At 68.4% G+C, this 446,713-nt stretch carries 437 protein-coding genes, 6 tRNA genes, 1 other RNA gene and 5 pseudogenes (2 of these 449 cut by a window edge); 225 read left to right on the top strand and 224 right to left on the bottom strand.

Going from position 1 to position 446,713, the window contains the following annotated elements:
* From AC1RRW_RS00305 to AC1RRW_RS00325, 5 genes and pseudogenes are all read right to left on the bottom strand, one after another.
* Positions 1-416: the 5' portion of an SMP-30/gluconolactonase/LRE family protein gene (locus AC1RRW_RS00305; RefSeq protein ID WP_492899014.1), read on the bottom strand. It extends 511 nt beyond the left edge of the window; only the first 416 of its 927 coding nucleotides appear in the window; the start codon lies at positions 414-416; the stop codon falls past the left edge of the window.
* The gene (locus AC1RRW_RS00310; RefSeq protein WP_492899016.1) at positions 410-820 is read right to left on the bottom strand and encodes a FadR/GntR family transcriptional regulator; all 411 of its coding nucleotides are present in this window, start codon (positions 818-820) and stop codon (positions 410-412) included. Before AC1RRW_RS00310 ends, AC1RRW_RS00305 begins: the two co-directional genes overlap by 7 nt.
* A 142-nt stretch (positions 821-962) precedes the next feature.
* A pseudogene (locus AC1RRW_RS00315) lies at positions 963-1,184 on the bottom strand (winged helix-turn-helix domain-containing protein); the annotation flags it as partial.
* 18 nt (positions 1,185-1,202) lie between these two features.
* The gene (locus AC1RRW_RS00320; protein ID WP_492898049.1) at positions 1,203-1,361 is read right to left on the bottom strand and encodes a hypothetical protein; all 159 of its coding nucleotides are present in this window, start codon (positions 1,359-1,361) and stop codon (positions 1,203-1,205) included.
* Positions 1,358-1,480 (bottom strand): hypothetical protein, encoded by a 123-nt coding sequence (locus AC1RRW_RS00325; RefSeq protein ID WP_492898051.1) that lies wholly within the window; start codon positions 1,478-1,480, stop codon positions 1,358-1,360. Before AC1RRW_RS00325 ends, AC1RRW_RS00320 begins: the two co-directional genes overlap by 4 nt.
* Positions 1,481-1,816: 336 nt before the next feature.
* On the opposite strand from AC1RRW_RS00325, the gene uvrC reads away from it, so the two are divergent.
* The 4 genes from uvrC to AC1RRW_RS00345 all read left to right on the top strand — a co-directional run bounded on the left by uvrC (position 1,817) and on the right by AC1RRW_RS00345 (position 5,513).
* Positions 1,817-3,931, top strand: coding sequence for an excinuclease ABC subunit UvrC (gene uvrC, locus AC1RRW_RS00330; RefSeq protein ID WP_492898053.1), 2,115 nt, complete (start codon positions 1,817-1,819; stop codon positions 3,929-3,931).
* A gap of 66 nt (positions 3,932-3,997) precedes the next feature.
* Positions 3,998-4,609: a CDP-diacylglycerol--glycerol-3-phosphate 3-phosphatidyltransferase gene (gene pgsA, locus AC1RRW_RS00335; protein ID WP_492898055.1), complete on the top strand. Its 612-nt coding sequence runs from the start codon at positions 3,998-4,000 to the stop codon at positions 4,607-4,609.
* A gap of 29 nt (positions 4,610-4,638) precedes the next feature.
* Positions 4,639-4,890 (top strand): molybdopterin converting factor subunit 1, encoded by a 252-nt coding sequence (gene moaD / locus AC1RRW_RS00340; RefSeq protein ID WP_492899018.1) that lies wholly within the window; start codon positions 4,639-4,641, stop codon positions 4,888-4,890.
* Between the two features lie 158 nt (positions 4,891-5,048).
* Positions 5,049-5,513, top strand: a complete 465-nt coding sequence (locus tag AC1RRW_RS00345; RefSeq protein ID WP_492898057.1) for a molybdenum cofactor biosynthesis protein MoaE — start codon at positions 5,049-5,051, stop codon at positions 5,511-5,513.
* Between the two features lie 61 nt (positions 5,514-5,574).
* Here the strand turns inward: AC1RRW_RS00345 and AC1RRW_RS00350 are convergent, their stop codons facing one another.
* Positions 5,575-5,823, bottom strand: a complete 249-nt coding sequence (locus tag AC1RRW_RS00350) for an Ig-like domain-containing protein (protein WP_492898059.1) — start codon at positions 5,821-5,823, stop codon at positions 5,575-5,577.
* A 626-nt stretch (positions 5,824-6,449) separates the two neighbouring features.
* Positions 6,450-7,337: a branched-chain amino acid aminotransferase gene (locus AC1RRW_RS00355; RefSeq protein ID WP_492898061.1), complete on the bottom strand. Its 888-nt coding sequence runs from the start codon at positions 7,335-7,337 to the stop codon at positions 6,450-6,452.
* A gap of 185 nt (positions 7,338-7,522) precedes the next feature.
* Here AC1RRW_RS00355 and AC1RRW_RS00360 point away from each other — a divergent pair, with 185 nt between their 5' ends.
* From AC1RRW_RS00360 to AC1RRW_RS00370, 3 genes are all read left to right on the top strand, one after another.
* On the top strand, positions 7,523-8,032 hold the full coding sequence (locus AC1RRW_RS00360) for a MarR family winged helix-turn-helix transcriptional regulator (RefSeq protein WP_492898063.1): 510 nt from the start codon (positions 7,523-7,525) through the stop codon (positions 8,030-8,032).
* A 104-nt stretch (positions 8,033-8,136) separates the two neighbouring features.
* The gene (locus tag AC1RRW_RS00365) at positions 8,137-8,865 is read left to right on the top strand and encodes a response regulator (RefSeq protein ID WP_492898065.1); all 729 of its coding nucleotides are present in this window, start codon (positions 8,137-8,139) and stop codon (positions 8,863-8,865) included.
* A gap of 5 nt (positions 8,866-8,870) precedes the next feature.
* A complete protein-coding gene (locus AC1RRW_RS00370; protein ID WP_492898067.1) occupies positions 8,871-10,307 on the top strand; it encodes an ATP-binding protein in 1,437 nt (478 codons plus the stop codon).
* On the opposite strand, the gene AC1RRW_RS00375 is transcribed toward AC1RRW_RS00370, so the two are convergent.
* Positions 10,291-10,533 carry a DUF1127 domain-containing protein gene (locus AC1RRW_RS00375; protein WP_492898069.1) on the bottom strand — a complete coding sequence of 81 codons (243 nt, stop codon included), beginning with the start codon at positions 10,531-10,533 and terminating at the stop codon, positions 10,291-10,293. The genes AC1RRW_RS00370 and AC1RRW_RS00375 overlap by 17 nt on opposite strands.
* Positions 10,534-10,638: 105 nt before the next feature.
* Between AC1RRW_RS00375 and gcvA the strand changes: the two genes are divergently transcribed.
* Together gcvA and AC1RRW_RS00385 are read left to right on the top strand one after the other, a co-directional pair.
* Positions 10,639-11,562, top strand: coding sequence for a transcriptional regulator GcvA (gene gcvA, locus AC1RRW_RS00380; protein ID WP_492898071.1), 924 nt, complete (start codon positions 10,639-10,641; stop codon positions 11,560-11,562).
* 206 nt (positions 11,563-11,768) lie between these two features.
* Positions 11,769-12,464, top strand: coding sequence for an alpha/beta fold hydrolase (locus AC1RRW_RS00385; RefSeq protein WP_492898073.1), 696 nt, complete (start codon positions 11,769-11,771; stop codon positions 12,462-12,464).
* Positions 12,465-12,623: 159 nt separating this feature from the next.
* On the opposite strand, the gene AC1RRW_RS00390 is transcribed toward AC1RRW_RS00385, so the two are convergent.
* The 6 genes from AC1RRW_RS00390 to AC1RRW_RS00415 form a co-directional block, all read right to left on the bottom strand.
* Positions 12,624-12,983 (bottom strand): tRNA-binding protein, encoded by a 360-nt coding sequence (locus AC1RRW_RS00390; protein WP_492898075.1) that lies wholly within the window; start codon positions 12,981-12,983, stop codon positions 12,624-12,626.
* A gap of 10 nt (positions 12,984-12,993) precedes the next feature.
* A complete protein-coding gene (locus AC1RRW_RS00395; protein WP_492898077.1) occupies positions 12,994-14,964 on the bottom strand; it encodes a methyl-accepting chemotaxis protein in 1,971 nt (656 codons plus the stop codon).
* A gap of 114 nt (positions 14,965-15,078) precedes the next feature.
* On the bottom strand, positions 15,079-15,831 hold the full coding sequence (locus AC1RRW_RS00400; protein WP_492898079.1) for a TetR/AcrR family transcriptional regulator: 753 nt from the start codon (positions 15,829-15,831) through the stop codon (positions 15,079-15,081).
* Between the two features lie 66 nt (positions 15,832-15,897).
* On the bottom strand, positions 15,898-16,719 hold the full coding sequence (proC, locus tag AC1RRW_RS00405) for a pyrroline-5-carboxylate reductase (protein WP_492898081.1): 822 nt from the start codon (positions 16,717-16,719) through the stop codon (positions 15,898-15,900).
* A gap of 179 nt (positions 16,720-16,898) precedes the next feature.
* On the bottom strand, positions 16,899-17,405 hold the full coding sequence (locus AC1RRW_RS00410; protein WP_492898083.1) for a type III secretion system chaperone family protein: 507 nt from the start codon (positions 17,403-17,405) through the stop codon (positions 16,899-16,901).
* Positions 17,406-17,707: 302 nt separating this feature from the next.
* The gene (locus AC1RRW_RS00415; protein ID WP_492898085.1) at positions 17,708-18,007 is read right to left on the bottom strand and encodes an accessory factor UbiK family protein; all 300 of its coding nucleotides are present in this window, start codon (positions 18,005-18,007) and stop codon (positions 17,708-17,710) included.
* A 188-nt stretch (positions 18,008-18,195) separates the two neighbouring features.
* On the opposite strand from AC1RRW_RS00415, the gene AC1RRW_RS00420 reads away from it, so the two are divergent.
* The 11 genes from AC1RRW_RS00420 to AC1RRW_RS00470 all read left to right on the top strand — a co-directional run bounded on the left by AC1RRW_RS00420 (position 18,196) and on the right by AC1RRW_RS00470 (position 26,199).
* Entirely contained in the window at positions 18,196-18,732 is a 537-nt protein-coding gene (locus AC1RRW_RS00420) for a hypothetical protein (protein WP_492898087.1), read from the top strand.
* Positions 18,733-18,906: 174 nt separating this feature from the next.
* Entirely contained in the window at positions 18,907-19,851 is a 945-nt protein-coding gene (locus tag AC1RRW_RS00425) for a ribose-phosphate pyrophosphokinase (RefSeq protein ID WP_492898089.1), read from the top strand.
* An 8-nt stretch (positions 19,852-19,859) separates the two neighbouring features.
* On the top strand, positions 19,860-20,582 hold the full coding sequence (queC, locus tag AC1RRW_RS00430) for a 7-cyano-7-deazaguanine synthase QueC (RefSeq protein WP_492898091.1): 723 nt from the start codon (positions 19,860-19,862) through the stop codon (positions 20,580-20,582).
* Positions 20,579-21,142 carry a VUT family protein gene (locus AC1RRW_RS00435; protein WP_492898093.1) on the top strand — a complete coding sequence of 188 codons (564 nt, stop codon included), beginning with the start codon at positions 20,579-20,581 and terminating at the stop codon, positions 21,140-21,142. Before queC ends, AC1RRW_RS00435 begins: the two co-directional genes overlap by 4 nt.
* Positions 21,143-21,188: 46 nt before the next feature.
* On the top strand, positions 21,189-21,440 hold the full coding sequence (locus tag AC1RRW_RS00440) for an AbrB/MazE/SpoVT family DNA-binding domain-containing protein (protein WP_492898095.1): 252 nt from the start codon (positions 21,189-21,191) through the stop codon (positions 21,438-21,440).
* Positions 21,437-21,841, top strand: coding sequence for a type II toxin-antitoxin system VapC family toxin (locus AC1RRW_RS00445; protein ID WP_492898097.1), 405 nt, complete (start codon positions 21,437-21,439; stop codon positions 21,839-21,841). Before AC1RRW_RS00440 ends, AC1RRW_RS00445 begins: the two co-directional genes overlap by 4 nt.
* 126 nt (positions 21,842-21,967) lie before the next feature.
* Complete coding sequence (locus tag AC1RRW_RS00450; protein ID WP_492898099.1) at positions 21,968-22,600, top strand: 50S ribosomal protein L25/general stress protein Ctc; 633 nt, start codon at positions 21,968-21,970, stop codon at positions 22,598-22,600.
* Positions 22,601-22,699: 99 nt separating this feature from the next.
* Positions 22,700-23,314, top strand: a complete 615-nt coding sequence (gene pth, locus AC1RRW_RS00455; RefSeq protein ID WP_492898101.1) for an aminoacyl-tRNA hydrolase — start codon at positions 22,700-22,702, stop codon at positions 23,312-23,314.
* Between the two features lie 301 nt (positions 23,315-23,615).
* Positions 23,616-24,059 carry a PIN domain-containing protein gene (locus tag AC1RRW_RS00460; protein ID WP_492898103.1) on the top strand — a complete coding sequence of 148 codons (444 nt, stop codon included), beginning with the start codon at positions 23,616-23,618 and terminating at the stop codon, positions 24,057-24,059.
* 7 nt (positions 24,060-24,066) lie between these two features.
* Positions 24,067-25,164, top strand: coding sequence for a redox-regulated ATPase YchF (ychF, locus tag AC1RRW_RS00465; protein ID WP_492898105.1), 1,098 nt, complete (start codon positions 24,067-24,069; stop codon positions 25,162-25,164).
* A gap of 12 nt (positions 25,165-25,176) precedes the next feature.
* Positions 25,177-26,199, top strand: a complete 1,023-nt coding sequence (locus AC1RRW_RS00470; RefSeq protein ID WP_492898107.1) for a MaoC family dehydratase — start codon at positions 25,177-25,179, stop codon at positions 26,197-26,199.
* Here AC1RRW_RS00470 and AC1RRW_RS00475 read toward each other — a convergent pair whose 3' ends face one another.
* From AC1RRW_RS00475 to AC1RRW_RS00515, 9 genes are all read right to left on the bottom strand, one after another.
* Positions 26,200-27,510 (bottom strand): sensor domain-containing diguanylate cyclase, encoded by a 1,311-nt coding sequence (locus AC1RRW_RS00475; protein WP_492898109.1) that lies wholly within the window; start codon positions 27,508-27,510, stop codon positions 26,200-26,202.
* A gap of 52 nt (positions 27,511-27,562) precedes the next feature.
* Positions 27,563-28,207 (bottom strand): class II aldolase/adducin family protein, encoded by a 645-nt coding sequence (locus AC1RRW_RS00480; RefSeq protein ID WP_492898111.1) that lies wholly within the window; start codon positions 28,205-28,207, stop codon positions 27,563-27,565.
* Positions 28,204-29,313 (bottom strand): S-methyl-5-thioribose-1-phosphate isomerase, encoded by a 1,110-nt coding sequence (gene mtnA / locus AC1RRW_RS00485; RefSeq protein WP_492898113.1) that lies wholly within the window; start codon positions 29,311-29,313, stop codon positions 28,204-28,206. The genes AC1RRW_RS00480 and mtnA overlap by 4 nt, the downstream gene beginning before the upstream one ends.
* A gap of 5 nt (positions 29,314-29,318) precedes the next feature.
* Entirely contained in the window at positions 29,319-29,846 is a 528-nt protein-coding gene (locus AC1RRW_RS00490) for an adenine phosphoribosyltransferase (protein ID WP_492898115.1), read from the bottom strand.
* Positions 29,847-29,919: 73 nt separating this feature from the next.
* Entirely contained in the window at positions 29,920-30,798 is an 879-nt protein-coding gene (locus tag AC1RRW_RS00495) for an S-methyl-5'-thioadenosine phosphorylase (RefSeq protein WP_492898117.1), read from the bottom strand.
* Between the two features lie 138 nt (positions 30,799-30,936).
* Complete coding sequence (locus tag AC1RRW_RS00500) at positions 30,937-31,818, bottom strand: cytochrome c1 (RefSeq protein ID WP_492898119.1); 882 nt, start codon at positions 31,816-31,818, stop codon at positions 30,937-30,939.
* 7 nt (positions 31,819-31,825) lie between these two features.
* A complete protein-coding gene (locus tag AC1RRW_RS00505; RefSeq protein WP_492898121.1) occupies positions 31,826-33,109 on the bottom strand; it encodes a cytochrome b in 1,284 nt (427 codons plus the stop codon).
* Between the two features lie 56 nt (positions 33,110-33,165).
* Positions 33,166-33,714, bottom strand: coding sequence for a ubiquinol-cytochrome c reductase iron-sulfur subunit (petA, locus tag AC1RRW_RS00510; protein WP_492899019.1), 549 nt, complete (start codon positions 33,712-33,714; stop codon positions 33,166-33,168).
* Positions 33,715-33,942: 228 nt separating this feature from the next.
* Positions 33,943-35,808: an ABC transporter ATP-binding protein gene (locus AC1RRW_RS00515; protein ID WP_492898123.1), complete on the bottom strand. Its 1,866-nt coding sequence runs from the start codon at positions 35,806-35,808 to the stop codon at positions 33,943-33,945.
* A gap of 149 nt (positions 35,809-35,957) precedes the next feature.
* Between AC1RRW_RS00515 and AC1RRW_RS00520 the strand changes: the two genes are divergently transcribed.
* Both AC1RRW_RS00520 and hemF read left to right on the top strand, forming a co-directional pair.
* The gene (locus tag AC1RRW_RS00520) at positions 35,958-36,443 is read left to right on the top strand and encodes a tRNA (cytidine(34)-2'-O)-methyltransferase (protein WP_492898125.1); all 486 of its coding nucleotides are present in this window, start codon (positions 35,958-35,960) and stop codon (positions 36,441-36,443) included.
* 18 nt (positions 36,444-36,461) lie between these two features.
* Entirely contained in the window at positions 36,462-37,394 is a 933-nt protein-coding gene (gene hemF, locus AC1RRW_RS00525; protein ID WP_492898127.1) for an oxygen-dependent coproporphyrinogen oxidase, read from the top strand.
* A gap of 5 nt (positions 37,395-37,399) precedes the next feature.
* On the opposite strand, the gene AC1RRW_RS00530 is transcribed toward hemF, so the two are convergent.
* Genes AC1RRW_RS00530 through AC1RRW_RS00545 form a run of 4 tightly spaced genes read right to left on the bottom strand, consistent with a single transcriptional unit; the run spans position 37,400 to position 40,156 of the window.
* Positions 37,400-38,638: a CCA tRNA nucleotidyltransferase gene (locus tag AC1RRW_RS00530; RefSeq protein ID WP_492898129.1), complete on the bottom strand. Its 1,239-nt coding sequence runs from the start codon at positions 38,636-38,638 to the stop codon at positions 37,400-37,402.
* Positions 38,639-38,651: 13 nt separating this feature from the next.
* A complete protein-coding gene (locus AC1RRW_RS00535; protein WP_492898131.1) occupies positions 38,652-38,909 on the bottom strand; it encodes a DUF6111 family protein in 258 nt (85 codons plus the stop codon).
* 21 nt (positions 38,910-38,930) lie between these two features.
* Positions 38,931-39,575, bottom strand: a complete 645-nt coding sequence (locus tag AC1RRW_RS00540) for a CoA pyrophosphatase (protein WP_492898133.1) — start codon at positions 39,573-39,575, stop codon at positions 38,931-38,933.
* Positions 39,575-40,156, bottom strand: coding sequence for a DUF1285 domain-containing protein (locus AC1RRW_RS00545; protein WP_492898135.1), 582 nt, complete (start codon positions 40,154-40,156; stop codon positions 39,575-39,577). Before AC1RRW_RS00545 ends, AC1RRW_RS00540 begins: the two co-directional genes overlap by 1 nt.
* A gap of 241 nt (positions 40,157-40,397) precedes the next feature.
* Here AC1RRW_RS00545 and AC1RRW_RS00550 point away from each other — a divergent pair, with 241 nt between their 5' ends.
* Genes AC1RRW_RS00550 through AC1RRW_RS00570 form a run of 5 tightly spaced genes read left to right on the top strand, consistent with a single transcriptional unit; the run spans position 40,398 to position 47,462 of the window.
* A complete protein-coding gene (locus tag AC1RRW_RS00550; protein WP_492899020.1) occupies positions 40,398-41,414 on the top strand; it encodes an AAA family ATPase in 1,017 nt (338 codons plus the stop codon).
* 13 nt (positions 41,415-41,427) lie between these two features.
* The gene (locus AC1RRW_RS00555; protein ID WP_492898137.1) at positions 41,428-42,348 is read left to right on the top strand and encodes a DUF58 domain-containing protein; all 921 of its coding nucleotides are present in this window, start codon (positions 41,428-41,430) and stop codon (positions 42,346-42,348) included.
* A gap of 7 nt (positions 42,349-42,355) precedes the next feature.
* Positions 42,356-45,178: a DUF4159 domain-containing protein gene (locus AC1RRW_RS00560; protein WP_492899021.1), complete on the top strand. Its 2,823-nt coding sequence runs from the start codon at positions 42,356-42,358 to the stop codon at positions 45,176-45,178.
* The gene (locus AC1RRW_RS00565) at positions 45,178-45,366 is read left to right on the top strand and encodes a hypothetical protein (protein WP_492898139.1); all 189 of its coding nucleotides are present in this window, start codon (positions 45,178-45,180) and stop codon (positions 45,364-45,366) included. Before AC1RRW_RS00560 ends, AC1RRW_RS00565 begins: the two co-directional genes overlap by 1 nt.
* A complete protein-coding gene (locus tag AC1RRW_RS00570) occupies positions 45,366-47,462 on the top strand; it encodes a hypothetical protein (protein WP_492898141.1) in 2,097 nt (698 codons plus the stop codon). Before AC1RRW_RS00565 ends, AC1RRW_RS00570 begins: the two co-directional genes overlap by 1 nt.
* Before the next feature lie 70 nt (positions 47,463-47,532).
* Here AC1RRW_RS00570 and AC1RRW_RS00575 read toward each other — a convergent pair whose 3' ends face one another.
* Positions 47,533-48,033: a GNAT family N-acetyltransferase gene (locus AC1RRW_RS00575; protein WP_492898143.1), complete on the bottom strand. Its 501-nt coding sequence runs from the start codon at positions 48,031-48,033 to the stop codon at positions 47,533-47,535.
* 301 nt (positions 48,034-48,334) lie between these two features.
* Here AC1RRW_RS00575 and AC1RRW_RS00580 point away from each other — a divergent pair, with 301 nt between their 5' ends.
* Complete coding sequence (locus AC1RRW_RS00580; RefSeq protein WP_492898145.1) at positions 48,335-49,837, top strand: argininosuccinate lyase; 1,503 nt, start codon at positions 48,335-48,337, stop codon at positions 49,835-49,837.
* 11 nt (positions 49,838-49,848) lie between these two features.
* Here AC1RRW_RS00580 and AC1RRW_RS00585 read toward each other — a convergent pair whose 3' ends face one another.
* Positions 49,849-50,361 (bottom strand): NUDIX domain-containing protein, encoded by a 513-nt coding sequence (locus AC1RRW_RS00585; protein WP_492898147.1) that lies wholly within the window; start codon positions 50,359-50,361, stop codon positions 49,849-49,851.
* A gap of 336 nt (positions 50,362-50,697) precedes the next feature.
* Here AC1RRW_RS00585 and AC1RRW_RS00590 point away from each other — a divergent pair, with 336 nt between their 5' ends.
* The gene (locus AC1RRW_RS00590; protein WP_492898149.1) at positions 50,698-51,591 is read left to right on the top strand and encodes a metallophosphoesterase family protein; all 894 of its coding nucleotides are present in this window, start codon (positions 50,698-50,700) and stop codon (positions 51,589-51,591) included.
* Between the two features lie 113 nt (positions 51,592-51,704).
* Here the strand turns inward: AC1RRW_RS00590 and AC1RRW_RS00595 are convergent, their stop codons facing one another.
* Both AC1RRW_RS00595 and AC1RRW_RS00600 read right to left on the bottom strand, forming a co-directional pair.
* The gene (locus AC1RRW_RS00595) at positions 51,705-52,451 is read right to left on the bottom strand and encodes an SDR family oxidoreductase (RefSeq protein WP_492898151.1); all 747 of its coding nucleotides are present in this window, start codon (positions 52,449-52,451) and stop codon (positions 51,705-51,707) included.
* A 177-nt stretch (positions 52,452-52,628) separates the two neighbouring features.
* Positions 52,629-54,431 (bottom strand): ABC-F family ATP-binding cassette domain-containing protein, encoded by a 1,803-nt coding sequence (locus AC1RRW_RS00600; protein ID WP_492898153.1) that lies wholly within the window; start codon positions 54,429-54,431, stop codon positions 52,629-52,631.
* Between the two features lie 136 nt (positions 54,432-54,567).
* Here AC1RRW_RS00600 and AC1RRW_RS00605 point away from each other — a divergent pair, with 136 nt between their 5' ends.
* The gene (locus tag AC1RRW_RS00605) at positions 54,568-54,921 is read left to right on the top strand and encodes a hypothetical protein (protein WP_492898155.1); all 354 of its coding nucleotides are present in this window, start codon (positions 54,568-54,570) and stop codon (positions 54,919-54,921) included.
* On the opposite strand, the gene AC1RRW_RS00610 is transcribed toward AC1RRW_RS00605, so the two are convergent.
* The 3 genes from AC1RRW_RS00610 to AC1RRW_RS00620 all read right to left on the bottom strand — a co-directional run bounded on the left by AC1RRW_RS00610 (position 54,922) and on the right by AC1RRW_RS00620 (position 57,812).
* Complete coding sequence (locus tag AC1RRW_RS00610; RefSeq protein WP_492898157.1) at positions 54,922-55,920, bottom strand: glucokinase; 999 nt, start codon at positions 55,918-55,920, stop codon at positions 54,922-54,924. It lies immediately after the preceding gene.
* A complete protein-coding gene (gene otnI / locus AC1RRW_RS00615) occupies positions 55,920-56,729 on the bottom strand; it encodes a 2-oxo-tetronate isomerase (protein WP_492898159.1) in 810 nt (269 codons plus the stop codon). Before otnI ends, AC1RRW_RS00610 begins: the two co-directional genes overlap by 1 nt.
* A gap of 108 nt (positions 56,730-56,837) precedes the next feature.
* Positions 56,838-57,812: a hypothetical protein gene (locus AC1RRW_RS00620; protein ID WP_492898161.1), complete on the bottom strand. Its 975-nt coding sequence runs from the start codon at positions 57,810-57,812 to the stop codon at positions 56,838-56,840.
* A gap of 92 nt (positions 57,813-57,904) precedes the next feature.
* Here AC1RRW_RS00620 and AC1RRW_RS00625 point away from each other — a divergent pair, with 92 nt between their 5' ends.
* On the top strand, positions 57,905-58,120 hold the full coding sequence (locus AC1RRW_RS00625) for a hypothetical protein (RefSeq protein WP_492898163.1): 216 nt from the start codon (positions 57,905-57,907) through the stop codon (positions 58,118-58,120).
* On the top strand, positions 58,117-58,398 hold the full coding sequence (locus tag AC1RRW_RS00630) for a type II toxin-antitoxin system RelE/ParE family toxin (protein WP_492898165.1): 282 nt from the start codon (positions 58,117-58,119) through the stop codon (positions 58,396-58,398). Before AC1RRW_RS00625 ends, AC1RRW_RS00630 begins: the two co-directional genes overlap by 4 nt.
* Positions 58,399-58,409: 11 nt before the next feature.
* On the opposite strand, the gene AC1RRW_RS00635 is transcribed toward AC1RRW_RS00630, so the two are convergent.
* Both AC1RRW_RS00635 and mdoH read right to left on the bottom strand, forming a co-directional pair.
* Positions 58,410-59,171 (bottom strand): FkbM family methyltransferase, encoded by a 762-nt coding sequence (locus AC1RRW_RS00635; protein WP_492898167.1) that lies wholly within the window; start codon positions 59,169-59,171, stop codon positions 58,410-58,412.
* Positions 59,168-60,982: a glucans biosynthesis glucosyltransferase MdoH gene (gene mdoH, locus AC1RRW_RS00640; protein WP_492898169.1), complete on the bottom strand. Its 1,815-nt coding sequence runs from the start codon at positions 60,980-60,982 to the stop codon at positions 59,168-59,170. Before mdoH ends, AC1RRW_RS00635 begins: the two co-directional genes overlap by 4 nt.
* Positions 60,983-61,044: 62 nt before the next feature.
* Here mdoH and AC1RRW_RS00645 point away from each other — a divergent pair, with 62 nt between their 5' ends.
* The 4 genes from AC1RRW_RS00645 to AC1RRW_RS00660 all read left to right on the top strand — a co-directional run bounded on the left by AC1RRW_RS00645 (position 61,045) and on the right by AC1RRW_RS00660 (position 64,409).
* Positions 61,045-62,055, top strand: a complete 1,011-nt coding sequence (locus AC1RRW_RS00645) for a zinc-dependent alcohol dehydrogenase (RefSeq protein WP_492898171.1) — start codon at positions 61,045-61,047, stop codon at positions 62,053-62,055.
* 70 nt (positions 62,056-62,125) lie between these two features.
* Positions 62,126-62,527 (top strand): 6-pyruvoyl trahydropterin synthase family protein, encoded by a 402-nt coding sequence (locus AC1RRW_RS00650; RefSeq protein ID WP_492898173.1) that lies wholly within the window; start codon positions 62,126-62,128, stop codon positions 62,525-62,527.
* Positions 62,524-63,570 carry a glycosyltransferase family 4 protein gene (locus tag AC1RRW_RS00655; RefSeq protein ID WP_492898175.1) on the top strand — a complete coding sequence of 349 codons (1,047 nt, stop codon included), beginning with the start codon at positions 62,524-62,526 and terminating at the stop codon, positions 63,568-63,570. The genes AC1RRW_RS00650 and AC1RRW_RS00655 overlap by 4 nt, the downstream gene beginning before the upstream one ends.
* Positions 63,570-64,409 carry a class I SAM-dependent methyltransferase gene (locus AC1RRW_RS00660; protein WP_492898177.1) on the top strand — a complete coding sequence of 280 codons (840 nt, stop codon included), beginning with the start codon at positions 63,570-63,572 and terminating at the stop codon, positions 64,407-64,409. The genes AC1RRW_RS00655 and AC1RRW_RS00660 overlap by 1 nt, the downstream gene beginning before the upstream one ends.
* Before the next feature lie 82 nt (positions 64,410-64,491).
* Here AC1RRW_RS00660 and AC1RRW_RS00665 read toward each other — a convergent pair whose 3' ends face one another.
* Positions 64,492-65,055 carry a cytochrome b gene (locus AC1RRW_RS00665; RefSeq protein ID WP_492898179.1) on the bottom strand — a complete coding sequence of 188 codons (564 nt, stop codon included), beginning with the start codon at positions 65,053-65,055 and terminating at the stop codon, positions 64,492-64,494.
* Positions 65,056-65,367: 312 nt separating this feature from the next.
* Here AC1RRW_RS00665 and ribA point away from each other — a divergent pair, with 312 nt between their 5' ends.
* The 3 genes from ribA (at position 65,368) to AC1RRW_RS00680 (ending at position 69,401) form a co-directional block, all read left to right on the top strand.
* On the top strand, positions 65,368-66,495 hold the full coding sequence (gene ribA / locus AC1RRW_RS00670; protein ID WP_492898181.1) for a GTP cyclohydrolase II RibA: 1,128 nt from the start codon (positions 65,368-65,370) through the stop codon (positions 66,493-66,495).
* A 71-nt stretch (positions 66,496-66,566) separates the two neighbouring features.
* Positions 66,567-68,921 (top strand): glycosyltransferase family protein, encoded by a 2,355-nt coding sequence (locus AC1RRW_RS00675; protein ID WP_492898183.1) that lies wholly within the window; start codon positions 66,567-66,569, stop codon positions 68,919-68,921.
* A gap of 159 nt (positions 68,922-69,080) precedes the next feature.
* Complete coding sequence (locus AC1RRW_RS00680) at positions 69,081-69,401, top strand: hypothetical protein (protein WP_492898185.1); 321 nt, start codon at positions 69,081-69,083, stop codon at positions 69,399-69,401.
* Between the two features lie 10 nt (positions 69,402-69,411).
* Here the strand turns inward: AC1RRW_RS00680 and AC1RRW_RS00685 are convergent, their stop codons facing one another.
* The 5 genes from AC1RRW_RS00685 to AC1RRW_RS00705 form a co-directional block, all read right to left on the bottom strand.
* Positions 69,412-69,690: a hypothetical protein gene (locus AC1RRW_RS00685; RefSeq protein ID WP_492898187.1), complete on the bottom strand. Its 279-nt coding sequence runs from the start codon at positions 69,688-69,690 to the stop codon at positions 69,412-69,414.
* Between the two features lie 103 nt (positions 69,691-69,793).
* The gene (locus AC1RRW_RS00690) at positions 69,794-70,654 is read right to left on the bottom strand and encodes a TIGR01459 family HAD-type hydrolase (RefSeq protein ID WP_492898189.1); all 861 of its coding nucleotides are present in this window, start codon (positions 70,652-70,654) and stop codon (positions 69,794-69,796) included.
* Complete coding sequence (locus AC1RRW_RS00695) at positions 70,654-71,598, bottom strand: sugar kinase (RefSeq protein WP_492898191.1); 945 nt, start codon at positions 71,596-71,598, stop codon at positions 70,654-70,656. Before AC1RRW_RS00695 ends, AC1RRW_RS00690 begins: the two co-directional genes overlap by 1 nt.
* A 102-nt stretch (positions 71,599-71,700) precedes the next feature.
* Complete coding sequence (locus AC1RRW_RS00700; RefSeq protein ID WP_492898193.1) at positions 71,701-72,741, bottom strand: hypothetical protein; 1,041 nt, start codon at positions 72,739-72,741, stop codon at positions 71,701-71,703.
* Between the two features lie 88 nt (positions 72,742-72,829).
* Positions 72,830-73,426, bottom strand: a complete 597-nt coding sequence (locus AC1RRW_RS00705) for a DUF1134 domain-containing protein (protein ID WP_492898195.1) — start codon at positions 73,424-73,426, stop codon at positions 72,830-72,832.
* 258 nt (positions 73,427-73,684) lie between these two features.
* Between AC1RRW_RS00705 and AC1RRW_RS00710 the strand changes: the two genes are divergently transcribed.
* A complete protein-coding gene (locus AC1RRW_RS00710; protein ID WP_492898197.1) occupies positions 73,685-74,230 on the top strand; it encodes a YHS domain-containing (seleno)protein in 546 nt (181 codons plus the stop codon).
* On the opposite strand, the gene AC1RRW_RS00715 is transcribed toward AC1RRW_RS00710, so the two are convergent.
* Positions 74,209-75,060: a 3'(2'),5'-bisphosphate nucleotidase CysQ family protein gene (locus AC1RRW_RS00715; protein WP_492898199.1), complete on the bottom strand. Its 852-nt coding sequence runs from the start codon at positions 75,058-75,060 to the stop codon at positions 74,209-74,211. The two genes, AC1RRW_RS00710 and AC1RRW_RS00715, sit on opposite strands and share 22 nt — an antisense overlap.
* 137 nt (positions 75,061-75,197) lie before the next feature.
* Between AC1RRW_RS00715 and chpT the strand changes: the two genes are divergently transcribed.
* The 6 genes from chpT to AC1RRW_RS00745 all read left to right on the top strand — a co-directional run bounded on the left by chpT (position 75,198) and on the right by AC1RRW_RS00745 (position 81,564).
* Positions 75,198-75,836 carry a histidine phosphotransferase ChpT gene (gene chpT, locus AC1RRW_RS00720; RefSeq protein WP_492898201.1) on the top strand — a complete coding sequence of 213 codons (639 nt, stop codon included), beginning with the start codon at positions 75,198-75,200 and terminating at the stop codon, positions 75,834-75,836.
* A 114-nt stretch (positions 75,837-75,950) separates the two neighbouring features.
* Complete coding sequence (locus AC1RRW_RS00725; RefSeq protein ID WP_492898203.1) at positions 75,951-78,599, top strand: hybrid sensor histidine kinase/response regulator; 2,649 nt, start codon at positions 75,951-75,953, stop codon at positions 78,597-78,599.
* Positions 78,596-79,105, top strand: coding sequence for a chemotaxis protein CheW (locus AC1RRW_RS00730; RefSeq protein WP_492898205.1), 510 nt, complete (start codon positions 78,596-78,598; stop codon positions 79,103-79,105). The genes AC1RRW_RS00725 and AC1RRW_RS00730 overlap by 4 nt, the downstream gene beginning before the upstream one ends.
* 30 nt (positions 79,106-79,135) lie before the next feature.
* Positions 79,136-79,501, top strand: coding sequence for a response regulator (locus tag AC1RRW_RS00735; protein WP_066613758.1), 366 nt, complete (start codon positions 79,136-79,138; stop codon positions 79,499-79,501).
* 57 nt (positions 79,502-79,558) lie between these two features.
* Positions 79,559-80,671, top strand: coding sequence for a chemotaxis-specific protein-glutamate methyltransferase CheB (gene cheB / locus AC1RRW_RS00740; protein ID WP_492898207.1), 1,113 nt, complete (start codon positions 79,559-79,561; stop codon positions 80,669-80,671).
* The gene (locus AC1RRW_RS00745) at positions 80,671-81,564 is read left to right on the top strand and encodes a CheR family methyltransferase (RefSeq protein WP_492898209.1); all 894 of its coding nucleotides are present in this window, start codon (positions 80,671-80,673) and stop codon (positions 81,562-81,564) included. The genes cheB and AC1RRW_RS00745 overlap by 1 nt, the downstream gene beginning before the upstream one ends.
* Before the next feature lie 200 nt (positions 81,565-81,764).
* Here the strand turns inward: AC1RRW_RS00745 and ctrA are convergent, their stop codons facing one another.
* On the bottom strand, positions 81,765-82,466 hold the full coding sequence (gene ctrA / locus AC1RRW_RS00750) for a response regulator transcription factor CtrA (RefSeq protein ID WP_068181379.1): 702 nt from the start codon (positions 82,464-82,466) through the stop codon (positions 81,765-81,767).
* A gap of 342 nt (positions 82,467-82,808) precedes the next feature.
* Here ctrA and fliI point away from each other — a divergent pair, with 342 nt between their 5' ends.
* Positions 82,809-84,149: a flagellar protein export ATPase FliI gene (gene fliI / locus AC1RRW_RS00755; protein ID WP_492898211.1), complete on the top strand. Its 1,341-nt coding sequence runs from the start codon at positions 82,809-82,811 to the stop codon at positions 84,147-84,149.
* A 48-nt stretch (positions 84,150-84,197) separates the two neighbouring features.
* The gene (locus tag AC1RRW_RS00760; RefSeq protein ID WP_492898213.1) at positions 84,198-85,094 is read left to right on the top strand and encodes an FkbM family methyltransferase; all 897 of its coding nucleotides are present in this window, start codon (positions 84,198-84,200) and stop codon (positions 85,092-85,094) included.
* A gap of 23 nt (positions 85,095-85,117) precedes the next feature.
* Here the strand turns inward: AC1RRW_RS00760 and AC1RRW_RS00765 are convergent, their stop codons facing one another.
* The gene (locus AC1RRW_RS00765; protein ID WP_492898215.1) at positions 85,118-86,311 is read right to left on the bottom strand and encodes an MFS transporter; all 1,194 of its coding nucleotides are present in this window, start codon (positions 86,309-86,311) and stop codon (positions 85,118-85,120) included.
* Positions 86,312-86,565: 254 nt separating this feature from the next.
* On the opposite strand from AC1RRW_RS00765, the gene fliJ reads away from it, so the two are divergent.
* Positions 86,566-86,976 carry a flagellar export protein FliJ gene (gene fliJ, locus AC1RRW_RS00770; RefSeq protein ID WP_492898217.1) on the top strand — a complete coding sequence of 137 codons (411 nt, stop codon included), beginning with the start codon at positions 86,566-86,568 and terminating at the stop codon, positions 86,974-86,976.
* A gap of 2 nt (positions 86,977-86,978) precedes the next feature.
* On the opposite strand, the gene AC1RRW_RS00775 is transcribed toward fliJ, so the two are convergent.
* Complete coding sequence (locus AC1RRW_RS00775; RefSeq protein WP_492898219.1) at positions 86,979-87,593, bottom strand: GNAT family N-acetyltransferase; 615 nt, start codon at positions 87,591-87,593, stop codon at positions 86,979-86,981.
* A 120-nt stretch (positions 87,594-87,713) separates the two neighbouring features.
* On the opposite strand from AC1RRW_RS00775, the gene AC1RRW_RS00780 reads away from it, so the two are divergent.
* From AC1RRW_RS00780 to AC1RRW_RS00790, 3 genes are all read left to right on the top strand, one after another.
* A complete protein-coding gene (locus tag AC1RRW_RS00780) occupies positions 87,714-88,085 on the top strand; it encodes a hypothetical protein (protein ID WP_492898221.1) in 372 nt (123 codons plus the stop codon).
* Positions 88,086-88,167: 82 nt separating this feature from the next.
* A complete protein-coding gene (copM, locus tag AC1RRW_RS00785) occupies positions 88,168-88,545 on the top strand; it encodes a CopM family metallochaperone (protein ID WP_492898223.1) in 378 nt (125 codons plus the stop codon).
* A gap of 156 nt (positions 88,546-88,701) precedes the next feature.
* A complete protein-coding gene (locus tag AC1RRW_RS00790; RefSeq protein WP_492898225.1) occupies positions 88,702-89,781 on the top strand; it encodes a lysylphosphatidylglycerol synthase transmembrane domain-containing protein in 1,080 nt (359 codons plus the stop codon).
* On the opposite strand, the gene AC1RRW_RS00795 is transcribed toward AC1RRW_RS00790, so the two are convergent.
* Complete coding sequence (locus tag AC1RRW_RS00795; protein ID WP_492898227.1) at positions 89,771-90,658, bottom strand: DMT family transporter; 888 nt, start codon at positions 90,656-90,658, stop codon at positions 89,771-89,773. The genes AC1RRW_RS00790 and AC1RRW_RS00795 overlap by 11 nt on opposite strands.
* Positions 90,659-91,080: 422 nt before the next feature.
* Entirely contained in the window at positions 91,081-93,201 is a 2,121-nt protein-coding gene (gene flhA / locus AC1RRW_RS00800; protein WP_492898229.1) for a flagellar biosynthesis protein FlhA, read from the bottom strand.
* A 170-nt stretch (positions 93,202-93,371) separates the two neighbouring features.
* On the opposite strand from flhA, the gene AC1RRW_RS00805 reads away from it, so the two are divergent.
* From AC1RRW_RS00805 to AC1RRW_RS00815, 3 genes are all read left to right on the top strand, one after another.
* Complete coding sequence (locus AC1RRW_RS00805) at positions 93,372-93,752, top strand: hypothetical protein (RefSeq protein ID WP_492898231.1); 381 nt, start codon at positions 93,372-93,374, stop codon at positions 93,750-93,752.
* Between the two features lie 97 nt (positions 93,753-93,849).
* Entirely contained in the window at positions 93,850-95,310 is a 1,461-nt protein-coding gene (locus AC1RRW_RS00810) for an MFS transporter (RefSeq protein ID WP_492898233.1), read from the top strand.
* Between the two features lie 122 nt (positions 95,311-95,432).
* Positions 95,433-95,762: a hypothetical protein gene (locus tag AC1RRW_RS00815; protein WP_492898235.1), complete on the top strand. Its 330-nt coding sequence runs from the start codon at positions 95,433-95,435 to the stop codon at positions 95,760-95,762.
* 484 nt (positions 95,763-96,246) lie between these two features.
* On the opposite strand, the gene flbD is transcribed toward AC1RRW_RS00815, so the two are convergent.
* The 8 genes from flbD to AC1RRW_RS00855 form a co-directional block, all read right to left on the bottom strand.
* Positions 96,247-97,611 (bottom strand): sigma-54-dependent transcriptional regulator FlbD, encoded by a 1,365-nt coding sequence (flbD, locus tag AC1RRW_RS00820; RefSeq protein WP_492898237.1) that lies wholly within the window; start codon positions 97,609-97,611, stop codon positions 96,247-96,249.
* A gap of 41 nt (positions 97,612-97,652) precedes the next feature.
* Complete coding sequence (fliN, locus tag AC1RRW_RS00825; RefSeq protein ID WP_492898239.1) at positions 97,653-98,006, bottom strand: flagellar motor switch protein FliN; 354 nt, start codon at positions 98,004-98,006, stop codon at positions 97,653-97,655.
* Between the two features lie 9 nt (positions 98,007-98,015).
* Positions 98,016-98,615: a FliH/SctL family protein gene (locus AC1RRW_RS00830; RefSeq protein ID WP_492898241.1), complete on the bottom strand. Its 600-nt coding sequence runs from the start codon at positions 98,613-98,615 to the stop codon at positions 98,016-98,018.
* A gap of 1 nt (position 98,616) precedes the next feature.
* A complete protein-coding gene (gene fliG, locus AC1RRW_RS00835) occupies positions 98,617-99,690 on the bottom strand; it encodes a flagellar motor switch protein FliG (protein WP_492898243.1) in 1,074 nt (357 codons plus the stop codon).
* Positions 99,691-99,704: 14 nt separating this feature from the next.
* Positions 99,705-101,393, bottom strand: a complete 1,689-nt coding sequence (gene fliF, locus AC1RRW_RS00840) for a flagellar basal-body MS-ring/collar protein FliF (RefSeq protein WP_492898245.1) — start codon at positions 101,391-101,393, stop codon at positions 99,705-99,707.
* Positions 101,394-101,579: 186 nt separating this feature from the next.
* Positions 101,580-101,855, bottom strand: a complete 276-nt coding sequence (sciP, locus tag AC1RRW_RS00845; protein WP_038359348.1) for a CtrA inhibitor SciP — start codon at positions 101,853-101,855, stop codon at positions 101,580-101,582.
* Positions 101,856-101,953: 98 nt separating this feature from the next.
* Positions 101,954-102,670, bottom strand: a complete 717-nt coding sequence (locus AC1RRW_RS00850) for a flagellar hook assembly protein FlgD (protein ID WP_492898247.1) — start codon at positions 102,668-102,670, stop codon at positions 101,954-101,956.
* 17 nt (positions 102,671-102,687) lie between these two features.
* Positions 102,688-104,205 (bottom strand): flagellar hook-length control protein FliK, encoded by a 1,518-nt coding sequence (locus tag AC1RRW_RS00855; RefSeq protein WP_492898249.1) that lies wholly within the window; start codon positions 104,203-104,205, stop codon positions 102,688-102,690.
* A 233-nt stretch (positions 104,206-104,438) separates the two neighbouring features.
* Between AC1RRW_RS00855 and mnmA the strand changes: the two genes are divergently transcribed.
* The 4 genes from mnmA (at position 104,439) to AC1RRW_RS00875 (ending at position 107,557) form a co-directional block, all read left to right on the top strand.
* A complete protein-coding gene (gene mnmA, locus AC1RRW_RS00860; RefSeq protein ID WP_492898251.1) occupies positions 104,439-105,623 on the top strand; it encodes a tRNA 2-thiouridine(34) synthase MnmA in 1,185 nt (394 codons plus the stop codon).
* Between the two features lie 28 nt (positions 105,624-105,651).
* A complete protein-coding gene (locus tag AC1RRW_RS00865; protein ID WP_492898253.1) occupies positions 105,652-106,287 on the top strand; it encodes a class I SAM-dependent methyltransferase in 636 nt (211 codons plus the stop codon).
* A 101-nt stretch (positions 106,288-106,388) separates the two neighbouring features.
* Positions 106,389-106,465, top strand: a tRNA-Met gene (locus AC1RRW_RS00870).
* A 54-nt stretch (positions 106,466-106,519) separates the two neighbouring features.
* Positions 106,520-107,557 (top strand): NAD-dependent epimerase, encoded by a 1,038-nt coding sequence (locus tag AC1RRW_RS00875; protein WP_492898255.1) that lies wholly within the window; start codon positions 106,520-106,522, stop codon positions 107,555-107,557.
* 10 nt (positions 107,558-107,567) lie between these two features.
* Here the strand turns inward: AC1RRW_RS00875 and AC1RRW_RS00880 are convergent, their stop codons facing one another.
* The 3 genes from AC1RRW_RS00880 to AC1RRW_RS00890 all read right to left on the bottom strand — a co-directional run bounded on the left by AC1RRW_RS00880 (position 107,568) and on the right by AC1RRW_RS00890 (position 111,091).
* Positions 107,568-109,142: a methyl-accepting chemotaxis protein gene (locus AC1RRW_RS00880; protein ID WP_492898257.1), complete on the bottom strand. Its 1,575-nt coding sequence runs from the start codon at positions 109,140-109,142 to the stop codon at positions 107,568-107,570.
* A 92-nt stretch (positions 109,143-109,234) separates the two neighbouring features.
* The gene (locus tag AC1RRW_RS00885; RefSeq protein ID WP_492898259.1) at positions 109,235-109,951 is read right to left on the bottom strand and encodes a ribonuclease activity regulator RraA; all 717 of its coding nucleotides are present in this window, start codon (positions 109,949-109,951) and stop codon (positions 109,235-109,237) included.
* Positions 109,952-110,122: 171 nt separating this feature from the next.
* Positions 110,123-111,091, bottom strand: a complete 969-nt coding sequence (locus tag AC1RRW_RS00890) for a Bug family tripartite tricarboxylate transporter substrate binding protein (RefSeq protein ID WP_492898261.1) — start codon at positions 111,089-111,091, stop codon at positions 110,123-110,125.
* 211 nt (positions 111,092-111,302) lie between these two features.
* On the opposite strand from AC1RRW_RS00890, the gene AC1RRW_RS00895 reads away from it, so the two are divergent.
* The 4 genes from AC1RRW_RS00895 to AC1RRW_RS00910 all read left to right on the top strand — a co-directional run bounded on the left by AC1RRW_RS00895 (position 111,303) and on the right by AC1RRW_RS00910 (position 116,319).
* Positions 111,303-112,007 carry a GntR family transcriptional regulator gene (locus tag AC1RRW_RS00895; protein WP_492898262.1) on the top strand — a complete coding sequence of 235 codons (705 nt, stop codon included), beginning with the start codon at positions 111,303-111,305 and terminating at the stop codon, positions 112,005-112,007.
* Positions 111,997-112,914, top strand: coding sequence for a dihydrodipicolinate synthase family protein (locus tag AC1RRW_RS00900; protein ID WP_492898264.1), 918 nt, complete (start codon positions 111,997-111,999; stop codon positions 112,912-112,914). The genes AC1RRW_RS00895 and AC1RRW_RS00900 overlap by 11 nt, the downstream gene beginning before the upstream one ends.
* A gap of 157 nt (positions 112,915-113,071) precedes the next feature.
* Positions 113,072-114,802: an L-arabinonate dehydratase gene (araD, locus tag AC1RRW_RS00905; RefSeq protein ID WP_492898266.1), complete on the top strand. Its 1,731-nt coding sequence runs from the start codon at positions 113,072-113,074 to the stop codon at positions 114,800-114,802.
* Positions 114,803-114,912: 110 nt separating this feature from the next.
* Entirely contained in the window at positions 114,913-116,319 is a 1,407-nt protein-coding gene (locus tag AC1RRW_RS00910; protein WP_492898268.1) for a DUF2793 domain-containing protein, read from the top strand.
* Between the two features lie 9 nt (positions 116,320-116,328).
* Here the strand turns inward: AC1RRW_RS00910 and AC1RRW_RS00915 are convergent, their stop codons facing one another.
* The 7 genes from AC1RRW_RS00915 to AC1RRW_RS00945 all read right to left on the bottom strand — a co-directional run bounded on the left by AC1RRW_RS00915 (position 116,329) and on the right by AC1RRW_RS00945 (position 122,411).
* Positions 116,329-117,246 carry a 3-hydroxyacyl-CoA dehydrogenase NAD-binding domain-containing protein gene (locus AC1RRW_RS00915; protein WP_492898270.1) on the bottom strand — a complete coding sequence of 306 codons (918 nt, stop codon included), beginning with the start codon at positions 117,244-117,246 and terminating at the stop codon, positions 116,329-116,331.
* 7 nt (positions 117,247-117,253) lie between these two features.
* Positions 117,254-117,448 carry a hypothetical protein gene (locus tag AC1RRW_RS00920; protein ID WP_492898272.1) on the bottom strand — a complete coding sequence of 65 codons (195 nt, stop codon included), beginning with the start codon at positions 117,446-117,448 and terminating at the stop codon, positions 117,254-117,256.
* A gap of 40 nt (positions 117,449-117,488) precedes the next feature.
* The gene (locus tag AC1RRW_RS00925; protein ID WP_492898274.1) at positions 117,489-119,201 is read right to left on the bottom strand and encodes an IlvD/Edd family dehydratase; all 1,713 of its coding nucleotides are present in this window, start codon (positions 119,199-119,201) and stop codon (positions 117,489-117,491) included.
* Positions 119,202-119,247: 46 nt separating this feature from the next.
* Positions 119,248-119,994 (bottom strand): FkbM family methyltransferase, encoded by a 747-nt coding sequence (locus AC1RRW_RS00930; RefSeq protein ID WP_492898276.1) that lies wholly within the window; start codon positions 119,992-119,994, stop codon positions 119,248-119,250.
* Positions 119,995-120,083: 89 nt separating this feature from the next.
* Positions 120,084-121,502, bottom strand: coding sequence for a dihydropyrimidinase (hydA, locus tag AC1RRW_RS00935; RefSeq protein WP_492898278.1), 1,419 nt, complete (start codon positions 121,500-121,502; stop codon positions 120,084-120,086).
* Between the two features lie 81 nt (positions 121,503-121,583).
* Positions 121,584-122,315 (bottom strand): aspartate/glutamate racemase family protein, encoded by a 732-nt coding sequence (locus tag AC1RRW_RS00940; protein ID WP_492898280.1) that lies wholly within the window; start codon positions 122,313-122,315, stop codon positions 121,584-121,586.
* Positions 122,316-122,336: 21 nt separating this feature from the next.
* Positions 122,337-122,411: transfer RNA gene (locus tag AC1RRW_RS00945), tRNA-Gln, on the bottom strand.
* A 136-nt stretch (positions 122,412-122,547) separates the two neighbouring features.
* Here AC1RRW_RS00945 and AC1RRW_RS00950 point away from each other — a divergent pair.
* Together AC1RRW_RS00950 and AC1RRW_RS00955 are read left to right on the top strand one after the other, a co-directional pair.
* Positions 122,548-122,624, top strand: a tRNA-Pro gene (locus tag AC1RRW_RS00950).
* A gap of 132 nt (positions 122,625-122,756) precedes the next feature.
* The gene (locus AC1RRW_RS00955; protein WP_492898282.1) at positions 122,757-122,894 is read left to right on the top strand and encodes a hypothetical protein; all 138 of its coding nucleotides are present in this window, start codon (positions 122,757-122,759) and stop codon (positions 122,892-122,894) included.
* A 77-nt stretch (positions 122,895-122,971) separates the two neighbouring features.
* Here AC1RRW_RS00955 and AC1RRW_RS00960 read toward each other — a convergent pair whose 3' ends face one another.
* Positions 122,972-123,598, bottom strand: coding sequence for a biotin transporter BioY (locus AC1RRW_RS00960; protein ID WP_492898284.1), 627 nt, complete (start codon positions 123,596-123,598; stop codon positions 122,972-122,974).
* Between the two features lie 146 nt (positions 123,599-123,744).
* Here AC1RRW_RS00960 and AC1RRW_RS00965 point away from each other — a divergent pair, with 146 nt between their 5' ends.
* Positions 123,745-124,656: an MBL fold metallo-hydrolase gene (locus AC1RRW_RS00965; protein ID WP_492898286.1), complete on the top strand. Its 912-nt coding sequence runs from the start codon at positions 123,745-123,747 to the stop codon at positions 124,654-124,656.
* A 2-nt stretch (positions 124,657-124,658) separates the two neighbouring features.
* Here AC1RRW_RS00965 and AC1RRW_RS00970 read toward each other — a convergent pair whose 3' ends face one another.
* Both AC1RRW_RS00970 and AC1RRW_RS00975 read right to left on the bottom strand, forming a co-directional pair.
* Positions 124,659-125,435, bottom strand: a complete 777-nt coding sequence (locus tag AC1RRW_RS00970; protein WP_492898288.1) for a DUF1499 domain-containing protein — start codon at positions 125,433-125,435, stop codon at positions 124,659-124,661.
* Between the two features lie 64 nt (positions 125,436-125,499).
* Complete coding sequence (locus AC1RRW_RS00975; protein WP_492898290.1) at positions 125,500-127,131, bottom strand: long-chain-fatty-acid--CoA ligase; 1,632 nt, start codon at positions 127,129-127,131, stop codon at positions 125,500-125,502.
* 185 nt (positions 127,132-127,316) lie between these two features.
* Between AC1RRW_RS00975 and AC1RRW_RS00980 the strand changes: the two genes are divergently transcribed.
* From AC1RRW_RS00980 to AC1RRW_RS00995, 4 genes are read left to right on the top strand one after another with little or no spacing between them, the layout of a single operon-like run.
* Positions 127,317-128,552 carry an nSTAND1 domain-containing NTPase gene (locus AC1RRW_RS00980; RefSeq protein ID WP_492898292.1) on the top strand — a complete coding sequence of 412 codons (1,236 nt, stop codon included), beginning with the start codon at positions 127,317-127,319 and terminating at the stop codon, positions 128,550-128,552.
* Between the two features lie 40 nt (positions 128,553-128,592).
* Positions 128,593-129,054, top strand: coding sequence for a MarR family winged helix-turn-helix transcriptional regulator (locus tag AC1RRW_RS00985; RefSeq protein WP_492899022.1), 462 nt, complete (start codon positions 128,593-128,595; stop codon positions 129,052-129,054).
* 7 nt (positions 129,055-129,061) lie between these two features.
* On the top strand, positions 129,062-129,940 hold the full coding sequence (locus tag AC1RRW_RS00990) for a patatin-like phospholipase family protein (RefSeq protein ID WP_492898294.1): 879 nt from the start codon (positions 129,062-129,064) through the stop codon (positions 129,938-129,940).
* On the top strand, positions 129,940-131,406 hold the full coding sequence (locus tag AC1RRW_RS00995; RefSeq protein ID WP_492898296.1) for an amidase family protein: 1,467 nt from the start codon (positions 129,940-129,942) through the stop codon (positions 131,404-131,406). The genes AC1RRW_RS00990 and AC1RRW_RS00995 overlap by 1 nt, the downstream gene beginning before the upstream one ends.
* On the opposite strand, the gene AC1RRW_RS01000 is transcribed toward AC1RRW_RS00995, so the two are convergent.
* A complete protein-coding gene (locus AC1RRW_RS01000; RefSeq protein ID WP_492898298.1) occupies positions 131,403-131,924 on the bottom strand; it encodes a hypothetical protein in 522 nt (173 codons plus the stop codon). The two genes, AC1RRW_RS00995 and AC1RRW_RS01000, sit on opposite strands and share 4 nt — an antisense overlap.
* Before the next feature lie 265 nt (positions 131,925-132,189).
* Between AC1RRW_RS01000 and AC1RRW_RS01005 the strand changes: the two genes are divergently transcribed.
* Both AC1RRW_RS01005 and AC1RRW_RS01010 read left to right on the top strand, forming a co-directional pair.
* The gene (locus AC1RRW_RS01005; RefSeq protein ID WP_492898300.1) at positions 132,190-133,569 is read left to right on the top strand and encodes an aspartate aminotransferase family protein; all 1,380 of its coding nucleotides are present in this window, start codon (positions 132,190-132,192) and stop codon (positions 133,567-133,569) included.
* A 484-nt stretch (positions 133,570-134,053) separates the two neighbouring features.
* Entirely contained in the window at positions 134,054-134,950 is an 897-nt protein-coding gene (locus tag AC1RRW_RS01010; protein WP_492898302.1) for a metallophosphoesterase, read from the top strand.
* Between the two features lie 30 nt (positions 134,951-134,980).
* Here AC1RRW_RS01010 and AC1RRW_RS01015 read toward each other — a convergent pair whose 3' ends face one another.
* Complete coding sequence (locus AC1RRW_RS01015; protein WP_492898304.1) at positions 134,981-135,577, bottom strand: L,D-transpeptidase; 597 nt, start codon at positions 135,575-135,577, stop codon at positions 134,981-134,983.
* A 251-nt stretch (positions 135,578-135,828) separates the two neighbouring features.
* On the opposite strand from AC1RRW_RS01015, the gene AC1RRW_RS01020 reads away from it, so the two are divergent.
* Entirely contained in the window at positions 135,829-136,758 is a 930-nt protein-coding gene (locus tag AC1RRW_RS01020) for a histone deacetylase family protein (protein ID WP_492898306.1), read from the top strand.
* Positions 136,759-136,764: 6 nt separating this feature from the next.
* Here AC1RRW_RS01020 and ribB read toward each other — a convergent pair whose 3' ends face one another.
* The 4 genes from ribB to aroC all read right to left on the bottom strand — a co-directional run bounded on the left by ribB (position 136,765) and on the right by aroC (position 139,910).
* Positions 136,765-138,057 (bottom strand): 3,4-dihydroxy-2-butanone-4-phosphate synthase, encoded by a 1,293-nt coding sequence (gene ribB, locus AC1RRW_RS01025; protein ID WP_492898308.1) that lies wholly within the window; start codon positions 138,055-138,057, stop codon positions 136,765-136,767.
* A 110-nt stretch (positions 138,058-138,167) separates the two neighbouring features.
* Positions 138,168-138,533 carry a type II toxin-antitoxin system VapC family toxin gene (locus AC1RRW_RS01030; RefSeq protein WP_492898310.1) on the bottom strand — a complete coding sequence of 122 codons (366 nt, stop codon included), beginning with the start codon at positions 138,531-138,533 and terminating at the stop codon, positions 138,168-138,170.
* Positions 138,527-138,742, bottom strand: a complete 216-nt coding sequence (locus AC1RRW_RS01035; protein WP_492898312.1) for a ribbon-helix-helix domain-containing protein — start codon at positions 138,740-138,742, stop codon at positions 138,527-138,529. The genes AC1RRW_RS01030 and AC1RRW_RS01035 overlap by 7 nt, the downstream gene beginning before the upstream one ends.
* Positions 138,743-138,791: 49 nt before the next feature.
* Complete coding sequence (gene aroC / locus AC1RRW_RS01040; protein WP_492898314.1) at positions 138,792-139,910, bottom strand: chorismate synthase; 1,119 nt, start codon at positions 139,908-139,910, stop codon at positions 138,792-138,794.
* 184 nt (positions 139,911-140,094) lie between these two features.
* On the opposite strand from aroC, the gene AC1RRW_RS01045 reads away from it, so the two are divergent.
* The 3 genes from AC1RRW_RS01045 to AC1RRW_RS01055 all read left to right on the top strand — a co-directional run bounded on the left by AC1RRW_RS01045 (position 140,095) and on the right by AC1RRW_RS01055 (position 141,421).
* On the top strand, positions 140,095-140,604 hold the full coding sequence (locus AC1RRW_RS01045; protein WP_492898316.1) for a hypothetical protein: 510 nt from the start codon (positions 140,095-140,097) through the stop codon (positions 140,602-140,604).
* 155 nt (positions 140,605-140,759) lie between these two features.
* On the top strand, positions 140,760-140,999 hold the full coding sequence (locus AC1RRW_RS01050; RefSeq protein WP_492898318.1) for a type II toxin-antitoxin system Phd/YefM family antitoxin: 240 nt from the start codon (positions 140,760-140,762) through the stop codon (positions 140,997-140,999).
* The gene (locus AC1RRW_RS01055) at positions 140,996-141,421 is read left to right on the top strand and encodes a type II toxin-antitoxin system VapC family toxin (protein WP_492898320.1); all 426 of its coding nucleotides are present in this window, start codon (positions 140,996-140,998) and stop codon (positions 141,419-141,421) included. The genes AC1RRW_RS01050 and AC1RRW_RS01055 overlap by 4 nt, the downstream gene beginning before the upstream one ends.
* A gap of 8 nt (positions 141,422-141,429) precedes the next feature.
* Here the strand turns inward: AC1RRW_RS01055 and AC1RRW_RS01060 are convergent, their stop codons facing one another.
* Together AC1RRW_RS01060 and AC1RRW_RS01065 are read right to left on the bottom strand one after the other, a co-directional pair.
* Complete coding sequence (locus tag AC1RRW_RS01060) at positions 141,430-145,434, bottom strand: Pls/PosA family non-ribosomal peptide synthetase (protein ID WP_492898322.1); 4,005 nt, start codon at positions 145,432-145,434, stop codon at positions 141,430-141,432.
* A 256-nt stretch (positions 145,435-145,690) separates the two neighbouring features.
* On the bottom strand, positions 145,691-146,287 hold the full coding sequence (locus AC1RRW_RS01065) for a histidine phosphatase family protein (RefSeq protein WP_492898324.1): 597 nt from the start codon (positions 146,285-146,287) through the stop codon (positions 145,691-145,693).
* Positions 146,288-146,436: 149 nt separating this feature from the next.
* Between AC1RRW_RS01065 and folP the strand changes: the two genes are divergently transcribed.
* Genes folP through folK form a run of 3 tightly spaced genes read left to right on the top strand, consistent with a single transcriptional unit; the run spans position 146,437 to position 148,215 of the window.
* Positions 146,437-147,282: a dihydropteroate synthase gene (gene folP, locus AC1RRW_RS01070; RefSeq protein WP_492898326.1), complete on the top strand. Its 846-nt coding sequence runs from the start codon at positions 146,437-146,439 to the stop codon at positions 147,280-147,282.
* On the top strand, positions 147,279-147,653 hold the full coding sequence (gene folB / locus AC1RRW_RS01075; RefSeq protein WP_492898328.1) for a dihydroneopterin aldolase: 375 nt from the start codon (positions 147,279-147,281) through the stop codon (positions 147,651-147,653). The genes folP and folB overlap by 4 nt, the downstream gene beginning before the upstream one ends.
* On the top strand, positions 147,643-148,215 hold the full coding sequence (gene folK, locus AC1RRW_RS01080) for a 2-amino-4-hydroxy-6-hydroxymethyldihydropteridine diphosphokinase (protein WP_492898330.1): 573 nt from the start codon (positions 147,643-147,645) through the stop codon (positions 148,213-148,215). The genes folB and folK overlap by 11 nt, the downstream gene beginning before the upstream one ends.
* 106 nt (positions 148,216-148,321) lie before the next feature.
* On the opposite strand, the gene fabI is transcribed toward folK, so the two are convergent.
* The 3 genes from fabI to AC1RRW_RS01095 form a co-directional block, all read right to left on the bottom strand.
* The gene (gene fabI, locus AC1RRW_RS01085) at positions 148,322-149,161 is read right to left on the bottom strand and encodes an enoyl-ACP reductase FabI (protein WP_492898332.1); all 840 of its coding nucleotides are present in this window, start codon (positions 149,159-149,161) and stop codon (positions 148,322-148,324) included.
* A gap of 82 nt (positions 149,162-149,243) precedes the next feature.
* Positions 149,244-150,155, bottom strand: a complete 912-nt coding sequence (locus AC1RRW_RS01090; protein ID WP_492898334.1) for a DnaJ C-terminal domain-containing protein — start codon at positions 150,153-150,155, stop codon at positions 149,244-149,246.
* Positions 150,156-150,466: 311 nt separating this feature from the next.
* The gene (locus AC1RRW_RS01095; RefSeq protein ID WP_492898336.1) at positions 150,467-150,901 is read right to left on the bottom strand and encodes an RT0821/Lpp0805 family surface protein; all 435 of its coding nucleotides are present in this window, start codon (positions 150,899-150,901) and stop codon (positions 150,467-150,469) included.
* Positions 150,902-151,052: 151 nt separating this feature from the next.
* Here AC1RRW_RS01095 and pdxH point away from each other — a divergent pair, with 151 nt between their 5' ends.
* The 5 genes from pdxH to AC1RRW_RS01120 all read left to right on the top strand — a co-directional run bounded on the left by pdxH (position 151,053) and on the right by AC1RRW_RS01120 (position 153,831).
* On the top strand, positions 151,053-151,667 hold the full coding sequence (pdxH, locus tag AC1RRW_RS01100) for a pyridoxamine 5'-phosphate oxidase (protein WP_492898338.1): 615 nt from the start codon (positions 151,053-151,055) through the stop codon (positions 151,665-151,667).
* A gap of 67 nt (positions 151,668-151,734) precedes the next feature.
* Entirely contained in the window at positions 151,735-152,457 is a 723-nt protein-coding gene (locus AC1RRW_RS01105; RefSeq protein ID WP_492899023.1) for an SDR family NAD(P)-dependent oxidoreductase, read from the top strand.
* Positions 152,454-152,933, top strand: coding sequence for an NUDIX hydrolase (locus AC1RRW_RS01110; RefSeq protein WP_492898340.1), 480 nt, complete (start codon positions 152,454-152,456; stop codon positions 152,931-152,933). Before AC1RRW_RS01105 ends, AC1RRW_RS01110 begins: the two co-directional genes overlap by 4 nt.
* Entirely contained in the window at positions 152,930-153,373 is a 444-nt protein-coding gene (locus AC1RRW_RS01115) for a TIGR02301 family protein (RefSeq protein ID WP_492898342.1), read from the top strand. Before AC1RRW_RS01110 ends, AC1RRW_RS01115 begins: the two co-directional genes overlap by 4 nt.
* 188 nt (positions 153,374-153,561) lie before the next feature.
* A complete protein-coding gene (locus AC1RRW_RS01120; protein ID WP_492898344.1) occupies positions 153,562-153,831 on the top strand; it encodes a hypothetical protein in 270 nt (89 codons plus the stop codon).
* Here AC1RRW_RS01120 and AC1RRW_RS01125 read toward each other — a convergent pair.
* From AC1RRW_RS01125 to AC1RRW_RS01145, 5 genes are all read right to left on the bottom strand, one after another.
* Complete coding sequence (locus tag AC1RRW_RS01125; RefSeq protein ID WP_492898346.1) at positions 153,825-155,099, bottom strand: RNA polymerase sigma factor; 1,275 nt, start codon at positions 155,097-155,099, stop codon at positions 153,825-153,827. The genes AC1RRW_RS01120 and AC1RRW_RS01125 overlap by 7 nt on opposite strands.
* Before the next feature lie 47 nt (positions 155,100-155,146).
* A complete protein-coding gene (locus AC1RRW_RS01130; RefSeq protein ID WP_492898348.1) occupies positions 155,147-155,572 on the bottom strand; it encodes a YciI family protein in 426 nt (141 codons plus the stop codon).
* Positions 155,573-155,617: 45 nt separating this feature from the next.
* Positions 155,618-156,043 carry a YciI family protein gene (locus AC1RRW_RS01135; protein WP_492898350.1) on the bottom strand — a complete coding sequence of 142 codons (426 nt, stop codon included), beginning with the start codon at positions 156,041-156,043 and terminating at the stop codon, positions 155,618-155,620.
* A 163-nt stretch (positions 156,044-156,206) separates the two neighbouring features.
* On the bottom strand, positions 156,207-157,025 hold the full coding sequence (locus AC1RRW_RS01140; RefSeq protein WP_492898352.1) for a glycosyltransferase family 25 protein: 819 nt from the start codon (positions 157,023-157,025) through the stop codon (positions 156,207-156,209).
* Between the two features lie 89 nt (positions 157,026-157,114).
* Positions 157,115-157,828 (bottom strand): FkbM family methyltransferase, encoded by a 714-nt coding sequence (locus AC1RRW_RS01145; RefSeq protein ID WP_492898354.1) that lies wholly within the window; start codon positions 157,826-157,828, stop codon positions 157,115-157,117.
* A 61-nt stretch (positions 157,829-157,889) separates the two neighbouring features.
* On the opposite strand from AC1RRW_RS01145, the gene AC1RRW_RS01150 reads away from it, so the two are divergent.
* The 3 genes from AC1RRW_RS01150 (at position 157,890) to AC1RRW_RS01160 (ending at position 159,973) form a co-directional block, all read left to right on the top strand.
* Positions 157,890-158,087 (top strand): hypothetical protein, encoded by a 198-nt coding sequence (locus AC1RRW_RS01150; RefSeq protein WP_492898356.1) that lies wholly within the window; start codon positions 157,890-157,892, stop codon positions 158,085-158,087.
* A 75-nt stretch (positions 158,088-158,162) separates the two neighbouring features.
* Positions 158,163-159,095, top strand: a complete 933-nt coding sequence (locus tag AC1RRW_RS01155) for a LysR substrate-binding domain-containing protein (protein WP_492898358.1) — start codon at positions 158,163-158,165, stop codon at positions 159,093-159,095.
* Between the two features lie 125 nt (positions 159,096-159,220).
* Positions 159,221-159,973, top strand: a complete 753-nt coding sequence (locus AC1RRW_RS01160) for a DUF5131 family protein (RefSeq protein WP_492898360.1) — start codon at positions 159,221-159,223, stop codon at positions 159,971-159,973.
* Here AC1RRW_RS01160 and tcmP read toward each other — a convergent pair.
* Together tcmP and AC1RRW_RS01170 are read right to left on the bottom strand one after the other, a co-directional pair.
* Positions 159,928-160,863: a three-Cys-motif partner protein TcmP gene (gene tcmP / locus AC1RRW_RS01165; RefSeq protein ID WP_492898362.1), complete on the bottom strand. Its 936-nt coding sequence runs from the start codon at positions 160,861-160,863 to the stop codon at positions 159,928-159,930. The genes AC1RRW_RS01160 and tcmP overlap by 46 nt on opposite strands.
* Positions 160,864-160,954: 91 nt before the next feature.
* Positions 160,955-162,292, bottom strand: a complete 1,338-nt coding sequence (locus tag AC1RRW_RS01170) for a dihydroorotase (RefSeq protein WP_492898364.1) — start codon at positions 162,290-162,292, stop codon at positions 160,955-160,957.
* Between the two features lie 122 nt (positions 162,293-162,414).
* On the opposite strand from AC1RRW_RS01170, the gene ygfZ reads away from it, so the two are divergent.
* From ygfZ to fghA, 8 genes are all read left to right on the top strand, one after another.
* Positions 162,415-163,299 (top strand): CAF17-like 4Fe-4S cluster assembly/insertion protein YgfZ, encoded by an 885-nt coding sequence (ygfZ, locus tag AC1RRW_RS01175; RefSeq protein WP_492898366.1) that lies wholly within the window; start codon positions 162,415-162,417, stop codon positions 163,297-163,299.
* Positions 163,296-163,925 (top strand): DNA-3-methyladenine glycosylase I, encoded by a 630-nt coding sequence (locus AC1RRW_RS01180; RefSeq protein ID WP_492898368.1) that lies wholly within the window; start codon positions 163,296-163,298, stop codon positions 163,923-163,925. The genes ygfZ and AC1RRW_RS01180 overlap by 4 nt, the downstream gene beginning before the upstream one ends.
* Positions 163,922-164,524 (top strand): YfbR-like 5'-deoxynucleotidase, encoded by a 603-nt coding sequence (locus AC1RRW_RS01185; protein WP_492898370.1) that lies wholly within the window; start codon positions 163,922-163,924, stop codon positions 164,522-164,524. The genes AC1RRW_RS01180 and AC1RRW_RS01185 overlap by 4 nt, the downstream gene beginning before the upstream one ends.
* Before the next feature lie 123 nt (positions 164,525-164,647).
* Positions 164,648-166,258, top strand: coding sequence for a malate synthase A (aceB, locus tag AC1RRW_RS01190; RefSeq protein ID WP_492898372.1), 1,611 nt, complete (start codon positions 164,648-164,650; stop codon positions 166,256-166,258).
* Entirely contained in the window at positions 166,255-166,545 is a 291-nt protein-coding gene (locus AC1RRW_RS01195) for an NUDIX hydrolase (protein WP_492898374.1), read from the top strand. Before aceB ends, AC1RRW_RS01195 begins: the two co-directional genes overlap by 4 nt.
* A gap of 196 nt (positions 166,546-166,741) precedes the next feature.
* Positions 166,742-167,656, top strand: coding sequence for a DUF6662 family protein (locus tag AC1RRW_RS01200; RefSeq protein WP_492898376.1), 915 nt, complete (start codon positions 166,742-166,744; stop codon positions 167,654-167,656).
* 242 nt (positions 167,657-167,898) lie between these two features.
* Entirely contained in the window at positions 167,899-169,011 is a 1,113-nt protein-coding gene (locus AC1RRW_RS01205) for an S-(hydroxymethyl)glutathione dehydrogenase/class III alcohol dehydrogenase (RefSeq protein ID WP_492898378.1), read from the top strand.
* A 198-nt stretch (positions 169,012-169,209) separates the two neighbouring features.
* Entirely contained in the window at positions 169,210-170,049 is an 840-nt protein-coding gene (gene fghA / locus AC1RRW_RS01210) for an S-formylglutathione hydrolase (protein ID WP_492898380.1), read from the top strand.
* A 120-nt stretch (positions 170,050-170,169) separates the two neighbouring features.
* Here the strand turns inward: fghA and AC1RRW_RS01215 are convergent, their stop codons facing one another.
* On the bottom strand, positions 170,170-170,937 hold the full coding sequence (locus tag AC1RRW_RS01215) for an SDR family oxidoreductase (RefSeq protein ID WP_492898382.1): 768 nt from the start codon (positions 170,935-170,937) through the stop codon (positions 170,170-170,172).
* Between the two features lie 135 nt (positions 170,938-171,072).
* Between AC1RRW_RS01215 and AC1RRW_RS01220 the strand changes: the two genes are divergently transcribed.
* Positions 171,073-172,110 (top strand): L-idonate 5-dehydrogenase, encoded by a 1,038-nt coding sequence (locus tag AC1RRW_RS01220; RefSeq protein WP_492898385.1) that lies wholly within the window; start codon positions 171,073-171,075, stop codon positions 172,108-172,110.
* 9 nt (positions 172,111-172,119) lie between these two features.
* Here the strand turns inward: AC1RRW_RS01220 and AC1RRW_RS01225 are convergent, their stop codons facing one another.
* Both AC1RRW_RS01225 and AC1RRW_RS01230 read right to left on the bottom strand, forming a co-directional pair.
* Positions 172,120-173,793, bottom strand: coding sequence for a formate--tetrahydrofolate ligase (locus AC1RRW_RS01225; RefSeq protein ID WP_492898387.1), 1,674 nt, complete (start codon positions 173,791-173,793; stop codon positions 172,120-172,122).
* A gap of 253 nt (positions 173,794-174,046) precedes the next feature.
* Positions 174,047-174,826 (bottom strand): outer membrane protein, encoded by a 780-nt coding sequence (locus AC1RRW_RS01230; protein ID WP_492898389.1) that lies wholly within the window; start codon positions 174,824-174,826, stop codon positions 174,047-174,049.
* Positions 174,827-175,160: 334 nt separating this feature from the next.
* On the opposite strand from AC1RRW_RS01230, the gene AC1RRW_RS01235 reads away from it, so the two are divergent.
* Both AC1RRW_RS01235 and gpmI read left to right on the top strand, forming a co-directional pair.
* A complete protein-coding gene (locus AC1RRW_RS01235; RefSeq protein WP_492898391.1) occupies positions 175,161-175,763 on the top strand; it encodes a dioxygenase family protein in 603 nt (200 codons plus the stop codon).
* 257 nt (positions 175,764-176,020) lie between these two features.
* Positions 176,021-177,535, top strand: coding sequence for a 2,3-bisphosphoglycerate-independent phosphoglycerate mutase (gpmI, locus tag AC1RRW_RS01240; protein ID WP_492898393.1), 1,515 nt, complete (start codon positions 176,021-176,023; stop codon positions 177,533-177,535).
* A 63-nt stretch (positions 177,536-177,598) separates the two neighbouring features.
* On the opposite strand, the gene AC1RRW_RS01245 is transcribed toward gpmI, so the two are convergent.
* The 20 genes from AC1RRW_RS01245 to ruvC all read right to left on the bottom strand — a co-directional run bounded on the left by AC1RRW_RS01245 (position 177,599) and on the right by ruvC (position 195,477).
* The gene (locus AC1RRW_RS01245; RefSeq protein WP_492898395.1) at positions 177,599-178,504 is read right to left on the bottom strand and encodes an outer membrane protein; all 906 of its coding nucleotides are present in this window, start codon (positions 178,502-178,504) and stop codon (positions 177,599-177,601) included.
* A 279-nt stretch (positions 178,505-178,783) separates the two neighbouring features.
* Positions 178,784-180,127, bottom strand: a complete 1,344-nt coding sequence (gene glmM / locus AC1RRW_RS01250; protein WP_492899024.1) for a phosphoglucosamine mutase — start codon at positions 180,125-180,127, stop codon at positions 178,784-178,786.
* A 203-nt stretch (positions 180,128-180,330) separates the two neighbouring features.
* On the bottom strand, positions 180,331-182,256 hold the full coding sequence (gene ftsH, locus AC1RRW_RS01255) for an ATP-dependent zinc metalloprotease FtsH (RefSeq protein ID WP_492898397.1): 1,926 nt from the start codon (positions 182,254-182,256) through the stop codon (positions 180,331-180,333).
* A 111-nt stretch (positions 182,257-182,367) separates the two neighbouring features.
* Positions 182,368-183,417 (bottom strand): tRNA lysidine(34) synthetase TilS, encoded by a 1,050-nt coding sequence (tilS, locus tag AC1RRW_RS01260; RefSeq protein ID WP_492898399.1) that lies wholly within the window; start codon positions 183,415-183,417, stop codon positions 182,368-182,370.
* The gene (gene ybgF, locus AC1RRW_RS01265) at positions 183,414-184,364 is read right to left on the bottom strand and encodes a tol-pal system protein YbgF (RefSeq protein WP_492898401.1); all 951 of its coding nucleotides are present in this window, start codon (positions 184,362-184,364) and stop codon (positions 183,414-183,416) included. Before ybgF ends, tilS begins: the two co-directional genes overlap by 4 nt.
* Positions 184,365-184,455: 91 nt before the next feature.
* Entirely contained in the window at positions 184,456-184,959 is a 504-nt protein-coding gene (pal, locus tag AC1RRW_RS01270; protein WP_492898403.1) for a peptidoglycan-associated lipoprotein Pal, read from the bottom strand.
* Positions 184,960-185,180: 221 nt separating this feature from the next.
* Entirely contained in the window at positions 185,181-185,819 is a 639-nt protein-coding gene (locus AC1RRW_RS01275) for a DUF2939 domain-containing protein (protein WP_492898405.1), read from the bottom strand.
* A 119-nt stretch (positions 185,820-185,938) separates the two neighbouring features.
* On the bottom strand, positions 185,939-187,288 hold the full coding sequence (gene tolB / locus AC1RRW_RS01280; protein WP_492899025.1) for a Tol-Pal system beta propeller repeat protein TolB: 1,350 nt from the start codon (positions 187,286-187,288) through the stop codon (positions 185,939-185,941).
* Positions 187,289-187,293: 5 nt separating this feature from the next.
* Positions 187,294-188,499 (bottom strand): cell envelope integrity protein TolA, encoded by a 1,206-nt coding sequence (gene tolA, locus AC1RRW_RS01285; RefSeq protein ID WP_492898407.1) that lies wholly within the window; start codon positions 188,497-188,499, stop codon positions 187,294-187,296.
* A gap of 28 nt (positions 188,500-188,527) precedes the next feature.
* Positions 188,528-188,968, bottom strand: coding sequence for a protein TolR (gene tolR, locus AC1RRW_RS01290; RefSeq protein ID WP_492898409.1), 441 nt, complete (start codon positions 188,966-188,968; stop codon positions 188,528-188,530).
* 12 nt (positions 188,969-188,980) lie between these two features.
* Positions 188,981-189,691: a protein TolQ gene (gene tolQ, locus AC1RRW_RS01295; RefSeq protein ID WP_492898411.1), complete on the bottom strand. Its 711-nt coding sequence runs from the start codon at positions 189,689-189,691 to the stop codon at positions 188,981-188,983.
* Between the two features lie 342 nt (positions 189,692-190,033).
* A complete protein-coding gene (locus tag AC1RRW_RS01300; RefSeq protein ID WP_492899026.1) occupies positions 190,034-190,480 on the bottom strand; it encodes a DUF2852 domain-containing protein in 447 nt (148 codons plus the stop codon).
* 275 nt (positions 190,481-190,755) lie between these two features.
* The gene (locus tag AC1RRW_RS01305; protein ID WP_492898413.1) at positions 190,756-191,403 is read right to left on the bottom strand and encodes a TetR/AcrR family transcriptional regulator; all 648 of its coding nucleotides are present in this window, start codon (positions 191,401-191,403) and stop codon (positions 190,756-190,758) included.
* Between the two features lie 54 nt (positions 191,404-191,457).
* Entirely contained in the window at positions 191,458-191,874 is a 417-nt protein-coding gene (ybgC, locus tag AC1RRW_RS01310) for a tol-pal system-associated acyl-CoA thioesterase (RefSeq protein WP_492898415.1), read from the bottom strand.
* Between the two features lie 5 nt (positions 191,875-191,879).
* A complete protein-coding gene (locus tag AC1RRW_RS01315; RefSeq protein WP_492898417.1) occupies positions 191,880-192,467 on the bottom strand; it encodes a hypothetical protein in 588 nt (195 codons plus the stop codon).
* Positions 192,468-192,539: 72 nt separating this feature from the next.
* Complete coding sequence (locus AC1RRW_RS01320; protein WP_492898419.1) at positions 192,540-192,722, bottom strand: ribbon-helix-helix domain-containing protein; 183 nt, start codon at positions 192,720-192,722, stop codon at positions 192,540-192,542.
* Between the two features lie 54 nt (positions 192,723-192,776).
* Entirely contained in the window at positions 192,777-193,826 is a 1,050-nt protein-coding gene (gene ruvB / locus AC1RRW_RS01325) for a Holliday junction branch migration DNA helicase RuvB (protein WP_492898421.1), read from the bottom strand.
* Positions 193,823-194,311 carry a GNAT family N-acetyltransferase gene (locus AC1RRW_RS01330; RefSeq protein WP_492898423.1) on the bottom strand — a complete coding sequence of 163 codons (489 nt, stop codon included), beginning with the start codon at positions 194,309-194,311 and terminating at the stop codon, positions 193,823-193,825. The genes ruvB and AC1RRW_RS01330 overlap by 4 nt, the downstream gene beginning before the upstream one ends.
* Complete coding sequence (ruvA, locus tag AC1RRW_RS01335; protein WP_492898425.1) at positions 194,308-194,925, bottom strand: Holliday junction branch migration protein RuvA; 618 nt, start codon at positions 194,923-194,925, stop codon at positions 194,308-194,310. Before ruvA ends, AC1RRW_RS01330 begins: the two co-directional genes overlap by 4 nt.
* Positions 194,926-194,961: 36 nt before the next feature.
* Positions 194,962-195,477 carry a crossover junction endodeoxyribonuclease RuvC gene (gene ruvC, locus AC1RRW_RS01340; RefSeq protein ID WP_492898427.1) on the bottom strand — a complete coding sequence of 172 codons (516 nt, stop codon included), beginning with the start codon at positions 195,475-195,477 and terminating at the stop codon, positions 194,962-194,964.
* A 150-nt stretch (positions 195,478-195,627) separates the two neighbouring features.
* Here ruvC and AC1RRW_RS01345 point away from each other — a divergent pair, with 150 nt between their 5' ends.
* Positions 195,628-196,407, top strand: coding sequence for a sulfite exporter TauE/SafE family protein (locus AC1RRW_RS01345; RefSeq protein ID WP_492898429.1), 780 nt, complete (start codon positions 195,628-195,630; stop codon positions 196,405-196,407).
* Positions 196,408-196,461: 54 nt separating this feature from the next.
* On the opposite strand, the gene fba is transcribed toward AC1RRW_RS01345, so the two are convergent.
* From fba to tkt, 7 genes are all read right to left on the bottom strand, one after another.
* On the bottom strand, positions 196,462-197,544 hold the full coding sequence (gene fba, locus AC1RRW_RS01350) for a class II fructose-bisphosphate aldolase (protein ID WP_492898431.1): 1,083 nt from the start codon (positions 197,542-197,544) through the stop codon (positions 196,462-196,464).
* 91 nt (positions 197,545-197,635) lie between these two features.
* Complete coding sequence (locus tag AC1RRW_RS01355; protein ID WP_492898433.1) at positions 197,636-197,860, bottom strand: hypothetical protein; 225 nt, start codon at positions 197,858-197,860, stop codon at positions 197,636-197,638.
* Between the two features lie 82 nt (positions 197,861-197,942).
* Positions 197,943-199,133 carry a phosphoglycerate kinase gene (locus tag AC1RRW_RS01360; protein ID WP_492898435.1) on the bottom strand — a complete coding sequence of 397 codons (1,191 nt, stop codon included), beginning with the start codon at positions 199,131-199,133 and terminating at the stop codon, positions 197,943-197,945.
* Positions 199,130-199,597, bottom strand: coding sequence for a hypothetical protein (locus AC1RRW_RS01365; protein ID WP_492898437.1), 468 nt, complete (start codon positions 199,595-199,597; stop codon positions 199,130-199,132). The genes AC1RRW_RS01360 and AC1RRW_RS01365 overlap by 4 nt, the downstream gene beginning before the upstream one ends.
* Positions 199,598-199,599: 2 nt before the next feature.
* The gene (locus AC1RRW_RS01370; RefSeq protein ID WP_492898439.1) at positions 199,600-199,929 is read right to left on the bottom strand and encodes a hypothetical protein; all 330 of its coding nucleotides are present in this window, start codon (positions 199,927-199,929) and stop codon (positions 199,600-199,602) included.
* Between the two features lie 289 nt (positions 199,930-200,218).
* The gene (gene gap / locus AC1RRW_RS01375; RefSeq protein WP_492898441.1) at positions 200,219-201,229 is read right to left on the bottom strand and encodes a type I glyceraldehyde-3-phosphate dehydrogenase; all 1,011 of its coding nucleotides are present in this window, start codon (positions 201,227-201,229) and stop codon (positions 200,219-200,221) included.
* 116 nt (positions 201,230-201,345) lie between these two features.
* Positions 201,346-203,343: a transketolase gene (gene tkt, locus AC1RRW_RS01380; RefSeq protein ID WP_492898443.1), complete on the bottom strand. Its 1,998-nt coding sequence runs from the start codon at positions 203,341-203,343 to the stop codon at positions 201,346-201,348.
* 306 nt (positions 203,344-203,649) lie between these two features.
* Here tkt and AC1RRW_RS01385 point away from each other — a divergent pair, with 306 nt between their 5' ends.
* The 5 genes from AC1RRW_RS01385 to AC1RRW_RS01405 all read left to right on the top strand — a co-directional run bounded on the left by AC1RRW_RS01385 (position 203,650) and on the right by AC1RRW_RS01405 (position 206,011).
* On the top strand, positions 203,650-203,961 hold the full coding sequence (locus tag AC1RRW_RS01385) for a DUF4164 domain-containing protein (RefSeq protein ID WP_492898445.1): 312 nt from the start codon (positions 203,650-203,652) through the stop codon (positions 203,959-203,961).
* A gap of 12 nt (positions 203,962-203,973) precedes the next feature.
* Entirely contained in the window at positions 203,974-204,342 is a 369-nt protein-coding gene (locus AC1RRW_RS01390; protein ID WP_492898446.1) for a cell division protein ZapA, read from the top strand.
* Positions 204,343-204,393: 51 nt separating this feature from the next.
* Positions 204,394-204,551: non-coding RNA, 6S RNA (gene ssrS / locus AC1RRW_RS01395), on the top strand.
* Positions 204,552-204,559: 8 nt separating this feature from the next.
* Entirely contained in the window at positions 204,560-205,135 is a 576-nt protein-coding gene (locus AC1RRW_RS01400; protein WP_492898448.1) for a 5-formyltetrahydrofolate cyclo-ligase, read from the top strand.
* Positions 205,136-205,192: 57 nt separating this feature from the next.
* Positions 205,193-206,011 (top strand): TIGR00282 family metallophosphoesterase, encoded by an 819-nt coding sequence (locus AC1RRW_RS01405; protein WP_492898450.1) that lies wholly within the window; start codon positions 205,193-205,195, stop codon positions 206,009-206,011.
* Positions 206,012-206,017: 6 nt separating this feature from the next.
* On the opposite strand, the gene AC1RRW_RS01410 is transcribed toward AC1RRW_RS01405, so the two are convergent.
* A complete protein-coding gene (locus AC1RRW_RS01410; RefSeq protein ID WP_492898452.1) occupies positions 206,018-207,373 on the bottom strand; it encodes a methyl-accepting chemotaxis protein in 1,356 nt (451 codons plus the stop codon).
* Positions 207,374-207,642: 269 nt separating this feature from the next.
* On the opposite strand from AC1RRW_RS01410, the gene AC1RRW_RS01415 reads away from it, so the two are divergent.
* The 8 genes from AC1RRW_RS01415 to AC1RRW_RS01450 all read left to right on the top strand — a co-directional run bounded on the left by AC1RRW_RS01415 (position 207,643) and on the right by AC1RRW_RS01450 (position 215,408).
* The gene (locus AC1RRW_RS01415; protein WP_492898454.1) at positions 207,643-208,392 is read left to right on the top strand and encodes a YebC/PmpR family DNA-binding transcriptional regulator; all 750 of its coding nucleotides are present in this window, start codon (positions 207,643-207,645) and stop codon (positions 208,390-208,392) included.
* Between the two features lie 160 nt (positions 208,393-208,552).
* Complete coding sequence (locus AC1RRW_RS01420) at positions 208,553-209,707, top strand: benzoate/H(+) symporter BenE family transporter (protein ID WP_492898456.1); 1,155 nt, start codon at positions 208,553-208,555, stop codon at positions 209,705-209,707.
* Positions 209,704-210,375 carry a thiamine phosphate synthase gene (locus AC1RRW_RS01425; RefSeq protein WP_492898458.1) on the top strand — a complete coding sequence of 224 codons (672 nt, stop codon included), beginning with the start codon at positions 209,704-209,706 and terminating at the stop codon, positions 210,373-210,375. Before AC1RRW_RS01420 ends, AC1RRW_RS01425 begins: the two co-directional genes overlap by 4 nt.
* Complete coding sequence (locus tag AC1RRW_RS01430) at positions 210,372-211,319, top strand: tetratricopeptide repeat protein (RefSeq protein WP_492898460.1); 948 nt, start codon at positions 210,372-210,374, stop codon at positions 211,317-211,319. Before AC1RRW_RS01425 ends, AC1RRW_RS01430 begins: the two co-directional genes overlap by 4 nt.
* Before the next feature lie 192 nt (positions 211,320-211,511).
* Complete coding sequence (locus AC1RRW_RS01435; RefSeq protein ID WP_492898462.1) at positions 211,512-212,300, top strand: inositol monophosphatase family protein; 789 nt, start codon at positions 211,512-211,514, stop codon at positions 212,298-212,300.
* Between the two features lie 90 nt (positions 212,301-212,390).
* Entirely contained in the window at positions 212,391-213,428 is a 1,038-nt protein-coding gene (locus AC1RRW_RS01440; protein WP_492898464.1) for a flagellar motor protein MotA, read from the top strand.
* Positions 213,429-213,475: 47 nt separating this feature from the next.
* Entirely contained in the window at positions 213,476-214,492 is a 1,017-nt protein-coding gene (locus tag AC1RRW_RS01445; RefSeq protein ID WP_492898466.1) for a peptidoglycan -binding protein, read from the top strand.
* 10 nt (positions 214,493-214,502) lie between these two features.
* The gene (locus AC1RRW_RS01450; RefSeq protein WP_492898468.1) at positions 214,503-215,408 is read left to right on the top strand and encodes an urea carboxylase-associated family protein; all 906 of its coding nucleotides are present in this window, start codon (positions 214,503-214,505) and stop codon (positions 215,406-215,408) included.
* Here AC1RRW_RS01450 and AC1RRW_RS01455 read toward each other — a convergent pair.
* Positions 215,405-217,198 carry an ABC transporter transmembrane domain-containing protein gene (locus AC1RRW_RS01455; protein ID WP_492898470.1) on the bottom strand — a complete coding sequence of 598 codons (1,794 nt, stop codon included), beginning with the start codon at positions 217,196-217,198 and terminating at the stop codon, positions 215,405-215,407. The genes AC1RRW_RS01450 and AC1RRW_RS01455 overlap by 4 nt on opposite strands.
* Positions 217,199-217,327: 129 nt before the next feature.
* Between AC1RRW_RS01455 and rpmE the strand changes: the two genes are divergently transcribed.
* On the top strand, positions 217,328-217,561 hold the full coding sequence (gene rpmE / locus AC1RRW_RS01460; protein WP_068175055.1) for a 50S ribosomal protein L31: 234 nt from the start codon (positions 217,328-217,330) through the stop codon (positions 217,559-217,561).
* A 110-nt stretch (positions 217,562-217,671) separates the two neighbouring features.
* On the opposite strand, the gene rcdA is transcribed toward rpmE, so the two are convergent.
* Together rcdA and AC1RRW_RS01470 are read right to left on the bottom strand one after the other, a co-directional pair.
* Entirely contained in the window at positions 217,672-218,202 is a 531-nt protein-coding gene (gene rcdA / locus AC1RRW_RS01465; RefSeq protein ID WP_492898472.1) for a protease adaptor protein RcdA, read from the bottom strand.
* Between the two features lie 293 nt (positions 218,203-218,495).
* Positions 218,496-218,696 carry a DUF1192 domain-containing protein gene (locus tag AC1RRW_RS01470; protein WP_492898474.1) on the bottom strand — a complete coding sequence of 67 codons (201 nt, stop codon included), beginning with the start codon at positions 218,694-218,696 and terminating at the stop codon, positions 218,496-218,498.
* 93 nt (positions 218,697-218,789) lie between these two features.
* Here AC1RRW_RS01470 and AC1RRW_RS01475 point away from each other — a divergent pair, with 93 nt between their 5' ends.
* The 3 genes from AC1RRW_RS01475 to AC1RRW_RS01485 all read left to right on the top strand — a co-directional run bounded on the left by AC1RRW_RS01475 (position 218,790) and on the right by AC1RRW_RS01485 (position 221,721).
* A complete protein-coding gene (locus AC1RRW_RS01475) occupies positions 218,790-219,788 on the top strand; it encodes an NAD(P)H-quinone oxidoreductase (RefSeq protein ID WP_492898476.1) in 999 nt (332 codons plus the stop codon).
* Positions 219,789-220,054: 266 nt separating this feature from the next.
* The gene (locus AC1RRW_RS01480; RefSeq protein WP_492898478.1) at positions 220,055-220,780 is read left to right on the top strand and encodes a DUF1013 domain-containing protein; all 726 of its coding nucleotides are present in this window, start codon (positions 220,055-220,057) and stop codon (positions 220,778-220,780) included.
* Between the two features lie 50 nt (positions 220,781-220,830).
* Positions 220,831-221,721, top strand: coding sequence for an MBL fold metallo-hydrolase (locus AC1RRW_RS01485; protein ID WP_492898480.1), 891 nt, complete (start codon positions 220,831-220,833; stop codon positions 221,719-221,721).
* Between the two features lie 138 nt (positions 221,722-221,859).
* Here the strand turns inward: AC1RRW_RS01485 and AC1RRW_RS01490 are convergent, their stop codons facing one another.
* Positions 221,860-223,776, bottom strand: coding sequence for a propionyl-CoA synthetase (locus tag AC1RRW_RS01490; protein ID WP_492898482.1), 1,917 nt, complete (start codon positions 223,774-223,776; stop codon positions 221,860-221,862).
* 180 nt (positions 223,777-223,956) lie between these two features.
* Here AC1RRW_RS01490 and AC1RRW_RS01495 point away from each other — a divergent pair, with 180 nt between their 5' ends.
* Together AC1RRW_RS01495 and AC1RRW_RS01500 are read left to right on the top strand one after the other, a co-directional pair.
* Positions 223,957-224,796, top strand: coding sequence for a sulfite exporter TauE/SafE family protein (locus tag AC1RRW_RS01495; RefSeq protein WP_492898484.1), 840 nt, complete (start codon positions 223,957-223,959; stop codon positions 224,794-224,796).
* Complete coding sequence (locus tag AC1RRW_RS01500; RefSeq protein WP_492898486.1) at positions 224,793-226,439, top strand: acyl-CoA synthetase; 1,647 nt, start codon at positions 224,793-224,795, stop codon at positions 226,437-226,439. The genes AC1RRW_RS01495 and AC1RRW_RS01500 overlap by 4 nt, the downstream gene beginning before the upstream one ends.
* Before the next feature lie 11 nt (positions 226,440-226,450).
* On the opposite strand, the gene AC1RRW_RS01505 is transcribed toward AC1RRW_RS01500, so the two are convergent.
* Both AC1RRW_RS01505 and AC1RRW_RS01510 read right to left on the bottom strand, forming a co-directional pair.
* Positions 226,451-227,437: a L,D-transpeptidase family protein gene (locus tag AC1RRW_RS01505; RefSeq protein ID WP_492898488.1), complete on the bottom strand. Its 987-nt coding sequence runs from the start codon at positions 227,435-227,437 to the stop codon at positions 226,451-226,453.
* A 205-nt stretch (positions 227,438-227,642) separates the two neighbouring features.
* Positions 227,643-227,831, bottom strand: a complete 189-nt coding sequence (locus tag AC1RRW_RS01510) for a YdcH family protein (RefSeq protein ID WP_492898490.1) — start codon at positions 227,829-227,831, stop codon at positions 227,643-227,645.
* 228 nt (positions 227,832-228,059) lie between these two features.
* Here AC1RRW_RS01510 and AC1RRW_RS01515 point away from each other — a divergent pair, with 228 nt between their 5' ends.
* From AC1RRW_RS01515 to AC1RRW_RS01535, 5 genes are all read left to right on the top strand, one after another.
* Positions 228,060-228,278 (top strand): YdcH family protein, encoded by a 219-nt coding sequence (locus AC1RRW_RS01515; protein WP_492898492.1) that lies wholly within the window; start codon positions 228,060-228,062, stop codon positions 228,276-228,278.
* A 92-nt stretch (positions 228,279-228,370) separates the two neighbouring features.
* Positions 228,371-228,898, top strand: coding sequence for a 5-(carboxyamino)imidazole ribonucleotide mutase (purE, locus tag AC1RRW_RS01520; protein WP_492898494.1), 528 nt, complete (start codon positions 228,371-228,373; stop codon positions 228,896-228,898).
* Positions 228,895-229,992 (top strand): 5-(carboxyamino)imidazole ribonucleotide synthase, encoded by a 1,098-nt coding sequence (locus AC1RRW_RS01525; protein WP_492898496.1) that lies wholly within the window; start codon positions 228,895-228,897, stop codon positions 229,990-229,992. The genes purE and AC1RRW_RS01525 overlap by 4 nt, the downstream gene beginning before the upstream one ends.
* Before the next feature lie 156 nt (positions 229,993-230,148).
* Positions 230,149-230,382: a 30S ribosomal protein S21 gene (rpsU, locus tag AC1RRW_RS01530; protein ID WP_068175090.1), complete on the top strand. Its 234-nt coding sequence runs from the start codon at positions 230,149-230,151 to the stop codon at positions 230,380-230,382.
* A gap of 288 nt (positions 230,383-230,670) precedes the next feature.
* On the top strand, positions 230,671-231,534 hold the full coding sequence (locus tag AC1RRW_RS01535) for a tetratricopeptide repeat protein (RefSeq protein WP_492898498.1): 864 nt from the start codon (positions 230,671-230,673) through the stop codon (positions 231,532-231,534).
* On the opposite strand, the gene AC1RRW_RS01540 is transcribed toward AC1RRW_RS01535, so the two are convergent.
* The 9 genes and pseudogenes from AC1RRW_RS01540 to AC1RRW_RS01580 form a co-directional block, all read right to left on the bottom strand.
* Entirely contained in the window at positions 231,535-232,401 is an 867-nt protein-coding gene (locus AC1RRW_RS01540) for an alpha/beta hydrolase (RefSeq protein ID WP_492898500.1), read from the bottom strand.
* A 76-nt stretch (positions 232,402-232,477) separates the two neighbouring features.
* Complete coding sequence (locus tag AC1RRW_RS01545) at positions 232,478-233,884, bottom strand: NAD(P)(+) transhydrogenase (Re/Si-specific) subunit beta (RefSeq protein ID WP_492898502.1); 1,407 nt, start codon at positions 233,882-233,884, stop codon at positions 232,478-232,480.
* Between the two features lie 7 nt (positions 233,885-233,891).
* A complete protein-coding gene (locus AC1RRW_RS01550) occupies positions 233,892-234,326 on the bottom strand; it encodes an NAD(P) transhydrogenase subunit alpha part 2 (RefSeq protein ID WP_492898504.1) in 435 nt (144 codons plus the stop codon).
* Entirely contained in the window at positions 234,319-235,638 is a 1,320-nt protein-coding gene (locus AC1RRW_RS01555; protein ID WP_492898506.1) for a Re/Si-specific NAD(P)(+) transhydrogenase subunit alpha, read from the bottom strand. Before AC1RRW_RS01555 ends, AC1RRW_RS01550 begins: the two co-directional genes overlap by 8 nt.
* A 36-nt stretch (positions 235,639-235,674) precedes the next feature.
* Positions 235,675-235,974 carry an aa3-type cytochrome c oxidase subunit IV gene (locus AC1RRW_RS01560; protein WP_492898508.1) on the bottom strand — a complete coding sequence of 100 codons (300 nt, stop codon included), beginning with the start codon at positions 235,972-235,974 and terminating at the stop codon, positions 235,675-235,677.
* A gap of 168 nt (positions 235,975-236,142) precedes the next feature.
* Positions 236,143-236,526: a hypothetical protein gene (locus AC1RRW_RS01565; protein ID WP_492898510.1), complete on the bottom strand. Its 384-nt coding sequence runs from the start codon at positions 236,524-236,526 to the stop codon at positions 236,143-236,145.
* Positions 236,527-236,804: 278 nt separating this feature from the next.
* Complete coding sequence (locus AC1RRW_RS01570; RefSeq protein ID WP_492898512.1) at positions 236,805-238,169, bottom strand: ABC1 kinase family protein; 1,365 nt, start codon at positions 238,167-238,169, stop codon at positions 236,805-236,807.
* Positions 238,170-238,351: 182 nt separating this feature from the next.
* A pseudogene (locus AC1RRW_RS01575) lies at positions 238,352-238,747 on the bottom strand (type II toxin-antitoxin system death-on-curing family toxin).
* A 123-nt stretch (positions 238,748-238,870) separates the two neighbouring features.
* On the bottom strand, positions 238,871-239,575 hold the full coding sequence (locus AC1RRW_RS01580) for an MFS transporter (RefSeq protein WP_492898514.1): 705 nt from the start codon (positions 239,573-239,575) through the stop codon (positions 238,871-238,873).
* A 92-nt stretch (positions 239,576-239,667) separates the two neighbouring features.
* Between AC1RRW_RS01580 and AC1RRW_RS01585 the strand changes: the two genes are divergently transcribed.
* A complete protein-coding gene (locus tag AC1RRW_RS01585; RefSeq protein WP_492898516.1) occupies positions 239,668-240,120 on the top strand; it encodes a MaoC/PaaZ C-terminal domain-containing protein in 453 nt (150 codons plus the stop codon).
* Positions 240,120-241,742, top strand: coding sequence for an acyl-CoA synthetase (locus tag AC1RRW_RS01590; RefSeq protein ID WP_492898518.1), 1,623 nt, complete (start codon positions 240,120-240,122; stop codon positions 241,740-241,742). Before AC1RRW_RS01585 ends, AC1RRW_RS01590 begins: the two co-directional genes overlap by 1 nt.
* Positions 241,743-241,744: 2 nt before the next feature.
* Here the strand turns inward: AC1RRW_RS01590 and AC1RRW_RS01595 are convergent, their stop codons facing one another.
* Genes AC1RRW_RS01595 through AC1RRW_RS01605 form a run of 3 tightly spaced genes read right to left on the bottom strand, consistent with a single transcriptional unit; the run spans position 241,745 to position 245,089 of the window.
* Positions 241,745-242,593 (bottom strand): PCC domain-containing protein, encoded by an 849-nt coding sequence (locus AC1RRW_RS01595; RefSeq protein ID WP_492898520.1) that lies wholly within the window; start codon positions 242,591-242,593, stop codon positions 241,745-241,747.
* On the bottom strand, positions 242,590-244,239 hold the full coding sequence (locus AC1RRW_RS01600) for an acyl-CoA synthetase (RefSeq protein ID WP_492898521.1): 1,650 nt from the start codon (positions 244,237-244,239) through the stop codon (positions 242,590-242,592). The genes AC1RRW_RS01595 and AC1RRW_RS01600 overlap by 4 nt, the downstream gene beginning before the upstream one ends.
* 1 nt (position 244,240) lies before the next feature.
* Positions 244,241-245,089 carry an IclR family transcriptional regulator gene (locus AC1RRW_RS01605; protein ID WP_492899027.1) on the bottom strand — a complete coding sequence of 283 codons (849 nt, stop codon included), beginning with the start codon at positions 245,087-245,089 and terminating at the stop codon, positions 244,241-244,243.
* Between the two features lie 303 nt (positions 245,090-245,392).
* On the opposite strand from AC1RRW_RS01605, the gene AC1RRW_RS01610 reads away from it, so the two are divergent.
* From AC1RRW_RS01610 to AC1RRW_RS01625, 4 genes are all read left to right on the top strand, one after another.
* Complete coding sequence (locus AC1RRW_RS01610) at positions 245,393-247,261, top strand: TRAP transporter large permease (protein ID WP_492898523.1); 1,869 nt, start codon at positions 245,393-245,395, stop codon at positions 247,259-247,261.
* Positions 247,262-247,375: 114 nt separating this feature from the next.
* Positions 247,376-248,395, top strand: coding sequence for a TRAP transporter substrate-binding protein (locus AC1RRW_RS01615; protein WP_492898525.1), 1,020 nt, complete (start codon positions 247,376-247,378; stop codon positions 248,393-248,395).
* 133 nt (positions 248,396-248,528) lie between these two features.
* A complete protein-coding gene (locus AC1RRW_RS01620; RefSeq protein WP_492898527.1) occupies positions 248,529-249,323 on the top strand; it encodes an SDR family NAD(P)-dependent oxidoreductase in 795 nt (264 codons plus the stop codon).
* Between the two features lie 266 nt (positions 249,324-249,589).
* Positions 249,590-250,003 (top strand): hypothetical protein, encoded by a 414-nt coding sequence (locus tag AC1RRW_RS01625; protein ID WP_492898529.1) that lies wholly within the window; start codon positions 249,590-249,592, stop codon positions 250,001-250,003.
* 7 nt (positions 250,004-250,010) lie between these two features.
* Here the strand turns inward: AC1RRW_RS01625 and AC1RRW_RS01630 are convergent, their stop codons facing one another.
* Genes AC1RRW_RS01630 through AC1RRW_RS01640 form a run of 3 tightly spaced genes read right to left on the bottom strand, consistent with a single transcriptional unit; the run spans position 250,011 to position 253,903 of the window.
* Entirely contained in the window at positions 250,011-251,270 is a 1,260-nt protein-coding gene (locus tag AC1RRW_RS01630; protein ID WP_492898531.1) for an MFS transporter, read from the bottom strand.
* Between the two features lie 13 nt (positions 251,271-251,283).
* Complete coding sequence (locus AC1RRW_RS01635) at positions 251,284-251,658, bottom strand: hypothetical protein (RefSeq protein WP_492898533.1); 375 nt, start codon at positions 251,656-251,658, stop codon at positions 251,284-251,286.
* A 4-nt stretch (positions 251,659-251,662) separates the two neighbouring features.
* Entirely contained in the window at positions 251,663-253,903 is a 2,241-nt protein-coding gene (locus AC1RRW_RS01640) for a TonB-dependent receptor (protein WP_492898535.1), read from the bottom strand.
* A gap of 248 nt (positions 253,904-254,151) precedes the next feature.
* On the opposite strand from AC1RRW_RS01640, the gene AC1RRW_RS01645 reads away from it, so the two are divergent.
* Positions 254,152-255,165, top strand: a complete 1,014-nt coding sequence (locus tag AC1RRW_RS01645) for a helix-turn-helix transcriptional regulator (protein WP_492898537.1) — start codon at positions 254,152-254,154, stop codon at positions 255,163-255,165.
* A gap of 34 nt (positions 255,166-255,199) precedes the next feature.
* Here the strand turns inward: AC1RRW_RS01645 and AC1RRW_RS01650 are convergent.
* Positions 255,200-255,274, bottom strand: a tRNA-Glu gene (locus tag AC1RRW_RS01650).
* Between the two features lie 240 nt (positions 255,275-255,514).
* Positions 255,515-256,624, bottom strand: a complete 1,110-nt coding sequence (locus AC1RRW_RS01655; RefSeq protein WP_492898539.1) for an alkene reductase — start codon at positions 256,622-256,624, stop codon at positions 255,515-255,517.
* Positions 256,625-256,788: 164 nt separating this feature from the next.
* Here AC1RRW_RS01655 and AC1RRW_RS01660 point away from each other — a divergent pair, with 164 nt between their 5' ends.
* Genes AC1RRW_RS01660 through AC1RRW_RS01670 form a run of 3 tightly spaced genes read left to right on the top strand, consistent with a single transcriptional unit; the run spans position 256,789 to position 258,432 of the window.
* Positions 256,789-257,589, top strand: a complete 801-nt coding sequence (locus tag AC1RRW_RS01660) for a ComF family protein (protein ID WP_492898541.1) — start codon at positions 256,789-256,791, stop codon at positions 257,587-257,589.
* 59 nt (positions 257,590-257,648) lie between these two features.
* Positions 257,649-257,906 (top strand): glutaredoxin 3, encoded by a 258-nt coding sequence (gene grxC, locus AC1RRW_RS01665; protein WP_492898543.1) that lies wholly within the window; start codon positions 257,649-257,651, stop codon positions 257,904-257,906.
* Complete coding sequence (locus AC1RRW_RS01670) at positions 257,860-258,432, top strand: DUF1178 family protein (RefSeq protein ID WP_492898545.1); 573 nt, start codon at positions 257,860-257,862, stop codon at positions 258,430-258,432. Before grxC ends, AC1RRW_RS01670 begins: the two co-directional genes overlap by 47 nt.
* Before the next feature lie 160 nt (positions 258,433-258,592).
* On the opposite strand, the gene AC1RRW_RS01675 is transcribed toward AC1RRW_RS01670, so the two are convergent.
* On the bottom strand, positions 258,593-259,264 hold the full coding sequence (locus tag AC1RRW_RS01675; RefSeq protein WP_492898547.1) for an RraA family protein: 672 nt from the start codon (positions 259,262-259,264) through the stop codon (positions 258,593-258,595).
* A gap of 167 nt (positions 259,265-259,431) precedes the next feature.
* Here AC1RRW_RS01675 and AC1RRW_RS01680 point away from each other — a divergent pair, with 167 nt between their 5' ends.
* Positions 259,432-261,420 carry a protein meaA gene (locus tag AC1RRW_RS01680; protein ID WP_492898550.1) on the top strand — a complete coding sequence of 663 codons (1,989 nt, stop codon included), beginning with the start codon at positions 259,432-259,434 and terminating at the stop codon, positions 261,418-261,420.
* Between the two features lie 53 nt (positions 261,421-261,473).
* Here the strand turns inward: AC1RRW_RS01680 and AC1RRW_RS01685 are convergent, their stop codons facing one another.
* The gene (locus AC1RRW_RS01685) at positions 261,474-262,091 is read right to left on the bottom strand and encodes a J domain-containing protein (protein WP_492898552.1); all 618 of its coding nucleotides are present in this window, start codon (positions 262,089-262,091) and stop codon (positions 261,474-261,476) included.
* A 98-nt stretch (positions 262,092-262,189) separates the two neighbouring features.
* On the opposite strand from AC1RRW_RS01685, the gene AC1RRW_RS01690 reads away from it, so the two are divergent.
* Positions 262,190-262,462, top strand: coding sequence for a BolA family protein (locus AC1RRW_RS01690; RefSeq protein ID WP_492898554.1), 273 nt, complete (start codon positions 262,190-262,192; stop codon positions 262,460-262,462).
* A gap of 6 nt (positions 262,463-262,468) precedes the next feature.
* Here AC1RRW_RS01690 and AC1RRW_RS01695 read toward each other — a convergent pair whose 3' ends face one another.
* Complete coding sequence (locus AC1RRW_RS01695) at positions 262,469-262,681, bottom strand: type II toxin-antitoxin system VapC family toxin (protein ID WP_492898556.1); 213 nt, start codon at positions 262,679-262,681, stop codon at positions 262,469-262,471.
* 160 nt (positions 262,682-262,841) lie between these two features.
* Here AC1RRW_RS01695 and AC1RRW_RS01700 point away from each other — a divergent pair, with 160 nt between their 5' ends.
* Complete coding sequence (locus tag AC1RRW_RS01700) at positions 262,842-263,018, top strand: hypothetical protein (protein ID WP_492898558.1); 177 nt, start codon at positions 262,842-262,844, stop codon at positions 263,016-263,018.
* Between the two features lie 2 nt (positions 263,019-263,020).
* Here AC1RRW_RS01700 and AC1RRW_RS01705 read toward each other — a convergent pair whose 3' ends face one another.
* The 4 genes from AC1RRW_RS01705 to modA all read right to left on the bottom strand — a co-directional run bounded on the left by AC1RRW_RS01705 (position 263,021) and on the right by modA (position 266,164).
* Positions 263,021-263,401, bottom strand: coding sequence for a winged helix-turn-helix domain-containing protein (locus tag AC1RRW_RS01705; RefSeq protein WP_492898560.1), 381 nt, complete (start codon positions 263,399-263,401; stop codon positions 263,021-263,023).
* Positions 263,402-263,465: 64 nt separating this feature from the next.
* On the bottom strand, positions 263,466-264,554 hold the full coding sequence (gene modC, locus AC1RRW_RS01710; RefSeq protein ID WP_492898562.1) for a molybdenum ABC transporter ATP-binding protein: 1,089 nt from the start codon (positions 264,552-264,554) through the stop codon (positions 263,466-263,468).
* The gene (gene modB, locus AC1RRW_RS01715) at positions 264,551-265,249 is read right to left on the bottom strand and encodes a molybdate ABC transporter permease subunit (RefSeq protein WP_492898564.1); all 699 of its coding nucleotides are present in this window, start codon (positions 265,247-265,249) and stop codon (positions 264,551-264,553) included. Before modB ends, modC begins: the two co-directional genes overlap by 4 nt.
* Before the next feature lie 114 nt (positions 265,250-265,363).
* Positions 265,364-266,164, bottom strand: a complete 801-nt coding sequence (gene modA / locus AC1RRW_RS01720; protein ID WP_492899028.1) for a molybdate ABC transporter substrate-binding protein — start codon at positions 266,162-266,164, stop codon at positions 265,364-265,366.
* Positions 266,165-266,305: 141 nt separating this feature from the next.
* Between modA and AC1RRW_RS01725 the strand changes: the two genes are divergently transcribed.
* Positions 266,306-266,512 carry a TOBE domain-containing protein gene (locus AC1RRW_RS01725; protein WP_492898566.1) on the top strand — a complete coding sequence of 69 codons (207 nt, stop codon included), beginning with the start codon at positions 266,306-266,308 and terminating at the stop codon, positions 266,510-266,512.
* A 101-nt stretch (positions 266,513-266,613) separates the two neighbouring features.
* On the opposite strand, the gene leuD is transcribed toward AC1RRW_RS01725, so the two are convergent.
* Together leuD and leuC are read right to left on the bottom strand one after the other, a co-directional pair.
* Positions 266,614-267,261 (bottom strand): 3-isopropylmalate dehydratase small subunit, encoded by a 648-nt coding sequence (gene leuD / locus AC1RRW_RS01730; protein ID WP_492898568.1) that lies wholly within the window; start codon positions 267,259-267,261, stop codon positions 266,614-266,616.
* A gap of 226 nt (positions 267,262-267,487) precedes the next feature.
* A complete protein-coding gene (leuC, locus tag AC1RRW_RS01735; protein ID WP_492898570.1) occupies positions 267,488-268,894 on the bottom strand; it encodes a 3-isopropylmalate dehydratase large subunit in 1,407 nt (468 codons plus the stop codon).
* 121 nt (positions 268,895-269,015) lie between these two features.
* Here leuC and AC1RRW_RS01740 point away from each other — a divergent pair, with 121 nt between their 5' ends.
* The 18 genes from AC1RRW_RS01740 to AC1RRW_RS01825 all read left to right on the top strand — a co-directional run bounded on the left by AC1RRW_RS01740 (position 269,016) and on the right by AC1RRW_RS01825 (position 291,574).
* Positions 269,016-269,792 (top strand): GntR family transcriptional regulator, encoded by a 777-nt coding sequence (locus AC1RRW_RS01740; protein WP_492898572.1) that lies wholly within the window; start codon positions 269,016-269,018, stop codon positions 269,790-269,792.
* Between the two features lie 21 nt (positions 269,793-269,813).
* A complete protein-coding gene (locus tag AC1RRW_RS01745; RefSeq protein WP_492898574.1) occupies positions 269,814-270,785 on the top strand; it encodes a Bug family tripartite tricarboxylate transporter substrate binding protein in 972 nt (323 codons plus the stop codon).
* 54 nt (positions 270,786-270,839) lie between these two features.
* Positions 270,840-272,048 carry an ABC transporter substrate-binding protein gene (locus AC1RRW_RS01750; protein WP_492898576.1) on the top strand — a complete coding sequence of 403 codons (1,209 nt, stop codon included), beginning with the start codon at positions 270,840-270,842 and terminating at the stop codon, positions 272,046-272,048.
* Between the two features lie 169 nt (positions 272,049-272,217).
* Positions 272,218-273,090 (top strand): branched-chain amino acid ABC transporter permease, encoded by an 873-nt coding sequence (locus AC1RRW_RS01755; protein WP_492898578.1) that lies wholly within the window; start codon positions 272,218-272,220, stop codon positions 273,088-273,090.
* Positions 273,087-274,064: a branched-chain amino acid ABC transporter permease gene (locus AC1RRW_RS01760; protein ID WP_492898580.1), complete on the top strand. Its 978-nt coding sequence runs from the start codon at positions 273,087-273,089 to the stop codon at positions 274,062-274,064. The genes AC1RRW_RS01755 and AC1RRW_RS01760 overlap by 4 nt, the downstream gene beginning before the upstream one ends.
* Entirely contained in the window at positions 274,064-274,798 is a 735-nt protein-coding gene (locus AC1RRW_RS01765) for an ABC transporter ATP-binding protein (protein WP_492898582.1), read from the top strand. Before AC1RRW_RS01760 ends, AC1RRW_RS01765 begins: the two co-directional genes overlap by 1 nt.
* 59 nt (positions 274,799-274,857) lie before the next feature.
* The gene (locus tag AC1RRW_RS01770; RefSeq protein ID WP_492898584.1) at positions 274,858-275,559 is read left to right on the top strand and encodes an ABC transporter ATP-binding protein; all 702 of its coding nucleotides are present in this window, start codon (positions 274,858-274,860) and stop codon (positions 275,557-275,559) included.
* A gap of 7 nt (positions 275,560-275,566) precedes the next feature.
* A complete protein-coding gene (locus tag AC1RRW_RS01775) occupies positions 275,567-277,015 on the top strand; it encodes an MmgE/PrpD family protein (protein WP_492898586.1) in 1,449 nt (482 codons plus the stop codon).
* Positions 277,012-277,914 (top strand): isocitrate lyase/PEP mutase family protein, encoded by a 903-nt coding sequence (locus AC1RRW_RS01780; RefSeq protein WP_492898588.1) that lies wholly within the window; start codon positions 277,012-277,014, stop codon positions 277,912-277,914. Before AC1RRW_RS01775 ends, AC1RRW_RS01780 begins: the two co-directional genes overlap by 4 nt.
* Positions 277,911-279,602, top strand: a complete 1,692-nt coding sequence (locus AC1RRW_RS01785) for a hydantoinase B/oxoprolinase family protein (protein WP_492898590.1) — start codon at positions 277,911-277,913, stop codon at positions 279,600-279,602. Before AC1RRW_RS01780 ends, AC1RRW_RS01785 begins: the two co-directional genes overlap by 4 nt.
* Positions 279,599-281,656: a hydantoinase/oxoprolinase family protein gene (locus AC1RRW_RS01790; RefSeq protein ID WP_492898592.1), complete on the top strand. Its 2,058-nt coding sequence runs from the start codon at positions 279,599-279,601 to the stop codon at positions 281,654-281,656. The genes AC1RRW_RS01785 and AC1RRW_RS01790 overlap by 4 nt, the downstream gene beginning before the upstream one ends.
* Positions 281,657-281,809: 153 nt before the next feature.
* Entirely contained in the window at positions 281,810-282,424 is a 615-nt protein-coding gene (locus AC1RRW_RS01795) for a cysteine hydrolase family protein (protein ID WP_492898594.1), read from the top strand.
* Complete coding sequence (locus AC1RRW_RS01800) at positions 282,421-283,815, top strand: FAD-dependent oxidoreductase (protein WP_492898596.1); 1,395 nt, start codon at positions 282,421-282,423, stop codon at positions 283,813-283,815. The genes AC1RRW_RS01795 and AC1RRW_RS01800 overlap by 4 nt, the downstream gene beginning before the upstream one ends.
* 116 nt (positions 283,816-283,931) lie before the next feature.
* Positions 283,932-284,708: a DeoR/GlpR family DNA-binding transcription regulator gene (locus AC1RRW_RS01805; protein ID WP_492898598.1), complete on the top strand. Its 777-nt coding sequence runs from the start codon at positions 283,932-283,934 to the stop codon at positions 284,706-284,708.
* A 143-nt stretch (positions 284,709-284,851) separates the two neighbouring features.
* On the top strand, positions 284,852-286,390 hold the full coding sequence (gene glpD, locus AC1RRW_RS01810) for a glycerol-3-phosphate dehydrogenase (RefSeq protein WP_492898600.1): 1,539 nt from the start codon (positions 284,852-284,854) through the stop codon (positions 286,388-286,390).
* Between the two features lie 11 nt (positions 286,391-286,401).
* A complete protein-coding gene (locus tag AC1RRW_RS01815) occupies positions 286,402-286,530 on the top strand; it encodes a hypothetical protein (RefSeq protein ID WP_492898602.1) in 129 nt (42 codons plus the stop codon).
* Between the two features lie 481 nt (positions 286,531-287,011).
* Entirely contained in the window at positions 287,012-290,587 is a 3,576-nt protein-coding gene (locus AC1RRW_RS01820; protein WP_492898604.1) for an indolepyruvate ferredoxin oxidoreductase family protein, read from the top strand.
* A gap of 312 nt (positions 290,588-290,899) precedes the next feature.
* Positions 290,900-291,574: a Crp/Fnr family transcriptional regulator gene (locus tag AC1RRW_RS01825; protein WP_492898606.1), complete on the top strand. Its 675-nt coding sequence runs from the start codon at positions 290,900-290,902 to the stop codon at positions 291,572-291,574.
* A 31-nt stretch (positions 291,575-291,605) separates the two neighbouring features.
* On the opposite strand, the gene AC1RRW_RS01830 is transcribed toward AC1RRW_RS01825, so the two are convergent.
* A complete protein-coding gene (locus AC1RRW_RS01830) occupies positions 291,606-291,947 on the bottom strand; it encodes a hypothetical protein (protein ID WP_492898608.1) in 342 nt (113 codons plus the stop codon).
* A gap of 278 nt (positions 291,948-292,225) precedes the next feature.
* Here AC1RRW_RS01830 and AC1RRW_RS01835 point away from each other — a divergent pair, with 278 nt between their 5' ends.
* The 7 genes from AC1RRW_RS01835 (at position 292,226) to AC1RRW_RS01865 (ending at position 301,422) form a co-directional block, all read left to right on the top strand.
* Positions 292,226-294,238 (top strand): AMP-dependent synthetase/ligase, encoded by a 2,013-nt coding sequence (locus tag AC1RRW_RS01835; RefSeq protein WP_492898610.1) that lies wholly within the window; start codon positions 292,226-292,228, stop codon positions 294,236-294,238.
* Positions 294,235-295,065, top strand: coding sequence for an ABC transporter ATP-binding protein (locus AC1RRW_RS01840; protein ID WP_492898612.1), 831 nt, complete (start codon positions 294,235-294,237; stop codon positions 295,063-295,065). Before AC1RRW_RS01835 ends, AC1RRW_RS01840 begins: the two co-directional genes overlap by 4 nt.
* Positions 295,066-295,441: 376 nt before the next feature.
* Positions 295,442-296,356, top strand: coding sequence for a branched-chain amino acid ABC transporter permease (locus tag AC1RRW_RS01845; RefSeq protein WP_492899029.1), 915 nt, complete (start codon positions 295,442-295,444; stop codon positions 296,354-296,356).
* Positions 296,357-296,450: 94 nt separating this feature from the next.
* Positions 296,451-297,530, top strand: coding sequence for a branched-chain amino acid ABC transporter permease (locus tag AC1RRW_RS01850; protein ID WP_492898614.1), 1,080 nt, complete (start codon positions 296,451-296,453; stop codon positions 297,528-297,530).
* Between the two features lie 132 nt (positions 297,531-297,662).
* Positions 297,663-298,991 (top strand): ABC transporter substrate-binding protein, encoded by a 1,329-nt coding sequence (locus AC1RRW_RS01855; RefSeq protein WP_492898616.1) that lies wholly within the window; start codon positions 297,663-297,665, stop codon positions 298,989-298,991.
* A 95-nt stretch (positions 298,992-299,086) separates the two neighbouring features.
* Positions 299,087-299,935: an ABC transporter ATP-binding protein gene (locus AC1RRW_RS01860; protein ID WP_492898618.1), complete on the top strand. Its 849-nt coding sequence runs from the start codon at positions 299,087-299,089 to the stop codon at positions 299,933-299,935.
* A gap of 254 nt (positions 299,936-300,189) precedes the next feature.
* A complete protein-coding gene (locus tag AC1RRW_RS01865; protein WP_492898620.1) occupies positions 300,190-301,422 on the top strand; it encodes a phenylacetate--CoA ligase family protein in 1,233 nt (410 codons plus the stop codon).
* A 209-nt stretch (positions 301,423-301,631) separates the two neighbouring features.
* Here the strand turns inward: AC1RRW_RS01865 and ung are convergent, their stop codons facing one another.
* Complete coding sequence (gene ung, locus AC1RRW_RS01870; protein WP_492898622.1) at positions 301,632-302,333, bottom strand: uracil-DNA glycosylase; 702 nt, start codon at positions 302,331-302,333, stop codon at positions 301,632-301,634.
* A complete protein-coding gene (locus tag AC1RRW_RS01875; protein ID WP_492898624.1) occupies positions 302,330-303,850 on the bottom strand; it encodes a bifunctional metallophosphatase/5'-nucleotidase in 1,521 nt (506 codons plus the stop codon). Before AC1RRW_RS01875 ends, ung begins: the two co-directional genes overlap by 4 nt.
* Positions 303,851-304,029: 179 nt before the next feature.
* On the opposite strand from AC1RRW_RS01875, the gene hemH reads away from it, so the two are divergent.
* Complete coding sequence (hemH, locus tag AC1RRW_RS01880; RefSeq protein WP_492898626.1) at positions 304,030-305,094, top strand: ferrochelatase; 1,065 nt, start codon at positions 304,030-304,032, stop codon at positions 305,092-305,094.
* Positions 305,095-305,243: 149 nt separating this feature from the next.
* Here hemH and AC1RRW_RS01885 read toward each other — a convergent pair whose 3' ends face one another.
* The 4 genes from AC1RRW_RS01885 to AC1RRW_RS01900 all read right to left on the bottom strand — a co-directional run bounded on the left by AC1RRW_RS01885 (position 305,244) and on the right by AC1RRW_RS01900 (position 308,593).
* Positions 305,244-306,167 (bottom strand): TorF family putative porin, encoded by a 924-nt coding sequence (locus AC1RRW_RS01885; protein WP_492898628.1) that lies wholly within the window; start codon positions 306,165-306,167, stop codon positions 305,244-305,246.
* Positions 306,168-306,401: 234 nt separating this feature from the next.
* Positions 306,402-306,584: a hypothetical protein gene (locus AC1RRW_RS01890; RefSeq protein ID WP_492898629.1), complete on the bottom strand. Its 183-nt coding sequence runs from the start codon at positions 306,582-306,584 to the stop codon at positions 306,402-306,404.
* Positions 306,585-306,772: 188 nt separating this feature from the next.
* Positions 306,773-307,726, bottom strand: coding sequence for an acetyl-CoA carboxylase carboxyltransferase subunit alpha (locus AC1RRW_RS01895; RefSeq protein ID WP_492898631.1), 954 nt, complete (start codon positions 307,724-307,726; stop codon positions 306,773-306,775).
* Positions 307,727-307,831: 105 nt separating this feature from the next.
* Positions 307,832-308,593 carry a class I SAM-dependent methyltransferase gene (locus AC1RRW_RS01900; protein WP_492898633.1) on the bottom strand — a complete coding sequence of 254 codons (762 nt, stop codon included), beginning with the start codon at positions 308,591-308,593 and terminating at the stop codon, positions 307,832-307,834.
* Between the two features lie 176 nt (positions 308,594-308,769).
* On the opposite strand from AC1RRW_RS01900, the gene gloB reads away from it, so the two are divergent.
* The 3 genes from gloB to AC1RRW_RS01915 are packed head-to-tail and all read left to right on the top strand — an operon-like array spanning position 308,770 to position 310,769.
* A complete protein-coding gene (gloB, locus tag AC1RRW_RS01905; protein WP_492898635.1) occupies positions 308,770-309,531 on the top strand; it encodes a hydroxyacylglutathione hydrolase in 762 nt (253 codons plus the stop codon).
* Between the two features lie 6 nt (positions 309,532-309,537).
* Positions 309,538-309,996 carry a cupin domain-containing protein gene (locus AC1RRW_RS01910; protein WP_492898637.1) on the top strand — a complete coding sequence of 153 codons (459 nt, stop codon included), beginning with the start codon at positions 309,538-309,540 and terminating at the stop codon, positions 309,994-309,996.
* Positions 309,996-310,769: a GNAT family N-acetyltransferase gene (locus AC1RRW_RS01915; RefSeq protein WP_492898639.1), complete on the top strand. Its 774-nt coding sequence runs from the start codon at positions 309,996-309,998 to the stop codon at positions 310,767-310,769. The genes AC1RRW_RS01910 and AC1RRW_RS01915 overlap by 1 nt, the downstream gene beginning before the upstream one ends.
* A gap of 10 nt (positions 310,770-310,779) precedes the next feature.
* On the opposite strand, the gene AC1RRW_RS01920 is transcribed toward AC1RRW_RS01915, so the two are convergent.
* Positions 310,780-311,259 (bottom strand): DUF2938 domain-containing protein, encoded by a 480-nt coding sequence (locus AC1RRW_RS01920; protein WP_492898642.1) that lies wholly within the window; start codon positions 311,257-311,259, stop codon positions 310,780-310,782.
* Positions 311,260-311,443: 184 nt separating this feature from the next.
* Here AC1RRW_RS01920 and AC1RRW_RS01925 point away from each other — a divergent pair, with 184 nt between their 5' ends.
* A complete protein-coding gene (locus AC1RRW_RS01925; protein WP_492898644.1) occupies positions 311,444-312,523 on the top strand; it encodes an ROK family protein in 1,080 nt (359 codons plus the stop codon).
* Positions 312,524-312,588: 65 nt separating this feature from the next.
* Here the strand turns inward: AC1RRW_RS01925 and AC1RRW_RS01930 are convergent, their stop codons facing one another.
* The 7 genes from AC1RRW_RS01930 to AC1RRW_RS01960 form a co-directional block, all read right to left on the bottom strand.
* Complete coding sequence (locus tag AC1RRW_RS01930; protein ID WP_492898646.1) at positions 312,589-313,518, bottom strand: alpha/beta hydrolase; 930 nt, start codon at positions 313,516-313,518, stop codon at positions 312,589-312,591.
* Between the two features lie 33 nt (positions 313,519-313,551).
* Positions 313,552-314,301: a sulfur oxidation c-type cytochrome SoxA gene (soxA, locus tag AC1RRW_RS01935; RefSeq protein WP_492898648.1), complete on the bottom strand. Its 750-nt coding sequence runs from the start codon at positions 314,299-314,301 to the stop codon at positions 313,552-313,554.
* Positions 314,298-314,618 (bottom strand): thiosulfate oxidation carrier complex protein SoxZ, encoded by a 321-nt coding sequence (locus AC1RRW_RS01940; RefSeq protein ID WP_492898650.1) that lies wholly within the window; start codon positions 314,616-314,618, stop codon positions 314,298-314,300. The genes soxA and AC1RRW_RS01940 overlap by 4 nt, the downstream gene beginning before the upstream one ends.
* An 11-nt stretch (positions 314,619-314,629) precedes the next feature.
* Positions 314,630-315,088, bottom strand: coding sequence for a thiosulfate oxidation carrier protein SoxY (locus AC1RRW_RS01945; protein ID WP_492898652.1), 459 nt, complete (start codon positions 315,086-315,088; stop codon positions 314,630-314,632).
* The gene (gene soxX, locus AC1RRW_RS01950; protein ID WP_492899030.1) at positions 315,081-315,512 is read right to left on the bottom strand and encodes a sulfur oxidation c-type cytochrome SoxX; all 432 of its coding nucleotides are present in this window, start codon (positions 315,510-315,512) and stop codon (positions 315,081-315,083) included. The genes AC1RRW_RS01945 and soxX overlap by 8 nt, the downstream gene beginning before the upstream one ends.
* A gap of 79 nt (positions 315,513-315,591) precedes the next feature.
* On the bottom strand, positions 315,592-317,784 hold the full coding sequence (locus AC1RRW_RS01955) for a xanthine dehydrogenase family protein molybdopterin-binding subunit (RefSeq protein WP_492898654.1): 2,193 nt from the start codon (positions 317,782-317,784) through the stop codon (positions 315,592-315,594).
* 13 nt (positions 317,785-317,797) lie between these two features.
* Positions 317,798-318,265 carry a (2Fe-2S)-binding protein gene (locus AC1RRW_RS01960; protein WP_492898656.1) on the bottom strand — a complete coding sequence of 156 codons (468 nt, stop codon included), beginning with the start codon at positions 318,263-318,265 and terminating at the stop codon, positions 317,798-317,800.
* A gap of 510 nt (positions 318,266-318,775) precedes the next feature.
* On the opposite strand from AC1RRW_RS01960, the gene AC1RRW_RS01965 reads away from it, so the two are divergent.
* The 7 genes from AC1RRW_RS01965 (at position 318,776) to AC1RRW_RS01995 (ending at position 326,255) form a co-directional block, all read left to right on the top strand.
* Complete coding sequence (locus AC1RRW_RS01965; RefSeq protein WP_492898658.1) at positions 318,776-321,346, top strand: DUF3772 domain-containing protein; 2,571 nt, start codon at positions 318,776-318,778, stop codon at positions 321,344-321,346.
* Positions 321,347-321,401: 55 nt separating this feature from the next.
* Positions 321,402-321,887 (top strand): CAP domain-containing protein, encoded by a 486-nt coding sequence (locus AC1RRW_RS01970; RefSeq protein WP_492898660.1) that lies wholly within the window; start codon positions 321,402-321,404, stop codon positions 321,885-321,887.
* A gap of 35 nt (positions 321,888-321,922) precedes the next feature.
* Positions 321,923-322,099 carry a type II toxin-antitoxin system RelE/ParE family toxin gene (locus AC1RRW_RS01975; protein ID WP_492898662.1) on the top strand — a complete coding sequence of 59 codons (177 nt, stop codon included), beginning with the start codon at positions 321,923-321,925 and terminating at the stop codon, positions 322,097-322,099.
* Positions 322,100-322,225: 126 nt separating this feature from the next.
* Complete coding sequence (locus AC1RRW_RS01980) at positions 322,226-322,516, top strand: addiction module antidote protein (protein WP_492898664.1); 291 nt, start codon at positions 322,226-322,228, stop codon at positions 322,514-322,516.
* A 278-nt stretch (positions 322,517-322,794) separates the two neighbouring features.
* The gene (locus AC1RRW_RS01985; RefSeq protein WP_492898666.1) at positions 322,795-324,612 is read left to right on the top strand and encodes a glucan ABC transporter ATP-binding protein/ permease; all 1,818 of its coding nucleotides are present in this window, start codon (positions 322,795-322,797) and stop codon (positions 324,610-324,612) included.
* 122 nt (positions 324,613-324,734) lie between these two features.
* Positions 324,735-325,070, top strand: a complete 336-nt coding sequence (locus AC1RRW_RS01990) for a DUF1330 domain-containing protein (RefSeq protein WP_492898668.1) — start codon at positions 324,735-324,737, stop codon at positions 325,068-325,070.
* A gap of 87 nt (positions 325,071-325,157) precedes the next feature.
* Positions 325,158-326,255, top strand: a complete 1,098-nt coding sequence (locus AC1RRW_RS01995; RefSeq protein ID WP_492899031.1) for a calcium:cation antiporter — start codon at positions 325,158-325,160, stop codon at positions 326,253-326,255.
* Between the two features lie 20 nt (positions 326,256-326,275).
* Here AC1RRW_RS01995 and AC1RRW_RS02000 read toward each other — a convergent pair whose 3' ends face one another.
* From AC1RRW_RS02000 to rfbG, 11 genes are all read right to left on the bottom strand, one after another.
* On the bottom strand, positions 326,276-327,691 hold the full coding sequence (locus AC1RRW_RS02000) for a mannose-1-phosphate guanylyltransferase/mannose-6-phosphate isomerase (protein ID WP_492898670.1): 1,416 nt from the start codon (positions 327,689-327,691) through the stop codon (positions 326,276-326,278).
* 206 nt (positions 327,692-327,897) lie between these two features.
* Entirely contained in the window at positions 327,898-329,949 is a 2,052-nt protein-coding gene (locus tag AC1RRW_RS02005; RefSeq protein WP_492898672.1) for an NAD(+) synthase, read from the bottom strand.
* A 45-nt stretch (positions 329,950-329,994) separates the two neighbouring features.
* Positions 329,995-330,531, bottom strand: coding sequence for an NUDIX hydrolase (locus tag AC1RRW_RS02010; protein ID WP_492898674.1), 537 nt, complete (start codon positions 330,529-330,531; stop codon positions 329,995-329,997).
* A 70-nt stretch (positions 330,532-330,601) separates the two neighbouring features.
* Entirely contained in the window at positions 330,602-332,476 is a 1,875-nt protein-coding gene (locus tag AC1RRW_RS02015; RefSeq protein WP_492898676.1) for a hypothetical protein, read from the bottom strand.
* Positions 332,477-332,549: 73 nt separating this feature from the next.
* Positions 332,550-333,158 (bottom strand): class I SAM-dependent methyltransferase, encoded by a 609-nt coding sequence (locus tag AC1RRW_RS02020; RefSeq protein ID WP_492898678.1) that lies wholly within the window; start codon positions 333,156-333,158, stop codon positions 332,550-332,552.
* On the bottom strand, positions 333,155-333,619 hold the full coding sequence (locus tag AC1RRW_RS02025; protein ID WP_492898680.1) for a GtrA family protein: 465 nt from the start codon (positions 333,617-333,619) through the stop codon (positions 333,155-333,157). The genes AC1RRW_RS02020 and AC1RRW_RS02025 overlap by 4 nt, the downstream gene beginning before the upstream one ends.
* The gene (locus AC1RRW_RS02030; RefSeq protein ID WP_492898682.1) at positions 333,616-334,329 is read right to left on the bottom strand and encodes a class I SAM-dependent methyltransferase; all 714 of its coding nucleotides are present in this window, start codon (positions 334,327-334,329) and stop codon (positions 333,616-333,618) included. The genes AC1RRW_RS02025 and AC1RRW_RS02030 overlap by 4 nt, the downstream gene beginning before the upstream one ends.
* Positions 334,326-335,108: a glucose-1-phosphate cytidylyltransferase gene (gene rfbF, locus AC1RRW_RS02035; protein WP_492898684.1), complete on the bottom strand. Its 783-nt coding sequence runs from the start codon at positions 335,106-335,108 to the stop codon at positions 334,326-334,328. Before rfbF ends, AC1RRW_RS02030 begins: the two co-directional genes overlap by 4 nt.
* Entirely contained in the window at positions 335,105-336,145 is a 1,041-nt protein-coding gene (locus AC1RRW_RS02040) for a glycosyltransferase family 2 protein (RefSeq protein ID WP_492898686.1), read from the bottom strand. The genes rfbF and AC1RRW_RS02040 overlap by 4 nt, the downstream gene beginning before the upstream one ends.
* Positions 336,142-337,080, bottom strand: coding sequence for an NAD-dependent epimerase/dehydratase family protein (locus AC1RRW_RS02045; RefSeq protein WP_492898688.1), 939 nt, complete (start codon positions 337,078-337,080; stop codon positions 336,142-336,144). Before AC1RRW_RS02045 ends, AC1RRW_RS02040 begins: the two co-directional genes overlap by 4 nt.
* A gap of 19 nt (positions 337,081-337,099) precedes the next feature.
* Positions 337,100-338,170, bottom strand: a complete 1,071-nt coding sequence (gene rfbG, locus AC1RRW_RS02050; RefSeq protein ID WP_492898690.1) for a CDP-glucose 4,6-dehydratase — start codon at positions 338,168-338,170, stop codon at positions 337,100-337,102.
* Positions 338,171-338,466: 296 nt separating this feature from the next.
* On the opposite strand from rfbG, the gene AC1RRW_RS02055 reads away from it, so the two are divergent.
* Positions 338,467-339,762, top strand: a complete 1,296-nt coding sequence (locus AC1RRW_RS02055; protein ID WP_492898692.1) for an FkbM family methyltransferase — start codon at positions 338,467-338,469, stop codon at positions 339,760-339,762.
* A gap of 80 nt (positions 339,763-339,842) precedes the next feature.
* The gene (locus AC1RRW_RS02060) at positions 339,843-340,691 is read left to right on the top strand and encodes a rhamnan synthesis F family protein (protein ID WP_492898694.1); all 849 of its coding nucleotides are present in this window, start codon (positions 339,843-339,845) and stop codon (positions 340,689-340,691) included.
* Here AC1RRW_RS02060 and AC1RRW_RS02065 read toward each other — a convergent pair.
* The 6 genes from AC1RRW_RS02065 to AC1RRW_RS02090 form a co-directional block, all read right to left on the bottom strand.
* Entirely contained in the window at positions 340,680-341,573 is an 894-nt protein-coding gene (locus AC1RRW_RS02065) for a glycosyltransferase family protein (RefSeq protein ID WP_492898696.1), read from the bottom strand. The genes AC1RRW_RS02060 and AC1RRW_RS02065 overlap by 12 nt on opposite strands.
* 4 nt (positions 341,574-341,577) lie before the next feature.
* Positions 341,578-342,789 (bottom strand): glycosyltransferase, encoded by a 1,212-nt coding sequence (locus tag AC1RRW_RS02070; protein ID WP_492898698.1) that lies wholly within the window; start codon positions 342,787-342,789, stop codon positions 341,578-341,580.
* A 162-nt stretch (positions 342,790-342,951) separates the two neighbouring features.
* On the bottom strand, positions 342,952-346,488 hold the full coding sequence (locus AC1RRW_RS02075) for a hypothetical protein (protein WP_492898700.1): 3,537 nt from the start codon (positions 346,486-346,488) through the stop codon (positions 342,952-342,954).
* 15 nt (positions 346,489-346,503) lie between these two features.
* A complete protein-coding gene (locus tag AC1RRW_RS02080; protein WP_492898702.1) occupies positions 346,504-349,281 on the bottom strand; it encodes a hypothetical protein in 2,778 nt (925 codons plus the stop codon).
* A 401-nt stretch (positions 349,282-349,682) separates the two neighbouring features.
* On the bottom strand, positions 349,683-350,480 hold the full coding sequence (locus AC1RRW_RS02085; RefSeq protein WP_492898704.1) for a class I SAM-dependent methyltransferase: 798 nt from the start codon (positions 350,478-350,480) through the stop codon (positions 349,683-349,685).
* Positions 350,481-350,656: 176 nt separating this feature from the next.
* Entirely contained in the window at positions 350,657-351,700 is a 1,044-nt protein-coding gene (locus tag AC1RRW_RS02090) for a hypothetical protein (RefSeq protein WP_492898706.1), read from the bottom strand.
* 522 nt (positions 351,701-352,222) lie between these two features.
* Between AC1RRW_RS02090 and AC1RRW_RS02095 the strand changes: the two genes are divergently transcribed.
* From AC1RRW_RS02095 to AC1RRW_RS02140, 10 genes are all read left to right on the top strand, one after another.
* Entirely contained in the window at positions 352,223-353,200 is a 978-nt protein-coding gene (locus tag AC1RRW_RS02095) for an NAD-dependent epimerase/dehydratase family protein (protein WP_492898708.1), read from the top strand.
* Positions 353,201-353,293: 93 nt separating this feature from the next.
* The gene (locus AC1RRW_RS02100; RefSeq protein WP_492898710.1) at positions 353,294-354,637 is read left to right on the top strand and encodes a UDP-glucose dehydrogenase family protein; all 1,344 of its coding nucleotides are present in this window, start codon (positions 353,294-353,296) and stop codon (positions 354,635-354,637) included.
* 49 nt (positions 354,638-354,686) lie between these two features.
* Complete coding sequence (locus AC1RRW_RS02105; RefSeq protein WP_492898712.1) at positions 354,687-356,657, top strand: hypothetical protein; 1,971 nt, start codon at positions 354,687-354,689, stop codon at positions 356,655-356,657.
* A 46-nt stretch (positions 356,658-356,703) separates the two neighbouring features.
* Complete coding sequence (rfbC, locus tag AC1RRW_RS02110; RefSeq protein WP_492898714.1) at positions 356,704-357,282, top strand: dTDP-4-dehydrorhamnose 3,5-epimerase; 579 nt, start codon at positions 356,704-356,706, stop codon at positions 357,280-357,282.
* Positions 357,279-358,334 carry a dTDP-glucose 4,6-dehydratase gene (gene rfbB, locus AC1RRW_RS02115; RefSeq protein ID WP_492898716.1) on the top strand — a complete coding sequence of 352 codons (1,056 nt, stop codon included), beginning with the start codon at positions 357,279-357,281 and terminating at the stop codon, positions 358,332-358,334. The genes rfbC and rfbB overlap by 4 nt, the downstream gene beginning before the upstream one ends.
* Positions 358,331-359,215, top strand: coding sequence for a dTDP-4-dehydrorhamnose reductase (rfbD, locus tag AC1RRW_RS02120; RefSeq protein ID WP_492898718.1), 885 nt, complete (start codon positions 358,331-358,333; stop codon positions 359,213-359,215). The genes rfbB and rfbD overlap by 4 nt, the downstream gene beginning before the upstream one ends.
* 7 nt (positions 359,216-359,222) lie before the next feature.
* Complete coding sequence (gene rfbA / locus AC1RRW_RS02125) at positions 359,223-360,101, top strand: glucose-1-phosphate thymidylyltransferase RfbA (RefSeq protein WP_492898720.1); 879 nt, start codon at positions 359,223-359,225, stop codon at positions 360,099-360,101.
* A 252-nt stretch (positions 360,102-360,353) separates the two neighbouring features.
* Positions 360,354-361,139 (top strand): ABC transporter permease, encoded by a 786-nt coding sequence (locus AC1RRW_RS02130; protein WP_492898722.1) that lies wholly within the window; start codon positions 360,354-360,356, stop codon positions 361,137-361,139.
* Positions 361,140-361,149: 10 nt separating this feature from the next.
* Positions 361,150-361,923, top strand: coding sequence for an ABC transporter ATP-binding protein (locus tag AC1RRW_RS02135; protein WP_492898724.1), 774 nt, complete (start codon positions 361,150-361,152; stop codon positions 361,921-361,923).
* A 61-nt stretch (positions 361,924-361,984) separates the two neighbouring features.
* Positions 361,985-363,196, top strand: a complete 1,212-nt coding sequence (locus AC1RRW_RS02140) for a glycosyltransferase (protein ID WP_492898726.1) — start codon at positions 361,985-361,987, stop codon at positions 363,194-363,196.
* 39 nt (positions 363,197-363,235) lie between these two features.
* Here the strand turns inward: AC1RRW_RS02140 and AC1RRW_RS02145 are convergent, their stop codons facing one another.
* From AC1RRW_RS02145 to AC1RRW_RS02155, 3 genes are all read right to left on the bottom strand, one after another.
* Positions 363,236-364,354, bottom strand: a complete 1,119-nt coding sequence (locus AC1RRW_RS02145) for an FkbM family methyltransferase (RefSeq protein ID WP_492898728.1) — start codon at positions 364,352-364,354, stop codon at positions 363,236-363,238.
* Between the two features lie 33 nt (positions 364,355-364,387).
* Positions 364,388-365,602: a hypothetical protein gene (locus AC1RRW_RS02150; RefSeq protein WP_492898730.1), complete on the bottom strand. Its 1,215-nt coding sequence runs from the start codon at positions 365,600-365,602 to the stop codon at positions 364,388-364,390.
* A gap of 171 nt (positions 365,603-365,773) precedes the next feature.
* Positions 365,774-366,748, bottom strand: coding sequence for an FkbM family methyltransferase (locus tag AC1RRW_RS02155; protein WP_492898732.1), 975 nt, complete (start codon positions 366,746-366,748; stop codon positions 365,774-365,776).
* On the opposite strand from AC1RRW_RS02155, the gene AC1RRW_RS02160 reads away from it, so the two are divergent.
* Positions 366,735-367,469 (top strand): hypothetical protein, encoded by a 735-nt coding sequence (locus tag AC1RRW_RS02160; RefSeq protein ID WP_492898734.1) that lies wholly within the window; start codon positions 366,735-366,737, stop codon positions 367,467-367,469. The genes AC1RRW_RS02155 and AC1RRW_RS02160 overlap by 14 nt on opposite strands.
* Before the next feature lie 4 nt (positions 367,470-367,473).
* Here AC1RRW_RS02160 and AC1RRW_RS02165 read toward each other — a convergent pair whose 3' ends face one another.
* From AC1RRW_RS02165 to AC1RRW_RS02190, 6 genes are all read right to left on the bottom strand, one after another.
* Positions 367,474-368,946, bottom strand: coding sequence for an NAD(P)/FAD-dependent oxidoreductase (locus AC1RRW_RS02165; protein WP_492898736.1), 1,473 nt, complete (start codon positions 368,944-368,946; stop codon positions 367,474-367,476).
* Between the two features lie 172 nt (positions 368,947-369,118).
* Entirely contained in the window at positions 369,119-369,988 is an 870-nt protein-coding gene (locus tag AC1RRW_RS02170; RefSeq protein WP_492898739.1) for a hypothetical protein, read from the bottom strand.
* Positions 369,989-370,236: 248 nt separating this feature from the next.
* On the bottom strand, positions 370,237-370,782 hold the full coding sequence (locus AC1RRW_RS02175; RefSeq protein WP_492898741.1) for a methyltransferase domain-containing protein: 546 nt from the start codon (positions 370,780-370,782) through the stop codon (positions 370,237-370,239).
* Positions 370,779-371,858: a GDP-mannose 4,6-dehydratase gene (gene gmd / locus AC1RRW_RS02180; RefSeq protein WP_492898743.1), complete on the bottom strand. Its 1,080-nt coding sequence runs from the start codon at positions 371,856-371,858 to the stop codon at positions 370,779-370,781. The genes AC1RRW_RS02175 and gmd overlap by 4 nt, the downstream gene beginning before the upstream one ends.
* Complete coding sequence (locus AC1RRW_RS02185; protein ID WP_492898745.1) at positions 371,855-372,622, bottom strand: methyltransferase domain-containing protein; 768 nt, start codon at positions 372,620-372,622, stop codon at positions 371,855-371,857. The genes gmd and AC1RRW_RS02185 overlap by 4 nt, the downstream gene beginning before the upstream one ends.
* Positions 372,623-372,626: 4 nt before the next feature.
* Positions 372,627-373,727, bottom strand: a complete 1,101-nt coding sequence (locus tag AC1RRW_RS02190; protein ID WP_492898747.1) for a DegT/DnrJ/EryC1/StrS family aminotransferase — start codon at positions 373,725-373,727, stop codon at positions 372,627-372,629.
* 318 nt (positions 373,728-374,045) lie between these two features.
* Here AC1RRW_RS02190 and AC1RRW_RS02195 point away from each other — a divergent pair, with 318 nt between their 5' ends.
* Entirely contained in the window at positions 374,046-374,558 is a 513-nt protein-coding gene (locus AC1RRW_RS02195) for a dTDP-4-dehydrorhamnose 3,5-epimerase family protein (protein ID WP_492898749.1), read from the top strand.
* Positions 374,559-374,676: 118 nt separating this feature from the next.
* Here AC1RRW_RS02195 and AC1RRW_RS02200 read toward each other — a convergent pair.
* Positions 374,677-374,754, bottom strand: a pseudogene (locus tag AC1RRW_RS02200) (ethanolamine ammonia-lyase subunit EutC); the annotation flags it as partial.
* Between the two features lie 273 nt (positions 374,755-375,027).
* Here AC1RRW_RS02200 and AC1RRW_RS02205 point away from each other — a divergent pair.
* Entirely contained in the window at positions 375,028-376,671 is a 1,644-nt protein-coding gene (locus AC1RRW_RS02205) for a GMC family oxidoreductase (protein ID WP_492898751.1), read from the top strand.
* A 50-nt stretch (positions 376,672-376,721) separates the two neighbouring features.
* Positions 376,722-377,213 (top strand): hypothetical protein, encoded by a 492-nt coding sequence (locus AC1RRW_RS02210; RefSeq protein ID WP_492898753.1) that lies wholly within the window; start codon positions 376,722-376,724, stop codon positions 377,211-377,213.
* A gap of 151 nt (positions 377,214-377,364) precedes the next feature.
* Here AC1RRW_RS02210 and AC1RRW_RS02215 read toward each other — a convergent pair whose 3' ends face one another.
* Complete coding sequence (locus AC1RRW_RS02215) at positions 377,365-381,114, bottom strand: autotransporter domain-containing protein (protein ID WP_492898755.1); 3,750 nt, start codon at positions 381,112-381,114, stop codon at positions 377,365-377,367.
* A gap of 247 nt (positions 381,115-381,361) precedes the next feature.
* On the opposite strand from AC1RRW_RS02215, the gene AC1RRW_RS02220 reads away from it, so the two are divergent.
* The gene (locus AC1RRW_RS02220) at positions 381,362-382,222 is read left to right on the top strand and encodes a methyl-accepting chemotaxis protein (protein WP_492898757.1); all 861 of its coding nucleotides are present in this window, start codon (positions 381,362-381,364) and stop codon (positions 382,220-382,222) included.
* Here the strand turns inward: AC1RRW_RS02220 and AC1RRW_RS02225 are convergent, their stop codons facing one another.
* Both AC1RRW_RS02225 and AC1RRW_RS02230 read right to left on the bottom strand, forming a co-directional pair.
* The gene (locus tag AC1RRW_RS02225) at positions 382,223-383,194 is read right to left on the bottom strand and encodes a D-2-hydroxyacid dehydrogenase (RefSeq protein ID WP_492898759.1); all 972 of its coding nucleotides are present in this window, start codon (positions 383,192-383,194) and stop codon (positions 382,223-382,225) included.
* 192 nt (positions 383,195-383,386) lie between these two features.
* Positions 383,387-384,067: a TetR/AcrR family transcriptional regulator gene (locus tag AC1RRW_RS02230; RefSeq protein ID WP_492898761.1), complete on the bottom strand. Its 681-nt coding sequence runs from the start codon at positions 384,065-384,067 to the stop codon at positions 383,387-383,389.
* Positions 384,068-384,207: 140 nt separating this feature from the next.
* On the opposite strand from AC1RRW_RS02230, the gene AC1RRW_RS02235 reads away from it, so the two are divergent.
* The 7 genes from AC1RRW_RS02235 to AC1RRW_RS02265 all read left to right on the top strand — a co-directional run bounded on the left by AC1RRW_RS02235 (position 384,208) and on the right by AC1RRW_RS02265 (position 389,691).
* Positions 384,208-385,392 (top strand): HlyD family secretion protein, encoded by a 1,185-nt coding sequence (locus AC1RRW_RS02235; RefSeq protein WP_492898763.1) that lies wholly within the window; start codon positions 384,208-384,210, stop codon positions 385,390-385,392.
* 24 nt (positions 385,393-385,416) lie between these two features.
* Entirely contained in the window at positions 385,417-387,000 is a 1,584-nt protein-coding gene (locus tag AC1RRW_RS02240; protein WP_492898765.1) for a DHA2 family efflux MFS transporter permease subunit, read from the top strand.
* A gap of 151 nt (positions 387,001-387,151) precedes the next feature.
* Complete coding sequence (gene irrA, locus AC1RRW_RS02245) at positions 387,152-387,700, top strand: iron response transcriptional regulator IrrA (protein ID WP_492898767.1); 549 nt, start codon at positions 387,152-387,154, stop codon at positions 387,698-387,700.
* Positions 387,697-387,984, top strand: a complete 288-nt coding sequence (locus tag AC1RRW_RS02250) for a (2Fe-2S)-binding protein (protein ID WP_492898769.1) — start codon at positions 387,697-387,699, stop codon at positions 387,982-387,984. The genes irrA and AC1RRW_RS02250 overlap by 4 nt, the downstream gene beginning before the upstream one ends.
* A 114-nt stretch (positions 387,985-388,098) precedes the next feature.
* A complete protein-coding gene (gene bfr, locus AC1RRW_RS02255) occupies positions 388,099-388,584 on the top strand; it encodes a bacterioferritin (RefSeq protein WP_492898771.1) in 486 nt (161 codons plus the stop codon).
* Between the two features lie 314 nt (positions 388,585-388,898).
* On the top strand, positions 388,899-389,081 hold the full coding sequence (hemP, locus tag AC1RRW_RS02260) for a hemin uptake protein HemP (RefSeq protein ID WP_492898773.1): 183 nt from the start codon (positions 388,899-388,901) through the stop codon (positions 389,079-389,081).
* A gap of 67 nt (positions 389,082-389,148) precedes the next feature.
* On the top strand, positions 389,149-389,691 hold the full coding sequence (locus tag AC1RRW_RS02265) for an MOSC domain-containing protein (RefSeq protein WP_492898775.1): 543 nt from the start codon (positions 389,149-389,151) through the stop codon (positions 389,689-389,691).
* A gap of 69 nt (positions 389,692-389,760) precedes the next feature.
* Here the strand turns inward: AC1RRW_RS02265 and AC1RRW_RS02270 are convergent, their stop codons facing one another.
* The 3 genes from AC1RRW_RS02270 to AC1RRW_RS02280 form a co-directional block, all read right to left on the bottom strand.
* Entirely contained in the window at positions 389,761-390,420 is a 660-nt protein-coding gene (locus tag AC1RRW_RS02270; protein WP_492898777.1) for a cold-shock protein, read from the bottom strand.
* A 122-nt stretch (positions 390,421-390,542) separates the two neighbouring features.
* A complete protein-coding gene (locus tag AC1RRW_RS02275; RefSeq protein ID WP_492898779.1) occupies positions 390,543-391,256 on the bottom strand; it encodes a carbonic anhydrase in 714 nt (237 codons plus the stop codon).
* Between the two features lie 79 nt (positions 391,257-391,335).
* On the bottom strand, positions 391,336-391,626 hold the full coding sequence (locus tag AC1RRW_RS02280) for a YggT family protein (RefSeq protein WP_492898781.1): 291 nt from the start codon (positions 391,624-391,626) through the stop codon (positions 391,336-391,338).
* Positions 391,627-391,739: 113 nt separating this feature from the next.
* On the opposite strand from AC1RRW_RS02280, the gene AC1RRW_RS02285 reads away from it, so the two are divergent.
* The 4 genes from AC1RRW_RS02285 to AC1RRW_RS02300 all read left to right on the top strand — a co-directional run bounded on the left by AC1RRW_RS02285 (position 391,740) and on the right by AC1RRW_RS02300 (position 394,085).
* A tRNA-Ala gene (locus tag AC1RRW_RS02285) sits at positions 391,740-391,815 on the top strand.
* Between the two features lie 264 nt (positions 391,816-392,079).
* Complete coding sequence (locus AC1RRW_RS02290) at positions 392,080-392,865, top strand: SDR family oxidoreductase (RefSeq protein ID WP_492898783.1); 786 nt, start codon at positions 392,080-392,082, stop codon at positions 392,863-392,865.
* 18 nt (positions 392,866-392,883) lie between these two features.
* Positions 392,884-393,651, top strand: a complete 768-nt coding sequence (locus AC1RRW_RS02295; protein ID WP_492898785.1) for an SDR family NAD(P)-dependent oxidoreductase — start codon at positions 392,884-392,886, stop codon at positions 393,649-393,651.
* A gap of 44 nt (positions 393,652-393,695) precedes the next feature.
* Complete coding sequence (locus AC1RRW_RS02300) at positions 393,696-394,085, top strand: cupin domain-containing protein (RefSeq protein WP_492898787.1); 390 nt, start codon at positions 393,696-393,698, stop codon at positions 394,083-394,085.
* An 8-nt stretch (positions 394,086-394,093) separates the two neighbouring features.
* On the opposite strand, the gene AC1RRW_RS02305 is transcribed toward AC1RRW_RS02300, so the two are convergent.
* The gene (locus AC1RRW_RS02305) at positions 394,094-394,363 is read right to left on the bottom strand and encodes a hypothetical protein (protein WP_492898789.1); all 270 of its coding nucleotides are present in this window, start codon (positions 394,361-394,363) and stop codon (positions 394,094-394,096) included.
* A gap of 277 nt (positions 394,364-394,640) precedes the next feature.
* A tRNA-Gly gene (locus AC1RRW_RS02310) sits at positions 394,641-394,715 on the bottom strand.
* Positions 394,716-394,872: 157 nt separating this feature from the next.
* On the opposite strand from AC1RRW_RS02310, the gene AC1RRW_RS02315 reads away from it, so the two are divergent.
* The 4 genes from AC1RRW_RS02315 to AC1RRW_RS02330 all read left to right on the top strand — a co-directional run bounded on the left by AC1RRW_RS02315 (position 394,873) and on the right by AC1RRW_RS02330 (position 398,617).
* Positions 394,873-395,430 (top strand): prolyl-tRNA synthetase associated domain-containing protein, encoded by a 558-nt coding sequence (locus AC1RRW_RS02315; RefSeq protein WP_492898791.1) that lies wholly within the window; start codon positions 394,873-394,875, stop codon positions 395,428-395,430.
* Positions 395,431-395,511: 81 nt separating this feature from the next.
* Positions 395,512-396,411: a thioredoxin gene (trxA, locus tag AC1RRW_RS02320; RefSeq protein ID WP_492898793.1), complete on the top strand. Its 900-nt coding sequence runs from the start codon at positions 395,512-395,514 to the stop codon at positions 396,409-396,411.
* A gap of 19 nt (positions 396,412-396,430) precedes the next feature.
* Positions 396,431-397,102, top strand: coding sequence for an LON peptidase substrate-binding domain-containing protein (locus tag AC1RRW_RS02325; RefSeq protein ID WP_492898795.1), 672 nt, complete (start codon positions 396,431-396,433; stop codon positions 397,100-397,102).
* Between the two features lie 120 nt (positions 397,103-397,222).
* Positions 397,223-398,617, top strand: coding sequence for an MFS transporter (locus tag AC1RRW_RS02330; RefSeq protein ID WP_492898797.1), 1,395 nt, complete (start codon positions 397,223-397,225; stop codon positions 398,615-398,617).
* 141 nt (positions 398,618-398,758) lie between these two features.
* Here AC1RRW_RS02330 and AC1RRW_RS02335 read toward each other — a convergent pair whose 3' ends face one another.
* The 7 genes from AC1RRW_RS02335 to AC1RRW_RS02365 form a co-directional block, all read right to left on the bottom strand.
* On the bottom strand, positions 398,759-400,195 hold the full coding sequence (locus AC1RRW_RS02335; protein ID WP_492898799.1) for a homospermidine synthase: 1,437 nt from the start codon (positions 400,193-400,195) through the stop codon (positions 398,759-398,761).
* Positions 400,196-400,585: 390 nt separating this feature from the next.
* A complete protein-coding gene (locus AC1RRW_RS02340; RefSeq protein ID WP_492898801.1) occupies positions 400,586-400,873 on the bottom strand; it encodes a hypothetical protein in 288 nt (95 codons plus the stop codon).
* A gap of 112 nt (positions 400,874-400,985) precedes the next feature.
* Positions 400,986-401,408 (bottom strand): translation initiation factor 2, encoded by a 423-nt coding sequence (locus AC1RRW_RS02345; RefSeq protein WP_492898803.1) that lies wholly within the window; start codon positions 401,406-401,408, stop codon positions 400,986-400,988.
* 712 nt (positions 401,409-402,120) lie between these two features.
* Entirely contained in the window at positions 402,121-402,285 is a 165-nt protein-coding gene (locus tag AC1RRW_RS02350) for an AbrB/MazE/SpoVT family DNA-binding domain-containing protein (RefSeq protein ID WP_492898805.1), read from the bottom strand.
* A 65-nt stretch (positions 402,286-402,350) separates the two neighbouring features.
* The gene (locus AC1RRW_RS02355) at positions 402,351-403,544 is read right to left on the bottom strand and encodes an MFS transporter (RefSeq protein WP_492898807.1); all 1,194 of its coding nucleotides are present in this window, start codon (positions 403,542-403,544) and stop codon (positions 402,351-402,353) included.
* Positions 403,545-403,571: 27 nt separating this feature from the next.
* Positions 403,572-404,741 (bottom strand): acetyl-CoA acetyltransferase, encoded by a 1,170-nt coding sequence (locus AC1RRW_RS02360; protein WP_492898809.1) that lies wholly within the window; start codon positions 404,739-404,741, stop codon positions 403,572-403,574.
* A gap of 125 nt (positions 404,742-404,866) precedes the next feature.
* A complete protein-coding gene (locus AC1RRW_RS02365; protein WP_492898811.1) occupies positions 404,867-405,769 on the bottom strand; it encodes a DMT family transporter in 903 nt (300 codons plus the stop codon).
* A gap of 211 nt (positions 405,770-405,980) precedes the next feature.
* On the opposite strand from AC1RRW_RS02365, the gene AC1RRW_RS02370 reads away from it, so the two are divergent.
* The 4 genes from AC1RRW_RS02370 (at position 405,981) to AC1RRW_RS02385 (ending at position 410,825) form a co-directional block, all read left to right on the top strand.
* The gene (locus AC1RRW_RS02370; RefSeq protein ID WP_492898813.1) at positions 405,981-407,510 is read left to right on the top strand and encodes a D-alanyl-D-alanine carboxypeptidase family protein; all 1,530 of its coding nucleotides are present in this window, start codon (positions 405,981-405,983) and stop codon (positions 407,508-407,510) included.
* A 10-nt stretch (positions 407,511-407,520) separates the two neighbouring features.
* On the top strand, positions 407,521-408,423 hold the full coding sequence (locus AC1RRW_RS02375) for an EamA family transporter (RefSeq protein WP_492898815.1): 903 nt from the start codon (positions 407,521-407,523) through the stop codon (positions 408,421-408,423).
* 20 nt (positions 408,424-408,443) lie between these two features.
* Positions 408,444-409,553 (top strand): CobW family GTP-binding protein, encoded by a 1,110-nt coding sequence (locus AC1RRW_RS02380; protein WP_492898817.1) that lies wholly within the window; start codon positions 408,444-408,446, stop codon positions 409,551-409,553.
* 120 nt (positions 409,554-409,673) lie between these two features.
* A complete protein-coding gene (locus tag AC1RRW_RS02385; protein ID WP_492898819.1) occupies positions 409,674-410,825 on the top strand; it encodes a GNAT family N-acetyltransferase in 1,152 nt (383 codons plus the stop codon).
* On the opposite strand, the gene AC1RRW_RS02390 is transcribed toward AC1RRW_RS02385, so the two are convergent.
* The 5 genes from AC1RRW_RS02390 to AC1RRW_RS02410 form a co-directional block, all read right to left on the bottom strand.
* Complete coding sequence (locus tag AC1RRW_RS02390; RefSeq protein WP_492898821.1) at positions 410,797-412,416, bottom strand: AMP-binding protein; 1,620 nt, start codon at positions 412,414-412,416, stop codon at positions 410,797-410,799. The genes AC1RRW_RS02385 and AC1RRW_RS02390 overlap by 29 nt on opposite strands.
* Positions 412,417-412,498: 82 nt before the next feature.
* The gene (locus AC1RRW_RS02395; RefSeq protein ID WP_492898823.1) at positions 412,499-413,269 is read right to left on the bottom strand and encodes an ABC transporter permease; all 771 of its coding nucleotides are present in this window, start codon (positions 413,267-413,269) and stop codon (positions 412,499-412,501) included.
* A complete protein-coding gene (locus AC1RRW_RS02400; protein ID WP_492898825.1) occupies positions 413,266-414,054 on the bottom strand; it encodes an ABC transporter ATP-binding protein in 789 nt (262 codons plus the stop codon). Before AC1RRW_RS02400 ends, AC1RRW_RS02395 begins: the two co-directional genes overlap by 4 nt.
* An 86-nt stretch (positions 414,055-414,140) precedes the next feature.
* Positions 414,141-415,205 carry an ABC transporter substrate-binding protein gene (locus AC1RRW_RS02405; protein WP_492898827.1) on the bottom strand — a complete coding sequence of 355 codons (1,065 nt, stop codon included), beginning with the start codon at positions 415,203-415,205 and terminating at the stop codon, positions 414,141-414,143.
* Between the two features lie 177 nt (positions 415,206-415,382).
* Positions 415,383-415,838, bottom strand: a complete 456-nt coding sequence (locus tag AC1RRW_RS02410) for an Lrp/AsnC ligand binding domain-containing protein (RefSeq protein ID WP_492898829.1) — start codon at positions 415,836-415,838, stop codon at positions 415,383-415,385.
* Positions 415,839-415,969: 131 nt separating this feature from the next.
* Here AC1RRW_RS02410 and putA point away from each other — a divergent pair, with 131 nt between their 5' ends.
* Positions 415,970-419,125, top strand: coding sequence for a bifunctional proline dehydrogenase/L-glutamate gamma-semialdehyde dehydrogenase PutA (gene putA / locus AC1RRW_RS02415; protein ID WP_492898831.1), 3,156 nt, complete (start codon positions 415,970-415,972; stop codon positions 419,123-419,125).
* Between the two features lie 6 nt (positions 419,126-419,131).
* A pseudogene (locus AC1RRW_RS02420) lies at positions 419,132-419,543 on the top strand (VOC family protein).
* Between the two features lie 48 nt (positions 419,544-419,591).
* Here AC1RRW_RS02420 and AC1RRW_RS02425 read toward each other — a convergent pair.
* The 6 genes from AC1RRW_RS02425 to AC1RRW_RS02450 all read right to left on the bottom strand — a co-directional run bounded on the left by AC1RRW_RS02425 (position 419,592) and on the right by AC1RRW_RS02450 (position 427,061).
* Entirely contained in the window at positions 419,592-420,005 is a 414-nt protein-coding gene (locus tag AC1RRW_RS02425; protein ID WP_492898833.1) for a F0F1 ATP synthase subunit epsilon, read from the bottom strand.
* A gap of 29 nt (positions 420,006-420,034) precedes the next feature.
* Positions 420,035-421,498: a F0F1 ATP synthase subunit beta gene (atpD, locus tag AC1RRW_RS02430; RefSeq protein ID WP_492898835.1), complete on the bottom strand. Its 1,464-nt coding sequence runs from the start codon at positions 421,496-421,498 to the stop codon at positions 420,035-420,037.
* A gap of 61 nt (positions 421,499-421,559) precedes the next feature.
* On the bottom strand, positions 421,560-422,429 hold the full coding sequence (locus tag AC1RRW_RS02435; protein ID WP_492898837.1) for a F0F1 ATP synthase subunit gamma: 870 nt from the start codon (positions 422,427-422,429) through the stop codon (positions 421,560-421,562).
* A 134-nt stretch (positions 422,430-422,563) separates the two neighbouring features.
* Complete coding sequence (gene atpA / locus AC1RRW_RS02440) at positions 422,564-424,093, bottom strand: F0F1 ATP synthase subunit alpha (RefSeq protein ID WP_492898839.1); 1,530 nt, start codon at positions 424,091-424,093, stop codon at positions 422,564-422,566.
* Positions 424,093-424,662, bottom strand: coding sequence for a F0F1 ATP synthase subunit delta (locus AC1RRW_RS02445; protein ID WP_492898841.1), 570 nt, complete (start codon positions 424,660-424,662; stop codon positions 424,093-424,095). Before AC1RRW_RS02445 ends, atpA begins: the two co-directional genes overlap by 1 nt.
* 209 nt (positions 424,663-424,871) lie before the next feature.
* Entirely contained in the window at positions 424,872-427,061 is a 2,190-nt protein-coding gene (locus AC1RRW_RS02450; RefSeq protein ID WP_492898843.1) for a primosomal protein N', read from the bottom strand.
* Between the two features lie 57 nt (positions 427,062-427,118).
* On the opposite strand from AC1RRW_RS02450, the gene AC1RRW_RS02455 reads away from it, so the two are divergent.
* Entirely contained in the window at positions 427,119-428,045 is a 927-nt protein-coding gene (locus tag AC1RRW_RS02455; RefSeq protein ID WP_492898845.1) for a tyrosine recombinase XerC, read from the top strand.
* Positions 428,046-428,127: 82 nt separating this feature from the next.
* Positions 428,128-428,691 carry a DUF4337 domain-containing protein gene (locus tag AC1RRW_RS02460; RefSeq protein ID WP_492898847.1) on the top strand — a complete coding sequence of 188 codons (564 nt, stop codon included), beginning with the start codon at positions 428,128-428,130 and terminating at the stop codon, positions 428,689-428,691.
* Positions 428,692-428,701: 10 nt separating this feature from the next.
* Here the strand turns inward: AC1RRW_RS02460 and AC1RRW_RS02465 are convergent, their stop codons facing one another.
* The 5 genes and pseudogenes from AC1RRW_RS02465 to AC1RRW_RS02485 all read right to left on the bottom strand — a co-directional run bounded on the left by AC1RRW_RS02465 (position 428,702) and on the right by AC1RRW_RS02485 (position 434,264).
* Positions 428,702-430,090 carry an amidase gene (locus AC1RRW_RS02465; RefSeq protein WP_492898849.1) on the bottom strand — a complete coding sequence of 463 codons (1,389 nt, stop codon included), beginning with the start codon at positions 430,088-430,090 and terminating at the stop codon, positions 428,702-428,704.
* A 19-nt stretch (positions 430,091-430,109) separates the two neighbouring features.
* The gene (locus AC1RRW_RS02470; protein WP_492898851.1) at positions 430,110-430,967 is read right to left on the bottom strand and encodes an ABC transporter permease; all 858 of its coding nucleotides are present in this window, start codon (positions 430,965-430,967) and stop codon (positions 430,110-430,112) included.
* Entirely contained in the window at positions 430,967-431,911 is a 945-nt protein-coding gene (locus AC1RRW_RS02475; RefSeq protein ID WP_492898853.1) for an ABC transporter permease, read from the bottom strand. Before AC1RRW_RS02475 ends, AC1RRW_RS02470 begins: the two co-directional genes overlap by 1 nt.
* Before the next feature lie 4 nt (positions 431,912-431,915).
* Entirely contained in the window at positions 431,916-433,406 is a 1,491-nt protein-coding gene (locus tag AC1RRW_RS02480) for an ABC transporter substrate-binding protein (protein ID WP_492898855.1), read from the bottom strand.
* Between the two features lie 68 nt (positions 433,407-433,474).
* Positions 433,475-434,264 (bottom strand): annotated as a pseudogene (locus tag AC1RRW_RS02485) (GntR family transcriptional regulator).
* Between the two features lie 124 nt (positions 434,265-434,388).
* Between AC1RRW_RS02485 and uxaC the strand changes: the two are divergent.
* The 9 genes from uxaC (at position 434,389) to AC1RRW_RS02530 (ending at position 443,213) form a co-directional block, all read left to right on the top strand.
* Positions 434,389-435,792, top strand: a complete 1,404-nt coding sequence (gene uxaC, locus AC1RRW_RS02490; protein ID WP_492898857.1) for a glucuronate isomerase — start codon at positions 434,389-434,391, stop codon at positions 435,790-435,792.
* Positions 435,789-436,640, top strand: coding sequence for a 5-dehydro-4-deoxy-D-glucuronate isomerase (gene kduI / locus AC1RRW_RS02495; protein WP_492898859.1), 852 nt, complete (start codon positions 435,789-435,791; stop codon positions 436,638-436,640). The genes uxaC and kduI overlap by 4 nt, the downstream gene beginning before the upstream one ends.
* Complete coding sequence (kduD, locus tag AC1RRW_RS02500; protein ID WP_492898861.1) at positions 436,640-437,404, top strand: 2-dehydro-3-deoxy-D-gluconate 5-dehydrogenase KduD; 765 nt, start codon at positions 436,640-436,642, stop codon at positions 437,402-437,404. Before kduI ends, kduD begins: the two co-directional genes overlap by 1 nt.
* On the top strand, positions 437,401-437,742 hold the full coding sequence (locus AC1RRW_RS02505) for a cupin domain-containing protein (protein ID WP_492898863.1): 342 nt from the start codon (positions 437,401-437,403) through the stop codon (positions 437,740-437,742). The genes kduD and AC1RRW_RS02505 overlap by 4 nt, the downstream gene beginning before the upstream one ends.
* Before the next feature lie 94 nt (positions 437,743-437,836).
* Complete coding sequence (locus AC1RRW_RS02510) at positions 437,837-438,823, top strand: TRAP transporter substrate-binding protein (protein WP_492898865.1); 987 nt, start codon at positions 437,837-437,839, stop codon at positions 438,821-438,823.
* 139 nt (positions 438,824-438,962) lie between these two features.
* Positions 438,963-439,499 (top strand): TRAP transporter small permease, encoded by a 537-nt coding sequence (locus AC1RRW_RS02515; RefSeq protein ID WP_492898867.1) that lies wholly within the window; start codon positions 438,963-438,965, stop codon positions 439,497-439,499.
* 3 nt (positions 439,500-439,502) lie between these two features.
* Complete coding sequence (locus AC1RRW_RS02520; protein WP_492898869.1) at positions 439,503-440,783, top strand: TRAP transporter large permease; 1,281 nt, start codon at positions 439,503-439,505, stop codon at positions 440,781-440,783.
* A 32-nt stretch (positions 440,784-440,815) separates the two neighbouring features.
* Entirely contained in the window at positions 440,816-442,288 is a 1,473-nt protein-coding gene (locus AC1RRW_RS02525) for a mannitol dehydrogenase family protein (protein ID WP_492898871.1), read from the top strand.
* Positions 442,289-442,382: 94 nt separating this feature from the next.
* Positions 442,383-443,213 (top strand): transporter substrate-binding domain-containing protein, encoded by an 831-nt coding sequence (locus AC1RRW_RS02530; RefSeq protein ID WP_492898873.1) that lies wholly within the window; start codon positions 442,383-442,385, stop codon positions 443,211-443,213.
* Between the two features lie 7 nt (positions 443,214-443,220).
* On the opposite strand, the gene AC1RRW_RS02535 is transcribed toward AC1RRW_RS02530, so the two are convergent.
* Positions 443,221-444,369, bottom strand: coding sequence for an amidohydrolase (locus AC1RRW_RS02535; protein WP_492898875.1), 1,149 nt, complete (start codon positions 444,367-444,369; stop codon positions 443,221-443,223).
* A 183-nt stretch (positions 444,370-444,552) separates the two neighbouring features.
* Here AC1RRW_RS02535 and AC1RRW_RS02540 point away from each other — a divergent pair, with 183 nt between their 5' ends.
* Positions 444,553-446,268, top strand: a complete 1,716-nt coding sequence (locus tag AC1RRW_RS02540; RefSeq protein ID WP_492898877.1) for a lysine--tRNA ligase — start codon at positions 444,553-444,555, stop codon at positions 446,266-446,268.
* Positions 446,265-446,713: the 5' portion of a nitroreductase gene (locus tag AC1RRW_RS02545; protein ID WP_492898879.1), read on the top strand. It continues 238 nt past the right edge of the window; only the first 449 of its 687 coding nucleotides appear in the window; the start codon lies at positions 446,265-446,267; the stop codon falls past the right edge of the window. Before AC1RRW_RS02540 ends, AC1RRW_RS02545 begins: the two co-directional genes overlap by 4 nt.

The following is a 446,713-nucleotide window of genomic DNA, read 5'->3' on the forward strand; positions in this document are numbered from 1 at the left end:
CCGTAGCTCGGGTCGGTGAACCAGATCGAGCCGTCCGACTTGACCACGGCGTCGTTGGGCGAGTTCAGCCGTCTGCCCTCGACATGCGAAACCAGGACCGTGCGCGAGCCGTCCGGCTCGGTACGCGAGACGCAGCGCCCGCGATGCTCGCAGGAGATCAGCCGGCCCTCGCGGTCCATGGTGTGGCCGTTTGTGTTGAAGGCGGGGGCGCGGAAGACCGAGACCGAGCCGTCGGTTTCGTCCCAGCGCATCATCCGGTCGTTGGGGATGTCGGACCAGACGAGATAGCGCCCGGCCGGAAAATAGGCCGGGCCTTCGGCCCAGCGGCATCCGGTGAACAGCTTTTCGAGATGGACGTTTCCCGGAGCATAGGCGCGGAAGCGGTCGTCGAGGACTTCGAAACTGTCGGTCAGCATGGGTTCGTCCCTGTCGGCGTGGGTCTCTTTGGGCCGTCGTCGGCCGAGGCCGCTTTCCTTGCGGGCCTGGCGGTCGGCGAGCTGGGTCGTGCGGTGGACGCGGGCGAGAGACGCTCCATTGCGGCGGCGGCCGCATCGGCGTCGCGCCGCTCCAGCGCCTCGACGATACGGCGGTGGTCGAGCCAGCTGCGCCGGACCGCGCCCGGCATCAGCAAGGCGCGGCGGCGCAGATCGAGCGCATAGCCGTAGACCTCGGTCAGGAAGTCGCAGAGCAGGCGGTTGCCGCCCGCCTCGTAGAGCGTTGCGTGGAATTCCCGGTCGGAGATCTGAAAGGCGACGGGATCGAGGTGCATCGCCGCCTGCGCGTCGACGAGCTGGCGCAGGCGGGCGAGGTCTGCCGGCAAGCTGCGAGGCGGCCATGCGCGTCACCGCGATCTCGACGACGATGCGCCCGCCATGGATCCCGTCGGCCCGATAGGCATTGACGGCGTTCGAGGCCGGCTCGACCAGCCAGGCGCCACGCGGCGCGATGCGGCTGCGTGCGCCCTGCGCGATCTCGATCATGTTGAGAGCGGCCAATCCCTGCAGCGCGCTGCGCAAGGTCTCGCGGCTGACGCCGAGCGTGGCGGCGAGGTCGCGCTCGCTCGGCAGTTGGTCGCCCTCGCGCAGCAGGCCCGAGCCGACCATGGCGCGCAGCTTCTCGGCGATGCTGTCGCCGATCGTGCGCTTCGACAGCTTGGTCCTGAAGTCGGTGAAGGGCTTCTGCACGGTCGCTCGGCCTCGTTGTCAGCGCGTCTGGCGTTGCGACAGCAGGCGCTCCGCCAGAACGGCCGAGATGATGATCAGGCCGATCGCCGTTCCCTGCCAGAACTGCGAGACGCCCATCAGGTTCGGTCCGTTGCGGATCATCACCATGATCACGACGCCGAGCAAGGTGCCGATCACCGAGCCGCGCCCGCCATAAAGGCTGGCGCCGCGATCACCACGTTCGCGATCGCGTCGAGCTCCATCAGGTTGCCGGCCAGCGGATCGACCGAGAGAACCTGGCCGATCGTCAGCAGCATGGCGACCGCCGTGAGCGTGCCGGACACGACATAGGGCGGGATCGCGAAGAAGGTGACGTCGAGCCCGGCGGCGCGCGCCGCGTCGCGGTTCGGGGCTTGCTTCCCGGATGAGCGTCTCTGGCGCGGTCGGGCGGGATCACCCGCGCCGGCGAGGCAAATCGCCGAAGAGCGCTTTGCCGGGCGGCCACCGTCATGATGAACCGGGGCGCTCATCATGGCTGGGAAGCTGGCGGCACAGGTGGCGAACGCGGGGGCGCGAGAGCGCAATGGTCGCGCCGGCCCCGAATGATTGAACTCTCTCGTGACGCCGAAGCATCGACCACCTACATGCATGCCATGAGTCGCGAACGCCCAGACGCACCCACCGACGACGAGATCGAGGACGAGGAGGACGCCCTTCCCTCGCCCCCGCCCGATCTCGGCGAGGCCGCGCCCGGCGCGCTGAAGGCCGGCATCGGGGTCATCGCCGGCTTCGCCAGGCACCTGCCCGGAAAACCCGGCGTCTACCGCATGTTCGATCGCGCCGGCGAGGTGCTCTATGTCGGCAAGGCCAAGAACCTGAAGAACCGGGTGACGGCCTATGCGCGCGGCATGGCACACACCAACGCCGTCGCCCGGATGATCGCCGAGACGGCGAATATGGAATTCGTCACCACCGGCACCGAGACCGAGGCGCTGCTGCTCGAATCCAACCTCATCAAGCAGCTCAGGCCGCGCTACAACGTGCTGCTGCGCGACGACAAGTCGTTCCCCTACATCCTGCTCAGCGGCGACCATGACGCCCCGCAGATAGCCAAGCATCGCGGCTCGCGGCAGCGCAAGGGCGACTATTACGGCCCCTTCGCCTCGGTCTGGGCGGTGAAGCGCACCATCGACGCGCTTCAGAAGGCTTTCCTGCTGCGCTCCTGCACCGACAGTTTTTACGAGAACCGGACGCGGCCCTGCCTGCTCTTCCAGATCAAGCGCTGTGCCGGCCCCTGCACCGGCGAAATCAGCATTCCCGACTATCAGGCGCTCGCCGGCCAGGCGCGCGATTTCCTCGCCGGGCGCGCCTCGGGCGTGAAGCAATTGCTCTCGGCCCGGATGCAGGCGGCCGCCGAGGAACTCGAATTCGAGAAGGCGGCGCGCTATCGCGACCGGCTCGCGGCGCTGTCTGCCGTGCAGGCCGGGCAGGACATCAACACCCAAGGCGTCGAGGAGGCGGACGTCTTCGCCATCGACGAGCAGGCCGGCCAGTTCTGCGTCCAGCTCTTCTTCTTCCGCAACAAGCAGAACTGGGGCAACCGGGCGCTGTTTCCGCGCGCCGACCGCTCGCTGACGCCGGCCGAGGTGCTGGCTTCGGTCGTGGCGCAGTTCTACGACGACAAGCCGCCGCCGCGCCTCGTGCTGCTCTCCCACAAGGTCGAGGAGACCGAGCTGATCGCGGCCGCTCTGTCGGCGCGGGCCGGCCGCAAGGTCGAGGTCGCCTCGCCCCTGCGCGGCGAGAAGGCCGACCTCGTCGAGCATGCGCGCAAGAACGCCAGGGAGGCGCTGTCGCGCAAGCTCGCCGACAATGCCGGCCAGCAATCGCTGCTGGCGGCGCTGGGGGCTGCCTTCGACACGACCAGGCCCCCGCGCCGGGTCGAGGTCTACGACAACTCGCACATCATGGGCGCCAATGCCGTCGGCGGCATGATCGTCGCCGGCAAGGACGGTTTCATGAAGAGCCACTACCGCACCTTCAACATCTCGACCGGGACCATCGCCGGCGACGATTTCGGCATGATGCGCGAGGTGCTGCAGCGGCGGTTCGCGCGGCTGGCGAAGGAGGGCGGGGCAACCTCGACAGGTCCCCTTCCCCCCGCTTGCGGTGGGGAAGGGCCAGGGATGGGGGGGCTGGACGAGAACGCACCGACCGTCCCGCCAAGCGGCATGCCCCCCCACCCGACCTTCCCGACCGCAAGCGGGGGGAGGGCTAGCGCTCTTCCGCCTGAAGCCGAGCCCGACGACGCCGCCTTTCCCTCCCGCCCCGACCTCGTCATCGTCGACGGCGGCAAGGGCCAGTTCGAGGCGGCGCGCAAGATCATGGCCGAGTGCGGCGCGGGCGACATCCCGCTCGTCGCCATCGCCAAGGGGGCGGACCGCAACGCCATGCGCGAGACCTTCCATATGGCGGGCAAGGAGCCGTTCAAGCTGCCGCCGCGCGATCCGGCGCTCTACTTCATCCAGCGCCTGCGCGACGAGGCGCACCGCTTCGCCATCGGCGCCCACCGGGCCAGGCGCAAGAAGGACACGATGACGAACCCGCTCGACGAGATCGCCGGCATCGGCCCCTCGCGCAAGCGCGCGCTGCTTTTGCATTTCGGAACGGTGAAGGCGATCCAGCGCGCCAGGCTCGAGGACCTGATGCGCGCGCCCGGCGTCAACGCGGCGACCGCCAAGGCCGTGCACGACCATTTCCACGAGGGCTGAGCCTATTTGTCCCGGTCGCATCATTGCGTGTTGACGCTGCCGCGAAGGCGCTGTTCTGGTGAGCCCGTGACGAGTCTGACGGACGCCATTCGCAGGCGCGGCCCCTGGTCGCTGCCGAACCTCCTGACCTATGGACGGATTCTCGCGATTCCGGCCTTGGTCGGCCTGCTGTTCTGGCCCAGGGACGACTGGGTGCGCTGGATCGCGCTGGCGGTCTATGTCGTCGCCGCCGTGACCGACTATCTCGACGGCTGGATCGCACGGGCCTGGAGCCAGCAATCGGCGATCGGCCGCATGCTCGATCCGATCGCCGACAAGCTGCTCGTCTGCGCGCTGCTGCTGATGCTGGTCCATACCGAGACGATCAAGGGCTGGGCGATCTGGGCCGCGATCGTGATCCTGTGCCGCGAGATCCTGGTCTCCGGCCTGCGCGAATTCCTGGCCGAGCTGAAGGTCAGCGTGCCGGTCTCGAAGGTGGCGAAATGGAAGACGGCGGCGCAGTTGCTGGCGCTCGGCTTCCTCGTCGCCGGGCCCGCCGGCGACAAGGTGCTGCCGGGCAACACGACGATCGGCATCGCCATGCTCTGGATCGCGGCCGGGCTGACGCTCTACACCGGCTGGGACTATTTCAACGCCGGCATCCGCCATCTCGTCGAGGAGGACGAGCGCCAGCCATGAGTTCGGAAACGATCACCGGCACGCGCGCGATCAAGCTCGTCTATTTCGCCTGGGTGCGCGAGCGCGTCGGCGTCGCCGAGGAGCAGGTGACGCTGCCGGGCGGCATCGCGACGATCGCGGAGCTCGTGCGCTGGCTGAAAGGCCGCGACGAGGGCTACGAGGCCGCCTTCGCCAACGAGGCGATCGTGCGCGCCGCGATCGACCACGAGCATGTCAGGCCGGACGCGAGCATCGCCGGCGCGAGCGAGATCGCCTTCTTCCCGCCGATGACGGGGGGATGAGCCCATGCGCGACCACCCATGTCATTCCGGGACTTCGCAAAGCGAAGAACCCGGAACCCACGACCGGGTCAGTCCGTCGAACCCGGTCCATCATCCGCACCCCGTCGTGGGTTCCGGGTTCGCGCCTCCGGCGCGCCCCGGAATGACATAGGGTGGTCATGACCCCTCTCATCCGCATCCAGCGCGAGGATGTCGATCTCGCCGCCGAGGTCGCGGCCCTGACCGCCGGGCGCGGCGACATCGGCGCGGTGGTGACTTTCGCCGGGCTCTGCCGCGACGAGGGCGGCCGCCTCGCGGCGCTGGAGCTGGAGCATTATGCCGGCATGGCCGAGGCCGAGATCGGCCGCGCCGCCGGCGAGGCCGCCAGGCGCTGGCCGCTGCGCGGGCTCGTCGCGGTCCACCGCTACGGTTTGATCAGGCCGGGCGAGCAGATCGTGCTCGTCGTCGCCGCCTCCTCCCACCGCAGGGCCGCTTTCGAGGCGGCCGAGTTCCTGATGGACTATCTCAAGACCCGCGCCCCGTTCTGGAAGCGCGAGCATCTGCTGGACGGCACGACCGGCGCGTGGGTCGAGGCGAAGGACGCCGACGACGCGGCGGCGGCGCGCTGGGAAGCCGGACGATGAGGCGTTGGCCGGGTCTGGTGCTGGCGACGACTTGCAAGCCCGGCCGGCGCTGATCGATCGGCTATTGCACGGTAACGGCCATCGAACCGCTCAGGGTGACTTGCTCGCCAGTTTTCGTCTTGCCCGATCCCGTGAGGGAGAAGCTGTCTTGCCCAGAGAATCCAGCCTTTGGCGTATACACAAAAGTATTGCCCTTGGTTGTGACGCGGCCATTTGCAGGAGGGCTGGACACGCTGAGGCTGCTCACGGGTAATCGGGCATCAGGATCGACCCATATCTGAGCGCTGCACCCCTTCTTGCCTTTGGCCATGGTAATCGTGCCGCTCCCGCTTCCACGTGACCAGCCACGTCCGGGGTTGGCGCTGCATGCCTCTGCTACGCCGGCCCCAGCGAGATGAATGCGACAGCAACCGTGCAAAACAACAACTTCCGATCGTGCCGAGTATGAATCATTATAGCCTCCGTTACCGAACCATTACGCATCCATCCGGTATGCTGTCAAGCAATCAACTGGCGTCCATTTTCCATCCTTCTGGAGAACCTTATGAGAATATGCCTCCTACTCGTCGCGGCTTGTCTGGCCGCCTAGCCTGCAGCGGCACGGCGCGGCCAACGAAATTCCAAGGGCGGGATCAGGGAGCAATGCCGGCGGGAGGCGCGATTGGCTGTCAAGAACGGCCGCGGCGGCCGGGGGCATGGACCGGGACGCCATGCGCTTGGCACGTCGGGAATATGCCCGAGAATGTCGGGAGACATCTCGCGGGAGGTCGTGAACGGCCATAGCCCGGCGGCCCCGTTGCGAGCGCGCGGCCAAGTTCGGCAGGAAGGCCCTCAGACCGAACCGCCGGAGCCATTTGCCATCCGACCGGCCGCAAACTGGGGGAGGTGGATGCCCGGCGCCAGGCCGGGCATGACGACGACTGGATCGCGACGCGACTACGCCGCCTTCTTCCCCGGCCGCACCGCGTCGGAATAATCCTCCATGATCACCTTGCCCATATTGCCCGTGATGAAGGAGTAGGGGCCGATCTCGGAGACCAGCGTCACCTCGGCCGCCGAGCCGGTGATGAAGCATTCCGAGAAGCCTTCCAGCTCTTCCGGCCTGATCCGGCGCTCGACCACCTCGAAGCCGCGCTGGCGGCAGAGATCGATCACCGACTGGCGGGTCAGCCCGTTGAGGAAGCGGTCTGCGAGCGGGGTGTGGATCACGCCGTCCTTGATGAAGAAGATGTTGGCGCCGGTGCATTCGGCGACGCTGCCTTCCCAGTCGAGCATCATCGCATCGGCATAGCCGGCGCGTTCCGCCTTGTGCTTGGAGAGCGAGCAGATCATGTAGAGCCCCGCGGCCTTGGCATGGACCGGCGCGCAGGCCGGGTCCGGCCGGCGGTATTCGGCGACGTCGAGCCGCACGCCCTTCAGCTTCTGGGCCATGTCGAACATGCTCGGCCACTCCCATACCGCGATCGCGGTATGGATGGTGTTGTTCATGCCGGACACCGCCATCATCTCCGAGCCGCGCCATGCGACAGGGCGGATATAGGCGTCCTTCAGCCCGTTCTTCTCAAGGCAGAGCTGCTTGGCGGCGTCGAGCTCGGCGACCGAATACGGAATCGTGAAATCCATGATCTCGGCGCTCTTGTGGAAGCGCCTCGAATGCTCGGCGCCCTTGTAGATCACGCCGTCATAGGCGCGCTCGCCCTCGAACACGCAGGAGCCGTAATGCAGGCCATGGGTGAGCACGTGCACCTTGGCGTCCTTCCACGGCACGAGCTTGCCGTCGAACCAGATCACGCCGTCGCGCTGGTCGAAGGGAATGACTGACATGGTGTGTTTCTCCTGGACGCCTTCTTGCCTGAACTCCGCCACGAGGGCGCGGCGCTTGCAAGTCCGGACCGATCGTGACGCGGCGACGCCCGATCACGACATAATCGATCGTCATCCGCGCTTGACGGGTAATCTTGCGTCTGAGATATGTCAATAACACTGACCCAATATTTTGGATCGCATCCGTGACGGACACGCAGGCCCTATCGACGGCAAGCCCGAAGACCGCAGATGGCGCGGCCGAGATGCCCTATGACCTGATCGAGCTGCTGTTCTTCGCCTATCGCGATTTCGTCGGCGATCCGGACCGCATCCTCGCCGATTACGGATTCGGCCGGGCGCATCATCGCGTGCTGCATTTCGTCCAGCGCCGGCCGGGGCTCACCATTGCCGAGTTGCTCGACATCCTCGGCATCACCAAGCAAAGCCTCAACCGCGTGCTCAAGGAACTGGTCGAGACCGGCTTCGTCGAGCAGCGCACCGGCATGCGGGACAAGCGCCAGCGCAAGCTCCACACCACGCCGGCGGGACAGGACCTGGCGACGCGGCTGGCCCAGCTTCAGGCGAGGCGCATAGACGGAGCGCTGGCGGCGCTCGATCCCGGCGGCGTCGAGACCGTGGCGCGCTACCTCGCGGGGCTGATCGACCCGGCCGAGCGGCGCAAGGTGCTGGGTTTCCTCGCGCGCCCGGCGTGACGGCGGCGCGCCCGGCGCCAGGCTGTGCTATCCAAAGGCTGTGCTATCAAGGCCTCAGACCCTGGAACGGCGCACCCCGCGCCGCAGCGAGGAGACCGGCGCGAATGGCTTCGCAGGCAGTGCGCAAACCGCTTCCCGACGAGGCGCCCCACATCCTGGTGGTCGATGACGACCGCCGCCTGCGCGACCTGCTGGCGCGCTTCCTCGGCGACCACGGCTACCGCGTCACCACGGCCGCCAACGCGGCCGAGGCCGACACCTGGCTGTCGCAGCTCGTCTTCGACGCCATGGTGCTGGACATCATGATGCCGGGCGAGAACGGCTTCGACTTCGCCCGCCGGCTGCGCGGCGATTCCGAGCTGCCGATCCTGATGCTGACCGCCCGCGCCGATTCCAAGGACCGGATCAGCGGGCTGGAGATCGGCGTCGACGACTATCTCGCCAAACCCTTCGAGCCGCGCGAATTGCTGCTGCGGCTCGGCAACATCCTCAAGCGCATGCAACTGCCCGATGCCGGCCAGTCGGCGGCGCGGCCGGACTTCGTCCGCTTCGGGCCGTTCATCTACGGGCTGGGGCGCGGCGAACTGCGCAAGGGCGAGGAGATGATCCGCCTGACCGAGCGCGAGCGCGAGATCCTGACCGCGCTCGCCGAGCGCCCGAGCGAGGTGATGCCGCGCGAGCATCTGGCGGCGCAGGGCGCCGGCGCCAACGACCGCACGGTCGACGTCCAGATGAACCGGCTGCGCCGCAAGATTGAGCGCGATCCGGCCGACCCGCTCTACCTCCAGACCGTGCGCGGCGTCGGCTACCGGCTCGTCACGGACAGGGCCTGAGCCGGATGACGATGCAGGCCGGGCGAGCGAAGCTGACGAGGGGCGCGGGCGCCCTGCTCGGGCGGCTCGCCCGTCTCGGCCATGCGCTCAACCGCAGGATCAAACCCGCGCTCAGGGTCGCCGACCGGCCGCTGCGCATCACCGGACGCTGGATGCCGAAGGGGCTCTACCCGCGCGCGCTCGTCATCGTCATCGCGCCGGTCGTGCTGCTGCAGTCGGTGATCGCCTATGTCTTCATGGAGCGGCACTGGCAGCTCGTGACGCAGCGTCTGTCCTCGGCCGTCGCGGCCGACATCGCCATGCTGATCGACATCTACGAGCGCTATCCGCAGGATGCGGACGCCAGCGTGCTCGTGCAGATCGCCGAGGCGCGGCTCGGCATGGACGTCGACATCATCCCCGACGCCGACCTGCCGGCGCCCGGCCCCCGACCCTTCTTCTCGCTGCTCGATTCGGCGCTCTCGGCCGAACTGGTGCAGCAGGTGGCGCGACCCTTCTGGCTCGATACCGTCGGCCGCTCCAGCCTGATCGAGATCCGGATCAAGCTCGACAAGGACGTGATGCGCGTGCTGACGCGGCGGAATGCGGCCTATGCCTCGAACAGCCACATCTTCCTGATCTGGATGATCGGCACCTCGCTGATCCTGCTGACCATCGCGGTGCTGTTCCTGCGCAACCAGATCCGGCCGATCCTGCGGCTGGCCGACGCGGCCGAGGCCTTCGGCAAGGGCCGCGACGCCGATTTCCGCCCGCGCGGGGCGCGCGAGGTCCGCCGCGCGGGCAACGCATTCATCGAGATGAAGCGCCGCGTCGAACGCGCCATCGGCGAGCGCACGACGATGCTGAACGGGGTCAGCCACGACCTGCGCACCATCCTGACCCGGTTCAAGCTCTCGCTCGCTTTGCTGGAACGCTCGGCCGAGATCGACGCTCTCGAAAAAGACGTCGACGAGATGAGCCGCATGCTGGAGGATTATCTCGCCTTCGCGCGTGGCGACGCCGGCGAGGCCCCTGTCGAGAGCGATATCCGCTCGCTGCTGGAGGATCTGAAGGCCGACGCCGAGCGCCAGGGCCACCAGACCGAACTCGCCGTGGTCGGCGACCCGCTGGTGGTGATCCGGCCCGCCGCCTTCCGCCGGCTGCTGACCAATCTCGTCTCGAACGCCGCGCGCTTCGGCGACCGCATCGCCATCCGCGCCACCCATGACGCGCGCTATCTGATCGTGATGGTCGACGATGACGGGCCCGGCATCGCGCCCGAGCAGCGCGACGAGGTCTTTCGCCCGTTCTTCCGTCTCGACGAGGCCCGCAACGTCGATTCGGGCGGCACGGGCCTAGGCCTCGCCATCGCCCGCGACGTCGCCCGCGCCCATGGCGGCGACATCATCCTGGGCGATTCGCCGCTCGGCGGCCTGCGCGCGACGGTCAGGTTGCCGATGTGACCGGCTCGTGCCGCCACAACGCCTTGCGCGCCGTCTCGTTCACCCGCTCGACGTCGCTGCGTGAGAGCGCGATGTCGGAGAGCGCCCGGTCGTCCATGCGATAGAGCGTGCGCGCGCTGGCCCGCTGCGCCAGCCAGTCCTCGAAGCGAAGCAACAGCCCGGTCAGCCCATGCGCCCCATGAGAGGCCGACAACAAAAGATTTTCTGTGGCGATCCTGGCCGGCATCACGGCCTCCTGCTACGAGTTCCATGCCTGTAAATCTGGAACTTGCGGCCCTGCGAAGCAAATGAGAACATCTTCGCTTCAACCCAAGCAGAACTTGGCCTTACGATGGTCCGTCGCCACCTGCCGCCCCTGACCTCGCTGCGCGCCTTCGAGGCCGCCGCGCGGCATCTCAACTATGAGCGGGCGGGCGACGAGCTCGCCGTCACCGCCAGCGCCGTCGGCCAGCGGGTCAAGGCGCTCGAAGCCTGGCTGGGGCGCGCCCTCTTCGTCCGGGCGCCGAGCAGGGGCGTCGCGCTGACGGCCCTCGGCCGGCGCTATGCCGCCTCGATCTCGCAGGTGCTCGACCAGCTCGACGAGGTCACCGCCCGGGCGCTGCGGCCGGATTCGACCAATGTCCTGACGGTCAGCACCATGCCGAGCTTCGCGCTGAGCTGGCTGATCCCGCGGCTCGGCTCGCTCAAGCAGCGCCATCCAGAGCTGGAGGTGCGCATCTCGGTCTCGCTGCACCTCACCGATTTCGCGCGCGAGGATGTCGATGTCGCGGTCCGCTACGGCCAGGGCTCCTATCCGGGCCTGCGCTCGGAGCTGCTGATGACGGAGAGCTTCTTTCCGGTCTGCAACGCGGCGCTGCTCGGCGATCCGGCGCGCCCGCTGCGCGAACCCGCCGACCTGCGCCGCCACACGCTTCTGCACGAGCTCGCGGATGGCATCCCAGAATATGTGACCTGGGCGAAATGGCTCGCCTTCGCCGAGGTCGACGACATCGATGCGACGCATGGCCCGCGCTTCTCGCACACCTTCCTCGCCCTGCAGGCCGCGGCGTCAGGCCAGGGCATCGCGCTGGCGACCAGCGCCCTGATCGGCGACTATCTCGAAGCCGGACGCCTCGTGCGCCCCTTCCCGCAGCAGCTGCCCGGCGCCTACCAGTATTATGTGGTCCATCCCGAGGCATCAGTGGACAGGCCGGGCGTCGCGGCGTTCCGCGGCTGGATCATCGAGGAGGCCGCCCGGCACGCCAATCTGCGTTGATCAGGCCTCCCCTCCGATCGGAGCCCGCTTCGGCAGGCGCTCGACCGCAGATCGATCAAGGCCCTGAGCTTCGGCGAGAGCTGGAGCCCGGCCGGCGTCACGATCTGGCCGGCGGCGGGCTGACGGCGCGCGCCGGCCGCGATGGACACGGTCTCGCACCACCCCTAACATGCCCATAGGTCAAGGCCGCCAGACGAGGGACCATCATGTCGCGAACGATCCTTGCGCTGACGATCGGCCTCGTGCTGGCGGCGATGTCCGCGCCCGCCCGCGCCGAGGAGGTCGTCGATCTCGGCGGCGGTTTCTTCGGCGGCGGCAAGGCGCTGCTCAACAAGCCGGCCGGCAAGGCCCGCGCCGGGCTCGTGCTGCTGACCGGCGGCGACGGCAATATCGGCATCGGCGGCGACGGCAGCGTCCAGCGCGAGGGCAACTGGATCGTGCGGACGCGCGCCGCCTATCTGCGCAGTGGGATCGCCTCGATCACGCTCGACGCCGGCGCCGATCCGGCCAAGGCGGTGGAGCTGATGCGGACGATCGCGCCGCGCGTCATCGTCGTGGCGATGAGCCGGGGCGCGCTCAAGGTCGCCGGCACCTTGCCGCAAAGGCCGGACGGCGTCGTCTTCGCCTCGGCCATGCTCGACGACGCCCGCAGGACGATCGGCAGTCCAGCGAGCCTGCCGCCGACCCTGCTGATCCATCACCGCCAGGACGGCTGCCGGCTGACGACGCCGGATTCGGCGGTCGCCTTCCAGCAATGGGCCGGAGGAAAGGCGCGGCTCGTCTGGATCGACGGCGGCAGCTCGACCGGCAATCCCTGCCAGGCGCGGGCCTATCACGGCTTCGTCGGCCGCGAGGGTGCAGTGATCGCCGCGATCACGGGGTTTGCGGGTTCGCTGCGCTGATCCAAACATCCGCTCGCCATCGGGCAGATGGCGTTTGCGCCGAGCCCTGGCTCAGGATGCAGATGGCCTTCGACCTCGCTCGCGGTCGGGCGCGAGAGGCGGAGATCGATGTCGCGCCGCTGTCGCGATCGGCCGCCTGAACGCGTCTGCCGATGCGCTTCAGAACATCCGCCCGCCATCGGGCACCGGCAGCCCCGGCCCGATCAGCACGACCTCGCCGTCCCCGTCAGGCATGCCGAGCGTCAGCACCTCCGACATGAACTTGCCGATCTGGCGCGGCGGAAAGTTCACCACCGCCAGCACCTGCCGGCCGGGCAGGTCCTCCGGCCGATAGTGTTTCGTGATCTGGGCGGAGGATTTCTTCCGGCCGATCGTGCCGCCGAAATCGATCGTGAGCTTGAGCGCGGGCTTGCGCGCCTCGGGGTAGGGAGCGGCCTCGACGATGGTGCCGACGCGGATGTCGACCTTGAGGAAATCGTCGAAGCCGATCGGGGCGGCGGGCTCGGGAGGGGCGCTCATGATCCTGCGCTCAAAACTCGGACCAGCCCTTGTCGTGGTCGAGCTTGCGCGCCGTCGCCGCGCCGCCGTTATAGGCGGGAACGGGCGCGGCGGCCGCCTTGACCGGGCGCGGCGCGACTGCCGCGCGCATCGTCTGCGCCATCGCCTTCAGGCCGCCCGTGTCGGCGCCGAGGCTGAAGCGCGAGACGAGCGCGCCGAGCCGGTCGGCCTCCTGCGACAGCGAATGGGCTGCGGCGGTCGACTGCTCGGCCATGGCGGCGTTCTGCTGCGTCGCCTGGTCCATCTCGTTGACGGCGGTGTTGACCTCCTGGAGGCCTGTCGCCTGCTCCTGCGCGGCGCTGGCGATCTCGGCGACGAGCGATGTCGCCCTGGCGATCTCCTCGGCCATGCGCTGCAGCGCGCTGCCGGTCTGGCCGACGAGCGTGACGCCCTTCTCGACCTCGACATTGGAGGCGGTGATCAGGCCCTTGATCTCCTTGGCGGCCTCGGCCGAGCGCTGCGCCAGCGCGCGCACCTCGGAGGCGACCACCGCGAAGCCCTTGCCGGCGTCGCCCGCGCGCGCCGCCTCGACGCTGGCGTTGAGCGCCAGCAGGTTGGTCTGGAAGGCGATCTCGTCGATGACGCCGACGATCTGCGAGATCTCGTCGGCCGATTTCTCGATGCCGCCCATGGCCAGCACGGCGTCGCGCACGATTGTGGTGGACTGCTCGGCTTCCGTCTTGACCTGGCTCGTCGCCTGGCTGGCGAGGCGGGCGCTCTCGGCGGTCTGGCGCACGGTCGCGGTCAGTTCGTCGAGCGCGGTCGCGGTCTCCTCGACCGAGGAGGCCTGCTGCTCGGTGCGGCTGGCGAGGTCGTCGGCGGCCTGGCTGATCTCGATCGAGCCTGCCTTCATGCTCTCGGTGTTGGTCGCGATCTGCCGCATCGTCTCCTGCAGCTTGCCGATCGCGGTGTTGAAATCGTCCTTGAGCTTGGCGTAGTCGGCCGAGAAGGCCTCGTCGATGCGGTAGGTCAGGTCGCCCTCGGCCAGGCGCTCCAGGCCATGGCCGAGCGACCGGACCACGCCCTCCTGCATCCGCGCCAGATCGGAGCGGTCGGCCTCGTTGCGGCGGCGCTCGGCCTCGGCGGCCTCGCGGCTGGAATTGGCCTGCTCCTCGACGCGGGCCTTGTCGGCCTCCATCTCGCCCTTGGCCAGCGCGGCGTCGCGGAAGACGACGAGCGAGCGCGCCATCGCGCCGACCTCGTCGGGCCGGTCCTGATGCGCGATCTGCGTCTGCAGGTCGCCGGCGGCGAGTCCGCTCATCGTGCCCGACAGCGAGGACAGCATGGAGGAGGCGCGGCGGCTCAGGAAGACGACGAGGCCGAGCATCAGCAGGCCGAGCGGCGCGAGCACCTTGGCGACTTCTCCGGCCATGCCCATGAAGGCGGCGTCGACATCCTGCACGTGCAGGCCGGAGCCGACTGTCCACTGCCATTGCGGGATCGCGGTGATATAGGAGATCTTCAGCGAGGGCTCCTTGTCGCCGGGCTTGATCCAGCCATAGTCGATGAAGCCGGCGCCCTTGCCCTTGGCAATCGCGATCATGTCCTGGACGAAGAACTTGCCGCTCGAGTCCTTGAGCGGCTTCATGTCGGTGGTCTCGATCTTCTTGTTGGCGTGCGAGACGCTGATGCCGTTGTAGTCGATGATGAAATAGTAGTTGCCGTTGTCGAAGCGGGCGTTCGAGATGGCGTCGATCGCCATCTTCTTCGCATCGGCTTCCTTCAGCTCGCCTTTCGCGGCGCGGGCGACGTAGGCATTCACCGTCGCGGTGGCGGCGTCGACCGAGTTCTTGATCTCCGCGCGCTTGAATTCGATCATCTGGCCTCGGGCCTCGATCAGCGTATAGCCCACGCCGCCGACGGCGATGACCACGGCCAATGCGGCGACGAGCCCGAACGAGCGGCCGATCGACAAGACTTTGAGCTTCTGGAAAACGGACATTAACGGCCCCTGACGGCGTGAGATTCCCCACAATCCGCCGTAAATGGCTAATGTTCGTTTAACGCTTAACCATGTCGCTTAACCCGCCCTCTGGGGCGGGCAGCGACCGGGCTTTCAGATCGCGGGCGCGTAGTCGTCGCGGTCCTCGCCGCGCCAGTCGTCGCCGGCCCGCTCGCGGCGGCGGATATGCGGCCGCCGGCCGCTGCACAGCGCGCGCGCCAGCCCGCGCAGCGGCGCGGTCAGGCGATGGACGTCCTCGATGCGCGCCATGATCGCCCCGCCGGTCTTCAGCTCGCGGTCGAGCCTGGCCATCGTCCTCGACAGCGCGGGCTCGTCGTCATGGAGCCAGACCTCGGTGACGCGCGCCATCAGCAGCGCGGCGCCCTGGACCCGGACCGAGCCCAGCGCATCCTCGGTCGTGATCCCGGCGGAGGCCAGCATATAGCGCCAGGAGTTGACGGCGCCGCGATTGAGCGCGGCGAGCGTCAGCGGGTCGCGCCTGACCACCGGCGTGATCCGGCGCAGGCCTTCCTTGTAGGGCGTCAGCGCATCGAGCCGGCGCATCACGAGATCGAACAGGCGCTCGCGCACCGGCTCGGCCGCGAGATCGTCGGATGCGCCCGCCATCACGGCGTCGTCGACGATGCGGGCGAGGCCGCCGAGCATGGCGAGCTTGGAGGGGAAGAGTCCGCGCAGCGCCGAAAGCGACAGGCCGGCCTCGGCGGCGATGTCGCCGAGCTCGATCTGGTCCCAGGGCCGGGAGGCGGCGAGCCGCATCAGCGCCTCGATCGCCGCCTTGCGCGGATCGGCGGGCGCGGCTTTCGCCGCGGGCTCTGCGGAACTCGGGGAAGCGGGTCTGCGGGCCATGAGACTTCTCCTCTTGCGACGCGATGAGGAGAAGCTAGGCCTTGATCGCGGCCTGTGAAAGGCCGATCAGCCGGAAAGCTCGCCGGCGCGACGTTTGGCGGCAGCCACGGCCTTGACCATCAGGGGTTTCAGGCCGTCATCGGCCATCAGCACCTCGAGCGCGGCGGCCGTGGTGCCGGCCGGCGAGGTGACGTTCTGGCGCAGCGTCGAGGGCGGCAGCGGCGACTGGAACAGCATTTCGCCCGCGCCCTCGACGGTGGCGCGCGCCAGCCTTTCGGCGATGTCGGGCGGCAGGCCCGCCGCCGCGCCCGCCGCCGACAGGCATTCGACCAGGTGAAAGACGTATGCCGGACCGGAGCCCGAGACGGCGGTGACGGTGTCGATCAGGGCCTCGTCGTCGAGCCATTCGACCTTGCCGACGCTGCCGAGCAGCGCATCGGTCAGGGCGCGCTGCGCCGCGCTGACGCCCGGTCCGGGCGCGGCCGCCGTGACGCCGCGCTGCACCGACGCCGGCAGGTTCGGCATGGCGCGCACCACCGCATTGGCGTTGGGCAGTCGCGCCGAGAGATCGCCCAGCGTCTTTCCGGCGAGCACCGAGATCAGCAGCGTCTTCGGGTGGATGAAGGCCTGCACGGCCGGCGCGGCGGTGTCGAGCATCTGCGGCTTGGTCGCGAGCACGACGACCTCGGCCGGCGCGATCGCGTCGGCCGCCGGGTTCAGCGCCATGCCCTTCTCGTTCGCCAGCGCGACCATGTCATCGGATGGCTTCGGGTCGATCAGGCTGATCCCGGCCGGATCGAGTCCGATCCTGAGCCAGCCCTCCAGCATCGCCCCGCCCATCTTGCCCGCGCCGATGAGGACGAGCGATTGCGGCAGGGGAGCGGACATGGGCGGATTCTCGGGTGCTGGTGGCCAAGGCGACCGTCCTAAGGCGCGCCTCCCGCCGGGGCAAGCGCGGCGTCTTTTCCGTCATGCCCTGCCTCGTGCCGAGCATCCACGCCTTGCGACGCCGCGGCGGGCCCGGCCGAAGACGTGGATGGTCGGGACAAGCCCGGCCATGACGGGAATCACGCCTCGCCGACGGTCTCCAGCATCGCGCCCTCCAGCCCTTCCTTCGCCGTCCTGCCGGCCCACACGACGAACTGGAAGGCCTGGAAATAGCGCTCGCAGGCGTCGATCGCGGCCTTGATCAGCGCCGCCGCCTGCTCGTCGGTCGGTTCCGCGCCGCCCGAGAGCAGGAGCGCATGGCGATACATCACCACGTTCTCCGAACTCCACAGGTCGAAATGGCCGAGCCAGAGCTGCTCGTTGACCATGCTGACGAGTTGCAGAACCTCGGGCCGGCGGCGGTCGGGCACCTTCAGGTCGAAGGCGCAGGCGATGTGGATCGCCTCGACCTCGGCCAGCCAGGTGATGGCGACATGGTAGTCCGACCAGCCCCCGGTGACGGCGACGGACAGCTCGTCGTCGCTGTCGCGGTCGAAGGTCCAGTCGTTCAGAGCGGCAAGTCGTTCGATCAGATCGAGAGGGTTGGAAGGCCGATCGATTTCGGCGTCCAGATCAAGGTCCATCATGCCCTAGGGTCCAACTGCCGGGACCGGCTTGAACCCGGACCGGCGCGTTCGAGAACGGGAACACGGCGACTGGAAAAGCGAAAGCACGCAACCATGACTGTGACGGCCGGATCCTGACGATCGCCCTCACCTCGCCGGTGGGCCCTCGGACAGGCCCGGCCGGCGAATCGCCTCTCTTCCTCGACGATAGCGCAGGCGCTGTGACGCTCCCAACACAGGCGGCACGCTCCCCGGATTCGGGGCCGCGGCTCAATCCCCGCTCGCAACTCTGTCCACAGCGCTTGCCTGTGGATGCGCCGATCTCAGGGCTTGGCGGGCTTGGACTCGGCAGTTTCGGACCCGGCAGGGTTGGGGCTGGGCTGGCCGGCCTCCAGCGCGGCGAGACGGGCGGCGAGTCGATCGTTCTCCTCGCGGGCCAGCAGCGCCATCTCGCGCACCGCCTCGAACTCCTCGCGCGCGACGACGTCCATGTCGCGCAGCAGCCGCTCGATCTGCGTCTTCACCACGGTCTCGACCTCGCGGCGCACGCCTTGCGCCGCGCCTGCGGCGTCGGTGGCGAGACGGGCGATGTCGTCGAGGATGCGGTTGCTGGTGGTGACCATGGCGATGCTCCGGAGCAGGCGCTGCGTTCTGCTGGCGGAGATATGGGGGAGAAAAACGGCAGGTGCAATTGCCGCCGGCCGTTGGCTCGAAGGGCCGCCCTGCCCGATCTGGACCTTGTCGTTCGTTGAGCCTAAAAGAGGCGTCGCAGGGACTACCAACCCGTACCGAAAAACAGGCGGGACGCGTCATGACGAAGTTTTCGAGCGGCCTCGTCCTGGGGCCGCTGGCCGCGCTTGCGCTCGCAGGCTGCCAGGAAACCACCACCGCCCAGCGCCCCCGCGTCGATGCGCCGGGCGTGCCCGTCTCCGTCCAGAGCATCACCGGCGCGCCCGATGCGGTGACGAGCAGCTTCGCAAACCTGCTCGGCGAGGCCGCGGCCGAGCGCCGGATGGAGATCGTGCCCGGCGACAAGCCGGCCCGCTTCCGGGTGCGCGGCTATCTCACCGCCCAGCCGACCGAGGACGGCCAGACCGCGCTCGCCTTCGTCTGGGACGTCTACGACGAGTCTAAGAAACGCGCCCAGCGCGTCCAGGGCGAAAGCCTCGGCAAGCGCGGCGGCGGCTCCGACCCCTGGGCCGGCATCGACCAGACGGTCGTCGCCAAGGCCGCGTCGGAGTCGATGGACGCGATCGCCGGCTTCCTGGTGACGACGCCGGCCGTCGAGACGCTGAAGCCCGGCGAGAAGGCCAAGCCCGCGGGCGCCAGGACGGCCGCCGCGCGCTGACCGGCAAACGCGTCTGGCCGCGCGCTACACGCAAAAGCATTGAGGATAGCCGGAACTTGACGGCTGCTGTTGCAGTGCAGCGGTCGACTCGCCGTCATCGCACTGTTAAGAGCCGTTCGAATTGAGCCGGCTCGCCCGGTTCCTGCCCCGCCAGACCCAACGGTGCGCCCCGGCATGCCCTCTTCGATCAAAGTCGTCGCCGGCAATTCCAACAAGCCGCTTGCGGAAGCGATCTGCGCCCATCTCGGCATCCCCCTCGCGAAAGCCTCGGTCCGGCGCTTCGCCGACATGGAAGTCTTCGTCGAGATCCAGGAAAACGTGCGCGGGCAGGATGTCTTCATCATTCAGTCGACCTCGTTTCCGACCAACGACCATCTGATGGAGCTGCTGATCATAACCGATGCGGCGCGGCGCTCCTCGGCCAAGCGCATCACGGCGGTGATCCCCTATTTCGGCTATGCGCGGCAGGACCGGCGCGCGTCCGGCCGCACGCCGATCTCGGCCAAGCTCGTCGCGAACCTGATCACCCATGCCGGCATCGACCGCGTGCTGACGCTCGACCTGCATGCCGGCCAGATCCAGGGCTTCTTCGATATCCCGACCGACAATCTGTTCGGCGCGCCGCTGATGGCGCGCGACATCAAGGAGCGGCTCGACTGGAGGAACGCCATGGTGGTCTCGCCTGATGTCGGCGGCGTGGTCCGGGCGCGTGCGCTCGCCAAGCGCATCGACGCCCAGCTCGCCATCGTCGACAAGCGCCGCGACCGGCCGGGCGAATCCGAGGTGATGAACATCATCGGCACGGTCGAGGGGCGTTCCTGCATCCTGCTCGACGACATCGTCGATTCCGGCGGCACGCTGGTGAACGCCGCCGAGGCCCTGCTCGACCAGGGCGCCAAGGAGGTCTACGCCTACATCACCCATGGCGTGCTCTCCGGCGGCGCCGTGGCGCGCATCGCCAATTCCAAGCTCAAGGAACTGGTGATCACCGATTCGATCATGCCGACCGAGGCCGTGAAGGTGGCGCGCAACATCCGCGTCATCTCGATCGCGCAGCTGATGGGCGAGGCGATCGAGCGCACGGCGGCCGAGTCGAGCGTCTCCAGCCTGTTCGACTGAGCGCGGCCGTGAGCGCCGGCCGCGCCCTCGTCCTGTTCTCCGGCGGCCAGGATTCGACCGTCGCGCTCGCCTGGGCGCTGGAGCGGTTCGAGGCCGTCGAGACCGTCGGCTTCGACTACGGCCAGCGCCACCGCGTCGAGCTCGACTGCCGGCTGACGATCCGCGACAGGCTCCCCGCCCTATCGCCCGCTTACGCCGCGCGCCTCGGTCCCGACCATCTCGTCGACCTGACCGCGCTCGGCGCGATCTCCGACACGGCCCTGACCCGCGACAGCGAGATCGCCTTCGCGCAGACCGGCCTGCCGACCACCTTCGTGCCCGGCCGCAACCTGATCTTCCTGAGCTTCGCCGCCGCCATCGCCTACCGCCGCTCCGCCAAGCACATCGTGCTCGGCGTCTGCGAGACCGACTATTCCGGCTATCCCGACTGCCGCGACGACACGATCAAGGCGATGCAGGTGAGCTTGAGCCTGGGCCTCGATCGCCGCCTCGTGCTGCATGCCCCGTTGATGTGGCGCGATAAGGCGCAGACCTTTGCGCTGGCGCGGGCGCTCGGCGGCAGGCGGCTGCTCGATCTCGTGATCGAGGACAGCCATAGCTGCTATCTCGGCGACCGGACCGCACGACATGGCTGGGGTTTCGGCTGCGGCCATTGCCCGGCCTGCGAGTTGCGTGCGAAAGGCCATGCCGCTTTTCTCATCGCACCAGACGACACCGGACCGGACCTATGACTCTCGACCAGCAGCGCCGCGGCGAAGGCCTGATCGCGCTGGCGCTTTTCGCCCTGACCATCCCCGCCGCGAACTGGCTGATCGGCAATGCCGGCACGGTTTGCGTGCCGAACGGCCCCTGCCTCGTGCCGGTCTGGCCCGGCATCAAGGCCCCGAGCGGTGTGCTGATGATCGGGCTCGGGCTCGTGCTGCGCGACATCGTCCAGCGCCGGCTCGGACCCAAGGTCGCGCTGCTGGCGATCCTGGCGGGCGCGGCAATTTCCGGTTTTCTCGCCCCACCGGCGATCGTGGTCGCCTCGGTCGCCGCGTTCCTGCTCTCGGAGCTGGCGGATTTCGCGGTCTACACGCCGTTGCAGAAGCGCCGCTTCGTCACGGCGGTGTTCGCCTCCAGCGTTATCGGCCTCGTCATCGACTCGGTCGTCTTCCTGCAGCTCGCCTTCGGCAGCCTCGACTATCTCTCCGGCCAGATCATCGGCAAGGCCTGGATGGTGTTGCTGGCGCTACCGCTGATGCATCTGCTGCGCCGGCGGGATGAGCGGCTGGGGCTTGTGGCGGCTTGAAGGTAAGGCAGTGACGCCTTACGTTGCCGTCCAGGAGGAGCCAGCGATGAGCACTCTGACGGTGACGGCCAAAGGGCAGGTGACTCTGCGCAAGGAGTTCCTGCGACATCTCGGCATCGAGCCCGGCCAGAAGGTCAAGGTCGAAAAGCTGCCTGATGGCGGGCTTAGCGTGCGCGCAGAACGCAAGACCGGCAAGATTTCGGATATCTTCGGGATTCTGAAACGGCCGGGCCAGCCTTGCCTGACGATCGAAGAGATCAATGAGGCGACGGCGAAAGGCTGGGCTGGAGAGCGGTGAGGATCATCGCCGATACCAATCTGCTCGTTCGCACGCTGACCGGGGATGATCCGGCGCAAGCGCGTCTCGCCGAGTCTGAGTTCGAGCGAGCCGAACATATCATTCTGACATTGCCGACGCTGTGCGAAGCTTGCTGGGTTCTTTCGTCACAATACGGTTTGCCGCAACACGAATTGGCGGCTGCGATCCGAGAGCTGATGAAGCAGCCCAAGATCGTGGCCGAGCGCGGAGCAATCGAGGCCGGCTTGGCCATGCTCGATGACGGCGGCGATTTTGCCGACGCGGTCATCGCGCATGAAGGGCGGCGGCTGGGCGGCGGAACCTTCGTCTCCTTCGATCGAAAAGCGGTGCGGCTGCTCGTTGCTCAAGGCCAGGCGGCTCGGCTGCCTGCCCAAGGCTGATCTTGCCTCGTCCTGCCTTTTCCCATATGAGCCTGCCAGCGCCCGACTGACACCCTTGGAGGCATGGGCGCTGAACCGAAACGGCCGCCGCGTGGCGGCCTTGTCTTTTGCAGTAGGAACCACACCATGACCGCCGTGAAGCAAATCGAGGCTTCGGCGCGCGCGCAGGTCGGCAAGGGGGCCGCCCGTGCAGTTCGTCGTCAAGGCCTGACACCCGCCGTGATCTATGGCGGGGGCGCCGCTCCCGAAGCGATCGCGCTCGACGCCAACAAGACCCGCCTGATGATCTATGGCGGCCACTTCCTGACCACGCTGTTCGAGATCAGCGTCGCCGGCAAGACGCAGCGCGTCATCCCGCGCGACTACCAGCTCGATCCGGTCAAGGATTTCCCGATCCATGTCGACTTCCTGCGCGTCGCGGCGGGCCAGACCATCACGGTCGAGATCCCGATCCACGTCATCGGCCAGGACGCCTCGCCCGGCATCAAGAACGGCGGCGCCGTGCAGATCGTCGAGCATTCGCTCGAGATCGACGTCGAGCCGGAGCTTATCCCGGAGTTCTTCGAGGTCTCCGTGGCAGGTCTCGAGATCGGCGACGCGGTCGAAGCCAGCGTGATCAAGCTGCCCAAGGGCGCCAAGCTGACCATCGGCTCCGACGCCACCATCGTCACGATCGTGCCGCCGATGGCCGAAGAGGTCGACGAGCCGGCCGAGACCGTCGAGGCCGCCCCGGTCGCCGAGGCCAAGCCGAAGGAGTGATCGGCGTCCCGCGACGCTCTTTCCTCGCGAAGACGAACCGAGACGGCCGGGTTTCCCGGCCGTTTTGCTATCCGGAACCGCAGCCATGTTGACCTTCGCATGCTGATCTTCGCCGGCCTCGGCAATCCGGGCTCACGCCATGCCCGCAACCGCCACAATATCGGCTTCATGGCGGTCGAGGCGATCGCGCGCGGCCACCGCGCCTCGCCCTGGCGCGCGCGCTTCCAGGCCGAGACCTGCGAGGCGACGATCGGCGACGAGAAGATGATCCTGCTCAAGCCGCAGACCTATATGAACGAGTCGGGCCGGGCGATCGGCGAGGCGGCGCGCTTCTTCAAGGTCGAACCGGGCGACGTGATCGTCTTCCATGACGAACTCGACCTCGCGCCGGCCAAGCTCCGGGTGAAGCTCGGCGGCGGCAATGCCGGCCACAACGGCCTGCGCTCGACCACGGCCGCGATCGGCAACGATTATCGCCGCGTCCGGATGGGGATAGGCCATCCCGGCCTGAAGGAGCTCGTCCACGCCTATGTGCTGAACGACTTCGGCAAGGCCGAGGGGCCCTGGGTGGAGGATATCTGCACCGCCTGCGCCGACAACGCCGCGCTGCTCGCCGCCCATGACGATGCCGGCTTCCAGAACAAGGTGCATCTGTTCATGGAGGCGCGCGGCCATGGCGCGGTGAAGCGGCTGGGCGAGAAGGCCGGCGATTGAAGCAGAGCCCGATGACACGCCAAGCGCGTTGACACGAGAACACGGAAACACGATATCGTAGGTGTTGGAGTTTCGGCGATGAAGAATCTGACGATAACCCTGCCTGACGACGTCGTGTCCCGGCTGCGCGTGGCAGCGGCCAAGGACAACAAAAGCATGTCGCGCTTCACGGCCGAGCTGATCGAAAACAGGCTCGGGCGGACGCTGTCGCCTTGCGAGGCGATGGAGCGGTTCCTAGCGGGTCCGAAGTGGAATTTGAGCGACGAGAACGGTCGCTTGCCGACGCGAACCGAGATTTACGATGACCACCTTCTTCATCGACACGAACGTGATCCTTTACACCTACGATCTCCGGCAGCCGGTGAAGCAGAGTCAGTCGGCGATATGGCTGAGCAGAATAGCGCGTCGCCGGCTGCCGACGATCAATCTGCAGGTGATCAACGAGTTCTGCCACGTCGCGCTTCGTAAGTTGCCTGAACTCTCGGCAGATGATGTTCGGGAGCAGGCGGCCGTCTTGCGAGAGTGGGGCGAGACGCCTCTCGATTTCGACACGTTGGAGAGAGCCTGGGACGTCAGGGTGGCAACCGGCTACGGCTGGTTCGACTGCACATTGCTGGCAGCCGCCCAAATGCTGGACTGTGACGTCTTCCTCAGCGAAGACATGCAGCATGGCCGAGTCCTAGGTCCCCTCACCATCATCAACCCCTTCCGAGTCGATCCCGACGCCTTTCTCAAAGCGAACTGACGCCACCATGGGTTTCAAATGCGGTATCGTCGGCCTGCCGAATGTCGGCAAGTCGACCCTGTTCAACGCGCTGACGCAGACGGCTGCCGCGCAGGCGGCCAACTATCCGTTCTGCACGATCGAGCCCAATGTCGGCGACGTCGCGGTGCCCGACGACCGGCTGGAGAAGCTCGCCGCGATCGCGGGCTCGAAGGAGATCATCCCGACGCGGCTGACCTTCGTCGATATCGCCGGCCTCGTGCGCGGCGCCTCAAAGGGCGAGGGACTGGGCAACCAGTTCCTCGCCAATATCCGCGAATGCGACGCCATCGCCCATGTCGTGCGCTGTTTCGAGGATGGCGACATCACCCATGTCGAGGGCAAGGTCGCGCCGCTGAACGACATCGAGATCATCGAGACCGAGCTGATGCTGGCCGATCTCGAAAGCCTCGAGAAGCGCGTGCTGCCGCTGGAGAAGAAGGCCAGGACCGGCGACAAGGACGCCAGGGAACTGGCCGAGCTGATGAACCGTTGCCTCGTGCTGCTGCGCGAGGGCAGGCCCGCCCGCCTCGTCCGGGTCGCGACGGCTGAGCGCAAGGCCTTCGAGATGCTCGGCCTGCTCTCCTCCAAGCCCGTGCTCTATGTCTGCAATGTCGAGGAGGCGAGCGCCGACAAGGGCAACGCCTTCTCCGAGATCGTGAAGATGCGCGCCGCCGAGGAGAACGCCGTCGCCGTCGTCGTCTCGGCCAAGATCGAGAGCGAGATCGCGGTGCTGCCCGCCGCCGACCAGAAGGACTATCTGGAGGCCGTCGGGCTGGAAGAGCCCGGTCTCAACCGCGTCATCCGCGCCGGCTATGCCCTGCTCAGGCTCGTGACCTACTTCACCGTCGGCCCGAAGGAGGCCCGCGCCTGGACGATCGAGACCGGCACCAAGGGCCCGGCAGCCGCCGGAGTGATCCATAGCGATTTCGAGAAGGGCTATATCCGCGCCGAGACGATCGCCTATCCCGACTACATCGCCAACAGGGGCGAGGCCGGCGCGCGCGAGGCCGGCAAGTTCCGGCTCGAGGGCAAGGAATACGTCGTCGCCGACGGCGATGTGCTGCATTTCCGCTTCGCCAACTGAGGCTCCGGGCCGATGCTGCATTTCGAGGATTTCGTGGTCGGCGACACGGTCGGCGCCGGCAGCCTGAGCGTCAGCCGGGACGACATCCTCGCCTATGCAGGGCGCTACGACGCGCAGGATTTCCACACCGACCCGGAGGCGGCGAGGGCGAGCTTCGTCGGCGAGCTGATCGCGTCCGGCTGGCACAGCTGCTCGCTGCTGATGCGGCTGATCGCGGAGACCTTCATCCTCGATTCCGCCGGCATGGGCGCGCCGGGCATCGAGGAGGTGAAATGGCTGCGTCCGGTCAGGCCCGGCGACACCCTGGCCGCGAGACGCACCGTGCTGGAGACCAAGGCCTCGCGCTCGCGTCCCGAGATGGGGCTGGTGCGCTTCCGCTTCGAGCTGCTGAACCAGCATGGCCAGCCGGTGCTGGAGCAGACCAACTGGATCATGTTCGCGCGCCGGGGCTCCGCCTTCAGCCGGCAGCCCGGCGACTGGCTCGGCCATTCGCCGCGCTATGTCGCCCCAGTGGCGCTGAGTCCGCTGGAGGCGCCCGCGGGCCCGGCGGAGCCGGCGCGCTTCTTCGAGGAGATGGAGATCGGCAAGAGCTACGAGCTCGGCAGCTTCGTCTTCACGGCGGACGAGATCGTCGCCTTCGCCCGCTCCTTCGATCCGCAGCCCTTCCACATGGACGAGGCGGCGGCGCGCCAGAGCTCGTTCGGCCGGCTAGCGGCCTCGGGCTGGCATACCGCTTCGGTCTGGATGGCGGCCATGGTCGAGCACCGCAAGCGCCAGGTCGCGGCGCGCGGGCCGGAGCGCGCGCCGCGTCTCGGCCCCTCGCCCGGCTACAGGAACCTGCGCTGGTCGAAGCCCGTCTTCGCGGGAGACCGCGTCACCTATCATTCGAGGATGGCCGACACCCGCGCCAGCGCCTCGCGCCCGCGATGGGGCCTGTTCTTCCACCACAACACCGGCGTCAACCAGCATGGCGAGGAGGTCTTCAGCTTCGACGGCTGCGCCTTCGTCGAGCGCAGCTCCGGGCTCCAGACCTGATCAGCCGGCGCGACGCAGCGGCGACGCCGGCAGGCCCGCGATCTCGATCCGGTCGCGGCCGTTGCGCTTGGCGGCATAGAGCGCCTCGTCGGCGCAGGCATGGAGAGCGGTGCCGTCGAGCGGAGCTTCGCCGGCGCAAAGGCCGATCGAAACCGTCGCGCCGCTGAATTCCGCATGGACCAGGGACCAGGGCGCTGTCGCCAGCGCACGGCGGATGGCAAGCGCGATCTCGCGGGCAGCGGCGATCCCACTGCCCTGCAGCAGCACTCCGAACTCCTCGCCGCCGATCCGCGCCACCAGGCCCCCGGCCGGCGCGGCCCGGTTCGCCACCACCTGCGCGATCACCTTCAGGCAGGCGTCCCCCGCGAGATGGCCGAAGCGGTCGTTGATCGACTTGAAGTGATCGACGTCGATCATCATGAGCGCGAGCGGCTGCGGCAGGGCGACCGCCTGGGCAAGTTCCGCGACGAAGCGCCGGCGGTTGGCGAGGCCCGTCAGCCCGTCCGTCTCGGCGAGCTCCGCCAGCGCCGCATTGGCGCGGCGCAGAGCCTCCTGCGCTTCCAGCAGCTCCATCTGCTGGCGCTTGGCCGCCGTGATGTCGGCATGGGTGAAGAAGCCGACGCCGTCGGCGCTGTGGCGCGCCACCACCCTGAGCCAGCGCCGGCCCGGCAACTCGATCTCGAAGGGCGCTCCGTCATAGCGCAGCCCGTTGCGGATCGCGGCGCGCCAGGCGCCGGCCGGCGCGCCATCCCGCCAGCACCACGCGATGATCTCGTCCAGCGTGCGGCCGACGACGGGAGCGCCATGCGGCAGGTCGTAGAGCTGCCGGAAGGCCTCGTTCGCCGCCATGATGCGATCGCCCGCATCGAGGACCGTCGCGCCGTCGGGGATGAAGGACAGGGCCTCGATGACCGGTGCCGCGAAATCGGCCGGCGCGCCGGTCTGGCTCCGGCTGTCGAGCCACTGCCACATGCGCACCCGGCTGCCGTCCGGCGCACGCAGCGACGAGGCCCGCAGCCGGCGTCCGTGATGGATGAACTCGAAAGGCTGCGTCTGGTTGGCGTGGCGCGCGACGCCCTCGGTGACGTAGCGCTCGATCTCCGGCATCTCCTCCGGCGAGAGGCGGCCCTGGTAGAAGCGCAGCAGATTGTCCCGATAGGATTCGCCGACGAAGATGACGCCGTCGTCTTCGGGGAAGAACCGCAGGAACGTCTTGTTCCAGGCAACGGCTTTCATCGCGGCATCGTACTCGCAGGCGCCGATGCCAAGCATGTCGAGCGAATCGTGCAGATAGCGCGACGAGAGCTTCATGCTCCGTCATTAGCCCAGACGCCTTAACAAGCGGTAAGACGCATCGCTCGGATCATCCGACCTTGCCGTAACCTGCAAACTTCGCGCTGACCCGCGCCATCTCCTCGGCATCGAGGATGACCGGCTCCAGTCCCGAGGCGAGGATGTCGAGATACTGCCCGGCGAGGTTTTCGACTTCCGCCACGATCTGGTGCGCGCCGGCCAGCGAGCCGCCGAGCGCGATGACGCCGTGATTGGCGAGCAGCACGGCCTTGCGGCCCTCCAGCCCCCTGACCGCATTGGCGGCCAGTTCGGCCGAGCCGAAGGTGGCGTAGTCGGCGCAGCGGATATCCGGCCCGCCGCAGAGCGCGATCATGTAATGGAAGGCCGGCACGCCGCGCCGCGTCGAGGCCAGCGCGGTCGCGCGCGGCGAATGCGTGTGGACGATCGCCCGCGCATCCGGCCTCGCCTTGTAGATCTCGGTGTGGAACGGCCATTCGGAGGAAGGCCTGCCCGGTCCCGCCAGCACGTCCCCGTCGAGCGACAGATGGATCAGGTCGTCCGGCGTCGTTCGGGCATAGGGCAGGCCGGACGGCGTGATCAGCAGCCCAGCGCCGAAGCGCGCCGAGACATTGCCGGATTTCGACGGGCAGAAACCCGCCTTGTCGATCGCCTGCGCGACCGCGACGATCTCGACCCGGAGTTCGGTCTCGCTCATGCCGCCACCGCGCTCGCCAGATCCGGGAAGAGCCTCGCCAGTCCCTCGCGCGTCGCGGGCGCGACGCCGCGCTCGGTGATCAGTCCCGCGACGAGGCGCGCCGGCGTCACGTCGAAGGCCGGATTCGCCGCCTCGCTGCCCGGCGCGACGATGCGGAGCTGCGCAACCTCGCCATTGTCGCCGAGGCCGGACAGATGCGTCACCTCGCGGGCCGGGCGCTCCTCGATCGGGATTTCCCGGACGCCGTCGCCAAGGCTCCAGTCGATCGTCGGCGAGGGCAGCGCGACATAGAACGGCACGCCGTTGTCATGCGCGGCCAGCGCCTTGAGATAGGTCCCGATCTTGTTGGCGACATCGCCGCTCGCGGTGGTGCGGTCCGTGCCGACGATGACCATGTCGACTTGGCCCCGCTGCATCAGATGCCCGCCGGCATTGTCGGCGACGACCGTGTGGGGCACGCCATGGCCGCCGAGCTCATAGGCGGTCAGCGCCGCGCCCTGGTTGCGCGGCCGGGTCTCGTCGACCCAGACATGGACGGGAATCCCTGCGTCATGGGCGCGATAGATCGGCGCCAGCGCCGTGCCCCAGTCGACGGTGGCGAGCCAGCCGGCGTTGCAATGGGTCAGGATGTTGACCCGCTCGCCGGCAGGCTTGCGCGCTGCCGCGGCGCGGATCAGCGGCAGGCCGTGCTCGCCGATCGCGCGGCAGAGCGCGACGTCCTCGTCGCAGATCGCGCCGGCCTGCGCATAGGCCGCGGCCTCCCGCGCGGCGGGCGGCAGCGGCGCCAGCACGCCCCGCATCTGCGCCAGCGCCCAGTGCAGGTTCACGGCGGTCGGCCGCGTCGCGCCGAGCAGCGCCAGCGTCGCATCCAGCGCGGCATCCGAGGCGTCCAGCCGCATCGCCAGCGCCACGCCATAGGCGGCCGTGGCGCCGATCAGCGGGGCGCCGCGCACGATCATCGTCGTGATCGCGGTCGCGGCCTGCTCGGCCGAGCCGAGCGTCACGGTCTCGAAGCGGAAGGGCAGCCGCGTCTGGTCGATGACGCAGACGCGCCAGCCATCCTGCGCGAGCCGGATCGTGCGGTAGGGCTGGCCGTTGATCTTCATGATCGTCAGTGTCCGCCGAAGGAGACCAGCGTGCGCACCGGCAGGCCGAGCGCCCTGAGCCTGTCGGCCCCGCCGAGATCGGGCAGGTCGACGATGAAGCAAGCCGCGACCACCTCGGCGCCGAGGCTGGTCAGGAGCTTGACCGCGGCCTCGGCGGTCCCGCCGGTCGCGATCAGGTCGTCGACAAGCAGCACGCGTTCGCCGCGGCCGACGGCGTCCTCATGAACCTCGATCTCGTCGGCGCCGTATTCGAGCTGGTAGCTGACCCTGACGGTCTTGTGCGGCAGCTTGCCCTTCTTGCGCACCGGCACGAAACCGGCCGAGAGCTGGTGCGCCACCGCCCCGCCCAGAATGAAGCCGCGCGCCTCGATGCCGGCGATCTTGGCGATCTTCAGACCGGCGAAGGGCTGCACCAGTTCGTCGACCGTGCGGCGGAAGGCGCGCGCGTCGCCGAGCAGCGTGGTGATGTCGCGAAAGACGATGCCGGGCTTGGGATAATCCGGGATCGCGCGGATGGCGTCGGCGAGGTTCATGGCGATCGTCTCGGGCGCAGGGCTTCGGCAGCCTTGGTCGGGCCTCGGCGAAGCCGCGTCAAGGGCACGCTCGTCAGGCCCCCTTCAGCACCCGCCCCGCCACGGCGTCGAGCTTGGCCAGCAGCGCCGGATCGCGGAACTCGGGCGCGGTGATGATCGCCGTGTCGAGCGCGTTGTGCGAACCGGCCGGACAGGGCTCGCGCTCGGCCGGGAAATCGGCCGCGAGCCGCGCCACCAGACGGCGCGCCTTCTCGGCGTTGCCGTGCAGCACCGCGACCACCGCCGCGACGTCGACCGCGCCGTGCTCCTCGTGCCAGCAGTCGAAATCGGTGACCATGCCGACGGTGGCGTAGGTGATCTCGGCCTCGCGGGCGAGCTTGGCCTCCGGCATCGCCGTCATGCCGATCAGGTCGTAGCCGAGGCCCTTGTAGGTCAGCGATTCGGCCAGCGTCGAGAATTGCGGCCCCTCCATCGTGACGAGCGTGCCGCCCTTCACATGAGCGAGGTTCTCGGCCTTCGCCGCCGCGACGAGGCGCGCCTGCAAGGCGGGACCGACCGGATGGCCGAACGAGACATGGGCGACGCAGCCCTTGCCGAAGAACGAACTCTCGCGCCGCGAGGTCCGGTCGACGAACTGGTCCACCATGACGAAGAGGCCGGGATAGAGCTCGGACTTGTAGGAGCCGCAGGCCGAGAGCGAGACGAGATCGGTGACGCCGGCGCGCTTCAGCACGTCGATATTGGCGCGGTAGTTGATCCCGGAGGGCGGGATCGCATGGCCGCGGCCGTGGCGCGGCAGGAAGACGATCTCCGTCTGGCCGATCCGCCCGCGCCGCGGCACGTCCGAGGGCTCGCCCCAGGGGCTTGATATCGCCTCCTCGCGCCTGTCGGTCAGGCCCGGCAGATCGTAGATGCCCGATCCGCCGATGATTCCCAGAACGGCCTTGGTCATGTCGCGAATCCTCTGTCCAAGCCCGGCAGGATCAGGCTCTCGTGACGGTTGTGACAAGCCGGCCAGGGCGCGGCAAGCAATAGGCGCTGGCCAAGAAAAAGGCCCCGTTTCCGGGGCCTTTCGCGACGATCGGCGATCTCAGTGCGCCGGGGAGCCGTCGGGCATCCGGGACCAGACCTTCTTCTTGGTGTAGTAGAGCAACGAGCCGAAGACGAGCAGGAACAGCATCACCTGCAGGCCGGTTCGCTTGCGCGCCTCCAGATGCGGCTCGGCCATCCACATCATGAAGGCGGCGACGTCCTTGCCGTACTGATCGACCGTCTCGGGCACCTGCGGCTTGCCGTCGGCCGTCTTGGGGAACTCGACCTGGCCGTCCTGGATCGGCTGCGGCATCGCGATCAGGAAGTTGGGCATGTAGGTGTTGTAGTACTGGCCCGGCAGCAGGGTTACGCCGTCCGGCGGAGGATCCTTGTAGCCGATCATCAGGGCGTGAACGTAGTCGGGACCCTGCTCCTGATACTGCGTGAATATGTCGAAGATGAAGCGCGGGAAGCCGCGCCCATAGGTGCGCGCCTTGGCCAGCACCGAGAGATCGGGCGGATAGGCGCCGCCATTGGCCGCGCGCGCCGCCTGCTCGTTGGCGAAGGGCGCCGGGAAGGCGTCGGCCGGGCGGCCCGGCCTGTCGAACATCTCGCCGGTCTCGTTGGGGCCGTCCTTGACCGTATAGGTCGCGGCCAGCGCGGCGACCTGGCCCGGCGTGAATTCCGGCCCGCCGGGCTGCGACAGGTTGCGGATGCGCATCAGCGACATCGAATGGCAGTTGGCGCAGACCTCCTTGACAATCTTGAAGCCGCGCTGCAGCTGCGCCCGGTCGAATTTGCCGAACGGCCCCGAGAATGACCAGCTCTGGGCCGGGGGAGCGACGCCCCCGCCGGCCGCCAGGGCCGGCGCCGTGGCGACCGCGAGCGCGAGGCCGGTTGCAAGGCCGAGCACGGCCGCACGAAACGAAGAGATGGTCATGGTTTCGTCAGCCCTTGGCGTTGGGTTCTGAAGCGGCGGCCGTGGCCATGCGCGCGCCGGAGCCGCCCTGCATCGCGCCCAGCACGGAATCGGCGATCGAGGTCGGCAGGGTCAGCGGTTTCTCGAACAGGCCGATGACGAACAGGGCCGCGAAGAAGCCGAAATAAAGCGCCGTGAAGATCCGCGAATAGGTGACATAGGGCTCCGCGGCCGGCATCGCGCCGAGATAGCCGAGGATGATGCAGACCACGACGAAGGCCCAGAACAGCACCTTCGCGACCGGGCGGTAGCTCATCGACTTGACCTTGGAGGTGTCGATCCAGGGCAGGAAAGCCAGCACGGCGATGGCGGCGAACATGGCTATGACCCCGCCGAGCTTGTCGGGAATGGCCCGAAGAATGGCGTAGAACGGCAGGAAATACCATTCGGGCACGATCTGCGGCGGCGTTACGGCCGGATTGGCGGGAATGTAGTTGTCGGCATGGCCCATGAAGTTGGGCTGGTAGAAGACGAAATAGGCGAACACGAAGATGAAGCACACCATCGCGAACAGATCCTTGATCGTCGCATAGGGCGTGAACGGAACGGTGTCCTTTTGGACGTTCTTCACCTCGACGCCGGTCGGATTGTTCTGGCCGACATGGTGCAGCGCCCAGACATGGAGGATGACCACGCCGAAGATCATGAACGGCAGCAGATAGTGCAGGGAGAAGAAGCGGTTCAGCGTCGGATTGTCGACCGAGTAGCCGCCCCAGAGGAAGGTCACGATCGTCTCGCCGACCACCGGCAGCGCCGAGAACAGGTTGGTGATGACGGTCGCGCCCCAGAACGACATCTGGCCCCAGGGCAGGACGTAGCCCATGAAGGCGGTCGCCATCATCAGTAGGAAGATCACCACGCCGAGAATCCAGAGCACTTCGCGCGGCGCCTTGTACGATCCGTAATAGAGCCCGCGGAACATGTGGATGTAGACCGCGATGAAGAACATCGAGGCGCCGTTGGAATGCAGGTAGCGCAGCAGCCAGCCATAGTTCACGTCGCGCATGATGCGCTCGACGGAGTTGAACGCCATCTTCGATTCCGGCGTGTAGTGCATCGCCAGGATGATGCCGGTGACGATCTGCGCCACCAGCATGAACATCAGGATGCCGCCGAAGGTCCAGAAGTAGTTGAGGTTCCGCGGGACCGGGTAGGAGACGGCGGAGTCATGCGCGAGCCGCACGATCGGCAGACGCGCGTCGAGCCAGCGCTCGAAGCCGGTCTTGGGATTATAGGAACTGTGGCCGCTCATGATGAATGCCTCAGGGCTGTCTCATCGGGATGGGGAAAGGCGAAGGCAGGCATGCCTCAGCCGATCTTGATCTTGGTGTCCGCCGTGAACGCATAGGGCGGCACCGGCAGGTTGAGCGGCGCCGGGCCCTTGCGGATGCGGCCCGAGGAATCGTAGTGCGAGCCGTGGCAGGGGCAGAACCAGCCGTCGAAATCGCCCCTGGGATCGCCGGGCGAATTGCCGAGCGGAATGCAGCCGAGATGGGTGCAGTTGCCGTAGACGACGAGGAACTGCGCCTTTCCTTCCTTGACGCGGGCCTGGTCGGTCTGCGGATCGGGCAGGGTCGCGACATTGACGGCTCGCGCCTCATCGATCTCCTTCTGCGTGCGGTGACGCACGAAGATCAGCTTGCCGCGCCAGAACAGCTTGATCGCCTGGCCTTCCGCGATCGGCGCGAGATCGACATCCATCGGCGCGCCGGCGGCGATTGTCTGCGCGTCGGGCGCGAGCTGGCTGACCAGCGGCACGATGACGGCGCCGAGGCCGACGACGCCGGCGGCGCCTGTCGCCAGAACCAGGAAGTCGCGCCGCGTGCCTTCGGTCGGCGCCGCGCCTGTCGCTGCCATATTGGTCGGTTGGGCCACGATCCGATCCCCTGCTGTGCCGCAAGCCTTGGAAGGCTTTCAATTCAACTCCAGAGCTCCTGCATAGGAGCAGGCACCGCACGCTGCAATGCGGCGGCGCGTCACTGGCGCGCTCTTTGGCATGCAGTTTGGACGAAGTCTACTATGCCCGCGCCGCATCCGGCATGCAGGAGCCAGGGCGCAAAACGCTGCGGCCAAGCGGTTTTCGGCTCAGGCCGGAACCTTTTCGGGATCCGACGCGGCGATGAAGCCGCCGGACTGGCGCGACCAGAGCCGGGCGTAGAGCCCGCCCCGCGCGACCAGTTCGGCATGGCTGCCGGCATCGACGATGCGGCCCTCGTCGAGCACGATCAGCCGGTCGAGCGCCGCGATCGTCGAGAGCCGGTGCGCGATGGCGATCACGGTCTTGCCCTGCATCAGCGTCGTAAGCTGGTCCTGGATCGTCGCCTCGACCTCCGAATCGAGCGCGGAGGTCGCCTCGTCGAGGATCAGGATCGGCGCGTCCTTGAGCAGCACGCGGGCGATGGCGACGCGCTGGCGCTGGCCGCCCGAGAGCTTCACGCCGCGCTCGCCGACGCGCGAATCGAAGCCCTTGCGGCCCTCCTGGTCCGACAGGCCCTCGACGAAGTCATGCGCCGAGGCCTGGCGCGCCGCGGCCGCGATCTCGGCCTCGCTCGCGCCGATCCGGCCATAGGCGATGTTGTCGCCGATCGAGCGGTGCAGCAGCGAGTTGTCCTGCGTCACCATGCCGATCTGGGCGCGCAGCGAATCCTGCGTCACGCCGGCGATGTCCTGCCCGTCGATCAGGATGCGCCCGCCCTCCAGCGGATAGAGCCGCAGCAGCAGGTTGACGAGCGTCGACTTGCCGGCGCCCGACGGGCCGACGAGGCCGATCTTCTCGCCGGGCCCGATCTCGAGATCGAGCCCCTCGAACAGCCCGGCCTTCTTGCCGTAGTTGAAGCGCACCGCCTCGAACCGGATCGCGCCGTCCTCGACGACCAGCGGACTGGCGTCGGCCGCGTCGGTCAGATCGTGGGGCTTGGCGATCGTCTCCATGCTCTCCTGCACCGAGCCGATGTTCTCGTACAAGCCGCGCACGAGATGGATCAGCCAGGTCGACATCTGGACGAGCCTGAGCACGAGCCCGATCGAGGCCGCGACCGCGCCCGGCGTCATCGACCCCGCGCTCCACAGCCACAGGCAGAGCCAGGCCGTGACCACCACCAGCAGGCTGTTCATCGTCTGCAGGATGACGCTGACGCCGGTTATCAGCCGCGACAGGTCGAGGAAGGAGGCGTTCCAGCGCGTCAGCGAATCGCGCACGGCCGAACGCTCGGCATCGGCGCGGGCGAAGAGCTTGACGGTGAGGATGTTGGTGTAGGCGTCGACGATGCGGCCCGTGGTCGAGGAGCGGCCGAGCGAGTTCGCCTCCGAGCGTTTCCTGGCGCGAGGCACGAAATAGCTGAGCAGCATGACATAGGCCCCGAGCCAGACCAGCACCGGCAGGGCCAGCCAGAGCGAGGTCAAGCCGAAGAACCCGAGCGCGACCGAGACGAAGATCAGCGCGTACCAGAGGTCGTCGATGATCTCGATCGTCGCGCCGCGAATCGACTGCCCGGCCTGGATCACGCGCGAGGACAGCCGGCCGGCGAAGTCGTTCTGGAAATAGCCGAGCGCATGGCCGAGCGTATAGACGTGGTTGCGCCAGCGGATCTGGTTGGTGACCTGCGGCGCCACGACCTGATCGACGATGGCGTGATTGGCGAAATAGATCAGCGGCCGGACCACGACGAGCAGGAAGGCCGCCCCCGCCAGCAGCCAGCCATGATCTCGAAAGATCGTCGCCGGCGACTGGGTCGCGAGCAGGTCGACGAACCAGCCGACCATCAGATACATCGCCGCCTCGATGCCGCTGAAGCCGAGCCCCGTCAGCATGATCAGCGCGAGCCAGCCCTTCACGCCCTTGATGTGATGCCACATGAAGGGCCAGACCCCGCGCGGCGGCGTCTCGCGCTCGTCGAAGGGCGCGAACACGTCGATCTGGCGTTCGAGGGTGCGGAACAGGCTGGAAAACATTCCCGCCGCCCTCCTCCGGATCGGCATCGTGATCTTGCGTCTACCGGCATATGGGGCGGTTTGCCGGGTTTGGCCACACGCTTGACGCATGCCGTCCGACCAGTCGATGACCACGGTCTTACGGTTCCGTCATCGTCGAATGCGCCAGCATGCTTGGCCTCGCCCTCTACCAGCCCGACATCCCGCAGAACGCCGGCACGATGATCCGCATGGCGGCCTGCCTCGGCGTCGCGGTCGAGATCGTCGAGCCGGCCGCCTTCGACGTCTCCGACCGGCACTTTCGCCGCTCCGGCATGGACTATCTCGAACGGGCGGCGGTGACGCGGCACGACTCGTTTGCGGCCTTCGAGGCCTGGCGGCGTGAGGCCGGCCGTCGCCTGATCCTGGCCGAGACGGACGGGGCGACCGCCCATGTCGATTTCGCCTTCCGGGTCGGCGACATCGTCATGGTCGGGCGGGAATCGGCCGGCGTGCCGCCCGAGGTGTACGCGGCGGCCGATGCGGTCGTGCACGTGCCGATGCGGGAGGGCCTGCGCTCGCTCAACGTCGCGGTTGCGGCGGCGCTGGTTCTGGGCGAAGCCTTGCGGCAGGTGGGTGGGTTTTCAGCGCCCTCCGCCTCGCCATCAAAAGAATGACGCAGGGGAGACCGCTGGATGAACGACAAGACGGCCGCGGACGCCGCCCCCGCCGACATGGCCCTCGCCGAGTCGATGAAGCCCCGCGCCCGCGCCTGGTTCGAGACGCTGCGCGACCGCATCTGCGCCGCGCTCGAAGATATCGAGGACGAGGCGGCCGGCCCCTTCGCGCCCGAGGCCGACGCCGCGACGGCGGGACGCTTCGTGCGCACGCCCTGGAGCCGCGCCAACCATGACGGGGCCGAGGGCGGCGGCGGCGTGATGTCGGTGATGAGTGGCCGCGTCTTCGAGAAGGTCGGCGTCCATGTTTCGACCGTCCATGGCGCCTTCCAGCCGGAATTCGCCGGCCAGATTCCGGGCGCGGCCGAAGACCCACGCTTCCACGCCACCGGCATCTCGCTGATCGCCCATCCCTGGAATCCGCATGCGCCGACCGTGCACATGAACACGCGCTTCGTCGTGACGACGAAGCCCTGGTTCGGCGGCGGTGCGGACCTGACGCCGGTGCTGGTCCGGCGGCGCACTCAAGGCGATCCGGACTCGGTCGCCTTCCACGCCGCGATGCGAGAACCCTGCGAGCGCTTCGCGCCGGTCGCCGACTACGACCGCTTCAGGCAATGGTGCGAGGAGTACTTCTTCCTCAAGCACCGCAACGAGCCGCGCGGCATCGGCGGCATCTTCTACGATTACCTCTGGTCGGGCGATCCCGACGGCGAGTTCGCCTTCACCCAGGCCGTCGGCGAGGCCTTCCTCGGCGTCTACCCCCGGATCATGCGCGCCAACATGGCCAAGCCCTGGACCGAGGAGGACCGCTACGAGCAGCAGGTCCGGCGCGGCCGCTATGTCGAGTTCAACCTGCTGCACGACCGCGGCACGATCTTCGGGCTGAGGACCGGCGGCAATGTCGATTCGATCCTGTCCTCGCTGCCGCCGACCGTGCGGTGGCCCTGAGAGGATCAGCCTGACAGGGCGGCGACGGCCCGGTCGACGAAGGCCGTTTGCGCGTCGCATGGCTCCGGACAGCCGGCCTCGATCCAGTCGTGGCGCGCCCGGTCGAGCACCCGCCCGACCAGCGGGCCCGGCGGCACGCCCTGAGCCGTCACGTCGCGCCCGCTTGGCTGGAAGGCCGGCGTCCGCGCCAGATCGGCGATCAGGGCCTGCGTCCGCTCGCTCGTGCCCGGCCCGGCCGATGCGGCCAGCAGGACGAGAGCCCCCGCCACCGCATCCGCCCCAACGCGATGCGCCAGATGGCGCAGGGTCGCCAGCGCCGGTGCGCCGACACGGCCCGCCAGCGCTTCCAGCGCCGCCGCGAGCCGCGAAATCCGGTCGAACTCCTCGTTCGAGAGCCGCAGCCGCTCGCGCAGCCGCGACGCGTCCTCCGTGATGTCCACGGCGAGCGCCGCGAGCCGGAAAGTGGGATAGACCTCGCCCGCATCGTCGCGTCCCGCGATCGCGGCGAAGCGCGCGAGGCGCGGCACGCCGCCGAGCACCGGCATCAGCAGACCGCCGCCGGCCATCTCGGCCAGCGCCTCGGCCGCGCCCCGCGCGACCACGAGCTTTAGCATCTCGGTCCGGACGCGCTCGCGCGACAGACCTTCCAGCCCGGCCCGGCCGGCGATGCAGGCTTTGAGCCCGTCGCAGTGAGGCGCGCCCTCGCCATAGCGGGCATGGAAGCGGAAGAAGCGCAGGATGCGAAGATAATCCTCGGCGATGCGGGCGTTGGCGTCGCCGATGAAGCGGATTCTGCGCGCGGCGAGGTCGTCGAGTCCGCCGCAGAAGTCATGGATCGCGCCGTCGCGGTCGAGCCCGAGCGCGTTGACGGTGAAATCGCGCCGGAGCGCGTCTTGCGCGAAATCGCGGCCGAAGGCGACCTTGGCGCGGCGGCCGTCGGTCTCGATGTCGCGCCTGAGCGTCGTGACCTCGAAGCTCGCGGCCATCCCGACCAGCGTCACCGTGCCGTGCTCGACGCCGGTCGGCACCGGCTTGAAGCCGGCGGCCTTGCCGCGCCGCATCGTCTCGTCGGGCAGGGCCGTGGTGGCGAGGTCGATGTCGCTCGCCGGCTCGCCGAGCAGGAGGTTGCGCACCGCGCCGCCGACGATGCGGGTCTCCTCGCCATCGCCGTTCAGCGCGGCGAGCACGGCCGCCAGCGCGGGCTGACGCAGCAGCGCCTCGATCCGCGCCTGCCGGCTCGTCATCTGAGGCGGCTCCTCATCTGAAGCGACCCGGCACCAGCCGCCCGTCCTCCATATGGGGCGGCTCGTAGGCGCCCTGGTTGCGCGGCGCGATCCAGCCGCCCCAGGCGATCAGCGCGATCACGAAAGCGAGCCCGACGACCGAGAGCCAGAACCAGTGCCGCGCCCAGTGCTCGACGTCGAGCGGATTGCGCCGCTTGACCACGAGATAGCCCGCGAAGATGCAGAAGGGCAGGACGAAGAGCAGAACCTCTTCGATGATCGAGCGCAGCATGCAAATGGCGTCCAGTTCAGATCAGCCGGCCAGCCGCTCATAGAGATTGCGGATCATGCCGGCGGTTGCGCCCCAGATATAGCGATCGCCGAAGGAAATCGCATAGTAGGTCCGCAGCAGTCCCTTCCATTCGCGGCCCTCGCGCTTGTGATTGGCCGGATCGAGCAGGAAATCGAGCGGCGCCTCGAAAGCCTCTTCGACCTCATGGGCGTTGAGCGTCAGCGCGAACGGCGGCTCGACCAAGGCCACGACGGGCACGATGCGGTAGCCGGTGCCGGTCAGATAGGCGTCGAGGAAGCCGAGCGTGCGGACATGGCTCCGCGCCAGCCCGATCTCCTCCTCCGTCTCGCGCAGCGCCGTGACCACAGGCGAGCCGTCGATCGCATCGACGCGCCCGCCCGGAAAGGCGACCTGCGCCGAATGGCTGCGCAACGCCGCCGCGCGCTGCGTCAGCAGCACGGTCGGGCCGCTTTCGCGCAGGATGATCGGGATCAGCACGGCGGCCTGCACCGCCGCGTTCTCGTCGGGCGGAGCCATCGGCTGCGGCTGCATCTCGTGGTCGCCGCGCGGCCGGCTGATCAGGTCTCCCGGCGCGGGCGGCTCAGGCCGCAGCCGCTCCTGCGCCAGCGCCGCGAATTCGGCGGCCGACAGTTTCAACGCCTGCATCAGAGCCCTTCGATCTCGCTTGCCGGAACGGCCGGATAGAACCCGCCCGCGACCGCGACCCCGAACATCGCCTTTCCCTCGACCGCACGCACCTCGCCCAGCGCCAGGAGGTCGTAGGTCAGGGCCCGCGTCAGCCGCGCCCAGAGATTGCGCCGGACCAGCACATAGGGTTTCAGCCCGTCGCTGTCGGCGCGGGCGAATCGCAGGGGATGCTCAGGGCCCGCGCTGACGACATCGTCGACCTGCGTGCGGAAGGCGAGCGAGCGCCCGTCGCCCACCCCGTCCACAGCCATCTCGACGGCCTGGAAGGGCGCGTCCTCGACCATGAGGCCGACCTTCTCGACAGGGGTCACGAGAAAGTAATCGTCGCCCTCGCGCTTCAGGACGGAGGAGAAAAGCCGGACCAGCGCCGGCCGTCCGATCGGCGTGCCGAGATAGAACCAGGTTCCGTCGGCGGCGATGCGCATGTCGAGATCGCCGCAAAACGGCGGATTCCAGCGCTCCACGGGGGGTGGACCGCTCTCTTTTCCGTTGCGCAATGCGCCGAGCAGGCGCTCCATGGCGTTGTCGGGACGGCTCATCGAAATCCCCGTGCGCGCCGACTGCGGCATATTGGTTGCATCGCGTCCTCTGCCTTGAACTCTACATAATCGTGAAGCCGAGTTCCGCGTACCGCAACGTCGGCGCTCTTGAGCCAGCGCGGCGACCGGCCCACACTTAACCGCCCAGAGCCGAACGGGTTCGAGGCGAGCCGGCCCGGATGACGACCGCATGCGGCGGAACGACGACGAGGAGAGCGAGATGGCAGCGCAAGTCTCACCCATGCAAGCCCGCACGGTGGAAGCCAGGGAGCCGATCAATCTCGACAGCGGAATCGTCGAGGCGGCCGAGGCCGCGCTCGGCGCGATCGGCGCGGCCCGCACCGAGATCGGCCGCGTCATCTTCGGCCAGCAGAAGGTCGTCGACCTCTCGCTGATCACGCTGCTCGCGGGCGGCCACGGCCTCCTGGTCGGCGTTCCCGGCCTCGCCAAGACCAGGCTCGTCGAGGCGATGGGCACGGTGCTCGGCCTCGCTGCGAGGCGCGTCCAGTTCACGCCCGACCTGATGCCCTCCGACATCCTCGGCTCCGAGGTGCTCGACGAGAGCGCCGAGGGCAAGCGCCATTTCCGCTTCATCAAGGGGCCTGTCTTCGCCCAGTTGCTTATGGCCGACGAGATCAACCGCGCCTCGCCGCGAACCCAGTCGGCGCTGCTGCAGGCGATGCAGGAGCACCATGTCACCGTCGCCGGCGAGCGCTACGACCTGCCCGCGCCCTTCCATGTGCTCGCGACCCAGAACCCGATCGAGCAGGAAGGCACCTATCCCCTGCCCGAGGCCCAGCTCGACCGCTTCCTGCTCGAGATCGACGTCGCCTATCCCGACCGCGAGGCCGAGCGCCGCATCCTGCTGGAAACCACCGGCGCGTCGGAGCACAAGCCCGCTCCGGCGATGACCGCCGAAACGCTGATGTCGACGCAGCGACTCGTGCGCCGCCTGCCGGTCGGCGAGAACGTTGTCGACGCGATCCTCGATCTCGTCCGCTCGGCCCGTCCGGGCGACGGCGACCCGGCCGTGACCGACAAGCTCGCCTGGGGCCCCGGCCCCCGCGCCAGCCAGTCGCTGACGCTGGCCTGCCGGGCGCGCGCGCTGGTCGAGGGCCGGCTCGCGCCATCGGTCGACGACGTCGCGGCGCTGGCGCTGCCGGTGCTGAAGCACCGCATCGCGCTCACCTTCGCGGCCCGCGCCGATGGCGACACGGTCGAGGGCGTCATCGGCAAGCTCGTGGAACGGCTGGGATAGGGGGCGACAGGCGATGCTGCGCACGCGCGTTCTAGGCCGAGCCGAACGCCAGCCGGCCAAGCCGGTTCTCACCGCCTCGCTCGATCTCGCGGCGCGTCTGCCGCGCCTGATCCTGGAGGCGCGCCGGGTCTCGGCCAGCGTGCACGGCATCCATGGCCGCAGGCGCGCCGGCCCCGGCGAGACCTTCTGGCAGTACCGCCCGCTCGTCACCGGCGAATCCTCCTCGCGCATCGACTGGCGCCGCTCGGCCCGCGACGGCCATCTCTTCGTCCGCGAGCGCGAATGGGAGGCGTCCCACGCGATCTGGCTCTGGATCGACCGCTCCTCCTCGATGGGCTTTTCCTCCACGCTCGCCATGGCCTCCAAGGTCGATCGCGCGCTGGTCTCGGGCTTCGCGCTGGCCGAGACGCTGGTCGACGGCGGCGAGCGCGTCGGCCATCTCGGCCTGACGCGGGCGATGGCCTCCCGCCGCATCGTGGAGCAACTGGCGCAGGCGATCCTGGTCGACGCCAGGGGCGCCGATCTCGACCTGCCGCCAGACGGCCCCCTGCCGAGGCTCGCCGACGCGATCATCATCACCGACGGGCTCTCGCCCGCGGCCTCGCTGGCGCAGCGCATCGCGACGATGTCGTCGAGCGGCGCGCGCGGCCACATCCTGCTGATCGCCGATCCGATCGAGGAGACCTTTCCCTTCACCGGCCAGGCCGAGCTCTTCGATCTGGAGGACGGGCTCTCGCTGCGCGTCGGCGACGCCGGCTCCTGGGGCGTCGAGTACCGCCAGCGGCTGGAAGCCCATCGCGACGCGATCCGCGAGGCCTGCCGCAAGGCCGGCTGGACGCTGACCCTGCACCGCACCGACCGGCCCGCGAGCGAGGGCGTGCTGCGCATCGCCAGCCTGATCGCGACCTCGCGCGGCGGCGGCGGGGGGCGATGAGACCATGCTGAGCTCGCTCCCCCTCGCCTTCTCCGCTCCGCTCGCTCTGGCCGCGCTGGCGCTGCTGCCGGCGCTCTGGCTGATCCTGCGGGTGACGCCGCCGCGCCCCAAACGCATCGACTTCCCGCCGCTCAAGATCATGGCCGACCTCGTCGCCAGGCGCGAACTGCCGGCCCATACGCCGTGGTGGCTGCTCGCCCTGCGCATGGCCGTCGCCGCGCTCGCCATCCTCGCCGTCGCCGGCCCGGTCTGGAATCCGCCGCGCGACGCAGGCCCGCTGCGCGGCCCGATGCTGCTGCTGATCGACAACGGCTTCGGCGCGGGCCCGGACTGGCCCGAGCGCCTCGCCATCGCCGAAGCGCGCGTCTCGGCCGCCGCCCGCGAGGGTCGCCCGGTCGCGCTGCTCGGCCTCGCCGAGGCCCCGGCCGCGATCGCGCTGTCTGAACCCCGCGCCGCGCTCGAACGCCTGCGCGCCTTCGCCCTGCAGCCGCATGCGCCGGACCGCTCCGCCCATCTCGCCCGGATCGAGACCTTCCTGGCCAGCGCGCCCGACGCCGAGATCGTCTGGGTCGCGGACGGCTTGGGCATCGGCGGCGACGAGAGCGCCTTCCTCGCGCGATTGAGACAGGTCGCCGATGCGGGCCGGCTTTCGATCCATACGAGCCCCGCGGACCAGCTCGCTCTGGCCAACCCCGAGAACCTCGCCGGCGCACTGACCGTCAAGGTGCTGCGGCCGAGCCCGGCGGCGGCCGCGACCGGCCAGGTCCGAGCGCTCGACCTGAAGGGCCTGCCGCTCGGCGACGCGCCCTTCGTCTTCGAGGGTTCGGCGCTGGCGACCAGCGCAAGGCTGACCTTGCCGATAGAGGTCCGCAACGCCGTCTCGCGGCTGGAGATCGTGAACGAGCGCTCGTCCGCCGCCGTCGCTTTGCTCGACGACCGGGCCAAGCGCCGCCGCGTCGGCATCGTCTCGGGCGCGACCACCGACACCGCGCAGCCGCTGCTCTCGCCGACCTATTACGTCTCGCGCGCGCTCCAGCCCTTCGCCGAGGTCAGGGAGCCGCGCCCGGGCTCGACCGACCCGGTCGGCGAACTGCTGGCGCAGAACCTCTCCGTGCTGGTGCTCGCCGATATCGGCGCGCTCGACCGCGACACGGCGGCCAGGATCGACGCCTTCATCGCGCGCGGCGGCGTGCTGCTGCGCTTCGCCGGCGCAAGGCTCGCGGCGGCGTCCGACGACCTGACGCCGGTTCGCCTGCGTCGCGGCGGGCGCACCTTGGGCGGCGGCCTGTCCTGGGAGACGCCGCGCAAGCTCGCGCCCTTCACCCGCGAGAGCCCGTTCTTCGGCACGCAGGTCAACGACGACGTCCGCGTCAGCCGCCAGATTCTGGCCGAGCCCGAGGCCGACCTGGCGCGAAAGACCTGGGCGGCGCTGGAGGACGGCACGCCGGTCGTCACCGGCGAGCGGCGCGGCGACGGCATGATCGCGATGATGCACGTCACCGCCGACACGACCTGGTCGAATCTGCCGCTGTCGGGCCTGTTCGTCGAGATGCTGCGCAAGATCGTCGGCCTTGCCGGAACGGGGCCAGCGGCGGACGTGCAAGCAGAGGATGCGCGCGTGGAAACCCTGTCGCCGACCCGCGTGCTCGACGGACGCGGCGCCTTCCGCGCGCCGCCGGCCACCGCCCAGCCCGTCGCGCGCACCTTCACCGGCCGCGCCACGCTCGCCCATCCGCCCGGCATCTACGGCCCGGCCGACGCCTCGCTCGCGGTCAACGCGCTGAGCCCGACCGACACGCTGTCGGCCATCGACCTCGCCGCGCTCGGCGCGCCGATCCTGCCGGTCGACAAGCCGATCGCGCTCGACATCCGCCCGCAACTGCTGGTCTCAGGCCTTTTGCTGCTGATCGCCGATACGCTGGCGACGCTCTGGCTCGGCGGCAGGCTCAACGTCGCGCGCATGCGCCGCCGCGCTGCACCGGCCGCGATCCTGCTCGCCGTCGCGCTGGTGCTCGGCTTCGCTCCGGACACCGCCCGTGCCCAGCCGGCGCCGACCGTCCCGGCGGACCAGAAGCCGCCGATCCCGCGCGAACTCTTCGCGGCGGGCGCGGTGACGCGGCTGGCCTATGTCGTGACCGGCGACCCGAACGTCGACGCCATCTCGAAGGCCGGGATGGCCGGGCTCAACCTCGTGCTCGGCGCGCGCACCGCGCTCGAACCGGGCGAAGCGGTCGGAGTCAATGCCGAGCGCGACGAACTCGCCTTCTTCCCGGTGCTGTACTGGCCGATCGTCGCCGGCCGGCCGATCCCGGCGCCCGAGACGCTGCGCAAGCTGGAAGCTTATATGAAGGGCGGCGGGCTCGTGATCTTCGACACGCGCGATGCGCTCTCCGTCCGGCCCGGCGCCGGCGCGACGCCCGAGGGCGAGCAGTTGCGCCGCATGCTCCAGACGCTCGACATCCCCGAACTTGAGCCGCTGCCGCGCGACCACGTCCTGACCAAGACCTTCTACATCCTCGACAGCCTGATCGGCCGCTACGACACCGGCACGACCTGGGTCGAGATCCTGCCGCCCGCGGGCGAGGACGGCCGTCGCCCGGCGCGCGCCGGCGATAACGTCTCGCCGATCGTGATCACCTCGAACGACCTCGCCTCGGCCTGGGCGGTGGGGCGTCGCGGCGAGGCGATGGTGCCGCTTTCGGGATCCGATCCGCGCCAGCGCGAGATGGCGCTCAGGGCCGGCGTCAACCTCGTAATGTATGCGCTGACCGGCAACTACAAGGCTGACCAGGTTCATGTCCCGGCCCTGCTGGAACGTCTGGGGCAGTGATGCTGCGCTTCATCGTCATGAACGCGCCCTTCCCCTCATGGTCGGGCTTGTCCCGACCATCCACGTCTTCGTTCGTCGAGCGCCGCGACGAAGACCTGGATGCTCGCCACAAGGGCGAGCATGACGGAGACGGCGGAGTCATGGTCAGTGGCCCGGCAGCCAAGGCCACAAATCGGATCGTACGCTGATGTGGAGCCTCTCCTTCGCGCCGCTCGTCCCGCTGCCGCTGCTGATCGGGCTGGCCGCCCTGGCTGCGCTGGCGGCCGGCGCGGCGATCGTGCTGGCGGGCGGGAGCGCCGTGCTGCGCGCGCTGGCGCTGGCCGTGCTGACGATCACGCTGGCCGACCCGTCGCTCGTCTTCGAGGATCGCGAGCCGGTCAAGGATGTCGTCTCCGTCGTCGTCGACCGCTCGGCCTCGAACCGGCTCGCCGATCGCGGCCAGCAGGCTCAGGCCGCGCAGGCCGAGGTCGAGCGGCAGTTGCGCGGCCTCACCAATGTCGAGCCGCGCATCGTCGAGGTCCGCGACGCGCAGGGCTCCGGCGACGGCACGCGGCTGTTCGAGGCCTTGGCCGCGAGCCTCTCCGACGTACCCTCCGAGCGGGTCGCGGGCGCGATCGTCATCACGGACGGGCTCGCCCATGACGCGCCGGCCAATGCGGAGGCGCTCGGCCTGCGCGCGCCGCTGCATGTGCTGACGACCGGGCGCGAGCGCGAGATCGACCGCCGCATCGTGCTGGTCGATTCGCCGCGCTTCGGCATCGTCGGCAAGGACCAGTCGGTGCGCCTGCGCGTGCTCGAGAAGGGTGGGCCGGGCCGCGCCGGGCTCATCATCCGCCGCGACGGAGAGGTCATCGCGCGCCGCGAGGTCACGGCCGGCGAGATCGTGCAGGTGCCGGTCAGGATCGACCGCGGCGGGCCGAACGTGATCGAGATCGAGGCCGCTCCGCTCGACAACGAACTGACGCTCGCCAACAACCGCGCCGTCATCACCATCGAGGGCGTGCGCGACAAGCTCCGCGTGCTGCTGGTGTCCGGCGAGCCGCATCCCGGCGAGCGCACCTGGCGCAACCTGCTCAAGGCCGACGCCAATGTCGACCTGGTGCATTTCACCATCCTGCGCCCGCCGGAGAAGCAGGACGGCACGCCGATCAACGAGCTCTCGCTGATCGCCTTCCCGACGCGCGAGCTGTTCCAGGTCAAGATCAAGGAATTCGACCTGATCATCTTCGACCGCTACGCCAACCAGTCGATCCTGCCGCTGCTCTATTTCGACAACATCGTGCGCTATGTTCGCGAGGGCGGCGCGCTGCTCGTCGCGGCGGGGCCGGAATATGCCGGCTCGCAGTCGCTCTCGCGTACGCCGCTCGGCCAGATCCTGCCGGCCCAGCCCGACGGCACCGTGGTCGACGAGGCCTATCGCGCCCGCGTCAGCGAGCTCGGCAAACGTCATCCCGTCACCCGCGACCTGCCGGGCTCCGAGGTCGAGCCGCCGCGCTGGGGCGAATGGCTGCGCATGGTCGGCGCGCGCGCCCGCACCGGCTCGCCCGTGATGACAGGCCCCGGCGACCGCCCGCTGCTGATGCTGGCGCGCGAGCAGAAGGGCCGCGTCGCGCTCTTGCTCTCCGACCATGCCTGGCTCTGGGCCCGCGGCTTCCGCGATGGCGGCCCGCATCTCGACCTGCTGCGCCGGCTTGGTCACTGGCTGATGAAGGAGCCCGATCTCGAGGAGGAGGCGCTGCGCGCCAGCGCCCGCAACGGCGTCATCGAGGTCGAGCGCCAGACGCTGTCGGACAATCCCGGCCCCGTCACCATCACCGGCCCAGGCGGCGCCTCGCGCTCGGTGCCGCTGGAGCCCGGCCGGCCCGGCCTGTTCACCGCCCGCATCCCGAGCGGCGAATTCGGCCTGCACCGCGTCTCGGGCGACAACCTGACCGCCTTCGCCAGCCTCGGGCCGGAAAACCCGCGCGAGCTGATGGAGGTCGTCAGCAGCCCGACGCAGCTTGCGGCGCTGGCCGAGGCGACCGGCGGCTCCTCGCGCCGCATCGGTCAGGAGACAGGCTCGGCCGTCAACGTGCCGCGCATCGTGCCGGTTCGCGCCGGAACCGGCTTTGCCGGCGCGGACTGGATCGGCCTCAGGATCAGCGATTCCGGCATCGTGCGCGGGGTGCGGATCTCGCCGCTGTTCATCGGGCTGCTCGGCCTGGCGCTGCTCTTCGGCGCGCTCGTCGCCGGCTGGCTCGGCGAGAGCGGGCGCAGGTTCAAGCGGACGGGCGAGACGGGCTGAGGGCACGCTCCGCCCAAAATCGTCATGGTCGGCCTTGTGGCGAGCATGACGGCAATGCTTTGGGGGCTCGCTACCTGATCGCCGTCACCGCGCCGTTGCGCTGGGCCAGCACGCCCTCGACCAGCTCCAGCGCCAGGAACCGCGCCGGATCGGCCGGCCCCGGCAGCACGAGCTGGCCCGGCGGGATCATCCCAAAGCCGAAGCGGGCGTAATAGGGCGCGTCGCCGACCAGCAGGATCAGCGCGTGTCCCGCCTCCCGGGCCGAGTCGATCGAGCGGGTCATCAGCGCGGCCCCGATGCCCTTGCCCTCGAAGGCGGGGTCGACCGTCAGCGGGCCCAGCATCAGCGCCCGCCCGTCGCCGGCCAGCACCGGCGTCACCCGGACCGAGCCGACCAGGAAGGTGCCGACATGGGCGGCATAGCTCAGGCCGGCCTCCGGCGGCACGCCCTCGCGCAGGCGAAAGGCCGTGCGGGCGAAGCGCCCCGGCCCGAAGGCGCGCTCATGCAGCCGCTCGATCGCGGCAGCGTCGACGGGAAGTTCGTGGCGGATGGTCAGCGGCAGAGACGTCATGACGGGCAAGAACCTGCGACGGGAGCACGAGGGCATGGCCGCGCGGCGGCATGCCGGAGGAGCGCGTGTCAGCGCGCCGGTCGTCGCAGGGTGGAAGGGACGTGCCCGTCGGTCATGGCGGCGGGCTGTAGCAGGACAAAGGACGGTCGTCCATCGCGATCGCGATCGCGGCTATTGCCTTGCCCGCCCGGCCGGATTGCCGTCAACTCGCGGGACATGGCGGGCGCGCCCTGCCCCGATGACAGGCCGGCTATCCTTCGGGACGACGCGGCCCTGCCGAAATGACCAAAGGAGGATACCCATGGCGAGGCATTTTCGCGCGGTTTGCGCACTCCTTATCCTCACCGGCCCGGTCGCCGCGCTGGCCCAGCCGGCTCCCCCCCGCGACGAGTTCTTCTGGCTGGGCGAGATCAACAAGGCGACCGCCGTGATCAACAGCAGCGAGGGCCTGCTCGACCCCGCGCTGGCCCCCAGGCTCGCCGCCGGCATCGCGAAGGTGATCGAGGCCGGCAACCGGGCGGGCGGCAAGCGACCTTCCACCGTGATCAGCTTCGAGCCGCTCCTGATCGAGGCCGCCGGCGTCGAGGTGACGCTGTTGCATGCCGGCCGGTCGAGCCAAGACATGCATGCGACCTATCGCGCCGCGATCCTGCGCGACGGCCTGCTCGACCTCGCCGACCAGCTCAACCGGACGAGCCGGACCATGGTCGACCTGGCCGGCCGGCACGCCGCAACCATCGTTCCGAACTACACCAACGGCGTCGCGGCGCAGCCCAACAGCTACGGCCATTACCTGCTCGGCCATGCCGCCGGGCTCGACCGGGACGCGCAACGCATCCGCGAGGCCTATGCCCGGATCGACCGCTCGCCGATGGGCACCACCGTCCTGAACGGCACGAGCTGGCCGCTGAACCGCGCCCGCATGGCCGATTACCTCGGCTTCGCCGCGCAGGTCGACAACGCCTATGACGCCGCGCAGATTTCCTCGGTCGACCTGCCGGTCGAGACGGCCGCGATCGTCACCGGCATCGCGCTGCATGTCGGCAGTTTTGTCGAGGACGTGATGGCCCAGTACAGCCAGTCGCGGCCCTGGATGCTGCTGCAGGAGGGCGGCGGCAATACCTATGTCTCCAGCGCCATGCCGCAGAAGCGCAATCCCGGCCTGCTGAACAGCACGCGCGAGGAGGCCTCGACCGCGATCACGCTCGCCATGGGCCCGGCGATCAGGGCCCACAACCTCCCGCCCGGCATGTCCGATGCCAAGGATGCCAGAACCAATGCCGCGCTCGTCGCCAGCGCGATCAAGACCCTGCAGGGGCTGGACAGGGTCCTGAAGGGCCTCGTGGTCAGCCCCGAGCGTGCGCTGGAAGAGCTGAACAGCGACTGGACCGCGTCGCAGGAGCTGGCCGACGTGCTGATGCGAAAGTACAAGCTGCCCTTCCGCGTCGGCCACCATTTCGCCTCCAACATCGTCGACTTCGCCAAGGACAACAATATCAAGCCGAGCGACTTCCCCTACGCACAGGCGCAGGCGATCTTCCGCAAGGCCGTGGCCGGGACGGACCAAGGCGAGCTGCCGATGAGCGAGGCCGAGTTCCGCGCCGCGCTCGACCCCGTCGCGATCGTCAGGAACCGCGCCACGGCCGGCGGTCCGCAGCCGGCCGAGATGGAGCGCATGCTGAAGGCGGCGCAGGGCAGGCTCGCGGAGCAGGAAGACTGGATCAAGGCGAGGCGCGAGCGCATCTCCGGCTCGCTGGCCAGGCTGAACGCGGACTTTTCCGACCTGGTGAAGAGCGCGAACTAGGGAGGCGCGGCCTACCAGTCGGCGGGAGGCCGTGCGCCGCCGGCAATCTCCGCCAGCCGCCTTCGCGTCCCCGCCGTCGTCCCCTCCGGCAACGCGTCCAATGCGAACCACCCCGCCTCCGCGATCTCGCGGTCCGGCTGCTTGACGCTCCCGACCGCGAAGGCCCGCACGACGAAGACGGCGACATGGTCGCGCCGCGACAGCGCCCGGTTGAAGAACAGGCCGTGCAGGACCGGTTCGCCCGTAAGCCGGATGCAGGCCTCCTCGCGCAATTCCTTGGCGAGCGCGTCGAGCAGCGTCTCGCCGACCTCGACGCCGCCGCCCGGCAGGTGCCAGCCCGGCGTGTAGGTATGACGCACCAGGAAAACGCGGCCGGCCTCGTCGAATATGGCGGCGCGCACGCCGAGCGTCATGCCGCGAACCAGCCGGAAATACAGGTGCAGGACGCGCCCGAAGGCGCGGCGCAGCCCTCTGAGCGGGCGATCGCGCCGATTTTCGCCCTCGAAAGGCCGATTCTGGCTCACGGCTGCGCTGAATCCCAAGAAACCGTTAATTATCTATGCATAAGACGCATAACAGAGGCCCATTTCAAGTTCCGTTACGTCACAAACGCGCCGCAAAGCAGGCAGAAAACATGATTTCACCGCTGGGGACTACCGTCATGCTGCTCACCTTCATCATCGCTCGCCTTCGCGCCAAGCCGGCCTATGTCTGGCGTCCGGCGCTGACGCTGACCGATTCGCGCATCGTCTCCGAGCTGACCGGCGCCGCCAACTGAGGCGTTTGGGCTTGAAGCCTGCGTCGTTGCCGGCACCCTTGCACGCTTGACGGCGCGGGGGCGCAAGGGCAAGCGCTAGGCCGTGTTCAAGCTCGCGCATCTGTCCGATCCGCATCTCGGCCCGCTCGCGGGCTTCTCGCTGCACCAGTTGCTGGGCAAGCGCGCGACCGGCTATGTCAACTGGCGCCGCAAGCGTCGCCATGCCCATGACATGGAGATCCTGGCGCTGATCGTCGCGGACATCCGCGCGCAGACGCCGGATCATATCGCCTGCACAGGCGACGTCGCCCATATCGGCCTGCCGAACGAGTTCAAGACCGCCGTCGCCTTCCTCGACACGCTGGGCGCGCGCGACAGCGTCAGCTTCGTGCCGGGCAATCACGACGCCTATGCCCGCTCCTCGCTGAAGGCGCTGGCGTCCCATCTCGGCCCCTGGTGCCGCAGCGACGACGCCGCGATCGGCTATCCCTGGTATCGCCGCCGCGGCGGGGTCGCGCTGATCGGCCTCAACACCGGCCTCCCGACCATGCCCCTGATGGCGACGGGCAAGGTCGGCCGCGAGCAGACGGCCAGGGCGGAGGCGCTGCTGAACCGGGCGCGCGAGGACGGCCTGATCCGCGTCATCCTGATCCACCACCCGCCCTATGTCGGCGGGGCGCGGCGCTCGCGCGAAATGGTCGACGCCGAGGCGTTCGAGGCGATGCTGGCGCGCACCGGCGCCGACCTCGTGCTGCACGGCCACAACCACACCTTCTCGCTGGCCTGGCGCAAGGGACTGGGCCGCGACGTGCCGATCGTCGGCGTGCCGTCCTGCTCGATCGGCCCGCGCGGCCATGGCGAGATGGCGACCTGGCACCTGTTCCGGATCGAGGGCGACGCGTCCGCGCCCCGGATCAGCGTCGAGCAGCGCGGCTTCGAGCTCGACGGCTCGGTGATCATGCGCCAGCAGATCGCGCTCCACGCCAAGCCGGTGTGACTCCACTGCCCCTCATGCTCGTCCCTGTGGCGAGCACCCCGTCTTGGCCGCAGCGCGCGACGGCGAAAGACGTGGATGGTCGGGACAAGCCCGGCCATGACGGCTTAAGACGCTCAGATGCAGCGCCCGCCATCCACCGCCAGCACGGACCCCGTGATCATCTCCGCCTCGTCGGAACACAGAAACAGCGCCGCATTGGCGATGTCCTGCGGGGTCGAGAGCCGGCCCCATGGGATCGTCGCCTTGAACTGCGCCCGCTTTTGCGGCGTGTCCTCGCCCATGAAGGTCGCAAGCAGCGGCGTCTCGCCGGCGACGGGCGCGATCGCGTTGACGCGGATGCGCTCGGGCGCGAGCTCGACCGCCATCGACTTGGAGAGCAGGTTTGCCGCTCCCTTGGAGCCGTTGTACCAGGTCAGGCCCGGGCGCGGCCGGATGCCGGCGGTCGAGCCGATGTTGAGGATGACGCCGCCGCCATGCTCGCGGAAATGCGGCACGGTCGCCTTCGCCATCAGGAAGATCGACTTCACGTTGACGTCGAAGACGCGGTCGAACTCTTCTTCCGAGATGTCGAGCATCGGCTGGTTGCGGTGGCTGACGCCGGCATTGTTGACGACGATGTCGAGCTTGCCGAACTTCGCCAGCACCCGCGCCACCGCCTTGTCGACGCTCTTGCCCCTGCCGACGTCGCAGGCGACCGCGAAGGCCTTGCGGCCGATCGATCGCGCCGCTTCCTTGGCCTTGTCGCCGTTGATGTCGAGCACCGCGACGCGCGCGCCCTCGCGCACGAAGGTCTCGGCGATGCCGAGCCCGAACCCCTGCGCGCCCCCGGTGATCAGCGCCGTCTTGCCCTTGAGTCTCATCGAGTGTCCTCGGTCTTTTGTTGTGGCCGGGACTTTGCGGAGATTTGGCGGCGGCAACAAATGCGTTTTCGCGATCGGGTTGAGAGGGAAAAGGTATGGCGGGCTGCGTCGCTTCCGCGCTGGAAGACCCCCTCTCCCGGAGGGAGAGGGGTTTGTCGCACCCGACTCCCGAAACGGCTACGCCCCGATCTCCTCGCTGAGCATCTCCAGTTCCAACCAGCGCTCCTCGGCCTGCCCGATCTCGCGCGTCACCTCTTCCAGCCGCGCCGTGGCCTTGGCGAAGAGTTTTGGGTCGCGCGTGTAGAGATCGCCCGAGAGCGCGGCATTGAGCCTCGCGGCCTCGGCCTGCAACACCTCGATGCGCTTGGGCAGCGTCTCCAGCGCATGCTTCTCGTTGAAGGAGAGCTTGCGTTTGCCGACCGGAGCCGGCGTGGCGGAGAAGGTCGTCTCCACCGCCTGCCTGCCGGCCGCCGCGCGCACCTTCGCGCCGACGCCGCGTCCGCGCTGCGCCAGCATGTCGGAATAGCCGCCGGCGAATTCAGTCCAGACGCCGTCGCCGTCCGAGATTAGCGTGGCGGAGACGACGCGGTCGAGGAAGTCGCGGTCGTGGCTGACCAGCAGCACCGTGCCCTGATACTCCGCCAGCAGTTCCTGCAACAGGTCGAGCGTCTCCAGGTCGAGATCGTTGGTCGGCTCGTCGAGCACCAGCAGGTTCGAGGGCTTGGCCAGCGCGCGCGCCAGCATCAGCCGGCCGCGCTCGCCGCCCGACAGCGCGCCGACGGCGGTGCGCCGCTGCAAGGGCTGGAACAGGAAGTCCTTCATATAGGCGATGACGTGCCGCGGCGTGTCGCCGACCATGACCTGGTCGGAGCCGCCGCCGGTCAGCGCGTCGCCGAGCGGCGTCGCCGGGTCGAGGCTTTCGCGGCGCTGGTCGAGCGTCACCATCTCCAGCGCGACGCCGAGCCTGACCTTGCCGGAATCCGGCGCGAGCGCGCCGGTCAACAGGTTGATCAGCGTGGTCTTTCCGGCGCCGTTGGGGCCGACGATGCCGATCCGGTCTCCGCGCGCGACGCGCAGCGACAGGTTCTTGACGACGACGTTTCTACCGAACGCCTTGGCGACATCGACCGCCTCGATGACGAGCTTGCCCGAAGTCTGGGCCTCGCTCGCCTCCAGCCTGACCTGACCGACGGCGGCTTTCGCGCTGCGGCGCTGGGCCCGCAGCGCATGCAACTCGCCGAGCCGGCGCTGGTTGCGGGTGCGGCGCGCGCTGACGCCGTAGCGCAGCCAGTCCTCCTCGCGGGCGATCTTGCGGTCGAGCTTGTGGCGGTCGAGCTCCTCCTGCGCCAGCACCTCGTCGCGCCAGGCCTCGAACTCGCCGAAACCCTTGTCCATGCGCCTTGTCAGGCCGCGATCGAGCCAGATCGTGGCGCGCGACAGCGACGTCAGGAAGCGCCTGTCGTGGCTGATCAGCACCATTGCCGAGCGCAGCGATTTCAGCTCCTGCTCCAGCCATTCGATCACGGGCAGGTCGAGATGGTTGGTCGGCTCGTCGAGCAGCAAGATGTCGGGCTCGGGCGCCAGCACGCGCGCCAGCGCGGCGCGGCGCGATTCGCCGCCCGACATGGTGGCGGGGTCTTCCTGGCCGGTGAGGCCGAGTTCCGAGACGAGATATTGCGCGCGATAGGCGTCGTCGCCCGGCCCGAGACCGGCCTCGACATAGGCGAGCGAGGTCCTGTAGCCGGTGAAGTCCGGCTCCTGCGGCAGATACTGGATGGTCGAGCCCGGCTGCAGGAAGCGCTCGGCCCTGTCGGGCTCGACGAGGCCCGCCGCGATCTTGAGCAGCGTCGACTTGCCCGAGCCGTTGCGCCCGACCAGGCAGACGCGCTCGCCGGCGGAGACCGCGATCTCGGCCGCTTCCAGCAGCGGCTGTCCGCCGAAGGTGAGCGCGACGTCGCGCAGATGGAGCAAGGGGGCCATGATCGATCCTGATCGGGAAGCGATCCGGATAAAGCAAACGCGCGCGCGGCGTAACCCCGCGCCGCGGCGCGGCATCGGCTTGCGCGAGGCGCGGATCTTGCCTCAGATGCGACGGATCAGGTCAGGACGAGCCTTCATGCGCGCCGCGAAGCAGCCCCGCACCGCCCGCCCCGGCGACAATGGCGGCCCGCCGCTCGACGAACCCAGGCCGCATCTGTCCGAGACCGGCAAGGGCGAGATCGGCCATTATTTCGACTGGCGCTTCGCCTCGCGCCGGGCCTGGCGCAAGGGTGGGCCTGAGATCGCGCTGCGCCGGCTGGAACGCGCCGAGACGCTCGGCCTGACCTATGAGGAATACACCCTCGAAGTGCTGGAGCGCGGCCGGCATGTCGGGACGGCGGAGGCTCCGGCGATCAAGGCGAGGCGGCCGGAGCGCCGCGCCGCAGGCGGCATCGTCGGGCAGTCGCTCAAGGGGAAGAGGCTTCGTTGATCAGGCGACCCAGAGCCGCTCGGGGTCGTCGAGCCCGAAGCGCGCCGGCGCGGCCGCGATCGCCGCCAGCCCCTGCTCGGCCGCGTCGTGGGCGGTGACGACGTGGAGCGAAAACAGCGCCGCCAGATCCTCCATCGGCGGCTTGCCGCAGAACACGGCATGGATCGTCGCGACGTCGGCGAGCGGCAAGAGGCGAGGCACGATGCCGCCTGCGATATAGACCCCGCCCGTCGCCTTGAAGACGAGGGCGAGATCGCCCGCGACCCGCGCCAGCAGCCGCCAGAAGCAGACCACCGCCATCAAGGCGGCCGGGTCGCTGTCGAGCGCGAGCCTGGTGATGTCGGCGGCGCTGACATCGGCCTCCAGCATGCCCGACTGGCTCGCCACCGCGCGGTGGAAGCGCACCAGCCCGTCGCCGCTGAGCAGATGCTCGACCGTGAGGCGCGGCAGGCCGGCCGCGAGCGCGGGCCAGATCTTCTCCTCGGTCGGGTCTTCGGGACCCACCCCGATATGGCCGGATTCGCTCGGCACCAGCACGCCGCGCCCGCCGCGCTGGATGAGCGCGGACGTTCCGAAACCGGTGCCGGGACCCATGACGAGGCGCAAGGCGTGCGGCTCCGGCTTGCCGGGCACCAGCGTCTTCAGATCGCCCTCGCCGAGCACGGCGAGCGAGGCGGCCAGCGCCTCGAAGTCGTTGACCAGGAGTCCCTGCTCCAGCCCGAGCGCCTTCGCGATCCGCGGCCCGTCGAAATGCCAGCTCGCATTGGTCAGTTGCGCGCTGCGGCCCTGCATCGGGCCGGCGACCGCGAGCACCGCCGAGCGCGGCCGCCGCGACAGCGTCGAGAGCACGCTGTCGAGCGCCGATTCCGGCGTCGGATGCGAGCCGGTGCCGATCTTCGCCAGCGGCTCGTGGGGCGCTGAGGCCTCGGGCACCAGCGACAGGCGGCAATTGGTGCCGCCGATATCGGCGACGAGAACCGGATAGACGAAGGCGCCCATCAGGCCATGTCCAGCGGATCGGCCGCGCGCCGGTCGGTCCGGCGATAGTCCGAGAACCAGCCGAGCCCTTCCAGCGTGCCGGCCCGCGGTCGGTATTCGCAGCCGACGAACCCGTCATAGCCGAGCCCGTCGAGCTCGGCGAAGAGCGCGGGATAGTCCGGTCCCGAGGCGTCGGGTTCGTGGCGCCCGTTCGCGCGGGCGATCTGGACATGGCCGACCAGCGGATAGAGCGCCTTCAGCTTGCCGGAGACGTCGCCATGGATCAGTTCGCAATGGTACATGTCGAATTGCAGCTTGACGTTCGGCCGCCCGGCCTCGCGGACATAATCGGCGGCCTTGTCAAAATCGTCGAGGAAGTAGCCCGGCATGTCCTTGCCGTTGATCGGCTCCAGCAAAAGGTCGATGCCGTGCCCGGCGAGCGCGTCGGCGGCATAGGCGATCGAGTCCCGGTAGGTCTTCTGCGCGGCCGCGCTCTTGGCGTCGACCAGCCCGGCCATCATGTGCAGCCGCCTGACGCCGGTCTCCTGCGCATAGGCCAGCGCCGTCTCGACGCCCTTCCGAAACTCTTCCTCGCGGCCGGGGATGGCGGCGATGCCGCGCTCGCCCCTGGCGAAATCGCCCGGCGGCAGGTTGAACAGCGCCTGCTCCAGCTCCCCGCCGGCCAGCGCCAGCCCGACCTGCTGGGGCGTGTGCTCATAGGGAAAGAGGAATTCGACGGCGTCGAAGCCGGCATCCGCCGCCGCCTTGAAGCGGTCGAGGAAGTCCCATTCGGCGAACATCATCGAGAGATTGGCGGCAAAGCGCGGCATGTCGGCCTCAAGGCGGAATCGGGTGGGCGAGGCTGGCGCGAAGCGCCGGCGGCGTCATGGGGCAACGCGGCGGCCGGGGGTGCGTTCCGGAACGCCGTCATTGGAACCCTACTTCTTCTCCACCTTGACCGGCGGGTTCGGATCCTTCGAGAAGTTGCGAAAGACCATGTCGGGGGAGGACGTGTTGTGACGCGAATGGGTGGTGCGGCCCATCCAGATGTCGGTCGCCTTGCCGCCGGTGAACGGCATCAGCGGCTCCTCGCGCCAGCCCTTGGCGCCGGGTTCGCGGATGGCGATGCGGGCGACGTCGTTGTTGAACTCGGTGACGTACATCGAGCGCAGGGCCAGGAAGCCCTTGCCGCCGGTCACCGGCCGGTCGAGCACGGCGTCGAGCACCATGCGGTTCTCGTCGACGCTGTCGAGCTTCAGCGTGGCGGCCGAGCCGTCCTTGAAGTTCAGCTTGAACGAGGTCGTCTTCGGGTCGAACTCGATCTCGCGGATATTGACGACCGGGCGCGCGCCGTCCTGCTCGATCGGCCCGAACAGGAAGGACGAGCCGTAGGAGGAGAAGCCGAGATGCTGCGGCGGCATCGGCCGCGCGCGCCAGTAGCCGTCCTGCGGATAGACCACCAGCACCTCGTAGGACTTGTCCTTGCCGAGCTTCCAGAGCTGCACGAGATGCAGCCCCTTCTCGACCCGATCCCCGACCTTGAAGGTGGTGTCGGCCGGGCGCCAGAAGGTCGGAAAGGTGTAGCCGACGAGCCAGTACTCGATGCTCTCGTAGAAGGTGACCCGGCGCGGCGGCACGGGGGCCGCGAAGGCCGGGTCGCCGGTCATGTCGCAGGCGGTCCAGTCGGCGTCCCAGTTGTCCTTCACCAACCCCGCGATATAGGCGGGATGGGCCGCCTCGATCTGGAAGCGCCGCACCTCCGGCGAAATCGTCTTGATCGTGACGTTGTCCTTCTCGGCGCAGAGCACCGGCTCGGATTCGTTGCGGACCTCCACGGCCACGTCGCTGGCGGCGAAGGCGGGGAAGGCCAGCAGGTTCAGGCCGATGAGGAGCGGGCGAAGCATCGAATGCATGATCAGTCCTGATGAGAGGAAGCGGCGCGCTTGCGCAGTGCGAGATGGCTCATGCCATAGCAAACGCGTCGAACATTAGGTATGCCGCAGGCATGAGCAAACTGCTAGAAAAGGCCCTGGCCGCGACCGACAAGCCGCCGCCCGAGATGCAGGACGAACTCGCACGCATGATCCTCGCCTTCACTGGCGAGAAAAATGAAGTGCATGAGCTGTCGGACGAAGAACTCGCGGCGCTCGACGAAGCAGAACGCAGCGGGTTCGCGTCGGATGAGGAAGTCGCGGCGCTCTGGACGAAAGCAGCTTCGTGAAGCCGCGCTTCAGGAGCGCGGCGCAGACCGATATCGAACGGATTTTCGACTATCTCGACGAACAGTCGCCGCGGGCGCGCCAGAATGTCGAAGCGCGTCTCAAGATCGCGCTCGAACTCCTTCCGGGCTCTCCTTTCGCAGGAAGCACGACGACAAGGCCCGGTGTCAGGCGCATGGTCGTGACGCACGATCCCTATGCGATCTTCTATCGGCTGTCGGGCGATGCCACCGTCGTAGTCTCGGCCAGGCATACGGCGCGGCGCCCCTCCCGGCGATGACGCGATAAATCTCACCGCGCCAGCACCGCATATACATCACCCGAATTCGCCTCGTGCGGCAGCCCCCGCAGATACTCCCCCATAGCCTCGGCGCCGGCGTCCTCCGCCAGTTCGAAGCGCTGGCTCTCGCCCAACGCGACGTTGAAGCGGTAGGGCCCGAGCGTCTCGAGGATGGCGAGGCAGGCTTCCGCGACCTCGCGCTGGATCGTGGTGAACTCGAAGGAGATCACCGGGATCGGCCGCGTCAGCCCGGCCAGCACATGCGCCTCGAAACCCTCGACGTCGATCTTGACGAAGTCCGGCAGGCCAAACAGCGCGACCAGCGCATCGAGCGTCGTGCACGCGACGACGACCTCGCTGTCCCAGACCTGATCCTGCCAGCCATCCGAACCCCGCGCCGCCGCGACGAAGGCGTCCGACGCGGTCGAGACGGTCGGGTTTTCGCTGTTGATCCTGAGCGTCACAGCCCCTTCGCGATCGCCGCAGGCGGCCTGAAACAGCGAGACCAGCGGGTCGCGGCCGTGGATCAGGCGAATGGCCCGCGCCGGTCCAGGCTGCGGCTCCAGCGCCACGACGCGCGCGCCGAGCCGCCGGAAGGACGAGATGCGGTCGCCGACATGCGAGCCGATGTCGAAGGCGAGATCGCCGGGCTTCAGGAAGCGGCCGTAAAGCGCGTCCATCGCGGCGTTGCGCGCGGCGTCGCCGTGATAGACCCGCAAGCTGCGCGACAGCGCCCTGGCGGTGCCTTTTGGATAGGCGACCGGGTCGCTCATGCCCGCGTCCCGACGCCGATCGCCCGCAGCACCGCCGGCGGATCGAAATCCTCCGGGATTCCACAGAGGCCCTTGTCGGCGAACTGGCGCCCGACGCCCGGCAGCGCGGTCAGCATGGCGAAGGGGATCGCCAGCAGATAGCCCGCCGTCAGCGGCAGCGACCAGAGCAGCGCGGTCGGCGAGAGCCAGAGCAGCGTGCCGAAGATGTAGAGCCCGAACAGGAGATGCGGCCACAGCCCGGCGAAGGCCGTGGCGAAGGAGAGCGCATGCGCATCGCGCGACTGGCCGTTCCAGCCGATCTTCGCGCGCCCGAAGGCGAGGCCGATCATGAAGATCGTGGTGCGGAAGGACGAGACCGCGCCCTGCAGGAACGCGAACACCACCTCGATCAGCGAGGAGGCGACGAAGCGTCTTGTGCCGCCATGGCGTCGCGTTCCGCCCCGCGTAAGCAGGATATCGGCGAAGCCCGCGAGCTTGGGCGAGAGATACATCGAGAAGAACAGCACGTAGAGGAAGGCCGCCAGATCCGACGGGTAGTCCGCGATGCCGGCGTCCTCGATCACCTTGACCGGCAGCAGCGCGATCATCAACGTCCAGGCCGGCAGGCCGAGAAACATCAGGATCGCCCAGACGAGCTGGAAGCGGCTCATCGCCTTCAGACCCGGCAGGTCGAGCAGCTTGAGATATTGCAGGTTGCCGAGGCACCAGCGCAGGTCGCGCTTGGCGAATTCGAGCATGGTCGGCGGGTTTTCCTCCCAGCTTCCCGTCTCGGCCGGCAGGACGCGGACCTCGTAGCCGGCGCGGCGCATCAGCGTCGCCTCGACCTGGTCGTGGCTCATCACCGCGCCGCCGAGAGGCGCCCCCCCCGGCAGCACGGGGAGATGGCATTCGTCGCGGAAGGGCGCGATGCGGACGCAGGCATTGTGACCCCAGAACGGGCCGCATTCGCCGATCCACCAGGCCGAGCCCATGGTGTAGGGCCGCATGCCGTGGCGCATGCCGAACTGGAAGATGCGCGCGAAGGCCGAGCGGCTCGGCATGCCGACGACGAGGCTCTGCAGGATGCCGAGCTTCGGATGCGCCTGCATCATCCGGGTCAGCTTCACGATCGCCTCGCCCGACATCACGCTGTCGGCGTCGAGCGGCAGCATCACCTCGTAGCGGTCGCCCCAGCGCTCGCAGAACTCGCGGACATTGCCGGCCTTGAAGCCGGCATTGTCGCCGCGGCGGCGATAGGTCAGCCGTGCGGCCTCGCCCAGTTCGCGCGACCACTCCGCCGCCAGCACCTCCTCCGCGGCCGCCACGGTGGGATCGTTGGTGTCCGACAGCACGAAATAGTCGAACCAGGCGCCCTCGCCCGTCGCATCGACGCTGTCCTTGACGACGCGCAGCCGGGCGAAGGCCCGGCCTGGATCCTCGTTGCGCAGCGTCATCAGGATCGCGGTGCGGATCGCGATCGGCGTTTCGACATCGCCCTCGGCCGCGAAGGGCGCCACCTGCTCCATGCCGTCCTCGGCGCCATGCAGCAGCCAGAGCCCGATCGCCGCGTTCCAGAAGCCGAGCACCGTCCAGGGCGCGCCGAACAGGAATGCGACGAAGATCGCGATGTCGGCGACGGTCCAGCCGCCCGCTCCGAGCACGCGCGACAGGCCGAAGAGCAGCGCGCCGAGCGTGACGAGGTTCAGCGCCAGCACGAGCCAGCGCCTTGCGCTCAGCGTCGCGCTCGCCTGGACGCCGGCCGGCGTCAGGCCCCGTCGCTCGCCCTCTTGCGCGCCCGGCTGGAACGTGGTCGGAGCGGGACGCTGGTTCATGGCGGTTTCCGTCATGCGATCGGGCGGGATGGAGATCGGCGGGAGATGGCCGAGGAACGTCAATGAGCAAGCAGCTAAAGCCGGCAGGCGCCGGTGGCGCAAGGCCGCGGGCGACCGCGCTCTGGTATGTGGGCGAGCGTGAATGCGCCCTGAACGCCGTGACGCTGCAAGAGCCCGGCCCGGACGACTGCCTCATACGCACCCTCTGGAGCGGGGTCAGCCGTGGCACCGAGCGCCTCGTTTTCGAGGGGCGCGTGCCCAAGAGCGAGCGCGAGCGCATGCGCGCGCCGTTCCAGCAGGGCGATTTCCCGTTTCCGGTGAAATACGGTTATTGCGCCGTCGGCCGCGTCGAGGCCGGGCCGGTCGACATGCTGGGCAGGACGGTGTTCTGCCTGCATCCGCATCAGGATGTCTTCGTCGCGCCGTGCGACCGCCTGACGCTCGTGCCGGACGCCCTGCCGGCGCGCCGGGCGGTTCTGGCCGCCAATATGGAAACGGCGCTGAACGCGCACTGGGACGCGGGCTCCGGCCCGGCCGACCGGATCGTGGTCGTCGGCGGCGGCGTGCTCGGCCTGCTCGTCGCCTGGATCGCGGCGCGGCTGCCGGGCGCGGAGGTGACGCTGCTCGATGTCGATCCGGGCCGGGCGGCCGCGGCGAGCCATCTCGGCCTGCGCTTCGCGCTGCCGCCTGACGCGCCCGGCGATGCCGATCTCGTCTTCCACGCCAGCGCCAGCGCGCCGGGGCTCGCGACCGCGATCGCCTGCGCCGGCTTCGAGGCCCGCATCGTCGAGCTGAGCTGGTATGGCGAGGGCGTGGTCCCGGCCCCGCTCGGCGGCGCGTTCCATGCGAAGCGCTTGCAGCTCGTCTCCTCGCAAGTCGGGCAGATCGCCCCCTCGCGCCGGCCGCGCTGGGACTATGCCCGTCGCGTCCAGACGGCGCTTGCGCTGCTGGCGGGGGACGACAGGCTCGATGATCTGATCACGCAGGAGATCGCTTTCGCCGATGCCGCAACTGCGCTGCCCCAGCTCTTCTCACCGCATTGGCGCGGCCTGACCGCCGTGCTGCGCTATTGACCTGATGCGGCGGACTTGGCCAAGACAGCGCTCGACCCGGCCGCCGCCGGCGCGCAGGAGCCGTCAGCCCATGTTTTCCGTCGAAGTCCGCGACCGCATCATGATCGGCCATTCGCTGCCCGATCCGTTCTTCGGCCCCGCGCAGAACATGCATGGCGCGACCTTCGTCGTCGATGTCGCCTTCTTCCGGGAGGAACTGACTCGCCAGAACGTCGTGGTCGATATCGGAGCCGCGCTCGATGTGCTGGCAGAGGCGCTGAAGCCGCTGAAGTACCAGAACCTCGACACGATGCCGCGGTTCGCGGGCGTGCTCACGACCACGGAATTCCTCTGCAAATATGTCTTCGATGCGATGGCTCATGCGGCGAAGTCCGGCGCGCTCGGCGCGGACGGGGCGGGTCTGGCGAAAATCCGCGTGACGCTGCACGAGACCGATCTGGCGCGGGCATCCTATGAGGGCGCGCTCGCGTGAGCGGGATCGTCTTCGCGATTCCAGGCGACCTCGCGCTGCCGACCGGCGGCTACGGCTATGACCGCCGGCTGCTGGCGGAGTGGCAGGCGGCCGGCGTGCCGGCGCGCCATCTGCCCCTGCCCGGCTCCTTTCCCGATCCGACCCCCGACGATCTCGCCGAGGCCGGGCGCGCGATCCTGTCGCAACCCTTCGACAGCGCGCTGCTGATCGACGGGCTCGCCTATGGCGCGTTTCCCGAAAGCATCGCGGCGGGGCTCGCCGGCCGCGTCGTCGCGCTGGTCCACCACCCGCTCGGGCTCGAGACGGGCCTCTCGCCCGAGCGCGCCGCCTCGCTGCTGGCCGGCGAGGCGGCGGCGCTGCGCCATGCCGCCGCCGTCATCGTCACCAGCCCGCTGACCAAGCGCCTGCTCGTCGCCGATTTCGGCGTCGACGAGGCGCGCGTCACGGTCGCGGTCCCCGGCGTCGACGAGGCCGCTCGGGCCAAAGGCGGCGGCGGACGTTCGCTCTCGCTGCTCGCCGTCGGCTCGCTGACGCCGCGCAAGGGCTATGACGTGCTGGTCGCCGCGCTTGCGCGGATTCGGGACAGGGACTGGCGGCTGACGATCGTCGGAGCCGACGATCGCGCGCCTGCGACAGCCATGGCGCTGCGGACGCGGATCGCCGAGGCCGGCCTCGGCGACAGGATCGCGCTCGCGGGCGCTGTCTCCGACGCCGCGCTGGCCAAGGCCTATGACCGCGCCGATCTCTTCGTCATGCCCTCGCTGTTCGAGGGCTATGGCATGGTGCTGACCGAGGCGCTGGCGCGCGGGCTGCCGATCCTGTGCACCACCGGCGGGGCCGCCGCCGAAACCGTGCCCGACGCCGCCGCCGTCAAGGTTCCGCCCGGCGACGCCGACGCCCTTGCCAAAGGCCTGGCGAGGCTGATTGATGACGCGGCGCTGCGGACATGCCTCGGCGAGGGCGCATGGGCCGCGGCGGCAACCCTGCCGTGCTGGCGCGACACGGCGGCGATCGTCGCCGAAACCTGCCGGAAGGTGATGTGATGGGCGGTTTCTCCCCCGATTGGCTGGCCTTGCGCGAGCCTTTCGATCATGCGGCGCGCAATCCGCAGCTCTTGGCGGCGGTCGGCGCGCATTTTTCGGCCAGGCCCTCGATCACCGTGATCGATCTCGGCTGCGGTGCCGGCTCGAACCTGCGCGGAGCGTTTTCCGCCTTGCCGCAGCGCCAGCACTGGACGCTGGTCGACTACGACGAGCGCCTGCTCGCCGTGGCGCGCGAGCGCCTGACGGTCTGGGCGGACGAGGCGCGCGAGCAGGGCGAGGAGCTGGTGCTGTCGAAGGCCGGCAAATCGCTCACCGTCGATTTCCGCCAGGCCGATCTCGACAAGGATCTCGAATGGGTGCTGGGCTGGCAGCCCGATCTTGTCACGGCGGCGGCGCTGTTCGACCTCGCCTCGAAACGCTGGATCGAGCGTTTCGTCGCGGCGCTCGCGGGCCAGCGCCTGCCGCTCTACACCGTGCTGACCTATGACGGCCGCGAGAAATGGAAGCCGCCGCACCCCGCCGACGCGCGCATGCTCGCCGCCTTCAGGCATCACCAGCACACCGACAAGGGGTTCGGCCCGGCCGCCGGCCCCGAGGCGACCGACATCATGGCGGAGGCCTTCCGCAAGACCGGCTTCGCGGTCTCGACCGGCGAGAGCCCCTGGCTGATCGAGGACGGCGCGGGCGCTTTCGCCAACGCGCTGGCGCAGGGCATCGTCGAGGCGGTGCGGGAGACCGGCCATCTCGACGCCGGCACGATCGCCGATTGGCTGGCCGCCCGGCGGCGATCGGCCTCCGCCCTGGTCGGCCATCACGACCTCTGGGCGCGCCCGGTCTGAGCACGGCGTCCCATGCCAGATCTCTCTCGATGGGACCGGCGCAATCGCCATGACGGCACGAAGAGACCGAAGGGCCGTCCCGTCACTCGCGCTTCGGCAGCATCCGCCGCAGCACCCCGTCCTTGAGGATCAGGTGGTGGTGCAGAGCGGCCCCGATATGCACCAGCGCCAGCGCCCCGATCAGCAATCCGAGCCAGCCATGCAGCGCCAGCACCCGCTTGGCCGCGTCCTCGTTCGGCGCGGCCAGCGCCGGCAGGTCGAACAGGCCGAAGATGCCGAGAGAAGGGTAGAGCGAGACGCCGATCCAGCCGAGCAGCGGCACGATCAGCAGCAGGCCGTAGAGCAGCCAGTGGACGAGGTGCGAGGCCGCCTTCCGCCACGGGGCCAGGCCCGGCTCGTCGGGCGGCGCGCCGTGCAGCAGCCGGTAGGCCAGCCGCCCCGCCATCACCCAGAGCAGCAGGAAGCCGAGCAGCTTGTGGCTGCTGAAGAGCGCGTTCGTCATCCCGTCCCAGACGTCCATCGTGTTGCCGCGATAGACCATGGCGATGCCGAGCGGGACCATCACCAGGACGCCGGCGGCGACCGCCCAATGGAAACGGCGCGAGACCGGGCTGTAGACCCGCTCCGTCGCGACCGCGGTCGTCATCCGGTCATGGTCCTGCATTGCGGTCTTCCCCTTGCGGCGCACGCCTGCCGGTTTCGCAAGGTCCGGCTCTGGTCGCGACCATTCATCTCGCGTTCAACGTGTCATTCCTATACGGGCCGAGGCAACAGATTGGATGGCTGCCGCCTCGGAGCCAATGCGAAGAACCGGATCGCGGTTCCATCCGCGACTGGAACAGTTCCTCCGGCGACACGTTTGGTCCTGGCGGCAGCCACGCCTACATCCGGCGCGACAATCCGACCGTATGAGCTACATTCCTCCGCCGGCTCCCGGCGCAATCTGACGGACACTGCAATGCCTAAGTCGCGTACGCTGTTCGGACGCCCGGACCAGACCAGACTTGTGACGGTCGATCGCGCGCTGGCGGAATTTCGCGCCGGCCGCCCCGTGCTGCTCCGCGACGGCGACAGGCTCGCACTGGCGATGTCGGCCGAACTGGCCGACGCGGAATTGGCCCTCCGCCTCGGCGAGATCGCGGCCGGCCGCGCCCATCTCATCCTGAGCGCCGCGAGGCTGCGCCGCATCGGTGCGAAAGGCCGCGGCGAGACCGGAATTTTCGCTATGCCCGTCATGGACTTGGCCCGTATCGAGATGCTGGCGCTGAAGACGGACGGCAGGATGGACGCGCCGATCGCGCCTGCCTCCGAGATCGACAACGCCGCGCTCGAACTGGCGAGGCTCTCGCTCGTCCTGCCGGCCGTCGTGCTGACGCCCGTCACGGCCGAGACCGTGGCCGCAGAGCCGCTGATCGAGGTCGGGGTCGAGGCGATCAACGCCTATCGCGCCGCCCAGGTCGCCTCGCTCGCCGTCGTCGGCCGCGCGCCCGTTCCGCTGGAGGGCGCGCCGGAGACCGAATTCGTCGTCTTCCGCGGCGGCGAGGGCCTGCGCGATCAGGTCGCCATCATCGTCGGCAGCCCCGATCTGGCCGACGCGGTGCCGGTGCGCCTGCATTCGGCCTGCCTGACCGGCGACCTGTTCGGCTCGCTGAAATGTGATTGCGGCGACCAGTTGCGCGAGACCGTGCAGTGGATGGCCCAGAACGAGGGCGGCATCCTGCTCTATCTCGACCAGGAGGGACGCGGCAACGGCATCTCCAACAAGATGCGCGCCTACAGGCTGCAGAGCCAGGGCTGGGACACCTACGACGCCGACGAGGTGCTCGGCTTCGATCTCGACCAGCGCCATTTCGATTTCGCCGCCGCGATGCTGAAGCAGCTCGGCGTCAGCCGCGTCACGGCGCTGACCAACAACCCGATCAAGGTCGGCGCGATCAAGGCCGCCGGGCTCGAGGTCGCGGCCACGCAGGCCGTCCTCGGCCGGCCGAACGTCCACAATGTCCGCTACCTCGCCTCCAAGCGGGACCGGGCCGGCCATGCCATCGACATGGACGCGCTGATGGCGCGCGCCGCGCCGAAGGATTGACGTCGGCCGATTGATGGTGGCCGATTGATACCTGGCCCGGCTTCGGGCACAGCCGGCGGATGTCAGCGCCCGTGACCCGCGAGGATCGACCGCTTCCGAAGCGCTGGCCCCTGGCCGGCGTTTTCGCGATCGTGTTCGCCGCCTGGTTCCTGCTCTCCTGGCCCTGGCTCTCGGGCGTCGTCACCATCCCCTGGGACGCCAAGGCGCATTTCCACCCGCAGCTCCAATTCCTCGCCAGCACCTGGCGCAAGGGCCTTTCGCCGTTCTGGGCGCCGTTCGTCTTCGCCGGCCAGCCCCAGATCGCCGATCCGCAATCGCTGATCTTCTCGCCGTCCTTCGCGCTGATCGCGGCGCTGAACCCGGCGCCGGATTTCCGCTGGAGCGACGGCGCGGTGCTGGGCACGCTGCTCGCAGGCGCCTTCGCCATCGTCGTGCTGTTCCGCGACCGCGACTGGCACCCGGCCGGCGCGGTCGTCGCCGCGCTCTGCTTCGCCTTCGGCGCGGCGGCGGCCTGGCGCATCCAGCATGTCGGACAGGTGCTGAGCCTCGGCTACTTCGCGATCACGCTGGTGCTGGTGGCTCGCGCGCTGGAGCGCGGCTCGCTGCTCTACGGCTTCGTGGCGGGCGTTTTCGCCGGTTTCATGGTGCTGGGGCGCGATCAGGTCGCCCTTCTCGGCGTCTATGTGCTGGCCGGGCTCGTCATCGCCGCGATCGCAATGGCGCAGCGGCCCTGGCGCGCGCTGAAGGGCAGCCTGCCGCCGCTGATCGCCGGCGGCATGGGCGCGGTCCTCGTCGCGACCGTGCCGATCCTGCTGACGGCCTTCTTCGCCGGGGAATCGAACCGGCCCGCGATCGACCTCATCGAGGCCGGCAAGGGCTCGTTGCATCCCGCCGCCCTGCTGACCGGCCTCTTCGCCAATCTCTATGGCGCGGCCGGGCCGCTCGACGATTTCTGGGGCGCGCCGAGCCCGGCCTGGGAGGCGCGCTTTGGCCCGCTCCAGCTCTATCTCGCACGCAATATGAGCCAGCTCTATCTCGGCCTCATGCCGATGCTGCTGATCATCGGCTTGGGCATCGTGCGCGGCGCGCTGCTGCGGCGCGAGATCGTCGCGCTGAGCATGGCCGCGCTGGTCGTGCTCGTCTTCGCGCTCGGGCGCTACACGCCGGGCTTCCGGCTGTTGTTCGAACTGCCAGGCATCTCGTTCTATCGCCGCCCGGCCGACGCGCTCTTCATCCTCGGCGCGCTGCTGGCGCTGCTCGCCGGCTATCTGACCCATCTCGTGATGACCGACACCGCCCCGCCGATGCGGCGCGGGCACTGGCTCGTCTCAGGCCTGCTGCTGGCCGGCGCGCTCGGCCTCGCGCTCTGGCTCGCCATGACGGTCGGCCGTCTGCCTGTCGCGGCGCTGCCGCTGCTGACCGCGCTGCTCTGCGGCGTCCTCGCCGCCGGCTCCCTCGTCGCCGCGCGCGGCCTGAGCCTGCAGGGCTCGCCTCGCGCCGCGGCGATCGTGCTCGCCGCGATGCTGACGGTCGATCTTTCGGTCAATAACGGCCCGAGCGAATCCACCGCCCTGCCCGCGCAGGTGTACGACGTGCTGCGCGCCGACAGCGAGAACGAAACCATCGCGCTGCTGAAGCGCGAGACGGCGCGCACGGCCGGCCCCGACCGGCGCGACCGCATCGAGCTTGCCGGCATCGATTTCCACTGGCCAAACGCCAGCCTCATTCACGAACTCGACAACACGCTGGGCTACAACCCGCTCAGGCTCGGCCTCTACAGCAAGGCGACCGGGGCGCAGGACCATGTCGCCCTGCCCGACCAGCGCAAGTTCTCACCGCTGATGCCGGGCTATCGCTCGCTGCTCGCCGACATGCTGGGGCTGCGTTTCATCGCGACCGGCGTTCCCGCCGAGCAGATCGACAAGGCGCTGAAACCGGGTGATCTCGTCCAGATCGCCCGGACCAAGGACGCCTATGTCTACGAGAACCCGCGCGCCCTGCCGCGCGTGCTGCTGCTGACGAGCGCCAGCAAGGCCGATTTCGATGCCATCCTCGCGAGCGGTCAGTGGCCGCAGGGCTTCGACCCGCGCCAGACCGTGCTGCTCGACCGCGAGCCGCCGCCTTTGCCGACCGGCCCGGCGCAGCCTGGCTCCGTGCGCATCGCGGACTACGGCACGACCGAGGTGACGCTCTCGGTCGACGCCCCGCGCGGCGGGTTCGTCGTGCTCAACGATGTCTGGCATCATTGGTGGCAGGTCGAGATCGACGGCAGGCCGGCCGAACTGCTCCGGGCCAACGTGCTGTTCCGGGCCGTGGTCGTGCCGCCGGGACGCTCGACCGTGCGCTTCGTGTTCAAGCCCCTGGAGGGGCTTTACGCCGATATCGGCAAGTGGCTGAAGGAGCCGCGCGCCGCCGCGCCTGACTGACGAGACCCGGTCCTACACTCGAATCGAACTCCAGAAATGCAAGGATGATCGAGGTGTCGCCGCCGCAGGCGGGGCTGTGGTCGCCGCCCTCGGCGATCGCCGTCACCGCCGCCTCCTTCGTCACGCGGCGCTGGCCGGCCGATTCAGGCGGCGACGCTGATGGTCGGCGGCATGGCGCTGTCGGCGCTCGGCGTCGCCATGCTCGGCAGCCTGAGCGCCGCGCTCCATCGCGGCGGCATGGCCGATGTCGCATTGCCCGGCGTGCCGCCGCGACGCGAGCCGCCCTCGCCGCGCCCGGCGGCGCGCTCGCCGTCACGGCAAGCTCGCGCCCGACCAGCCACGGCCTTGCTGGCGCAGGCGCGCGAGGCCTTCATAACCGGCTTGCGGGCCGTGGCCGCGCTTTCGATCTTGAGGATGGTGTTCTGCATCGCCATGACGCTGGGCGTGCTGCGCGACGTCAGGGCGAAGGGCGGGCACTGACCGGCGGCGCTCAATCCAGCCGCTGGTTGTCGACGAACCAGATCTTGCCGCGATAGCGGATCTCGGACGCGCCCTCGCCGGCATCCTCGTCCACGACGACGACCCGGGTCCTGGCCGCGATGCGCAGCGGGCAGTTCCTGTTCGCCCGCGCGCCTCGGGCCGAGAGGGACGCCTGGCCGTATTCGCGCCATGCCGCCCAACTCGTGCAGGCATAGGCATCGCGGCTGACCGTCGTCGCGCGCTCGGCGGATGTCGCCGGGGTTGCCGCGAGCAGCGCGAGCGTGGCCAAGGCAGCTTTCGGCAGGTGTGACATCGCAGCGCCTCCTTGCGGCCGGCTATCTGCCGGACCGTCCAGACGCGCCGATGATCGCCGCTTCGCCGCCGTTTGCCAATCAGGCCAACGCCGCCATCGCCGCGACCGGCTGCACCGGCAGCCCGGCCAGCAGTTTCGCGACGCCCTCCGGATCGACCGCGCCGTCGCGGATCGTCTCGTCGCGGTGGATGCCGCCGGCGATGAACAGGCTGTCGAAGCCCATCAGCCGCGCCCCGGCGAGATCGGTGCGGACCGCATCGCCGATCACCAGGACCTTCGCCGGATCGACCGGGTGGCCGCCACGCGTTGCGCGCGCCGCATCCAGCGCGAGGTCATAGGCCGGTCGATAGGGCTTGCCGGCCCAGGCGACCGCGCCGCCGAGTTCCTCGTAGATCGTCGCCAGCGCGCCGGCGCAGGGCAGCAGGCGCTCGCCGACATGGACGACGAGATCGGGATTGCCGCAGATGAAGGGCACGCCCCGGCCCGCGAAACGCTCCAGAAGCGGCCGGTACTGCTCCGGCGTCTCGGTCTTGTAGTCGTTGAGTTCGGTCGCGACGACGAGGTCGGCCTCGCCCTCGCCGACGAGCTCGATATCGACCCCGGTGAAGATGGCGCGATCCTCCTGCCAGCCGATATGAAAGACCTTGCGGTGATGGCTCTCGGCGATCAGCGCCTTGGTGACGTCGCCGGAGGTGACCAGCCGGTCCCAGCAGTCGCGCGGCACGCGCTTCCGGTCGATCACCTCCGCGACCTGCCCGGAGGGGCCGGGCGCGTTGGAGAGCAGCACGACGGCCCCGCCCTTTTCGCGGAACCGAGTCAGCGCGGCGCAGGCCGGCTCCAGCGCCCACAAGCCGTCATGGACGACGCCCCAGACATCGCTGATCAGCACATCGTAGCGGGCGAGCAGCGTGCCCGCCTCGGTCAGGATCGGAACGCTCATCAGTTCGCTTTCTGCGATTCCAGGGCGATGCGCGCCTCGACCTCGGCACGGCGCGGCACCGGCGCGACCGCGCCATAGCCTTCGGTCGAGAGCGCGGCGGCGACATTGGCGTAGGCTCCCGCCGCGAAGGCGTCGCCGGTGCGGATGTATTCGGCCAGGAACGCCCCGTCATAGCAGTCGCCGGCCCCGGTCGCGTCGATGCAGTCGACCGCGATCGGAACCAGGCGCTCGCGCCGTTCCGGCGTCGCCACCAGCGAGCCCTCATGGCCGAGCGTCAGCGCCACGACCTTCGCCCCCATGCGCAGATAGACGTCGGCGATGGCGTCGGCGTCGTCGAGCCCGGTCAGGAGTTTCGCGTCGTCGAGGCCCGGCAGCACGATGTCGGACATGGCGCAGGCGGCGTGGACGATCGCCCGCGCTCGCGTCAGCGGCCAGAGCTTGAGGCGAAGATTGGTGTCGTAGGCCGTCAGCGCGCCGGTCTCGCGGGCGAGCCCGAAAGCCTCGAAGACGGCGTCGGCGGCGCCGGCCGAGATCGCCTGGCTGATGCCCGAAGCCTGGATGATCCTCGCCGAGGCGATCGCTTCGCGCGGGAGGTCGCGCGGGCCGTAGAGGCTCGCCGCCGAGCCGGCCCGCAGATAGGAGAAGACGTGGCCGTCGGGGCCGTGATCGACGAAATAGAGCCCGGTCGGCGCGGATCGGTGCGTCGAGACATGGGCGTCGTCGACGCCCTCGCGCGCCCAGAGTTCGCGGATCGAGCGGCCGGCCCTGTCGTCGCCGAGCGCGCCGGCATAGGCCACGCGCACGCCTTGCCGCGCCGCCGCGACGGCGCAGTTCGAGGTGTCGCCGCCATGGCCGAACTGGAAGGCGCCGGCCTCGGCCCGGGTCGCGTTGAACTCGCCCAGCGGCTCGCCGATGCAGAGCAAATCGATTGAAGTCTCGGTCACGGGCGGGCCTTGATCATGGAACCTTGCGACATCGCGGCGGCGGGAGGCCTTCCTAGACCATGCGGCGCCGCCGAGGAAAGCGGCTTTCCGCCGACCCGGCGTCTACTCGGCCGCTTCCTGCACCGGCGGCAGCGTCATCAGGCGCTCGGCGATCCTGGCGATCTCGCCGCGCAGCGCCGCGTTGTCGGCGCTGCCCCGGCCGGAGCCGCCGGCCTTGCGCCGCTGCGCCAGTTCGCGCTTGAGCTTCGTGCGTTCGGCCTGCGACTGCGCGAGTTCGTCCCGCAGGGTCGCGACCTCGGCCAGCACGTCCTCGATCCGCGGCGCATCCGTCGAAAGGCCCGCGGCCTGCATTTCCAGCGCCTCGATGCGCGCATGAGACAGCTCGAGCGCGGTATTGGCCGAGCCGAGCGCGGCCCTGGCCTCGGCGAGCGCCTGTTCGCGCGCGCTCACGCGGGCGGACAGCTCGTCGCGCTTGCCTTCGAGGACGAGGATCTGGGTGCGGCTCTCGACCTGGCCGACGCGCAGCGCGTCACGTTCGGATCGCAGTTTGGACAGCTCGGCCTCGCGCTCGGCGAGCAGCGCCTCGATGCGCCCGAGCGTCGCCCGCTCCTCGCCGAGTTCGGCGCTGCGGGCGGCGAGGTCGGCGCCGGTGCCGGTCAGCGAGGTTCGCGTCTCCGCGAGCGACGCCTCGAGGCTCGCGATATCGGCGACGCGCCTGTCGAGCAGGCCTTGCGTCGCGGCATGGCCGGCGGCCTCCGTGGCCAATGTCGCGCGCGTGCCGGCGAGGTCGTCGCGGGTCGCGGCGAGGTCGGCTTTCAGCCCGGCGATGTCGGCGTCCCGCGCCGCAAGCTCGCCTTCGAGCCGGGCGATCTTCATGTCGCGCCGACCGAGCTCCTGCATCGCGCCGGCCCTGGCGGCGAAACCGCGCTCGGCCTTCTGTTCGACCTCGCGGGCGCGCAAGGCGAGCTCGGCGCGCAGATGATCGCGATCGGCGGCGATCTCGGCCAGCGAGAGCGGGAACGCCGCCTCGGCGCGCTTGCGCGCCAGCCTGTCGGCGCGCCGCGCGAGCGACGGCAACGCCGCCAGCGTCAGCAGGCTGGCGCACAGGAAGCCCAGCGTCACGAGCATGACGGCTTCGATCAAGTCGGGCGGCTCCACATTTGACGGATTGCGAAGCAAAACCTTGCCATGACGACGCCGTCATGGCCAGCGTCGCGGCAACGCCGGCCCGTCAGAAGGGGTTCCAGGTCGCCTGCGGCGTGAACTTCAGATAGCCGAGATTGACGCCGAGCCGCCAGCCGACGCCGGTACGGATCGGCACCATCATCACGCCTTCGGCCGCCAGCGCGGTGAAGCCGAAGCCGCCGATGAAATAGGCCGAGCCGTCGACGCCGACGAAGCGCTGGTAGAGCGCGTCGACCGATGGCAGGTTGTAGACCAGAACCATGGTGCGCGCGCCCTCGCCGCCGAAGTCGAAGCCGACCGAAGGGCCCTGCCAGAACACCTTGCGGTCGCCGGCGTTGCGGGTGAACAGGGTGCCCTCGCCATAGCGCAGGCCGCCGACGAAGGCGCCCGAGGCCTCCTGGCCGAGGATGTAGCCGTTCGGCTCGCCCCAGCGCCGCACCGCCTCCTCGACCGTCAGCGCAAGCCCGCGCGAGACGTTGCCGAAGAACTGGTGGCCGGAGGAGACGAGCTCGTTCTGCGAGAAGGAGCGCGGGTTCTCGTTCGCGGAGGCATAGCGCGACTGCTGCGCCAGGGCGGGGAGGGTGACGGCGCTCGCGGCGAGCATCAGGCCACCGAGCAGAAGGTTGCGGCGGGTCTGTTTCATCGAAAAATCTCCGGGCGGAACGCCAGATCGGGTGAACAGGGCCGGGCCGGAAAGAACAATGGTTTCCGGGACGGGCGGAGCCTGCTTGAGCCGGGCGTCGCCCGGCTCGGCCCCGACTTCACGCATGACGCCAAACTGGAACGCCAAACGCCTGAACGCATCATTTCGGTAACCAATCTGATACCCGGCAAGTGTATCCAACCCGTGAAGATTTCGGCCCGGAAGGCCGCGGATCGCAGAATGCGAGGATTTGCCGCGATGAAGGCTGCAGCATGGCGGAGGCGGGTTGGGATTGCGGTCGCGGCCTTCATGGCGGCCGGGTTGCCCGGCGTCGCGGCCAAGACCAGGACCGCGCCCGAGCCGCTGCTGGCGACTGCCGGCATTCCGACCGGCCTGCCCGACTTGCCCGCGCTGAGCGAGACGATGCAGCGCGACCTGCGCTCGGGCCTGGCGCTGAACGGGTTCGATCCCGTCGCCTATCGCAGCGAGGGCCGCGCCACGCCGGGGCTGGCGCGCTACGAGCTGACGCATCGCGGCGTCGCCTGGCGCTTCGTCTCCGCCGCCAATCGCGAGGCCTTCCGCGACGCGCCGGCCCTCTACGAACCGGCCTTCGCCGGGTTCGACGGGCTCGGCGTCTCGGAGGGCCGCGCCATCGAGACCGACCCGATGCAGTTCGCGGTCATCGGCGAGCGGCTCGTCCTGTTCCGCACGCCGGAGAATCGCCAGGCCTTCATGGCGCGCGCGGCCGCGATGGCGCAGGCCGATGCGCGCTGGCGCGACGTCTACGAGACGATCGCGCGCTGATCCTGGGCCGGCAGCGCCGCAAGCGCGCGTTGCGCCAGAGCGAGGCTGCCGGCGGCGATGAAGGACGGATTGCGGAACTGCCTTTCGCTGCGGCCATAGCGCGGCACGGCTCCATCCAGCGTGAGCACGACGCCGCCCGCCGCCCGCAGGATCGCGTCGCCCGCCGCGATGTCCCACTCCATGGTCTGGCCGCAGCGGATGTGCAGATCGGCCTCGCCCGAGGCGATCAGCCCGAACTTCACCGCCGACGAGACCGGGATGCGGGCGCTGGCCCCGGCCGCCCCGGTCAGCCTCTCGCTCAGCGCATCGCCATGGAAGCGGCTGATCAGCGCGACCGGACCTTCCGCCGGCTCGGGCCGCACGCCGATCCGGGCGGGCTCCCCGAGCGCGGCGCCGAGGGGGTCGAGCCGCTGCGCGAAGGCGTGCTCGCCGCCGTACCAGAGCCGCCCGAGCCGGGGAGCCGCGATCGCGCCCGCGACCGGGCGGCCGTCGCTGACGATCGCGATCGCGACGCAGTAGCTCTCGCCGGCGGCGAGGAACTCGCGCGTGCCGTCGAGCGGGTCGAGCAGGACGAAGACCGGGCCGGGCGCGACGACCTCGGCGCTCTCCTCGCTGATCACGGGGAAGTCCGGCAGGAGCCGCGCCAGCGCCGCCTTGGCCGCCTTGTCCGCGGCGAGATCGGCCGAGCAGACCGGCGAGCCGTCGGGCTTCAGCCTCACATCGCGCCCCGTCCGCATCGAGAGCAGGACGGACGCGCTGGTCCGCGCGGCCTCGGCCAGCCGGCGGGCCAGCCCGTCGCGGTCGGCCAGCGGATCTCCGGGCGCGATCATGGCGTCGTCGCCCGCCAGGATTGGCGCGCGCCGCGAAACAGGGTTAACCACATGCAAACCAAGATGGCACCATATCGTCATCAGACGATCTCTCGCCAGCCGAGAGCGCCCGCACCGCCGATCCAGGACATGAAGCCATGACCGCCATCTCGCTCGAGCCGCTCGACCTGGCCGCGCTCCTCTGCAGCCGCGTCTGTCATGACGTGATCAGCCCGGTTGGCGCCATTGTCAACGCGCTGGAGGTGCTCGAGGAGGACGATCCCTCGATGCGCGACTTCGCGCTCGACCTGATCAAGAAGAGCGCGCGCAACGCCTCGGCCAGGCTCCAGTTCGCCCGCCTCGCCTTCGGGGCGGCGGGATCGGCCGGCGCGATGATCGATCTCGGCGATGCCGGCAACGTCGCCAACGGCTTTCTCAACGACGAGAAGCTCTCGCTCGACTGGGAGGCGCCCCGCGCGCTGCTGCCGAAGAACCAGGTCAAGCTGCTCCTGAACCTGCTGGTGCTCGCGACGCAGGCGATCCCGCGCGGCGGCAAGCTCGTCTCGCGCGCCACCGTCGAGGGCGAGCAGGGCAGCTTCACGATCACCGCGACGGGCTCGCATGCGCGCATTCCCGCCCATGTCGAGGAGCTGCTGGCCGGCCGTTCCGAGACCGGCGCGATCGACGCCCACGCCGTCCAGCCGCTCTATGCCGGCATGGTCGCGCGCGCCGCGGGGATGGCGATCTCTTTCGCGATCGAGGCCGAGACCGTGACGATCCGCGCGGAAAAGGCGTGAAGGAGCCCGCCGAAGGCGTGCAAATCCTTGCGCTTCCGCGTCGATCTCAACCGATCATAAACCCTTCTGCTGCTTAGATCATCACAGCGTGTTGCGTGGGTGATGGTCTCCGGCATGGACGATTTGCTGCAAGAGTTCCTGAGCGAGACCGGCGAGAACCTCGACACGGTCGATCGCGAACTCGTCCGCTTCGAGCAGGACCCCAACGACAGCGATATCCTGCGCAACATTTTCCGGCTCGTGCACACCGTCAAGGGCACATGCGGCTTCATCGGCCTGCCCCGGCTGGAGGCCCTGACGCATGCCGCGGAATCCGTCATCGGCCAGTTCCGCGACGGCGCCGTCGTCAGCGCCATGGCCGTCACCGCCATTCTGGAGACGATCGACCGGGTCAAGGAGATCCTGGCCGAACTCGCCGAGAAGGGGACCGAGCCCGAGGGCAGCGACGAGACCCTGATCGCCGAACTGCGCGCGCTCGCCGACAAGGCGAGGTCCGAACTCGCCGAAGCCGCGCCTGCCGCTGCAGCGGGGGACGACCCGGTCGCCGCCTATCTCGCCCGACATGGCGGCGCGATGACGGAGGACGGGCTCGATCTCGTCTTCCGCAGCGCGCCCGGGCCCGAACGCGGCGCCGATGGCCGCATCGCGACGGCCGCCGCGCACCGCCCCGACCACGACGCCGTGGCGCCCGCGGCCGGGGACGATTCCGGCCCCCGCGAAAGCCGCGCGGTCGCTCCCAGCACGCTGCGCGTCAATGTCGACACGATCGAGCATCTGATGACGATGGTCTCGGAGCTGGTGCTGACCCGCAACCAGCTCCTCGATATTTCGCGCCGGCAGGAGGACGCCGCCCTCAAGGCGCCGCTGCAGCGCCTCTCCCTGATCACCGCCGAACTGCAGGACGGGGTGATGAAGACCCGGATGCAGCCGATCGGCAACGCCTGGTCGAAGCTGCCGCGCATCGTGCGCGATCTCAGCACCGAACTCGGCAAGCGCATCGAGCTGGTGCTCGACGGCGGCGACACCGAACTCGACCGGCAGATCCTCGACCTGATCAAGGATCCGCTCATCCACATGGTGCGCAACTGCGCCGACCATGCGATCGAGACGCCGGAAGAGCGCAAGGCGGCCGGCAAGACCGAGCACGGCACGATCCGCGTCGCCGCCTTCCACGAGGGCGGCTCGGTGACGATCTCCGTCGCCGATGACGGCCGCGGTCTTGATATTGCGCTTATCCGCCGCAAGGCGCTCCAGCGCGGGCTCGCGACCGAGGCCGAGCTGGAGCGGATGTCGGACGTCGCCATCGGCAACTTCATCTTCCATCCCGGCTTCTCGACGACCGAGCACGTGACCGCGGTGTCCGGCCGCGGCGTCGGCATGGACGTCGTCAAGTCGAACGTCGACCAGATCGGCGGGCGCATCGACGTCGCCAGCGTGTCGGGCCAGGGCGCGACGCTGACGATCAAGATTCCGCTGACGCTGGCGATCGTCTCGGCCCTGATCGTCGCGGTCGGCGAGCAGCGCTTCGCGATCCCGCAGATCGTCGTGCGCGAACTCGTCAGGGTGAAGGCCGGCGCCGACCATCGCGTCGAGCAGATCAACGGCGCGCCCGTGCTGCGCCTGCGCGAGCGTCTGCTGCCGATCATCTCGCTGGCCGGCGTGCTCGGCGGACCGGCCACGGCCATGGACGACGGTTTCATCGTGGTGACCCAGATCGGCGGGCGTCAGTTCGGCATCCTCGTCGACAGCGTCTTCCACACCGAGGAAATCGTTGTGAAGCCGATGTCGACCAAGCTGCGTCACATTCCGATCTTCTCCGGCAACACCATCCTCGGCGACGGCGCCGTCGTGCTGATCGTCGATCCCAACGGCATCGCCCGCCAGGTCGGCGCGGTGAACTCCGGCGAGGCGCCGCGCGGCGAGGCGCAAGGTCTGGTCGCGGCGCCGGCCGGCGAACGCACCACCATGCTGGTGTTCCGCGCCGGCCCCGACAGCCTCAAGGCCGTGCCGCTCTCGCTCGTCACCAGGCTCGAGGAGATCGAGGCGAGCGCGTTCCAGCCGAGCAGCGGCCGCATCCTGCTGCATTACCGCAACCGCCTGATGCCGATCGTTCCGGTCGGCGAGGCGCAGATCCGCGGCGAGGGTCTGCAGCCGCTCGTGATCATCTCCGAGGGCGAGCTGACCATGGGGCTGGCGGTCGACGCCATCGTCGACATCGTCGAGGAGGCGCTCGACGTCGAGCTGCAATCGACCCTCGACCGCAGCGTCATCGGCTCGGCCATGATCCGCGGCCGCGCCACCGAGATCATCGATCTGGCGCACTACCTGCCGCTGGGCGACCCGAACTGGCTGCATGGCCGCCGCAGCGAGGCCGGGATCGCGACGCCTGCCCAGGTGCTGCTGATCGAGCCGTCCGATTTCCTGCGCGAGATGCTGAGCCCCGTGCTCAGGGCCTCGGGTCAGCGCGTCGCCCTCGCCGCCGATTTCGACGCCGCCCGCCGGCACATGGCGGCCGGCGCGATGAGCGCCGTGCTGATCGACCTCGACCGCGATCCGGAGGCGGCCTTCGCCTTCGCGCAGGCGCTGCGGGAGGGCGAGAACGGGGCGAGCTTGCGGATTCTCGGGACGACGACGATGGCGACGCCCGATCTCCATGTCCGCGCCGCCCATGCCCGGCTCGACGAGATCGTGGCGAAGTTCGACCGGCGCGCGCTGCTGAACGAACTGGCCGAGCGCCGCACCAGCATGAGGCAGGCGGCATGAGCGCGCATGAGATGGTCCATAAAAGCGGATCGGCGGCTGCCGCCGGCTTCGGCGATTCGCTCGACTACGTCACCGTCACGGTCGGCGAGCAGGTGCTCGGCCTGCCGATCGGGCGCGTCCACGACGTCTTCATCGCGACGCGGATCACGCCGGTTCCGAGCGCGCCGCGCGAGATCGTCGGCCTGCTCAACCTGCGCGGCCGGGTCGTCACCGCGATCTGCATGCGCAAGCGACTCGGCCGGTTCGTCGATCTGGCGAACCATTGCGACGAGAAGTGCGAGCTCGTCGCGGTCGGCATCGACCATGGCGGCGAGGCCTATGCGCTGATCGTCGACGCCGTCGGCGAGGTGATGCGTCTCGACCAGTCCACCTTCGAGCCCGTGCCGGTGCATCTCGACCGGAGCTGGGCGGCGCTCGCCGCCGGCGTCCACCGGCTCGACGACCGCCTGCTCGTCGTCCTCGACGTCGACGCCGTCCTGAAAATCGACCTTCCCGCGGCGGCGTGACGCCGCCTTCGAGCGATCTGGAGAACGATCATGAAATACTGTCTCGTCGTCGATGACTCCGCGGTGATCCGCAAGGTCGCCCGCCGCATTCTCGAAGGCCTGCAGTTCCGCATCGCCGAGGCCGAGGACGGCGCGCGCGCCATCGACGCCTGCAAGGGCGAGATGCCGGACGCCGTGCTGCTCGACTGGAACATGCCGATCATGGACGGCTACGACTTTTTGCGCACGCTGCGCCAGATGCCCGGCGGCAGGCGCCCCAAGGTCGTGTTCTGCACCACCGAGAACGACATCGCCCATATCGCGCGCGCCATGCATGCCGGCGCCGACGAATACATCATGAAGCCGTTCGACAAGGAGATCGTCGCCTCCAAGTTCCATCAGGTCGGGCTGCTCTGATCGCGGGGGCGTGCGCCAGCGATTTCGCCTGCCCCCGCCGCTCCGGACGCGCCACGCATGATCAGGTTCTCACAAGCCCACGGCGCGGCGGCGCAGCGACCCAAGACGGTCGTGATCGCCGATGATTCCGTCGTGGTGCGTGGCCTGTTCGCGCGCTGGCTCGGCGAAAGCGGGCAGTTCCACGTCGTCGCCGTCGCCGGCGACGGAGAGACGGCGGTCGCCCATGCCGGCCGCTTCCAGCCCGACGTGATGGTGCTCGATCTGAACATGCCGGGCATGGACGGCATCGCCGCCCTGCCGCAGATCCTGAAGCAGAGCCCGCGCACCGGCGTCCTGCTCGCCACGACCCTGACCGAACGCAACGCCCGGATCGCGCTCGAATGCATGACCAAGGGCGCGATGGACGTCGTCTCCAAGCCAGACAGCCGCAGCGGCATGACGATGTCGCTCGATTTCCGCAGCGAGTTCCTGCTGAAGCTCGGCAACATCGCCCAGACCCCGATCTCGCCCGGCGCCCTGCCGCCGGAACTCGATCTCGACTGTCCGCTCGTCGGCCCGGTCAACCTGAAGCCGCTGGTCTCGGTGATGCCGCGCTATCTGATGATCGGCGCCTCGACGGGCGGCCCCCGCGCCGTGACGAAGGTGCTGGGCGATCTCGGCCCGGCGCTGCAGGATCTCACGACGCTGGTCGTGCAGCACATGCCGCCGGTCTTCACCGCCTCCTTCGCCGAACAGGTCGCGGCCCAGATCGGCGTGCCGACGCGCGAGCCCTATGACGGCGAGCGGCTCGCGCGCGGCACGATCTATGTGGCGCCTGGCGGCCGCCATCTCGGCATCGAGCGCAAGCTCGGCCATATCGTCGCGAGCATCTCCGACGCGCCGCCGGTCCGCTTCTGCCGGCCTGCCGTCGACGTGCTGTTCAACGAGGCGGCGCGCCATCTCGGCCCCGCCGCGATCGGCCTCGTTCTCACCGGCATGGGCAGCGACGGCACCGAGGGCGCGGGCGCGCTGCGCCGCGCCGGCGCGGCCGTGATCGCGCAGGACGAGCTCTCCAGCACGATCTGGGGCATGCCGGGTTCGGTCGTCCGCGCCCGGCATGCCAGCGCGGTGATCCCGCTCGACTCGATCGGACCGGCCATCCGGAGCCTGCTCCGCGAAGGCCAGTCATGATGACGCAGGCCGATTTCGATTTCCTGCGCGCCCTGCTGCATCTGCGCTCGGGGCTCTCGCTCAGCGAGGAGAAACGCTATCTCGCCGAAAGCCGGCTCGGCATCCTGTGCCGCCGCAGCGGCATCGACGGGCTCGGCGCGCTCGTCCAGAAGCTGCGCCACAACGCCGATCCGACCCTGGAGAGCGCCGTCGTCGAGGCGATGACGACGAACGAGACGCTGTTCTTCCGCGACCGCTCGCCCTTCGACCTGTTCCGCGACGTGATCCTGCCGGAGAAGCTCGCCGCCAACGCCGCCAGCCGGTCCCTGCGGATCTGGTGCGCGGCGGTCTCGACCGGCCAGGAAGCCTATTCGCTGGCGATGATCCTCGACGAGGCGGCGCAGCGCCTGGCCGGCTGGCGTATCGAGATCCTCGGCACCGACATCTCGACCGAGGTGCTGGAGCGCGCGCGCCAGGGCGCCTACAGCCAGTTCGAGGTCCAGCGCGGCCTGCCGATCCAGATGCTGCTGCGCTATTTCCGGCAGGACGGCGACAAATGGCAGGTCAACGACCGCATCCGCGCCATGGTCGAGCTCAAGCCGCACAATCTGCTCGAACCCAACGCCCATTTCGGCCAGTTCGACGTGATCTTCTGCCGCAACGTGCTGATCTATTTCGACGTCGCGACCAAGGCGAAGGTGATGGCGGCGCTGGCGCAGCGGCTGGCGCGCGACGGCGCCTTCGTGCTCGGCGCGGCGGAGACCGTGATCGGCATCACCACCACGATCGTGCCCGATCGCGAGCATCGCGGCCTCTACCGCGAAAGCGGCTCGGCCAAGGCCCAGACGGCGAGTCTCGGCCTGCCCTTCGACCGGACGCGCTCGCTCGCGGCGGCGGCCGGCCGGCGGTTCTGAGACCTGTCGGCCCGACCATCCGATTCGGCAGACGATCGATTCGGCGGAGTTGGCCGCGCAAGGCGTCTCGAGCAGCGCCGCCACAAACAAAAACCCCGCCTCTCGGCGGGGTCCCCGTCAGCCTGTCGTTTACATCCGACGATCAGGCCTCAAACCTTGTGCCGGTCGATGATGACGGCAGCATGACGCTCGGCCCGCGCTCAGGCCGGGATGCGCTCGTCGACCTCGGTCGGCTCGCGCAGCACATAGCCGCGACCCCAGACCGTCTCGATGTAGTTCTTGCCGTCCGACGCGTTGGCCAGCTTCTTGCGCAGCTTGCAGATGAAGACGTCGATGATCTTGAGTTCGGGCTCGTCCATGCCGCCATACAGATGGTTGAGGAACATCTCCTTGGTCAGGGTCGTGCCCTTGCGGAGCGAGAGCAGCTCCAGCATCTGGTATTCCTTGCCGGTGAGGTGGACGCGGGCGGCGTCGACTTCCACGGTCTTGGTGTCGAGGTTGACGATCAGGTCGCCGGTCGTGATCACCGACTGGGCATGGCCCTTCGAGCGGCGCACGATGGCGTGGATGCGGGCGACGAGCTCGTCCTTATGGAACGGCTTGGTCAGGTAGTCGTCGGCGCCGAAGCCCAGGCCCTTGACCTTGTCCTCGATGCCGGCGAGGCCGGACAGGATCAGGATCGGCGTCTTGACCTTGGCGACCCGGAGCGAGCGCAGAACCTCGTAGCCCGACATGTCGGGCAGGTTCAGGTCGAGCAGGATGATGTCGTAGTCGTAGAGCTTGCCGAGATCGACGCCCTCTTCGCCGAGATCCGTCGTATAGACGTTGAAACTCTCGGATTTGAGCATGAGCTCGATGCTTTGGGCGGTTGCGCTATCGTCCTCGATCAGCAGAACCCGCATGTCACGTCCCCAATTCAGCCCCGAGGCAAGCTGCCCGCGCTTATCGTCAGAACCCCCGCGGCTCAGGACGACGACGTGCTTGCCCGATGAAACGCCACGCGACACGCTATGGGGAAATGGTTAACAAACCATGATTCCCCAGCGCAAGCGCTTCTTGGATGAAGGGGTGCGATCCTTGTGGAGGTGAGTCGAATTTGACACGGATCGTCTTGGCCTTCGCCCGCGAAATCGCCTTTCGCGAAGTCCGCTTCGAGAAACCGGGGCAAATCACCCCGCGACGCGCAGCAGCCTCGAAACACAGTGTTAATCAGACGACTTAACGAAAGGTTTACGGCCACACTTATGAACAGCCCCTTGCGCACCCAGGACAAGCTCGGTTCGCTCGCCGCCGCCATCGACGCGCTGGACGGGCTGACGATCTATGGCCGCGTCACCGCGGTGCGGGGGCTGCTGGTCGAGATCTCGGGGCCGATCGGCGCGATGAGTTTGGGCGGGCGCATCGAGATCGACATCGGCCAGGGCGCGCGCGTGCCCTGCGAGGTGATCGGCTTCTCTGGCGAGAAGGCGCTGGTGATGCCTTATGGCGGCCTCGACGGCGTGCGCCGCGGCTGTCCGGCCTATGTCGACAAGGCCCAGACCGGCGTCAGGCCGACCGATGCCTGGCTCGGCCGCGTCGTCGACGCGCTCGGCCGCCCGGTCGACGGCGGCCCGGCCCTGCCGCAGGGCGAGCAGCTCTTTCCCTATCGCGCCGACCCGCCGCCGGCCCATTCGCGCCGCCGCGTCGGCCACCCTCTCGATCTCGGCGTGCGCGGGATGAACGCCTTCCTGACCTGCTGCCTCGGCCAGCGCATGGGCATCTTCGCCGGCTCCGGCGTCGGCAAGTCGGTGCTGCTCTCGATGCTGGCGCGCTATGCCCGTGCCGACGTCAACATCATCGGCCTCGTCGGCGAGCGCGGCCGCGAGGTCCAGGAGTTCCTCCAGGACGATCTCGGCCCCGAGGGGCTGGCGCGCTCGGTCGTCGTCGTCGCGACCTCCGACGAGCCGGCGCTGATGCGCAAGCAGGCGGCGCTGACGACGCTGGCGCTGGCCGAATATTTCCGCGACCAGGGCCTGCAGGTGATGTGCCTGATGGATTCGGTGACCCGCTTCGCCATGGCGATGCGCGAGATCGGGCTCGCCGCCGGCGAACCGCCGACGACCAAGGGCTATACGCCCACCGTCTTCGCCGAACTGCCGCGCCTGCTCGAACGCGCCGGCCCCGGCATCGGAGACGGCGCGATCACCGGGCTGTTCACCGTGCTGGTCGATGGCGGCGACCATGACGAGCCGGTGGCCGACGCCGTGCGCGGCATTCTCGACGGCCATATCGTGATGGAGCGCTCCATCGCCGAGCGTGGGCGCTATCCCGCGATCAACATCCTGAAATCGGTCTCGCGGACCATGCCGAAAGCCTGCGACCCGGCCTTCTACCCGGTCGTGCAGAAGGCCCGCGCCACGCTCGCGACCTATGCCGACATGGAGGAGTTGATCCGGCTCGGCGCCTATCGCCAGGGCGCCTCGGCGGAAGTCGACGAGGCGATCCGCCTCAACCCTGCGCTTGAGGCCTTCCTGAAGCAGGCCAAGGACGAGGCGACCTCGCTGCCGGACAGCTATCGGCGGCTGGCGGAGATCATGGGCGGGTGACGCCGCGCCGGGGTTGCCGATGCGGCCCTTCACATGCGAGGTCGGGGGATGTCGCTCACATCCCTCAAGTCTTTCGCAGGCAGGCTTCGTGGCTGGCGGCCCGGCGCCATCGTGACGCTCGATCATATTCGGCGCTACCCGCGCCATGCGCTCGAACGCGCCTGCCGCGCGACGGCGCAGCCCTGTTATCTCGGCAACGAGATGGCGCTCGGGCGGGTTCTCGGGCGCTACAAGGCCTTTTTCGACACCTCCGATCGCGGCTTTGCTTCCCATCTGCTGCTCGACGGCTTCTGGGAGATCGAGCTGACGCGGTTCATCGCGAAACGGCTGCGCCCAGGCATGGTGGCCGTCGATGTCGGGGCCAATTTCGGCTATTACTCGCTGCTCATGGCCGATCTGGTCGGCCCGGACGGCTATCTCGTCGCGATCGAACCCAATCCCCGCGCAGCGCGGATGGTGACCCGGTCGCTGGAGCTCAACGGCTTCGCCGGCCGCAGCGCGGTTCTGACGGCCGCCGCCGGCGCTGAAGCCGGCGAGGCCTTTCTGTTCGTCCCGGAAGGCGAGCCGAAGAACGCCAGGGTCGTCGCGACGCAGGGCGTGGTTGCCGAGCCGGAGCGGCAGGCGACGCCGGTGGTCGCGCTCGACGAGCTCCTGGCGCGGCACACGCGCGTCGATTTCCTGAAGATCGACACCGAAGGATCGGAGGAGCAGGTGATCGTCGGGCTCAGCCGCGTGATCGAGCGCTTCAGCCCGGAGATCGTGCTGGAATTCAATCCGGGCCGCTGCCGGGATCCGGCCGGCTTTCTGACCCGGCTGAAGGCCAGCTATCCCGTGCTCAGGGTCATCGACGCGGATGGCGTCGACGCCCCCGCCGCCGACGCGATGCTGCTCGACCAGAACGACGAGGAGGATCGCCTGATCTTTTTGAGCAACACCGGAAGCTGACCGGCGCGGTCCGCGACGAAACACTATAGCCGCCGGACCAGCAGGGCGAGCGCGGACAGCGCCAGCACTTGCAGCACGGCCGACCCTATCAGCGTGAAATCCGTGCCGCCCCGCTCGATGCCGGCGGCATAGAGCAGTGGCGCCGCGGCGAAGATCAGGTTCTGCGGCACGGTCAGTCGGCCCGACATCACCGCATAGCCGCGCTGGCCGAACAGCATCAATGGCAGCGTCGCGCGCGCGATCGAGAGCACGCCCGCGCCCGCCGAATAGAGCAGCACGAAGGCCGTGCCGATGAGCGCCGAGCCATGCGCCATGAGCGGCAGCAGGCAGGCGCCCGCGCCGAGCAGCAGCGCGAACAGGCTCAGCCGCTCGAGCCTGACCTTGTGGCCGGCCACCACCTCGATCATCCGGGCCGCGATCGTCGCCGGGCCCGTCAGGCTCGCGATCGCCACCGCCGAGGCGAGCGGCAGGCCGGACGCCTCGAACAGCCCGATGAAATGCAATGGCAGGCCCCAGGAGACGAGCCCGCTGAGACAGAAGCAGGTCGCGAGCAGCACGAAGGCGGCGCGGCGCTCGGGTTGCGGCACGCGCCCGTTCAGCCTGAGCGCGGCGGCCGCATCCTGAGCCGGCGCGAGCGGCCTGCGGTGACGCGGGATGGCGAGATGGATCGGCAGGGCGACGAAGACATGCAGCGCCGCGAAGACGATGCAGGCGCCGCGCCAGCCGAGCCAGTCGGATAGAGCCGCCGAGAGCGGCCAGAACAGGCTCGCGGACATCCCGCCCACCAGCATCATGATCCCGATCACGCGACGCGCGCGCTCGTCCATGATCTGGGCGACGGTGACGCTGCCCATGTTCGCCAGCGCCATGGCGTGGCCGACGCCGATGACGCACCAGCCCGCAAGATAGCTCATCGGCCCCTGCGCCGCGGCGAGGCACAGGAAACCGGCCCCGCAGATCAGCGCGCCGAGGCTCATCAGCCCGCGCGTGCCGTGCCGCTCGGCGTATCGCCCGAGCCCCGGCGCCAGCATCGCGCCGATCACCAGCAGCAGCGTGATGCCGCCGAAGACGAACTGGATCGAGAGGCCGAGATCGCGCGCGAAGGAGGCCGCCAGCACCGAGGGCGTCCAGTAGTTCGAGCCCCAGCCGATCACCCGCGTCAGCGACAGGCCGGCGATCAGCCAGGCATGCTCGGGCAGAGGTCTGAGGGCGGGCAAGACGGCAGGATCCGGAATCGGCCAGGAAGGCGGCGCGCGAGCAGGAAGGCGGCGCGCGAGCCGAGATCGATATCAATTTGCGTCAGGCGGTGTCAGCAGGCCTCGCGCCAATGCGACATGCGTGCAAGGCAGCCGGTTTCGGTAAGGAAAGGTCAACCTCCTTGGGCCATGCTGGGCTGTCTCGCGGATGAAAAGTCCGGTCGTGCGTCGAGGGGTCGGCGCGCCGCCATGCGTAACCAGGAGTTGGACACGACATGAAGTCGCGAGAGACCCTTTTGCGTCTCAAACGCTTCCAGGTCGACGAAAAGCGTCGCCGGGTAAGCCAGATCGAGATGATGATCGCCGAGTTTCACCGCATGGCGACCGATCTGGATCGCGAGATCCAGAGCGAGGAGACCCGCGCCGGGATCTCCGACCCCGGCCATTTCGCCTATCCGACCTATGCCAAGGCCGCGCTCGCGCGCCGCGACAACCTGCGCCAGTCCGCCGACAACCTGAAGGGCCAGCTCGACGAGGCCAAGGCCGAATTGCAGGACGCCTTCGAGGACATGAAGAAGGTCGAGATCCTCGACGACCGCGAGCGCGCCTCGGAACGGGCGGCGGACGCGGCGCGCGACCAGGCGATGATGGACTCGATCGGCCTGCGGGCGCGCGCGAGCGCCTGACGCTATGCGATCACCGGATGATGCGGCGCGCAATCGCGCGGCATCTGGCCGGAGAGCCTGGGATCGTCGTCGACCTCGACGCCGCGCTTGAAGGCCTCGAAACCCGAGCGCTGGTAGAATTCCGGCGCGCTCGGATGGTCGAGCGTGCAGGTATGGACCCAGAAGCGCGAGATCGGCCGCGCCCACGCCGTCTCCAGCGCCCGGTTCATCAGCCAGCGGCCGGCGCCCTTGCCGATCACGCTCCCGTCGAGCCCGAAAAAGGCGAGTTCGCCCTCGCCCGCGACGCGGAAATCCAGTTCGAGCAGGCCGACGTCGCGGCCCTCGCTGCGGGCGACGAAGCACGAGACATCCCGGTCGGCCAGGATCGCCTGCGTATGGGCCGGCGGCCTGACCAGCCGGCTGAACCACATCCAGCGCTCGCCGAGCTTGCGATAGATCGCGAGATAACGCCCGGTGTCGGCCGCGCGCAGCGGCTCCAGCGAGAGCGCTTCCGTGCCGGGCGGATCGGCCTTGGCCGGCGGGGCGGCGAACATCTCCAGCGAGGTCACGATCGCGGCGATCTTGCCCGGCGGCAGGTCGGTGGCGCCGGTCAGGCTGATGGAGATCGTCTCGGGCATGGTCGGCCTTTGTCCTGCGGCTGTCTCGACGCCGCGATCATGACACGATCGCGGCGGAGAACTCACGCCAAGATGTCTCATCGAGCGCGTCACGGGAGCAGATCGATCCGGGCCGCCTGGTTGCGCCTCGCGGCCGCGCTGGCGGTGATGCTGCTCGCCGTGCTGCCGCATGCGACGCTCGCCGCGAGCGGCGGTCACACGGCTCCGGCGGCGGGTTCGTCCCAGCAAGGCAAGAGCGGTCACGACGCCGCGATGCCGGCCGGCGAGCCCCGCCACGAGGGAACCAAGCCCAAGGCCGCGAGCCACGGCGCCATGCCGTCCTGCTGCATCCTCGGCTGCGGGCTGATCGCCTCGTCACCGGCCTTGGCTGAACACATCGTCATGGCGCGCTGGGCGGTCCTTGCACCGGCTCGGGCCGAGTATGGCGACGGCCTGCCGCCAGAGCCGGCCGAGCGCCCGCCGCGAGAGCGCGGCCCCCTCGGCTCGCCATAACGCATCATCGCATCCGGTTTCGAGCGAGCGAGCACAGGCAGCGCCGTGCCCGCGCCGATTCCGATTCAAAGAGGACAATCCAATGACCATCATCACCAAAGCGGGCCTCGCGGTCCTGTTCGCGGCTTCCCTCGGTCTCGGCGGCGTCTCGCTCGCCCAGCAGCAGCATGGCGGCCATGGCGCCGCCGCCGGCGCGGACAAGGACACGCCCGCGACCACGGCCTTCAAGGCCGCCATCGCGACGATGCACAAGGACATGGACATCGCCTTCAGCGGCAATGTCGATGCCGACTTCGTGCGCGGCATGATTCCGCACCATCAGGGCGCGATCGCGATGGCGCGCGTCATGCTCGCCAATGGCAAGGATCCCGAGCTGCTCAAGCTCGCGACCGGCATCGTCGCGGACCAGGAAAAGGAGATCGCCGCGATGCAGGCCTGGCTGAAGGCCAACGGCCAATAGCGGCACGATCGATCCCGGCAGGCGGCGCCCGCGCCGCTTGCCCTCCCCTGCGCCCGCTGGCAGAGAGGACGCAGGGGTCCCCCACGCATTTCCCGCATGCGCGGGCCGCTTCCGCCGCATAGCTAAAGCCTGTCCCTGCTCCAGCCCGCCGGTCCCATGAAAAAATACCTCGACTATCTCTGGCCGCTGATCGGGCTCGTCGCGGTCGTCTGGTCGGTCGATCTGCTCTGGAACAAGCTGAAGGCGGAGGCGCTGACCAACGACGCCGTCAGCGCGCGGCTCGAACAGGCGGGGCTCTGGGAGGCCATCGGGATCGTCGCCTCCGGCATAGGGCAGAAGATCGCGCTCATCCCGGGCGAGGCCTTCCTCCATGCCGGCCTCGCCACGCTCGTCGCCTATGGCGCGCTCGCCTGGTACGACCGCATCGCCCTGCTGCATCTGCGCAGGGAAAAGGGCATCTCCTGGGCCTATATCTCGCTCTGCTCTTTCGTCACCTACGCGCTGTCGCACAATATCGGCGCCTCGGTGTTCTCGGGCGGCATGGTGCGCTACCGCGCCTACACCGCGAAGGGCCTGACCGCGGCCGAGGTCGCGGTGCTGGTGGCGCTCTGCTCCTTCACCTTCGCCTTCGGCACGATCCTGCTGCTCGGCCTCGTCCTGGTGGTCGAGCCGGAGATCCTGCGCCCGCTCGCAAGACTTTCGTCCAGATTCGCCATCGGCGACGGCGCGGCCACGCTGATCGGCTACGGCCTGCTCGGCCTCTGCGCGCTCTACACGACCGGGGCCTGGCTCAAGTTCAGGCCGTTGAAGATCGGCAAGTTCGAGCTGATCTATCCGCGCCTGCCGATCGTCGTCCGGCAATATCTCGCCGCGCCGGTGGAACTGGCCGGCGCGGCCGGCATCATCTATTTCGCCCTGCCGGACCAGGGCAACCCGGGCTTCCTGATCGTGCTCGGCGCGTTCCTGCTCTCGTTCTCCGCCGGCCTCCTGAGCCAGGTGCCGGGCGGCGTCGGCGTGATGGAGGCGGTCTTCCTCGCCGTGACGCCAGGCGTGCCGGCGCCGGCCGTCTTCGCCGCGCTCCTGGTCTGGCGGATGTTCTACCTGATCATCCCGCTGGTGATCTCGCTGCCGGTGGTGCTGCTGTTCGAGCGCATGCAGCTGCGAAAGGCCGCCCACGCCGCCGCCGTAGCGCAGGCGCAAGCCAAGGCCGAGACGATCCTGCCCCCTACCTCCTGAGCGCGATCGCCGCCGCCCCGAACATCAGCAGCGCGCCGAATCCTTCCGCCCAGCCGAAGGGTTCGCCGAGCATGACGACGCCGGCGCTCACCGCGATCGCCGGACTGACGAAGGCGTAGAGTCCGGCGCGGAACGCGCCCCAGTCGCGCAGCAGCCTGAGATAGATGGTGAAGCCCATCAGCGACCCGCCGACGACCAGAACGGCAAGCGCAGGCCAGACCGGCCATGTTCCGAGCGCGCGCAGATCGGCAAGGCTCACGGGCTCCAGCACAAGCGAGATGACCGTGAGGCCGGCCGCGCCGATGACGGTCTGCCAGCCGGCGAGCGTCAGCGTCGGCATGGCCGGCGCGATGGCGCGCGTCAGCACCGCGCCGACGCAATAGAGCAGCGTCCCGAAGGCGACCGAGGCCAGCCCCCAGATTTCGAGCGGCGAGCCCGACGCGGCGCTCGCGCCGGCGCGCAGCCGCGTCGCGAACAGGAAGCCGAGCCCGACCGCGCCGAGGCCGATCGCCAGCACGCGCCGGCCGCTGATGGGATGGCCCTCGATGAGGCGGCTCGCCAGCAGCGACCAGACCGGGATCGTCGCGAGATTGACGACGGCCGCCAACCCGCTCGGCGCCTGCGCCGTGCCCCAGAACAGGAAGGCGTAGTTGCCGGTATTGACGAGAAGCGCCGTCAGCAGCAGCCGCGAGCGCGTCGCGGCCGGCACCTCGAGCATGTCGCGCCCGGCCCAGAGCAGCATCAGAATGCCGGCGATCCAGAACCGCGCCCCTGCCAGGAAGATCGGCGGCACATGGCCCGACGCGATCTTCACCGGAAGGAAGGTCAGGCCCCAGACCAGGCACATGATCGCGAAGAAGACGGTGTTGCGGGACATCGGGTGGGCTTAGCGGCTTATGCGCTGGCCAGCCAATGCGGCAGCGGCATGCTGGCATGGGCCGCTTGCAGGGCGTGGGCGCGACATGCCGCTTCTGATAAGCTCGACCACTCAACTGGCGATCAGGTTCGATGATCAACCATCGCGACATACGCTGCCGATATGGCAAACGATCAGGCCTATCGCGAGGCCTATGAGGCGCTCGGGCCTGAATTCACTCTCCTCACCGCGCTCGTCGAGGCAAGGTCACGCGAAGCCGATGCAGGCCGAGTTCGCCAGCCGTATGCGGACCGCTGAAAACGCCATCAGCCGCCTTGAAAGCCGACGCGCCAAGCCCTCGACGCGCACGCTGGAGCGTTATGCTGACGCGACCGGCCATAGGGCTGGGCATTCGGCTGGAGCCAGTCCGATCCTCAAGCCGCTCACACGCTCCCGACCGTCTTGAGCCGCACGCGCGGATGGATTTCCGCCTGCGAGAGCACCGGCGTCTCGCGGCGGAAGCGTTCGACGATCTGGCGCACGAAGGGTCGCGCCAGGCCGGAGGTGACGAGCGCCGGCATCTCGCCGATGCGGGCCGCCTCCTCGAACTTGTCGCGGACGTGATGCACGAACTCCTGCAGCCGCGAGGGCTGCATGGCGAGATGGCGCTCCTCGCCCTGGCCGATGATCGACTCGGCGAAGATGCTCTCCCAGGCCGGCGACATCGTGATGATCGGCAGGGAGCCCTGCCCGTTCGAGAACTGGGCGCAGATCTGGCGGGCGAGCCGCATGCGGACGTGCTCGGCGATCTCGCGCGGGTTCTTCATGCCGCCGGCGACCTCGGCGATGCCCTCGACGATGGTGGCGAGGTCGCGGATGGAGACGCGTTCCGCCAGCAGGAGCTGCAGCACGCGCTGGATCCCGGTGGTCGAGATCAGGCTCGGCACGATCTCCTTGATCAGCTCGGCATGGTCCTTCGGCAGCTCGCGCAGCAGTTTCTGGACCTCGCCATGCGAGAGCAGCTCCGGCATGTGCGACTTCAGCACCTCGGTCAGATGCGTCGAGATCACGGTCGCGGCGTCGACCACCGTGAACCCGCGCAGTTGCGCCTCGTCCTGCAGCGCCGCGTCGATCCAGGTCGCGGGCAGGCCGAAGGTCGGCTCCAGCACGTTGTGGCCGGGCAGGTTCACCGAGCCGCCCATCGGGTCCATCGCCATGTACTGGCCGGCATAGACGACGCCCTGGCCGGCATCGATCTCCTTGATCTTGATGAAGTAGTGGTTCGCCTCGAGCTGGACGTTGTCGACGATGCGCACGGCCGGCATGACGAAGCCGAGTTCGGCCGCGAGCTGACGCCGCAGCGCCTTGACCTGGTCGGTGAGGCGGTCCTGCCCGCCCGGCGCGTTGACCAGCGGCAAAAGCCCGTAGCCGATCTCGATCTTGAGCTCGTCGAGCTTGAGCAGGTCGTTGAGGGTCTCTTCCTTCGGCGTGCCGTCGGCGGCGAGCGGCGAGGCCGCCTGCGCGGTCGCGGCCGCCTCGATTTCCTTCGCCTTGGCGATCTTGCCGAAATGGCGCGCGAGCCAGGCCGAGCCGCCGGCGAGCGCGAGGAAGGGCAGCATCGGGATGCCCGGCAGGATCGCGATCAGCAGCATCACGGCGGCCGACATGCCGAGCGCCTTCGGATAACCCGAGAGCTGCTTGCCGAGCGCCTTGTCGGCGGCGCCGCGCACGCCCGATTTCGAGACCAGAAGGCCCGCCGCCGTCGAGACGATCAGGGCCGGGATCTGGCTGACGAGGCCGTCGCCGACGGTGAGCTGGGTATAGACCCTGGCCGCGTCGCCAAAGCTCATACCCTGCTGCGCGACGCCGATGATGATGCCGCCGAGCACGTTGATGAAGGTGATCAGCAGGCCGGCGATGGCGTCGCCGCGCACGAATTTGGAGGCGCCGTCCATCGAGCCGAAGAAGTTCGCCTCGTCCTCCAGCGCCTTGCGGCGCTGCTTGGCGACGTCCTGATCGATCAGCCCGGCCGAGAGATCGGCGTCGATCGCCATCTGCTTGCCCGGCAGCGCGTCGAGCGCGAACCGCGCCGCGACCTCGGCGATGCGGCCCGAACCCTTTGTGATGACGACGAAGTTCACGATGAGCAGGATGGTGAAGACGACCACCCCGATCACGAAATTCCCGCCCATCACGAAATTGCCGAAGGCCTCGATGACATGGCCGGCCGCCGCGGTGCCCTCGTGGCCCTTGGAGAGGATCAGGCGCGTCGAGGCGAGGTTGAGCGCCAGCCGCAGCATGGTGACGATGAGCAGCACCGTCGGGAAGGCCGAGAACTCCAGCGGCTCCTCGATGAAAAGCGCCGTCATCAGCACCAGCACCGAGAGGATGATCGAGAGCGCCAGCAGCAGATCGAGCAGCGTGGCCGGCAGCGGGAAGATCAGCACCACGAGGATGCCCATCACGCCGATCGCCAGGAACAGATCCGGACGGTTGAGGAGTTTCCCCATCGCGCCGCGTGTCGGCAGGGTGAAGCCGCCCGTCCCTGCCGTCACATCGGTCATCGATCAGCCCGCTCCATGCCTCGGCCCACGCGCACAGGGCGGGACCCGGCAATTCTTGCCGGGCTTATGGTGAACGAGTGGTTAAGCCGCCCGAAAAATCCCGTCCGGAACCTTTCCCTGAACGGACTGTTATCGAATGGCCGCGTTGTGGCCGCATTCGGCCGCGCAACTTGTCCCGGGTCGACAATACTGGTTTTTCCGGACCGCATTATTTGGAGGAAGACGTGGATAGACGTTCTTTTGTGATGAGCCTTTTCGGCGGCCTCGCGGCCGCGGGCCTGGGCGGCGGCGCGATCGCGCAGGCCGCGACCGGCAAGCCCGGGTTTGCTCCGACGCCGCCGGCGAGCGACCAGATCGACGCCGCCGCCAAAGCCGCCCTCGACAGGGCCGACGCGGACTTCAGCCAGGTCGTGGTGCGCGAGCGCGTGGTTCGCCGTCGCGGCCCCTATGGTCGTCGATCCGTCGTCGTGCGCCGCCGCGTGATCGTGCGCCGGCCGCGCCGCGTCTATCGCCGTCGCGTGATCGTGCGCCGTCGCGTGATCGTGCGCTGAGGCTGACGAGATGTCCGGAAGGCGGCGCTCCCGCGCCGCCTTTCTCATATGACGAGGCCGGCCGGCGGCCCGCACGGCATCATGGGAGGAGACCGGCATGCCAGCGCCGGACAAGACCGCGGGGGACGTCATCGCCACCGACATCCCGGCACGGCTCGACCGGCTGCCATGGCGCCGCTTCCACACGCTCGTCGTCGTCGCGCTCGGCGTGACCTGGATCCTCGACGGGCTCGAGGTGACGCTCGCCGGCTCGGTCTCGGGCGCGCTCAAGGAGAGCCCGACCCTACGCTTCACCAACACCGAGGTCGGCATGGCCGGCGCGGCCTATCTCGCGGGCGCCGTGCTGGGCGCTCTGTTCTTCGGCTGGCTGACCGACCGTCTCGGCCGCAAGAAGCTCTTCAACATCACCCTCTTCGTCTATCTCGCGGCCACCGCGGCCACCGCCTTTTCCTGGAACCTCTGGAGCTTCCTGCTCTTCCGCTTCCTGACCGGCATGGGCATCGGCGGCGAATACACCGCGATCAACTCCGCCATCCAGGAACTGGTGCCGCCGCGGGTGCGCGGCTGGGTCGATCTCGTCATCAACGGCTCGTTCTGGATTGGGGCTGCGCTGGGCGCCGTCGGCGCGGTCGTGCTGCTGAACCCGGCCGTCGCCGGTCCGGATCTCGGCTGGCGGCTCGCCTTCTTCATCGGCGCGGCGCTCGGCCTGATCATCCTCGTGCTGCGGCAATGGATTCCGGAGAGCCCGCGCTGGCTGATCAGCCAGGGCCGGACTACGGAAGCGGAAGCGATCGTCGCCGGGATCGAAGCGCGGGCCGGCGCGACGCCGCCGTCCGGACCGCTGCCGCTGACCCATCTGCGCCCGCGCGCCGCGACGCCGCTCGGAGAGGTCTTCCAGGCGCTGTTCGTGACCTACCGGCCGCGCGCGCTGGTCGGGCTGGCGCTGATGGTCTCGCAGGCGTTCTTCTACAACGCGATCTTCTTCACCTACGCGCTGATCCTGACCGATTTCTACAAGGTGCCCTCGCAGGCGATCGGCTGGTTCATCCTGCCCTTCGCCGCCGGCAATTTCCTCGGTCCCCTGATCCTCGGCCGCTTCTTCGACAGCATCGGCCGCCGCGCCATGATCACCGCGACCTATGCGCTGTCGGGCCTGCTGTTGACCGGCACGGGCTACCTGTTCTGGCGCGACGCGCTGACGGCTTCGCAGCTCACGGCCTGCTGGAGCGTGGTGTTCTTCTTCGCGTCCGCCGCGGCGAGTTCGGCCTATCTCACCGTCAGCGAGACCTTCCCGGTCGAGATGCGGGCGCTCGCCATCGCCGCCTTCTACGCCGTCGGCACCGGCGCGGGCGGCGTCGCCGGCCCCTGGCTCTTCGGCATCCTGATCGACACCGGCTCGCGCGGCAGCGTCTTCGGCGGCTACCTGTTCGGCGCGGCGCTGATGCTGGGTGCCGCCTTCATCGCCGCGCGCTTCGCCATCCGGGCCGAGCGGCAGCCTCTGGAAGCGGTCGCACGGCCGCTGAACGCGGTCGCGGCCGCAACCCGATCAGGCGCTTAGGGATATGCGGAGATTTTCGCGCGAGCGGGTCACAATCGTCGAAAATGCGTTATCGTTCATCGCCATGTTCGGCTGTGGATGCGGGCGCGAAACAGTGGTGGAAACCAGTCCTGGAGGAAATCGTGGATAGACGCTCATTCATCATGACCCTGATCGGCGGCATGGCGGCCGCGAGCCTCGGCGGCGGCGCCGTCGCGGAAGCCGCGCAGCCGGTCGAGCCCGGCGCCGGCCCCCTGCCGGAGCCCGCGAAGGCCGACGACCAGCTCGCCGCCGACACGAAGGAGGCCCTCGACAAGACCGAGGCCGACTTCAGCCAGTATTACTACTACCGCCGCCGGCCGCGCTATTATCGCCGCCCGGTCGTCGTCTATCGCCGCCCGCGCTACTACGCCCGGCCGCGCTATTATGGCCGTCCCCGCTATTATGGCCGTCCCCTCTATCGCCGCTGGTGATCGGCCGAGGCGTGATGTCGAACCGAATGTCCGCGACGGCGCGGAGCGGATGATTTCTTGGACGATGTCATGCCGCCATATGAGGCCATCAAAAAAGGCCCGGCCCCGCATAAGCGGGGCCGGGCCTCATATTGGGAACGGCAGACCTGCTGATCAGAGCTTGCCGCCATTCGCTATACATGCGTTGATCGTTTTGGTCGCGCCTTTCATCGGTTGTCCTTTCTTGAGACCCTGGCTTTTCCGCACCTGAGAAACGCATGATTTGCGGATGGCCTCCGGACTGTTCTGAGCCGCGGCCGGAAAGTAAGATACGGTCCCGGCAGTCAAACCGAGAGTGAGTCCCAATACTACCGCATACCTTTTCATCTTCGCCTCTTACTTTCGATTAGAACATCGCTAACCTGCCCTCAACGCTTGCGAGAGTCCAGCGAAAAGCGAAAAGCGCGAGCTGACCAGTAAAGCAGCCGGAATGTGTCGGACCGGGTCAGGCCGCGCTGATGCGCGCCTGGCCTGGCTCCGCGACGACGATCCCCGCCGCGCCGTATTCGCTCAGCTTGTTGCGCAGTGTCCGGATCGAGATGCCGAGGATCCTGGCCGCATGGGTGCGGTTGCCGAGACAATGGTCGAGCGTGTCGAGGATCAGGTCGCGCTCGACATCCGACACCGTGCGGCCGACCAGGCCGCGCGTCACCGCCTCCGCCGTCTGCGCCACGCGCGAGGCCACATCGCGGCCGGCCGCCGGGCCGAGCGTCTCGCCCTCCGGCGTCATCATGGCGTCCGCGCCGATCTCGACGCCCTGCGCCAGCAGTACCGCGCGGTGCACCGTGTTCTCCAGTTCGCGGACATTGCCGCGCCAGGAATTGGTGAGCAGGAGCTTGCGCGCCTCGGCCGCGACGGGCCGCAGCGGCATCCCGTTGAGCTCGGCGTATTTCTTGGCGAAATGGTCGGCCAGCGCCAGGATGTCGCCGGGCCGCTCGCGCAGCGCCGGCAGGCGCAGATGGACCACGTTGAGCCGGTAGAACAGATCCTCGCGGAACGAGCCCTCGCGCACCGCCTCGCTCAGGTTTCGGTTCGAGGTCGCGATGATGCGCAGGTCGACCTTGACCGGCGTCGTGCCGCCGACCCGGTCGATCATCCGCTCCTGCAGGGCGCGCAGCAGCTTGGCCTGCAGGCGCACCTCCATCTCGGAAATCTCGTCGAGCAGCAGCGTGCCGCCGCTCGCCTCCTCGAACTTGCCGATGCGCCGCGCGATCGCGCCGGTGAAGGCGCCCTTCTCATGGCCGAACAGCTCCGATTCGAGCAGGTTGTCGGGGATCGCGGCGCAGTTGACCGCGACGAAGGGCTTGTCCTTGCGCAGCGACTTCTGATGCAGGTGCCGGGCGATGACCTCCTTGCCGGTGCCGCTTTCGCCGGTGACGAGCACGGGCGCGTCCGATCGGGCGATCTGCGCGGCGAGCGCCACGACCCGCTCCATGGCGGGATCGCGCCAGATCAGGCTCGACTGATCGGCGGCGACGGCCTGCAGGACGGCCGCGATCAGGTCGGGATCGGGCGGCAGCGGCACGTATTCGCGCGCGCCGGCCTGGATCGCGGCCACCGCCGCGCGCGCATCGGTCGAGGTGCCGCAGGCGACGATCGGCGTGCGGATGCGTTCGGCCTCCAGCGCCGCGACGTAGTGCGCGATCGGCTGGGCGACGTCGATCATCAGGAGATCGGCGCCCTTCGCGCGCAGCACGGCGAGCGTCTGGTCGAGGCTTTCGGTATGGGTGACGGCTGCCCCTTGCGAGACCGCGATGCGGGCCGCCGCGATGAGCTGTCCCTTGAGACCTCCGACGATGACGAGGCGCATGGTTCAGGTCTTTCCGCTTGAGATGTCGAAAGGCTGCCCGGTCATCCCCGGTCGGCCTTGATGATTTCGGTCATGGTCACGCCGAGCCGGTCCTCGACGACGACGACCTCGCCGCGCGCCACAAGCCGCTCGTTGACGAAGATGTCGATCGCCTCGCCGACGCGCCGGTCGAGCTCGATCACCGCGCCCGGCACGATCTGGAGCAGGTCGCCGACCGCGATCCTGGACGAGCCGAGCACCGCCGAGACGGTGACGGGCACGTCGAAGACCTGTTCGAGATCTTCGGCCGTCTTGACCGGGACTGGACCCGAGCGCACGCCCGAGCCCTGGTCGTGATCGAAGGAGAGGTCCGCGGGGTTGAGCGGCGGCAGGTTGAGATCGGTGTCGGAGCTCATCGCTTGTCCTTACTCGGCAATGCCGCGGAACCGGCCCGCCCCGAAAGCGCTCTCGACCGCCTGGTCGATGAGATGTCCCAGCCGCGCCTGATCGACGACGAAGCCGCCATCGGCCCATTCGATGCGCCCGTCGCCGGGGCCGATATCGGGCTCGCTCAGCACGACGAGCTTGCCGGCGAAGCCGGTCTCGCGCGTCAGCCGCGCCAGCATCGCCTCGACGGTCTCGATCGAGGCCTCGTCGACCCGGACGACGAGATGCGGCGCGAGCCTGGCGTGGCCGAGGCATTCGCGCACGGCGTTCTCGAGCCCGGCCATCGGCTTGTCGGCCAGCGCCGCGCCCGCCAGCCGCCGCGCCGCGCTGATCGCGACATGGGCGGCCTGCCATTCGACATCGTCGAGGCGCGCCTGGTCCTGCGAGGCCAGCCGCTCCACCGATTGCACGAGGCGGGCGACCAGACCGTTGAGCTGGTCCTGCGACTCGGCGCGCGCCTGGGCGAGTCCGGCCTGGAAGCCCTCGCTGCGGGCCTGGGCGATGTCGGCCTCGCCGGCGGCGCGGCGGTTGCCCTCGCGGAAATCGGTGCCGAACATGAACTTCGTCGCGGGCGCCATCTCAGTACACCAACTCGTCTTCGGCATTGCCCTTGGACAGGACGATCTCGCCCTTGTCGGCGAGGTCCTTGGTCAGGGCGACCATCTTGGTCTGCGCCTCGTCGACCTCCTTGAGGCGAAGCGGGCCGAGCCCCGCCATATCGTCCTGCATGTTCTTGGCTGCGCGCTGCGACATGGCGGCGAAGAAGAAGGCGCGCATGTCCTCGCTCGCACCCTTGAGCGCGCGCGCCAGCGTGTCCTTGTCGACCCCGCGCATCAGCGTCTGCAGGCCCGCAGGATCGAGCTTCGACAAATCCTCGAAGGTGAACATCAGGGCGCGGATGCGCTCGGCCGCCTCCTGGTTCGAGGCGTCGAGCGCCGACAGGAAGCGGATCTCGGTCTGGCGGTCGAAACCGTTGAAGATCTCGGCCATCATCTCGTGGGGATCGCGGCGACGGGTCTGGGTCAGCGTCGCGACGAACTCGGTGCGCAGCGTGTTCTCGATGTGATCGAGCGCCTCCTTCTGCACCGATTCCATCCGCAGCATGCGGCTGACGACCTCGATCGACAGGTCGTTGGGCAGATGACGCAGCACGTTGGCGGCATGCTCGGCCCTGATCTTCGACAGCACCACCGCGATGGTCTGCGGGTATTCGTTCTTGAGGAAGTTCGCCAGCACGACCGCGTCGATATTGCCGAGCTTCTGCCACATGTTGCGGCCGGCAGGACCCCGGATTTCCTCCATGATCAGCGCGACCTGGTCGGTCGGCAGGATCTTCTCCAGCAGCGAGATCGTCCGGTCGAAGGAGCCCGTCACCGCGCCCGCGCTCGACAGCTTTCCGACGAAGTCCAGCATCAGCCGTTCGACCTCGTCGGCGTCGACGGTGCCGAGTTCCGCCATGGCGCGGGTGATGATGCGGATCTCTTCGTCGTCGAACTCCGGCCAGATCGCCTTGCCATGCTCCTCGCCGAGCACGAGCAGGATCACCGCGGCGCGCTGCGGGCCGGTCATCTCCGCGATCGTGGTGACGCCGCGATAGCCCGACTCGGCGTCCCGGCCCTGATTGCGCGTCGCGACTGAGAGTTCGGCGGCCATGGCTCAGGTCCCGCTCACGCCGGTGCTTTTTCGTGGATCCAGCCGCGCAGCACCGCGACCGAATCGGCCGGATTCTGCGCGACCAGCCCGCCGATCTTCTCGACCGACTGCGCCTTGAGCTGTCCTTTGATCTGGGCGACGGCGAGCATGCGCTCGGACGGCGCATCCGCGCTCAGCTGGGCGATTTCGGCCGCGCTGGCGCCGCCGCCACCGCTGACGGAGGGAAAGCCGGCCGGATCGCCCGTGCCGCGCTCCTCGATCAGGACGCGGCCCTCGCGCATGAAGGACGGCATCGCGCGCGTCGTCACCTCGGCCGCCAGGATCTGCTTCAGCAGCGGCCGCACCACCACCATCAGCACGATCAGGGTGAGAAGCGAGATGACGCCGAGTTCGGCGAAGCGGACCATGTCCTCCTTGGTGAAGGAGAGCAGGCGCTGCATCAGGCTCTGCTCGACGAGATCGGTGACGGCCGGCGGCGCCTCGGCGAAACGCAGATTGACGACCTCGACCTTGTCGCCGCGGCCCTCGTCGAAGCCCATCGCGGTGCGCACGAGCTGGCCGATGCGCTCCAGCTCCTCGGATGGGCGGGGCGCGTAGTTCAACTCGCCGGCGGGCGTGCGCGTATAGGCGCCGTCGACCAGCACGGCGACCGAGAGCCTCTTGATCCGGCCGCCCTCGAGGACCTCGGTGCGGGTCGTGCGCGAGATCTCGTAATTGACGACCTCCTCGTTCTTGTTGGAGGCGTCCTTGGGCGGCGTGCCGCTGCCCGCGCCGCCCTGCGCGCCCGGCAGCTCGTTGCCGACCGTGACCGCGCCGTTCGCCTCGGTGGTCGTGGAGGCCTCGGTGCGGTTCTGGCTGGAGCGGACGACCCTGCTCTCGGGATCGAAGGTTTCCGAGCGGCTCTCGATGCGGTTCGTGTCCAGCGTCGCCGAAACCTGCACGCGGGCCCGGCCAAGGCCGACGATGCTGGCGACGATGTCCTCGACCTGCTGCTTGATGCGCTTCTCGATCGACTGCTGGCGCTCCTCGGTGCCGAGCCCCGCCATGCCCTCCTCGGTCTGCGCGCCATTGGCCAGCAGCCGGCCGCGCTCGTCGACGATCGAGACGCGCTCGGCCTTGAGGCCGTCCACGGCGGAAGCGACGAGGTGGCGCACGGCGCGGACCTGGGTCGCGTCGAGCTCGCCGGCAAGCTTGAGAACGATCGAGGCGCGCGGCGGCTCGCGGTCGCGCTCGAAGAGGCGCTTCTCGGGGATGACGAGGTGAACGCGCGCGGCCTGGACCCGGCTGATCGAGCGGATGGTGCGCGAAAGCTCGCCCTCCAGCGCGCGCAGATGGTTGATGTTCTGCACGAAGGAGGTCGAGGAGAAGGCGTCGCCCTTGTCGAAGATCTCGTAGCCGACGCCGCCGCCGGCCGGGATGCCCTTGCTGGCGAGATCGAGCCGCAGGCGCGGCACCACGGTCTTGTCGACCAGGATGGTCTGGCCGTCGCCGCGCAGCTCGTATTTGATGCCGCGCGTGTCGAGATCCTTCAGGATCGCGCTGACGTCCTGATTCGACAGGTCGGAGAACAGCACGCTCATCGACGGCTTCGACATCTGCAGCATGACGAAGCCGAAGAAGCCCACCAGGGCGAGCGTCACCGCCAGCATGGCCGCCAGCCGGGCCGCTCCGAACTTACTGAACTGTTCGATGATGCCGTTCACGCCGCCATCCGTTCCATAAGACCCGCCGCGCCGCGCCGAGGGGCGGTTCACTAGGCAAGTTTTTCCCAGTGCGTGGTTAGCGCCGGGTTAACGAATTCGGAATTGCGCGCAATCAGGCGCCGAAACGCAAAAAAGGCGCCGGTCGGATCGACCGGCGCCTTGCTGGCGCAACGATGGGGACGGCTGTTACTGCCGGTAGTGCTGGATTCGGGTCGTGCGCAGGCCGGCGAGGCCATGCTGGTCGATCGACATCTGCCAGCTCAGGAATTCATCGACCGTCAGGGTATAGCGCTGGCAGGCCTCTTCCAGGCTGAGCAGGCCGCCCCGGACGGCCGCGACCACCTCGGCCTTGCGCCGGATGACCCAGCGGCGCGTGTTCATCGGCGGCAGATCGGCGATCGTCAGCGGACTTCCGTCCGGCCCGATCACGTATTTCACCCGCGGTCGCAAAGGCTCGGTCATGACACACTCACACAACTCAACAGAGCTACTGGAGGTGAGCATAGGGGCGCGGCTTTAAGAATTGGCTAAAACGAATCGCATGGCTGTCTGCATCGGCCTCAGGCGCCCGATTGCGGACGGACCACGGTCTTGACCTTGTCGATCGCGACGCTGATGCCTCCGATCTTCAGGAACGGCGTCGAGCCCGAGAGATCGACGCCGTCGACCACGCCCTTGATCTCGGTCTTGGCCGTCACCGCCGCGCCCGAGACATCCCTGGCGTCGATCGTGATCGAATACTCGCCGTCGGCCGCCCTGGTGCCGACCGAGGTGGCGCCGTCCCAACGATAGGTCTGGTCGCCGGCGGCCAGCGTCACGGAGGGATAGCTCTGCACCACGGCGCCGCTGGCGTTCTTGATCGTGATATTGGCAGTCGCGCCGCGCGGCGCATTGACCTTCCATTCCGCCGCACCGCCCTTGAGCTGCGCCGCCGCGCCATCGGCGGTGATGGTCGAGCCGATGAAGCCGACCGCATTGGTCGTGGTCGTCGCCTTGCTCAACGTCAAGAGCGTGCTCAGCGTGTCGTTGGTCTTGAGCTGCTGCTCGACGCCGGCGAACTGCACGAGTTGCGCCGTGAACTGGTTGGTGTCGAGCGGATCGAGCGGGCTCTGGTTCTTGAGCTGCGTCGTCAGCAGGGTCAGGAACTGGTCGAAGTTGTTCGCGATCGAGGTCGAGGTGCCCGAAAGGGTCGAACTGCTCGTGCTCGCGCCCGCGGTCGTGCTGTTCTGAAAGCCTGCGACGTTGCTCGTGCTGGATGCGGTGCTGGATACGGCCATGATGGGGCTCCTGCCCGTCAGATGCTGAGATCGACGCCGCCGAGCCTGAGCAGGCGACGGGCGGGCGCGGGTTGCGCGGAAATCGCGATATCGTCGCCGCCATCCTTGTCGGCGGGCGGGCGGGCGCGGCGCGGCGTCTCGCCGTCCTGCCGGTTCTGGCGGAACCCGGACTGGTCGGACGGATCGCGCAGGGTGATGTCGACGCCGGCGTCGGACGGCTTCAGCCCGGCCTGCTCGAAGGCTCGCTCCAGCGTGCGCGCGTCGCGCTGGAGCATGTTCAGCGTCTCGACCCGGTCGACGACGAGCCGGGCGGTGACCTCGCCCTTGTCTGAAATCTCGAGATTGACGTCGATGCGGCCGAGCTCGGCCGGATCGAGCCTGATGTCGAAGCGCCTCGAGCCGGCGAGCGCCTGCAGGCCGATCTCCAGCGGCACGACACGGATCGGCGTCGCCGGTCCGCTCGGCTGGGCCTGCGCTCCGGTCGCCGGGCCTTGCGCGCCTTCGGTCGTGGCGGGGATGACGATGGCGGTCTCGGCCCGGGCGGCGCGCGTCTGCGTCAGGAAGGACAGGTCGACCGGCGCCTGCGGCGCTTGCGGCACGTCGACCGGCCTGCCCTCGGCGGGAGCCGGCTTGGCGGCCTGGGCGCCGTCCTTGCCCTTGGCCGCGGCGGCGACGATCTCGCCGAATTTGGCCTCGGGCTTGGCGGCCGTCTCGGCGGTGGCCGCGTTCGCTGCGATGGCGGGCGAAGCGTCCCCGATGCGGTCGAGGCCGCGCGGCGACGCAGGCTGGCCGAAAATCGTGCTCGCCTTGACGGCCGCGGTCGTCTCCGGCGCGGCGTCGTTACCCTTGGCCTTGTCCGTCGCCTCGGTTGCGGCCGGCGAGGCGACGGCGGTCGCCGCGAGCAGGATGGCGGCATCGAGCAGCGGAACGGTCTTCGGTGTTGCGACCGGCGCGGGCTGCGCCTCGACCGCGACGACGGCGTTCGGATCGTTCTTGCCGGCTTCGGGCGCGGCCGCGTCGGATGCAACGGCGGCATCGGCTTCGGTCTTGACAGAGCCTTCGGCCGGAGCGGCGGCAACCTCGGCGGCCGCCCCCTCGATCGCGGCAGCGAACGTCGCCAGGGCGCCGATCTCCGGCTTGGCTGCGGTCTCCGCCTTGGGGCCCGGGCTTTCGACGTCAGAGCCTGTCGCCTTGCCTTCGGTCGTCGTCGCGTCGGTCTTCGAGACCTTGTCGTCCTTGGCCGGCTTGTCGACCTTGTCGGTCTTGTCGGTCGCCCCCGCCTCGGCCTGGTCGGGAGACGCCGTCTCGTCCTTGCGGCGCGTCTCGCCAGGCTGGCGCGTGTCGTCGGGCTTCTGTGTTTCGTCCGAGCGGGCGCGCGGCTTGTCGTCGCTCGCGCGCCTTGTCTGCGGCACGGGCGCCGGCTCCGGCAGCGTGAACGCCTCGCTCGGGCGGGCGCGATCGGACTGCTGCCGCTCGCGCCGGATCGGCGTCGGATCGAGGGTGGCGGAGGCGAGCGGGGCAGACTGGACCGACATCATGCAATTCCGGAACGCGGGCAAAACGGCGCGCTCACGTGGCGAGCAAGTCTCGAGCCAGCGACGGACCCTCATGAATTCAAGCGCTTGACCGGCATTCGACCATGCCCCGGCCGGCAAGAACGACCCCCTTGCCCGGCCGCCCGGCAGGATTTGCCGATGCCGGCTGGCAGCATGGCGGCAAAGCCGGTATAGAGCCCGCATCCCGCGCATATCGGCAAACAGACCTCCGGATGACCGCAACCCTCAACTCGCTCGACATCGCCAAGCCGCCATCGGCGACGCGCGTCGTCGCGGCGATGTCGGGCGGCGTCGATTCCTCGGTGGTGGCGGCGCTTCTGAAGCGCGAGGGCTATGACGTCGTCGGCGTGACGCTGCAGCTCTATGACCACGGCGCGGCCGTGCACCGCGCCGGCGCCTGCTGCGCCGGGCAGGACATCCACGATGCGCGCCGGGTCGCCGAGGCGATCGGCATTCCCCATTACGTGCTCGACTATGAGAGCCGCTTCCGGGACGCCGTGATCGAGCGCTTCGCCGAGAGCTATCTCGCCGGCGAGACACCGATCCCCTGCGTCGAGTGCAACCGCACGGTGAAATTCCGCGACCTGCTCGGCCTCGCCCGGGAGCTCGGCGCGGACGCGCTCGCGACCGGCCACTACGTCGTGAGCAAGCCGCTGGCGAACGGCCGGCGCGGCCTCTACCGCGCCGCCGATCCGGCTCGCGACCAGAGCTATTTCCTCCATGCGACGACGCAGGCGCAACTCGATCTGCTGCGCTTCCCGCTCGGCCATATCGAGAAGAGCCAGACGCGCGCGCTCGCGGCCGAGCTCGGTCTTGCAATCGCCGACAAGCCCGACAGTCAGGATATCTGCTTCGTACCGAACGGCCGCTATGCCGAGGTGATCGAACGGCTGAAGCCCGGCGCCTCGCGGCCCGGCGAGATCGTCCATCTCGACGGCCGCGTGCTCGGCCGCCATGACGGCGTGCTGCGCTACACCGTCGGCCAGCGCAAGGGGTTGGGCGTCAGTACGCCGGAGCCACTCTATGTGCTGCGCCTCGATGCCGATGCGGCCCGCGTCGTCGTCGGCCCGCGCGAGGCGCTCGCCGTGCGCGAGGTCAGGCTGCGCGACGTCAACTGGCTCGGCGACGACGCTCTCGACGATCTCCCGGACGCCGGGCTCGAGGTGGCGGTCCGGGTGCGCTCGACCCGCGCCCCGCGCGAGGCCAGGCTCTTCCGCGACGCCGACGGAATGCGCATCGAACTCGCAGGCGACGAGGAGGGCGTCTCGCCCGGCCAGGCCTGCGTGATCTATGCCGACGCGGCGCCCGGCGCGCGCGTGCTGGGCGGCGGCGCCATCCTGCGCCCGGCGTCGCGGACCGACGCCTCTCGCGCCGAGCCGGCGCTCGCCCCTCTCTGACGCACATCACTTAAGCCCGAGAGCCCTGATGCCGGTTACCTACGATCTCGCTGGCCAGAAGCGCGTTTATGCCAACTGGGCGAAGTTCTACGACCGTATCTATCAGGGCGTGCTCGCAAGGTCGCAGCGCGAGGCGGTCGCCGCCGCCTGCGCCTGCGGCGACGACATCCTCGAGATCGGCGTCGGCACCGGGCTGACGCTGCCCTATTTCACCAACGGCACACGCGTGCTCGGCGCCGACATCTCGCTCGACATGCTGAAGATCGCGAGCCGGAAGGTGGTCGCGCTGGGCCTCGCCCATGTCCGCGGCCTGATGGTGATGGACGCCTGCCGGCTCGGCTTCGAGGCCGAGCGTTTCGACGCGGTCACGGCGCAGTTCGTCATCACGCTGGTCCCGGACCCCGAGCAGGCGCTGGCCGAGATGGACCGCGTGCTGAAGCCCGGCGGCGAGATCGTCATCTCCAGCCGCCTCGTCGACGATAGCGGGCCGATGGCGACGTTCTGGGCGGCGGTCGCACCGCTCGCCAAGGCGATCGGCTGGAGCTCCGACTTCAAGGTCTCGCGCCTGACCGGCTGGGCGGCCGCGACCGGACGCTACGAGACGGTCCATGTCGGGCGCGGCTACTTCAAGGTTGTGCGGCTGAAGAAGCTCGCCTCGGCCTGAGCGCCGGGCGCGACGCGGCCTCAGGCTTGACGAGCGCGCGCCGCTCCCCCTATACCGCGCGCTCACGACGGATCGCCGGGCTTGGGCGCTTCCGATTGTTGGGCGGGGTAGCTCAGCTGGTTAGAGCAGCGGAATCATAATCCGCGTGTCGGGGGTTCAAGTCCCTCTCCCGCTACCAACAATCTCGATCGCGGCCCGGTCATGGGCTCCCCTGCCGGAGCATGGGCAGGCATTGGACGACCAGCCGCTTCCCGCACGCATCCTCGTCACCGGCGCCGCCGGTTTCGTCGGCTTTCATGTCTCCGAGGCGCTGCTCGCGCGCGGCGTCGAAGTTCTCGGCATCGACAACCTGACGCCCTATTATGATCCGGCGCTGAAACAGGCCCGGCTCGACCGGCTGACGCCGCGCAACGGCTTTTCCTTCGCGCCGCTCGACATCGCGGACCATGACGGGCTGCTTGCGGCCTTCGCCGAGTTCAGACCGGAGGTGGTGATCCATCTCGCCGCGCAGGCCGGCGTGCGCTACTCGCTCAACAATCCGCGCGCCTATGCCCATTCCAATCTCGACGGCTTCCTGTCGGTGCTGGAAGCCTGCCGTCGCCACCCGGTCGCGCATCTGGTCTATGCGTCGTCGAGCTCGGTCTACGGCGCCAACGCCAGGGTTCCGTTCAGCGAGCATGACGGGGCCGACCACCCGGTGTCGCTCTATGCCGCGACCAAGCGCGCCAACGAACTGATGGCGCACAGCTACTCCCATCTCTACGGCATCCCGGCGACGGCCTTGCGCTTCTTCACGGTCTACGGACCGTGGGGCCGGCCCGACATGGCCTATTTCAAGTTCACCAAGGCGATCCTCGAAGGCCAGCCGATCGACGTCTACGCCGAAGCCGAGATGAGCCGCGACTTCACTTATGTCGACGATGTCAGCGAGGCGATCGTCCGGCTTGCCGGCCGGCCGCCACGGCCCGGGCCACACGGCGAGCGAACCGCGCCCGATCCCGCCAGCGCCTCGGCGCCATGGCGCATCTTCAACATCGGCAATCACACCCCGGTCAGGCTCGACCGCTTCATCGCGGTGATCGAGGCCGCCTGCGGCAGGCCGGCGGTCAAGCGGCATCTGCCGATGCAGGCGGGCGACGTGCGCGCGACCTATGCCGATGTCGCCGACCTGACGGCGGCGGCCGATTTCCGCCCCGACACTCCGATCGAGACCGGTATCGCGCGCTTCGTGGCGTGGTATCGCGAGTTTTACGGCGTCGGCGCAGGCTAAAACGGCGGCGTCAGCCCGCCACGACCTGCCGCGAGAATTGCGCGACCGACTGGTCGAGGCGGCGGGCCGAGGCATCGACGCCGGCTGCGGCGTCGGACACCTGCAGGCTGTTCTCCATCGTCCTGGCCGTATCGGTGGCGACGAGATCGATCGCGGCGGCGACCTGCTCGGCCTCGCCGACCGCCCGCCCGAGCGCGGCCAGCATCGTGCCGATCGCGGCGCTCTGCTGGTCGACCGCGACGACGATGCCGCCGGCCGCCGCGACGATCGCCTCGGTCGAGCCGCCGATGTTCATCACGGCGCTGAGCGAGCGCTCGGCCGCGCTGCGCACCTCCTCGATGCCGCGCGCGATCTCGCCCGTGGCCGCGCCGGTGCGCGCCGCCAGGCTCTTGACCTCGTTGGCGACCACGGCGAAGCCGCGACCGGCCGGGCCGGCGCGGGCCGCCTCGATCGTCGCGTTCAAGGCCAGGAGGTTGGTCTGGGCCGCGATCTCGCTGATCAGGTTCGAGACCTGACCGATATCGCGCACGGCGTCGGTGAGCTCGTTCTTGATCGCGATCGAGGCCTGAACGTCGGCGGCGGCCGCCTGGACGAGGCTCGTGGTCTGCTCGGCTTCGCGCCGGATCAGCAAAATGGTGTCGGTCAGGCCGCGCGAGTTGGCCTCGACCGAGGCGATATCGGTCCTGGCGGAGCCCATCTTGGTGAGCACGCCGGCGAGATTGGTCTGCGAGCTGCGCGCGATCGTCCTGAGCTGCTCGGCCGCGCCGTTCATCCGCGCGACCGACTGCGAGACGGAGCCCAGGATGACGCCGACCTCCGAGCGGAAGCCGTCGGCCTGCGTCTCGACATCCTCGCGGCGCTTTTCCTCCTGGCGGGCCTGCGCCTGAGCCTCGGAACCCAGCGACTGGGCGCTGATCGTCGCCTGCACGCGGTCGCGCACGAGCTGGGCCATGTTGCGCAGCGAGATCAGCATCACCCAGCCGAAAATGGCCTGGAACAGCAGGTTCTCCACGGCATGATCGAGCGACGCGAAGAGCAGCTGGACGATGCGGCCGATGAAGATCAGCCCGGCGAAGACCAGAGCCGCCGACGGCATGCTCGCCATGGAGAAGGTGCCGGCGCAGACGAGGCCCGCCAGGGTGCTCGCGATCAGCACCTCCATCTGCGGCGCCGAGCCGGGGTTGATGACGATCGGCATGATCACCCATGGCAGGGCCAGCACGCCGGAATCGATCAGGATGCGATCGACGAACTTCGGCGGCGGCGCCTTGTCGCGCTGCCTGGCCCGCGCCTTCCGCATCCGCATCGTGCCGAGCAGGCCGGTCGCGCCGACATAGGCCGCCCAGGCCAGCGGAAACCAGAGCCAGCCATGATAGATCGCGACGCCGGCGATGGCGAAGGCCGAGAGCACGTTCGAGACCAGGATCGGCGGCAGCACCCGGACGAACATGTCCGCTTGGGCCGTCCGCAGATGCGCCGCGAGATCGGGAGCCAGCACCGTCATGCCGAGCCGGCGGTTCACCCAGGCGTCGTAGCGAGACAGCAGGCTATCGGCCGGCGTCGTCAGGTTGCCCGGATTCGTCATGCCCTGAGTCAAGCCCGTTTCCAGATCTTACGGCCGGGAACGATGCGCGAGCCGCGTTACGCGGCGGTTAACGCTGCATGCAGCACACGGTTTTACGACCAGCCTGGCCGCCATCTGGCGAATTCGGCCTTCGTCTCGGCATTGGCCGGATAGAGTCCGAAGATGCCCTGCCCGCCGCGCACCCGCTCGGCGACGAAGTCCTCATAGGCCGTCTGCTCATAGGCCTCCTCGGCGACCTCGTTGGCGATGTGCGCCGGCACGCAGCAGACGCCCTCCCCGTCGCCAACCATGATGTCGCCGGGATAGACGGCGACGTCGCCGCACGCGATCGGCGCGTTGAGGTCGAGCGCATGATGGCGGATCAGGTTGGTCGGCGCGCTCGGGCGCTGATGATAGGCCGGGATCGCCAGCGCCGCGATTTCCGGCGAGTCGCGAAAGCCGCCATCGGTGACGATGCCGGCGACGCCGCGCTGCATCAGCCGCGTCACCAGGATGCCGCCGGCCGAGGCAGCGCGCGCATCCTTGCGCGAGTCGATCACCATGACATGTCCGGCCGGACAGTCCTCGACCGCGCGGCGCTGCGGGTGCTGCGTGCCCTCGAACATGCCGAGATGGTCGAGATCCTCCCGCGCCGGGATGTAGCGCAGCGTGAAGGCCTCGCCGACCATGCTCTCGCCCTTCAGGCTGAGCGGCCGCACATCCTGGACGAAGACGTTGCGGAAGCCGCGCTTGAACAGGGCGGTTGTCAGCGTCGCGGTCGAGACGCGCTTGAGCTTGGTGCGGTTTTCGTCGGTGAGGGTGGTCGTCATTCGCGGATCGATCCTGGCTCGTCGCTCATAAAGAAGACCACCGTCATCCTGGACAGGCGGCGAAGCCGCGCCGATCCGGGATCAATCGTAGGGAGCGACGGCGCTCTGTGATGGAACCCCGGGACTTCGCTTCGCGAAGCCCGGGATGACGGAAATGGCGCGGCTGAGCGATCATTCGATCTTCACATTCGCCTTCTGCGCCACCTCGGCCCAGCGCTTCGTCTCGGCCGCGATATGGGCGGTGAACTCGGCTTGCGAGGAGCCGACCGGATCGACGCCGAGCTTCTTGAGCTGATCGATGACGGCGGGCTCCTTCATGATCGCCTGCACCTCGGTCGAGAGCCTGGCGACGATCTCCTTGGGCACGCCCGACGGCGCGAAGAAGCCGTGCCAGGACGCCGCCTCGTAGCCGGGGATGAACTCGGCAACCGTCGGCAGGTCCTTGGCCACGGCGAGCCGCTGCGCGGTCGCGGTGGCGAGCGCCCTGATCTTGCCGGCCTCGACATGCGGCCAGGCAATGGTGATGTTGTCGAAGGAAAGCTGGATCTGGCCCGACAGCAGATCCTGCGTCACCTGCCCGCTCGAGCGATACGGCACATGCGCCATGTCGGTTCCGGTCGCGACCTTGAACAGCTCGGCCGCCATATGGGTCGAGGTGCCTGCGCCCGACGAGCCGAAGGAGTATTTGCCGGGGTTCTTCTTCAGCAGGTCGATCAGCTCCGGCACCGTCTTGGCCGGCAGGTCGATATTGACCATCAGGATGTTGGGGACGCTGGCGACCTGCGAGATCGGCGAAAAATCCTTGATGTGGTCGAAGGGCAGCCTGGAATAGACCGCCGGGTTGATCGCGTGGGTCGAGACCGTGCCCATGGTCAGCATCGTGCCGTCCTGCGGCCCGCGCGCCACGGCCGCGACGCCGGTGTTGCCGCCGGCGCCGGGCCTGTTCTCGACGATGAACCTGCCGTTCAGCCTGGCGCCGAGGCGCTCGGCGAGGATTCGGCCGAGCAGGTCGGTGGTGCCGCCGGCCGCGAAGGGCACGACGATCGTCACCACCTTCGAGCCCGGATAGTCGGCCTGCGCGAAGGCAGGCGCGCCCAGCATGGCCATCCCGCCCGCGACCAGCGTCGTCCTGCGTGTCATCGTCCCGATCATCGTCGTGCTTCCTCCGCTTGCGCCCGTCTGCTGGCGGGCCTTGTCCATTCGTCTAGCACAGGATTCCGATTTTGAAATCTGAAATTTCAGACTTGCGCGCAATGGCCTCTTGTGGTGAAAGGTCCCGGCATGGATGCTGCCCCGGCAGCGCCGCGCCGGCCAAGGCGCGTCGCTGCAACAGCATCGGATATGAACCCGCATGAACGCCCTGAGCCCGATCGAGCCCGTCGCGCCCCATCTGCTGCGCTCCCTGCGCGAGCATGTGCATGAGCGCCTGCGCCGTGCGATCGTGGCCGGGCGCTTTCGCAATGGCGAGCGCCTGAACGAGCGCCAGTTGGCCGAGATGCTCGGCGTCAGCACGACGCCGGTCAAGGACGCGATCCGCAGGCTCGAGAGCGAAGGCCTCGTCCGCACCGAGGCGAGGCGCGGGGTCTTCGTCGAGTTCTCGCCGCAGCAGGCGCTGGAAATGGCGCTCGGGCGCGCCGCGCTCGAAAGCGTCATGACCCATATCGCCGCCAACCGCATCACCGAGGCCGAGATCGCCGAGCTCTCCGGGCTGATCGACGACATGGCCCATGCCACGGCGCACAGCGCGCTCGAAGACCTCGTCACCCTGAACGAGGCCTATCACGGCACGATCCACCGGATCTCCGGATGCCCCTATCTGGAGCGCCGGCTCGACGGGCAGCGCATGTACGACCATGCTCAGCGCATCGCTCTCCTGTCGGAGCCGGCCGAGCGCGGCCAGGGCTTCGACGAGCACAGCGGAATCTTCCAGGCTTTGAGGGCCCGCGACGCCGGGCTGAGCGAGCAGAGAATGCGCCGCCACATCGTCCGTTCGGCGAAAGCCCATGTCCGGCAGGTGTTCGGCGCCGACGCGGAAGGACTGGCCTATGACGAATGACAGGGTGAGGGTCGCGCTGCGCGGCATCTCGGGCGTGCATGTCACGGCCTGGAAGACCGACGGCGAGGCCGACTGGGCCCTGACCGGCAGGATCGTCGCAGGCATCGCCGCGGCCGGCATCCACAACATCGTCTCGGCCGGCAACACCGGCGAATTCTACCCGATGACGACCGACGAGGTGGTGCGCAGCCATGCCGTCGCGGCCGAAGCGGCGGGCGGCAGGGCGCTCGTCACCGCCGGCATCGGACGCTCGCTGCGCGAGGCGATCGCGACCGGCAGGCTCGCCGCCAGGGCCGGCTGCGACGCAATCATGGTGCACCATCCGCTCGACCCCTTCGCCGCGCCGCAATCCCAGGCCGACTACATCGTCGCGATCGCCGAGGCGCTTGATCTGCCGCTCGTCGCCTATATCCGCTCCGACGCGATCGGCTTGAAGGACCTGCTCCGCGTCGCGACGCATCCGAACGTCGCCGGGGTGAAATTCGCCGCGACCAACATGATGCAGCTCGCCGAATGCGTCCGCGCCACGCAAGGGACCTCGGCCAACTGGATCTGCGGCCTGGCCGAAGGCTGGGCCGCGCCGTTCTACGCGCTCGGCGCGCGCGGCTTCACCTCCGGGCTGATCAATGTCGCACCCGAGCGCTCGCTGGCTGTCTGGCGCGCTCTGGAGGCCGGCGACTATGCGGCGGCCCGCGCGGAGGTCGACGCCATCGCCGGCTTCGAGACGCTGCGGACGAAATACGGCAACGGCGCGAATGTGACCGTGGTCAAGGAAGCGCTGGGCATGCTCGGCACCAATGTCGGCCCGGTGCGGCTACCGGGACTGCCGGAGCTCAACGCGGCCGAGCGGGCGGAATTGCGGACGATCGTCTCCGGCTGGAGCGCGATGCGCGTCGCGGCTGAGTAGCGCTCTGCGATCTGCTCTCCCGGCATGGTCGGCCTTGTGCCGACCATCCACGTCTTCATCCGCCGAGCGCTACGCCCAGGACGTGGATGCTCGCCACAAGGGCGGGCATGACGGAGTGGGACACCAACGTCACAATAAAACCACCCGAGGAAGCTCGATGACCCGCCCCCGCAAGACGCCCGACACGCTGCGCTCGAAGCGTTGGTTCGGCGCGAGCGACCTGCGCTCCTTCGGACATCGCTCGCGTGCGCTGCAGATGGGGCTCGGCCATGACGAGTTCATGGGCAAGCCGGTGATCGGCATCCTCAACACCTGGTCCGAGATCAACCCCTGCCACATCCATCTGCGCGACCGGGCCGAGGCGGTGAAGCGCGCCGTCTGGGCGGCGGGCGGCTTTCCGGTCGAGATCCCGGTGATGTCGGCCTCCGAGCAGTACCAGAAGCCGACGACGATGCTCTATCGCAACTTCCTGGCGATGGAGGCCGAGGAATCGATCCGCTCCCACCCGCTCGACGGCGCGGTGCTGCTGGGCGGCTGCGACAAGTCCACGCCGGCGCTGATCATGGGCGCGTGCAGCGCCGGCCTGCCCTTCATCTACGTTCCGGCCGGGCCGATGCTGCGCGGCAACTGGGCCGGCAAGGTGCTGGGCTCGGGCGCCGACGTCTGGAAATACTGGGCCGAGAAGGAGGCCGGCAACATCACCGACGGCCAGTGGAAGGACATGGAGAGCGGCATCGCCCGCTCGCACGGCACCTGCATGGTGATGGGCACGGCCGCGACCATGATGAGCCATGCCGAGGTTCTGGGCCTGACCCTGCCCGGCGCCTCCGCCATCCCGGCCGCCGACGCCGCCCATCCGCGCATGGCGGCCGCCGCCGGCAAGCGCATCGTCGAGATGGTCTGGGAAGACCTGACGCCGGACCGCATCCTGACGCGGAAGAGCTTCGAGAACGCGCTGACGGTGCACATGGCGGTGGCAGGCTCGACCAACGCCATCATCCACCTCATCGCCATGGCCGGCCGCGCCGGCGTGCGGCTGACGCCGGACGATTTCGACGCGTTTTCGCGCACCGTGCCGGTCATCGCGAACCTGCGCCCCTCGGGTGCGTTCCTGATGGAGGACTTCTTCTACGCCGGCGGGCTCCCCGCGCTGCTGAAACAGCTCGAGAGCAAGCTCCACGCCGATGCGATGACCGTGACAGGCAAGCCGCTCTCGGAAACCATCGCGCTCGCCACCGTCTATGACGACGACGTCATCCGCCCGCTCGACCGGGCGGTCTCGACCGCCAACGGGCTCGCCGTGCTGAAGGGCAACATCGCGCCCGACGGCTGCGTCATCAAGCCGTCCGCCGCCGAACCGCGGCTGCTCAGGCATTCCGGCCCGGCGCTGGTCTTCGAGGATTACGACGCCATGATGCGGGCGGTGAACGACGAGGCGCTCGACGTCACGAAAGACCACATCATGGTGCTGAAGAACTGCGGCCCCGTGGGCGGGCCGGGCATGCCGGAATGGGGCATGATGCCGATCCCGAAAAAGCTCCTGAAGCAGGGCGTGCGCGACATGCTGCGCATCTCGGATGCGCGCATGTCGGGCACCAGCTACGGCGCCTGCGTGCTCCATGTCGCGCCGGAGGCCTATGTCAAAGGTCCGCTCGCGGCGGTCAGGACCGGCGACATCATCAGCGTCGATGTCGAGGCGCGCAGCATCTCGGCCGATCTCAGCGACGCCGAGATCACCGAGCGTCTCAAGACGTGGACGCCGCCCGACCGCGACTATCCGCGCGGCTGGGGCAAGATGTCGGCGGCCCATATCCGCCAGGCCGACAAGGGCTGCGACTTCGACTATCTCGAAGGCACGGCGAAGATCCACGAGCCGGAGATCCACTGATCCGGCAATGCCCATGGGGAAGGCCGGCGGGTAGATCCCCGCCCCCCGCACCCTGACCGATAATGCCTCGCAGACGGCGCGCACCCCGCGTGCCCAACCCGCGAGGCCCCATGACCGACACGCCAAGGCTGACCCTGCCCCTGCTCGCCGCCGGCCAGGCGCAGAAGCACGTCACCCATAACGACGCGCTGACCCGTCTCGACGCGCTCGTCCATCTCGCGGTCCAGAGCCGCGGCCAGACGACGCCGCCATCCTCGCCCGGCGCGCTTGCGGCCTATGTCGTTCCGGCCGGCGGCACGGGCGTCTTCGCCGGCCGCACGGACCAGCTCGCCATCTTCGAGGATGGCGGCTGGACCTTCCTCGCCCCGCGCGCCGGCTGGCAGGCCTGGATCGAGGACGAAGCCGAGCATCATGTCTGGACCGGCGCGCAATGGCGGCGCTCGCAGCCGAGCAGCGCCATCGGCGCGAGCCTCTGGGGCGTCAACATGGCCGCCAGCACGACCAACCGGCTGGCCGTGTCCTCGGCCGCGACGCTGCTCAGCCATGCCGGCGGCGACCATCGCCTGGCGCTGAACAAGGCCGCCGCCGCCAACACCGCGAGCCTCGTCCTGCAGGACGGCTTCTCCGGACGCGCCGAGATCGGGCTGGCCGGCGACGACAATCTCCACGTGAAGGTCAGCCCGGATGGCACGGCCTGGACCGAAGCGCTGACGATCGACCGCGCGACCGGCCTCGTCGCACTGCCGGCCTCGCCCTGGGCCCGCGAGGCGGGCCGGCAGAACCTGCTGATCAACGGCGACATGCAGGTCAACCAGCGCGCCTTCGCCGGGGGCGCGCTCGCGGCCGGCCTCTACGGCTTCGACCGCTGGAAGGCCGATACCGGCGGCGCGAACCTGTCGCGCAGCGGCTTCGACCTGACCCTGACCTCCGGCGCCATCGTCCAGCCGGTCGAACCGGCGCTGTGGGGCGTCTCGTCCTTCGCCTCGACGCCGCTGACGCTTTCGGTCGAGAACCTGACGGGAGGCAATCTGGCGGTCGGCATCGGCAGCGTGAGCGGCACGATCACGCCGGGCAGCGGCCGCCGCTCCGTCACCCTGACGCCGGCGGCCGGCGACGCCGGGACGCTCGCCGTCCGGCTGGCGCCGGCGTCGGGCGCGGTCGGTTTCCGCCGGGTCAAGCTCGAATCGGGAACCTCCGCGAGCCCGTGGGAGCCACAGTCGCTGTCGGATCAGACGCGGCTGTGCCAGCGCTATTACTGGGCGCCCGAGGCCGGCATTTTCTGCGACGCCTATCAGGCGGCCAACTGCTCTTCCAGCATCTATCTGACCTTGCCTGCCCGGATGCGGACGACGCCGACGGTGGCCTTCGCCATCACCGAGGAAGGCAATGCGATCGGCGGCGCCGCGCGCGGCATTTTCGCCATCTCGGCCCAGGTCGCCTATGCGACGATGGCGGCGGCCACGACCGGACGCGTCAGCGTGCGCTTCGCCAACATCTCTTTCTCGGCGGAATTGTAAGCGCGCAGGCTACTCGACGACCGGCTTGCGCGCCTTCAGCAGGGCGAGCAGGCCCTCGTCGCGGCGCGCCTCCAATTGGGCGATCGTCAGGCCTCCCGCCTCCTCGGCCACGCCCGCGACGATCCGGTGCTTGACCCGCTCGTCGAGCGCGGGCTGGCCGAGCGAGGCCCAGCGCCGCTCCTGGCTCGCCCCGAGATGGGCGAGATAGCCGGCGATGCCGCCCTCCCCGCCGCCGAGATGATAGGTCATGTGCGGCCCCATCAACGCCCAGCGCAGACCCGGACCGTTGCAGAGCGCGGCGTCGATCTCGGCGACGCTGGCGACGCCCTGTTCGACCAGATGGACCGCCTCGCGATAGAGCGCCGAGGCGAGCCGGTTGGCGATATGGCCGGGCATCTCGCGCGCCAGCACCACCGGCCGCCGGCCGAGGCTGCGATAGAAGGCGCGGGCGCGCGCCACGACATCGGCATCCGCTCCCACGATCTCGACCAGCGGCACGAGATGGGGCGGGTTGAAGGGATGGGCGACGATGATGCGGGCCGGCGTCGCGCAATCGGCGACGATCGCGCTGCGCAGCATCGCCGAGGTGCTGCTGGCGATGATCGCGTCGGGCGCGGCCAGCGCATCGATCTCGCGCAGCAGGGCCCGCTTCACGGCCTCGTTCTCGGGGCCGTTCTCCTGCACGAACTGCGCGCCCGCCAGAGCCTCGGTGAGACTCGTCGTGACATCGAACTGGCCCGTCGTGTCGAGGCCGAGCTGGTCGAGTTGCGCCCGGGCTCTGGAAACATAGTCGCGGAACTTCGGCTCCGCCCCCGGCTCGGGATCGTAGGCCGCGACGTTCAGGCCATGCGCCATGACGAGCGCGGCCCAGCTCGCGCCGATCAGGCCCGCGCCGACGATGGCGACGCGCGTGATGTCCGTCGTCATCGCCGCCTCATTCGGGCTCCAGCCCCGTCGCCCTGATCAGCTCGCTCCAGTTCTTCGTCTCGCTGTCGATCAGCGCGGCCGCGTCGGCCGGCGTGCCGGGCTTGTGCGTCACGCCCCGCGGCTTCATCCCTGCGTGAGGGGGCGCGGCGGGGGCGAGCGACAGCGCGGCGAGCGCGCCGGTCAGGGCGTGGCGTCTCGGCATGGGCGTCTCCTCCGGTTGATCCGGCCGCGCCGGATGGGCGTCAGCAGAAATCGAAATCGCAGCCTTCGTCGGCCTGCAGCACGGTGGTCAGGTAAAGCCCGCGATAGCCGCGCGAGGCCTCGATGAGATGGGCCGGCGCCCGCCACTCGGCCTTGCGGCGTTCGAGCTCGGCCTCCTCGACCAGAAGCTCGATCCGCCGCGCCGGCACGTCGAGGCTGATCCGGTCGCCGTCGCGCACCAGCCCGAGCGGCCCGCCGACCGCCGATTCCGGCGTGATGTGCAAGACGATCGTGCCGAAGGCCGTGCCGCTCATGCGCGCGTCCGAGATCCGGACCATGTCCTTGACGCCGGCCCGCGCCAGCTTCTTCGGGATCGGCAGGTAGCCGGCCTCGGGCATGCCCGGCGCGCCCTTCGGGCCGGCATTGCGCAGCACCAGCACGTCGTCGGCGCTGACGTCGAGCGTCGGATCGTCCATCCGCCGCACCATGTCCTCGACCGAATCGAACACCACGGCCCGGCCGGCATGGGTCAGCAGCGCCGGCGAGGCGGCCGAATGCTTGATCACCGCGCCGCCGGGCGCGAGGTTGCCGCGCAGCACCGCCATGCCGCCGGTCTGCTTCAGCGGGGCGGATGCGCTCCGGATGATCGTCTGGCCCGGCGCCTCCTCGGCGGCCTCCGCGATCTCGCCGATGGTCAGACCGGAGATCGTCATCGCCTCGAGATCGAGATGGCCGCGCAGTTCCCTCATGAGCTTCGGCATGCCGCCGGCCCAGTGGAAATGCTCCATGTAATGGTCGCCGGAGGGCTTCAGGTCGATCAGCACCGGCACCTCGCGGCCGATCGCGTCGAACTCATCCAGGTCGATCGCCATGCCGGCCCGGCGCGCGATCGCCGAGAGATGCACCAGTCCGTTGGTCGAGCCGCCGATCGCCTGCAGCACCACCATCGCATTGCGGAAGGCGGCCCTGGTCAGAAGCTCGCTCGGCCTCGGGCCGCCCTTGGCCAGCGCCACCGCCCGCCTGCCGCTCGCCTCGGCGGCGCGGATGCGGTCGGCATGGGTCGCCGGGATCGTGCCCGAGCCCGGCAGCGCGATGCCGAGCGCCTCGACGAGGCACCCCATCGTGCTCGCCGTGCCCATCACCATGCAGGTGCCCTGCGTCGGCGCGAGCCGCCCGCTCAGCACCTCGATCTCGGCCTCGTCGATCCGGCCGGCGCGATGCTCGCCCCAGAGCCTGCGGCAGTCGGTGCAGGCGCCGAGCGCCTCGCCCTTGTGATGGCCGATCAGCATCGGCCCGGTGATGAGCTGGATCGCCGGCGCGTCGGCGGAGACCGCGCCCATGAGCTGCGCCGGCACGGTCTTGTCGCAGCCGCCGATCAGCACGACCGCGTCAATCGGCTGGGCCCGGATCATCTCCTCGGTGTCGATCGCCATCAGGTTGCGCAGGAACATCGAGGTCGGGTTCGAGAACGACTCGTGGATCGAGACCGTCGGGAACTCCATCGGCAGCCCGCCGGCCAGCATGACCCCGCGCTTGGCCGCCTCGATCAGGCGCGGGACGTTGCCATGGCAGGGGTTGAAGTCGCTGAAGGTGTTGGTCAGGCCGATGATCGGGCGGTCGAGCGCATCGTCGGAGAAGCCCGCCGCCTTGATGAAGGCCTTGCGCAGGAACAGCGAGAAGCCGGGGTCGCCATAGCTGGCGAGATTGCGGCGCAGGCCGCGCTGAGAGGCGTTCTTGTCGTCGTCAGCGGTCATCGCGCGAGCAGACCGGCCGTGATCGGCCTTGTCAACGCGACCGGGCTCAATCCGCGTAGACGCTTTTCACAAGGGCGTTGATCGCCGCGATCTCGGGCAGCGCGTCGCCGTTGCGGGCCTTGAGATGCCCCTCGTGCCAGTACCAGTCGTCGAAGCCGACATTGAGCCGCTTGTAACCTGCCTCCGCCAGCAGCGTGCGCATCTGCTCGCGGCGCGGCTCGACGAAGTTGTGCTCGATGGTGAAGAGCGCGATGGCGTGGCGGGCGAGATCGATCGTGCGCAGGATGTCGAGTTCCGAGCCCTCCGTGTCGAGCGAGACGTAGTCGAAGCCCGAACCGCCCCGCCCGTCGGCTGCGTCCATTTCGTTAAACGTTATCGTCGAGACCGTGATCAGCCCGTTCTCGCTGATCGCCCGCCGGCGGTGCTCGGCGTAACCGTCGGCCTCGGCATATTCGGCCAGCGCGCCGATCTCCTGCGAGGCGACGAAGGAGAGCAACTGCCCGCCCTCGCGATGGACCGCCTTCTCCAGGCAGGTCGCCTTGCGGCTCGCCTTCAGTCTGGCGAACAGCAGCGGATTGGGCTCGACCAGCACGCCGCTCCAGCCATGGTCGCGCTCGAGGAAGCAGGTGTTGGAGTGCAGCACGCCGTCGAAGGCGCCGATCTCGGCGAAACGCCCGCCGCGCCGCCCGACGCACATCGCCAGCACCCAGCGCTCCTGCTCGATCTGCGAGTTGGTCGGCGTCTCGAAGGCGTCCCGCCAGGACAGACGGGGAGAGGATGGCGATGTCGGCATGAGGCGTCGGGGTTTCCGCTCGGGCGGCCGGGCGCCGCGCAGCGATTGGTAGCCCAGCCGCGCATTGGAGGGAAACCGCCGCGCCTCGCTCAGACCCCGCGCCCCGCCGGCACGGCCAGCGCCGAGCGCTCGCGGGCGATGTGGAGGCCGTGCTTCGGCGCGCCCGCCAGCTCGCCGTCGCGCACCACGACCTGGCCGCGCAGGATCGTCGTCACCGGCCAGCCCTTCACCGCGATCCCCTCATAGGGTGTGTAGTCGGCGCCGTGATGCAGCAGCGACTGGCTGATCGTCACCTCGCGCTCCGGGTCCCAGATCGCGATGTCGGCGTCCATGCCGATCGCGATCGAGCCTTTCTTCGTCAGCCCGTAGGTCCTGGCGTGGTTGGTCGAGGACAGCGCCACGAACTGGTTCAGCGAGATCCTGCCCTTGCCGACTCCCTCCGAGAACAGGATCGGCAGCCGCGTCTCGACGCCGGGGATGCCGTTCGGCACCCAGCGGAACGAGGTGCGTCCCTTCGGCGTCAGCTTGCCGGCCGGATCGTCGTAGCGGAACGGGCAATGGTCGGAGGAGAACAGGCTGAAGACACCGCGTTCGAGCCCCTCCCAGCACGCGGCCTGGCTGGCGGTGTCGCGCGGCGGCGGCGAGCAGACATATTTCGCGCCCTCCATGTTGAGCCCGTCCATGTCCGTCTCGGTCAGCACCAGATATTGCGGGCAGGTCTCGCCATAGACCTTGAGGCCGCGCGAGCGGGCGCGCGCGATCTCCTCCATCGCCTCGCGGTTCGAGACATGAACGATCATCACCGGCACGTCGACGAGTTCGGCCAGCGAGATCGCCCGGTGCGTCGCCTCGCGCTCGACCGGGATCGGCCGGGAGGCGCCGTGGAATTTCGGCGCGATCTGGCCGCCGCGCTCGAGCCGGTCGGTCAGGAAGCGGATCGCGTCGTAGTTCTCGGCATGGACCATGACGAGCGCGCCGGTCTCGCGCGCGACCGACATCACCTCGAGCATCTGCCGGTCGTTCAGCGCCAGCCCCTCATAGGTCATGAAGACCTTGAAGGAGGTGTAGCCGTCTTCGATCAGCGCCGGCAGATCCTGACCCAGCACCTGCTCGGTCGGGTCGGAGATGACGAGGTGGAAGGCGACGTCGACATGGCACTGGCCTTCCGCCAGGCCGTGATAGGCCTTCACCGTCTCGCGCAGGCTCGCGCCCTTCTCCTGCAAACAGAACGGCATTACCGTGGTGTTGCCGCCGAACGCGGCCGAGAGCGTGCCCGAGGCGAAGTCGTCGGCCATGACGATTCCCTCGCCGCTCGGCTGGGCGATGTGGACATGGCTGTCGATGCCGCCCGGCAGCACGAGTTTTCCGCTGGCGTCGATCGTCTCCGCCGCCTGCCCGAGATCGTGGCCTAGCGCGACGATCACACCGTCACGGATGCCGATGTCGCAGGAAAACGTATCCGACGCGGTCGCGATCGTGCCGCCCGCGATGATCAGGTCGTAAGCCATAAGTCGTCCCGAAATCGGCGCGGGCCATGCGGCCGCGCCAGCCAAGTTCAAAGGAAGCCCGCCATGCAATCGTCGCGCCGCTCAGGCGAAGCGGCGCGGCCTCAGGCCGGCATGGAACCAGGAGATCATCGAATAGATGTCATAGGTCGGCAGCCCGGTCTCCTCCCGCACCGCCGCCGCGTAGGGCGGCATGTTGGTGCATTCGAGCACGATCGCCCCGACATCGGGATGCTTCGCCACCAACGCGAGCGCGGCGTCGACCACGTCCTGCCGGGCGAGGCCGACATCCATGTCGTCCTTCTCGGCCCTGATCAGAACGCGGAAGAACTCGCGGCCATGCTCGGTGCCGGCGACCGGCGTATCGAGCGGCACGCCCGCGCCAGCCAGATGCGCCGGCGTCAGACTGCCGGCCGAGACAGTGACGATGCCGACGCGTTTGGCCTGCGGCAGCGTCGCCTGCACCCACGGCGCCTGCATCAAAGCGGAGGTCGCCACCGGCACGCCGAGCGCCGCCGAAAGCTCCTGCTGGAACAGCGCGAGAAACCCGCAATTGGTGGTGATCGCCTCGGCTCCGAGCCTGATCAGCTCCTGCCCGGCTGCAATGAAATCCGGCAGCAGGCCCTGCGCGCCCTTCATCACGACGCGGTCGGGGCTCGCGCCCGAGACGACGCGGTAGAGCACCGGGAACGGCCAGGTCGTCGCATTGCCCATGTCGCCCGGAATGCGCGGAAACCGCGCCTCCAGCATCAGGATGCCGAGCGGCGCGCCATAGATCGCCTTGCCGCCGCGCGCGATCTGGCCGCCTGTCGTCATGACATCCCGCTCATGAAGCACTGGCTGGGGCGGGAGGATTCGAACCTCCGAATGGCGGTACCAAAAACCGCTGCCTTACCACTTGGCGACGCCCCACCGGAGCGCGCCTTCTAGAATGCGGCGCGGGCTTGCGCAACCGCGCGGCAAGACCCTGGCGAGAAATCGCCCGGCCGTCCCGCCCGGGCTGTTGCATCGCAAGGCGGCGCTGGCTATAAGCCCGCCATCACATGATCGGAGTGTAGCGCAGTCTGGTAGCGCACTACGTTCGGGACGTAGGGGTCGCAGGTTCAAATCCTGCCACTCCGACCAGTGATCCCAAGACAAGGCCGTTCCCGACCGCCTTTCGCCTCGCATATGCGCTTGCATCCCGCGCCCCATGCCGGCTGGCAGCCGCCCGTCCGCTCGTGTAAGAGCGTGCCTCGATCAGGAGCGCCGCCGACCATGAAACGCCTTATGATTGTCCTCGGCCTGTTCGCCGTCTCGGTCGCGCTCGCGGGCTGCGACAAATGCGGCGACCCGGTGAAGTTCTTCTCGACCACCCCGGCCAGGGCCTGCGGCGACACCAGACCGGCCGGCTGAGCACGGCCGGACGAGCCGCAACGAAAAAGGCCGGGGCGGGAGCCCCGGCCTTTTTCGATTCGCGTCGGGGCGGACGATCAGCCGCGCCTGGCGATCGCCGACCAGCCCGCGCCGACGAGGCAGGCCGCCAGCGCCACCTTGAGCGCATCGCCGATCAGGAAGGGCTGCACGCCGAAGAGGAAGGCCTTGTCGAGGCCGAGGCCGGTGGCGCCGCTCGCCATCTGCGCGCCGAGCGCGAGCCAGAGGAAGCCCGCCGTCATCATCACGATCTCGGCCAGCACGAGTCCGCCGGCCAGACGCGGCCAGGACGCGCCGCGCCGCGCCGCCCAGCCGGCGATCGCGGCCATCGCCACGAAGCCGATCAGGAAGCCGCCGGTCGGGCCCATCAGATAGGCGAGGCCGGGCGCGACGGGCGGGGTGTTGGTGAAGACCGGCAGGCCGGCGAGGCCGTAGGCGATGTAGAGCATGACCGTCGCCGCGCCGAGGCGCGAGCCATAGGCCGCGCCGATCGAGAGCACGGCCAGCGTCTGCAGCGTCATCGGCACCGGCCAGAACGGCACCTTGATCTTGGCGGCCAGCACCATGAGCAGGCTGCCGGCGACCGCGAGCGCGATGGTGCGGACCAGCGTGGCGCGCGCGCCGGAGGCTGCCGGAAGCGCCGCATGAACGAGCGTCGGGGCGTGCAGGGGAAAGCTCTCGGCCATGGGTCTGTCGTCCTGTTGATCGGGGCCGCGCTTTGCGGCCGTCGCATTCCGTCTATAGGAAATGCCGCAACGACCCACAAGCCGCCGTCCCGGTGCGCGGACGGGAGGCGCGAACCATGCGCCTTTAGCCTGACGATCGGACGATGATGAGCGACGAGATCGAGTTCGACCGGACCGCCGCCCCCGCATGCGAGGTGGCCGAGCTCTCTCCGCTGGTCCGGCGGCTGATCGCCGGCAATGCCGGGCCGATGACCTTCACCGGCACCTGCACCTACATCGTCGGGCGCGGTCGCGTCGCGGTCGTCGATCCCGGCCCCGACGACCTCGGCCACATCACCCGGCTGCTGGCCGCGCTCGGCGAGGAGACGGTCAGCGACATCGTCGTGACCCACACCCATCGCGACCATTCGCCGGCCGCCGCCGCGCTCAAGGCCGCGACCGGCGCGCGCCTCTCCGGCTGCGGCCCGCACCGGCCGGCACGCGAGCTCGCGCTCGGCGAGCTCAACCCGCTCGACGCCGCCGCCGACAAGGACTACGCGCCCGATCTCGAAATGCAGCATGGCGACACCATCGCCGGGCGCGGCTGGACCCTGCAGGCGGTGGCGACGCCCGGCCACACCGCCAACCACCTCGCCTTCACCCTGGCCGAGGAGCAGAGCCTGTTCTCGGGCGACCACGTCATGGCCTGGTCGACCTCGGTGATCGCCCCGCCGGACGGCTCGATGGCCGACTACATGGCCTCGATCGAGCGCCTGCGCGGCATGGAGCATGCGCGTTATTGGCCCGGCCATGGCGGCCCGGTCGAGGAGCCGCAGCGCTTCCTGCGCGGGCTGGCGCAGCACCGCCGCCAGCGCGAGGCCGCGATCCTGAGCCGTCTCGCGGCCGGCGACGAAACGATTCCCGAGATGGTTCCGCCGATCTATCAGGGCCTTCCCGCGACGCTGCACGGCGCGGCCTCGCTCTCGGTTCTGGCGCAGCTCGAGGACCTCGTCCTGCGCGGCGTCGTCGCCTGCGACGACCCGCTGCCGCAGCTCGCGAGCCGCTATCGCAGGATCTGAGTTCAGCGCGCCTCGACCAGCAGGTCGACCTCGTTGGCGAAGGCGGCGATCCGGGCGGCGTTGGCGCCGAAATCATGGCTGCCGATGCGCGAGGCCGAGCGGATGTCGATGCGGCTGCCGTCGGCGCGCGGCCGCACCCGGATGGTGATGTCGTCGGAGAAGCGCAGGATCCGCGTGCGCGCCACGGCCTCGATCCGGCCGGCCCCGCTGCGTCCGCCGGGCCTGGCCGATTCCAGCACCTGCCAGCCCCGGTTGACCGCGGCCTTGCGGGCGATCTCGAAGGCGATCTCGGCCGGCAGCTCGAGCACGATCGGCGCCACCTTCGGATAGGCCTGGCGCTGCGCCCGCCGCCGCTCGGCGGCTACGTCCGGCGGCACGCGGCCCTTGCGCGCGTCGAGCGCGACCCGAGAGCGGCTGAAGGCCGGCGGATCGTCGATATCGGTCGAGACGTCGTTGAGGCGCGGCAGCGTGACGAACTTGAAGACGGCGTAGGCCGCGGGCGCCAGCAGCACGAGCGAGAGGAGAAATGCCTGCGCCGCCATGCCGACCCCCCGATGCCCCGATTGCCAGATCCGCAAGAACGCCGCGACCGAAAGCAGCAGCGCGACGAGGACGAAGCCATAGGCCCCGACGATCGGCGCCAGCCCCTGCTCGCTCGGCTCGCCCATGCGGAAGGCCAACAACGCGACGCCGAGCACCGCGAGCGAGAACCAGGCCAGCCGCCGGCTCCACGAGGCGGCGCTCGAGACAGGCTCCTCGAAGACGAGACGGCGATGCATGGCCTTTGGTGACGCGTGGAGGGGGCGAAGGCAAGGGCGTCGGAAGGAAGGCCTGAGCGTCCCCTCACACCCCCGGAAAGCGATAATCCCGGAATTGCTCCCGCAGCGTCGTCTTCTGGATCTTGCCTGTCGCGGTGTGCGGGATGGCGTCGACCAGCACGACGTCGTCGGGCAGCCACCATTTCGCGATCCTGCCCTCCATGAAGGCGAGCATCGCCGCCTTGTCGGGCGCACGTCCAGGCTTAGGCACGATCACCAGCAGCGGCCGCTCGTCCCATTTCGGATGGACGACGCCGATCACCGCCGCCTCCGCGACATCCGGATGGCCGACGGCGAGGTTCTCCAGGTCGATCGAGGAGATCCACTCCCCGCCCGACTTGATCACGTCCTTGGAGCGGTCGGTGACCTGGAAATAGCCGTGCGCGTCGATCGTGCCGACATCGCCGGTGTCGAAGAAGCCATGCTCGTAGAGGATATTCTCGTCCTCGCGCCGGAAATAGGCTTTCGAGACGGCGGGGCCGCGCACCTTGAGCCGGCCGAAGGTCGCGCCGTCCCAGGGCAGGTCCTCGCCGGCGTCGTCGGTCAGGCGGAACTCGACGGTGAAGGGCGGGTGGCCCTGCTTCGTCTTGAGGTCGAGCAGGGCGTCGCCGTCGAGATCGGCATAGGGCGGCTTGACCGAGCAGAACGAGCCGACCGGGCTCATCTCGGTCATGCCCCAGGCATGGGAGACGGTGACGCCGTATGTGCGCTCGAAGGCCTCGGTCATGGCGCGCGGGCAGGCCGAGCCGCCGATCATGACGCGCTTCAGCGTCGAGAGCCCCTGCCCCGTCGCCTCCAGCTGCTGCAGCAGGCCGAGCCAGACGGTCGGCACGGCGGCGGTCATGGTGACGCCCTCGCCCTCCAGCAGCTCCAGCAGCGACGGCCCGTCGAGCTTGGCGCCGGGCAGCACGAGCTTCGCCCCCGTCATCGGCGCGGAATAGGCCAGCGACCAGCTGTTGGCATGAAACAGCGGCACCACCGGCAGCACCGTGTCGCGCGAGGACAGAGCGAGATAGTCCGGCGCGGCGCAGGCCAGCGCATGCAGCACGTTGGAGCGGTGCGAATAGAGCACGCCCTTGGGGCCGCCGGTCGTGCCCGAGGTGTAGCACAGCCCGGCGGCGGTGTTCTCGTCGAGCGCCGCCCAGGCGAAATCCTCGTCCGCCCCGGCGATCCAGTCCTCATAGGCGACCGCGCCCTTCAGCGTTGTGTCGGGCATATGGCAGGCGTCGGTCAGGAGGACATGGCGCTCGACCGAGGGCAGCTTGTCCTGCAATTGCTCGGCGAGCTTGACGAAGGTCAGGTCGAGGAAGAGCAGCCTGTCCTCGGCATGGTTCATGATCCAGGCGATCTGGTCCGGGAACAGGCGCGGATTGACCGTATGGGTGATCGCGCCGACGCCGGTGATGCCGTACCAGAGTTCGAGATGGCGCTCGCTGTTCCAGGCCAGCGTCGCGATCCGGTCGCCCTGCTTGACGCCCGCCTCGGAAAGCCGGCGCGCGACCCTGAGCGCGCGCTGCCTGATCCGTGCATAGGTCGTGCGCCTGAGCGTGCCGTCCTCGACCGCCCGGCTGACGACCTCGCGCCCGCCATGCTGGATCGCGGCGTGGTCGATGATCCGGTGCAGCAGCAGGGGCCAGTCCTGCATCAAGCCGAGCATGGGCGTCTCTCCATAATGCAAGTCCTGTTTTTCTTGCTGCATGTTTGCAGCCTGTCCAGGCTTCCGCCAGTCAATTGCGCTCCAACCCGGATTTAGCAGTTGCCACTTACATGAGGCTTTGATACCCACAGTTGGACCTTTCGGCGGTCAACTTGGTGGATTAGATGGCCTCTTCGGCGCGTAAAATGAGCTTGGCCGATTGGACCGCGAAGCGCTTCGAGGCCAACCAGCTTTTTACGCCCTCGACCCCGATCAATGTAGCCGAGCTTTTCGCCGGTCGGCAGGATCAAATGATGCGCATCGTCGATGCCGTCGGCGAGCGCGGACGTCACGTCATTCTCTACGGCGAACGTGGCGTCGGAAAAACATCGATCGCACAGATCATAAGATATCTGATTCCGACGGATCTAAATCGCATTCGATTCTGCCGGATCCAATGTTTTCCAACTGATACCTTCCAATCGCTCGCCCGGAAGATATTCAAAGAGATCCGCTTTTCCGCAGACTTGGGTGATGGGCAAACGGTTTATGACGTAGCGCAGCTTTATCCCGATGCGATCGGGCCTGATGATTTTGTTCGCGAAATATCTGTTTTCAATGAAAACGATATTCCGATATTTGTCATCGACGAATTCAATGAAATCGCCGACGCGGAAACTGCGATTTTGATCGCCAATACGATCAAGGCCCTGTCAGATTCCGGCAGCATTTCGACTCTAGTGATTGTTGGCGTCGCCGACAACGTTCAGCAACTCATTTCCAGCCATGAATCGATCGAACGCTGCACGGAAGAAATTCTTATGCCACGGATGGACAATGCCGAACTGCGTGAGGTGATCGAAAAACGCATACAGCAACTCGGCATGACGATCACCGGCGATGCTAAATGGAAGATCATCAACTTGTCGAAAGGATTGCCGCAGTTCGTCCACGGGTTGGGAAAGCAGGCAGCTTTCGAGGCGATCAAGGCCCGCCGCCTTGCCATCGATGAAGCGGACGCGGATGCCGCGATCGAGAATTTGCTCGCCGGCTCCGATCAGACATTCAAGGACTCCTACGGCTTGGCGACCCGTAGCAATCAGCCCGGAAACCTTTTCCGCCAAGTCCTAACCGCCTGCGCTTTGGCGAAAACCGATGAGAACGGCTATTTTGCCCCTGTTTCTGTCAGGGAGCCGCTCTCGGGAATCATCGGGCGCCCGATGCAAATCGCCAATTTTCAGAGCCATTTGAAGGAATTCACGGAAGATCGGCGCGGGAATATTCTGCAAAGGATCGGCGAAGAGCGGTCTTATCGCTTCCGGTTTCGCCACCCGGCCATGCAGCCTTATGTTCTTATGCGTGGCATCCGTGATGCGATCGTCAATGACGATGCCAAAAAAGCGCTCTCGTCTCCCGAACAACCTGACTTGTTCATCAATTGAGACTCTCGCCACCCCTGTTTCAGAAGGCAATCTCTTGGATATCGAGAGTCAGAAGAAACGCCCCGAGCCGGTCGAACCGGACCGCGTTTGGTTCCGCTTCATGCGCCTTCACGCGAGGCTGCTGGCGCAGATGACCCTGCGCATCCGGGAGCTCGGCCTGTCGATCCCGCAATTCGACCTGCTCTCGACGCTGACCGAGCGCGAGGGCATCAGCCAGAGCGAACTCGCCGAGCGGCTCTACGTCACCAAGGGCAATGTCTCCGGTCTCGTCGACCGGCTGGTCCAGGCGGGCCTTGTCGAACGCCGCGCCATCGCCGGCGACCGGCGCTCCTATGCGATGCATCTGACGCCGGAGGGCCGCCGCCTCGCCGAGGCCGGCATCAGGACGCAGCGCGATTTCGTCGCCGAGACGCTGGGCAAGCTGCCGGGCGAGGATCTGGCCGAGCTCGACCGGCTGGTCGTCGCCTGGCGCGAGACCACCCGCGCGGCCGAGGCCGGCTGAGCTGGCGATGTTCGCCGGGCTCGCTTTCGCCGGCGGCGGCAACCGCTGCTACTGGCAAGGCGGCTTTCACGAGACCGTCGCGCCCCGCATCGGCCTTGCGCCGCGGCGATCGGTCGGGGCCAGCGCCGGCGCCTTCGCCATGCTCTATACCGCGCTCGGCCTCGGCCCGAGCGTGCGCGAGCAGGTCTGGGACGCTTGCAAGGGGTTGCGCTCGGACATCGACTGGGCCGGCTTTCGCGGCGGCGGCCGTCTCTTCCCGGTCGGCGCCATGTATCGCCAACTGCTCGGCGAGATGTTTACAGCCGCGCGCCTCGCCGAGTTGAAGGCGAAAAGCGATTTCCTGATCGCGGTCTCGCGGCCGCCGCGCTTCTGGCCGTTGTCGCTCGCCGCCGCGCTCGGCATCGCCGCCTACCAGATCGAGAAGCGCCTGCTGCGCCCGGTCCATCCGACGGCCGGACGCAGGCTCGGATTCGCTCCGGAGCTGGTGCGCGTCGCCGACTGCGCCACGACCGACGACCTCGTCGCCGCGCTGATGGCGAGCGCCGCCGTGCCGCCCTTCATGCCGGCCGGACTGATCGGCGAACGCGCCGCGCTCGACGGCGGCCTCGTCGACAGCGCCCCGGCCTGGGCGCTGGCGGAGATGGAGGCGCAAGGGCTGCCGACGCTGGTGCTGCTGACGCGGCCTTTCGCGGAGGTGCCGGCGGTCCCGAACCGAACCTATGCCCGGCCCTCGCGGACGATCCCCGTGACCCAGTTCAGCATCCGCGACTGGGAGGGCATGCGCTTCGCCTATGAGCTCGGCGTGAGCGACGGCGAGGGTTTTCTGCGCGCGCTCGACCGGCGCGGCGGAACGCCGGCGCGGACGCCGCGGCAGGAAACCGCCTGATGGCCGAGCCGATCGACCTCACCGCGTCTGCGACGCAACTGCGCGAAGGCCTGCAGTCCCGGCGCTTCGGCGCAAGCGAACTGCTGGAGGCGAGCCTCGCTCGCATCGACGCGCTGAACCCTGCGCTGAACGCCGTCGTCGCGCAGGACCGCGACGCGGCGCGGGTCATGGCGAAGGCGTCCGACGAGCGGCTGGCAAACGGGGCGGCGCGTGCGCTGGAAGGCCTGCCTGTCACGATCAAGGATGCCTTCGACGTCGCCGGCCTCCCGTCCTCGGGCGGTCTGCCGGCCTATCGCGAGCGCCTGCCCGAGCAGGACGCCGCCGCCGTGGCGCGGCTCAGGGCGGCGGGCGTCGTCATCCTCGGCAAGACCAACGTCCCGGTCTTCTCCGGCGATTTCCAGAGCTACAACCCGGCCCATGGCGTGACCAGCAATCCGTGGGACGTCGCCCATTCGCCGGGCGGCTCCTCTGGCGGGGCCTGCGTCGCGGTCGCGACCGGGATGGCCGCCTTCGATCTCGGCTCCGATCTCGGCGGCTCGATCCGCTGGCCGGCCCATGCCTGCGGCGTCTTCGGCCTGAAGACGGGCTGGGGGCTGGTCTCGAGCTGGGGCGTGATCCCGCCGCCGCCCGAGCGCCGCACGCCGCGCAACGCCGACCTGCTGGTCGCGGGTCCGATCGCGCGCAATGCGGCCGATCTCGACCTGATCCTTCCCGTGCTCGCCGGCCCGCGCGACCCGAGTCTCGCCGGCGCGGCCCTGCCGCCGCCGCGCCGCACGGATGCGCGCGGTCTGCGGATCGCGCTCTGGGCGGACGACGCCTTCGCTCCCGTCGATGCCGAGGTGGCGGAGGGCGTGCGCGAGGCCGGGCGCAGACTCGCGGCGGCAGGCGCGATCGTCGACGTGACGGCGCGTCCGAGCCTGCGCTTTTCCGAGGCCTTCGAGGTCTATGCGCTGCTCAACCACGCCGTCGTCGCCTATGGCCTGCCGCCGAAGGTGCGCGCCCGCATCCAGGCTCAGGGCGCGAAATACGCGCGCGGCGATCTCTCGCATCAGGCTCTGCAGGCGCGCGGCGCCGGCATGACGCCGAGCCTCTACCAGGAGATCGGCCAGCGCCGGCTGACGCTGAAGCGGCAATGGGCCCGCTTCTTCCAGAGCTTCGACGTGCTGCTTTGCCCGCCCGCGCCCGTCGCCGCGATCCCGCACGACCATGGCCCGGACATCCACGCCCGGCGGCTCAGGGTGAACGGCGCGGAGCGGCCCTATCTCGACTTTCTGCTCTGGGCCTCGCTCGCGACGGGGGCCGACCTGCCGGCTCTCTCGGCTCCGGTCGGGCTGTCGCAGACCGGCCTGCCGCTCGGCGTTCAGATCGTCGCGCCCGCCGGCGAGGACCGCATGGCGATCGCGGTCGGCGGAATGCTGGAACAGGCCGGCTGCGGCTACCGCGCCCCGCCGATGGTTGCAGGTTAAGCCGCGACCTTGATCTTCTCGATCGTCGCGCGCCCGCTTGCGCCCTGCTTCAGCACCAGCCGCTCGTCAGCCGCGACCGGGCCGAGTTGCACGTCGCTGTCGGGCATCACCGCCGTCGCCAGCTTGTTGACGAAGACGATCACCGGCTGGCGGCTCGCCGCCGCCCAGCGCTTGAACTGGCCGTAATAGGGCTCCTTGCGCCATGAGGCGGCCGCGCCCGGATCGACCTGCGCGAAGAGCCAGCGCGTCGTCGGGTCCATCGTCAGCACGAAGCGGCTCTTCTCCGGCTTCCAGTCGGGGCCGAGGAAATCCTGCGTCATCCACAGGCAGAAGAAGGCGCGGCAATGCCGCGGCCGGGTCTCGTGGATGCCGCAGCCGCGCCCGGGCTGGCAATGCCGGCACCAGGTCCCGGCCGGGCTCTCGACCGCCGGCACGTCGTAGACCTTGCAGCACAGCGTGCAGGTGCCGCAATCGCGGCCGCCGGCCGGCCGGTTCACCATGGTGGCGGGGTCGATCATCATCCCTCTCGAACGCGCCGCACCATGGCGACGGGAATAGGCTCTGGCAAGCTCTTGCGGCCCTCTCACGTCGTTGCGAGCGCGGCGAAGCAATCCAGTGGTTTGCGCACGCCGCTGGATCGCTTCGCTTGGCTCGCAATGACGGCAGGGCATAAGGCTCGCCTGCGCCAGACTCTGCAGCGATCTGCGTGAAAATCGCTCAGCGCTTGCGCGGAAGGGGGTCTATGCTCGCATAAGCGATCCATAAAAGACCGGGAGCCATCCGATGCTGTCCAACCTTGCCGTCCGCGACATCGAGACCCTGGTCCATCCCTATACCAATCTCGCGACCCATCGCGAGACCGGCCCGCTGGTGCTGGAGCGCGGCGAGGGCATCACGGTCTACGACAGCGCGGGCAAGGACTACATCGAGGCGATGGCGGGGCTCTGGTGCACCTCGCTCGGCTACTCCAACCAGGAACTGGTCGAGACCGCCTACGAGCAGATGAAGAAGCTGCCCTTCACCCACATCTTCTCCGGCCGCAGCCACGATCCGGCGATCGAGCTGGCCGAGAAGCTGAAGGAGATCGCGCCCGTGCCGATCTCGAAGGTGTTCTACGGCGCGTCGGGATCGGACGCCAACGACACCCAGGTCAAGCTGGTCTGGTACATGAACAACGCGCTCGGCCGGCCGCGGAAGAAGAAGATCATCGCGCGGCTCAAGGGCTATCACGGCGTCACGGTGGCCTCGGCCTCGCTGACCGGCCTGCCCAACAACCATATCGACTTCGACCTGCCGCTGCCCGGCATCCTGCACACCTCCTGCCCGCACCACTACCGCTTCGCCGAGCCGGGCGAGACCGAGCAGGACTTCTCCTCGCGCATGGCGGCCGAGCTGGAGGAGATGATTCTCCGCGAGGGCCCGGATACCGTCGCCGCCTTCATCGCCGAGCCGGTGATGGGCGCCGGCGGCGCGATCACGCCTCCGGACGGCTATTTCGAGAAGATCAACGCGGTCCTGGCGAAATACGACGTTCTCTTCATCGCCGACGAGGTCATCACCGGCTTCGGCCGCACCGGAAACATGTTCGGCGCCACGACCTATGGGCTCGCCGCCGACACGCTGTCCTGCGCCAAGGCGATCACCTCGGCTTATTTTCCGCTCAGCGCGGTGATGATCAACGAGGCCGTCTACGAGGTGCTGGTCGACCAGAGCCGCAAGATCGGCGTCTTCGGCCACGGCAACACCTATGCCGGCCACCCGGTCGGTTGCGCCGTCGCGGTCAAGACGCTGGAGATCTACCAGCGCGACAGGATCGTCGAGCATGTCCGCGATGTCGCCCCGACCTTCCTGCGCTGCCTCAACAGGCTGGCCGAGCATCCGCTCGTCGGCGAGGCGCGCGGCGTGGGCCTGATCGGCGGCATCGAGCTGGTCAGGGACAAGCTGACCAAGACCCCGTTCGAGGTGAAGAAGGGCGTCGGCGCGAAGTCGGTCGTCTTCGCGCAGGGCGAGGGCCTGATCACCCGCGCCATGGGCGACCGCGTCGCCTTCTGCCCGCCGCTGATCATCAGGCACGCCGAGGTCGAGGAGATGTTCGCCCGCTACGAGCGCGCGCTGAACAAGACCCTCGACTGGGCCAGGGCCGAAGGCCTGCTGGCGGCGTGAGCCGTCCTTCAGGGTGCGAACCGCTCCAGAAAAAAGCACCGTCGTCCCGGAGCTCCGCTTCGCCGCGCCCGGGATGACGGGGAGGGTCGGCGGCGTTTACGATTGTGGCGGCCGGAAACATCCGCGCACGAATTGCCTTGAAGACTCCCGATTCACGCCGCGCCACTGGCGGCTTTGGTTGCAAGGATGCGATCGTCGGCGGCCAGGAACCGCCGGCATCTTGCAGTCCAATGAAGTCAGGAGCCATGATAAATCCCAGCCCGCGTCGCCCGACGCAACCTTTCGCGAGTTCCCCCGATGTCCCGGCGACGGAAGCCCAGACCCCGCGCTTCCGCCCCATCGGACTACGAGCCGTGGCCGCGGGAACAAGATACGCATCGAAGGCGTTGCGGGAGCGTGACGACGAGCGGCGGACCGCGACTCCCGGCCTTCCGCGGGACGACTTTGGCGAGTGATGATCGTCTGAGTTTCTTCGAGACCCTCCATGCTTGACCGGCGCGGAGTCCTTGGGACTCTCGCCGGTCTTTTTTTGTCCGGCTTCGGTCTCGGCAGCGCCTACGCCTTCGGATGGGCGCCGCAGCATCACCAGGTCACGCGCTATCGCATCGCGCCGGGCAACTGGCCGGCGGGCCGGCGCCTGCGCGTCGCGGTGATCGCCGACCTGCATGTCGGGGGGCCTCACATGCCGGTCTCCCGCGTCGCGCGGATCGTCGCGGAGACCAATGCGCTCGAACCCGACCTGACGCTGCTGCTCGGCGATTTCATCGCCAGCCGCCCGCCGGAACTCTACGATCCGCCGATGGCGGAATGGGCCGCCGCGCTCGCCGACTTGCGAGCGCGCGACGGCGTCTTCGCCATCCTCGGCAATCACGACTGGTGGCATGACGAGGCCGCGCTCGCGGCGCGGCGCGGTCCGACGCAGGTCGGCCGCGCTCTGCAGGCGGCGGGGTTGCGATTGCTGGAAAACGAGGCGCTGCATCTGGAGACGGCCGCCGGGCCGCTCTGGCTGGCGGGTCTCGGCGACCAGATCGCCTTCGAGACGCCGCGGCGCGGCCGCGGGCGGGGCATCGACGACCTGCCCGGCACGCTCGCCCAGATCGCGGACGACGGCGCGCCGGTCATCATGATGGCGCATGAGCCCGACGCCTTCGCGCGGATGCCGGGGCGCGTTTCGCTGACCCTGTCGGGCCATACCCATGGCGGGCAGATCAGGCTGTTCGGCTGGTCGCCGGTCGTGCCGTCGCGTTACGGCAACCGCTACGCCTACGGCCATGTCCGCGAGCGCGGACGCGACCTCGTCGTCTCGGGCGGGCTCGGCACGAGCAAGGCGCCGATCCGCTTCGGCGTGCCGCCGGAGATCGTTCTGATCGAATTGGGGTGAGACGTAACCGCCCTTGCCGTCAGGGGTTGTTCAGACCACCACGACCTTCGTGCCCTTGGGCGCCCGGTTGAACAGGTCTATCACGTCGATATTGCGCATCCGGATGCAGCCCGAGGAGGCCGCGCGACCGATCGTCTCGGGCTCGTTGGTGCCGTGGATGCGATAGAGCGTGTCCTTGCCGCCCTGGTAGAGATAGAGCGCGCGTGCGCCGAGCGGATTCTGCGGGCCGCCTTCCATGCCGCGGGCGAACGGCTTCAGATGAGGCCAGCGCGCGAGCATCTCGGCCGGCGGCGTCCAGCGCGGCCACTCTGCCTTGCGCTGGATCACGGCTTCGCCGGTCCAGCCGTAGGCCTCGTCGCCGGTGGCGACGCCATAGCGGATCGCTTTCTTGTTGGGCAGGACATAATAGAGATATTTCTCGCGGGTATCGATCAGGATCGTCCCCGGAGCCTGCCCGGTCGGGTCGGTGATCTCATAAGGCAGATACGTGATCTCAGGCTCGAACTTCGGCACCAGCGCGATGTATTCGGCATCACGCTCCGAAAGCGACGGCGCGTTCACGGCCTTGTACTGGCAGGCGCCGAGCAGGCTCGAAAGGGCCAGCACGAGGACGATGGACTGCTTCATCTGTTTTCACCAGCGCCGGGTCGGGGCGCCCTTTATGATGAATCCCGGGTTAATGCTTCGTGTCCGCGAACCAGGACCAAAGGATTTCATCGGAGCGAAGCGATACGGATTTCCTAGGCCCGAAACCAGTATGGCGCAATCCGGCTGGCTTTATGGCGGCTGATTTGCGCAGAACCCGGGTCACCGTGGCAATCGCGCCACGCGACCATGGTTTGGACATCCGTTTAGACCAGGAATGAGGCAAGCCCATCGTGACGACGCTCCTGATCACCCACCCGGCGAGCCTCGCCCATGCCACGCCGCCCGGCCACCCCGAACGCGCCGACCGCCTCCGTGCCGTCGAACAGGCGCTGGAGGACGAGCGATTCGCGGCGCTCTGCCGCATCGAGGCGCCGCTCGGCACGCTCGAGCAGGTCGCGCTCTGCCATCCCCGCGCCTTCGCGGACTCGCTGGTCGCCGCCGCGCCGAAATCCGGCCTCGTGCAGGTCGATGCCGATACGCTGATGTCGGCCGGCACCATCGAGGCGGCGCTGCGCGGCGTCGGCGGCGCGATCCATGCCGTCGACGAGGTGGTGAGCGGGCGCGCCGCCAACGCCTTCAGCGCCATGCGCCCGCCCGGCCACCATGCCGAGAGCACGAAAGCCATGGGCTTCTGCTTCTTCAACAGCGCGGCGATCGCCGCCCGCCACGCGCAGAAGGTTCATGGCGTGGAGCGCGTCGCGGTGATCGACTGGGACGTTCACCATGGCAACGGCACGCAGGAGATCTTCTGGGACGACGAGACCGTGCTCTACGCCTCGACCCATGAGATGCCGCTCTACCCCGGCACGGGAGCCCCCTCCGAGCGCGGCCGGCACGGCACCATCGCCAATGCGCCCTTGCGCGCCGGCGACGGCTCCGACGAGTTCCGCGACGCTTTCGGGAGCGCGCTTCTGCCCCGCATCGAAGCCTTCGCGCCCGATCTGATCGTGATCTCGGCCGGCTTCGACGCGCATTGGCGCGATCCGCTCGCCAACATCAACCTGAAGGAGCCCGACTTCGCCTGGGCGACGCAGAAGCTGATGGCGCTCGCGGACAGGCACGCCAAGGGCCGCGTGGTCTCGGTGCTGGAGGGCGGCTACGATCTCGAGGGGTTGGCGAAATCGGCGGCCGCGCATGTGCAGGCGCTGATGCGGGGGTAGATTCCGTCACTCCAGCGGCTCGCTCCCGGCGATCTCGATGCCGAAGCCGCTCAAGCCGACGAAGGAGCGTGGCGAGGAGGCCAGGTTGACGATCGAGCCGACGCCGAGATCGCGCAGGATCTGCGCGCCCAGGCCAACCTCGCGCCATTGCTGCGAGCGAGCTGCGTCCGAGCCGTCCTCGACGCTCTTGATCGGCACGCCGGCCGAGCCGTCGCGCAGATAGATCAGCACGCCCTTGCCGTCCTTCTGGAAACGCTTCAGCGCGCACTGGATCGCGGCGCCGCCGCCGAGCACGTCGGCGACGACGTCGGCGCGGTGCAGGCGCGCCGGCACCTTCTCGCCGTTCCCGAGCTTGCCCATGACGAAGGCGAAATGCTGCGTGTCCTCGAAGGGCGTGATGTAGACATGGCCGGTCATCTCGCCATAGGCCGTCCTGACCGGGAAGGAATGCACGCGCTCGACCAGTTTTTCGCGCGCCTGGCGATAGGCGATCAGATCGGCGACCGTGATCTGCCGAAGGCCGTGCTTCTGGGCGAAGGCCGCGATCTGCGGCCCCTTCATCACCGTGCCGTCGTCGTTGGCGAGTTCGCAGATCACGCCGACCGGCGGCAATTCGGCGAGCTTGCACAGATCGACCGCGGCCTCGGTATGGCCCGAGCGCATCAGCACGCCGCCATCCTTGGCGATCAGCGGAAAGACATGGCCGGGCCGGACGAAATCGGCCGCGCCCATATTGCCGTTGGCGAGCGCGCGCACCGTGTTGCAGCGCTGCTCGGCCGAGATGCCGGTGGTCAGCCCGTGCTTGACGTCGACGGTGACGGTGAAGGCGGTGCCGAGCGGGGCGTCGTTCGACGAGACCATCGGATCGAGCCTGAGCCGCCTCGCCTCGGCCGAGGTCAGCGGCGCGCAGACGATGCCGCAGGTGTTGCGGATGATGAAGGCCATCTTCTCCGGCGTGCACAGCGAGGCGGCGACGATCAGGTCGCCTTCGTTCTCGCGGTCGTCGTCGTCGGTGACGATGACGATCTCGCCGCGCGCGAACGCCTCGATGGTCGCGGTGACGTTGCCGGCGTTGGCGTGGACGGACATTGCGGGCTCCTTCGACCGGCTGAGGCCGAGAAAATCATTGGGCGTGACGGACCCGCCGGTGGCAGCGGCGATGCGCTCGGCGCTCTCGCGCGAAATCCAGGCGGAGTGGTCGTTGCAGAGCGCGGTGACGCTGGCCGGCGACAGGCCGACCTGCCGCGCGAAGGCGCTGCGGCCGGTCTTGGTCTGTCGGAGCCAGGCGTCGAGCTTCATGGTGCGAAGCTAGTGCGGCGGCGCTTCAGTTGCAATGAAAGAGCTCTAGATTTTCAACAATGCTGAAAATCCTGATTTCGTGCCGCAGTCTTTGGTTTTTGGCATGTCCACTACAGCATGTAGGGTGCTCTTATCCCCGGATCATCGGGCGAAAAATCTTTGCTGTTGCGGGTCACGAACAGACGCCCGGTGATCTGCGCCGTGGCCCATATGGCCGCCTCGGGCAGCTTGATGCGATGCGCGCGCCGCAACGCCACCGCACGGCCCGCGATCGCGTCGTCGAGAGCGATGACTTCGAAGCCTTCGAGGAAACGCCGGGTCGGCTCGACCAGATCGGCGCTGGCTCCGACCATCACCTCCATCCAGGTGATGATGCTGACGGCGCGGCTTTTGAAGCGCTCGATTTCCTCGCGAGCCTGCGGAACGGCGTTCAAATGGTCGATCAGGATATTGGTGTCGAACAGCGCGCCTACCATTCGCCGCGCGCCTTCTCCTGATAGGCCAAGCCGTCGACCTTGCGCCAACCCCACAGCCCGAAGCCGTCCTCGACCTGTTCGCGATGATGCTGCTGGAGATAAGTGTCGATCGCGGCCCTGATCAGGGCCGCGCGCGACTTCCGCTCCCGCTTGGCGATGGCGTCGAGAGCTTCGACTTGAGCATCCGTCATATCGATCAGGGCCCGCATCCCGCACTCCCATGATATGCATCATGCATATCATATAGCGCAACCTGCGTCACTCCTGAAAGGGCCACCTCGGCTCCACCACACCCACCTGCGCGCGATGGCGCAAGAACTGGTCCGCCAGCACGCAGGCCACCATCGCCTCGCCGACCGGCACGGCGCGGATGCCGACGCAGGGGTCGTGGCGACCCTTGGTGAACATCTCCGCCTCGCCGCCGGTGCGCGTCACGGTCGCGCGCGTCGACAGGATCGAGGAGGTCGGCTTGACCGCGAAGCGCGCCACGATCGGCTGGCCGGTCGAGATGCCGCCGAGAATGCCGCCGGCATGATTCGACAGGAACAGCGGCGCGCCGTCGTTGCCGGCCCGCATCTCGTCGGCGTTCGCCTCGCCCGAGAGTTCGGCCGCGCCGAAACCCTCGCCGATCTCGACGCCCTTCACGGCGTTTATGCCCATCAGCGCCGCCGCGATCTCGGCGTCGAGCTTGCCGTAGACCGGCGCGCCCAGCCCCGCCGGCACGCCCTCGGCGACGATCTCCAGCACCGCGCCGATCGAGGAGCCGGATTTGCGGATGCCGTCGAGATAACCCTCGAACAGGACGGCCGCCTTGGCGTCGGGGCAGAAGAACGGGTTGCGGCCGACCTCGTCCCAGTCCCAGTTTCCGCGATCGATCCTGTGCGGCCCCATCTGCACCAGCGCGCCGCGCACGACCATGCCGGGCACGACCTTGCGCGCGATCGCGCCGGCCGCGACCCGCATCGCCGTCTCGCGCGCCGAGGAACGCCCGCCGCCGCGATAGTCGCGGATGCCGTATTTCACGTCATAGGTGAAATCGGCATGGCCCGGCCGATAGGTGTCCTTGATGTCGGAATAGTCCTTCGAGCGCTGGTCGACATTGTCGATCACCAGCCCGATCGAGGTCCCGGTCGTGACCTGCATGCCGTCGCTGTCGCGCGCGAAGACGCCGGAGAGGATGCGGATATGGTCCGGCTCCTGCCGCTGCGTGGTGAAGCGCGACTGGCCGGGCCGACGCCGGTCGAGCCCGACCTGGATGTCGGCCTCGCTCAGCGGGATCAGCGGCGGGCAGCCGTCGACGACGCAGCCGATCGCTGGCCCATGGCTTTCGCCGAAGGTGGTGACGCGGAAGAGATGGCCGAAGGAGTTGTGGGACATGGGGAGGCCTGAGGCATCGGATCGGCCCTCTTACAGTGTTCAATATGCAAGGGAAAGCGCCTCTGCGGCTGATGGGGCAGCCCACCGTGTGAGCCAATCGAAACGATAGATCGTCACTAAATCATTCGACGATCGTAATACGATATGGTTCATAAAGGGCATCCCCAGGTACAAGGAGTAAGTCATGACCAAACGTATTCTCGTCGTCTTCACATTCCGCCCAGTCGATCTCCTGCTGCAAGAAGGTGGTTCGCAGGCTTGGGCGCTGAAGCCGGCCAATGCCCGTCGTTGCTCCTACCTTGTTTGCACAAGAAATCGCTTTCAGGATGGAGCCGGACCAGAGGAACACGGAGCGGCGTTCCTGGTCGGGAGAATCAGCAGCGTCGAGGCGTCGCCCGAAAATCCCGTACGCTTCATGGTCTACTTCAGCGAATACGCATTGCTCGATCCTCAGCCGGTTGTTTGGCCTGGGGCACGGAACCCAGTATGGTACGTCAATGATTTTGCGGAGCTGCAGATCAATGAGAACCAGCTGGATTGGCGGCCGATGCCAAGCCGGGACGGCAAGTCCGATTCGAACGAACACAAAGCGTTTGGCGAAGCCGTGAGACTGACGATCGCAGAGGCAAAGGCCGGATTGGCCTTGTCGTTCGGTCTAAGTCCCGACAACATCGAGATCACGATCCGGGGCTAAGCGCGATCCTGTTGCACCGTTATGCCTGAAAGATGCGGTCGCCGAACACACGGGCGACCGCATTTTGTCTGGCTACGAACTAACGGCAACACGCATCTTGATATGTGTCGCAACCGGAGGCAAATTATGATCTATAATCTGGTCAGGAGCGCGCTATGAGATCCGTTAGCCTCGCGCACGCCAAAACCCATTTCAGCGCCTTGGTTGACGACGCCGAAGCTGGTGAAAGCGTTACGATCACACGCCACGGCAAGCCGGTGGCGCGGCTAGTTCCTATGCAGACATTGGAACCGATTCGCGCGTCCGAGTTACGCGCGCTTACCGACAGAATGACGTTCCAAACCGAGAATGGCGGTGATTTCGTTCGCCGCATGCGTGACGAGGATCGATTTTGAGACTTTACGTCGATACTTCGATCCTTGTGACAGCCTTGACGCGTGAGGATGAATCTCACGCGATGCAGATCTGGCTTGAGGAGCAATCCGGAAATCTCTTGCATATCAGCGAGTGGGTTCAGACTGAGTTCTCGGCCGCCTTATCGATGAAGCTGCGCTCCAATCAGATCGAACTCGTGGAGCGGTCGGAGGCGCTGTTGACCTTCAAGCGCCTTATCGAACGCTCATTTTTGACATTGCCTGTTTCGACCGTCCACTTTCGAATGGCGTCGAGTTTTGCGGACGACTACCCCACAGGGCTTCGTGCAGCCGACGCGCTGCATCTCGCGGTATCGTCGGAAGCCCATCTGTCGCTTTGCACGCGCGACAAGAAAATGACCGAGGCGGCCGCCAAACTCGGCATAAGTACCCGGCTCCTCTGACGCCGGCCTCAATGCCCCGCCGCCGGCACCGCCGGCGCGCCCTCCCAGCGCGTGTTCGCCGGCAGGTTCTCGCCCTTCATGATCACGGTCAGCAGGCCGATCTGGGCGTAATCGCCGACATGGGTGTCGTAGAGCACCGTCGCCGCCGCGCCGACGCAGACGCCGCGGCCGAGCCGTACGCGGCCGGTCTTCATCACACGGTCCTCGTAGAGATGCGTCTGCAGCGCCGAATGCGCGTTGATCTGGCAGAAGTCGCCGACGGTGACGCAGTCGAACTCGGTGATGTCGGTCATGTCCATCCATACGCCGCGGCCGAACTTCGCGCCGAACAGGCGCAGGAACCAGGGCAGGAACGGCGTGCCGCGCAGATATTCGAACAGCACCTTGCCGCCGAGGCCCGAATAGAGAACCGCGACGGATTCGGTGCGCATCGCCCACCAGGACCACATCGGCTTCATCACCGGCCGGTAGACGCCCATGGTGAGCCATTTATAGGCGACGCAGATCAGCGCCTGCGTCGCCGCGATCAGGATCGCGACGCCGATGAAGGAGAGCACGAGGCCGCTCCAGTCGCCCTCGTTGATCTTCCGCTGCAGCACGAGATCGACCGACAGCGTGCCGAAGGTGATGAACAGCATCGCCGGGAAGGAGGTGTGCAGCGCCTCGAAACCGGCGCGCGCGAGTTGCTTGCCGAGCGAGGGCTGGTAGGTCCAGTTCGCGCCGAGATCGACCTTCTGCCGCGTCGGCAGCCTGATCGGCGGCGAGCCGAACCAGGTGTCGCCGACCGACATCAGCTCGTTGGCGGGCGGTTTCGACTTGATGCCGATAAGCACCCGGTCTGGAATATTCGCGCCGGGCGGCACCACGGCGTCGTTGCCAACGAAGACCTGGTCGCCGGTGCGGGTCATGTCGAGGCGCATGTAGCCGCGCCGCATATCCTCGTCGCCGAAGACGACCTCGTCGGCGATGAAGTTTCCGGCGCCGATGCCGGTGATGTCGTAACGGCCCGACAGATTGGTCGAGATCTCGGCGCCCTTGCCGATCTTCGCGCCCATCATCCGGTACCAGGCTCGCATGTAGATCGTCGCGAACAGCGAGGACAGCGTCTCCAGCGTGACCTCGGTGGCGAGGCCGACGGTCCATTTGCGGGCGTAGAAGGCCGAGTGGATCGAGTAGGTGCCGGAGCTGACGCGCGGCAGGATGGCCCAGCGGAAGGCCGCCATCAGGAACACGGTCAGCGTGATCAGGCCAATCGCGGTCGGCCAGGTCAGGATCGGCAGGTACCAGAGGTAGCTGATGTCGGACCAGGTCGCGACCCAGTCGTCGATCTGGTCGAACAGCCAGAAGGCCGGGAAGATCGGCAGAAGGCTGATCGGCGGCAGCACGAACAGCATCGCGATGTAGAACGCCGTCATCGCGGCGCGACGGCGCGGACTGGCCTCGGCGCGCGGCGGCAGCGCGGCGAGATCGACCGTGCCGACCTTGCGGCCGGGCGAGCCGTCCCAGTTCTCGGCCGCACCGACGATCTCGCCCGGCGCGATCGTGGTCAGGTCGGCGATCTCGGCGTTGTCGCCGACCACGCAGCCATGGCCGAACACGACCGAGGCTCCCGCGGAGACGTCCTTGCCGATGGTGATCCTGCCGAGGATCAGCTTGTCGCCCTGGGCCTCGCCATTGGCGAAGGTCGTCTTGGAACCGAAGGACGCGCCGTCGCCGAGCTCGATCAGGTCGACCGCGCCGGCCTCGTAATCGGAGATGATGACGTCGCGCCCGACTTTCGCGCCGAGCAGCCGCCAGTAGAACCGCATCATCGGCGTGCCCTGCAGCCATTTGATGTGGACGAGGCCCGCGACGCGCGAGGCGAACCACCAGCGGAAATAATACACGCCCCAGAGCGGGTAGACGCCGGGCTTCGTGCGCCCGAGCACGATCCATTTCAGCGCGACCGAGATGAGCCCGGTGACGATGGTGATCGCGACATAGACGCCCAGCAGCGCGAAAACCTGCGTCGGCAGCGACAGATCCTCGCCCGAGATCAGCATATAGGTGACGAAGATGCCGAGCCATTGCGTCGTCGACAGGCCGATGATCACCGGCAGCGCCGCCGCCTGGGCGAGCCCGCACAGGAAACGGCGCAGGAAGGGCGGCGGCGTGAAGGATAGGTCTTCCGCGACCGCCGCGCCGCGCTCGTCGAGCAGCGCCGCCATGCCGCGCAGGGTGCGCGCGCCATAAACGTCCTGCAGCGTGATGCCGGCATAGGCCTGCGTCTCCCGCACGATCGAGATGAAGCGCGCCGCCAGCAGCGAATGGCCGCCGAGATCGACGAAGAAATCAGCCTCCAGCGGCAGGGTCTGCGCGCCGAGCACGCGCTTGGCGGCCTCCAGCAGAGCGACCTCGGTCGCGTTGCGCGGCGGCTCCTGCTCGCCCTCGGCCTCCGGCGCCGTGAGCGGCGCGGCCTTCAGCATCTTGCGGTCGACCTTGCCGGAGACCATGCGCGGCAGCGAGCCGACGGCCTCGAAATGCGCCGGCACCATATAGGGCGGCAGCTTCTCGCGCAGCGCCGCCCGCAGCGCCGCGCCGTCGACGCCGACGCCGGGCTCCGGCACGACGAAGGCGACGAGCCGCTCGATCTCGTTGTCCGTGCGCAGCACCACGGCCGCCTGCCCGACGCCGGGCTCGTCGGACAGCTTGGTCTCGATCTCGCCGAGCTCGACGCGGAAGCCGCGGATCTTGATCTGGTCGTCGATGCGGCCGTGGAAGACGATGTTGCCGGCCTCGTTCAAGCTGACGGCGTCGCCCGAACGGTAGAGGACGGGATCGTCGATGCCGCCGAACGGGTTGGCGATGAACTTCTCGGCCGTCAACTCGGGGCGGCCGTGATAGCCCTTCGCGACGCCCGGCCCGCCGATCAGCAATTCGCCCTGCTGTCCGGGACCCGCGAGCCGCGTCTCCTCGTCGACGATATAGGCGGTGTAGTTGGCGATCGGCCGGCCGATGGTCACCGTCTCGCCGGGCGTCACCTCGGCGGCGGTCGCGACCACGGTCGCCTCGGTCGGGCCGTAGCTGTTCAGGATGCGTCGGCCGGGCCTCGACCATTTCTGCACGATCGCCGGCGGCAGCGCCTCGCCGCCCAGGATGATCAGCTTGAGCGAGGGGACGTCGGCGGGCAGGATGCCGAGCAGCGTCGGCACCGTGTCGATCATCGTGACGCCGTATCGGGTCAGCAGCGCCGGCAGCTTCTCGGCGTCTCCCATCATCTCCGGCGAGGCGACGAACAGCGTCGCCCCGACGAGATAGGGCGTCCAGATCTCCTCCATCGACAGGTCGAAGGCGACGGACGCGCCCTGGAAGACCACGTCGTCGGGACCGAGATCGTAGAGCGCGTTCCCGGCCCGCAGGAAATGGCAGATGTTGCGGTGGCTGATGACGATCGCCTTGGGCGTGCCGGTCGAGCCCGAGGTGTAGATCAGATAGGCCGGATGGTCCTTGGTGAGGCCGGGCGCGCGGGCGGGCACGGCGACGCCGTCATCGGCGGCCTCGAGCGCCTCGGGCGTCCAGAGCGTGCGCCCGGTCGCGGTCGCGCGCGCATGCCAGCCGATGCAGGTCACGAGGCCCTTGGCGTGCGCGTCGTCGAGGCAGGTCGCGATGCGCTCGACCGGGGCCTCCGCGTCGAACGGTATCCAGGCCGCGCCGGCCCGCGTGATCGCGATCTGCGCGATCAGGAGCGGGATGCCGCGCGGCATCCACAGGCCCACCATGTCCCCGGGCCCGATCCCCGCCAGCACCAGCGCGCGCGCCTGACGGCCGGCGGCCGCCCAGACCGCCTCGTAGCCGAGCGACCGCGAAGCGTCGGTCAGCGCCGGATGCGCGGGCCGCTCGGCGGCCGTCGCGGCGAAAATCTCGCCCAGCACCTCGTCGCGCAGCAGATCGGGACGCTTCTCGCCGGCCAGCATGGCGAGCGGCTTCGCGCCGAGCCCAGACGAATCGCCCGGGAGGATGCTGATGTCGTTCATCGTGCCCCGCTGCGCTTCGGCCCAGGCGGATCGGTCGGGAGGCGCGGCCTGCGCCCGTCTCCGGCCGTCCAGCCTGAAAGACTGTGGCGCACCTTCCTGAAAATCCGGATCGCCGCGTCTCCCGATGCGTCTTTCCGGCCTTGCCCCCCGGCCGAGCCTGCCGCCGCGGCACGGCGCCCTGCTAGCATGGGACTGGTGCAAAAGCACGGCTGAACCATGGATGAATGGCTGCGGCTTTTCGGCATAAGTCAGAAACTTAGGCCCACTCCGCCTTGTTCCGTTCGACCACCAGGATCTTGCCCTGCCAGATCTCGACCAGCGCGGCCTTCCGCGGCGAGACTGCTCCGCACAGGGCCAGCACGGCGCGCGCCACGCCGCCATGGCTGACCACGACCGTCTCGCGCGCGAGCCCTTCCAGCACGGGCCTGATCCGCTCGGCCAGCATGGCGTAGCTCTCGCCGTTCGGCGGCACGAAGCCCCATTTGTCGCGCATCCGGGCCTGCGACTGCTCGGGCTCGGCCTTGCGCATCTCGCGCCAGGTGAAGCCCTCCCATGAGCCGAAGGTCAGCTCGCGCAGGCGCTCGTCGGTGCGGTAGTCGTCCGGCGGCAGGCCGAGCGCGCCGCGCATGAGCGCCATGGTCTGGCGGGCGCGGTGCATCGGCGAGGCGAGAAAATCGACCGCGGCGAGATCGGCGACGAGCGCGCGCACGCGGCCGGCGGCCTCCACCGCCTGGCTGCGCCCGAGCGCGTTGAGCGGGATGTCCTGTCCGCCCTGCAGCCGCCCCTCGCGATTCCAGTCAGTCTCGCCATGGCGGACGAGGATGAGGCGATGCGCGAGGACGAGCGGAACCATGCCGGGCTCATGCACGCTGACGCACGGCGCGTCAAAGTCCGCCGCTGGCGGTGCGCCATGCGCCACAGCCATGCCGGCCCGCGCGCTTTCTGTTGGCCTGCCGGTCGCGGGCGTATAGAGGAGGCGCTCCGTTCCCGCGGATCGACACCATGCCCCCGGCTCTCACCCTGCCCGATGGTCGCAGGCTCGTCCTCGAGACGACACCGCTGCTGATGGGCGTGGTCAACATCACGCCCGATTCGTTCTCCGACGGCGGCACGCTGAAGAACGCGAGCGAGGCCATCGCCCATGGCCGCAAGCTCGTCGCCGACGGCGCGGACATCATCGATGTCGGCGGCGAATCGACCAGGCCCGGCCACGCCCCGCTCGATGCCGACACCGAACTCGCCCGCGTCCTGCCGGTGATCGAGGGGCTCGTCGCGCGCGGCGACACGCCGGTCTCGATCGACACCTGGAAGGCCGAGGTCGCGGCTGCCGCGCTCGAGGCCGGCGCGTCCATCGTCAACGACGTCTGGGGCGCGCAGCGCGATCCCGCCATCGCCGCGGTCGCCGCACGCCACGGCGCGCCGATCATCCTGATGCACAACCGCGAGACGACCGATCCCGCGCTCGACATCCTCGCCGACGTGCTCGCCTTCCTCGAACGCTCGATCGCGATCGCGCTCGAGGCCGGCGTGACGCGCGCGCAGATCGTGGTCGATCCCGGCATCGGCCTGTTCGGCAAGACGCCGGAGCAGTCGCTGACGCTGATCCGCGACCTCGCGCGGCTCGGCGAACTCGGCTGCCCAGTCCTGCTCGGGGCCTCGCGCAAATCGGTGATCGGCGTCGTCACCGGCCAGTCGGTGCCGGCCGAGCGCGTCGCCGGCAGCATCGCGGCGCATCTTTTCGGGGCGTCGCAAGGCGCGGCCATCATCCGGGCCCATGACGTCGCCGAGCATGCGCAGGCGATCAAGGTCTGGGCGGCCTTGACCCGACAGCCGGAGCCGACCCCGTGAGCGAAACCGGCAGCATCCTGATCGAGAGGCTCGACATCTACGCCTATCATGGCTGCTTCTCGGAGGAGGAGCGGCTCGGCCAGCGCTTCACCCTCGATATCGCGCTCCGGACCGACATCCGCGCCTCGGCGATCAGCGATTCGATCACCGATACGGTCGACTACGGCAAGGTCGTCGCGGTGGTGACGGAGGCCTTCACGGGGAGCCGCTTCAACCTGCTGGAGGCGGCGGCGCGCGCCGTGGCGCTCGCGATCCTGTCGGGCTTTCCGGCCGTCAGCCGCGTCGAGATCACCCTGCGCAAGCCCGCCCCGCCGATCCCGGCGACGCTGGCCGCCGTCGGCGTCAGACTGGATTTCCGGCGTGAGGACTGAGGCGGCGCTCGGCCTGGGCGGCAATCTCGGCGATCCCGTGGCGGCGTTCGCGACGGCGCTGCGCACGCTCGACGGCAATCCCGGGATCGGCGTGCTGAAGCTGTCGAGCGTCTGGCGCACCGCGCCCTGGGGCAAGCTCGACCAGCCCGAATTCCTCAACATGGCGGCGCTGGTCGAGACGAGCCTTCCGCCGCGCGCCCTTCTCGCCTTCTGCCTCGATCTGGAGCGCCAGGCCGGCCGCGAGCGCCGCGAGCGCTGGGGCCCGCGCACGCTCGACATCGACATCTTGAGCTATGGCGTCGAGGCGATCGACGAGGCCGGCCTGCGACTGCCCCATCCGCGCATCGCCGAGCGGGCATTCGTGCTGGCCCCGCTGGCGGAGATCGCGCCGGGGATGAAGGTCGGAGGGCGGGCCATCTCGAAACGATGGGCATCGAGCGAGCCGGCCGGCGTGACGCGCGATGCGTCAGCGACCGAGCGACTTGTAAACATGCTCCCGCCGATACCCTCTACGTCATCCCGGACAAGCGGCGCAGGCGCGCCGATCCGGGATCCCTCCTAGAACACCGCCATCGCCCTATGATGGATCCCGGGTCCGCGCTTCGCTTGCCCGGGATGACGGCGCGTTTCCATGACAGGCGAGTTGGTCCAGATCGAAGGCGCCCCGCTCACTCGCCCTTGTCGAGCGTGATGTCCGGCGCGGTCGGCACCTTCATGCCGACGACATGATAACCGGCGTCGACATGCGTCACCTCGCCGGTGACGCCGCGCGACATGTCCGAGACGAGATAGACCGCCGTCTGGCCGACTTCCTCGATCGTGACCGTGCGGCGCAGGGGCGAATTGTACTCGTTCCACTTCAGGATGTAGCGGAAATCGCCGATGCCGGAGGCGGCCAGCGTCTTGATCGGCCCGGCCGAGATCGCGTTGACGCGGATTTTCGACGGCCCGAGATCGGCGGCGAGATATTTCACGCTCGCCTCCAGCGCCGCCTTCGCGACGCCCATGACGTTGTAATGCGGCATCCATTTCTCGGCGCCGTAATAGGTCAGCGTCAGCAGCGAGCCGCCATCGCTCATCAGCTTCTCGGCGCGCTGCGTGACGGCCGTGAAGGAATAGCACGAGATCAGCAGCGACTTGGTGAAATTCGCTTCGCTGGTCTCGACATAGCGCCCGGTCAGTTCGTCCTTGTCGGAGAAGGCGATGCAGTGGACGACGAAGTCGAGCCTGCCCCAGAGCTTCTCGACCTCGGCGAAGACGGCGTCGATCGAGGCCGCGTCTGTCACGTCGCAATGGCCGACGACATGGCCGCCGAGCTCCTTGGCCAGCGGCTCGACGCGCTTCTTCAGCGCATCGCCCTGATAGGTGAAGGCGAGTTCCGCCCCGGCGTCGGCGGCGGCCTTGGCGATGCCCCAGGCGATCGAGCGGTTGTTGGCGACGCCCATCACGAGGCCGCGCTTGCCCCTGAGAAGGTTGGCGGTCGGGGCGGCGGAGCTGGCGTCAGGCATCGGAGACCCTGGAACGAAACGAAACGGAGCGGTCTCTTAGAACAGGATGGCGGAAAGGGGAAACCGATTTGACGGCGAAGCGTCAGGCGGTGCGCGCCTTCATCAGCGCCGTCAGTTCCTCGTCGCTCGCCGGCATCTCGATGTCGATCGCGACGAAGAGGTCGCCCGCCTCGCCTTTCTCGCCCTTCAGCCCCTTGCCGCGCAGACGGAAGGATTTCGTGGTGCCGGTCAGCGGCGGGACCGTCATCTCGACCGCGCCGGTCAGCGTCGGCACATGGATCGGCCCGCCCAGTACCGCGACGCTGAGCGGCACGGCCACGCGGGTGCGCAGATCGCGGCCCTCGATCGCGAAACGCGGATCGGGCCTGATCCGGATCGTCATCATCACGTCGCCGGCCTCGCCACCGAAGGGCGAGGGCTGGCCGAGTCCGCGCAGGCGCATCACCTTGCCGTCGGAGACGTTCTCGGGGATCGTCACCTCGACCTCGCGCCCGCCCGGCAGCCGGACGCGGCGCGAGGATCCGTTGGCGGCCTCGGCAAGCGTCACGTCGAGGGTGAAGCTCTGGTCGGCCGGCTTCTGCGGCTCGGGCCGGACCCGGCCGCGCCTCGCGGCGTCGCCGAAGAGCGAGCCGAAGACGTCGGACGGGTCGAAGCCGGGCTCCGGCCCGCCGCGTCCGAAAGGCTGGCCGCCGCCCTGCCCGAAATTGAACTCGAAGCCGCCGGCGCGCCCGCCGCGCCCCGCGCCCATGCCCTCGAAGCCGGCGAATTTCGGCTTGCCCTCGGCGTCGATCTCGCCGCGGTCGAACTGCTTGCGCTTGGCCTCGTCGCCGACGACCTCATAGGCCGTGTTCAATTCGGAGAAGCGGTCCTGCGCCTTCGGGTCGTCGCGGTTGCGGTCGGGATGCAGTTCCTTGGCGCGCCTGCGATACGCCTTCTTGATCTCGGCGTCGCTGGCGGCGCGGGCGACGCCCAGGACCTGATACGGGTCGCGCATTCATGAACCCCAAAACTGCGGCGCGCCGGCCCGAGGCCTCAGCGGCCGGGCACGAGGCACGCCAGATATCTCGCTAGGACGCTATCTGGGAAGGCTGTGGCGCGAATGCAACATCGCGGCCGGGCAAGGCTTGCAATTTCTGCGTGGCGCTGACGCATGTCGGTTTCGCACGGGAACAGTCCCGTCATCCCGGGCTTTCCCCGCGATCCATCGCGGAGAAGCGACGGTCCCCTGCGCCGGATCCCGGATCGGCGCGGCTGCGCGGCTTGTCCGGGATGACGCAGGCATGTCCGGGCGGAAGCGGAGACGGCTCAAGCCGCCCCTTTCAAGGGCTGCGTCTCCTTGACCATCCAGTCGCCGCCGGTCGGCCGGCAGGCCTTGCCCTGCAGCCGCGTCAGCCTCGTCTGCAGATGCACGCTGGCGATGAAGCCGCGGCAGATCTCGTCTGCGCTGACATAGGGCCCGCCGACCGGCGTGAAGGCGCCCTTGATGCCGCTCTGCGGATTGTCCCAGGACACCACCGCGCCATTGCCCTGCGGATCGAGCGCGACCGACAACGCGCCCTCGGCCCGGCGCATGTCCTCGGGGCCGAGATCGGCCGCTAGCGAGGCCAGCGCGCCCGGACGCGCAGGGCTGCGGGCCGGCAGCACCGAGGAGGTGGTGAGGACATCGTCCTCGGCCTTGGACGACAGCCCGAGAATCGGGAACGAGACCGAGCAGCCGGCGCTGGCGAGGCCGAGGACCATCGCCCCTCCGAGGCAAATCGCGCGCAGGGGTGACTTGCGTCGCGGAAGGCTTTGGATCGCCCCGAGCGCTCGCCTATATAGATGTACTGCAAGTCCCAGGATCACGGATCGCGCTCGCCCGACGCCGTCTTCAACACCAAGGATTAAACACGTGGATCGGTTAACGAGCGGTGACTTCACCGAGGTCGAGGAACCCTTCGCGTTGTTCGAGGACTGGCTCGAGGAGGCCGGCCGCTCCGAGCCGAACGACCCCAACGGCATGGCGCTCTCCACGGTCGACGCCGACGGCCTGCCGAATGTCCGCATGGTTCTGCTCAAGGGCCACGACGCGGACGGCTTCGTCTTCTACACCAACACCGAGAGCCAGAAGGGCGAGGAGCTGCTCGGCCAGGGCAAGGCGGCCGTCCTGTTCCACTGGAAGAGCCTGCGCCGGCAGGTCCGGATCCGCGGGCCGGTGACGCAGGTCGGCGACGCCGAGGCCGACGCCTATTTCAGGTCGCGCCCGCGCGACAGCCGGATCGGCGCCTGGGCCTCGCAACAGTCGCGACCGCTGGAAAGCCGCTTCGCGCTGGAGAAGGCGGTCGCATACCATGCCGCGCGCTTCGGCCTCGGCGAGATTCCCCGCCCGCCGCACTGGACGGGTTTCAGGATCGCGCCGGTTTCCATCGAGTTCTGGCGCGACGGCGCGTTCCGTCTGCATGATCGCGTCGTCTTCCGCAGAGCCTCGGCCGCCGGGCCCTGGACGCGGACGCGGCTCTACCCTTGAGGACCACAGCGCCATGGCGATGCCCAAATTCGACTTCCCCAAGACCGAGGCCGGCAAGCGGCCGGTCATGCTGCTGACCGGCGCGAGCCGCGGCATCGGCCATGCCACGGTGATGCAGTTCGCCATGGCGGGCTGGCGCATCCTGTCCTGCTCGCGCCAGGCCTTTTCCGACAAATGCCCCTGGCCGTCCGGGGCCGACGATCATGTCCAGATCGATCTCGGCGACCCCGAGGACACGATGCGCGGCATCGCCGAGATCAAGAAGCGGCTCGCCGTGGAGGGCGGCAAGCTCAACGCGCTGGTCAACAACGCCGGCATCTCGCCGAAGGGACCGAAGGGCTCGCGGCTGGGCGCGGCGACGACCTCCTTCAACGACTGGCACAAGGTCTTCCAGGTCAATTTCTTCGCACCGATCATGCTGGCGCGCGGCCTGCTCGACGAACTGACCGCCGCCAAGGGCACGATCGTCAACGTCACCTCGATCGCGGGCTCGCGCGTCCATCCCTTCGCGGGAGCGGCCTATGCCACCTCCAAGGCCGCGCTCGCCAGCCTCACCCGCGAGATGGCGGCCGATTTCGGCCCGCTCGGCGTGCGGGTGAACTCGATCTCGCCCGGCGAGATCGATACCGCGATCCTCTCGCCCGGCACCGAGAAGATCGTCGCGACGCTGCCGCTCGGCCGGCTCGGCCAGACGGCCGAGGTCGCCAAGGCGATCCATTTCCTCTGTACCGACGCCTCGAGCTACGTCACCGGAGCCGAACTCCATATCAATGGCGGGCAGCACGTGTGAGCGCGGGCGGGCGCATCATCCCCTTTCCGACGCCGGGCAAGGCGGCGCCGCGCCCCGTGCTCGCGGCCTCGGTCGCGGTCTTCCGCGACGGCAAGGTGCTGCTCGCGACGCGCACCAAGCCGCCGGCCGACCGGCTCTGGTCGCTGCCGGGCGGCAAGGTCGAGGCCGGCGAGACGCTGGAAGACGCGGCGCTGCGCGAGCTCGAGGAGGAGGTCGGCGTCACGGCGCGGATTATCGGCTTCAACCGTCATGTCGAGATCTTCGGCCGCGATGCGCAAGGCGCGGTGACGCATCATTTCGTCGTCGCGAGCTTCGTCGGGCAATGGCTGACGGGCGAGGCGAAGCCCGGTCCGGAGGCAGGCGCGGTGATGTGGGCCGACCCGCTCAGGCTGGGCGGCCTGCCGACGACGCGCGAACTCGGCGACGTGCTGCGCCGCGCCGCCGCCATCGTCGCCGAGGCGGCGGATCGGCCATGAGGCGCGGCGTCCGCATCGCGATCGTCCTGCTCGCGGGTGTGACGGCCGCCGGCCCGGTGCTGGCCCAGGCGCAGCGCCCGCCCGGGGCGAGCCGCCCGGCGGCGCCGGCGGAGCCCGCCCCGCCGCCAGAGCCGCCGCCTCCGCCCTATGAGCCGCAGCTTCTGAAGCTCGCCGAGATCATCGGCTCGCTCTCCTATCTGCGCACGCTTTGCGCCGCGCGCGAGGCGCAGGACTGGCGAAACCGCATGGCGGCGCTGATCGAGGCCGAAGGGCGCACCATCCAGCGCCGGGAGCGCCTGACCAGCGCCTATAACCGGGGCTTCCGCGCCTATGCGGCGACGCACCGGCTCTGCACCGAGGGCAGCCAGGAGGCCTCCGCCCGGCTCGCCGTCGAAGGCGAGCGCCTCGCCACAACGCTGGCCGGCCGCTACGGCGGGTAGTTCTTGGCCGAACCAACCGGAATCTTCGCCAAAACTCTCCCGACCGCGTTAACCTTTCTTAAAGGCGGCGGTGGCGGCGGCGGGGTCGGCCCGGTATGCTCGCCATGCTGACGAACGCGACTCGAGGCCCGGCGGGGCTTGAGGCAGTCTCGGTCGGCGCGACCATGCCTCGGAGTATCGAAGCCGCGATGTCCAGCTACTCCGACGAAATGCCGCTCGAAGGCGCGCTCAGCGAGGAGCGCTCCGATGCGCGCCGCGTCGCCTATGGCTATGTCGAGGACGCCTTCGCCGAAGCAGAGGCCGACGGGCTCGATTCCGACGCACTCGCCCATGCCGCGCTCTTCGCCGCCTTCCGGACATTGGTCGAGACCTATGGCGAGGAGGCGACCGCCGTCTTCGCCGAGGCCCTGCCCGGCAGGATCCGCGGCGGCGCCTTCACCGCCGGCACGCGTCACTGAGCGTTCGCGGCCGCCCGCTCGGTCTGTTCGCGCCTCCGCATCAACGCCCGCTCGCGCTCGTTCTTCGTCAGTGACACCGCTAGCGCGAAGGCCTCGGCCGCTTCGCCATGCCGCCCGAGCTTGGCGAGGAAATCGCCACGCACGCTGGGCAGCAGATGGTAACGCCTGAGCGCGGGCTCTTCAGCCAAAGCCTCGACCAGGACGAGTCCCGCCGCCGGCCCTCGCGCCATCGAGACCGCTACGGCCCGGTTGAGCTCGACGATTGGCGAGGGCGTCACCTTGGCCAGCACGGCATAGAGCCCCGCGATCCGGTTCCAATCCGTCTCCTCGGCGCTGCGCGCGCCGGCATGACAGGCCGCCAGAGCCGCCTGCAGCAGATAGGGTCCGGGCGGCTGGCCAAGGCCCTGACCCCGTGCCAGCGCCTTTAGCCCGCGCCCGATCAGCAGCTGGTCCCACAGCCCGCGGTTCTGGTCGAGCAGCAGGATCGGCTCGCCATCGGGGCCGGTGCGCGCCCGCAGCCGCGAGGCCTGCAACTCCATCAGCGCGACGAGCCCGTGCACCTCCGGCTCGCCGGGGCTGAGTTCGGCGAGGATGCGACCGAGCCGCATCGCCTCCGCGCAGAGTTCCGGGCGGACCCAGTCATTGCCGCTGGTTGCGGCATATCCCTCATTGAAGATCAGGTAGACAACCTCCAGCACCGAGGCGAGCCGGGCCGCGAGCTCCAGCCCATGCGGCGTCTCGAACGGCACACGCGCCTCGGACAGCGCCTTCTTGGCCCGCACGAGGCGCTGCGCCATGGTCGGCTCCGGCACCAGGAAGGCGCGCGCGATCTCCTCCGTGGTCAGGCCGCCGACCAGCCGCAGCGTCAGGGCGAGGCGCGCCTCGACCGCGAGCACGGGATGGCAGGCGGTGAAGATCAGCCGCAGCAGGTCGTCGCCGACATCGTCGTCGAGCGCTGAGTCGAGGTCGGGCGTTCCGGCTGCGTCCGTCTCGATTGCATGGCCGAGTTCGTCCTGCTTGCGGACGATGAGCTGCTCGCGGCGGACCAGGTCGATGGCGCGGCGCCTGCCCGCCTGCATCAGCCAGGCGCCAGGATTGCGCGGCACGCCCTCGATGGGCCATTGCGCCAGCGCCGCGACCAGCGCGTCCTGCGCCAGCTCCTCGGCCCGGCCGATGTCACGCACCACGCGCGTCAGCCCCGCGATCAGGCGGGGCTGTTCGATCCGGAAGACCGCCTCGATGGCGCGATGTGCAGCGCTGGCCGACATGGCCGGCGATACACACCATCGGCGGCCCCGCTGGCAAGCGGTTCAGTTCAGCCCTGACCGCCGGCCTCGCTCCTGAGCCGCTCCCACGCCGCCGCGTCCTCGGGCGTCACCACCTCACCGAAATCGGCGAGATCGGCGACCGAACGGATTTCGATCTCGGACGGGCCCGGCATCGGGTTGGGGCAGCGTTTGACCCAGGAAATCGCCTCGTCGAGCGAGGCGCATTCCCATAGCCAATAGCCCGCGACAAGCTCCTTGGTCTCCGCGAAGGGCCCGTCGACGACGTGCCGGCTCGCGCCGTCGAACTGCACGCGCGCACCCTTGGCGCTCGGCGTCAGACCGTCGCCGCCCTTCATGATGCCGGCTTTCACCAGCTCCCCGTTATAGGCCATCATCGCGTCGAGCAGCTCGCGGGTCGGCAGCGCGCCCGCTTCGCTGTCCTTGGTCGCCTTGACCATCACCATGAAACGCATCGGTCTTCTCCAGCCGTTCGAATTGGGATTCTGGATTGGCCGCGATCAGCCCTTCTGATTGGCGGCGGATTCGGCACGCAGACGCTCTTCCTGCTCGCGCAGTTCCGGCGTCATCGCCTCGCCGAAATCCTCCATCTCGAAGACCTGGCGGATTTCGATCTCGGTGCCGCCGTCGAAGGGTGCGCGCTTGAACCATGCGATCGCCTCGTCGCGCGACTTGACGTCGATCAGCCAGAAGCCGGCGAGCAGCTCCTTGGTTTCGGCGAAGGGGCCGTCGGTAAGAATGCGCTCCTTGCCGTCGAATTTGAGCCGCACGCCCTTGGACGAAGGATGCAACCCCTCGCCCGCCAGCATCACGCCGGCCTTGACGAGCTCCTCGTTGAAGGCGCCCATCGCCCCCAGCAGCGCCTCCTCCGGCATCACGCCAGCTTCCGAATCCGCGCTTGCCTTGACCAGAACCATGAAACGCATCGTTTCTCTCCTCGAGCCCATTGTGGCGAGACCGGCCGGCGCGGCGCGCCTTTTGTCCGGTCTGTGAACCCACGTCGAACGAGGGAGCGCGGAATCGACAGTGCCTCTGAAAAAAATTCAACCCGGCAGAAATTCGATCCGGAATCACCGCGATCGTAAGCAGTCACACGAACGGCGGCAGCAGCGGGCGGCCTTCGTCGACGAGCAATTGCCGGCTCGCGTCCAGCACCATGCCGAGCGCGCGGTCGGCGTCCATGACGCCTTGCAGCGGGACATAACAGTCGCTGCCCAGCGCCCAGTCGGGCTGGAACAGGGGCGGCGCGGCGTAGTGGGCCTCGAACTCGTGCCTGCGCTCGATGAGCACGGTGCTGAGTTCATGATCGATGTGCCCGTTCATGGGCAGCAGGGCGGGGATAAGCGCATCGCAGGCCGCGGGCGTGATCAGATAGGCGAACGTCCCGTTGAAGAAGTAGATCCGCGCCAGCCCCAAACCGTGCGGCGGCTCGGCCATGCCGTTCATGATGCTGCCGCCGAGAAAGACGAGGCCGGTCGCGGCCGGGGCGGCCCCGACGACGTCACGGAAGCGGTTCGTATCGAAACCCGCGGCCGGGTGGGCGTCGTCCTCGAAGACGAGCAGCCGCGGCAGTTTGTTGGCGATCATCCAGCGCCAGGTGGCGAGGTGCGACAGGAAACATCCGATCGCGGGGCGCGTGAGCGAGAAATGACTCCGCGGAGCGGCTTCGATCCGCTCGGCCGGCTGGCGAAGGAGCGGCCCGATCGCCTCCAGCGACAGCCGGGCGCCCTCGATCGCCGGCACCTTGATCAGCTTGTGCAGCCCGATCGCGGCCATGCGGTTCGAGATGGCGTTCCACTTGTCCGTTCGGTGCGAGAGATTGATCACGGCGACGGGCAGATCGACGCCGACCGCCTGCGCGCTGTCCCCATCGAACGCGATGTCCGGTTCGGGGACGAACCGGAGCATATGATCGATGTCTTGTTCGGTGCGAATCGGCCGACAGCCCTCTTGCGATCTTCGTCGGCGGATATCTCAGCGCGGATGACCGCGCCCTGTCACCGGAAAAAGAACGAGATGTATTCGCCTTTCTGGATCACTTCGAATTTGCGGCCCGCGATGGCCGAGAACAGGGTCGCGCTGCTGCCCTGTCCCGGGAACAGCCAGTCATGCGTCTCCGCGATGAGCAGATCGGTGTGATCGAGCCAGCCCGTGTTCGAGCGGAACAGGGCGTCCTCCCCGCCCTCGATGTCGACCTTGACGATGAGATTGCGCGCCGCGCCATGGCGTCGCATCAGGCCGTCGATGGTGACGGTGGCGATCGCGCCTTGCGTGCCTTGGGCCTCCCGCACCCGATAGGCGAACTTTTCGGCCTGGGGGTCCACCAGTTCGACGCCGGTTTCCCGGTCGAACACGGCGGCTTCGACGATCTCGATCATCGGGTTGGCTTGCGTGTTCCTGCGCGCCAGCGCCGCATTGTCGCGCGCGGGCTCGATGCCGACGATCCGCGCCGCCGGCAGGTGCGATGCGAAGTACAGTGTGCTCAGCCCGATATTGGCGCCGCAATCGACCACCAGCGGGGTCGCGCCGGCGGCGATCGACCGTTCATAGGCTGCGCGGATCCACGCGAATTGCGGGGCGGTGCTGATGTTGAACTCTTCGGAATGGAAGATCTGCTCGAGCACCGCCCCGTCGCTGGCGCCATCGCGGATCCAGACCGGACCGATGCCGTCGACGTCGATGCGCCGTAACGCCGGAGAGATGTCGGTCATGGGCTTGCTCCTCGGGCCCGGGTCGGCGCGACCCCGACGCCTTTAGCCGGTCTTCGTCGCCATGGCCGCCGCCGAGAATGCCGCAGTCGCCGGCCTGCGCGACCGCCCTGGTCAGCCTGGCGTCCGCGACGATGTCCATCGCCGCCAGCATGACGGCATGCGCGACACCGAGCAGGCGGCTGGACAGGCTCATGGCAAGCTCGCGGAAAGGATGATTGGACGCCGCAGGCTAATCCACTCGATCGTTCCGAAAAAATGAAATATCATGATGCCACGCATCTGCATGAGAGAACGCGCTGAGCAAGCGCGACGGCGGCATGACCGGAACAGAATCATGGACGTGACCGAACTTTCGACCTTCCTCGCCGTGGCGCGGGCCGGCGCGATCACCGCCGCCGCGCGCGAGCTCAACACAGTGCAGTCCAACGTCACCGCCCGCATCCGCACGCTGGAGGACGAGATCGGCCTGCCGCTGTTCGAGCGGCGGAGCCGCGGCATGGCCCTGACCGGGGCCGGCCAGCGCCTGCTGCCCTATGCCGAGCGCGTGCTCTCGCTGCTACGCGAGGCGCGGCAGGCTGCGCGCGAGGACGGCGCGGCGCAAGGACCGCTCGGCATCGGCGCGATGGAGACGACCGCCGCGATCCGCCTGCCGCCGCTGCTGGCGGCCTTCCACCAGGCCTGCCCGGCGGTGCGCCTCAGCGTGCAGGCCGGCCCGACCGCGCAGCTGGTCGAGGCCGTTCTGCGCCGCGAGATCGACGGCGCCTTCGTCGCCGGGCCTGTCCAGCATGGCGAACTGACGGCGCTTCCCGCCTTCAGCGAGGAGCTTGGCCTCGTCACGCAAAGCGCGATCCGCGACGGCGATCTGGCGACCGCGCTCGGTCGGGAGGGCCTGACCATCCTGACCTTCCGGCAGGGCTGCAGCTATCGCCAGCGCCTCGAGCAGGTGCTCGCCCGCTTCGGCCAGCCGAACTACGCCCGGCTCGAATTCGGCACGCTCGACGGCATTCTGGGCTGCGTCGCAGCCGGCGTCGGCATCACGCTGATGCCGCGCGCCGTGATCGCCCAGGCCGCCCAGCGCGACGCCTTGCGCTGGCACGGGCTCGACGGCGAGGGCGGCGAGGCGACGACGCTCTTCGTGCGCCGCCGCGACGCCTATGAGAGCGAGGCGATGCGGCGGTTCGTGGGGTTGTTGGGGGAGGGTGTGGCTGGGGTGGCGAAAGCGGGGAAGGGTCGGGCTGGGGCGCGGCGCGCGGCGGCCGTGGGTTAGTCGCGGCTGTGGCAGGGCGTGTGGTGGCGGGGTAGATTCGTTCGCTTGCCAGCCAAACATATTACTTCGCGACCACGCTGGCTTGGTGGAGTACATGTATAATCCAGACAGCATGGACCAGAATCATGGCTGACACGACGATCGAGTGGACCGACGCGACTTGGAACCCGGTCGCAGGCTGCTCCGTCTTAACTGCAGGCTGCACAAACTGCTACGCGATGCGTATGGCCGCGCGCCTCGAAGCGATGGGCGTCGAAAAGTACAAGGGTCTGACACGGTCGAGCGGCGGACGTCGCGTATGGACCGGCCGGCTCCATCTAGATCAAACCGCGCTCGATATCCCGAAGAAGTGGCGCAAGCCAAGGCGAATCTTCGTCAACAGCATGTCTGACCTCTTTCACGAGGACGTGCCGACGGAGTTCATCCTGCAAGTCTGGCAAGCGATGGCAGGCGCTCCTCAGCACACATTCCAAATCCTCACAAAGCGGCCCGATCGAATGGCGACCGTACTCAGCGACAGTGAATTTCGAATTTTATCCAATGTCTGGCTCGGTGCCAGCGTAGAGGACAATCGGGTTTTAGAACGACTGAACGATCTTCGGAGAGTACCGGCAGCGGTACGTTTCGTTTCGTTCGAGCCGCTGATCGGGTCAGTTGCTGGCGCTGACCTTAGAAACATCGCTTGGGCAATTGTTGGCGGCGAAAGCGGCCCTCGTGCGCGCTCGATGAACACAGAATGGGTCGATGAGATTGAAGGTGCTTGCAGGCGTAGCGGCACGGCGTTCTTCTTCAAGCAGTGGGGCGGCGTGCAGAAGAAGAAGTCTGGCAGAACCTATCGTGGTCGCGAATGGGACGAACTACCAGAATTAAGAATATGACGCGCGATCCGGGTGCCAACCGCTACAGCCTTTGGCGCAGGATTGGCCATTGCGAAGAAGAGCGACGCCAGTGGAGCGCCACGAGGGTTGTAGATGCGGCTCGGAGGTAGAACGACGCCTTTGAAGATCGATTGTAAGCGCAGCTTGACATAGGCCTCAATGGCATCGACATCGGCCGTGCGCACCCGTGCATCTTCATCCTCCATCAGCCCGAACATGTCGGTCGGCTTCTGGATCGGCTGATACCAGGATTGCTCCCAATCCGTCGTTCCGAGAACGGAGTTGAGCATTGCCCGCTTGGTCGCATCAATGCGAAATGGGTCGCGAGCAGCTTGTCGATAGAGGCCCATCAGCGGGAAAAAGCACCACATATCGATGGCCTGTGTTGCCGCTACCGCCTCGATGGTCTGCCAATTCACCTCCATCCCGTAAGGATCGAGGAATAGAAGCCCGCGCATGCCCTTCGGCATGGATTGTGAGCCGTGCCATGGCAGGCCACGGCAGAGCTTCTGCACAACATCGTTTGCATCTCCCCGTGCCATCTTCACCTGCTGCTCCGGATAATTCTTCTGAAGACGTTCAAGAGCAGCAAAGCGTCCGGCGTCCTTTTCGATCAGCACCATAACTTCGAACGGTGGCTTCGTTTCGAAAGCGAGGCGCGCTGATCCATCTACCGTCACGATTTCTGGCTCGGCACCGGGCTCCGCAAAAAGCGGGAGAGTCGGCCGGGTCTCGACGCGATCGCCCGAACCAGCGAACGCGTCAATGTACGCGAGGACGAAGCCCTGATCTTTCAGTGCCTTCGTATAGGTCCGCATGTATTGGCTGAGCTTTCTCAGCTTTTCGTCAGTATGACGCCCGCCAAAGCGATGCTGTTCATCGCGCGACATGCCTCGACCTTCTCCTGTGCCTAGCACTACGCTAGGTCAATCAGATTTAGGCACGCACGGTTTGCATTTACAAGAGTTGAGCCCATCGCCCCTACCCCCTTTCCAGCGCCTCAACGAACCGCGCCGGTTCGCCCTGGCTCGGCGTCGTCAGCTCGCCCTCCCACATCACCTTGCGCCCACGCACGAAGGTTCCAACCGGCCAGCCGGTCACCGTCACCCCATCATAAGGCGTCCAGCCGCATTTCGAGGCGATCCAGTCGTTCGTGATCGTCTGCCGGCGCTTCAGATCGACGATGGTGAAATCGGCGTCGTAGCCGGCGGCGATGCGGCCCTTGCCTTCCAGCCCGAAGATGCGCTGCGGGCCGGCGCTGGAGAGATCGACGAAGCGCTCCAGCGAAAGCCGGCCGGCGTTCACATGGTCGAGCATCACCGGCACCAAAGTCTGCACGCCCGGCATGCCGGAATGGCTCTCGGGGTACGGGTGGCGCTTCTCCTCATGCGTATGCGGCGCATGGTCGGAGCCGAGCACGTCGACGATGCCCTGCTCCACGCCCCACCAGATCACCCTGCGGTGGCTCTCGTCGCGCAGGGGCGGGTTCATCTGGGCGTAGGTTCCCAGCCGCTCGTAGCAGTCCGGCGCGACCAGCGTCAGGTGGTTGGGCAGCGCCTCGACGGTCGCGACGTCCTTGTGGTCGCGCAGGAATTCCATCTCCTCGCCGGTCGAGATGTGCAGGATATGGACGCGCGCCCCGGTTTCGCGCGCGATCCTGACCAGCCGCCTGGTGCAGGTCAGCGCGACCTCCGGCGAGCGCCAGACCGGATGGCTCGACGGATCGCCCTTCACCCGGAGCGGCATGCGCTCGCGCAGCATCATCTCGTCCTCGGAATGGAAGGCGGCGCGCCGGCGCGTGTGCTTCAGGATCTCCGAAACGCCGGCGTCGTCCTCGACCAGAAGGTTCCCGGTCGACGAGCCCATGAAGACCTTGACGCCGGCCGCGCCCGGCAGCCGTTCCAGCTCGGGAATGTCGGCGACGTTCTCATGCGTGCCGCCGACCCAGAAGGCGAAGTCGCAATGCATCCGGCGCCGACCGCGCCGGACCTTGTCGGCGAGCGCGGCCTCGCTCGTCGTCTGGGGATTGGTGTTGGGCATCTCGAAGACGCAGGTGACGCCGCCGAGCACGGCCGCGCGCGAGCCGGATTCGAGGTCCTCCTTGTGGTCGAGCCCCGGCTCGCGGAAATGCACCTGTGAATCGATCACGCCGGGCAGGATATGCAGGCCCGTGCAGTCGACCATCTCGCCGGCCGAGGCGCGGGAAAGATCGCCGAGCGCGACGATCTTGCCGCCCGTGACACCGAGGTCGCGCGCGACGCGACCGTCCTGGTTCACCACGGTGCCGCCCTTGAGGATGACGTCGTAGGTCTGGGGCATGGCGGTCTCCGGGTTGAGCGGGGGCTTGAGAGCGCCTAACTATCGGCCATGCCCGCGTTTGCAAAACGCAAACGGCCATTGCGCTCGCAATGACGGGAAACAACAGCAGGAACGAACTCGCCATGACCGCGGTGCAGTTGATCGATCGCGGCGTCATCCGCGTCACGGGCGAGGATGCAAGCCCCTTCCTGCAGGGCCTGCTGACCTGCGACATCGACAAGGTTATGCCGGGCCAGGCCGGCTACGGCGCGCTGCTGACGCCGCAGGGCAAGATCATCGCCGATTGTCTCGTCGTCGCGGTCCCGGCGGAGGATGGCGGCGGCTTCCTGCTCGACGCTCCGCTATTGCAGACGCAGGACCTGATGAAGCGGCTGAAGCTCTACAGGCTGCGCGCCAGGATCGCGCTCGACGACCTGACCGAGGCCAGCACGGTGATCGCGGCCATGGAGGGCGGCGCGCTGCCCGAGGATGCCGGCCTGGTCTACGCCGATCCGCGCCTGCCCGCGCTCGGCGACCGCGCCGTCACCGACCGCGCCGGCGTCGCCGAGATCGCATGCCGCGACGCCGGGGCCTGGCAGGCCCGCCGCATCGCGCTCGGCGTGCCGGATGGCGGCAAGGATTTCACTTACGGCGACGCCTTCCCGCACGAGGCGCTGCTCGACCAGCTCAACGGCGTCTCGTTCAAAAAGGGCTGCTATGTCGGGCAGGAGGTCGTCTCCCGCATGCAGCATCGCGGTACGGCCCGCACCCGCATCGTCCCGATCGTCTTCGACGAGAGGCTGATCCCGGAAAGCGGCGTCGAGGCCACCGCCGGCGGCAAGATGCTGGGAACGGTCGGCTCCTGCGCGAAGGGGCGCGGCCTCGCCATGCTCAGGCTCGACCGCGTCGCGGACGCGATCGCGGCCGGCGAGCGGCTCGATGCCGGCGGTCTCGCCTTCACGCTGGCGAAGCCGGAGTTCATCCGCTTCCCCTTCCCCGGCGAGCCCGGTTTCGGGGCCGCCGCATGACCGGCCGCGCCGCCGTCGAGGGGCCTGACGGAAAATTCCGCTGCGTCTGGCCGGGAACCGATCCGCTCTATCTCGCCTATCACGACACCGAATGGGGCGTGCCGGAATATGATTCGCGCGCGCTGTTCGAGAAACTGATCCTCGACGGCTTCCAGGCCGGGCTGTCCTGGATCACCATCCTGCGCAAGCGCGACGCGTTTCGCGCCGGCTTCGCGCAGTTCGAGCCCGAGGCGATGGCGCGCTTCACCGAGGCCGACGTCCAGCGCCTGCTGCAGGACGCCGGCATCATCCGCCATCGCGGCAAGATCGAGGGCGCGATCAGGAGCGCGCGGGCCTATCTCAGGATCGGCGAGCGCGAGCCCTTCGCCGATTTCCTCTGGAAGCATCTCGACGGCCGTAGTCTCCAGAACGCCTTCCGCACCCATGAGGAGGTGCCGACGCAGACGCCCGTGTCGGTCGCGATGGGCAAGGAACTGAAGGCCGCCGGCTTCACCTTCTGCGGCCCGACTATCGTCTACGCCTTCATGGAGGCCTGCGGGCTGGTCAACGACCACCTCGCCGGCTGCTTCCGCCGCGAGGAATGCGCCGCGCTGGCCCGCGACAGCCGCGCGGCCGCCTGCGCATGACGAAGCCGCCGCCCGCTCCCCGCGCCTGGCAGCGCATGCTGTCGGGCCGCCGGCTCGATCTGCTCGACCCCTCCCCGCTCGACATCGAGATCGCCGACATCGCCCACGGGCTCGCCCGCGTCGCGCGCTGGAACGGCCAGACCAGGGGCCCGCATTCCTTCTCCGTCGCGCAGCATTCGCTGCTGGTCGAGGCGATCGCCGATCACCTGAACCCGGACTGGAGCGCCCCCTGGCGGCTGATGGCGCTGCTGCACGACGCGCCCGAATACGTCATCGGCGACATGATCTCGCCCTTCAAGGTGGTGATGGGCGACGCCTACAAGGCGGTCGAGACGCGGCTGCTGGCTGCGATCCATCTGCGCCATGGCCTGCCCGCCGTGACGCCGGCCGTCCTCAAGCGCAGGATCAAGGATGCCGACAGGATCGCGGCGTTTCTGGAGGCGACCGAACTCGCAGGCTTCGGACGCGAAGAGGCGCTGCGCCATTTCGGCCGGCCGCGGGCGCTGCCGCGCGCGGTCGTGGCGCTGCTGGAGCCGCTTTCGACCGAAGCCGCGCAGACGCGATTCCTGGCGCGCTTCGCCGAGCTTGGCGGCGTCTGACGCTCACGCCGATCGTTTCCCTCACGGAACAACTGCTCTCGCATTCCACACGCTTCCGACGGCAATCGCATCAGTCCATATTGAGGGCCAGCCAGTGAGGCAGAGAACGCCGGGAGCAAACCCATGTCCGCAGTCGAGAAGCCGTCGCGGAATCTTCCCAAGGGCGTCGTGATCAAAGGCGCGATGGGCGATCGTTTCGACGAGATCCTCACCCCCGCCGCGCTCGCCTTCGTCGCCGACCTGCAGCGCCGCTTCAACGAGACGCGCAAGCGCCTGCTTTCGCTGCGCGCCGAGCGCCAGAAGCGCTTCGACGCCGGCGAGACCCCGGATTTCCTGGCCGAGACCAGGCATATCCGCGAGGGCGACTGGACCGTCGCGCCGATCCCGGCCGACCTGCAGGACCGCCGCGTCGAGATCACCGGCCCGGTCGACCGCAAGATGATCGTCAACGCGCTGAACTGCGGCGCGAAGGTCTTCATGGCAGATTTCGAGGACGCCTCCTCGCCGGTCTGGACCAACATGATCGAGGGCCAGCTCAACCTGAAGGACCGCTGGGCCGGCAAGATCGACTTCACCGACGCGACCACCGGCAAGGCCTATGCGCTGAAGCCCAACCCCGCCGTGCTGATCATCCGCCCGCGCGGCTGGCACCTGCCCGAGCGCCATATCGAGATCGACGGCGAGGCCGCATCCGGCTCGCTGGTCGATTTCGGGCTCTATCTCTTCCACAACGCCAGGGCCGCGCTCAGTGCCGGCTCCGGTCCCTATTTCTACCTGCCCAAGCTCGAGAGCCATCTCGAGGCCAGGCTCTGGAACGACGTCTTCGTCGCGGCCCAGAACGCGCTCGGTCTCAAGGTCGGCACGATCAGGGCGACCGTGCTGATCGAGACCCTGCCGGCCGCCTTCGAGATGGACGAGATCCTGTTCGAGCTGAAGGACCACATGGCCGGGCTGAACTGCGGCCGCTGGGACTACATCTTCTCCTTCATCAAGAAGCTCGCCCGCAACGCCGACTACGTCCTGCCCGACCGCTCGCAGGTCGTGATGACCAAGGCCTTCCTGCGCGCCTATTCGCTGCTGCTGATCAAGACGTGCCACCGCCGCGGCGCCTTCGCCATGGGCGGCATGGCGGCGCAGATCCCGGTCAAGAACAATCCGGAGGCCAATGCGGCGGCCTTCGCCAAGGTCAGGGCCGACAAGGAGCGCGAGGCCGGCGACGGCCATGACGGCACCTGGGTCGCCCATCCCGACCTCGTCCCCGTCGCGATGGAGGTGTTCGACAGGCTGATGCCGCGGAAGAACCAGCTCGACAAGGCCCGCGCCGACGTCTCGGTGACCGCGGAGGACCTGCTCGAGGTCCATCAGGGCACGCGCTCGGAGGAAGGCTTCCGCGAGAACATCCGCGTCGGCGTGCAGTATCTCGAAGCCTGGCTGCGCGGCCGCGGCGCGGTGCCGATCTACAACATGATGGAGGACGCCGCGACCGCCGAGATCAGCCGCGCCCAGATCTGGCAGTTCGTCGCCTATGGCGTCGAGGTCGACGGCGGCACGAAGGTGACGCCCGAGCTGTTCAGGCGCTGCCTGACCGAGGAAACGGAGCGCGTGAAAAGCGAACTCGGCGCGGAAGCCTATGACAAGGGCCGCTTCCCCGAGGCGATCGAGCTGTTCTCAACCCTGTCGCTGGCTCCGCAGTTCGAGGAGTTTTTGACCGTGCCGGCTTATGGGAAGTTGTGAGCGGGAATCAAAGTTATATTTGGAGTCACAGCGGCGACCTCCCCTTCGCCATCGACAGCCACGACGTGCCGGGCAAGCCGGCGCGAAACGAGCCGGCCCATATCCATCACGACCTGCAATATCTCTTCCTCGCAGATCCGGCCCCGCCGCTGGTCGCGCGGATCGGGGAGGTCCATGCCGCCGCCTGGAAGCCGGTGGCGGAACTGGCCGGGATCGCGCCGGTCGCGGCGCGGCGGCTTGCGGCGCTGGAGCCGGTTGTGGCTCGGGAACCACATGCCGCGTCATAGCGGAGCGGGCGTCGCAACGGCCCTCGACCGCGCCGCCGGCCCCGCGCAATATCGGGCATCCACCGCGCTCGCGACGATCCGTTAACCATCTTCGTTCACGATCGAAACGAAAGGACGACGCGGTCGACATCAAATTTCATTATTGCAAATCATTCGCATTTTCATAAGATCGGCACGTCGTGCTGGGGAACTCGTTATGTCTCATGTTTCGCGCGGCCTGAGCGCCGCCCTTCTCGCCGGCTGCGGCGTGCTCGCGGCCTCCGCCGTCTCCGCCGCCGACCTGCCGTCGCGCAAGGGCCTGGCCGCGCTCCCGCCGCCGCCCTCGGTCTGCTCCGAGAGCGAGGGCATCCCGATCGACGCCTTCGGCTTCACCACCGGCTCGGACGTCGCCGACAAGGGCTCGTTCAGCCCAAGCATGACCTATTTCGGCAATTTCGGCGTCCGCGGCGGTCGGTTCGCCGGCCATCTCGGCCAGCTGCAGGGCTCCTATGGCCTGCTGCCCTGCCTCGAGGTCGGCCCCTATCTGCTCGGCGGTTATTCCGACGCCTCGATCGGCGGCTTCGACGTCGATTCGCGCGGCTGGGGCGCGGGCGTCGAGACCAAATACAAGATCCTCGGCCGCGACGTGCACGGCATCGGCCTGACGCTGGTGATCGACCCGAGCGTCACCCGCACCGACCCGTCCCTCGGTGGCCCCTTCACCGGCTACAACACCGGCTTCCGCATCTTCGCCGACAAGACGCTGATCCCCGGCAAGCTCCATGCGGCGCTGAACGTCTCGCACGACCTGACCTGGACCGGGCCATCGCCTTACGCCCGCTCCTCGACCTTCTCGGTCGGCGGCTCGCTGGCTTATCAGGTCGTCGAGGGGGTCTATCTCTCGGGCGAGGTCCGCCACCAGCGCCGCTACAACGATCTCGGGCTCAGTAACCAGGCCGGCTACGCCACCTTCGCGGGTCCCGGCGTCTATTGGCAGGCGACCAGGCAGCTCGCGCTTTCCGCCGCCTACAACGTCCAGCTCACCGGCAAGGCCAAGGGCCAGCCGGGCGATCTCGACCTGAGCAATTTCAGCCAGCATCTGGTGAAGGTGAAGGCGGCGTATAGTTTCTGAAGACGGGCTTTCCCGTCACGGCCGGGCTTGTCCCGAGCCTCCATGTCTTCGCGCGTCGCGCTTTGCGTCCAGGACGTGGATGCTCGGCGCAAGGTCGAGCATGACGGATGACATGGATGTCGCAAACGCAGCCCGTCGCGCCGCATCGCGCGTTGACAAGCCCCGTGCCAGCCGGCCCTAGATAGGATCCGGCCGGCTGCGCTTCGCTCACGGCCGGGAGCCGTCAGCGAGGACCTGGGACCATGAAGACACGCGCCGCCGTCGCCTGGGAGGCGGGCAAGCCGCTGACCGTCGAGACCATCGAGATCGGCGGGCCGAAGGCCGGCGAGGTGCTGGTCGAGGTCATGGCGACGGGCATCTGCCATACCGACGCCTACACGCTGTCGGGCATGGATTCGGAGGGCAAGTTCCCGGCGATCCTCGGCCATGAGGGCGCGGGCATCGTGCGCGAGGTCGGCGCGGGCGTGACCACTCTGAAGCCCGGCGACCACGTCATCCCGCTCTATACGCCGGAATGCCGGGCCTGCAAAAGCTGCCTGTCGCGGCGCACGAATCTCTGCACCGCGATCCGCGCCACGCAAGGGCAGGGCCTGATGCCGGACGGCACCTCGCGCTTCTCCTGCGACAGCGGCGAGGTCTTCCATTACATGGGCTGCTCGACCTTCGCGAACTTCACCGTGCTGCCCGAGATCGCGCTGGCGAAGGTCCGCGAGGACGCGCCTTTCGACAAGATCTGCTATATCGGCTGCGGCGTGACGACCGGCATCGGCGCGGTGATCTACACGGCGAAGGTCTGGCCGGGCGCGAATGTCGTCGTCTTCGGGCTCGGCGGCATCGGGCTGAACGTGATCCAGGGCGCGCGCATGGTCGGCGCCGACAAGATCATCGGCGTCGACATCAATCCGGCCAAGCGGGAGATGGCGCGCAAGTTCGGCATGACCGACTTCGTCAACCCCAAGGAAATCGGCAACGACAAGGTCGTGCAGGCGATCGTCGACCTGACCGGCGGCGGCGCGGACTTCTCCTTCGACGCCACCGGCAACACCAACGTCATGCGTCAGGCGCTGGAATGCTGCCATCGCGGCTGGGGCGAATCGATCATCATCGGCGTCGCCGAGGCCGGCAAGGAGATCGCGACGCGTCCCTTCCAGCTCGTCACCGGCCGGGTCTGGAAGGGCACGGCCTTCGGCGGCGCGCGCGGGCGCACCGACGTGCCGAGGATCGTCGACTGGTACATGGAGGGCAAGATCAACATCGACGACCTGATCACCCACAAGCTCGCCCTCGACGAGATCAACCACGGCTTCGACCTGATGCACGAGGGCAAGTCGATCAGGAGCGTGGTGGTGTATTGAGCGCCCTTGTCATTCCGGGGCGACGCGCAGCGTCGAACCCGGAACCCACGACCGGGCGAGCGGTTGCGATGCCGCTAAAGTCAGCTCCCTGGTCACTTCGCCTTGTTGTCGCCAGCAGGTTGCACCAAGTCGTGGGTTCCGGGTTCTTCGCTGCGCGAAGCCCCGGAATGACAAGGGTTGCGGCCGAAAGGATATCGCATGGACCTCCTCTCTTCCTCAAAAGCCTTCGGCGGCTCGCAGCGGGTCTATCGCCATCAGAGCGAGACCTGCGCCTGTCCGATGACCTTCGCAATCTTCCTGCCGCCGCAGAGCGAGGAGAGGCCGGTTCCGGTGCTGTGGTATCTTTCGGGCCTGACCTGCTCGCACCAGAACGTCATGGACAAGGGCGAATACCGGGCGGCGGCGGCCGCCTACGGCATCGCCATCATCTGCCCGGACACCTCGCCGCGCGGCGACGATGTGCCGGACGAGCCGGAGAACTGGCAGTTCGGCTCGGGCGCCGGCTTCTATCTCGACGCCACCGAGGCCCCCTATGCGAAGAACTACCGCATGGAGAGCTATGTCCGAGACGAGCTGCCGGCGCTGGTCTCGCAAGCCTTTCCGCTCGACATGGGCCGGCAGGGCATTTTCGGACATTCGATGGGCGGCCATGGCGCGATCACGCTCGCGCTGAAGAACCCGCAGCGCTACGCCTCGGTCTCGGCGTTCGCGCCGATCAGCCAACCCTCGACCGCGGGCTGGTCGCGGCCGTCGTTCGAAAAATATCTCGGCCCCGACGAGGCGAGCTGGCGTCCATACGATTCGACGCTGCTGATCGCCGACGGCCATCGCGTCTCCGATCTGCTGGTCGACCAGGGCGCCGCCGACGGCTTTCTGGAGGAGGGCCTGCGCCCGCAGCTCCTGGAGGTCGCCTGCGCCACGGCCGGCATCCCGCTGACGCTGACGATGCGCGAGGGCTATGACCACTCCTACAGCTTCGTCTCGACCTTCATGGCCCAGCACATCGCCTGGCATGCGCAGCGGCTGGTGAAGAACTGACCCTCGTCATTGCCAGCGAAGCAATCCAAGGGTAGCGGTGCTCCCGGTCCATCTGGGATCGCTGCGCCCGTGATGACAGGGTGTGGTTTTCGGAACCGCGTGATGACGGCGGGGTAAATCTCACACCACCGCCGTCATGCCGCCATCGACCATCAGCAGATGGCCGTTGACGTAGTCGGACGCCGCCGAGGACAGGAAGATCGCAGCACCCACAAGCTCCCTGGTCTCGCCCCAGCGTCCGGCCGGCGTGCGGCTCGCGACCCAGGCGGTGAAGGCCTCGTCCGCCAGCAGCGCCGTGTTGATCTCGGTCGCGAAGTAGCCCGGCCCGATCGCGTTGATCTGGATGTTGTGCTTGCCGAGCTCGGCGGCGAGCCCGCGCGTCATCAGCTTCACCGCGCCCTTGCTGGCGGTGTAGGGCACGATCGTCGCCCGGCCGAGCTCGCTCATCACCGAGCCGATATTGACGACCTTGCCACGCTTGCGCGGCACCATGCGCTTGGTCACCGCCTGCGTGACGTAGAAGACCGAATGCAGGTTGGTCGCCATGAGCTGATGCCAGTCGGCGGCCGGGAACTCGGTGAAGGCGCCGCGCTTCTGCATGCCGGCATTGTTGATCAGGATGTCGATCGGGCCCGCTTGCGCCTCGACGCTCGCCACGCCCGCCTCGACGGCCGCCTGGTCGGTGACGTCGAAGGCCGAAATCGAGACGTTGCGGCCGGCCGCCGCGATCGCCTTCCGCGCGACCTCCAGCTTGCCTCCGTCGCGGCCGTTCAGCACGACATGCGCGCCGGCCTGCGACAGGCCCTCGGCGATGGCGAGGCCGATGCCCTGCCCCGAGCCCGTGACCAGGGCGACCTTGCCTTCGAGGCTGAACAGGGAGAGCGACATCGGCGTTTCCTCGTTTATGTCTCGCCGGGCAGTTTGGGTTTGCCTCGGCGGGGTCGGTTTCGCTAAGCATCATTCAATCGATTAGACAACCGCAAGGCGATCGCGTCCGCCGAGCCTTGCGCCGGGAGAACCGCCATGCGCGCCGTCGTCATCCATGCCGAGAAGGATCTGCGCGTCGAGGAGACGAGCGCCCCCGAACTCGGCCCGCAGGACGTCCGCGTGCGGATCGAGGCCGGCGGCATCTGCGGCTCCGACCTGCATTACTACCTGCATGGCGGCTTCGGCGCGATCCGCGTCCGCGAGCCGATGATTCTGGGCCACGAGATCGCCGGCACGGTCGAGGCGGTCGGTGGCGAAGTTTCGCGCGTGAAAACTGGCGACCGCGTCGCGGTCAATCCGAGCCGCTCCTGCGGATGCTGCCGCTATTGCCAAAGCGGACAGCAGCAGCATTGCACCGACATGCTGTTCTACGGCTCGGCGATGCGCTTTCCCCATGTCCAGGGCGGCTTCCGCGACATCCTCGTCGTCGAGGAGCGTCAGGCGGTGAAGGTCGCGGACGGCGTCAGCGCCGCGATGGCCGCCTTCGCCGAGCCGCTCTCGGTCTGCCTCCACGCCGCCAAACGCGCCGGGCCGCTGCTCGGCAGGCGCGTGCTGGTGACGGGTTCCGGCCCGATCGGCATACTCGCCATGGTCGCGGCCAAGGCGGCCGGCGCGGCCGAGATCGTCGCGACCGACGTGGTCGACGGGCCGCTGCCGACCGCGCTGACCATGGGCGCGAGCGCGACGATCAACGTCATGGCCGAGCCCGAGCGGCTGAAAGGCGAATACGGCGCCGAGAAAGGCGCTTTCGACGTGATGTTCGAGGCCTCGGGCAATCAGCATGCGCTGACCGGCGCCTTCGATGTGGTTCGGCCGGGCGGCGTCATCGTGCAGATCGGTGTCGGCGGCCAGTTCACCCTGCCGATGAACGTGCTCGTCGCCAAGGAGTTCGAGCTGCGCGGCTCGTTCCGCTTCCACGAGGAGTTCGACTGGGCGGTGGCGATGATCGGCTCTGGAAGCATCGACCTGTCGCCGCTGCTGACGGCCTCGATCCCGGTCGAGCGCGCGGTCGAGGCGTTCGATCTGGCGGCCGACAAGAGCAAGGCGATGAAGGTGCAGCTTGCGTTCGGCTGACCACCATCGTCAGAACAACCCCTCGATCCGCCCCTGGGCATCGATATGGATGCGCTCGGCCGCCGGCTCGCGCGGCAGGCCGGGCATGGTCATGATGTCCCCGCAGATCGCCACGACGAAGCCCGCGCCGGCCGAGAGCCTGAGCTCCCGGACATTGACGGTGTGGCCGCTCGGCGCACCGCGCAGGGTCGGATCGGCCGAGAACGAATACTGCGTCTTCGCCACGCAGATCGGCAGCGCGCCATGGCCGGCGGCCTCCAGTTCGGCGAAGCGGGCGCTGACCTTCGCGTCGGCCGCGATGCCGGCCGCGCCGTAGATCTCGCGCGCGATCGTGCCGAGTTTTTCGCGCAGCGGCATGGCGTCGGGATAGAGCGGCGCGAAATCGGCCTCGCCGCCCTCGGCCAGCGCCACGACCTTGTGCGCCAGTTCCTCCGCGCCTGCGCCGCCATCGGCCCAATGCCGGCAGATCACCGCCTCGACGCCGAGATGGTTGCGGCAGAAGCTCGCGATCAGCGCATGCTCGGCGGCGGTGTCGCTGGTGAAGTTGTTGATCGCCACGATCGGCGGCACGCCGAACTTGCGGATGTTCTCGACATGGCGGGCGAGGTTGGCGAGGCCGGCCTCCAGAGCCGGCAGGTTTTCGGTTCCGAGCGCGTCCTTCGCCAGCCCGCCATGCATCTTGAGCGCGCGGACGGTGGCGACGATGACGGCGGCCGCCGGCTTCAGGCCGGCCTTGCGGCACTTGATGTCGAAGAATTTCTCCGCGCCGAGATCGGCCCCGAAGCCGGCTTCGGTGACGACATAGTCGGCTAATCTGAGCGCGGCCTTTGTCGCGATCACCGAATTGCAGCCATGGGCGATGTTGGCGAAGGGGCCGCCATGGACGAAGGCCGGCGTGCCCTCCAGCGTCTGCACCAGGTTCGGCATCACCGCGTCCTTGAGCAGCACGCTCATCGCGCCCGTCGCCTTGAGGTCGGCGGCGCTCACCGGGCGCTTGTCGCGGGTCCGGCCGACGACGATCCTGCCGAGCCGCTCCTCCAGATCGGTCAGATCCCTGGCCAGGCAGAAGATCGCCATCACCTCCGACGCCACGGTGATGTCGAAGCCATCCTCGCGCGGAAAGCCGTTGCTTGCCCCGCCGAGCGAGGAGACGGTCGACCGCAGCGCCCTGTCGTTCATGTCCATCACGCGACGCCAGGCGATGTGGCGCGTGTCGAGGCCGAGCGAATTACCCCAGTAGACATGGTTGTCGACCAGCGCCGCGAGCAGGTTGTGGGCCGAGGTGATGGCATGGAAATCGCCGGTGAAGTGCAGGTTGATCTGCTCCATCGGCACGATCTGGGCATGGCCGCCGCCGGCCGCGCCGCCCTTGACCCCGAAACTGGGGCCCAGCGAAGGTTCGCGCAGGGCGATCATGGTGCGCTTGCCGATGCGCTTGAGGCCGTCGCCAAGGCCGACCGTCGTCGTCGTCTTGCCCTCGCCGGCCGGCGTCGGGTTGATCGCGGTGACGAGGATCAGCCGGCCCTCGGGTTTCTCGGCGAAGCCGGGGATGGCCGTGGTATCGACCTTGGCGATGTGCTTGCCGTAGGGGTTCAGGGCTTCGGTGGCGATGCCGGCCTGCTCGGCAATGGCGGCGATCGGCTGAAGCGTCGCCGCGCGCGCGATCTCGATATCGGTCGGCATTCCGGTTCCTCGGCGGCGCTTTGGCTCGAGGCCCGCGCGGATTCGTTGCCGCGACCTTGCCGCGAAAGCCGCCTCGCCGGCAATCGTTTCCGCGCATGGCCGCCGGACCGGCCCGTCTCGCCGCGCAATGGCGACTTCGGAACGCGGCCTAACCGGCCATCCCGGCACGCAATTGACGCAACGAAAAAGGCCCCCGCCGAAGCGGGGGCCTGATCGCGGCGCCGAGACGCCAGGTCTCGGCGAGATGCAAATCTCAGAAGGTGTTGAAGCGGTAGTTCAGGCCCGCGCGCACGATGTGGCCATCGTTCTCGAAGCGCGAAACATACGATCCGGCGGCCAGACCGAAGTTCTGCTGGTTGACGCCGACCTTCTTGGTGCCGAGGTCGTAATAGAGGTATTCGGCCTTGATCGAGAGGTTGTTGGTGATCGCGTATTCGACGCCGGCGCCGACGGTGTAGCCGAGCTCGATATCGCTGCTGCGGCCGATATAGTCGACCTGCGTCGGGATGGCGGCGTTGAAGAACGTCGCGCGGTTCGAGACGTCGCCATAGGCGAGACCGCCGGTGGCGTAGACCAGGAAGCGGTCGATCGCGTAGCCGGCCTTCAGGCGGACGGTGCCGAGATAGTCCATCTCCTGCGCGAAGACGGAGTTGGCGCCGCTGGTGCCGACGCGCGAGGTGCGCGAATTGATGTCGGTGTACTGGATGTCCGCCTCGACGCCGAGGACGAGAGCGCCCATCTGGTAGTTGTAGCCGACCTGCGCGCCGCCGACGAAGCCGACTTCATCGTTGCCGATCGACGACGGACGGCGCTCGGCCAGCACGTTGCCGATGGTGAAGGCGGTGTTGCCCTCGGTGCGGATTTTGTTGTCGGTGAAGACGGCGCCGGCGTTCACGCCGACATAGAAGCCGGTCCAGGTGAAGATCGGGGCGACGGGGGCGTACACCGGGCCCTTGCGCGACGGCAGGTCGGCCGCGAAGGCGGTGCCGCCGAGAGCAACGAGCGCCAGGGTGGCGAGGATACCTTTGGTCATGGGAACTCCGAAGAACTGCTGGCGCTTGTCAGCCGGTGATTGTCGCTGGCTCTTGCATGACGCAGCGCGACCGGAGGCGCTATCGCTTTCGTGCAACACCCGAGCCCAAATACGTCAAATTCGAGGGATTTCGTCAGATCACAGGGGCGTGATCAGCGACTGAAACGCCGTTTTTGGGCTGTAATCCTAATATTCATTAAGTTTCTGCCCTGTTGAACCGCCGCGATTTCGTTATGATTTGGCTCGCGCCCGCGAGGGTGCGGGCGGCTTATGTTTAACGAAATCTTGCCTTGCGCCTGCCCTGCCGAATCGGGCGCCAGTGGAATCGGGACCCATGACCATGTCTAGCAACGATCCGGACCGAAGACGGCTGATCGCCAGCCTGTCGGCCGCCGGATTCGCCGCGCTGGCCCTGCCGCAGGGCGCGCAGGCGCAGGCCGCGGCGCTGCCGCTGACGCCGTCCTGCGGCGCGCCGGCCCAAGCCACCCGGCGGCAGACCGAGGGGCCCTACTTCACCCCGGCCTCGCCGGCCAAGGCCGATCTGCGCGGCGACGGACCGGGCGAACTGCTGGTTCTCTCCGGCTTCGTCCTGACCAGGTCATGCAAGCCGGTGCCCGGCGCCCTGCTCGATCTCTGGCACGCCGACAGCGCCGGCGCGTACGACAATGCCGGCTTTCGCTTCCGCGGCCACCAGTTCAGCGATGACCGGGGCCGCTACCAGTTCATCACCCGGATGCCCGGGCTCTATCCCGGCCGGACGCGGCATTTCCACGTCAAGGTCGGGGCCGGCAACGGGCCGGTGCTGACGACGCAGCTCTATTTTCCCGACGAGGCGGCGAACGTCCGCGACGGCATTTTCGACCGCAGCCTGCTGATGCGGCTGAGCCCGGCCGAGGGCGGCAGGCTCGGCCGCTTCGATTTCGTGATCGCCGCCTGAGACGAGGCGTCGGGCGACGTCCGGCTTGAGGTTCGGGCGAGGAGATGGGCGTTTTGCGGAAACAGGATCCGCCTGGTTCGTCGTCGAGCTCCGTCTTGAAGGCGAAGCCGGCCTTCGGCGCGACAGCGCGCCGCGCCGCCGGCCGCGCCGAGATCTCGTCGAGATGGCGCTTCACGCAAATCCGCATCCGTCTCGCCGCGGTCCCGTGGCTGTGCTATCGCGCGCTGCCCCCTGCCGCGACGCTTTGAGGACCGACCATGCCGACCCGCCCCGTGATGCTGATGATCCTCGATGGCTGGGGCTGGCGCGAGGATGTGGAGAACAACGCGGTCAGGCTGGCGCATACGCCGCATTTCGACCGGCTCTGGGCATCGTCCCCGCATGCCCTCCTGAAGACGTCCGGGCTCGATGTCGGCCTGCCGGAAGGCCAGATGGGCAATTCCGAGGTCGGCCACCTCAATCTCGGCGCCGGCCGCGTCGTGATGCAGGACCTGCCCCGGATCAATGCCGCGATCACCGAGGGCTCGATCGCGACCATCGTCGCCGCGTCCGGCCTGATCGACAAACTGGCCGGCAGCGGCGGCGTCTGCCATCTGATGGGGCTGGTCTCGCCCGGCGGCGTGCATGCGCATCAGGACCACGCGCTGGCGCTGGCGCGGGTGCTGGCGGAGGCGGGCATCCCGGTCGCGGCGCACGTCTTCACCGACGGGCGCGATACGCCGCCGCGATCGGCCGCCGGCTACCTCGCCGCCTTCGAGGCCGGTCTTGCGCACGGGGCGCGCATCGCCACCGTCAGCGGACGCTATTTCGCGATGGACCGCGACCATCGCTGGGAGCGCGTCGAGCAGGCCTGGGCCGCGATCGCGCTGGGCGAGGGCCGGCCCTTCGCCGATGCGCGGGCGGCCATCGCCGACGCCTATGCCGACGGCGTCACCGACGAGTTCATCAAGCCTGCCGTGATCGGCGGCTATGCCGGCATTCGCGACGGCGACGCCGTGCTGAGCTTCAATTTCCGTTCCGACCGCATCCGCGAAATCCTCGCGCCGCTGCTGGAGCCGGACTTCGCCGGTTTCCCGCGTCCGCGCCTGCCGAAGCTGGTCTCCGCCGTCAGCATGACCTCCTATGGCAACGAACTCGATGCGCTGATGCCGCAACTCTTCGCGCCTCAGAGCCTGGCCCATGGCCTCGGCGAGACCGTCGCCAGCGCCGGCATGCGCCAGATCAGGCTGGCCGAAACCGAGAAATACCCGCACGTCACCTATTTCTTCAACGGCGGCGAGGAAATCCCGAATCCCGACGAGGAGCGCGTCATGGCGCCCTCCCCCAAGGTCGCGACCTATGACCTCAAACCCGAGATGTCGGCGCGCGAGCTGACCGACAAGGCCGTCGAGGCGATCGCGTCCGGCCGCTTCGACCTGATCGTGCTGAATTTCGCCAATCCCGACATGGTCGGCCATACCGGCGTGCTTTCTGCCGCGATCGCGGCCTGCGAGACCGTCGATGCCGGACTGGGGCGGATCGCGGCGGCGATCGAGCAGGCCGGCGGCGCGCTCTTCGTCACGGCGGACCATGGCAACGCCGAGCTGATGGTCGATCCGGTCACCGGCGCGCCGCACACCGCCCACACCACCAGTCCCGTCCCGGCGATGCTGATCGGCGGCCACGCGGGGGCGCTGGCCGACGGCCGGCTCGCCGATGTCGCGCCGACCCTGCTGGCCTTGCTGGGCGTGATGCAGCCGGCCGAGATGACCGGACGCTCGCTATTGCGCTGAGCCGGAACGGAAAACGGCGCGGACCGAGGCCCGCGCCGCCTGTCTCTGGATCGATTTCGACGATCAGTACTTGCGGACCATGGGGGGAGCAGGCGTATAGGGGACCGGGCGCTCGACCGGGCCGCAGCACTCCGGCTCGCCGAAGTTCCAGCGCATGCCGATCTTGATGTCGTGGCTTTCGATATCCTTGGCCTTCAGCGGCGCGTAGTTCTGCGCGATGAAGGCGTTCTGGATGCGGCCCGACTGGCCTTCGCCGAGGTTCAGGTAGCGGTAGCCGATCTCGAGGGTGAGATTCTTGTTCACCTCGTAGCCGAGGCCGGCCATCAGCGCCCAGGCCACGCCCGACTTGTCGCCCTTGCCCGCGGTGCCGAGCGTCGCCGAGGACGGACCGCCGGCGAAGACGATGCCCTGGTCGGTCAGGCCGCTGATCGTGTTGCTGGCATAGCCGATACCGGCGCCGATATAGGGCGTCAGGCAGTTCCAGGTGCCGAGATCGATATAGCCGTTGAACAGCGCGACCATCGAGGACAGGTTGCCCTTGTAGGTGTTGGTCTGCTGCACGATGCCGAAGCCGTTATTGTATGTCAGATAATCGCTGACGCCGATCGAGGAGGCGCCGCGATATTCGAAGGTGCCGTCGAGGCGGAACCAGTTGTTGAAGCGATAGCCGATGCCGGCGCCGGCGAAGACGGACTGGTTCTCGGTTTCGCCCTTGAACGTGCCGCCGGCGTTGCGAACGTCGATCTGCTCGTATTTCCTGACCTTGAGCTGGCCGACGCCGATGTCGCCGCGCAGATAGACGCCGCTCGAGATCGAACCCTTCAGCCCGACCGATTCATAGGCAGGCGGCGGAGGCGGAGGCGGCGGCGGCGGAGCCTGCCGATAGACCAGGTCGCCGCCCGCCTGGGCGCCGCCGACGAAGCTGACGGCCATGGCGCCCGCCAGCGCGTAGAGTTTCAGGCTGCCCATGGCAGTGTCCTTCGCATATGCGCGGCGCAAGAGACGCAGCCCGCGCGAGTTACCGACCAGAAGGACGATGCCAGTGATTTCTTAAACGAGGCTTAACCTTAGGAGTTAACCTCAAGAAAGTCTGAAGGGCGCCACTATACTGACCGAGGCGTTAACATCGGCGGGTCGCCCGACTCGTCATTGCGAGCAAGGCGAAGCAATCCGAAGGGCGTGGAGCGCATCCCCCACGATTGCCTCGCCGCCGCGCTCCTCGCGATGACGGGGCCGATGCCGTCGAAATCAGGCCGCAGCCTTCGTCACCGCGTCGACCACGTCGTCGACGGCGCGCTCGACCAGGTCGCGGTCGTCGCCCTCGGCCATGACGCGGATCACCGGCTCGGTGCCCGAGGGACGGATGACGAGGCGGCCGGCCTCGCCCAGCATCTGCCTGGCGGCCTCGATCGCGTTGACGACCGGCTGTTCCTTGAGCGGCTGGCCCTGCTTGTAGCGCACGTTCTTCAGGATCTGCGGCAGCGGCTCGAAGCAGTGACAGACCTCGGAGACGGGCCTGTCCTGCCGCTTCACCACCGCGAGCAACTGCAGCGCCGCGACCAGCCCGTCCCCGGTCGTGGCGTAGTCGGACAGGATGATATGGCCGGACTGCTCGCCGCCGAGATTGAAGCCGTGCGCGCGCATGTGCTCCAGCACATAGCGGTCTCCGACGGCGGTGCGCGCGAGGCTGAGGCCGAGGCCCGCGAGATAGCGCTCCAGGCCGAGATTGGACATCACCGTCGCGACGACGCCGGGCTGCGAGAGCCGTCCGTCCTCCTGCCAGGAGCGCGCGATCACCGCCATGAGTTGGTCGCCGTCGACGACCTGGCCCTGCTCGTCGACGATCAGCACGCGGTCGGCGTCGCCGTCGAGCGCGATGCCGACATCGGCGCGCAGTTCCCGCACCTTCCGCGCCAACGCCTCGGGATGGGTCGAGCCGACATCCTTGTTGATGTTGAAGCCGTCGGGCTCGACGCCGATCGCGATCACCTCGGCGCCGAGCTCCCAGAGCGCCTCGGGCGCGACCTTGTAGGCTGCGCCATTGGCGCAATCGACGACGATGCGCAGCCCCTCCAGGCTCATGTTGCGCGGCAGGGTGCGCTTGGCAAACTCGATATAGCGGGCATGGACCGAATCGATGCGCTTGGCCCGGCCGAGCGTCGGCGAGGTCGAGAGCCTCGCCGACAGGTCGGAATCGAGCAGCGCCGAGATCTCAGCCTCGACATCGTCGTTGAGTTTGTAGCCGTCGGGACCGAACAGCTTGATGCCGTTATCCTCATAGGGGTTGTGCGAGGCCGAGATCATCACGCCGAGATCGGCGCGCATCGAACGCGTCAGCATCGCGACGGCCGGCGTCGGCATCGGGCCGAGCAGCATCACGTCCATGCCGACCGAGGTGAATCCGGCGACCATGGCGTATTCGATCATGTAGCCGGAAAGCCGCGTATCCTTGCCGATCACGACGCGGTGGCGATGCTCGCCACGACGGAAGGCGATGCCGGTGGCCTGGCCGACCTTGAGAGCGAGGTCCGGCGTGATGATGCCGTTGGCGCGGCCGCGAATGCCGTCGGTTCCGAAATATTTGCGTGTCATGGTCCAGCGCCCGATGAGCCTGACCTCGAGGCTCGAATGAGGCATCTTCTATAGCCGCAAAAGGTTTTCGCCTCGTCACGTTTTGTGACGGTTTCTATCCGGCGGATCGGCATTCGCCGGCATGGTGAATGGTGTTCCGCCCACCCCGCAACGAGAAAGGGGCGGCCGGCGGGCCGCCCCTGCGTTCGTTCCCGGCCAAGGCGTCAGGCCTGCGGCTGCGGCTCCAGCGGCGCGTCTGGCTCGCCGCGCTTGCGGCCGCGGCCGGCGCTCGGCACGGCCGAACCGCGCGGCGTATGCGGCGTATCGGCGTCGTCGCGCACCGGACGCTTGCCGGCGATCAGGTCGCGGATCTCGTCGCCGGTCAGCGTCTCGAATTCGAGCAGCGCCTCGGCGACGGCGACGAACTGGTCGTGATGCTCGGTCAGGATCGCGGTCGCGTCGAGATAGCCCTGGTGAACCAGCTTGCGCACCTCGGCATCGATCTTCTGCGCGGTCGCCTCGGACAGGTTCTGCGTCCGGCCCATCGACATGCCGAGGAAGACCTCCTCCTGGTTGTCGCCATAGGCGACCATGCCGAGCTCCTTGGAATAGCCCATCTGCGTGACCATGGCCTTGGCCATCTTGGTCGCCTGCTGGATGTCGCCGGTCGCGCCCGAGGTGACGTTCTCCATGCCGAAGGTCATCTCCTCGGCCACGCGCCCGCCCATGGCGACGGCGAGCTGGGAGGTGAACTCCTTGAACTTCATCGAGTAGCGGTCGCCCTCCGGCAGGAACTTGACCATGCCGAGCGCGCGGCCGCGCGGGATGATCGTCGCCTTGTGGACCGGGATGCCGGCCGGGACATACAAGCCGACGATCGCGTGGCCGGCCTCGTGATAGGCGGTCAGCTTCTTCTCTTCCTCCGACATAGCCATGGATTTGCGCTCGGCGCCCATCATGACCTTGTCCTTGGCATCCTCGAACTCGCCATGGGTGACCATGCGCTTGCCGCGACGGGCCGCGAGCAGCGCCGCCTCGTTGACGAGATTCATCAGGTCGGCGCCGGAGAAGCCGGGCGTGCCGCGGGCCAGGATCTTGAGGTCGACGTCCGGCGCCATCGGCACCTTGCGGACATGGACGCGCAGGATCTTTTCGCGCCCGGCGACATCGGGGTTCGGCACCACGATCTGACGGTCGAAGCGGCCCGGACGCAGCAGCGCCGGATCGAGCACGTCGGGACGGTTGGTCGCGGCGATGATGATGACGCCCTCGTTCGGCTCGAAGCCGTCCATCTCGACCAGGAGCTGGTTCAGCGTCTGCTCGCGCTCGTCATTGCCGCCGCCGAGGCCCGCGCCGCGATGGCGTCCGACGGCGTCGATCTCGTCGATGAAGATGATGCAGGGCGCGTTCTTCTTGGCCTGCTCGAACATGTCGCGGACGCGGCTCGCGCCGACGCCGACGAACATCTCGACGAAGTCCGAGCCGGAAATGGTGAAGAACGGCACGTTCGCCTCGCCGGCCACGGCGCGCGCGGTCAGGGTCTTGCCGGTGCCGGGAGGTCCGACCAGCAGCACCCCGCGCGGGATGCGCCCGCCGAGCCGCTGGAACTTCTGCGGATCGCGCAGGAATTCGACGATCTCCTGCAGGTCTTCCTTGGCCTCGTCGATGCCGGCGACGTCCTCGAAGGTGACGCGACCATGCGCCTCGGTCAGGAGCTTGGCCTTCGATTTGCCGAAGCCCATCGCCCTGCCCGCCCCGTTCTGCATCTGGCGGGACATGAAGATCCACAAGCCGATGAAGATGACGAAGGGCAGTGAATTGACCAGCAGCGCCATGAACCACGGCGTGCCCTCGGAGGGAGGACGGGCCGCGACCTGCACGCCCTTCTGCGCCATCGACCTCAGCCAGGCCGCATCGGCGTAGGGTGCGTTGGTGACGAAGCTGCGCCCGTCCGAGAAGGTGCCGGTGATCTCCTGTCCGCCCACCACGATGCTGGCGATGCGCCCGGCCTCGCCCTCGTTGATGAGCTGGCTGTAGGGGATGTCGTTCGTGCTTGCGCGTTGGCTCGGAGACTGGAACAGCGTGACGAGCGCCAGCACCAGCAGGAAGATCACCACCCAGAGGGCGAAATTACGGAAATTCGGATTCATCACCAGTCCGATCGGGCCAGCCGGAAATGCCGGAGCGGCCAAGGGTTTGTAGAAAGCAATCTAGGTGCGGCGGGCCTCCTTGCCAAGGGAAACAGGCCGCATCGTCACGCTTTAGGCCACAGGAGTGTGAACGCCGCGTCGCCGCGTCCTCTCCCGGCGAATCGTCAGCACGCCGGAACGCGAGAGAACCAGCACGCACCCCGATAATGTCCGGGTGATGGCGCGGCCCTCGCGCATGGCCGACAGCAATGCCTCGGCGCAGCTCTCCAGCCGTTCCAGCCGCGCCGGACCGGGCGCCGCGACCTCCGCGACGGCTGCCGCGAGCACCCGCAATGCCAGCTCCTCCGGCTCGTCGGTGAGCCGCGCGAAGGCGAGGCGAAAGGCCGCCGCGGCCGTCGCCGGAAAGGCGAGGCCGTGCCGCAGCCGGCTCGCCCGCTCGTCGAGCGCCGCCTCCATCCGCGCAAGCCGCCGCGACAGCGTGGCGAAGCGCGCGGCGTCGAGGCCCTCTGCCGCCAAGGCCGGCGTCAGCGCGCGCCAGCGCACGCGCTCGAAGCGCGGCTCGGCATTGCCCGGGTCGGTGACAAACGCCAGGCCGCGCGCCTCGGCGGTCGCGACGAGCCGCGCCTTGGCGACGCCGAGCAGCGGCCGCAGCAGGACGAGCCCGTCGCGCCGGCTCTCAGGCCTCATGCCGATCAGCCCGGCCGGACCGGAACCGTGCGCCAGCCGCATCAGCATGGTTTCGGCCTGGTCGTCGGCGCTGTGGGCGGTGACGATGGCGGCGTCGCCGAAACGCCGCGCGGCCTCCACCAGCAGCCGGTAGCGCGCGGTTCGCGCCTTGTCCTGCAATCCCGTGCCCGGCTTCGCTCCCGCCCAGACCAGCACCTCGTGCGGGACGCCGAGCCGCCGGCACAAGGCGGCGACGCTCTCGGCCTCGGCGTCCGAACCCGCCCGCAGGCCGTGATCGACGGTGGCGGCCGCGAGCGCGGGCCGGCCGGCCTCGCCCGCCCATTCGCTCAGCAGGCCGAGCAGCGCGACCGAATCGGGACCGCCGGAGACGGCGATCAGCAGGCGCGGGAACCGGCCCAGGCCGGCGAACAGCGCCGCGGCCTCGCCGGCCGGGATCGGCGCTTGCGCATCCGCCGGGCGCTTTCGCCCGTTCAAGCGCAGCCGGAGCGGCGGCGCTCGCGCTCGACGCCCTGTCGGACGGCGTTGGAGGCGCTCGGATAATCGACGCCGACCTTGGCGTAGGTGGCGCAGGCCTGGTCGCGCGCGCCGAGCCCGTTCAGCGCCATGCCCAGCCTGAGCAGGCTGTCGGGCGCCTTGGCGGCGCGCGGCGAGTCGCGCGAGACCTTGAGGAACTGCTCGGCCGCCTCGCGGTAGCGCTGGCGCTGGAAATAGGTCTCGCCGAGCCAGTAGGTCGCGTCGATGGCGAGCCGGTCGCGCGGATAACTCTGCAGGAACTGGCGGAAGCCCATCTCGGCCTGCTCGTATTCCTTGCGCAGGATCGAGGCGTAGGCGACGTCGTAGGCGTCCTTCGCGGTCGCCGGACCGGACGCCGCGGCAACGCTCGGCCCGTTGCGCGGGCCGGCCGAGGGCAGCGCGCCCTGCGGCACGTTTCGGCCGACGCCCTGGAGATCGAGCGGGCCCTGGCCCTGATTCTCCGCGAAATCCTCCTCTATCACGCCGCCGATCGTGCCGCCGCCGAGCGGACGCGGCGCGCCGGCCGCACCCTGCTGCTGGGTCGGGTCGAAGGCGTCGCCGCGCCGCTGCGGAACGGGCTGGCGTCCCGCCGGCGGCGGAGCCGGCTGGCTGGAGCGCGCCCCGCCGCCGCGTTCGTTCAGGCGGAAATCGACGTCCTGCTGGAACTTGCTCAGCTGGTCGGTCAGCCGCCGGTTCTCGAACTGGAGCTGCTCGATCTGGCCCGAGAGCTGGCGCAGCTGGTTCTCGAGCCGGGTCGTGCGGACGAGCAGATCGGCGGCGTCCTGCGCGATCGCGGCCGTCGGCGCTGCCGCAAGGAGCAGCCCTCCCATGACGAGAGCCGTGACGAAGCGGGCGACGCGCGCGGCGAAATTCGGGACCATCTTGATCGACCAGTTTGCGTTTCGCATGCGCAGTATCACACGCTCTCACCACGGCCAAAATATGAAAAGGCCGGCGCTTTCCTCTGCGGAAGCGCCGGCCTTGCGCTGGAGGATGCGATCAAACGCCGCCGGCGCCGTCGAGCAGCGTCACGCCGCGACGGTTCTGCGACCAGCACGAGATGTCGTTGCAGACCGCGACCGGGCGCTCCTTGCCGTAGGAGACGACACGCATGCGGTTGCCCTGGATGCCGCGCGAGGCGAGATAGTCGCGCACGGTCTGGGCCCGGCGGGCCGAAAGCGAGAAGTTGTATTCGCGGGTGCCGCGCTCGTCGGCATGGCCCTCGACGGTGAAGGTGTAGCGCGGATAGCGCTGCAGCCAGTCCGACTGCTTGTCGAGGGTGTTCGTCGCGGTCGAGGTCAGGTCGGTCGAGTCGGTCTCGAAGAAGACGCGGTCGCCGACATTGACGACGAAGTCCTGGGCGCTGCCCGGCGTGGCCGCGCCGCCGGCGCCGAAGCCGTCCGCGTTCTGGTTGTTGTTGGCGCAGGCGCCGAGCGCGAGCGAAGCGGCGATGGCGGCGGCGAAGCGGACGGCGCGGCCGCCGGCGAAGAGAGTGGCGAGCATGGTTTGACTCCAGGGCGATCAGATCTGCGAGGCTTGGCTCAACAAAGGCAGGGTCTTGAGAAAAGTTGGCGACAGGCCATCAGCAATGAAGCGTCAACCTAAACGACAACTTGCCAAAGCAAGGCGAAATGGCGGCATTGCGGCGTATGGTTAACCAATTGCGGCGAAATCCGGCAATCCGGCCGGTGTTGCCGGCGTGCATCGCCTCGGCCGCGCGACGATCATGGCTGCTTGGCGGAGCGCGTCCCCAACTCGTCCGCGAGCCGGTTGATCATCGCCTCCGGCAGCACGACCGAGCGCAGCAGCCAGCGCCCCCGCCGCAGGCCGAAATTCAGCCGGTAGCCGGTCATCTCGGGCTCGACCGCGAAACTGTCGAGGCCGGTGAAGCCCGACGCCATGAACAGCTGGAAGGCGCGACCGATGCCGTCGAGCGGCGGCAAGGCGGCGCTCTCGCCGACCAGAGCGCCGGCGGCCGAGCGGGTCCGCCCTTGGGCCAGCAGTTCCGTCAGCGCCTCGGGCGTCAGATAGTCGGCCACGATCGCGGCGACATAGCCGGTGGCGACGCCGCTGATCACCTGCCGTTTCAGCGGATCGAGATTGCGCAATTGCGGGTTGCGCGCGAGATAGGCCTGCACGATCTGGCGGGCGAAGCTGTTGCGCAGGCCGGCGACATCCATGCGCGCGATCGCGCCCGCGCTGTCGCCCGACTGGACGGCGAGCGCGAAGCGCGTCGCCGCGACATAGGGCGAGAGCCAGTAACCGACCAGCAGGACACCGGCCACGATCCCGGCGATCAGCCCGTAGCGCCTGCGTGTCCGCGCGACGCTCTCGTAAGCATCGTCGGTCAGGTGGTGGGTCATCACGGTCCTGTTCGCATCGCGCGGGCCTTCAGTGACGATAGGCCTGTGACGAGAAGACGGCGGGGCGGAGCAAAAGTTCCGCGCCGGCGTCCTCGTCTGAAGAGCGGCCTGCCGGCGACTCAGCGCGCGGCGGTCAGCAGCGGCGACCAGGTCGGGTCGGAAGCGAAGGCCGGCGTCGGCACCGGCGTCTCGACCCGGCCGGTGATGTCGACCATGTAGAGCTTGCCGCCGGACTGCCCGCCCGGATCGCGGAAGAACATGATGTACTGCCCGTTCGGAGCCCAGTTCGGAGCCTCGTTGTGGAAGCCCTCGGTGAGCAGGCGCTCGCCCGAGCCGTCTGGACGCATCACGCCGATGGCGAAGCCGCCGCCGGTGCGCTTGGTGAAGGCGATCAGGTCGCCGCGAGGCGACCAGGACGGCTGCGAGTAGGAGCCTTGCGCGAAGGAGAGCCGCTTGCCCTCGCCCCCGCTCGAAGGCATCACATAGAGCTGCTGCGAGCCGCCGCGATCGCTCTCGAAGACGATCTGCGCGCCGTCCGGCGAATAGGACGGCGAGGTGTCGATCGCGCCCGTCGAGGTCAGCCGCGTCGTCGAACGTGAGCCGATGTCCATGGCGTAGAGATTGGCGTTGCCGCCCTGCTGCAGGCTGAGCGCGATCTTGGCGCCGTTCGGCGAGAAGCGCGGGCTCGAGGTCATGTCCGGGAAATTGCCGACGATCTGTCGCTGGCCGGTCTCGATGTTGAGCACATGCACGCGCGGCTGTTCGCCGAGCCGCTGCGACATGTAGGTCACGTCCTGCGAGACCGGCGAATAGCGCGGCGTCACCACGGAGACCGACCCGTCGGTCAGATAGCGCACATTGGCGCCGTCCTGATCCATGATGGCGAGGCGCTTGCGGCGGTTCTCCTTCGAGCCCGATTCGTCGACGAAGACGACGCGCGTGTCGAAGAAGCCGCCGACGCCGGTGATCTTGCTGAAGATCGCGTCCGAGATGATGTGGCCGACGCGGCGGTTGTTGCTCGGATCGGTGAAATATTGCTGCCCGTCGGTCTGCGTGCCGGTGGTGACGTCCCAGAGCCGGAACTCGGCCTTGATCCGGCCGGACGCATCGCGCGAGACCCGGCCCGTCACCAGCGCCTGCACGCCCGCGGCCTTCCAGGCCTCGAACTGCGGCGCGGAATCGAAAGGCGGGTTCTTGTCGGGATGGCGGCCCTTCTCGATCGGCGTGAAATATCCGCAGCGCCGCAGGTTGTTGGTGATGACGCCGGAGATCAGCACGCCGCCTTCGCCCGCGAAATCCGCGATCGCGATCGGCAATGGCTGGAACGCGCCGCCGCGCAGGTCGATGACGAGCTCGGCTCGAGCCGCCGCGGGCTTGAAAACGCTGGCGGCGGGGATCAGCAGCGAGGCCCCGGCGAGCGCGAGCGCCCGGCGGCGGGTCGGCCCCGGCGAGGGGCGCTTCTTGGAGATGAGGGTCACAGCACGTCCCTTGCGTCGAAATTGACGACGACATCGCGCCAGTCGTCGTAATAGGCGGCGAACTGCGCCGGGATGCGCAGGGGCGCGCAGCGGCGTGTCGCGGTGAGAGCCGAATCGGCGGCCACCCTGAACAGCGGATCCGGCGAGGAGTTGACGACGCCGGGCTGGCCGACGAGCGAGCCGTCGGTGGCGAGCTTCATGCGCACCTGCGGAACCACCTGCGCCTTCGTGTTGGCGAGCGCGATCGGCACGTTCCAGCACTTCAGCAGCTGCTCCTGGATGATGCCGACGAGCTGCGCCCGAAGCGAGGGGCTGAGCTTCTGCGCGGCGCCGCGCTCGGTGCCGAGCGAGGCGGTGCGGTTGATCTGCGGCGCGGCCGAGCCGCTCGACTGCGCCTGCTCCTTCGACTGCAGCAGCCGGGCGATGTCGGTCGGGTTGAAGTTCTTGGCGATCTCGGCCTCGCGCTTCGCTTTCGCCTCGGCCTCCTGCCTGGCCTTGGCGGCAGCCGCGATCTTGGCCTTCTGCTCGGCCTCCTGCTTCGCCTTGGCGGCGGCCTCGGCCTTTTCCTTCGCGGCCTCGGCGGCCTCCGCCTTGGCCTGCGCTTCGGCCCTGGCCTTGGCCTGGGCCTCGGCGCGCGCCTGCGCCTCCGCTTCCGTCTTCGCCTTGGCCGCGGCCTTGGCGTCCTCCTCGGCCTTGCGCGCCTTGGAGGCGAGCTCGGCCTCCTCGGCGAGCTTGGCCAATTCGTCGCGGCGCTGCTGCGCCTCGGCCTGGGCCTGCGCCTCGCTCTTCTGCGGCGGCTGCTTCACGGGCTCCGGCGGCTTCACCTGCGGCTCGGTCTTCGGCAGCAGCGCGGCGCGCGAGGGCGGCGGCGGGGCGGATGCGTTGTCGTCGGCGGTCTTGAGCTCGACCGGGCGGCTCGGCGGGGCCGGCGTGTCGACCTTCGCCTCGCCAGCCTCCTTGCGCTCGACGATCTCGGCCCGGCGCTCGGCGCGCTGGATCGGCTGCGCCTCGACCTTCTCGGCCTTGCGCTCGCCGCGCGTGACCTGGTTCAGCGCGCTCGGATCGACCACCTCGACGGCGATCGCCTCCTCGTTCTCCGGCAAGGGCATGGGTGATGAAAACGCCAGAAGCCCCGCGACGAGAAACGTCGCGTGGCCCAGCGCGGACACCACCATGCCCGGTTCGGAGGTCTTGAGCTTCACGCCCTGAATATCCCCGCTCGCAACGAACTCAACGCGCCGGCTCGGTGACCAGCGCGACCTTTTTGAAGCCGGCGGAAGTGATCGTCGACATCACCGAGGCGACGCGGCCGTAGTCGACCATGCGGTCGCCGCGCACATAGATGCGCTGCTCGTAGCCCTGCCCGGTCAGCGTCTGGAGCTTGCCGACGAGGTCGGGCTCCAGCGTCGCCTGGTCCTGCAGGAAGATCTGGCCCTTGCCGTCGATGGCGATGGTGATCGGCTTCTGGTCGACGTTGATCGGCTTGGCGCCGGTCTGCGGCAGGTCGATCGGCACGCCGGTCGCGATCAGCGGGGCGGCGACCATGAAGATGATCAGCAGCACCAGCATCACGTCGATGAAGGGCGTCATGTTGATCTCGGCGATCGCGCCATGGCGGCGGCCGCGCCGGCCGCGCCGTCCCCCGGCCTTGGCTGCTGTGGACATGCCCATCGCGCCGTCCCCTCAAGCCGCCAGCCGCTCGTCGATCTGCCGCGACAGGATCGCGGAGAACTCGTCGGCGAAGGCTTCCAGCCGGCTCGAGGCCTTGGCGACCTCGGATTGCAGCTTGTTGTAGGCCATCAGCGCGGGGATCGCGGCGAACAGGCCGATCGCGGTGGCGAAGAGCGCCTCGGCGATGCCGGGCGCGACGACCGCGAGCGAGGAGTTCTTCGAGACCGCGATGGCGGTGAAGGAGTTCATGATGCCCCAGACCGTGCCGAACAGGCCGATGAAGGGCGCCGCCGAGGCGATGGTGGAGAGCACCAGGAGCTTGCCCTCCAGCCGCTCGGTCTCGCGCTGGATGGTGACGTCGAGCACCTTGTCGATGCGCTGCGACAGGCTAGCGACCGAGCGTCCGCCGTTCTCGAAGGAGCGCTTCCATTCGCGCATCGCGGCGACGAAGACGGCGGCCATGTCGTTGATCGGCTTCCCCGAGAGGTCGCGGTAGAGCTCCTCCAGCGAGCGGCCGGACCAGAACACCTCCTCGAAGGCGTCCATGTCCTTGCGCGTGCGGCGATAGAGCAGGGTCTTGTCGACGATGATCGACCAGCACCAGATCGAGGCCCCGAGCAGCCCGGTCATCACCAGCTTGACGACGATATGGGCGTTCCAGAACAACGCCCAGAACGACATGTCGATCTGCGGAGCCGCCTGCGCGACATCGGCCGGATTCATCTGGTCTTCCTTCTTGCATCGCGGCGAGGTCAGACCGAGAGCCGCAGCCTCCGGCCAAGTCCCGCCGCACGCGTCGCGGGATGACCCCGCGCCGCCGCCCGATCTGCGCTTACGGGAAACTGACAGGCCCTCAATCGCTCGGGAATCCGGCGAAAGATGGGCGCAAGCGGGGGTTTCCTGCGAAACGCATGCGTCCTTTCGAGTTAAGCCTCCAGCAAGGTTAATGCCGGGTATACATGGCGCATCCGCGACAGGACGGCTGCGAATGCGCGGCATGCGAAATGCCCGCCCCGGTTTCCCGGAGCGGGCGTCGCTATCGGCCGAACGGATCGGCGCGGTCGTTCAGGCGGCGGCCGGCGGCGCGGCGTCGCCGGCCCTGCGGTCGGCCATGAACTGGTCGAACTCGGCCTTGTCGCGGGCCATGCGCAGGCGGCCCAGGAAATCCTGGAACTCGCGCTGCTCGTCCTCCAGACGGCGCAACGTCTCGGCACGGTACTCGTCGAAGGCGCGGTTGCCGCTCGACGGGCCGCGATGCCAGCCGCCGCCGAAACCGCGCCCCCCGCTCTCGCCGCCGCCCATGCGCTGGCGCAGGCGGTCCATCTTCTCCTGCAGGCGGCTCATCCTGTATTCATGGCGCCCGGCGCCGGCATATCCGCATCCCATGCGTCCGCTCCAGATGACAAAGGCCAGGGTCGCCAGACCCAGAGGCCACCACACGATGAAACCGAGGACCGCGAAGGCGATCCAGGCCCCTCTCCCAAATTCGTCCAGTTTCGCGACGATCGGCATTTTTCTCTCCGTGACCACGTGAATGTAAATCACATTTACATAGATGGAGACCGCGATCCGGCTTGTCAAGGTCGTATCGGCATGTGAAATCCCACGCGCCTTCGGGCTCGCAATCCGGTCCGTGCGGCATCTCTCCGTCCGTCACTCCGGAGCGGGCCGCAGGCGCGAACCCGGACTCCACGACCGGGTGAGAGCGTCCGATGGCGACATGAGGGTTCGCCCGGTCGCGGGTTCCGGCCTCTTCGCCACGCGAAGCCGCGGAATGGCCGAGGAAGTCAGCCGCGCCCGTCGCGTCCCAGCCCCAGACCCTGCAGATAGACCAGCATCCCGGCCTCCAGCAACTCGGCAGCCGACATCGGCAGCGGGCGCCTGCCGCCATCGGCGCGGCCGAACAGGGCCGCCACGCCGTGCGACATCGCCCAGACATGCAGCGCCATCATCAGCGCGGGCGGGCGCTTGCTCGCCGGCAGCAGCGCGATCAGCGCCTCCGAAGCCGCGCGCAGGCCGTGGAAGGCGCGATCGGCGGCGGCGCGCAGTTCCGGGCTGGCGTCGAGCGGCACGCCGGCCTCGAACATCACCGAATAGTAGGCCGGCTCGTCATGGGCGAAGGCGAGATAGGCCCGGCCGAGCCGATGGAACGCCGTCTCGGGATCCGGCCGGCCCTGGTCCCAGGCGCGGGCGAGCGCGGTCTCGAATTCCTGGAAGCCGCGCGTCGCGACATCGGCGATCAGCGCGTCCTTGTCGCGATAGTGCCGGTAGGGCGCGGCAGGGCTGACGCCGGCCAAACGGGCGGCTTCGGCGAAGGTGAAGCCGTTGGGGCCCTTTTCGCCGATCAGCCCGAGCGCGGCGCGCACCAGCTCCTCCTTGAGGTTGCCGTGATGGTAGCCGCGCGGCGGATCGGGGTTGTGGCGCTTCCAGCTCATGTAACGAGCGCTAACATGGCGGCGGGACGGCGTCGACCACCCGATCGGGCGCGTTCAATCCGGCAGATTCATGCGCCGGCGCAGACCGTCGGGAATGCGCCGCGCGCGACCGCCGCCGAGGCAGGCGACGAGCACCCGCGCGGTGACCAGCACCTCGTCGCCGCGCAGGATGCGCTGCTCGACATCCATGGTCGCACCGCGCGCCGCGACCGAGCGCGTCTCGACGGTGAGGAGGTCGTCCATCACGGCCGGGCGGATGAAATCGATCGTCATCCTGCGGACCGCGAAGCCCAGCGCCATGCCGCCGTCGAGCAGTTCGCGCTGCTCGACGCCGAGCGAGCGGATCAGCTCGGTCCGGCCGCGCTCCATGAAGCGCAGATAGGAGGCGTGATAGACGACGCCGGAGAAATCGGTGTCCTCGTAGTAGACGCGGACGGGGAGGAGGTGGGGTGTGGGCTGTGAATGGAGCATCCGCATCAGGAATTGACTTCGTTCCGAAAGATCGCATCGCCAAGCAGCTTGCCGAGAAGGGCTTCCAATGTCTCGACATCAGTAAACCGCCTCCTCTCGACGACTCGCAGATTGGGACGATTGGTTTTCTTGCCAGTCGAATCGCCCTTCGGATGCTTCGCAATCTTTAGATCGTTGATGTCGGGCAATGGGTCACTAGGCAGCAATCCCCCGAACCAACGGTAGGACTTGATCGTCAGATCGTCGTCGAGAAGCATCCAGACCACGCATCCGCTCGGTTTGTCGGCGAGTCGCAAGCTGATATTGACCTTGGATGTCTTCGCTCCGACGCTTGCAGTCTTGAACTGAATGTGACGAACGATATCGCGGCAACTCAACACGAGGTCGTAGCCCCCGGCGTCGAACTCAGACCGAAGGATTTCTGCGTCATAAACTCCGCGCCGCCATAAGCAGCGCAGCAGTTCACCGATGAATAGATGCTCGGCAATCTTCTCGCGAAGAATCGAATTCAGGCTGTGCTCATCGCCACGACGGCTTGGTTCTGTTTCCAAATCGCCGCGCGCCTTGCCGGAATAGACGAGATCAAGCGGCATCCGGATCTGTCCTCGGCAGGGAGGCGGAAACCCTGTCGAGATGCTCGCGGACGGCGGACGGCGAAAAGTCGTTCACGTCGGCATCCCTTCGGCGATTTTGGCGCGGATCGCCGTCAGAGCAGCTTCGCGGCTACGTTCCCGCTCCAGCCACGGCTCCGTCGCAACCCGGACCACCTCCTCCGGGCTCGAAAATTCGCCGCTGCTGACGCGCGATGCGACAATCGCCTCGATATCCGGCGGCAGTCTGACCGTCATGCGTCACATCCTCCCGGAATGACGATACCGCGCTGGCAACCGGAGCGCCAAGGCTCACCCCTCCCCCCCATCCCCGAACAGCCCGAACTGCGCCGCGTCGCGCGCCGGCTCCGGCATGCCGAGATGCCTGAACGCATGCGGCGTCAGCAGCCGGCCGCGCGGGGTGCGCTGGATGAAGCCCTGCTGCAACAGGAAGGGCTCGATGATCTCCTCGATCGCGTCGCGCGGCTCCGAGAGCGAGGCGGCGATGGTCTCGATCCCGACCGGGCCGCCGCCGAAATTGATCGCGACCGTGGCGAGGTAGCGCCGGTCCATGGTGTCGAGCCCGATCGCGTCGACATCGAGCAGCGAGAGCGCCTTGTCGGCGACGGAGCGCGTCACCACCGGGTCGCCGTCGACGATGGCGAAGTCGCGCACCCGCCTGAGCAGGCGGCCGGCGATGCGCGGCGTCCCCCGCGAGCGCCGCGCGATCTCGTTGGCCCCGTCTTCCGACATGCCGACGCCGAGCACCCGCGCGCCGCGCGCCACGATGCCCTGCAACTCCTCGACGGTGTAGAACTGCAGCCGGATCGGAATGCCGAAGCGGTCGCGCAAAGGCGTCGTCAGCAGGCCCTGCCGGGTCGTCGCGCCGACGAGGGTGAATTTCGGCAGGTCGATCTTGACCGAACGGGCGGCCGGCCCCTCGCCGATGATCAGGTCGAGCTGGTAGTCCTCCATCGCCGGATAGAGGATCTCCTCCACCGCCGGGTTGAGCCGGTGGATCTCGTCGATGAAGAGCACGTCGCGCTCCTCGAGATTGGTCAGTTGCGCCGCGAGGTCGCCGGCCTTGGCGATCACCGGACCGGAGGTCGAGCGGAAATTGACGCCGAGCTCGCGCGCCACGATCTGCGCCAGCGTCGTCTTGCCCAGCCCCGGCGGCCCGACGAAGAGGACGTGGTCGAGCGCGTCGCCGCGCGACCTGGCGGCGTTGATGAAGACCTGAAGGTTCGCCCGCGCCGCCGCCTGGCCGGTAAAATCGGCGAGCGAGAGCGGCCGCAGCGAGGTCTCGCTGTCGTCGTCGCGGCGTTCGGGAGTGAGGAGGCCGGGACGGTGCGTCTCGCTCACAACCCGATCTCCAGCTCGAGCGCATCCCGCACCGGGATATCCTGATGCCCCGTCCTGATGATGCTCGGGATCACCGAGCGGTAATGGTCGATCGCCTCGATATAGAGCCCCGAAAAGCGGAAACCCTGCTTCTGGTAGAAGCCGAGCGCCGGCAGATTGTCGTTGGTCAGCATCGCGCGCAGTTTGAGCGCACCCCTGGATTTCGCCGCCGTCTTGACCGCCTCGAGCAGCCGGATCGCAGCGCCCTGCCCCGGCGACAGAGCGTGAAGCGCACATAGAACGGCGAGATCGCCGTCCATCGCCCAGCTCGCCACCGCCAGAAGCTCGCCGGACGAGGCGAAAAGGCCGGTCAGCGGCAGCTCGGCGCAGTCATAGACCTTCAGCCCAATCATCATCCGATGCGAGCCCCAATGGCGCTGCATCAGCGCCAGGAACGCCGACTTGTCTTCGATATCGCGGACAATCTCGGGAGAAGCCGAAGTCACTTCGCCAGCTCCTTCAGCCCGAGCCTGATCAGTTGCGCCGTGCCCGCCCCCTCGCCCGCCGCGCGCGACGCAGCGGCCACGGCCGCAACCGCCTGCGCCTGCGGATAGCCGAGATTGCCGAGCGCCGAGACCGCGTCCGCCACCGGCTGGGGGAGCTTGCGGTCTTCGAGCGCGCCGGCGAGTTGCGCGACGCCGGGATCGATATGGCCGAAGGCCGGCGCCTTGTCCTTGAGCTCGGCGCAGATGCGCTGGGCGAGTTTCGGACCGACGCCGGGCGCGCGCGCCACCGCAGCCTTGTCGCCGGTCGCGATCGCGGTCGCCAAAGCGCCGGGCTCCAGCGTGGACAGGATGGCGAGCGCGACCTTGGCGCCCACACCCTGCACCATCTGCATCAGCCGGAACCAGTCGCGCTCGTTGTCGGACAGGAAGCCGTAGAGCCGGATCGCGTCCTCGCGGACATGCGTCTCGATCGACAGCGCCGCCGCCTCGCCTTGCCTGGGCAGGCGCTGCAGGGTGCGCGACGAGCACTGCACGACATAGCCGACGCCCTGCACGTCGAGGATGACGAAATCCTCGCCATAGGAATCGATCAGCCCCTTGAGCTTGCCGATCATCGCGCCATGTGCCCCATCTGAATCGATTGTATCGCGTCAGGCGCTTGCGCGCATCTGCGCGGAGAGCACACGCAGGCCGCGATGCTGCGCATGGCAGATCGCGACCGCGAGCGCGTCGGCGGCGTCGGCGCTCTTCGCCTCTGCCCTGGGCAACAGCACGCGGATCATCGCCTGGATCTGCCGCTTGTCGGCGTGACCGACGCCGACCACCGTCTTCTTGACGAGGTTGGAGGCATATTCGGCGACGCCTAGACCCGCCAGCGCCGGCGCCAGCAGCGCGATGCCGCGCGCCTGGCCGAGCTTCAGCGCCGATTGCGGATCGCGGTTGACGAAGGTCTCCTCGACCGCGGCTTCCTCCGGCGCGTGAGCCGCGATCACCACGCCGAGCCCGTCATGCAACTGCCGCAGCCGCTGCGCCAGCGGCAGGTCCCGGTCGCTCTCGACGCAGCCGCAGGCGAGGAAGGACAGCTTGCTGCCCTCGCTGACGATGACGCCCCAGCCGGTCTTCCGGAGGCCTGGGTCGATGCCGAGAATGCGAATCGGTGGGATCATGTGGCGCTCACGCTAGCCTGTGGACATGGTTTGTTCCATGGCTCCCCTAACGATCGATGAGCGGCGCGCATCGGTCGCATCACAGGATCGGGGGTTGTGGCGAGGCGGGCTTCGCTGTTGGTGCGGAGACGCTCCGCCAGCCTTGGCCACATGACCCAGCTCCTCGCCCTCGCCTTTCCCGGGCTCGCGCCGTCCGGCATCGTCACGCTGATCGCGGCGACGCTGCTCGGCGGGCTGGTGCGCGGCTTCACCGGCTTCGGCTTCGCGATGGTGTTCATGCCGCTGGCGAGCCTGGTGATCGGCCCGGTCGCGGCGCTCGGGCTGATCTGGTTCATCGACGTGCTCTTCGCCGTGCCGATCGCGGCGCGCAACGCCCGGCAGGCCGAATGGCGCGAGGTCGCGCCGCTGCTGCTGACCGCGACGCTGGCGCTGCCGGCCGGCATCTGGCTGCTGATCTGGCTCGACCGCGAGACGATGCGCTGGCTGCTCGCCGGCCTGGTGCTTGGCGCGGTCGCGCTGATGGCGTCGGGCTGGCGTTATCACGGACGGCCCGGCATCCCGCTCTCGCTCGGCGTCGGCGTCTTGTCAGGCCTGTTCAACGGCATGGCGAGCATCGGCGGCATGCCGCTCGCGGTGTTCTGGCTCGGCGCGCAGCGCAACGACCGGCACAAGACCCGCGCCAACCTGCAGACCTTCTTCGGCCTTTCGACCCTGATCAGCGGCATGACGCTATGGCTGACCGGCATCCTGACCAAGGCGGCGCTACTGATGTCGCTGCCGCTGATCGCGGTCTACGGGCTGGGCATGTGGGCCGGGACGCATGCCTTCGGCCTTGCCACCGAAACGACGTTCCGGCGCATCGCCTACCTCGTGATCTTCTTGAGCGCGGCGGTCAGCCTGCCGCTCTGGGACGGGCTCATCGGCCGCTGAGCGGGAGCCGCGCCATGGCCCGGGCATGCCCGGCCATGGCGAGGATGCGCGGCGTCAGGCCGCCTTTTGCGCCCCGAAGGTCGGGTCGAGTTCGCCCTTGGCGTAGCGCTTGGCCATTTCGGCCGTGGTCGCGACGCGCTTGATCTTGCTCGCCTGGCCGGCGGTGTTGAACTCCTGAAGACGCAGCTTGCACAGCGTCGTCATCGCCTCCATGGCGGGCTTCAGATATTTGCGCGGATCGAACTCGCCAGGGTTCTCGGACAGAATCTTCCGGATCTGGCCGGTCATCGCCATGCGGTTGTCGGTGTCGATGTTGATCTTGCGGACGCCATGTTTGATGCCGCGCTGGATCTCGGCGACCGGCACGCCCCAGGTCTGGGGCATCTTGCCGCCATACTGGTTGATGATGTCCTGCAGATCCTGCGGCACCGAGGACGAGCCGTGCATGACGAGGTGCATGTTCGGCAGCTTGGCGTGGATCTCCTCGATGACATGCATCGCCAGGATCGCGCCGTCGGGCTTGCGCGTGAACTTGTAGGCGCCGTGCGAGGTGCCCATGGCGATGGCGAGCGCATCGACCTTGGTCTCGGCGACGAACTTCACCGCCTCCTCCGGATTGGTCAGGAGCTGGTCGTGGGAGAGCTTGCCCTCGAAGCCGTGGCCGTCCTCCTTCTCGCCCTCGCCGCTCTCCAGCGAGCCGAGCACGCCGAGCTCGCCCTCGACCGAGATGCCGCCGAGATGGGCCATCTCCGTCACCGTCTTCGTGACCTCGACATTGTAGTCCCAGTCGCCCGGCGTCTTGCCGTCGGCCTTGAGCGAGCCGTCCATCATGACGGAGGTGAAGCCGGCCTGGATCGCGGTCATGCAGGTCGCCGGCTCGTTGCCGTGATCGAGATGCACGCAGACCGGGATGTGGGGATAGATCTCGGTGACCGCGTCCATCATGTGCTTGAGCATGACATCGTTGGCGTAGGAACGCGCGCCGCGCGAGGCCTGGATGATGACCGGCGCGTCGGTCGCGTGCGCCGCGGCCATGATCGCCAGCGCCTGCTCCATGTTGTTGATGTTGAAGGCGGGCACGCCGTAGTCGTTCTCGGCGGCATGGTCGAGCAGTTGGCGGAGCGTGATGCGGGCCAAGGTATCCTCCCGGAGTGGCGTTTGCTTTCCGGGAGGATTTAGAGCGGATGCGCGGTCAAGGCAAAGCGAAAGCGGCGGGCAGGGTGAAGCTCTAGCGGCCCCGCGCTTCCAGAGCCGCGACGCGTTCCTCGACAGCGGCGAGGCCTTCGGCGAACTGTCCGGTCGTGGCCTTCGCCATGTCGAGCAGGCCAGCCGTGTCGCGACGCTGCTTACGAGCGAGTTCGCCAAGCTCGTCGAAGCGCTTATCATGATCGACAAGCTTCGCCTGAATGCTCTTCAGGATATCGAACGTCGCCGTCTGCACGTTCTCGCTCATTGATGCGCTACCTTCACAGAAAGCACGCAGAACAGGAACATAACATAAACGCAGCTTGCCGCAAGGGCAATCGGGAGATCTATCAGGCCTTCCGCAGCGCCTCGACACCCGGCAGCGGTTTGCCTTCCATCCACTCGAGAAAGGCTCCGCCCGCCGTCGAGACATAGCTCAGCTCGTCGGCCACGCCGGCATGGTTCATCGCCGCGACCGTGTCGCCGCCGCCAGCCACCGCGACCAGCTCGCCGGCCTCGACGCGTTCGGCCGCCGCCTTGGCGACAGTCACCGTAGCCGTGTCGAAGGGAGTGAGCTCGAACGCGCCGAACGGTCCGTTCCAGACCAGCGTCTTGACGGAATCGAGCTTCAGCACGACCTCGGCGACGCTCAGCGGGCCTGCGTCGAGGATCATCTCGTCGGCCGCGACCTCGCTCACGGGCACGACGCGATGGCCGGGATTGGCCTTGAACTCGCGCGCCACCAGCGCGTCGACCGGCAGCAGGATCTCGCAGCCGGCGGCCTTGGCCTTCTCCTCGATCGCGCGGGCGGTCGCGACAAGGTCGTGCTCGCAGAGCGACTTGCCGACATCGACGCCGCGCGCCGCCAGGAACGTGTTGGCCATGCCGCCGCCGATGGCGAGCACGTCGACCTTCTTCACGAGGTTGCCGAGCAGGTCGAGCTTGGTCGAGACCTTCGCGCCGCCGACGATCGCCATAACGGGCCGCGCCGGATTGTCGAGACCGGCCGAGAGCGCCTCCAGCTCCGCCTGCATGGTCCGGCCGGCATAGGCCGGCAGGACATGGGCGAGCCCCTCGGTCGAGGCGTGGGCCCGGTGCGCGGCGGAAAAGGCGTCGTTGACGAAGAGGTCGCCATTGGCGGCCAGCGCCTTGACGAAACTTTCGTCGTTCTTCTCGTCGCCGGCGTGGAAACGGGTGTTCTCCAGCAGCAGCACATCGCCGTTCTTGGCGGCGGCGACGGCCCTCGCGACGTCCTCGCCGACGCAGTCGTCGACGAAGGTCACCGGCTGGCCCAGCGCATGCGCCAGCGCCGGCACGACCTGTTTCAGGCTGTCCTTGGGGTCGCGGCCCTTGGGCCGGCCGAAATGCGCCAGCAGCACGACCTTGCCGCCCTTGGCCGAGATTTCGCGGATCGTCGGCAGGATGCGGTCGATCCGGGTCGTGTCGGAGACCTCGCCGTTCTCCATCGGCACGTTGAGATCGACCCGGACAAGCGCGCGCTTGCCCGCGAGATCGGCGTCGTCGAGCGTCTTGAAGCTCATCGCGGCAGCAGGCCCGGAATCACGCCCGGCACGCCGTATTTCAGCACGAGCACGGTGAGGACCACGGTCAGCACGGCGGTCACGATCGCGGTGGTGAACAGCGTCGCGCCACGCGGCGTCGCATCGACGCGCTCGCGCAATGCCGCGATCTCGCCGCGGATCGAGGCGAAGTCCATGGCGCCGGCGGCGGCGTCGACCTTCTGGGCGCTGCGCTCCAACGAGGCCTCGGCCCGGGTCAGGACCGCCTCGTAGCGGGCGAACTTCTCCTCGATGCGCGCCGCCTTCTCCTCGATGCGGGAGAGTTGGTCGAGCTGGCGCGGTTCCCTCGCGACGGGCGCCTCGGCCGGCGCGGCCGGCGTCGCCGTTCCCACGACATAGGGGGTGATAGGAGTAGGTACGGGGCTTACCGTGACTGGCTCTGCAACGGGCGGCTCGATACGCGCTGCGGCTTTCGGATCGGACATGATCATTTCCCGGCAAATCTGAAGATGGTGAAGACGATTGCAGCCCCGGCAGCCCAGGTGCTGACAACCATGGTGAGCAGCTGCCACATGGTTGGAATGTTTGACAGCTTACCGTCGATACGGGCGACATCGGCCTTCAATGTGGCGTAGTCGGCGGACTTTGGCAGATGTTTGAGTTCAGCCTCTATTCCAATGAGGCGCTCGTTGATTTTATCGAGCGTCGCGTTGGTTCGTTTCTGGCCCTCTTCCAAAACGATCACACGTTCCAACATGGGATCCTCCGGTCCAGCACCACTGCCATCGCCCGATTTGAACGGGACGATTTCACCCATCGATTTCGCTCCCTGCAGGATCGAGGAAGCTCAGTAAAAACTGTTCTACATGACCACAATTCGTGCATGCCAAGGTAACGGCATCCGCAGGCAGACTACGACCCGGGAGACGATCTCCCGGACCATAAAGCGGAATTGCCGTGGTGACACCGCGCTCGGGTTGATCGATCAATGCGAGACGCTGATTGCCGCACCGCACGCAAGCGATGTTGGGAAATCGGTGGAGCTATGAGATCGATCAGCTCTTGCTGACTCTTGCGCGCAGCCGTCATTCAGCCCCCTTGGGCAACTATATCAGCTTCGCCATCGCGACCGCCGTGTCGCTCATGCGGTTCGAGAAGCCCCACTCATTATCATACCAGGCCAGCACGCGGACGAACTTGTCGTCCATGACCTTGGTCTGGTCGAGCGCGAAGGTCGACGAGGCCGGGTCGTGGTTGAAGTCCATCGAGACGTTGGGCTGGTCGGTGATGGCGAGGATGCCCTTGAGCGGGCCGCGCCTGCTCGCCTTCAGGATCGCCCCGTTGACCTTCTCGACCGTGGTCCTGCGCTTGGAGATGAACTTGAAGTCGACCACCGAGACGTTGGGGGTCGGAACGCGGATCGAGGTGCCGTCGAGACGGCCCTTCAGCTCGGGGATGACGAGGCCGATCGCCTTGGCGGCGCCGGTCGAGGTCGGGATCATCGAGAGCGCCGCGGCGCGGCCGCGATAGAGATCCTTGTGCATCGTGTCGAGCGTCGGCTGGTCGCCGGTATAGGCATGGATCGTGGTCATGAAGCCCTTGTCGATGCCGATCGCGTCCTGCAGCACCTTCACGACGGGGGCCAGGCAGTTCGTGGTGCAGGACGCGTTCGAGACGACGAGGTGCTCGGCCGTCAGCGCGCCGTGGTTGACGCCGTAGACCACGGTGAGGTCGGCGCCGTCGCAGGGCGCCGAGACCAGCACGCGCCTGGCGCCGGCGGCGAGATGGGCGGCGGCCTTGTCGCGGGTGGTGAAGATGCCGGTGCATTCCAAGGCGATGTCGACGCCGAGCGTCTTGTGCGGCAGTTCCTTGGGGTCGCGGATCGCGGTGACCTTGATCGGGCCGCGGCCGACATCGATCGTGTCGCCCGAGACCGTCACCGTGCCCGGGAAGCGGCCATGGACGGAGTCGAAGCGGAAGAGATGGGCGTTGGTCTCGACCGGGCCGAGATCATTGATCGCGACGACCTCGATGTCCTTGCGCTTCGACTCGATGATCGCGCGCAGAACGTTGCGCCCGATGCGGCCGAAGCCGTTGATCGCCACCTTGACCGTCATCTCAATCCTCTCCTTCGCCGGTTCACGGCGCGCGAGCGCCATTCACGCGGGCAAATCGGCCAGAATGGGGCGAAGCGCAAGTGCTTTGCGCGCAGAAGACCCGCTCAGCGCGAATATCAGCCGTTATGCCGCTTCATGGCGGCCTCAACGATCGCCTCGGCCGTGATGCCGAAATGCCTGTAAACATCCTTGTAAGGGCCGCTCGCCCCGAAGGAGCGCATGCCGACGAAGCCGCCACCATGGCCGATCACCGCGTCCCAGCCGAAGCGGACGCCGGCCTCGACCGCGATCCGGATCGGCGCGCTACCGATCACGGCGGCCTGCGTCGCCTCGTCCTGCTCCAGCAGAAGTTCGAGCGACGGCACCGAGACGACGCGGGCGCGCACGCCCTTTTCCGCCAGGAGCTTGCGGGCGGCGACCGCGATCTCGACCTCCGAACCCGTGGCGAAGAGCGAGACCTGCGCCTTGCCGCCCTCGGCCGCCAGCAGTTCGTAGCCGCCGGCCGCGCTGCGGTTCTTCGCGCTCGCGTCGGTGCGCAACTGCGGCAGGTTCTGGCGGGAGAGCGCCAGCACGGTCGGCCCGTCGGCGCGCTCCAGCGCGAGCTGCCAGGCTTCGGCCGTCTCGACCGCGTCGGCCGGGCGGAACACACGCATCTTCGGCATCGCGCGCAGCGAGGCGAGATGCTCGACCGGCTGATGCGTCGGCCCGTCCTCGCCGAGGCCGATCGAATCATGAGTCATGACGTAAACGACCGGCAGTCCCATCAACGCGGCGAGCCGCATCGAAGGCCGGGCATAGTCGGCGAAGACCAGGAAGGTGCCGCCGGCGGCACGGAAGCCGCCATGCAGGGTGATGCCGTTCATCGCGGCGGCCATGCCGTGCTCGCGGATGCCGTAGCGGACATAGCGGCCCTTCGGCGTCTTCGGCGTGAAGTCCTCGGCCGCCTTGGTGCGGGTGTTGTTCGAGGGCGTGAGATCCGCCGAGCCCATCACCAGCTCCGGCATGACCGGCAGGATCGCTTCCAGCGCCAGCTCCGAGGCCTTGCGGGTCGCGACCGCCTGCGGGGCGGCGAGCAGCGCCTTCTTATGGGCGAGGATCGCCTTGTCGAGCCTGGCCGGCACGCCATGGATCTGGCGGCGGTCGAAATCGGCGCGCTTGCGCTCCGACAGCGCGCCATGGCGCGTCTTCCAGTCGGCATGCGCGCCGGCCCCGGCCGAGCCATGGCCGCGCCAGGCCTTCAGCACGTCGGCCGCGACCTCGAACGGCCCGCCGGCGATGCCGAGCTTCTGCTTGGCGGCGGCGAGCTCTTCCGCCCCCAGCGCCTCTCCATGCGCCTTGGAGGTGCCCTGCTTCTTGGGCGCGCCGAAGCCGATGATCGTCCTGCAGGCGATCATGGTCGGCTTGCTGGACTTCCGCGCCCGGCGGAGCGCGGCCTCGATCGCGTCTGGATCATGCCCGTCGACGCGCTCGGCGCGCCAGCCACAGGCCTTGAAGCGCGCGACCTGGTCGACCGAATCCGTGATCGTCAGCGGCCCGTCGATCGAGATGCCGTTATCGTCCCAGAGCACGATCAGCTTGGCGAGCTTCTGGTGCCCGGCGAGCGCGATCGCCTCCTGGCTGATGCCCTCCATCAGGTCGCCGTCGGAGGCGAGCACATAGGTGTGGTGGTCGACGACCTTCCTGCCGAACTCTCCGGCGAGCATGCGCTCGGCCATCGCCATGCCGACTGCCGTGGCGAGCCCCTGGCCGAGCGGGCCGGTGGTCGTCTCGATGCCGGCCGTCATGAAGTTCTCGGGATGCCCCGGCGTCTTCGATTCGAGCTGACGGAATTTCTTCAGATCGGCGAGCTCCATGCCCGGCACGCCGGTGAGATAGAGCAGCGCGTAGAGCAGCATCGAGCCGTGGCCGGCCGAGAGCACGAAGCGGTCGCGGTCGGGCCAGCGCGGATCGGCCGCGTCGTATTTCATGACCCGCGTGAACAGCACGGTCGCGACGTCGGCCGCGCCCATCGGCAGACCGGGATGGCCGGACTTAGCTTGCTCGACGCCGTCCATCGCGAGCGAGCGGATGGCGTTGGCGAGCTTGTCGTGCTGCTTGCGGTCGATCGTGGTCATGGCGTTCCGGGCTCCGTCTGGCGGATGGGCGGGTCCTGCGCGGGCGAGGCAGCGACGGTTCGATTCAGCGGCCGTGTCGGGCGGGCGGCCCGATTAGGCTGCCGCCTCGGCGTGAGTCAATTCGCGCCGGGCGACGCAACCGGGACGAGCCGCGTTCCGCGCCGGATGCCGCAACTCAGCGATCGCGGCCAAGCCCTTGGTTTCGGGTTGCTCCTTCCGGCTCCGATTCCCGCTTTGGGTCAGGATGCGCTAGGCTTCGTTACGAATCGTGTGAGCCGGCTTGGATCGGGACAAGGGGGAACGGCCGTGGCGAGCCTGATGCTGGACAATGCGCTGGCGCGACTCGACGGCGCGCTCGCTCAGTTGGAGGCCGCCGCCCGCCGCCGGATAGAGGCGGAACGCGGTCGCGCCCATCTCGAAACCGAGCTCACCCTGATGCAGGACGACCGCGCGCGGCTGGCGTCGGAGCTCGACGGCGCGATGGCGCGCGTCGCTCAGGTCGAGGGCGCCGCCCGCGAGGTCGAGCAGCGGCTGGAGCGGGCGATCAACGTCGTCGGCGCGGTGGTGGCGCGGGCGCAGGACCATGCGCAGCCGCCACAGCCGCATCTCGAGCACTGAGCGGGGAACCCGATGCCGCAGGTCAACGTCACCATCGCCGGCAAGGCCTACCGCATGGCCTGCGGCGAGGGCGAGGAGCCGCATCTGGAGGACCTCGCCCGGCTCTACGACGGCAAGATCGAGGAGATGCGCCAGGCTTTCGGCGAGATCGGCGACATGCGGCTGCATGTCATGGCGGCGCTGATGGTCGCCGACGAGGTCGCCGAACTCCGGCAGCGCGTCGCCGGGCTGGAGACGCGGCTGGCCGACCTCCATGGCGATGCGGGGGCGGCCGACCAGCGCCTCGCCGAGGTCGAGGACAAGGCGGCGCAGGCCCTGGTCGCGGCGGCCGAGCGGATCGAGACCGTGGCGAAGAGCCTGGTCGCGAATCCCGCCGGCTAAAAGCCCGAACGCGCACTGGCGCTTTGGCTCGCCCGAGCCTAGATTGATCGGGCTGGGCTGCCTGGTGCGTGCGAGGAACTGTATTCCCGGGCCCATACGACTCCCTAGGGAGCTGTCCCTGACCGGGTCCCTGGACTCGGACACACGGCGCCCACCTACTTCAGTAGGTGTCCCGGGATCGAAATCTCCACGGCCAAGGTGGCTCAGCGCTGTTTCCATGACGATGTCCCCCGACAACTCCGCCAGCCGCAAATCGGCCATGCGCGATGCCTCGCTGGCGCGCCGCGACGCGCTTGAGCTCGACGACCGCCTGATCTGGGACGAGGCGATTTGCGAGCGCGCGCTCGCACTGGCCGCCCTTGCCGCTGGTGGCCCCGTTTCCGCCTATTGGCCGATGCGCTCCGAGGCCGATCCGCGCCCGATCCTGGAGGGACTGCACGAGCGCGGCATGCCGCTCTGCCTGCCGGCCATCGTCGCCGGGCGCATGATCTTCCGGCGCTGGGCGCCGTGGGAGCCGATCGTTCCCGGCGGCTTCGGCACGCTGGTTCCGCAACCGGAACAGCCCATCGTGATTCCGACGATCCTGCTGGCGCCGCTGGCCGCCTTCGACCGGCGCGGCTACCGCATCGGCTACGGCAAGGGCCATTACGACGCGAAGCTCACCGAACTCGGTCCCGTCACCAGCATCGGCATCGCCTATGCCGCGCAGGAGATCGACGCGGTGCCTGACGAGCCCCATGACCGGCGGCTCGACTGGATCGTGACGGAAGCGGAAACGATCCGCTGCGGTTGATTCCGCCGCCGGGACGCGCCACGGAAGGGTGTCCGCAGCTGGCCCGGGTTTCCTCCCATGCGTTTTCTCTTTCTCGGCGACGTCGTCGGCCGCCCCGGGCGGATCGCCGTGCAGGAGCGCCTGCCGTCCCTGCGCGAGCGCTGGAGCCTCGACTGCGTCGTGATCAACGGCGAGAACGCGGCCGGCGGCTTCGGCATCACCGAGGCGATCTGCGACGAATTGCTGGCGGCCGGCGCCGACGCCGTGACGCTCGGCAACCATTCCTGGGACCAGCGCGAGGCGCTCGTCTTCATCGAGCGCCAGGACCGGCTGATCCGGCCGGCCAACTACCCGTCCGGCACGCCCGGCCGCGGCGCGAGCGTGATCGAGGCCCGCAACGGCGCGCGCGTGCTCGTCGTCAACGTCATGGGCCGCATCTTCATGGATGCGCTGGACGACCCCTTCGCCGCGATCGAGCGCGAATTGTCGGCCTGCCCGCTCGGCGAGGTCGCCGACGCCGTGATCGTCGACATCCATGCCGAGGCGACCAGCGAGAAGCAGGCGATGGCCTATTTCGTCGACGGGCGCGCCAGCCTTGTCGTCGGAACGCACACCCACACGCCGACCGCCGACACCCGCATCCTGTCCGCCGGCACCGCCTATCAGTCGGACGCCGGCATGTGCGGCGACTATGATTCGGTGCTCGGCATGCAGAAGGAGGAGCCGATCCGGCGCTTCCTGCAGAAGACGCCGGGCGCGCGCATGGAGCCCGCGACCGGCCCCGGCACGCTGTCGGGCGTCGCGGTCGAGATCGACGACGCGACCGGACTGGCGAAGGCGGTCTGGCCGGTCCGGATCGGGCCGCATCTCTCCGAGGCGCTGCCCGGCTGGGAGTAGCGGCCGTCAGGCGGCGTCGCTGCGGCGCATCAGGCTGTCGAAGGCTTCGGTCAGGGCGGATGCCTGCCGCGCCAGCGTGCCGGCGACGCCGAGCACCTCGGTGACGCCGTCCCCGGCCTGCTGGACCATGTCGCTGACGCCGCAGATCGTCTGCGCCACCTCCTGCGCGCCGAGCGCGGCCTGGCTGACGCTGCGCGCGATCTCGTCCGTGGCCGAGCGCTGCTCGTCGATGCCGCCGGCGATCGCCGAGGCGGTGCCGTTCATATGGCGCACGAAGGCGGCGATGCTCTCGATCGCGGCCACGGCCTCGCGGGTCGCCGCCTGCATCGCCGGCACCTGGGCGGCGATGTCGTCGGTCGCCTGGGCGGTGCGGGCCGAGAGCTGCTTGACCTCGGTCGCGACCACGGCGAAGCCGCGCCCGCTTTCGCCGGCCCGCGCCGCCTCGATCGTGGCGTTGAGCGCGAGCAGGTTGGTCTGGCTGGCGATGGCGCGGATGATCTCGACCATAGCCCCGATGGTTTCGGCCGAGCGCGCCAGGCTCTTGACGATGACGTCGGTCTTCACCGCCGCGGCGTTGGCGTCCTCGGCCATCGCGGCGGCGCGCGTGACCTCGCGCGCGACCTCGTCGAGCGAGATCGACAGTTCCGCGGTGGCGCTGGCGACGCTCTGGACGCTCGTCGAGGCGTCGTCCGAGGCGCGGACCGCGACGACGGAATGAGCGCCGGCGTCCTGGACCACGCCGTTCATCCTCCTGGCCAGGCTTTCGACCGCGCCGGCGCCGGCATGGACCGCGCCGACCACCTCGCGCACCGTGACCGCGAAGGCGGCGATCTCGCCGCGGGACTGCTCCCGGCTCTGGCGCTGGACCTCGGCATAGGTTTCGAGCAGCAGCTCGAGATCGAACTGCGTTGCCTTGTTCAACGCCGCGCGCACGGCGATGCGCCGCATGAAATCCTTGCGCTTCCAGAAGCCGTTCATCTTCTGAAGCGCGTCGCGATCGAGCCCCATCTCCTTGCCGATGTGGTTGGTCACGATGGCGTGGCAGATCGCGACCGCATAGGCCGGCACGCCATGGCGCTGGAAGGCCTGGGCCAGGCGCTCGGCCGATTCCATGAAGCCGTCGACGAGCTCCCCCGACACAAGCCTGATCCAGTGCGCGAGCCGGGCCTCGTGAACGTCCGGCGAGGCGAATGCGCGACGAATCTCGGGCCAGGGCTCGAAATGCGAATCGAGTTCGGGCAGCAGGGTCGGCAGGCGCGCATGCGCGAATCCGCCCTGCTTGCGCAGCAAGGCGAGGTCGGTCGGATCGATCTGGAAGGCGCGAAAGCGCTGATCCTGTTCCGTGATCGGAGAGTAAGGCACCGGGTTCCTGAAGCCTGAAACAGCGCCGGAGCGCCGGCATGTCGTCACAACCTCAGGGTGGCCTGGATTGGCGAACAATGCCTTAACGACGACGAGGCGGGAGTCGGGCCATGCGTTGTTTTCATGCGTTTGGCGGCTATCCGTTGCGTCCTGGGCAAAGTCTTGCCTGCCGCCAAACGTGCCGCCTATAAGGCGCTCCGAACCGTGATCGCCGCAGGGCGGTCCAGCCTGCGGGCCCATTCGACAGCGAGAGCGGAGGCCGACATCCCATGGCCGGGCATTCCCAGTTCAAGAATATCATGCACCGCAAGGGCAAGCAGGACGCGGTGCGCGCCAAGCTGTTCTCGAAGCTCGGTCGCGAGATCACCGTCGCCGCCAAGATGGGCATGCCCGACCCCGCGATGAACCCGCGCCTGCGCATGGCGGTGCTCGCCGCGCGCGCCGAGAACATGCCCAAGGACAACATCCAGCGCGCCATCAACAAGGCCGCCGGCGGCGAAGGCGAAAACTATGACGAGGTCCGCTACGAGGGCTACGGGCCGGGCGGCGCGGCCGTCATCGTCGAGGCGCTGACCGATAACCGCAACCGCACGGCCTCCGCCGTGCGCTCCTATTTCACCAAATCAGGCGGGGCGCTGGGCGAGAGCAATTCGGTCTCGTTCATGTTCGCCCGCGTCGGCGAGATCAGCTATCCGCCGGAAGCCGGCGACGCCGACAAGGTGATGGAGGCCGCGATCGAGGCCGGCGCCGACGACGTCATCTCCGACGAGACCGGCCACGTCATCCTCTGCGCTTTCGACGCCCTGAACGAGGTCTCCAAGGCGCTGGAGGCGGCGCTCGGCCAGCCTTCCTCCGCCAAGCCGGTCTGGCGGCCGAGCACCTCGGCGCCGCTCGACGAGGAGAAGGCCGCCTCGATGATCAAACTGATGGAGGCGCTCGACAATGACGATGACGTGCAGAACGTCTTCGCCAATTTCGAGATCAGCGACGAGATCATGGCGAGGCTCGGCGCGGGCTAAGCCGCACGCCATTCGTTACGGCCCCAACCAGTTGCCGCGCGACAGGCGCCGGCCGTATGGCCGTCCACCGCGCAAGGCCTTCCGGGCGGCGGCGATTTCTGGTTGAAGGACGCGGTCGCCTCTCCGTTCCGGCCGATGCCGCCCCGCCGCGCGAGCGCCCATGTCGATCGTCTTCTCCGCGCTGGTCGCGGCCTTCGTCGGCTTCGCCGCCTCCGTCGCCGTGGTGCTGGCCGCGACGCAGGCCGTCGGCGCGACGCCCGGCCAGGCCGTCTCCTGGATCGCCGGTCTCGCCATCGCCCAGGCCGGCGCCGGCATCTGGCTGTCCTGGCGCCACAGGATGCCGATGATTTGCGCCTGGTCGACGCCGGGGGCGGCGCTGATCGCGGCGACGAGCGGGCTCGACATCGCGGCCGCCGTCGGCGCGTTCCTGCTCTCGGCCGTGCTGATGATGCTGACCGCCGCGTTCCGGCCGCTGGGCGCGCTGGTCGAGCGCATCCCGATGCCGATCGCCTCGGCGATGCTGGCCGGCGTGATCTTCCGCTTCGTCGTCGCCGTCTTCGACGAGATGAAGCTCAGCCCCGGCCTCGTGCTGCCGCTGCTGGCGATCTTCCTGCTGGCGCGGCTGGTCAACCCGTTCCTCGGCGTCATCGCCGCGTTGGCGGCCGGCCTCGCGGTCAGCTTCGCGACGGGCCTCGCGAGCTGGCCGGGCGGGCCTCTGTCGCTGACCAGTCTCGAGCTCGTCACGCCGCGCTTCGACGCCGCGGCCCTGCTCGGCGTCGGCATCCCGCTCTATCTCGTCACCATGGCGGCGCAGAACCTGCCCGGCTTCGCGGTCCTGCGCGCGGCGGGCTATCAGCCGCCGACGGCGCCGGGCCTCTTCGTCACCGGCCTCGCCTCGTTCCTCGCCGCCCCGTTCGGCTCGCACATGGTCAACATGGCCGCGATCAGCGCCTCGATCTGCACCGGCCCGGACACCCACCCCGACCCGGGAGAGCGCTGGAAGGCCGGCATCCTCTACGGGCTCGCCTATCTCGGCATCGCCGCCTGCGCGGGCCTCCTGCTCGCGCTGATCGTCGCCATGCCCAAGGCGCTGATCGTCGCGGTCGCCGGGCTCGGTCTCGTCGGCTCGCTGACCGGCGCGCTCGGCCAGGCGATGACCGCCGGGAGGGAACGTTTCGCCGCCGTCGTCGCCTTCGCGGTCGCGGCCTCCAGCCTGTCGCTGTTCGGCGTCGGATCGGCCTTCTGGAGCCTGGTCGCGGGCCTCGCGGTCTTGACATTGGACACGCTGGCAGGCCGTTTGCGCGCCAGATCATGACCACGCACGCTCCCCAAACCCGCCTGATGCTGGTGACGCCCAGGGTCGCCGACCCCGAGGCGATGGCGTTTCGCCTGATGCAGGCCTTTGCCGGCGGCGACGTCGCCGCCGTGCTGCTTCGCCTGCCCGAGGGCGACGACCGCGGCCGCATCGAGACGGTCAAGCGCCTCGCCGGCCCCGTGCAGGCGCAGAACGTCGCGCTCGTCGTCGAGGCGTCGGCGCTCGTCGCCGCGCGCGGCGGCGCCGACGGCGTCCATCTGACCCAAGGGCCGGAGGCCGTCGCGGAAGCGCGCTCCAGCCTGAAGAGCGAACGCATCATCGGCGCAGGGCTTCTGCGCGCCCGCCACGACGCGATGGACATCGGCGAGGCCGGCGTCGACTACGTCATGTTCGGGGAGCCGCGCCCGGACGGCTCGCTGCCGCCGCTGCCGGCGGTGATCGAACGCGCCGGCTGGTGGGCCGAGATCTTCGAGACGCCCTGCGTCGCCTATGCGCCGGATGCGGAGTCGATTCCCGCGCTCGTCGAGACCCGGGCCGAATTCGTGGCGCTGGGCGATTGGGCCTTTGCGGACGGCGTGGACATCCGCGGCCTCGTGACCGAGGCCAACGCGGCGATCGCGGCCCATGCCGCGCGCGGCCAGGCTCACGCCAGCAAGGTCACGACATGAGCGCGCGCTGGCGCAGCCTCGCGCTGGCGGCCGGGATCATCCTCTCAGCCGCGGCCGATGCGCGAGCCGCGACGCCCGACCTCGCCTATGGCGCCTACCAGACCGGGCATTACCGCCGCGCCGTGCAGGAGGCGCTGAAGCGGATCGAGGCCGACACCAGCGACGCGGCCGCGATGACCCTGCTCGGCGAGATCTACCGGCAGGGCCTCGGCGTGCCCGAGGACGCCGTCGCCGCGACCGAATGGTATGCCCGCGCCGCCGAGCGCGGCGACATCAACGCGATCTACGCGCTCGCCATCGCGCTGCTCGGCAATGCCGGCTCCGACAAGGTCAGGGCCGACCCTGTTCGCGCCGGCCAGTTGCTGGAGCAGGCCGCCGCCGCCGGCCACCCCGCAGCCAACTACAACCTCGCGCTGGCCCTGCTCGCGACGGGAGAACCGGCCGACGAGGCCCGCGCCGTCGCCTGCCTCGAGATCGCCGCCCGCGCCGATATCGGCGAGGCGCTGCATGCGCTCGGCACGCTGGCGAAGCAAGGCCGGGCCATGCCGCAAAGCGACGCGAAGGCCGCCGACTGGATGGCCCGCGCCGCCAATGCGGGCTACATCCCCGGCGAGGTCGAATACGCGATCATGCTGTTCAACGGCACGGGGGTCGCCAAGGACGAGACCGCCGCCGCGCGGTTCTTCCTGCGCGCCGCCGGCAAGGGCAACCCGATCGCCCAGAACCGGCTGGCCAGGCTCTACCAGACCGGGCGCGGCATTCCGCCGGACTCGATCGAGGCCGCCGCCTGGCATCTCGCGGCCCGCGCGCGCGGGCTCGCCGACCCCCAGCTCGACCAGCTTTTCGACGGACTGAACCCCGAGCAGCAGGGCCGCGCCGCGGCTCTTGCCGCGACCCGCATCGAGGGCGCGGCCTTGACGTCGTCCGGCCAGGCGAGCAAGTGACACGCTGAACCTTTCGGCTGATATCCCCAACCCCCTCATCCCGAGGAGCGCCGCAGGCGCGTCTCGAAGGATGCTCCAGTTCGCGCAAGAGACATCTGGAGCATCCTTCGAGACGCAGGCTTCGCCTGCTCATCAGGATGAGGACTGTGGGGAAACCGATCGAAATCGCGCATCGGCGCGCACGAGGTATCGATGATCCGCTCCCCCCTGATGACCGTGATGACGGACGCCGTGATGAAGGCATCGCGCTCGCTGAAGCGCGATTTCGGCGAGGTCGAGAACCTGCAGGTGCTGGCCAAGGGGCCGGGCGACTTCGTCTCCAAGGCCGACCACAAGGCCGAGGAGATCATCCGCGCCGCGCTGGAGAAGGCGCGGCCGGGCTATGGCTTCGTGATGGAGGAGAGTGGCGCCGTCGCCGGCACGGACGAGAGCAACCGCTGGCACATCGACCCGCTCGACGGCACGCACAACTTCCTGCGCGGCATCCCGCACTGGAACATCTCGGTCGCGCTGGAGCGCGACAACCAGTTCATTGCCGGCGTGGTCTACGACGCCGCCAAGGACGAGATGTTCGTGGCCGAGAAGGGCAAGGGCGCCTATGTCAACAACCGTCGCCTGCGCGTCTCGGGGAGGCGCGAGCCGGCCGACATGCTGATCGGCACCGGCATCCCCCATATCGGCAAGCCCGGCCACCCGCTCTTCCTGCGCGAACTCGGCGCGGCGATGGCCCGGTTCGCCAATGTCAGGCGCATGGGCTCGGCCGCGCTCGACATCGCCTATGTCGCCGCCGGCCGCATGGACGCCTATTGGGAGCGCGGGCTCAACAGCTGGGATTTCGCCGCCGGCGCGGTGCTGATCCGCGAGGCGGGCGGCGCCTTCGGCACCCTCGACGGCAAGCAGCCGACGGCGGCGAAGGACGTGATCTGCGGCAACGAAGCCGGCGAACAAGCCCTCCGTGCCGCTCTGAAGTCGGCGGGCTGACATATCCCTTTGTTCTTTCCCGCTTGATCATGGCGGCACGGGAGGCGACAGTCCGGGCCGCGACGACAAATCCGGATGGATTGAAAAAGCATGGCGAATGAGGACATGGCGGCGGAGCCGGCCGCTATCGCACCGAGGCGGCAGGAGGCTCGCCAGGAGGAGACGAGGTTTTCGCGTCCGCTGCGCTATGCGATCCGCGCGATCCTGTTCCTGGCGCTGATCGGCTTCCTCGGCTTCATCCTGCAGGGCGGGCTGGTTTCGGCCTTCATGACCAATCCGGGCCTGAACGGCCTGATCCTCGGCGCGCTCGCCGTCGGCTGCCTGATCGCGCTGCGCGAGCTCTGGCGCATCCACTCGGAGGCCGGCGCCGCCAACCGCCTCGCCGCCGACCCCGGCCGCGCCCGCATCGACCGCCGCCAGGTGATCGCGCCATTGGGCGGCGTCCTGCCGGCGCTGGAGGTCGGCAGCCTCGCTCCCGCGCAGGCGACCACGCTGCTGGAATCGGTCGCGGTCAGGCTCGACGACGGGCGCGAGGTGCTGCGCTATCTCGGCGGCCTGCTCGTCTTCCTCGGCCTGCTCGGCACCTTCTGGGGCCTGCTCGACACCGTCTCCTCGGTCGGCAACGTCATCAAATCCCTGCGCACCGGCGCGGAAGCCGGCGTGCTGTTCGACGAGCTCAAGGCCGGCCTCGCCGCCCCGCTCGCCGGCATGGGGCTGTCCTTCTCGTCCTCGCTCTTCGGCATCGCCGGCTCGCTGGTGCTCGGCTTCCTCGAATTGCAGGTGGCGCAGGCCCAGCGCCGCTTCCGCAACGAGGTCGAGACCTGGCTCGGCACGCGCACCTCGACCACGGGCACGCCGGCGCTCGCCATGGCGTTCCAGCCGCGCGGCGGCGACGGCCTCGCCGAGCGCCTCGACAAGCTCGGCGAGGCGATGAGCGAGGGCGGCGCCAACAACCGCGCCGCGACGCAGGCGCTCGCCAATCTCGCCGAGGGCGTGCAGGGCCTGGTCCAGCACATGCGGGCCGAACAGCAGCTCATCCGCGACTGGGTCGAGGCGCAGGCCGCGCGCGAGAAGGACCTCAAGCGCCTGATCGAGCGGCTGACCAACGACAGCATGATGGAGCCATGATCGCGCGGCAGATTGCGCATGATCCCGACGCCCGCAGGACCTGAACGATGGCCCTTTCCCGCTCCCACCGCCGCGATGAGACCAATTTCTGGCCGGGCTTCGTCGACGCGCTCTCGACGATGCTGATCGGCATCGTCTTCCTGCTTTCGGTCTTCGTGCTCGGCCAGTTCTTCCTGTCGCAGGAGCTGACCGGCAAGGACACCGCGCTGGACCGGCTCAACCGCCAGATTTCCGAGCTGACCGACCTGCTCGCCCTGGAGCGTTCGACCAACCGGCAGACGCAGGAGAACCTCGCGCTGCTGCAATCGACGCTGACCCGCGAACAGGGCGAGCGCGGGCGTATCCAGGGCCTGCTGGAGCAGCAGAACAGCGACGCGCCGGCCCAGCTCGCCGACGCGCGGAAGACGATCGAGACCGAACGGCAGCTCTCGGCCCGGGCCCAGGCCACCGTCGAGATGGTCAACCAGCAGATCGTCGCGATGCGCCGCCAGCTCGCCGCGCTCGAGGAGGCGCTCGGCGCGTCCGAGGCCAAGGACAAGGAATCGCAGGCGCGCATCTCCGAGCTCGGCTCGCGGCTGAACGTGGCCCTGGCGCAGCGCGTGCAGGAGCTGGCGCGCTATCGCTCCGACTTCTTCGGCCGCCTGCGCCAGGTGCTCGGCACGCGCCCCGATATCCGCGTCGTCGGCGACCGCTTCGTCTTCCAGTCAGAGGTTTTCTTCGACGCGAGCCAGGCCGTGCTCAAGCCGGACGGCCGCGGCGAACTCGACAAGCTCGGCGCGATCATCGCCGATCTCGGCCGCGAGATGCCGCCGGACATCCCCTGGATCCTGCGCGTCGACGGCCATACCGACAACCGCCCGATTCGGACGGCTCAATTCCAGTCGAACTGGAACCTTTCGACCGCGCGCGCCGTCTCGGTGGTCGAGTACCTGATCACCAAGGGCATCCCGCCCGACCGCATCGCCGCCACCGGCTTCGGCGAGTTCCAGCCCCTCGACGTCGCCAACAGCGACGAGGCCTATCGCAGGAACCGCCGCATCGAATTCAAGATCACCGAGCGGTGAGGGAGAGACGATGGATCAGGTCAACCCGCAACCCTCGGCCAAAGCCGGCTCCATCGCCGCGCCGGCGGACGCCGCCGCGCGCCGCGCCAAGGCCGCCGTCGTCTGCTACCCCGTCGCCAAACTGCCGCCCGTCGACATGGCGCTGCTCGACCGGGCCCGCGCGCACCTGACCAAGATCGACGAGGTGATCGTCCCGCCGCGCGACGGGCGCGCCTTTGCCGTGCCGAAGGGCCATTTCGTCCGGATCGTCAGCGTCGAGGGGCCGCAGGTCGGCGACCTGAACCTGTGGAACGCGAATGACCTCTCCGAGCGCTTCTTCAGCGGCAAGACGCGCCAGCTCCACGCCACCCATGTCTCGACGGGCGACCGGCTCTGGAGCTGCATGCCATTCTTGCGCCCCCTGGCGACGATCACGCACGACACGCTCGGCTGGTACGGCATCGACGCCGATGGCGGCGGCATCCACGACGTCATCGGCACGCGCTGCGACCCCTACACCAACCGCCTGCTCGGCGGCGGCGACTATCACCATTGCTGCCATTCCAACCTGTCGCGGGCGCTGGCGGCGGCAAAGCGGCTCGCGCCCCGCGAGGTCGAGCACCATGTCCACGACGTGCTCAACGTCTTCATGTGCACAGGCTTCACCCGCGACACGAACCAGTACTTCATGAAGGCGAGCCCGGTCCGGCCGGGCGACTACATCGAGTTCTTCGCCGAGATCGACCTCATCGGCGCGCTCTCGGCCTGTCCCGGCGGCGATTGCGGCGCGACCCATTCGAGCGACACCGCCGCCTGCTACCCGCTGAAGATCGAGATCTTCCGGACCGAGCAGGAACTGCTGGAGGGCTGGCAGTCGCCGGAGGCCAGCGCCTATCCGCGCACGCATGGCGCGGCGGCGACGTTGCAAGGCGCTTAAGCCGCCTCCAGCCCGAACTGCAGCGCCGCCAGCCGGGCATAGAGCCCGCCGCGCGCCTTCAGCTCGGAATGACTGCCCTCCTCGACCACCCTGCCCTCGTCCATCACCAGGATCCGGTCGGCCGAGAGGATGGTGGCCAGCCGATGCGCCACGACCAGCGTCGTGCGGCCGGCCATCAGCGCATCGAGCGCGTCCTGGACGGCGCGCTCGCTTTCGGAATCGAGCGCGCTGGTCGCCTCGTCGAGCAGCAGGATCGGCGCGTCCTTGAGCACGGCGCGCGCGATGGCCAGGCGCTGGCGCTGGCCGCCGGACAACGTGACGCCGCGCTCGCCGATGATCGTCTCGTAACCGTCCGGCAGCGCCCTGATGAAGCCGTCGGCGGCGGCGAGCCGCGCCGCCTCCTCGATCTCGGCCTGCGACGCGCCCGGCCTTCCATAGGCGATGTTGTCGCGCACCGGGACGCCGAACACGGTCGGCTCCTGCGGCACCAATGCGAAGCGCTCGCGCCAGACCTCCGGATCGGCCTCGGGCGCCCGGACGCCATCGACGACGACGCGGCCAGAGGCCGGATCGTAGAAGCGCAACGCCAGCTGCAGCACGGTGCTCTTGCCCGCCCCCGAAGGACCGACCAGCGCGACGCGTTCGCCGGGGCGGATGGTCAGCGTCAGCCCGCTCAGCGCCGACAGGCTGCGGCCGGGATAGGAAAAAGAGACGTTCTCGAAGGCGAGTTCGCCGCGCGGCGGCTGCGGCATCGGCTTCGGATTCGGCGGCGCGGCGATAGCGGGCCGGGTCGCCAGGATCTCGCCGAGACGGCCAGCCGCGCCGGCCGCAGCCGAGATCTCGCCATAGACCTCCGAGAGCTGGCCGAGCGAGCTTGCCGCCAGCACGGCGTAGAGGATGAACTGCGACAGCCGCCCGCCGGTCATGCGGCCCTCGAACACTTCGGTCGCGCCGGTCCAGAGCACCCAGACGACGCTGGCGCTGACGAGGAAGATCGCGACGCCGGAGAGCAGCGCCCGCGAGGCGGTGGCGGCGCGCGAGGCGCCATAGGCGTCGTCGGAGGCATTGGCGAAGCGCTCCGCCGTCTGCCGCGCCGCCCCGAAGGACTGCATCGTCCGGATCGCGCCGACCGCTTCCGAGGCGAAGGCGGAGGCGTCGGCGAGCCGGTCCTGCGCCGCGCGGGACCGCCGTCGCACCGAACGGCCCGACAGCACCAGCGGCAGCACGATCAGCGGGATCGCCGCGATCACGATCGCCGAAAGCTGCGGGCTCGTCACGATCATCAGCGTCAGAGCGCCGATCACCATGATGCCGTTGCGCAGCGCGATCGAGGCCGTCGAGCCGAAGGTCGACTTGATCTGGGTGGTGTCGGCCGTCAGCCGCGAGACGAGGTCGCCGGCCCGGCTCGAATCGAAGAAGGCGGGCTCGAGCCTGGTCAGATGGGCGAAGACGTCGGCGCGCAGGTCGGCGACGATGCGCTCGCCGACGGTCATGACGAGATAGAACCTGGCCGAACTCGCGACGGCCAGAACGGCGACGACGCCGATCAGCAGGATGAAATAGCTGTTGGCCATCTGCTGCTCGCCGCCGGAGAAGCCGACATCGATGACGCGGCGGACCGCCAGCGGCAGGATCAGCGTCGCGCCGGACGCGACGACGAGCGCCAGCAGCGCCAGCGCGATGCGCCCCTTCTGCCGCAGCGCATAGGGCCAGAAGGACGAGAGCGATCGGAAATCCGGCCGGGTCTTCGTTTCGGTATCGCTCAACTCGGCCACGCGTGGTCCTGTCATGCTTGCGCTGTCGGCCGCTCTGCGCTATGGCGCTCGCGACTTCACGACAGGCTCATACGAAGTGTTCGACGGGCCGGGCAGGCTCGCCTGCTTGTCATTCACGCCCGCTTGCGATTTGAGGATTTCGCCATGAAGACCGGCATCCATCCCGACTACCACACCATCAAGGTCGTCATGACCAATGGCACCGAATACTTCACCCGTTCGACGCTCGGCAAGGAGGGCGACACCCTCAATCTCGACATCGACCCGACGACGCACCCGGCCTGGACCGGCGGCTCGCAGACCATGCTCGATCGCGGCGGCCGGGTTTCGCGCTTCAATACGCGCTTTGCCGGCCTCGGGGCGCTCGGCAAGAAGTGAAATCGCTGCGATCGACCTGATCGCCTCCCAGGCAGACAGCAAAAGGCCCGGCCATTACTGGCCGGGCCTTTTGCTGTCTGGCGGCGATTGGTCGCGCCGCCAATGCCGGTTCAGCGGCCCAACCCCAGCCGCGCCTGCAGGCTGGCGAGCTGGTCCTGCACCGGGTTGGCCTTCTCCTGCGCCACGGTCGCGCCCGACATCTGGCTTTCGAGATGGCGGATGCGGTCCTGCAGGCGCACCGAATGCGCCATCAGGTCGCGCAGGCTCTGCGGCAGCCGGGCGAAATCCTGATGGGCCGGCTGGATCATCGGCTCAGCAATGCGGACCTTGTTGTTCTCGGCGCGGGCCTGCTCGGCGGTCATCTCGCCCTCGGCCACGGCGCGCTGGACCAGGAGCCAGGAGGCGATCTGCATCAGCCGCGTGGTCAGGCGCATGCTCTCGGTGGCGTAGGTCAGCGAGACCTCGCGCGGCAGCGCCGCGGAGTCCTTGCGCCCGTCGCCGTCGAGATAGGACGCGGTCTGCTCGACCAGCCCCATGCCCTCCCGGAAAAGGACCATGAAAGCCTCGGACTTGACGAAGCCGCGCGCGAACGAGATCGCCCCATCGTCCGATTCGCGGTCCAGCATCAGCACATCGTTCATCGCGGTGTCTCCCCTCGGCACGGATGTGTGCGCGTCCGGGACGCGAACACGGCACATGCCGCCAACACCGCAAGGATAGCGCCGATGCGAGGCGCGGGCTGCGGTAAGGTCGGGTTAACCTTAACGAAGGTAGGGACGAAAAAAAGAGCCGCCCGAAGGCGGCTCGAAGGTCAACAGGGAGGCGTCAAACAGAGTGGGCAGGAGCCACTCGACATCCAGAGAAACTGGATGATGCGATTCATACTTTGGAATCGTTAAGGCCGGGTTAACGGCGCCGGGCCCCGTCCCGCTTTTCACTCCGACTTGCGGAAAAAAGCGTCGGCCGCCGAGCGCGAGGCGTCCTTCTTCGCCCGCGCCGCCATCAGCCGCTCGATCTCGGCCTTCAGCGCATCGACGCGCTCGTCGATCTCCCCCAGCGACAGCATCGACAGATCCTGCCCGATCTCGTGCACCGATTTCGGCTTCGGGCGGTCCTCCTCTGGAAAGATCGACATGGCTGCCTCACATTCGCATGCATCGCGGGTCGGCTCGGTTTTACAGCGTCGCCGCCGCCAACTCCACCCGACGCCCGACAGGACAACCCCGACATGACAGCCCTGCCCGCCAGCATGACCGCGATCGGCTTCGACAAGCCGGGCGGCCCCGAGGTCCTGCATGCCCGGACGCGGGCCTTGCCGCGGCCCGGGCCGGGCGAGATTCTGGTCAAGGTCGCGGCCGCCGGCATCAACCGCCCCGACGTGCTCCAGCGCATGGGCGGCTATGCCCCGCCGCCCGGCGCGTCCGATGTTCCGGGCCTCGAGATCGCCGGCACGGTCGTTGCGCTCGGCGAAGGCGCGAGCCGGTTCAGGTCCGGCGACCAGCTCTGCGGCCTCGTCGCCGGCGGCGGCTATGCGGAATACGCGGTCGTGCATGAGAGCAATGCGCTGCCCGTGCCCGCCGGCCTGTCGCTCACCGAGGCCGCAGCGATCCCCGAGACCTATTTCACCGTCTGGACCAACGTCTTCCAGCGCGGCCGGCTGCAGGCGGGCGAAAGCCTGATGGTCCATGGCGGCACGTCGGGCATCGGCACCACCGCGATCCAGCTCGCCAAGGCCTTCGGCGCGTCCGTGCTCGCGACCGCCGGCTCGGCCGAGAAATGCCAGGCCTGCATCGACCTCGGCGCCGATCGCGCGATCAATTATCGGAATGAGGATTTCGTCACGGCGAGCAAGGAAGCGACCGGCGGTCGCGGCGTCGACCTGATCCTCGACATGGTCGGCGGCGACTATATCGCCCGCAACTACGAGGCCGCCGCCGAGAGCGGCCGGATCGTCCAGATCGCCTTCCTCGACGGCCCCAAGGCCGAGGTCGATTTCCGCAAGCTGATGATGAAGCGGCTGACCCATACCGGCTCGACGCTCCGCCCGCGCACGATCGCCGAGAAATCCGCCATCGCCGCGGAACTGCGCGAAAAAGTCTGGCCGCTGATCGAGGCCGGCCGCTGCAAGCCCGTGATGTTCAAGACCTTCCCGCTCGGCGAGGCGGCCGCCGCCCACGCGCTGATGGAGAGCAACGCCCATATCGGCAAGATCGTGCTGACGATGTGAGCTTTCCGTCATTGCGAGGAGGCGCGGCGGACGAAGCAATCCAAACGGGTGTCGAGCGAGATGCTGGATTGTTTCGCCGCGCTCGCAGTGACGGGAGAGCAACGCTCTCCATGGACAGCCGCCGCGCCCTCGCCTATAAGCCGGCCATCCCTCTCATCGCCGATGATTTGGATGGCCGGCCGGGAAGGCCGGTCGGCGCCTGAGAGCTATTGTCCGCGACGCTGACCCGGTCCGAGGACCGGATTTCGAAATTCAGGAGACGTCCCGTGTCACAACCCCCGCTGATGCCTAAGGCCACCGCGGTCTGGCTCGTCGAGAACACCTCCCTGACCTTCGAGCAGATCGCCGAGTTCTGCAGACTGCACCCGCTGGAGGTGCGCGGCATCGCCGATGGCGAGGTCGCCGCCGGCATCAAGGGCCTCGATCCGATCAACTCCGGTCAGCTCACCCGCGAGGAACTGGAGCGCGCCGCCGCCAACCCGGCCCATCACCTCAAGCTCGCCGAGCGCAAGGTGAAGGTGCCCGAGATGAAGAAGGCCAAGGGTCCGCGTTACACGCCGGTCTCCAAGCGCCAGGACCGGCCCAACGCCATCCTCTGGCTGCTGCGCAACCATCCCGAGCTCAAGGATGCGCAGGTCATCCGCCTGATCGGCACGACCAAGTCGACCATCGCCCAGATCCGCGACCGCACCCACTGGAACGCCCAGACGCTGACGCCGATCGATCCGGTCTCCTTGGGGCTGTGCTCGCAGATCGATCTCGATTTCGAGGTCGGCCGCGCCGCCAAGGAGCGCCCGGCCGCCGTCGCCGAGATCGGCTCGACCCTGCTGCCGGCGGAGGAGACGACCGCGCCGGCTCCCGCGCCCGCGCTCAGCCAGACCTTTGCCGACATGGGCAAGCCCAAGCGCGAGGAAGAGGCCGCGATCGACGTCGATTCGGTCTTCTCCAAGCTCAAGCAGATGAAGCGCCCGGCCGACGAGGATGAGGATTGAGGATGATGGGGTCGCTGCTTGCAGCGGCCCTTTTTCGTTGAGAGAGCGCGATGTCCCAGCCCGGCACGCTCGCCTTCACCCTCCTCGGCACCGGCGCGCCGCCCGTCAGCCTGCGCCGGGCCGGCCCGGCCCATCTCGTAGAGGGCGCGGGCCGCAAGCTGCTGATCGATTGCGGCTCGGGCGTCGGCCAGCGGCTCGTCGCGGCAGGCAGCCGCGGAGCCGATGTCGACGCGCTGATCGTCACCCACGAGCATTCCGACCATCTGGTCGATTTCTACCAGCTCGTGATCTCGTCCTGGCATCAGGGCCGCAGCAGACCTTGGCGCGTGCTCGCGCCGCAGCCGGCGCTGGCGAACATGCGCGCGCAATACGGGGCCTTCGCCCGCGAACGCGCGCTGCGCATCGCCTTCGAGAAGCGGCCGGACGCGACCGGGCTCGAGGTGATCTTCGAGGAGCTTCGCGAAGGTCTGGTCGCCGGCACGGGCGATCTCGTCGTCGAGGCCTTTCTGGTCGACCACAAGCCGGTCGAGCCGGCCATCGGGCTTGCGCTCTCCTGCGGCGAAAGCCGCATCGTCTTTTCGGGCGACACGCGACTTTGCGCGTCACTGGAGAAGGCGGCTCAGGGCTGCGACCTCCTGGTCTGCGAAGTCTTCATCGATGGTCAGATGCCGGTCGTCGCCGGCGTCCGCTCGGCCGAGACGGTCGCCTCCGTCGCGAGCTACCACATGACGCCTGCGGTCGTGGCCGGTCTCGCGACCCGCGCGGGCGCGAAGGCGCTGGCGCTGACCCATCTCGTGCCGCCCGCCGCCGACACGTCGGTGCTTGCCCGCGAGATCAGGGCGGCGGGCTACGCCGGCCCGCTGATCGTCGGCGAGGATCTGATGCGGGTGACCCTTCCGGAACGGCTGCTTGGCTGGAACGGCGCGACGATCGGATTTTGAGCCGTCATTCCGGGGCTTCGCGCAACGAAGAGCCCGGAACACACGACCGGGTGAACGCTTTCGGCGACGTTCGGCAACCGGCTCGCCCGGTCGCGGGTTCCGGGTTCGCGCCTACGGCGCGCCCCGGAATGACAGGTGCTACCCGATCCCCCGGCCTTTCAGCGCGACCCCGATCTCGCCCAGCACCGCCGGGTCCTCGATCGTCGCCGGCATCGCATACTCCTCGCCATCGGCGATCTTCCTCATCGTCGCGCGCAGGATTTTCCCCGAGCGCGTCTTGGGCAGGCGGCTTACCGTCAGCGCCAGCCTGAACGCGGCCACGGGGCCGATCCTGTCCCGAACCAGCGCGACGAGCTCGCGCTCGATCTCGGCGGGATCCTGCGTCACGCCGGATTTCAGCACGACGAAACCGCAGGGCTGCTCGCCCTTGAGCGCGTCGCGGATGCCGACCACGGCGCATTCGGCCACGGCCGGATGGCTGGCCAGCGCCTCCTCCATGCCGCCGGTCGAGAGCCGGTGGCCGGCGACGTTGATGATGTCGTCGGTGCGGCCCATGATGAAGATGTAGCCGTCCTCGTCGATATAGCCGGCATCCGAGGTGTTGTAGTAGCCCGGAAACGCCGTGAGATAGGCCTCGCGGAAGCGGGCGTCGTCCTGCCACAGCGTCGGCAGCGCGCCGGGCGGCAGCGGCAGCTTCAGCACGATCGCGCCCATCGTCCCGGCCGGCACGGGCTTGCCGGCCTCGTCGAGGCATTCGACGGAAAAGCCCGGCAGCGGCACGCTCGGCGAGCCGTGCTTCACCGGCAGAAGCTCCAGCCCCATCGGGTTGCCGGCGATGCAGTAGCCGGTCTCGGTCTGCCACCAATGGTCGATCACCGGAACCCTCAGGACCTCTTCGGCCCATTTCAGCGTATCGGGATCGGCCCGCTCGCCGGCGAGGAAGAGCGCGCGGAATTGCGACAGGTCGTGCCCGGCGATCAGCTTCGCCTGCGGATCCTCCTTGCGGATGGCGCGGAACGCCGTCGGCGCGGTGAACAGCGCCACCGCCCCGTGCTCGGCGGCGACGCGCCAGAACGCGCCTGCGTCGGGCGTGCCGACCGGCTTACCCTCGTAGAGCACCGAGGTCGCGCCCTGGATCAGCGGACCGTAGACGATATAGCTGTGCCCGACGACCCAGCCGACGTCCGACGCCGTGAACATCACCTCGCCTGGCTTCACCCCGTAGAGATTGTCCATGGTCCATTTCAGCGCGACCATGTGGCCGCCATTGTCGCGCACCACGCCCTTGGGTCGGCCGGTCGTGCCGGAGGTGTAAAGCACATAAAGGGGATCGGTCGCAGCGACCGGCACGCATTGCGCCTTGCGGCCATTGGCGCGCGCGGCGGCGACCAGCGTGCGCCAGTTCCTGTCGCGCCGGACATGCATCGAGCAATCGGCCTGCGGGCGCTGCAACACGAGGCAGGTCTCGGGCTTGTGACCGGCGAGGTCGATCGCGGCGTCGAGCAGCGGCTTGTACTCGACGACGCGCGCCGGCTCGATGCCGCAGGTCGCGGTCATGACCACCTTCGGCCGCGCATCGTCGATCCGGGTCGCCAGTTCCTTGGCCGCGAAGCCGCCGAACACGACCGAATGAACCGCGCCGATGCGCGCGCAGGCGAGCATGGCGAAGGCGGCCTCCGGCACCATCGGCATGTAGACGATGACGCGGTCGCCCTTGGCGACGCCGAGGTCCTGCAGCACGGCGGCCAGCGTCGAGACCTCGTCTAGCATCTGCGCATAGGTCCATGACGCCTTCGTCCCGGTGACCGGGCTGTCGTGGATCAGCGCGGTCTGCTCGCCCCTACCGTCGCGGACATGCCGGTCGAGCGCGTTGAAGCAGGTGTTGCAGGTCGCATCCGGAAACCAGCGGCCATAGGGGCCGGACGCCGGGTCGAAGATCGTCCGCGGCGGGTCGATCCAGTCGAGTCCCTGCGCGGCCTCTGCCCAGAAGCCCTGCGGATCGGCCTGCCAGCGCGCATAGGTCTCGGCATAGCCGGGTGCATGCGGGGCATTCATCGGACGCGTTCCTCTTCGCGGCGTTCTGGCCTAGACCCATCGCGAGACGGCTGCGGGACAGGCTGATTTTGGCCGGATCGTGCGCAGCAAGCATAGCCGCGCGCAAGCGTGCGGCATGTCAGACTTTCGCAGAGCGGCCGTGCGTTGATCCCATGATCCTCGACCCATGATCCTCGACCCATGACCTTCGACGCAGCCTTCTTCGCCGCCATGGCGCCGGCCGTCATCCTGATGGGGCTGGCCAAGGGCGGCTTTTCCGGGCTCGGCCTGTTGTCGCTGCCGCTGATGGCGCTGGTCGTCTCGCCGGTGCAGGCGGCGGCGATCATGCTGCCGCTGCTGATCGCGCAGGATGTCGTGACCGTCTGGTCCTACCGGCGCGAGTTCGACCGGCGCGCGCTTGCGACGATGGCTCCGGGCGCGGTGCTCGGCATCCTCGCCGGCTATCTGCTGGCGGCGCGGGTCTCGGATGCCGCGGTGGGCCTGTCCGTCGGGTTGATCTCGATCGGATTCGCGTTGCGCCGTCTGCTCGGGGCCGGGCTGGCGACGATGCCGGGCAAGCCCGCCGCGTTCGCTCCGGGAACGGTCTGGGGCGCGCTCAGCGGCTTCACCAGCATGATCGCCCATGCCGGCGGGCCGCCCTTCCAGATCTACGTCCTGCCGCAGCGGTTGGCGCCCGCCGTCTATGTCGGCACCAACGCCATCTTCTTCGCCGCGATGAACCTGATCAAGGTCGCGCCCTATCTCGCGCTCGGCCAGTTCACCCCGGCTAACCTCAGCGCCTCCGCGGCGCTTTTCCCGATCGCCATCGCCGCGACCTTCGCAGGAGTCTGGCTGGTGCGCCGGGTGCCGCCGGAGCGCTTCTACACGATCATCTACTGGTTGCTGCTCGCGGTCGGCGCCAAGCTCCTGTTCGATGGCGTGCGCGGGCTGCATTTGCTCGACGCCCGCGTCGCGATTGCATCGCCCCGGAAAACCGGCTGGACTGCCGGCGAGCCATCCGGGGAACCGCCGCCGCCATGACGACAAGCGCAAGAGAGACGACCAGCGCCTATGACCGCGATCTCGACCGCAATCCGGCGAATTTCCAGCCGCTGACGCCGCTGACCTTCCTGGAGCGGGCGGCCGGCGTCTATCCGGACCGCATCGCGATCGTCCACGGCCCGCTGCGGCGCTCCTATGCCGAGTTCTACGCCCGCGCCCGCCGCCTCGCCTCGGCGCTGGCGAAGCATGGCGTCGGCAAGAACGACACCGTGGCAGTGATGCTGCCCAACACGCCGGCCATGCTCGAATGCCATTACGGCGTGCCGATGTGCGGCGCGGTGCTGAACACGCTGAACACGCGGCTGGATGCGGCGATCATCGCCTTCTCGCTCGACCACGGCGAGGCGAAGGTCGTGATCACCGACCGCGAATTCTCGAAGACGATGCAGGACGCCCTCACCCTGTGCACGGTAAAGCCGCTCGTCATCGACTATGACGACCCGGTCCATGACGGGTCGGGCGAGCGGCTGGGCGGCGTCGAATACGAGGACTTCCTCGTGCAGGGCGACGCCGATTTCGCCTGGGCCATGCCGGCCGACGAATGGGACGCGATCTCGCTGAACTATACCTCGGGCACCACCGGCGACCCCAAGGGCGTGGTCTACCATCATCGCGGTGCGAGCCTGCTCGCGACCTCGAACGTCGTCACCTGCGGCATGGCCAAGCACCCGGTCTATCTCTGGACGCTGCCGATGTTCCATTGCAACGGCTGGTGCTTTCCCTGGTCGATCTCGATCCTGGCGGGCACCCATGTCTGCCTGCGCCAGGTCCGCGCCAAGGCGATGTTCGAGGCGCTCGCCGACCATGGCGTGACCCATATGTGCGGCGCGCCGATCGTGATGTCGACGCTGCTCAACGCGAAGCCCGACGAGAAGCGCGACTTCTCGCAGAAAGTCTCCTTCTTCACCGCCGCCGCCCCGCCGCCCGAGGCCGTGCTCGCCGCGATGGCCCAGGCCGGCTTCGAGGTGACGCATCTCTACGGCCTGACCGAGATCTACGGCCCCGCCGTGGTCAATGACTGGAACAGCGATTGGAACGCGCTGCCCGCCGCCGAACAGGCGGCGCTGAAGGCGCGCCAAGGCGTGCGCTATCCGGCTCTGGAAGGGCTGGAGGTGCTCGATCCCGACACGATGGCGCCTGTGCCGCGCGACGGCACGAGCATGGGCGAGGTGATGATGCGCGGCAATGTCGTGATGAAGGGCTACCTCAAGAACCCCAAGGCGACCCAAGAAGCCTTCGCGGGCGGCTGGTTCCATTCCGGCGACCTCGGCGTGCGCTACGCCGACGGCTACATCCAGCTCAAGGACCGCTCGAAGGACATCATCATCTCGGGCGGCGAGAACATCTCCTCGATCGAGGTCGAGGACGCGCTCTACAAGCACCCGGCCGTGCAGGCGGCGGCCGTGGTGGCGAGGCCCGATGAGAAATGGGGCGAGACGCCTTGCGCCTTCGTCGAGCTCAAACCCGGCCAGAGCGCCACCGAGGCCGAGATCATGGCCTGGTGCAAGAGCCTGCTCGCCTCGTTCAAATGCCCGCGCACAGTGGTCTTCACCGAGGTGCCGAAGACCTCGACCGGCAAGATCCAGAAGTTCAGGCTGCGGGAGATGGCGAAGGCGCTGTGAGCGCGCCCTGCCTATTCGACGAACCGAACCCTGACGCCGGGCCTGACCATCGCGGCCAGTTCCTCCGCGTCCCAGTTCGTCAGCCGGACGCAGCCATGCGACGAGGTCTTGCTGACCAGCGCGGGCTCCGGCGTGCCGTGGATGCCGAAGGTCGGCTTCGAGAGGGCGATCCAGATCGTGCCGACCGGATTGTTGGGGCCGCGCGGCAAGGTCAGCCGCTTCTTGTTCCGGCCCTGCTGGAAGTTCTTCTCGGGGTCGTATTCGTAGGTCGGGTTCCTGGCGATCCGCTTGATCGTGTGTTCGCCTTCGGGAGAGGGCGTTTCCTCGCTGCCGATCGTCGCCGGGTAGCTGGCGAGGATGGCTTCGCCGGCGCCATAGGCCACGACCATGCCTGTGCTCTTGACCGCATCGACCCTGGTCACTGGAGCTGACGGGACCGGCCGCTTCACGGAGACGACCGTGATCGCCTCGCCGGCCTTGTCGTAGACGGCCTCGGGATTCAGCGCCTTCAGCAGCTTCTCGCCCATATGGAAGCGCTCGGCGATCATTTCCCCGGGGCTGGTGTAGGAGAGCCGCTTCATCCGCGCCTGCTTGGCGTAATCGCGCGGGATGGCGTCGGCGAACTCGTAGTCGGCGTCCGCCTGCGACAGCGTGTAGCGGGCGATGATCGGGTCGGGATTGTCGCCGCCCAGGGCGGCGAAGGTGGCCGGGTCCATCGCCTCGCCCGCGGGCAGCCCCGCCTGGCGGCGAAACTGCGCGAGCGCCTTGCGGTAGTTCTCGCCGGCGAAGCCGTCGATGACGCCGGGCGAGATGTTGCGTCGGCTGAGCAGAACCTGGGCCTTGACGACGAAGGGGTCCGGCCCCTGATCCTCCGTGGGCGCCGTCGCCGGGAGCACCGCCTGGTTGATCGCCTCGGCGTTGAGCGCCATCGCCGCGCCGCTGCCGAAAGTGGTGAGGCACAGCAGCACGAAGGCCGACAACTGGATTTGCATCGTCATGTTCCCCACAGCCCGGGATCAGCCACAAGACCGCGGGATCGCTCGATTTGTTCCATTTCCGGGACGATTTCCCCGCGCGGCGATGGCGGCGGCTCGGGCGGCCTTCGCCACACGCCGCTCCGGACATGAAAAACCGGCCCCTCGCGGGGCCGGCAAAGCTCGAAACGAAACGCAACGCCGGGCCCGCATCGACCCGGGGACGCCCTCAATGCAAGGTACGGTCTGGCATGGTCTGCCGCACCCGCTCGATCTCTTCCTTCAGCAGCAGCTTCTTTCGCTTCAACTCGGTTACGCTGAGATCGTCCGAGGACGGACTGGCCACGGCCTCGGCGATGGCCTCTTCAAGCTGACGATGCTTGCGTTCGAGTTCGACGAGATGGGTCTGCAGCGACATCTGGATCCTCCTGATGAGCGGTTGACTCGGGCAGTCTGGCATAGAGCCGGCTTCGCGTCTGCGGGGCTTTCTCGCGCCGCACCATGACTTTCGGTGATCCTGACCGACTCCTTTCCCCGAAGGCGCGAACATGAGCGCTGGCTGCCCCGCCGCAGGCTCCGCGCTCTTGCGGCGCGTGCGGCGTCTTCGCATAGTCCAGCCCAATCGCGGCGATGATGAGATGGCTTCATGGGATTCGAGCTCAGCCCGGAGGAGGTCGAGACCTTCACCAACGAACTCGCGCGCCTGCGCGAGGAGCATCGCGATCTCGATTCCGCCATCGACGCGCTCGAACGGGTCGGCGCGATCAACCAGATCCAGGTGCAGCGGCTGAAGAAGCGCAAGCTCTACCTGAAGGACCGCATCGCCCAGATCGAGGACGCGCTGACGCCCGACATCATCGCGTGAAGGGCATGGGCCCCATTCGCCGCTTGCTTCCGTAGCGTTGCCCGGTCTAGATCGCGCGCTTCCTCTCCCAAGCTGCGGAAGCGTTCCGTTTCATGGCCCAAGCCTCCCAGACTGAAGCCTCCCGGACCCCCAGCCCACCCGTCGCCATCGTCATGGGCAGCCAGTCCGACTGGGCGACGATGCGCCATGCCGCCGAGACGCTCGATGCGCTGGCCGTCGCTCATGACGCCCGGATCGTCTCCGCCCACCGCACGCCCGACCGCATGGTCGGCTTCGCGAAAGGAGCGAAAGCCGAAGGCTTCAAGGTCGTGATCGCGGGCGCGGGCGGCGCGGCGCACCTGCCCGGAATGGTCGCCTCGCTGACGCCGCTGCCGGTCTTCGGCGTGCCGGTCGAATCCAGGGCGCTGTCGGGCCAGGACAGCCTGCTCTCGATCGTGCAGATGCCGGCCGGCATTCCGGTCGGCACGCTCGCCATCGGCCGCGCCGGCGCGGTCAACGCGGCCTTGTTGGCGGCGGCCGTGCTCGCCCTGTCCGACGAGGCGCTGGCCGGCCGGCTCGACGCCTATCGGGCGAAGCAGAGCGCCGCCATCGCCGAACGCCCGGTCCGGGACGAGGCATGAGCGCGCCCGATCCGACGGGGCTCGCGCCCGGCGCCGTGCTCGGCATCCTGGGCGGCGGCCAGCTTGCCCGCATGATCGCGCTGGCGGCGGCCGATCTCGGCCTGCGCGCCCACATCTTCGCGCCAGAACCCGACAGCCCGGCCTTCGACGTCGCCGCGCGCCACACCGTCGGCGACTATGCGGACGAGGCGGCGCTCGCCCGCTTCGCCGACGCCGTCGATGTCGTGACCTACGAGTTCGAGAACGTGCCGGCCGCGACCGCCGCCTTCCTTGCGGCACGCACGCCGCTGCATCCGGGCGCGCGGGCGCTCGCCGTCACGCAGGACCGGCTGAGCGAGAAGAGCTTCGTCGCCGGCCTCGATCTCGCGGTTGCGCCCTTCCGCGCCGTCGATTCGCTCGCCGGTCTCGAGGCCGCCGTCGCCGCTCTCGGCCATCCCTCGATCCTCAAGACCCGCCGCTTCGGCTATGACGGCAAGGGCCAGGTCAAGATCACGGCCGAAACCGATCTTGCCGAAGCCTATGAGGCGATCGGGCATTTCCCGGCGATTTTGGAGGGTTACGTGCCGTTCACGCGCGAGGTCTCGGTCGTCGCGGCGCGCGGGATCGACGGATCGTTTGCGGCTTTCGACCTCTGCGAGAACGAGCATCGCGACCACATCCTCGCCTTCACCCGCGTGCCGGCGCGGGTCTCCGCGCCGGCTGCCGCCGCGGCGATCGAAGCGGCCCGCAGCATCGGCGCGGCGCTCGGCTATGTCGGCGTGTTCGCGGTCGAGCTGTTCGTCGTCGGCGAGGGCCGGAACGAGGCGGTGATCGTCAACGAGATCGCCCCGCGCGTGCACAATTCCGGGCACTGGACCAGCGAGGGCGCGCAAACATCGCAGTTCCACCAGCATGTTCGCGCCGTCTGCGGCTTCCCGCTCGGCTCGGCCGCGCGGCGCGGCACGGTCGAGATGGAGAACCTGATCGGCGAGGCGGCGCTGCGCTGGCGCGAGCTCCTGGCCGAGCCCGGCGCGCATCTGCATCTCTACGGCAAGCGCGACGCCAGGCCCGGCCGCAAGATGGGCCATGTCACGCGGGTCTCGCCCGGGACCTGAAGACATCAGCCCGCGCAAAACCCGCATTTGCAGGCTTTTTTCGCTGCATTGCGGCGTGGACAGCGGAATCGAATTCTGCTATCCGCACGATCCTTCCGGAGACGTTGCGTCGCCGGGTCGAAATCCTCAGACCAACCGCTGAAAACGGACACTCACGTGCAGGTTCTCGTTCGCGACAACAACGTCGATCAGGCTCTCCGCGCCCTCAAGAAGAAGATGCAGCGCGAGGGCATCTTCCGCGAGATGAAGCTGCGCGGTCATTTCGAGAAGCCCTCCGAGAAGAAGGCCCGCGAGAAGGCCGAGGCCGTCCGCCGCGCCCGCAAGCTCATGCGCAAGAAGCTGCAGCGCGAAGGCCTGCTGCCCGCGCCGGTCAAGCCGAAGCGCCCCTGATCCGGTTTCCCGCCGCGGCCTGTCGGCCGAGGCGGCTAAGGCGATCCATCCGATTTTGCGCCTGGAGCCATCTCCGGGCGCATTCGCATTTTGAGGCGGCGGCTCCGCCGGCCACGCCGCCACGCAGGGCGGGAATGTCCGGAAACGGTTGCTTTTTGCGGCGCCGTTAACCAAGTCTTGGCAGGATAGTGGCGCTCTGAAAGCAAAGCGCCGCCGGTTGGGGCGCGACGACGGCGCGGGGCCAAAGCCCGGCGCGGCAGGCGAGGCACGGAACCGATGAGGTATGGCATGAACGCAAGCAGGAACTGGCTGGCCGTCGCTGGCCTCGCCGTCGCGCTGGCGGGCTGCGACACCGTTTCCAATATGAGCTCCGGTCCGGCCGTGGCCGAGATCGACACCTCGTCGGCCGAGAACGCCAGCGTCAATATCGGCTCGCTGACTGATGTGATCAGCCGCAATCCCAACGATCCCACCGCCTACAACACGCGCGGGGCGGCCTATGCCCGCGTCGGCCGCTTTTCCGATGCAATCGGCGACTTCACCAAGGCGGTCCAGCTCGACCCCAACCTCGCCTCGGCCTACACCAACCGCGCGCTGGCCTTGCGCCAGAGCGGTCGCAACGACGCGGCGCTGGCCGATTTCAACCGCGCCACCGCCGCCAGCCCGAACTACGCACCGGCCTATATCGGCCGCGCCAATCTGCTGCGCGCCCAGAACAACAGCCAGCAGGCGTTGAGCGACCTCAACACCGCGATCCGGCTCAATCCGGAATCGGCGGAAGCCTTCCATGCGCGCGGGCTCGTCTACCAGAAGGAAGGCCAGCACCAGTATGCCGTCACCGATTTCGACTCGGTGATCGACCGCAACCCCTATACCGCGCCGCCCTATATCGCGCGCGGCCAGAGCCTGAACGCGCTCGGCAAATACGATGCGGCGCTGGAGGATTTCACCGCCGCGCTGAACGTCGACAACCGCAACGCCGAGGCCTGGGCCGGACGCGGCTTCGCCAACGAAAAACTCGGCAAGAAGAACGAGGCGACGGAAAACTACGCGCGCGCCATCAGCCTCGACGGCAACAACGCCACCGCCCGCGCCGGCCAGTCCCGCATAGGGGGCGGAGGCGGCGGCGGTTTCGGCCTGTTCCGGAGCTGATCAGGATCCGGGCGGCTGGCCGACGGTGATCGTCTCGGCGCCGGTCAGCCGGCCCGCGGCGGCGTCCGCGATGAAGCGTCTGACCTCCGGCACGGAGCCTCGCGCCGGCAGATCCTCGTGCCGCCCCTCCGGAAATCGCACGAAACGCTTCGGTTCGTTCGCCATCGCATAAAGAGCCTGACCCTGTGCGAACGGGATGACGCCGTCGCGCTCGCCATGCAGCACCAGCAGCGGCGCGCGCACCTGGCCGATCACGGCGTCGGAGCGGAACTGGTCGAGCATGAGCAGCGAGACAGGCACGTAAGGATAGACGCCCTGCGCCACGGCCGCCGTCGAGAGATAGGGCGCCTCCAGCACGATCGCCGCCAGCGGCGCCTCGGCCGCGAGCTTAAGCACGACGCCGGTGCCGAGCGATTCGCCGTATCCGATCAGGTTGGCCGCACCGAAGCGCGCGACCGCCGCGCCATAGGCGGCGCGGGCATCGAGAAGCAGGCCGGCCTCGCTCGGCGTGCCTGTCGAGCCGCCATAGCCGCGATAATTCACCGCGAACAGGCCGGTGCCGTCCTCCGTCAGCGCCCGGAACCGCGCCTGCCGGACAGGCCGCGCGAAATTGCCGGCATTGCCGTGGAAGAACAGCAGCACCGGCTTGCCGGCGCGCGGCGGCACGACCCAGGCGACGAGCCGCTCCCCGTCCGACGCCGTCAGCGTCGTCTCCTCCAGCGCCGGAAGGGCGACGCCCGCGGTCTCGGCACGAGCCGGATTGCGCGGATACATCAGGTCGCGTTGCTTGACGAAGAGCAGGCCGAGCATCGTGCCGTAGCCGATCAGGGCGGTCAGCAGCGCGGTCTTGACGAGCTTCACAAGCATCGCGCCGGAGGTCCCGAAAAAGAAAGGGCCGGCATTGGAGCCGGCCCTTTGCAGCATGATGATGACGGCCGTCTCGTCAGTGCGCCATCGCCTTGACGATGTCGTCGGTCACCTTCTTGGCGTCGCCGAACAGCATCATCGTGTTGGGGCGGAAGAACAGCTCGTTCTCGACGCCGGCATAGCCCGCCGCCATGCCGCGCTTGATGAAGAGCACGGTCTTGGCCTTCTCGACGTCGAGGATCGGCATGCCGTAGATCGGCGAGGCCTTGTCGGTCTTGGCGGCCGGATTGGTGACGTCGTTGGCGCCGATGACGAAGGCGACGTCGGCCTGGCCGAACTCCGAGTTGATGTCCTCGAGCTCGAAGACCTCGTCGTAGGGAACGTTGGCCTCGGCCAGCAGCACGTTCATGTGGCCGGGCATGCGGCCCGCGACCGGATGGATGGCGTATTTGACCTCGACGCCCTCCTTCTTGAGGATGTCGGCCATCTCGCGCAGCGCGTGCTGGGCCTGCGCCACCGCCATGCCGTAGCCCGGCACGATCAGGACCTTGCCGGCGTTCTTCATGATGTAGGCGGCGTCGTCCGCCGAACCCTGCTTGACCGGCCGCGCCTCGACCGCCCCGCCCGCGCCGGCGGCCGCATCGTCGCCGCCGAAGCCGCCGAGGATGACGGAGACGAAGCTCCGGTTCATCGCCTTGCACATGATGTAGGACAGGATGGCGCCGGACGAGCCGACCAGCGCGCCGGTGATGATCAGCGCCATGTTGCCGAGCGTGAAGCCGATGCCGGCCGCGGCCCAGCCGGAATAGGAGTTCAGCATCGAGACGACGACGGGCATGTCCGCCCCGCCGATCGGGATGATCAGCAGCACGCCGAGCGCGAACGAGACCAGCACGATCAGCCAGAAGACGGCTTGGCTCTCGGTCTTGAGGAAGATCAGCAGCAGCACGAACAGCGCGATGCCGAGTCCGATATTGATGCCGTGGCGCTGAGGCAGCATGATCGGCTTGCCGCTCATCCGCCCGTCGAGCTTGAGGAAGGCGATGATCGAGCCGGTGAAGGTGATCGCGCCGATGGCGACGCCGAGCCCCATCTCAAACAGGCTCGCGCCCTTGATCTGGCCGATCCTGCCGATGCCGAAGGCCTCGGGCGCATAGAGCGCGGCGGCCGCGACCAGCACGGCGGCGAGGCCGACCAGCGAGTGGAAGAACGCCACAAGCTGCGGCATCTGCGTCATCTGCACGCGCTTGGCCATGACCGCGCCGACGCCGCCGCCGATGCCGACGCCGAGGATTGTCAGGAACCAGCCGGAGAAACCCGCCGGCGGGAAGAACAGCACCGTCGTCAGCGCGGCGATGGCCATGCCGATCATGCCGTAGCGGTTGCCCTGGCGCGAGCTCGTCGGATGCGACAGCCCGCGCAGGGCCATGATGAAGAGGACGCCGGCGACGACGTAGAGAAGCGCTGAGATGTTCGCGGCCATGACGCGGTCAGCCCTTCTTCTTGTACATCGACAGCATCCGCTCGGTGACGAGGAAGCCGCCGAAGATGTTCACCGAGGCGAGGATCAGCGCGATGAAGCCGAAGACCTTGGCCCAGAGCGGCCCGTCGCCGAGCGTGTCCGCCGTCGAGACGCCGACCGCGAGCAGCGCGCCGACCACGATGACTGAGGAGATCGCGTTGGTGACCGACATCAGCGGCGTGTGCAGCGCCGGCGTCACCGACCAGACGACATAGTAGCCGACGAAGACCGCGAGCACGAAGATGGCGAGCCGGAACACCGTCGGATCGACGCCGCCGGTGGCGACGCTGGCCGCGAGCGCCGCCTGCTCGGCGTATTTCTCGGCGAGCTCGGCCGCCTGTCGCGCCAGCACGGCGGCGGAGCGGGCCTGTTCGAGCGCCTGTTCGGGTGTCGGATTAGCCATTGGTGACGCTCCCCTTCGAGGCGGGCGCGGATTTGGCGTCGGGTTCCGCCGACGCGGCTGGACCGGATTCGGCCACGGGATCGGGAGCTGCCGCGGGTGCGAGCGTCGGCTCCGGCGCGTTTGCAGGCTTGGGCTCGGTCGCCACGGGAGCCGGCTCCGATTTAGGAGCGGGAGCGGCCTTGGCTGCGAAATTCGGGTGGACCACGGCGCCGTCCTTCGTCAGGGCGGTGGCCTTGACCAGTTCGTCGTCCCAGTCGACCGCGAGCTTCTTGTCCTTCTTGTCGATCAGCGTCTCGACGAAGGCGTAGAGGTTCTTGGCGTAGAGCGAGGACGAGGTCGCGGCGAGGCGCCCCGGCACGTTGAGGTGGCCGACGATCCTGACGCCGTTCTTCGTGGTGACGACCTCGCCGGGCTTGGCCAGCTCGCAGTTGCCGCCGCGCTCGACCGCGAGGTCGACGATGACCGAGCCCGCCTTCATGCTCTCGACCATGGCGGCCGAGATCAGCTTCGGCGCCGGCCGGCCCGGGATCAGCGCGGTCGTGATGACGATGTCCTGCTTGGCGATGTGGCTCGCGGTCAGCTCGGCCTGCTTCGCCTGATACTCCTTCGACATCTCCTTGGCGTAGCCGCCGGCCGTCTGCGCCTGCCTGAACTCCTCATCCTCGACCGCGAGGAACTTCGCGCCGAGCGACTCGACCTGCTCCTTGGTGGCGGGGCGCACGTCGGTCGCGGTCACGATCGCGCCGAGGCGGCGCGCGGTGGCGATCGCCTGCAGGCCGGCGACGCCGACGCCCATGATGAAGATGCGCGCGGCGGGCACGGTGCCGGCCGCCGTCATCATCATCGGCAGGGCCCGGCCATATTCGGCCGCGCCGTCGATCACGGCGCGGTAGCCGGCGAGATTCGCCTGCGAGGACAAGACGTCCATCACCTGCGCGCGGGTGATGCGCGGCATGAACTCCATCGCGAAGGCCGCGACATCGGCCTTGGCCAGCCCCGCCAGAGCCGCCTCGTTGCCGTAAGGGTCCATGATGCCGAAGACGAGCGCGCCTTTCGGCAGGCCGGCGAGTTCGCTGTCGGCCGGACGGCGCACCTTCAGGACGATGGCCGCGCCGGAGAGCGCGTCCTTGGCCGACTTGGCGATGATCGCGCCGGCGGCCTCATAGTCCGCGTCATTGATCCCGGAAGCCGTGCCCGCGCCGGTCTCGACGACGACCTCGGCGCCGAGGCCGATGAACTTGCGGACGGTCTCCGGCGTGGCGGCGACCCGGGTCTCCGCTCCTTGCGTTTCGGCTGGCACGGCGATGCGCATGGCGGGCGGGACCTCCCGGAGATAGGGCTTGAGGGCTCAGCGCGCCGCGGGCAGCAGCACGAGCGCGAGCATCAGCAGGACGAAGGGCACAAGCGGGGCGCGCCAGCCCAGAGATTTCGAGGCGATGCCGACACCCGTGCCGACCAGCGTCAGGAGCGTGCCGAAGATGGCGAAGCCCCAGGCTCCCTTCGCGCCGCCGACGGCGAGCGCCGCGACGATGGCGAGACAGGCGACGGTGCCGACCTCGGCGAAATGGACGAAGCCGCTATAGGTGCGCTCGTGCTCGGCATAGTCCATCTGGGGAATGTCGCCGGCGTGGTGTCCGTGGTCGGCCATGAAGGGTGTCCCCGAATTCTTGAAGAATGAACCTCTCGCCCTGTAGCGCACCTGCGAAGGGTCTGGCAACGCGGCAAAGCATGCCGCCTGCGCGACGAGGATGCAATCGCGACCGGCAACGGCGTTCGGCGTCATGCCGCTCGCGGCTCGCGTCGGGTCAGGCGCGAACTAAGGCAGCAAATCCTGTGGCAGGCACTGTGGGTCATAATCGCGCGGCCGATTCTTCTGCATCCAGGCGTAGCCGCCGGCGATCACGATCGCGCCGAACATCGCCCCGGCCAGCAACTTCAAGCCTCCCGAAAAGACCAGCAGCGCCAGCGGCAGGGCGACGAACAGCAGGCTCAGGATGACGAGCAGAACCCGCATCCCCCGCAGCCGCCCTTCGCTCGCGCCGGCGAAGAAGCGCACCGCCTTCGCCGGTCCGGCCGCGAGCGCGCGATGCAGATCACGCACGAAGGCGGCATAGACGCGATTGCGCTCCTCGTCCGGAAAGCCCGACGCGCTGCTGGCGGTGACGAGCAGGAGCGCGGACCCGTCGAACTGATCTCGCACCTGCCGTAATCGCCGTATTCGGGGATATGGGCGACGAAGAGATGCACGCCGCGCACCTCGCCGAGCGGCCGGGACTGCTCGCCGCCATCGATCGTCCAGACCAGCGTTCGCCATCGAGCGCCACGCCCTCATCGGCCAGCACCAGGAAGTTGCCGCCATCATGCCTTACGAAAAGGGCGTAGTCCCGGCGCTCCGGCATCCCTCCCCATTCGCCTCCGGCATTGCGATCCTCCGCCTGAGGAGCGGGCCTGAGCTGAGCCTGTCTGGCGAGGCCGTGCTCAGCCGCCGGCCAGCCCCGCCGCGGCGAGGGCCGCGGCCTGCTCCCGCGCCACGCGCTCGACCGAAAACCCCTCGATTTCCCGCTCGAACAATTGATGGAAGTTCAGCTCCGCGTCGAGATGCAGGAAGACGCCGCCGAGCCCGATCGCGGCGCGGTCCATGAAGACGAATTCGCGCGGCACCGTGACCGGCCCCTTCTTCTTCAGGGCCTGATGCACCTGGAAGGCCTGCTTGCGGCCATACTCCGCCGGGCTGACATCCTCGGCGATGCGCCTCACCCGGTCCTCCAGAAGCGGGCCGTAGATGAACTTCGCCCAGATGTTCAGCGTGTCGACGAGGTCCCTGGTCAGCCCCTTGAAGCCCCAGGTCTCGTAGGCGTGGACGATTCGGGCCTCGTCGCCGTCGAGAATGCCGCGATAGAGATCGACAACGCCGCCGACGAAGCGCGGCGGGAAGATGCGGATGCAGCCATAGTCGAGCAGGTTGATGCCGGCCGGAGCGCCGCTTTCTGAGAAGACGGTGTAGTTCCCGAGATGCGGGTCGCCATGGATCACGCCGTGATGGCTGAAGGGCCGCCACCAGGCCTTGAACATCGCGGTCGAGATGCGGTCGCGCGCCTCTTGCGCATCTTGCTTGTGGTCGAGGATGCGGTCGCCCTCGAGCCAGTGCATGGTGAGCAGGCGCTTCGTCGAGAGGCCCGCCTCCAGCGCCGGCACGCGCACTTCCGGCGTGTCCTTCAGGATATCTTGGTAGAGCGCGATGTGCTTCGCTTCGCGCTGATAGTCCAGCTCTTCCCGGACCCGCGCGCCGATCTCCTCGACGATCTCGGTGGTGTCGATCACCGGGTCCATGCGCCGGTGCAGCGAGAACAGGATGTCGAGCTGCGCGATGTCGGCCTCGACCGCCGATTCCATGTCCGGATATTGCAGCTTGCAGGCGAGCGCGGTGCCGTCCGGCGCGGTCGCGCGATGGACCTGGCCGAGCGAGGCCGCCGCCGCTGGCTGGAGATCGAACCCGCCGAAGCGCTCGCGCCAGCTCGCGCCGAGCTCGGCCATCATCCGGCGCTTGACGAAGGCCGCTCCCATCGGGGGGGCCTGCGACTGCAGCTTCTGCAGTTCGGCGGCATATTCCGGCGGCACGACGTCGGGGATGGTGGCGACGAGCTGCGCCACCTTCATGATCGGGCCTTTCAGCCCGCCCAGCGCATTGGCCAGCGCCTCGGCATTGGAGAGGTTGCGGTTGTCGACATTGAACAGCCGCGCGCCGACCATCCGCGCCGCGACCCCGCCGACACTGGCCCCGACCCGGGCATAGCGCGCGGCGCGGGCGGAAAAGCGGTTGGCTTCGGAATCGTGGTCGGACATGGGCCTGCGGGGTGGTGGCGATGCCACAGGATATGGGCCGGCCCGGCGCGCGCGCCAACCCCCGCGATGTCTGCCCTCTCTGGCGGGAGGACCGAGCTTGCGGCCGAGCGCGAGCGTGGCCGTCGTCCCCGTCCTGAGCAGCAGCCATGGCCTGATCGCGGTCTCGATCCGGGTTGGTGTGGTCACGCCGGAGCGTTCTTGGGCCAGTTGTCGCGAATCCAGCGCGTCAGCCCGTCCTCGTCGACCTCGCCGGCCGCGAGTGCGAGGATTGCGGCGGCGGCCATTTCTTCCGGCAACACGAACTCGATGTCGTTATGGAAAGAAAGGCGTACAGCGCCAGCAGCGCGGTTCGCTTGTTGCCGTCGATAAGCGGGCGGTTCTTTGCCAGGCCGAAGGCACAGGCGGCCGCCAATTCGGCCAGATCAGCCTGCTCGCAGGCCCATTTATTGACCGGCCGCTCCAGCGCTGACACCAGCATGCCTTCGTCGCACAGACCCTGTCCTCCGCCATGTATTCACCAGTTGCTCGTCGTGGATCGCGGTCACGATGTCGAGCGACAGCCGGTTCGGCTCAGTCATTTAGCGAGTTCCGCCAAGGCGTTATGATAGATTTTCATGCCGCGCCGCTGCCTTCGCCTTGTCGAAATCCGGCTTCTGCTTGACCAGGCGAAAACCGCCGCCCGGAGGCTGGGCGCCAGTGGGCTATGCACCCTCGGGTTGCGCTACGCGCGCCTTGCGGGCCGTGTTGTTATTCCCGGCCCAGGAGCCGTCAAACGCCAGCGTCGCGATCAGCCACGACGCCAACGCCACCACCGCGACGCCGCCCAGCGCCATGAACGCCGCGGCGTAGCCATAGGCCTGCGCCACCGTGCCGCCGAGCGTCGGGCTCAGCGACGCGCCCACGCCCTGCAGCGTCATCACCGCGCCGAGGCCGACATTGAAATGGCCCGAGCCGCGCAGGATGCGCGCCACCAGCCCCGGCACCGCGACGCCGAGCAGGCCAGCGCCGACGCCGTCGAGGATCTGAACCGGGACCAGCACCCAGAAGCCGGTCAGCGAGGCTGCGATCAGGCCGCGCAACGGCAGCGCCACCAGCGCCAGAACAAAGACGATCCAGTAGCCGCGCGATTGCGCGAGCTTCGCCGCCAGCAGCGCCATCGGGATCATGGTCAGTTGCGCGACGACGACGGTCAGCGCCGTCGAGGCGCTCGGATCGCCGTCGCCGCGCGCCACCATGGCCTGGCCGAGCAGAGGCAGCATCGCGGCGTTGCCGAGATGGAACAGCAGCAGCACCAGCGCCAGCACGACGAGCGGCGCGGATGTCAACAGCAGCGACCAGCTTGCGCCGCCGGTCGAACGAACATGGATGTGAGCAGGGATGATCTGGCCTGATCGGCGCAAGGCCATCTTGAGCAAATCCCCGGCGTCACCCGCTTGCCAGCCGGTTCCGCCCGCGCGCCTAATGCGGCCACGACGAACGCACGGGACGGACACGCCGGATGGGGCTGTATTTCGAGGAGTTCGGCGACGATCTGCGCGTCGTCACGCGCGGCCGCACCGTCGGCGAGGGCGATATCACCCTGTTCGCGGGCCTGTCGGGCGATTTCAACCCGCTCCATGTCGATGCCGAATACTGCGCCGACACGCCGTTCGAGGAGCGTATCGCGCACGGCCCGCTGACGCTGTCGATGGCGATCGGCCTGATGTCGCAGCAGAACCTGATCGACGCCACGACCATGGGCCTGCTCGACCTGCACTGGTCCTTCGCCGGCCCGGTCAGGATCGGCGACACCGTCCACGCCGTCGTCACCACGAGCGACAGGACGCCGTCGCGAAAGCCCGATCGCGGCGTGGTGACGCTCAGGCTCGACGTTTTCAACCAACGCGGCGAGCAGGTCCAGACCGGCCATATGAAGCTGCTGATGAAGCGCCGCGACGCGGGGTCGGCCTGATGCTGGCGCGCCATGGCAGCTATGAGGAGACCTTCGCGCGCTTCGTCTGGGCGGTGCCGGAGCGTTTCAACATCGGCGTCGCCTGCTGCGACGTCCATGCCGACGGCAGCGGCCGGCCGGCGCTGATGTGCGAGGCGGGCGGCCATGTCGCCACGACGAGCTTCGACGAGCTGAAACGGCGCTCGAACCGCCTCGCCAACCTGCTCACGGCGCAAGGTGCGAAGCCCGGCGACCGCGTCGGCATCCTGCTGCCGCAGCGGGCCGAGACGGCGATCGCCCATATCGCCGTCTACAAGCTCGGCGCGATCGCGCTGCCGCTGTTCACGCAGTTCGGGCCGGACGCGCTGGAGCACCGGCTGCAGCATTCGGGCGCGAGCGTTCTGATCACCGACGGCGAGAACCTCGCCAAGGTCGAGGCGATCCGCGACGCGCTGCCGGACCTCGAGCGCCTCATCGTCATCGGCGGCCACGGCCAGCTCGATTTCGAGGCCGAGATGGCGAAGGCCTCGGACGCATTCACGCCACGCGATACAAGCGCCGACGACCCGGCGCTGATCATCTACACCTCCGGAACCACCGGAAAACCGAAGGGCGCGCTACATGCCCACCGCGTCCTGCTCGGTCATCTGCCCGGCGTGCAGTTGCCGCAGGAGTTCTTCCCGCAACCAGGCGACCTGTTCTGGACGCCGGCCGACTGGGCCTGGGCCGGCGGCCTGCTCGACGTCCTGCTGCCGAGCCTCTATTTCGGCGTACCGGTCTTGGCCGCGCGAGCGAAGAAATTCGATCCCGAGGCGGCGTTCGGCCTGATCGCGCGCCACAAGGTGCGCAACGCCTTCCTGCCGCCGACCGCGCTGAAGCTGATGCGGCAGGTCGAAAATCCGCGGCGGCTCGGCTTTCGCGTGCGCTCGATCGGCACCGGCGGCGAGACGCTGGGCGCCGACATGCTGGCCTGGGGAGCCGAGACCTTCGGCTTCGACCTCAACGAGTTCTACGGCCAGACCGAGGCCAATCTGATCGTCTCCAACTGCGCGAGCCTGTTTCCGGTCGTGCCGGGCTCGATGGGCCGCGCCGTTCCCGGCCATCGCGTCGCGGTGATCTCGCCCGAGGGCAGGGAACTGCCGGCCGGCGAGCAGGGACTGATCGCGGTGGCGCGGCCCGACCCCGTGATGATGCTGGAATACTGGCGCCAGCCCGAGGCGACGGCGGCGAAGTTCGTCGGCGACTGGTTCGTCACCGGCGACACCGGCGCGCGCGACGAACAGGGCCATTTCTGGTTCCAGGGCCGCGACGACGACATCATCTCGTCGGGCTCCTACCGGATCGGGCCGGGCGACATCGAGGACTGCATCATCCGCCACCCGGCCGTGCTGATGGTCGCCGTCGTCGGCTCGCCCGATCCGGTGCGGACCGAGGTGGTGAAGGCCTTCGTCCTGCCGATACCCGGCGTCACGCCATCGGACGCGCTCGCTTCGGAGATTCAGGCTTTCGTGAAGGAGCGGCTTGCGGCCTACCAGTATCCGCGCGAGATCGAATTCGTCTCCGAATTGCCGATGACGGCCACCGGCAAGATCAGGCGCAAGGATCTGCGGGAGCGGGAAGCGGTGAGAAAGAGCGCGGACTAATCCTACCCCGCCTCCAGCACCAGCTCGAAGGTCATCAGCACCGGGTTGTCGCCGCGCTTGAGCGCCCCCTCCGCCATCGCGCCGGTATAGTCGACCAGCGCCACGTCGATCGCCGAACCAGCGCCATCGGGCGTGATCGTGCCGGATGTGATCGCGACCTCGGTCGCGAAATTCTCGACGATGCGGCCATCCTCGAAGCGCGCGCCGATGGTCGAGCCGACGCCGCCATGGATCGTCGCTTCCGCTATGCCATGCTCGGCGCAGAAGGCCTCCAGCGCGCCGAACAGCTCGACATTAGGCCGCACGCGGATGGCGAAGAAGCGGCCTTCCCGCGTCGCGCCGAGCAGTTCGGCGGGAGCCGGGCCGAACAGCTTGAAATTGGTCTCGGGATCGACATAAGCCGCGAAACCCGCCCCATCGAGACCGACCGCCGCCAGCGTGATCGCTTCCGCCACCATGGTCTCGTCGGGCAGGATATGGCCGCCGCGGCGTCTGCCGCCGGACTCGCGCCAGAGCGCGTGGCAATGGAAGAACGGGCCGCCGTCGCGCAGGCCGAAGGTCATCGCGCCGGTCTCCAGCCGCGCGACCCCGGCCGGCCGGACGATCTCGCTGTAGAACGCGGCATGCTCGGGCGTCCGCGACAGCGCCGGCATGACATAGGCGAAGGCATCGAGCGCGACGCCGTCGACCTTGGCGACGCCGGAGGTGAATCCCGCCGCCGCGAAACCGCGCCGCATCGCCTCCAGCAGCGTAAGGCCCGGCTCGAGCATCAGGTCGAAGCGCCGGCCATGGCACGCGACCCATTCGACCCGCTCGCCCGTCTCGGGGCCTGGCTGCCGGATGCGCCTCACGACGCCTTCCCCCGCGGCCACTCCAGTTCGCCGCGTGCTTCGAGTTCGTCCCTGACCAGACGCTTGGGCACCTTGCCGTAACCGGATTTCGGCAGCGCCTCCCAGAAGAAGAAGCGCTTGGGCATCTTGTAGCGCGCGATCTTCGCCGACAGGAATTCGGCGATCTCGTCCTCGGACGCGCTCGCGCCGACGCGCGGCACGCAGACCGCGACCCCGATCTCGCCCCAGACCGGATCGGGCAGGCCGAGCACGGCGACCTCCGCGATCGCCGGATGGGTCAGGATCTTCTCCTCGATCTCGCGCGGATAGATGTTCGAGCCCCCGGAGATGTACATGTCCGAGGCCCGGCCGGTAATGTAGACGAAGCCCTGCTCGTCCATGTGGCCAAGGTCGCCGGTGCGGAACCAGCCGTTGCGGAACGACTTCGCATTGGCCTCCGGATTGTCGTAGTAGCCCGCGAAGACGGCTGGGCCGATGACGCAGATCTCGCCCTGCTGGCCGGTTGGGGCTTCATTGCCGGCGTCGTCCTGAATCTGGACCTCCATGCCGCTGCGCTCGTAGCCGCAGCTTCCGATCCGGGCGTCTGGCCCGTCCTCGGCCGTGTGCAGGCGCGGCGGCAGCACGGTGATGTTGCCGGTCACCTCGCCGAGACCGAAGTACTGCACGATGACCTTGCCGAGCTTGGCGAGCGCCGCCTTCTGGTCCTCGCGATACATCGGCGCGCCGGCATAGATGATGTGCTTCAGGCTGGAATGGTCGTGCTGGTCGACGGCCGGATGCTCGACAAGCATCTTCAGGATCGTCGGCACGGTGAAGATATTGGTGACGCGGTGCTTGGCGATCAGCCTGTAGGCCTCGTCGATGTCGAAGCGCTCGGTCGGCAGCAGGATCGAGGGCGCGGCCCGCGCCGAGATCACGAGCTGGTGAACGCCGGCGCCGTGCGAGAGCGGCGCGACGACGAGCGAGGCGTCGGCCTCGGTCGCGCCCGGCACGAGGTCGGCGAGATGGTTCGTCACCACGAAGCCCATCTGGCCATGGCTCAGCACGGCGGCCTTCGAGCGGCCGGTGGTGCCGGAGGTGAAGAAGAACCAGCACGGATCGTCATGCTCGACCGGCGCGTTGGCGACGCGTTCGCCGGCATGGCGCGCGATCACCTGCTCGACATCGTCGTCGCCGAACGCGCCCGGTCCGATCCGCCACAGCAAGGCGAGTTCCGGAGCGGCCTTCGCCACAGCCGTCGCATGGTCGGGAAAATCGCCATGGCAGAGGAAAGCCTTCGCGCCGGACGAGGTGGCGAGATAGCCGACCTCGTCGGGCAGCAGGCGGAAATTCGTCGGAACCCAGACCGCGCCGAGCCGGAAGGCCGCGAACATCGAGACGAACATCGCGTCGCAGTTCTTCGAATGCACCAGCAGCCGGTCGCCCTTGCCGAGCCCGCGCGCCTTCAGGCCGAAGGCCAGCGCCGACACCCGCGCGTCGAGCTGCGCCCAGGTCCATTGCCGTTCTCCCCAGATGAAACCCGGCCTGTCGGCATGGCGGCGCGCATTCTGCGTCATGATATGCGCGAGGTTCATCACGCGCCGCGTCATCGGCGCGACGCCGCCCAAAGGCGCTTCGAGAGCGTGCGTGCAAGAAGGGTCGGTCACGTCAGGCGCTCCTGGCGAGAGCCGCGACCGGCCGCGCCATCTGTGGCGGCGCGGGTCTGGCGGCCTTGGACTGGAACATCTCGGCGAGCAGGCGCTCCATGCGCCGCACCTCCACGGTGAGATGACCGGCGAGCTCGGCTTGCCGCGCCGGCTGCATGCGGCTGTCGATGGCGGCGAGGCTGAGCGCACCGGCGACGCGTCCGTCGGGATAGCGGAAGGCGACGCCGACGCCCCAGGAGCTGGCGACGAGCCGGCCGGGATTGAGCGCGAAGCCCTGCCGCCGGGCGAGCGCGAGGTCGGCGCGCACCACCTCCGGCGGAAACCCCGGATAGCGCGTCACGAGGATGCGCTGGCTCGCCTTGAGGATGGCGTCGACCTCGTCGCCCGGCATGGCCGCGAGCATGGCGAGCGAGCCCGCGCCGACGCCGAGCGGGTGCTGGTCGCCGGCCTGGAGCGCGTGCGTCCGCACCGGATAGGTTCCCTCCTCGCGATGCAGGCAGACGGCGTAGCGTTCGCGCCGCACGGTGAGGAAGCTGGTGTCGAGCGTGATGCCGGAGAGCCGGCGCAGGCTCTCCATCGCGAGTTCGAGCAGGCCGTGCCGCCGCCCGGCCAGAACGCCGAGCACGAAGGCCTCCTCGCCGAGACAGTAATGCCGCGTCTCCGGCTCCTGCTCGACGAGGCCAGCCCGCATCAGCGCCAGCAGCAGCCGCCGCGCCGTCGGCTTGTTGAGGCCGCTCTCGCCGACGATCTCGCCGAGCGGCAATCCGCCGGCCGGCTCGCGGCCGATCAGCGCCAGCAGCCGCAGGGCGCGGTCGACGCTTTGCGAGCCGGAGAGATCGGCGCGCTGCATTGAGGCCTGTTCCACTCTGGCGTCCTCATCCAAGCCGATCCATGATATGGACCTTGTCGTTCGCAGCCAGAGCCTAGAGGCGGCCAATGGCGATTGCAATGCCGCTTCGCTTGTGTAAGCTCCGCCTCGTCCGGATGGATTTCCATCCATCATATGGACCGCGTCGGAAGCTGACCAACAAGCTCAAGATCGGCGCGATCGGGAGGAACGAGCCATGTCGCTGCAGGGCGCCCGCCTGACGGGCCATGGCCTCTGGCCGTTCGACGAATCGCCCATCGCCGCGGCTTCGCGCTGAGCGCCGCCATGGTCGACGTCGCCAACAGCCTGACCCTGCCCGACGACCCGCTGCTCGCGACGGGCCTGCGTCCGGGCTCGGGCTTCATGCGGCCGGTCGAGTTCGTCGCCTCGGCCCTGCTCGTCCTCATCGTCTGCGTGCTGCTGCTCGGCGTGACCTCGCGCTACGTCTTTTCGCTGCCGGTGATCTGGATCGACGAGGTCGCCTCGATCTCCTTCCTCTGGCTCGCCATGCTCGGCGCGGCGATCGCGATCGACCGCAACGAGCATCTGCGGCTGACGCTGTTCACCGGCATGATGCCGCGGCGGCTGCGCGGCTTCGTCGAGACCTTCGCCATGCTGGTGGTCGCGACCTTCCTCGCGGCGATGATCTATCCGGCCTACGACTATGCCTATGAGGAGAGCTTCGTCACCTCGGCGGCGCTGAACATCCCCAACAGCTGGCGCGTCTCGGCGATCTGCGTCGGCATCGCCGCGATGTTCGTCCTCGCCGTCCGCCATGCGGTCCGCACGGCGAAGCTGTCCGATCTCCTGCTCGCCGCCGGCCTGATCGCAGCGCTCGCTTTGGCGTTCTGGCTGATGACGCCGGTCTTCAAGGGGCTGGGCTACGGCAACATCCTGATCTTCCTCGTCGTCGTCGTCGCGATCTGCCTGGTCTCCGGCGTGCCGATCGCCTTCTGCTTCGGCATGGGCACGCTCTGCTTCCTGCTGTTCTCGACGAGCGTGCCGACCTTGGTGATGATCGGGCGGATGGACGAGGGCATGTCCTCGATCATCCTGCTCTCGGTGCCGATCTTCGTGCTGCTCGGCTGCGTGCTCGACGCCACCGGCATGGGCAAGGCGATCGTCGACTTCCTCGCCTCGCTGCTCGGCCATGTCCGCGCCGGCATGTCCTATGTCCTGCTCGGCTCGCTGTTTCTGGTCTCGGGCATCTCCGGCTCGAAGGTCTCCGACATGGCGACGGTGGCCCCAGCCCTCTTCCCGGAGATGAAGCGGCGCGGCTACAAGCCGAAGGAACTGATCGCGCTCCTCGCCACCGGCGCGGCCATGGCCGAGACGGTGCCGCCCTCGATCGTGCTGATCGTGCTCGGTTCGGTCGCCGGCGTCTCGATCGCCGGCCTGTTCACCTCGGGCTTCCTCGTCGCCATGGTCCTGCTGCTGGTGCTCGCCGTGCTGGCGCGCTGGAAGGCCGGGGTCGAGAGCCTGCGCGGCGTGAAGCGCGCGCCCTTCGCGGTGATCTGGAAGACGGCGCTGGTCGCGGCGCCTGCGCTCGTCCTGCCCTTCATCATCCGCAGCGCGGTCGGCGGCGGCGTCGCGACCGCAACGGAAGTCTCCACCATCGCCGTGCTCTACGCGATGATCGTCGGCATCGTGCTCTATGGCGGCATCAGCCGGGCGACCTTCTACGCCATGCTGGTCGAGACCGCCGCGCTCTCGGGCGCGATCCTGATGATCCTCGGCACCGCGCTCGCCATGGCCTGGGCGCTGACCCAGACCGGCTTCGCCAACCAGCTCGCGATCTGGATGGGCAACCTGCCCGGCGGCTGGCTCAGTTTCATGGGCATCACCATCCTCGTCTTCATCGTGCTAGGCTGCGTGCTGGAGGGCCTGCCCGCGATCGTGCTGATGGCGCCGCTGATGTTCCCGATCGCCAAGAAGCTCGCCATCAACGACGTGCACTACGCCATGGTCGTCGTCACCTCGATGAACATCGGCCTGATGATGCCGCCGATCGGCATCGGCTTCTACATCGCCTGCAAGATCGGCAACGTCTCGCCCGACGAGGCGATGGGCGCGATCTGGCCCTATCTCGTGGCGCTCTTCATCGGCCTGCTGCTGATCGCGGCGATCCCCGGAATCTCGACCATCGTGCTCTGACGGAAAGACAGGACGGCCAATCGCAATAGGCGGTTGCACGGCATCGCCGCCAGCGCCGAGACTGACTCGAGGACAACGACGCCAACGATACGAAAGCAAAGGGAGAAGACACAGATGACGATCTCACGCCGCACCCTGATGCAGGGCGCCGTCGCCGCCTCCGCGATCGGCAGCTTCCATATCGGCCGCGCCGGGGCGCAGACCGCCGAATTCACCTATAAATACGCGCACAACCTGCAGGTCTCGCACCCGCTGCATATCCGCGCCACGGAGGCGGTCGCCAGGATCAGGCAGGAATCGGGCGGCAAGCTCGACATCCAGATCTTCCCCTCGAGCCAGCTCGGCACCGACACCGACATGCTGAGCCAGGTGCGCTCCGGCGGCATCGAGTTCTTCACCCTCTCGCCGCTGATCCTGTCGACGCTGGTGCCCAACGCCTCGCTGAACGGCATCGGCTTCGCCTTCCCGAACTACGACGCGGTCTGGGCGGCGATGGACGGTGAACTCGGCGCCTATGTCCGCGGCCAGATCGCCAAGGCCAACCTCGTCGTGCTCGACAGGATCTGGGACAACGGCTACCGCCAGATGACCTCGTCCAAGGGCCCGATCGCCACGCCGGACGACCTCAAGGGCTTCAAGATCCGCGTGCCGGTCTCGCCGCTCTGGACCTCGATGTTCCAGGCCTTCCAATCCGCGCCGGCCTCGATCAACTTCGCCGAGGTCTACACCGCGCTGCAGACCAAGGTCGTCGACGGGCAGGAGAACCCGCTCGCCATCATCGCCACCGCCAAGCTCTTCGAGGTGCAGAAATACTGCTCGGTGACGAACCATATGTGGGACGGCTTCTGGTTCCTCGGCAACAAGCGCGCCTGGGACCGACTGCCCGAGAACCTGCGCGTCATCGCCGCCAAGAACCTGAACGAGGCCGCCGTGCTGCAGCGCGCCGACGTCGCCAAGCTCAACGCCGGGCTGCGGGCCGAACTCGAATCGAAGGGCATGATCTTCAACGAGGCCCCGGCGGCCCCCTTCCGCGAGGCGCTGCGCAAGGCCGGCTTCTACGCCGAATGGAAGAAGAAATACGGCGACGAGGCCTGGGCCATCCTCGAGAAGGCGGTCGGCAGTTCGCTGAGCTGAGCCGAGCGCCGCTCCCCGTCGTTGCGGGCGCAAGCGAAGCAATCCAGAGCCGCGCGCTCTACGCCCCCTGGATTGCTTCGTCGGCTGCGCCGCCTCGCGATGACGGCGTGGCGCGAATGAACGAGTTGCCGGCATGCCCGACCGCCTGAAGAAAAAAATCGCCCTCGTCTTCGGCGCCGGCTCCTCGGGGCCGGGCTGGGGCAACGGCAAGGCGGCCGCCGTCGCCTTCTCCCGCGAGGGTGCGCGGGTCGCCTGCATCGACATCAGCCAGGCGGCCGCCGACGAGACGGCGGGCATCATCGAGAAGGAAGGCGGCGTCGCCATCGCGCTCGCCGCCGACGTGACGGACCAGGCCTCGATCGACGCCTGCGTCGGCGCCTGCATGACCCGTTTCGGCCGCATCGACATCCTGCACAACAATGTCGGCGTGACCCATATGGGCGGGCCGGTCGACCTTTCCGAGGAGCAGTTCAAGGCGGCGGTGGACCTCAATATCGGCCCGGTCTACCGCTGCTCGAAGGCGGTGATCCCGCAAATGCTGAAGAATGGCGGCGGCGCGATCGTCAACATCTCCTCGATCGCGGCGATCCGCTGGGTCGGCTACCCCTATTTCGCCTATTACGCGACCAAGGCCGCCGTGAACCAGGCGACCGTCGCCATTGCGATGCAGTATGCCCGCCAGGGCATCCGCGCGAACTGCATCATGCCCGGCCTGATCGACACGCCGATGATCTACAAGCAGATATCAGGGCAGTACGCCTCGCCCGAGGAGATGGTCGCGGCGCGCGATGCGGCCGTGCCGATGGGCAAGATGGGCACGGCCTGGGACATCGCCAACGCGGCGGTCTTCCTCGCCTCCGACGAGGCGAAGTTCATCACCGGAGTCTGCCTGCCGGTCGATGGCGGCCAGACCTGCGCGATCGCGTGAGGCAGGCGGCGGGAGCCGCGCTCAATGCGGCAGGTTCTTCCGCTTGCCTGACACCGTTTCGGACGCCTTCTCGCCGAAAGCCGCCCTGTACTGCCGGGCGAAGCGGCCGGGATGGGAAAGCCCCATCGGGCCGCGACCGCGGCGATCTGCTGCTTGCCGCCGGCCATGAGAGTCTGCCGCACGCCCTCGAGCCGGTAGCCGAGCAGCACCGAGAGCGGCGTCACCTGTGATCGATAGCAATCCATCCCGTTTCGTTGCCCGATGCCGTGGCCGCCTCGACGATCGGCTTTGGCCAGTCGGTCTTCATCGTGCTGATCCCGGTGATCGTGGCGCGAACGGGGCTCGGCCTCGCAGGCGTCGCGGCCGGCGCGGCGCTGACGGCGGGCAGCGACGTTTATGCCGTGATGACCGCCGGTCTGCTTCTCGCAGGCCTCGGCGTCGCCCTGGCGACCCCGGTCTATACGACCTGGCTCGCCGCGCGGACGGAACCCGGGGCGCGCCACGGCGCCGCCGGCTGGCTCGCCGCGGCCCATGGCCTCGGCCAGGGCGTCGGCGCGCTGACCGGCGGCGTCGCCTTCGAGCTGGCCCCCAGCCTGCCTTTCACGCTCTCGGCAGCCGGCGCGCTCGCCTGTCTCGCGCTGGCGTTCGCGCTCCGCGAGCCGGTCGGGCCGAAGGCTTGAGCCGCGCTCAGGCACGGCCACGACGCGCATCCTGCGTTGCGGAGATCATGCCGAGCGTCGCGATCACGGCGATCCCCGAGATCGCGGTAGCGATCGAGAACAGCCAGCCATAGCCGATCGCGTCGGCGATCTTGCCGGCCATCAGCGAGCCGGCGAGATAGACCAGGAGTTGCGCGCAGGCGAGGATGGTGAAGTCCGTGCCCGGCTGTTCGGAGGTCGTCACCGCCATGAACAGCGAATAGAGCGCGACGATCTCCATGTAGCGGATCAGCGTCTGGAAGCCGGCCGCGCCGAACAGCGGCCACGCCCCTGTCACCACGCCGAGCGCGTGGCAGGCGAAGAGCAGGAAGCAAAGCGTGCGCAGGCCTCCCAGAAAGGCCAGCACGAAGGCAAGTCCGCGCGTCTTGACCAGCCAGGCGGCGAGAATCGAGCCGGCGAGGCCGGCGGTCGTGGCCGAGAGGCCGGAAAGATAGCCGATCTGGTTCAGCGGCACGCCGGCATCGACCAGATAGGGACCCTCCATCGCCTTCACGAGGCCCTCGGAGGCGCGATAGATCAGCGCGATCCAGAGGATGCGGCGCGCCTCCGGGCGGCGCAGGAAGGCGCGGATCGAGGGGCGCGCGGCCGCCTCTCCAGGTGTCGGATCGTCCTCGCGCATCATCGCGGCGGCGATCAGCGGCAGAAGCGAGATCGCGGCGATGGTCACGAGCATGCCGGCCCAGCCGATATGGTAGTAGAGCACGAGGCCGAGCGTGCCGCCGATGACGACGCCGAAGGCGATCGAGCCGCCCTGGATGGCGTTGCCGACCGGCCGGTCGGCCTCGGGCAGGTATTTCGCGGCGTAGCCGTCGGTCGCGATGTCCTGCGTCGAGATCAGCAGCGAGGCGCAGAAGCCGATCGCGACGATGGCGAGAACCTGAGTCGGGCCGACGAAAAGCAGCGTCAGGATGCACGCGATCACGCCGCTCTGCGTCAGGAAGACCCAGCCGGCGCGATGCGCCCGGGCGAAGGGCCTGATCCGGTCGATCCAGGGCGCCCAGAAGAACTTGATCACCAAGGGCAGCAGCAGGATGCTCATATAGCCGATCGCGCTGCGCGAGACGCCGCTCTCGCGCATGATCGGCGGCAGCGCCGCGACGAGCAGGTAGGACGGGATCGCCTGGGCGACATAGAGCCCGGCGAGCACGCCGAACAGCCGGTAGCGGGCGGCCTTCGAGGCCGGTCGACCAAGGCCCGCCGCGCCGATATCGGTATGGGTCGCGCTCATTTTGCCCCCGGCGTCATGCCGCCCTCGTCTTGTGACCGAGAAGGAAGCGCCGCGCCGCCGCCTCGTCTGCCTCCAGACTGATCGGGAATGGCCAGAGCTTGCGGAAGGTTTCGGCCATCTTCTCGGTCGCGCCCGGCCGGACGATGGCGCAGGCGCCGCAGAGACGGCCGAAGCGCGCCCGGGTCGCCTTGAACCAGAGCGCCTGCTCGCGCTCGCCCGCCTGGGAGAGCTTGCCGCCGCCGCCGAACACCGTGAGCAGCAGGAAGGGCTCCTCGCGCCGGCCGAGCTCGGCGAGCGCGTCGAGATAGGCGCGTTCGTCGCCCGTGCCATAGGGCGGCACGAAGCGCAGCGTCACGACGCCCTCGCCGTCTTGCTCGAGGCTGACCATGGCCTCAGAAGGTCTTCTTGAAGCCGACCGTGACGGTGCGGCCCCAGGCGTAGTTGTCGAGATTGCGAACCGAGGTCGCGGTCGGGTTCTGATAGGCCCGGTCGAACAGGTTGTTGACCGCGACATAGGCCTCGCCGGAGAGGACCGGCGCCGACAGTGCGACGTTCATCGTCGCCGCGCCCTTGAGCTTGTAGCGCGTGCCGCGCAGGTCGATCGCGACGTCGCGCTCGGAGAAGCCCTCGCCCTCGACGCGCAACTGCACGCCGTTCACGAAGCGGTAGCTGCCATAGAGCATGCCGCGCCAGGGCGAGCCGATCCGGTTGTTGGGGAGGTGGCTGTCGAGCCTGCCGTCGCCGTTGGTGTCGTAGCGGCCCTCGCGCCAGGAGACGACCGAACCGACGGTGAGCTGCTCGGTGACGGCGTAGTCGCCGGTAGCCTCGAAGCCCCAGATCCGCTCCTTCTGCTGCGACAGCGTGTTGGTCACCGAGTCGAAGGTGACGCCCTGATCCGAGGTGCTGATGTAGCCGGTCAGGGAGCCCTTGAAGGGCCCGTAGCTGCCGCGCACGCCGAGCTCGTAGTTGTTGACGATCTGCGCCTCGGGCGCGATCGAGCCGTAGCTGATCGTGCGGCGGCTGGCGGGCAGGCAGTCGGGCGTCGCGACCGCGCAGGCGAAGGCGGTCGAGACGCCGGCGCGGCGGGTGAAGGCGCCGACATCGGGCAGCGCGAAACCCTGCGAGAACCCGCCGAAGACCTCGCTCGATTCAGACAACTTGACCGTCGCGCCGAGATTGGCGGTCAGCGCCGAATAGGTGAAATCGCCGCCGGTGACGTTGAGCGCCGGCAGCACGAAGGCCGTGTAGCCGAGGCGGTTATTCGCCGCGACGGCGGCATAGGCGGCCGGGCGGACATAATCGCTGACCGAAAGCGCGAAATGCTCGTAGCGCAGGCCGCCGCGCAGCACGATGCGCTCGCCGACCGGGATCTGGAGCTGGCCGAAGCCGGCCGCCGTGGTCTGCTCCAGCGGCGTGAACACCTCCTGGCCGCTGGTCAGCGTCTGGTTGGTGCGCTCCCTGATCAGGTCGCCGCCCCAGGTCAGCTTCGCGCCGGGCAGAAGCCGGTCGAGCGCGGTGTCGATGGTGACGTTGACGCCGCCGCGCTGCGAATACAGGGTCGTCTGGTTGTCGGGGCTCGTCGGCGCGTTGGGGTTGAAGGAGTAGTAGACCTGGCTGTTGTAGGGATAGGAGAACGCCGAGTAGTCGAAGCGCTTCTTGATGTCGTTGTAGAACCCCAGCACGCTGAGCGAGCCGAGCGCGAAATCCTTGTCCGTATAGCGCAGCGAGACCGTCTTGGTGTCCTCGATCACGTTCTGGCCGGAATAGAGCGTCGTCCGGTCGGGCCGGGCGAAGGGCGGGCCGTAGTTGGTCAGGTATTTCGGCGCCTGGTCGAAGGCGATGATCGTGCCGTTGAGCTCGATGCGCTTGCCGCCGTCGAAATCGTAGCCGAGCTTGGCGAGCAGGTTGCCCGCCTTGTAGCGGTCGCCGCCGCCCTGGCCGAGCAGGCCGTCGGAGGGCAGTTCGCGCCCGGCGCCGTCATAGGTGCGCCCCGCTCCGCGCGCGCTGCCGGAGACGAGATAGTCGAAGCCGTCGGGCGCCTTGCCGGAGACCGTGATCGAGGTTTCCGGCGCAAGGGAACGGCCGATGTTCTGGGTGAAGGCGCGCAGCGCCGTGTTCACCGTCACGGTCGGCTTGCCGTCGGTCGCCTTCTTGGTGATGAAATTGACCGTGCCGCCGGTCGCGCCCGCGCCGTAGAGGCTGGAGGCGCCGGCGACGACCTCGATGCGCTCGACCGAGTTCAGGTCGATCAGCGACAGGATGCGCGAGACGTCGCGCAAAGGCGTGTTCAGCGGCACGCCGTCGAGCAGCACCAGCAGGTCGCGGCCGCGATAATTCTCCGAGGCGCTCGACACCGTCTGCGTCGGCGTCGCATAGCCCGGCACCAGCTTGCCGAGCGCCGCGGCCGCGTTCGGGCTGAACTTCAGCTGCTCCTCGATCTGCGCCCGCTCCAGCACCTGCACCGATTGCGGCGTCTCCGCCAGACTGCGCTGGGCGCGGGCCGCCGTGACCGTGATGGTGTCGAGCTCGATCACGCCGGGAGCGCCGGCCGGTTGCGCCGCCGTCTGGGCGACCGCGGCCGAGCCGACGACGAGAGCGATGAGGCTGCTGGCGAGTGAGACGGTGCGGAGCATGGGGTCAGACCTGTCGGCGGAAAAAGCGGCCGAAGCACAGAGAGACATTCCCCATGGCGAATTCTTCGGCAAGATGGATCGTAGACTGTATTTTAGAATTAAACCAATCTGGAAACGCATTCATTTCAAGCTGTTGACTTCAACAAATGGCGCTTCCGCACGAAGTGATGTATCGTCTGCGATGAAGTCCGATCTTGGACTTTGGCGAAGCCGGTCTTGGACTGGAGCGAAACAAGGCATCGAAATCGATGGGCGTGGCCTTTGAACTGGAACCGGCTCTCCGCCGCGGCGACTGCGACGCGCCGCTGGCGCCGCTCTGGCGCGTCGCGCACGGAATCGACCGCGAGGCGGCGGGCGCGCGCTCGCGCAAGGTGCTCGGACGCATCGTCGCCCATCACGGCGCGGCCGCCGGCGAGGCGCTGCCCTTCGTTGCCCGCGCGGTGCTCACGACGAGCCCCGATCTCGGCCTGATGTCCTGCTTCGATCCTGCGTCGCGCTGGCGATGGCGGGAAGACGCGCGGGGCGGGGAAGGCGATCGCCTGCTGATGCGTCCCGCTGACGGGCGGATCGTGGTCGAGCAGGGCGCGGCGCGCATCGTCGTGCGGGCGCGCGAGGCGCTCCTGATCGCGCCCGCTGACGAGACCCGTTTCGCGCTGGACCAGGTCTCGCGGGTCGATCTCGTCAGCCTCCAGGCCGCGCGGCTACCTGCCCCGGCGGGCGGATCGACGACCGAGCCGATGCGCCTGATCCCGCGCGGCAATCGCGGTCTGCAGGTGCTGGCGCATTACGGCGCCATGCTGCTGCGCGGCTTCCTGCCGCTCGACTCCGCCGCGCTGCGCAACCTCGCCATGGCCCATCTCCATGATCTGGTCGGGCTGATGCTGGAGGATCGCGGCGCCCCGCTCGCGCCGGCGGACGCACGGGCCGGCCGCATCGCCGGCATCAAGGCCGAGATCGAGACGAGGCTGGAGCGGCGCGATCTCGGACTCGACATGATCGCGCGCCTGAACGGCGTCTCGCCGCGCGCCATCCAGAAGCTGTTCGAGGCGGAGGCGCAGACCTTCTCGGAATATGTCCTTGAACGCCGGCTCGAGCGCGCCTGGCACCGGCTGATCTCGACGCGGGAGTCCCGGCTGGCGATCAGCGCCATCGCTTACGAAGTCGGTTTCGGCGACCTGTCCTATTTCAACCGCTGCTTCCGCAAACGCTTCGGCCGCTCCCCCTCCGAGGCAAGGCGCGAGGCCGGCGATGCGAGGCGGTAGGAAAGCCGCGGAAGCCGACGGCCGGCTTGGCGAATGGCGCTCCCATGGGGAATCGAACCCCAGTTTTCGCCGTGAGAGGGCGACGTCCTGACCGCTAGACGATGGGAGCAGCGCGGCGGAGGAGGCCTGTTTAGTCAGCCCGCCGCCGCTCTGCAACTGTTTTTGCGAAGTCGCATTGCAAAACCGGGCCGAATGGCGCGATGCCATCCGGCCCGAAGGAAGAACCGCCGCGGAAATCCGTTCCGGCGGGTCGGCCGACGCGGCTTTCGAGAACCGGAACGAAGCGGACTTGAGTCCGTGGACACCGGAAGCGCGGAAAGCCGCGTCAGACGCGCGCCGCAGTAGAGTTTCAGGCGGCTTTCTCATGCAGCGCCGGATAGTCGGTATAGCCCTTGGCGTCGCCGCCATAGAAGGTCTCGACCGCCGGCGCGTTGAGCGGCGCATCCGCCTTCAGCCGCTCGACCAGGTCGGGATTGGCGATGAAGAGGCGGCCGAAGGCGATGGCGTCGGCCGCCCCGCTCTCCACCGCCTCGATCGCGAGATCGCGGGTATAGAGGTTGTTGCCGATATAGACGCCCTCGAAGGCCTTGCGCAGCGCGCCGTAGTCGAAGGGCAGGTAGTTGCGGTCGTCCCGCGTCGCGCCCTCGACGACATGGATGAAGGCGATGCCGGCATCAGAGAGCTTCTCGACCAGATGCCCGAACAGCGCCTGCGGGTTGGAATCGCGGGCGTCGTTGGCCGGGCTCACCGGAGAGAGCCGGATGCCGACGCGGCCTTTGCCGAACACCTTCGAGACCGCCTCGACCACTTCGAGGGCGAAGCGCACCCGGTTCTCGATCGAGCCGCCATAGGCGTCGGTGCGCTGGTTGGAGCCGTCGCGCAGGAACTGGTCGATCAGGTAGCCATGGGCGCCGTGCAGCTCGACGCCGTCGAAACCGGCGGCCTTGGCGTTCCCGGCCGCCGCGACGAACTCCGCGATGATGGCGGGGATCTCGTCGAGGGAGAGCTCGCGCGGCGTCGAGACCTCGGCGAAGCCTGTCTCGATATAGGTCTTGGTCCTGGCCAGCAGCGGCGACGGCGCGACCGGAGCCGCGTTGCCCGGCTGCAGCGAGACATGGCTGACGCGCCCGACATGCCAGAGCTGCGCCGCGATCTTGCCGCCCTCGGCATGGACCGCGTCGGCCACCGCCTTCCAGCCGGCGATCTGGGCGTCGGAATATAGGCCGGGCGTCCAGACATAGCCCTGGCCCTGCCGCGAGACCTGCGTGCCCTCGGTGATGATCAGGCCCGCGCCGGCGCGCTGGCGGTAATATTCGACATTGAGGTCGTTGGGCGCGTCGCTGCCGCGCGAGGCGCGGTTGCGCGTCAGCGGCGCCATGACGATGCGGTTCTTCAACTCGATCTCACCGATCCGGACCGGGGAGAACAGGGCGGGAAGCCCGCTGCTGGACGTGCTCATGGAGATACCCTTCGCAGGCCGGAAAGGCCGAGATTGAAACCGGGATCGAGGCGGATCGCCAATCGACAAGGCTGAGATAGGCATGCCAGTCTCGATTGGCAGGGGCGGTTGCAGGCCGGGCCGGCAGGCATGGAAGGAATGCCCCTTCAAAGCCGGGACATGCGATGAACGATCCTGCCGACGGCATACTGCGGAGAACGGCCATCCTCGGCGGTCTGCTGACGCAAGGTCGCCATGCGGCGCGCGCGGGCTGGAACGCCGCGATCGGCATCGTCTATCCGCCGAGTTGCATCGCCTGCCAGGCCGCGGTGGCCGAGGCGCAGGCGCTCTGCCCGCGCTGCTGGGCCGGGCTCGACTTCATCGAGCGACCCTATTGCGAACGCCTCGGCACGCCCTTCGCGGTCGACCTCGGCGAAGGCCTGCTCTCGCCGGCCGCGATCGCCGACCCGCCGGTGTTCGCCCGGGCGCGCGCCGTCTGCCGCTTCGACGGGACGGCGCGCGACCTCGTCCACAGGCTCAAATACGGCGACCGCACCGAGCTTGCCCTGGCGCTCGGCGCGATGATGGCCCAGGCCGGCCGCGAACTCCTGGCCGATGCCGATCTCATCGTACCCGTGCCGCTGCACCGGGTGAGGCTCTGGACCCGGCGCTTCAACCAGGCGGCCGCGCTGGCGACCGTGCTCGCCAGGCAGGGTCATGCCCCGCTCGCGCAGGATGCGCTGGTCCGGGTCAAGCGCACGCGCCGGCAGGTCGGGCTGACGCGGCCGCAGCGCGCCGACAACCTGCAAGGCGCGTTCAAGGCGCCGCCCGCCGCCCGGCCGAAGCTGGAGGGCAGGCGCGTCCTGCTGGTCGACGACGTCCTGACCACGGGCGCGACCGCCAATGCCGCGGCGCGCGCCCTGCTGCGGGCCGGCGCGGGCAAGGTCGACATCCTGACCTTCGCGCGGGTCGTGACGGAGGCGTGAGCGCACACTATATGCGGGCTTCAGTCATCGCCATCACGCTCGCAAACGACGGACCCTCCATGCCTCAGGTCACCATCTACACCACGCCCTGGTGCCCCTATTGCCGGTCCGCCAAGGCGCTGCTCGGCAAGAAGTCCGTCGCCTATGACGAGATCGACGTCGACGGCCGGCCCGAGCTGCGCCAGGCCATGACGGCGCGGGCCGGGGGGCGCACCTCGGTGCCGCAGATCTTCATCGGCGACAGGCATGTCGGCGGCTCGGACGACATCCATGCGCTCGATGCGCGGGGCGAACTCGACAGGTTGCTGGCGGCATGAGCCGCATCTCGGCGAGGTCCGGCGCGCGATGATCCGCTACGCCCTGATCTGCGACAACGCGCACGAGTTCGAGAGCTGGTTTCCGTCCTCGTCCGGGTTCGAGGAGCAGGCGAAACGCGGTTTCGTCGATTGCCCCGTCTGCGGCAGCATCCGCGTCGAGCGTGCGATCATGGCCCCGAACGTCGCCCGCAGCGACCGCGGTCCCCGGACGATCGAGGCCATGGCCGAGCCGGCGGCTGAGGACGCGGTTATATCGGCTCCGGCCGCGCCCGCCCCCGCACCCGTCGCGCTGATGGGCGAGAAGGAGATCGCCTTCCGCCAGATGCTGACGGCGCTGCACGCCCATGTCGCCGCGAACGCCGAGAACGTCGGCAAGAGCTTCGCCGACGAGGCGCTCAAGATCCATCACGGCGAAAGCGACAGCCGCCCGATCTATGGCGAGGCGACGCCCGAGGATGCGCAGATGCTGCAGGACGAGGGCGTGGCCTTCATCCCCCTGCCGAGGCTGCCCGGCGCGCGGAATTGAGCGGTCGCGGCCGCTCGTCCCACGCTCCGCCGTCGTCCCGGACGCAGCGAAGCGGAACTCCGGGATCCATCCCAGAACGCTGTCGTGCCTTGCGATGGCTCCCGGGGCTGCGTCGCTGACGCGGCTTGTCCGGGATGACGAAGCGGTTCCGAGCGAAACGTCAAAGCGGCGCCATCGCCGGCACGCCGAACGTCTCGACCGTGCTCGCGCCGCCCGCCAGCACCTTTTCCCAGCCTGCCTCGGCCCTGACGCGCGCCAGGCAGGGTTCCAGCTTCTCCTGCGCCAGCCCGTGCGGCACGAAGACCAGCCCGTCATCGTCGCCCACGACGAGGTCGTGGGGCGAGACCGCGACGCCCCCGAACACGATCGGACCGTTGACGACGCCGCGCTCCATCGAGGACGGGCCGCGCGGCATCACCCAGCGCGAGAACATCGTGAAATCCGACCATTGCGCGACGACGCCGACATCGCGCACCGCGCCGTCGACGACGACGCCGATGATGCCCTTGAGCCGTGCCGCGCCGCTCAACAGATCGCCGATCATCGCCGCGTCGCGCCGCCCGCCGGCCGCGACCACGATGACGTCGCCGGCCTGGGCGACGGCGATCGCATGATGCGCCGGGCCGTAGTCGGCCGGCTCGCACCAGGCGGTCACCGCCGAGCCGACGAGGCGCTGGCCCGGCGCGAAGGGCCTGATCGGCCGGATGCGCGGATCGGCATGGCCCGTGCCGCCGAGCTGGTCGGCGACGACCGAGCTCGGCACCGCCTTCCACGCCTCGATCAGCGCATGCGGCAGGCGGGGATCGGCTGGCGTGGCGAGACGGGTCGGCATCGCGGACTCGTTTTTTTGACGTGATCGACAGGCTAGCGCGCGCAGCTGCCACGCGGAAGCCTGCCCGGCGACCGCGCCTAACGTCTCAAGCGACTTTCTCCGCCTCTGGCGTTAATCTTCGCCGCAGTGCAACATCGAGATTGCTCGAAAAAGAGGGTGAGACCCCCATGAACGCGATCGGTCCCATCGGCGACAAGCCCGCCGCGCGCGACAAGCCCTGGATCTTCCGGACCTATGCCGGGCATTCCGACGCGACGGAATCCAACAAGCTCTACCGCAACAACCTCGCCAAGGGGCAGACCGGCCTCTCCGTCGCCTTCGACCTGCCGACCCAGACCGGCTACGATCCCGACCATGTCCTGTCGCGGGGCGAGGTCGGCAAGGTCGGCGTGCCGGTCAGCCACCTCGGCGACATGCGCACGCTCTTCGCCGACATCCCGCTGGCGCGGATGAACACCTCGATGACGATCAACGCGACGGCGGCCTGGCTGCTCTCGCTCTATATCGCGGTCGCCGACGAGCAGGGCTGCGACCGCCGCGCGCTGCAGGGCACGACCCAGAACGACCTCGTCAAGGAATATCTCTCGCGCGGCACCTACGTCTTCCCGCCGCGCCCCTCGATGCAGCTCACCACCGACATCGTCGTGTTCACGGCGCGCGAACTGCCGAAATGGAACCCGACCAATGTCTGCTCCTACCATCTCCAGGAGGCCGGGGCCTCGCCGGTGCAGGAACTCTCCTTCGCGCTGGCGACCGCGATCGCCCTGCTCGATTCGATCCGGGCGCGGCCGGAGGTCTCGGCCGAGGAATTTCCCGAGGTCGTCGGGCGTATCTCCTTCTTCGTCAACGCCGGCATGCGCTTCGTCACCGAACTCTGCAAGATGCGGGCGTTCGTCGATCTCTGGGACGAGATCACGCTCGGCCGCTACGGCGTCGCCGACGAGGCGATGCGGCGCTTCCGCTACGGCGTGCAGGTCAATTCGCTCGGCCTGACCGAGCCGCAGCCGGAGAACAACGTCTATCGCATCCTGATCGAGATGCTGGCGGTGACCCTGTCGAAAAAGGCCCGCGCCCGCGCCGTGCAGCTTCCGGCCTGGAACGAGGCGCTCGGCCTGCCCCGCCCCTTCGACCAGCAATGGTCTTTGCGCATGCAGCAGGTGCTGGCCTACGAGACCGACCTGCTCGAATTTGGCGACATCTTCGACGGCTCGACCGCGATCGACGCCAAGGTCGCCGGGCTGAAGGCGGCGGCGCTCGAGGAGCTGGCGAAGATCGACGACATGGGCGGCGCGCTGGCGGCGATCGAGACCGGCTACATGAAGCAGGCGCTGGTCGAGAACGGCGCGCGCCGGATCGAGGCGATCGAGCGCGGCGAGCAGATCGTCATCGGCGTCAACAAGTTCACCAACAGCGAGCCCTCGCCGCTCTCGGCCGGCGAAGGCAATGTCGTCACCGTGCCGGACTCGGTCGAGCTCGAGGCGATCGGCCGGCTCAAGGCCTGGCGCTCGGCGCGTGACACGAAGGCGGCCGAGGCCGCGCTGGCGGAGCTGGCGTGCTGCGCGAAGGAAGCGCGAAACGTCATGCCGGCCTCGATCGTCTGCGCCAAGGCCGGCGTCACCACCGGCGAATGGGCCCAGACCTTGCGCGAGATCTTCGGCGAATATCGCGCCCCGACCGGCGTCGACACGAGCAAGCTCGGCGACAGCTCCGGCCTCGCCACCGTCAAGGCGGCCGTTGCCAGGGCGACGGAAACGCTTGGCCGGGCGCCGCGTTTCCTCGTCGGCAAGCCCGGTCTCGACGGCCACTCGAACGGCGCCGAGCAGATCGCGGTCAGGGCGAGGGACGCCGGCATGGATGTCAGCTATGGCGGCATCCGCCAGACTCCCGACGAGATCGTGACGCAGGCAAAGGAGACCGAGGCCGACATCGTCGGGCTGTCGATCCTGTCGGGCTCGCACCTGCCGCTGGTGCGCGACGTCACGGCGCGGCTGCGGGTGGCGGGCATGACCATCCCGGTCGTGGTCGGCGGCATCATCCCGCCCGACGACGAGAACGCGCTGAAGAATATGGGCGTGGCCCGCGTCTACACGCCGAAGAATTTCGAGCTGGACGGGATTATCGCTGATGTCGCGGGGCTGGCGGCGCAGAAGCGGTAAACCCTCTGTCGTTCCGGGACGCGCCGCAGGCGCGAACCCGGAATGACAAGGGATCATACCATCCCGGTCGTCTTCAGCGTCTGATACGCCTTCAGGATTTCCTGCAGCGTCCCCTCGCGCGAGCGATCGCCGCCATTCGCATCCGGGTGGAGGCGCTTCACCAGTTCCTTGTAGCGCGCCTTGATCGCGACGGAATCGGCCGTGTCGTCGAGACCCAGCGTCTCCAGCGCCTTGCGCGCCACGACGCCGACGCGAGATTCCGGCTGGGATGCAGCCTGCGCCCGGCGCGCGCCGAACAGGTTGAACGCGTCGGCGACCTCAGGCCCGGCCTGTCCGCCGGCGACGCGGCCGCGCTGCGCCATCCGCGCCGCGCGCGAATTGACGCCGAGCTTCCAGGTCGGCCGGTGGCCGATCTCCTCCTGCTTCTGATAGGCCTGCAGCGCCTCGTCATCCATGCCCTGGAAATAGTTGTAGGTCGCGTTGTAGGCCTTCACATGCTCCATGCAGAACAGGAAGAACTGCCCTTCCCGACCCCGGCCCTTCGGCGCGCGATATTCGCCCGCGCGGCGGCAGCCGGCATGGTCGCAAGGGGTGCCGACAGGAATCTCGGCCTCTTCCGCCTCGGAAGGGCCGATCCTGATGCGGTCGAACAGGCGCGAGTTGAAGTTCATCGTCGAACGGTTATGAGACTCGGAAGACCAGCGGGCAAGTGCGACGCAACATGCGCGGCGCCCACCGCCGCGCTGGCGATCAGGATGATGTCGCGATCATGACCGCAATGGCTGAACGGATCACGAGGAAGCTGCGGGACGCTCTCGCGCCAGAGCGCCTGAACGTGATCGACGAATCGCACCAGCATCAGGGCCATGGCGGCTGGCGCGAGGGCGGCGAGACCCATTTCAGGGTCGATATCGTGTCGCGGGCCTTCGCCGGCAAGAGCCGGCTCGAGCGTCACCGGCTGGTGAACGCGGCGCTGGCGCAGGAACTGGCGGACGGGGTGCACGCGCTGGCGATCGTGGCGCGCGGGCCAAGCGAGGGCTGAGCGGCGTCAGGGCGCGATCAGCTCGATGGTCGGAAAGTAGGTCCGGTAGCGGCGCGGATCGCGGGTCAGCACTGGCAGTCGCGCGACGGCGGCGTGAGCTCCGATGAAGAAATCGTGCAACACTACCGTACGCGTTCCGTCGGCGCGGCGATAAAGCTGAAACGCGCGTCCGGCCAGGAAGAACGCACTGCGATCAATGGGCGCGAGCTTGACCGTCATGCGCGCAAGTGCCCCATCGAGTGCGTCCGGAGAGGGGAAGCTCACCGACCGTTCCGCGTAGACGACGTCGTTGATGATCAGGCGGTCGAGGCTACCTAGAGCATCGGACGATTAATCGGATGCATGTCCTGCGTGTTTGAAGAGGGAGGAGCGCCTGCCCTTGCTGACGACGCCGACGCTGCTCGCCTGCGCCGAAGACGACATGCTGCTGCCCTATCTCGACGGCGTGGCGAAGCTCGTGCCCGGCGCTCTCGTCGCGCGCACGCCCGGCGTCTCGAACCGGACCTCGGCCGAAGCCACGGCGGAGATTTTCTCCCGGTTTCTCGACAGCCCGTGATCTCAGGACTCGGGAGCGGGTTCCGCCGCGGCGTCCCGCAGGGCGTCGATATGGAGCGAGGCCGCCTTCAGGGCCTTGCTCTCGATCGCGCGGTAATGGGCCACGACCTCGCGACCCATCGGCGTCAGACGCGCCCCCCCGCCCCTGGCGCCTCCCGGCGACGCCTCGACCAGGGGACGACGGAACATCTGGTTGAGGCTGTCGACCAGGAGCCAGGCGCGACGATAGGACATCTTCATGGCGCGACCGGCGCCGGAAATCGAGCCCGTCTCCTCGATCGCTTCCAGCAGGTCGATCTTGCCCGGCCCGAGCCGCCCGTCCGGCGCCAGATCGACCCTGAGGCTGATCATGGCGGCCGGCTTCCGAGGGGCTGTTTCAGGCATGGTGGCATCCTTTGCGCGGCCCGCATCCTGGAGATTTTCCCGGCGATGACATCGTCCCGTCCCCTTACGACGCATCGATCGAGACGCTCTTGATCACCGCGAAGACCGGGCTACCGGATTGCAAGCCCAACTGCGCGACGGATTTGGCCGTGAGCCTGGCGAGCAGGTTCTCGCCGCCGCAGTCGAGCCGCAACTCGACGGCCGCGCCGTCGCAGCGCGGGCCGATCTCGACGACCGTTCCCGCCAGGATGTTGAGCGCGCTGACGCCGACCGGCTCGCGCAGGCTGATCAGCACATCGCTGGCGAGGATGCGCACCCGCAGGCTCGCGCCGGGCGGCAGGAGGCTGCGCGCGACCTGCAGCGATCCGGCCCGGGTCGTCAGCGTAGTCAGGGCATAGGCCTCGTCATGGCCGGCGACCTTGGCCTCCAGGATCGAGCCGGCCTCGGCCGCGCCCGAGAGCCCGGCGACGTCGAGCCGCGACATCACCTGCGCGGTCGGCCCGCAGGCGGTGACGCGGCCCTGATCGAGCGTCACCAGCGTCGTCGCCAGCCGCGCGACCTCGGTGACCGAATGCGAGACATAGATGATCGGCACGCCGGCCTCGTCGCGCAGGCGCTCGATATAGGGCAGGATCTCGGCCTTGCGCGCCTCGTCGAGCGAGGCGAGCGGCTCGTCCATCAGCAGCAGGCGGGGATTGGCCAGAAGCGCGCGGCCGATCGCGACGCGCTGCTTCTCGCCGCCCGACAGCGCGCCCGGCCGGCGCTCGAGCAGATGCGAGATGCCGAGCAGATCGAGCACGCCGGCGAGATCGCTGCTGGCCTTCGCGTCCCTGCCCGCGAACCAGCGCCCGAACAGCAGGTTCTGGCGCACGCTCAGATGCGGGAAGAGCCGCGCCTCCTGAAAGACGTAGCCGATGCGGCGCTTGTGCTTGGGCGCGAAGATGCCGCGATCGGTGTCGACCAGCGCCTGCCCGTCGACGACGACGCGCCCGCGCGTCGGATGGATCAGCCCGCCGACGATGTTGACGAGCGAGGTCTTGCCCGAGCCCGAGCGCCCGAACAGCGCGGTGAGCCGGCCATCCGATGTGAACGCCGCGTCGAGGGCGAACTGGCCGAGCCGATGCCGGACGGCGATCTCGATGACCGGGTTCATTCGACGGCGATCCGTCGCCCGACCAGCCGCGCCAGCCATTCCGAGGCGACCAGCGCCGCGACCGAGAGCGCGATCGAGATCAGGGTGAGCCGCATCGCGCCGGCGTCGCCGTTCGGAATCTGCGTGAAGGTGTAGATCGCCGAGGGCAGGGTCTGCGTCTCGCCGGGGATGTTGGAGACGAAGGTGATGGTCGCGCCGAACTCGCCCATCGCCTTGGCGAAGCACAGGATCATGCCCGCGAGGATGCCGGGCAGGCAGAGCGGCAAGGTCACCGTCGCGAACACCCAGACCGGGCCTGCGCCGAGCGTGCCGGCCGCGTCCTCGAGCTTGCGGTCGACCGCCTCGATCGAGAGCCTGATGGCGCGCACCATCAGCGGAAAGCCCATCACCGCGCTGGCCAGCACCGCCCCGGTCCAGCGGAAGGACAGGACGATGCCGAACCAGTCGTACAGGAACTGACCCGCCGGGCCGCGCCGGCCGAACCAGGCCAGCAGCAGATAGCCGGTGACGACGGGAGGCAGGATCAGCGGCAGGTGGACGACGGCGTCGAGCGCAGATTTGCCCCAGAAACTCCGGCGCGCCAGCAGCCATGCGACGGCGATGCCGAAGGGCAGGCTCGCCAAGGTGGCCGTGCTCGCGACGATCAGGCTGAGGCGGACCGCCGTCCATTCCTCGGGGGAAAGCCAGTCGCTCAACTGGCCGATGACCCCGAGCGTCGGACCGAATGGCGGATATCGCTTTTCGGATACGTCCGCTGCCGGGACAAAGAGGCGGATCGCCTCCTCGCGTCCGACAGGGCGCGCGGCGATCTACGACGCATTGGCCGGCCGGTTCAGCACGGTGAAGCCCTGCTTCTCGAAGGCCGCCCGCGGCCCTGCTCCGCGCAGATAGCTCAGGAAGCCGACAGCATCGGGATTGCCCGAATCCTTCAGCACCGCCACCGGATAGATGATCGGCGGATGGGTGTCCTCCGGGAAGGTGGCGAGCACCTTGACCTTCGGATCGGCGGCGGCGTCGGTCGTATAGACGACGCCGAGCGGGGCCTCGCCGCGCGAGACCAGCAGCAGCGCGGCCCGGACATTGTCGGCCTGCGCCACCTTGTCCTTGACCTTGTCCCAGCCGCCGAGCTTCTCCAGCGCCGCCTTGCCGTATTTGCCGGCCGGGACGGCCTCGACATTGGCCATGGCGAGCCGGCCCTGGCCGAGCGCGGCGGAGAGATCGACGCCGGGAGAGAGCGTCACCGCCGCGGTCGAATCCGCCGGCGCGATCAAGGCGATGCGGTTGGCGAGCAGGCTGATCCGCGTCTCCGGCCTGATCAGGCCCTTGCCGGCGACATAGTCCATCCAGTCGAGATCGGCGGAGAGGAAGAGATCCGCCGGCGCGCTCTGTTCGATCTGCCTGGCGAGCGCGTTGCTCGCCGCATAGGAAATCTTCGGCGCCGGCTTGCCGGTCTCCCTGACCCAGGCGGCGGCGGTCTCGTCGAGCACGTTCTTCAGGCTGGCGGCGGCGAAGATCACGAGTTCCTTCGGCTGCGCCTGGGCGAAACCGGCTGCGGGCGCGAGGCCGACGAGCACAGCGGCGGCAAGGCCGATCACATGGCGGCGGATCATCATGGGTCTCGTCCTCTTCGGGTTGCTTGCGCTCGATCCGCCCGAATATAGCCGGCGGGCTTACCCGAGAGCAACTGGACAAAGGGCGCGTGCTGCCGATACCACCCCTGATCCGTTGCAACCGTCCACCGGAGACATCCCATGAAGATCAGCGCCCGCAACCAGCTCAAGGGCACCGTCGTCGAGATCACCAAGGGCGCGACCACCGCCCATGTCCGCCTCGACGTCGGCGGCGCGATCGTGACCTCGGCCATCACCAACGCCGCCGTCGACGAGCTCAGGCTCGCGGTCGGCCAGCAGGCCTACGCCGTGGTCAAGGCCTCCGACGTCATGATCGCCATCGACTGAGGCGCGTCGAGCTGGAGTGGAGCGGAATCTGCTCCGTCGAGATCCGCTCTGCTGTATCGGAACAAACATAGCGGACCAAGGACGCCACGCCGCCCGACCGATCATGCGGCGCCGTCGAACGGGACCTGCGGGCTTCCCGCCTTCGGCCGCGCCCAGGGACGCTCGACCGCAGTCGCCGCCCGGAAGCGCGCGATCTCGGCGGCGAAGGAGCGCGTCACGTCGATATCGTCCCAGCCGTTGAGCAGTTGCTCGCGCCAGACCGGGTCGATGGCGAACGCGATCGAGCGGTTGCCCCAGCCGACCGTCCGCCCGGCGAGATCGACCGTCACCGGAAGGTCGGGCCAGGCCTGCAGCGCGGCCAGCAGGTCCTCGATGTCCGCCTCGTCGAGAACCGCCGGCAGCAGCCCGTTCTTGACAGCGTTGGAGGCGAAGATGTCGCCGAAGGTCGGCGCGAGCACGACGCGGAAGCCGTGGTCGGCGAGCGCATAGACCGCCGCCTCGCGCGACGAACCCGAGCCGAAATTGCGCCGCGCCACCAGGATCGGCGCGTCGCGCCAGACCGGCCGGTTGAGCGGAAACTCCGGCTTCTCCGCTCCCGCCCCGTCGCGGCGCAGATCGTGCAGCAAAAAGCCGCCATAGCCCTCCGAGCGCGGCCGCTTCATGAAGCGGGCCGGGATCAGCTGGTCGGTGTCGACGCTGGCGAGGCCAAGCGGACAGGCCGCGCCCGAGATGGTGGTAAGCGGCTTCATCCGAACACCGCCCACCGAACTGGCGCGGACTCGCCGCCCTGTCCCCTACCCCCCGCTTGCGGTGGGGAAGGGTTAGGGATGGGGGAGCGTGCAGAAAGAGGCTCGACATCGATGTCGGGCGTTGTCCTGGACTCGCCCCCCCACCCCGGCCCTCCCCACCGCAAGCGTGGGGAGGGGGCAGACACGTCGCGCCTCAATCGACCCTCGAACCGCTCCCGAACACACTTCACCTCCGCCCCTCCAGCAGCGGCCGGACGTCGGTGAGCCGGCCCATGACGGCGGCCGCCGCGACCATGGCCGGCGACATCAGATGCGTGCGCGCGCCCGGCCCCTGGCGGCCCTTGAAGTTGCGGTTGGTGGTCGAGGCGCAGCGCTCGCCGGCGGCGACGCCGTCGCCGTTCATGCCGACGCACATCGAGCAGCCGGATTCGACCCAGTCGAGTCCGGCGGCGACGAAGATGCGGTCGAGCCCTTCCTCCTCGGCCTGGCGCTTGACCTGCGACGAGCCCGGCGAGACCAGGCCGGGCACGGCGGCCTTGCGTCCCGCCAGCACGCTCGCGGCCGCGCGCAGATCCTCGATGCGGGCATTGGTGCAGGAGCCGATGAAGACGCGGTCGACCGCGATCTCGTCGAGCTTCTGGCCGGCGCGCAGGCCCATATAGGCGAGCGCGTCGCGCATCGCGCCCGCCCGCGCCTCGTCCTGCACGCACGCCGGATCGGGCACGGAACAGCCGATCGGCAGCGCGTCCTCGGGGCTTGTGCCCCAGGTCACGATCGGCGCGATCGTGCCGGCGTCGAACGAAATCTCGCGGTCGAATTCGGCGTCGCGGTCGCTCGGCAGCGTCCGCCAGCTCGCCACCGCCGCGTCGAACGCCGGCCCCTTCGGCGCGAACGGCCGTCCTTCGATCCAGCGGAAGGTCGTCTCGTCGGGCGCGATCAGCCCGCAGCGCGCGCCGGCCTCGATCGACATGTTGCACATGGTCATGCGCCCGGCCATCGACAGAGCCCTGACCGCCTCGCCGGCATATTCGACCGCATGCCCGCGCGCCCCGTCCGCGCCGATCCGCGCGATGATCGCCAGGATGAAGTCCTTGGCGCCGACGCCTGACGCAGGCGCGCCGTCGATGGTGATCCGCATCCGCTTGGGCTTCTTCTGCCAGAGCGTCTGCGTCATCAGCACGTGCGCGACCTCGGAGGCGCCGATGCCGAAGGCGTAGGCCCCGAACGCGCCATGCGTCGAGGTATGGCTGTCGCCGCAGACCATGGTCAGCCCCGGCAGGGTCAGGCCCTGCTCGGGCCCGGCGACATGGACGATGCCCTGGCGCGGATCGTTCAACCCGAAGAGTTCGATGCCGTGGCGGGCCGTGTTGTCCGACAGATCGTCGATCATCCGCGCGATCTCGGAACTGGCGATATGCTCGCGCCCGCGCGTCGGCACGTAATGATCGGCGACGCCGAAGGTCAGGCCGGGCTCGGCCACCGTGCCGTCGCGCGCCGCGAGCTGAGCGAAGGCGTGGAACGAGCCCTCATGGACGAAATGCCGGTCGATCCAGATGAGCGCATCGCCGGACGGCCGCTCGACCACGACATGGGCGTCCCAGAGCTTGTCGAAAAGCGTGCGCGGCGCGGCCATGGCATCCCGTCCTCTCCCTCAGAATAGCGCGGCCGCCGCTTGACGCAAGTCGCTTGTCCTATAAGCTAGACAACTAGCTGTCTCGATAGACAGTCAGGTTGCCCCCATTGAAAGGCATCGCTTGGACGCCTCGCTCGAACCCCAGAAGGCCCGACGCCTGTATCTGCTGCTGCGCGAGCGCATCGCCAGCGGCGAGATCGCGCCCGGCGCGCGCCTGCCGAGCGAGCCGGCGCTGGCGCTGGCGCATGGCGTCTCGCGGGTCACGGTGCGGCGCGCGCTCGACAGCCTCGCCACCGAAGGGCTGATCGACCGCCGCGTCGGCTCCGGCACCTTCGTCCGCGAGCCTGAGACGCCGCGCCCGATCGTCGCCGACTTCGCCAACATGCTGACGCACCTGGTCGAGATGGGGCGGCGCACCGGCGTGCGCCTGCTCGCCTTCGCCTATGTCCAGCCGCCCGAGGCCGTGGCGCAAGCGCTCGGGCTGAGGCGCGGCGAGCGCGCCCAGCGCTCGGTGCGCGTGCGCCTGATCGACGGCAAGCCCTTTTCCCATCTCACCACCCACGTGCCGGAGCGCATCGGCCTGACCTATTCGGAGGCCGATCTCGCCGCCGTGCCGCTGCTGACTTTGCTCGAACGATCCGGCACCGCGATCGAACGCGCCAGCCAGACGATCGGCGCGACGCTCGCCGGGCCGGACGTCGCCGAGGCGCTCGGCCTCGAGATCGGCCAGCCGCTGCTCTCGCTGACGCGGGTCGTCTCCGGCCCTGACGGGCGCGGCGTCGAGCATCTCCAGGCGCTCTACCGGCCGGACCTCTATTCCTTCCGGATGGAACTGCGCCGCGACGGCGCCGACGACGAGCGGCGCTGGTCTCCCGTGCCGGCGGCGGCGAGGATGTGAGCCAATGCGGGGAGACGCGTCATGATCCGGTTCGCATGGAGCCTTCCAGCTTTTCTGGCGCTTGGGCTCGGCCTTGCCACGGCGACGGCCCAGGACACCTGGCCGAACCGGCCGGGCAAGGTCGTCGTGCCCTATCCGGCCGGCGGCGCGACCGATGTGATGGGCCGGTTCGCGGCCGAGGCCCTGTCGCAGGCGACGAACCAGCGCTTCATCGTAGAAAACAAGGGCGGCGCCTCCGGCGCGCTCGGCTCGGCCGATGTCGAGCGCGCGCCGGCCGACGGCCACACATTGCTCGTGGCGACGCCGGCGACCCATGTCACCAACCAGTATCTGCGCCCGAAGCTGCCCTACGACCCGGACAATTTCGCCTCGGTCGCGATGCTGTCGCAGGGGCCGCTGCTGCTGATAGCCCACCCCTCGCTTCAGGCGAATAGCGTCGCGGAGCTGATCGCGCTGGCGAAGCAACGGCCGGGCAAACTGAACTACGGAAGCTCCGGCGCCGGCGCGACCAGCCATCTCGCGCCCGAGCTGTTCAAGGCCATGGCGGGCCTCGACATCACCCATGTGCCCTATCGCGGCGCAGGTCCGGCGATGGCGGACCTGATCGGCGGGCAGGTCGAGCTGATGTTCGACAATGTCCAGACCGCGCTGCCGCAGATCGAGAGCGGCAAGGTCAAGGTGCTCGGCGTGACCGGCGCCCGCCGCCTCGCGACCCTGCCCGACGTGCCGGCGATCGCCGAGACGGTGCCCGGCTACGAGGCGCTGAGCTTCCTCGCGCTGATGGCGCCGAAGGGCACGCCTTCCCCGGTGGTCGGCCGCGTCAACGGCATCGTCGCGACGTTCTTCCAGACGCCGGAGATCAGGTCCAGGCTCGCCGCGCTCGGCGTCGAATTCGCAGCCATGACGCCGGCCGAGATCGACGGCTTCATCGCGAAGGAACGCGAGAAATGGGGCGCGCTGATCAGGGAGCGCGGCCTCAAGGCCGATCAGTAGCCGGGACCGATTCACGCCGGCGCAAGACCGGCCCAGGACAGAGGAGAGCGAGACATGACCAGGACCACCCTCCTATCCCGCCGCGCGCTGCTGGCGACCGGCGCGGCCGCCATCGCCATGCCGGGCGCGCCGCGGGCGCAAGCCGCGGCGATCAAGATCGGCATCCTCCAGCCCGTCACCGGCGCGCTCGCCTATGACGGCCAGCAAGGCCAGATCGGCGCCGAGGCCGCGATCAAGGCGATCAACGACGCCGGCGGCATCAGGTCGATGGGCGGCGCGAAGCTGCAGATGGTCTTCGGCGACGCCCGCTCGACGCCGGAAGGCGGCACGGCCGAGGTCGAGCGCATGCAGGCCGAGGGCGTCGCCGCGATCGTCGGCGGCTTCGCCTCGCCGATCTGCCTCGCCGCCTCCCAGGCCGCCGCGCGCTACGACCTGCCCTATATCGTCGATGTCGGCGTCTCGGACGCCATCGTCACGCGCGGGCTGAAGAACACCTTCCGCTTCGGCCCCGGCTTCGGCACCGTAACAAGGACCGCGCTCGACAATCTGACCAAGCTCAACGACGCCGCCGGCAAGCCGGCCAAGACCGTCGTGCTGGTGCATGAGGACGGGCTGTTCGGCTCCGGCCTCGCCAAGCTGATGCAGGCGGAATTGCCCAAGCGCGGCTTCGAGGTGCTCGACACCATCGCGCATCCGACGCCCTCGCGCGACATGTCGAACGTCGCCTTGCAGATCCGCGCCAAGAACCCCGACCTCGTCATCCCGTCGAGCTATTACGGCGAGTTCGCCCTGCTCGCTCGCACCATGCAGCAGCAGCGCATCAGGCCCAAGGGCATCTATGCCGTGCTGAACGGCGCGGCCTCGAATTTCCGCTTCGTCAAGGAATTCCAGGACGCGGCCCAGAACGTGATGGACTGCAATCACTGGCACGATCCGAGGAAGCCGGTCGCCGAGGCGCTGCGCAAGCAGGTCGAGACCTCGGGCAAGTTCTGGACCTACAACATCCCGCTGAACTGGTCCTGCGTCGCGCTGCTCGCCGACGCGCTGGAGCGGGCGGGTTCCACCGACAAGGCCAGGCTGACCGAGGCGCTGGCGAGCTCGACCTTCGCCGGCCACATCATGCCCTATGGCCCGACCAGGTTCACCAACGGCCAGAACGAGGGCGGCGCGCCGGTCAACACGCAGGTCCAGGGAGCCGACATCAAGGTGATCTTCCCGGCCGATTTCGCCGACGCCAAGGCGATCTTCCCCGTGCCGGCATAGGGCGCTCGCTTCCTTCTCCCCACGGGGAGGCACGGATTGTCCCGTCATGGTCGGGCTTGTCCCGACCGGCCACGTCTTGCGCCGCCGAGAACTATGTCCAAGACGTGGATGCTCGGCGCAAGGCCGGGCATGACGCAAAAGGCGGCGCCGGCGCCCAACGAAAAAACGAATGTTCGCACCCGACATCATCCTCGCCGCCGTCCTGAACGGCCTGATGACCGGCTCGGTCTACGCGCTGATCGCGCTGGGGCTGACGCTGGTCTATGGCGTGCTGCACATCATCAACTTCGCCCATGGCGCGACGCTGACCGCGGCGATGTTTGCGGTCTATGTCGGCCACACCGTCTTCCGGATCGATCCCTATCTCGCCCTCCTCATCGTGCCGCCGCTGTTCTTCGGCCTCGGCTATGCCCTGCAGCGCTTCGTCATCGGCCCGGCGAGCCATGGCGAGGACCGCAACATCCTGCTCGTCACGCTCGGCCTCTCGATCGTCATCGAGAACGCGATGCTCGCGATCTTCCGCTCCGACACGCGCTCGATCGACGTGCCCTATGCCTTTTCCTCGGTCGATCTCGGCTTCACCTTCCTGGCTCTGCCGCGCGTCGCCGCCTTCGGCGTGGCGCTGCTGGTCGCGCTCCTGCTCGGCCTGCTGCTGACCCGCACCGACACCGGCAAGGCGATCCGCGCCGTCGCCAAGGAGAAGACCGGCGCGGCGCTCGCCGGCATCGACGTCGCCCATATCTACGCCGTCACCTTCGGACTGGGAGCGGCCTGCGTCGCCATCGCGGCCTGCCTCTTGATGCCGACCTTCTACGTCACGCCGCGCGCCGGCAACGCCTTCGTCCTCGTCGCCTTCACCATCGTCGTGCTCGGCGGCATGGGCTCGATCCCCGGCGCGCTGATCGGCGCGCTCTTCATCGGCATGGTCGAAAGCCTGTGCGGGCTTTTCTTCGGCGAGAGCCTCGGCCAGATCGGCATCTTCCTCATCTTCATCCTGGTGCTGCTGGTCAGGCCGACGGGGCTGTTCGGAGCCCGCGCATGACCGCCGCCCGCGCCTTCGCGCCTGCCGTGATCCTGCTCGCGCTGGCGGCGCTTGTTCCCGTCATCGTCGCCGCCAACACGGTGCTGAACTTCCTCGTCTTCACGCTGATCGTCGCGCTCGCGGCTCAAGGCTGGAACCTGCTCGGCGGCTTTGGCGGCCAGTTCTCCTTCGGCCACGCCGCCTTCTTCGGCACCGGCGCCTACGCGACCGCGATCCTGCAGGCGCGCTACGGCGTCAATGCCTGGGCGGGCTTCGGCATCGCCGTCGCGCTCTCGGCGGCGGTCGGCTGGATCATCGGCTTCCTCAGCTTCCGGTCGGGTCTGCGCGGCTCCTATTTCGCGCTGGTGACGCTCGCCTTCGCCGAGGTCTTCCGCATTCTCGCCAATGCCTCGGCCTTCACCGGCGGCGCGGCCGGGACGCTGGTCAGGCTCGACATGCGCCCCGAAAACTTTCAGTTCGCCAGCCGCGCCGTCTTCGTCTGGATCGCGCTCGCGCTCGTCGGCTTCGTCCTGCTCGCGACGATCGCGATCGCCCGCTCGCGCTTCGGGGCCTGGCTCGCCGCCGTGCGCGAGAACGAGGATGCGGCGCGCGCGCTCGGCGTCGACGTGCTCGGCGTGAAGCTGAAGGCGATCACGCTCTCGGCCGGCGTCACCGGCGCGGCCGGCGCGCTCTACGTCCAGTACTACCTCTATCTCGACGCCAACATCGCCTATGGCGCCTGGGTTTCGGTCGAGGCGCTGATCGCCCCGATCGTCGGCGGCATCGGCACGCCGTTGGGGCCGGTCATCGGCGCGGTGACGCTGCATGGGCTCGGCGAGCTGACGAAGCTGTTCGCCGGCGGCATTCCCGGCATCGACCTCGCGATCTATGGCGCGCTCCTGGTCGTGGCGATCGCCTTCGCGCCCGACGGCGTCATGGGGCTGCTGCGCAAGCTCGGCCGAGGGCGCAAGCCCGTGACGGAAGGAGCGCCGTGATGCTCGCCGTCGACGCCGTCACGAAACGCTTCGGCGGACTCGTCGCGGTCAACGCCGCGAGCCTGACCGTGGCACAGGGCTCGATCACCGGGCTGATCGGTCCCAACGGGGCCGGCAAGACCACGCTGTTCGCCGTCATCGCCGGCTTCGAGGCCGCGAGCGCAGGCCGCATCGTCTTCGCGGGCGACGACATCACCAGGGAGGCTGCCCATCTGCGCGCGCGGCGCGGCATCGCCCGCACCTTCCAGATCGTGCAGCCTTTCGCGGGCCTGTCCGTGATCGAGAACATCGCGGTCGGCGCCTATCTGCGCCATGCCGGCCGCGCCGAGGCGCAAGGCCGCGCCCGCGAGGTCGCTGCCCTCGTGGGTCTGAGCGCGATGCTCGACCAGCCGGCCTCGGAACTCACCGTCTCCGGCCGCAAGCGCCTCGAACTGGCGCGCGCGCTCGCGACGGAGCCGGAGCTGCTGCTGCTCGACGAGGTGCTGGCCGGGCTCAACCCCTCCGAGATCCGCGACATGATCCCGGTCATCCGCCAGATCCGCGACGGCGGCGTCACCATCCTGATGGTCGAGCATGTCATGCAGGCGGTGATGAGCCTGTGCGAGGACATCCATGTGCTGGCGCAGGGCAGGATCATCGCCAGGGGCGCGCCGCGCGAGATCGCCGGCGATCCGGCGGTGATCGAGGCCTATCTCGGCCATGGCGCCTCCAAGCGGCTGCAGGGGGCCTCGTGATGCTTCCGATTGCGACAGGGCTCGACCTTTCTCCCTCCCCCCGCTTGCGGAAGACGGCCATGCTTGAGGTTTCCAGCCTCATCGCCGGCTATGGCGGCGCCGACGTGCTGCGCGGCATCGACCTGTCCGTGCGGGCCGGCGAGATCGTCGCGGTGTTAGGGGCCAACGGCGTCGGCAAGACCACGCTGAACCGCGCGCTGTCGGGCCTGATCAAGCCCCGCGCCGGGTCGATCCGCTTCCTGGGCGAGGACATCGCCGGCAGCAAGCCCTCGGCCATCGTCGCGGCCGGGCTTATCCATGTGCCGGAGGGCCGGCGCATCTTCCCGAACATGAGCGTGCGCGACAATCTCGTGCTCGGCAGCTATCGCCGCGGCAAGCCGGCGCGCGAGGCCAATCTCGAGCGGATGTTCACGCTGTTCCCGCGCCTGCGCGAGCGCGCCACGCAGCTCGCGGGCACATTGTCCGGCGGCGAGCAGCAGATGCTGGCGATCGGCCGCGGGCTGATGGGAGAGCCGAAACTGCTCGTCCTCGACGAGCCCTCGCTCGGCCTCTCGCCGCTGCTGGTCGAGGAGATGTTCGCGCTCATCGCCCGCGTCGCCTCAGAAGGCCTCGCCGTGATGCTGGTCGAGCAGAACGTGGTGCAGTCGCTCGAACTCGCATCCCGCGCCTACGTCATGGAGAACGGCCGCATCGCCGTCTCCGGCGACGCGGCGCGAATCGCCGCCGACCCCGCCCTGAAACACGCCTATCTCGGATTGTGAGGCGGCCATGAACGCTCGCGCCAAAGCCAGGATCAGCCCCGATGTCAGGGCGGAACCCGTGATGCAGCGGCCGGCCACGCCGGGCTGGCTGACGGAACTCGCCGATTTCTGCGCCGGCCTGCGTTACGACGACCTGCCGGAGGCCGTCGTCGCACGCACGCTGCAGGTGACGGCTGACTGCGTCGCCGCCATCGCGGCCGGCGCGCGGGAGCCCGAGACGGTCGCGCTCGCCTACCGCCTCGCGCCGATCGGACATCCGGCCGGCGCGGCGATCATCGGGGCCGGACGCAGCACCACGCCGGCGCAGGCCGCCTTCCTGAACGCGACCGCCGGCACGATGCTGGAGCTCGACGAGGGCAACCAGTACGCCCGTGGCCATCCCGGCATTCATGTCGTGCCGGCCGTGCTCGCCGCGGCGCGCCAGACCGCGGCGACCGGGCGCGACGTGGTCACGGCGGTCGCGCTCGGCTACGAGATCGGCGCGCGCATCGGCATCGCCTCGAAACTGCGCGTCACCATGCACCCCCACGGCACCTGGGGCACGGTCGGCGCGGCCGTCGCGATCGCCTGGCTCAACCGGCGCGATTCGGTCGCGATGATCGAGACGATCAACGTCGCCTCCTCGCTCGGGCTCTCGACCAGCCGCAGGACGATGCTGGAGGGCGGCACGATCCGCAACAGCTATGCCGGCTTCTCCAACCAGATCGGCGTGATGGTCGCGGACCTCGTCGCCGCCGGCTTCGTCGGCGAGGCGGACGGTCTCGGCACCGTCTACGGCACGGTGATCGCCGACGATTGGCGGCCGGAGGCGATGGTCGAGGCGCTCGGCCAGCGCTGGGAGATCGCGCGCAACTACTTCAAGCGCCATGCCTGCTGCCGCTACAATCACGGCGCGCTCGATGCGCTGGCGGAGATCGTCGCCGGCGAAGGCGGCCGCATCGCGCCGGAAGCGATCGTGCGCATCGACGTCGCGACCTACGTCTGGGCGGCGCAGCTCGCCGGCCAGGAGCCGCACAACATGCTGGCCGCGAAATTCTCGCTGCCCTTCTCGATCGCGACGACGATCGTCCACGGCGCGGCGACGGTGGAGGCCTTCCGCGCGCCGGCCCGCGACGACATCGTCATTCGCGATCTGGCCCGCCGCGTCTTCGTCAGGGAGGACGAGGCCGCGACTGCCAGGCTCCCCGGCCTGCGTCCGGCCAGGGTCACGCTCGCCCTGACCGATGGCCGCGTGCTGGAAGCCGAGGCGCTGACCAATCGGGGCGACGCCGAGGACCCCTATGGCGACGCCGAGATCCGCGAAAAGTTCTTCGACCTGGCGTCGCCTGTCTGGGGCGAGCCTCACGCCGCCGCGATCCTGGCCCAGATCGACGCGCTGCCGCAGGCCGGCGATCTCGACGCACTGAACCGGCTGCTGGCCGCGCCACCTTTCACCGCCAATGGACAACGCTCATGACCACGTCCCTGAGGGCGCGCCTGGCGGAACCCGAGATCGTGCTCGCGCCCGGCGTCTACGACGCGCTCACCGCCTCGATGGCCGAGTCCGCCGGCTTCGAGGCGCTCTACGTCTCCGGCGCCTCGATCGCCTACACTCGCCTCGGCCGGCCCGATATCGGCCTGGTCTCGATGTCCGAGGTCGCGGATACGATCACGATGATCCGCGACCGGATCGCGACGCTGCTGATCGTCGACGCCGACACCGGCTACGGCAATGCGCTCAACATGCAGCGCACCATGCGGCTGTTCGAGCGCGCCGGCGCCAACGCCCTCCAGATCGAGGACCAGAGCTTTCCCAAGCGCTGCGGCCACCTCGCCGACAAGGGCGTGATCCCGGCGACGGAAATGGTCGGCAAGATCAAGGCGGCGACCGACGCGCGCGCGTCGGACGAAACGCTCGTCATCGCCCGCACCGACGCGATCGCGGTCGAGGGCTTCGACAGGGCGATGGAGCGGGCGCGGGCCTATGCCGAAGCCGGGGCCGACATGCTCTTCGTCGAGGCGCCCGGCTCCGCCGACGAATTGTCCCGCGTCGTGGACGCGCTCAAGGGCGCCCTGCCGCTGATGGCCAACATGGTCGAGGGCGGCCGCACGCCGATCACCTCGGCCGACAGGCTGCAGGCGCTCGGCTTCTCGCTGGTGATCTTCCCGGGCGGCATCGTCCGCGCGCTCGCCCGGGCCGCGCAGGACTTCTACGCCTCGCTCAGGCGCAACGGCACCACCGACCCTTTCCGCGACCAGATGTTCGATTTCGACCAGCTCAACGCGGTGATCGGCACGCCCGGGATGATCGCCGCCGGAAAGGCCTACGAGGCCGAGCGGATCGTCGCCGCCGACAAGGCCGGACACGCCTCATGACCACGCTCGACCCCGTCACGCTTGCCGTGCTGAAGGGCCGGCTGGAGCAGATCGCCAACGAGATGGACGCGACGCTCTATCGCTCCGCCTTCAACCCGATCATCGCCGAGGCGCACGACGCCTGCCATGGTCTCTACCATGCCACGACCGGCGACACGCTGGTGCAGGGCACGTCGGGCCTGCCGATCTTCGTCGGCGCCATGGCCTTCGCGGTCCGCGCCGTCATCGCGCGCGTCGACGCCGGCGCGGCCAACGAGCCCGGCGACACCTGGCTCTTCAACGACCCCTATGAGGGCGGCACGCATCTAAACGACATGCGTCTCGTGCGCCCGATCTTCCGCGACGGACAACTGTTCTGCTGGCTCGCCTCGGTCGGCCACTGGCTCGATGTCGGCGGCAATGTGCCCGGCAACTTCAACGCCAGGGCGACCGAGAGCTTTCAGGAAGGTTTTCGCATCCCGCCGGTGAAGCTCGTGCGCAAGGGCGAGTTCCAGCACGACATCGTCGAGATCCTCAACGCCAATTCGCGCCTGCCGCAATCGAACTGGGGCGATCTCAACGGACAGCTCAACGCGCTCGATCTCGGCGAGCAGCGCCTCGACGCTCTGCTCGCGGATTACGGCGCCGAAACGGTGGAAGCCGCGCTCGACGCCTTTTCCGCCCGCGCCGAGACGCTGATGCGCGCCGAGATCGCCGCCCTGCCGGACGGCCGCTATTCCTTCGACGACTTCCTCGACAATGACGGCATCACCGACGAGCCGCTGCGCATCGCGCTCGACCTGACGATCGCGGGCGAGATCATGACGCTCGACTTCTCGCGCTCGGCCCCGCCCTGCCAAGGCCCGCTCAACATCGCCTACTCGACGGCGGTCGCCTGCTGCTATGTCGCGCTGAAGCACATCTTCCCGCATGTCCCGGCCAATGCCGGCGTGCTCAAGCCGATCGCCTTCGTCATTCCGAATACGACGCTGCTCGGCGTCAGCGCGCCCAAGCCCGTCGGCGGCTACACCGAGACGATCCTGCGCGTCATCGACACGGTCTTCGGCGTCTTCGCGCAGATCGCGCCCGAGCGCGCCAACGGCTCGCCCTACGCCACGATCAACGCGCTCTCGCTGGCGGGCCATCGCGACGACGGCTCGCGCTTCGTGATGTTCTCCTTCTTCGGCGGCGGCCTCGGCGGCAACCCGGAAGGCGACGGCCTCAACCACGGCAACAACCCGATCTCGACCGCGACGATCCCGCCGGCCGAGATCCTCGAAGCCGCCTATCCGGTGATGTTCACGCAATGGGCATTGCGTCCCGATTCCGGCGGCGCCGGCAGGCATCGCGGCGGCTGCGGCGCGATCTACGAGATCGAGGCGCTGGCGAAAGGCGGCGCCGATGTTTTCCTCCTCGGCGAGCGCGGCAAGTTCCCGCCTTTCGGCGTGGTCGGCGGCGGCCCGGCCGCGACCAACCGTTTCGTCTACGACAGCGCCGAGGGCGAAAAATCGCCACCCCTCGTCACCAAGATCGCCGACATCCACATCGCGAAAGGCCAGCGCGTGCGGTTGGAAAGCCCGGGCGGCGGCGGCTATGGCGAGCCGCGCGAACGGGATGCGGCGGCGGTGCGGCGCGACGTGGCGAACGGGTATGTCAGCGCGGACGCGGCGCGGGCGCGGTATGGCGTGGATGCGGAGGCCGGGCGATGAATCCCGTCCTCCACGCCATCGTCGGCGTCGATGTCGGCGGCACCTTCACCGACCTGTTCTGGTTTGACGAGCAGGAGAAGTGCTTCCGCGTCGCCAAGGTGCCGTCGCAGCGCGGCGACGAGGAGACCGGCTTCATCGCGGGCCTCACCACTTTCGGCCCGGTCGCGAACCTCGCCTCGATCGTCCACGGCACCACCGTCGGCACCAACGCCCTGCTGGAACGCAAGGGCGCCAAGGTCGGCGTCATCACCACGCCGGGCTTTCGCGACGCGCTGGAGATGCGCCGGCGCGACCGCCGCCAGACCTGGGGACTGTGGGGCTCGTTCACGCCCGCCGCCAGCCGCGACTGCCGGCTGGAGGTTCCGGAGCGCACGCTGGCCGACGGCACGATCCGATTGGGCGTCGATCGGGACGCGGTGCGCGAAGCTGCCCGGACGCTCGCCGAAAAAGGCTGCGAGGCGCTGGCGATCATCTTCATCAACGCCTACGCCAACCCGGCCAACGAGCGCGCCGCGCTGGCGGCCGCGAGCGAGGTCTGGCCGAACGAACACCTCGCCTGCTCCTCGGCGATCCTGCCCGAGATCCGCGAATTCGAGCGCGCCTCGACCACGGCGCTGAACGCCACGCTGCAACCGCTCGTCGGTTCCTATCTCGGCCGGCTGGAGGATGCGCTGGCGGCGGACGGCTTCACCGGGCGCTTCCACATCGTCCAGAGCAATGGCGGAGCGATGTCGACCGCGACGGCGCGCAAGCTGCCGGTTCGCACGGCGCTGTCAGGCCCCGCCGCCGGCGTCATCGCCGCCGCCGCGATCGCGCGCGCCGCCGGCTTCCCGAACGTGATCACCGGCGATCTCGGCGGCACCTCCTTCGACGTCTCGCTGATCGCGGGCGGGCAGGCCGCGCTCGCCGCGCAGAGCACGATCGATTTCGGCATGGTGATCCGTACCCCGATGATCGAGATCACCACGATCGGCGCCGGCGGCGGCTCGATCGCCCGCGTCGACGCCGGCGGCCTGCTCGAGGTCGGCCCCGAAAGCGCCGGCTCCAGGCCGGGCCCGGTCTGCTATGGCGGTGGCAACGACCGCCCGACCCTGACCGACGCCAATCTCGTGCTCGGCCGCATCGACGGGTCGAAGCCGCTCGGCACGCTGCGGAGCCTGGATGTCGAGGCCGCCCGCGAGGCGATCAGGCTCAAGATCGCCGAGCCGCTCGGCCTCGACGTCATGACGGCGGCGGAAGCGATCGTGAGGATCGCCAATGCCCGCATGGCCGGCGCGATCCGGCTGGTCTCGATCGAGCGCGGCCACGACCCGGCGAATTTCGTCGCCATGCCCTTCGGCGGCGGCGGCGCGCTGCACGCCGGCGCGCTGATCCAGGAGGTCGGCCTGAAGGGCGCGCTGGTGCCGCGCTTCCCCGGCGTCACCTCGGCGCTCGGCTGCGTCATCGCCGACATCCGCCATGACGGCGTCCAAACGGTGAACCTGATGCTCGACGGCCTCGACGCCGCCGCGCTCGACGCCCGCATGGTCGAGGCCGGGCGCGAGGCGCATGCGATCGTCGCGGCCGCCGGCCTGACGGTCGAGCGCATCGAGGTGCTCTACGAACTCGACATGCATTATCTCGGGCAGACGCACACGGTCGCGGTGCCGTTGCCCGTAACGCTCGCCGAGGGAACGACCGGCGTCACGCCCGAGATCATCCGCGCCGCGTTCGAGACCGCCTATGGCGCGGCGTTCAGCCGGCTGCTGCCGGGCATCCCGGTGCGCGTCGTCACCCTGCGCACCGCCGCGATCGGCCGCCGCCCGGCCTTCGACCTGACGGCGCTCGCGCCCGCCACGGGCGCGGCGCTGGAGGCGGCGCGCCTTGGCTCGCGAAAGGTCTATCTCGACGGGCAATGGCGCGAGACGGCGATCTGGTCGCGGCTCGACCTGCCCGTCGGAGCTCGGATCGAGGGGCCGGCGATGCTGGAGCAATCCGACGCGACCGTGCTGGTCGATCCCGGCCTGGCCGCCGAAGTCGACGCCCTCGGCAATCTCGTGATCCTGAGGAGTTGAGTGTGCATTCTCGCAATGCCATTCGCGATCGTTCCGGACGACCGAAGGAAGACCCGGGACCCATTCCGGGACTGGCAGGAATGGGTCCCGGATCGGCGCCGCTTCACGGCTTGTCCGGGATGACACGTCGAGGGTGATGGAAAGAGCGACGCCATGACATCCGCCATCATCCCGCCAATGAACACCGCCCTGCTGATCGTCGATCTGCAGAACGACTTCATCCACACCGACGGCGCCTATGCGCGCGCCGACGCGGCCTCCCCGCAGGCGCGGGCGCTGCCGGCGAAGCTGAAGCCACTGGCGGAGGCGCTACGCGCCAAGGGCGGCCTCGTCGCCGCGACACAGTTCACATTGGTCCCCGGACGCGGCGGCGAGCCGCTGATCTCGCCGCACCTCAAACAGATGCGGCCTTTCCTGAAGAAGGGCGATTTCCTGCCCAGCGGCTGGGGCCACCGGGTCGTCGACGCACTCCAGCCGATCGATGTCGCCGTCGAGAAGATCGCCTATTCCGCCTTCTACCAGACCCGGCTGGAATGGCTGCTGCGCAAGCTCGGCATCGAGCGGCTGATCGTCGGCGGCATCGTCACCAATGGCGGCGTGGCCTCGACCGTGCGCGACGCCCATGTCCGCGACATCGAGGTCACCGTGCTGGAGGACGGCTGCGCCGCGCCGACGCCGGCGATGCACGCCGAGGCGATCGCCGCGCTGAAGCCCGTGGCGCGGATCGCGACGATCGCCGGCGTGATGGCGGAGATCGAGGCGTCGTGAACGCGGTCCTGCCCGCCCTTGGAACGGCCTTCGAGGCGAGCGCCGACGTCCTGATCGTCGGCGCCGGCGCGGCCGGGCTCGTCGCGGCGCTGGCGGCCCATGACGCCGGCGCCGAGGTCGTCATCGTCGAGCGCGATGCAGTCCCCTCGGGTTCGACGGCGCTGTCGGCCGGACTGGTTCCGGCGGCGGGAACCCGCTTCCAGCGCGACGCCGGCATCGACGACACCCCCGAGCAATTTGCCCGCGACATCCTGGAAAAAGCGCATCACGAGCCCGACGCGGGAATGGTCGCGCTGCTGGCGGGCCATGTCGGCCCGGTGCTGGAATGGCTCGCCGACCGCCACGGCCTGCCCTTCGACGTGATCGCCAACTTTTCCTATCCCGGCCATTCGGCCAGGCGCATGCACGGCCTGCCGAAGCGCACCGGCTCGGAGCTGGCCGACCGATTGCGCGCGGCCGTCGAGGCCAGCGACATCACCATCCTGACCGGCTTCCGCGCCACGACGCTGTTCACGCAGGACGACGACGGCATCGCCGGCATCGCCGGGATGCGCCGCGGCGGCGAGGAGACGATCGGCTGCAAGGCGCTTGTGCTGGCCTGCAACGGCTATGGCGGCAATCGCGCGCTGGTGGCCCAGCACATCCCGCGGATGAGCGATGCCCTCTGGTTCGGCCATTCCGGCAACGAGGGCGACGCCGTGCTCTGGGGCCAGGCGCTCGGGGCCGAGCTCGTCCACATGTCGGGCCATCAGGGCCACGGCTCGGTCGCGCGGCCGCACGGCATCCTGATCACCTGGGCGACGATCATGGAGGGCGGCTTCCAAGTCAATGCGCGGGGCGAGCGCTTCTCCGACGAGAGCCGCGGCTATTCCGAGCAGGCGGCGAACGTGCTGCGCCAGCCCCGCGGCGAGGCCTGGACGATCTTCGACGCCCGCATCGCCGCGATCGCCCGCCAGTTCGAGGATTTCCGCAACGCCGAGGCGCAAGGCGCGATCGTCAGCGCCACGTCGGTCGAGGAACTCGCCGGCAGGCTCGGCCTGCCCGCCGAGGCGCTGATCAGAACGGCTGCCGACGTCGATGCGCTGAAGCAGGGAGAGAGCAGCGACCGCTTCGGCCGCGCTTTCGCCGGCGTGCCGCAGCTCGCCCCGCCCTTCTGCGCGGTCAAGGTCACCGGCGCGCTGTTCCACACCCAGGGCGGCCTCAGAATCGATGCCGACGCGCGCGTCCTGCGCCGCGACGGCCGCGCCATCGCCAATCTCCACGCCTGCGGCGGCGCGGCGGTCGGCGTCTCCGGCGCGCAGGCCTCGGGCTATCTCTCCGGGAACGGCCTGCTGACGGCGCTGGCGCTGGGCGACATCGCCGGCCGCGCCGCCGCCCGGACGGCCGGCTGACGGGACGTCGCCGGATCTTCGGCGCGACGGCGCGGCGATCCGGCCTTCACCCTTCGCTCCGGACGTGGTTCGATGCGGAACCGAAACCGTTTCGACCGTCCGGAGGTTCTGGCGCCGTGGACCAGTTCAGCACGCCCCGGCAGGGCGACATCCTGACGCTCGCCCGCGCTCAAGGGAAGGTCGGCGTCGACGATCTCGCCGCCCATTTCGAGGTCAGTCCGCAGACGATCCGCAAGGATCTGAACGAACTCTGCGAGCGCCGGCTCATGACCCGCGTCCATGGCGGCGCGATCATCGCGTCCGGCGTCGAGAACGTCGCCTATGAGGCGCGCCGCTTCATCGCCCAGGCGGAAAAGCGCGCGATCGGCGAGGCGGCGGCGCGGCTGATCCCCAGCAACGCCTCGCTCTTCATCAATATCGGCACCACGACGGAGGAGGTCGCGCGCGCGCTGATGCAGCATGAGGGGCTGCTCGTCATCACCAATAATCTCAACGTCGCGACGCTGCTCTACCGCCAGCCCAAGATCGAGGTGATCGTCGCCGGCGGCCCGGTGCGGCGTTCGGACGGCGCGCTGATCGGCTCGACGGCGGTCGATTTCATCCGGCAGTTCAAGGTCGACTACGCCGTGATCGGGGCCTCCGCGATCGACCGGGACGGGGCGCTGCTCGATTTCGACATCCGCGAGGTCCGGGTCTCGCGCGCCATCATCGACAACGCCCGCCAGGTCATGCTGGTCGCCGACCAGCTCAAGCTGACCCGCGCCGCGCCGATCCGGATCGGCGCGCTCGCCGATGTCGACGTCTTCGTCACCGACGCGCTGACTTCGCCGGCCCTGCGCGCGCTCTGCAGGAACGAGGCGATCCAGCTCGTGGAGGTCGGCAGCCAGGGCTGACGCCGGAAACCGGCGGCCAATGCACACCGGCTATCGCTCGATTTTCGAATTCCGTCTCTTGCTTTCGTTTTTTCGCCGATCTAGCCTTCAAACATAAACCAAACGAAATCGGCGCGCGCGCGACGCCCGCCCCGGGAAATGTCTTGAGCAGCATCGGTCAGAGCACAGCCACGCCTTTCGACCTCGCCGTGATCGGCGGCGGCGTGAACGGCTGCGGCATCGCCCGCGACGCGGCCGGGCGCGGCGCCACGGTCGTGCTGTTCGAGCAGGACGACCTCGCCAGCGCGACCTCCTCGGCCTCGACCAAGCTGATCCATGGCGGCCTGCGCTATCTCGAGCATTACGAGTTCCGGCTGGTGCGCGAGGCGCTGATGGAGCGCGAGGTGCTCTGGGCGATGGCGCCGCACATCGTCTGGCCGCTGCGCTTCGTGCTGCCGCATCACAAGGGCCTGCGCCCGGCCTGGCTGCTCCGGCTCGGCCTGTTCCTCTACGACCATATCGGCGGCCGGAGGCTGCTGCCGCCGACGCGCACGCTGGACCTGCGCCAGGACGCCGCCGGACGGCCGCTCAAGGGACAGGACGCGACGGCGTTCGAGTATTCCGACTGCTGGGTCGAGGATTCCCGGCTCGTCGTGCTCAACGCCGCCGACGCCGCGGCGCGCGGCGCTCGGGTCCATACCCGCACGAAGGTCGTCGCCGCCGACCGCGTCGACGGCCTCTGGCAGGTCACGACCGAAGGCGAAGGCGGCCGCGGCGCGATCACCGCGAAGGCGCTGGTCAATGCGGCGGGCCCCTGGGTCGGCGAGGTGCTCGGCCACGTCGTGCGCTCGAACACCAAGGCGGCCGTCCGCATGGTGCAGGGCAGCCATATCGTGGTGCGCAGGCTCTTCGAGCACGACCGCTGCTACATCTTCCAGAACGGCGACGGCCGCATCGTCTTCGCCATTCCCTATGAGCGCGACTTCACCCTGATCGGCACGACCGACCGCGACTATCGGGGCGACCCGGCGAAGGCGGCGGCGACGCCGGACGAGATCGCCTATCTCTGCGCGGCGGCGAGCGAATATTTCCGCGAACCGATCACGCCGGACCACGTCGTCTGGACCTATTCCGGCGTGCGCCCGCTCTACGACGACGGCGCGTCCAAGGCGCAGGAGGCGACGCGAGACTATGTGCTGACGCTCGACGCGCCCTCGGGCGAGGCTCCGCTGCTCTCCGTCTTCGGCGGCAAGATCACGACCTATCGCCGGCTCGCCGAGGCCGCGATCGGGAAGCTCGGACCGCATGCCGGCTGGGCCCAGCGCCCGGTCTGGACGAAGACGGGCGCCCTGCCCGGCGGCGATTTCCCGGTGGCCGGTTTCGACGCGCTGGTCGACGAGATCGCCACGGCCCATCCCTGGCTCGCCCGCAAGACGGCGAGGCGGCTGGTGCGGGCCTATGGCACGAAGGCGCGCGGGCTGATGGCGGGCGCTCAAAGCGCCGCCGATCTCGGCCGGCATTTCGGGGCCGATCTCTACGAGCGCGAGGTCGTCTACCTGATCCGCGCCGAATGGGCGCGGCGCGCCGAGGACGTGCTCTGGCGGCGCTCCAGGCTCGGCCTGCGGCTGACGGCGGACGAGCGCCAGGGCCTCGACGATTTCATGCTGGCTCAGGCCGCGCCGACGCCGCTGCAGACGGCCTGAGGGAGGACGCGATGGGTCTCGTTCCCGACAAGGCGGGGCGCGATGTCGGAGTCGTGACGCATATCCACGAGACCAGCCTCGGGCGGGAGCCCGGCGCCATGACCGTGCCGCTCGGCGAATCTTTCGCCTGCGGGCCATGAAAGGCAATGCCCGCATGGATTGATCGGGCGGAATTCTGCACGATTTCCCTGTCAGGCTTGCCGCGAGCCGCCCCCGGCATGCGAGTCAGGCGCGTTTCGCCCCGCCTGCGCCTTCCCGTCGCGGCGCTCCCGCCCTCCGTCAGGCAGGCGATCTCGCCCATGCGCATCGCCCCGGCCTGCTAGTGTGGCGCGCATTGAGCTCGGCGCAGATCGCCCGGCAGACCGCGCGCGGCACGCTGTCGGAGACGACGGTCGAGCCGTGCATGCGCGCGTCGCGGCCGACGACGCCTCCCTGACGGCCATCCCCGCGAAGCTGGCCAAATCGCGGCGCCAGCTGCGACGTCATCAGTTTGGAACGATGACAGCCTGTTTGACGACCTTGAAAAAATATGTCAGCATTACTGACATAAATCGCGGTGCGCTTGGAGGCCGGAGCAACCGGCCCCATATCTTGTCGACGGGCGATCGAGGGAGGTCGGCCATGGCCGAGAAGCAGGACCATTCCACATCTGACGTCCAACCGACCTCGGACGGGCAGGTCCGGCCCAACGGCCTGCGCCCGGTGGCTCTCGACGACAAATACGACCTCTCCAAGCAGCGCATCTTCCTGAACGGCACGCAGGCCATCGCCCGCATGCTGATGGTCCAGCGCGAGCGCGACAGGCGCGCCGGCCTCAACACCGCCGGCTTCGTCTCCGGCTATCGCGGCTCCCCGCTCGGCGGGCTCGACCAGCAGCTTGCGCGCGCGGCGAAGCATCTCAAGGCCGCCGACATCGTCTTCACGCCCGGCCTGAACGAGGATCTGGCGGCGACCGCCGTCTGGGGCACGCAGCAGGCCGAACTGCAGGGCGAAGGCAGATACGACGGCGTCTTCGCGCTCTGGTACGGCAAGGGCCCGGGCGTCGATCGCACCGGCGACGTCTTCCGCCACGGCAACATGGCCGGAACCTCGCCCAATGGCGGCGTGATCTGCCTGATGGGCGACGACCACACCGCCGAAAGCTCGACCAACGCACACCAGACCGAGTTCGTCTTCGTCGACCGGATGATGCCGATCCTGAACCCGGCCGGCGTCCAGGAGATCATGGACTATTCGCTCCACGGCATCGCGCTGTCGCGCTTCGCCTCGGTCTGGGTCGGCATCAAATGCGTCAAGGACAACATCGAATCGACGGCCTCGGTCGACGGCGACGTCGAGCGCGTGAAGATCGTCATTCCCGATGATTTCGAGATGCCGCCCGGCGGCCTGAGCATCCGCCGCGAGCTCGATTTCCTCGAGCAGGAGAAGCGCCTGCACATCCACAAGCGCGCCGCGATGCTGGCCTATCTGCGCGCCAACAGGCTCAACCAGATCATCACCCATGGCGGCCGCACACCCCGCATCGGCATCGTCACCGTCGGCAAGTCCTATCTCGACGTGCGCCAGGCCTTCGAGGAACTCGGCATCGACGAGGTCCGCGCCAACGATCTCGGCATCCGCCTGTTCAAGGTCGCCTGCCCCTGGCCGATCGACCCCTCCGAGATGAAGAGCTTCGTTTCCGGGCTCGACCTCGTCATGGTCGTCGAGGAGAAGCGCTCCCTGATCGAGGTCCAGGTCCGCGAGGAACTCTACGGCGCCGGGCACCAGCCGATGGTGATCGGCAAGAAGGACGAGAACGGCGAGTGGCTGTTCCCGGTCCATGGCGCGCTCGATCCCAACGACGTCGCGATCGCGCTCGGCGCGCGCCTGCTGCAATACCGGGACGATCCGGCGCTGCGGGCGCGGCTGGAGGAGATCGCCAGGGCGCAGGGCCGGCTCGCCGAGGCGCAGGAAGTCGCCAGGCGCACGCCCTATTACTGCTCGGGTTGCCCCCACAACTCGTCGACCGTCGTGCCCAAGGGTTCGCGCGCCTATGCCGGCATCGGCTGCCACTACATGGTCCAGTGGATGGACCGCGACACCACCGGCTTCACCCAGATGGGCGGCGAGGGCGCGAACTGGGTCGGCGAGGCCCCGTTCTCGACGCGCAGGCACGTCTTCCAGAATCTCGGCGACGGCACCTACACCCATTCCGGCTCGCTCGCGATCCGCTGGGCCGTCGCGGCCGGCGTCAACATCACCTACAAGCTGCTCTACAACGACGCGGTCGCGATGACCGGCGGCCAGCAGGCCGAAGGCCATCTCTCGCCCGACCAGATGGCCCGCCAGATCGCCGGCGAGGGCGTCAAACGCATCGCCGTTGTCAGCGACGAGCCCGACAAATATCCGCCCGGCACGATCTGGCCGCCCGGCACGACCTTCCACCATCGCGACGATCTCGACGCCGTGCAGCGCGAGCTGCGCGAGGTTTCCGGCGTCTCGCTGCTGCTCTACGACCAGACCTGCGCCACCGAGAAGCGCCGCCGCCGCAAGCGCGGCAGCTATCCCGACCCCGACAAGCGCGTCATCGTCAACGAGCTCGTCTGCGAGGGCTGCGGCGATTGCGGCGTCAAGTCGAACTGCGTCTCGGTCCAGCCGCTCGAGACCGAATTCGGCCGCAAGCGTCAGATCGACCAGTCGAACTGCAACAAGGATTTCTCCTGCATCAAGGGCTTCTGCCCTTCCTTCGTCACCGTGCACGGCGCGCGGCCGAAGAAGGCCGTCCCGCGCCGGCTCGATGCCGGCGGCTTCGGCTCGGGCGACCTGCCCGAGCCTGTCATCCCGGCGCTGACGCGCAGCTACGCCGTCGTCGTCACCGGCGTCGGCGGCACCGGCGTCGTCACCATCGGCGCGATCCTCGGCATGGCGGCCCATCTCGAGGGCAAGGGCTGCGGCATGATCGACATGGCCGGCCTCGCCCAGAAGGGCGGCGCGGTCTTCAGCCACGTCAAGCTCGCCCCGACGCCGGAGGACATCCACGCCATCCGCGTCTCGGCCGGCCAGGCCGATCTCGTGCTCGGCTGCGACCTCACCGTCACGGGCTCGAAGAAGGTGCTCGGCGCGATAAAGCCCGTGGGCGCTACGGTCGTCGTCAACACGGCCGAGATCCTGGGCGGCGACTTCACCCGCAACGCCGATTTCTCGCTGCCGACCGCGCGGCTGAAGCGCGCCATTCTGTCGGCCGGCGGGCGCGAGCAGACGCATTTCGTCGACGCCACGGCCGCCGCCGTCGCATTCACCGGCAACGCCATCGCCGCCAACATGTTCATGCTCGGCTACGCCTGGCAGTTCGGCGGCGTGCCCCTGTCGCGCGAGGCGCTGCTGCGAGCGATCGAGCTCAACGGCGAAGCCGTGCCGATGAACCGGCAGGCCTTCGAGCTCGGCCGCCGCGCCGCGCATCAGCCCGAGGCGCTGGTCACGGCGCTGGCCGAGGCCAAGGCGCCGACGCAGGCGCGCCACATCTCCGAGACGCTCGACGAGATCATCGCGCGGCGCGTCGAATTCCTCACCGCCTACCAGAACGCGGCCTATGCGGCGCGCTACCGCCATCTCGTCGCCCGGGTGCAGGCTAAGGAGGCGACCGTGCTGCCCGGCCAGACGGCATTCTCCGACACCGTCGCGCGCTATCTCTTCAAGCTGATGGCCTACAAGGACGAATACGAGGTGGCGCGGCTTTATGCCGACGGCTCGTTCCAGAAGCAGGTCGAGGCGACCTTCGAGGCGACGGACGCTTCGGGCAAGCCGATCCGCTACGAGTTCAACCTCGCCCCGCCGCTCCTTGCCAAGGTCGATCCCAATACCGGCGAGCCGCGCAAGATCACGTTCGGCCCGTGGATGATGTCGGCCTTCGGCCTGCTGGCCAAGCTCAAGGGCCTGCGCGGCACGGCCTTCGACCCCTTCGGCTACACCCATGAGCGCAAGACCGAACGCCGGCTGATCGCCGATTACGAGGCGCTGCTCGGCGAACTGATCGCCAAGCTGACGCCGGAGACCCACGCGCTCTGCGTCGCGCTCGCCGCGATCCCGGAAAAGATCCGCGGCTTCGGCCACGTCAAGGAGCGTCATCTCAAGGCCGCGAAGGCCGAGGAGGCGGAGCTTTTGACGCGGCTGCACGATGGCTCGGCGGCGGCACTGGCGCTGCCGAGGGCGGCTGAGTAGGGCGCACTTTCCCTTCTCCCCTTGCGGGAGAAGGTGGCTCGGCGAAGCCGAGACGGATGAGGGCTGCGCTTTGTCGTCATGGTCGGGCTTGTCCCGACCATCCACGTCTTCCTGCGTCGCGCTCTATGCCCAAGACGTGGATGCTCGCCACAAGGGCGAGCATGACGGATAGGGCGCGACCGCCCCTCATCCGGCGCTGCGCGCCACCTTCTCCCGCAAGGGGCGAAGGGAAACGCGCCCGGCCACCGACCTTGAGTTCCGTCGCCAACGCGCTCCATAGTGGCTGTCTCCACCCCCAAAGGACGCCCCACCTTGATCGCCCCCGAAGAGCTGCGCCGCATCGCCTCCTGGTCGCGCGACCTGACGCAGCCTGAGTTCGAGGAGGCCAGGCGCGGCGTCAGCCTCAAGGTCTATGGCAAGGGCGCCAATATCTGCCATGTCGGCGACCGGCTCGAATCCTGGACCGGCGTCGCCGAGGGCCTGGTCAAGATGTCGACCACCTCGAAGACCGGCAGATCCGCGACGCTCGCCGGCATGCGCGCCGGCGCCTGGTTCGGCGAGGGCACCGTGATCAAGGCGGAGCCGCGCCGCTACGAACTCGTCGCGCTGCGCGAGACGCGGCTCGCCCTGATGCGGCGCTCGACCTTCCTCTGGCTGTTCGAGCATTCGGCCGCGTTCAACCGCTTCCTCGTCCACCAGTTCAACGAGCGGCTGGCCCAGTTCATCGCGCTGGCCGAGACCGAGCGCACGCTCGACTCGACCGGGCGGCTGGCGCGCAACCTCGCCTGGCTGTTCAACCCGATCCTCTATCCCGACCAGGACAAGACGCTGGCGATCAGCCAGGAGGAACTCGGCCTGCTCGCCGGCATGTCGCGCCAGATCGCCAATCAGGGGCTCGCCAGGCTGGAGGCGCTGGGTCTGCTCGAGGTCGGCCACGGCAGCGTGACGATCAGGGATCTGGAGCGGCTGGCGCGTTATGAGGGGTAGCTTGCGACCCGTTCTCGATGGGCCATCGCGCTCAAGACCCCCCGCCCGGCGCGAAGAAGCACAGCAGTTCTCCCGCATCGTTCATGCACAGGTGGAAGAATCCATCCGGCGAGAGGCGGGTCTTCTGAAAGGGAATCTCGATGACGACCGGCTGACGGCGCTCCGTCGGCCACATCGGATGGCGCCCCGGCATGACGGTCACGACGTAGCCGGAGGGAGTCTCGCGCACGGCGCTCGTGTCGATCGGGGCGCAATCCGCCTCCGAGCAGCATTCGAACGGATAGTCCTGGCCGAAAGGCGCCCGATGCGCGTCCGCCTGCGTCGCCCCGGCGGCGAGCGAGATCACGATCGCGATGGGGACGAGAACGCGCATGCGCCGATCCTCGCTCGGGGATTTTGGCCGGAACACGGCGGATGAACGCCGCGACGCCAAGACGGCTGCTTTACGCGCTTGACGGCTGGAAAATGGCAGGAGGAGCAAGCGCGGGGGAAGGACTTCAAAGCCGGCAACACTTCTGCGAGACCATAGCGACCAAATGCCGAGTTGTCTGTCAAGCCCCCCCCTTGCGAAGATGATGTGCGGCTGCGAGGCTCGCATGGATAAGGTTTGCATGAAGAACAAGGACCAGAGGTCCGAACGAGGCCGCCGCGATGTACGGCGACCGGACAGGGTGGAGATCAACGACCGTGGCAAGCGCGCTCGCCGGCCAGGCGGATACCTTTCCGAAACTGCTGCTGCGCAATGCGCGCGTGCGCGGCGCGCGCCCCGCATTCCGCCACAAGGATCTCGGCATCTGGCAATCCTGGAATTGGGCGCAGGTCGCCGAGCAGGTCCGCGGCCTGGCCAAGGGTCTCCAGGATCTCGGCCTGAAGCGCGGCGAGACGGTCGCGATCATCGGCTACAACCGGCCGCGGCTGTACTGGTCGATGGCGGCGGCGCAGTGGATCGGCGCGATCCCGGTGCCGGTCTATGCCGACAGCGTCGCCGACGAGATGGCCTATGTGCTCGACCATGCCGGGGCGGTCTTCGCCTGCGTGCAGGACCAGGAGCAGGTCGACAAGATCCTCTCGATCGCCGAGCGCCTGCCGGATTTGCGCCACATGCTCTATGACGAGCCGAGGGGTCTGCGCGACTACGACCACGCCAAACTGCACGAGATCGGCAAGGTGATCGACGCCGGCTCGGCCGCGCTGAAGGCGAGCCCGGAAGTCTCCGGCGCGCTGGAGCGCGAGATGCAGGCCGGGGCGGGCGCCGATCTCGGCATCATCCTCTACACCTCGGGCACCACCGGCCGGCCCAAGGGCGTGATGCTGTCGCACGCCAACGTCATCGTCGCCGCCGAGATCGGCTGCCAGTTCGACGGCCTCAACGAGACCGACGAGGTCATCGCCTATCTGCCGATCGCCTGGGTCGGCGACCACGTCTTCTCCTACGCGCAGGCGATCCTGGCCGGCTTCTGCGTCAACTGCCCGGAAGGGCCCGAGACCGTGATCGACGACCGCCGCGAGGTCGGCACCACCTATGCCTTCGCGCCGCCGCGCGTCTTCGAGACGATGCTGACGCTGACCATGGTGCGCATGGAGGATGCGGGAGCGCTGAAGCGCCGGATGTTCCACCACTTCCTCGGCGTGGCGAAGAAGCACGGCGAGAAGATCCTCAACGGCGAGAGCGTGCCGCTCGGCGCGCGCATCCACTACAGGCTCGGCGACCTTCTGGTTTACGGCCCGCTGCGCAACCGCTTCGGCCTCACCAGGATCAAGGTCGGCTACACCGCCGGCGAGGCGATCGGGCCAGAACTGTTCCGGTTCTACCGCTCGATCGGGGTCAACCTGAAGCAGCTCTACGGACAGACCGAGGCCGGCGTCTACGTCACCATGCAGCCGGACGGCGAGATCAAGGCCGACACGGTCGGCAGGCCGGCGCCGCTGGTCGAGATCCGGATCGACGACAATGGCGAGGTGCTCTACCGCTCGCCCTCGATCTTCGGCGGCTACTACAAGGATCCGGAGAAGACCGCCGAGACGATGACCGCCGACGGCTTCGTCCGCTCGGGCGACGCCGGCTTCTTCGACGAGAGCGGTCATCTCAAGATCATCGACCGCGCCAAGGATGTCGGCAAGCTCTCGAACGGCGGCCTGTTCCCGCCGAAATACATCGAGAACAAGCTGAAATTCTATCCCAACATCAAGGAGGTCGTCGCCTTCGGCCAGGGCCGCGACTACGCCACGGTCGCGCTGAACATCGACCTGACGGCGGTCGGCAACTGGGCCGAGCGCAACAACGTCGTCTACGCCTCCTATCAGGAGCTGGCCGGGCACGACCTCGTCTACGACATGATCGAGAAGCATATCGACGAGGTGAACCGCTCGCTCGCGGCGGAGCCCTTGATGGGCGGCGCGCAGATCAGGCGCTTCCTGATCCTGCACAAGGAACTCGACGCCGACGACGGAGAGCTGACCCGCACCCAGAAGGTCCGGCGCGGCTTCATCGCCGAGCGCTACGCGCCTTTGGTGGCCGCGCTCTACGACGGCTCGCAGGCCGCCGCGATCTCGACGGACGTGACCTTCGAGGACGGCCGCAAGGGCGTGATCTCGGCCAACGTCAAGGTCCGCGACGCCAAGATCTATCCCGTCACCGCTCCGGCTCCGGCGAGGGCGGCATGAACGCGGCGAGCCTGAACCTGATCGGCGAGCCGATCGCGGACAAGGCCGAAACCGGGAAGGGCGAGGTGCTGCTTTCCGTCGAGAACATCTCGCTGCGCTTCGGCGGCGTGAAGGCGATCACGGACGTTTCCTTCGACATCCGCAAGGGCGAGGTCCGCGCCATAATCGGCCCCAACGGCGCCGGCAAGACCTCGATGCTGAACTGCATCAACGGCTTCTACCATCCGCAGGAAGGCCAGATCACCCATAAGGGCCAGCGCCGCGACAAGATGAAGCCGCATCGCGCGGCGGCAGCCGGCATCGCCCGCACCTTCCAGAACGTCGCCTTGTTCAAGGGCATGTCGACGCTCGACAACATCATGACCGGCCGCACCCTGAAGATGCACAGGAACTTCTTCTGGCAGGCGCTGCGCCACGGCCCGGCGATGACCGAGGAGATCGAGCACCGCAGGAAGGTCGAGGACATCATCGACTTCCTGCAGATCCAGCACATCCGCAAGCTCCCCGTCGGCAAGCTGCCCTACGGCCTGCAGAAGCGGGTCGAGCTCGGCCGCGCGCTCGCCATGGAGCCGGAGCTCCTGCTGCTCGACGAGCCGATGGCCGGCATGAACCTGGAGGAGAAGGAGGACATGTGCCGCTTCATCCTCGACGTGAACAACGAGTTCGGCACCACCATCGCTCTGATCGAGCACGACATGGGCGTCGTGATGGACCTGTCCGACCGCGTCGTCGTGCTCGAATACGGCCGCAAGATCGCCGACGGCACGCCCTCCGAGGTCAAGGCCGACCAGCGCGTCATCGACGCCTATCTGGGAGTGGCGCACTGATGAGCGTGCTTTCGTTTCATCCGGGCAGCGCCGCCCTCCTCCCTCCCCCCGCCTGCGATGGGGAGAGCCGGGGTGAGGGAGAGAGTCCAGGCCGCCGCCTCGGGCGGTCGTCGGGCCACATCCTGCACGCCCCCCCATCCCTGACCCTTCCCCACCGCAAGCGGGGGGAAGGGGACCTGTCGCGCCCGGTCGCTCGGTTCAGCCAAGGTTTCCGCTCATGAGCGACGTCGCGATCCGCCCCGCCGGCATCAATTTCGGCAGTGTCCGCGTCCGCGCCGCGCTGATCCTAGGCGCGCTGCTGCTCGCCGCGATCGTCGGCATCCGGTTCGACGGCTCGGGCACTCTCTACAAGATCCTGGTCGATCCTTTCGTCCAGATGGCGCAGATGCCCGACCTGCTCGCCCAGACCGTCTGGGAGGGGCTCGTCTCCGGCGTGCTCTACGCGCTGATCGCGCTCGGCTTCGTGCTGATCTTCAAGGCCTCGGGCGTGTTCAACTTCGCGCAAGGCATCATGGTCGTCTTCGCGGCGCTCACCCTTGTCGGCCTCTACGAGAAGGGCGTGCCGGCCTTCCTCGCCGTGATCCTGACGCTCGGCGTGATGTTCGCGCTCGCGGTGACGATCGAGCGCGCGGTGCTGCGCCCGCTGGTCAACCAGCCCGACATCATCCTGTTCATGGCGACCTTCGGCATCACCTATTTCCTGATCGGCTTCGGCGAGTCGCTCTTCGGCGGCAATCCCAAGCAGATGATCACGGAGCAGCTCTGGCTGCCCAGGGGCGCGATCGACCTGAAGATCCTCGGCGGCGTCGTCTCGCTGCAGAAGATCGACATCGCCGCCGCGATCATCGCCTCGATCATGATCGCGGCGCTCGCGGCCTTCTTCCAGTACACCCGTATCGGCCGCGCGCTCCGCGCCGTCGCCGACAGCCACAAGGCGGCGCTCTCGGTCGGCATCTCGCTGAACCAGATCTGGGTCATCGTCTGGTTCACCGCCGGCATCGTCGCGCTGATCACCGGCATCATGTGGGGCGCGCGCTCGGACGTCTCCTTCGCGCTCGAGATCGTCGCGCTCAAGGCGCTGCCGGTGCTGATCCTCGGCGGCTTCACCTCGATCCCCGGCGCCATCGTCGGCGGGCTGATCATCGGCATCGGCGAGAAGATGGGCGAGTTCTACTGGGGCCCGCTGATCGGCGGCGGCATCGAGAGCTGGCTCGCCTATTTCATCGCGCTCGGCTTCCTGCTGTTCCGGCCGCAGGGCCTGTTCGGCGACAAGATCATCGAAAGAATCTGACGATGGCAGTCGGCAACAGGCGGTGGGCGGCGGGGAGGCGCGGCGCGCGACCGCCGACTGCCCATTGCCGACTGCCCAAGGGAGCGTAGCGACCGTGTTCTACCGCGAGGCCGGCCAATACAAGACGAGCTATTCCGCCGACATGGCGGTGTTCCCGATCTGGCAGGACCGGGTCGGGCTCGGTGTGATCCTGGCGCTCGCCTTTGTCGGCGTGCCGCTGATCGGCAACGACTTCTTCACGACGACGGTGATGATCCCGTTCCTGGTGTTCTCGCTGGCGGCGATCGGGCTCAACATCCTGACCGGCTACACCGGCTTGATCTCGCTCGGCACGGCCGCCTTCATGGGCGTCGGGGCCTATGCCTGCTACAAGCTCACGACCTTTTTCCCGGGCGTGAACATCATCGTCCTCATCCTGGTCTCGGGGCTGTTCTCGGCCGCCATCGGCGTGCTGTTCGGCCTGCCCTCGCTGCGCATCAAGGGCTTCTATCTCGCGGTCGCGACGCTGGCCGCGCAGTTCTTCCTGCAATGGGCCTTCGTGCGCGTGCCCTGGCTGTTCAACTACAACGCCTCGGGCGCGATCGAGGTGCCGCTGCGCACGGTCTTCGGCGTGGCCGTCACCGGCGCGACCGCGAGCCCCGAGACGCGCTATTTCGTCTGCCTCGTGCTCGTCGTGGTGCTGACCTGGTTCGCCTCCAACCTCGTCCACGGCAAGCTCGGCCGCTCCTGGATGGCGGTGCGCGACATGGACATCGCCGCCGAGCTGATGGGCATCAAGCTGCTCGACGCCAAGCTGCTCGCCTTCGCGGTCTCGTCCTTCTATTGCGGCGTCGCCGGCGCGATGATGATCTTCCTCTGGTATGGCGGCGGCGAAGCGGCCGACGTCTTCAACATCCGGCTCTCCTTCAACATCCTGTTCATGGTCATCATCGGGGGGCTCGGCTCGCTGATCGGCTCCTTCTTCGGCGCGGCCTTCATCGCCAGCCTGCCGACCATCCTGAAATTCGGACTGCCGGCGATCGGCATTCCGCTGGCGGGCGCCACCGCCGAGCACGTCACCTTCATGCTCGTCGGCGCGCTGATCATTCTCTTCCTGATCGTGGAGCCGCACGGCCTCGCGCGACTCTGGCAGATCGGGAAGCAGAAATTGCGGACGTGGCCGTTCCCGTACTGAGCGGGCGACGACCCAAGAAACGGCTCGAGAAAACGGCTCAAGAAACGACCTGCCGCGAACCGAAAAGGCGGCAGGCAAGCAAGACGGTGCGGTGGCCACGCCGGACCGGCACGCAACAACGGAGGAAGCACCATGAAGACGACCACCTTCTTGAAGGGCGCGGCGCTTGGCGCGCTCATCGCCGGCAGCGCGCTCGGCGCGGCCCAGGCGCAGGACTCAGTCTATTTCGCCAACAACGCCTATCGCACCGGCCCGTTCTCCGGCTCGGGCATTCCGATCGGCGACGGCATGCGCGACTACATCACCATGATCAACGAGCGCGACGGCGGCGTCGGCGGCGTCAAGATCGTCTATGAGGAATGCGAGACCGGCTACGACACCAAGAAGTCGATCGAGTGCTACGAGCAGGCCAAGTCGAAGAACACGATCATCTACTCGCCCTGGTCGACGGGCGCGACGCTCGCCGCGATCCCGCGCGCCCATATCGACAAGATCCCGATCCTGTCGATGGCCTATGGCCTGTCGGCCTCGGCCGACGGCACGCAGTTCCCCTGGGTCTTCATTCCGCCCTTCACCTATTGGGACGGCGCCTCCGTCATGGTCCGTTACATGGCGGCCGAGCTCGGCGGCATGGACAAGCTCAAGGGCAAGAAGCTCGGCCTGATCCATCTCGACGCGCCCTTCGGCAAGGAGCCGATCCCGGTGCTGGAGAGCCTCGCCAAGAAATACGGCTTCGAGGTCAAGCTCTATCCGGTGGCGGCCGCCGACATGCAGAACCAGGGCTCGCTCTGGCTCTCGATCCGCCGCGACCGGCCCGATTTCCTCTACAACCAGGGCTGGGGCGCGATGAACCCGACCGCGGTCAAGGAGGCGATCAAGAACAACTTCCCGATCGAGAAGCTGGTCGGCGTCTGGTGGGCCGGCGGCGACGACGACGCCCGCGCCGGCGGAGCCGAGGCCAAGGGCTATCGCTCGCTCAACCTGAACGCGGCGGGCACCAACTTCCCGGTCATCCAGGACATCCAGAAATATGTCGTGGAGAAGGGCAAGAGCCTCGCGCCGAAGGAGAAGGTCGGCGAGAACCTCTACAACCGCGGCGTCTACAACTCGATGCTCGTCGTCGAGGCGATGCGCAACGCCCAGAAGCTGACCGGCAAGAAGATCGTCACCGGCGAGGACATGCGCCGCGGGCTCGAAAGCCTCAACGTCAACGAGGCGCGCCTCAAGGAAATCGGCATGGAAGGCTTCGCCACGCCGACCACGATCTCCTGCACCGACCATTCCGGCCACTCCAAGATGTACGTCGCGGAGTGGGACGGATCGAAATGGATCAAGAAGGGCGACTGGCTCGAGCCGCTGAAGGACGAGGTCCGGCCGCTGATCGAGGCCAACGCCAAGGACTACGCCGACAAGGCCGGCAACTGGCCCAAGCGCACCGAGCCCTGCGAGAAGTCGTCCTGAGTCAGCGGCAGTCGGCGACAGGCAATCGGCAGTCGGGCTCTCCCGGCCGCCGACCCGACCGCCGACTGCCGACAGCCCACCGCCGGGAAACCGCCATGTCCACCGCCACCCTCGACAAGCCCGCGACCGCCGCTCCCGCCGGCGACATCATCCTGTCGCTGAACAACATCGAGGTGATCTACGATCACGTCGTGCTGGTGCTGAAGGGCGTCTCGCTGACCGTGCCGCGCAAGGGCATCGTCGCGATCCTCGGCGCCAACGGAGCGGGCAAGACCACCACGCTGAAGGCGATCTCGAACCTGCTCAAGGCCGAGCGCGGCGAGGTCACCAAGGGCTCGATCGTGTTCGAGGGCGAGCGCGTCGACCGCATGTCGCCGAACGAGCTGGTCCGCCGCGGCTGCATCCAGGTCATGGAAGGGCGGCACTGCTTCGGCCATCTCTCGATCGAGGAGAATCTGCTGACCGGGGCCTTCACCCGCCGCGACGGCAACGCCGCGATCAGGCGCGACCTCGAGAAGATCTACGAACTTTTCCCGCGCCTGAAGCAGCGCCGCAACGCGCAGGCCGGCTACACCTCCGGCGGCGAGCAGCAGATGTGCGCCGTCGGCCGGGCGATGATGTCCAGGCCAAGGATGATCCTGCTCGACGAGCCCTCCATGGGCCTGGCGCCCCAGATCGTCGAGGAAATCTTCGAGATCGTGCGCCGGCTCAACGCCGACGACGGCGTCTCCTTCCTCGTCGCCGAGCAGAACACCAACATGGCGCTGCGCTACGCGACCTATGGCTACATCATGGAGACCGGCCGCATCGTCATGGACGGCGAGGCGAGGATGCTGCGCGAGAACGAGGACGTGAAGGAGTTCTATCTCGGCGTCTCCGACGGCGACAAGAAGTCGTTCCGCGAGGTCAAGAGCTACAAGCGCCGCAAGCGCTGGCTCTCCTGACGACGCGGCCGAGCCAGGTCCGATGCCGGTGCTGTTCGACGCGGTCGCGCCTCTGGTGACGCTGCTGATCTTCGGGCCGCGGGCCTGGGTGCGCCGCGAGACGGGCAGGCACGCCGCGCCGCGCCCCGATCCGCCGCCTTAACCCATGTCGCCGGCGCCCTGATCGGGCTCCTGAATTTCTCACGCATCCTGCGCATCATCCGCTGAGGCGGGTGGCGGCAGCGCCAAGGACCATGCCCATGAGGACGACGCCCATGAGCGAGCACCACGACGAACTCGAAACCCGCTCCGCATCGGCCCGCGAGGCCGATCTCTTCGGCCGCCTGCCGGCGGTGCTCGCCGCGGCGCTCGCGACGCCGGGCTATGCCGGCCGTCTCGGCAGGGTCGACCCCGCCGCGATCACCGACCGCGAGGCGCTCAGCCGCCTGCCGGTGCTGCGCAAGGCCGACATGCCGGCGCTGCAGAAGCTCAGCCCACCCTTCGGCGGCTTCGTCTCCGCCCCGCTCGGCTCATTCGGCCGGCTCTTCACCTCGCCCGGCCCGATCTTCGAGCCAGAGGGCGCGCGGCCGGATCCGTGGGGCGCGGCGCGCGGACTGTTCGCCGCCGGCTTCCGGCGCGGCGACGTCGTGCTCAACACCTTCGGCTACCACCTGACGCCGGGCGGCTTCATCATGGATTCGGCCGCGCGCGCGCTCGGCTGCGCCGTGATCCCGGCCGGCCCCGGCAACGCCGAGCAGCAGATGGAGGTGATCTCGGCCTATCGTCCGTCGGCTTACGCCGGCACGCCCGACTTCCTCAAGATCCTGATCGAGGCCGCCGACAGCCGCGGCGTCGATGTCTCCTGCCTGAAGCGCGCCGTCGTCTCGGGCGCGGCCTTCCCGCCCTCGCTGCAGGCCTGGGTGAAGGGGCGCGGCGTCGACGCCTACCAGCTTTATGCAACCGCCGATGTCGGCGTCGTCGCCTATGAGACAGCCGCTCGCGAAGGCCTCGTCCTCAACGAAAACCTGATCGTCGAGATCGTGAGGCCCGGCACCGGCGATCCGGTCGCGGAGGGCGAGGTCGGCGAGATCGTCGTCACCAATCTCGACCCGCATCATCCCCAGATCCGCCTCGCCGTCGGCGACCTCACCGCGATCATGCCGGGCGTCAGCGCCTGCGGTCGCACGAGCAGCCGGATCAGGGGCTGGATGGGCCGCGCCGACCAGACCGCCAAGATCAAGGGCATGTTCGTGCGGCCGGAGCAGGTCGCCGAGATCGCGCGGCGTCATGCCGAAATCGCGAAGCTGCGCCTCGTGGTCGGGCGCGCCGGCGAGGTCGACACCATGACGCTGCGCGCCGAGATCCGCGCCGAGCCGCCGGGCCTGGTCGACGCCGTGTCCTCGACGCTGCAGCAGGTGACCAAGCTGAAGGGCCGCGTCGAGATGCTGCCGCTCGGCGCGCTGCCGAACGACGGCAAGGTCATCGCCGACGAGCGGCCGGTGGGGTGAACGCGCCTGGTCGATGTCGAGCGCTGGAAGAACCCAATATCCTGCATCGAAGTCGGCATGCCCGAGTTCGGTGAGAGGGGGAGGCGTGAGGTGACGGATGTTTCGGGAATGGCCTGAACCGGGGTGCGGCGAGGACTGTGTTTTACGGGGTGCGGGGCCGCCCCCTCACCTTGCCCTGTCCTTCCCGGGAGAGGGGTCCTCGCGCCAGATCACCACGCCACCGGCCTCTCACCCTTTTCCCTCAGCCACGCATTCGCCCGCGAGAACGGCTTCGATCCGAAAAATCCGCGATGCGCCGAGAGCGGCGAGGGATGCGGGCTCGCGATCACGAGATGCTTCGTCTCGTCGATCAGCGCCCGCTTGGCCTGAGCCGGCCCGCCCCACAGAATGAACGCGACATGCGGCCGCGTCGCCGAAACATGGGCGATCACCGCATCCGTCACCGCGCCCCAGCCGAGCCTGAGATGCGAGCCGGCCTGGCTCGCGCCCTGGCGCACGGTCAGCGCGGCGTTGAGCAGCAGAACGCCGTCCCTGGCCCAGTCGGAGAGATCGCCATCGCGCAGGACCGGACGGCCGAGATCGTCGCCGAGTTCGCGATGGATGTTGACCAGGGACTTCGGCAGGCGCGGCCCGCCGACATAGGAGAAAGCGAGCCCGTTGGCGTGGCCGGGCGTCGGATAGGGATCCTGCCCCAGGATGACGGCGCGCACGCTTTCCAGCGGCGTCAGCGCCAGCGCGGCGAAGGCCCTGTCAGGCGCAGGCGCCGCCACCGCGCCCGCGGCCGCATCCACGTCGACGGCCTCGGCGGCCCGCGCCGCCGTTCCGTCGCTGAAGACCCCGAGCCCGCGCCAGCCTTCCGCGCCGGGTGAGGCCAGGAAGGCGTCGAGCGCCTCTCTGTAGCCTCCGCTCACTTGAGCACGGCCCGCCCTTCGACCTTGGCTTCGACGGTGCCGAGCCGGCGCAGATAGACCATAACCTCGTTCGCCATCAGCTTTCCGTCGGTCAGGCCGATCAGCGTCCTGCCTCGGGCAAGCGCGGCGTAGCCGTCGCCGCCCTCCAGCATGAAGTTGTTCGAGGCGACGGTGTACTTGCCGTCCGGGTCGATCGGCTTGTCGTCGACCGTGACGCTGATGACGCGCGCGCCTTGAGGCTGCTTCAGATCGGCCTCGAATTTCAGGCCCGAGACGACCGGGAAGCGCCCCGCCCCCTGCGGCGCATCGCGCAGGCCGTTCTCGATCGCGTCCCTGACGTCCTTGCCGGTGATCTCGACCATCACGGTCGCGTTGCCGAAGGGCAGTTCGCTGAGCACGTCGCGGCGCGTCAGCTTCTGGCCGGCGGCATATTGCTTGTTGGCGCGGATGCCGCCGGCATTGGTGATGGCGAGCTTGGCCCCGGTCGCCGCCTTGATCGCATCGGCGATCAGATTGCCGATCGCGGTTTCCTGGGTGCGGATGACGCCGGTGCGCGAGTCGAGCGGCGCGGCCAGCGTCGCGACGTCGATGTCGAGCTCCTTGGAAAGCTCGCTCTCATAGCCTTTCACGATCGCAGCGACTTCCGGGTCCGGCGTCGCGGCGCGGGAATCATTCACGCGAAAAGTCGGCGTCCAGGCCACGCGCCTCGCCTGCCCCTCGCCGGTCGCGGTCGCGGCGATGTCGATCGCGGTGACGTAGTTGCCCTCCTCGTTCGACTCCACCATCACGACCTTGCCGTCATAGGCGATGGCGAGGTCGTGGTCGTGGCCGGTCAGCAGGATGTCGACGACGCGCGAGCGCACGATCTCGTTGTCCATCGCCCGGTCGGCGTGGACGACGGCGACGAGGATGTCCGCCCCTTGCGTCTTCAGCGTCCGCGCCTCGCGTCGCAGCGCCTCCATCGTGGAGGAGAATTTCAGGTCGCCCGGATTGGAAAGCTGCGGCGTCGGGTCGTAGGTCGTGCCGATGACGCCGACCTTGAGGCCGCCGAGCTCGAAGATCTGGGAGTCCTTGTGGCCGGGCAGGACATTGCCGGCCGCGTCTCGCAGGTTCGCGGCGAAGGTCGGATAGGTCTGCGCCGCGGTCAGCTTGAGGTAGTTCTCCTTGCCGAAGTCGAATTCGTGGTTGCCGGGCACGAAGACGTCGATCCCCATCCTGTTCTGCATCGCGACGATATGGGCGCCCTGGTCGAAGCCCGACATCAGCGAGGGCGAGTAGCAGTCGCCGGCATGGCAGAACAGCAGCGGCACGCCCTTGGCGCGCTCGACCCTGGCGATGCCGGCGGCGCGGGCGAAGCCGCCTTTGCCCTTGTCGTCGCTCATCTTGTAGATGTCGTTGACGAGCAGCAGCGTGAAGGCCGGCGCCGGCGTCTGCGCGATCGCCGCGGGAGCGGTGGCGGCGAGCGCGGCCGGCGCGGCGATGACGCCGAGCGCATTGCGGCGGGTGAGCTTGGTCATCGGGCGAGCCTTCTTCTGAGAACCGCTACAGACTAGCAAGAGCCGAGCCGGGAAGACCAGCCCGTCGCGCCGATGATGGGGGGCCGGTCATGCGATGTCGCATCCGTGCCGCAAGGCCGCGCGATGACTGGACGAAACCTTCAACTCGTCTAAATCACGAGGAAAGGAACCCTGAGACCATGACCGTCGCGACCAAGCCGGCCACCGACATGCGCGCAGTCAAGCTGCCGGCCGATCACCCTTCGGTCAGGGCCGGGCGGATCGGCGTGCTCCTGATGAATCTCGGCACGCCGGAAGGAACCGATTACTGGCCGATGCGGGCCTATCTCAAGGAGTTCCTTTCCGACCGCCGCGTGATCGAGACGACGCGCTGGATCTGGTGGCCGCTGCTCAACCTCGTCATCCTGACGACGCGGCCCGGCCGCAAGGGCAAGGACTACGCCTCGATCTGGAACAACGAGCGCAACGAGGGCCCGCTCAAGACGATCACCCGCTCGCAGACCGAACAGCTTGAGGCGCGCCTCAAGCCGCTGACCGGCGAACGCGTCGTCTTCGACTGGGCGATGCGCTACGGCTTTCCCGACGTGAAGAGCCGCCTCGACGCGCTGCTCGCCCAGGGCTGCGATCGCATCCTGCTGGTGCCGCTCTACCCGCAATATGCCGCGCCGACCTCGGCCACGGCCTGCGACCAGGCCTTTCGCGCGCTGATGGAGATGCGCTGGCAGCCGGCCGTGCGCGTCGCGCCGCCCTATCACGACGACCCGGTCTACATCGCGGCGCTGGCCGACTCGATCCGGGGTTCGCTCGGCAAGCTCGATTTCGAGCCTGAGGTGATCCTCTGCTCCTTTCACGGGATGCCGAAGGAATACCTTCTCAAGGGCGACCCCTATCATTGCCAGTGCGCCAAGACCTGGCGGCTGCTGCGCGAGGAACTCGGCCTGCCCGAGGAGCGCTTCAGACTGACCTTCCAGTCGCGCTTCGGCCCGGCCGAATGGCTCCAGCCCTATACCGACGAGACCGTGAAGGCGCTGGCCGAGGCCGGCACGAAATCGCTCGCGATCGTCGCGCCCGGCTTCTCGGCCGATTGCCTGGAGACGCTGGAGGAACTCGACGTCGAGAATCGCGAGATCTTCATCGAGCATGGCGGCGAGCACTTCGCCTATCTGCCCTGCCTGAACGATAGCGAGGAAGGCATGCGCGCCATCACCGAGGTGGTGCAGCGGGAGCTGATGGGCTGGGTGTGAGCACCAGTCGTCATGCGCGGCCCCGTGCCGGGCATCCACGTCTCGCGACGCCGAGCCATCGAAGACGTGGATGGTCGGGACAAGCCCGGCCATGACGGGAGAGGTCGCTTGCGGGACGACGAACTCGATGGAACCGTCTTGCGCCGCGCTTACTTCGGGGCGAAGATGCCGATGCTGCTCGCCGTGATGTCGAAGGAGAGCGAGGCGACGACGGAGGGGCTGCACCAGTTGGAGCTGAAGCGGCCGCCGGCATTGCCGCGAGCCACGCCGCGCGGATCGGCGGTCAGCGCGAAGCATTCGGTCTTCGACAGATCAGTATCGTGGTAACGAACATCGGCGGTGATGTTCTTGTAGGTGTAGGACACGCCGACGTTCCAGTAATTGTAGTCGGGCAGATTGACCGGCGTCGGGAAGTAGATGCTCAGGTTCGGTTTGCCGATCCAGTAGTGGCCGAATTCGCCGGAGACGGCGAGGCCTTCGAGGAAGGGCAGGTTGTACTTGGCGGTGACCGAGGCGTAGGTCGCATCCGCGCCTGTGCCGAGCCAGTCCCATGCATGGAAGACGTTGGCGCCGACGGCGAGCTTGTCCTGGTAGTTGTAGGAGACCTTGCCGACGAGCTCGGTGAACTCGGTGTTCTTCGGCGTCCAGAATACGCCGAGCGGGTCGATGAACTGCTTCTCGGAGGGATAGTAGTACTGGATCACGCCGAAATCGAAGGTGACCGGACCGAATTTCGGCCGGATGCCGGCGAAGAAGTCGACTTCCGCCGCCGGGCTGGTGGCGAGGTCGACCGTGGAGCCGAACACGCCGGCATAGAACAGGTTGTCGTAGAACTGCAGTTCGACCGAGGCCTGGCCGGCCGGCTTGCGGTCGCTCTGCGAGATGCCGCGGAAGTTGTAGTCAGTCAGCGCCTTGACGCTGATCGCGGCGTCGATCCAGGTGATCGCGGGCGGAAGCGGGGCGACCGGCGCGCCCTTGCGGCTCGGCAGGTCGGAGGCGTGGGCGGCGCCGGCGAGCAGGCTCAGCGGGAGAACGGCGCAGGCAACCGACGGACGGGAGAATCCAAAAGCCATCTTCAGCTCCGTGATATGACCGAATCCGCGCGAAGATCGCCGCGCTTTCGTCATGATCAAGCCAGCCAAAGACCTAAATCGGCAAGGATAGGTTTTTTGCAGATCGCCCAGCGAATAAGCATAAAGCTCGTCCGAACCGTATTTTCACGCCTTCCAAACAGGCGGGCGCGACAAAGCAGCGCCATGTTGCATTTGCGCCACGGCTACACGCATGACGACGCGGCGCTCAACCTATCAGGGCGTCGCGGGCCGGCCCGCACGGGCGGCGACCGGCTGATTCATCTGGGCCGGGCCGATCGCATAGGTGGCCGACGGGATCGGAACGTCGTGTCTGGCTGAACCGCGATAACGGTCCTCCTCGCAGGCGCCGACGGCCAATGCGACAAAAGCCAGGATCGCGAGTTGCTTGATCGCCACGACGTCGATCCCATCGAACGGCCTGCCGAAGCACGGCCTCTGGCTGTGCAGGACGGTCCGATCGCGCCGTCACGACTCCTGTCGAGGCGTTAGCCCTCGCCTCTCCTTTGCCACGATCCCTTCCGACATGGCTACATGGTAGGAAGCGGCGACGCCAGGGTGCGCGGACTTGCCGACCGCCGACACGCTCACAGATTTCGGCCGATCGCGAGAAATTTCTCGGCGCGGCGATCGACGATCTCGTCGCTGCTCAATCCCGCGAAATCGGCCAGCGACGAGGCCAACGCCTCGCCCGCGCGGGCGAGCGCGGCCTCCGGATCGCGATGCGCGCCGCCGACAGGCTCGGCGATGATCCGGTCGATGATGCCGAATCTCAGCAGATCCTGCGCGGTGATCTTCATGCCGGTCGCGGCGTCCTGGGCGCGGCCGGTGTCGCGCCACAGGATCGAGGCCGCGCCCTCCGGCGAGATCACCGAATAGATCGCGTGCTCCAGCATCATCACCTTGCTCGCGGCCGCGATCGCGATCGCGCCGCCCGAGCCGCCCTCGCCGATGACGAGGGCGACGCTGGGCGTGCGCAGGCCGAGGCAGGCTTCCGTCGAGCGCGCGATCGCCTCGGCCTGGCCGCGCTCCTCCGCCTCGATGCCGGGATAGGCGCCGGCGGTGTCGATGAAGCTGAGCACCGGCAGCCCGAAGCGGTCGGCCAGCTCCATCAGGCGCACCGCCTTGCGATAACCTTCGGGCTTGGGCATGCCGAAATTGTGCCGGATCCGGGTCTCGGTCGAATCACCCTTTTCCTGGCCGATGACGCAGACCGCCTCGCCCCGGAAACGCCCGAAACCGCCGACGATCGCCTCGTCCTCGCCGAAGACGCGGTCGCCGGCCAGCGGCGTGAAGTCGGTGATCAGCGCGGCGCAATAGTCCTTGAAATGCGGCCGCTGCGGATGGCGCGCGACCAGCGTCTTCTGCCAGGGGGTCAGCGCGGCGTAGAGATCCTTCAGCGCCTGGCTCGCCCTGGCGTCGAGCTTGCCGATCTCCTCGGCCAGCGAGTAGCCTTCGCCCTTCGCCTCCAGCGCACGCAACTCGTCGGCCTTCGCCTCGACTTCGGCGACCGGCTTCTCGAAATCCAGATAGCTTCGCATCGTGATCCAGTTCGGAGGCCGCGCCGGATGAGCCTGCGCTCGGCGAGCGCGAGGCGGCCCCGGTCCGCGAAAGCGGCGGACCTTGGCCGCGCGCAAGAGCGCTTGTCAACCCGGCGGCAGGCTTGCGGCGTCGCCGGAATGGCGCGGAGATGGCTGCGGCAGCAGGATCGGCCGGAAGGCGAAGCTGCGCCGGGTCGCGCGCAGCGGCGCGCGGCGATAGACCTGCTTGGTCGCGTCGATGACGTGCACGCCGGCAAGCGGCAGGGACAACCCCGCCCCGACCCGCTCCCAGGCGGCGGCCGAGCGCATCAGCAGTCTTCGTTTCAGCGGCGGCACATAAAGCGCCTCGCTCCAGTGCTCGGGCGAAAACTCGGCGCCGCGCATCAGCGCCTCGAGCTGCGAGCGGCTGAACGGCCGGCCATGGCCGAACGGCGTGCCGTCCATCCGGGCCCAGAGACCGCGCCGGTTGGGCGCGACGACGAGCAGCCGCCCGCCGGGACTGAGCACGCGCCCGACCTCGTCGAGCAGATCGTCGGGGCTCTCGGTCTCCTCCAGCGCATGGACGAGAATGACCCGGTCGACCGACGCCGTCGGCAGCGGCAGCAAGGTCGGCTCGACCAGAGCCGAGGCCGAGAGCCCGTCGGACGGCCAATGCACCACGCCCTGCGCCGCCGGCATGAAGGCGAAGGCGCGTTCCGCGCCGACGCCGAGCACGGAAAGATACGGCGTCGCGAAGCCCAGACCCAGCACGCGCTGGCGGGCGCAATCCGGCCAGAATCGCAGCATCGCCCGCCCGACGAAACGCCGCGCCACATGCCCGAGCGGGCTGGCGTAGAAGGCGCGCAGGTCGACGACATCGATCGGCATGGACGCGCAAGATGTGGTGCGGCCACGCGGGACGCAAGGGCGCGGGCTAGAGAAGCAGTCGGCGATGGGCGGTCGGCGGTCGCGGCCGCCCGACGAGGCTTGATCGCCGCGACGCCGTAGCCCAGTAAGGTTCCCGATCGCGACTGCCCCATTGCCTACTCCCCCCGGAGCCCGCCATGCTCGATATCCACGTCTTCCGCACGCTCAGCGACAATGCCGGCGCGCTGCTGTTCGATCCGGCGAGCAGGGCCTGCGCTACCGTCGACGCGCCGGACGCCGGCCAGGTTCTGGCGGCGGCGCGCGAGAAGGGCCTGACGATCACCGACATCTTCGTGACCCACGCCCATGCCGACCACACGCAAGGCGTCGCCGAGCTGAAGGCGGCGACCGGCGCAAAAGTCTGCGGCCCGGCGGATGCCGCCGGCTCGGCCCCGCTCGACCGCATCCTGAAAGACGGCGACACGGTCCCGCTCGGCGGTTCCAGCTTCGAGATCTGGCACACGCCCGGCCATTCCGACGGCCACCTGACCTTCGCCAGCGTGGGCGCAAAACTCGCTCTGGTCGGCGACGTCGTCTTCGTGATGGGCTGCGGCCGGGTCCAGCCCGGCCAGATGGGCGCGATGTGGAGATCGCTCAGCCGAATCATGAGCCTGCCCGACGATGTCAGGCTGATCGCCGGCCACGACTACACCCTCCCGAACGCCCGCTTCGCCGCCGCGATGGACAAGGCCAACCCGGCGGTCGCGGCGCGATTGAAGGAAGCCGGGGACGCCAGGGCGGAAGGCCGCTTCTGGGCCGTGACGACGATCGGCGAGGAGAAGGCGACGAACCCGTTCTTCCGGGCGGGGGAGCCGGCGCTCGCGGCGGCCGTGAACCTGTCCGGCGCACCGGCCGGCGAGGTTTTCGCGGCGATGCGCGAAGCCAAGAACCGTTTTTGAGCCGCGATGAGCACCTCCCTGAACGAACTCGGCGCGGCCGAGGTCATCGCGCTCCTGGAGCTGAGGCCCCATCCCGAGGGCGGCCATTATCGCGAGACCTTTCGCGACGAGGCCGGGCCGGAGGGGCGCGGCCATTCGACCGCGATCTACTATCTGCTCGATACCGGCGAAATCTCGCAATGGCACCGCGTCGACGCCGCCGAGATCTGGCACCATTACGCCGGCGCGCCCCTGGTGATCAGCGTCTCGCCGAACGGCCACGACGCCTCGGCCCATCATCTCGGCGCCGACCTCGAATCCGGCCAGCGCCCGCAATTCGTCGTGCCGGCCGGTTGGTGGCAGAGCGCGACCTCGCTCGGCGCCTGGACCCTGGTCGGCTGCACGGTCGCGCCCGGCTTCGCTTTTGCAGGCTTCGAGATGGCGCCGCCCGGCTGGCGGCCGACCCCGCGAAAGGCCGAGGACTGATGGCGACCGGAAAACGCGACGATCCCGCCGATCTGGAGCTGACGCTCGAATGCGAGCGCCGCATCGTCAACGCCTGGCCCGCCGTCTCGACGCTGGTGATGGGCGACTGGGTGATCCGCTTCGCCAACGGCTATTCCGGCCGCGCCAATGCCGCGACGCCCCTGCGGCAGGGGGCCGAGCTCGACGAGACGATGCTCGACCTGATCGCGGAGCTCTACCGCGCCGACGGCCTGCAGCCCTGCATCCGCCTGACGCCGCTGACCGGGGACAGGACGCGCGAGGCCGTGCTGGCGCGCGGCTATCGCATCAGGGACGCCTCCTTCGGGCTGATCGCCCCGCTCGCTGCGGTGACGCCGGAGTTCGAGCCCGAACTGCAGATCGAGGCTGCCCCCAGCGCCGACTGGATCGCCGGCGTCGCGGCCCGCCAGAGCGGCAACAAGACCAATGCCGAGCAGCTCGCCGCCATCGTCGAGAAAGTCCGCCTGCCCGCGGCCTTCGCGACGCTCTTGATCGCCGGCGAGCCGGTCGCCTACGGCATGAGCGTCGCCGAGCGCGGCATGGCCGAGATGGGCTCGGTCGTGGTCGACCCTGCCCATCGCGGCCACGGCCTCGGCCGCCGCCTCGTCAAGGGGCTGGTCTCCTGGGCCAGGGTCCAGGACTGCGCCCATGCCTATCTGCAGGTCGACCAGACCAATGCGGTCGCGATCGCGCTCTATCGGAGCCTCGGCTTCCGCCGGCTCTACGCCTACGAGACCCGCATCCTCGACCTGTGACGCGGGGGTTTCAGCGGATCAGCAGCGCGGTGCCGTAGAGCCCGATCGCGAAGACGGTGTGGCTGACGACGTTCATCAGCCGGATCATGCTGGCGTTGGGCCTCTTAGAGGCCGCGATGCCGGCGCCCATGCCGGGCTGCAGGACGAACCAGCCCAGGCCGACCGTGACGAGACCGACGGTCAGCGCCGGCCCGAAGGTCGGGTTGCGGGCCCAGTCGAGGCCCCAGATCGCCAGCAGCACGGCGGCGAAGAGGATGCCCGCCGCGTAATGGAAGATCCAGCCGATCGCGAGTTCGTTCGCGACGGGCTCGGCCGCGGCGATGTCCTCGTGCACGACCGTGCCGCGCGGCAGATGTCCGACCCAGCGACCGGGCATCGCCCAGTTCGTCGTGGGCCAGCCAACGGTGCGCTTCAGGAGCTGCGCCCAGAGATCAATCAGCGCCGTCGCACCGGCGCCGGTCAGCACCGCCCGAAAGATGAATTCCAGCATTGTTCCTCCCCAGCGGCGGCGCTGTCGCGCCGGCCCGACATGGAGCGCGATCTCTCGCCGAGGTCAACCATCCATCGGCGGCCAAGGACATGGCTCACGCGGACGCCCCATGCGCCCGGCACGGAACCTCGGCGAGCGCCGGGGCGTTCGTAAGCAACGACGAGGCGAGAGGGGGAACGCGACGATGCCATCGGCAACGGCCAAGGTCACCAGGGACGAGATCGCGCGCGGGCCGCATGGCGCCGCCGACCTGCCCTCGGTCAGGGTCACGAGCTATAATCTCGAAATCCGCGACCAGGACGGCTTCGTCGGCGACAAGGCGAGCCGCAACGCCTTCGTCGACCATCTCGACGCGCTGCGCTCGCATCTGCGCAAGAGCGGCGACGACCCGCTCGAAGGCGACACCGCCGCCATCGGCAAGAAGGAACTCGACGCTCTGCTCAGGGAGGGCGAGGTCCGCGAGGCCGCTTTGGTGCTGAGCGCGATCGAGCGCTTCGCCCAGTCGCTCGCCTTCGTCATCCGCCGCTTCGTCAAGGTGAAGTCCTGGGCTCCCGTCGAGCGTATCGTGGTCGGCGGCGGCTTTCGCGAGAGCCGCGTCGGCGAACTCGCCATCGGCAGGGCCGGCGTCATCATGCATACCGAGGGCATCGGGATCGACCTCGTCCCGATCGGCCATCACCCCGACGAGGCCGGCCTCGTCGGCTCGGCCCATCTCGCGCCGCCCTGGATCTTCGGGGCGTATGACAGCCTGGTCGCGGTCGATATCGGCGGCTCCAACATCCGCGCCGGCATCGTCGAACTGCGCCAGGACAAGGCCCCGGATCTGAGCAGGGCTCGCGTCCGGGAGTCGGAACTCTGGCGCCACATCGACGAGGAGCCGAGCCGCGACGAGGCGATCAAGCGACTCGGCAAGATGCTGAACGAGCAGATCCGGAAGGCGCAGAAGGCGGGGCTGAAAGTCGCGCCCTTCATCGGCGTCGGCTGCCCCGGCCTGATCGAGCCGCATGGCCAGATCGACCGCGGCGCGCAGAACCTGCCCGGCAACTGGGAGAGCAGCCGCTTCAACCTGGTCGACAGCATTCGCGAGATGGTGCCCGAGATCGGCGGCCACGAGACTCACGTGGCCATGCACAACGACGCCGTCATCCAGGGGCTGAGCGAGAGGCCCGGCATGCAGGACGTCGCCCATTGGGCCGTTCTGACCATCGGCACCGGGCTCGGCAACGCGAGCTACGAGAACCGGGCAAAGCCGAAGAAGGGCTGATCCAGGCGTTTTCAAGCGAAGCAGGATCCTGTCGGCGCGAAGAAAGCGCTTCAGACCCAAAAGCCTCAGCGCCGGCTGGCCGGCAGCGCCCAGAGCAGACCGCGCGTCACGATCGCCGGGAAGGCGGTGAGGTGGTCCTCCTCGCCGACCACCTCGGTCGTGAGCCTGAGGCCCGGATAGTTGCGCCCGCGCAGCGCCTGCTCGAAGGCGCGGAAATCGGCGACCATGTCGAGCTTGCGGCTGTAGCGCCGGTCGTCCGACGCCGGGTTGACCGTCTCGAAGGAGCCGATCGCCATCAGGACATGCGCGTTCAGGTCGCGATTGGCCTCGGCATAGGCGCGCTCGCGCGCAAACATCACGCGCCGGTCGAACCAGAGCGACGGGCTGCCGATGATGTAGTGCGAGAACATCGCAGGCTGGGTCAACAGCACATGCAGGCCGAACAGCCCGCCATAGGAATGGCCGGCATAGATGCTGCGCGTCGTATCGGTGCGGTAGGTCGCGGCCACGAACGGCATCAGCTCCTCGGCGAGAAAGCGGCGATAGGCCTCCGCCTCGCCGAAGAGCGGCCGCCTGCCTTCGGGATCGCGCGTCTTCTCGCCGTTTGGCGTCGGCGTGTAGTCGCGCCGGCGGCTGAACTCGCGGCTGTCGCCGATGGCGTAGGACAGCCCGACGAGGATGAATTCCTCCAGCCCCTGCGCCCGGTTGCCGACGCGCTGGGCGATGCTGCGCACCAGCGGAAAGGCATAGTCGGCATCGGTGACGTAGAGCACCGGAAAGCGCCGGCGCGGCTGCGAGCGATAGGAGTCCGGCAGCGAGACATAGATCTCGTAGTCGCGTTCCAGCGCCTTCGCCCGGATGGTGCGGACCTCGGTGTTCTTCAGGACGAAGGCGGACGGTGGCGCAGCGCCGGCCACGGGCGCTTCGGCCGCAGGTTCGGCCAACGCGCCATTGGCCCAGAGGATCGCGGAGATCAGGACGGAGAGAATTCGCATCCTGTCAGCCTATAGCGCCCGAACGAGGCGAGGTCAGCGCCTGATCGCCGGCGTCTCGACCGGCAGCCCCTTCGCCCGCCCGGCGAGGTAAAGCTCCAGCGCCAGATACTCCGGCGCGCCGTAATCGAACTGGGTCGCCCGCACGCCGAGCGAGCAGGCGCGCAGGCGGCGATGCAGAGAGCCGACATTGTTCCATTCCAGCCGATAGGCCGGGTAGCCGGTGCCGGCGCCATGGCTGATCGTGTCGCCGCGCAGCTTCTGGCCGACCAGCCCGTCATGGCATTGCTGGCAGGACAGGTTGAGCTGGCCCTGCCGGCGCTCGAAGAACGCCTTCCCAGCCTCGTAGAACGGTTTTGCCGCGCCATCGGTCGCGACATCCATCGGCAGACCGCGCGAAAGCGAGGCGATATAGGCCGTCATCGCCAGCAGGTCGGCGCTCTCATGGCCGAAGGCCGGCTGCTTCTGCCGCTCGACCCGGCACTGCTCGATGCGCCCTTCGAGATTGAGCAGGCGGCCGCCGTCCACCTGCGGATAGCGCGTCGCCGTCCCGCGCAGGCTCTGGCGCGGCTCGGCATGGCAGGCGACGCAAGCCTGTCCCTGCGGGGGCCGCCTGGAGAACAGCTCCTCGCCCTGCTCGACCCAGAAGAAGCCCGGATTGCGCGTCTCGTCGGCCTGCTGGCGGACCATCTCGGGCGAGAGGAACTCCGAGCCCGACTTGATCTCGGCGGCCGCCGGCGAGGCCAGCAGCCCAAGCATGCCGAGCCCGGCGGCGAGCCGCCTCACGTCACGGCGAGCCTGGCCGTGCGGGTATAGGTCGCCCCGCCATCCTCGCGCCATTCGAAGACGATGTCGCCGGTCGCCACCGCCCGCGTCGTGAACGAGACGAAGGGGTTAGCGGCCACGCCGGTGTTCATATCGAAGCGGAAGATCTGCTCGCCGGCATAGGTCGCGGTCAGCCGGTTCAGGATCTTGCGCGGCACGGTGCCGCCCTTGCCGTCGGACTGGCCGCCGCGATCCATCGGGTGACGGGTCAGCACCCTGATCTCGACGATCTCGCCGGCCTTGGCCTCGGCCGGCATGGTGATGCGGGCATTGAACATGGGTTTGCTCCTCAGCCGCCGTCGACGCAGGCGCTCAGCGTCACCACGACATCGGCTTGCGCCATCGCGAAGCGGCCGTCGCTCAGCGCCGCCACCGCCGTCACCGTCTGCGATTGCGCCATACGCAGCGTCGTTGCGATCTCGGCCCGGCCGGCGCGGGGGCCGAGATGCAATCGCGCCATGTCCGGAAACGGATTTCTGTCGGCGATCAGGTGGATCCAGCGGACATGGTCTTGCTCCGTCATCGGGCTCTCGACCGCGACCCGGACATCGACCGAATTGCCGTTCTCGACCAATGGCGGGATCGACAGCGTCACGCCCTCGCGCAGCGGAACCGCGCCCTCGGTGACGCGCGCGACGAATTCCGAGAGCTCGGCCGTGCCGGCGGCGGAGGCAAGCCCTGGCAAGCCGAGGGCGACGAGTCCGGCGGCGGCGCCCGCCAGCGCCGCGCGGCGGCTCGGTTCACTCAAGGTCGAGCGAGGCGAGATAGACGACGACATCCTCGATCTCCTGTGCCGAAAGCGCCGGCCTGCCGCGATAGGCGGCTGCGACATCATGCAGGTCTTCCGTCCGGAAATAGGGCGGCATCACGGTCCGCGGGTTGAGCCGCGATGCGTCGACCAGCCGCAGCCGGATCTGGCCGGCATCGAGCCTCGCGCCCACGCCCTTCAGCGGCGGCCCGATCGTGCCCTGGAACGGCTCGGCCGGATCGGCGCCCCGATGGCAGATCAGGCAGTTGCCGCGCTCGCGGTCGCGCACCAGCGCCGCGCCGCGTGCAATATCGCCGGCAAGCCCGCCGAGCGGCTGCGGGATGGCGTCGCCGACGACCTGGTAGCGTTCGAGCGCCGAGGCTGTTTGCGAAACGCCAAGAAACAGAAACGCAATAAGCAGCACGCTCAACCTCGCCGCGTCTCCGCCCTGTCCCCTTCCCCCCGCTTGCGGCGGGGAGGGAGCAGGCTTCGCGGCCAAGGCCTCAGGCCTTGCGCAGATCGGCATTCTTCAGCGGCAGGTTGCGGATGCGTTTTCCCGTCGCCGCGAAGATCGCGTTCAGCACGGCCGGCGTCGCGACCGCGATCGTCGGCTCGCCGACGCCGCCCCAGAAGCCGCCGGACGGCACGATCACGGTCTCGACCGCCGGCATCGCCTCCAGCCGCATCACCTCGTAGGTATCGAAGTTCTCCTGCTCGACGCGGCCGTCCTTGATCGTGATCTCGCCATAGAGCGAGGCCGACAGGCCGTAGACGAAGGAGCCCTCGACCTGGCGTTCGATCTGCGCCGGGTTGACGGCATGGCCCGGGTCGGTCGCGGCGACGATGCGGTGGATCTTGAGCTTGCCCTCCGCGCTGACCGAGACCTCGGCGACGGCCGCGACATAGGAGCCGAAGCCCATGGTCTGGCAGATGCCGCGGAAGACGCCGTCGGGCAGCTTCGTGCCCCAGCCGGCCTTTTCCGCGACGGCGTTGAGAACGGCGAGATGCTTCGGATGGTTCTTCATCAGCGCGCGGCGGAATTCGAGCGGATCCTTGCCGGCCGCATGCGCCAGCTCGTCCATGAAGGATTCCAGATAGATCGCGTTCTGGTTGAGGTTGACGCCGCGCCAGAAGCCCGGCGGCACATGCGGGTTGCGCATGGCGTGGTCGATCAGCAGGTTCGGCACCGAATAGCCGAGCGAGGCCTCGGGGCCGGGCGGGTTGAGCCCCTGGAAGACCGCCGGATCGCGCCCGTTCTGGATGTTCTGCGGGAAGATGCCGGCGACGATCGACTGGCCCGAGATGCGCATATGCAGCCCGGTCAGGTTGCCGTCCTTGTCGAGCGCGCCGGTCAGCTTGCACTGGGTCAGCGGGTGGAAGCGGCCATGCAGCATGTCCTCCTCGCGCGACCAGATCAGCTTCACCGGCGTGCCGGGGATCTGCCTGGCGATGGCGACGACCTGGCGGACCCAGTCATGCACCGCGCCGCGCCGGCCGAAGCCGCCGCCGAGGTCGATCTTGTAGGCCTCGCATCTGGCGATGGGCAGGCCGGACGCCTCCGACGCTGCCGCCAGCGCCGCCTCGCCGTTCTGCGTCGGCGTCCAGACCTCGCATTTCTCGGCCGTGTAGAGCGCCGTCGCGTTCATCGTCTCCATGCAGGCATGGTTCTGGAACGGATAGCTGTAGGTCGCCTCGATGGTCCGCGCCGCATTGGCGATCGCGGCCTTCACGTCGCCATTGGAATTGCCGACCACGGCGGTCGGCGCATCCAGCCCCTCCTTCAGCCAGGCCGCGAGGCTGGCGCTGGAAACCTTGGCGTGCTCGCCCTCGTCCCAGACGATCGGCAGCGCGTCGAGCGCGGTCTTGGCCTGCCACCAGGTCTCGGCGACGACGGTGACGGCGCTGTCGCCGACGGGGAGCACATGCCTGACGCCGGGCATGTCCTTGATCGCGGCGGCCTCGAAGCTCTTCACCTTGCCCCCGAAGACGGGACAGTCCCTGATCGCGGCGTTGAGCATCCCCGGCAGCTTGAAGTCCATGCCGTAGATCTTGCTGCCATTGGTCTTGTCGGCCGTGTCGAGCCGCGCGATCGGCTTGCCGGCGACGGTCCAGTCCTTGGGATCCTTGAGCGGCACATCCTTCGGGGCCTCGATCTTGGCGGCGGCGGCCGCGACCTGGCCGTAGCGCAGCGAGCGGCCGGACGCCCTGTGCGTGATCACGCTCTTCTCGGCGGAGCATTCGGCCGCCGGCGCCTTCCACTCGTTGGCCGCCGCCTGGATCAGCATCATCCGCGCGGCCGCGCCGCCCTTGCGGACATAGTCGTGCGATTCGCGGATGCCGCGGCTGCCTCCGGTCGAGAAATTGCCCCAGACCCGGTTGCGCGCGACGTTCTGGCCCGGCGTCGGATATTCGGTCGTGACCTTGGCCCAGTCGCAGTTCAGCTCCTCGGCGACGAGCTGGGCGAGGCCGGTCAGCGTGCCCTGCCCCATCTCGGAACGGGCGATGCGGATCACCACCTTGTCGTCGGGCTGGATCACCACCCAGGCGTTGATCTCGGGATTGGCGGCCTGCGCCACGGCCCCGTCGCCGAAGGGGATGGCGAAGCCGAAGGTGAAGGCGCCCGTGGCCGCGGCGGAGCCGGCGAGCAGGCTGCGGCGCGAGGGGCGGAAGGCGGTGGTTCCGGTCGAGACGGTCATGATCGTTCTCCCTTCAACCGCGGCCGAGCGCGCCGCTGGCGACGACGTCCAGGATCGCCGTCTTGACGCGGGCATAGGTGCCGCAACGGCAGATATTGGTGATCTCGCTGGCGATGTCGGCCTCGGTCGCCTTGGGATTGGCCTGCAGCAGCGCCGCGGTCGCCATGATCATGCCGCTCTGGCAGAAGCCGCATTGCGGCACGTCGTGCTTGATCCAGGCCTGCTGCACCGGATGCGTGCCGTCGGGCGAGAGACCCTCGATGGTGACGATCTTCTGTTCTGCCGTGACGCCTGAGACCGGCATCGCGCAGGATCGGGTCGCGACGCCGTCGATATGGACGGTGCAGGCCCCACATTGGGCGACGCCGCAGCCATATTTCGTGCCGGTCAGGCCGATCTGTTCGCGGATCGCCCAGAGCAGCGGCGTATCGTCCGCCACCGTCACGTCGATCGTCTTGCCGTTCACATTGAGCTTCGCCACCGCAAACCTCCCGGGTCGCTATGAGAAGGGCGGCGAGAGTGCGTGCGCGCCTCGCCGGTCGAGGGCCGCTTGTCCGACCGACATGCGACCTGTTTTTGTCTCGACCAGATCAAAACGCAGAACGGCCCGGCAGGCCAGCGCCGCCGAAGTCGGCGCCGAAGTCGCGAGGCAGCCGGCCGAACGGCGCCGAATATCGGGAAACCTTGGGATATGAGGCCGCTTTGCCGCTTGCGCGCCATGATCGCGTCCCCTTTGTCGTCGAAGAGGGCTCGCGACATCGCCGTCGCCCGCCGCGCCCTCACAGCAATGTGATGGCCTGGCCGCCGGCAAACGGATTTCAGCGGCAAGGTTCCGGCATTGCTCCTCGAGACGCATTTTTCTGCTTCGTCTTGCCTTGCCGCGGCCGCTGGGGCGAGGGTCGAAGCCGCACCGAATCATCGAAAGCGAGGTCGAACCGGAATGGCTGCCCCCCAAGCTCCCGCGCGCCTTGATCGCCGCCGGGGGCGCACGTTGCCGTCGCTGCTCGTGGCGCTCGCCGGGCTCGCCTGCCTCCTGCTCGCCGCCACGCACGCTTTCGCCCAGACCGCCGAGCCCAACCCGGCCCGCGCCCGGCTCGACGGCCTGCGCACCGAACTCGGCCAGATCGAGACCACGCTCGCCGCGCCGAGCGCGACCGACGCCGAATTGCAGCGCCAGCGCCTGCGCCTCCAGCCCGTGCTCGACCAGTTGCGCCAGCTCTCCGAGGAGCAGGCGCCGCGCGTCGACCAGGCCAAGCTCAGGCTCGATCAGCTCGGCCCCAAGCCAGAGGCGAAGGCTCCGCCCGAAAGCGCCGAAGTGGCGCGCGAGCGCGACGCCCGGATCAAGGCCTTCGCCGACGCCGACGAGACGATGAAGATCACGCGCGCCGCCCTGCTCGCCGCCGAGCAGTTGCAGACAACGATAGGCGACAAGCGCCGCGAGCTCTTCGCCAGGGCGCTCTTCGCGGCCGGCCCGACGATCCTGAGCCCGGACGTCTGGAGCAGCGCGCTGGCCACGCTGCCCGAGGATCTGCGCGCCTCGGGCTACATCTTCGGCGGCTGGCTCTCGGTCGTCGGCGAAGCCATGTCCGGCGTGCGCGGCGGCTTCGTCGCGATCGCCTTTCTCGGCGCCGTGCTGCTCTATCTCGCCCGCGCCCGCTACCTGCCGCGCTTCAAGGCGCGCATGGGCGCGACCGAGGGCGCCGGCAGCCTGCGCTGCCTCTATGTCGCCTTCGCCCATATCGTCGCGGGCGCGGCCCCGCCGGCGCTGGCGAGCTGGCTGATCTATTCGGCGCTCAACACCGCCGGCCTGCTGCCGCCGCGCATCCAGCCGGTGATCTGGGCCGCCGTGATCGGGCTCGCCATCTTCGCCTTCGTCCAGGCGCTGGCCGACGCGCTGTTCGCGCCGGGCAACCCGCAGCGCCGCCTCGTCAGCGTGATGGATTCCACCGCGCGCGTCGTCGTCTGGATCGCGGGCTCGCTTGCGCTGGTCATGTCGGTCGGCAAGGTGATGGAGGCCTGGCTGCAGTCGATCGCCGCGGGGCTCGCGGTCTCGATCCTGGTGCGCGGCATCCTCGCCATCGTCTTCGCGCTGACGCTCATCGCCGGGCTCTACCGGCTGCGCGACGACGAGGAGGTCGAGGAGGAGGCCTGTCTCGGCCCCTATGTCCCGGTCGACGGCGCGAGCCTCGGCCCCGTCCGCATCCTCGGCTGGGTCGTCGGCGTCGTGATCGTGCTGGCGGCGCTTGCGGGCTATGTCGTCTTCGCCACCTTCCTGACCGAGCAGGTGCTCTGGATCGGCATCCTCGCCTGCCTCTTCGTGCTGTTCCACCAGCTCGTCGAACTGGGCCTCAACCGCGCCCTGACCGGCAAGGGCCGGCTCGCGCTGACGCTGAAGGCCGGCATCGGCCTGCGCACGGCGACGCTCGACAAGATCGCGGTCGTCGGCACGGGCGTGCTCAAGATCGTCCTGATCATCATCGCCTTCCTCCTGGCGCTCGCGCCCTGGGGGCTCGAATCGGCCGATTTCGCCACATCGCTGCGCGCCGCCTTCTTCGGCTTCCAGGTCGGCGGGGTCACGGTCTCGCTCTCCTCCATCGTCATCGCGGGCGTCCTCTTCGCGCTCGGCCTGACCGCGACGCGCACGCTGCAGGGCTGGCTCGAAGGCAAGTTCCTGCCGACGACGCGGCTCGACACCGGCCTGCGCAACTCGATCACGACCGCATCCGGCTATGTCGGCTACATTGCCGCGGTCGCGCTCGCCATCTCCTCGCTCGGCCTGAGCCTGGAGCGGCTGACGCTGGTCGCCTCGGCGCTCTCGGTCGGTATCGGCTTCGGATTGCAATCGGTGGTGTCGAACTTCGTCTCGGGGCTGATCCTGCTCTGGGAGCGGCCGATCCGCGTCGGCGACCAGGTCGTGGTCGGCGACGCCGAGGGCATCGTCAAGAAGATCAATGTCCGCTCGACCGAGATCGCGACCTTCGACCGCTCCTCGGTGATCGTGCCGAACTCGAACCTCGTCTCCGGCGTCGTGCGCAACCGCGTCCGCAACGACCGGACCGGCCGCGTGCTGATCTCGATCACCGTGCCGCGCACGCTCGACCCCGGCGATGTCCGCGCCATGCTGAGCGACGCCGCGAGCGCCCATGGCGACGTGCAGCAGAAGCCGCCGCCGACGATCCTGTTCAAGAAGCTCGGCGTCACGACGATGGATTTCGACCTGATCTGCGTCGTCGACGACGTCGAGATCGTCGGCCGCGTCACCAGCGACCTCAACTTCGTCATCCACAAGCGCCTGAGCGAGATGGAGCCGGCCGCGCCGGCCGCCGAGATGACGGTCAAGGGGCTGGAGGGCATCGAGCAGTCGCTGGCCGGCATCGCCAGCGCCGTCTCCCGCGAGGTCGCGGCGCGCAAGGCCCAGCCGAAAAAGCCCGTCGCCGTTCGCGGCAACAAGGCGCCGGCCGAGGACGAGCCCGAAGAAGAGCCGAAGCCGCCTCCGAAACCGGGGCCGGACCCCGACCCGGCCGAGACCAGGCTCGCCGGCAAGGACGACAGCAAGGAATGACGCGATGCCCAGCCCTGTTCGGCCCAAGCCTGCCCGCCCCGCGGGAGCGCGCCCGATGACCTGTCCGGCTCTGGTCGCCGGCGCGCTCGCCGTGCTCAACCTCGCCGGCTGCGCGGAGCCGGCGCGCACCGGCCAGCCGGCCTTCTACCGCGATCTCGGCTCGGCCTCGGCCCGCGTCGACGCCGATGAGGCCCGCGCCGTCGTCTCCGCCTACCGGATGAACGCCGGCCTGAAACCGCTCGCGCTCGACCCGGCGCTGTCGGCCGCCGCGGAACAGGAGGCGGCCGCGATGGCCGCCGCCGACAAGCCGGCGCAGACCGACGCCGTGAAGGCAAGGCTCGCGCGCGGCGGTCAGCCCGGCGCGGAGGCCAACCTTTCGGCCGGCTATCGCCGCCTGGCCGAGGCCTTCTCCGGCTGGCGCGATTCGCCCCAGCACGACCGCGTCATGAAGACGCCGGGCGCGACGCGCATGGGCATCGCCACGGCCTATGCGCCGGGCTCGAAATACCAGGTCTACTGGGCGCTGATCGTCGCGCCGTGATTTGACAAATGTAGTCCACAGGTTACAATTCGGCCGTGATCATCGTCCGAAAGGCCCAGGATTTCGCGCGCTGGCTGGACGGGCTGCGCGATCTGAAAGCCAAGGCAAGGATAATGACGCGGCTCGATCGCGTCGCCGACGGCAATGTCGGCGACGTCGAATCGGTCGGCGACAGCGTCAGCGAAATTCGTATCGACGCCGGGCCAGGCTAATCGTATCTACTTTGGCCGCTTCGACCGAACCATCGTGATCCTTCTTTGCGATGGCGACAAGGACAGCCAGGCTCGCGACATCGCCAGGGCAAAGACGATCATGCGGGAATTGAAGGACAAGAAGCGATGACGATCGACGTCAGACCTTGGGACGCTTCAGAGCATCTCGACACGCCGGAAATGATCTCGGCTTATCTCGACGCCGCCTTGGAGGATGGCGACCCGGCGCTGTTTTCACGCGCGCTCGGCAATGTGGCGCGGGCGATCGGCATGACTCGAATCGCTCGCGAGACCGGCCTCAGCCGCGAAGCGCTCTATCGGGCTTTGAGCGCCGAGGGCAATCCGGAATTCGGCACGGTCCTCAAGGTGATGAACGCCTTTGGCTTGCGCCTCGCGCCAGTGCCGCTGAGCGCCTGATCGTCGCGCCGTGCATGCTCCTGCGCCTCACTCGATGACGAAATCGAACCGCGTCTTCGGGTAGGGCTCCGGCGCGAGGGTGAAGCCACAATTCGCGCGCATAGCCGCGAAAGCCCCGCGCCATCATGGCGTCCGCGCGGCAGGATGCGGTTCCTGCGCGCCTCCCGGCGCAGGCATGCTGTCATCGCGCCATCATGGCCCGCCTCGGTGGTGAAAGGCGAGCGTCGCAATGAAGTCGGGGGCTTGTTCACGCGGCCATCTCCGCTAAAGCTCAGACGATGTCGTTGTTTGCGATCTATGCCCGCGTGCTCGGCGAGCTCGGCCCCGAAAAACGGCTGGGGCTGATCCTGGCGCTCGCCAACATCCTGCTCGCCGCCGCCGCCTTCGCCGAGCCGATGCTGTTCGGCGCGCTGATCGACAGGCTGTCGAGCGTGCAGGGTTCCGGCCGGACGCTCGCCTGGAGCGATCTCAACGCCCTGATCCTGGCCTGGGTCGGCTTCGGCCTGTTCACCATCGCGGCCTCGGTCTTCGTCTCGCTGCATTCCGACCGCCTCGCCCATCGCCGGCGGCTGGCGGTGATGGCGAACTATTTCGAGCACGCGCTGACCCTGCCGCTCGCCTATCACACGCAGACCCATTCCGGCCGCGTGCTCAAGGTGATGCTCGACGGCACCAGCGGCATGTGGGCGCTCTGGCTCTCCTTCTTCCGCGAGCATTGCGCCAGCCTCGTCGCGCTCTTCGTCCTGCTGCCCTTCACGCTGTGGAAGAACTGGCAGCTCGGCCTGCTGCTGATCTCGCTCGTCATGCTGTTCGGCCTGCTGACGGCCTATGTGCTGCGCAAGACCGACAGGCTCCAGAGCAATGTCGAGGCCTATCACTCCAACCTCGCCGAACGCGCCTCCGACGCGCTCGGCAACGTCCCGGTGATCCAGAGCTTCACCCGCATCGAGGCCGAGGTGCGCGGCCTGCGCTCGACCATCGCCAGCCTGCTCGAGGCGCAATTGCCGGTCCTGTCGTGGTGGGCGATCGCCACCGTCGCGACCCGCGCCTCGGCGACGCTGACGGTGCTCTCGATCTTCGTCGTCGGCGCGTGGCTCCTGATGCAGGGCCTGACCACGGTGGGCGAGATCGTCACCTTCATGGGCTTCGCCACCATGCTGGTCGGGCGGCTGGAGCAGATCGTCGCCTTCGTGAACTTCATCTTCATGCAGGCCCCGAAGATGCGCGAGTTCTTCGAGGTGCTCGACACGCTGCCGGCCGTGCGCGACGTCGCCAGCGCACCCGACGCCGGCCGGCTGACCGGCGCGGTCGCGTTCCAGGACGTCTCCTTCTCCTATGACGGCAAGCGCGCCGCCGTGAAGGACGTCACCTTCTCGGTCAATCCCGGCGAGACCATCGCCATCGTCGGCTCGACCGGCTCCGGAAAGTCGACGACGCTCGGCCTGCTGCACCGCGCCTTCGATCCGCAATCGGGCGCGATCACGGTCGACGGCGTCGACATCCGCGAGATCTCGCTGCTCTCGCTGCGCCGGAACATCGGCGTCGTCTTCCAGGAGCCGATGCTGTTCGCCCGCTCGATCCGGGAGAACCTGACCGTCGGCAAGCCGGACGCAACCGACGCCGAGATGATGGCCGCCCTCGACCGCGCCCAGGCGACCGAGGTGATGGCGCGCCAGCCCGACGGGCTCGACACGCTCGTCGGCGAGCGCGGCCGCACCCTCTCGGGCGGCGAGCGCCAGCGCCTCTCGATCGCCCGCGCCCTGCTCAAGAACCCGCCGATCCTGATCCTCGACGAGGCGACCTCGGCGCTCGACGCCGCGACCGAGGTCAAGCTCCAGAAGGCGCTCGACGAGGTGATGAAGGACCGCACCACCTTCGTCATCGCCCACCGGCTGGCGACGATCCGCAACGCCGACCGCATCCTCGTCTTCGAGCAGGGCGAGGTCATCGAGATGGGCGCCTTCGATGAACTCGTCGCCAAGGGCGGCCGCTTCGAGGCGCTGGCCCGCGCGCAATATCTCGTGACCGACAAGCCGGCGGCGGCTTTGCCCGACGACGTCGCGAGCCCGCTGGCGCGGAAGCTCAAGGTCGACTGACCGGGCCGGGCGGGACCGGGCGCACGTGGCTCCAGACGTTAACCTCGCAGGTAATCGACCTGCCGCCGCAGGCTCTGCATGGTCCCCGACACCGGCCGACCCGGCCGATCGGGAGACCTGCCATGACCGCCTACGCCGTCTGCCAGCTCGAGGACGTCCGGATCGGGCCCGACATCCTCGCCTATCTCCAGGCCATCGACGCCACGCTCGAGCCCCATGGCGGCCGCTTCCTCGTTCATGGCGCGACGCCCGAGATCGTCGAGGGCGACTGGCCCGGCGACCTTGTCGTCGTCTCGTTCCCGAGCATGACCGATGCCCGTGCCTGGTATCGCTCGCCGGGCTATCAGGCGATCGCGGGATTGCGGACCGGCAATGCGCGCTGCCGCGCCATGCTGGTGGAGGGCGTCGCGTCGAATTATCGCGCCGCCGATGTCATCGCGAAGCTCGCCGGCGGTTGAATTTTCGCCGGCCGGCGGCGTATGGATGAAGGGCCTGTCGCCGTAGCGGCCTGCCCCGCCATCGCCGAAGGAGTCCGCCGCGTGACCATGATGCCTGCCCGCCTGGCCTGCGCCTGGGCCTCCGTCCTGGCCTTCCAGTTCTTCGGGGACAGCCTTCTGGGCATGCTCGGCGCGCCGTTGCCGTCCGCGTTCGTCTTCGGCTGGCTGCTCGCCGTCATCATCTGGTCGGCCTTCGGCGTGGTGCACGAGGCCGAGGAGCTGGCGCACCGGCTCGGCGAGCCCTATGGCACGCTGATCCTCACCCTCTCGATCGTGATCATCGAGGTCGCGCTGATCGCGGCGGTGATGCTCGGCGCCAAGGGCGCGCCGACGCTCGGGCGCGACACCATGTTCGCGGTGCTGATGATCGTGCTCAACGGCGTCGTCGGCATCGGCCTGCTGATCGGCGGCCTGCGCCATTTCTCGCAGCGCTACAATCTGAAGGGCGCGGGCTCCTATCTCTCGGTGATCATCCCGCTCACCGTGATCCCGCTGATCCTGCCGAACTTCACCACATCGACCCCGGACGGCACTTTGACCAGCGGACAGGCGATCGCCTTCTCGCTGTTCACCATCGCGCTTTACGGCGCCTTCCTGATCCTGCAGACGGGCCGGCACAGCGCCTTCTTCCAGGAGCCCGAGGCCGAAAAGGACATCACCGGCGTCGGCGGCCCGGCCCATGCCGGCACCGACCGATCGACCGCCACGCATGTCGTGCTGCTGCTCGCCAACATCCTGCCGATCGTGATCCTGGCCAAGAGCCTGGCGACCGTGCTCGATTTCGGCATCGCCCGGCTCGGCGCGCCCGTCGCCCTCGGCGGCATCCTGATCGCGATGGTGGTGTTCACGCCGGAATGCATCGCGGCCTTGCGCGCGATCACCGCCAACCAGCTCCAGCGCGCGATCAACCTCTGCCTCGGCGCCGCCGCCTCGACGCTCGGGCTGACCGTGCCCGCCGTGCTGACGATCGGCCTGATCACCGGCCAGGCGGTGACGCTCGGCCTCTCGGCGACCAACATGGTCATCCTGGCGATGACGCTCCTGCTCTCGACGCTGACCTTCACCGGCACGCGCACGACGATGCTGGAAGGCGCGGTCCACCTCTCGGTGTTCTTCGTCTTCCTGGTGCTGGTGTTCAGCCCGTAACGACACGGGCCGAACCCGGCTCAGCTGCGGTTGTAGATGTCCTCGTAGCGGACGATGTCGTCCTCGCCGAGATAGGAGCCGGACTGGACCTCGATGATCTCGAGCGGGATCTTGCCGGGGTTGACGAGGCGATGCACGCAGCCGAGCGGCAGGTAGATCGACTCGTTCTCGCGCAGCATGATCTCGTCCTTGTCGCGCGTGACGAGCGCCGTGCCCTGCACCACGACCCAGTGCTCGGCGCGGTGATGGTGGCTCTGCAGCGAGAGCTTCTGGCCGGGATCGACCAGGATGCGCTTGACCTGGAAGCGCGTGCCGAGATCGAGCGTCTGGTAGTAGCCCCAGGGCCGGTAGACCCTGAGCGAGGACACCACGCTGCGGTGGTTGCGCGCCTTCAGCGCCTCGAACGCCTTCTTGACCTGTTCGGCCTTGTCGCGATTGGCGACCATGACCGCGTCGTCCTCGACGATGACGACGGCGTCCTCCATGCCGACCAGCACGGTCAGCGGGCCATTGGTCTGGACATAGCAGTTCCTCGAGTCGAGCAGCTCGACCTCGCCGCTCCTGGCGTTGCCCTGCGCGTCCTGCGGCGAGGCCTCCCAGACGCTCGACCAGTTGCCGACGTCAGACCAGCCGAAGGAGGCCGGCACCACGACGGCGAGCTTGGTCTTCTCCATCAGCGCGTAGTCGATCGACTTCTTCGGCGCGAGCGCGAAAGCCTCGCCGTCCAGCCGCAGGAAGCCGATATCGCCGTCCGCCTGCGCGACCGCCGCTTTGGCGGCGTCGACCATGGTCGGCTCGAAGCGGGCGAGCTCGGCCAGGAAGGCGTCGGCGCGGAACAGGAACATGCCGCTGTTCCAGAGATAGCCGTCGCGGATGTAGCGGGCGGCGGTCTCGGCGTCTGGCTTCTCGACGAAGCGCTCGACGCCGTGGACGCCCTCGTGCAGCGCCGCGCCCGGATGGATGTAGCCGAAGCCGGTCGCCGGCTGGTCCGGGATCATGCCGAAGGTGACGATCCGGCCCTCGGTCGCCGCGCCCGCGCCGCGGAGCGCCGCCTGCTGGAAGCTCGAGGTGTCCGTCACGAGATGGTCGGAGGGCAGCACCATCATCGTCGTGCCGGGATGGCGCTGCTCGACGAAGGCGGCCGCGGCCGCGATGGCGGGGCCGGAATCGCGCCGCATCGGCTCCAGCAGGATGTCGCCCTTGATCCCGAGCGCCAGAAGCTGGCTCTGCACCAGGAAGCGGAAATCCTCATGCGTGATGATCACCGGGGCCGCGAAATTCTCCCCCGACAGGCGCGACAGCGTCTTCTGGAACATCGACTGCTCGCCGAGCAGCGCGATGAACTGCTTGGGAAAGGATTCGCGCGAGGCCGGCCAGAGCCGCGAGCCCGCGCCGCCGCAGACGATGACGGGAATGATCGGAGCAGGCTGCGTCATGGCTGAAGGTCTCACAGGACAGAACGTAAGGGGTCGCAGGCTACAACCCGACCTCACGGATGGAATTGGCGGTCGCTTGGAATGCTGACGATTGACCCGACTGTCAATGGCGCATTGAACGAGCGGAAATTGCAGTCCCGCGAGCTGCGCCTGGCCGGCTGCATTGATCTCTTGCGGATCGGCGGACCAAGCCGTTCCAGATTTCCTTACGGAATCTTCTCCAGATCCTTCAGCCAGGCGGCCGGCGAGGAATCGCTCGGGGCGCGCCAGTCGCCACGCGGCGAGAGCGAGCCGCCGGACGAAACCTTCGGCCCGTTCGGCACGGCAGAGCGCTTGAACTGGCTGGTCTCGAAAAAGCGCTTCACGAAGACGGTGAGCCAGCGCTTGATCGTCGCCAGATCATAGGCGAGCTGCTTTCCGGCCTCGATGTTCGGCGGCCAGCCGCCGCGGCTCGCATCGCCCCAGGCGTGATGCGACAGGAACGCGACCTTGCTCGGCCGGAAGCCGAAGCGGGTGATGTAGAACAGGTTGAAGTCCTGCAAGGCGTAAGGGCCGACGAAATCCTCGGTCTTCTGGCTCGGCCCGTCCTCGCCATCGGCGCCGACTTGGCCCGGCACCAGCTCCGGCGAGATCTCGGTCGCCAGGATGTTGAGCATCGCGGCCGAGGCCTCAGCGCCGAAGCGCTCGGACTGCGCCACCCAGCGGATCAGGTGCTGGATCAGCGTCTTCGAAACCGAACCGTTGACGTTGTAATGCGACATGTGGTCGCCGACGCCATAGGTGCACCAGCCCAGCGCCAGTTCGGACAGGTCACCCGTGCCGAGCACGAGGGCGTTGTTGAAATTGGCGAGGCGGAACAGCACCGAGGTACGCGCGCCGGCCTGCACGTTCTCGAAGGTGATGTCGTAGACCGGCTCGCCCTTGGCGAAGGGGTGGCCGATATCGACCAGCATCTGCCGGCAGGCCGGCGTCATGTCGATTTCCTGCGCCGTGACGCCGAGCGCCTCCATCAGCCGCCAGGCATTGGCCTTTGTGCCCTTGCTGGTGGCGAAGGAGGGCAGCGTGTAGGCGAGGATGTTCTTGCGCGGCAGCCCGAGCGCATCGAAGGTGTGCGCCGCCACGACCAGAGCCTGCGTCGAATCGAGCCCGCCCGAGACGCCGATGACGATCTTCTGGACGCGGGCGCTCTCCATGCGCTTGCGCAGGCCATGCGACTGGATGTTGTAGGCCTCGAAGCATAGTTCGTTCAGCTTGGCGTCGTCGTTCGGCACGAAAGGGAAGCGCTCGACCGCGCGCTCCAGCCCGAGATCGGCCTCGAAGTCAGGCTTCGCCTCGAACGACACCGTGCGGAAGGCCAGCCTGTCGCGCAGGATATCGGCATTGTCGCCGAAGGTGTTCTGGCGGATGCGGTCCATCACCAGCCGCTCGAGATCGATATCGGCGACGATGAGCTGCGGCTCGGCCGCGAAGCGCTCGGCCTCGGCGAGCAGCGCGCCGCTCTCGTAGATCATCGCCTGCCCGTCCCAGGCGAGGTCGGTGGTCGATTCGCCCGGGCCCGCCGCCGAATAGGCGTAGGCCGCGATGCAGCGGCCGGAATGGGCCTTGCAGAGCGCGTGCCGCCAGTCGGACTTGCCGATGGTGACGTTCGACGCCGACAGGTTGAGCAGCACGGTCGCGCCCGCCAGAGCCGCGAAGGACGACGGCGGCGCCGGCGTCCAGACGTCCTCGCAGATCTCCAGATGGATCGCGAAATCGGCGATGTCGGAGGCCTTCAGGATCAGGTCGGAGCCGAACGGCGCGGTCTGCCCGCACAGCGCAATCTCGGTGACGCCGGCGCGGTCGCCGGAGGCGAAGTGCCGCTCCTCGTAGAACTCGCGGTAGTTCGGCAGGTAGGTCTTCGGCGTCACCGCCAGGATGCGGCCGCGTAGGATCGCGACGGCGCAGTTGAACAGCCGACCGTCGACCCGCAGCGGCGCGCCGACGATCGCCATGGTCTGGAGCGATCGGCTCTCCTCGACCAGCGTGGCGAGCGCGCTCAGCGCCGCGTCGAGCAGCGCGTTCTGCTGCAGCAGGTCGTCGATCGCATAGGCGCTGATGCCGAGCTCGGGAAACAGCGCGAGCGAGGCGCCGCGCGCATCGGCGGCGCGCAGCATCGTCAGCGTCTCGACGACGTTGAAGGCCGGGTCGGCCACCTTCAGCCGCGGCGCGGCGCAGGCGATCCGGACGAGTCCATGCGTGTGGATGTTGTGGAAGCTCATCGGATATCCAGTCGGCGGCGGCGAAAGTTCAGGGCCGGTAAGGTCTTATCGCGCGCCGAGATGCGGCCGGGCAAGGCCCCAGAGCGCCACATGGGCCATGACGGCAATGCTGCCGTCGCGTAGCGCGGCGTCGATCTCGGCGACATCCATCAGCCGCAATTCCATCCGTTCCAGATCGCCCGACCGCGCCTGCCCGACCGGCCTGCAGCCTTCCATCAGGTAGAAATGCGCCTGCCCGCAGCCCTGATTGCCCGAGACCGTGCTGGAACCGAGCGCCGTGACGGAGGCGGCCTCGTAGCCGGTCTCCTCCATCAGCTCGCGCCGCATCGCCTCGGCCGGGTCCTCGTCGCGGAACTCGCCGGCCGGAAAGGTCAGCCCATGGCGCCGCGAGCCGTGCTTGTACTGCCAGAGCGTGAGCACCTTGCCATCCCCGGTGACCGCGCAGGCGATCGAGAAGTCCGCGAGCTTGACCTGATAGTAGTCGCGCACCTCGACGCCGCTGTCGGTGACGACGTGCTGGCGCGTCACCTCGACGAAGGGTTTCGCCGAGAAGACGGTCTCTTCCTTGAGGATGGTCCACATGGTCGCGGAGCTTCTCGGTTGGCCCTTTTCGGGCGCAGGCAGGAAAATGGGCCGGATACGCCGACAGAGGTCACTTCGGCGGCGTGTGTATCCGGATGTATTCGAAGATGACCGAGCGAACGCGGCCGTTGTACCCGCCCTTCGCGATCACGTCGAAGCCGACGCCGAGATCGCGGAAAGCCTTTTTCGCCGCCTCTCCCTGTTCGGGCGTTTCGTAGAGAAAGACGATCTCGCGGCGATAGCCGGCCTTGAGCTGCGCGATCGCGGTATCGTTGAGGACAGGCAGCGCCGGGTAGGCGTGGTTCTGGTGCAGCGACTGATAGCCCGAGAGATAGGTCGCCTGCAGCGAGACGGTGAAGTTCGAATTCGTCTGCCAGAATATGACGGGCCGTCCAAACGGATGGATGCCGGGCGCCGGCGCGTTCGCCTCGACGAAATCGATCAGCGCTTTCTGGGCCCTGACGATGTCGCGCGCGACACGAGCCATGTCGAAGGAATAGATCGAGCTGTAGATGCTCCCGCCCGAGGCGTTGAACAGGGGAACGCCGACCACCATCAGCCCGGCCAGCGCCACGACCGCGACGCGGGCGCGAAAAGCCGGCACGATCAGGACGAGACCGCAGGCGAGCGCCAGGAGCGCCATGGCCTTGGCGAACCAGCGTCCGGGATAGGTCACGGACGCCGCGAGGCCGGGCGCGAGCGAGAAGGCGAGATGGATCGCCAGCGTGACGCCGGCGACGACGACCAGCGCCGGCGTAACCAGGTCGCGGTCGTCGCTGCGCTGCAGGCCCGAGGCCGTGAAACCGAGAGCCAGTACCGTCGGCACGATCAGATAGGAGAAATAGAACGGCCAGCGCAGCATCTGGTTGCCCATCGACTCGCTGGTCACATAGGCAAAGGCCGCAACCAGCAGCGCGGCCGCGAGACCCATGTTCCATTCGGACGGATCGCTTCTCCGCGGGTCGTCGTAGGCCGCCCTGATCTGCAGCGGCGCGGCCCAGAGCCGGTATACGAAACAGCCGATGAGCACGATCAGCGGATAGACGACATGGACCTGGCCTTCCCTGGTCAGGCGCATCACGTCGGGCTGCGGATTGGCCAGCAGGCCGCCGCCATGGCTGCGGGCGACCGCCACCGAGAACATGTCGGCGTCGAAGCTGCCGCCGACCAGCGCGATCTTCGTCCAGGCGATCATTGTCTTCCAGGGCGTGCCCCAGCCGACCTTCAGCACGGCGACCCAGGCGAACCAGAGCAGCACCTGAACAATGAGGAAGACCGCCACCGCGACAAGCCCGGCCACGAGCAGGCGCCGCCATGTATCGGGAGCGAGACGAACCGCGAAGACGCCCGCGAACATCAGCGCCCCGTAGCTGACCATATAGGCGTTGGCGTTGGCGATCAGCCCGAGCGTCGCCCCGGCCGCGGCCGCCAGTCCAGGCGAGCGGAAATCGCTGCGAGCCAGCAGGAACAGCAGCGCCAGCATCACGAACATCAGCGCGATGACGGTGCTGTCGAGATAGGTCGTCGCCATCGTCCGCAGCATCCAGGGCGACAGGCAGACCGCGAGGCAGAAGGCGCCGCGCGCGATCGTCGACAGATGCGGTCGCAGGATGATCCAGAGCGACCCGCTGATCGCGACGAGGTAGATGGCGATCAGCCCCTTGTGCATCAGCGTGCCGCCGAACAGCTTGCTGGCCAGCCAGAGCATCGCCAGATGGGTCGAGCGATAGCTGAAGTAGAACGGCCCGTAGCGGTTGATCAGCGCGCCGAAATTGGTCGAATAGGCCTTGTATATATAGGCGTCGATCCCGCCTTCGCTGTCGTAAGGGTTCGGAACCAGGAAGGCTGCGGCGCAGACGATCGCCGCGACCGCCAGGAAGCAGAGCGCCTCGAAGCCTCTCTGGTCTCGCGGCTCGGCATGATCGGTGGCCCATATGCTGGACATGGTCTTGGCCTGTTCTGGAAGGATGTCGATCACGCCGTGCCGCGACGTCTTCGGCGCTCGCGGCCGTGAGTCGCTAGGCCGCCTTGGCGAGACCGATGGCGAAGGTATAGGGGACGCGCGAGATGTCCTCGCGCAAATGGATCGTCACGTCCTCGAAGACATGGCCGAGCAGGCTGCGATAGGCCGGCTCGGTGCGGACGAACTCGCCCCTGTCGGAGCGCAGCAGCCAGGCCGCCAGCGCGTTCTGGCCCTCCCGGAAGCAGCCGTCGAGCGTGAACAGCAGCCCGCTCTCGCCCAGCGCCTTGCGGATCGTTGCGAACACCGCCAGCGCCGTCGCATCGTCGAGATGATGCACGACGCCGTTCATCATAACGACGTCGGCCGGCCCGAATTCGGCCGCGGCGGCATCGTCGAAGATGCGGCGATGGAACGTGCCGAGATGCCCGAAATTCTCGCGCGCATAGGCGATATAGGCCTCGTCGATGTCGAAGCCGATATAGTCGACGCCCTTGGGCAGGTGCTGCGCCAGGAAGCCGGGCCCGCAGCCGACATCGATGATGCGCGCGCCGGGCCTGATCGCGACATAGTCCCGGATCGCCTTCAGCCGCGCGCCGAAGAAGCCGCCCGCCTCCTGGAACGTCTGGTACAGTCGCGGCGAGGCGAGGACATCCTTGAGGCTCATTTCGGGGCGGCTCCATGCCTGTCGGCGCTGGCGTCGCCCTTAGCGGTGTTGGCAGGCGTTTGGAAGACCCATAGGGTCAAAAGCACGTAGGTCGAGAGCGGGATGACCAGCAACGTCGCGGCGATGCCGAAGATGAAATGCAGGCCGAACCATTGCACGACGGCGAGCGTGATCAGGTAAGACACGCCGATATTGACGCCGTGGACGACGCAGAAGCGCAGCACCTCCGGCAGGATGCTGTTCTGCGAGGCGAAGGTGAAGCGGCGCTGCCCGGCGAAATTGACGAAGATCGAGACGATATAGGCGTAGACCGAGGCGAGCTTCGGCTCGATACCCGCGTAGACGATCAGCGTCGCGCAGGCCAGCGCGTAGACCGAGCCGCTGATCGCGGCCACCAGCCCGAACCGCAGCAGCCGAGCGACCGAGGCGCGCGACGGCGTGAACCGCGCCGCGGCGCTCATGCCTTGCCGAGCGTGTAGTACTGCGCCCCGAGCGGCAGGACCGACAGCGCCGCATCGACCTTGCGCGCCAGCGGCGCGTCGGCCGGGACGGCGAGGATGTAGCGGCTGAAGGCGTCCCGGAAACCGGCCTGCGCCAGCAGACCCTCCGATTGGCCGGCCCGCAGCAGGATCGCGTCCTTGTCGAACTCGCAGCGATTGACCACGAGCAGCGTCAGCGGATTGAGCGGATTGTGCTCGAAGATCACCATCATCCCGCCGGGCTTCAGCACGCGCTTGATCTCGGCCATCAATTTCGGCCGGTCGGCCAGCGGGACGTGGTGGAAGACGCAGATCGCGAAGGCCACGTCGAAGCTCGCATCGGGAAACGGCAGGCTGGTGCCGTCGAAGCTCTCATAGGCGACGCCCGGATGATTGCGCCGCGCCTCGTCGATGCAGGCGGTCGAGACGTCGACGCCCGAGAGCGCGGAGAAGCGCGGTCCGAGCAGGGCGTGGTAGTTGCCGATGCCGCAACCGACATCGAGCACGCTCGCCTGCCCGGCCGCCACCGCGCCGTGCCGCGCGATCAGGCGCAGGAGCTCGTCCGCCTTGGCGCGGGTGAAGAAGTCGACCTTCAGCCCGGAAAAGCCGATCGCCTCGTTGACCTTGTCGCTATAGGTCCGGTTGTAGGCGTCGAATTCCGCCGGCGGGGCGGCCTCCTTGCGCTCGCTCATGCAGCGCCTCCCCAGGTCTTCCAGGGCGGCGCGCCCGAGGCCCAGAGATCGTCGAGCTCGCGCTTGTCGCGCAATGTGTCCATCGGCTTCCAGAAGCCGGAATGCTGGTAGGCGGCGAGTTGCCCGTCGGCCGCCAGCCGCTCCAGTGGCCCGCGCTCGAAGATCGTGTCGTCGCCGGCGATATAGTCGATCACGCCCGGCTCCAGCACGAAGAAACCGCCATTGATCCAGCCCATCTCCTCGTCGGGCTTCTCGTGGAAACGCATCACCTGCTTGCCCTCGCCGAGGCTCAGGATGCCGAAGCGGCCGGGCGAGCGCACGGCGGTGACGGTGGCGAGCCTGCCATGGCTGCGGTGAAAGGCGAGCACGGCGGCGATGTCGACATCGCTGACGCCGTCGCCATAGGTCATGCAGAAGGTCTCGTCGCCGAGGATCGGCGCGACGCGCTTCAGCCGCCCGCCGGTCAGCGTCGGCACGCCGGTGTCGATGACGCGCACGCGCCAGTTCTCGGCCCTGGAGTTGATGTAGCGCACCTCGCCGGTGGCGATGTCGACGTCGACATCGCTGGTCTCGAGGAAGTAGTTGACGAAATAGCGCTTGATCATCGCGCCCTTGTAGCCGGCGCAGACGACGAAGTCGGACAGGCCGTGATGGGCGTACATGTTCATGATGTGCCAGAGGATCGGCTTGCCGCCGATCTCGACCAGGGGCTTGGGCCGCACATCGGTCTCTTCCGAGAGGCGCGTGCCGAGGCCGCCCGCGAGCAATACCACCTTCATGAGCGTCGATCCTGGCCGGGCAAAGCGTCTTGGGTCGAATCCCGGTTTGCGTCGAGCGGCTCGATCCGCCGGTCGACGATCACCAATGGCGCGCTTCGCACATTGTCGTAGATGCGCCCGACATACTCGCCGATCAGGCCGATGAACAGGGAGTTCATGCCGATCGAGGCGAGCACGATCAGAACCAGCGTGGTGAAGCCCGGCGTCTCGTAGTCGACAAAGAAATAGGCGACGAAATAGAGGAAGGCGCTGATGAAGGAGAGCACCGAGATCGCGATGCCGAACAGGGTGATGTAGTGCAGCGGCTTGGTCGACTGGCTGCAGATGCCGTCCACCGCCAGCAGCACGAGCTTGGAGACGTTGAACTTGCTCTTGCCTGCGATGCGCGCGGCGCGGTCGTAGGGGATGCCGATCTGCGCGAAGCCGATCGACGAGATCAGCCCGCGCACATAGGGCGACCGGTCCTGATAGGTCCTGAGCTGCTCGATGATGGTGCGGTCGATCAGGCGGAAATCGCCGGCGTCGACCGGCACATCGACCTCGCTCAGCACCCGGATCAGCCGGTAGAACGCCTGCCGCGCGCCGTTGATGACGAAATTTTCCTGGCGGCGGCGGCGGATGCCGTAGACCACCTTGTAGCCTTCCTCCCATTTGGCGAGGAACTCGGCGATCAGCTCGGGCGGGTCCTGCAGATCGGCGTCGACCTGCACCGCGACGTCGCCGCGCGCATGCAGCAGATTGGTCAGGACCGAGCGCTGGAAGCCGAAATTGCGCGAGAAGCTCAGCGCCCGGATGCGGCCGTCGGCCCGCGCCGCCTCGGCCAGCAGCGCGAAGGTGTCGTCGGTCGAGGCGTTGTCGGTGAACAGGAACTCGAAGTCGTAGGCCGGATTGGCCTGCGCGAGCTCGTTCAGCCGGGCGAGCAGGCGCGGGATGTTCTCGGCCTCGTTGAGCACGGGCACGCAGATCGAGACGAGGCGACGCCGGATCGGAAGATCGCCGGAGGCCGCGATATCGGGAATGGGAGAAAGGCTCGTCATGAATGCTCCGCCTGCAAGTGGCGCAGCGATAGCGCGATCCCGTCCTCGAGGCCATGGCGCGGACGCCAGCCGCAGAACGCCGTCAGCCGGGCCGGATCGCCGCTGAAGAACAGGCTCTCGCCCGGACGCATCGCCAGCGCGCCGAACAGGAGCAGCGCCTCGGGCTTGCCGAGCTGGCGGGCGACCGTCTCGCAGAAGGAGCGCACCGACGCTGGGCGACCCGAGGCGAGATTGAAGACGTGCCGGCCGCCCTGGCGGAACAGCGCCTCGGCGGTCGCGACCAGCGCCTCGACGGCGTCGTCGATCAGCAGGAAATCGCGCAGCTGGGTCGCCGGGCTCAGCGGCACCGGCCGGTCCCGCAGGAGGTCGCTGGTGAGCGAGGGCAGCAGCCGGTGCGGGTTCTCGCCCGGACCGTAGACGTTGAACATCCTGACCAGCGCCAGCGGCACGCCCGCATCCTCGGCCGCCGCGAGCGCGGCGACGCCGCCTCTGGCCTTGCTTGCGCCATAGGGCGCGGAGCGTTCGAGCGCCCGCTCCTCGCCGACCGGCGCGGCGACGCCGGAAAAATCGTATTCAGAGCCGCTGCCGAGCAGGACGAAGGCGCGCGCGCCGAGCACGCCGGCCTGGCGCACCAGCCGTTGCGGCGCCTGCGCGTTGATCTCCTCCAGCAGGGCGGGGTCGCGGTCGCTCGGCGTCACGCCATAGGCGGCGAGATGGAATACGGCGTCGAAACGCCGGCCAGCCAGCGCGCCATCGAGGCTCGCATCGGAGAAATCCGGGATAAGGATCAGCTCCGCGCCCTCGGGCAGCTCGGCCGAACGCTGCAGCAGCGTCACCTTCACGCCGAGCGCCTTGAGCCGCGCCACGAGACGCCGGCCGACGAAGCCGGTCCCGCCGGTGACGAGCGCCGTGCCGAAGGCGAGGTCTGCACTCAAGGACGGGCGCATTTCTGACTCAGGCGCCCGTGCGGCGCGCGTCGAACGCCGCGATCTGCCTCAGCGAGACCTCGCGCATCGGCTCGCCCGCATGGCTGGCGCGATACCACTCCGCGCTCCATTCCAGCGTCTCTTTCGTCGAGAGCCTCGGCCGCCAGTCGAGCCGCGCCAGCGCCTTGGAGATGTCGAGCCGCAGCAACTGCGTCTCCTTCAAGGGCTCACCCTGGATCTCGATCGGGTGCCCAGGCTTGCCCATCGTCGCGAGGAACTGCCGCGCCAGCGCCAGCACGGGCGCGTCGTCATGGCCCCGCGGCCCGAAATTCCAGGCCTCCGCGAAGTCGAAACCGGATTCGCTCAGCCTCGCGCCGAGTTCGAGATAGCCCTCGCACAGCTCCAGCACATGCTGCCAGGGCCTCACGGCCGCCGGATTGCGCAGCACGATCGGACGGCCCGACGCGATCGAGCGCACGACATCGGGCACGATCCGGTCGTCGGACCAGTCGCCCCCGCCGAGCACGTTGCCGCCGCGCGCGGTCGCGACCGCGATCGCCGGGTCCTTGCGGAAGACGTTGTCGCGATAGACCGCCGTGACCAGCTCGGCGCAGGCCTTGCTGGCGCTGTAGGGGTCGGCCCCGCCGAGCGTATCCGTCTCGCGATAGGGCCAGGGCCATTCCCGGCTCTGATAGACCTTGTCGGTGGTGACGCTGACGAAGGCCTCGACCGAGCCGCTGCTCCGGCAGGCCTCGAGCACATGGGCGGTGCCCATGACATTGGTCGAGAAGGTCTCGAGCGGATCGGCGTAGGAGCGCCGGACCAGCGGCTGCGCGGCGAGGTGGAAGACGATCTCGGGCTGGGCCCCCTTGACGATGGCGGCCACGCGCGCGGCGTCCCGGATATCGACCAGATGGGACTCGACGAGCCCGGCGACGTCGATCGCCTCGAACAGGTTCGGCTGGGACGTCGGCGGCAGGGCGATGCCGGTGACCTCAGCCCCGAGCCGATTCAGCCACAAGGCGAGCCAGGAGCCCTTGAAACCCGTATGCCCGGTCAGGACGACGCGCCTGCCCCGGTAGATCGCAGCGAAATCCATCTGAAACGCATCGCCTCCGGCGCGCCCGCGCCAACACATCCCGCCGGAAACGCCGTTCGATCCAGGCTCGCTACCGGGACCGCGTCACGGCCTGTCCAGGTCCGCGAGGCCGGCTCGCGTCCCATCGGTCGTCCGCGCGCGGCTTCCCATACAAGCAGGCTCCCGCAAGGTCCAGAGGCAGGGGCTCGCGGCAGATGCCGGTATCGCGGCTGACCCGCGGCCGGTTCGACTTTCGCGAGATCGGATATTGACGCCTGCCGTCAAAACCTCTTCTTGCGACGGCAAGGAGCCTTTCGATGAATCTGTTGAAACGCGTCGTGGGTTGGCCGGGGAAACTCAGGGCCGTGGTCGGCCTGCCGGCGAGGCTGGACCGGCTGGAGGCAAGGCTTCTCACCCGCTCCGATGAGCTGGAAAACCGGGCGACCAGCGCCTGCGAGGCGCGCGGCCGCGACCTTGCGGCGCAGACGAAAGCGGCGATCGACTCAGCCTTCGTCAATGCGAGGGATAATGCGGCCGGCTTCAGCTATGGCGGCCGGACACCCGACCCGACCTCGACGCACATGCTGTCGCTGGCGGAAGCGAAATGGGCGCTGCGAACCTTTCCGGTCCGGCGCATGAGCGCCGACGAGCCGGCCCAGAAGCTCCGCGAACGCGCCGTGCTCGCCATCGCCGTCGCCAAGGAGGACGACGTCCTTATCGCCACGACCTTTGGCGCGCTGTTGCGCGTGCGTCCGCAGACCGATGTCGTAACGAGCCGGGCGCTGCTGACCGATTCCGTCTATGAGGAGAGCACCTCGGAACTGATCGCTCATCTTCTTGCGCCTGGAGACGTCTTTCTCGACATCGGCGCCAATGTCGGCGTTCATAGCGTCAGGGCGGCCTTGGCCGTCGGGCGCGGCGGTCGTGTCGTCTCCTTCGAGCCGAACCCGCGCGTCAGGGCACAACTCATCGAGCATTTCGGGCTCAACGGCGTCGACAATGCCGAGATCGTGCCGCATGCGGTCGGCGCGGACGCCGGCAGCTTCAAGCTGATCGTCAGCTCGCGTCACGCAGGCTCGGGCTCGATCATGCCGCATGAGCAGCTCACGCCCCAGTTCCTCAGGGATTTCCACCACGGCAACTCTCACAGCGTCAACGAGTGGAAGCTGCTGTTGCCCGGCGAAGCCGACATAGCGGCGTCGACGGTCGACGAGGCGGAAGTCTACGACATCGAGGTGCGCCCGCTGCAGGAGCTGATCGGCGACGCCTACAGGGACAGGATCGCGCTGCTGAAGATCGACGTCGAGGGCAAGGAGGCCGACGTGCTGGCCTCCGCCGATTTCCTGACGCGCGCGGCGGTCAGGCCCTGCTTCATCGTCGAATACGAGGAGCGCCCTTATGTCGGTGGCCGACGCCAGGACATCTACGGCTATTTCGACGAGCGCGATTACGGCGTCTTCCTCATGAGCTACGATGTCGGCTCGAAGTCGATGACCTTCGCCCGCCTGTCGCAGGCCAGGATCGCTTCCGATTTCGAGAACATCGTCGCGATTCCCAAAGAGAAGATCGAGATCCTGACGAAGGGCTGCATGGTGCTCGATTACGCGCACTGAGCCCCCCTCCTTCTGGCGCTCGACGATTCCGACACGCGGCACGATCAGGTAGAATGGCCGGACACTGGCTCCGCAGGCGCATGGACGCCCACTTCAAGCTGCGCCTGCGCGCCTGGCTGCGCCATGTCTGGCAGAAGCTCGCGACGCTGACGATTGGCGCGGCCTTCGTGACGCCGTTCGGCAGGCGCCTGCGCGCGGCGCTGGCGGGCGAGCCGGCGCACGTCCCGGACGTCCGGGTCGCGATCGTCGCGCATGTCTATTATCTCGACCTCGTCGACGAAATCCTGGACTGCCGGACGGCGCTGCCGGGCGAGCCGCCGCTCTTCTTCACCGTGCCGAAGGACCGCGTCGAGGCGGCGCAGGTCCGCATGGCCGGCGTGCCCGGCGTCACCATCATCCCTTGCGAGAACCGCGGCCGCGACATCGCGCCCTTCCTGAGCCTGCTCGGCGCCGGCCTGCTCGATCCCTTCGACGCCGTGCTCAAACTGCACACCAAGCGCAGCCCGCATCTGCTCGACGGCAATATCAGGCGCAAGCTGCTCTTCCAGATGCTCTGCGGCGAGCGCAACGCCACGGCCCGCGCGCTGACCGCGTTCGAGAGCCCGGAAACCGGCATGGTCGGCTGGGCCGATTGCTGGCGCGCCGCGCCCTCCTACTGGATGCGGAACGAAGAGCGCGTGCGCGAGATCGGCGCGCGCATGAATGCCGGCGATGCGATCCGGCTCGGCTTCTTCGAGGGCTCGATGTTCTGGTTCAGGCCGAAGGCGCTCGCCGCCCTGCGCGCGCTTGCGCTGACGCCGGGCGATTTCGAGGCCGAGGCGGGCCAGACCGACGGCACGTTGCATCACGCCGTCGAGCGCTGCTTCACCATCGCCGCCTGGACGCGCGGCTTCGTCGTGCGCGACCTGAAGGGCCGGCTACTCGGGTAGGCGCGCGGGCCCGAGCCGGCCGGTGAGCCCGTCGCGGAAGGCGCGCGCAACGAGCGCGAGCATCGCGAGCGGCGCACCGCCGCGCAGCACGAGGAGCGCGGCCTGCGCCAGCAGGCGAAGCGCGATCCCGATCTTCCGGGCCGGCGGAAAATGCGCCAGCCGCAGGCCGTGGCTGGCGTTGCGGAGATAGTAATAGGAGCGCAGCCGCGACTGCCTGAGGATCTGCGGCAGGCGTCCGCCCTCCGCCTCGGCATGGCCCCAGCGATGGCTCATCGCGACCCGTTCGGCCAGCACGCAGGCCCGACCGCCGCTCCAGGCCCGCAGGCACCATTCGACATCGATGCCGTCGACGAAATAATCGGCCCGGAACGGTCCCACGACGCGCCAGGCGGCGATCGAGACCAGCGTGCCCGAGGTCGGCAGGAAATCGACCGCCGTCAGCGCATCGCCGCCGGGCCTGCGGTCATAGCGGATCGGCAGAAAGCTCTCTCCGGGCGGCGGCGTCAGCACGGGGCCGATCGCGGCGACCGCGCCGTGAAGCCGTTCGGCCTGCGCCCATTGCCCGAGCAGGGCGGCGGCGAGGCCTGGACCGGGCGTACTGTCCTGGTCGAACAGCAGGATATGGCCGAGGCCCTGCGCCTGCGCCGTCTCGACCACCGCGTTGAGCCCGGAGCCGAGGCCGAGATTGACGGGCGAGCGCAGGATCGTCGCCCGCGCCAGCATCGCCAGCCGCGCCTCCACGGCGGCCTCGACCGGCCCGTTGACGAAGATGACCAGCGGAAGGCCGTCGGCTTCGAGCACCGCCAGCAGCGCATCGAGCAGGGCGGCGTCGGGACGGTAGAGCACGGTCGCGGCCGCGACCCCGGCGGGAGCGTGCGGCATCGCCTCAGACCGTCTGGCGCAGGTCGGAGCGCCGCGCCGCCGAAGGGTCCGCGAGCCGGCGCAGGATGGCGGCGGCGGCCTCGATGTCGGCTTCGGCCCAGCGCGCCCCGGGCACGCGGTCGTAGCCGTGCTGCGGATCGACCACCGGCGCCAGCGTCGAGCCGACGGCATGAAACAGCGGGTGTTCGGCGATGCTCGCGGCGAGACCCCACGCCGTCGCCACCACCGGCAGGCCGAGATGCAGGCATTCGGCGAGGTTGAGCCCGAAGCCCTCGCTGCGATGCAGGCTGAGATAGACATCCGCCGCGGCATAATAGTCCGAGAGGCCGGCTTCCGTCGGCTCCTCGAAGCGCAGCTCGATGCGCGGATCGCCTTCCGCCGCCCGCCGCATCTGCGCCGCGCCCGCCTCGAACACCTCATGGTCGAGGCAGCGCAGGACCAGCCGCGCCCGCGCGTCGTCTTGCGGGAAGGCCAGCCTGAAGGCCGCGATCGCCGCGAGCGGGTTCTTGCGCGCCATGGTCGAGCGCATCGAGAATGACTGCAGCACGACATGCGCGTCGGCCGGCAGGCAAAGCCGCAGCCGCGCCTCCCGCCGCCGCACGGGATCGGGCGGCTCGAATGTGCCGAAGGTGACCTGGTGCTCGCGAACCGAGACCCGTCCCGCCAGATCCGGAAAGCTCTGCGCCAGCGCGTCGCGCACGAAGCGGGACGGAACCCAGACGGCGTCCGCCGCCGCGATCGCGCCGCGCCACGAGGCCGGCGCGATCGAGAGCTCCCAGGCGAAGAAGCCGACGATCGTTCTGGGCAGGCGGGACTGCGCCGCCAGATGCAGCAGGAGCGCGCTGAACTCGGGAGGGTTCATGTTCAGCACGGCGAGATCGAAATCGGCCGGCGCGAACGCCGACAGCGGCGCGATGCCCGCATCCAGCGGCCGCGCCTTCTGCCCGGTCTCGGCGCAGCAGTCGAACATCGCGACCTCGGCGCCTTGAGCCCGCAACTCCTGCGCCAGCAGCAGCGCCGCCTGGCTCAGCCCGATCCGCGCGCCGAACAGGCCCATCACCGCGATGCGCCCTCCCGCGACCACGATCTCGGCGCGGCCCGGCCGCGCCAGCGGCGCGAGGCCGCGCCGCTGGCGGCGCTCGACGAGCCTTCGCTTCCAGCCATCGACGAGATGACGCGTCGATCCCGACAGAAATCGGCCAAGGCCCGTACTCAAGATCGAAGACCTTCGTCAGCTCCGCGCACGCATCGGCTTTGTCGATCCGTGGCGGCCATCCATGTCGACCCCCCGGCCGTCGCGCGATGCGTGATCTGGTTTAGAGCCTGACGGGAGCGCAAGGAAGCCTTGTTCGCCATGCGGGTCCGGATGGACAGACGCTTACCGATCAACCCGCAGCAGCCGTGTCGATGTAATCAGGAACGAGGCGGCGCCGGTGGCGGCCAGCCGGAACTCGAGCTTGCCGCGGACCGGCGCCTCGAAGGGCAGCTCGATGCGCCCGGCCAAGGCATGATGGATGCGGATCGCAGCCGCGCCGAGCGATTCCCCATCCAGCAGGCATTCGAGGCTGCCGAGGCGACCCAATGTCCGTGGCGCGCCGACGAGACGCATCGCGACGAAAACCTTGTAGCGGCCGGCCTCGATCGGACAATACGGACCGGTGATGACGAAGCCGGACTGGCCGCGCGGAGCCAGGACGCCTTCGGCGTGGGAGACGCCTGCAGGCCCAATAGGCTGGCCGAGAATCCAGTTCGGGACATCTGCGGCGGACCCGCTCAGGCGACGCACCGAAATATTCGTGACGACGATCGGCTGATCGCCGGAACTGAACACCCGGACCTCGATCGGGACCACACTGTCCGGCGTAGCGCCGCTGATGACGAACGGCACCTTGGCGCAAGCGACGCCCTCTCCGCTGCCGATCAACTGGCTGGACAGGGTTTCGTGCCCGGACGCGGCGACGTCGAGGACGCCGAGGCCGGTTCCGGCCGCGCTGGCTGGAGCGGACAAGGTGATGCTGGCCTCGTAGGCGCCAGAGCCGATGCTCCAGTAAGGTCCGGTCAAGAGGTAGCCGCGGGCGCCGATGCGCGCAGCCACTCCCGCTTCCGTGGTCTGGCCGGCGGGACCGAGGATCATCCCGTTCAGCCAGTTGTCGATCGCCGTGATCTCGTCTCCGATCCGCAGCAGACCGATCGTTTGAAGCTTTAGCGCGTCCGGCTTGGCCGAGGAGATGCGGAACTCCAGCCGATCTCTGTCCGGCACGATATCCGGCGGGACGACGAACGGGATCGGCAGGCGCCTGCCCGCGCCGCCGGTCGCGGCGAGGGATTGGCTCGCGACAACCCGTCCGCCCAGAACGATCTCGAACATACCGGACGGGGTCGCTTCATCCGGCGAAGAGGCCACCCAGCCTACCGTAGCGCGATAGGCGCCCGGCACGACCGGCCAATACGGCCCCGTCATCAGATAGGGTTGCGAAGAGGAGGGTCCGCCGGATTCGGCCAGCTCCGGGGCGGCGGGCTGCGGCGCCGAGAGGCCATCCAGCCAGTTCAGACCCTCTTCCAGGCCCTCGGCGATCTTGCGGACCCATATGCCGCGGATCTCGAAATCGCCAACGCCTGTCGCCGCGATGCGCACTTCGGTCCGGCGCAAAGCCTCCGGATCCTCGCTTTGCTCGGAGAGGAATACAGCGCGGATCTCGCCCCCGACGAGGTCGCGAGGCCGGATCGGCCTGCTGAATCGCAGATTGGTGTTTACGGCGACTTCCAGCAAAAACAGAATGGTGTCTTCGGGGATCGCGGAAGGGGCTACTTTCACGCGAATCTCGAACAGGCCGGACGGCAATGTCCAGTAAGGTCCGCCGATCGGGTATCCCGTGGCCCCTGGCGCAATCCGCACGCCTTCCTCGCCACGCGTGGCGCCGTCGGCACATTGCATATGCGGGAGCCAGTCGCCGATCTTCGCGAAGGGTTTGGTCCGGCCTTCAAGCCTTTCGGCCTCGGAAGGCGGGTCGGTATTCAGCGGCGCGACCGTAAAATCATCGACGGTGAAACGCTCCAATCCGGCGGCGGTCACCTGAAAGTCGAAATGCTCCTGCAAGGCGACCTCGCCCCGCGCAGGCACCTCGAAAACGATCTCGAAGACGGCGGGGCCACCTTTGGTGACCACCATCGGCAACGTCTCGATCGTCCGGCCGCGCTTGTAGTGGGAGAACATGCCGATCGCGACAGGCTCCTCGATCGTCCCTCTGACATTGACGTCGAGGCGGGCAACATGGACGCCCGGCTCGAAATAGCGCCAGGGACCGCCAAGCAACGGACCCGAAACGCCATCGATCGTCTCGATCGTCTTGTCGGGGCGCATGCCGGCCTTGCCGAGCGACATCTCCTTCAGGATCGGGAACGGGCCCCGCGGCGCGGGCAGGACGAAACCGTGCCGCAGCCGTGACGAATAGGGCGTCTGGCCGGTGCCGACATAGCTGCGCATCAGCCGCTCGAAACGGTTGTTGATCGCGCCGATCGCGATGAAGCGCCGCAGCGGGACACCCGTTTCCTGTCGTGCGCGGTCCGCGTCGACCGCCTCCAGGAAGGGGCGGATGACCATCGCCTCCCGCAGCGGTCCCTCGACCGCGCCGGTATCGTCCTTCGCGCCGTCGAGCGCGATCGTCACGTCGAACAGGAAAGCGTCGGCGAGGTCGCGACAGGTCTGTCCGGACACGAAGCGGACGGCGCTGCTCCGCGGAACGGGCAGGCGCTCGCGCAAGGCCTCGTCGCACAGGATCGGCTCGACGAAGCCGCTGGCCTGCCAGGCTTCGGCGAAGAGTTGCAGGATGGCCGGCCGCAGGCCCCACCAGGCCAGCCGGAAATCCCGCCGCTCGGTCGCGAACAGGTCGATCAGGAACGGCAGCACATGGCGCGGTTCGTAGCCTGCGACATCTTCGGCGGTCTTGCCGGTCGAGGCGATCAGCGGCGCTGCGAGTGGTGCACCGATGACCCGCTCGAGCGTGTCGATATAGCCGGAGACGAAGGCGCCATCGAGCCGGACTTCCTCGATCTCCTGGCCGGCGCAACCCCAGCTCGCGGCGTGCTGCGGCAGGTCGGGCCTGTCGATCCGCTCGCCATAGGTGACCCAGTCGTTCTCGAAGCGGTTATGGCCATGGGCCGGCGTGATCTGGCGGGTATGGTCGCAGTGATAGCCCCAGACCGCCTTGCCGAGATCGCCGACCTCGCCATGGATCAGGCCGAGCCTCGCCGCGAGATTGGAATCGACGTGCCAGCCCAGCAGCATGTCCTCGTGGAAGCCCTGGATGCGAAACAGATCCTCGCGCAGGCAAAGCTGGAAATCGCCCGGACCGTCATAGAGGATCGTTTCCGACCCGTAGACGATCTCGTCCAGATGCAGATGCGTGCCCCAGCGCCGGATCGTGTCGATGATCCCGGCAGGCTTGGTCCGGTCGACGCTTTCCCACAGCGTCTCGGGAATCTCCATGCGCGGCGCGTGGTAGAACCCGTCCGGCAGATTGGCGGCGATCTCGGTCAGGCTGCCGTGCCCGCGCGGCACGAAGATCATGTCGGTGTTGGTCGAGAGGATCCAGCGATTGGCCGGGTTCGAACGGCGTATCGCGACGTTCCGCGCGATCGGCTCCAGCGCGACGAGATGGGTGCGATGGGCGAATTGCGCATGGATATGCGGCCTGACCCGCAGAACCCGCGTCAGCGCCCGCGCCTTGGGCGTCAGCGTATCCTGGATCGCCTCCGGGAAGACCGGAAAATCATTGGGCGTATTGTAGTCGACGAACAGGATTTCGTCGTCGGGCCCGCTCAGGACTTCGGCGATGCAGTTCAGGCTCAGCGCCGCCCGCTTGTGCAGGTTGTAACCGTAGCTGTCGTTGCGGCCGTACAGGACCACGGAAATCATCGAGCGCGCTTTCCGTCAGGAACGGTTGCGATCGGGCGCGGCGACGATCCGGGTCTTGCGGCCATGGCAGGCGATCCGGGCGGCATGCTCGATGATCGGATCGCACGAGGCGTCGAGCCAGAGCGAAGACGGGTCGAGCGCGTCGAGCAGCGTGCTGAAGGCGAGGATGGCCTCCGTCGCGCGCGACCTGTGGTCGCCCGCCCGCGTGAATTCGCGCCCGAGTTCCAGATCGAGCCATGACCAGACATGATTGATCTGGTCGGCCGCGCTCAGCCGGAAGGCCTCGGCGGCCGCCTCCCCGGCATCGCGATCCGATCCGCAATAGAACGGGAGGATCTTCGGCCTGGTCGGCCCGAAATCTTCCAGATCGAGGGCAATGCGAATGTTCGCCGCTTCCTCGGCCGAGGAAAACACCGCGAAGACGAAGCCGGTATTCGCCTCCTTGGCTTCCTTCATCCAGCGGACCGCATATCCGCGGTTCAGCAGGCGCCAATATTGGGCGTCGCGGATCGGCAGCATGTCGCCGACGGTGGTGGCATGGTCGCGGATGTTCAGCCAGTCGTCCGACAGGCCCCAGGTGTCGGGGTTTTGCGGCTCGACGGGCACGAGATAGGAGCGCAGTCCCGCGAATTTGCGCAGCGAGAAGGCAAGCTGGAAATCCTCCCCGCTCGCCGTGGTCCAGAGCTCGTCGCGGAACATGAACTTGACATGGGCGAGCCGAAGGAAATGGAACCCGCAGAGCAGATCCGCTTCGACCAGGCCGATATCGTCGCGGTCGGGCGGCAGATGCTCGATGTATTCGCCCCGCTCGGCCGACACGATATGGCCATCCCGGTCCGGCCCCGGCAGCCTGCGCCAGCCATAGACGCCGACATCGCCGGCATCGGGCGCCGTTTCGAGGACGGTGCGGCATCGGCGCAGGAAATCGCGGCCGACCATGATGTCGTCGTCGATGAACGCGACATAGGTCGCGCTGGCGCCCAGCGCGATCTGGAAGCGGCCGTGATATTTGAAGTTCCGGCTCGAACCGACGAACTGGATCGTCGGGTCGTGGAATTCCCGGACGACGTCCTCGTAGACCTTGGGCGCCGCGACGCCGAAGGCGCAGACGATGATTTCGGCCGGGCGTTCCGTCTGTTCGAGCAGGCCCTCGATCTGGCGGCGCAACTGCGCCGGCCCGCGCTTCCACACGTTCAGGACCACGAGCAGGTCCGCCGTCGGGCGCGGCGGCGCGCTCAGCATCTCGCGGACCTCGGGCCATTCCGGCGTTCCGGCGGCCAGCTCGGCACCCCCATTCCGGCTGAGAACGACATAGGTGTCGTTGCGGAAGACGGGCGCGAAATGCGCGTGCAGCACCCGCAGCGCCGAGAGGTTGATCCTGCGCAGTTCGTCGCGTCTCAGAATGACGTCGTAGGCGGGGATGTCGTGATGGTGCCATTCGCGGCGGGCGGAGAAATACTGATATCCGATGCTGCCCGGCAACGCCTCCCGTATCTCGCTCGGCGCGACGACCATCGCGTCCGGATGGGTGGGGCGGCGACCGCCGAGCCATTGCCGCAGTTGCAACTGATCCGCGCTGATGACCGGCAACATCTCCGGCTGCGCGACGACGAGCGCCTGCGCCGGCTTGCCGGCGACCTTCCATTTGACGATCCGCGCCGCGCGACGTGGCTCGTGGCGCGCGATATGCCCGAACTCCCGGGCCTTCGCCGGCAGCATCTTCCAGACCGGCCGGACCGTCCGATAGGCGGCCCAACGCGCGACTCCCCGCGCCTTGAAGTGATGCCGCCCCGAGCGGCTGTCGAACGGGAACCAGTCGCCCCATGCCCGCGACATCGTCTCGGTCCGGAAGATCGCCGAGCCACGCAGCATGATCGGCAGGAAGTTGCGGAAATTGTCGCGGCGTATGCGCAGCAGGCCGTTGCCCGCTCGCGGGATCAGCTCGGTTCCCGACAGGCTGTGCGAGGCCTCCTTGGGACCCATCAGGTCGAAGAACCCGTTGGTCAGCCGATGGTTTTCACGGATCTCGGGATTGATCCAGTAGCGATAGAGATCGATGCTGCCCTTGCTCTTGACGTGGCCGTAATCGTGGTTCTGGTGGATCGCCAGGATCTCGCCGCTGGCATCGACCACGGGGAGCTTGCGGCGGCGCACATCGGCGATCAGCCAGGAATCGAAAAAGTAGCGCCCGATGGTCAGCGCCGGAACCCGAGGATACAGTCCCTTGGGATAGATGAAATAATCCGTGCCGTTGAACGAGTCGTCACCCGCGCCGCGGAAGCGTCCTTCGCGATGCAGCCTCGCGGTGATGTCCTCTTCCCAGCCCGGCTGCGAGAAGTCGATCTCTTCCGTGACGTCGAGATCGGATCGCAGACCGATATAAAGCGCCGGCGGCAGCGACGTCAGCCGGTCGATGAAATCGATAAAGCCGCTCGTGAACATGATGTCGGCGTTGGCCATGCACAGAAACGGGGCCGCGGCGTTGGCCTCGCCGGCCTTCATGATCGAGCTCAGGAGCGGCGTGCCGTATGAATTGCTCTCGATGGCGGCGACATGCCGGATGCCGAGTTCGGCCGCGAATTCCGCGACGCCCGCATCCTGCCCCAGAAGTATAACCTCGACTTTGCCGCCAAGCGCGACCCAACTGCGGATCGCGTTCTTCTGGATAACGCTGATATGGCCAACGAACGACTTGGGAATTGTAAAAATAGTGACGCGCGGCTCGTGATGACCGGCAAGCACAGTCGCGGCGGTGGACGCAGTGTAGCTTTCGGAATGGGCCTTCTCGGGCATCAGATTTCCCATCATTCCGCTTAAAGCTCGTCCACTTGACCGCGAGGGCTATTATCCAAGGTTTCCGAAGATGTCGATAGCCGGGGTAGCACCCTTCGGCCGGCGGAACCAGCCGCTCGGATCATCTCGCTTGAGAGCCTGAGCCGGTTTCGAAGTCGTGGACAAAACCCGCCGCGGCGCCGCGCCCCGCGGCCTCGATCAGCGGATCGAATGGCGCCGCTCGGAACACTTGAAAACAGCGCCGTGACCGAACACGTCCGACCGTCGGCTGTCATGGACACGGTGAAGGGCAAAACAGGCGATCGGCAGCAGCCGACACCGCCATCGCCCCGAAGTCGGAGGGTCCTGAAGTCCTCCGAGGCGAGAGGCCGGCAGCGCTCGAAAACCGTCGCCGATCCTCTTCAGATCGGCTTTGCGGTAATCAGCATATGCCAGCCGAACCGCTTCTCCAGCGCCTCGAACATGCCGTCGGGCATCGACCTGAACCAGGCTTCCGGCTCGTACTCGTACTTGACGTACTTCTCGACCACATAAGGGAAGATATGGTCCTGCCGGACCTCGACGAGCTCGAACAACCCGCCGACGAGTTCCTTGAGCGTCTCCAGCGTGTAGGTCGTGGCGATCGGGCAGCCGCTCTGGGCCTCGGGCTGGTCGAGACCGGCCTCGATCATCGCGTCCTTCCAGGAATTCCGGGCATAGAGCATCATCCGGAATTCGCCGTCGGGCTTGATCACCTTGCGGATCTCCTCGACGATGCGGCGCTGGTCGGGCGAGTGATGGATGACGCCGAAGGAGTAGACGAGATCGAACGGCCCCGTCTTGACGTGAGCGGAGAGTTCCTCCGCGTTGCAGTTCGTGAAGGAGCCCTTCAGCCCGAAGACATCGAAGCGCTTCCGCGCCAGATCCATGCTTGCGCGCGACAATTCGATGGCGGAATAGTCGGCGCCCGCGCGGGCGAAGTTGGTGGCGTCGGTGCCGAGCCCGCAGCCGACCTCGAGAACCTTCTTGCCTTTCCAGCGCTCGAACTGCGCGAAGCCGGGGATGTGCGGCTCGACGAAATACTTCCGCGCCTCGACCTCGTCGAAGTACTCGCGCGTGCCGACCGCCTTGGTCGAATGACGAATATTGCAGGGCCTGCGGTCCCAATACGACTTGACGTCTTCGACGGTCGGAGCAGCCTGCTGCGCTGTCATGGTCATCGCCACTCTATCCCTTGCATAGGCCCTTCGGGCATTCAAATCCGGCGCCCTGATAGTCGCAAAACGGCTTCCGAGGCAAATGGAAACTGAGCCGGCAGGCTGAAGCGCCAGACGGCTCAAGGCAACCACGGCCTTGCCGAAGGCAATCCGATCAATGACTTCGGCCGAGCAACCTGTCAGGCGCGGCGGGTCAGCGCCGCTGGCCACCGAAAAGACCAGCCCCATCTCGCAGGTTGCGTGTAAAAGCGCGGATTGATCCAGGACTGGACGCCGTCTCCAAACGCGATCGGGCCAAATGGCGTGTCGGTGGTCGTCTGACAGGGGAAATCCCACAAGCATGCCCATCCGGCGGCGCCGAGCGCTTCGCGCATCTGGGCCTCGACCTCCGCCGAATGTGTGCCGACATGCAACCGGCGGGCGCGGAGGCTCAACTCCCCGACGCCTTCCCTGATCGCCGCACCTTCGGCGCCCTGGACATCCATGTCGACGAGGTCGACGAAGTCGACCTCGCGCAAGATTGCGGACATCGGCTTCAACACGACTTCGACGCCGCCCCAGCCGCCCGACAGCGAAATCAGCGGCCGGCCGTAATAGTCCGTCTCGGCGGGAGCGGCCACGACATCCGCCTCGCGGGAATGGCCGGAGGCGAGCGCCTGCCCGTACCATTCGCGCTCGTTGTTCGATTCCGACCCTTCGGGCATGCGGACGTAGAAGATGTCGGCGCCCTCATGATCGCTGACGGCCGCATCGATGACCTTATACTGGTCCGGCCTGATCGCGTTGTCGGCCATATGCTCATGAATCCAGTGGACATGGGCCGGCTCCGCCTCCACCAGCACGGCCGCGATCGTCTGGATTCCCAGCGTCCGGGCCGCGGTCAGGCCGCCCGAGGTCCAGCGCCCGTAGCCAGCGCCCAGCTCCATCATGGTGAAGCTGCCCTCGGCGTCGCAGGCGGCTTCGAGAAGATCGGTCCACTCGAAATACTCTTCGTTGAAGGCGGGTATGCCCGTCGTCATGTCGCGCGCTCCGACGCCGAGCTGAACCGGCGCATGGCTTTCGCGCGTCCTGGTGCCGAGGAAGTCCGTATGCATGCCGGCCGCGACATGGCCGCTGAACGCGGAAAAACGATCGAAGACCCAATGCTGGTTCGGGCTCTTGCTGCTCCGCCAGGTCGGACGGGCCTTGGCTTCGGCAAAGCTGATCTTGGCGCGATGTGTCATCTCGACGATCTCTTCCGCGCCCCCGGTCCATGGGGACACGGATATTCAGCGCGAGCGACCGCCTTGTCGCATCGTCAGCGCGGGCGATCAAGCTGCGGGCCACCCGCAACATCGGCGCTGCTCCCTCGTCTCCGACCATCCGCGCCAGATCGCAAGGGCGCGCTTCGGAAATCCGCACCTTCGGGTCGGCACGAACCGCTCGAGGGCTACCGTCGAGCTTGTTGTTGCTGCTTGACCACAGCGATGCCGCCATCCGGGGACCGCCTTCAAAAGCCTGGCCGATCATTCTTGCGGCAGCGGAGGATCGGGTGTAACCGGCCCGCTCTGATGACGTTCCGGAAATCGTCGGGCAACGGTCGCAAGCGTCCTTGCAGCGTTGATCGGGTCACCAAATTGGTCTAGAGCGCTGCGCTTCTGTTTCCGGATATGGATATCTCGTTAAAGAATGCAATCGCGCGGGCTTGTCGGGCCTCTTGCCTGTCCCACGCCTGATTGCCTGTGTTCGCCGATCGGAGAATTGGAATGAAGACGGCTCTTGTGTGCGGCGCGGGTGGTTTCATCGGCTCGCATCTCGTCAAACGGCTGAAGCGCGAGGGGTTCTGGGTTCGCGGCGTCGATCTGAAGTTCCCCGAATACGCGGAGACAGAGGCCGATGACTTCGTCGTCAGCGACCTGCGCGATCCGGGCAATTGCCGCGCCATCGTCGACCGTCGCTTCGACGAGGTCTATCAGCTCGCCGCCGACATGGGCGGAGCCGGCTTCATCTTCACCGGCGAGAACGACGCCGACATCATGCACAATTCGGCGACGATCAACCTGAACATGGTCGAGGCCTGCAAGAACCGCGGCATCAAGCGCGTCTTCTACTCCTCCTCCGCCTGCATGTATCCGGCGCACAACCAGGAAGACCCGGACAAGCCGGTGACCCGCGAGGACTCGGCCTATCCCGCCAACCCCGATTCCGAATATGGCTGGGAGAAGCTGTTCTCCGAGCGCATCTACCTGACCTACAACCGCAATTACGGCATGCAGTGCCGCGTCGCGCGCTATCACAACATCTTCGGGCCGGAAGGCACCTGGGTCGGCGGCCGCGAGAAGGCGCCGGCCGCGCTCTGCCGCAAGATCGCCGAGGTCGAGGACGGCGGCGAGATCGAGATCTGGGGCGACGGCCTGCAGACCCGCTCCTTCCTCTATGTCGACGAATGCGTCGAGGGCACCATCCGCCTGACCCGCTCGAACTGGGAAGGCCCGGTCAATATCGGCTCCGAGGAGATGGTCTCGATCAACCAGCTCGCCGAGATCATCATGGGCGTCGCCGACAAGACCGTGAATCTGCGCCACATCCCCGGCCCCCAGGGCGTGCGCGGCCGCAATTCGCATAACGACCTGATCAAGGAGAAGCTCGGCTGGGCGCCCAACGAATCGCTCAGGGACGGCCTGTCGAAGACCTATCCCTGGATCGAGAGCCAGTTGCTCCGGCTCCGCGGCAAGAACCACTGAGCGGCCAACAACCACCGGGCTGAAACCGCCTAAGTCACGGCCGCCGGGGTGGGACGCTCCGGCCGGTCGCTCGCGTCAAATCAAGGGGTCATGATGTCTACTGCTGCGACGAAGCCGCGCCTTTCCGTGATCGGGCTCGGCAAGCTCGGCTCGCCCATGGCCGCCGTCTTCGCCACCAAGGGATTCCAGGTCGTCGGGCTCGACTACAACGCCGGCTTCGTCGACGCCCTGAACAAGGGCATCGCGCCGGTCGTCGAGCCGCAGCTGCAGGAGCATATCGACCGCGGCCGCGCCAATCTGCGCGCCACCACGGATTACGGCGACGCCATCGCCGCCACCGATGTCAGCTTCATCATCGTGCCGACGCCGAGCGGCCCGGACCGGATGTTCGTCAACAAGTTCGTCATCGACGCGGTCGAGAAGATCGGCGCGGCGCTGAAGGCCAAGGACGCCTACCATGTCGTCGTCGTCACCTCGACCGTGATGCCGGGCTCGACCGAGACAGTGATCAAGGACGCGCTGGAGACGAGCTCCGGCCGCAAGGTCGGCGTCGATGTCGGTCTCTGCTACAATCCCGAGTTCATCGCGCTCGGCAGCGTCGTGCGCGACATGCTCAACCCCGACATGCTGCTGATCGGCGAATCCGACGCGCGCGCCGGCGACGTGCTGGAATCGATCTACCGCGGCTCGACCGATTCCAATCCCGAATACCAGCGCATGAACCTGGTCAACGCCGAGCTCTGCAAGATCTCGGTCAACACCTACGTCACCACCAAGATCTCCTACGCCAACATGATCGCCGACATGTGCGACCATCTCCCGGGCGCTGACGCCGATGTCGTGACCCGCGCCGTCGGCGCCGACAGCCGCGTCGGCAAGAAATATCTCAAGCCGGCGATCGGCTATGGCGGCCCCTGCTTCCCGCGCGACAACAAGGCCTTCTCCGCCTTCGGCCGCAAGCTCGGCGTCAACACCGCGCTGGCCGAGGCGACCGACGCGATCAACGAGCATCAGTTCCAGCGCATGATCGGCGCGGTCGAGGCCTCGGCCGAGCCCGGCGCGTCGATCACGATCCTCGGCATGTCCTACAAGCCGCATACGGCGGTGATCGAGGAAAGCCAAGGCGTCTATCTGGCCAAATACCTGATCGAGAAAGGTTATTCGGTCTCGATCAGCGACCCGATGGCGACCGAGGCGGCGCTCGCCGTGCTCGGCTCGACCGTGAACGCTACGCCGCAAGCGCAGGACGCGGTGTCCCATTCCGACATCGTCGTCATCACCACGCCCTGGGCCGAGTTCAAAGCGGTCGACTGGGGCAAGGATGCGCCGGCCGGCAAGGCCCGCGTCGTGATCGATCCCTGGGGCATCACGCCGGACGCGGTCGGCGCGGGAGCGCGCGTCGTGCGGCTCGGCAGCGGCGACTGGAAGAAGCTCTGAGCGGGGGCCTGCCCTCTCGCGCCGCCATGATCGGCCTGGGGAGGACGACATGATCTCGGTCATCCTCTACGGCCGCAACGACACCCATGGCTACAACCTGCACAAGCGGGCGGCGCTGAGCCTCAACGCCATCGCCGCCACGCTCGACCGGGCCGAGGACGAGATCCTCTTCGTCGACTACAATACGCCCGACGACCTGCCGAGCTTTCCCGAGGCGATCCAGGACACGCTGACCCCGGCCGCGCAGGCGCGGCTGCGCATCTTGCGTGTGCGTCACGCCCAGCATCGCCGTCTCGGCCTCGCGACGCGGCTCAAGGCGATCGAGCCGATCGCGCGCAACGTCGCTTTGCGCCGCTCCAATCCGGCCAATCGCTGGGTGCTCTCGACCAATACCGACGTGGTGCCCGCGATCACGAGCGACGAGACCCTGTCCGCGCTGGCCGCCGCCCTGCCGGGCGGCTTCCACGGCGCGCCGCGCGTCGACATCCCCGAGACGCTCTGGGAGACGCTCGACCGGCGCGATCCGGAATCCTGCATCGCGGCGATGCGCGACTGGGGCCGGCGCTTCCATCTCGACGACTTCGTGCGCGGCCAGGCCTTCTTCGGCTACGACAATCCCGGCGATTTCCAGCTCGCCGGGCGCGCCGATCTCTTCGCCATCGACGGCTTCGACGAGGCCATGGCGCAGGGCTGGCACGTCGACGCCAACCTGGCGCGGCGGCTCTGGCTCAGGCACGGCGCGCTGGGCGACCTTGCCGACCGGCTGGTCTGCTATCATTGCGATCACACGAGGCAGCCGACTTTGGTCCATCAGCAGGCCGCGACCCAGAACAGCTACGAGGATTTCGTCCGTCGCGTCGAACGTCCCGACCTGCCCCGTCAGCGCGCGAGCTGGGGACTCGCCGGCGAGGAGGTCGAGGAGATCAGGCTGCCGGCCGGAGCCGGACGACGCTACATCGCCGGTCTTGCCGCCGCCCTACCCGAACCGCTGCCCGCGCCGCTGCACTCGGCCTATGCGCCCGAGAGCTTCGGCCGCACGGACGCGCCCGCTGGCCACATCCTGCCCTATCTGCTCGATCTCGTCGCCAGCCAGCCCCCGGCGACGCGCATCGCCTGGTTCGGCGAGGACGAGACCGGCCTCGACCTCCTGGCGCGCGCGCTCGACGGCGCGGGCTTCGCCGCCCCCGTTCTGGTCGAAGCCGGACGCGACAGGCCCGCGGGCTTGCCCACGCCCCATCTCGACCAGAGATCGCGCGAGGAGATGCTGGCGGAGGCCGATATCGTCATCCTCGACTTCTCCGGCCTATCGGGCGATGGAGCGGCGCTCACCGGGCCCGCCTGCCGGCTGCTCGACGCCTTCTGGGCCGTGCTCGCCCATGAGCGCGCCCGCCTCGCCGACCCCGCACGGCCGCCGCGCCTGATCGTCGGCGTCAACGTCGTGCACTCGCCCTTCGAGCCGGTCTTCGCCTGGAACCTCGGCGCCGTGAAATCGCCCTTCAGCGCCAGGCTGCGGCACGGCCATCTCGCCGATCGCGGCCCCAATGACGATTGGCTGCCGCTGATGAGCGCAGGCCCGGCCGGACTGCGGCAGGACGGCGCGATCGCCAGCAGGCCGGGCTGCGCCGGCACGCTCGCCCACGGCCCCTATGCCGCGCTGCCGCCTGGCGAGTACGAGCTCGGCGCGACCCTCTCTGTCGCCCGTCCCGCCGCCTTCGCGGACGCATCCCTGACGGCGATCCTGCGCCGGCTGTTTCGACGGCTCACCGGCGCGGGCGCCGCCGCCGCCGAAAGCGGGCGCCCGCTGCGGCCGACGGCGGCGCTGCGCGTCACGGCGGGTCCGGCGATCCTGGCGCAGACGGAGCTGACCGGGCTTTCGCTCCGCTCCGGTCCGGTCTCGTTGCGCTTCGCCATGCCGCCGCTTGCGCCTGGCGCGGCGCTCTCGCCCGGCATCGAACTCGTCGTCCTGAGCAACGGCCTCGGCGCTTTTTCGCTCTCGGACGTGACCTGCCGGCTGCGTTGACAGCCCCTGCCGCAGGCACTACCTGCCGGCCAGTTTGAGAGGGTCCATGTCGAATTTCGCCTTCGAGAGCCTCGCAATTCCCGGTCCCGTGCTGGTCCGCCCGCGCCGTTTCGGGGATGCGCGCGGCTATTTCATGGAGACCTACAGCGCCGGGCCCTTCCGCGCCGCCGGCATCGACGCCGTCTTCGTCCAGGACAACCAGTCGCTCTCGGCCAGACGCGGCGTGCTGCGCGGGCTGCATTTCCAGAAGCCCCCCGCGGCGCAGGCCAAGCTCGTGCGCGTGCTCAGGGGCGCGATCTTCGACGTCGCGGTCGATCTCAGGCGAGGCTCGCCGCATTACGGCCGCTGGTGCGCGGCGACCCTGACGGCCGACGGCGCCGAGCAGTTCTTCATGCCCGCCGGCTTCGCCCATGGCTTCTGCACGCTCGAAGAGAACACGGAGGTCGCCTACAAGGTCGACAGCGCCTATGCGCCGGAGCAGGAAGGCGGCCTCGCCTGGGACGACCCCGCCATCGGGATCGACTGGCCGGTCGCGCGCGCTGACGTGCAGGTCTCCGACAAGGATGCTCGCCTGCCGGGCCTCGCCGGGCTCGAAACGCCATTCAGCGAAGGCATGACGCGATGAGCCGCTTCCTCGTCACCGGCGGCGCCGGCTTCATCGGCTCGGCGGTGGTCCGTCATCTGATCCGCGACACGGGCCATGAGGTACTGGTCGTCGACGCGCTGACCTATGCCGGCAACCTCGACAACCTCGCGCCCGTCTCGAACGATCCGCGCTATCGCTTCCTGCAGGCCGACATCGGCGACCTCGCGGCGATGCGGGGAGCGCTCGCAGACGCCCGCCCCGATGTCGTGATGCATCTCGCCGCCGAGAGCCATGTCGACCGCTCGATCGACGGGCCGGGCGCCTTCATCCAGACCAATGTGGTCGGCACCTTCACGCTGCTGCAGGCCGTGCTCGATCACTGGCGCGGGCTGCCCGCGACCGAGCAGGCCGCCTTCCGCTTCCACCATGTCTCGACCGACGAGGTCTTCGGCTCGCTCGGCCCGGAGGGCTATTTCAGCGAGACCACGCCCTACCAGCCGAACTCGCCCTATTCGGCCTCGAAAGCCGCGTCCGACCATCTCGTGCGCGCCTGGCGCCACACCTACGGCCTGCCGACGCTGCTTTCCAATTGCTCGAACAACTACGGGCCGTATCATTTCCCAGAAAAGCTGATCCCGCTGATGATCCTCAACGCGCTGGAGGGCAAGAAACTGCCGGTCTATGGCGATGGCGGCAATGTCCGCGACTGGCTCTTCGTCGAGGACCATGCCCGCGCGCTGGCGACCATCGCCGAGCGCGGCCGGCCGGGCGAGAGCTACAATGTCGGGGGCCAGGCCGAGCGCGGCAATCTCGATGTGGTGCGGGCGATTTGCGCGCTGGTCGACCGGCTGAGCCCCAACGCGGCGATCGGCCCGCGCGAAAACCTGATCTCCTTCGTCGCCGACCGGCCGGGCCACGACCGGCGCTACGCCATCGACGCCGCCAAGATCGAGGCCGAGCTCGGCTGGCGGCCGCGGGAGAGCTTCGAGAGCGGGCTGGAAGCGACCGTGCGCTGGTATCTCGCCAACCGCGACTGGTGGAGCCGCATCCGCGACGGCCGCTATCGCGGCGAGCGGCTCGGCCTGTCGTGAGCCGCGGCGCCATCCTGCTTTTCGGCGCGGGCGGCCAGCTCGGCCGCGAACTCGCGGCGCTGGCGCTGGCGCGCGGCGTCCCGCTGACCGGCCTGTCGCGAGCCGAGGGCGACATCACCGACCCGGCCGCGATCGACGCCGCGCTCGACGCCCGCCGACCGGCGCTCGTGGTCAACGCCGCCGGCTACACCGCCGTCGACCGGGCCGAGAGCGAGCCGGACGCGGCCTTCGCCGCCAACGCGCTGGGTCCCGAACTGCTGGGCCGGGCCTGCACGGCGGCCGGCGCGCCCCTGCTGCATGTTTCGACCGACTATGTCTTCGACGGCACGAAACCGGGCGCTTACGTCGAGAGCGACCCGGTCGCGCCGCTCGGAATCTACGGCCGCAGCAAGGCCGAGGGCGAGGCCCGCCTGCGCGCCGCTTGCGCCGAGCACATCACCCTGCGCACCGCCTGGGTCTATGGCGTCCATGGCGCAAACTTCCTCAAGACCATGCTGCGCCTCGCGGGCGAGCGCGAGACCCTGCGCGTCGTCGCCGACCAGCGCGGCTGCCCGACCGCGACCGCCGACCTCGCCGAGGCGATCCTGACCGTGCGCGCCGCGCTGCTGGCCGGAGCAAATCCTTGGGGCACCTACCATTTCGCCGGGACGGGCGAGACGACATGGCACGGCTTCGCCGAGCTGATCGTCGCCGAGCAGGCCCGCTTCACCGGCCGCAGTCCGCCGGTCGAGCCGATCGCGACCGAAGACTATCCGACCCCGGCGCGCCGGCCGGCCAATTCGGTGCTCGACTCCTCCCTTTTCGCGGCCGCCTTCGACATGCGCGCCCGGCCGTGGCAGGAACGCGCCCGCGAGGCCGTCGCGGCGCTGCTTTCGCGTTGAGGACACCATGAAGGGCATCATTCTCGCCGGCGGTTCCGGCACGCGGCTGCATCCGGTGACCTCGGTGGTCTCCAAGCAGCTGCTGCCGGTCTACGACAAGCCGATGATCTATTATCCGCTCTCGACGCTGATGCTCGCCGGCATCCGCGAGATCCTGATCATCACCACCCCGCACGACCAGGCGCTGTTCGTCCGCCTGCTCGGGGACGGCTCTCAATTCGGACTCGAACTCGGCTACGCCGTGCAGGAGCATCCGCGCGGGCTCGCCGACGCCTTCATCGTCGGGCGCGACTTCGTCGGCGGGGACCGCGTCGCGCTCGTGCTCGGCGACAACATCTTCTACGGCCACGGCCTGCCCGAGCTGATGGCGTCCGCCGTGGCGCGCGAGGACGGCGCGACCGTCTTCGGCTATGTCGTCACCGATCCGGAGCGCTACGGCGTGGTCGAGCTCGACGGCGCGGGCAAGGGCGTCTCGATCGAGGAGAAGCCGGCCGAGCCGAAGTCGAACCTCGCCGTCACCGGCCTGTATTTCTACGACAACGACGTGCTCGACATCGCGGCGGGCATCGCGCCCTCCCCGCGCGGCGAGATCGAGATCACCGACATCAACCGCGCCTATATGGCGCGGGGCCGGCTGCATGTGCAGGTGATGGGGCGCGGCTTCGCCTGGCTCGACACCGGCACGCATGAGAGCCTGCTGGAAGCCGCCCAGTTCATCGAGATCCTGGAGCGCCGGCAGGGCATGAAGATCTCCTGCCCGGAGGAGATCGCCTGGCGCAAGGGCTTCATCGACCGCGAGCAGCTCGCCGCGCTCGCCCGGCTGACCGCGAAGTCGAGCTACGGCCAGTATCTGCAGCGCCTGCTCACCGGACGCGGCGCCTCGTGAGCTCGGTCCTGCGCCGGCATGCGGCTTGACGCGATGCGGTGTGGCCGGCATATGGCGGGCGCGTGGCGTCCGATCCGGACGCGAAAGTCGAACGTCGCCGATGCTTCCGCCGCGGATGTGCATCGGCGGTGGGCGCACGCTGCGGCAAGTGACGCGGATGCGTGACGAAGAGCCGGAAGGCGGACCGGCCGGCAGGCTGCCTTTGCCCGTTGATTGGACCGCGCAGTTGGAGACGTTTCCTTGAACCGGACAATGCAGGCAGGACGCGCCTGGCACGATCTCGTCGATTCGGTCCGCCGCTGGCGGATGTGGGGCTTCATCGGCATCCAGGACGTCAAGCTACGCTATCGCCGCTCGGTCCTCGGCCCGTTCTGGATCACGCTGACGATGGGCATCACCATCATCACGGTCGGCTTTGTCTATTCAAAGATCTTCAACACCGACATCAAGACCTATCTGCCGTTCTTTGGCCTTGGCTTCATGATCTGGAGCTATATCAGTGGTGTAGCGACCGACGGCTGCAATGTCTTCATCGCGGAAAGCGGCTATATCCGCCAGACGCCGGTGACGCTGATGACGTATATCTTCAAGCATGTTTGGAAGAACGTCATCATCTTCCTGCACAACTTCGTCATCTACGCTTTCATCGTGCTGTACTTCGGCATGGAATTGAAGCTCACCAATCTGCTCGCCGTCCTCGGCTTCGCCCTGATCGTGTTCAACTCGGTCTGGCTCTCGGTCGTGCTCGCCATCCTGTGCGCGCGCTATCGCGACATTCCGCCGGTGGTGCAGAGCCTGGTCGGCGTGCTGTTCTTCATCACCCCGATCCTGTGGGACCGGGGCGGCGTGAATTCCCATCTCGCCTATCTCGACTGGAACCCGGCCTTTCACATGATCCAGATCTTCCGGGGCCCGCTTCTGGGCACGCCGGTCGGCCTGAACTCCTGGGCCTTCGTCGTCGCCATGGGCATTTTCGGCTCGATCTTCGCCTTCGTCTTCATGTCGCGCTACCAGTCGCGCGTCGCCTACTGGGTGTGACGGAACCAGCATGACAGAGGTCATTCTCAGGAATGTCAGCGTCGACATTCCCATCTTCGACAGCTCGTCCCGCTCGCTGCGGACCGAGGCGCTGCGCCTGTCGATCGGCGGCGTCTTCGGGCGCTCGGTCGCCAACGCGCTGATCGTGCGCGCGCTCAGCGACATCAACCTTGATCTCAAGGACGGCGACCGGCTCGGCCTGCTCGGCCATAACGGCGCCGGCAAGAGCACGCTGCTGCGCGTCATCGCCGGCATCTACGCCCCGACCTCGGGCACATTGCGCCGCAGGGGCCGGATCGCGACACTATTCGACGCCACGCTCGGCTTCAATGCCGACGCCAGCGGCTACGACAACATCCTGATCAGCGGCCTGTATCACGGCATGTCGATGCGCGAGATCAAGTCCAAGATCGACGATATCGCCGAATTCTCGGAACTCGGCGAGTTCCTGCACCTGCCGGTCCGGACCTATTCCATGGGCATGCAGGCGCGGCTGTCGTTTTCGCTGGCGACGGCCGTCGATCCAGAGATCCTGGTGCTCGACGAGGGCATCAACGCCGGCGACGCCGGCTTCACGCGCAAGGCCGAAGGGCGGATGCGCGATCTGGTCGACAGGTCGAGCATCCTGGTGCTGGCCTCGCACAACACGACCTTCACCAAGGAATGGTGCAACAAGGCCGTCGTGCTCGAGCATGGCAAGATTCTGCGCCTCGGCCCTGCCGACGCGGTCGTGGACGAATATGTCGAGCATATGCGCTCCGGCGAGCCGCTCTTGCCGGAGTGAAGCCGGAATTCTCGCAGGTCGCGGCCGTCACATCGTCATCTGAGCCACCTGGAGAGACGGCATGCTCGGCCTGGGCCTGGCGCGATTCCTACCCCGTTCCCTGCGCGCCCCGCTGATCCGGCTGGTCGAGGCGGGGCGCATCCTGCGCGTCGAGGTCCGGATCGGGCTGGCGAGGCGGGTCAAGGCGCTGCGGGACGGAAACCGGCGCGATCGGTCGGACGAAGAGCTTGCCGCGCCTCGCGGCGCCATCGCCATCGTCGGCCTGTTCGCGACGCGGACCGGCCTCGGCCAGGGCGCGAGACTCCTGGCCGCCTCGCTTGAGCAACAGGGACGCGAAATCGCCCGCGTCGACGTCACCCGGCATTTCACCGCGCGGCGCGGGCTCGACCCCGCCTTCCTCGGCAAGGTTCCGCGCGATCCGCCCTGTCCGACGGTGGTGATCTGCCTGAATCCGCCGGAATTCCTGCTCGCCTATCTGGCGCTGCCGCTGCGCGTCAGGCTGTCGGCGCGGATCGTCGGCTACTGGGCCTGGGAGCTGGAGACGCTGCCGGAAAGCTGGCTGCGCGGCCTGCCCTTCGCGGACGAGATCTGGGCGCCCTCGCGTTTCGTCGCCGACGCGGTCGCGCGCGCCCTGCCGATAGGCGAAGCAGGCAGGGTCCGGGTCGTGCCGCATGACGTCGCGGCCGCGCCGCTCGGCCCGCGCCGGACCGGCGAGCTCAAGCGCGGCGCCCGTCTGCGCAACGGCCTCGACGAACAGGCCTTCCTCATCGGATATTCCTTCGCCATGGGCTCGAACTACGCCCGCAAGAACCCGCTCGCCGCGGTCGCGGCGTTCAAGCTGGCCTTTCCATCCGAGGGGCCGCTCGCGGCGCGACTGCTGATCCGCTGCAACGAAGCCGAGGCCTGGCCGGCCGGCATCGCCGAGCTCGAGGCCGCCATCGCCGGCGACGCCCGCGTCACGCTGGCGACCGAGCCCGCGCGGAAGCCGCCGATCCTCGATTTCTACCATGCTTTGGACGTGTACCTCTCGCTTCACCGCAGCGAGGGCTACGGCCTGAACCTCGCCGAGGCGGCGAGCCTGGGCGTGCCCGTGATCGCCACGGGCTGGGGCCTCGCCGACGACATCGCCGCCATGCCGGGCGTCGAGACGGTCGCGTGGCGGCTCGTGCCGGTGAACGATCCGCAAGGCGCCTATGCCGGGCTGGACGCGGTCTGGGCCGAGGCCGACATCGCGGAAGCAGCAGCAGCGCTGCGGCGGCTGGCGCGTGGGTGAGGCGGATTGCAACGGCCTACTGCTTGGAAATCGGTCGATCTAGCGCCGGTAGTGCTGTGGGCTGGCGGTGAATCGTCTGACCGCCTCATCGTAGCCGACACCCTCGCCGAGCGCCTTGGCGGTAAGCGCATCCAATATCTCGCGACCAGACCGAAACGCGTCCGGCACGCGAAGAACAATTTCCGCGGCCATGTCTTCCAGTCCGTAGATTTCAAACAGGCAGGCCATGATCTGAACTTTGCGGGGTTTACGGAGGCGCGCGCCGGCATCAGGCGCAAGGATATCTCTGGCGTACAGCGCGTCGGCCCACTGTATCGGACCGCCAGCCGTGTTTGCCGGCAGTCCGGGATACAAAAAGGGGCGCGGTAGCGCCGAGCGCGAATATTGAACCGGCGCGAGCTTGACGAGTGTGAAGCCGCGTTCTCGCAGATGCGTGTCGATGTTCGCGAAGACGTTTGCATCCGGCCCCATCAGGCCATGGAACTGACACTCGACTTCGACCATCAGACAGTCGGCCGCCAAGGCCTGCTCCGCCCCTCTGAGCACATCGAGTTCGTAACCGTCAGTGTCGATCTTGATGACATCGATCGTCGTCAAGCCGAAGCCCTTGAGGATTTCATCCAAAGTGGAGCGGCGTTGCGAGACCTGCACTTCCGTCAGCCCGATCGCCTTCTCAAACAGGCGTTGGTAGTGCGAGTGAAACGGGTCGGAGCCTATGTCGGTCACATTGGAGTAGTTGGCCTCCAGCGGAGCTTGCGCGGTTTGTCCGCTGGCGACCTCGTCCCAGAGCGCAAGGAAGTCCTCGGTCGAAAACTTGGCGACGGTCTGATGATCTAGCCGGTTCAGTACCGTGCCTAGATAGGCCAATGAGCGGTGAAGGGCGTAGTTGCTGCGCTGGGTTGAGTTTTCAGCAGGCCGGCCCGGTCCGACCACCAATGCGGATTCGTAGCGCACGTTCGAATTTGTTTCGAGCGAGCGCAGACGCTCCACTTCTTTCACCAACGGATCGACGCCTAGCGCCAAGAGCGATTTGCGCCACATACGCCAAACATCGTGAAGTCCACCGGAACAGCCGACATCCACCAGATACAGCGGCGGTATCGTTCCCGAAAAAAGCTCGATTGAGTCGAGAATCACGCTGCTCTGGGAGGCGTACATGAAGGCGAGTCTCCTGTTCAGGTTATCTCTCGCTCAGCCCGGCTCCCATAATTTCTGCTGAACGGCCCGCCGCACCACCGAGGCGGCCTGGCCGTCGTCGAAGCGCAGGTTCATGCCGAGATCGCGCGAGGAGACCATCTCGGCGACCTGCGCTTTCGTGAACCCCTGCGGACCGCCCCAGACCGGGAAGAACTTCTTGTACTCGGCGAAAGCCTCCCACTGCTCCTGCGTCAGCGATCCGTCGACTTCGGCAATCAGCGCCCGGGCCCGGCCGCCATCCATCTTCCGCGCGGCGCTCATCGCCTCGAAACCGCCGAGCGAGGCGTAGCTCTCGAAGAAGCCGATCCGGGAAGCAGTCTCCCGCCTGATGCCGAACAGCCTGACCACCATCGCCTTCTTGCGGCCGGCCGCATGGAACTCGGCATCGACCCGTGTCACATGGACGTCGAAACCGGCGACGGTCAGATGCTCGACCATGAGCGGCAGGTTCATGAACGTGATCGGCAAGCCGAGATCCCAGGAATGAAAATCGCCTTCGCCGAGGTTGAAGACATCGATGATGTGGAACGCATCGCACCGGGCGATCTCGGCGGCGAAATCCGAGGTCGAACGGAAGGCATAGCTGCCGACGAAACGCGAGATATGGAAAGCATTCTGGCGCGTGCGCTCCCATTGGAAGGGCTCCTTGACGATCTTGATCGGATCGTCCGGATGCAGGCACAGCGCCGTGCGCGTCAGGAAGGGCGAGTATTCGATCCCGCTGAACAGCATGCTGGCCCGGTCGAAGCTCAGGCCCAGCAGGCTGCTGCAGGCGGCGATCTTTTCGATAGAGACGAAGAAGGTCGAGCCGAGCTCGCAATATTCGACGGTCTCGGCCCCCGCCGCCTGGACGAACTTCGCCACCGGCAGGAAGACATCAAGGATCTCGCTGGCGAGCTGATACTGGGGATCGTTCGTGGCGGATTTGACCGACTGGAAGCGCTCCGTCACCTCGACGCCGGACCTGGGCTCGGAAAAGCCCTTGGCGGCGGCGATCTCGGACATGGAGCGAACCGTCACCAGTTCGTTGAGATACACCCAGGTATACATGCACTCGTGAGCATCGGCGCCCGCCAGCGCGCGTCGCGTCTGCGGGAAATCCCCGTTCGGAAAGACGTCTCCCCAGACGACCAGCGGGAGCCTGCGGAACGTCGGGTCCGCCGGGGTCTTCCCATCGACGATGCGAGAAGGGCCGGCGACCGGAGGCATCAGGCGGTCCTGGTTGAACAGCACCGCCGCGGTTCGGCGTAAACGACTCCAGATCGACATGTTCAACCTCGACGGAACGGCTTGCAGCCTGCTTGACCATAGAGCCGTCGCTGCGTCAACGAAGCGGGACGACAGGCCATGTCGCGGTCCGCTCCGGCGCGCCCTGACCGTCTAGGTCAGGCGCGGATTCAGGCAGTCGATGAGGCCGCCCTGGAAGTTGACCTTGCCGTAGGGGGTGGCCACCCCGTTCGTCATGCCTGGAAAATCGTGGACGATGGTCCAGCCATGCTCCGAAAGGACCGACCTGAGAGTCACCTCGATCTCGGCGGAATGCGTTTCGATATGCATGCGCCGGACGCGCGCATTCAGCAGTTCGATCGCCTGCGGGACGACATCGGCCTCGGCGCCCTGGATATCCATGTCCATCAGGTCGATGTAATCGATGCCCTGGATCATGTCCGTCAGAGGCCGGGCCTCGACGTCGATCGCGTAGAAACCGTTCGACAGCGCCTTCATCGGGTAGCCGAAATAGGTGCGGTCGGCCTCGACGAGATGTTGGCGGGCCCCGGCATCGACGGCGCACTGGCCATACCAGTCGCGGGCGTTGGCGGACCCTTGCGAGGCCGGCCCCTCGACATAGAACGGGATTTTTCCCTGCTCTCCCACCGCAAACGGGAAGATCGTGTATTTCTCCGCGCTGATGTCGTTGTCGGCCATATGGACCGGAATCCAGGCGAGGTGCTGCGGTTCGGCTTCGGCCATGTGCAGGCGATAGTCCTTGGCCAGCCGCCGCGCGGCCAGCGCGGCGATACAGGACCAGCGGCCGAACCCGGCGCCCAGTTCGACGAAGGTGAAGCGCTCGCCCGCGGCCTGGACGGCTTCGAGTATGCTTTTGAACTCGAAGAACTCTTCTCCGACATCCGGGACGATAACCCGGCCGGGACGGATCTCGCAGAATTCGTCGCGGGTGAGGCCCCCGAGGAAATTGACCTCGAAATTATCGGGCGCGACAGCCCGGAAGTCTTGGAAATCCTTGAATATCTGCAGGGTCTTGTCGCGACGGAACAGGCGCATCTGAACTCTCGTCTCGTGTTGCGTCCATAGAACAGTTGGCTGCAACGATTGCAACACCTTGGCGACGCCCATGGCGCGAACGTTGCGATTCCGCCACGCGCCCCTTGACGAGGCGATAAAGGATCATGATCAAGGCCTCGAGATCGCCGCCAGTCGGCAGCAGCCGATCGCATCGCCCGCCTCAGCCATCGTGGATAAGCTCATGCTCCAGTTCAATTCCCTAGGCTTCGCGAATGCGCTGGTCGATGGCGGCATGGACCGGAAGACCGCCGAGACGATCGCGGCCGCCCAGCACGAGCTGATCACCGAACTGGCGTCGAAGAACCTGCCGAGCCGCGACGACGTCAACGACCTGCGCATCCTGGTCGAGACGCGCATGGTGGCGCTCGCAGCCGCCAACGAGCGCGTGATCTATGAGCTGCGCGCCGATCTGGATTCCCTGCGCAGCACCTCTTCGGAGAGCATCGCCGAGATGAGGGCGGCCAACGCGGCGCTGTCGGGAGCGATCGCGCAGCTCCAAGGCGACGTGGCGACCGGCCGGCGCGAGTTAGAAACCGGCCTGCGCGAGGTGGGGAACGGTCTGCGCGAGCCGCTGCTTCAGGGGCACAGACAGGAACTGGCCAAACTGAGGGAGACCTTGCTCGAGCGGATGCAGGTTCATCAGGATCGGCGCGACCACAACACCTTCCTGATGGTTCGCGCCATCCGCAACAAGCTGTTGCTGCTCGGCATCGCCGGCGTCGCGGCGCTGGCCGCGGCCGGCTATTTCGGCCTGCGGCATTTGGGTTACTGAGCGCTCAGCCCGGCACGGATTCGCGGCCATGGTCGATGGCCGCGAAGAACTCGTCATTGTCGTAGAGATGCAGCATCTCTGGATGGATGCCGAAATCGACGATGCCCCGCTTGTCGTAGACCGCTTCGGTCCGGCGCACACGCGCTTCGCGATAGCCGGCATGGCTGTAGGGCGGCAGATAGAGCCCGTGCTGGATCTCGCCGCCGATATCGCCATCGACATGGTCGTCGATCGCCTTGGCGCGGTTCTTGTACGAGATCAGTTTCCTGACCGGCTTGAAGCGTTCCGGCAGCCGGCTTTGGCCGCCCAGCATGGCGCTCGACAATTCGTTGGCGATCAGCGGCGCACAGGTGAAACCGTCACGCTTGGTGCCGTTCGCGAGCCAGATCCCCGGAATATTGGACTCGCCCAGTAGGGGGAAGGCGTCGATCGTCGTCGGGCGGAAGCCGGGCCCGCGAAGGCTGACGCCGGCGAAGAAGAACGCCTTGTGGATTTCCTCGACGAGACCGCGCAGCAGGACATGGATGGCGTGGACGCGCGCCTTGGGCTCCGGGTCGAACCAGACGCCGGCGGAGGCGCCGCAGTAATACTCTCCGTCTCCATGGGGCACGAGATGGAGGCCGCAGGCCCCGCCCCGATCGACGCTGCGCACGACATGATCGATGTCGAAGACCGAGCGGTCGATGCCGCCATATTTCTTGACCCAGTCCGGCAGCGAGACGTCGAGCGCCGAGCCGGCGCCCCAGAGCAGCCTCGGCATGGCGTGGCGAAGGTCGGGGACGGCGTCGATCAGCGCCTGCGCGAACGCGCCGTTCGCCAGGACGATCTGCTTGGCGTCAAGGACCGTGCCGTCCGCCAACCTGACCGCGCGCCGGCCGTCCGCCACGTCGAGCGCGACAACCTTGTCGTTGATCAACTCGATCTGGCGGGCATTCGCTGCCTTTTCGAGGGCTGCCAGCACCTTGAAGGGATCGAAGCGCCCATCCGGCACACGCACGACGCGCGTGATCTGACCACGCTGCTCGGGCTTGAGCCAGGGCACGTCGGACCCGGCCATCACCGTATGCGCGACCTGGCGCTTCGCCATGGTCTCGATGATGTAATCGACCGCGCGCGTTTCGAGCGCCGACCCCATCGCGTTGTTGATGATATAGGTGCCCCAGACGATGCCGAGACTGTCCGGCGTGAACTGGGCCAGTTCCTGGCCGAAATCATCCCACATCGCCAGTGCCTGAATCGGCATTTCGGCGCGATCGCTCAGCGCGGGATTCTCGAAGACGCCATAGCCGACCTCGGCCCATGCGTTGATCATCGCTCCGGCCGTGACCGAGGCCCCTCCCGTGCGATTGGCAGGGCCGACCAAGGCGATCTTGAGCTTGTCGTCGCGTGTCTTCAGACGATTGGCGAGACCGAGACCGACCGAACCGTTGCCGATGACGACCACATCGTAAGTGGTGGAGCGTGTCAGGAATGCCATGGATACAAGCCCTGTCCTTCGGTCGGTCGCATGCGGGTCGATAGCACGCCTCGCGCGGCGTTATAGCGCTCTAGAGCATCGGACCGAAAAGTGGAATCCGCTTTTCGGAAAAATCCGATGCTTAAACAAGGAGATAGATCGCCACTTCGCGTCCGACAGGACGCACGGCGATCTAGCTCAATCGGCAACGCGGCAGGTCGAAGCCGCCGAGGCCCCAATCCGGTCCGTTCAACCGGAATGCGCCGGGCTCGCGGAGTATCCGCGATAGCTGGACCTCATGCTCCGACCACGTCATCGGCTCCTGATAGCCCGTTCGTCCGGAGCGATCATGGTCCGCGTGAAATATGCGATGAGGCTGGGCAAAGATGATCTGCCGATAGCCGGCGGAGAACAATTGCACGATCGCGTAAGAATCAAGGTGAAAATAAAAGTCCTTGGCTTCAAACATGCCTTCGATCTCGAAGAATGCTGCGCGAGGCGCAAGGATGAAGTCTCCGGATGCGTTGCTGTGGAGAAAGAACTTGCGGTAGTAGAATCGCGACTCGAAATTGTCGCGCCACGCCGACAGTCCCTGACGCATCGCCTCAAAGCGAGCATAGTTGCGCTCTCGTCTCCGGTCGCCGGCCAACTCCCGGACGCCTCCTTCGCAGACGATGGTTCCGGCGGAGGGATCGACCTTGTCGCCTGGAACGGGTCTCGATCCCGCCGCCAGCAGGCCGGCGCTGCCAACGGAGACCGAGATCGGGCTGTCATCGGGGTGGTGGCGGCGATGGATCTCGAAGACGTTGGCGAGCGCCGCTTGCTCGAAGGCCGGCGGCGGCAGGTTGCGGCAGGGTTCGAAGTCGAAATCGCAGCGGTCGGCGCGATAGAATGCGCGCTCGTCGAGCCGGCGCTTGGCGATCTCGCGCAGGATGCTCTCGCTCAGGAAGATGTCCTGGTTCATCACCAGCGTGAAGCGCCCGCTGCCGTGACGAGCTGCGACATTGCGCCCGATATAGTCGAGCATGATCCGGCTGGTCGCGCTTTTGATCTCGTCGTGCACCGTCGGGGGGACCTCGATATGCAGGACGTTGCCGAGCTTCTCCCAGCTGAACGCGTCTTTCAGGCGCTGGCGATCTTGCGGCGGGTTCCAGTCGCAGATGACGAACTCGAACAGGTCAGGCCAGCGCGCGCAATAATGCGCGTAATAGTCGATGAACTTCGAGACCCGCTCCTCGAAATCGCCGCCATAGCCGTCGTTGCGGTTGACGAAGGCGACGCTGACATAGGGCTTGCGCGAGGACGAGGAACTCATGGTTGGACGCGCTCGGCTTCGACGTTGAGCATCATCAGCCGGCCGTTCTCCTTATCCATATGCGGCAGATAGGCCTGGCTGTAGTCGTCGATGCCGGCAAGTCCGATATCGGTCCGGCGCCAGTCATAGCGGCGGACGTTGCCGAAGCCGGCCTCGATCAGCCCCTTCTCCAGCACGTCGTAATCGAAGATCATGCCGTGCCAGTCGTACTTGTCCTTCTGGCCGCCGATCAGCAGGCCGAGCATCTGCGGCAGGTTGCGGTTCTGGCGGTATTCCTCGACGCAGGCCTCGAAATCCATCGTCGAAACGCGCAGCAATCCGCCCGGCTTCAGCACCCGGCGCCATTCGCGCAGCAGGTCGACCCATTCGCGCCGTCCGACATGCTCGATCGCGGCGCAGGAATAGATCATGTCGGCCGTCTCGTCGGCGAAATCGAGCTTGCGGATGTCGCAGAGGTGATCGACGGCCGGGCCGGGCAGGATGTCGACATTGATGTAGCCCGGCAGACGCTTCGTGCCGCAGCCGAGATGAAGCCTGGTCATGACGCTTTGCCCAAAATCCGGTTGATCACGGTGTCGTCGACGGCGTCGGGGAAGCCGTACTCGCTGTGGACGAGATCGTAGCGCACCATCAGGCGCGCCAATTCCGGCACCAGCGTCCTGGCCTTCCAGCCGAGATCCCTCTCGATCCGGGCCGGATCGGCGCGCAGCACCTCGACCTCGGTCGGGCGGAAATAGACCGGGTCGACGGCGACGCGGACCGCGCCCGTCGCCGCATCGAGGCCGACCTCGTCGACGCCCGCGCCGCGCCAGACGATCTCGACGCCGATCTCGCGGAAGCAGACCTCGACGAATTCGCGCACGCTGTAGGAGCGCCCGGTGCCGACGACATAGTCGCTGGCCTCGTCGCGCTGCAGCATCAGCCACATCGCCTCGACATAGTCCGGCGCATAGCCCCAGTCGCGCTGCGCCGAGAGATTGCCGAGCTTGACCAGGCCCTGCTCGCCGCGCGCGATGCGGGCGACGGCGAGCGAGATCTTCTTGGTGACGAAGTTGCGGCCCCGGCGCGGCGATTCGTGGTTGAACAGGATGCCGTTCGAGGCGTGCATCCCGTAGGCCTCGCGGAAATTCACCGTGGTCCAGAGCGCGAAGAGCTTGGCGGCGGCGTAGGGCGAGCGCGGCGTGAACGGCGTCGTCTCGCTCTGCGGCTCGGAGCCCGGCAGGCCACCGAAAAGCTCCGAGGTCGAGGCCTGGTAGAAGCGCGCCGGCAGGCCGACCTCCTTCAGCGAGGTCAGCAGCCGCAGCGTGCCCAGCGCATTGACCTGGCTCGAATAGTCGGGGACCGAGAACGAGATGCCGACATGCGACTGCGCCGCGAGGTTGTACACCTCGTCGGGCCTGACGCGTTCGAGCAGCACATGCAGCGAGGATGAATCGACGACGTCGCCGTAATGCGTGACGAAGTTCTCGGCGTAGAGGAAGGGATCGATCCGCTTCGAGGTGAAGTCGGAATTCCGGCGCACGATGCCATGGACCTTGTAGCCCTTCGCCAGCAGGAACTGCGCGAGATAGGAGCCATCCTGGCCGGTCACGCCGGTGATGAGGGCGGTCTTGCTCATGACATGCGACCGTTTTGTCCGCCGCGGCGGCAATGGAGCCAGACCCGCCAGCTGTCCGGCGCGGCGGGGGCGGGGTAGTTCCGATAGTCGAAGAAGGCGATGTCGGTGAAGCCCGCCGCGCTCAGCAATGCGGTCAACTCGCCCTTCGACCAGAGGAACAGTTCCAGCCGCTCCGCGATGGCGATCGGCGCATCGCCGCCGGCGATCGCGATGGCGTAGTCCAGCACGACCTCGCGCGCGGCCTCGTCGGTGCGCGGCATGACCTCGAAGCGGATGTCGTGGCCGAGATTGCGCTTCATGCGGATCTCGTGGCGGGGCGGATCGGCGAGCGCCGCCTCGCCATGCCAGATGTCGGCGACGAAATCGGCGCCGGGAGCGAGGCAGGCGGCGAGGTCGGCGATGAAGCCCGGCATCGCCGCGCGGCCGATATAGTTCAGCACGTGGAAGAACGCGACGGCGGCCGCGAAGTCCCGGCCGCGCAGCGCCGCGATCGGCTGATCGACGACCCGGACATGCGGATGGCTGGCCGGCGTGACCTTGGTCCGGAGGATCTCGGCGAAATCCGGGTCGATCTCGACGCAGGTCGGCCGCGATGCGATTTCGGCCAGCCTGATCGTCTGGTTGCCGGTGCCTGCGCCGATTTCGAGCAGCGGCTTTCCGACCGGGGTGGAGAGCCCCGTCAGCGCCAGGAAATCCCGGATGTCCTTGTCGTAGTCCTTGTCGGCATAGAGCAGGTCGTAATGCGCGACGAACGGCCTTGCCATCGCGTCAGGACCCGAAGAAACCGCGAATGGCCGCGACGATCCGGTCGATCATCGCATCGCTGAGATGGTGATGGACCGGCAGGCAGAGGCCCCTGCGGTTCAGATCCTCGCTGACGGGGAGCGACCGCGGCGGCGAAGCCGCGAGCTTGGGCTGAAGATGCATCGGATAGAAGAAACCGCGCGTCTGGATGCCCTGCGCCTCCAGCGCGGTGGCCAGCGCCTCGCGCCTGTCGGACAGGATGGGGAAGCGGAACGGGATCAGGGTCGAGCCCGGCACGATCTCCATGAAGCCGAGATCGCCGACGCCCTTCAGCCCGCGCATGTAGCGCTCCCATTTCAGGGCGCGGCCGTCGACGATGGTCTGCAGCTTGTCCATCTGCACCACGCCGATCGCCGACTGGAGGTCGGTGGTGCGGAAGTTCATGCCCAGCGAGGGATGAACGAAGGTGCCGGAGTTCGGCCGGCCCTGATTGCGCAGCAGCGCGATCGTCTTGGCGAGGTCGTCGTCATTGGTGACGACGCAGCCGCCTTCGCCCGTGGTGATCACCTTGTCGGAGTAGAACGAGAAGGTCGCGATGTCGCCGAAGGTGCCCGCCGACTTGCCGTTCAGCGTCACGCCGAAGGCCTGCGCCGCGTCCTCGATCACGCGCAGGCCGTGCTTGCGCGCGACCGCCATGATCCCCTCCATGTCGCAGATCTGCCCATAAATATGGACCGGCATGATCGCGCGCGTGCGCGGCGTGATCGCGGCCTCGAAGGCCTCTGGCGTCGCGTTGAAGGTTCTCGGATCGCAGTCGATGAAGACGGGCTTCAGGCCGGCGAAGACGGCCGATGTCGCCGAACCGTAGAAGGTGAAGCTCGGGATGATGATCTCGCTGCCCGGCTCGCAGTCGAGCCCGAGCAAGGCGAGATAGAGCGCGAGCGTTCCGTTCGGCGCCAGGAAGACATGCTTGACGTCGAGCTTGCGCGAAATCTTCTCGATCAGCGCCTTGGTGAACTTGCCTTCCGTGAGCCAGCGCTGCTCCAGCGCCTGCGAGACGAGCGCGAGTTCCCGATCGTCGATGAAGAGATCGACCTGGTTGATCGGCAGCAGGGAGGCGTTCATCGCTACTCTTTTCTGTGCCCCGATCCGCACCGGCGTCGCCCGGAGGAGCACGGTTCGTCCGCGAGCGCGCCTATTGCCATCGCTCATGGCCTTTTGCAATGGCGCACGGGGCGCCGCCGGTGCGGCGGCATGCGCCACGCGCCTGCATTTGAAGGCGAATTGTGCTTTTGCCCGGGGCGCGGCGAGCCCGTTCCGCAGGTCGCGGGACGCACGGCCACCATCCGCGACAGGATGGATGACAGCGGTAAAGCCGAGCCGATACAGTCCGGCATGCGAGTCGACAGGCGACGCGCACGCCGGGGAAGGATGACGACGGCCATGTCCAAAGTGATCGTTGCGAAGACCGCGCTCGACGGCGTGCTGCTGGTGACGCCGCCGACGCGGTTCGAGGATTTCCGCGGCACCTATGTCGAGAGCTACAACCAGGAGCTCTACGAGGCGGCGGGCATCGCCGACAGGTTCATCCAGGACGACTTCTCGGTCAGCTACCGGCATGTGCTGCGCGGCATCCATGGCGACGGCCGGACCACCAAGCTGATATCCTGCGTCCACGGCGTCATCTTCGTGAACATCGTCAACAACGATCCGGACTCGCCGCAATATCGGAAATGGCAGTCCTTCACGCTGTCGGACAGGAACGGCCTGCAGCTCTATATCCCGCCGAAATTCGGCAACTCGTTCCTCGTGATGTCGGATGTCTGCGTCTATCACTACAAGCAGACGACGACCTATGACCGGGCCGGCCAGTTCACGATCAAATGGAACGACCCGGCCTATGGCTTCTTCTGGCCGGTCGGCGCGCCGATCCTGTCGGAGCGCGACTCGGCCTGAGGCGAAGCGTGGATAGGACTGGTCTCGCTATCGGCGGGGGCGCCCAGCGAGCCGGCCGAAGCGCTCAGCGCGTCGGCGTTTTGGCCGCGGCTCCACCCGGCCGCATCCCCTCACTGTCGTCCGTCAGCCCGGGCCGGGGCGCGAAGGTGAGGTAGGTCCCGAGCGAAGCCGGGGAGGACAGGCCGGCCGGGTGGCCTCGCCGTCCTCGCAAGGCGTCGGCGCCTCGTTGAGGCCTTGGCCATCAGCTCCTTCGGATCGGCGAAGCGGAAACTCCGCCGCCCGGTCGCGGCGCGATAGGCCATGACGCGATCCTCTCTTTGCGCCAGCCGAGGCAAGCGTGCCGCGCTGTCGCCCTCGGCTGGCGAAAGATAGGCGTGGCAAGCGGCGGGCCGACGCCATTGCCGCAACCCGAAGGGCGCTCTATCGCTCACGGCAGCGGGCCTGAAGACCCGCCCGGACGAAGCGCGCCATGGCGGAGCAGGCAATGTCGGATCGCAGGACCATCGGCTCGTTCGACTATGTCGTGATCGGCGCGGGCTCGGCCGGCTGCGTCGCCGCCAACCGCCTCTCCGCCGACCGGCGCAGGAAGGTGCTGGTGCTGGAAGCCGGCGGCATGGACGACTGGGTCTGGTTTCACATCCCGGTCGGCTATCTCTATGCCATCGGCAATCCCCGCGCCGACTGGCTATTTAAGACCGAGCCGCAAGCCGGCCTCGGCGGCCGCGCCCTCGCCTTTCCGCGCGGCAAGGTGCTCGGCGGCTCGTCGGCCATCAACGCGATGATCTACATGCGCGGGCAGGCCGCCGACTATGACGGCTGGCGTCAGCAGGGGCTAACCGGCTGGGGCTGGGACGACGTCCTACCGCAGTTCCTCAAGCATGAGGACCATGTCGCGCCGGGCCAGAACGGCTTCCACCGCGCCGGAGGCGAATGGCGCGTCGAGCATCCGCGCGTGCGCTGGGACATTCTCGATGCGGTGCGCGACGCGGCTTCGGCTGCCGGCATCGCGCGGATCGACGACTTCAACACCGGCGACAACGAAGGCTGCGCCTATTTCCAGGTCAACCAGAAGCGCGGCCAGCGGCTGAGCGCCTATCGCGCCTTCCTCGTGCCGGCGCTGGAGCGCGGCAACACGCGGCTCGAGATCGGCGTCATGGTCGAGCGCGTCGTGGTCGAGGACGGCCGCGCGGTCGCGGTGGAATTCACACATAGCGGCGAGGCGCTGCGCGTCGAGGTCACCGGCGAGGTCGTGCTCAGCGCCGGCGCGGTCGGCTCGCCCGCGATCCTCGAACGCTCCGGCATCGGCGACAGCGCGCGCCTCCAAGGCCTCGGCATCGACACGGTGCTGGATAAACCCGGCGTCGGCGAGAACCTGCAGGACCATCTCCAGATCAGACCGGTCTACAAGGTCGAGGGCGTGCGCACGCTCAACACCGACTACGCCAGGCTCTGGCGCCGGCCGCTGATGGCGCTTGAATACGCCGCGCGGCGCACCGGCCCGCTGACCATGGCCCCCTCGCAGCTCGGGGCCTTCGCGAAGTCGTCGGCCGACTACGCCACCGCCAATCTCGAATTCCATTTCCAGCCGCTCTCGCTCGACACCTGGGGAGCGGGCCTGCATCCCTTCGGCGCCTTCACCGCGAGCGTCTGCAACCTGCGTCCGTCGAGCCGGGGCAGCGTCCATATCAGGACGGCGAAGGCGCAGGACGCCCCGGCGATCCATCCGAACTACCTTTCCACCGACGAGGACAGGCGCGTCGCGGTCGATGCGCTGAAGCTCGCCCGCCGCATCGCGGCGCAGGCCCCGCTCGCCCGCTTCCGGCCGAGCGAGCATTTGCCGGGGCCTCGGGCCGGGAGCGACGCCGCCCTGCTGGAGGCCGCCGCCGCGCTCGGGACCACGATCTTCCATCCGGCCGGCACCGCCCGGATGGGCCGCGAGGACGACAGGCTCGCCGTCCTCGACGAGCGCCTGCGCCTGCGCGGAGTCACGGGTCTGCGCGTCATCGACGCCTCCGCGATGCCGACGATCACCTCGGGCAACACCGCCGCGCCGACCATGATGATCGCCGAGAAGGGGGCCGGCATGATGATCGAGGATGCGCGGGCCGCCTGATGGAGCCCGGCACGCCACGCCCAGACCCGCCACGTCCAAGCCCGCGTCCATTGTCGCCGCCGCTGCGCGCGCTGCGTTTTCTCGTCGAGGCGATCCTCGCCGCGCTGATCCTGCTCGACGAGCTGGCGCGGCCGCTCTACCGGCCGCTGGCGCGCTGGATCGCGTCCCTGCGCCTCGTCGCCCGCATGGAGGCGGCCATAGCCCGGATGCCGCGCCTGGCGGTGCTCGTCCTGCTGGCCCTGCCGCTCGCCATCGCCGAGCCGCTCAAGCTCGCCGGCCTTCTGTTCGTCGCGCGCGGGCAACTCGCGCTCGGCGTCCTCGTCCTCGCTCTTGCCTATCTCGCCAGCTTCCTGATCGTCGAGCGCGTCTACCATGCCGGCCGCGCCCAGCTCCTCAGCTATGGCTGGCTCGCCTGGACGATGGGGCATGTCGTGCGCCTGCGCACGGCGCTGCTGGACTGGGTCAAGGCCAGCGCCGCCTGGCGTTTCGTCGTCGAGCGCCGCGAGGCCGTGAGGCGCTGGTGGCGCGGCTCGCGCGCTTGATCGGGAGATCTTGCTCGAAATCACCGCGTCATCCCGGAGAAGCGGCGAAGCCGCGCCGAGCCGGGTTCCATCGCAGGGCGCCGCGGCGCGCCATGATGGAGCCCGGGCAAGTCCGGGATGACGGAGATGTTTCCGTGCGAAATCAGTGCGCTCAGAAGCGTACGTCGAGACGCCCTTTCAGCGCATGATCGCGCTGGCCGTCGCCGAGCGCGGCGCTGTAGGCGATGCCGAGGCTGGTCATGCCCGTGACGCGCCATGACAGGCCGGCCTCGGCGACGAGCGCCTCGCGCGCGATCGGCGCGGCATAGACGTTGAACGCGCCGCCGCCGCTGGCGAAGGCGAGCCGGGCGCTGGGCGTGGTCTCGCCAAAGGCGTGCCGCCAGCCGAGCATGCCGCGCGCGAACAGCGGCATGCCGCCGATCTGCGCCTCGGCGCGCAGCCCGAGCGTGCTGAAGCCGAGGTTCTGGCTCGATCCGGAGACCCGCAAGGCCGCCGCCCCGCCCTGCTCCGTGCCGGCCTCGCTGCGCACACGCACCCAGGCGAGCTGGGCGAAGGGCTCGAAGGCGACCGCGCCCATCCGCAGGCCGTAGCCGATCTCGGCGAAGCCCTGCAGCGTCGAACCCTGGCCGTCATGGCGCAGCACGTCGGAGAAGCCGCGCAGCAGCACCTGCCGCGTCAGCTCGGTCTCGTTCCACGAATAAGCCGCGCCGGCGCGCAAGTCGAACGCGCCGAGCCTTGCCCCGCCGTAGAGCGCCGCGTGAACCGCGTCCTGGGCGCCGCTGGAGCGGCGCGCGTCGAGATCGAATTTGTCCCGGGTGAAGCCGGCGAGCGCGCCGATGCGCCAGGGCGACACGCCGTTCGACTCAAGCTCCGCTCCCGCCAGCATGCCGCCGCCACGCCGCGCCAGCGAGGCGGCGTTGCCGTCGCCGTCGCTGCGACCGGAAGCCCCGATCGCCTCGCCCCAGAGCGTGACGCGATGGCCGTCGATCCGCGGCGCGGGCGGCGCCATGCCGTCCTTGCGGCCCGGCAGGCCGGCGCTGAAGGCCCCCTGCGCCGTGCCCAGCGAGGCGCTGGTCTCGAACGGCGCGCGCAGGCGGTTCAGCACCGCCTCGCGCACGAGATGGCTGGTCTCGATCGCGACCGAGACGCCCTGCGCATGCGCTTCGCCCGAGAGCGCGTCGAAGCCGGCCCGCGCGTCCGCGATGGTCGAGGAGATCAGCGCGTCATAGACCCGGTTGCCCGGCCCCAGCGCCTCGGCGGCCCGGCCGACGCCGGTCTGGTTGCGGGTGATCGCGACGAACCGCGTTGCTCCGCCCGACACACCGGGCGCACTCGGCGCAAACGCGACATCGTTGCGCGCCAGCGTCAGCACGACGTCATTGGCGCCATAGATCAGCGTCGGCGTCAGGAAGGCGAAATTGCTGCTCAGGCTGGCGAAGGTTCCGCTGACGCCGCCCTGCGCGCTCAGGATGACGTAGCGCGTCGAGAGCGCGTAGTCGCCCTGCTCGGCCAGCACCTGAACGAGTCCGCCGGTCAGCAGCGCGCTGCCCGCGGCATTGAGGCGGTCGCTCGCTCCGGCGGCGTTGACCTCGACCTGATAGGTCGAGCCGGGTCCGAAGGCGACGTTCCCGGCGACGTTCAGCGTGCCGATCGAATTGCCCGGCGCGACCGCGCCGGAGACCGCGTTGATGCCGCCGACCGTGCCGGAGCCGCCGAGCACGCCGCCATTGACCGACACCACCGAGCCGGCCAGCGAGCCGTTGACGACGAGCATGCCGCCGGTGAGGCTGGTCGCGCCGGTGAAGGGGCTCGCGCCGGTCAGGCTGAGCGTGCCCGAGCCGGTCTTGACCAGGCCGCCGCTGCCCGAGATCGCGCCGGAGAAGATCGTCGAGGCGTTGTTGCTCCCGGTGGTCAGCGTCGTCGCGCCGATCGCGGCGGCGCCCGCGCCCTCCAGCGAGCCGATGCTCTGGCTGAAGCCGTTCAGCGCGAGCGTCGCGCCCGCCGCCACCGTGAAGGCCGAGTTCGGCGAGAACGCGCCGGCCGCGCCGGCCCGCAGCGTGCCGCCGGTGACGCTGGTCGCGCCTGAATAGCTGTGCGGGCCGGCAAGGAGGAGCGTGCCCGCGCCCGCCTTGGTCAACCCGCCCGCGCCGCTGAAGCCTTGCGTGACGGTAAAGGTGTTGGCGGCGTCGACGATGTCGAAGCCGCCCCCCGCCGCGCCTAATCCGATCGGGCGGGCGGTTTGGGTGAAGGCCGCGCCGGTGACGCGAAGCAGGCCGCCGTTCAGCACGAGCCCACTGGTCGGCCCGCCCAGATTGGCGTTGGAGGAAACGCTGAGCACGCCGCCTTCGATCGTGGTGTCGCCCCGATAGGTGTTCGTTCCGGTCAGGGTCAGGACGCCGGCGCCGCGCTTCGTCAGCGTGCCGGCCAGCGACAGGTCGTTTTCCTCGATATTGGCCGAAAGCGTCACCGCGTTTGTGAAATCGGCGACGACCGCGCCGTCGTTGAGGATCGTCAGCGGATCGGGGCCGGCGCGGCGGACCGTGCCGGCGAGCCCGCCCTGGCCGATCCGCAGCGTGCCGTTGCTCGCGATCGCGATCTGGTTGGCGACGAGCGTGCCCCCATCCGCGACCGCCAGGCTGGCCGGACGGCTGCCGCCGAGGCCGACCGAGACGCCGCCCGCGCTGTTGACGGTCCAGATCGAGTTCGGCCCGGTCACCGTCGCCCTCGTCGAGCCGCCGGCCGAGGCGTCGAGGCTGACGCCGTTGGTCGTCAGCGCCGCGCCGCCCGAAACCGTCAGCACGCTGTTGGCGCCGGGCAGGAGCGCCAGCACACTTCCGAGCGTCGCGCTCGTGCCCGCCCCGTCGACGACGAGCGTCCCGCCGAGCTGTACGGTCGTGCCGCCGGTCAGCGTTCCGCCCTGCTCGACCCGCAGCGTTCCGCTCGACACGTCGATGTTGCCGGCGACGGAGAGGCTGCCGCCCCGCAGGATCAGCGCCCCGGACGAACAGCTGCAGATCTGGATGTCGCCGCCGAGCGCGCTGCCTGTCCCGGTCAGGATCTGCGTGCCCGGCCCGAAGATCTGCAGGCTGCCGGCGCCGCTCGCGCCCTCGATGATGCCGGAGAAAACGGCCGTGCCCGCGATGTTGCCGGTCGAGAGCGTGGCCGAGCCGCGGATCTCGACCTTGCCCGCGCCGGAGAGCAGGCCGACATCGGCGAAGACGACATTGTCGGTGATGCGCAAGGTCGCCCCGGCCGCGACATCATGCAGGGAGTTTGGAGAGAGCGAACCGAACATGTCGTCGGCAAGCAGACGGCCCGCGGCGATCGTCGTCACGCCGCCATAGGTCGCGTTGCTCGTCCCGGCGCCTCCCAGCACGAGGTCGCCCTGCCCGGTCTTGGTCAGCCCGCCGGCCCCGCCGATGGCGCCGGTCAGCGTCAGCATGTTGCTTTGCGTGTCGATCGTGCCGCCGCCGGCGTCGAGCGTGATCGCGCGGGCCGAGGCGAAGCTGCCGGTCGTGATCAGCGTGCCGCCGCCGAAGGCCAGGCCGCCGGCGGCATCGCCGAGATTGGCGTCGTCGGCGACGGAGATGGCGCCTTGGCTGATCGTCGTGCCGCCGGAATAGGAGTTGCTGGAACTGGCCAGGATCAGCATGCCGACCCCGGTCTTGACGACGCCGAAGCCGGGGCCTGCTTCCGTGACCGCGCCGCCTTGCGTCGCCGTCCCGACGGGCACGCTCAGCTCGGTCGTGTTCAGCAGGAGCAGCGGACCCAGATTGGAGCCGTCGGGATAGACGACCTGGGCCTGGCTGGGCAGAGCGGACCCCAGCATCGCGCCGGCGAGCAGCACAGCCAGCAGATGCGACCGTCCGCCCGGACGGCCTCTGTCAACAATCCGACCCACGCGACGGCACCCCCGAATTAACGCGATATTAAGCCAAGGACGAAGGTCGGCACATAGATGGCCGTTCACAGCGCGCGACGCGGGCGCGATGACGCGCGTGCGCGCGGCGAGCCGAACGGCGTCGACCCATATCGTTATCCGCGAAGAGCGCTGTATCCGGCAGCCTATAGCTCGACGGACAGGCACGATGCTCAGGAATTAACCTTGGGACATCTGGCGTAAACCGAATCTTAGCCAGACAATCACATTGTTCCGCGGCAGCTTCGGCGAACTCAAGCAGGCGATCAACGAAACCGTCGCGCGGCTGGCCGAAACCGTCTCGACCATCCAGGTGACGGCGAGCGAGGTCGGCGCGTCCGCCCGCGAGATCACCACCGGCGCCGACGACCTGTCGAAGCGCACCGAGGAGCAGGCGAGTTCGCTCGAGGAGACCGCCGCGACGACCGAGCAGCTCGCGGCCTCGGTCAAGGCGAGCGCCGGCTCGTCGCAGCGCGGCGTCGCGCTCGCCGGCGAGGCGACGCGCGTCGCCGAGAGGGGCGGCGCGATCGTGACGCAGGCCGTCGAGGCGATGGCGCGGATCGAGCAGTCGAGCCGCAGGATCTCCGACATCACCTCGGTGATCGACGAGATCGCCTTCCAGACCAACCTCCTGGCGCTGAACGCGGCGGTCGAGGCGGCGAGGGCCGGCGACGCCGGCAAGGGCTTTGCCGTGGTGGCGAGCGAGGTCCGCACGCTGGCGCAGCGCTCGGGCGAGGCGGCCAGGGACATCAAGGGCCTGATCGGCGCCTCCGGGCAGGAGGTCGCGCAGGGCGTGGCGCTCGTCCATTCCGCTGGCGAGGCGCTGCAGCAGATCGTCGCCGCCTCGGGCACGCTGGCCGGCGCCGTCTCCGAGATCGCCGCGGCAGCGGCCGAACAGGCCAACGGCATCGACGAGATGAGCCAGACCGTGGCGAATATGGACGAGATGACGCAGGCGAACGCGGCGCTCGCCGAGGAAAGCGCCGCCTCGGCGACGGCCCTGTCGCATCAGATCGGCCGCCTCAACACCCTCGTCGCGACCTTCAGGACCGAGCCCGGCGCAAGCGCGCCGCTGCGCGCGGCGGCCTGATCAGACGATGCCGTTGCGCAAGCTCGTCTCGCCGCGCCCCAGCCGGTCGAGGTTCTCGATCAGGAGGTCGACGACGTTCGTCTCGTAGGCCCGCGTCTCGCCTGCGCTGTGCGGCGTCACGATCACCTGCGGCATGGTCCAAAGCGGGGACGCGGCCGGCAGCGGCTCCTCGACCGTGACGTCAAGCCCGGCGCCTGCGATCGCGCCGGCCTGCAGCGCCGCTATCAGCGCCGCCTCGTCGACGACTTTTCCGCGCGCCACGTTGACCAGCAGCGCGGCCGGCTTCATCGCGGCAAGCGCCGCCGCATCGATCAGCCCTTCGGTCTCCGGCGTCAGCGGGCAGGTCAGCGCGACGATGTCGGCGCTCGCCAGCGCTTCGTGCAGCCGATCGGGACGGACGATCTCGTCCGCGCCCGCGATCGTGCCGGGCTGGCGGCGCACGCCGACGATGCGCAGGTCGAAAGCGGAGGCGAGCTTCGCAAGCCGTTGGCCGATCCGGCCCAAGCCCACGATGACCAGCGTCTTGCCGCCGAGCTCGTCCTCTCGCCGTCCACGGTCGCCGATCATCGGCCGCCAGTGTTTCGCCGTCTGGTTGTCGCGGGCGAGATGGATCTGGCGGGTCAGCGACAGGATCAGCGCCATGGCGTGCTCGGCGACCGCCCGCTCGTTCGCGCCTTGCGCGCTCGCGAGCCGGATGCCGGCCGCCGCCAGCGCCGCCTTGTCGTACTGGTCGGCGCCGGCGCTGACCGACTGGATGAAGCGCAGACGCGGCGACGAGGCGATCAGTTCGTTGCGCCAGAGCCCCGAGAGCACAAGCACATCGGCCTCGGCCGCGCGCGCCTTGAGCTCGTCGAGGCTGCGCGCCTCGAAGCTCTTGGCCGAGCGCCCGCGCGTCAGAAATTCGGTCTGCAATTGATAGGCGGCATGGGCGAAGCCGATGGTCAGCTCGGATTCAGGTGGCAGGCTGGGCATATGCCGTGTCCTCGAAGGCTGGTCGGGTGATGATGCTGGAACATGCTGATTTCGCAATGAAACTCTCCTCGTCCCGGGATCCATCGCAAGCCGCGACGGCGCTCCATGATGGACCCGGAGCTCCGATTCGCTGCGTCCGGGTGACGGCGGTGGTTCATGCGCAGGCTGAACACAGTCGCTCCGGCAACGCCGTCAGCGCCCTGCAACGCGCCCCGCCCCGGTCGCGTAGCGCGCCAGGAACAGCTCGACCGCCGACGCCACCACACGCCTTATGTCCGCCTCAGCCGGCGGCCGGCGGTCGGCATTGAACAGGCGCGGCCTGATCAGCGTCGACTGGCACAGATCGAGGAACTGCGCCGCGGCGAGTTCGTGATCCTCGATCGCCAGCAGGCCGCTCTCCGTCTTGCGGGCGAGATAGGCGGCCAGGCGCTGCGCGCCCTGCATCGGCCCGCGCTCGTAGAATTCCTTGCCGAGATCGGGCATGCGCTCGGCGACGCCGAGCACGATGCGATGCGCGCTGACCGCGAAATCGCCCGCAAGAAGCCTGACCAGACCCTCGCCGAAGCCCTGCAAGGCATGGGCGAGGTCGGGGTCGTCGTTCAGAGCATCGAAGGCGCCGCGACGCTGCGCCTCGCGCTCGCGCTCGATCAGCGCGACGAAGAGATGCTCCTTGTCCTCGAAATAGACGTAGAGCGTGCCTTTCGAGACGTTCGCGACGGCGGCGATGTCGCTCATGCTGGCCGCGTCGAAGCCGCGCGCGGTGAAGACGCAGAGCGCGCCGTCGAGGATCTGGCGGCGCTTGTCGGGGTCGGTCCCCGCGACCCGCCGGTTGCGGGACGTCGCCTTCGCGATCGGCTCGGTTGTGTCGCTCATGTCCTCGTGACCCTGTCGCATGGCTGCAATGCGAATAATCGAACCGGACGGTTCGATTTGACCTTGATATGCATCGGCCCGCGCGCTATTTCAATAGCGATCGAACCAGACAGTTCGAATTGACGTTGCGAGGACCGATCATGTCCGCCGAAACCCTCACCGACAAGCGCCGCGACCGGCTGAGGCTGGTCGAAGCCGGCCTCGACGCCGCGCCGCCGGCGGAAGCCCGCCGCAACGGGGACGCGCCGGCCGACCCGGTCGACAACCGGGCCAAGCCCCCACGCAAATTCGCACGCCGCGCCGGGCTGCCGCTGCTCGCCGCCGCCGCGATCGGCATCGGCGGCTGGTACGGGCTCGACTGGTGGCGGACCGGGCGCTTCATCGTCTCGACCGACGACGCCTATGTCGGCGCCGAGATGGCGACGATCTCGGCCAAGCTCGCCGCCAATATCGCGGCCATCTCCGTGACGCAGAACCAGGAGGTCAGGGCCGGCCAGCCGCTCGTCGCGCTCGACGACGGCGACTGGCGCATCGCGCTCGAGAGCGCCCGCGCCAAAAGCGCGACCGCGCAGGCGACGCTCGCCCGCATCGACAGCCAGATCGAGGCCGGCCGCGCCAGTCTTGAACAGGCGCGGGCGCAGGCCGTGTCGGCGAAGGCCGGCGTGACCCGGACGCTGGCCGATTACGACCGGGCCAGCAGCCTCGCCGCCAAATCCTATGGCTCGCAGGCGACGCTCGATGCCGCGACCGCGGCGCGCGACCAGGCCAGGGCCGCGCTCGGCAGCGCCGAAGCCGGCGTCGCGGCGGCGGCCGCCAGCATCGAGGTGCTTAAGGCGCAGCGCAACGAGGCGGCCCGCCAGGGCGACGAACTCAGGATCGCCGAGGAGAAGGCGGCTCGCGACCTGAGCTTCACCAGGGTCGCCGCGCCCATCGACGGGCTGATCGCCAACACCAATGTCCAGCTCGGCGACCTCGTCAGCGCGGGAAAGCGCCTGATGTCGATCGTCCCGCTCGACAAGGTCTATGTCGACGCCAATTTCAAGGAGACGCAGGTCGGTGCGCTGAAGATCGGCGACAAGGCGAAGATCACCGTCGACGCGCTGCCCGGCCAGATCCTCGAGGGCTCGGTCAGCGGCATCAGTGGCGGCACCGGCTCGGTCTTCACGCTGCTGCCGCCCGACAACGCCACCGGCAACTTCACCAAGATCGTCCAGCGCGTGCCGGTGCGCATCGCGCTCGCGCCCGGGTCGGCCGCCAAGCACGTCCTGCGCCCCGGCATGTCGGTCGTCGTGAGGATCGACCCGCGCCCGGCGGGCGAACGCTGATCCCGTCCTGAAAGGCAGGCCGCCATGGCCACCGCGAACCTGACCAGCGCGGCGGGAGTCCCTCCGGCCGAGGACGCCATTCCGGCGAGGCGCATCTTCGCCTTCGTCGCGATGGTCTTCGGCATGTTCATGGCGATCCTGGACATTCAGATCGTCTCGGCCTCGCTGGCCGAGATCCAGGCCGGCCTGTCGGCGTCGTCGGACGAGATCGCCTGGGTCCAGACCGCCTATCTGATCGCCGAAGTGATCATGATCCCGCTCTCCGGCTATCTCAGCCGGGCGCTCTCGACGCGGGTTTTCTTCGCGATCGCGGCGGCGGGCTTCACCGTCGCCAGCATGCTCTGCGCACAGGCCTCCTCGATCAACGAGATGATCCTGTGGCGCGCCGTGCAGGGCTTCATCGGCGGCGGCATGATCCCGGGCGTCTTCGCGGCCGCCTTCACCATCTTCCCGGCCTCGAAACGGCCGATCGTCTCGCCGATCATCGGGCTCGTCGCGACGCTGGCCCCCACCATCGGCCCGACGGTCGGCGGCTATCTCAGCAGCGCCTTCTCGTGGCACTGGCTCTTCCTCGTCAATGTCGTGCCGGGCATCTGCGTCTCTGTCGCGGCCTGGATGCTGATCGACTTCGACAAGCCGCAACCCGGGCTGCTCAGGCGCTTCGACTGGTGGGGGCTGGCCGGCATGGCGGCCTTCCTCGGCAGCCTCGAATATGTGCTGGAGGAAGGCACGCGGCTCGAATGGTTCGACAGCCACGAGATCGTCGCCTTCACCGGTCTGATGATCCTCGGCGCGATTTTGTTCTTCTGGCGGGCCTTGACCCGCGACGATCCGCTGGTCGACCTCTACGCCTTCCGGGACCGCAACTTCGCCTTCGGCTCGCTGTTCTCCTTCACAATGGGTATCGGGCTCTACGGGCTGACCTACCTCTATCCTGTCTATCTCGGGCGCATCCGCGGCTACGACGCGCTGCAGATCGGCGAGACGATGTTCGTCACGGGCCTCTGCATGTTCCTGACGGCCCCCGTCGCGGGCTTCCTTTCGCGCAAGCTCGACCCGCGCATCATGATGATGATCGGCTTCGGCGGCTTCTCGCTCGGCACCTATCTCGCCCGTGCCATCACCACCGACTGGGACTTTTACGAGCTGCTGATCCCGCAGATCCTGCGCGGCGTCTCGCTGATGCTGTGCATGGTCCCGATCAACAACCTGGCGCTCGGCACGCTGCCCCCGGCCCAGTTGAAGAATGCGTCCGGCCTCTACAACCTGACGCGCAACCTCGGCGGCGCGGTCGGCCTCGCTTTGATCAACACCATGCTCAACGCCCGCGCGGACCTGCACATCACCCGCCTGCACGAGGCGGTCGCGGCCGGAAGACAGGTCGCCGAGGAGGCGATCGCCACCACCGTCCAGCGTTTTTCGGATGTCGGAGACGCCGCCCGGCAGATGGCGCTCGCCCTGATCAACCAGCGCGTCCACAAGCAGGCGCTGGTCATGGCCTTCGGCGATGTCTTCCTTGGGCTGACCGTGGTCTTCGCCAGCCTCGTCCTGCTGGCGCTGTTCATGCGCAAGCCGCCGGCCGCGGCGCCCGACGGTTCCGGGCACTGACGGCGCGTCATGCGCCGACATGGACCCGATGTCGCAGCCATGGCATTTGACATCCCCCGCCCGATCCGACAAATATAACAACAATATCAGTAGTTTAGATGTTTTCTAAACTACGTGGCCGGGCAATCGGCAGTGTCGGAAGGCGTTTGCGATGAGCGTTTCACCCCTGAAGGATATCTCGCTCGCGAAGGATTCGGGCCAGCCCCGCATCCAGGCGGACCATATCCCGTGGCCGCAGAAGAGTCCTGCCTCCTGCCCGATCGGCGCGGTGAAGGCCCGCCTGCGCACCGCCGGGCTCAGGCCCACCCGCCAGCGCATGGCGCTGGGCTGGCTGCTCTTCGCCAAGGGCGACCGCCATGTTTCTGCCGAGATGCTCTACGAGGAGGCGATCCGCGCCCGCGAGCCGCTTTCGCTCGCCACCGTCTACAACACGCTGCGCCAGTTCTCGGAAGCAGGCCTGCTGCGCCAGGTCTCGGTCTCCGGCCCGAAGACCTTCTTCGACACCAACGTCTCCGAGCACCATCACTTCTACAATGAGGAGGACGAGACCGTCGTCGACATCCCCGGCTCGACGATCCAGGTCGCGGGCCTGCCCGACGCGCCCGACGGCATGGAGATCTCCTCGGTCGAGGTGATCGTCCGGCTGCGCCGCGCCGACGGCGAGGAGACGCAGATGCGCGTCGGGACCCGGCATTCGTGATCGTCTGCTCCTGCAACGTCATCTCCTGCAGCCAGATCAAGGGCATGGTCGCCCCCGACGGCAGCGGCCCGGCCACGGCCGGCCAAGCCTATGACTGTCTCGGCTACAGCCCGGATTGCGGCCGCTGCGCCCGCGCCGTGCGCTCGATCCTCGCCGAGGCGCGCGCCGCCTGCGCCAGCCAGTGCGGCTCCTGCGCCAGCCGCGACATCGAATGCGCGGTCCATGTCCAGGTCGGGCACATGATGGACTGCGTCGAGATCGCGGGCGAGCGCGTCGCCGCCTGAGCCTCTCTCGCCCGCGCGAGAAAACCGCGCCGCCGACGCATTTCGGTCTTTCCTTCCGCTGCATCCGCCTCTACATTAGGATCATTCTAATGTAGCGCCGCGAGGAGAGCCGCCATGAAGGGTGACAAGAAGGTCATCGAATATCTCAACAAGGGGCTTCGCTCGGAGCTCACCGCGATCAGCCAGTACTGGCTCCATTACCGGATCCTCGACAATTGGGGCCTGAAGGAGATGGCCAAGACCTGGCGCAAGGAATCGATCGAGGAGATGGTCCATGCCGACCGCTTCACCGACCGCATCCTCTTCCTCGAAGGCTTTCCGAACATGCAGACGCTCGATGCGCTGCGCATCGGCGAGAACGTCAAGGAAATCATCGAATGCGATCTCAAGGCCGAGGTCGAGGCGCGCGCGCTGTATCAGGAAGCGGCCAGCTATTGCCGCGAGGTCGGCGACTATCCGTCCGAGGATCTGTTCAAGGCGCTGATGAAGGATGAGGAAGGCCATATCGACTTCCTCGAGACGCAGCTCGAGCTGATCGGCCGCATCGGACTGGAACTCTACACCCAGAAGCACGTCGGACATCTCGACGAAGGCCACTGAGCCTTCTTCTGCTGACGCTATGAACGGCTTTCGCGCCGGGCCCCATGGGTCCGGCGTTTTCGTTCGCGTCCCGAAGGATGCTCCAGACGTCTCCGGTGCGAACTGGCGCAGCCTTCCGCTCCTCGGGATGAGGGCGGCGGAAGTGGGAGGCCTTGCAGCCGCTTTCAGCGATTGACGGGAACGCCCCGTCGGGACTAAGTCATATGCTGGTCAAGCAACTGTTTTGATTTGGTTTTATTCCAAACAAACGGTTCCGTGGAACCGGCGCCTACGCTGACGGCCTCGTTCAGGCACCGCCGCCGGATTCCCTTTTCATGAATGCCGCACCGCCCGCCGCTCCTGCCGGAAAGACCTCGCCGCCCGCCGGCCAGCCGGCGATCCCCGTCGTCGATGTCCGGGAGCTGCTCGGCGAGGGCCGCGAGGTCGTGCTGATGCATCTCGGCGAGGCCTATCGCCTGCGGATCACGGCGCGCGAGCGGCTGATCCTGACGAAGTAGCGCGCTCGCCAATCCGACGCCGCCATGGCAGAAGCCGCCCATCGAGGCGCGGGCGCGAGGGTGGCGGATGACGGCGAAGATTGTCTCGGTGAGCCGCGATCCCGGCCACGGCTTCAGCAAGCCGGTCCGCGCCGAAATCCGCCTCTTGGCCGGGCTCGGCGTCGAGGGCGACGCCCATTGCGGCGAGACGGTCAGGCACCGCTCTCGCGTCAGGATCGACCCGACCCGGCCCAATCTGCGCCAGGTCCATCTGCTCCAGTCCGAACTCTTCGAGGAACTGGTCGCCGCCGGTTTTGCGATCGAGCCGGGCCAGATGGGCGAGAACGTCCTGACGCGCGGGGTCGACCTGCTGCGGCTGCCGGCCGGCGCGCGACTGCGCCTCGGCGGCGAGGCGCTGGTCGAGATCACCGGCCTGCGCAACCCCTGCGCCCAGATCGAGGCGTTCCGGCCGGGCCTGCTCGCCGCCGTGCTCGGGCGCGACGCGGATGGCAGGATCGTCCGCAAGGCCGGCGTCATGGCGATCGTGCTCGAAGGCGGGCCGGTGCGTCCTGGCGACGCCATCGACGTGACGCTGCCGGCGCAGCCGCACCGGGCGCTGGAGCGCGTCTGACGCGACCACGAACGAAAAGACCCGCCGGAGCGGCGGGTCTGGCGATCGTTCCCGGCCGGCGCGCCTGCGTCAGACGTAGCTGACATCGGCGGCTTCGGGACCCTTCTTGCCGGCGCGGATCGAGAAGCGCACGCGCTGACCGTCCATCGGTGGCTGCAGCCCGGAGCGGCTGAGCGAGGAGACGTGCAGGAACACGTCCGGCCCGCCCTTGTCGGGCGCGATGAAGCCGAAGCCGCGTTCCGAGTTGAAGAACTTCACGGCGCCGTCGAACGGGCCTTCCATCGGGCCGCTGTCGCGACCGCCGAAGCCGCCACGCTCGCCGCGGTCGGAATAGCCGCCCCCCCCGCCATAGCCGCCCCGGTCGCCGCCGCCATAGCCGCGATCGCCGCCGCCGAAATCATCGCGCGGCGGACGGGGCGAGAACGGGCGCGGCGCCCGCTCGCCGCGCGGCGCGGGTGCCTGCGCGGTCGATGCGTCGATCTCGTGGACGGCGACGACCTGCAGGCCGCGCCGGCCCTCGCCGAGATCGGCGATGATCGTCGCGCCGGGCTGCAGATCCTGCTGGTCGAGCGGGCCGATGGCGGAGATGTGCAGGAACACGTCGCCCGAGCCGTCGGCCGGCGAGGCGAAGCCGAACCCCTTTTCGGGGTCGAACCATTTGACCTTGGCTTCGATGTTTTCGTGCGTGACGAAGGGCTGGGCGGCGGGCGGCTTGCGACGGTCGAACATGGAGCTTCAAGGATGCGGTGATCGGAAGGACGCAATCTAGCGCAAGCCCGCCGTTCCGTCATCGGGGGCGGCGCAGGAAATTATCGCGGCGCGGGCCGCTTCCGCCAAGGCTGTCCGACCGCTCAGCCGGGCTCGTCGCAGCGGATCGTCCGGAGCTTTCTCGGCATCTCGCCGACCGCCGGCACGAACTGCCCCGTGGCCGGATCGAGCAGCATCAGCACCCCTGTCGCGACCGCGAAATAGGCCCCATGCAGTTGCAGCCGGCCCTTGCCCTCGAGGATCTGGACGCAAGGAAAGCTGCGCAGATTGGCGAGCGACTGCTGGATCGAGGCGAAGGCGAGCCGCTCGACATAGGTGTCGAGATCCTCGTTACGGCCGCGCCCGCCGGAGCGCTGCGCCGCGGGGCCGATCAGGGTGATCCACTTGCCGATGAAGTCGCCGGACGAGAGCGGGCCCTGCGCATCGTCGGCGAAGGCGCGGATGCCGCCGCAGCGGCCATGGCCGAGCACGACGATATGCTCGACCCTGAGCGCCTGGACCGCATATTCGAGCGCGGCCGAGGTGCCGTGCAGCTGGTCGTCCGGCGAGAAGGGCGGCACGAGGTTGGCGACGTTCCTGGCGACGAACATCTCGCCCGGCCGCGCGTCGAAGATAATCTCCGGCGAGACGCGGGAATCGCAGCAGCCGATCAGCATGATCTTCGGCGTCTGCCCGTCGGCCAGTTCCTCGTAGCGGCTCTTCTCGCGGTCGAAACGGTCGTCGAGGAAGGCGCGATAGCCCTCGGTCAGGCGCGCGGGAAACGGGGCGGCCGGCTTGTCCGTGGCGTTCGTGTCCATGGCGCTATGTCGAACAGGAGCGGCGCGATTTCGTCAAGCCTCGGCCGCGCCGCGGCACGACCGGCCGGCTGGCCCGGATTTAGAACACGTTGGGATAGATGTAGCGCGTGATCACGCTCTGGACGAAGAAGATCAGCAGCAGCAGGATGATCGGCGAGACATCGATGCCGCCGAGATTGGGCAGCATGTTGCGGATCGGGCGGAGCGCCGGCTCGGTGATGCGATAGAGCATGTCCCAAACCGTCGCCACGAACTGGTTGCGCGTGTTGACCACGTTGAAGGCGATCAGCCAGCTCAGAATGGCGGACACGATGAGGACCCAGACATAGAGCTGCAAGGCGAGCATCACCACATCGAGAACGGCACGCATCGGTATTCCTCTGGTCGGGGTTTCGCCGCACGGACGAGGCCGGGCCGCGTGCCGCGCGAACAGCGCAGGCGATTGACATTCACGCGACGCACGGCCTAGAAGGCCAGCGCCTTGGGGCTGTAGCTCAGATGGGAGAGCGCTGCAATCGCACTGCAGAGGTCAGGGGTTCGAATCCCCTCAGCTCCACCAAGGTTCTCCCGACGTTGAACGTTCTCCGCCGCCGAATGGCGCAGCCGCCGGGGCGATGCCGGACGCGCCGGAGCGTCCTCATCTCAAGGCCGGATGGCCGACCAGCCTCGGGCGCATGAAAAGCGGCTCGCGCATCTCCAGAATATATCAGCATGGCGCTACTTGGCCGCAGCGATGCAATCAGGCCATTTCGGCTGGCTTTGCTCCAATAATTAAGATATATCAGCACGATATCGCGGCGACACTCGAATTCTGGCAGGCGCGATGAAACTGGCGGGCAAGATCGCGATCGTCACCGGGGCTGGCTCCGGCATCGGGCACCAGGCGGCGAAGCTGTTCGCCGCCGAGGGCGCGACGGTCGTCGTCGCCGACCGCCATGCGGCGGCTGCGGACGCGGTCGCGGCCGAAATTGGGGCGGCTGGCGGCAAGGCGACGGCCCGAACGGTCGACGTGTCGCGCGAAGCCGAGGTCGCGGCCATGGTCGAGGCGACCGTCTCCGCCCACGGCCGGCTCGACATCCTGGTCAACAATGCCGGCTACGGCTTCGCCGGCACGGTCGTCACGACATCCGAGGCCGACTGGGACGCGCTGATGGCGGTCAACGTCAAGGGCGTCTTCTTCGGCTGCAAGCACGCGATTCCGGTGATGCAGCGTCAGGGCGGCGGCGCCATCGTCAACACGGCTTCCGCCGCCGCCAATATCGGGATCCATGACCGCGCGGCCTATGTCGCCTCCAAGGGCGCGGTCGCGGCGCTGACGCGGGCGATGGCGATCGACCATGTCGAGGCCGGCGTCCGCATCAACGCGGTCGCGCCGGGCACGATCGAATCGCCCTATTTTGCCGAGATCCTGAAGGCGCCGGGCGCGGCCGAGTTGCGGCGCGGTCTGGAGGAGCGCCAGGCGATGGGCCGCATGGGCCGACCGGTCGAGATCGCGCAGGCGATGCTGTGGCTCGCCAGCGACGACGCCTCCTTCTGCACCGGCACGGTGATGGTGGTCGATGGCGGTTGGACCGCTCAGGGCGACCGCAAGGCCAAAAGCAAGAGCTGACGAAAGGGACCGAGCGGCATGTATGGGCTCGGAGGGCAAAAGGCGATCGTCACCGGCGCGGCGCACGGCATCGGCAAGGCGATCGCGGCGCGGCTGCTGGCGGAAGGCTGCGCCGTCGGCATCCTCGACCTCGACCCGGCGGCCGAGGCGACGGCCGCGAGCCTGCGCAAGGATGGCGGCACGGTCGCGACGGCGGGCGCCGACGTGTCCTCGGCCGCGCAGGTCGCGGTCGCCGTGGCGACATTGCGCGCCGCGCTCGGCCCGATCGACATCCTGGTCAACAATGCCGGCATCCTGAAGGTCGGCAAGCTGCTGGAGACCAGCGAGGCCGACTGGAAGGCGCATTTCGCGGTAAATGTCGACGGCATGTTCCACATGATCCGCGCTGTGGCGCCCGAGATGGTCGAGCGGCGCACGGGCGCGATCGTCAACATCGCCTCCTGGATGGGCAAGTCGGGCGTCGCCTCCTACGGCGCTTATTGCGCCTCGAAATTCGCCATCATCGGCGCGACCCAGTCGCTGGCGGCCGAGCTGGGCGAGCATGGCGTGCGGGTCAACGCGGTCGGTCCCGGCCTCATCGTCGACACCAGGATGCGCGACGAATCCGAGATCAAGCGCAAGGCCGAAGGCCTGCCCGACGCCTATGAGCGGGCGCAGGCCATCCCGCTGCGGCGGCTTGGCTTTCCCGACGACATCGCCAAGGCCGTCGCCTTCCTGGCCTCGGAGCAGGCGAGCTACATCACTGGCGAGACCATCAACATCACCGGCGGCCTCTGGAACGACTGATCCGCGTTGCGGACAGGACGGCAGCCTGAGCAAGGGGAAAGACCATGTCATTGCTCGATCACAACACCCAGCCGATGGAAAAATGGCGCGACGGCGTGATGACGCAGATGCGCGTCTCGGCGACCGTGCGGTCCCATCAGCTCTGCATCTTCGACCAGTTCTGCGAGCCGGGCCTCGGCGCGCCGATGCATCTGCACGCGGTCGAGGAGGTGCTGGAGGTGTTCTCGGGCACGGCCGAGATCACGCTCGGCCGGGAGACCATGACCGTCACCGCCAACCAGGCGGTGCTGATCCCGGCGGGCGCGCGGCATGGCTTCAGGAACGTCGGCACGGACATGCTGCATGTCCGCGCGACGCTGGCGGCCGCGATCTTCGAGGCCTCCTATGACGACCGGAACGAGCTGTCGCGGCGCTACGTGCCCGAGGCCCCCTGATCGCCCGGTCAATCGGCCGGTTTCGACAGCCTCGCGCCGATGAGCGCCAGCAGATCCTTCACCGTGACGCAACTCTCGAGTTCGTCGTCGCCGAGCATGTCGCGGTCGAACTGGCGCTCGATCGCGTTGCCGATCAGGATCAGATCGTCGTTCGACACGCCGATGTCGCCGAGCACCGCGTCGGGCTCGAGTTTGCTGCGATCGACGAGGCCTTCCTCGGCGATGATCTCCAGAAGCCGGTCCACAACGCCGGCCTCGTCCGCGCTCATTTGCGACATCTGGCCTCCTTCCACGGCAACGGGCCGCCCGCTTATCGGTTCCCATGACGAGACGGGCGACCGCGCGATCAATGGCGATGGTGGTCGCGACGACCATGGCGCGCGCATGGGAGGCGGCCCGTGGTCAGCCCACAGGGCAGGTTGCGACCACAACCGCGCATGAACAGGAACGTCGGCTCGCGTTCATGCGACGGCGGCAAGCGAACGGCCGAGGCCGCCAATGCAAAAAGCGCCGGGGAACCCGACGCTTGCGTGATTCTCGAACGATGAGATGTCCTGGAGCGGGAGAAGGGATTCGAACCCTCGACCCCAACCTTGGCAAGGTTGTGCTCTACCCCTGAGCTACTCCCGCATCAGGACATGACGCAGCCGTCACCGGCGGCGAGGCCGGCTTATTGCCCCAAAGCCGCAGGCAGCGCAAGCGCCTTGTTGAACCCGCCCTGTTGAAATTGTCGCGCGGCTTGCTCACACAGACGCACCAAGCCGTTCACGCCACGATCGACCAGCCCATGACTGCACTGACGACCATGACCGCACCGCTGACGCCCGACGAACTCTGCGCCCATCTGACCGCGCAGGGTCTGCCCTTCCATCGCATCGACCACGACGCCGTCTTCACGGTCGCGGAATCGGCGAGCCATCGCGAGGGACGGCCCGGCCTGCATACGAAGAACCTGTTTCTGAAGGACAAGAAGGGCCGGCTCTTTTTGGTTTCGGCGCGCGAGGACGCGCGCATCGACCTGAAGCGCCTGCACGAGACGCTCGGCGCGAGCGGGCGGCTCTCCTTCGGCTCGGCCGAGGCGCTGATGCAGCGGCTCGGCGTGACGCCGGGCTCGGTCACCGCCTTCGCCGTGATCAACGACCGCGACCGCGCCGTCACCATGGTGCTCGACGCCAAGCTGATGACCGGCGAGGATATGAACTTCCATCCGCTGATCAACACGGCGACGCTGCGGATCGCGCGCGACGACATGCTGGCCTTTCTGCGCGGGACCGGCCATGAGCCTGTGGTCATCGATCTGCCCGTGCCGCAAGATGGCATGCGGCAAGATGGACAGAACGGCTGAGCCTCCCCATCTATGCGGCAGCTGCCTTGGCGGCGCGCCCGCCGATTTTCAGACGCTAGCGATTGCGACGAAGGACGACCCATGCTGGGCAACGACGCTGTGGCCGACCAACCCGGCCTGATCAAGGACACGACGACGCAAGGCTTCCGGCAGGACGTCGTCACCGAATCGATGACGCAGCCCGTGCTCGTCGATTTCTGGGCGCCGTGGTGCGGCCCGTGCAAGCAATTGACCCCGATCATTGAGAAGGTCGTCAAGGGCGCCAAGGGCAAGGTCAAGCTCGTCAAGATGAACATCGACGAGCACCCGCAGATCCCGGGCCAGCTCGGCATCCAGTCGATCCCGGCCGTGATCGCCTTCAGGCAGGGCCAGCCGATCGACGGCTTCATGGGCGCGCTGCCCGAAAGCCAGGTCAAGGCCTTCGTCGAGAAGCTGGTCGGCCCGGTCGGCCCCGGCCCGACCGAGGAGATGGTCGCGGCGGCCGAGGCCGCGGCGGAAGCGGGCGACGCCGCCGGCGCGAGCGAACTCTATGCCGGCGTGCTGGAGCTCGAGCCCGGGAACCTCGCCGCCATCGCCGGCCTCGCCCGGTTGCATCTCGACATGGGCGATCTCGACGGCGCCAAGGGTATTCTCGCCATGGCGCCGGAGGCCAAGGCCGCCGATCCGGCGATCGCGGCGATGCGCGCCGCGATCGAGCTCGCCGAGCAGGCCGCCGATCTCGGCGACACCGCCGAGCTCGAGGCCAGGGTCGCGGCCGACCCGAAGGACCATCAGGCGCGCTTCGATCTCGCCGTCGCGCTGAACGCGCGCGACAAGCGCGAGGAGGCGGTCGACCATCTGATCGCCATCATCAGGGCCGATCGCGCATGGAACGACGACGGCGCGCGCAAGCAGCTGCTGCAATTCTTCGAGGCGTGGGGGCCGATGGACGAACACAGCATGGCGGGCCGACGCAAGCTCTCGACCCTGCTGTTCTCCTGACCGACAAGGAACGACCAAAGTGGGCATGAACGCCGTCTACAACGGAGCCGAGGATTGCCCGCTGGTGATCCCCGTCTTCCCGCTGGCCGGCGCCCTGCTCCTGCCGCGCGGGCAGATGCCGCTCAACATCTTCGAGCCGCGCTATCTCGCCATGGTCGACGACGCGATCCGCGCGCACCGGGTCGTCGGCATCATCCAGCCGGAGCCCGAAAGCGGCCGCCAGCAGAGCGCGCCGGCCCTGCTGCATGTCGGCTGCATCGGCCGCATCACCCAGTTCGCCGAGACCGGCGACGACCGCTACATCATGACCCTGACCGGAATCAGCCGCTTTCGGCTCGTCGAGGAGCTCTCGGTCACGACGCCCTACCGGCAGGCCCGCGTCTCGTATGACGACTTCGCCGTCGACTTCACCGCGCGCGCCGGCGAGGACGAGGTCGACCGCGCCGGCCTGCTCAAGGCGCTGCGCTCCTTCGCCAAGGCGAACGAGCTCAAGATCGACTGGAAGGGCGTCAACGAGGCTCCCAACGAGGCGCTGGTCAATGCGCTGGCGATGATGTGCCCCTTCGGCCCGCGCGAGAAGCAGGCGCTGCTGGAGGCGCACGACCTGAAGAACCGGGCCGAGGTGCTGGTCGCGATCACCGAGATCGAGCTCGCGCGCGGCGGGGGCGACCCCGAGACGACGCTTCAGTGACGATATCTCCTTCCGACCTCGTTCTGCGGAGCGCGAAAGGCGCGTCTCGGAGGATGCTCCGGATGGCTCCGGAGCAGACTGCAGGATCCTTCGACACACAGGCTTCGCCTGCTGCTCGGGATGAGGGTTGAGGTGGTGGCCGAGCCATCGTCATTAACGTACCCGCCGCGCCGCGCCGTCACGGCCTGGCTGTTCTTCGACTGGGCGGCGCAGCCCTTCTTCACGCTGATCACCACCTTCGTCTTCGCCCCCTTCTTCGCATCGGTGCTGGCCGCCGATCCGGCGCAGGGCCAGGCCCTCTGGGGCTACGCCACCGGCTTCGCCGGCCTGTGCATCGCGCTGCTCTCGCCCGTGCTCGGCGGCATCGCCGACCGGACCGGGCCGCGCAAACCCTGGATCGCGACCTTCGGGGCGCTGCTCGTCGCGGGCTCGGGCGCGCTCTGGTTCGCCGTCCCGGGTTCGCCCTCGGCCGTGCCGATCGCGCTCGCCGGCTTCGTGATCGCGACGATCGGGGCGGAGTTCGCGACCACTTTCAACAACGCCATGATGACCCGGCTCGTGCCGCCGGAACGCCTCGGCTGGCTCTCGGGCACGGGCTGGGCGATCGGCTATCTCGGCGGGCTGATCTCGCTTGCGATCACGCTGGCCCTGCTCGCGGCCGATCCCGGCGCCGGCAGGACGCTCGCGGGGCTGACGCCGATCCTCGGGCTCGACGCCGCCGCCCGCGAGGGCGACCGCTTCTCCGGCCCGCTGACGGCGCTCTGGTTCGTGATCTTCGTCACGCCGATGTTCGTGCTGACGCCGGATGCGCCTCCTACCGGCATGAAGCTGGCGGAGGCCGCCGGCGGCGGCTGGAGCCGGCTCGGGGCGACGCTCTCCGAGCTGCCGCGGCTGGGCTCGCTCGGCCGCTTCCTGCTCGCCAACATGATCTACCAGGACGCGCTGGTCGCGCTCTTCGCCTTTGGCGGCATCTACGGCGCAGGCGTCTTCGGCTGGCAGACGATCGAGCTCGGCATCTTCGGCATCCTGCTGACCGTCACCGGCACGCTCGGCGCCTGGCTCGGCGGCAGGCTCGACGACCGAATCGGCGGCAAGCCGGTGGTGCTCGGCGCGATCGCCTGCCTGCTGCTGGCCTGCCTCGGCATCCTCTCGCTCGGGCGCGAGACGGTGTTCTTCGTCATGGCGGCCGCGCCGGCGACGCCGGGCGACGGGCTTTTCGCCTCGCTGGCGGAGCGGGTCTATCTCGCGCTCGGCCTTCTGATCGGCCTCGTCGCGGGCCCGCTTCAGGCCTCCTCGCGCAGCTTGATGGCGCGGCTCGCGCCGGAGGGGCGGGCGGGCGAGTTCTTCGGCCTGTTCGCGCTCTCGGGGAAGGTCACGTCGTTCATGGGTCCGACGCTGGTGGCGCTGGCGACGACGCTGTTCGCCAGCCAGCGCGCGGGACTGGCGGTGCTGGTGGCGTTCTTCCTCGTCGGCGGGGCGCTGCTCGCGGGGGTGAGGGTCGAGCGGCCGAAGTAGCCCTCGGTCCTTCCGGGGCGGCCCAGCAGGGCCGAACCCGGAGCCCACGACGGCGTGCTGCATCGACCGCGCTTCGCAAAAGCGTCCGCCCGGTCGCGGGTTCCGGGTCCTTCGCTCCGCGAAGCCGCGGAATGACAGTCCTCAGCGCACCAGAATGTTCCGGAACTGCCAGGGATCGCTCGTGTCGATGTCCTCGGGGAAGAAGCCCGGACGGCCGTCGAGCGGGGTCCAGTCGGTGTAGTGTCCCGTCACCGGCCCGAGATAGGGCAGTTGCACTTCGAGGCAGCGGCGGAAATCCATCTCGTCGGCCTCGACGATGCCGGCGTTCGGGTTCTCCAGCGCCCAGACCATGCCGGCGAGCACGGCCGAGGTCACCTGCATGCCGGTCGCGTTCTGATAGGGCGCGATCCGGCGCGTTTCCTCGACCGAGAGCTGCGAGCCGTACCAGTAGGCGCCGCGCGCATGGCCGTAGAGCAGCACGCCGAGTTCGTCGATGCCGTCGACGATTTCGTTCTCCTCGAGGATGTGGTGTTCCTCCTGAACGCGACCGGCCTGGCCGAACATCTCGTGCAGCGAGAGCACGGCGTCGTTGGCCGGGTGATAGGCGTAATGGCATGTCGGCCGGTAGACCGGCTTGTCCGAGCCGTCGCGCACGGTGAAATAGTCGGCGATCGAGATCGACTCGTTATGGGTGACGAGGAACCCGTATTGCGGCCCCGGCGTCGGGCACCACGACCTGACGCGCGTGTTCGCGCCGGGCTGGAGCAGGTAGATCGCCGCCTGGCAGCCGGCCTCGTGGGTGCGGCCGTTCTCCGGCATCCAGGTTTCGTGCGTGCCCCAGCCGAGTTCCGCCGGCTGCATGCCCTCGGAGACGAAGCCCTCGACCGACCAGGTGTTGACGAAGACGCCGGGCGGCTTGGGCTGGCGCGCGCGCTGCGTGTCGCGCTCGGCGATGTGGATGCCCTTGACGCCGACCGCCTGCGCCAGCGCGCCCCATTCGGCGCGGGTCTTCGGCTCGGCCATCTGCAATCCAAGATCGGCGGCGATGTTGAGCAGGCCCTGCTTGACGAACCACGAGACCATGCCGGGGTTCGCCCCACAGCAGGAGACGGCCGTGGTCGTCCCGGCCGGGCGCGCGTGCTTGGCCGCGATCGTCGCCTCGCGCAGCGCGTAGTTCGAGCGCGCCTCAGGGCCCTTGCTGGCGTCGAAATAGAACCCGACCCAGGGCTCGTTGACGGTGTCGATATAGAGCGCGCCGAGATCGGAGCAGAACTGCATGATGTCGAGCGAGGAGGTATCGACCGAGAGGTTGACGCAAAACCCCTGGCCGCCGCCTGCGGTCAGCAGGGGCTCGAGCATCTCCTGATAGTTTTCCTTCGTCACCGCCTGCTGGATGAAGCGGATGCCGCGCTCGTCGAGCAGGGCCCGGTCGGCATCGTCGGGATCGATCACCACGAGGCGCGCGCGGTCGTAGTCGAAATGCCGCTCGATCAGCGGCAGCGTGCCACGGCCGATCGAACCGAAGCCGATCATCACGATGGGGCCGGTGATCGTTGCGTAGACGGGCCAGGTGGTCATGAGCGAGGCGTCCTTCAGCGGGCGTCAGAAACGGGAGATGCGCGGCTCCTATGGCTGGAACGGCGACGCGTCAATGATCGCGGCCGTGTGTGGCATCCGCTTGACGGGAGGGAATCGCCGCAGGAACTGGCTCCCGGACGAAGCCGCCGCGTGTCCGCGGACCGGCCTGCCGCTCGCCGCGGTCGCGATGGGAGACATGGATGGTGTCGGCGCCGCTCATGCAAGGGCCGGCAGGTGATGACCGACCCCTCCTTCACCTCGCTGCAGCTCTCGTGATCGGGATGAACGCGAGGCGTAAGGGCTGGCGAGAGGCCGCGCGCCAACGACATCGCGGCCGCGACCTGTCGGCAGCGCTGGACCTGACGGTTAGAGCGAGGGCACGGTCTCTTCTCAGGCCTTGGGCGGCAGGCCGCCTCGGTCGAAGACCGGCATGCGCTCGATCGGGCCTTCCGGCGATGCGCCGGTGGGAATGTCCTCGGCCGCATGCCGCACGGCCTCTTCCTGCTCGGTCAGGCCGTCTGGCGTATCGTTGGCGTCGCTGCCGGCGTCATGGACATTGGTCCGATCGCCGACGCGGGAGCCGGTCTCGACAGGATCGGCGTCGATTCCCGACACCGCCGGGCCCGCCGGCCTCCGTTCGGCTTCCGGCAGGGCCTGGTTTTCGCGGGGCTTGGTCATGGCAGGCAACCTCCTGTGATGGAGGAAGCCGTCAGGGCCGGCATTGTTCCCGGCGATCCGGGAGGACGCCGCGCGAGAACGCACGGGCGCCCGATTCCGACGGATGGGCCGGCTACGGCACCGGAGCGCGATCGCGCCGACCGCGCTCCGTCGGCCTCGCCACGGGCGCCATGCGGGCGAAGACCGGGTTCGGCTTGTGGTCGAGCGCGGCGCCCGTGCTCGCATCGACCGCCATGCCGACCACTCCCCCGACCAGCACGTTCCCGGCGAAACCGGAGGCGCCGCCGCCGCTGACATCGGTCGTCACCGCGATCTGCTGCGGTGCGTAGCCTTCGAGCGTGAACGTGGCGATGAACTCCTGCTTCCGGTTGATCGGCAATGTGCAGGGCGTCTCCGGACAGCTCAGCCCGGTCGATGTCTGCATCCGGGCCCCGGCCGGCTCGGAATTGAAGGTCACGTCGTTTGTGGTGCCCCTGGTCACCGTGCCACACGCGCCGACCAGCAGCGCGGCGACGCACGAAATCACAATCTTCATCTTTGTCAGCCCCTTGAAACCCCCATACGCATCTGCACAAGCAAGACAGGCATGTCCAGCGGTCGAAACCGCCAGGCTGTTGAAAGGTCTGGGAAAGATGGAGCGATGGCGTCCCGGAAGGGACTGCAACAAGCGCATGATCGCAACGACTTGCCTTTTCGGTTCGCCAGACCTGTTCCCCCGATGTTCCAAGGCGCCGGCGAACCAGAACGAAAAAGCCGCCGCCAGCGGTTGCTGACGACGGCCCTTGCGACTGGCGAAAACCAGAACTACTGCGCCCGCCGCTGCTCCAGCGCCCGCATCCGCTCCCGCATCTCGGCGAAATCCTTGCCTCCGAGCAGATCCGCGACCTCGCGCACGCCATAGACGGCGAAGTTCTCGGCGAAGACGCGGGCGATCTGCGGCTTCAGCGTCTGGTCCCGCCGCGCCCTGGCCGACTGCCGGGCCGGATCAGTTCAGAATAACATCTGCCCATGATCCACCTCCGCAAACGGTGAATCACAAAGCCGAACTCAAGGGGATCCCAACGATTCCAATTTCAAGTCCGGCGCTCTAGCCGATCGAGTTGTGCCTGGGACCATGTCGACCAGTCCGGATCGTTCGTGAAGACGTCGAGCAGGACATTGGTGTCGACGAGCGTCATTCGTCGCCGCGCAACATGGCCATGATCTCGTCTGTCGTGGGCCGCGATGGGAGGATGCCCCTCACGGAATCAAATCGACTTTTGGGCCTCTCGCCGACGAGCTTCTCGACGACGACCTGAACACCTAGTCTTGTCGATGCGGAAATCAACCGCGTTTCCAGGCTCGATCCCGAGCAAGTCAATGATCGCTTTCGGGATCGTCACCTGTCCTTTGCTCGTCACCGTGGTCGCCATCGCAGCCTGTGTATTAACCTCTGCCGCTCAAGGTAATACCAGCCTCGCTCAGCGGCAAGTGTTCCTCAGCCCGTCGCCCTCTCCGGCGTCAGCGCATAGACCGCAGCCGAGACCACCAGCAGTCCCGCGAAGACCCAATGCAGGTTGGCGAATGTCGCCGCCGCCCCCAGGCCCGCTTCGCGCTGGGCCGCGATGAACCAGCCCGAACCCGACTGCACCAGCGCCGCGCCCGAGATGAACAGGAAGTTCACCGCCGTCATGCCGCGCCCGATCAGATGGGCCGGGAAGAAGATGCGCGCATGCGCCATCAGCACGGCATAGGTGAAGCCGATCGCCCCGATGGCGGAAAACAGCACGACCGCGGCGAACCACGACGCCCCGCCCGCCAAAGCCAGCAGCGCGAACAATGCGGCGGCCGCGACCGTGCCCCACAGGGCCAGCGGCTTGACCCGGCCGATCCGCTTTTCCAGCGCGCCGTAGAAGAACGCGCCGCCGACCATGGCGAGCGCCATCGCGGTGGCGGCATGGCCGGCCGTCACGGCGTCGAAACCGTGGACGTCGCGCATGAAGGGCGCGATCCACAGGCCCCGCGCTGTCGCCACGATGGCGTAGCCGCTCAGCGTGAGCAGCGCGAGATAGCGCAGGGCCCTGATCTTCAGGATGCTGGCGAGCCCCTCGATCAGTCCCTCGGCCCTGCCCGATGCCTGCTCGGCGCGCGGCGGGTCCCTGATCAGCAAGGCCGCCAGCAGCGCCGCGACGCCGAAGGCGCCGGCCATCGCCAGCATGGAGGGCCGCCAGCCGAAGCGCTCGGCCGCGACCGCCAGCGGCCCGGCGCCCACCAGATTGCCGAGCGAGCCGATGCCGATGAAGACCGAGGTCAGATAGGCGAAGCGCGCGGTTTCGGTCGTGCGCGCGAACAGGAACAGCGCCGACATGAAGATCGGCGCGCAGCCGATGCCGATCAGCGCCATGGCGAACATGCCGGTGAGCGCGTTTCCGGCCGAGGCGAACAGGAAGGCCCCGGCCGTGCCGAGCGCCATCGTCGCCGCCACCGTCCGGCGCGGGCCGAGCCGGTCGAGCGCCCAGCCGACCGGGAACTGCGCGCAGGCGAAGGCGACGAACCAGGCCGCACCGAGAAAGCCGAACTCGCGCGGGCCGATCGAAAGATCGGCCATCACCGGCTGGGCGATCACGCTCAGGAAGGAGCGGTAGAAGATCGACAGGAAATAGGCCGGCAGCAGCGCCAGGAAGACGATCACGTCACGCCCGCCTGCCGACCGGCCGGATCACTTGATCCGCTCGAGCACCGAGACGTAGTTGGCCACCGCCGCCCCGCCCATGTTGAAGATGCCGCCGAGACGGGCGTCCCCGACCTGAATGCCCTCCGGCGCCTCGCCGACGAGCTGCATGGCGCTGAGCACGTGCATGGAGACGCCGGTCGCGCCGATCGGGTGGCCCTTGGCCTTGAGGCCGCCGGAGACGTTGACCGGCAGCTTGCCGTCCTTCTGGGTCCAGCCTTCCTTGATCGCGCGCGCGCCGTCGCCTTCCCTGGTCAGGCCCATCGCCTCGTATTCGAGCAGTTCGGCGATGGTGAAGCAGTCATGCGTCTCCACGAAGGAGAGATCGTCGAGCGCCACGCCGGCCTGGCCGAGCGCCTGCTTCCAGGCCAGCGCGCAGCCGTCGAACTTCAGGATGTCGCGCTTCGACATCGGCAGGAAATCCTGGACATGGGCCATGCCGCGGAAGCCGACGGCCCGGCGCATGCCGAGCGCCGTCTCGTCGTCGGCGAGCACCAGCGCCGCCGCCCCGTCCGAGACGAGCGAGCAGTCCGTGCGCTTCAGCGGCCCGGCGACGAAAGGGTTCTTCTCGCTCTCGTTGCGGCAGAAGGCGAAGCCCAGATCCTTGCGCATCTGGGCATAGGGATTCTCGACGCCGTTCTTGTGGTTCTTGGCCGCGATCATCGCGAGCGCGTCGGACTGGTCGCCATGGCGCTGGAAATAGGAAGCGGCGATGTTGCCGAAGACACCGGCGAAACCGCCCGTGGTTTCGCCGTCCTCGGCGAGATAGGAGGCTTTCAGCAGGAACTTGCCGATGTCGGCGGACGGCGTCCTGGTCATCTGCTCGACGCCGACGACGAGCACGATCTTGGCGGCGCCGGCCTTGATCGCGCGCGCGCCCTGATGCACGGCCGCCGAGCCGGTCGCGCAGGCATTCTCGACCCGCGTCGTCGGCTTGAAACGCAAGGCCGGATCGGCCTGCAGCACCAGCGAGGCGGTGAAGTCCTGGGCGGAGAAGCCGGCGTTGTAGTGCCCCAGCACGATCTCGTCGACCTGATCGGCGGCGATCCCGGCATCGACCAGCGCATCGGTCGCGACCCGTACGATCAGGCTCTCGATGGTCTCGGCGTCGTGCTTGCCGAACGGCGTATGGGCCCAGCCGACGATTGCGGCGCACATGGCGTTTCTCTCCTGATAATCAGCTTTTCAGTCTAATTGCGCCGCGAAAGTCCTGCCCGCAAGCGGGCACAAGCGCATTTCCGGCGTGCGTGGAAAGAGGGACCACGATGCGGAACGGATCGCGCTCAAACCGACAGCAGCAGCACCAGTCCCACCCCGACCACGATCATCGCCATGCCGGCGAGTTCGCGCGCGTTCGTCCCTTCGGCGAAGACCCGCCGCGAGGCGATCTGCGCCAGCGGCACTTCGAGCAGGCCGAGCGTGCGGACATTGGCGGCGCTCGTCAGCGAGAAACCGATGAACCAGAATTGCGAGGCCGCCGCGCCGAGGAAGCCGGCCGTCAGCGAGCGCCGCCAGATCCGGAGCGAGCGCACCAGCGCGCCGCGATCGGCGATCGTCATGTAGGCCACGAGTACGATCGTGCTGAAGGCCAGCCCCCAGGCCAGCGTCGTGGTGGCGCGGAGCAAGAAATTCCCGTCCGGCAGCGCCAGGATCGCGGCCCGGAAGCCGAGCGCGGACAGCGCGAAACTGGCGCCGGCCGCGATGCCGAGCACAGCCGGCCGAAGCCCCGCCGCGCTCAGCTTCTCGCCCGGCTTCCACGACATCGTCACGACGCCCGCCGTGGCCAGCGCGATCGCGGCGAACTTCCAGAGCGTCACCGCGTCGCCGAGCAGGAGCGCGCCGAAGACCGCGACCTGCACCGGCTCGGTCTTGGTGTAGGCGGTTGTGACGGCGAAGGAGCGCTCGCGCATCGCCGCCAGCATCAGCCCGGTCGCGGCGATCTGGGTCAGCGAGCCCCAGAGCGCGAACAGCAGGAAGCGCGCGTCGGTCGAAGGCGGCATCCGCCCGCTCGCGAGGCAGACACCCGCAAGGAAAACGAGCGCGAAGGGCAAGCCGTAGAGGAAGCGCACCTGAGTCGCGCCGACGACGCCGATCGCCTCGGTCAGCGAGCGCTGCGTCAGGTTGCGCGCGGTCTGCAGCAGCGAGGCCGCGATCGTCGCCGGAATCCAGAGGAGGATGAGGTTCACTGAGGCGTGTCTTCTGGCGCAGTCCGCACCGGCGCAGGTCCCGGTTGACACGCCTTGTGAACCGGCTTTGGCGGCTAGGCAAATCGCTCCGCTGGGGGTAGGTATGCGTCGGTGAGCCGGCGCCTCGGCGTCAGCCGTCTCGAAAATGCCGCACGCGTCGCGTTGAAGCCTCCAGCCTCAACCCTCGTCCAGACAGGTTCAAGACCAGCCGATGATCGCTTTCCGCTTCGCCGCCGCCGTCTGGCTCGGTCTCGCATTCGCCGTGCCGGCCAGCGCCGGCACCAGTCTCGTGATCGACGCCGCGAGCGGCGAGGTTCTCTCGAGCGAGAACCCGAGCCAGGCCTGGTATCCGGCCTCGACCACCAAGATGATGACCGCCTATCTCGCGCTGAAGGCGGTCCGCGAGCGCCGCATCGGGCTCGAGACGGCGATCCCGGCCTCGAAGCTCGCCGCCGGTCAGCCGCGCGTGAAGGTCTATATCCGCGCCGGCCAGGAGGTGACGCTCGACAACGCGCTGCGCATCATGATGGTCAAGTCGGCCAACGACATTTCCTATGTCATCGCCGAGGGCGTGGGCGGCGACGTTCCGACCTTCGTCTCGATGATGAACGCCGAGGCGCAGCGGCTCGGCATGCGCGACACGAATTTCGTCAATCCCAATGGCTGGCACCATCCCGACCAGCAGACCAGCGCGCGCGATCTCGCCATCCTGGCCATGGCGCTGATGCGCGAGTTTCCGGACTATTCGGACTACTGGAACACGGCCGCCGTCCAGCTCGGCAGGCAGGTGCTCAACAACACCAACGGCCTCGTCGGACGCTATTACGGCGTCAGTGGCATGAAGACCGGCTTCGTCTGCGCGTCGGGCTTCAATGTGGTGGCGACCGCGACGCGCGGCGGACGCACCCTGATCGCCGTCGTGCTCGGCGCGCTTTCGGCCTCGGAGCGCACCATCAAGGCGGCGCAACTGCTCGATGACGGCTTCGGCAAATGGGGCGGCTTCGGCTACACCGCCGCGACGCTTCCCTCCGGCAATGGCGGCCGCGCCCAGAGCGTCTGCGACGACGTCCGCCGCAAGGGCGGCGAGGGCGCGCTCGCCGACGATGCCGAGTTCGCCGGCCCGATCGGCGCCCAGCCCGTGCTCGGGCTCGGCGGCAATGGCGAGGGCACGTCCGACCGCTTCCCGATCTTCACAGCCCAACCCTCCGCCTCCAGCAGCTTATTGTCGCGCGCGCCCTCGGGCCGCATCGTGCTCGGACCGCGCGCCCAGGCGATGCCGGTCGAGGTCTCCTTCGGCCGCACGCCCGGTTCGGCGACCGCGCCGCTGGCCGCCAATGTCACCGGGCGCCCCGACAGCATGATCGCGCGCGGCGCGGCGCCGCCGACGATCACGCCCGGCGCGCCGGCCACGGCCAGCCTGCTCGGCACGGCCTCGGCCCGCACCGCCTCGGGCAATGGCGGCATTCCCGGCACGACCTCGGCCTTCGCGCCGGCGACGGAGGAGGTCACGCCCCAGTCCGGTCCCTTGCGCCTGCAGGGTGCGATCCAGCCCGGCGCGGCGACTGCGGCGAGCCTGCGTCCCGGTGCGGCGGCCGGCATCAAGGCGAAGCCCGCGCCGGCCCGACCGCTGCTGCTGGCCAAGCCCAAGGGCAAGGCGGACGGCAAGGCCGAGCCCGCCAAGGCCGCGGCCGCGCCGCAGGCCAAGGTCAAGACGAAGCCCAAGACGAAGCCCGACGCCTGAGCATGAGCGCGTGATTGCCGGACGCAGCGCCGCTGCGACGCAGCAGGGCCTGTTGCTGGCGCTCGGCTCGGCCGCCGCGTTCGGGACCAACATCGTCAGCGCCCGGATCGCAGGGCAGGCCGGCCTTTCGGGACCGCTGCTGGTGTTCTACCGCGTCTTCATCATGCTGGCGCTGGTGCTCGCCGCCATGGCGATCTGGCGCGCCTCGCTCAAGGTTCCGCCGCAAGAGCGCCGGGCGCTGGCCCTGTTCGGCCTGATGAGCGCGCTGGTCGGCTGCGCCTATCTCTCCTCGGTCGCGTTCCTGCCGATCACGGTCGCGGTCGTGGTGTTCTACACCTTCCCGATCCTGATCGTGCTGGCAGAACCGCTCGTCACCCCGGCGCGCTTCAGCCCGGACCGGCTCGGCGTCGCGCTCGTCGCCTTCGCCGGCGTCGCCATGGTCGTCGGACCGAATTTCCACGGCCTCGATCCGCGCGGTCTGGCGCTCGCCATCGCCGCGAGCGTTTTCGCCGCGACGCAGTTCTTCGCGGCTTCCGCCAGCGCGACGACGGGTCTCGCGCCGAAGCTGTTCTGGTCGCATCTGCTGATCTTGCCGGTGACGCTGGCGATCCTGGCGCTCACGGGCGATTTCAGACCGCCCGGCAGTCTGGCGCTGGCCCCGCTCGCGGTCGCGGTGACGATCGGCGGCTATATCGTCGGCTTCCTGCTGCAGGTGCTGGCGCTGGCCCGCGTCGCGCCGGGCCCCGCCGGACTGGCCTTCTGCGCCGAGCCGGTCTTCGCCGTCGCTATCGCGGCCTTCGTGCTCGGCGAGCGGGTCGGCCTGATGCAATATGCCGGCGGCGGCCTTGTCGTGGCGGCGATCATAGCCAATGTAATACTGGAACAAAAATTCCGCCGGCCGGCAGCGGCCTGACGCCCGGGGACCACCCCGCAATGCCAGATTCCAGCCAGGACGCAAGGCGTCCCGCGCCCGTTCCCCTGACCCTGCTGACCGGCTTCCTCGGCGCTGGCAAGACGACGCTGCTCAACCGCCTGCTGAAAGACACGGCGCTCTCCGAGACCGTCGTCATCGTCAACGAATTCGGCGAGATCGGCCTCGACCACCTGATGATCGAGGGCGTCGAGGAGAGCATGATCCTGCTCGCCTCGGGCTGCCTGTGCTGCACCATCCGCGACGATCTGATCGTGACCCTGGAGGATCTGCTGCGCCGGCACGACAATGGCCGGATCACGCCGTTCAGGCGCGTCGTCATCGAGACGACGGGGCTGGCCGACCCCGCGCCGATCCTCAACGTCCTGATCAACCACCCCTATCTCGCCATGCGCTTCAGGCTCGACGGCGTCGTCACGCTGGTCGACGCGGTCAATGGCATGGCGACCATCGACGAGCACGAGGAAGCCCGCAAGCAGGTGATCGCGGCCGACCGCATCGTCCTGACCAAGACGGAGCTGGCGACGGATGCGGAGACGGTCGACGCGTTGCGCCAGCGGCTCGCGGCGCTCAATCCCGGCGTCTCGCTGCGCAAGCCGGACGCTCCGGCGAAAGACCTGATCGGCGCAGGGCTCTACGACCTCGCCGGGAGGCCGGCCGAGCTGACGCATTGGCTTGCCACCGAGGCCGTCGCCGCGCCGCACGCGGATCGTCACCACGACGACCATCATGGCCATGATCACGTCCACGGCCACGCCCGTCGTCATGACGTGAATCGTCATGACGGGGCGATCCGCGCCTTCACGCTGACGGCCGAGCAGCCGATCGCACGGGCGACCTTCGATCTGTTCTGGACCCTGCTGCGCTCGACCCATGGCTCGAAGCTGCTGCGCCTCAAGGGACTCGTCGGCCTGCGCGAGCATCCGGGGCGGCCCCTGCTGGTCCATGCCGTGCAGCAGATCCTGCATCCGCCGGTCCTGCTCGAGAGCTGGCCCGATGCCGACCGGCGCTCGCGGCTCGTGCTGTTCGTCAGGGACATCGAGCCGGCCGGGGTCGAGCGGCTCTGGGCCGCCTTTCTCGGCCAGACGGAGAGGCAGACCGCCCCGGCCTGATCCGGCCCGCTGGCCCCGATTTTGAAACCTGTCCCGCCACGAGTTCTCCCGGACGCGCCGGCTTGCCATTTTGGCACAGGCCCGCGCCGGGACGACGCAGCGGACCGCAGGCAGGGCCAGATGAATTTAATCGTCGCCGTCAAGGGCTCTTCTTCGGGAGCCGGTCCGTTCACCGCGCCGCAGTCGGGGCGCCGCCGGCCGGACACTCCGATCAGGATCGAGATCAGGCCGCTCCACGCCTGCGCCGGCATCCGCGACGCCTGGGCCGACCTCGCCGGCCGCGCCGTCGAATCCAACCTCTTCTTCGAACCTGCTTTCGCGCTCGCCGCCGCGCAGCACATCGTCGCCTTTCGGGACGCGGTCGCGATCCTGGCCTGGCAGGGCGAGGCGGACGAGCCGCAGCGCCGGCTGATCGGGCTGATCCCGTGCTTTCCGCGCAACCGCCTGTTCGTGCCCGACGAACTGATCGGCTTCTCCGACCGGCGCATCCTCGACGGAGCGCCTTTGCTCGATCGCATGCAGGCCCAGGCCGCGATCGAGGCCGTGCTCAGCCTGCGCGATGGCTGGCGGCTCGATGGCCATGGCCTCGTCCTGCGCCAGGTCGCTCTCGAAGGCCCGCTGACCACCGCGATCCTGCGCGCCGCCGAACGGCTCGGTCTCACCGCGACGCTGCGGCCGATGCGACAGGCCGGGCGCCCGCGGCTTGCGCTGGCCGGCCGCGAGGAGGCCCGCGCGCTGACCGATGGGCTCGCCCGGCAGGGCAAGCTCACCCTGATCGAGAGCGGCGCGCGCATAGCGCTACGCGACGCCGTCGAGGTGCTGCTGGCGATGGAGGCCTCCGGCGCGCGCGCCCGCGCCGGCACGGCGATGCTGCAGGACACCCGCGAGGCCGGCTTCATCCGCGCCATGACGCGCGGCCTCGCCCGCATCCGGCAATGCCGCGTGGCGCTGCTGATGCTCGGCGAAAGGCCGATCGCCGGCGCGATCCTGCTCGGCCGCGGCCGGACGCGCTGGCTTTTCGCCTCGGCTCAGGACGATGCCTATGGGCCGTTCGAGCCGGAACTGGTGCTGCTGGCGCTGCTCGACGAAGCCTCGCCCGGCCGCGCGATCCTGCTGCCCGGCGGCGCGCCGGCGTTCGGCTCGGGGCCCGCCAGACAGGGCGAGTTCCGCCTGACGCCGCATGCCGCGATGAAGCCGCGCGATCTGGCGGTGCGCGCCCGCGACGTGCTGCGGCGCTCGCTGCTTAGGCTTCCGCGCGCAGGAGCCGCCTGACGATCTTGCCGGTCGTGGTCAGCGGCAGCTGGTCGCGAAAGGCGATCTCGCGCGGATATTCATGCGCCGAGAGCCGCTTTCGGACGAAGGCCTGAAGCTCGGCCGCCAGCGCGTCGGACGGCGCACGGCCCGCCTTCAGCACGACGAAGGCCTTGACGATCTCCGTCCGAAGCGCATCCGGCTTGCCGACCACGGCGGCGAGCGACACCGCCTCGTGCTTCAGCAGGCAATCCTCGATCTCGCCCGGCCCGATGCGATAGCCCGACGAGGTGATGACGTCGTCGTCGCGGCCGATGAAGCGGACATAGCCGTCCTGGTCCTGCACGCCCTGGTCGCCGGTCGTCATCCAGTCGCCGACGAACTTGTCCGCGGTCGCCTTCGGGTTGTTCCAGTAGCCGAGGAACATCACCGGGTCCGGCCTTCGCACCGCGATCTGGCCATCCTCCCCGGCGTTACACACTGAGCCGTCCGGCCGGATGATCGCGACCTCGTGGCCCGGCACCGCCTTGCCGATGGAGCCCGGCCGGCTGACGCCGATCGCGGCGCAGGAGGCGAGCACGAGGTTGCACTCGGTCTGGCCATAGGCCTCGTTGATGGTGAGCCCCAGCGCCTCGCGGCCCCAATGCAGCGTCTCTGCGCCGAGCGCCTCGCCGGCGGCGGCGAGCGTGCGCAGGTCGAACTCGAAACGCTCGCGCGGCCTGTCGACGCCGCGCAGCATCCGAAGCGCGGTCGGCGGCACGAAGGCGTTGCGGATGCCCTGTTCCGCCATCAGCCGGAAGGCCTCCTCGGGCTCGAAGCGCGTCACCGGCCGCGCCACGACTGGCACCCCGAAATGCAGGCTCGGCAGCAGCATGTTGAGCAAACCGCCGGCCCAGGCCCAGTCCGCCGGCGTCCAGGCGATGTCGCCGGCCTGCGGAAAGAACTCGTGCGGCATCCGCACGCCCGGCAGATGGCCCGGCAGGACGCGGTGGCCGTGCAGCGCGCCCTTCGGGTTCCCGGTCGTGCCGGAGGTGTAGATCATCAGCGCCGGGTCGTCCGGGCCTGTGTCGACTGCGGTGAAGTCCGGGCTTGCCTGGGAGAGCAGGCTCTCCCAGCCGAGCGCCGCGCCCTGCGCCCCATCCGTCGAGATCGTCAGCGCCAGCTCCGGCAGCGGCTCGGCGATCTGCCCGACCTTGGCGAGCCCGGCGGCGTCGGTGACCAATACCTTCACGCCGGCGTCCGACAGCCGATAGGCCAGCGCATCGACGCCGAACAGCGCCGCCAGCGGCACGGCGATGGCGCCGAGCCTGTAAGCGGCGAGATGGGCGGTCAGCACCGCCCTGCCCTGCGGCAGCAGGATCGCGATCCGGTCGCCGCGCGCGACGCCGCGAGACCTCAGCGCATTGGCCAGCCGGTTCGACTGCTCGCGCAGACGGCCGAAGGAGACGGGGGTTGCCCGCCAGTCCTGGCTGACCTCGATGATCGCGGTCCGGTCTGGCTCGACCGCCGCCCAGCGGTCGCAGATGTCGACGGCGATGTTGTAGCGCGCGGGGATGGCCCAGCGGAAGGCGGCGCGAAGCGCGTCATGGTCGCGGAGGTCGGGAAGCTGCAACGGTCAGAAGTCCGGCGGAAAAGCCGCGGCACGATAGGCAGGAGGCCCCGGCCTGTCACCTTGGCCTTAAGTCATGCCGCACTCACGCATTGCCCATCTGCGAGCGCTTGGCCCAGCCGGTCATCCGGTTCTCGACGATGTCGACGATCGCGACCAGGAACACGCCGAGGATGGCGAGCACGATCAGCGCGGCGAAGATCAGCGGCACGTTGAAATCGGCCGAGGCGCGGGTGATCAGGTTGCCGAGGCCCATGTTCGAGGCGTTCTGCTCGCCGATCACCGATCCGACATAGGCCAGCGTGATCGAGACCTTCAGCGCGCCGAACAGATAGGGCAGCGAGCGCGGGATGCCGACCTTGGTCATGATGTCGAGCCGGCTCGCGCCGAGCGCCTTCATCACGTCCTCGGTCTCGGGTTCGATGGTGGCGAGGCCCGTCGCGACATTGACCACGATCGGGAAGAACGAGATCACGAAGGCGGTCAGCACCGGGGGCAGCCAGCCGACGCCGAACCAGATCACCAGGATCGGCACGACCGCGACCTTCGGGATCGAGTTGAAGCCGACCAGAAGCGGATTGAGGCCGGCATAGATCAGCTTCGACGAGCCGACGAGCAGGCCGAGCGCCAGTCCGAACACGATCGATAGCCCGAAGCCGAAACTGGTCATCCAGAGCGTGTGGAAGGCGTTGGTGTAGAGCGGCTTCTGGTACTGCATCAGCGCGGCCCAGATCGCGGTCGGCGGCGGCAGGATGAAGCCGGAGATCTTGAAGACCCGGCAGGCCAGCTCCCAGAGCAGGAAGAAGGCGAGTGTGAACAGATAGGGCGCGAGCTTGAGCCAGGTCGAACGCGTCATGCCGCCTGCCTCGCCGCGCTGATATGGCCGCGCAGCTCGTGCACGATGCCTGCGAATTCCGGCGTGTAGGTGATCTCCAGATCGCGCGGGCGCGCGAACGTGACCTCGCGCTCGGCGATGATGCGGCCCGGCCTTGCCGACATGCAGAACACCCGGTCGGCCAGGAACACGGCCTCGCGCAGGTCGTGCGTCACCAGGATCACGGTGACGCCGCGCTGCGCATGCAGGTCGCGGATCACGCACCAGAGCTCCTCGCGGGTGAAGGCGTCGAGCGCGCCGAAGGGCTCGTCCAGCATCAGCAGCTTCGGCTCGTGGATCAGCGAGCGGCACAGCGAGGCGCGCTGCTGCATGCCGCCCGAGAGCTGCCATGGAAACTTCGAGCCCATGCCCTCGAGGCCGACCGTCTCCAGGAGCCTCTCGGCGCGGGCGACGTATTCGGCCTTGTTGGCGCGCAGGCGCGAGCGGTGCGGCTGGACGATCTCCAGCGGCAGGAGGAGGTTCTCCAGCGTCGTCCGCCAGGGCAGCATCACCGGGTTCTGGAAAGCCATGCCGGTGATCTTGATCGGCTCGACGACTTGTCTGCCGTCGACGATCACGGTTCCGGATTTCGGCCGCTGCAGCCCGGTCGCGAGCTTCATCATCGTCGACTTGCCGCAGCCGGACGGACCGACGATGGCCGCGAACTCGCCCTCCGCGACCTTCAGCGACAGCCCCTCGACGGCGGGCGGCCCAGCGCCGCCGCCATAGACATGGGTGACATCGTGAAGTTCGACGAAGGCGGTCAAGCGGCTCTCTCTTCTCGCATCCAGCGCCGTCATCCCGGACGCGGCGAAGCGGAGATCCGGGATGACGTCGGATCAAATCCTCAAGCTCAGAACACCCGCTCGGCCGAGGCCGGCAGGAAGGTGTCGACGAAGGCATCGCCAGCCTTCGCCTTGTCCTTGAAGGTGAAGGTCAGCGCGATCTGGTCGAGCGCGCGGGCCCAGCGCGCCTTGTCGATGCCGCCGAAGCCGTTGGCCTTGACCCAGGGCGTCATCACGTTCTGGTCGAGCGTCATCTTCAGACGCTCCTCCTCGACCTCCACCTTGGCGACGTCGTTGCGCTTGATCACGAGCTGCGCGCCCAAGGCCGGGTTGGCGACCGCCTCCTTGACGCTTCTGGTGATCGCCCGCAGCAGGCCGCGCACGGCTTCCGGCTTCTCGGCGGCGAATTTCGGCGAGACCATGATGACGTTGCCGTAGAGCTCGACGCCGTAATCGGACATCAGCATGGTGACGATGTCGTCGACCGGCACGCCGCGCGATTTCAGGTTGATGTAGGAGGAGTTGGCGAAGCCGAACACTGCGTCGACCTCTCCCGAGGCCAGCATCGGCTCGCGCACCGGAAAGCCGACATTCTCCAGCTTCATCTTGCTGTCGTCGAGCTTGTTGACCGCCTTGAAGATCGGCCATTGCGCGAAGGCCGCGTCCGCCGCCGGGGCGCCGAACTTCTTGCCTTCGAGGCTCCTCACATCGGCCGTGACGCCGCGGCTCTTGCGGCCCACGATGGCGAAGGGCGGCTTGTCGTAGACCATCATAACGGCCTTGAGGTCGACCGAGGGGTTCTCATCGCGGAAGCGGATCAGCGAGTTCACGTCGCCGAAGCCGACATCGTAGGTGCCGGACGCGACGCGCGGGATCGCCTCGCGCGAGCCGTTGCCGGTGTCGATCGTGACGTCGAGTCCCTCGGCTTTGAAGAAGCCCTTCTCCTGCGCCATCAGAAAGAGCGCGGCGGGGCCCTCGAAGCGCCAGTCCAGCGTGAAGCGAACGGCGGTCTGGGCGCTGGCGCCGTGCAGGCCGGCAAGGGAGGCGGACAGGGCGAGCGCGCCGGCGGTCGCCAGGCGAACGAGCTTCCGCCGCGACAGCGAACCGGCGGCTGAATGCAGAACCTTGAACATCGTGAACTCCGGGCGGGGCGGACAGAGCCGCCATTCGAGGACGGATACAGCAAGCGGCATGCCGGACGAGAACCGTTTCAAACTGGCGGATAGCGCCGGCAGGTCAAGCGCTAAGCGTCCTGTCGGCAGGCATCCTGCACCAAAAAAAGGCATCTGCGTCCACAGCACGCGGCGACCTCACAACGGCAGCGCGCCATCGGTCTTTACCTCCTCCATCACCGCATAGGTGCGCGTCTCGCGCACCGCCGGCAGCGCGAGCAGCACCTCTCCGAGAAAGCGGCGATAGGCGTTCATGTCGGCGACGCGGGTCTTGACCAGATAATCGAAGCCGCCCGCCACCATATGGCATTCCAGCACCTCCGGGGCGCGCTTCACCGCGGCCGCGAACCGCTCGAAGGCGTCGGGCGTCGTCTTGTCGAGATAGACCTCGACGAAGACGAGCAGGTTGAGACCGAGCTTCAGCGGATCGAGCGTGGCGCGGTAGCCGGTGACGAAACCCTCGCGCGTCAGCCGCTTCAGCCGCTCGCCGACGGCCGTGGGCGACAGGCCGACCTTGTCGGCGAGTTCGACGCCGGCGATCCGCCCCTCGGATTGCAGGAGGGAGAGGATGCGACGGTCGATGCGGTCGAGCATGGGATTATTCTCTGCTGAAGCGAGAATTTACGATACATTATGCGGCATATCTTACAGAATATCCAATTGATATGCGGCCAAAGAAGCCTGATGCTTCAGATCATCCCACCGCTGCTCATCCGGAGCCCGTCATGGCCGCCCCCGCCCCTCGCCTCGTCGAGACCAGGTCCGTTGCGTCTTTCCGCGCGCCTTATGCGGAAGATGACGGCGCGATCGCGGCCCGGCTGCTCGCCGGCGCGAAGCGCGAGCCGGCCACAAAGGCCCGCATCGACGCCCGCGCGACCTTGCTGATAGAGGCGATCCGCACCCGCAAGGTCGGCCTCGGCGGCATCGAGGAACTGCTGCGCGAATACTCGCTCTCGACCAAGGAGGGGCTGGCGCTGATGGTGCTGGCCGAGGCGCTGCTGCGCGTGCCGGACGCCGCCACCGCCGACCGGCTGATCGAGGACAAGCTCGGCCAGGGCGATTTCGCCCATCACGAGTCGAAATCCGACGCTTTCCTGGTCTCGGCCTCGGCCTGGGCGCTCGGCATCACCGCCCGCGTGATCCAGCCGGGCGAAACCCCGACCAGCATCATCGGCGGCCTCGCCAAGCGCCTCGGCATGCCGACAGTGCGCAGCGCGACGCGGCAGGCGATGCGCGTGATGGGCAATCATTTCGTGCTCGGCCAGACGATCCAGGAAGCGCTGAAGCGCGCCGCCTCCGGCGCCGGCAAGCTCTACCGCTACTCCTTCGACATGCTCGGCGAGGGCGCGCGCACGCAAGCCGACGCCGATCGTTACCTCGCCTCCTATGCCGCCGCGATCGACGCCATCGGCGCCTCCGCCGGCAACGCGCCGCTGCCGAACCGGCCGGGCATCTCGGTCAAGCTCTCGGCGCTGCACCCGCGCTACGAGGCGACCAACCGCGAGCGCGTGCTGACCGAACTGACGCCGAAGGTGATCGCGCTGGCGCGGCAGGCGAAGAAGTACGACCTCAACTTCACCGTCGACGCCGAGGAGGCCGACCGGCTCGAGCTCTCGCTCGACGTCGTCGCCGCCGTGATGGCCGACGACACGCTCGCGGGCTGGGACGGATTCGGCCTCGCCATCCAGGCCTATCAGAAGCGGGCTTCGGCGGTGATCGACCGGATCGCGGCCCTGGCCGAGTTCCATGACCGCCGCCTGATGGTCCGGCTCGTCAAGGGCGCCTATTGGGACACCGAACTGAAGCGCGCCCAGGAGCGCGGCCTGCCAGACTATCCGGTCTTCACCCGCAAGGCGATGACCGACCTGAACTACGAGGCCTGCGCCGCGCAACTTCTGGCGCTGCGGCCCCGCATCATTCCCCAGTTCGCCACGCACAACGCGCTGACCGTCGCCACCGTCGCCGAAATGGCCGGCGATCATCAGGCCGCCCAAGCGGACGGCCGTCTAGCCGGAGGCTTGAACTTCGAGTTCCAGCGCCTGCACGGCATGGGCGAGGCGCTTTATGAGCGGCTGCTGCGCGAAAACGAGGGCTATGCCTGCCGGACCTACGCGCCCGTGGGCGGGCATCAGGACCTGCTCGCCTATCTCGTCCGCCGCTTGCTGGAGAACGGCGCGAACTCCTCCTTCGTCAGCGTCTCGGGCGATCCTGACGTGCCCGTGGCGGAACTGCTGGTGCCGCCGGCCGACAGCATCGGCCAGGCGAGCGCGGCCAGGCACCGCCGCATCCCGCTGCCGGCCGATCTCTTCGGCCCGTCGCGCAAGAACTCGGCCGGCGTCGAGTTCGGCCATGCCGAGAGCCTCGGGGCGCTGCTGGCCGAGGTCTCTGCCGCGGCCGCGAAGCCCTTTCCCGAGGCCAGCGCCATCATCGACGGCAAGCCGGCTGGCGGCGCGAAACGGCCGGTGCCGTCCCCGATCGACGGCAAGCCGATCGGCACGGTCGCCGAGGCCGACGCGACGCTCGCCGACCGCGCCATGAAGGCGGCGAAGGCCGGTTTTCCGGCCTGGAACGCAACGCCCGCCCGGACGCGCGCCGCGACGCTTCGCAAGGCCGCGGATCTGATGGAAGCGCGGCGCGGCCTGCTGCTGGCGCTGCTGCAGGCCGAGGCCGGCAAGACGCTCGACGACGCCATCGCCGAACTGCGCGAGGCGGTCGATTTCTGCCGCTACTACGCCGCCGAGGCCGAGGCGAAGTTCGCCCTGCCGACCGCCCTGCCCGGCCCGACGGGCGAGGAGAACCATCTCGTCCTGCGCGGACGCGGCCCGTTCCTGTGCATCGCGCCGTGGAATTTTCCGCTCGCGATCTTCGCCGGCCAGATCGCGGCGGCGCTCGTCGCCGGCAACAGCGTCGTCGCCAAGCCCGCGCCGCAGACGCCGCTGATCGCGGCCGTGACCATCCGCCTGCTGCACGAGGCCGGCGTGCCGGTTTCCGCGCTGCATCTGACGCCCGGCGATGGCGCGCTCGGCGCGGCGCTGGTCGCCCATCCTGCCGTGGCCGGCGTCGCCTTCACCGGCTCGACCGCCACGGCGCGCGCCATCAACCGGGCGCTCGCCGCCAAGGACGGCCCGATCGTGCCGCTGATCGCCGAGACCGGCGGCCTCAACGCCATGATCGTCGACGCCACCGCCCTGCCCGAACAGGTCGCCGACGACGTCGTGATGTCGGCCTTCCGCTCGGCCGGGCAGCGCTGCTCGGCGCTGCGCCTGCTCGTGGTGCAGGACGACGTCGCCGACAGGATGATCGAGATGATCGAGGGCGCGGCCCGCGAACTCACCATCGGCGACCCGCGCAGGATCCAGACCCATATCGGCCCGGTGATCGACGCCGCCGCCAGGGAGCGTCTCGACGGCCACGTCGCGGCGATGCGCAAGCTCGGCCGTCTGAGCTTCGCCGGCGAGGCCCCGGCGCTGGGCGGCACCTATGTCGCCCCGCACATCGTCTCGCTGAAGAGCATCGGCGAACTCAGTCAGGAGCATTTCGGCCCGATCCTGCATGTCGTGCGCTGGAAATCGGGCCAACTCGACAAGGTCATCGAAGCGATCGAGGCGACCGGCTACGGGCTGACGCTCGGCGTGCATTCGCGCATCGAGACCACGGTCGAGGAGGTCACCAAGCGGCTCTCGACCGGCAACATCTACGTCAACCGCAACATCATCGGCGCGGTCGTCGGCGTGCAGCCCTTCGGCGGCCATGGCCTCTCCGGCACCGGCCCGAAGGCCGGCGGACCGCACTACCTGATGCGCTTCGCGACCGAACAGACCGTGACGGTGAACACGGCCGCCGCCGGCGGCAACGCCAGCCTGATCGCGATGGGGGAGTGAGGCGAGATTGCGGGCTCTTTTGAGTGGAGCAGGACCATCCACCTCGTCGCCTTCGACCACTGCGTCATCCACGTCTCGGACTGGGAGCGCTCCAACGCCTTCCAGCGCGACGTCATCGGCGCGCAGGTGATCGCGAACGGCAACGGCTTCGTCTACCGCATCGGCAAGGCGCAACTGAACTGCCACGGGCCGAACCTGCAACCCGATCCGAAGGCCTGCATCCCGGTGCCGCCCGGTGGCAGCGATCTCTGCTTCACCTGGCCCGGCCCGATCGGCGGCGCGATCGCGCATCTGGCAAAAGTCGGCGTCGCGATCGAAACTCGGGCCGATCCAGCGCGTCGGCGTCGGCGGCACTGGCGCGAGCGTCTATTCCCGCGATCCCGAAGGCTCGCTGATGGAGTTCATCAGCTATGCGTGAAAAAAGGACCGCTTGCGCGGCCCCTGAACGATCAGACTTGTAAACTGCTCACGCAGCCTTGCGCTCGGCGAAGACGCCCTTGAACTCGCGCAGCTGCACCAGAACCTCATGCAGGCGCTTCTTCTCGTCCTCGTCCTGCGAGCCCGCGAGCTTCGTCTCGGCGGTCAGGATCTCGGCGTCGAGCACGGCGTTGTCGACATCCTCGATGAAATGCGCCTGCTCGGCCAGGATCGTCGTCGAGGCCTGGTTGATCTCGGCCAGCCCGCCATTGACGAAGAATTCCTTGCCGTGGCCGGCGTCGGTCTTGGCCAGCACGATGCCGGCCTTGAGCACCGCCACGACCGGGGCATGGCCGGCCAGCACCGTCATCTCGCCCTCGACGGACGGGACGATGACGCTTTCGACGTCGCCCGAGAACAGGATGCGCTCGGGCGAGACGAGTTCGAACTTGAAGGTGGCCATCGGGTCTCTTTCCGCCGGTTACAGTCGGATCAGGCCGCTTCCGCCGCCAGGCGCTGGGCCTTCTCGACGGCTTCCTCGATCGAGCCGACCATGTAGAAGGCCGCCTCCGGCAGGTGGTCGTACTTGCCCTCGACCAGCCCCTTGAAGCCCTTGATCGTGTCCTCCAGCGCGACGAGCTTGCCCGGCGAGCCGGTGAAGACCTCGGCGACGAAGAAGGGCTGCGACAGGAAGCGCTCGATCTTGCGGGCGCGCGCCACCGTCAGCTTGTCCTCTTCGGAAAGCTCGTCCATGCCCAGGATCGCGATGATGTCCTGCAGCGCCTTGTAGCGCTGGAGCACCTGCTGGACCTGCCGGGCGATGGCGTAGTGCTCCTCGCCGACGATGTCGGCCGAGAGCATGCGCGAGGTCGAGTCGAGCGGGTCGACCGCCGGATAGATGCCCTTCTCCGCGATCGAGCGCGACAGCACGGTCGTGGCGTCGAGATGGGCGAAGGAGGTCGCCGGCGCCGGGTCGGTCAGGTCGTCGGCGGGCACGTAGATCGCCTGCACCGAGGTGATCGAGCCCTTGTTGGTGGTGGTGATGCGCTCCTGCAGGTTGCCCATGTCGGTCGCCAGCGTCGGCTGGTAGCCCACCGCCGAGGGGATGCGGCCGAGCAGCGCCGACACCTCGGAGCCCGCCTGCGTGAAGCGGAAGATGTTGTCGACGAAGAACAGCACGTCCTGGCCCTTGTCGCGGAAGTCCTCGGCGACGGTGAGGCCAGACAGCGCGACGCGCATGCGCGCGCCCGGGGGCTCGTTCATCTGGCCGTAGACCAGGGCGCATTTCGAGCCCTCGCCGCCGCCCTTCTTGTTCACGCCGGACTCGATCATCTCGTGATAGAGGTCGTTGCCCTCGCGGGTGCGCTCGCCGACGCCGGCGAACACCGAATAGCCGCCATGCGCCTTCGCGACGTTGTTGATCAGCTCCATGATCAGCACGGTCTTGCCGACGCCGGCGCCGCCGAACAGGCCGATCTTGCCGCCCTTGGCGTAGGGCGCGAGCAGGTCGACGACCTTGATGCCGGTGACCAGGATCTGCGCCTCGGTCGCCTGATCGGCATAGGTCGGGGCCGGCTGGTGGATGCCGCGGGTGTTGGTGGTCAGGATCGGGCCGGCCTCGTCGACCGGCTCGCCGATGACGTTCATGATGCGGCCGAGGCATTCGTCGCCTACGGGCACTGCGATCGGCGCGCCGGTGTCGGTGACGGACTGGCCGCGCACCAGGCCCTCGGTGGAATCCATCGCGATGGTGCGGACCGTGTTCTCGCCGAGATGCTGGGCGACTTCGAGAACCAGCCGGTTGCCGAGATTGGTCGTCTCCAGCGCGTTCAGGATCTCCGGCAGGACGCCGTCGAACTGCACGTCGACGACTGCGCCGATGACCTGGGCGACCTTGCCGGTCCCGGTGTTGGCGGGCTTGTCGGTGGCGGACTTCTTCGTAGCGGCTTTGGCCATGGTTCCAAACCTCGGGTTCAGCGTGTCGTTTGGCCGAAAGATCCGGCCGAAGTAATGGCGGTTAGAGCGCTTCCGCGCCGGAGATGATCTCGATCAGTTCCTTGGTGATCATCGCCTGACGCGAGCGGTTGTAGAGCTGCGTCTGCTTCTTGATCATTTCGCCGGCGTTGCGCGTGGCGGAATCCATCGCCGACATGCGGGCGCCCTGCTCGGAGGCCGCGTTCTCCAGGATCGCGCGCAGCACCTGCACCGTGAGGTTGCGCGGCAGCAGCGTCTCCAGGATCTCGCTTTCGTCGGGCTCGTAGTCGTAAACCGCGGCGGTCGCCTGGGTCCCGGCCGGAATCTCGGCGGGGATGATCCGCTGGGCCGTCGGGATCTGCGCGATCACCGACTTGAACTTCGAGAAGAACAAGGTCGCGACGTCGAACTCGCCGGCATTGAAGCGGGCGAGGATGTTCTGCGCGATGGTCTCGGCATTGGCGAAGCCGATCTGCTTGAAGGCGCGCAGATCGATCAGCTCGATGATGTCCTTCTCGAACTGCCGGCGCAGGATGTCGTAGCCCTTCTTGCCGACGCAGATGATCTTGACCGTCTTGCCCTCGGCCTTGAGCGCGTTCGCCTTGTCGCGGGCGAGCCTGGCGATCGAGGAGTTGAAGGCGCCGCACAGGCCGCGCTCGGCCGTGCAGACGACGAGAAGCTGGACCTTGTCGGAGCCGGTGCCGCCGATCAGCCTCGGCGCGCCGTCGGCCGAGACGCCGCCGGCGAGGTTGGCCAGAACGGTCTCCATGCGCTCGGCATAGGGACGCGCGGCCTCCGCCGCGGCCTGCGCCCGGCGCAGCTTGGCGGCCGCGACCATCTGCATGGCCTTGGTGATCTTCTGCGTCGCCTTCACGGAGGCGATGCGGTTCCTGAGGTCCTTCAATGAAGGCATAGGTTTTGTCTCACCCCGTCATGCCCGGGCTTGTCCCGGGCATCCACGTCTTCACCCACTTGATCCCACCTGCGCGCTGCCCGAAAGGAGCAAGACGTGGATGATCGGCACAAGGCCGACCATGACGGGACACCTTACGAGAACGACTTGGCGTAGCCTTCGACCAGATCCTTCAGCTTCGCGGCGTTCGCGTCCGAAAGATCCTTGCTCTTGGCGATCTCGGCCAGCAGGTCGGCGTGCTTGCCGCGCACCAGCGCCAGCAGGCCGTCCTCGAAGGCCCGGACCTTGTTGACCGGCAGCGGGTCGAGATAGCCGTTGACGCCGGCATAGATCACGACCGTCTGCTCTTCCATCTTCAGCGGCGAGAACTGCGCCTGCTTCAGGAGCTCGGTCAGGCGCGCGCCGCGGTTGAGCAGGCGCTGGGTGACCGCGTCGAGGTCGGAGCCGAACTGGGCGAAGGCCGCCATCTCGCGATACTGGGCGAGCTCGCCCTTGATCTTGCCGGCGACCTTCTTGGTCGCCTTGGTCTGCGCGGCCGAGCCGACGCGCGAGACCGAGAGGCCGACGTTCACGGCCGGGCGGATGCCCTGATAGAACAGGTCGGTCTCGAGGAATATCTGGCCGTCGGTGATCGAGATCACGTTGGTCGGGATGTAGGCCGAGACGTCGTTGGCCTGCGTCTCGATGACCGGCAGCGCGGTCAGCGAGCCGTTGCCGGCCTCGTCGCCCATCTTGGCGGCGCGCTCGAGCAGGCGGGAGTGGAGATAGAACACGTCTCCCGGATAGGCCTCGCGGCCCGGCGGGCGGCGCAGCAGGAGCGACATCTGGCGGTAGGCGACGGCCTGCTTGGAGAGATCGTCATAGATGATCACGGCGTGCATGCCGTTGTCGCGGAAATACTCGCCCATGGCGCAGCCGGCGAAGGGCGCCAGGAACTGCATCGGGGCGGCGTCGGACGCGGTGGCGGCGACGATGATCGAGTATTCCAGCGCGCCGCGCTCCTCGAGCACCTTCACGAACTGGGCGACGGTGGAGCGCTTCTGGCCGATCGCGACATAGACGCAATAGAGCTTCTGGCTCTCGTCCGCGCCCTCGTTGATCGCCTTCTGGTTCAGGATCGTGTCGAGCGCGACCGCGGTCTTGCCGGTCTGGCGGTCGCCGATGATCAGCTCGCGCTGGCCGCGGCCGATCGGGATCAGCGCGTCGATCGCCTTGAGGCCGGTCGCCATCGGCTCGTGCACCGACTTGCGCGGGATGATGCCGGGCGCCTTGACGTCGACGCGGGCGCGCTGGGCCGCCTTGATCGGGCCCTTGCCGTCGATCGGGTTGCCGAGCGCGTCGACGACGCGGCCGAGGAGTTCCTTGCCGACCGGAACGTCGACGATGGCGCCGGTGCGCTTGACGGTCTGGCCTTCCTTGATCTCGCGGTCGGAGCCGAAGATGACGACGCCGACATTGTCGCTCTCGAGGTTGAGCGCCATGCCGCGCACGCCGCTCTCGAACTCGACCATCTCGCCGGCCTGGACCTGGTCGAGGCCGTAGACGCGGGCGATGCCGTCGCCGACGGAGAGAACCTGGCCGACCTCGGTGACGGAGGCTTCGGACCCGAAATTGGAAATCTGGGCCTTCAGGATCGCGGAGATTTCAGCGGGGCGGATTTCCATCAGCCGACCTCTTTCATGGCAAGACGAATTGAATTGAGTTTGGTCTTCAGCGAGGCGTCGACCATGCGCGAGCCCATCTTGACGACGAGACCGCCGATCAGGGCCGGGTCGATCTTGACGGCGACGTTGACATCCTTGCCGGCGACGCCCTTCAGCGCCGCGCGGATCTCGTCGAGGCGCTTGGGCGAGGGCTGCTCGGCGAGCGTGACCTCGGCGCTGACGATGCCCTTGGCCTGCGCGACCAGGTTCCTGTAGCCCTGGATCATGCCCGGCAGCGCGAAGAGCCGGCGCTTGCTCGCGACGAGGCCGATGAAGTTGCCGGCGATGCCCGAGATGCCGGCCTTGGCGAGGATCGCCTTGATCGCGGCGACCTGGTCCTCGGCCGAGAAGGCCGGGCTCCCGATCAGCCGGGTCAGATCTGCGCTCTCGCCCAGCATCGCGCTGAAGGCGTCGAGATCGGCCGAGACGGCGTCGATGGACTTGGCCTCGCTGGCCAGTTCGAAGAGCGCCGTCGCATAGCGCTCGGCGACGCCCGAAACCAGAATGTCCTGCGATCCGCCGTCTGCCACGCGTCAGGTCTCTCGTTCAAAGGGCGATTGCGGCGACCCTTGTCTCGAAGGGTGGAGTGCATCGTCCCGGCGCTGCGATGTATCTGGGCGGCGGAAGCGTGAGCAAGCCATCTTTCGCCCGAAATGTGGCGGTGCACTAGCATGTGGTTTTGGGGTGCGCAATCCGTAGATGCCAATCCGGGCGCACGAATGGGCCCCTCGCGACACCGCTACAAAAAGCTCTGCGGATCGACGTCGACCGCGACCTTGACCGAGCCCTTCGGCTTCGGCGCGCGTCTCAGCCAGGCCCGCAGATAGTCCTGCAGGTTGACCTCGCGCCCGGTCCTGACGATCAGGCGCATCCGGTGCCGGCCGCGCAGGACCGCGAGCGGCGCTTCCGCCGGCCCGAGCACGGCGATGTCGTCGGGCGCGTCGGCGCAGCGGGCGAGCGCGCGGGCATGGCTTTCGGCCTCGGCCTGGCTGTTGGCCGAGACGATCAGCCCCGCCAGCCGACCGAAGGGCGGCAGGCCCGCCGCCTCGCGCGCCTGCGTCTCTGCGACATAAAACCGCTCCGGATCGCCCGAGACCAGCGCCTTCAGCACCGGATGGGCCGGATCATGCGTCTGCAGCAGCGCCCGGCCCGGCCGCTCGCCCCGCCCCGCCCGGCCCGTGACCTGCCGCAGCACCTGGAAGGTGCGCTCGGCCGCGCGCGGATCGCCCGAGGTCAGGCCGAGATCGGCGTCGACGACGCCGACCAGCGTCATGCCGGGAAAGTTGTGGCCCTTGGCGACGAGCTGCGTGCCGATGACGATGTCGAATTCGCCCTGCGCCACCGCCATCAGCTCCTGCTTCAAACGCTCGGTCCCGCCGGGAAAATCGCTCGACAGCACGATCGCGCGCGCCCGCGGGAACAGCGTCGCGACCTCCTCGGCCAGCCGCTCGACGCCCGGCCCGCAGGCGGTCAGGCTTTCGGGCGCATGGCATTGCGGACACTCATGCGGCCTGCGCTCGACATGGCCGCAATGATGGCAGACCAGCGCGCGCCGGAAACGGTGGTCCACCAGCCAAGCCGAGCAGTTCGGGCACTGGAAGCGGTGGCCGCAATCGCGGCACACCGTCAGCGGCGCATAGCCGCGCCGGTTGAGGAACAGCAGCGACTGCTCCTTCGCATCGAGGTTGTCGCGGATCGCCTCGACGAGCGCGCCCGAAAGCCAGCGCCCCCGTTCCGGCTTGTCCTTGCGCAGATCGACCAGCCCGAGCGCCGGCAATTCGCGCCCGCCGAAGCGCTCGGGCAGCCTCAGATGGGCATAGCGCCCGCGCTCGGCGTTGACGCGCGTCTCCAGCGAGGGCGTCGCCGAGGTCAGGATCACGGGCGCGTTCGCGATGCGCCCGCGCACCACAGCCATGTCGCGGGCGTGATAGGCGACGCCGTCCTCCTGCTTGTAGGCGGCCTCGTGCTCCTCGTCGACGACGATCAGCCCGAGCTTGCGGTAGGGGAGGAACAGCGCCGAGCGCGCGCCGGCCACCACCATCGCCTCGCCGCCGGCGATCGCCGCCTGCAGCCGTTCGCGCCTGCGCCCGCCGACGCCCGAATGCCACAGCCCCGGCCGGACGCCGAAGCGCGCCTCGAAGCGGTCGATGAACTGCACCGTCAGCGCGATCTCGGGCATCAGGATCAGGCTCTGCCGGCCCTGCCGGATCGCCTCGGCGACCGCCTCGAAATAGACTTCCGTCTTGCCCGAGCCGGTGACGCCTTCGAGCAGCGTGACGCCGTAGGATGCGCCCCGCACGGTCTCGACCAGCACCGCGGCGGCGGCCGATTGATCCGCCGAAAGCCGGGGTTGCGCGAAATCCGGATCGGGCCCCGGCGCGACCGCCGCGCGCGGCAGCTCCTCCACCGCGAAGGTGCCGGCATCGACCAGCGCGTCGATCACCGCCGCGCTCACGGACGCGGCTTCGGCCAGCGCCGCCTTCGCGATCAGCAACCCGCCCTGCGCCGCCGCGATCGCCCGCGCCCTTCCCGGCGTCATCCGCGCGGGCGGCGCGCCAGCCAGCCTGACGCCGAGCCTGGACCGCTCCGGCGTGTCGTCGGGCGGTCGCCGCAAGACCAGGCCCAGCACGGAGCCTTTCGGCGCGAGCGTGTACCAGGCGACCCAGTCGACCAGCTTCATCAGCGCGCCGTCGAGCGGCGGCATGTCGAGCTTGCCGGTGACCTTCTTGAGATTGCCGCCGCGCCCGGAGCCGGCTTCCCAGACGACGCCGACGGTCTGGCGCGGCCCGAGCGGCACCTGCACCACGTCGCCCGCCTCGAGCACGAGCCCCGGCGGCGCGGCGTAGCTGTAGGCCTGGTCGAGCGCGAGCGGGATCAGCACCTCGACCGTGCCGCCGCCTTCCGCCGCCTTGTCGGGCTCCTCGCTCATGCGGGCTGTCTAGCACCGATTCGCGACCTGTTAAGGCAGGGGCGTCATGCTCGGGCGATGACCGATCTCGACGCCCTCCAGCGCGCCTGGCTCTCCCATCTCGCGACCGAGCGCCGGCTCTCGCCGAAGACGCTGGAGGCCTATGCCCGCGACCTGCGCCAGTTCGCGGCCTTCCTCGATGGCGATCTCGGCGGTCCGGCCACGCTCGCCGACATCGCCGGGCTGAAACCGTTCGACCTGCGCGCCTTCCTCGGCCGGCGCCGGCGCGACGGCGTCGGCAACCGCACGCTGATGCGCCAGCTCGCGGCGCTCCGCTCCTTCGCCCGCTTCGGCGAGCGAGCCGGCAAGCTGACGGCCGCGGCCTTCGCCGCGACGCGCGGCCCGCGCATCGGCAAGTCCCTGCCGCGCCCGCTCGACGCCCGCGCGGCCAAGGCCGCGACCCGGGCCGAGAGCCGCGCCGGCGAGGCGCGCGAGGACTGGGTGCTGGCGCGCGACGCCGCCGTGCTGGCGCTGCTCTATGGCTGCGGCCTGCGCATCTCGGAGGCGCTCTCGCTGACCCGCGCGCAGGCGCCGGCCAACCCCGGTGACGGCCTGACCGTGATCGGCAAGGGCGGCAAGACCCGCATGGTCCCGGTGCTGCCGATCGTCGTCGCCGCCATCGCCGAGTATCTGGCGCTCTGCCCCTGGCGGCTCGCGGCCGACGGACCGCTCTTCGTCGGCGTCAAGGGCGGCGCCCTTTCGCCGCGCATCATCCAGCTCGCGGTCGAGGGACTGCGCGGCGCGCTCGGCCTGCCGCCCTCGGCGACGCCGCATGCGCTGCGTCATTCCTTCGCGACGCATCTGCTCGGGCGCGGCGGCGATCTGCGCGCGATTCAGGAACTCCTGGGCCACGCCTCGCTCTCGACCACGCAGATCTACACGCGGATCGATTCCACCCGGCTGATGGCGGCCTATGACGCAGCCCATCCGCGCAGCCGCGCCTGATCGCGCCTGAGTGGAAGCCCCTCTTGCTATTGTCATGTGATGCCGGCATGCCCGCCCCGCGATCAGCGGGGAGATTCGGATCATGTCATCTGCGGCGACGGACATCGCGGACAATGGCAACAAGCGCATCGGCCTTCTGATCGCGGTGCTGGCGCTCCTGCTCGCCTTCTCGGAGATCGGCGGCAAGAACGCCGAGCAGGACGCGCTGGCCAAGAATGTCGAGGCCTCCAATCTCTGGGCCTTTTTCCAGGCCAAGACGATCCGCGGCACCACGCTGCGCACCGCCGTCGAGACCATGGAAGTCGATATCGCGGCCGTGACCGAGCCGGCCGCGCGCGAGCGCATGCAGAAGCGCATCGATGGCTGGAAGGCCACGATCGCCCGCTACGAGTCGGAGCCCGAAACCAATGAGGGCCGCAAGGAACTGATGGCCCGCGCCAAGGCGGCCGAGGCGCAGCGCGACATCTCGTCGGCGCGCGACGACAAATACGACGTCGTCTCCGGCCTGTTCCAGATCGCGATCGTGGTGTCGTCCGCCGCGATCATCACCGGCGTGACCCTGCTCGCCTTCACCGGCGCGGGGCTAGGCCTGCTCGGCATTGCGCTGATGGCGGTCGCCCATTTCGCGCCGACCGCGCTGTTCTGAGACCACGACGTCATGACGGCGGCTTCGGCCAAGGCACTTCGCCGCCGCGCAGGCCCTCCCAAGCCTTCGCCATCCTCAGAACGCCGAGATCGTCGAAGCGGCGGCCGGTGATCTGCAGGCCGACCGGCAGGCGCTCCGTCGTCATCCCGGCATGGACCGAGACCGAAGGCTGGTCCGACATGTTCGCCGCCACCGTGAAGACGATGTGCTCGAAGGGCCGTTCCGGATCGTTTGTCGGCGAAGCGAGTTCGGCGGCAAAGGCCGGCACGGGCGAGACCGGAGAGAGCACGAAATCGAACGGCGCGCTCGCCTTCAGCGCCGCCTCCCGGATCGCCAGCATCTGGCTCATGCCGCGATAGACCCTGTCGCCGGAGAGGTTCGCGCCGCGCCGCGCCCAGGCCAGGATGTAGGGCAGCACCTTGGCGCGCGCCGCCTCGGGCAGCGCCCCGATATCGGCCCATGCGCGCTGCCGCCAGAAATCGTCGAGGCCGTCCAGCATCTCGCGCGTCAGGAAAGCCGGCGCGGGCTCGACGATCGCGCCCGCCGCCGCGAACGCCTTCGCCGCCGCCTCGATCGCCGCCCTCGCCTGCGGCTCTACCGGCAGGCCGATGCCGGCCTCGAGCTGCAGTCCGAGCCGCACGCCCTTCGGGTCGAGGTCGAGCGCGAGCCAGTCGATCTCCTGCGGAGGCAGGCTCATGCCGTCGCGCGCATCGGGCTTCGACAGCTCGCGCATCATCAGTGCGGCGTCCGCGGCCGTGCGGGTCATCGGCCCGGCGACGCGACCGTAATAGCTCGGCTCGATCGGCACGCGCCCGAAGCTCGGTTTCAGGCCGACGAGCCCGCACCAGCCGGCCGGGAGCCGGATCGAGCCGCCGATATCGGTGCCGACATGCAGAGGGCCGTAGCCCGCGCCCCCCGCCGCGCCCGCGCCGGCCGAGGAGCCGCCGGGATTCTTCGACAGATCGAACGGATTGCGCGCCAGCTTGTGGAAGCTGGAGAGCCCGGACGACAGCATCCCGTAATCGGGCATCGTCGTCTTGGCGAGGATCACGCAGCCGGCCTCGCGCAGCCGCGCCGCCGGCGGCGCGTCCTCCGACGCGGGCGCCAGATCGCGCGCCGCGACGCCGAGCGGCACGGGGGCGCCTTTCGTCGCGATGTTCTCCTTGATCGTACAGGGCACGCCGTCGAGCGGCAGCGCCGCGCCCTTGCGCCAGCGCGCCTCCGACGCGGCGGCTCGAGCCAGCGCGCCCTCGGGATCATAGGCGTAGAGCGCGTTCAGCCTCGGCTCCCAGGCCTCGACCCGGGCGATCACGGCCTCCGTCACCGCGACCGGCGACAGGCTGCCATCCCCGTAAGCCTTAAGCAGCTCGGCGGCGGAGAGATCGGCGAGATCGGTCATGGGGTAATCCTCCGCAAGCTCATCGCGCCCGCCTGACGCGCGGGTCGAGCGCGTCGCGCAGGCCGTCGCCGAGCAGGTTGAAGCCGAGCACCGTGACGGCGATCGCCGCGCCGGGAAAGACCGCGAGCCAGGGCTGCACCGCCATGAAGGTCTGCGCCTCGTTCAGCATCCGCCCCCAGGACGGGTTCGGCGGCTGCGTGCCGAGGCCGAGATAGGACAGCCCGGCCTCGGCCAGCACCGCGAGCGCGAACTGGATCGTCGCCTGCACGATGATGATGCCGGCGATGTTGGGCAGGACATGGCGCAAGGTGATCTGCCAGTCGCTCAGCCCATGCCCGCGCGCCGCCTGGATGAAATCCTTCGTCCAGACCTGCAACGCCGAGCCGCGCGCCAGCCTGGCGAAATAGGGCAGGTTCAGCACGCCGATCGCGATCACCGCGTTGAGCATGCCGGGTCCGGCGGCGGCCGTGATCATGATCGCGGTCAGCACGGCCGGGAAGGCATGGGTGAAGTCGGCGCCGCGCATGATCAGGTTGTCGAGCAGGCCGTCGGGCCGCATCGACGCGATGAGACCGAGCGTCGTGCCCAGCACCATGCCGAAGCCGACCGCGCCGACGCCGACGGAAAGCGAGTTGCGCGCGCCGACCATGATCATCGAGAACACGTCGCGACCGAACTGGTCGGCGCCGAACCAGTTGGCGAGCGAGGGCGGCTTCAGCCGGTTGAGGATCGCCATCTGCGTCGGCTGCTGCGGCGTCCAGACGAAGGAGAGCAGCGCGGTCGCGACCACGGTCAGCGTCAGCGCCGCCCCGATCAGGAAGGACGGGCTCGTCCACCAGCGCCGCTTGCGGCTGAGCTCGGAGGTCACGGCGCTCATCACGCCTCGCGCAGGCGCGGGTCGATCACGCCATAGAGCAGATCGACGATGAAGTTGACCAGGATCGCGAACGCCGCGAACAGCATGACGAGGCCCTTGACCACGATCAGGTCGTGCTGCGCGATCGACTGGAAGACGAGCCGGCCGAGGCCGGGCAGCGCGAAGACGTTCTCGATGATGATCGCGCCGGCGATCAGCACGGAGAACTGCAGGCCGAGAATGGTCACGACGGGGATCAGCGCGTTCCGCAGCGCGTGGCGCAGCAGGGTGACCCGCTCGCTGAGGCCTTTGGCGCGGGCGGTGCGGACGAAATCCTCCTGCAGCGTGTCGAGCATGGCCGAGCGCGTCACCCGCGCCAGGATCGCCGCCTGCGGCAGCGCCAGCGCGAAGGCCGGCAGGGCGAGCGCGCGCAGGGCGGCCGGCGCGCCGGCCTGCCAGCCCGGAAAGCCGCCGGACGGGAGCCAGCCGAGCCCGATCGCGAAGAAGAGCACGAGCAGGAGCCCGAACCAGAAATTCGGGATGGCGAGCCCGAGTTGAGCGAACACCATCACGGCGGCGTCGGCCGGGCGGTTGTGGTTCGCCGCCGCCAGCATGCCGAGCGGCACGCCGATCGCGGCCGCCAGCGTCATCGCCATCAAGGCGAGCGGCAGCGTCACCGCCATGCGCTCGCCGATGAGCTGCGAGACCGGGACGCGGTAGGTGTAGCTCAGGCCGAGATCGCCGGTCAGCAGCCCGCCGACCCATGAGACGAAGCGGATGACGGCCGGCCGGTCGAGCCCCATCTCGGCCCGCAAGGCGGCGAGAGCCTCCGGGGCGGCGTTCAGGCCCAGCGTTACGGCGGCGGGATCGCCCGGCAGTACCTCCAGCATCAGGAAGATGACGAGTGCGGCAGCGGTCAGCGTCAGCACGAAGGCGATCAGGCGTCGCCCGGCGAAGGCCAGCATCGGCTCAGCGCCACGCCACCTCGGCCAGCGGCGTGATCGGCAGCGGCCAGTCGGTCCACATTCCGTCCAGCCCGGCGGCCGTCACCGTGATCTTCGGCAGCACGAAGAGATAGCCGTTGACCGCGTCGCGGGCGAGGATGCGCTGCGCCTGCTTGTAGAGTTCGTTGCGCTCGGCCTCCGGCAAGGTGACCTCGATCCTGTCGATCAGCGCCTTGAACTCCGGATTCCTGTACTGGAAATAATAGTCGTCGCGGGCATAGTTGCCGATGTCGAGCGGCTCGGTATGGGCGATGACGCTGAGGTCGAAATCCTTGCCCCGGAACACCCGCTCCAGCCATTGCGGGAACTCCAGCGGCTCGATCTTGGCGGTGATGCCGATCTGCGCCAGCAGCGCCGCGATGATCTCGCCGGAACGGCGCGCATAGGCCGGCGGCGGCAGCTTCAGGGTGCAGGTGAAGCCGCTGGGATGCCCGGCCTGGACCAGCAGCGCCTTGGCCTTTGCGAGGTCGACCGGATAGGTGTTGGTCAGGTCGACATAGGCCGGGTGCAACGGCGAGAAATGGCTGCCGATCAGGTCGACGTCGAAGCCGTAGACGCCGAGCGCGATCATCCTGCGGTCGAGCACATGGGCGATGGCCTGGCGCACGCGCAGATCGTTGAAGGGCGGCCTGGCGTTGTTGGTGGCGAGGATGACCTCGCCCTCGGTCTTGCCGAACGAGACCTTCAGCTTCGGATCGGCCCTGAGTTGCGGCACGGCCTCGGGCGCGGCGAGGTTGGTCTGCGCATCGACATCGCCGGCGCGCAAGCTCGCGACCTGCGCCTGCGGATCGGAGATGAAGCGGAAGACCGCCCTGGCGAGCGCGGGCCTCGGGCCCCAGTACTCGTCGTTGCGGGCGAATTCGAGCCGGTCGCCGCGGTTCCAGCGCACGAATTTGAACGGGCCGGTGCCGATCGGGCTGGTCTTGTTGTTGGCGGCGCTGGCCGGCGCGACGATCACAGCGTCGCCCCAGGCGAGCCCGTAGAGGAAGTTCGCCGTCGGCTGCTTCAGCCTGATCACGACGGTCGCGGGGTCCGGCGTCTCGATGCCCACGATCGGCGTGAAGAGCTGGCGCTGGGCGTTGGTCGAATCCGGCGCGACCGCGCGCTCGAACGAGAACTTCACCATCTCGGAGGTGAAGGGCGTGCCGTCATGGAACTTGACGTCGGTCCTGAGCCTGAAGCGGTAGGTGATGGTGTCGGCGGCCACCTCCCAGCTCTCGGCGAGGCAGGGCGCGATCTTGCCGGTCCGGTCCATCCGGACCAGCCCCTCGAAGACGTTCTGCAGCGTGACCTCGCGGATCGCCTGCGCGGCTCCGGACGTCGGGTCGAGCGTCGGCGGCTCCAGCGTCATGGCGATCGTGACGCTGTCCTTCGGCTGAGCCAGCGCGACCACGGGAAGCTGCGCGGCCAGCGCGCCCAGCCCCGCGCCCGCCAGAAGATCACGCCGCGTCGTCATGCCGAACTCTCCGAGACCCATTGCGAGGGGAGGATGGCCGGGCCTTCGCCTCGGCGCAAGGCGAAGCGTCAGATGAAGTAGTCGGGATGCGCCTGCCGGAGGTGCACGAGGTCCGGCAGCAGCGTGCCGAGATGCTTGCGCATCGCGGCCTGCGCCGCCGGCCCGTCACGCCGGCGGATGGCGTCGACGATGCTGAGATGCTCGCGAATCACCATCTCCATGCGGCCGGGCACGGGCAGCGTCATGCGCCGGCAGCGATCGATCTGGCCCTTGGCGGCCTGCGCCAGCTTCCAGGCGCCGGGATAGCCGGCCTGGACCGCCAGCATCCCGTGGAAATCCTCGTCGAGCAGGTGGAAGCGCTCCTGATCGCCCTCGTCGAAGGCCACGTGCTGGCGCGCGATCACCACGTCGAGACTTCCGACGATCTCGTCGGTCGAGAGCCCGGCGACGAGTTCGACCGTGGCGCATTCCAGAGCCTGTCGGATGAACACCGCCTCGGGAATGGCTTCGACCGGAATGCGCGCGACGAAAGTGCCGGCCTGCGGGAAGATCTCGACCAGGCCCTCCTCCTTGAGCTTGATCAGCGCCTCGCGCACCGGCGTCCGGCTGATGCCGAAGCGCGCGGTCAGCTCCTTTTCCTGCAGGGGCGACCCGGGCAGGATCGCCATTGCCAGGATGGCCCGGCGCAGTTCGTCCTGCACCAGCGAGGCGGCGGTCGAGCGCTGCGCCGGCGCGCCGGCCGCGCGCTGCGGACGGCGGTCCCTGCGCCCGGTCTCGCCTGCGATCAAAATCTCCGACATCGCCTGTCCCGTCCAAAGCCGGCCTCGCAAGCCGCCTTGTAAGGAGCGACTGCGCCACGGCATTGGACAGGTTCGACGCGCCCGGCACAAGCCCGTTTGACAGGCTAGTATATTAGTATATTCAGCCAGACGAACGCCATGGACGTAATGCGAATGAAGAAGCGTCAGGGAGTGGTTTGAGGATGCCGTTGCACGAGGATCGCCTGTTTCCGGCCGAGACCGCGACGCGCGCCGTCGCGCGGCGGCTCTATTCGGCCGTTCGCGATCTGCCGATCGTCTCCCCGCATGGCCACACCGATCCACGCTGGTTCGCCGAGAACAAGCCGTTTCCCGATCCCGCGACGCTGTTCGTCAAGCCCGACCACTACATCTTCCGCATGCTCTACTCCCAGGGCGTTCGCCTGGAGGATCTCGGCATCGCGCGCAAGGATGGCGGCGAGGCCAAGACCGATCCGCGCGAGATCTGGCGGCTCTTCGCCGGCCACTGGCATCTTTTCAGGGGCACGCCGACCCGGCTCTGGTTCGAGCACGCCGTCTCCACCATCTTCGGTATCGAGGAGCGGCTCTCGCCCGCCAATGCCGACGCGATCTACGACCGCATCGCGGAGAAGCTGACGCAGGCCGACTACCTGCCGCGCGCGCTGTTCGAGCGCTTCAACATCGAGGCGATCGCCACCACCGAGGGCGCGCTCGACGACCTGCGCTGGCATGACATGATCAGGGCCTCGGGCTGGAGCGGCAAGGTCGTCACCGCCTATCGCCCAGACAGCGTCGTCGATCCCGAGTTCGAGGGGTTTGCCGGCAATCTCGACGAGTTCGGCGCTCTGACGGCTGAGGACGTCCATGGCTGGAGCGGCTATCTCGCCGCCCACCGCAAGCGCCGCGATTACTTCAGGGCGCGCGGCGCGACCTCGTCGGACCACGGCCACGCCTCGGCCCGCACCGCCAATCTGTCCAAGGCCGAATGCGAGGCGCTGTTCGCGAAGGTCGTCGCCGGCAAGGCCGACGCCGCAGATGCCGACCTGTTCCGCGGCCAGATGCTGACCGAGATGGCCAGGATGAGCCTCGATGACGGGCTCGTGCTGCAGATCCATCCCGGCTCCTTCCGCAATCACAACACGCAGCTCTTCGCGCAGTTCGGCCGCGACATGGGCGCCGACATCCCGCGCCAGACCGACTACGTGACGGCGCTCAAGCCCTTGCTCGAAGCGGTCGGCAACGAGCCGAACCTGACCGTCATCGCCTTCACGCTGGACGAGACCAGCTATTCGCGCGAACTCGCGCCGCTCGCCGGCCATTATCCGGCGCTGAAGCTCGGACCCGGCTGGTGGTTCCTCGATGCCCCCGAGGCGATGCTGCGCTTCCGCGAGCTGACGACCGAGACGGCCGGCTTCTACAACACCGTCGGCTTCAACGACGACACCCGCGCCTATCTCTCGATCCCCGCGCGCCACGACGTCGCCCGGCGGATGGACTGCCACTACCTCGCCCGCCTCGTCGCCGAGCACCGGCTCGACGAGGACGAGGCGGCGCTGGTCGCCCATGACCTCGCCTACCGCCTGGCCAAGGAGGCCTATCGCCTGTGACCGGGACCGCAAGAACCATCGACGAACGCCAGGCCGCCCATCCCCGCGACGTCAGGGGCTACGACACGCAGACCCTTCGCGACGACTTCCTGGTCGAGCGCATCTTCGTCCCCGGCGAGATCGCGCTGACCTACAGCCATTACGACCGCATGATCGTCGGCGGCGCGATGCCGACCGCGGCCGCGCTGTCGCTCGCCCCCTATCCGCCGGCCGGCACGCCCTTCTTTCTGGCGCGCCGCGAGCTCGGCGTGATCAATCTCGGCGGCGCGGGCTCGGCGACCGTCGACGGCGAGGTCTTCGACCTGCCGTCGCTCGACGCGCTTTATGTCGGGCTCGGCGCGCAGGAGGTTTCGTTCACGAGCGCCAGCGCCGCCGAGCCGGCAAAGTTCTATCTCACCAGCGCGCCGGCCCATCGCGAGGCGCCGCACAGGCTCATCCGCAAGGACGAGGCCAACACGCTGCATCTCGGCTCGGCCGAGACCTCCAACAAGCGCACCATCCGGCAATACATCATGCCGGACACCACCGGCACCAACCAGCTTGTCATGGGCATGACGGCGCTGGAGCCGGGCTCGGTCTGGAACTCGATGCCCTGCCACACCCACACGCGGCGCATGGAGGCCTATCTCTACTTCAACCTCGACCCCGCCCACCGCGTCTTCCATTTCATGGGCGAGCCGCGGGAGACGCGACACATGGTGGTCGCCAACGAGCAGGCGATCATCTCGCCGAACTGGTCGATCCATTGCGGCTGCGGCACCTCGAACTACGCATTCGTCTGGGCCATGGCCGGCGACAATGTCGAGTTCACCGACATGGACGCGGCCCCCGTGGAGACGCTGCGCTGATGTCCGCGCGCCCGCCCTTCGACCTTTCAGGTCGCACGGCGCTGGTGACCGGCGCCAATACCGGCATCGGCCAGGGCATCGCGCTGGCGCTGGCGGAGGCGGGAGCGAGCGTGGTCGCCGCCGGGCGCTCGGATATGGGCGAGACGCTGGCGCTGATCACGGAGGCTGGCGGCACGGGCCACGCGCTGCAGGCCGATCTCCAGCAGGCCGGCATCGCCCAGCGCGTCGTCGCCAGGGCGGCGGAGCTCGCGGGGCCCCTCGACATCCTCGTCAACAACGCCGGCATCATCCGCCGTTCCGACGCGCTCGATTTCTCCGAGAGCGACTGGGACGAGGTCATGAACGTGAACCTCAAGGCGAATTTCTTCCTCGCCCAGGCCTTCGCAAAGGCCGCGCTCGCAGCCGGACGCACGGGCCGCATCGTCAACATCGCCTCGCTGCTCTCCTTCCAGGGCGGCATCCGCGTCGCCTCCTACACCGCCAGCAAGAGCGGCCTCGCCGGTTTGACGAGGCTGCTCGCCTGCGAATGGGCGGCGAAAGGCATCAACGTCAACGCGATCGCGCCCGGCTATGTCGAGAGCAACAATACGGAAGCGCTCCGCGCCGACCCCGACCGCAACAGCGCGATCCTCGCGCGCATCCCGGCCGGGCGCTGGGGCAGGCCGTCGGACATCGGCGGCGCGGCCGTGTTCCTGGCGAGCGACGCCGCCGCCTACATCCATGGCGTGGTGCTGCCCGTGGACGGAGGCTGGCTGGCGCGATGAGCGACCGTCTCAACTCATTCTTCCAGAACGAGGCCGACTTCGCCTGGGAGCCGACCGAGCCCGGCGTGAAGCGCAAGATCATGGCCTATGGCGAGGATCTGATGGTGGTGCGCGTCGTCTTCGACACCGGGGCGGTCGGCAAGGCGCACCAGCATCCGCACCGGCAGGCGTCCTATGTCGAGAGCGGCGTCTTCGAGGTCACCATCGACGGCACGACCAGCCGGCTCTCCGCCGGAGATACGTTTTTCGTGCCGTCCGGTCTCGTCCATGGCGTCGTCGCCATCGAGGCCGGACAGCTGATCGATTCCTTCACGCCGATGAGGGCCGAATTTCTCTAGACGAGACCGCCCTGCCGGCCGCGCTGGAAGGGCTCCCATCACGGGACAAGAACGACCGGGAAAAGCCGGCCAACCAGAAACGGGAGATAACCAGATGACCATCACCAAGAGGACTTTCGCCACGCTCGCGGGCGCGGCCATCTTCGCCATGACGGCCACGGGCGCCAGCGCCCAGAACGTCGTCCTGCGCTCGACCGACATCCATCCGGACGGCTATCCGACGATCGAGGCCGTCAAATACATGAGCCAGCTGCTTGAGCAGCGCTCGAACGGCCGCATCAAGATCAACGTCTTCCATTCGGGCCAGCTCGGCCAGGAGAAGGACACGATCGAGCAGACCCGCTTCGGCGTGATCGACATTAACCGCATCAACATGGCGCCGTTCAACAACCTGATCGCCGAGACGAACGTGCCTTCGCTGCCCTTCGTGTTTCGGTCGGTCGAGCATATGCGCAAGGTCATGGACGGGCCGATCGGCGACGACCTGCTCAAGAAGTTCGAGGCGCACGACCTGATCGGGCTGGCCTTCTACGATTCCGGCTCGCGCTCCTTCTACAACTCCAAGCGCCCGATCAACTCGCCCGCCGATATGAAGGGCATGAAGATCCGCGTCCAGCAGTCGGACATGTTCGTCTCGCTCGTGCAGTCGCTCGGCGGCAACGCCACGCCGATGCCCTTCGGCGAGGTCTATTCCGGCCTGCAGACCGGCGTCATCGACGGCGCCGAGAACAATTGGCCGAGCTTCGAGTCGACCCGTCATTTCGAGGTGGCGAAGTTCTACTCGCTGACCGAGCATTCGCTTTCGCCGGAGGTTCTGGTGATGTCGAAGCGCTCCTTCGCCAAGTTCAACGCCGCCGACCAGGCGCTGATCAAGGCGGCGGCGAAGGAGTCCGTCGCCAAGATGCGCGAACTCTGGGATGCGCGCGAGAAAGCCTCCGAGGCCAAGGTCCGGGCCGGCGGCGCGCAGATCAACACGGTCGAGAAGCAGCCCTTCATCGACGCGATGGCCCCGGTCTACGCCCAGTTCGCCGGCGACGCGAAGCTGAAAGAGATGATCGCCGCGATCCAGGCGGTGAAGTGAGCCTTTGATGAAAGGACGGGCGGCGCACTGCCGCCCGTCCCTGACTCTGCCCTCATCCCTCGAGACGCCGCTTCGCGGCTTCCCGGGATGAAGGCAGAGGATATCGGTCGCGAAGTCAGCGCAGGTCCGGAACCGCCCCATGCACGCATTCACACTCGCCCTCTCGCGAATTGCCGCGAAGGTCACTCTCGCCGTGCTGGTGGTGGCCGGCTTCGGCATCATGCTGATGACGGCCCTGATCGCCTGGGGCGTCTTCGGCCGCTTCGTGCTCAACGACACGCCGACCTGGGTCGAGGCCGGCTCGCTCCTGCTGATGGCCTGGTTCATCTTCCTCGGCGCGGCGGTCGGCGTGCGCGAAAGCGACCATATGGGCTTCGAGAGCCTGCTCGCCTACGTGCCGAAATCGGTCGAGGCCGGGCTGGTGCTTTTCATACAGGCGCTGATCCTGATCTTCGGCGCCGCCATGGTGTTCTACGGGCTCCAGCTCGTCGACAAGGGCTGGACCGACCGCATCCCGCTGATCGGCATCGCCAAGTCCTGGGACTACATCCCGCTCGTCGTCGGCGGCGGGCTGATCGTCTTCTTCAGCATAGAGCGCGTGCTGCTGATCCTGACCGGCGTCCAGCGCGCGCCCTTGCGCGTGCAGGCCGACCGCGTCGGCGGCGGGGAGCTCTGAACCATGGAAATCTGGGTCCTGTTCGGCGTCTTCGCGGCGCTGCTGATCATCGGCGCGCCCGTCGCCTTCTGCCTCGGCCTGTCGTCGCTGGCGACCGTGCTCTACATGGGCATCCCGCCGGTCGTGGTGTTCCAGCAGATCACCTCGCAGGTCAGCGTCTTCTCGCTGATGGCGATCCCGTTCTTCATCTTCTCGGGCGATCTGATGATCCGCGGCGGCATCGCCGAGCGCATCATCTCCTTCGCCGCCTCGATGGTCGGGCATCTGCGCGGCGGCCTCGGCCAGGTCAACGTCGTCGCCTGCACGCTCTTCGGCGGCATCTCGGGCTCGGCGGTGGCGGATGCGTCCGCGATCGGCGGCATCATGATCCCGCAGATGGTCAAGCGCGGCTATGCGGCGGACTACGCCGTCAACGTCACCGCCAACGCCGCGATCATCGCGCTGCTGCTGCCGCCCTCGCACAACATGATCCTGTATTCGCTCGCCGCCGGCAGCGGCATCTCGATCGCCGACCTCTTCACCGCCGGCATCATTCCCGGCCTGCTGCTGGCCCTGTCGCTGATGGTGACGGCCTGGTTCGTCGCGATGCGGCGCGGCTATCCCGCCGGCGTCTTCCCGGGCTTCGCCGCGATCCTGCGCTATTTCGTCGTGGCGGTGCCGGGCCTGCTGCTGATCGTGATCATCTTCGGCGGCGTCCGCTCGGGCATCTTCACCGCGACCGAATCCTCCTGCATCGCCGTCATATACGCTCTCTTCATCACGGCGCTGGTCTATCGCCAGCTCGACTGGGACAACTTCCTGCACGCGCTGCTCGGCGCGGTCCGCACCACCTCGATGGTGCTGCTGATCATCGGCACGGCCGGCGCCTTCGGCTGGCTGATGGCCTTCCTCCAGGTGCCGGCCGCCACCATCAACGCGATGAAGGCGATCTCGGACAATCCGCTGATCATCCTGCTGATGATCAACGTCATTCTGCTGGTGCTCGGCACCTTCATGGACATGGCGCCGATGATCATCATCTGCACGCCGATGTTCCTGCCGGTGGTCAAGGCGATCGGCATGGATCCGATCCATTTCGGCGTGGTGCTGATCCTCAACGCCGGCATCGGCCTGAACACGCCGCCGGTCGGCTCGGTCCAGTTCGTCGCCTGCGCCGTCGGCAAGATCACCATCATGGAATCGATGAAGTCGATCTGGCCGTTCTACGGCGCGAGCGTGGCGGTGCTGCTGCTGGTGACCTATGTTCCGGGCTTCTCGCTCTGGCTGCCGAGCCTGTTCCGTTAGAAGAAGCCTGTTCCGCTGAAAAGTCCGCGCCGATGACCCGCCTCTCGACCGCCACCCTCGCCGGCCTTCCGGCCGCGATCCGCCGCCCGTCCTATGACCGGGCGGCGCTAAGGCCCGGCATCGTCCATCTCGGTCTCGGCGCCTTCGCGCGCGGGCACCTCGCCGAATACACCGAGGACGCGCTGGAGCGGGCTTTCGACGCCTGGGGCATCGTCGGCGCGAGCCTGCAGCGGCCCGACCAGCGCGACCGGCTGGCGCCGCAGGACGGGCTCTACACGCTGCTGAAGCGCGGTCCGGCCGGGCCGGATCTGCGCATCGTCGGCTCCGTCCTCGACGTGCTGGTCGCGCCCGAAGACCCCGCCGCGCTGATCGCAAGGCTCGCCTCGGCCGACACCAGGATCGTCTCGCTGACCGTGACCGAGAAGGGCTATTGCCACGATCCCGCGACCGGCAGGCTCAAGGCGGACCATCCCGACATCGTCCATGACCTCGCCAACCCCCTCGCGCCGCGCTCGGCGATCGGCCTGCTCGTCGCGGGGCTGAAGGCGCGCCGCGATGCGGGCCTCGGCCCCTTCACGGTGCTCTGCTGCGACAACCTTCCCCATAACGGCACGGTGCTGGCCGGGCTCGTGCGCGACTTCGCGGCGCTCTCCGACGATCGCCTGAGCAGTTGGATCGCGGCCGCGGGCGCGTTTCCCCGCACCATGGTCGACCGGATCGTGCCCGCGACCACCGACGCCGACATCGCCGAGGTCGAGGGCCTGCTCGGCCTGCACGATGCCGCCCCCGTCATCGGCGAGCCGTTCCGGCAATGGGCGATCGAGGACGCCTTTGGAGCGGGCCGCCCGAAATGGGAGGACGTCGGCGCGCAGATGGTCTCCGAGGTCGCGCCCTTCGAGTTCATGAAGCTGCGGATGCTCAACGGCGCGCATTCCTCGCTCGCCTATCTCGGCTATCTCGCAGGCCACGAGACGGTCTCGCAGGCGAGCGACGACCCCGTCTTCGCTCGCTTCCTGAAAGGTCTCTGGAGCGAGATCATCCCGACCGTGCCGGCTCCGCAGGGCGTCGCGCTGGCCGATTACGCATCCGTCCTGCTGACCCGCTTCCAGAACCCGGCGATCCGCCACCGCACCTGGCAGATCGCGATGGACGGCTCGCAGAAACTGCCGCAGCGCCTGCTCGGCACGATCCGCGACCGGCTCAAGGGGGATGCTCCTATCGGCCATCTCGCCCTCGGCGTCGCCGCCTGGATGCGCTACGTGACCGGCACGGACGAAACCGGCGCGGCGATCGAGGTCAAGGATCCGCTCGCGGCGGAGTTCGCCAAGCGGGCCGCAAGCGCCGGCCGCGACGCCAGGGCGCTCAGCGCCGCGCTGCTCGGCGTCGAGAGCATTTTCGGCACGGACCTGCCGCGCGAGAAGCGATTTGCGAAGGCGGTCGAGCGGCATCTGGCGGGGCTGTTCGACAAGGGCGCGAAGCCGACGGCGGCGGCGCTATCGGCTTGAGTTCGGGCGCTGGAAGAACCCCTCTCCCTCCGGAAGAGGGGTTCCCCCCGCGAAACCTCTTGATCGTAGCCGCTCTCTGACGCCAGATGCGCGCATGACGCGGTTCGCGGGTCTTGTCTTCGGCATGCTGTGTCTGACGATGGCTGCCGCCATCGCCCAGGCCCGCGTCGCCGTCCCCGATTTCTGGGACCCGCGCATTCGCATCGACCGGCCCGAACCCGGCCCGCCGCGCGTCGTCCGTTTCCTCACCGACGACGACTACCCGCCGCTGCATTTTCCCGGCGCGGACGGCGGGTTGACCGGCTTCTCGGTCGAGCTCGCCCGCGCGGTCTGCGAGAAGATGATCTGGAACTGCACCATCCAGGCGCGCCGCTTCGACACGCTGCCGGATTCGCTCGCCGAGGGGCGCGGCGACGTGCTTGCCGCCGCGATCAACCTGACGCCGCCGCTGCGGACGCGCTTCGCCGCGAGCCATCTCTATTTTCGCGGCACGGCCCGCTTCGTCACGACGCGCGGCAACGCATCAGTCGAGCTCGACACCGGCGATCTGCGCGGCAAGCGCGTCGCGGTCGTCTCCGGCACCGCCCATCAGGCCTATCTGGAGAACCTCCTGCCCTTCGTGCAGCGCCGCGAGGCGGCGAGTCCGGCCGCCGCACTCGCCGCGCTGCGCAGCGGCGACGCCGAATATGTCTTCGGCGACGGCGTGGCGCTCTCGCTCCAGCTCGCCGGCAGCGCCGGCCGCGATCTCGCCTTCAGCGGCGGCCCCTTCCTCGAGAGTCGCTATTTCGGCGAGGGCGTCGCCTTCCTGCTGCGCAAGGACGACCCCGCCTTGAAGCGCGGCCTCGACTACGCCCTGCAGGCGCTGCGCGACGACGGCACCTATGCGCGGTTGTTCCTGCGCTTCTTCCCCGTCAGCCCGTTCTGAAGCGGGTTCAGCTTGCGGTCGCCAGCGCCTGTTTCGCCACCGCCGCCATCCAGCCGGCGGTGGCGGGCAGGATCGCGTCGTTGAAGTCGTAGCGGTCGTTGTGCAGTTCGCCGCCGTCCTTCACCGGGCCGTTGCCGACCCAGATGTAGCAGCCGGGCAGGCGCTCGAGAAAATGGGCGAAGTCCTCGCCGGTGGTGCTGGCCTTGAGATCGCGCCGCACGGTCAAGCCCGCCGCGGCGCCCGCCGCGGCGGCGATGTCCTCCTCGGCCGCCGTGTTGACCGTCGCGACGCCATGCGTCGTCTCGACCTGCGCCTTCATCTCGAAGGTAGCGGCGATGTTCTGCGCGATGCCGTCGATGCGCGCCAGCACCCGCTCGCGCACGGCGGGAACGAAGGTGCGGAAGGTGCCCTCGATGAAGACGTTGGTCGGGATCTGGTTGGAGGCGAGCCCGCCATGCACCTGCCCGATCGAGACCACGGCCGAATCCATCGGATCGACATTGCGCGCCACCACTGTCTGCAGCGCGACGATGAGATGCCCCATCGCGACGATCGGATCGCGCGTCAGGTCCGGCAGGGCGGCATGGCCGGCGGTCCCTTCCAGCGTGATCTTGAAGCGCCCCGGCTCCGACATCACCGGGCCGCGATGCACCGCGATCGTGCCCGCTTCCAGCCCCGGCCAGTTGTGCAGGGCGAAGATGCGCTCCATCGGGAAGCGCTCCAGCACGCCCTCGGCCAGCATCGCCTGCGCCCCGCCCGCCCCTTCCTCGGCCGGCTGGAAGACGAGTTGCACCGTGCCGCTCCAGCTCTCGTCGCGGGACAGCAGGGCGGCCGCCCCGAGCAGCGAGACGGTATGCCCGTCATGGCCGCAGGCATGCATCACGTCGGGCCTGGTCGACTTGTAGGGCAGATCGCTGGCTTCCGCGATCGGCAGCGCGTCCATGTCGGCGCGCAGGCCGACCGAGCGGTTCGAGCCCGGGCGCGTCAGGGTCGCGACCACGCCATGGCCGCCGACATCGGCGACGAAGGCAACGCCGAGCTCGGCCAGCCTCTCCTGCACGAAGGCGCTCGTCCGCGCCTCGAAACGGCCGAGCTCGGGATGGGCGTGCAGATGCCGGCGCCACCTGGTCAGTGTGTCGAGAAGATCGCGGTCCAAGATCGGCATCCTTTTGCAGGCAGTCGCGGCGGCAGCCTATACCTGCGGCCGCCTCCCGCAAGCGCCCCCAACGGGTGGGCCGCGCCCGCCACGCGCATTGACGCCCCCCGCCGCGATCTGCCAAAGCCCGTGACCCGCTTCTCGAGCGCACTCGCCCAAGGCCCGGAGAGGACCGAACCGATCATGCCCGCCTTCGATGCAGCTCTTGTCGACGCCGCCCGGCGTTCGGCCGCCTGGCCGTTCGAGGAAGCACGCAAGCTGGTCGCGCGGATCGAGAAATCGGGCAAGCGCGAGGTTCTGTTCGAGACCGGCTACGGCCCGTCGGGCCTGCCGCATATCGGCACGTTCGGCGAGGTCGCGCGCACCTCGATGGTCCGGCACGCCTTCCGCGTGCTGACCGACGACGCGGTGCCGACCCGGCTGATCTGCTTCTCGGACGACATGGACGGCATGCGGAAGATTCCCGACGGCGTGCCGGATCGCGCGTTTCTGGAGCCGTATCTGCACAAGCCGTTGACCGCCGTGCCGAATCCGTTCGGCGGCGACCATGCGAGCTTCGGCGACCACAACAACGCGATGCTGCGCCGTTTCCTCGACACGTTCGGTTTCGACTACGAGTTCGCCAGCGCCACCGACTACTACAAGTCCGGCAAATTCGACGCCGCGCTGATCCGCGCCGCCGAGTGCTACGACCAGATCATGGCGGTGATGCTCCCGACGCTCGGGTCCGAGCGGCAGGCGACCTATTCGCCCTTCCTGCCGATCTCGCCGACCACCGGCCGCGTGCTCTACGTGCCGATGAAGGCGGTCGATGCCAAAGCCGGCGCCATCACCTTCGCCGACGAGGACGGCGCCGAGACGACGCTGCCCGTGACCGGCGGCCATGTGAAGCTGCAATGGAAGCCGGATTTCGGCATGCGCTGGTATGCGCTCGGCGTCGATTTCGAGATGTTCGGCAAGGACCACCAGACCAATGCGCCGATCTACGACCGGATCTGCGAAATCCTCGGCGCGCCGGCGCCGCAGCATTATGTCTACGAGCTGTTCCTCGACGAGATCGGCCAGAAGATCTCCAAGTCGAAGGGCAACGGCCTGACCATCGATCAATGGCTGACCTATGCCAGCGAGGAGAGCCTGTCGCTCTACATGTATTCGCGCCCGCGAGAGGCCAAGAAGCTCCATTTCGACGTGATCCCGCGCGCGGCCGACGAATACCTCCAGTTCCTTGGCGGCTACGAGAAGCAGGACTGGAAGAACCGGCTCGGCAACCCGGTCTGGCACATCCATGGCGGGCAGCCGCCGCAGCCGGAGGTTCTCGCCTCAGGCGAGGGCGACAATGCGGTGCGCACGCAGGTCAGCTTCAGCCTGCTGATGAACCTCGTCGCGGTGGCGAACTCCGAGGACAAGGCGGTGCTGTGGGGCTTCCTGCAGCGCTATGCGCCTTCGATCTCGCCTGCGACCCACCCGCGCCTCGACGCGCTCGTCGGCTATGCGATCACCTATTTCCGCGACTTCGTGAAGCCGGCGAAGCATTACCGCCTCGCCGACGAGACGGAAAGGTCGGCCTTCACGGCGCTCGATGCGGCGCTGGCGGCGCTTCCGGTCGACGCCAGCGCCGAGACGATCCAGGACACGGCGCTCGACGTCGCCCGCATCATCCCGCGCTATCAGAACCTCGCCGCCAAGAACGCCACACCCGAGCGGCCGGGCGTCTCCGGCGAATGGTGGAAGGCGATATACCAGGTGTTCTTCGGCGAGGACCAGGGCCCGCGTTTCGGCTCCTTCGTGGCGATCTACGGCATTCCCGAAACGCGCGCCCTGATCGCCAAGGCGCTGGCCGGCGAACTGGTCGGCGAGCATGCCGCGTTCGTGGCGGGGCGCGAGGCGAAGCCCGAATGAGCGTCGACGCCGCCGCCGCGATCGACGCCGCCATCGCGCGCCGCCGCGCGGTGCGCGCCTTCCTGCCCGACCCGGTCGATCCGGGCTTGGTGCGGCATCTGCTGGCGCTGGCCGCGCAGGCGCCGAGCGGCACCAACATGCAGCCCTGGAAAGTCCGGGTGCTCGGGCCACAGACGCGCGCGCGGCTGGAGCCGGCGCTGATCGCGGCGCTGGATTCGCCCGATCTGCCGCCGGCGGAAGAGTATCGCTACTACCCCGAGACCTTCCGCGAGCCCTATCGGTCGCGCCGCCGCAAGGTCGGCTGGGACCTTTACGGCCTGCTCGGCGTGACTAAGGGCGATGTGGCGGGCATGCAGCGCCAGACGGCGGCGAACCTGCGCTTCTTCGGCGCGCCGGTCGCGCTGATGGTGACGATCGACCGCGATCTCGAGATCGGCTCCTGGCT

It is taken from the genome of Allobosea sp. GW821-FHT12C12, from assembly GCF_058807355.1.

Coding starts and splice junctions, on each gene's coding strand:
- AC1RRW_RS00325 (WP_492898051.1), bottom strand. CDS start 1,480: ATGCTGCTGACGATCGGCCAGGTTCTCTCGGTCGATCCGCTGGCCGGC.
- uvrC (WP_492898053.1), top strand. CDS start 1,817: ATGAGTCGCGAACGCCCAGACGCACCCACCGACGACGAGATCGAGGAC.
- AC1RRW_RS00345 (WP_492898057.1), top strand. CDS start 5,049: ATGACCCCTCTCATCCGCATCCAGCGCGAGGATGTCGATCTCGCCGCC.
- AC1RRW_RS00350 (WP_492898059.1), bottom strand. CDS start 5,823: ATGGCCAAAGGCAAGAAGGGGTGCAGCGCTCAGATATGGGTCGATCCT.
- AC1RRW_RS00355 (WP_492898061.1), bottom strand. CDS start 7,337: ATGTCAGTCATTCCCTTCGACCAGCGCGACGGCGTGATCTGGTTCGAC.
- AC1RRW_RS00365 (WP_492898065.1), top strand. CDS start 8,137: ATGGCTTCGCAGGCAGTGCGCAAACCGCTTCCCGACGAGGCGCCCCAC.
- AC1RRW_RS00370 (WP_492898067.1), top strand. CDS start 8,871: ATGACGATGCAGGCCGGGCGAGCGAAGCTGACGAGGGGCGCGGGCGCC.
- AC1RRW_RS00375 (WP_492898069.1), bottom strand. CDS start 10,533: ATGCCGGCCAGGATCGCCACAGAAAATCTTTTGTTGTCGGCCTCTCAT.
- gcvA (WP_492898071.1), top strand. CDS start 10,639: ATGGTCCGTCGCCACCTGCCGCCCCTGACCTCGCTGCGCGCCTTCGAG.
- AC1RRW_RS00385 (WP_492898073.1), top strand. CDS start 11,769: ATGTCGCGAACGATCCTTGCGCTGACGATCGGCCTCGTGCTGGCGGCG.
- AC1RRW_RS00390 (WP_492898075.1), bottom strand. CDS start 12,983: ATGAGCGCCCCTCCCGAGCCCGCCGCCCCGATCGGCTTCGACGATTTC.
- AC1RRW_RS00395 (WP_492898077.1), bottom strand. CDS start 14,964: ATGTCCGTTTTCCAGAAGCTCAAAGTCTTGTCGATCGGCCGCTCGTTC.
- AC1RRW_RS00400 (WP_492898079.1), bottom strand. CDS start 15,831: ATGGCCCGCAGACCCGCTTCCCCGAGTTCCGCAGAGCCCGCGGCGAAA.
- proC (WP_492898081.1), bottom strand. CDS start 16,719: ATGTCCGCTCCCCTGCCGCAATCGCTCGTCCTCATCGGCGCGGGCAAG.
- AC1RRW_RS00410 (WP_492898083.1), bottom strand. CDS start 17,405: ATGATGGACCTTGATCTGGACGCCGAAATCGATCGGCCTTCCAACCCT.
- AC1RRW_RS00415 (WP_492898085.1), bottom strand. CDS start 18,007: ATGGTCACCACCAGCAACCGCATCCTCGACGACATCGCCCGTCTCGCC.
- AC1RRW_RS00420 (WP_492898087.1), top strand. CDS start 18,196: ATGACGAAGTTTTCGAGCGGCCTCGTCCTGGGGCCGCTGGCCGCGCTT.
- AC1RRW_RS00425 (WP_492898089.1), top strand. CDS start 18,907: ATGCCCTCTTCGATCAAAGTCGTCGCCGGCAATTCCAACAAGCCGCTT.
- AC1RRW_RS00435 (WP_492898093.1), top strand. CDS start 20,579: ATGACTCTCGACCAGCAGCGCCGCGGCGAAGGCCTGATCGCGCTGGCG.
- AC1RRW_RS00440 (WP_492898095.1), top strand. CDS start 21,189: ATGAGCACTCTGACGGTGACGGCCAAAGGGCAGGTGACTCTGCGCAAG.
- AC1RRW_RS00450 (WP_492898099.1), top strand. CDS start 21,968: ATGACCGCCGTGAAGCAAATCGAGGCTTCGGCGCGCGCGCAGGTCGGC.
- pth (WP_492898101.1), top strand. CDS start 22,700: ATGCTGATCTTCGCCGGCCTCGGCAATCCGGGCTCACGCCATGCCCGC.
- AC1RRW_RS00460 (WP_492898103.1), top strand. CDS start 23,616: ATGACCACCTTCTTCATCGACACGAACGTGATCCTTTACACCTACGAT.
- ychF (WP_492898105.1), top strand. CDS start 24,067: ATGGGTTTCAAATGCGGTATCGTCGGCCTGCCGAATGTCGGCAAGTCG.
- AC1RRW_RS00470 (WP_492898107.1), top strand. CDS start 25,177: ATGCTGCATTTCGAGGATTTCGTGGTCGGCGACACGGTCGGCGCCGGC.
- AC1RRW_RS00475 (WP_492898109.1), bottom strand. CDS start 27,510: ATGAAGCTCTCGTCGCGCTATCTGCACGATTCGCTCGACATGCTTGGC.
- AC1RRW_RS00480 (WP_492898111.1), bottom strand. CDS start 28,207: ATGAGCGAGACCGAACTCCGGGTCGAGATCGTCGCGGTCGCGCAGGCG.
- mtnA (WP_492898113.1), bottom strand. CDS start 29,313: ATGAAGATCAACGGCCAGCCCTACCGCACGATCCGGCTCGCGCAGGAT.
- AC1RRW_RS00490 (WP_492898115.1), bottom strand. CDS start 29,846: ATGAACCTCGCCGACGCCATCCGCGCGATCCCGGATTATCCCAAGCCC.
- AC1RRW_RS00495 (WP_492898117.1), bottom strand. CDS start 30,798: ATGACCAAGGCCGTTCTGGGAATCATCGGCGGATCGGGCATCTACGAT.
- AC1RRW_RS00500 (WP_492898119.1), bottom strand. CDS start 31,818: ATGACCATCTCTTCGTTTCGTGCGGCCGTGCTCGGCCTTGCAACCGGC.
- AC1RRW_RS00505 (WP_492898121.1), bottom strand. CDS start 33,109: ATGAGCGGCCACAGTTCCTATAATCCCAAGACCGGCTTCGAGCGCTGG.
- petA (WP_492899019.1), bottom strand. CDS start 33,714: ATGGCAGCGACAGGCGCGGCGCCGACCGAAGGCACGCGGCGCGACTTC.
- AC1RRW_RS00515 (WP_492898123.1), bottom strand. CDS start 35,808: ATGTTTTCCAGCCTGTTCCGCACCCTCGAACGCCAGATCGACGTGTTC.
- AC1RRW_RS00520 (WP_492898125.1), top strand. CDS start 35,958: ATGCTTGGCCTCGCCCTCTACCAGCCCGACATCCCGCAGAACGCCGGC.
- hemF (WP_492898127.1), top strand. CDS start 36,462: ATGAACGACAAGACGGCCGCGGACGCCGCCCCCGCCGACATGGCCCTC.
- AC1RRW_RS00530 (WP_492898129.1), bottom strand. CDS start 38,638: ATGACGAGCCGGCAGGCGCGGATCGAGGCGCTGCTGCGTCAGCCCGCG.
- AC1RRW_RS00535 (WP_492898131.1), bottom strand. CDS start 38,909: ATGCTGCGCTCGATCATCGAAGAGGTTCTGCTCTTCGTCCTGCCCTTC.
- AC1RRW_RS00540 (WP_492898133.1), bottom strand. CDS start 39,575: ATGCAGGCGTTGAAACTGTCGGCCGCCGAATTCGCGGCGCTGGCGCAG.
- AC1RRW_RS00545 (WP_492898135.1), bottom strand. CDS start 40,156: ATGAGCCGTCCCGACAACGCCATGGAGCGCCTGCTCGGCGCATTGCGC.
- AC1RRW_RS00550 (WP_492899020.1), top strand. CDS start 40,398: ATGCAAGCCCGCACGGTGGAAGCCAGGGAGCCGATCAATCTCGACAGC.
- AC1RRW_RS00555 (WP_492898137.1), top strand. CDS start 41,428: ATGCTGCGCACGCGCGTTCTAGGCCGAGCCGAACGCCAGCCGGCCAAG.
- AC1RRW_RS00565 (WP_492898139.1), top strand. CDS start 45,178: ATGCTGCGCTTCATCGTCATGAACGCGCCCTTCCCCTCATGGTCGGGC.
- AC1RRW_RS00570 (WP_492898141.1), top strand. CDS start 45,366: ATGTGGAGCCTCTCCTTCGCGCCGCTCGTCCCGCTGCCGCTGCTGATC.
- AC1RRW_RS00575 (WP_492898143.1), bottom strand. CDS start 48,033: ATGACGTCTCTGCCGCTGACCATCCGCCACGAACTTCCCGTCGACGCT.
- AC1RRW_RS00580 (WP_492898145.1), top strand. CDS start 48,335: ATGGCGAGGCATTTTCGCGCGGTTTGCGCACTCCTTATCCTCACCGGC.
- AC1RRW_RS00595 (WP_492898151.1), bottom strand. CDS start 52,451: ATGAGACTCAAGGGCAAGACGGCGCTGATCACCGGGGGCGCGCAGGGG.
- AC1RRW_RS00600 (WP_492898153.1), bottom strand. CDS start 54,431: ATGGCCCCCTTGCTCCATCTGCGCGACGTCGCGCTCACCTTCGGCGGA.
- AC1RRW_RS00605 (WP_492898155.1), top strand. CDS start 54,568: ATGCGCGCCGCGAAGCAGCCCCGCACCGCCCGCCCCGGCGACAATGGC.
- AC1RRW_RS00610 (WP_492898157.1), bottom strand. CDS start 55,920: ATGGGCGCCTTCGTCTATCCGGTTCTCGTCGCCGATATCGGCGGCACC.
- otnI (WP_492898159.1), bottom strand. CDS start 56,729: ATGCCGCGCTTTGCCGCCAATCTCTCGATGATGTTCGCCGAATGGGAC.
- AC1RRW_RS00620 (WP_492898161.1), bottom strand. CDS start 57,812: ATGCATTCGATGCTTCGCCCGCTCCTCATCGGCCTGAACCTGCTGGCC.
- AC1RRW_RS00625 (WP_492898163.1), top strand. CDS start 57,905: ATGAGCAAACTGCTAGAAAAGGCCCTGGCCGCGACCGACAAGCCGCCG.
- AC1RRW_RS00635 (WP_492898167.1), bottom strand. CDS start 59,171: ATGAGCGACCCGGTCGCCTATCCAAAAGGCACCGCCAGGGCGCTGTCG.
- mdoH (WP_492898169.1), bottom strand. CDS start 60,982: ATGAACCAGCGTCCCGCTCCGACCACGTTCCAGCCGGGCGCGCAAGAG.
- AC1RRW_RS00645 (WP_492898171.1), top strand. CDS start 61,045: ATGAGCAAGCAGCTAAAGCCGGCAGGCGCCGGTGGCGCAAGGCCGCGG.
- AC1RRW_RS00650 (WP_492898173.1), top strand. CDS start 62,126: ATGTTTTCCGTCGAAGTCCGCGACCGCATCATGATCGGCCATTCGCTG.
- AC1RRW_RS00660 (WP_492898177.1), top strand. CDS start 63,570: ATGGGCGGTTTCTCCCCCGATTGGCTGGCCTTGCGCGAGCCTTTCGAT.
- AC1RRW_RS00665 (WP_492898179.1), bottom strand. CDS start 65,055: ATGACGACCGCGGTCGCGACGGAGCGGGTCTACAGCCCGGTCTCGCGC.
- ribA (WP_492898181.1), top strand. CDS start 65,368: ATGCCTAAGTCGCGTACGCTGTTCGGACGCCCGGACCAGACCAGACTT.
- AC1RRW_RS00680 (WP_492898185.1), top strand. CDS start 69,081: ATGGTCGGCGGCATGGCGCTGTCGGCGCTCGGCGTCGCCATGCTCGGC.
- AC1RRW_RS00690 (WP_492898189.1), bottom strand. CDS start 70,654: ATGAGCGTTCCGATCCTGACCGAGGCGGGCACGCTGCTCGCCCGCTAC.
- AC1RRW_RS00705 (WP_492898195.1), bottom strand. CDS start 73,426: ATGAAACAGACCCGCCGCAACCTTCTGCTCGGTGGCCTGATGCTCGCC.
- AC1RRW_RS00710 (WP_492898197.1), top strand. CDS start 73,685: ATGAAGGCTGCAGCATGGCGGAGGCGGGTTGGGATTGCGGTCGCGGCC.
- AC1RRW_RS00715 (WP_492898199.1), bottom strand. CDS start 75,060: ATGATCGCGCCCGGAGATCCGCTGGCCGACCGCGACGGGCTGGCCCGC.
- chpT (WP_492898201.1), top strand. CDS start 75,198: ATGACCGCCATCTCGCTCGAGCCGCTCGACCTGGCCGCGCTCCTCTGC.
- AC1RRW_RS00725 (WP_492898203.1), top strand. CDS start 75,951: ATGGACGATTTGCTGCAAGAGTTCCTGAGCGAGACCGGCGAGAACCTC.
- AC1RRW_RS00730 (WP_492898205.1), top strand. CDS start 78,596: ATGAGCGCGCATGAGATGGTCCATAAAAGCGGATCGGCGGCTGCCGCC.
- AC1RRW_RS00735 (WP_066613758.1), top strand. CDS start 79,136: ATGAAATACTGTCTCGTCGTCGATGACTCCGCGGTGATCCGCAAGGTC.
- cheB (WP_492898207.1), top strand. CDS start 79,559: ATGATCAGGTTCTCACAAGCCCACGGCGCGGCGGCGCAGCGACCCAAG.
- AC1RRW_RS00745 (WP_492898209.1), top strand. CDS start 80,671: ATGACGCAGGCCGATTTCGATTTCCTGCGCGCCCTGCTGCATCTGCGC.
- ctrA (WP_068181379.1), bottom strand. CDS start 82,466: ATGCGGGTTCTGCTGATCGAGGACGATAGCGCAACCGCCCAAAGCATC.
- fliI (WP_492898211.1), top strand. CDS start 82,809: ATGAACAGCCCCTTGCGCACCCAGGACAAGCTCGGTTCGCTCGCCGCC.
- AC1RRW_RS00760 (WP_492898213.1), top strand. CDS start 84,198: ATGTCGCTCACATCCCTCAAGTCTTTCGCAGGCAGGCTTCGTGGCTGG.
- fliJ (WP_492898217.1), top strand. CDS start 86,566: ATGAAGTCGCGAGAGACCCTTTTGCGTCTCAAACGCTTCCAGGTCGAC.
- AC1RRW_RS00775 (WP_492898219.1), bottom strand. CDS start 87,593: ATGCCCGAGACGATCTCCATCAGCCTGACCGGCGCCACCGACCTGCCG.
- copM (WP_492898223.1), top strand. CDS start 88,168: ATGACCATCATCACCAAAGCGGGCCTCGCGGTCCTGTTCGCGGCTTCC.
- AC1RRW_RS00790 (WP_492898225.1), top strand. CDS start 88,702: ATGAAAAAATACCTCGACTATCTCTGGCCGCTGATCGGGCTCGTCGCG.
- AC1RRW_RS00795 (WP_492898227.1), bottom strand. CDS start 90,658: ATGTCCCGCAACACCGTCTTCTTCGCGATCATGTGCCTGGTCTGGGGC.
- flhA (WP_492898229.1), bottom strand. CDS start 93,201: ATGACCGATGTGACGGCAGGGACGGGCGGCTTCACCCTGCCGACACGC.
- AC1RRW_RS00810 (WP_492898233.1), top strand. CDS start 93,850: ATGCCAGCGCCGGACAAGACCGCGGGGGACGTCATCGCCACCGACATC.
- flbD (WP_492898237.1), bottom strand. CDS start 97,611: ATGCGCCTCGTCATCGTCGGAGGTCTCAAGGGACAGCTCATCGCGGCG.
- fliN (WP_492898239.1), bottom strand. CDS start 98,006: ATGAGCTCCGACACCGATCTCAACCTGCCGCCGCTCAACCCCGCGGAC.
- AC1RRW_RS00830 (WP_492898241.1), bottom strand. CDS start 98,615: ATGGCGCCCGCGACGAAGTTCATGTTCGGCACCGATTTCCGCGAGGGC.
- fliG (WP_492898243.1), bottom strand. CDS start 99,690: ATGGCCGCCGAACTCTCAGTCGCGACGCGCAATCAGGGCCGGGACGCC.
- sciP (WP_038359348.1), bottom strand. CDS start 101,855: ATGACCGAGCCTTTGCGACCGCGGGTGAAATACGTGATCGGGCCGGAC.
- AC1RRW_RS00850 (WP_492898247.1), bottom strand. CDS start 102,670: ATGGCCGTATCCAGCACCGCATCCAGCACGAGCAACGTCGCAGGCTTT.
- AC1RRW_RS00855 (WP_492898249.1), bottom strand. CDS start 104,205: ATGTCGGTCCAGTCTGCCCCGCTCGCCTCCGCCACCCTCGATCCGACG.
- mnmA (WP_492898251.1), top strand. CDS start 104,439: ATGACCGCAACCCTCAACTCGCTCGACATCGCCAAGCCGCCATCGGCG.
- AC1RRW_RS00865 (WP_492898253.1), top strand. CDS start 105,652: ATGCCGGTTACCTACGATCTCGCTGGCCAGAAGCGCGTTTATGCCAAC.
- AC1RRW_RS00880 (WP_492898257.1), bottom strand. CDS start 109,142: ATGACGAATCCGGGCAACCTGACGACGCCGGCCGATAGCCTGCTGTCT.
- AC1RRW_RS00885 (WP_492898259.1), bottom strand. CDS start 109,951: ATGACGACCACCCTCACCGACGAAAACCGCACCAAGCTCAAGCGCGTC.
- AC1RRW_RS00890 (WP_492898261.1), bottom strand. CDS start 111,091: ATGACACGCAGGACGACGCTGGTCGCGGGCGGGATGGCCATGCTGGGC.
- AC1RRW_RS00895 (WP_492898262.1), top strand. CDS start 111,303: ATGAACGCCCTGAGCCCGATCGAGCCCGTCGCGCCCCATCTGCTGCGC.
- AC1RRW_RS00900 (WP_492898264.1), top strand. CDS start 111,997: ATGACGAATGACAGGGTGAGGGTCGCGCTGCGCGGCATCTCGGGCGTG.
- araD (WP_492898266.1), top strand. CDS start 113,072: ATGACCCGCCCCCGCAAGACGCCCGACACGCTGCGCTCGAAGCGTTGG.
- AC1RRW_RS00910 (WP_492898268.1), top strand. CDS start 114,913: ATGACCGACACGCCAAGGCTGACCCTGCCCCTGCTCGCCGCCGGCCAG.
- AC1RRW_RS00915 (WP_492898270.1), bottom strand. CDS start 117,246: ATGACGACGGACATCACGCGCGTCGCCATCGTCGGCGCGGGCCTGATC.
- AC1RRW_RS00920 (WP_492898272.1), bottom strand. CDS start 117,448: ATGCCGAGACGCCACGCCCTGACCGGCGCGCTCGCCGCGCTGTCGCTC.
- AC1RRW_RS00925 (WP_492898274.1), bottom strand. CDS start 119,201: ATGACCGCTGACGACGACAAGAACGCCTCTCAGCGCGGCCTGCGCCGC.
- AC1RRW_RS00930 (WP_492898276.1), bottom strand. CDS start 119,994: ATGCCGACATCGCCATCCTCTCCCCGTCTGTCCTGGCGGGACGCCTTC.
- hydA (WP_492898278.1), bottom strand. CDS start 121,502: ATGGCTTACGACCTGATCATCGCGGGCGGCACGATCGCGACCGCGTCG.
- AC1RRW_RS00940 (WP_492898280.1), bottom strand. CDS start 122,315: ATGACGACAGGCGGCCAGATCGCGCGCGGCGGCAAGGCGATCTATGGC.
- AC1RRW_RS00955 (WP_492898282.1), top strand. CDS start 122,757: ATGAAACGCCTTATGATTGTCCTCGGCCTGTTCGCCGTCTCGGTCGCG.
- AC1RRW_RS00960 (WP_492898284.1), bottom strand. CDS start 123,598: ATGGCCGAGAGCTTTCCCCTGCACGCCCCGACGCTCGTTCATGCGGCG.
- AC1RRW_RS00965 (WP_492898286.1), top strand. CDS start 123,745: ATGAGCGACGAGATCGAGTTCGACCGGACCGCCGCCCCCGCATGCGAG.
- AC1RRW_RS00970 (WP_492898288.1), bottom strand. CDS start 125,435: ATGCATCGCCGTCTCGTCTTCGAGGAGCCTGTCTCGAGCGCCGCCTCG.
- AC1RRW_RS00975 (WP_492898290.1), bottom strand. CDS start 127,131: ATGCTCGGCTTGATGCAGGACTGGCCCCTGCTGCTGCACCGGATCATC.
- AC1RRW_RS00980 (WP_492898292.1), top strand. CDS start 127,317: ATGAGCTTGGCCGATTGGACCGCGAAGCGCTTCGAGGCCAACCAGCTT.
- AC1RRW_RS00990 (WP_492898294.1), top strand. CDS start 129,062: ATGTTCGCCGGGCTCGCTTTCGCCGGCGGCGGCAACCGCTGCTACTGG.
- AC1RRW_RS00995 (WP_492898296.1), top strand. CDS start 129,940: ATGGCCGAGCCGATCGACCTCACCGCGTCTGCGACGCAACTGCGCGAA.
- AC1RRW_RS01000 (WP_492898298.1), bottom strand. CDS start 131,924: ATGATCGACCCCGCCACCATGGTGAACCGGCCGGCCGGCGGCCGCGAT.
- AC1RRW_RS01005 (WP_492898300.1), top strand. CDS start 132,190: ATGCTGTCCAACCTTGCCGTCCGCGACATCGAGACCCTGGTCCATCCC.
- AC1RRW_RS01010 (WP_492898302.1), top strand. CDS start 134,054: ATGCTTGACCGGCGCGGAGTCCTTGGGACTCTCGCCGGTCTTTTTTTG.
- AC1RRW_RS01015 (WP_492898304.1), bottom strand. CDS start 135,577: ATGAAGCAGTCCATCGTCCTCGTGCTGGCCCTTTCGAGCCTGCTCGGC.
- ribB (WP_492898308.1), bottom strand. CDS start 138,057: ATGAAGCTCGACGCCTGGCTCCGACAGACCAAGACCGGCCGCAGCGCC.
- AC1RRW_RS01030 (WP_492898310.1), bottom strand. CDS start 138,533: ATGGTAGGCGCGCTGTTCGACACCAATATCCTGATCGACCATTTGAAC.
- AC1RRW_RS01035 (WP_492898312.1), bottom strand. CDS start 138,742: ATGCGGGCCCTGATCGATATGACGGATGCTCAAGTCGAAGCTCTCGAC.
- aroC (WP_492898314.1), bottom strand. CDS start 139,910: ATGTCCCACAACTCCTTCGGCCATCTCTTCCGCGTCACCACCTTCGGC.
- AC1RRW_RS01045 (WP_492898316.1), top strand. CDS start 140,095: ATGACCAAACGTATTCTCGTCGTCTTCACATTCCGCCCAGTCGATCTC.
- AC1RRW_RS01050 (WP_492898318.1), top strand. CDS start 140,760: ATGAGATCCGTTAGCCTCGCGCACGCCAAAACCCATTTCAGCGCCTTG.
- AC1RRW_RS01060 (WP_492898322.1), bottom strand. CDS start 145,434: ATGAACGACATCAGCATCCTCCCGGGCGATTCGTCTGGGCTCGGCGCG.
- AC1RRW_RS01065 (WP_492898324.1), bottom strand. CDS start 146,287: ATGGTTCCGCTCGTCCTCGCGCATCGCCTCATCCTCGTCCGCCATGGC.
- folP (WP_492898326.1), top strand. CDS start 146,437: ATGCCCCCGGCTCTCACCCTGCCCGATGGTCGCAGGCTCGTCCTCGAG.
- fabI (WP_492898332.1), bottom strand. CDS start 149,161: ATGCCTGACGCCAGCTCCGCCGCCCCGACCGCCAACCTTCTCAGGGGC.
- AC1RRW_RS01090 (WP_492898334.1), bottom strand. CDS start 150,155: ATGCGCGACCCGTATCAGGTCCTGGGCGTCGCCCGCGCCGCCAGCGAC.
- AC1RRW_RS01095 (WP_492898336.1), bottom strand. CDS start 150,901: ATGGTCCTCGGCCTCGCCAGCGCCGGCTGCTCGGTCTCGTTCCCGATT.
- AC1RRW_RS01105 (WP_492899023.1), top strand. CDS start 151,735: ATGCTGCTGACCGGCGCGAGCCGCGGCATCGGCCATGCCACGGTGATG.
- AC1RRW_RS01115 (WP_492898342.1), top strand. CDS start 152,930: ATGAGGCGCGGCGTCCGCATCGCGATCGTCCTGCTCGCGGGTGTGACG.
- AC1RRW_RS01120 (WP_492898344.1), top strand. CDS start 153,562: ATGTCCAGCTACTCCGACGAAATGCCGCTCGAAGGCGCGCTCAGCGAG.
- AC1RRW_RS01125 (WP_492898346.1), bottom strand. CDS start 155,099: ATGTCGGCCAGCGCTGCACATCGCGCCATCGAGGCGGTCTTCCGGATC.
- AC1RRW_RS01130 (WP_492898348.1), bottom strand. CDS start 155,572: ATGCGTTTCATGGTGATGGTCAAGGCGACCAAGGACAGCGAAGCGGGC.
- AC1RRW_RS01135 (WP_492898350.1), bottom strand. CDS start 156,043: ATGCGTTTCATGGTTCTGGTCAAGGCAAGCGCGGATTCGGAAGCTGGC.
- AC1RRW_RS01140 (WP_492898352.1), bottom strand. CDS start 157,025: ATGCTCCGGTTCGTCCCCGAACCGGACATCGCGTTCGATGGGGACAGC.
- AC1RRW_RS01145 (WP_492898354.1), bottom strand. CDS start 157,828: ATGACCGACATCTCTCCGGCGTTACGGCGCATCGACGTCGACGGCATC.
- AC1RRW_RS01150 (WP_492898356.1), top strand. CDS start 157,890: ATGGCCGCCGCCGAGAATGCCGCAGTCGCCGGCCTGCGCGACCGCCCT.
- AC1RRW_RS01155 (WP_492898358.1), top strand. CDS start 158,163: ATGGACGTGACCGAACTTTCGACCTTCCTCGCCGTGGCGCGGGCCGGC.
- AC1RRW_RS01160 (WP_492898360.1), top strand. CDS start 159,221: ATGGCTGACACGACGATCGAGTGGACCGACGCGACTTGGAACCCGGTC.
- tcmP (WP_492898362.1), bottom strand. CDS start 160,863: ATGTCGCGCGATGAACAGCATCGCTTTGGCGGGCGTCATACTGACGAA.
- AC1RRW_RS01170 (WP_492898364.1), bottom strand. CDS start 162,292: ATGCCCCAGACCTACGACGTCATCCTCAAGGGCGGCACCGTGGTGAAC.
- ygfZ (WP_492898366.1), top strand. CDS start 162,415: ATGACCGCGGTGCAGTTGATCGATCGCGGCGTCATCCGCGTCACGGGC.
- AC1RRW_RS01180 (WP_492898368.1), top strand. CDS start 163,296: ATGACCGGCCGCGCCGCCGTCGAGGGGCCTGACGGAAAATTCCGCTGC.
- AC1RRW_RS01185 (WP_492898370.1), top strand. CDS start 163,922: ATGACGAAGCCGCCGCCCGCTCCCCGCGCCTGGCAGCGCATGCTGTCG.
- aceB (WP_492898372.1), top strand. CDS start 164,648: ATGTCCGCAGTCGAGAAGCCGTCGCGGAATCTTCCCAAGGGCGTCGTG.
- AC1RRW_RS01200 (WP_492898376.1), top strand. CDS start 166,742: ATGTCTCATGTTTCGCGCGGCCTGAGCGCCGCCCTTCTCGCCGGCTGC.
- AC1RRW_RS01205 (WP_492898378.1), top strand. CDS start 167,899: ATGAAGACACGCGCCGCCGTCGCCTGGGAGGCGGGCAAGCCGCTGACC.
- fghA (WP_492898380.1), top strand. CDS start 169,210: ATGGACCTCCTCTCTTCCTCAAAAGCCTTCGGCGGCTCGCAGCGGGTC.
- AC1RRW_RS01215 (WP_492898382.1), bottom strand. CDS start 170,937: ATGTCGCTCTCCCTGTTCAGCCTCGAAGGCAAGGTCGCCCTGGTCACG.
- AC1RRW_RS01220 (WP_492898385.1), top strand. CDS start 171,073: ATGCGCGCCGTCGTCATCCATGCCGAGAAGGATCTGCGCGTCGAGGAG.
- AC1RRW_RS01225 (WP_492898387.1), bottom strand. CDS start 173,793: ATGCCGACCGATATCGAGATCGCGCGCGCGGCGACGCTTCAGCCGATC.
- AC1RRW_RS01230 (WP_492898389.1), bottom strand. CDS start 174,826: ATGACCAAAGGTATCCTCGCCACCCTGGCGCTCGTTGCTCTCGGCGGC.
- AC1RRW_RS01235 (WP_492898391.1), top strand. CDS start 175,161: ATGACCATGTCTAGCAACGATCCGGACCGAAGACGGCTGATCGCCAGC.
- gpmI (WP_492898393.1), top strand. CDS start 176,021: ATGCCGACCCGCCCCGTGATGCTGATGATCCTCGATGGCTGGGGCTGG.
- AC1RRW_RS01245 (WP_492898395.1), bottom strand. CDS start 178,504: ATGGGCAGCCTGAAACTCTACGCGCTGGCGGGCGCCATGGCCGTCAGC.
- glmM (WP_492899024.1), bottom strand. CDS start 180,127: ATGACACGCAAATATTTCGGAACCGACGGCATTCGCGGCCGCGCCAAC.
- ftsH (WP_492898397.1), bottom strand. CDS start 182,256: ATGAATCCGAATTTCCGTAATTTCGCCCTCTGGGTGGTGATCTTCCTG.
- ybgF (WP_492898401.1), bottom strand. CDS start 184,364: ATGCGAAACGCAAACTGGTCGATCAAGATGGTCCCGAATTTCGCCGCG.
- pal (WP_492898403.1), bottom strand. CDS start 184,959: ATGCTCGCCACTCTCTTCGCCGGCGGCCGCGCCGTCCGCTTCGCCGCC.
- AC1RRW_RS01275 (WP_492898405.1), bottom strand. CDS start 185,819: ATGACCCACCACCTGACCGACGATGCTTACGAGAGCGTCGCGCGGACA.
- tolR (WP_492898409.1), bottom strand. CDS start 188,968: ATGGGCATGTCCACAGCAGCCAAGGCCGGGGGACGGCGCGGCCGGCGC.
- tolQ (WP_492898411.1), bottom strand. CDS start 189,691: ATGAATCCGGCCGATGTCGCGCAGGCGGCTCCGCAGATCGACATGTCG.
- AC1RRW_RS01300 (WP_492899026.1), bottom strand. CDS start 190,480: ATGCCGATCGTCGCGAAACTGGACGAATTTGGGAGAGGGGCCTGGATC.
- AC1RRW_RS01305 (WP_492898413.1), bottom strand. CDS start 191,403: ATGAGCTGGAAGCGCCACAACCCCGATCCGCCGCGCGGCTACCATCAC.
- ybgC (WP_492898415.1), bottom strand. CDS start 191,874: ATGCTCCATTCACAGCCCACACCCCACCTCCTCCCCGTCCGCGTCTAC.
- AC1RRW_RS01315 (WP_492898417.1), bottom strand. CDS start 192,467: ATGCCGCTTGATCTCGTCTATTCCGGCAAGGCGCGCGGCGATTTGGAA.
- AC1RRW_RS01320 (WP_492898419.1), bottom strand. CDS start 192,722: ATGACGGTCAGACTGCCGCCGGATATCGAGGCGATTGTCGCATCGCGC.
- ruvA (WP_492898425.1), bottom strand. CDS start 194,925: ATGATCGGCAAGCTCAAGGGGCTGATCGATTCCTATGGCGAGGATTTC.
- ruvC (WP_492898427.1), bottom strand. CDS start 195,477: ATGATCCCACCGATTCGCATTCTCGGCATCGACCCAGGCCTCCGGAAG.
- AC1RRW_RS01345 (WP_492898429.1), top strand. CDS start 195,628: ATGACCCAGCTCCTCGCCCTCGCCTTTCCCGGGCTCGCGCCGTCCGGC.
- AC1RRW_RS01355 (WP_492898433.1), bottom strand. CDS start 197,860: ATGAGCGAGAACGTGCAGACGGCGACGTTCGATATCCTGAAGAGCATT.
- AC1RRW_RS01360 (WP_492898435.1), bottom strand. CDS start 199,133: ATGAGCTTCAAGACGCTCGACGACGCCGATCTCGCGGGCAAGCGCGCG.
- AC1RRW_RS01365 (WP_492898437.1), bottom strand. CDS start 199,597: ATGTCCGATCCGAAAGCCGCAGCGCGTATCGAGCCGCCCGTTGCAGAG.
- AC1RRW_RS01370 (WP_492898439.1), bottom strand. CDS start 199,929: ATGGGTGAAATCGTCCCGTTCAAATCGGGCGATGGCAGTGGTGCTGGA.
- gap (WP_492898441.1), bottom strand. CDS start 201,229: ATGACGGTCAAGGTGGCGATCAACGGCTTCGGCCGCATCGGGCGCAAC.
- tkt (WP_492898443.1), bottom strand. CDS start 203,343: ATGACCACGATCGACCGCAAGCAGCACGACAAGCTCGCCAACGCCATC.
- AC1RRW_RS01390 (WP_492898446.1), top strand. CDS start 203,974: ATGCCGCAGGTCAACGTCACCATCGCCGGCAAGGCCTACCGCATGGCC.
- AC1RRW_RS01400 (WP_492898448.1), top strand. CDS start 204,560: ATGACGATGTCCCCCGACAACTCCGCCAGCCGCAAATCGGCCATGCGC.
- AC1RRW_RS01405 (WP_492898450.1), top strand. CDS start 205,193: ATGCGTTTTCTCTTTCTCGGCGACGTCGTCGGCCGCCCCGGGCGGATC.
- AC1RRW_RS01415 (WP_492898454.1), top strand. CDS start 207,643: ATGGCCGGGCATTCCCAGTTCAAGAATATCATGCACCGCAAGGGCAAG.
- AC1RRW_RS01420 (WP_492898456.1), top strand. CDS start 208,553: ATGTCGATCGTCTTCTCCGCGCTGGTCGCGGCCTTCGTCGGCTTCGCC.
- AC1RRW_RS01425 (WP_492898458.1), top strand. CDS start 209,704: ATGACCACGCACGCTCCCCAAACCCGCCTGATGCTGGTGACGCCCAGG.
- AC1RRW_RS01430 (WP_492898460.1), top strand. CDS start 210,372: ATGAGCGCGCGCTGGCGCAGCCTCGCGCTGGCGGCCGGGATCATCCTC.
- AC1RRW_RS01435 (WP_492898462.1), top strand. CDS start 211,512: ATGATCCGCTCCCCCCTGATGACCGTGATGACGGACGCCGTGATGAAG.
- AC1RRW_RS01440 (WP_492898464.1), top strand. CDS start 212,391: ATGGCGAATGAGGACATGGCGGCGGAGCCGGCCGCTATCGCACCGAGG.
- AC1RRW_RS01445 (WP_492898466.1), top strand. CDS start 213,476: ATGGCCCTTTCCCGCTCCCACCGCCGCGATGAGACCAATTTCTGGCCG.
- AC1RRW_RS01450 (WP_492898468.1), top strand. CDS start 214,503: ATGGATCAGGTCAACCCGCAACCCTCGGCCAAAGCCGGCTCCATCGCC.
- AC1RRW_RS01455 (WP_492898470.1), bottom strand. CDS start 217,198: ATGACAGGACCACGCGTGGCCGAGTTGAGCGATACCGAAACGAAGACC.
- rpmE (WP_068175055.1), top strand. CDS start 217,328: ATGAAGACCGGCATCCATCCCGACTACCACACCATCAAGGTCGTCATG.
- rcdA (WP_492898472.1), bottom strand. CDS start 218,202: ATGAACGATGTGCTGATGCTGGACCGCGAATCGGACGATGGGGCGATC.
- AC1RRW_RS01470 (WP_492898474.1), bottom strand. CDS start 218,696: ATGTCGATCTTTCCAGAGGAGGACCGCCCGAAGCCGAAATCGGTGCAC.
- AC1RRW_RS01475 (WP_492898476.1), top strand. CDS start 218,790: ATGACAGCCCTGCCCGCCAGCATGACCGCGATCGGCTTCGACAAGCCG.
- AC1RRW_RS01485 (WP_492898480.1), top strand. CDS start 220,831: ATGTCCCAGCCCGGCACGCTCGCCTTCACCCTCCTCGGCACCGGCGCG.
- AC1RRW_RS01490 (WP_492898482.1), bottom strand. CDS start 223,776: ATGAATGCCCCGCATGCACCCGGCTATGCCGAGACCTATGCGCGCTGG.
- AC1RRW_RS01495 (WP_492898484.1), top strand. CDS start 223,957: ATGACCTTCGACGCAGCCTTCTTCGCCGCCATGGCGCCGGCCGTCATC.
- AC1RRW_RS01500 (WP_492898486.1), top strand. CDS start 224,793: ATGACGACAAGCGCAAGAGAGACGACCAGCGCCTATGACCGCGATCTC.
- AC1RRW_RS01505 (WP_492898488.1), bottom strand. CDS start 227,437: ATGACGATGCAAATCCAGTTGTCGGCCTTCGTGCTGCTGTGCCTCACC.
- AC1RRW_RS01510 (WP_492898490.1), bottom strand. CDS start 227,831: ATGTCGCTGCAGACCCATCTCGTCGAACTCGAACGCAAGCATCGTCAG.
- AC1RRW_RS01515 (WP_492898492.1), top strand. CDS start 228,060: ATGGGATTCGAGCTCAGCCCGGAGGAGGTCGAGACCTTCACCAACGAA.
- purE (WP_492898494.1), top strand. CDS start 228,371: ATGGCCCAAGCCTCCCAGACTGAAGCCTCCCGGACCCCCAGCCCACCC.
- AC1RRW_RS01525 (WP_492898496.1), top strand. CDS start 228,895: ATGAGCGCGCCCGATCCGACGGGGCTCGCGCCCGGCGCCGTGCTCGGC.
- AC1RRW_RS01535 (WP_492898498.1), top strand. CDS start 230,671: ATGAACGCAAGCAGGAACTGGCTGGCCGTCGCTGGCCTCGCCGTCGCG.
- AC1RRW_RS01540 (WP_492898500.1), bottom strand. CDS start 232,401: ATGCTTGTGAAGCTCGTCAAGACCGCGCTGCTGACCGCCCTGATCGGC.
- AC1RRW_RS01545 (WP_492898502.1), bottom strand. CDS start 233,884: ATGGCCGCGAACATCTCAGCGCTTCTCTACGTCGTCGCCGGCGTCCTC.
- AC1RRW_RS01550 (WP_492898504.1), bottom strand. CDS start 234,326: ATGGCTAATCCGACACCCGAACAGGCGCTCGAACAGGCCCGCTCCGCC.
- AC1RRW_RS01555 (WP_492898506.1), bottom strand. CDS start 235,638: ATGCGCATCGCCGTGCCAGCCGAAACGCAAGGAGCGGAGACCCGGGTC.
- AC1RRW_RS01560 (WP_492898508.1), bottom strand. CDS start 235,974: ATGGCCGACCACGGACACCACGCCGGCGACATTCCCCAGATGGACTAT.
- AC1RRW_RS01570 (WP_492898512.1), bottom strand. CDS start 238,169: ATGTCCGACCACGATTCCGAAGCCAACCGCTTTTCCGCCCGCGCCGCG.
- AC1RRW_RS01580 (WP_492898514.1), bottom strand. CDS start 239,575: ATGGCCTTGCGCCGATCAGGCCAGATCATCCCTGCTCACATCCATGTT.
- AC1RRW_RS01585 (WP_492898516.1), top strand. CDS start 239,668: ATGGGGCTGTATTTCGAGGAGTTCGGCGACGATCTGCGCGTCGTCACG.
- AC1RRW_RS01590 (WP_492898518.1), top strand. CDS start 240,120: ATGCTGGCGCGCCATGGCAGCTATGAGGAGACCTTCGCGCGCTTCGTC.
- AC1RRW_RS01605 (WP_492899027.1), bottom strand. CDS start 245,089: ATGCAGCGCGCCGATCTCTCCGGCTCGCAAAGCGTCGACCGCGCCCTG.
- AC1RRW_RS01610 (WP_492898523.1), top strand. CDS start 245,393: ATGGTCGACGTCGCCAACAGCCTGACCCTGCCCGACGACCCGCTGCTC.
- AC1RRW_RS01615 (WP_492898525.1), top strand. CDS start 247,376: ATGACGATCTCACGCCGCACCCTGATGCAGGGCGCCGTCGCCGCCTCC.
- AC1RRW_RS01620 (WP_492898527.1), top strand. CDS start 248,529: ATGCCCGACCGCCTGAAGAAAAAAATCGCCCTCGTCTTCGGCGCCGGC.
- AC1RRW_RS01630 (WP_492898531.1), bottom strand. CDS start 251,270: ATGAGCGCGACCCATACCGATATCGGCGCGGCGGGCCTTGGTCGACCG.
- AC1RRW_RS01635 (WP_492898533.1), bottom strand. CDS start 251,658: ATGGTCAGCCTCGAGCAAGACGGCGAGGGCGTCGTGACGCTGCGCTTC.
- AC1RRW_RS01640 (WP_492898535.1), bottom strand. CDS start 253,903: ATGCTCCGCACCGTCTCACTCGCCAGCAGCCTCATCGCTCTCGTCGTC.
- AC1RRW_RS01645 (WP_492898537.1), top strand. CDS start 254,152: ATGGGCGTGGCCTTTGAACTGGAACCGGCTCTCCGCCGCGGCGACTGC.
- AC1RRW_RS01655 (WP_492898539.1), bottom strand. CDS start 256,624: ATGAGCACGTCCAGCAGCGGGCTTCCCGCCCTGTTCTCCCCGGTCCGG.
- AC1RRW_RS01660 (WP_492898541.1), top strand. CDS start 256,789: ATGAACGATCCTGCCGACGGCATACTGCGGAGAACGGCCATCCTCGGC.
- grxC (WP_492898543.1), top strand. CDS start 257,649: ATGCCTCAGGTCACCATCTACACCACGCCCTGGTGCCCCTATTGCCGG.
- AC1RRW_RS01670 (WP_492898545.1), top strand. CDS start 257,860: ATGCGCTCGATGCGCGGGGCGAACTCGACAGGTTGCTGGCGGCATGAG.
- AC1RRW_RS01675 (WP_492898547.1), bottom strand. CDS start 259,264: ATGCCGACCCGTCTCGCCACGCCAGCCGATCCCCGCCTGCCGCATGCG.
- AC1RRW_RS01680 (WP_492898550.1), top strand. CDS start 259,432: ATGAACGCGATCGGTCCCATCGGCGACAAGCCCGCCGCGCGCGACAAG.
- AC1RRW_RS01685 (WP_492898552.1), bottom strand. CDS start 262,091: ATGAACTTCAACTCGCGCCTGTTCGACCGCATCAGGATCGGCCCTTCC.
- AC1RRW_RS01690 (WP_492898554.1), top strand. CDS start 262,190: ATGACCGCAATGGCTGAACGGATCACGAGGAAGCTGCGGGACGCTCTC.
- AC1RRW_RS01695 (WP_492898556.1), bottom strand. CDS start 262,681: ATGACGGTCAAGCTCGCGCCCATTGATCGCAGTGCGTTCTTCCTGGCC.
- AC1RRW_RS01705 (WP_492898560.1), bottom strand. CDS start 263,401: ATGCCTGAAACAGCCCCTCGGAAGCCGGCCGCCATGATCAGCCTCAGG.
- modC (WP_492898562.1), bottom strand. CDS start 264,554: ATGAACCCGGTCATCGAGATCGCCGTCCGGCATCGGCTCGGCCAGTTC.
- modA (WP_492899028.1), bottom strand. CDS start 266,164: ATGATCCGCCGCCATGTGATCGGCCTTGCCGCCGCTGTGCTCGTCGGC.
- AC1RRW_RS01725 (WP_492898566.1), top strand. CDS start 266,306: ATGAAGATCAGCGCCCGCAACCAGCTCAAGGGCACCGTCGTCGAGATC.
- leuD (WP_492898568.1), bottom strand. CDS start 267,261: ATGAAGCCGCTTACCACCATCTCGGGCGCGGCCTGTCCGCTTGGCCTC.
- leuC (WP_492898570.1), bottom strand. CDS start 268,894: ATGGCCGCGCCGCGCACGCTTTTCGACAAGCTCTGGGACGCCCATGTC.
- AC1RRW_RS01745 (WP_492898574.1), top strand. CDS start 269,814: ATGATCCGGTTCGCATGGAGCCTTCCAGCTTTTCTGGCGCTTGGGCTC.
- AC1RRW_RS01750 (WP_492898576.1), top strand. CDS start 270,840: ATGACCAGGACCACCCTCCTATCCCGCCGCGCGCTGCTGGCGACCGGC.
- AC1RRW_RS01755 (WP_492898578.1), top strand. CDS start 272,218: ATGTTCGCACCCGACATCATCCTCGCCGCCGTCCTGAACGGCCTGATG.
- AC1RRW_RS01760 (WP_492898580.1), top strand. CDS start 273,087: ATGACCGCCGCCCGCGCCTTCGCGCCTGCCGTGATCCTGCTCGCGCTG.
- AC1RRW_RS01765 (WP_492898582.1), top strand. CDS start 274,064: ATGCTCGCCGTCGACGCCGTCACGAAACGCTTCGGCGGACTCGTCGCG.
- AC1RRW_RS01770 (WP_492898584.1), top strand. CDS start 274,858: ATGCTTGAGGTTTCCAGCCTCATCGCCGGCTATGGCGGCGCCGACGTG.
- AC1RRW_RS01775 (WP_492898586.1), top strand. CDS start 275,567: ATGAACGCTCGCGCCAAAGCCAGGATCAGCCCCGATGTCAGGGCGGAA.
- AC1RRW_RS01780 (WP_492898588.1), top strand. CDS start 277,012: ATGACCACGTCCCTGAGGGCGCGCCTGGCGGAACCCGAGATCGTGCTC.
- AC1RRW_RS01785 (WP_492898590.1), top strand. CDS start 277,911: ATGACCACGCTCGACCCCGTCACGCTTGCCGTGCTGAAGGGCCGGCTG.
- AC1RRW_RS01790 (WP_492898592.1), top strand. CDS start 279,599: ATGAATCCCGTCCTCCACGCCATCGTCGGCGTCGATGTCGGCGGCACC.
- AC1RRW_RS01795 (WP_492898594.1), top strand. CDS start 281,810: ATGACATCCGCCATCATCCCGCCAATGAACACCGCCCTGCTGATCGTC.
- AC1RRW_RS01815 (WP_492898602.1), top strand. CDS start 286,402: ATGGGTCTCGTTCCCGACAAGGCGGGGCGCGATGTCGGAGTCGTGACG.
- AC1RRW_RS01820 (WP_492898604.1), top strand. CDS start 287,012: ATGGCCGAGAAGCAGGACCATTCCACATCTGACGTCCAACCGACCTCG.
- AC1RRW_RS01830 (WP_492898608.1), bottom strand. CDS start 291,947: ATGCGCGTTCTCGTCCCCATCGCGATCGTGATCTCGCTCGCCGCCGGG.
- AC1RRW_RS01835 (WP_492898610.1), top strand. CDS start 292,226: ATGTACGGCGACCGGACAGGGTGGAGATCAACGACCGTGGCAAGCGCG.
- AC1RRW_RS01840 (WP_492898612.1), top strand. CDS start 294,235: ATGAACGCGGCGAGCCTGAACCTGATCGGCGAGCCGATCGCGGACAAG.
- AC1RRW_RS01845 (WP_492899029.1), top strand. CDS start 295,442: ATGGCGCAGATGCCCGACCTGCTCGCCCAGACCGTCTGGGAGGGGCTC.
- AC1RRW_RS01855 (WP_492898616.1), top strand. CDS start 297,663: ATGAAGACGACCACCTTCTTGAAGGGCGCGGCGCTTGGCGCGCTCATC.
- AC1RRW_RS01860 (WP_492898618.1), top strand. CDS start 299,087: ATGTCCACCGCCACCCTCGACAAGCCCGCGACCGCCGCTCCCGCCGGC.
- AC1RRW_RS01865 (WP_492898620.1), top strand. CDS start 300,190: ATGAGCGAGCACCACGACGAACTCGAAACCCGCTCCGCATCGGCCCGC.
- AC1RRW_RS01875 (WP_492898624.1), bottom strand. CDS start 303,850: ATGACCAAGCTCACCCGCCGCAATGCGCTCGGCGTCATCGCCGCGCCG.
- hemH (WP_492898626.1), top strand. CDS start 304,030: ATGACCGTCGCGACCAAGCCGGCCACCGACATGCGCGCAGTCAAGCTG.
- AC1RRW_RS01885 (WP_492898628.1), bottom strand. CDS start 306,167: ATGGCTTTTGGATTCTCCCGTCCGTCGGTTGCCTGCGCCGTTCTCCCG.
- AC1RRW_RS01895 (WP_492898631.1), bottom strand. CDS start 307,726: ATGCGAAGCTATCTGGATTTCGAGAAGCCGGTCGCCGAAGTCGAGGCG.
- AC1RRW_RS01900 (WP_492898633.1), bottom strand. CDS start 308,593: ATGCCGATCGATGTCGTCGACCTGCGCGCCTTCTACGCCAGCCCGCTC.
- gloB (WP_492898635.1), top strand. CDS start 308,770: ATGCTCGATATCCACGTCTTCCGCACGCTCAGCGACAATGCCGGCGCG.
- AC1RRW_RS01910 (WP_492898637.1), top strand. CDS start 309,538: ATGAGCACCTCCCTGAACGAACTCGGCGCGGCCGAGGTCATCGCGCTC.
- AC1RRW_RS01915 (WP_492898639.1), top strand. CDS start 309,996: ATGGCGACCGGAAAACGCGACGATCCCGCCGATCTGGAGCTGACGCTC.
- AC1RRW_RS01920 (WP_492898642.1), bottom strand. CDS start 311,259: ATGCTGGAATTCATCTTTCGGGCGGTGCTGACCGGCGCCGGTGCGACG.
- AC1RRW_RS01925 (WP_492898644.1), top strand. CDS start 311,444: ATGCCATCGGCAACGGCCAAGGTCACCAGGGACGAGATCGCGCGCGGG.
- AC1RRW_RS01930 (WP_492898646.1), bottom strand. CDS start 313,518: ATGCGAATTCTCTCCGTCCTGATCTCCGCGATCCTCTGGGCCAATGGC.
- AC1RRW_RS01940 (WP_492898650.1), bottom strand. CDS start 314,618: ATGTTCAATGCCCGCATCACCATGCCGGCCGAGGCCAAGGCCGGCGAG.
- AC1RRW_RS01955 (WP_492898654.1), bottom strand. CDS start 317,784: ATGACCGTCTCGACCGGAACCACCGCCTTCCGCCCCTCGCGCCGCAGC.
- AC1RRW_RS01970 (WP_492898660.1), top strand. CDS start 321,402: ATGACCTGTCCGGCTCTGGTCGCCGGCGCGCTCGCCGTGCTCAACCTC.
- AC1RRW_RS01980 (WP_492898664.1), top strand. CDS start 322,226: ATGACGATCGACGTCAGACCTTGGGACGCTTCAGAGCATCTCGACACG.
- AC1RRW_RS01985 (WP_492898666.1), top strand. CDS start 322,795: ATGTCGTTGTTTGCGATCTATGCCCGCGTGCTCGGCGAGCTCGGCCCC.
- AC1RRW_RS01990 (WP_492898668.1), top strand. CDS start 324,735: ATGACCGCCTACGCCGTCTGCCAGCTCGAGGACGTCCGGATCGGGCCC.
- AC1RRW_RS01995 (WP_492899031.1), top strand. CDS start 325,158: ATGATGCCTGCCCGCCTGGCCTGCGCCTGGGCCTCCGTCCTGGCCTTC.
- AC1RRW_RS02000 (WP_492898670.1), bottom strand. CDS start 327,691: ATGACGCAGCCTGCTCCGATCATTCCCGTCATCGTCTGCGGCGGCGCG.
- AC1RRW_RS02005 (WP_492898672.1), bottom strand. CDS start 329,949: ATGAGCTTCCACAACATCCACACGCATGGACTCGTCCGGATCGCCTGC.
- AC1RRW_RS02010 (WP_492898674.1), bottom strand. CDS start 330,531: ATGTGGACCATCCTCAAGGAAGAGACCGTCTTCTCGGCGAAACCCTTC.
- AC1RRW_RS02015 (WP_492898676.1), bottom strand. CDS start 332,476: ATGTCCAGCATATGGGCCACCGATCATGCCGAGCCGCGAGACCAGAGA.
- AC1RRW_RS02020 (WP_492898678.1), bottom strand. CDS start 333,158: ATGAGCCTCAAGGATGTCCTCGCCTCGCCGCGACTGTACCAGACGTTC.
- AC1RRW_RS02025 (WP_492898680.1), bottom strand. CDS start 333,619: ATGAGCGCCGCGGCGCGGTTCACGCCGTCGCGCGCCTCGGTCGCTCGG.
- AC1RRW_RS02030 (WP_492898682.1), bottom strand. CDS start 334,329: ATGAGCGAGCGCAAGGAGGCCGCCCCGCCGGCGGAATTCGACGCCTAC.
- rfbF (WP_492898684.1), bottom strand. CDS start 335,108: ATGAAGGTGGTATTGCTCGCGGGCGGCCTCGGCACGCGCCTCTCGGAA.
- AC1RRW_RS02040 (WP_492898686.1), bottom strand. CDS start 336,145: ATGACGAGCCTTTCTCCCATTCCCGATATCGCGGCCTCCGGCGATCTT.
- rfbG (WP_492898690.1), bottom strand. CDS start 338,170: ATGGATTTCGCTGCGATCTACCGGGGCAGGCGCGTCGTCCTGACCGGG.
- AC1RRW_RS02055 (WP_492898692.1), top strand. CDS start 338,467: ATGAATCTGTTGAAACGCGTCGTGGGTTGGCCGGGGAAACTCAGGGCC.
- AC1RRW_RS02060 (WP_492898694.1), top strand. CDS start 339,843: ATGGACGCCCACTTCAAGCTGCGCCTGCGCGCCTGGCTGCGCCATGTC.
- AC1RRW_RS02065 (WP_492898696.1), bottom strand. CDS start 341,573: ATGCCGCACGCTCCCGCCGGGGTCGCGGCCGCGACCGTGCTCTACCGT.
- AC1RRW_RS02075 (WP_492898700.1), bottom strand. CDS start 346,488: ATGATTTCCGTGGTCCTGTACGGCCGCAACGACAGCTACGGTTACAAC.
- AC1RRW_RS02080 (WP_492898702.1), bottom strand. CDS start 349,281: ATGCCCGAGAAGGCCCATTCCGAAAGCTACACTGCGTCCACCGCCGCG.
- AC1RRW_RS02085 (WP_492898704.1), bottom strand. CDS start 350,480: ATGACCATGACAGCGCAGCAGGCTGCTCCGACCGTCGAAGACGTCAAG.
- AC1RRW_RS02090 (WP_492898706.1), bottom strand. CDS start 351,700: ATGACACATCGCGCCAAGATCAGCTTTGCCGAAGCCAAGGCCCGTCCG.
- AC1RRW_RS02095 (WP_492898708.1), top strand. CDS start 352,223: ATGAAGACGGCTCTTGTGTGCGGCGCGGGTGGTTTCATCGGCTCGCAT.
- AC1RRW_RS02100 (WP_492898710.1), top strand. CDS start 353,294: ATGTCTACTGCTGCGACGAAGCCGCGCCTTTCCGTGATCGGGCTCGGC.
- AC1RRW_RS02105 (WP_492898712.1), top strand. CDS start 354,687: ATGATCTCGGTCATCCTCTACGGCCGCAACGACACCCATGGCTACAAC.
- rfbC (WP_492898714.1), top strand. CDS start 356,704: ATGTCGAATTTCGCCTTCGAGAGCCTCGCAATTCCCGGTCCCGTGCTG.
- rfbB (WP_492898716.1), top strand. CDS start 357,279: ATGAGCCGCTTCCTCGTCACCGGCGGCGCCGGCTTCATCGGCTCGGCG.
- rfbA (WP_492898720.1), top strand. CDS start 359,223: ATGAAGGGCATCATTCTCGCCGGCGGTTCCGGCACGCGGCTGCATCCG.
- AC1RRW_RS02130 (WP_492898722.1), top strand. CDS start 360,354: ATGCAGGCAGGACGCGCCTGGCACGATCTCGTCGATTCGGTCCGCCGC.
- AC1RRW_RS02135 (WP_492898724.1), top strand. CDS start 361,150: ATGACAGAGGTCATTCTCAGGAATGTCAGCGTCGACATTCCCATCTTC.
- AC1RRW_RS02140 (WP_492898726.1), top strand. CDS start 361,985: ATGCTCGGCCTGGGCCTGGCGCGATTCCTACCCCGTTCCCTGCGCGCC.
- AC1RRW_RS02145 (WP_492898728.1), bottom strand. CDS start 364,354: ATGTACGCCTCCCAGAGCAGCGTGATTCTCGACTCAATCGAGCTTTTT.
- AC1RRW_RS02150 (WP_492898730.1), bottom strand. CDS start 365,602: ATGCCTCCGGTCGCCGGCCCTTCTCGCATCGTCGATGGGAAGACCCCG.
- AC1RRW_RS02155 (WP_492898732.1), bottom strand. CDS start 366,748: ATGGGCGTCGCCAAGGTGTTGCAATCGTTGCAGCCAACTGTTCTATGG.
- AC1RRW_RS02165 (WP_492898736.1), bottom strand. CDS start 368,946: ATGGCATTCCTGACACGCTCCACCACTTACGATGTGGTCGTCATCGGC.
- AC1RRW_RS02175 (WP_492898741.1), bottom strand. CDS start 370,782: ATGACCAGGCTTCATCTCGGCTGCGGCACGAAGCGTCTGCCGGGCTAC.
- gmd (WP_492898743.1), bottom strand. CDS start 371,858: ATGAGCAAGACCGCCCTCATCACCGGCGTGACCGGCCAGGATGGCTCC.
- AC1RRW_RS02185 (WP_492898745.1), bottom strand. CDS start 372,622: ATGGCAAGGCCGTTCGTCGCGCATTACGACCTGCTCTATGCCGACAAG.
- AC1RRW_RS02190 (WP_492898747.1), bottom strand. CDS start 373,727: ATGAACGCCTCCCTGCTGCCGATCAACCAGGTCGATCTCTTCATCGAC.
- AC1RRW_RS02195 (WP_492898749.1), top strand. CDS start 374,046: ATGTCCAAAGTGATCGTTGCGAAGACCGCGCTCGACGGCGTGCTGCTG.
- AC1RRW_RS02205 (WP_492898751.1), top strand. CDS start 375,028: ATGGCGGAGCAGGCAATGTCGGATCGCAGGACCATCGGCTCGTTCGAC.
- AC1RRW_RS02225 (WP_492898759.1), bottom strand. CDS start 383,194: ATGCCCAGCCTGCCACCTGAATCCGAGCTGACCATCGGCTTCGCCCAT.
- AC1RRW_RS02230 (WP_492898761.1), bottom strand. CDS start 384,067: ATGAGCGACACAACCGAGCCGATCGCGAAGGCGACGTCCCGCAACCGG.
- AC1RRW_RS02235 (WP_492898763.1), top strand. CDS start 384,208: ATGTCCGCCGAAACCCTCACCGACAAGCGCCGCGACCGGCTGAGGCTG.
- AC1RRW_RS02240 (WP_492898765.1), top strand. CDS start 385,417: ATGGCCACCGCGAACCTGACCAGCGCGGCGGGAGTCCCTCCGGCCGAG.
- irrA (WP_492898767.1), top strand. CDS start 387,152: ATGAGCGTTTCACCCCTGAAGGATATCTCGCTCGCGAAGGATTCGGGC.
- bfr (WP_492898771.1), top strand. CDS start 388,099: ATGAAGGGTGACAAGAAGGTCATCGAATATCTCAACAAGGGGCTTCGC.
- hemP (WP_492898773.1), top strand. CDS start 388,899: ATGAATGCCGCACCGCCCGCCGCTCCTGCCGGAAAGACCTCGCCGCCC.
- AC1RRW_RS02265 (WP_492898775.1), top strand. CDS start 389,149: ATGACGGCGAAGATTGTCTCGGTGAGCCGCGATCCCGGCCACGGCTTC.
- AC1RRW_RS02270 (WP_492898777.1), bottom strand. CDS start 390,420: ATGTTCGACCGTCGCAAGCCGCCCGCCGCCCAGCCCTTCGTCACGCAC.
- AC1RRW_RS02275 (WP_492898779.1), bottom strand. CDS start 391,256: ATGGACACGAACGCCACGGACAAGCCGGCCGCCCCGTTTCCCGCGCGC.
- AC1RRW_RS02280 (WP_492898781.1), bottom strand. CDS start 391,626: ATGCGTGCCGTTCTCGATGTGGTGATGCTCGCCTTGCAGCTCTATGTC.
- AC1RRW_RS02290 (WP_492898783.1), top strand. CDS start 392,080: ATGAAACTGGCGGGCAAGATCGCGATCGTCACCGGGGCTGGCTCCGGC.
- AC1RRW_RS02295 (WP_492898785.1), top strand. CDS start 392,884: ATGTATGGGCTCGGAGGGCAAAAGGCGATCGTCACCGGCGCGGCGCAC.
- AC1RRW_RS02300 (WP_492898787.1), top strand. CDS start 393,696: ATGTCATTGCTCGATCACAACACCCAGCCGATGGAAAAATGGCGCGAC.
- AC1RRW_RS02305 (WP_492898789.1), bottom strand. CDS start 394,363: ATGTCGCAAATGAGCGCGGACGAGGCCGGCGTTGTGGACCGGCTTCTG.
- AC1RRW_RS02315 (WP_492898791.1), top strand. CDS start 394,873: ATGACTGCACTGACGACCATGACCGCACCGCTGACGCCCGACGAACTC.
- trxA (WP_492898793.1), top strand. CDS start 395,512: ATGCTGGGCAACGACGCTGTGGCCGACCAACCCGGCCTGATCAAGGAC.
- AC1RRW_RS02330 (WP_492898797.1), top strand. CDS start 397,223: ATGAGGGTTGAGGTGGTGGCCGAGCCATCGTCATTAACGTACCCGCCG.
- AC1RRW_RS02335 (WP_492898799.1), bottom strand. CDS start 400,195: ATGACCACCTGGCCCGTCTACGCAACGATCACCGGCCCCATCGTGATG.
- AC1RRW_RS02340 (WP_492898801.1), bottom strand. CDS start 400,873: ATGACCAAGCCCCGCGAAAACCAGGCCCTGCCGGAAGCCGAACGGAGG.
- AC1RRW_RS02345 (WP_492898803.1), bottom strand. CDS start 401,408: ATGAAGATTGTGATTTCGTGCGTCGCCGCGCTGCTGGTCGGCGCGTGT.
- AC1RRW_RS02350 (WP_492898805.1), bottom strand. CDS start 402,285: ATGGCGACCACGGTGACGAGCAAAGGACAGGTGACGATCCCGAAAGCG.
- AC1RRW_RS02360 (WP_492898809.1), bottom strand. CDS start 404,741: ATGTGCGCCGCAATCGTCGGCTGGGCCCATACGCCGTTCGGCAAGCAC.
- AC1RRW_RS02370 (WP_492898813.1), top strand. CDS start 405,981: ATGATCGCTTTCCGCTTCGCCGCCGCCGTCTGGCTCGGTCTCGCATTC.
- AC1RRW_RS02380 (WP_492898817.1), top strand. CDS start 408,444: ATGCCAGATTCCAGCCAGGACGCAAGGCGTCCCGCGCCCGTTCCCCTG.
- AC1RRW_RS02385 (WP_492898819.1), top strand. CDS start 409,674: ATGAATTTAATCGTCGCCGTCAAGGGCTCTTCTTCGGGAGCCGGTCCG.
- AC1RRW_RS02395 (WP_492898823.1), bottom strand. CDS start 413,269: ATGACGCGTTCGACCTGGCTCAAGCTCGCGCCCTATCTGTTCACACTC.
- AC1RRW_RS02405 (WP_492898827.1), bottom strand. CDS start 415,205: ATGTTCAAGGTTCTGCATTCAGCCGCCGGTTCGCTGTCGCGGCGGAAG.
- AC1RRW_RS02410 (WP_492898829.1), bottom strand. CDS start 415,838: ATGCTCGACCGCATCGACCGTCGCATCCTCTCCCTCCTGCAATCCGAG.
- putA (WP_492898831.1), top strand. CDS start 415,970: ATGGCCGCCCCCGCCCCTCGCCTCGTCGAGACCAGGTCCGTTGCGTCT.
- AC1RRW_RS02425 (WP_492898833.1), bottom strand. CDS start 420,005: ATGGCCACCTTCAAGTTCGAACTCGTCTCGCCCGAGCGCATCCTGTTC.
- atpD (WP_492898835.1), bottom strand. CDS start 421,498: ATGGCCAAAGCCGCTACGAAGAAGTCCGCCACCGACAAGCCCGCCAAC.
- AC1RRW_RS02435 (WP_492898837.1), bottom strand. CDS start 422,429: ATGCCTTCATTGAAGGACCTCAGGAACCGCATCGCCTCCGTGAAGGCG.
- atpA (WP_492898839.1), bottom strand. CDS start 424,093: ATGGAAATCCGCCCCGCTGAAATCTCCGCGATCCTGAAGGCCCAGATT.
- AC1RRW_RS02450 (WP_492898843.1), bottom strand. CDS start 427,061: ATGAGCGAGGAGCCCGACAAGGCGGCGGAAGGCGGCGGCACGGTCGAG.
- AC1RRW_RS02455 (WP_492898845.1), top strand. CDS start 427,119: ATGACCGATCTCGACGCCCTCCAGCGCGCCTGGCTCTCCCATCTCGCG.
- AC1RRW_RS02460 (WP_492898847.1), top strand. CDS start 428,128: ATGTCATCTGCGGCGACGGACATCGCGGACAATGGCAACAAGCGCATC.
- AC1RRW_RS02465 (WP_492898849.1), bottom strand. CDS start 430,090: ATGACCGATCTCGCCGATCTCTCCGCCGCCGAGCTGCTTAAGGCTTAC.
- AC1RRW_RS02470 (WP_492898851.1), bottom strand. CDS start 430,967: ATGAGCGCCGTGACCTCCGAGCTCAGCCGCAAGCGGCGCTGGTGGACG.
- AC1RRW_RS02475 (WP_492898853.1), bottom strand. CDS start 431,911: ATGCTGGCCTTCGCCGGGCGACGCCTGATCGCCTTCGTGCTGACGCTG.
- AC1RRW_RS02480 (WP_492898855.1), bottom strand. CDS start 433,406: ATGACGACGCGGCGTGATCTTCTGGCGGGCGCGGGGCTGGGCGCGCTG.
- uxaC (WP_492898857.1), top strand. CDS start 434,389: ATGCCGTTGCACGAGGATCGCCTGTTTCCGGCCGAGACCGCGACGCGC.
- kduD (WP_492898861.1), top strand. CDS start 436,640: ATGTCCGCGCGCCCGCCCTTCGACCTTTCAGGTCGCACGGCGCTGGTG.
- AC1RRW_RS02505 (WP_492898863.1), top strand. CDS start 437,401: ATGAGCGACCGTCTCAACTCATTCTTCCAGAACGAGGCCGACTTCGCC.
- AC1RRW_RS02510 (WP_492898865.1), top strand. CDS start 437,837: ATGACCATCACCAAGAGGACTTTCGCCACGCTCGCGGGCGCGGCCATC.
- AC1RRW_RS02515 (WP_492898867.1), top strand. CDS start 438,963: ATGCACGCATTCACACTCGCCCTCTCGCGAATTGCCGCGAAGGTCACT.
- AC1RRW_RS02520 (WP_492898869.1), top strand. CDS start 439,503: ATGGAAATCTGGGTCCTGTTCGGCGTCTTCGCGGCGCTGCTGATCATC.
- AC1RRW_RS02525 (WP_492898871.1), top strand. CDS start 440,816: ATGACCCGCCTCTCGACCGCCACCCTCGCCGGCCTTCCGGCCGCGATC.
- AC1RRW_RS02530 (WP_492898873.1), top strand. CDS start 442,383: ATGACGCGGTTCGCGGGTCTTGTCTTCGGCATGCTGTGTCTGACGATG.
- AC1RRW_RS02540 (WP_492898877.1), top strand. CDS start 444,553: ATGCCCGCCTTCGATGCAGCTCTTGTCGACGCCGCCCGGCGTTCGGCC.